Origin of the sequence: Paenibacillus sp. FSL F4-0097 (assembly GCF_038593125.1) — a bacterium.
Classification (GTDB): domain Bacteria; phylum Bacillota; class Bacilli; order Paenibacillales; family Paenibacillaceae; genus Paenibacillus_AQ; species Paenibacillus_AQ odorifer.
Genome location: NZ_CP151965.1, coordinates 1,672,470 through 2,133,842 on the forward strand (window position 1 = coordinate 1,672,470; position 461,373 = coordinate 2,133,842).

The 461,373-nt window shown below is 44.4% G+C and carries 426 protein-coding genes, 2 pseudogenes, 2 riboswitches and 1 other annotated feature (2 of these 431 running past the window's edge); of the genes and pseudogenes, 339 read left to right on the forward strand and 89 right to left on the reverse strand.

The window, feature by feature from the left end; all coding sequences use genetic code 11:
- Positions 1–2,061, forward strand: the 3' portion of a protein-coding gene (locus tag MHH86_RS07325) for a glycoside hydrolase family 3 protein (RefSeq protein WP_076225111.1). 771 nt of this gene lie to the left of the window's left edge; only the last 2,061 of its 2,832 coding nucleotides appear in the window; its start codon lies off the left edge, out of view; the stop codon is at positions 2,059–2,061.
- Between the two features lie 46 nt (positions 2,062–2,107).
- Positions 2,108–2,524 carry an HIT family protein gene (locus MHH86_RS07330; RefSeq protein WP_076225112.1) on the forward strand — a complete coding sequence of 139 codons (417 nt, stop codon included), beginning with the start codon at positions 2,108–2,110 and terminating at the stop codon, positions 2,522–2,524.
- Positions 2,525–2,574: 50 nt separating this feature from the next.
- Here the strand turns inward: MHH86_RS07330 and MHH86_RS07335 are convergent, their stop codons facing one another.
- Together MHH86_RS07335 and MHH86_RS07340 are read right to left on the reverse strand one after the other, a co-directional pair.
- Positions 2,575–2,892, reverse strand: coding sequence for a hypothetical protein (locus tag MHH86_RS07335; RefSeq protein ID WP_036675726.1), 318 nt, complete (start codon positions 2,890–2,892; stop codon positions 2,575–2,577).
- Positions 2,893–2,920: 28 nt separating this feature from the next.
- A complete protein-coding gene (locus MHH86_RS07340) occupies positions 2,921–3,859 on the reverse strand; it encodes an MBL fold metallo-hydrolase (protein ID WP_076225113.1) in 939 nt (312 codons plus the stop codon).
- Between the two features lie 148 nt (positions 3,860–4,007).
- A riboswitch (guanidine-I (ykkC/yxkD leader) is annotated at positions 4,008–4,115 on the forward strand.
- A gap of 84 nt (positions 4,116–4,199) precedes the next feature.
- On the opposite strand from MHH86_RS07340, the gene MHH86_RS07345 reads away from it, so the two are divergent.
- The 3 genes from MHH86_RS07345 (at position 4,200) to MHH86_RS07355 (ending at position 5,912) form a co-directional block, all read left to right on the forward strand.
- Positions 4,200–4,562 (forward strand): multidrug efflux SMR transporter, encoded by a 363-nt coding sequence (locus MHH86_RS07345; protein ID WP_036675723.1) that lies wholly within the window; start codon positions 4,200–4,202, stop codon positions 4,560–4,562.
- The gene (locus MHH86_RS07350; RefSeq protein WP_036675721.1) at positions 4,563–4,877 is read left to right on the forward strand and encodes a multidrug efflux SMR transporter; all 315 of its coding nucleotides are present in this window, start codon (positions 4,563–4,565) and stop codon (positions 4,875–4,877) included. It abuts the gene before it with no gap.
- A gap of 135 nt (positions 4,878–5,012) precedes the next feature.
- Entirely contained in the window at positions 5,013–5,912 is a 900-nt protein-coding gene (locus MHH86_RS07355) for an aldo/keto reductase (RefSeq protein ID WP_036675720.1), read from the forward strand.
- Positions 5,913–6,456: 544 nt separating this feature from the next.
- Here the strand turns inward: MHH86_RS07355 and MHH86_RS07360 are convergent.
- Positions 6,457–7,530 carry a M42 family metallopeptidase gene (locus MHH86_RS07360; RefSeq protein WP_036675718.1) on the reverse strand — a complete coding sequence of 358 codons (1,074 nt, stop codon included), beginning with the start codon at positions 7,528–7,530 and terminating at the stop codon, positions 6,457–6,459.
- Positions 7,531–7,777: 247 nt separating this feature from the next.
- Between MHH86_RS07360 and MHH86_RS07365 the strand changes: the two genes are divergently transcribed.
- From MHH86_RS07365 to MHH86_RS07440, 16 genes are all read left to right on the forward strand, one after another.
- Positions 7,778–7,954, forward strand: a complete 177-nt coding sequence (locus MHH86_RS07365; protein WP_155288103.1) for a hypothetical protein — start codon at positions 7,778–7,780, stop codon at positions 7,952–7,954.
- A gap of 139 nt (positions 7,955–8,093) precedes the next feature.
- Complete coding sequence (gene spoVAC / locus MHH86_RS07370; protein WP_036675716.1) at positions 8,094–8,597, forward strand: stage V sporulation protein AC; 504 nt, start codon at positions 8,094–8,096, stop codon at positions 8,595–8,597.
- On the forward strand, positions 8,594–9,625 hold the full coding sequence (gene spoVAD, locus MHH86_RS07375; protein WP_036675714.1) for a stage V sporulation protein AD: 1,032 nt from the start codon (positions 8,594–8,596) through the stop codon (positions 9,623–9,625). Before spoVAC ends, spoVAD begins: the two co-directional genes overlap by 4 nt.
- A gap of 2 nt (positions 9,626–9,627) precedes the next feature.
- Positions 9,628–9,978 (forward strand): stage V sporulation protein AE, encoded by a 351-nt coding sequence (gene spoVAE / locus MHH86_RS07380; protein ID WP_036675923.1) that lies wholly within the window; start codon positions 9,628–9,630, stop codon positions 9,976–9,978.
- A 155-nt stretch (positions 9,979–10,133) separates the two neighbouring features.
- Positions 10,134–11,090 (forward strand): MoxR family ATPase, encoded by a 957-nt coding sequence (locus MHH86_RS07385; protein WP_036675712.1) that lies wholly within the window; start codon positions 10,134–10,136, stop codon positions 11,088–11,090.
- Between the two features lies 1 nt (position 11,091).
- On the forward strand, positions 11,092–12,336 hold the full coding sequence (locus MHH86_RS07390; RefSeq protein ID WP_076317308.1) for a DUF58 domain-containing protein: 1,245 nt from the start codon (positions 11,092–11,094) through the stop codon (positions 12,334–12,336).
- 1 nt (position 12,337) lies between these two features.
- On the forward strand, positions 12,338–14,578 hold the full coding sequence (locus MHH86_RS07395; protein WP_342479669.1) for a transglutaminase domain-containing protein: 2,241 nt from the start codon (positions 12,338–12,340) through the stop codon (positions 14,576–14,578).
- An 87-nt stretch (positions 14,579–14,665) separates the two neighbouring features.
- Positions 14,666–15,187 (forward strand): YqeG family HAD IIIA-type phosphatase, encoded by a 522-nt coding sequence (locus MHH86_RS07400; protein WP_036675921.1) that lies wholly within the window; start codon positions 14,666–14,668, stop codon positions 15,185–15,187.
- A 2-nt stretch (positions 15,188–15,189) separates the two neighbouring features.
- Complete coding sequence (gene yqeH / locus MHH86_RS07405; protein ID WP_076125182.1) at positions 15,190–16,317, forward strand: ribosome biogenesis GTPase YqeH; 1,128 nt, start codon at positions 15,190–15,192, stop codon at positions 16,315–16,317.
- 17 nt (positions 16,318–16,334) lie between these two features.
- Complete coding sequence (gene aroE, locus MHH86_RS07410; protein WP_076317310.1) at positions 16,335–17,207, forward strand: shikimate dehydrogenase; 873 nt, start codon at positions 16,335–16,337, stop codon at positions 17,205–17,207.
- A 67-nt stretch (positions 17,208–17,274) separates the two neighbouring features.
- Entirely contained in the window at positions 17,275–17,568 is a 294-nt protein-coding gene (gene yhbY, locus MHH86_RS07415) for a ribosome assembly RNA-binding protein YhbY (RefSeq protein WP_036675703.1), read from the forward strand.
- A 36-nt stretch (positions 17,569–17,604) separates the two neighbouring features.
- Positions 17,605–18,207: a nicotinate-nucleotide adenylyltransferase gene (locus MHH86_RS07420; protein ID WP_036675702.1), complete on the forward strand. Its 603-nt coding sequence runs from the start codon at positions 17,605–17,607 to the stop codon at positions 18,205–18,207.
- Positions 18,179–18,757: a bis(5'-nucleosyl)-tetraphosphatase (symmetrical) YqeK gene (yqeK, locus tag MHH86_RS07425; protein ID WP_036675700.1), complete on the forward strand. Its 579-nt coding sequence runs from the start codon at positions 18,179–18,181 to the stop codon at positions 18,755–18,757. Before MHH86_RS07420 ends, yqeK begins: the two co-directional genes overlap by 29 nt.
- The gene (gene rsfS, locus MHH86_RS07430) at positions 18,754–19,101 is read left to right on the forward strand and encodes a ribosome silencing factor (protein ID WP_036675699.1); all 348 of its coding nucleotides are present in this window, start codon (positions 18,754–18,756) and stop codon (positions 19,099–19,101) included. The genes yqeK and rsfS overlap by 4 nt, the downstream gene beginning before the upstream one ends.
- A complete protein-coding gene (locus tag MHH86_RS07435) occupies positions 19,098–20,021 on the forward strand; it encodes a S1-like domain-containing RNA-binding protein (RefSeq protein ID WP_036675697.1) in 924 nt (307 codons plus the stop codon). The genes rsfS and MHH86_RS07435 overlap by 4 nt, the downstream gene beginning before the upstream one ends.
- A gap of 56 nt (positions 20,022–20,077) precedes the next feature.
- Entirely contained in the window at positions 20,078–20,848 is a 771-nt protein-coding gene (locus tag MHH86_RS07440) for a class I SAM-dependent methyltransferase (RefSeq protein WP_038569469.1), read from the forward strand.
- 754 nt (positions 20,849–21,602) lie between these two features.
- Here the strand turns inward: MHH86_RS07440 and MHH86_RS07445 are convergent.
- Entirely contained in the window at positions 21,603–21,761 is a 159-nt protein-coding gene (locus MHH86_RS07445; RefSeq protein ID WP_036675694.1) for a hypothetical protein, read from the reverse strand.
- A gap of 133 nt (positions 21,762–21,894) precedes the next feature.
- Entirely contained in the window at positions 21,895–22,851 is a 957-nt protein-coding gene (locus MHH86_RS07450; RefSeq protein ID WP_036675692.1) for a winged helix-turn-helix transcriptional regulator, read from the reverse strand.
- Positions 22,852–23,226: 375 nt separating this feature from the next.
- Here MHH86_RS07450 and MHH86_RS07455 point away from each other — a divergent pair, with 375 nt between their 5' ends.
- From MHH86_RS07455 to MHH86_RS07480, 6 genes and pseudogenes are all read left to right on the forward strand, one after another.
- A complete protein-coding gene (locus tag MHH86_RS07455) occupies positions 23,227–24,597 on the forward strand; it encodes an arabinan endo-1,5-alpha-L-arabinosidase (RefSeq protein WP_076225115.1) in 1,371 nt (456 codons plus the stop codon).
- Positions 24,594–26,069: an alpha-N-arabinofuranosidase gene (locus MHH86_RS07460; RefSeq protein ID WP_051490865.1), complete on the forward strand. Its 1,476-nt coding sequence runs from the start codon at positions 24,594–24,596 to the stop codon at positions 26,067–26,069. The genes MHH86_RS07455 and MHH86_RS07460 overlap by 4 nt, the downstream gene beginning before the upstream one ends.
- A gap of 4 nt (positions 26,070–26,073) precedes the next feature.
- On the forward strand, positions 26,074–26,346 hold the full coding sequence (locus MHH86_RS07465) for a DUF6171 family protein (protein ID WP_076106144.1): 273 nt from the start codon (positions 26,074–26,076) through the stop codon (positions 26,344–26,346).
- Between the two features lie 31 nt (positions 26,347–26,377).
- Positions 26,378–27,655, forward strand: a complete 1,278-nt coding sequence (locus MHH86_RS07470) for a glycoside hydrolase family 27 protein (RefSeq protein WP_076106163.1) — start codon at positions 26,378–26,380, stop codon at positions 27,653–27,655.
- 12 nt (positions 27,656–27,667) lie between these two features.
- Positions 27,668–28,633 (forward strand): family 43 glycosylhydrolase, encoded by a 966-nt coding sequence (locus MHH86_RS07475; RefSeq protein WP_036675689.1) that lies wholly within the window; start codon positions 27,668–27,670, stop codon positions 28,631–28,633.
- A 111-nt stretch (positions 28,634–28,744) separates the two neighbouring features.
- Positions 28,745–30,302 (forward strand): annotated as a pseudogene (locus MHH86_RS07480) (IS3 family transposase).
- A gap of 89 nt (positions 30,303–30,391) precedes the next feature.
- On the opposite strand, the gene MHH86_RS07485 reads toward MHH86_RS07480, so the two are convergent.
- Positions 30,392–30,919: a hypothetical protein gene (locus MHH86_RS07485; RefSeq protein ID WP_036675687.1), complete on the reverse strand. Its 528-nt coding sequence runs from the start codon at positions 30,917–30,919 to the stop codon at positions 30,392–30,394.
- 236 nt (positions 30,920–31,155) lie between these two features.
- Here MHH86_RS07485 and MHH86_RS07490 point away from each other — a divergent pair, with 236 nt between their 5' ends.
- Positions 31,156–33,831, forward strand: a complete 2,676-nt coding sequence (locus MHH86_RS07490) for a YhgE/Pip domain-containing protein (RefSeq protein WP_342479670.1) — start codon at positions 31,156–31,158, stop codon at positions 33,829–33,831.
- Positions 33,832–33,913: 82 nt separating this feature from the next.
- On the opposite strand, the gene MHH86_RS07495 is transcribed toward MHH86_RS07490, so the two are convergent.
- Positions 33,914–34,888, reverse strand: coding sequence for an aldo/keto reductase family protein (locus MHH86_RS07495; protein ID WP_036675684.1), 975 nt, complete (start codon positions 34,886–34,888; stop codon positions 33,914–33,916).
- 66 nt (positions 34,889–34,954) lie between these two features.
- On the opposite strand from MHH86_RS07495, the gene MHH86_RS07500 reads away from it, so the two are divergent.
- Complete coding sequence (locus tag MHH86_RS07500) at positions 34,955–35,662, forward strand: SGNH/GDSL hydrolase family protein (protein WP_051490864.1); 708 nt, start codon at positions 34,955–34,957, stop codon at positions 35,660–35,662.
- Positions 35,663–35,703: 41 nt separating this feature from the next.
- Here the strand turns inward: MHH86_RS07500 and MHH86_RS07505 are convergent, their stop codons facing one another.
- Positions 35,704–36,474 carry a DeoR/GlpR family DNA-binding transcription regulator gene (locus MHH86_RS07505; RefSeq protein WP_076225117.1) on the reverse strand — a complete coding sequence of 257 codons (771 nt, stop codon included), beginning with the start codon at positions 36,472–36,474 and terminating at the stop codon, positions 35,704–35,706.
- Between the two features lie 241 nt (positions 36,475–36,715).
- On the opposite strand from MHH86_RS07505, the gene MHH86_RS07510 reads away from it, so the two are divergent.
- Genes MHH86_RS07510 through fucU form a run of 4 tightly spaced genes read left to right on the forward strand, consistent with a single transcriptional unit; the run spans position 36,716 to position 41,068 of the window.
- A complete protein-coding gene (locus MHH86_RS07510; RefSeq protein WP_341001563.1) occupies positions 36,716–38,482 on the forward strand; it encodes an L-fucose isomerase in 1,767 nt (588 codons plus the stop codon).
- A gap of 29 nt (positions 38,483–38,511) precedes the next feature.
- Positions 38,512–39,957 (forward strand): rhamnulokinase family protein, encoded by a 1,446-nt coding sequence (locus MHH86_RS07515; RefSeq protein ID WP_342479671.1) that lies wholly within the window; start codon positions 38,512–38,514, stop codon positions 39,955–39,957.
- Positions 39,958–39,977: 20 nt separating this feature from the next.
- Entirely contained in the window at positions 39,978–40,628 is a 651-nt protein-coding gene (locus tag MHH86_RS07520; protein ID WP_038569477.1) for a class II aldolase/adducin family protein, read from the forward strand.
- 11 nt (positions 40,629–40,639) lie between these two features.
- Positions 40,640–41,068: an L-fucose mutarotase gene (gene fucU / locus MHH86_RS07525; RefSeq protein ID WP_036675675.1), complete on the forward strand. Its 429-nt coding sequence runs from the start codon at positions 40,640–40,642 to the stop codon at positions 41,066–41,068.
- A 75-nt stretch (positions 41,069–41,143) separates the two neighbouring features.
- Here the strand turns inward: fucU and MHH86_RS07530 are convergent, their stop codons facing one another.
- Complete coding sequence (locus tag MHH86_RS07530) at positions 41,144–43,135, reverse strand: beta-galactosidase (RefSeq protein WP_036675674.1); 1,992 nt, start codon at positions 43,133–43,135, stop codon at positions 41,144–41,146.
- Positions 43,136–43,399: 264 nt separating this feature from the next.
- Between MHH86_RS07530 and MHH86_RS07535 the strand changes: the two genes are divergently transcribed.
- From MHH86_RS07535 to MHH86_RS07575, 9 genes are read left to right on the forward strand one after another with little or no spacing between them, the layout of a single operon-like run.
- Positions 43,400–44,371 carry a sugar ABC transporter permease gene (locus MHH86_RS07535; protein WP_036675672.1) on the forward strand — a complete coding sequence of 324 codons (972 nt, stop codon included), beginning with the start codon at positions 43,400–43,402 and terminating at the stop codon, positions 44,369–44,371.
- A 17-nt stretch (positions 44,372–44,388) separates the two neighbouring features.
- Positions 44,389–45,273, forward strand: coding sequence for a carbohydrate ABC transporter permease (locus tag MHH86_RS07540; protein ID WP_076130713.1), 885 nt, complete (start codon positions 44,389–44,391; stop codon positions 45,271–45,273).
- 34 nt (positions 45,274–45,307) lie between these two features.
- Positions 45,308–46,894, forward strand: a complete 1,587-nt coding sequence (locus MHH86_RS07545) for an extracellular solute-binding protein (RefSeq protein WP_342479672.1) — start codon at positions 45,308–45,310, stop codon at positions 46,892–46,894.
- Between the two features lie 51 nt (positions 46,895–46,945).
- Complete coding sequence (locus tag MHH86_RS07550) at positions 46,946–49,360, forward strand: helix-turn-helix domain-containing protein (RefSeq protein WP_080742433.1); 2,415 nt, start codon at positions 46,946–46,948, stop codon at positions 49,358–49,360.
- A 37-nt stretch (positions 49,361–49,397) separates the two neighbouring features.
- Positions 49,398–52,025 carry a hypothetical protein gene (locus MHH86_RS07555; RefSeq protein ID WP_340939518.1) on the forward strand — a complete coding sequence of 876 codons (2,628 nt, stop codon included), beginning with the start codon at positions 49,398–49,400 and terminating at the stop codon, positions 52,023–52,025.
- 27 nt (positions 52,026–52,052) lie between these two features.
- The gene (locus MHH86_RS07560) at positions 52,053–52,760 is read left to right on the forward strand and encodes a DUF1961 family protein (protein ID WP_244886440.1); all 708 of its coding nucleotides are present in this window, start codon (positions 52,053–52,055) and stop codon (positions 52,758–52,760) included.
- A gap of 21 nt (positions 52,761–52,781) precedes the next feature.
- Positions 52,782–53,591 (forward strand): polysaccharide deacetylase family protein, encoded by an 810-nt coding sequence (locus MHH86_RS07565; protein WP_340939520.1) that lies wholly within the window; start codon positions 52,782–52,784, stop codon positions 53,589–53,591.
- Positions 53,592–53,618: 27 nt separating this feature from the next.
- Complete coding sequence (locus tag MHH86_RS07570; RefSeq protein WP_076317278.1) at positions 53,619–54,890, forward strand: FG-GAP repeat protein; 1,272 nt, start codon at positions 53,619–53,621, stop codon at positions 54,888–54,890.
- Positions 54,891–54,905: 15 nt separating this feature from the next.
- Positions 54,906–57,125 carry a glycoside hydrolase family 88 protein gene (locus MHH86_RS07575; protein WP_342479673.1) on the forward strand — a complete coding sequence of 740 codons (2,220 nt, stop codon included), beginning with the start codon at positions 54,906–54,908 and terminating at the stop codon, positions 57,123–57,125.
- Positions 57,126–57,718: 593 nt separating this feature from the next.
- On the opposite strand, the gene MHH86_RS07580 is transcribed toward MHH86_RS07575, so the two are convergent.
- Entirely contained in the window at positions 57,719–58,546 is an 828-nt protein-coding gene (locus MHH86_RS07580) for an AraC family transcriptional regulator (RefSeq protein ID WP_036675664.1), read from the reverse strand.
- Positions 58,547–58,693: 147 nt separating this feature from the next.
- Here MHH86_RS07580 and MHH86_RS07585 point away from each other — a divergent pair, with 147 nt between their 5' ends.
- On the forward strand, positions 58,694–59,980 hold the full coding sequence (locus tag MHH86_RS07585) for a Gfo/Idh/MocA family oxidoreductase (RefSeq protein WP_036675662.1): 1,287 nt from the start codon (positions 58,694–58,696) through the stop codon (positions 59,978–59,980).
- Between the two features lie 194 nt (positions 59,981–60,174).
- Here the strand turns inward: MHH86_RS07585 and MHH86_RS07590 are convergent, their stop codons facing one another.
- Positions 60,175–61,437: a TraB/GumN family protein gene (locus tag MHH86_RS07590; RefSeq protein ID WP_036675660.1), complete on the reverse strand. Its 1,263-nt coding sequence runs from the start codon at positions 61,435–61,437 to the stop codon at positions 60,175–60,177.
- Positions 61,438–61,696: 259 nt separating this feature from the next.
- On the opposite strand from MHH86_RS07590, the gene MHH86_RS07595 reads away from it, so the two are divergent.
- From MHH86_RS07595 to MHH86_RS07650, 12 genes are all read left to right on the forward strand, one after another.
- Entirely contained in the window at positions 61,697–62,818 is a 1,122-nt protein-coding gene (locus MHH86_RS07595; RefSeq protein WP_036675658.1) for a glycoside hydrolase family 88 protein, read from the forward strand.
- A complete protein-coding gene (locus tag MHH86_RS07600) occupies positions 62,808–64,970 on the forward strand; it encodes an alginate lyase family protein (RefSeq protein ID WP_342479674.1) in 2,163 nt (720 codons plus the stop codon). The genes MHH86_RS07595 and MHH86_RS07600 overlap by 11 nt, the downstream gene beginning before the upstream one ends.
- Before the next feature lie 67 nt (positions 64,971–65,037).
- Positions 65,038–66,759, forward strand: a complete 1,722-nt coding sequence (locus MHH86_RS07605) for a histidine kinase (RefSeq protein ID WP_342479675.1) — start codon at positions 65,038–65,040, stop codon at positions 66,757–66,759.
- Positions 66,759–68,342, forward strand: a complete 1,584-nt coding sequence (locus MHH86_RS07610; RefSeq protein WP_036675653.1) for a response regulator — start codon at positions 66,759–66,761, stop codon at positions 68,340–68,342. The genes MHH86_RS07605 and MHH86_RS07610 overlap by 1 nt, the downstream gene beginning before the upstream one ends.
- A 169-nt stretch (positions 68,343–68,511) precedes the next feature.
- Positions 68,512–69,441, forward strand: a complete 930-nt coding sequence (locus MHH86_RS07615; RefSeq protein WP_051490863.1) for a sugar ABC transporter permease — start codon at positions 68,512–68,514, stop codon at positions 69,439–69,441.
- Positions 69,442–69,456: 15 nt separating this feature from the next.
- Positions 69,457–70,293, forward strand: a complete 837-nt coding sequence (locus MHH86_RS07620; protein WP_036675652.1) for a carbohydrate ABC transporter permease — start codon at positions 69,457–69,459, stop codon at positions 70,291–70,293.
- A 141-nt stretch (positions 70,294–70,434) separates the two neighbouring features.
- The gene (locus MHH86_RS07625; RefSeq protein ID WP_036675651.1) at positions 70,435–71,832 is read left to right on the forward strand and encodes an extracellular solute-binding protein; all 1,398 of its coding nucleotides are present in this window, start codon (positions 70,435–70,437) and stop codon (positions 71,830–71,832) included.
- A 115-nt stretch (positions 71,833–71,947) separates the two neighbouring features.
- Positions 71,948–73,222: an alpha-L-fucosidase gene (locus MHH86_RS07630; protein ID WP_340889323.1), complete on the forward strand. Its 1,275-nt coding sequence runs from the start codon at positions 71,948–71,950 to the stop codon at positions 73,220–73,222.
- A gap of 25 nt (positions 73,223–73,247) precedes the next feature.
- Complete coding sequence (locus tag MHH86_RS07635) at positions 73,248–75,080, forward strand: beta-galactosidase family protein (protein ID WP_076147058.1); 1,833 nt, start codon at positions 73,248–73,250, stop codon at positions 75,078–75,080.
- Positions 75,081–75,218: 138 nt separating this feature from the next.
- The gene (locus MHH86_RS07640) at positions 75,219–75,926 is read left to right on the forward strand and encodes a DUF421 domain-containing protein (protein ID WP_036675649.1); all 708 of its coding nucleotides are present in this window, start codon (positions 75,219–75,221) and stop codon (positions 75,924–75,926) included.
- A gap of 108 nt (positions 75,927–76,034) precedes the next feature.
- The gene (locus MHH86_RS07645; RefSeq protein WP_076224467.1) at positions 76,035–77,531 is read left to right on the forward strand and encodes an alpha-N-arabinofuranosidase; all 1,497 of its coding nucleotides are present in this window, start codon (positions 76,035–76,037) and stop codon (positions 77,529–77,531) included.
- Positions 77,532–77,543: 12 nt separating this feature from the next.
- A complete protein-coding gene (locus MHH86_RS07650) occupies positions 77,544–77,825 on the forward strand; it encodes a DUF6171 family protein (protein ID WP_076100542.1) in 282 nt (93 codons plus the stop codon).
- A 49-nt stretch (positions 77,826–77,874) separates the two neighbouring features.
- On the opposite strand, the gene MHH86_RS07655 is transcribed toward MHH86_RS07650, so the two are convergent.
- The 3 genes from MHH86_RS07655 to MHH86_RS07665 form a co-directional block, all read right to left on the reverse strand.
- Positions 77,875–78,789 carry an ArsR family transcriptional regulator gene (locus tag MHH86_RS07655; protein WP_076100540.1) on the reverse strand — a complete coding sequence of 305 codons (915 nt, stop codon included), beginning with the start codon at positions 78,787–78,789 and terminating at the stop codon, positions 77,875–77,877.
- A 194-nt stretch (positions 78,790–78,983) separates the two neighbouring features.
- On the reverse strand, positions 78,984–83,783 hold the full coding sequence (locus MHH86_RS07660; protein WP_076224464.1) for a LamG-like jellyroll fold domain-containing protein: 4,800 nt from the start codon (positions 83,781–83,783) through the stop codon (positions 78,984–78,986).
- Between the two features lie 482 nt (positions 83,784–84,265).
- Positions 84,266–85,171 carry an ArsR family transcriptional regulator gene (locus MHH86_RS07665; protein WP_036675644.1) on the reverse strand — a complete coding sequence of 302 codons (906 nt, stop codon included), beginning with the start codon at positions 85,169–85,171 and terminating at the stop codon, positions 84,266–84,268.
- 276 nt (positions 85,172–85,447) lie between these two features.
- On the opposite strand from MHH86_RS07665, the gene MHH86_RS07670 reads away from it, so the two are divergent.
- The 4 genes from MHH86_RS07670 (at position 85,448) to MHH86_RS07685 (ending at position 89,664) form a co-directional block, all read left to right on the forward strand.
- On the forward strand, positions 85,448–86,692 hold the full coding sequence (locus MHH86_RS07670) for an extracellular solute-binding protein (protein WP_036675642.1): 1,245 nt from the start codon (positions 85,448–85,450) through the stop codon (positions 86,690–86,692).
- A 79-nt stretch (positions 86,693–86,771) separates the two neighbouring features.
- Complete coding sequence (locus MHH86_RS07675; protein WP_036675641.1) at positions 86,772–87,650, forward strand: sugar ABC transporter permease; 879 nt, start codon at positions 86,772–86,774, stop codon at positions 87,648–87,650.
- Between the two features lie 54 nt (positions 87,651–87,704).
- Positions 87,705–88,601 (forward strand): carbohydrate ABC transporter permease, encoded by an 897-nt coding sequence (locus tag MHH86_RS07680; protein WP_036675639.1) that lies wholly within the window; start codon positions 87,705–87,707, stop codon positions 88,599–88,601.
- Between the two features lie 103 nt (positions 88,602–88,704).
- Positions 88,705–89,664 carry a family 43 glycosylhydrolase gene (locus MHH86_RS07685; protein ID WP_036675637.1) on the forward strand — a complete coding sequence of 320 codons (960 nt, stop codon included), beginning with the start codon at positions 88,705–88,707 and terminating at the stop codon, positions 89,662–89,664.
- A 334-nt stretch (positions 89,665–89,998) separates the two neighbouring features.
- Here MHH86_RS07685 and MHH86_RS07690 read toward each other — a convergent pair whose 3' ends face one another.
- Together MHH86_RS07690 and MHH86_RS07695 are read right to left on the reverse strand one after the other, a co-directional pair.
- A complete protein-coding gene (locus tag MHH86_RS07690) occupies positions 89,999–90,811 on the reverse strand; it encodes an ABC transporter permease subunit (protein ID WP_036675636.1) in 813 nt (270 codons plus the stop codon).
- Positions 90,808–91,695 carry an ABC transporter ATP-binding protein gene (locus MHH86_RS07695; RefSeq protein ID WP_036675634.1) on the reverse strand — a complete coding sequence of 296 codons (888 nt, stop codon included), beginning with the start codon at positions 91,693–91,695 and terminating at the stop codon, positions 90,808–90,810. Before MHH86_RS07695 ends, MHH86_RS07690 begins: the two co-directional genes overlap by 4 nt.
- A 165-nt stretch (positions 91,696–91,860) precedes the next feature.
- Here MHH86_RS07695 and MHH86_RS07700 point away from each other — a divergent pair, with 165 nt between their 5' ends.
- A complete protein-coding gene (locus MHH86_RS07700; RefSeq protein ID WP_036675633.1) occupies positions 91,861–92,454 on the forward strand; it encodes a TetR/AcrR family transcriptional regulator in 594 nt (197 codons plus the stop codon).
- Positions 92,455–92,491: 37 nt separating this feature from the next.
- Here MHH86_RS07700 and MHH86_RS07705 read toward each other — a convergent pair whose 3' ends face one another.
- Positions 92,492–93,994 (reverse strand): amidase, encoded by a 1,503-nt coding sequence (locus MHH86_RS07705; protein WP_036675900.1) that lies wholly within the window; start codon positions 93,992–93,994, stop codon positions 92,492–92,494.
- A 141-nt stretch (positions 93,995–94,135) separates the two neighbouring features.
- Here MHH86_RS07705 and MHH86_RS07710 point away from each other — a divergent pair, with 141 nt between their 5' ends.
- Positions 94,136–94,603: a MarR family transcriptional regulator gene (locus MHH86_RS07710; RefSeq protein WP_036675630.1), complete on the forward strand. Its 468-nt coding sequence runs from the start codon at positions 94,136–94,138 to the stop codon at positions 94,601–94,603.
- 73 nt (positions 94,604–94,676) lie between these two features.
- Here MHH86_RS07710 and MHH86_RS07715 read toward each other — a convergent pair whose 3' ends face one another.
- Positions 94,677–96,272, reverse strand: a complete 1,596-nt coding sequence (locus tag MHH86_RS07715; RefSeq protein WP_063829770.1) for an MDR family MFS transporter — start codon at positions 96,270–96,272, stop codon at positions 94,677–94,679.
- 253 nt (positions 96,273–96,525) lie between these two features.
- Between MHH86_RS07715 and MHH86_RS07720 the strand changes: the two genes are divergently transcribed.
- The 5 genes from MHH86_RS07720 to MHH86_RS07740 all read left to right on the forward strand — a co-directional run bounded on the left by MHH86_RS07720 (position 96,526) and on the right by MHH86_RS07740 (position 101,460).
- The gene (locus MHH86_RS07720; protein WP_342479676.1) at positions 96,526–97,047 is read left to right on the forward strand and encodes a MarR family transcriptional regulator; all 522 of its coding nucleotides are present in this window, start codon (positions 96,526–96,528) and stop codon (positions 97,045–97,047) included.
- 84 nt (positions 97,048–97,131) lie between these two features.
- A complete protein-coding gene (locus tag MHH86_RS07725) occupies positions 97,132–97,863 on the forward strand; it encodes a metallophosphoesterase family protein (RefSeq protein WP_340941277.1) in 732 nt (243 codons plus the stop codon).
- Positions 97,864–97,943: 80 nt separating this feature from the next.
- A complete protein-coding gene (locus tag MHH86_RS07730) occupies positions 97,944–98,981 on the forward strand; it encodes a helix-turn-helix domain-containing protein (protein WP_036675621.1) in 1,038 nt (345 codons plus the stop codon).
- 3 nt (positions 98,982–98,984) lie between these two features.
- The gene (locus MHH86_RS07735; protein ID WP_080742436.1) at positions 98,985–100,247 is read left to right on the forward strand and encodes an FAD-dependent oxidoreductase; all 1,263 of its coding nucleotides are present in this window, start codon (positions 98,985–98,987) and stop codon (positions 100,245–100,247) included.
- 295 nt (positions 100,248–100,542) lie between these two features.
- Positions 100,543–101,460 (forward strand): DUF5692 family protein, encoded by a 918-nt coding sequence (locus MHH86_RS07740; RefSeq protein ID WP_036675614.1) that lies wholly within the window; start codon positions 100,543–100,545, stop codon positions 101,458–101,460.
- An 81-nt stretch (positions 101,461–101,541) separates the two neighbouring features.
- Here the strand turns inward: MHH86_RS07740 and MHH86_RS07745 are convergent, their stop codons facing one another.
- Positions 101,542–102,405, reverse strand: a complete 864-nt coding sequence (locus MHH86_RS07745; RefSeq protein ID WP_036675610.1) for a type II CAAX endopeptidase family protein — start codon at positions 102,403–102,405, stop codon at positions 101,542–101,544.
- A gap of 521 nt (positions 102,406–102,926) precedes the next feature.
- Here MHH86_RS07745 and alaS point away from each other — a divergent pair.
- From alaS to MHH86_RS07810, 13 genes are all read left to right on the forward strand, one after another.
- Positions 102,927–105,560 (forward strand): alanine--tRNA ligase, encoded by a 2,634-nt coding sequence (gene alaS, locus MHH86_RS07750; RefSeq protein WP_036675605.1) that lies wholly within the window; start codon positions 102,927–102,929, stop codon positions 105,558–105,560.
- Between the two features lie 315 nt (positions 105,561–105,875).
- Positions 105,876–106,151, forward strand: a complete 276-nt coding sequence (locus MHH86_RS07755) for an IreB family regulatory phosphoprotein (protein ID WP_036675601.1) — start codon at positions 105,876–105,878, stop codon at positions 106,149–106,151.
- Positions 106,148–106,567 (forward strand): Holliday junction resolvase RuvX, encoded by a 420-nt coding sequence (gene ruvX, locus MHH86_RS07760; RefSeq protein WP_036675598.1) that lies wholly within the window; start codon positions 106,148–106,150, stop codon positions 106,565–106,567. Before MHH86_RS07755 ends, ruvX begins: the two co-directional genes overlap by 4 nt.
- Positions 106,568–106,580: 13 nt before the next feature.
- The gene (locus MHH86_RS07765) at positions 106,581–106,889 is read left to right on the forward strand and encodes a DUF1292 domain-containing protein (protein ID WP_036675594.1); all 309 of its coding nucleotides are present in this window, start codon (positions 106,581–106,583) and stop codon (positions 106,887–106,889) included.
- Positions 106,882–107,190, forward strand: a complete 309-nt coding sequence (locus tag MHH86_RS07770) for a DUF1292 domain-containing protein (protein WP_036675591.1) — start codon at positions 106,882–106,884, stop codon at positions 107,188–107,190. The genes MHH86_RS07765 and MHH86_RS07770 overlap by 8 nt, the downstream gene beginning before the upstream one ends.
- A gap of 174 nt (positions 107,191–107,364) precedes the next feature.
- On the forward strand, positions 107,365–108,414 hold the full coding sequence (gene mltG / locus MHH86_RS07775; protein WP_235219365.1) for an endolytic transglycosylase MltG: 1,050 nt from the start codon (positions 107,365–107,367) through the stop codon (positions 108,412–108,414).
- Between the two features lie 56 nt (positions 108,415–108,470).
- Complete coding sequence (locus MHH86_RS07780; protein WP_036675589.1) at positions 108,471–109,403, forward strand: peptidase U32 family protein; 933 nt, start codon at positions 108,471–108,473, stop codon at positions 109,401–109,403.
- A 98-nt stretch (positions 109,404–109,501) separates the two neighbouring features.
- Complete coding sequence (locus MHH86_RS07785) at positions 109,502–110,833, forward strand: U32 family peptidase (protein ID WP_036675585.1); 1,332 nt, start codon at positions 109,502–109,504, stop codon at positions 110,831–110,833.
- Positions 110,834–111,152: 319 nt separating this feature from the next.
- On the forward strand, positions 111,153–113,339 hold the full coding sequence (locus MHH86_RS07790) for a methyl-accepting chemotaxis protein (RefSeq protein ID WP_235219364.1): 2,187 nt from the start codon (positions 111,153–111,155) through the stop codon (positions 113,337–113,339).
- 169 nt (positions 113,340–113,508) lie between these two features.
- Positions 113,509–115,389 (forward strand): sensor histidine kinase, encoded by a 1,881-nt coding sequence (locus MHH86_RS07795; RefSeq protein WP_036675579.1) that lies wholly within the window; start codon positions 113,509–113,511, stop codon positions 115,387–115,389.
- 22 nt (positions 115,390–115,411) lie between these two features.
- A complete protein-coding gene (locus tag MHH86_RS07800) occupies positions 115,412–116,722 on the forward strand; it encodes an ABC transporter substrate-binding protein (protein WP_051490861.1) in 1,311 nt (436 codons plus the stop codon).
- Positions 116,723–116,767: 45 nt separating this feature from the next.
- Complete coding sequence (locus MHH86_RS07805) at positions 116,768–117,832, forward strand: LacI family DNA-binding transcriptional regulator (RefSeq protein ID WP_036675577.1); 1,065 nt, start codon at positions 116,768–116,770, stop codon at positions 117,830–117,832.
- Between the two features lie 40 nt (positions 117,833–117,872).
- Positions 117,873–118,433 (forward strand): GNAT family protein, encoded by a 561-nt coding sequence (locus MHH86_RS07810; protein ID WP_036675574.1) that lies wholly within the window; start codon positions 117,873–117,875, stop codon positions 118,431–118,433.
- 62 nt (positions 118,434–118,495) lie between these two features.
- Here the strand turns inward: MHH86_RS07810 and MHH86_RS07815 are convergent, their stop codons facing one another.
- The 4 genes from MHH86_RS07815 to MHH86_RS07830 all read right to left on the reverse strand — a co-directional run bounded on the left by MHH86_RS07815 (position 118,496) and on the right by MHH86_RS07830 (position 123,240).
- Positions 118,496–119,398, reverse strand: coding sequence for a manganese catalase family protein (locus MHH86_RS07815; RefSeq protein WP_036675571.1), 903 nt, complete (start codon positions 119,396–119,398; stop codon positions 118,496–118,498).
- A gap of 483 nt (positions 119,399–119,881) precedes the next feature.
- Positions 119,882–121,054 carry a glycosidase gene (locus tag MHH86_RS07820; protein ID WP_036675569.1) on the reverse strand — a complete coding sequence of 391 codons (1,173 nt, stop codon included), beginning with the start codon at positions 121,052–121,054 and terminating at the stop codon, positions 119,882–119,884.
- On the reverse strand, positions 121,054–122,268 hold the full coding sequence (locus tag MHH86_RS07825) for an AGE family epimerase/isomerase (protein ID WP_036675567.1): 1,215 nt from the start codon (positions 122,266–122,268) through the stop codon (positions 121,054–121,056). Before MHH86_RS07825 ends, MHH86_RS07820 begins: the two co-directional genes overlap by 1 nt.
- A gap of 21 nt (positions 122,269–122,289) precedes the next feature.
- Positions 122,290–123,240 (reverse strand): 1,4-beta-xylanase, encoded by a 951-nt coding sequence (locus tag MHH86_RS07830; protein WP_036675563.1) that lies wholly within the window; start codon positions 123,238–123,240, stop codon positions 122,290–122,292.
- 296 nt (positions 123,241–123,536) lie between these two features.
- On the opposite strand from MHH86_RS07830, the gene MHH86_RS07835 reads away from it, so the two are divergent.
- The 9 genes from MHH86_RS07835 (at position 123,537) to MHH86_RS07875 (ending at position 136,971) form a co-directional block, all read left to right on the forward strand.
- A complete protein-coding gene (locus MHH86_RS07835) occupies positions 123,537–124,316 on the forward strand; it encodes a response regulator (RefSeq protein WP_036675560.1) in 780 nt (259 codons plus the stop codon).
- Between the two features lie 319 nt (positions 124,317–124,635).
- On the forward strand, positions 124,636–126,003 hold the full coding sequence (locus tag MHH86_RS07840) for an extracellular solute-binding protein (RefSeq protein ID WP_036675558.1): 1,368 nt from the start codon (positions 124,636–124,638) through the stop codon (positions 126,001–126,003).
- A 128-nt stretch (positions 126,004–126,131) separates the two neighbouring features.
- Complete coding sequence (locus MHH86_RS07845; RefSeq protein ID WP_036675555.1) at positions 126,132–127,013, forward strand: sugar ABC transporter permease; 882 nt, start codon at positions 126,132–126,134, stop codon at positions 127,011–127,013.
- Positions 127,014–127,016: 3 nt separating this feature from the next.
- On the forward strand, positions 127,017–127,850 hold the full coding sequence (locus MHH86_RS07850; protein WP_036675551.1) for a carbohydrate ABC transporter permease: 834 nt from the start codon (positions 127,017–127,019) through the stop codon (positions 127,848–127,850).
- 76 nt (positions 127,851–127,926) lie between these two features.
- Positions 127,927–128,958, forward strand: coding sequence for a glycoside hydrolase family 130 protein (locus MHH86_RS07855; protein ID WP_036675546.1), 1,032 nt, complete (start codon positions 127,927–127,929; stop codon positions 128,956–128,958).
- Between the two features lie 1,354 nt (positions 128,959–130,312).
- On the forward strand, positions 130,313–131,497 hold the full coding sequence (locus tag MHH86_RS07860; RefSeq protein WP_342479677.1) for an IS256 family transposase: 1,185 nt from the start codon (positions 130,313–130,315) through the stop codon (positions 131,495–131,497).
- A 409-nt stretch (positions 131,498–131,906) separates the two neighbouring features.
- Positions 131,907–132,869 (forward strand): alpha/beta fold hydrolase, encoded by a 963-nt coding sequence (locus tag MHH86_RS07865; RefSeq protein WP_342479678.1) that lies wholly within the window; start codon positions 131,907–131,909, stop codon positions 132,867–132,869.
- Between the two features lie 47 nt (positions 132,870–132,916).
- Positions 132,917–134,989: a methyl-accepting chemotaxis protein gene (locus tag MHH86_RS07870; RefSeq protein WP_342479679.1), complete on the forward strand. Its 2,073-nt coding sequence runs from the start codon at positions 132,917–132,919 to the stop codon at positions 134,987–134,989.
- Between the two features lie 164 nt (positions 134,990–135,153).
- Positions 135,154–136,971 (forward strand): penicillin-binding protein 2, encoded by a 1,818-nt coding sequence (locus MHH86_RS07875; protein ID WP_076272359.1) that lies wholly within the window; start codon positions 135,154–135,156, stop codon positions 136,969–136,971.
- On the opposite strand, the gene MHH86_RS07880 is transcribed toward MHH86_RS07875, so the two are convergent.
- Positions 136,929–138,122, reverse strand: coding sequence for an AI-2E family transporter (locus tag MHH86_RS07880; protein WP_038569524.1), 1,194 nt, complete (start codon positions 138,120–138,122; stop codon positions 136,929–136,931). The two genes, MHH86_RS07875 and MHH86_RS07880, sit on opposite strands and share 43 nt — an antisense overlap.
- Positions 138,123–138,330: 208 nt before the next feature.
- On the opposite strand from MHH86_RS07880, the gene MHH86_RS07885 reads away from it, so the two are divergent.
- Positions 138,331–139,731 (forward strand): polysaccharide deacetylase family protein, encoded by a 1,401-nt coding sequence (locus tag MHH86_RS07885; RefSeq protein WP_036680965.1) that lies wholly within the window; start codon positions 138,331–138,333, stop codon positions 139,729–139,731.
- Between the two features lie 177 nt (positions 139,732–139,908).
- On the opposite strand, the gene ilvD is transcribed toward MHH86_RS07885, so the two are convergent.
- The gene (ilvD, locus tag MHH86_RS07890; RefSeq protein ID WP_036680967.1) at positions 139,909–141,594 is read right to left on the reverse strand and encodes a dihydroxy-acid dehydratase; all 1,686 of its coding nucleotides are present in this window, start codon (positions 141,592–141,594) and stop codon (positions 139,909–139,911) included.
- A 494-nt stretch (positions 141,595–142,088) separates the two neighbouring features.
- On the opposite strand from ilvD, the gene MHH86_RS07895 reads away from it, so the two are divergent.
- The 9 genes from MHH86_RS07895 (at position 142,089) to MHH86_RS07935 (ending at position 153,273) form a co-directional block, all read left to right on the forward strand.
- Positions 142,089–143,042, forward strand: a complete 954-nt coding sequence (locus MHH86_RS07895; RefSeq protein WP_342479680.1) for a glycoside hydrolase family 43 protein — start codon at positions 142,089–142,091, stop codon at positions 143,040–143,042.
- A 405-nt stretch (positions 143,043–143,447) separates the two neighbouring features.
- A complete protein-coding gene (locus MHH86_RS07900; RefSeq protein WP_342479681.1) occupies positions 143,448–144,692 on the forward strand; it encodes an extracellular solute-binding protein in 1,245 nt (414 codons plus the stop codon).
- Positions 144,693–144,725: 33 nt separating this feature from the next.
- Positions 144,726–145,193: a hypothetical protein gene (locus MHH86_RS07905; protein ID WP_342479682.1), complete on the forward strand. Its 468-nt coding sequence runs from the start codon at positions 144,726–144,728 to the stop codon at positions 145,191–145,193.
- Between the two features lie 11 nt (positions 145,194–145,204).
- Positions 145,205–146,176, forward strand: coding sequence for an ABC transporter permease subunit (locus MHH86_RS07910; RefSeq protein ID WP_036680973.1), 972 nt, complete (start codon positions 145,205–145,207; stop codon positions 146,174–146,176).
- Positions 146,177–146,191: 15 nt separating this feature from the next.
- The gene (locus tag MHH86_RS07915) at positions 146,192–147,127 is read left to right on the forward strand and encodes a carbohydrate ABC transporter permease (RefSeq protein ID WP_036680976.1); all 936 of its coding nucleotides are present in this window, start codon (positions 146,192–146,194) and stop codon (positions 147,125–147,127) included.
- A 58-nt stretch (positions 147,128–147,185) separates the two neighbouring features.
- Positions 147,186–148,967, forward strand: coding sequence for a sugar-binding domain-containing protein (locus MHH86_RS07920; RefSeq protein ID WP_094903122.1), 1,782 nt, complete (start codon positions 147,186–147,188; stop codon positions 148,965–148,967).
- 27 nt (positions 148,968–148,994) lie between these two features.
- A complete protein-coding gene (locus MHH86_RS07925; protein WP_342479683.1) occupies positions 148,995–150,743 on the forward strand; it encodes a sugar-binding domain-containing protein in 1,749 nt (582 codons plus the stop codon).
- 42 nt (positions 150,744–150,785) lie between these two features.
- Complete coding sequence (locus tag MHH86_RS07930) at positions 150,786–152,180, forward strand: family 43 glycosylhydrolase (RefSeq protein ID WP_342479684.1); 1,395 nt, start codon at positions 150,786–150,788, stop codon at positions 152,178–152,180.
- Between the two features lie 145 nt (positions 152,181–152,325).
- Entirely contained in the window at positions 152,326–153,273 is a 948-nt protein-coding gene (locus MHH86_RS07935) for an ArsR family transcriptional regulator (RefSeq protein ID WP_036680981.1), read from the forward strand.
- Positions 153,274–153,362: 89 nt separating this feature from the next.
- Here MHH86_RS07935 and MHH86_RS07940 read toward each other — a convergent pair whose 3' ends face one another.
- Entirely contained in the window at positions 153,363–154,403 is a 1,041-nt protein-coding gene (locus MHH86_RS07940) for a fucose 4-O-acetylase (RefSeq protein ID WP_340950554.1), read from the reverse strand.
- A gap of 193 nt (positions 154,404–154,596) precedes the next feature.
- Here MHH86_RS07940 and MHH86_RS07945 point away from each other — a divergent pair, with 193 nt between their 5' ends.
- The 4 genes from MHH86_RS07945 (at position 154,597) to mgrA (ending at position 158,020) form a co-directional block, all read left to right on the forward strand.
- Positions 154,597–155,340, forward strand: coding sequence for an alpha/beta hydrolase (locus MHH86_RS07945; protein ID WP_076272353.1), 744 nt, complete (start codon positions 154,597–154,599; stop codon positions 155,338–155,340).
- A 34-nt stretch (positions 155,341–155,374) separates the two neighbouring features.
- On the forward strand, positions 155,375–156,139 hold the full coding sequence (locus MHH86_RS07950) for an HAD-IA family hydrolase (RefSeq protein ID WP_036680986.1): 765 nt from the start codon (positions 155,375–155,377) through the stop codon (positions 156,137–156,139).
- Between the two features lie 34 nt (positions 156,140–156,173).
- Positions 156,174–156,914 carry an NAD-dependent protein deacylase gene (locus MHH86_RS07955; RefSeq protein ID WP_036680987.1) on the forward strand — a complete coding sequence of 247 codons (741 nt, stop codon included), beginning with the start codon at positions 156,174–156,176 and terminating at the stop codon, positions 156,912–156,914.
- Between the two features lie 107 nt (positions 156,915–157,021).
- Positions 157,022–158,020 carry an L-glyceraldehyde 3-phosphate reductase gene (gene mgrA, locus MHH86_RS07960; protein WP_036680989.1) on the forward strand — a complete coding sequence of 333 codons (999 nt, stop codon included), beginning with the start codon at positions 157,022–157,024 and terminating at the stop codon, positions 158,018–158,020.
- Positions 158,021–158,106: 86 nt separating this feature from the next.
- Here the strand turns inward: mgrA and MHH86_RS07965 are convergent, their stop codons facing one another.
- The gene (locus tag MHH86_RS07965; RefSeq protein ID WP_036680991.1) at positions 158,107–158,973 is read right to left on the reverse strand and encodes an AraC family transcriptional regulator; all 867 of its coding nucleotides are present in this window, start codon (positions 158,971–158,973) and stop codon (positions 158,107–158,109) included.
- Between the two features lie 218 nt (positions 158,974–159,191).
- On the opposite strand from MHH86_RS07965, the gene MHH86_RS07970 reads away from it, so the two are divergent.
- From MHH86_RS07970 to pulA, 13 genes are all read left to right on the forward strand, one after another.
- On the forward strand, positions 159,192–160,367 hold the full coding sequence (locus tag MHH86_RS07970; protein ID WP_076126360.1) for a galactokinase: 1,176 nt from the start codon (positions 159,192–159,194) through the stop codon (positions 160,365–160,367).
- A gap of 4 nt (positions 160,368–160,371) precedes the next feature.
- A complete protein-coding gene (galE, locus tag MHH86_RS07975) occupies positions 160,372–161,358 on the forward strand; it encodes a UDP-glucose 4-epimerase GalE (RefSeq protein WP_076126362.1) in 987 nt (328 codons plus the stop codon).
- 54 nt (positions 161,359–161,412) lie between these two features.
- Entirely contained in the window at positions 161,413–162,993 is a 1,581-nt protein-coding gene (locus MHH86_RS07980) for a UDP-glucose--hexose-1-phosphate uridylyltransferase (protein WP_342479685.1), read from the forward strand.
- Between the two features lie 163 nt (positions 162,994–163,156).
- Positions 163,157–164,320, forward strand: coding sequence for an iron-containing alcohol dehydrogenase (locus tag MHH86_RS07985; protein ID WP_076104936.1), 1,164 nt, complete (start codon positions 163,157–163,159; stop codon positions 164,318–164,320).
- A gap of 951 nt (positions 164,321–165,271) precedes the next feature.
- Positions 165,272–165,589: a transposase gene (locus MHH86_RS07990; protein WP_036683594.1), complete on the forward strand. Its 318-nt coding sequence runs from the start codon at positions 165,272–165,274 to the stop codon at positions 165,587–165,589.
- An 11-nt stretch (positions 165,590–165,600) separates the two neighbouring features.
- Positions 165,601–166,464 carry an IS3 family transposase gene (locus MHH86_RS07995; protein WP_235219498.1) on the forward strand — a complete coding sequence of 288 codons (864 nt, stop codon included), beginning with the start codon at positions 165,601–165,603 and terminating at the stop codon, positions 166,462–166,464.
- Positions 166,465–167,487: 1,023 nt separating this feature from the next.
- Positions 167,488–168,024, forward strand: coding sequence for a hypothetical protein (locus MHH86_RS08000; protein WP_036683577.1), 537 nt, complete (start codon positions 167,488–167,490; stop codon positions 168,022–168,024).
- Positions 168,024–169,607 carry a flotillin family protein gene (locus MHH86_RS08005; RefSeq protein WP_081383764.1) on the forward strand — a complete coding sequence of 528 codons (1,584 nt, stop codon included), beginning with the start codon at positions 168,024–168,026 and terminating at the stop codon, positions 169,605–169,607. The genes MHH86_RS08000 and MHH86_RS08005 overlap by 1 nt, the downstream gene beginning before the upstream one ends.
- A 401-nt stretch (positions 169,608–170,008) precedes the next feature.
- Complete coding sequence (locus MHH86_RS08010) at positions 170,009–170,887, forward strand: PRD domain-containing protein (RefSeq protein WP_036683575.1); 879 nt, start codon at positions 170,009–170,011, stop codon at positions 170,885–170,887.
- A 265-nt stretch (positions 170,888–171,152) separates the two neighbouring features.
- Positions 171,153–173,222, forward strand: a complete 2,070-nt coding sequence (gene ptsG, locus MHH86_RS08015) for a glucose-specific PTS transporter subunit IIBC (protein ID WP_076146963.1) — start codon at positions 171,153–171,155, stop codon at positions 173,220–173,222.
- Positions 173,223–173,320: 98 nt separating this feature from the next.
- Positions 173,321–173,596 (forward strand): HPr family phosphocarrier protein, encoded by a 276-nt coding sequence (locus tag MHH86_RS08020; RefSeq protein ID WP_036683569.1) that lies wholly within the window; start codon positions 173,321–173,323, stop codon positions 173,594–173,596.
- On the forward strand, positions 173,589–175,301 hold the full coding sequence (gene ptsP / locus MHH86_RS08025) for a phosphoenolpyruvate--protein phosphotransferase (RefSeq protein ID WP_036683566.1): 1,713 nt from the start codon (positions 173,589–173,591) through the stop codon (positions 175,299–175,301). Before MHH86_RS08020 ends, ptsP begins: the two co-directional genes overlap by 8 nt.
- A 379-nt stretch (positions 175,302–175,680) precedes the next feature.
- Positions 175,681–178,068, forward strand: coding sequence for a type I pullulanase (gene pulA / locus MHH86_RS08030; RefSeq protein ID WP_051491296.1), 2,388 nt, complete (start codon positions 175,681–175,683; stop codon positions 178,066–178,068).
- 62 nt (positions 178,069–178,130) lie between these two features.
- Here pulA and MHH86_RS08035 read toward each other — a convergent pair whose 3' ends face one another.
- On the reverse strand, positions 178,131–179,744 hold the full coding sequence (locus MHH86_RS08035; protein WP_076146961.1) for a sensor domain-containing diguanylate cyclase: 1,614 nt from the start codon (positions 179,742–179,744) through the stop codon (positions 178,131–178,133).
- Between the two features lie 589 nt (positions 179,745–180,333).
- Positions 180,334–180,619 (forward strand) — a binding site (T-box leader).
- 60 nt (positions 180,620–180,679) lie between these two features.
- Here MHH86_RS08035 and pheS point away from each other — a divergent pair.
- The 3 genes from pheS to MHH86_RS08050 all read left to right on the forward strand — a co-directional run bounded on the left by pheS (position 180,680) and on the right by MHH86_RS08050 (position 186,631).
- Complete coding sequence (pheS, locus tag MHH86_RS08040; protein WP_076146959.1) at positions 180,680–181,714, forward strand: phenylalanine--tRNA ligase subunit alpha; 1,035 nt, start codon at positions 180,680–180,682, stop codon at positions 181,712–181,714.
- Between the two features lie 182 nt (positions 181,715–181,896).
- The gene (pheT, locus tag MHH86_RS08045; RefSeq protein ID WP_036683558.1) at positions 181,897–184,341 is read left to right on the forward strand and encodes a phenylalanine--tRNA ligase subunit beta; all 2,445 of its coding nucleotides are present in this window, start codon (positions 181,897–181,899) and stop codon (positions 184,339–184,341) included.
- Positions 184,342–184,540: 199 nt separating this feature from the next.
- The gene (locus MHH86_RS08050) at positions 184,541–186,631 is read left to right on the forward strand and encodes a hypothetical protein (protein ID WP_076101561.1); all 2,091 of its coding nucleotides are present in this window, start codon (positions 184,541–184,543) and stop codon (positions 186,629–186,631) included.
- 138 nt (positions 186,632–186,769) lie between these two features.
- Here MHH86_RS08050 and MHH86_RS08055 read toward each other — a convergent pair whose 3' ends face one another.
- A complete protein-coding gene (locus MHH86_RS08055) occupies positions 186,770–187,123 on the reverse strand; it encodes a cupredoxin domain-containing protein (RefSeq protein ID WP_235219496.1) in 354 nt (117 codons plus the stop codon).
- A gap of 354 nt (positions 187,124–187,477) precedes the next feature.
- Here MHH86_RS08055 and MHH86_RS08060 point away from each other — a divergent pair, with 354 nt between their 5' ends.
- Positions 187,478–188,506 carry a GGDEF domain-containing protein gene (locus MHH86_RS08060; protein WP_178944148.1) on the forward strand — a complete coding sequence of 343 codons (1,029 nt, stop codon included), beginning with the start codon at positions 187,478–187,480 and terminating at the stop codon, positions 188,504–188,506.
- A 71-nt stretch (positions 188,507–188,577) separates the two neighbouring features.
- On the opposite strand, the gene MHH86_RS08065 is transcribed toward MHH86_RS08060, so the two are convergent.
- Positions 188,578–188,925, reverse strand: a complete 348-nt coding sequence (locus MHH86_RS08065) for a phage holin family protein (RefSeq protein WP_036683548.1) — start codon at positions 188,923–188,925, stop codon at positions 188,578–188,580.
- Positions 188,926–189,077: 152 nt separating this feature from the next.
- Between MHH86_RS08065 and MHH86_RS08070 the strand changes: the two genes are divergently transcribed.
- The 3 genes from MHH86_RS08070 (at position 189,078) to MHH86_RS08080 (ending at position 192,653) form a co-directional block, all read left to right on the forward strand.
- Complete coding sequence (locus tag MHH86_RS08070; RefSeq protein ID WP_076224425.1) at positions 189,078–191,444, forward strand: endonuclease MutS2; 2,367 nt, start codon at positions 189,078–189,080, stop codon at positions 191,442–191,444.
- Between the two features lie 31 nt (positions 191,445–191,475).
- Entirely contained in the window at positions 191,476–191,895 is a 420-nt protein-coding gene (locus MHH86_RS08075; RefSeq protein ID WP_036683543.1) for a DUF350 domain-containing protein, read from the forward strand.
- Positions 191,896–192,107: 212 nt separating this feature from the next.
- The gene (locus MHH86_RS08080; protein ID WP_051491295.1) at positions 192,108–192,653 is read left to right on the forward strand and encodes a hypothetical protein; all 546 of its coding nucleotides are present in this window, start codon (positions 192,108–192,110) and stop codon (positions 192,651–192,653) included.
- 426 nt (positions 192,654–193,079) lie between these two features.
- On the opposite strand, the gene MHH86_RS08085 is transcribed toward MHH86_RS08080, so the two are convergent.
- Positions 193,080–194,330 carry an FAD-dependent oxidoreductase gene (locus tag MHH86_RS08085; protein WP_036683538.1) on the reverse strand — a complete coding sequence of 417 codons (1,251 nt, stop codon included), beginning with the start codon at positions 194,328–194,330 and terminating at the stop codon, positions 193,080–193,082.
- Positions 194,331–194,505: 175 nt separating this feature from the next.
- On the opposite strand from MHH86_RS08085, the gene MHH86_RS08090 reads away from it, so the two are divergent.
- The 5 genes from MHH86_RS08090 to MHH86_RS08110 all read left to right on the forward strand — a co-directional run bounded on the left by MHH86_RS08090 (position 194,506) and on the right by MHH86_RS08110 (position 197,586).
- Positions 194,506–194,739 (forward strand): spore coat protein, encoded by a 234-nt coding sequence (locus MHH86_RS08090; RefSeq protein WP_036683535.1) that lies wholly within the window; start codon positions 194,506–194,508, stop codon positions 194,737–194,739.
- Positions 194,740–194,769: 30 nt separating this feature from the next.
- Positions 194,770–195,153, forward strand: coding sequence for a spore coat protein (locus MHH86_RS08095; RefSeq protein WP_036683532.1), 384 nt, complete (start codon positions 194,770–194,772; stop codon positions 195,151–195,153).
- A 259-nt stretch (positions 195,154–195,412) separates the two neighbouring features.
- A complete protein-coding gene (locus MHH86_RS08100; protein WP_036683529.1) occupies positions 195,413–195,913 on the forward strand; it encodes an Lrp/AsnC family transcriptional regulator in 501 nt (166 codons plus the stop codon).
- Positions 195,914–195,926: 13 nt separating this feature from the next.
- Positions 195,927–197,147 carry an aminotransferase class I/II-fold pyridoxal phosphate-dependent enzyme gene (locus MHH86_RS08105; protein ID WP_036683526.1) on the forward strand — a complete coding sequence of 407 codons (1,221 nt, stop codon included), beginning with the start codon at positions 195,927–195,929 and terminating at the stop codon, positions 197,145–197,147.
- Between the two features lie 181 nt (positions 197,148–197,328).
- Complete coding sequence (locus tag MHH86_RS08110; RefSeq protein WP_036683524.1) at positions 197,329–197,586, forward strand: aspartyl-phosphate phosphatase Spo0E family protein; 258 nt, start codon at positions 197,329–197,331, stop codon at positions 197,584–197,586.
- A 108-nt stretch (positions 197,587–197,694) separates the two neighbouring features.
- Here MHH86_RS08110 and MHH86_RS08115 read toward each other — a convergent pair whose 3' ends face one another.
- Positions 197,695–197,829 (reverse strand): hypothetical protein, encoded by a 135-nt coding sequence (locus MHH86_RS08115; protein ID WP_256720279.1) that lies wholly within the window; start codon positions 197,827–197,829, stop codon positions 197,695–197,697.
- A 361-nt stretch (positions 197,830–198,190) separates the two neighbouring features.
- Between MHH86_RS08115 and ltrA the strand changes: the two genes are divergently transcribed.
- From ltrA to MHH86_RS08245, 26 genes are all read left to right on the forward strand, one after another.
- Positions 198,191–199,453 carry a group II intron reverse transcriptase/maturase gene (gene ltrA / locus MHH86_RS08120; protein ID WP_076317345.1) on the forward strand — a complete coding sequence of 421 codons (1,263 nt, stop codon included), beginning with the start codon at positions 198,191–198,193 and terminating at the stop codon, positions 199,451–199,453.
- Positions 199,454–199,649: 196 nt separating this feature from the next.
- A complete protein-coding gene (locus tag MHH86_RS08125; protein ID WP_036684514.1) occupies positions 199,650–200,216 on the forward strand; it encodes a cob(I)yrinic acid a,c-diamide adenosyltransferase in 567 nt (188 codons plus the stop codon).
- A 1-nt stretch (position 200,217) separates the two neighbouring features.
- Complete coding sequence (locus MHH86_RS08130) at positions 200,218–201,204, forward strand: RluA family pseudouridine synthase (RefSeq protein WP_038569539.1); 987 nt, start codon at positions 200,218–200,220, stop codon at positions 201,202–201,204.
- Between the two features lie 193 nt (positions 201,205–201,397).
- A complete protein-coding gene (locus MHH86_RS08135) occupies positions 201,398–201,763 on the forward strand; it encodes an arsenate reductase family protein (protein ID WP_076146949.1) in 366 nt (121 codons plus the stop codon).
- A 48-nt stretch (positions 201,764–201,811) separates the two neighbouring features.
- On the forward strand, positions 201,812–202,723 hold the full coding sequence (locus tag MHH86_RS08140; RefSeq protein ID WP_076146972.1) for a 5'-3' exonuclease H3TH domain-containing protein: 912 nt from the start codon (positions 201,812–201,814) through the stop codon (positions 202,721–202,723).
- Positions 202,724–203,122: 399 nt separating this feature from the next.
- Entirely contained in the window at positions 203,123–204,310 is a 1,188-nt protein-coding gene (locus tag MHH86_RS08145; protein ID WP_179088449.1) for an AAA family ATPase, read from the forward strand.
- Positions 204,310–205,191, forward strand: coding sequence for a hypothetical protein (locus tag MHH86_RS08150; protein ID WP_036684504.1), 882 nt, complete (start codon positions 204,310–204,312; stop codon positions 205,189–205,191). Before MHH86_RS08145 ends, MHH86_RS08150 begins: the two co-directional genes overlap by 1 nt.
- Positions 205,170–205,997 carry a hypothetical protein gene (locus MHH86_RS08155; protein WP_036684503.1) on the forward strand — a complete coding sequence of 276 codons (828 nt, stop codon included), beginning with the start codon at positions 205,170–205,172 and terminating at the stop codon, positions 205,995–205,997. Before MHH86_RS08150 ends, MHH86_RS08155 begins: the two co-directional genes overlap by 22 nt.
- A 13-nt stretch (positions 205,998–206,010) precedes the next feature.
- Positions 206,011–207,483: an ATPase, T2SS/T4P/T4SS family gene (locus MHH86_RS08160; RefSeq protein WP_036684499.1), complete on the forward strand. Its 1,473-nt coding sequence runs from the start codon at positions 206,011–206,013 to the stop codon at positions 207,481–207,483.
- Positions 207,461–208,444 (forward strand): hypothetical protein, encoded by a 984-nt coding sequence (locus MHH86_RS08165; protein ID WP_036684498.1) that lies wholly within the window; start codon positions 207,461–207,463, stop codon positions 208,442–208,444. Before MHH86_RS08160 ends, MHH86_RS08165 begins: the two co-directional genes overlap by 23 nt.
- A 77-nt stretch (positions 208,445–208,521) precedes the next feature.
- Positions 208,522–209,322: a hypothetical protein gene (locus MHH86_RS08170; RefSeq protein WP_218641693.1), complete on the forward strand. Its 801-nt coding sequence runs from the start codon at positions 208,522–208,524 to the stop codon at positions 209,320–209,322.
- 29 nt (positions 209,323–209,351) lie between these two features.
- Positions 209,352–209,546, forward strand: coding sequence for a hypothetical protein (locus tag MHH86_RS08175; protein ID WP_036684494.1), 195 nt, complete (start codon positions 209,352–209,354; stop codon positions 209,544–209,546).
- Positions 209,547–209,563: 17 nt separating this feature from the next.
- A complete protein-coding gene (locus MHH86_RS08180; RefSeq protein ID WP_036684493.1) occupies positions 209,564–210,046 on the forward strand; it encodes a hypothetical protein in 483 nt (160 codons plus the stop codon).
- A gap of 14 nt (positions 210,047–210,060) precedes the next feature.
- Complete coding sequence (locus MHH86_RS08185) at positions 210,061–210,558, forward strand: hypothetical protein (RefSeq protein ID WP_036684491.1); 498 nt, start codon at positions 210,061–210,063, stop codon at positions 210,556–210,558.
- A gap of 29 nt (positions 210,559–210,587) precedes the next feature.
- Entirely contained in the window at positions 210,588–210,806 is a 219-nt protein-coding gene (locus MHH86_RS08190; RefSeq protein ID WP_169744750.1) for an EsaB/YukD family protein, read from the forward strand.
- A 14-nt stretch (positions 210,807–210,820) separates the two neighbouring features.
- On the forward strand, positions 210,821–211,648 hold the full coding sequence (locus MHH86_RS08195; RefSeq protein WP_036684488.1) for a DUF5050 domain-containing protein: 828 nt from the start codon (positions 210,821–210,823) through the stop codon (positions 211,646–211,648).
- A gap of 5 nt (positions 211,649–211,653) precedes the next feature.
- Complete coding sequence (gene essC, locus MHH86_RS08200) at positions 211,654–215,538, forward strand: type VII secretion protein EssC (RefSeq protein WP_076146941.1); 3,885 nt, start codon at positions 211,654–211,656, stop codon at positions 215,536–215,538.
- Positions 215,539–215,554: 16 nt separating this feature from the next.
- Entirely contained in the window at positions 215,555–215,902 is a 348-nt protein-coding gene (locus MHH86_RS08205) for a WXG100 family type VII secretion target (RefSeq protein ID WP_162164277.1), read from the forward strand.
- A gap of 46 nt (positions 215,903–215,948) precedes the next feature.
- Positions 215,949–216,248, forward strand: coding sequence for a WXG100 family type VII secretion target (locus tag MHH86_RS08210; RefSeq protein WP_036684485.1), 300 nt, complete (start codon positions 215,949–215,951; stop codon positions 216,246–216,248).
- A 95-nt stretch (positions 216,249–216,343) separates the two neighbouring features.
- On the forward strand, positions 216,344–217,483 hold the full coding sequence (locus MHH86_RS08215) for an Mbeg1-like protein (RefSeq protein ID WP_038569545.1): 1,140 nt from the start codon (positions 216,344–216,346) through the stop codon (positions 217,481–217,483).
- A 40-nt stretch (positions 217,484–217,523) separates the two neighbouring features.
- Entirely contained in the window at positions 217,524–218,354 is an 831-nt protein-coding gene (locus MHH86_RS08220) for a hypothetical protein (protein WP_076103994.1), read from the forward strand.
- The gene (locus MHH86_RS08225) at positions 218,354–220,270 is read left to right on the forward strand and encodes an Mbeg1-like protein (protein ID WP_076317172.1); all 1,917 of its coding nucleotides are present in this window, start codon (positions 218,354–218,356) and stop codon (positions 220,268–220,270) included. Before MHH86_RS08220 ends, MHH86_RS08225 begins: the two co-directional genes overlap by 1 nt.
- Positions 220,271–220,312: 42 nt before the next feature.
- A complete protein-coding gene (locus tag MHH86_RS08230; protein WP_076101575.1) occupies positions 220,313–221,176 on the forward strand; it encodes a copper amine oxidase N-terminal domain-containing protein in 864 nt (287 codons plus the stop codon).
- A 13-nt stretch (positions 221,177–221,189) separates the two neighbouring features.
- Entirely contained in the window at positions 221,190–223,916 is a 2,727-nt protein-coding gene (locus MHH86_RS08235; protein WP_076317173.1) for a hypothetical protein, read from the forward strand.
- 165 nt (positions 223,917–224,081) lie between these two features.
- Positions 224,082–224,963 (forward strand): ROK family protein, encoded by an 882-nt coding sequence (locus tag MHH86_RS08240; protein ID WP_076317174.1) that lies wholly within the window; start codon positions 224,082–224,084, stop codon positions 224,961–224,963.
- A gap of 210 nt (positions 224,964–225,173) precedes the next feature.
- On the forward strand, positions 225,174–226,190 hold the full coding sequence (locus MHH86_RS08245; RefSeq protein WP_036684572.1) for an HRDC domain-containing protein: 1,017 nt from the start codon (positions 225,174–225,176) through the stop codon (positions 226,188–226,190).
- A gap of 86 nt (positions 226,191–226,276) precedes the next feature.
- Here MHH86_RS08245 and corA read toward each other — a convergent pair whose 3' ends face one another.
- On the reverse strand, positions 226,277–227,212 hold the full coding sequence (corA, locus tag MHH86_RS08250) for a magnesium/cobalt transporter CorA (protein WP_038569550.1): 936 nt from the start codon (positions 227,210–227,212) through the stop codon (positions 226,277–226,279).
- Positions 227,213–227,609: 397 nt separating this feature from the next.
- Positions 227,610–227,739, forward strand: a riboswitch (SAM riboswitch).
- Between the two features lie 115 nt (positions 227,740–227,854).
- Here corA and metA point away from each other — a divergent pair.
- From metA to glnA, 17 genes are all read left to right on the forward strand, one after another.
- Positions 227,855–228,775 carry a homoserine O-succinyltransferase gene (gene metA / locus MHH86_RS08255; protein WP_036684477.1) on the forward strand — a complete coding sequence of 307 codons (921 nt, stop codon included), beginning with the start codon at positions 227,855–227,857 and terminating at the stop codon, positions 228,773–228,775.
- Positions 228,776–228,811: 36 nt separating this feature from the next.
- The gene (locus tag MHH86_RS08260) at positions 228,812–229,984 is read left to right on the forward strand and encodes a PLP-dependent transferase (RefSeq protein ID WP_076141382.1); all 1,173 of its coding nucleotides are present in this window, start codon (positions 228,812–228,814) and stop codon (positions 229,982–229,984) included.
- A 627-nt stretch (positions 229,985–230,611) separates the two neighbouring features.
- Entirely contained in the window at positions 230,612–231,748 is a 1,137-nt protein-coding gene (gene mqnC, locus MHH86_RS08265; RefSeq protein WP_036684474.1) for a cyclic dehypoxanthinyl futalosine synthase, read from the forward strand.
- A 402-nt stretch (positions 231,749–232,150) separates the two neighbouring features.
- Positions 232,151–232,993: an SPFH domain-containing protein gene (locus MHH86_RS08270; RefSeq protein WP_036684473.1), complete on the forward strand. Its 843-nt coding sequence runs from the start codon at positions 232,151–232,153 to the stop codon at positions 232,991–232,993.
- A gap of 11 nt (positions 232,994–233,004) precedes the next feature.
- Positions 233,005–233,175, forward strand: a complete 171-nt coding sequence (locus tag MHH86_RS08275) for a toxin-antitoxin system HicB family antitoxin (protein ID WP_036684471.1) — start codon at positions 233,005–233,007, stop codon at positions 233,173–233,175.
- 506 nt (positions 233,176–233,681) lie between these two features.
- Positions 233,682–235,622, forward strand: coding sequence for a threonine--tRNA ligase (thrS, locus tag MHH86_RS08280; protein ID WP_036684469.1), 1,941 nt, complete (start codon positions 233,682–233,684; stop codon positions 235,620–235,622).
- A gap of 136 nt (positions 235,623–235,758) precedes the next feature.
- A complete protein-coding gene (locus tag MHH86_RS08285) occupies positions 235,759–236,607 on the forward strand; it encodes a 3D domain-containing protein (protein ID WP_235219506.1) in 849 nt (282 codons plus the stop codon).
- Between the two features lie 146 nt (positions 236,608–236,753).
- A complete protein-coding gene (locus MHH86_RS08290; RefSeq protein ID WP_156113077.1) occupies positions 236,754–236,897 on the forward strand; it encodes a hypothetical protein in 144 nt (47 codons plus the stop codon).
- Between the two features lie 239 nt (positions 236,898–237,136).
- Positions 237,137–238,210, forward strand: a complete 1,074-nt coding sequence (gene liaF, locus MHH86_RS08295; protein WP_036684468.1) for a cell wall-active antibiotics response protein LiaF — start codon at positions 237,137–237,139, stop codon at positions 238,208–238,210.
- A complete protein-coding gene (locus MHH86_RS08300; protein WP_036684466.1) occupies positions 238,211–239,287 on the forward strand; it encodes a sensor histidine kinase in 1,077 nt (358 codons plus the stop codon).
- A gap of 3 nt (positions 239,288–239,290) precedes the next feature.
- Positions 239,291–239,944 (forward strand): response regulator transcription factor, encoded by a 654-nt coding sequence (locus MHH86_RS08305; protein ID WP_036684464.1) that lies wholly within the window; start codon positions 239,291–239,293, stop codon positions 239,942–239,944.
- Positions 239,945–240,181: 237 nt separating this feature from the next.
- On the forward strand, positions 240,182–241,858 hold the full coding sequence (locus MHH86_RS08310) for a trypsin-like peptidase domain-containing protein (protein WP_076141383.1): 1,677 nt from the start codon (positions 240,182–240,184) through the stop codon (positions 241,856–241,858).
- Between the two features lie 105 nt (positions 241,859–241,963).
- Positions 241,964–242,653, forward strand: a complete 690-nt coding sequence (locus MHH86_RS08315) for a response regulator transcription factor (RefSeq protein WP_036684461.1) — start codon at positions 241,964–241,966, stop codon at positions 242,651–242,653.
- Between the two features lies 1 nt (position 242,654).
- The gene (locus MHH86_RS08320) at positions 242,655–244,103 is read left to right on the forward strand and encodes a HAMP domain-containing sensor histidine kinase (protein ID WP_036684459.1); all 1,449 of its coding nucleotides are present in this window, start codon (positions 242,655–242,657) and stop codon (positions 244,101–244,103) included.
- A gap of 59 nt (positions 244,104–244,162) precedes the next feature.
- Positions 244,163–245,119 (forward strand): 4-hydroxy-3-methylbut-2-enyl diphosphate reductase, encoded by a 957-nt coding sequence (locus tag MHH86_RS08325; protein ID WP_036684457.1) that lies wholly within the window; start codon positions 244,163–244,165, stop codon positions 245,117–245,119.
- Between the two features lie 264 nt (positions 245,120–245,383).
- Positions 245,384–246,430, forward strand: a complete 1,047-nt coding sequence (gene aroF / locus MHH86_RS08330) for a 3-deoxy-7-phosphoheptulonate synthase (RefSeq protein WP_036684456.1) — start codon at positions 245,384–245,386, stop codon at positions 246,428–246,430.
- Between the two features lie 283 nt (positions 246,431–246,713).
- Complete coding sequence (gene glnA / locus MHH86_RS08335; protein WP_036684454.1) at positions 246,714–248,138, forward strand: type I glutamate--ammonia ligase; 1,425 nt, start codon at positions 246,714–246,716, stop codon at positions 248,136–248,138.
- Between the two features lie 786 nt (positions 248,139–248,924).
- Here the strand turns inward: glnA and MHH86_RS08340 are convergent.
- Positions 248,925–250,040: an IS110 family transposase gene (locus tag MHH86_RS08340; protein ID WP_036683961.1), complete on the reverse strand. Its 1,116-nt coding sequence runs from the start codon at positions 250,038–250,040 to the stop codon at positions 248,925–248,927.
- 327 nt (positions 250,041–250,367) lie between these two features.
- Positions 250,368–251,402, reverse strand: coding sequence for a LacI family DNA-binding transcriptional regulator (locus tag MHH86_RS08345; RefSeq protein WP_036684452.1), 1,035 nt, complete (start codon positions 251,400–251,402; stop codon positions 250,368–250,370).
- 376 nt (positions 251,403–251,778) lie between these two features.
- Here MHH86_RS08345 and MHH86_RS08350 point away from each other — a divergent pair, with 376 nt between their 5' ends.
- The 8 genes from MHH86_RS08350 to MHH86_RS08385 all read left to right on the forward strand — a co-directional run bounded on the left by MHH86_RS08350 (position 251,779) and on the right by MHH86_RS08385 (position 260,937).
- Complete coding sequence (locus tag MHH86_RS08350) at positions 251,779–253,149, forward strand: extracellular solute-binding protein (protein ID WP_076316697.1); 1,371 nt, start codon at positions 251,779–251,781, stop codon at positions 253,147–253,149.
- Positions 253,150–253,275: 126 nt separating this feature from the next.
- A complete protein-coding gene (locus MHH86_RS08355; protein ID WP_036684449.1) occupies positions 253,276–254,169 on the forward strand; it encodes a sugar ABC transporter permease in 894 nt (297 codons plus the stop codon).
- Positions 254,169–255,005, forward strand: a complete 837-nt coding sequence (locus MHH86_RS08360) for a carbohydrate ABC transporter permease (RefSeq protein ID WP_036684447.1) — start codon at positions 254,169–254,171, stop codon at positions 255,003–255,005. The genes MHH86_RS08355 and MHH86_RS08360 overlap by 1 nt, the downstream gene beginning before the upstream one ends.
- Before the next feature lie 29 nt (positions 255,006–255,034).
- Complete coding sequence (locus MHH86_RS08365) at positions 255,035–257,773, forward strand: cellobiose phosphorylase (protein ID WP_076316696.1); 2,739 nt, start codon at positions 255,035–255,037, stop codon at positions 257,771–257,773.
- Between the two features lie 111 nt (positions 257,774–257,884).
- Positions 257,885–258,772, forward strand: a complete 888-nt coding sequence (locus MHH86_RS08370; protein WP_036684443.1) for a hypothetical protein — start codon at positions 257,885–257,887, stop codon at positions 258,770–258,772.
- Between the two features lie 106 nt (positions 258,773–258,878).
- Positions 258,879–259,967, forward strand: a complete 1,089-nt coding sequence (gene serC, locus MHH86_RS08375; protein ID WP_036684441.1) for a 3-phosphoserine/phosphohydroxythreonine transaminase — start codon at positions 258,879–258,881, stop codon at positions 259,965–259,967.
- Positions 259,968–260,091: 124 nt separating this feature from the next.
- Positions 260,092–260,556: a tRNA (uridine(34)/cytosine(34)/5-carboxymethylaminomethyluridine(34)-2'-O)-methyltransferase TrmL gene (trmL, locus tag MHH86_RS08380; protein ID WP_036684439.1), complete on the forward strand. Its 465-nt coding sequence runs from the start codon at positions 260,092–260,094 to the stop codon at positions 260,554–260,556.
- Between the two features lie 126 nt (positions 260,557–260,682).
- Complete coding sequence (locus tag MHH86_RS08385; RefSeq protein WP_036684437.1) at positions 260,683–260,937, forward strand: AbrB/MazE/SpoVT family DNA-binding domain-containing protein; 255 nt, start codon at positions 260,683–260,685, stop codon at positions 260,935–260,937.
- A 346-nt stretch (positions 260,938–261,283) separates the two neighbouring features.
- On the opposite strand, the gene MHH86_RS08390 is transcribed toward MHH86_RS08385, so the two are convergent.
- Positions 261,284–262,348, reverse strand: a complete 1,065-nt coding sequence (locus MHH86_RS08390) for a phosphodiester glycosidase family protein (RefSeq protein ID WP_143766132.1) — start codon at positions 262,346–262,348, stop codon at positions 261,284–261,286.
- Positions 262,345–262,752, reverse strand: a complete 408-nt coding sequence (locus MHH86_RS08395) for a hypothetical protein (protein WP_036684435.1) — start codon at positions 262,750–262,752, stop codon at positions 262,345–262,347. Before MHH86_RS08395 ends, MHH86_RS08390 begins: the two co-directional genes overlap by 4 nt.
- A gap of 284 nt (positions 262,753–263,036) precedes the next feature.
- On the opposite strand from MHH86_RS08395, the gene MHH86_RS08400 reads away from it, so the two are divergent.
- From MHH86_RS08400 to MHH86_RS08410, 3 genes are all read left to right on the forward strand, one after another.
- Positions 263,037–263,693, forward strand: a complete 657-nt coding sequence (locus MHH86_RS08400) for a response regulator transcription factor (protein WP_036684433.1) — start codon at positions 263,037–263,039, stop codon at positions 263,691–263,693.
- A gap of 144 nt (positions 263,694–263,837) precedes the next feature.
- Positions 263,838–265,055 (forward strand): PLP-dependent aminotransferase family protein, encoded by a 1,218-nt coding sequence (locus tag MHH86_RS08405; RefSeq protein WP_036684431.1) that lies wholly within the window; start codon positions 263,838–263,840, stop codon positions 265,053–265,055.
- A gap of 8 nt (positions 265,056–265,063) precedes the next feature.
- Positions 265,064–265,216 carry a hypothetical protein gene (locus tag MHH86_RS08410; protein ID WP_155986577.1) on the forward strand — a complete coding sequence of 51 codons (153 nt, stop codon included), beginning with the start codon at positions 265,064–265,066 and terminating at the stop codon, positions 265,214–265,216.
- Between the two features lie 764 nt (positions 265,217–265,980).
- On the opposite strand, the pseudogene MHH86_RS08415 reads toward MHH86_RS08410, so the two are convergent.
- Positions 265,981–266,169 (reverse strand): annotated as a pseudogene (locus MHH86_RS08415) (DUF2161 family putative PD-(D/E)XK-type phosphodiesterase); the annotation flags it as partial.
- Positions 266,085–266,954, reverse strand: a complete 870-nt coding sequence (locus MHH86_RS08420; protein ID WP_341031992.1) for a DUF2161 family putative PD-(D/E)XK-type phosphodiesterase — start codon at positions 266,952–266,954, stop codon at positions 266,085–266,087. The gene MHH86_RS08420 and the pseudogene MHH86_RS08415, both read right to left, overlap by 85 nt.
- Positions 266,955–267,148: 194 nt before the next feature.
- Here MHH86_RS08420 and MHH86_RS08425 point away from each other — a divergent pair, with 194 nt between their 5' ends.
- The 3 genes from MHH86_RS08425 to MHH86_RS08435 all read left to right on the forward strand — a co-directional run bounded on the left by MHH86_RS08425 (position 267,149) and on the right by MHH86_RS08435 (position 271,309).
- Entirely contained in the window at positions 267,149–269,044 is a 1,896-nt protein-coding gene (locus tag MHH86_RS08425) for a PrkA family serine protein kinase (RefSeq protein ID WP_036684429.1), read from the forward strand.
- A 553-nt stretch (positions 269,045–269,597) separates the two neighbouring features.
- Positions 269,598–270,524 (forward strand): AraC family transcriptional regulator, encoded by a 927-nt coding sequence (locus MHH86_RS08430; RefSeq protein WP_235219505.1) that lies wholly within the window; start codon positions 269,598–269,600, stop codon positions 270,522–270,524.
- Between the two features lie 344 nt (positions 270,525–270,868).
- Positions 270,869–271,309 carry a GNAT family N-acetyltransferase gene (locus MHH86_RS08435; RefSeq protein WP_076141388.1) on the forward strand — a complete coding sequence of 147 codons (441 nt, stop codon included), beginning with the start codon at positions 270,869–270,871 and terminating at the stop codon, positions 271,307–271,309.
- 61 nt (positions 271,310–271,370) lie between these two features.
- On the opposite strand, the gene MHH86_RS08440 is transcribed toward MHH86_RS08435, so the two are convergent.
- The 3 genes from MHH86_RS08440 to MHH86_RS08450 form a co-directional block, all read right to left on the reverse strand.
- Positions 271,371–272,762, reverse strand: a complete 1,392-nt coding sequence (locus tag MHH86_RS08440) for a SpoVR family protein (RefSeq protein ID WP_036684424.1) — start codon at positions 272,760–272,762, stop codon at positions 271,371–271,373.
- Positions 272,763–273,495: 733 nt separating this feature from the next.
- Positions 273,496–274,509 (reverse strand): bifunctional glycosyltransferase family 2/GtrA family protein, encoded by a 1,014-nt coding sequence (locus MHH86_RS08445; protein WP_076214384.1) that lies wholly within the window; start codon positions 274,507–274,509, stop codon positions 273,496–273,498.
- On the reverse strand, positions 274,506–275,477 hold the full coding sequence (locus MHH86_RS08450; protein WP_143763153.1) for a phosphodiester glycosidase family protein: 972 nt from the start codon (positions 275,475–275,477) through the stop codon (positions 274,506–274,508). Before MHH86_RS08450 ends, MHH86_RS08445 begins: the two co-directional genes overlap by 4 nt.
- 146 nt (positions 275,478–275,623) lie before the next feature.
- On the opposite strand from MHH86_RS08450, the gene MHH86_RS08455 reads away from it, so the two are divergent.
- The 5 genes from MHH86_RS08455 (at position 275,624) to MHH86_RS08475 (ending at position 280,844) form a co-directional block, all read left to right on the forward strand.
- Entirely contained in the window at positions 275,624–276,340 is a 717-nt protein-coding gene (locus MHH86_RS08455; RefSeq protein WP_036684414.1) for a response regulator transcription factor, read from the forward strand.
- Entirely contained in the window at positions 276,340–277,275 is a 936-nt protein-coding gene (locus MHH86_RS08460) for a sensor histidine kinase (protein ID WP_036684411.1), read from the forward strand. Before MHH86_RS08455 ends, MHH86_RS08460 begins: the two co-directional genes overlap by 1 nt.
- A 117-nt stretch (positions 277,276–277,392) precedes the next feature.
- A complete protein-coding gene (locus tag MHH86_RS08465) occupies positions 277,393–278,313 on the forward strand; it encodes an ABC transporter ATP-binding protein (RefSeq protein WP_036684408.1) in 921 nt (306 codons plus the stop codon).
- Positions 278,297–278,998, forward strand: a complete 702-nt coding sequence (locus MHH86_RS08470) for an ABC transporter permease (RefSeq protein WP_249267707.1) — start codon at positions 278,297–278,299, stop codon at positions 278,996–278,998. The genes MHH86_RS08465 and MHH86_RS08470 overlap by 17 nt, the downstream gene beginning before the upstream one ends.
- 208 nt (positions 278,999–279,206) lie before the next feature.
- Positions 279,207–280,844 carry an ATP-binding protein gene (locus MHH86_RS08475; RefSeq protein WP_051491336.1) on the forward strand — a complete coding sequence of 546 codons (1,638 nt, stop codon included), beginning with the start codon at positions 279,207–279,209 and terminating at the stop codon, positions 280,842–280,844.
- A gap of 65 nt (positions 280,845–280,909) precedes the next feature.
- On the opposite strand, the gene MHH86_RS08480 is transcribed toward MHH86_RS08475, so the two are convergent.
- The 6 genes from MHH86_RS08480 to MHH86_RS08505 all read right to left on the reverse strand — a co-directional run bounded on the left by MHH86_RS08480 (position 280,910) and on the right by MHH86_RS08505 (position 289,232).
- Complete coding sequence (locus MHH86_RS08480) at positions 280,910–281,761, reverse strand: DegV family protein (protein WP_036684402.1); 852 nt, start codon at positions 281,759–281,761, stop codon at positions 280,910–280,912.
- 158 nt (positions 281,762–281,919) lie between these two features.
- Complete coding sequence (locus MHH86_RS08485) at positions 281,920–282,783, reverse strand: AraC family transcriptional regulator (RefSeq protein ID WP_170914210.1); 864 nt, start codon at positions 282,781–282,783, stop codon at positions 281,920–281,922.
- A gap of 145 nt (positions 282,784–282,928) precedes the next feature.
- On the reverse strand, positions 282,929–284,611 hold the full coding sequence (locus MHH86_RS08490) for an alpha-glucosidase (protein WP_036684397.1): 1,683 nt from the start codon (positions 284,609–284,611) through the stop codon (positions 282,929–282,931).
- Positions 284,612–284,699: 88 nt separating this feature from the next.
- Positions 284,700–287,018: a glycoside hydrolase family 65 protein gene (locus tag MHH86_RS08495; RefSeq protein WP_036684393.1), complete on the reverse strand. Its 2,319-nt coding sequence runs from the start codon at positions 287,016–287,018 to the stop codon at positions 284,700–284,702.
- 288 nt (positions 287,019–287,306) lie between these two features.
- Positions 287,307–287,963 (reverse strand): beta-phosphoglucomutase, encoded by a 657-nt coding sequence (pgmB, locus tag MHH86_RS08500; RefSeq protein WP_036684390.1) that lies wholly within the window; start codon positions 287,961–287,963, stop codon positions 287,307–287,309.
- Between the two features lie 222 nt (positions 287,964–288,185).
- Positions 288,186–289,232: a LacI family DNA-binding transcriptional regulator gene (locus tag MHH86_RS08505; protein ID WP_036684387.1), complete on the reverse strand. Its 1,047-nt coding sequence runs from the start codon at positions 289,230–289,232 to the stop codon at positions 288,186–288,188.
- Positions 289,233–289,918: 686 nt separating this feature from the next.
- Between MHH86_RS08505 and MHH86_RS08510 the strand changes: the two genes are divergently transcribed.
- Complete coding sequence (locus tag MHH86_RS08510) at positions 289,919–297,625, forward strand: pullulanase (RefSeq protein ID WP_342479686.1); 7,707 nt, start codon at positions 289,919–289,921, stop codon at positions 297,623–297,625.
- Positions 297,626–297,788: 163 nt separating this feature from the next.
- On the opposite strand, the gene MHH86_RS08515 is transcribed toward MHH86_RS08510, so the two are convergent.
- Positions 297,789–299,534 (reverse strand): alpha-glycosidase, encoded by a 1,746-nt coding sequence (locus tag MHH86_RS08515; RefSeq protein WP_036684381.1) that lies wholly within the window; start codon positions 299,532–299,534, stop codon positions 297,789–297,791.
- A gap of 842 nt (positions 299,535–300,376) precedes the next feature.
- On the opposite strand from MHH86_RS08515, the gene MHH86_RS08520 reads away from it, so the two are divergent.
- The 6 genes from MHH86_RS08520 (at position 300,377) to MHH86_RS08545 (ending at position 308,829) form a co-directional block, all read left to right on the forward strand.
- Positions 300,377–301,708 carry a maltose ABC transporter substrate-binding protein gene (locus MHH86_RS08520; protein ID WP_036684378.1) on the forward strand — a complete coding sequence of 444 codons (1,332 nt, stop codon included), beginning with the start codon at positions 300,377–300,379 and terminating at the stop codon, positions 301,706–301,708.
- A gap of 107 nt (positions 301,709–301,815) precedes the next feature.
- Positions 301,816–303,129, forward strand: coding sequence for a sugar ABC transporter permease (locus MHH86_RS08525; protein ID WP_036684375.1), 1,314 nt, complete (start codon positions 301,816–301,818; stop codon positions 303,127–303,129).
- The gene (locus MHH86_RS08530; protein ID WP_342479687.1) at positions 303,126–303,968 is read left to right on the forward strand and encodes a sugar ABC transporter permease; all 843 of its coding nucleotides are present in this window, start codon (positions 303,126–303,128) and stop codon (positions 303,966–303,968) included. The genes MHH86_RS08525 and MHH86_RS08530 overlap by 4 nt, the downstream gene beginning before the upstream one ends.
- Positions 303,969–304,065: 97 nt before the next feature.
- Positions 304,066–306,120, forward strand: a complete 2,055-nt coding sequence (locus MHH86_RS08535; RefSeq protein WP_051491335.1) for a methyl-accepting chemotaxis protein — start codon at positions 304,066–304,068, stop codon at positions 306,118–306,120.
- A 152-nt stretch (positions 306,121–306,272) separates the two neighbouring features.
- Positions 306,273–307,202, forward strand: a complete 930-nt coding sequence (locus tag MHH86_RS08540; RefSeq protein WP_094903395.1) for an AraC family transcriptional regulator — start codon at positions 306,273–306,275, stop codon at positions 307,200–307,202.
- A gap of 121 nt (positions 307,203–307,323) precedes the next feature.
- Positions 307,324–308,829, forward strand: a complete 1,506-nt coding sequence (locus tag MHH86_RS08545) for an alpha-glucosidase/alpha-galactosidase (protein ID WP_038569578.1) — start codon at positions 307,324–307,326, stop codon at positions 308,827–308,829.
- 859 nt (positions 308,830–309,688) lie between these two features.
- Here MHH86_RS08545 and yhbH read toward each other — a convergent pair.
- The 4 genes from yhbH to MHH86_RS08565 all read right to left on the reverse strand — a co-directional run bounded on the left by yhbH (position 309,689) and on the right by MHH86_RS08565 (position 320,208).
- Positions 309,689–310,852, reverse strand: coding sequence for a sporulation protein YhbH (yhbH, locus tag MHH86_RS08550; RefSeq protein WP_036684553.1), 1,164 nt, complete (start codon positions 310,850–310,852; stop codon positions 309,689–309,691).
- A gap of 173 nt (positions 310,853–311,025) precedes the next feature.
- Complete coding sequence (locus MHH86_RS08555; protein WP_076316673.1) at positions 311,026–312,711, reverse strand: DUF11 domain-containing protein; 1,686 nt, start codon at positions 312,709–312,711, stop codon at positions 311,026–311,028.
- Positions 312,708–319,445: a DUF11 domain-containing protein gene (locus MHH86_RS08560; RefSeq protein ID WP_143758716.1), complete on the reverse strand. Its 6,738-nt coding sequence runs from the start codon at positions 319,443–319,445 to the stop codon at positions 312,708–312,710. The genes MHH86_RS08555 and MHH86_RS08560 overlap by 4 nt, the downstream gene beginning before the upstream one ends.
- Positions 319,446–319,563: 118 nt before the next feature.
- Positions 319,564–320,208: a methyltransferase domain-containing protein gene (locus MHH86_RS08565; protein WP_051491334.1), complete on the reverse strand. Its 645-nt coding sequence runs from the start codon at positions 320,206–320,208 to the stop codon at positions 319,564–319,566.
- Positions 320,209–320,408: 200 nt separating this feature from the next.
- Here MHH86_RS08565 and MHH86_RS08570 point away from each other — a divergent pair, with 200 nt between their 5' ends.
- Positions 320,409–320,897, forward strand: a complete 489-nt coding sequence (locus MHH86_RS08570; RefSeq protein WP_036684361.1) for a hypothetical protein — start codon at positions 320,409–320,411, stop codon at positions 320,895–320,897.
- A gap of 821 nt (positions 320,898–321,718) precedes the next feature.
- Here the strand turns inward: MHH86_RS08570 and MHH86_RS08575 are convergent.
- Complete coding sequence (locus MHH86_RS08575) at positions 321,719–322,180, reverse strand: hypothetical protein (RefSeq protein WP_051491333.1); 462 nt, start codon at positions 322,178–322,180, stop codon at positions 321,719–321,721.
- Between the two features lie 170 nt (positions 322,181–322,350).
- Between MHH86_RS08575 and MHH86_RS08580 the strand changes: the two genes are divergently transcribed.
- Positions 322,351–322,734: a DUF423 domain-containing protein gene (locus MHH86_RS08580; RefSeq protein ID WP_036684358.1), complete on the forward strand. Its 384-nt coding sequence runs from the start codon at positions 322,351–322,353 to the stop codon at positions 322,732–322,734.
- Between the two features lie 75 nt (positions 322,735–322,809).
- Here MHH86_RS08580 and MHH86_RS08585 read toward each other — a convergent pair whose 3' ends face one another.
- Positions 322,810–323,337 (reverse strand): hypothetical protein, encoded by a 528-nt coding sequence (locus MHH86_RS08585; RefSeq protein ID WP_036684355.1) that lies wholly within the window; start codon positions 323,335–323,337, stop codon positions 322,810–322,812.
- Positions 323,338–323,551: 214 nt separating this feature from the next.
- On the opposite strand from MHH86_RS08585, the gene MHH86_RS08590 reads away from it, so the two are divergent.
- From MHH86_RS08590 to sufB, 7 genes are all read left to right on the forward strand, one after another.
- On the forward strand, positions 323,552–323,854 hold the full coding sequence (locus MHH86_RS08590) for a DUF1805 domain-containing protein (protein ID WP_036684352.1): 303 nt from the start codon (positions 323,552–323,554) through the stop codon (positions 323,852–323,854).
- Positions 323,855–324,093: 239 nt separating this feature from the next.
- Positions 324,094–324,555: a Dps family protein gene (locus MHH86_RS08595; protein WP_036684350.1), complete on the forward strand. Its 462-nt coding sequence runs from the start codon at positions 324,094–324,096 to the stop codon at positions 324,553–324,555.
- A 280-nt stretch (positions 324,556–324,835) separates the two neighbouring features.
- A complete protein-coding gene (gene sufC, locus MHH86_RS08600; protein ID WP_036684347.1) occupies positions 324,836–325,618 on the forward strand; it encodes a Fe-S cluster assembly ATPase SufC in 783 nt (260 codons plus the stop codon).
- Positions 325,619–325,644: 26 nt separating this feature from the next.
- Positions 325,645–326,946: a Fe-S cluster assembly protein SufD gene (gene sufD, locus MHH86_RS08605; RefSeq protein WP_036684344.1), complete on the forward strand. Its 1,302-nt coding sequence runs from the start codon at positions 325,645–325,647 to the stop codon at positions 326,944–326,946.
- Complete coding sequence (locus MHH86_RS08610) at positions 326,943–328,169, forward strand: cysteine desulfurase (protein WP_076144236.1); 1,227 nt, start codon at positions 326,943–326,945, stop codon at positions 328,167–328,169. The genes sufD and MHH86_RS08610 overlap by 4 nt, the downstream gene beginning before the upstream one ends.
- Complete coding sequence (gene sufU / locus MHH86_RS08615; protein WP_036684339.1) at positions 328,156–328,587, forward strand: Fe-S cluster assembly sulfur transfer protein SufU; 432 nt, start codon at positions 328,156–328,158, stop codon at positions 328,585–328,587. The genes MHH86_RS08610 and sufU overlap by 14 nt, the downstream gene beginning before the upstream one ends.
- 24 nt (positions 328,588–328,611) lie before the next feature.
- Positions 328,612–330,009 (forward strand): Fe-S cluster assembly protein SufB, encoded by a 1,398-nt coding sequence (gene sufB / locus MHH86_RS08620; protein ID WP_036684335.1) that lies wholly within the window; start codon positions 328,612–328,614, stop codon positions 330,007–330,009.
- A gap of 63 nt (positions 330,010–330,072) precedes the next feature.
- On the opposite strand, the gene MHH86_RS08625 is transcribed toward sufB, so the two are convergent.
- From MHH86_RS08625 to MHH86_RS08635, 3 genes are all read right to left on the reverse strand, one after another.
- The gene (locus MHH86_RS08625) at positions 330,073–331,221 is read right to left on the reverse strand and encodes a site-specific integrase (protein ID WP_076104490.1); all 1,149 of its coding nucleotides are present in this window, start codon (positions 331,219–331,221) and stop codon (positions 330,073–330,075) included.
- A gap of 13 nt (positions 331,222–331,234) precedes the next feature.
- Complete coding sequence (locus MHH86_RS08630) at positions 331,235–332,119, reverse strand: ImmA/IrrE family metallo-endopeptidase (protein ID WP_341001813.1); 885 nt, start codon at positions 332,117–332,119, stop codon at positions 331,235–331,237.
- 75 nt (positions 332,120–332,194) lie between these two features.
- A complete protein-coding gene (locus MHH86_RS08635; protein ID WP_076104492.1) occupies positions 332,195–332,602 on the reverse strand; it encodes a helix-turn-helix transcriptional regulator in 408 nt (135 codons plus the stop codon).
- Between the two features lie 142 nt (positions 332,603–332,744).
- Between MHH86_RS08635 and MHH86_RS08640 the strand changes: the two genes are divergently transcribed.
- From MHH86_RS08640 to MHH86_RS09030, 79 genes are all read left to right on the forward strand, one after another.
- Positions 332,745–333,020 carry an XRE family transcriptional regulator gene (locus MHH86_RS08640; protein ID WP_341170657.1) on the forward strand — a complete coding sequence of 92 codons (276 nt, stop codon included), beginning with the start codon at positions 332,745–332,747 and terminating at the stop codon, positions 333,018–333,020.
- Position 333,021: 1 nt separating this feature from the next.
- Positions 333,022–333,288, forward strand: a complete 267-nt coding sequence (locus tag MHH86_RS08645; protein WP_036684541.1) for a group-specific protein — start codon at positions 333,022–333,024, stop codon at positions 333,286–333,288.
- Between the two features lie 55 nt (positions 333,289–333,343).
- Positions 333,344–333,544 (forward strand): hypothetical protein, encoded by a 201-nt coding sequence (locus MHH86_RS08650; protein WP_076104493.1) that lies wholly within the window; start codon positions 333,344–333,346, stop codon positions 333,542–333,544.
- A 4-nt stretch (positions 333,545–333,548) separates the two neighbouring features.
- Positions 333,549–333,824 (forward strand): hypothetical protein, encoded by a 276-nt coding sequence (locus MHH86_RS08655; RefSeq protein ID WP_341001815.1) that lies wholly within the window; start codon positions 333,549–333,551, stop codon positions 333,822–333,824.
- Between the two features lie 101 nt (positions 333,825–333,925).
- Positions 333,926–334,681, forward strand: coding sequence for a phage antirepressor KilAC domain-containing protein (locus MHH86_RS08660; protein ID WP_341001816.1), 756 nt, complete (start codon positions 333,926–333,928; stop codon positions 334,679–334,681).
- A 26-nt stretch (positions 334,682–334,707) separates the two neighbouring features.
- Positions 334,708–334,857 (forward strand): hypothetical protein, encoded by a 150-nt coding sequence (locus tag MHH86_RS08665; RefSeq protein ID WP_340891758.1) that lies wholly within the window; start codon positions 334,708–334,710, stop codon positions 334,855–334,857.
- Between the two features lie 90 nt (positions 334,858–334,947).
- Complete coding sequence (locus MHH86_RS08670; RefSeq protein ID WP_341001817.1) at positions 334,948–335,421, forward strand: hypothetical protein; 474 nt, start codon at positions 334,948–334,950, stop codon at positions 335,419–335,421.
- On the forward strand, positions 335,411–335,809 hold the full coding sequence (locus tag MHH86_RS08675; protein ID WP_036684313.1) for a hypothetical protein: 399 nt from the start codon (positions 335,411–335,413) through the stop codon (positions 335,807–335,809). The genes MHH86_RS08670 and MHH86_RS08675 overlap by 11 nt, the downstream gene beginning before the upstream one ends.
- The gene (locus MHH86_RS08680; RefSeq protein WP_036684310.1) at positions 335,809–336,126 is read left to right on the forward strand and encodes a hypothetical protein; all 318 of its coding nucleotides are present in this window, start codon (positions 335,809–335,811) and stop codon (positions 336,124–336,126) included. Before MHH86_RS08675 ends, MHH86_RS08680 begins: the two co-directional genes overlap by 1 nt.
- 35 nt (positions 336,127–336,161) lie before the next feature.
- Positions 336,162–337,013 (forward strand): DUF4373 domain-containing protein, encoded by an 852-nt coding sequence (locus MHH86_RS08685; RefSeq protein WP_340891751.1) that lies wholly within the window; start codon positions 336,162–336,164, stop codon positions 337,011–337,013.
- Positions 336,952–337,791: an ATP-binding protein gene (locus MHH86_RS08690; RefSeq protein WP_341001819.1), complete on the forward strand. Its 840-nt coding sequence runs from the start codon at positions 336,952–336,954 to the stop codon at positions 337,789–337,791. The genes MHH86_RS08685 and MHH86_RS08690 overlap by 62 nt, the downstream gene beginning before the upstream one ends.
- A 9-nt stretch (positions 337,792–337,800) precedes the next feature.
- Positions 337,801–337,947: a hypothetical protein gene (locus MHH86_RS08695; protein WP_179089039.1), complete on the forward strand. Its 147-nt coding sequence runs from the start codon at positions 337,801–337,803 to the stop codon at positions 337,945–337,947.
- Positions 337,948–338,061: 114 nt separating this feature from the next.
- On the forward strand, positions 338,062–338,322 hold the full coding sequence (locus MHH86_RS08700) for a hypothetical protein (RefSeq protein WP_076138857.1): 261 nt from the start codon (positions 338,062–338,064) through the stop codon (positions 338,320–338,322).
- A complete protein-coding gene (locus MHH86_RS08705; RefSeq protein ID WP_341170658.1) occupies positions 338,319–338,477 on the forward strand; it encodes a hypothetical protein in 159 nt (52 codons plus the stop codon). The genes MHH86_RS08700 and MHH86_RS08705 overlap by 4 nt, the downstream gene beginning before the upstream one ends.
- Complete coding sequence (locus MHH86_RS08710; protein WP_341170659.1) at positions 338,461–338,994, forward strand: Holliday junction resolvase RecU; 534 nt, start codon at positions 338,461–338,463, stop codon at positions 338,992–338,994. Before MHH86_RS08705 ends, MHH86_RS08710 begins: the two co-directional genes overlap by 17 nt.
- The gene (locus MHH86_RS08715; RefSeq protein WP_341170660.1) at positions 338,987–339,289 is read left to right on the forward strand and encodes a hypothetical protein; all 303 of its coding nucleotides are present in this window, start codon (positions 338,987–338,989) and stop codon (positions 339,287–339,289) included. Before MHH86_RS08710 ends, MHH86_RS08715 begins: the two co-directional genes overlap by 8 nt.
- Positions 339,290–339,427: 138 nt before the next feature.
- Positions 339,428–340,105 carry an HNH endonuclease gene (locus tag MHH86_RS08720; RefSeq protein ID WP_341170661.1) on the forward strand — a complete coding sequence of 226 codons (678 nt, stop codon included), beginning with the start codon at positions 339,428–339,430 and terminating at the stop codon, positions 340,103–340,105.
- Between the two features lie 34 nt (positions 340,106–340,139).
- Positions 340,140–340,406 (forward strand): hypothetical protein, encoded by a 267-nt coding sequence (locus MHH86_RS08725; RefSeq protein ID WP_036684298.1) that lies wholly within the window; start codon positions 340,140–340,142, stop codon positions 340,404–340,406.
- Between the two features lie 40 nt (positions 340,407–340,446).
- Positions 340,447–341,622 carry a hypothetical protein gene (locus tag MHH86_RS08730; protein WP_081383860.1) on the forward strand — a complete coding sequence of 392 codons (1,176 nt, stop codon included), beginning with the start codon at positions 340,447–340,449 and terminating at the stop codon, positions 341,620–341,622.
- Positions 341,623–341,679: 57 nt separating this feature from the next.
- Positions 341,680–342,027, forward strand: a complete 348-nt coding sequence (locus MHH86_RS08735) for a hypothetical protein (RefSeq protein WP_341170662.1) — start codon at positions 341,680–341,682, stop codon at positions 342,025–342,027.
- A gap of 5 nt (positions 342,028–342,032) precedes the next feature.
- Entirely contained in the window at positions 342,033–342,650 is a 618-nt protein-coding gene (locus tag MHH86_RS08740; RefSeq protein ID WP_341170663.1) for a hypothetical protein, read from the forward strand.
- Positions 342,647–343,003, forward strand: a complete 357-nt coding sequence (locus tag MHH86_RS08745) for a hypothetical protein (protein WP_339248150.1) — start codon at positions 342,647–342,649, stop codon at positions 343,001–343,003. The genes MHH86_RS08740 and MHH86_RS08745 overlap by 4 nt, the downstream gene beginning before the upstream one ends.
- Entirely contained in the window at positions 342,997–343,449 is a 453-nt protein-coding gene (locus tag MHH86_RS08750) for a hypothetical protein (protein WP_341170664.1), read from the forward strand. Before MHH86_RS08745 ends, MHH86_RS08750 begins: the two co-directional genes overlap by 7 nt.
- Positions 343,446–343,676 (forward strand): hypothetical protein, encoded by a 231-nt coding sequence (locus tag MHH86_RS08755; RefSeq protein ID WP_341170665.1) that lies wholly within the window; start codon positions 343,446–343,448, stop codon positions 343,674–343,676. Before MHH86_RS08750 ends, MHH86_RS08755 begins: the two co-directional genes overlap by 4 nt.
- Positions 343,673–344,056, forward strand: coding sequence for a hypothetical protein (locus MHH86_RS08760; protein WP_341170666.1), 384 nt, complete (start codon positions 343,673–343,675; stop codon positions 344,054–344,056). The genes MHH86_RS08755 and MHH86_RS08760 overlap by 4 nt, the downstream gene beginning before the upstream one ends.
- A gap of 3 nt (positions 344,057–344,059) precedes the next feature.
- On the forward strand, positions 344,060–344,380 hold the full coding sequence (locus MHH86_RS08765) for a hypothetical protein (protein WP_341170667.1): 321 nt from the start codon (positions 344,060–344,062) through the stop codon (positions 344,378–344,380).
- The gene (locus MHH86_RS08770) at positions 344,377–344,613 is read left to right on the forward strand and encodes a hypothetical protein (RefSeq protein WP_341170668.1); all 237 of its coding nucleotides are present in this window, start codon (positions 344,377–344,379) and stop codon (positions 344,611–344,613) included. Before MHH86_RS08765 ends, MHH86_RS08770 begins: the two co-directional genes overlap by 4 nt.
- Before the next feature lie 62 nt (positions 344,614–344,675).
- Entirely contained in the window at positions 344,676–344,855 is a 180-nt protein-coding gene (locus MHH86_RS08775; protein ID WP_341170669.1) for a hypothetical protein, read from the forward strand.
- Between the two features lie 97 nt (positions 344,856–344,952).
- Positions 344,953–345,153: a hypothetical protein gene (locus tag MHH86_RS08780; protein ID WP_076144277.1), complete on the forward strand. Its 201-nt coding sequence runs from the start codon at positions 344,953–344,955 to the stop codon at positions 345,151–345,153.
- A gap of 70 nt (positions 345,154–345,223) precedes the next feature.
- On the forward strand, positions 345,224–345,463 hold the full coding sequence (locus tag MHH86_RS08785; protein ID WP_341170670.1) for a hypothetical protein: 240 nt from the start codon (positions 345,224–345,226) through the stop codon (positions 345,461–345,463).
- Positions 345,460–345,822, forward strand: coding sequence for a hypothetical protein (locus tag MHH86_RS08790; protein WP_341170671.1), 363 nt, complete (start codon positions 345,460–345,462; stop codon positions 345,820–345,822). The genes MHH86_RS08785 and MHH86_RS08790 overlap by 4 nt, the downstream gene beginning before the upstream one ends.
- A complete protein-coding gene (locus MHH86_RS08795) occupies positions 345,819–346,010 on the forward strand; it encodes a hypothetical protein (RefSeq protein WP_341170672.1) in 192 nt (63 codons plus the stop codon). The genes MHH86_RS08790 and MHH86_RS08795 overlap by 4 nt, the downstream gene beginning before the upstream one ends.
- 30 nt (positions 346,011–346,040) lie before the next feature.
- Positions 346,041–346,247 (forward strand): hypothetical protein, encoded by a 207-nt coding sequence (locus MHH86_RS08800; protein ID WP_341170673.1) that lies wholly within the window; start codon positions 346,041–346,043, stop codon positions 346,245–346,247.
- A complete protein-coding gene (locus MHH86_RS08805) occupies positions 346,244–346,621 on the forward strand; it encodes a hypothetical protein (protein WP_341170674.1) in 378 nt (125 codons plus the stop codon). Before MHH86_RS08800 ends, MHH86_RS08805 begins: the two co-directional genes overlap by 4 nt.
- A gap of 14 nt (positions 346,622–346,635) precedes the next feature.
- Positions 346,636–346,818, forward strand: a complete 183-nt coding sequence (locus MHH86_RS08810; RefSeq protein WP_341170675.1) for a hypothetical protein — start codon at positions 346,636–346,638, stop codon at positions 346,816–346,818.
- 40 nt (positions 346,819–346,858) lie between these two features.
- On the forward strand, positions 346,859–347,281 hold the full coding sequence (locus MHH86_RS08815; RefSeq protein WP_341170676.1) for a YopX family protein: 423 nt from the start codon (positions 346,859–346,861) through the stop codon (positions 347,279–347,281).
- A 15-nt stretch (positions 347,282–347,296) separates the two neighbouring features.
- A complete protein-coding gene (locus MHH86_RS08820; RefSeq protein WP_341170677.1) occupies positions 347,297–347,722 on the forward strand; it encodes a hypothetical protein in 426 nt (141 codons plus the stop codon).
- 126 nt (positions 347,723–347,848) lie between these two features.
- Positions 347,849–348,070, forward strand: a complete 222-nt coding sequence (locus MHH86_RS08825) for a hypothetical protein (protein ID WP_341170678.1) — start codon at positions 347,849–347,851, stop codon at positions 348,068–348,070.
- A 47-nt stretch (positions 348,071–348,117) separates the two neighbouring features.
- Positions 348,118–348,708, forward strand: coding sequence for a sigma-70 family RNA polymerase sigma factor (locus tag MHH86_RS08830; protein WP_341170679.1), 591 nt, complete (start codon positions 348,118–348,120; stop codon positions 348,706–348,708).
- 258 nt (positions 348,709–348,966) lie between these two features.
- Positions 348,967–349,236: a hypothetical protein gene (locus MHH86_RS08835; protein WP_341170680.1), complete on the forward strand. Its 270-nt coding sequence runs from the start codon at positions 348,967–348,969 to the stop codon at positions 349,234–349,236.
- A gap of 163 nt (positions 349,237–349,399) precedes the next feature.
- Positions 349,400–349,999, forward strand: a complete 600-nt coding sequence (locus MHH86_RS08840) for a hypothetical protein (protein ID WP_341170681.1) — start codon at positions 349,400–349,402, stop codon at positions 349,997–349,999.
- A gap of 44 nt (positions 350,000–350,043) precedes the next feature.
- Entirely contained in the window at positions 350,044–350,904 is an 861-nt protein-coding gene (locus MHH86_RS08845; RefSeq protein ID WP_076104520.1) for a terminase small subunit, read from the forward strand.
- Positions 350,897–352,141, forward strand: coding sequence for a PBSX family phage terminase large subunit (locus MHH86_RS08850; RefSeq protein ID WP_341170682.1), 1,245 nt, complete (start codon positions 350,897–350,899; stop codon positions 352,139–352,141). The genes MHH86_RS08845 and MHH86_RS08850 overlap by 8 nt, the downstream gene beginning before the upstream one ends.
- Before the next feature lie 20 nt (positions 352,142–352,161).
- Entirely contained in the window at positions 352,162–353,664 is a 1,503-nt protein-coding gene (locus MHH86_RS08855) for a phage portal protein (RefSeq protein WP_341170683.1), read from the forward strand.
- Positions 353,661–355,421, forward strand: coding sequence for a minor capsid protein (locus MHH86_RS08860; RefSeq protein ID WP_341170684.1), 1,761 nt, complete (start codon positions 353,661–353,663; stop codon positions 355,419–355,421). Before MHH86_RS08855 ends, MHH86_RS08860 begins: the two co-directional genes overlap by 4 nt.
- The gene (locus tag MHH86_RS08865) at positions 355,418–355,675 is read left to right on the forward strand and encodes a hypothetical protein (protein WP_342479688.1); all 258 of its coding nucleotides are present in this window, start codon (positions 355,418–355,420) and stop codon (positions 355,673–355,675) included. Before MHH86_RS08860 ends, MHH86_RS08865 begins: the two co-directional genes overlap by 4 nt.
- 142 nt (positions 355,676–355,817) lie before the next feature.
- Positions 355,818–356,432: a phage scaffolding protein gene (locus tag MHH86_RS08870; RefSeq protein ID WP_341170686.1), complete on the forward strand. Its 615-nt coding sequence runs from the start codon at positions 355,818–355,820 to the stop codon at positions 356,430–356,432.
- A complete protein-coding gene (locus MHH86_RS08875; protein WP_341170687.1) occupies positions 356,429–356,785 on the forward strand; it encodes a hypothetical protein in 357 nt (118 codons plus the stop codon). Before MHH86_RS08870 ends, MHH86_RS08875 begins: the two co-directional genes overlap by 4 nt.
- Before the next feature lie 28 nt (positions 356,786–356,813).
- Positions 356,814–357,806, forward strand: coding sequence for a major capsid protein (locus MHH86_RS08880; RefSeq protein WP_341170688.1), 993 nt, complete (start codon positions 356,814–356,816; stop codon positions 357,804–357,806).
- Between the two features lie 18 nt (positions 357,807–357,824).
- Entirely contained in the window at positions 357,825–358,103 is a 279-nt protein-coding gene (locus tag MHH86_RS08885) for a Rho termination factor N-terminal domain-containing protein (RefSeq protein ID WP_341170689.1), read from the forward strand.
- Positions 358,087–358,455, forward strand: coding sequence for a phage head-tail connector protein (locus MHH86_RS08890; protein ID WP_341170690.1), 369 nt, complete (start codon positions 358,087–358,089; stop codon positions 358,453–358,455). The genes MHH86_RS08885 and MHH86_RS08890 overlap by 17 nt, the downstream gene beginning before the upstream one ends.
- A gap of 1 nt (position 358,456) precedes the next feature.
- Positions 358,457–358,831 carry an ABC transporter ATP-binding protein gene (locus MHH86_RS08895; RefSeq protein WP_341170691.1) on the forward strand — a complete coding sequence of 125 codons (375 nt, stop codon included), beginning with the start codon at positions 358,457–358,459 and terminating at the stop codon, positions 358,829–358,831.
- Complete coding sequence (locus MHH86_RS08900; protein WP_341170692.1) at positions 358,828–359,232, forward strand: HK97 gp10 family phage protein; 405 nt, start codon at positions 358,828–358,830, stop codon at positions 359,230–359,232. The genes MHH86_RS08895 and MHH86_RS08900 overlap by 4 nt, the downstream gene beginning before the upstream one ends.
- Positions 359,233–359,234: 2 nt before the next feature.
- Positions 359,235–359,657: a DUF6838 family protein gene (locus MHH86_RS08905; protein ID WP_341170693.1), complete on the forward strand. Its 423-nt coding sequence runs from the start codon at positions 359,235–359,237 to the stop codon at positions 359,655–359,657.
- Positions 359,654–359,848, forward strand: coding sequence for a hypothetical protein (locus tag MHH86_RS08910; protein ID WP_341170694.1), 195 nt, complete (start codon positions 359,654–359,656; stop codon positions 359,846–359,848). Before MHH86_RS08905 ends, MHH86_RS08910 begins: the two co-directional genes overlap by 4 nt.
- A gap of 3 nt (positions 359,849–359,851) precedes the next feature.
- Complete coding sequence (locus MHH86_RS08915; protein ID WP_341170695.1) at positions 359,852–361,168, forward strand: phage tail sheath family protein; 1,317 nt, start codon at positions 359,852–359,854, stop codon at positions 361,166–361,168.
- Positions 361,169–361,630, forward strand: coding sequence for a phage tail tube protein (locus MHH86_RS08920; RefSeq protein WP_341170696.1), 462 nt, complete (start codon positions 361,169–361,171; stop codon positions 361,628–361,630).
- Between the two features lie 26 nt (positions 361,631–361,656).
- Positions 361,657–362,079 (forward strand): phage portal protein, encoded by a 423-nt coding sequence (locus tag MHH86_RS08925; RefSeq protein ID WP_076104536.1) that lies wholly within the window; start codon positions 361,657–361,659, stop codon positions 362,077–362,079.
- A gap of 239 nt (positions 362,080–362,318) precedes the next feature.
- A complete protein-coding gene (locus tag MHH86_RS08930) occupies positions 362,319–362,714 on the forward strand; it encodes a hypothetical protein (RefSeq protein ID WP_341170697.1) in 396 nt (131 codons plus the stop codon).
- A 66-nt stretch (positions 362,715–362,780) separates the two neighbouring features.
- Positions 362,781–365,246 (forward strand): hypothetical protein, encoded by a 2,466-nt coding sequence (locus tag MHH86_RS08935; protein WP_341170698.1) that lies wholly within the window; start codon positions 362,781–362,783, stop codon positions 365,244–365,246.
- A 15-nt stretch (positions 365,247–365,261) separates the two neighbouring features.
- Positions 365,262–365,474 carry a hypothetical protein gene (locus MHH86_RS08940; protein WP_341170699.1) on the forward strand — a complete coding sequence of 71 codons (213 nt, stop codon included), beginning with the start codon at positions 365,262–365,264 and terminating at the stop codon, positions 365,472–365,474.
- 232 nt (positions 365,475–365,706) lie between these two features.
- Complete coding sequence (locus MHH86_RS08945) at positions 365,707–366,405, forward strand: LysM peptidoglycan-binding domain-containing protein (protein WP_341170700.1); 699 nt, start codon at positions 365,707–365,709, stop codon at positions 366,403–366,405.
- A gap of 6 nt (positions 366,406–366,411) precedes the next feature.
- On the forward strand, positions 366,412–367,377 hold the full coding sequence (locus MHH86_RS08950; protein ID WP_076144328.1) for a hypothetical protein: 966 nt from the start codon (positions 366,412–366,414) through the stop codon (positions 367,375–367,377).
- Positions 367,378–367,379: 2 nt separating this feature from the next.
- On the forward strand, positions 367,380–367,673 hold the full coding sequence (locus MHH86_RS08955; RefSeq protein ID WP_076303929.1) for a DUF2577 domain-containing protein: 294 nt from the start codon (positions 367,380–367,382) through the stop codon (positions 367,671–367,673).
- Positions 367,670–368,083, forward strand: a complete 414-nt coding sequence (locus tag MHH86_RS08960) for a DUF2634 domain-containing protein (RefSeq protein ID WP_341170701.1) — start codon at positions 367,670–367,672, stop codon at positions 368,081–368,083. Before MHH86_RS08955 ends, MHH86_RS08960 begins: the two co-directional genes overlap by 4 nt.
- Positions 368,070–369,134, forward strand: coding sequence for a baseplate J/gp47 family protein (locus MHH86_RS08965; protein WP_306083162.1), 1,065 nt, complete (start codon positions 368,070–368,072; stop codon positions 369,132–369,134). The genes MHH86_RS08960 and MHH86_RS08965 overlap by 14 nt, the downstream gene beginning before the upstream one ends.
- 1 nt (position 369,135) lies before the next feature.
- Entirely contained in the window at positions 369,136–369,549 is a 414-nt protein-coding gene (locus MHH86_RS08970; RefSeq protein WP_341170702.1) for a phosphoglucomutase, read from the forward strand.
- Between the two features lies 1 nt (position 369,550).
- Positions 369,551–370,573 (forward strand): DUF2793 domain-containing protein, encoded by a 1,023-nt coding sequence (locus MHH86_RS08975; RefSeq protein ID WP_339189822.1) that lies wholly within the window; start codon positions 369,551–369,553, stop codon positions 370,571–370,573.
- 11 nt (positions 370,574–370,584) lie between these two features.
- Complete coding sequence (locus MHH86_RS08980; RefSeq protein WP_076303933.1) at positions 370,585–370,923, forward strand: phage tail protein; 339 nt, start codon at positions 370,585–370,587, stop codon at positions 370,921–370,923.
- Between the two features lie 3 nt (positions 370,924–370,926).
- The gene (locus MHH86_RS08985) at positions 370,927–371,535 is read left to right on the forward strand and encodes a putative phage tail protein (protein WP_076144338.1); all 609 of its coding nucleotides are present in this window, start codon (positions 370,927–370,929) and stop codon (positions 371,533–371,535) included.
- A gap of 11 nt (positions 371,536–371,546) precedes the next feature.
- Complete coding sequence (locus MHH86_RS08990; protein WP_341170703.1) at positions 371,547–373,139, forward strand: hypothetical protein; 1,593 nt, start codon at positions 371,547–371,549, stop codon at positions 373,137–373,139.
- A gap of 14 nt (positions 373,140–373,153) precedes the next feature.
- Positions 373,154–373,639 (forward strand): XkdW family protein, encoded by a 486-nt coding sequence (locus tag MHH86_RS08995; RefSeq protein WP_341170704.1) that lies wholly within the window; start codon positions 373,154–373,156, stop codon positions 373,637–373,639.
- Positions 373,640–373,771: an XkdX family protein gene (locus MHH86_RS09000; RefSeq protein WP_076138696.1), complete on the forward strand. Its 132-nt coding sequence runs from the start codon at positions 373,640–373,642 to the stop codon at positions 373,769–373,771. It abuts the gene before it with no gap.
- A 78-nt stretch (positions 373,772–373,849) separates the two neighbouring features.
- Positions 373,850–374,248 (forward strand): hypothetical protein, encoded by a 399-nt coding sequence (locus MHH86_RS09005; RefSeq protein WP_076297422.1) that lies wholly within the window; start codon positions 373,850–373,852, stop codon positions 374,246–374,248.
- A gap of 2 nt (positions 374,249–374,250) precedes the next feature.
- Positions 374,251–375,108, forward strand: coding sequence for a M15 family metallopeptidase (locus MHH86_RS09010; RefSeq protein WP_341170705.1), 858 nt, complete (start codon positions 374,251–374,253; stop codon positions 375,106–375,108).
- Positions 375,109–375,111: 3 nt separating this feature from the next.
- Positions 375,112–375,390 carry a holin gene (locus tag MHH86_RS09015; protein ID WP_340890674.1) on the forward strand — a complete coding sequence of 93 codons (279 nt, stop codon included), beginning with the start codon at positions 375,112–375,114 and terminating at the stop codon, positions 375,388–375,390.
- A 161-nt stretch (positions 375,391–375,551) separates the two neighbouring features.
- On the forward strand, positions 375,552–376,415 hold the full coding sequence (locus tag MHH86_RS09020; RefSeq protein ID WP_341170706.1) for an AAA family ATPase: 864 nt from the start codon (positions 375,552–375,554) through the stop codon (positions 376,413–376,415).
- On the forward strand, positions 376,408–376,800 hold the full coding sequence (locus MHH86_RS09025) for a hypothetical protein (RefSeq protein ID WP_341170707.1): 393 nt from the start codon (positions 376,408–376,410) through the stop codon (positions 376,798–376,800). The genes MHH86_RS09020 and MHH86_RS09025 overlap by 8 nt, the downstream gene beginning before the upstream one ends.
- On the forward strand, positions 376,800–377,480 hold the full coding sequence (locus MHH86_RS09030; protein ID WP_341170708.1) for a hypothetical protein: 681 nt from the start codon (positions 376,800–376,802) through the stop codon (positions 377,478–377,480). The genes MHH86_RS09025 and MHH86_RS09030 overlap by 1 nt, the downstream gene beginning before the upstream one ends.
- A gap of 169 nt (positions 377,481–377,649) precedes the next feature.
- Here the strand turns inward: MHH86_RS09030 and MHH86_RS09035 are convergent, their stop codons facing one another.
- Positions 377,650–377,877 (reverse strand): hypothetical protein, encoded by a 228-nt coding sequence (locus tag MHH86_RS09035; protein ID WP_341170709.1) that lies wholly within the window; start codon positions 377,875–377,877, stop codon positions 377,650–377,652.
- A 135-nt stretch (positions 377,878–378,012) separates the two neighbouring features.
- On the opposite strand from MHH86_RS09035, the gene MHH86_RS09040 reads away from it, so the two are divergent.
- Positions 378,013–378,720, forward strand: coding sequence for a hypothetical protein (locus tag MHH86_RS09040; protein WP_341170710.1), 708 nt, complete (start codon positions 378,013–378,015; stop codon positions 378,718–378,720).
- Between the two features lie 407 nt (positions 378,721–379,127).
- Here MHH86_RS09040 and MHH86_RS09045 read toward each other — a convergent pair whose 3' ends face one another.
- Positions 379,128–379,976 (reverse strand): hypothetical protein, encoded by an 849-nt coding sequence (locus MHH86_RS09045; RefSeq protein ID WP_341170711.1) that lies wholly within the window; start codon positions 379,974–379,976, stop codon positions 379,128–379,130.
- A 273-nt stretch (positions 379,977–380,249) separates the two neighbouring features.
- On the opposite strand from MHH86_RS09045, the gene MHH86_RS09050 reads away from it, so the two are divergent.
- From MHH86_RS09050 to MHH86_RS09060, 3 genes are read left to right on the forward strand one after another with little or no spacing between them, the layout of a single operon-like run.
- Positions 380,250–380,447: a hypothetical protein gene (locus MHH86_RS09050; RefSeq protein ID WP_340010400.1), complete on the forward strand. Its 198-nt coding sequence runs from the start codon at positions 380,250–380,252 to the stop codon at positions 380,445–380,447.
- Positions 380,444–380,689 carry a winged helix-turn-helix transcriptional regulator gene (locus MHH86_RS09055; RefSeq protein WP_340010399.1) on the forward strand — a complete coding sequence of 82 codons (246 nt, stop codon included), beginning with the start codon at positions 380,444–380,446 and terminating at the stop codon, positions 380,687–380,689. Before MHH86_RS09050 ends, MHH86_RS09055 begins: the two co-directional genes overlap by 4 nt.
- Entirely contained in the window at positions 380,670–381,014 is a 345-nt protein-coding gene (locus MHH86_RS09060) for a YolD-like family protein (protein ID WP_341170712.1), read from the forward strand. The genes MHH86_RS09055 and MHH86_RS09060 overlap by 20 nt, the downstream gene beginning before the upstream one ends.
- Before the next feature lie 397 nt (positions 381,015–381,411).
- On the opposite strand, the gene MHH86_RS09065 is transcribed toward MHH86_RS09060, so the two are convergent.
- Positions 381,412–382,677, reverse strand: a complete 1,266-nt coding sequence (locus MHH86_RS09065) for an IS110 family transposase (protein WP_036684113.1) — start codon at positions 382,675–382,677, stop codon at positions 381,412–381,414.
- Positions 382,678–383,017: 340 nt separating this feature from the next.
- Between MHH86_RS09065 and MHH86_RS09070 the strand changes: the two genes are divergently transcribed.
- Entirely contained in the window at positions 383,018–383,512 is a 495-nt protein-coding gene (locus tag MHH86_RS09070; protein ID WP_341001876.1) for a GNAT family N-acetyltransferase, read from the forward strand.
- A 140-nt stretch (positions 383,513–383,652) separates the two neighbouring features.
- Here the strand turns inward: MHH86_RS09070 and MHH86_RS09075 are convergent, their stop codons facing one another.
- Both MHH86_RS09075 and MHH86_RS09080 read right to left on the reverse strand, forming a co-directional pair.
- On the reverse strand, positions 383,653–383,859 hold the full coding sequence (locus MHH86_RS09075; protein WP_341001877.1) for a hypothetical protein: 207 nt from the start codon (positions 383,857–383,859) through the stop codon (positions 383,653–383,655).
- A gap of 208 nt (positions 383,860–384,067) precedes the next feature.
- Complete coding sequence (locus MHH86_RS09080) at positions 384,068–384,295, reverse strand: helix-turn-helix transcriptional regulator (protein ID WP_076104562.1); 228 nt, start codon at positions 384,293–384,295, stop codon at positions 384,068–384,070.
- Positions 384,296–384,372: 77 nt separating this feature from the next.
- Here MHH86_RS09080 and MHH86_RS09085 point away from each other — a divergent pair, with 77 nt between their 5' ends.
- Positions 384,373–384,609 (forward strand): hypothetical protein, encoded by a 237-nt coding sequence (locus MHH86_RS09085; protein WP_076104563.1) that lies wholly within the window; start codon positions 384,373–384,375, stop codon positions 384,607–384,609.
- Between the two features lie 264 nt (positions 384,610–384,873).
- Here the strand turns inward: MHH86_RS09085 and MHH86_RS09090 are convergent, their stop codons facing one another.
- Complete coding sequence (locus MHH86_RS09090) at positions 384,874–385,314, reverse strand: hypothetical protein (protein ID WP_036684106.1); 441 nt, start codon at positions 385,312–385,314, stop codon at positions 384,874–384,876.
- A gap of 96 nt (positions 385,315–385,410) precedes the next feature.
- Entirely contained in the window at positions 385,411–385,959 is a 549-nt protein-coding gene (locus tag MHH86_RS09095) for a hypothetical protein (RefSeq protein ID WP_052096898.1), read from the reverse strand.
- A 452-nt stretch (positions 385,960–386,411) separates the two neighbouring features.
- Between MHH86_RS09095 and MHH86_RS09100 the strand changes: the two genes are divergently transcribed.
- The 3 genes from MHH86_RS09100 to MHH86_RS09110 all read left to right on the forward strand — a co-directional run bounded on the left by MHH86_RS09100 (position 386,412) and on the right by MHH86_RS09110 (position 390,568).
- Positions 386,412–388,172, forward strand: a complete 1,761-nt coding sequence (locus tag MHH86_RS09100; RefSeq protein ID WP_036684103.1) for an ABC transporter ATP-binding protein — start codon at positions 386,412–386,414, stop codon at positions 388,170–388,172.
- 26 nt (positions 388,173–388,198) lie between these two features.
- Positions 388,199–390,037 carry an ABC transporter ATP-binding protein gene (locus MHH86_RS09105; protein WP_036684176.1) on the forward strand — a complete coding sequence of 613 codons (1,839 nt, stop codon included), beginning with the start codon at positions 388,199–388,201 and terminating at the stop codon, positions 390,035–390,037.
- Between the two features lie 192 nt (positions 390,038–390,229).
- On the forward strand, positions 390,230–390,568 hold the full coding sequence (locus MHH86_RS09110) for a hypothetical protein (RefSeq protein WP_076316607.1): 339 nt from the start codon (positions 390,230–390,232) through the stop codon (positions 390,566–390,568).
- A 12-nt stretch (positions 390,569–390,580) separates the two neighbouring features.
- On the opposite strand, the gene MHH86_RS09115 is transcribed toward MHH86_RS09110, so the two are convergent.
- Positions 390,581–390,829, reverse strand: coding sequence for a hypothetical protein (locus MHH86_RS09115; protein ID WP_052096900.1), 249 nt, complete (start codon positions 390,827–390,829; stop codon positions 390,581–390,583).
- A 353-nt stretch (positions 390,830–391,182) separates the two neighbouring features.
- On the opposite strand from MHH86_RS09115, the gene MHH86_RS09120 reads away from it, so the two are divergent.
- Positions 391,183–391,467: a hypothetical protein gene (locus MHH86_RS09120; protein WP_141118606.1), complete on the forward strand. Its 285-nt coding sequence runs from the start codon at positions 391,183–391,185 to the stop codon at positions 391,465–391,467.
- 37 nt (positions 391,468–391,504) lie between these two features.
- Here MHH86_RS09120 and MHH86_RS09125 read toward each other — a convergent pair whose 3' ends face one another.
- Positions 391,505–392,545, reverse strand: coding sequence for an HD-GYP domain-containing protein (locus MHH86_RS09125; protein WP_036684091.1), 1,041 nt, complete (start codon positions 392,543–392,545; stop codon positions 391,505–391,507).
- A 77-nt stretch (positions 392,546–392,622) separates the two neighbouring features.
- On the reverse strand, positions 392,623–393,336 hold the full coding sequence (locus tag MHH86_RS09130) for a molybdenum cofactor biosynthesis protein MoaE (protein WP_038569590.1): 714 nt from the start codon (positions 393,334–393,336) through the stop codon (positions 392,623–392,625).
- A 137-nt stretch (positions 393,337–393,473) separates the two neighbouring features.
- Here MHH86_RS09130 and MHH86_RS09135 point away from each other — a divergent pair, with 137 nt between their 5' ends.
- The 14 genes from MHH86_RS09135 to MHH86_RS09200 all read left to right on the forward strand — a co-directional run bounded on the left by MHH86_RS09135 (position 393,474) and on the right by MHH86_RS09200 (position 406,051).
- Entirely contained in the window at positions 393,474–394,913 is a 1,440-nt protein-coding gene (locus tag MHH86_RS09135) for a bifunctional UDP-sugar hydrolase/5'-nucleotidase (protein WP_076100023.1), read from the forward strand.
- Positions 394,914–394,987: 74 nt separating this feature from the next.
- Positions 394,988–395,815 carry an undecaprenyl-diphosphate phosphatase gene (locus MHH86_RS09140; protein ID WP_036684081.1) on the forward strand — a complete coding sequence of 276 codons (828 nt, stop codon included), beginning with the start codon at positions 394,988–394,990 and terminating at the stop codon, positions 395,813–395,815.
- Positions 395,816–395,959: 144 nt separating this feature from the next.
- Positions 395,960–397,069, forward strand: a complete 1,110-nt coding sequence (locus MHH86_RS09145) for an HD-GYP domain-containing protein (RefSeq protein ID WP_076100022.1) — start codon at positions 395,960–395,962, stop codon at positions 397,067–397,069.
- 224 nt (positions 397,070–397,293) lie between these two features.
- Positions 397,294–398,430, forward strand: coding sequence for a radical SAM/CxCxxxxC motif protein YfkAB (gene yfkAB / locus MHH86_RS09150; protein WP_036684078.1), 1,137 nt, complete (start codon positions 397,294–397,296; stop codon positions 398,428–398,430).
- A 20-nt stretch (positions 398,431–398,450) separates the two neighbouring features.
- A complete protein-coding gene (locus MHH86_RS09155) occupies positions 398,451–399,809 on the forward strand; it encodes a hemolysin family protein (RefSeq protein WP_036684171.1) in 1,359 nt (452 codons plus the stop codon).
- A 164-nt stretch (positions 399,810–399,973) separates the two neighbouring features.
- Positions 399,974–400,654 (forward strand): response regulator transcription factor, encoded by a 681-nt coding sequence (locus MHH86_RS09160; protein WP_076100020.1) that lies wholly within the window; start codon positions 399,974–399,976, stop codon positions 400,652–400,654.
- Entirely contained in the window at positions 400,651–402,405 is a 1,755-nt protein-coding gene (locus tag MHH86_RS09165; protein ID WP_076100019.1) for a HAMP domain-containing sensor histidine kinase, read from the forward strand. Before MHH86_RS09160 ends, MHH86_RS09165 begins: the two co-directional genes overlap by 4 nt.
- A 42-nt stretch (positions 402,406–402,447) precedes the next feature.
- Positions 402,448–402,972, forward strand: a complete 525-nt coding sequence (gene pssA, locus MHH86_RS09170; protein WP_036684073.1) for a CDP-diacylglycerol--serine O-phosphatidyltransferase — start codon at positions 402,448–402,450, stop codon at positions 402,970–402,972.
- A gap of 7 nt (positions 402,973–402,979) precedes the next feature.
- A complete protein-coding gene (locus MHH86_RS09175; RefSeq protein WP_076100017.1) occupies positions 402,980–403,474 on the forward strand; it encodes a DedA family protein in 495 nt (164 codons plus the stop codon).
- Positions 403,475–403,521: 47 nt separating this feature from the next.
- Complete coding sequence (locus tag MHH86_RS09180) at positions 403,522–404,547, forward strand: AI-2E family transporter (protein WP_076100015.1); 1,026 nt, start codon at positions 403,522–403,524, stop codon at positions 404,545–404,547.
- Positions 404,548–404,754: 207 nt separating this feature from the next.
- Positions 404,755–404,973, forward strand: coding sequence for a spore coat associated protein CotJA (locus MHH86_RS09185; RefSeq protein WP_036684070.1), 219 nt, complete (start codon positions 404,755–404,757; stop codon positions 404,971–404,973).
- A 3-nt stretch (positions 404,974–404,976) separates the two neighbouring features.
- Positions 404,977–405,243 (forward strand): spore coat protein CotJB, encoded by a 267-nt coding sequence (locus MHH86_RS09190; protein ID WP_036684069.1) that lies wholly within the window; start codon positions 404,977–404,979, stop codon positions 405,241–405,243.
- A 50-nt stretch (positions 405,244–405,293) separates the two neighbouring features.
- Positions 405,294–405,863, forward strand: a complete 570-nt coding sequence (locus MHH86_RS09195) for a manganese catalase family protein (protein WP_036684067.1) — start codon at positions 405,294–405,296, stop codon at positions 405,861–405,863.
- 8 nt (positions 405,864–405,871) lie between these two features.
- Positions 405,872–406,051 carry a hypothetical protein gene (locus MHH86_RS09200; protein ID WP_076316606.1) on the forward strand — a complete coding sequence of 60 codons (180 nt, stop codon included), beginning with the start codon at positions 405,872–405,874 and terminating at the stop codon, positions 406,049–406,051.
- Positions 406,052–406,189: 138 nt separating this feature from the next.
- Here the strand turns inward: MHH86_RS09200 and MHH86_RS09205 are convergent, their stop codons facing one another.
- Positions 406,190–406,525, reverse strand: a complete 336-nt coding sequence (locus MHH86_RS09205) for a potassium channel family protein (RefSeq protein WP_036684066.1) — start codon at positions 406,523–406,525, stop codon at positions 406,190–406,192.
- Positions 406,526–406,743: 218 nt separating this feature from the next.
- On the opposite strand from MHH86_RS09205, the gene MHH86_RS09210 reads away from it, so the two are divergent.
- Positions 406,744–407,082 (forward strand): hypothetical protein, encoded by a 339-nt coding sequence (locus MHH86_RS09210; protein WP_038569602.1) that lies wholly within the window; start codon positions 406,744–406,746, stop codon positions 407,080–407,082.
- Positions 407,083–407,114: 32 nt separating this feature from the next.
- Positions 407,115–407,522, forward strand: coding sequence for an HAD hydrolase family protein (locus tag MHH86_RS09215; protein WP_081382534.1), 408 nt, complete (start codon positions 407,115–407,117; stop codon positions 407,520–407,522).
- 311 nt (positions 407,523–407,833) lie between these two features.
- Here MHH86_RS09215 and MHH86_RS09220 read toward each other — a convergent pair whose 3' ends face one another.
- The 4 genes from MHH86_RS09220 to MHH86_RS09235 all read right to left on the reverse strand — a co-directional run bounded on the left by MHH86_RS09220 (position 407,834) and on the right by MHH86_RS09235 (position 411,859).
- Positions 407,834–409,033: an MFS transporter gene (locus MHH86_RS09220; RefSeq protein WP_076100029.1), complete on the reverse strand. Its 1,200-nt coding sequence runs from the start codon at positions 409,031–409,033 to the stop codon at positions 407,834–407,836.
- 66 nt (positions 409,034–409,099) lie between these two features.
- Entirely contained in the window at positions 409,100–409,717 is a 618-nt protein-coding gene (locus MHH86_RS09225; RefSeq protein ID WP_038569607.1) for a sugar O-acetyltransferase, read from the reverse strand.
- Positions 409,718–409,755: 38 nt separating this feature from the next.
- Positions 409,756–410,664, reverse strand: coding sequence for an ROK family protein (locus tag MHH86_RS09230; RefSeq protein WP_051491321.1), 909 nt, complete (start codon positions 410,662–410,664; stop codon positions 409,756–409,758).
- Positions 410,665–411,328: 664 nt separating this feature from the next.
- On the reverse strand, positions 411,329–411,859 hold the full coding sequence (locus MHH86_RS09235) for a hypothetical protein (RefSeq protein ID WP_076100009.1): 531 nt from the start codon (positions 411,857–411,859) through the stop codon (positions 411,329–411,331).
- A 318-nt stretch (positions 411,860–412,177) separates the two neighbouring features.
- Here MHH86_RS09235 and MHH86_RS09240 point away from each other — a divergent pair, with 318 nt between their 5' ends.
- From MHH86_RS09240 to MHH86_RS09270, 7 genes are all read left to right on the forward strand, one after another.
- Positions 412,178–412,708 carry an RNA polymerase sigma factor gene (locus tag MHH86_RS09240; RefSeq protein ID WP_051491311.1) on the forward strand — a complete coding sequence of 177 codons (531 nt, stop codon included), beginning with the start codon at positions 412,178–412,180 and terminating at the stop codon, positions 412,706–412,708.
- On the forward strand, positions 412,705–413,529 hold the full coding sequence (locus tag MHH86_RS09245) for a hypothetical protein (RefSeq protein WP_038569608.1): 825 nt from the start codon (positions 412,705–412,707) through the stop codon (positions 413,527–413,529). Before MHH86_RS09240 ends, MHH86_RS09245 begins: the two co-directional genes overlap by 4 nt.
- Positions 413,519–414,382 (forward strand): ABC transporter ATP-binding protein, encoded by an 864-nt coding sequence (locus MHH86_RS09250; RefSeq protein ID WP_076100008.1) that lies wholly within the window; start codon positions 413,519–413,521, stop codon positions 414,380–414,382. The genes MHH86_RS09245 and MHH86_RS09250 overlap by 11 nt, the downstream gene beginning before the upstream one ends.
- Positions 414,383–414,387: 5 nt before the next feature.
- Positions 414,388–415,524 carry an ABC transporter permease subunit gene (locus MHH86_RS09255; protein WP_076100006.1) on the forward strand — a complete coding sequence of 379 codons (1,137 nt, stop codon included), beginning with the start codon at positions 414,388–414,390 and terminating at the stop codon, positions 415,522–415,524.
- Between the two features lie 200 nt (positions 415,525–415,724).
- Entirely contained in the window at positions 415,725–416,939 is a 1,215-nt protein-coding gene (locus MHH86_RS09260) for an S-layer homology domain-containing protein (RefSeq protein WP_143758644.1), read from the forward strand.
- Positions 416,940–417,081: 142 nt separating this feature from the next.
- Positions 417,082–417,573 carry an RNA polymerase sigma factor gene (locus MHH86_RS09265; protein WP_076100003.1) on the forward strand — a complete coding sequence of 164 codons (492 nt, stop codon included), beginning with the start codon at positions 417,082–417,084 and terminating at the stop codon, positions 417,571–417,573.
- The gene (locus tag MHH86_RS09270) at positions 417,570–418,571 is read left to right on the forward strand and encodes an anti sigma factor C-terminal domain-containing protein (RefSeq protein ID WP_076100002.1); all 1,002 of its coding nucleotides are present in this window, start codon (positions 417,570–417,572) and stop codon (positions 418,569–418,571) included. Before MHH86_RS09265 ends, MHH86_RS09270 begins: the two co-directional genes overlap by 4 nt.
- A 1,120-nt stretch (positions 418,572–419,691) precedes the next feature.
- Here the strand turns inward: MHH86_RS09270 and MHH86_RS09275 are convergent.
- The gene (locus MHH86_RS09275) at positions 419,692–420,036 is read right to left on the reverse strand and encodes a helix-turn-helix domain-containing protein (protein WP_036684053.1); all 345 of its coding nucleotides are present in this window, start codon (positions 420,034–420,036) and stop codon (positions 419,692–419,694) included.
- 174 nt (positions 420,037–420,210) lie between these two features.
- Here MHH86_RS09275 and MHH86_RS09280 point away from each other — a divergent pair, with 174 nt between their 5' ends.
- From MHH86_RS09280 to MHH86_RS09300, 5 genes are all read left to right on the forward strand, one after another.
- Positions 420,211–421,143, forward strand: a complete 933-nt coding sequence (locus tag MHH86_RS09280; protein WP_036684051.1) for an aldo/keto reductase family protein — start codon at positions 420,211–420,213, stop codon at positions 421,141–421,143.
- Between the two features lie 31 nt (positions 421,144–421,174).
- Positions 421,175–422,023, forward strand: coding sequence for an NAD(P)-dependent oxidoreductase (locus MHH86_RS09285; protein WP_036684049.1), 849 nt, complete (start codon positions 421,175–421,177; stop codon positions 422,021–422,023).
- Positions 422,024–422,058: 35 nt separating this feature from the next.
- A complete protein-coding gene (locus tag MHH86_RS09290) occupies positions 422,059–423,081 on the forward strand; it encodes an SDR family oxidoreductase (RefSeq protein ID WP_076100000.1) in 1,023 nt (340 codons plus the stop codon).
- A gap of 152 nt (positions 423,082–423,233) precedes the next feature.
- Positions 423,234–423,893, forward strand: coding sequence for a class I SAM-dependent methyltransferase (locus MHH86_RS09295; RefSeq protein WP_036684047.1), 660 nt, complete (start codon positions 423,234–423,236; stop codon positions 423,891–423,893).
- A gap of 85 nt (positions 423,894–423,978) precedes the next feature.
- Positions 423,979–425,031, forward strand: coding sequence for a CapA family protein (locus MHH86_RS09300; protein WP_256717423.1), 1,053 nt, complete (start codon positions 423,979–423,981; stop codon positions 425,029–425,031).
- Between the two features lie 529 nt (positions 425,032–425,560).
- Here MHH86_RS09300 and MHH86_RS09305 read toward each other — a convergent pair.
- Complete coding sequence (locus MHH86_RS09305) at positions 425,561–426,745, reverse strand: IS256 family transposase (RefSeq protein ID WP_342479677.1); 1,185 nt, start codon at positions 426,743–426,745, stop codon at positions 425,561–425,563.
- Between the two features lie 511 nt (positions 426,746–427,256).
- Between MHH86_RS09305 and MHH86_RS09310 the strand changes: the two genes are divergently transcribed.
- On the forward strand, positions 427,257–427,424 hold the full coding sequence (locus MHH86_RS09310) for a hypothetical protein (protein ID WP_342479689.1): 168 nt from the start codon (positions 427,257–427,259) through the stop codon (positions 427,422–427,424).
- Here the strand turns inward: MHH86_RS09310 and MHH86_RS09315 are convergent, their stop codons facing one another.
- Together MHH86_RS09315 and MHH86_RS09320 are read right to left on the reverse strand one after the other, a co-directional pair.
- Positions 427,425–428,258: a carbohydrate ABC transporter permease gene (locus MHH86_RS09315; RefSeq protein WP_036684045.1), complete on the reverse strand. Its 834-nt coding sequence runs from the start codon at positions 428,256–428,258 to the stop codon at positions 427,425–427,427.
- On the reverse strand, positions 428,258–429,148 hold the full coding sequence (locus MHH86_RS09320; RefSeq protein ID WP_036684044.1) for a sugar ABC transporter permease: 891 nt from the start codon (positions 429,146–429,148) through the stop codon (positions 428,258–428,260). The genes MHH86_RS09315 and MHH86_RS09320 overlap by 1 nt, the downstream gene beginning before the upstream one ends.
- 236 nt (positions 429,149–429,384) lie before the next feature.
- Here MHH86_RS09320 and MHH86_RS09325 point away from each other — a divergent pair, with 236 nt between their 5' ends.
- The 4 genes from MHH86_RS09325 to MHH86_RS09340 all read left to right on the forward strand — a co-directional run bounded on the left by MHH86_RS09325 (position 429,385) and on the right by MHH86_RS09340 (position 436,493).
- A complete protein-coding gene (locus tag MHH86_RS09325) occupies positions 429,385–431,208 on the forward strand; it encodes a histidine kinase (protein WP_076316797.1) in 1,824 nt (607 codons plus the stop codon).
- Positions 431,201–432,844 (forward strand): response regulator, encoded by a 1,644-nt coding sequence (locus tag MHH86_RS09330; protein ID WP_076316741.1) that lies wholly within the window; start codon positions 431,201–431,203, stop codon positions 432,842–432,844. The genes MHH86_RS09325 and MHH86_RS09330 overlap by 8 nt, the downstream gene beginning before the upstream one ends.
- Before the next feature lie 125 nt (positions 432,845–432,969).
- A complete protein-coding gene (locus tag MHH86_RS09335) occupies positions 432,970–434,280 on the forward strand; it encodes an extracellular solute-binding protein (RefSeq protein WP_076316742.1) in 1,311 nt (436 codons plus the stop codon).
- Between the two features lie 119 nt (positions 434,281–434,399).
- Positions 434,400–436,493, forward strand: coding sequence for a glycoside hydrolase family 36 protein (locus MHH86_RS09340; RefSeq protein ID WP_076316743.1), 2,094 nt, complete (start codon positions 434,400–434,402; stop codon positions 436,491–436,493).
- 76 nt (positions 436,494–436,569) lie between these two features.
- On the opposite strand, the gene MHH86_RS09345 is transcribed toward MHH86_RS09340, so the two are convergent.
- Both MHH86_RS09345 and MHH86_RS09350 read right to left on the reverse strand, forming a co-directional pair.
- The gene (locus tag MHH86_RS09345) at positions 436,570–437,334 is read right to left on the reverse strand and encodes a GHKL domain-containing protein (protein ID WP_169744752.1); all 765 of its coding nucleotides are present in this window, start codon (positions 437,332–437,334) and stop codon (positions 436,570–436,572) included.
- Between the two features lie 23 nt (positions 437,335–437,357).
- Positions 437,358–438,113, reverse strand: a complete 756-nt coding sequence (locus MHH86_RS09350) for a LytTR family DNA-binding domain-containing protein (RefSeq protein ID WP_179089046.1) — start codon at positions 438,111–438,113, stop codon at positions 437,358–437,360.
- Positions 438,114–438,290: 177 nt separating this feature from the next.
- Between MHH86_RS09350 and MHH86_RS09355 the strand changes: the two genes are divergently transcribed.
- The 8 genes from MHH86_RS09355 to MHH86_RS09390 all read left to right on the forward strand — a co-directional run bounded on the left by MHH86_RS09355 (position 438,291) and on the right by MHH86_RS09390 (position 446,307).
- Positions 438,291–440,018: an ABC transporter ATP-binding protein gene (locus MHH86_RS09355; RefSeq protein WP_036684028.1), complete on the forward strand. Its 1,728-nt coding sequence runs from the start codon at positions 438,291–438,293 to the stop codon at positions 440,016–440,018.
- Between the two features lie 77 nt (positions 440,019–440,095).
- Positions 440,096–440,275: a CLI_3235 family bacteriocin precursor gene (locus tag MHH86_RS09360; protein ID WP_036684027.1), complete on the forward strand. Its 180-nt coding sequence runs from the start codon at positions 440,096–440,098 to the stop codon at positions 440,273–440,275.
- A gap of 40 nt (positions 440,276–440,315) precedes the next feature.
- The gene (ccpM, locus tag MHH86_RS09365) at positions 440,316–441,773 is read left to right on the forward strand and encodes a Cys-rich peptide radical SAM maturase CcpM (protein ID WP_217904434.1); all 1,458 of its coding nucleotides are present in this window, start codon (positions 440,316–440,318) and stop codon (positions 441,771–441,773) included.
- Positions 441,774–441,784: 11 nt separating this feature from the next.
- Positions 441,785–442,894: a TIGR04066 family peptide maturation system protein gene (locus MHH86_RS09370; protein ID WP_036684025.1), complete on the forward strand. Its 1,110-nt coding sequence runs from the start codon at positions 441,785–441,787 to the stop codon at positions 442,892–442,894.
- A 16-nt stretch (positions 442,895–442,910) separates the two neighbouring features.
- Positions 442,911–443,195: a hypothetical protein gene (locus tag MHH86_RS09375; RefSeq protein WP_076179650.1), complete on the forward strand. Its 285-nt coding sequence runs from the start codon at positions 442,911–442,913 to the stop codon at positions 443,193–443,195.
- A 1-nt stretch (position 443,196) separates the two neighbouring features.
- The gene (locus MHH86_RS09380) at positions 443,197–443,832 is read left to right on the forward strand and encodes a DUF6033 family protein (protein WP_036684019.1); all 636 of its coding nucleotides are present in this window, start codon (positions 443,197–443,199) and stop codon (positions 443,830–443,832) included.
- A 93-nt stretch (positions 443,833–443,925) separates the two neighbouring features.
- Positions 443,926–445,446 (forward strand): S8 family serine peptidase, encoded by a 1,521-nt coding sequence (locus MHH86_RS09385; protein WP_080742448.1) that lies wholly within the window; start codon positions 443,926–443,928, stop codon positions 445,444–445,446.
- 603 nt (positions 445,447–446,049) lie between these two features.
- Complete coding sequence (locus MHH86_RS09390) at positions 446,050–446,307, forward strand: AbrB/MazE/SpoVT family DNA-binding domain-containing protein (RefSeq protein ID WP_036684015.1); 258 nt, start codon at positions 446,050–446,052, stop codon at positions 446,305–446,307.
- Between the two features lie 105 nt (positions 446,308–446,412).
- Here MHH86_RS09390 and MHH86_RS09395 read toward each other — a convergent pair whose 3' ends face one another.
- Both MHH86_RS09395 and MHH86_RS09400 read right to left on the reverse strand, forming a co-directional pair.
- Positions 446,413–446,922: a PadR family transcriptional regulator gene (locus tag MHH86_RS09395; protein WP_036684013.1), complete on the reverse strand. Its 510-nt coding sequence runs from the start codon at positions 446,920–446,922 to the stop codon at positions 446,413–446,415.
- Between the two features lie 96 nt (positions 446,923–447,018).
- Positions 447,019–448,182 carry an ABC transporter permease gene (locus MHH86_RS09400; protein WP_342479690.1) on the reverse strand — a complete coding sequence of 388 codons (1,164 nt, stop codon included), beginning with the start codon at positions 448,180–448,182 and terminating at the stop codon, positions 447,019–447,021.
- Between the two features lie 193 nt (positions 448,183–448,375).
- Between MHH86_RS09400 and MHH86_RS09405 the strand changes: the two genes are divergently transcribed.
- Positions 448,376–449,101, forward strand: coding sequence for an HAD hydrolase-like protein (locus tag MHH86_RS09405; protein WP_051491308.1), 726 nt, complete (start codon positions 448,376–448,378; stop codon positions 449,099–449,101).
- A gap of 22 nt (positions 449,102–449,123) precedes the next feature.
- On the opposite strand, the gene MHH86_RS09410 is transcribed toward MHH86_RS09405, so the two are convergent.
- From MHH86_RS09410 to MHH86_RS09440, 7 genes are all read right to left on the reverse strand, one after another.
- Positions 449,124–449,312, reverse strand: coding sequence for a hypothetical protein (locus MHH86_RS09410; RefSeq protein WP_326058593.1), 189 nt, complete (start codon positions 449,310–449,312; stop codon positions 449,124–449,126).
- Between the two features lie 67 nt (positions 449,313–449,379).
- Positions 449,380–449,931 (reverse strand): glutathione peroxidase, encoded by a 552-nt coding sequence (locus MHH86_RS09415; protein WP_076099986.1) that lies wholly within the window; start codon positions 449,929–449,931, stop codon positions 449,380–449,382.
- 238 nt (positions 449,932–450,169) lie between these two features.
- Positions 450,170–450,787 (reverse strand): hypothetical protein, encoded by a 618-nt coding sequence (locus tag MHH86_RS09420; protein ID WP_094902492.1) that lies wholly within the window; start codon positions 450,785–450,787, stop codon positions 450,170–450,172.
- A 164-nt stretch (positions 450,788–450,951) separates the two neighbouring features.
- Entirely contained in the window at positions 450,952–452,484 is a 1,533-nt protein-coding gene (locus MHH86_RS09425) for a DUF3502 domain-containing protein (RefSeq protein ID WP_342479691.1), read from the reverse strand.
- Positions 452,485–452,625: 141 nt separating this feature from the next.
- Positions 452,626–453,510 carry a carbohydrate ABC transporter permease gene (locus MHH86_RS09430; RefSeq protein ID WP_038569639.1) on the reverse strand — a complete coding sequence of 295 codons (885 nt, stop codon included), beginning with the start codon at positions 453,508–453,510 and terminating at the stop codon, positions 452,626–452,628.
- Positions 453,511–453,522: 12 nt separating this feature from the next.
- Positions 453,523–454,503 (reverse strand): ABC transporter permease subunit, encoded by a 981-nt coding sequence (locus MHH86_RS09435; RefSeq protein WP_051491306.1) that lies wholly within the window; start codon positions 454,501–454,503, stop codon positions 453,523–453,525.
- Positions 454,504–454,823: 320 nt separating this feature from the next.
- Positions 454,824–457,067 (reverse strand): helix-turn-helix domain-containing protein, encoded by a 2,244-nt coding sequence (locus tag MHH86_RS09440; protein WP_342479692.1) that lies wholly within the window; start codon positions 457,065–457,067, stop codon positions 454,824–454,826.
- 202 nt (positions 457,068–457,269) lie between these two features.
- Here MHH86_RS09440 and MHH86_RS09445 point away from each other — a divergent pair, with 202 nt between their 5' ends.
- Positions 457,270–458,835 carry a glycoside hydrolase family 43 protein gene (locus tag MHH86_RS09445; RefSeq protein ID WP_342479693.1) on the forward strand — a complete coding sequence of 522 codons (1,566 nt, stop codon included), beginning with the start codon at positions 457,270–457,272 and terminating at the stop codon, positions 458,833–458,835.
- Positions 458,836–458,854: 19 nt separating this feature from the next.
- Positions 458,855–460,309 carry a glycoside hydrolase family 28 protein gene (locus tag MHH86_RS09450; protein WP_340939707.1) on the forward strand — a complete coding sequence of 485 codons (1,455 nt, stop codon included), beginning with the start codon at positions 458,855–458,857 and terminating at the stop codon, positions 460,307–460,309.
- 7 nt (positions 460,310–460,316) lie between these two features.
- Here the strand turns inward: MHH86_RS09450 and MHH86_RS09455 are convergent, their stop codons facing one another.
- A complete protein-coding gene (locus MHH86_RS09455; RefSeq protein WP_076104088.1) occupies positions 460,317–461,198 on the reverse strand; it encodes an AraC family transcriptional regulator in 882 nt (293 codons plus the stop codon).
- Between the two features lie 73 nt (positions 461,199–461,271).
- On the opposite strand from MHH86_RS09455, the gene MHH86_RS09460 reads away from it, so the two are divergent.
- On the forward strand, positions 461,272–461,373 hold the start of the coding sequence (locus tag MHH86_RS09460; protein WP_036683998.1) for a pectinesterase family protein. It continues 789 nt past the right edge of the window; the window shows 102 of its 891 coding nt (coding positions 1–102); it begins with the start codon at positions 461,272–461,274; its stop codon lies beyond the right edge, outside the window.

The following is a 461,373-nucleotide window of genomic DNA, read 5'->3' on the forward strand; positions in this document are numbered from 1 at the left end:
GAATCTTTTGCACAATCGATGGCTGAATCTATCAAAAATGGAATTGACAGCGTAACAGAAGAAACCGCAGAGACAATCAAGGTTCTTCACGAAGCGCTAGACCAAGGCCTCTTAGCAGAGGAAGATTTGGATCGTGCGCTTGCCAACACTTTCAGAGTTCGTTTCCGTCTGGGAGAGTTCGATCCGGCTGAGGGGAACCCATACGATGCAATCGACGATTCCGTTATTCTTAGCAAAAAACATACGGCACTCTCTTTGGAAGCTGCGAAACAATCTATAGTATTGTTGAAGAATGAACAAGGCACATTGCCATTGAACAAAAGCAGTCTGAGCAAATTGGCGATTATTGGTCCGCTTGGTGATGAAGCCTTTAGAGATTGGTATTCTGGCACATTACCTTATGGAGTGACTCCTTTGCAGGGTGTTAGCAAAAAGCTGCCTGGTAAACACATTACTTTTGAGAGTGGCGCAGATCAGATCATTCTTACTTCAGCTGCAAACGGCCAAGCTATCGGAATCACAGGTGAGGACGGAAGACTGGCTGTACAGCATGACATAGCAGAGCACGGAGAATTGTTCCAACATACAGCTTGGGGCTGGACGAGCAATACTCTGAAGGCGACAAGTCGCGGTCAGTATGTAACTTTAAGCGAAGCAGAGACTCTCACAGCATCTGCTGATGAAATTTACGGCTGGTTTGTAAAAGAATCGATTAACATCGTTCCGGAAAGCGAAGATACGGTATCTTTGCGGACCTGGAATGATAAAATGATCTCGGTGAATCCGGAAAATGGAACGCTGCAAGTGGCAGATCAGGATGCTAATGCGGAAGCACGTCTTTTTAAAAAGAACATTGTAACTAACGGCATAGAGGCTGCAGTAGAAGCTGCCAAGGCTGCGGAAATCGCTGTGGTTTTTGTGGGCAACCATCCACTCCTTAACGGAAAAGAAGAAATCGACAGACCGGATATTGTGCTTCCAGAGGAGCAAGAGCGACTGGTCAAAGCTGTCTATGAAGCGAATCCGAATACAGTTGTAGTCATTGTCGGCAGTTACCCGATAACTTCCACTTGGATTGACGAGAACATCCCGGCTGTATTGTATACCTCCCACAGTGGACAAGAGCTGGGCAATGCGGTGGCAGAAGTTCTTTTCGGCGATTACAGTCCTTCCGGCAAGCTGAACATGACTTGGTTCCGTTCTGTAGAACAGCTGCCTGAGCTGATGGATTATGATATTATCAAAGGCAAAAGAACATATATGTACTTTGACGGAGAGCCACTGTATGCGTTTGGACACGGCTTAAGTTATGCCCAAGTTTCCTACAGCAACCTAAGCCTAAGTGCTAAGGAGCTGCAAGCGGATGACACGTTTAAAATTTCCGTTCAAGTAGAGAATACAGGCGTTGTTGATGGGGACGAAGTGGTGCAGCTATATGTGCAAGCTCTGAATTCCCGGGTGAAACGTCCGATTAAACAGTTGAAGGGTTTTGAAAAAGTAAACCTAACCGCAGGTCAATCGCAAACCATAGAGTTTACGTTGCCGGTTGCCGAGCTGGCATTCTGGGATGTTACCCGTGAGCAATATTGCGTGGAAAATGGAGAGTACATGGTTCTGATCGGCCGTTCATCTGCTGATATCCAATTATCCGCTCAACTATCGGTTCAAGGGGACGTTATTCCGTCGCGTAATCTGTATATCAATACCAAAGCAGAGAATTACGATGACTACGAAGGCGTATATCTGGACGAGTGCAAAGCAGGCGGTGCTTCCATACATCCGGTAAAAGATGGCGCTTGGATCGCTTTTAAAGATGTATTGTTCGAGCAAGGGGCAGGAGCTTTTGAAGCCTTGGTATCCTCTGCAAAAGGTGGCACCCTCGAGATTAGAACGGGCAGCACAGCAGGGACAATGGTTGGATCTGTGACTGTACCATCGGGTGGCGTGTTGCAGCAGTGGAACACACTTACTGGTGAAGTATCCGTGGAATCTGGAACTACCGATGTTTATCTCATCTTTAATGGTGAGGTACTGCTTAGCCGTTTTCAATTTAATCAATAAGATAAGCTAGAGCGCTCTTAATTTCTTTGGATGGAGAGGTGCCTGTATGGATTGTTTGGGATGTCGGATCGCTAACGGGATTGAGGCTAACGTAAACGTAGTATACGAGAATGAAATTGTAACTTGTGTGCTCGACATTGCTCCATTTAACGAAGGACATCTCTTAATTCTCCCTAAAAAGCATTATTGGGATCTCGAAGATATCGATTCAGAAACATCGTATGCGATTATGGACGCTTCAAAGAAGCTATCAGTTGTCCTGAAGGTTTTGTTTGCACCTGATGGCATCAGCATTTGCCAAAATGGTGGGAAGTTTAACGACCTGACTCACTATCATATGCATCTTATTCCTAGATACGAAGGAGATGGCTTCGCTTGGAGCGAACCAATCCATCCGCACGGTGCCGAAAAGTTATTAAGCCAAACTCAAGCTGAAATTCTCAGTATCATAAATGAGTATTAAAAAAAGGACATTCCTGAAAGATCAGGGATGTCCTTTTCGTTTCTTTTCATCTAATCACAACCGCCCCCGCCAGCATCTCCACCCCCACCGCCGTCTCCACCGGCACTATGTCCGCCGTCTCCACCCCAGCTATGCCCGCTGTCAGGTCCAGAGTGGTGATGCGAGTGATCTCCAGGGTGATGATGATGGTGGTTAGAGTGGTTTGGATCCAGCAGATCCGGATGACTGGCAGCCATAAAAGACATGTTGGCGGCATCATTTTGCCTATTTCTATCAAAGGTACTTCTGTTCGAGCTCGAGCCATTCCGTATAACGGCTTGTATAATAATAAATACAGCGACACCTACAAATAGTATCCCAAAAACCATAACGAACCTCTCCCTTCAACTCCAAAAATTAGTTATTAGCTGCTTTCGTCAAAAACTCAAGATTTCTGTAAAAAATACTCCCATAATTCCAGCCCAGATAAGGCTCAGGAATTTCTATATGGTTCACATTCACATTCATGTCTTCGTGTATCAATGATTCGCTAATATGGATTATATCATTTATATACCGTTTTATTTGCTGTAGATAATGTTTTTGAGTAACGGGCCCGTGACCGGGAACAATTATGTTCACATCTAAGCGCTCGACATAAGTAAGTGCCTCCAACCAGGATAAGGGATTACCGTCTACTAATAATGGATGATTATCAACAGCGACAATATCTCCAACAAAAGCTAAAGAATCGGAAGGAGAAAATAGAATAGAATCGCATTCCGTATGGGCAGCACCCACCGATAAGAGCTCAACGGATCTAGCCGAGCCATGTATGGTCATTTTGCGGTCATAAGTTAGTTGGGGAAGCGTTACTTCAAGCGTTAGTATAGACTCTTTGATTTCTAGTAAATAACCTATTTGCGAAAGGAGCTCTCGTTGTTTGGAAGCGTTCAGTTCGAGCTCGAGAGAGGTATTAAGCTTATTAAGATCCTCATCAAGATTAGGAAGCAGTTTCTTCATTCGGGCTAGCCAGTCGGGTTGAGTTTTTATCATGAGCTCTCTAGTTCTACTGGAGGATATGATTACTTCTTTCGAGAAGAATTGGTTCCCTCTAACGTGGTCTCCATGCCAATGGCTGTTGATGACGTATTTGATAGGTTTATTAAAATAATACAGAGCGGCATCCCTAAGATCTTTGCCAGCTTGTGGAGTGTTGAATGTATCAAAGATTAATGTGTAATCACCCATATCTATCAAACCGGCATTGCTCATGGCTCCGCCTTGCTCCTTCGCTTCAAGGCAATAAATGCCTTCCACTAGAGGGACGCAGTTAAAATGTCTGGAATGAAACATAAATTAACCTCTTTTCCTAGATAATCGAATGAAATTTATATCTATTTTATAATTTTATGGAAGTTTATACTATGATTTAATTACTCTCGGAATAGAAAAGGTTGCTTTTATACGCCCGATTTGCTACCATACGATGTAACTTAATCATTTATTTGTTTTCTAGGGTTCCGCAGCGAGTGCACAGCTGGTCTGGTCCGAGGGAAAACGCACGAACATTAAGTTTGTGTCTACACGGAGGGATAAAAGCCCGGGAGGTATCGCCATTTGGCGATGACCTTCCGGGCTTATTTGTTTGTCCGTGGGCAATCATAAGATATGGTGAATTGAAGGAGGGCTTGAAATGAAAAAGAATTCAGAGTGGCTGAAGGTAGTTGGCGCTGCGATTTTCGAAGTCATGTGGGTCATAGGTTTAAAGCATGCTTCAAGCGTGTGGGAGTGGCTGATCACAGTTGTAGCCATAATAATAAGTTTCTATGTCATTATTTCAGCAAGCAGTAAATTACCGGTGGGTACCGTATATTCTGTATTTGTTGGGCTGGGGACAGCAGGTACAGTCATTGCGGACATGGTTTTATTCGGTGAACCCTTCAAGCTAATGAAGCTGGTACTGGTGGTTATTTTGCTGGCAGGAGTAATAGGTCTGAAAATGGTAACTAACGAAACCAAAGATATCAAAGAAACTGAAATAAAGGGGGAGTCTTAAATGGCATGGGCATTTTTGGTTGTTGCTGGATTGTTTGAAATGTTCGGAGTGGCTATGATCAACAGGTTGAATAAACACCGGAATCTGCAGTCGTTTTTGCTGCTCTTCCTTGGTTTTGGGGGAAGTTTTCTTTTTCTATCATTTGCAATGAAAAGTTTGCCTATGGGTACAGCTTATGCGGTATGGACGGGGATCGGTGCATCTGGTGGGGCGATTTTGGGGATGCTTTTATATGGAGAGGCCAAAGATTGGCGGCGGGTTATCTGTATTTTTATGATACTGGGAGCCGCAGTGGGGCTGAAGTTGATAGCGTAGTTAGCAATCAATTTGTTGCTTTTTCTCTCCTAAAGGAAAGATAAGTTATAAATTAGACACGATTCAGATGTTTCGAAAGGGTCATAAAGGTCGTATAAAGTAAGTATACAATTTATCGGTAAGGAGATTTTTACAATGACTAAGGATTCAATCGAGCATTTGGCTGAAATTGTGAAAGTGAACCGAGCTAACCGCATGCTTCTTCCAGATGGTACCTCTGTGCCTAGAATAGGACAGGGAACTTGGAATATGGGTGATGATGTTTCCCGTAGAGAGGAAGAAATTGCTGCTCTTAGATTAGGCGTGGAATTAGGCATGGATTTGATAGATACGGCTGAGATGTATGGGGAAGGAAACTCAGAGCTTTTAGTAGGTGACGCTATTAAAGGAATTCGGGATGACGTTTTCCTGGTGTCCAAAGTATACCCACATAATGCCGGCAACGAGAATCTTATTCGTAGCTGTGAAGAAAGCTTGCAACGACTGAATACGGATCATCTGGATCTCTATTTACTGCACTGGCGGGGAGATATTCCGCTTGAAGTGACTGTGGAAGGCATGGAGAAACTGGTCTCTCAAGGTAAAATAGCAAGATGGGGTGTATCGAACCTCGATGTTGACGATATGAAAGAGCTGCTTAGTATAGCTGGGGGAACTCACTGTGCTATGAATCAGGTGCTGTATCATTTAGGGTCGAGAGGCATTGAAGCTGAATTGCTGCCATGGCAGAAAAGTCACCGCATGCCCGTAATGGCGTACTCTCCGCTTGCACAAGCAGGCGCGCTCCGCAAAGGGGTTATTGAGAGTGAGGCGGTTCAGGAAATTGCCCGTGTTCATAACGCAACACCACTGCAAATAATGTTAGCTTGGACGATCCGCGAGGAGGACATCATTACGATTCCGAAAGCTTCTTCACGTGAGCATGTAATTGAGAATGCTGCTGCAGGTTTAATTACGCTGAGTGAAGAAGAAAGATGGAAGCTGGATGAGGCTTTCCCGATACCTTCGTGGAAAGTGCCACTGGATATGAGTTGATATAGCTGTCTGAGAATGGTCAAAGAGCTCGCCGTGAGGCGGGCTTTTTTTATATGGGACGGGGGATAGTGGAGTATCTATAGGACACAGATGATCTTAAACGCAGAAATATGCCACTTTTGGAGGAGTATCGGACACCATAGTCGCTATTAGCATGAATGACACCAATTATGAGCCCATTTCTATGGAATAGTGTCACTGGGTTCGGAAGCAACATTGGGGGCGTAAATAGTAAACAACATGGGTGCGTTAGCAAGCAACTTGGGGAGCGTAAACAATAAACAACGTGTCGCCGTAAGCAAGCAACTTGGGAGCGTAAACAATAAACAACGTGGGTTCGTAAGCATCATGGGTCCGTCGTAGTACCTATAGCGGGATCAGCGAGCAATGGGATTGATAAGCATAAGCACAATTGGTTTTTAAAAGTAATATCGGGGTTTGTAAACACCACTGGGGCGCAAGTGACACAGGTCCGTAAGCCACGACCCCAAAAAAAAAGCAGCAATCCTTCAAAAAGGATTGCTGCTCTTTTAAAAATAAGAACCTAACTGTTCTCGATAATCGTTTGCAGTGTAGTGCGGTCGAGGCCTTCTATGAGTTTAACTAACAGCTCTTTAGCAGCTTCGTAGTCATCGCTATGAATAACTGATGAAGCGGTATGAATGTAGCGGGAGCATATTCCGATGACTGCGGAAGGAACGCCGATTCCACTTACATGAACCTGACCTGCATCTGTTCCACCTTGGGAGACAAAATACTGGTATTTGATCTTGTGAGTATCCGCTGTGTCTTGTACATATTCGATCAGGCCGCGATGTGTAACCATCGTTGGATCAAAAATGCGCAGGAGAGCGCCTTTACCCAAATGGCCAAAGGCTTGGCTATCACCGGTCATATCAGCAGCAGCGCTCGCATCCAAGCCAAAGAAGATGTCTGGGGACAGAAGATTAGCGGCTGTACGTGCTCCACGAAGTCCAACTTCCTCTTGTACGGTAGCTCCAGCATAAACAGTATTAGGCAGCTTTTTGCCGTGTAATGATTTAACCAGCTCAATGGCGAGACCTACGCCGTAACGGTTATCCCACGCTTTAGCCATGATTTTTTTAGGGTTGGCAAGCGGGGTGAACGGACAGATTGGCAGTACTTGTTGACCTGGTCTGACGCCAAAGCTTTCTGCCTCTTCACGGCTGTCTGCACCGATATCAATATACATTTTGCTGATTTCGCCCGTCTTGCCGCGTTCTTCAGCGCTTAGTAGATGGATAGGGGTGCTGCCAACAACACCAGTCAATGTCCCTTTTGGTGTAATGATTTGGAGACGCTGGGAAGCAACAGCAGAAGCAAGCCAGCCGCCTAGCGGTTGAAAACGAATCATCCCGGTGTTAGTAATTCCGGTGACCATAAAGCCCACTTCGTCAAAATGTCCAGCGACCATAATTTTTGGCCCGTTTTCCTCACCGCGCAATACGCCGAACAGACTTCCGAGACGATCCTGCACGAACTCTTCGGTATAAGGTGTCATAGAATCCTTGACGTAAGCGCGGAGTTCGCGCTCAAAGCCCGGGGCTGCAGGGAATTCGGTAAGTGTTTTGAATAGATTCAATGTTTCTTGATTCATTTGAAATCACTCCTTTATTAAAATATAAGGACGTATAAGCTTTGCGTTATACATCATCCTTATAGTTCTACGAGAAACGGTTGCCATCCAAAATGGACGACAACGTTATTTCTTCCTGCCACTTAGTATGAACATTGTGAGCTCACTTGTCCATGCTAAAGAGACAAATGAACACCCGGTGAACGCTCCGCGAATACAATGCAATAGGGGCTCTGGTGGCAGGAGCTTTAGAAAGGATGCGAAGGAAATGAGGGTAGCAGGTAGTGTACCCAAAAGAAGGGTGCAGGGAGGATACTCCAAAAGAAACCTAAAGGTTAGCGGAGCGCGCAGACGTTACTGGCGCCACAACTCTCTGGAAAAGGAAGCGGTGCTTATTCTTGTGCTGTTCCTGCTGCTGATAGTTGTGTTACTGTATTTTTCCTGAATTGGAGGGACATAACGAAGCGGGGTATGGCAAACAATAAGGAAAACTTCTAAGCGAAGAAACAACTTGAGGGGCTCAAAGTGAGTACTACTATGATGCTTGTCAGCCCCCTTCGCCTAACTTTCAGGAGGTGCTCTCAATGCCGGCGAAAACGAAAAAATCGGGTGTCAAGCTGAAGCTTGATACCCTGACCCCGCAAGATTACGAGAAATTGTCCAAGCCCTTTGTACCCGCTAGGCCCGTATTCAAAAACTGTGTGCGAGCATTTCTTGCTGGCGGCCTAATCTGTGTAATTGGACAAGGGATTCAGGAGGCTTATATGGCCATATTCGATATGACCTCCAAAGAAGCTGCAAGTCCAACTGTAGCGACGATGATTCTACTCTCTGTAATTCTGACCAGCTTTGGCGTTTATGACAAAATGGCCCAATGGGCCGGTGCAGGAACTGCGGTTCCGGTTACTGGTTTTGCGAACAGTATGTGTTCAGCAGCTCTGGAACACCGTGCGGAAGGACTTGTGCTCGGTGTGGGTGGCAATATGTTCAAGCTGGCGGGTTCAGTCATCGTATTTGGTGCTGTCGCTGCTTTCATAATTGGTATCGTCTATCTCTTTTTAGGCGTAGGTGGAGGTGCACATACATGAAACAGCTTGGCAGTCAGACTTGGGAGTTCACGAGCCGTCCCGTTATTTTAGGCTCTTCCGCTGTAGTGGGGCCTGAAGAGGGAGAGGGTCCATTAACGTCAGATTTTGATTTTATATTTGACTCCCTGGAAATGGGAGAAAAAACATGGGAAAAGGCCGAGCGGGCTCTTTTCGAAAAAGCTTCCCTACTGGCACTGATTAATGCAAACCTCGATAAGGAGAAGCTGGAGTTTTTTGTTGGCGGAGATTTGATGAACCAGATTATCAGCAGCTCCTTCGCGGCAAGAAAATTAGGTGTGCCTTATCTTGGAGTCTTTGGTGCTTGCTCCACTTCCATGGAGAGCCTGGCGATTGCCTCTATGATCGTTGATTCCGGAGGGAGCAAATACGTGCTCGCGGGAACATCCAGCCATAACTGTACGGTGGAAAAGCAATTCCGTTATCCTACCGAATACGGTTCACAGAAGCCGCCAACAGCGCAATATACGGTCACAGGCTCGGGCTGTGCTGTAGTAGGTCAGAATGATGGGACTGGCAACAATCCGGTAGTGGTCTCGGCTACCCTTGGACGAATAATGGATCTTGGTTTGACAGATCCTTTTAATATGGGAACAGCGATGGCACCGGCGGCAGCGGATACGATTACTGCGCATTTTCGGGATACCGGACTATCCCCCGGGCATTATGACTTAATTGTAACAGGCGATCTTGCATCTGTAGGCTTGCCCATTGCGAAAACCTTATTAGCTAAAGAAGGGATTCCAATGGAGCAAACAACCTTTGATGATTGCGGTTTGCTTATCTACGATTTGGAGAAACAGAAGTATGTGATCGCCGGAGGAAGTGGTTGTGGATGTTCCGCGGTAGTGACTTATGGTCATATACTCAAGCGTATTAAAAAAGGTGAGCTTAAACGGGTGCTGATTGTGGCAACTGGAGCCTTATTATCCCCATTGTCATACCAGCAGGGAGAGAGCATTCCGTGTGTGGCTCATGCTGTTGCTATAGAAAGTGGAGGTGGAGTTTAATGATGATTTACTTATGGGCTTTTCTGATCGGAGGAGCCATTTGCGTTATAGGCCAGCTGATGTTTGATGTATTGAAGCTGACACCTGCACATACGATGAGTACATTAGTTGTAGCCGGAGCGATTGCTGATGCTTTTGGCATCTACGATCCACTTGTGAAATTTGCGGGTGCAGGCGCAACCATTCCAATCACAAGCTTCGGTAACTCTTTGGTCCATGGGGCATTGACAGAGCTGGAACGGGATGGCTGGATCGGTGTAGTTACAGGGATTTTTGATATCACGAGCGCAGGGATTTCGTCAGCGATTGTGTTCTCTTTCCTGGCTGCATTGGTTGTCCGGCCTAAAGGATAATGGGATTCTAGCGCTTTAGATTAGAACCTGCGGGACATTGTGTCCTGCGGGTTTTTGGTTTGTTTACACTTCGTAAGCTTCAACAATGTACTTTGGGTCCCCTAATCATGTAAAATATAAATATTACTGCTTATTCTGACCTAGGAGGATCATATATGCCCGTTCGTCAAGAATCAATGCACATCATGAATGCTGTCCGTAATAATCTAGAATCCTGCATACTTGGAAAATCATTTGAAATACAATTGCTGCTAACAGCGCTGCTTGCCGGTGGTCATGTTCTGATCGAGGATGTACCGGGAACAGGAAAGACCCAGCTTATTCGCGCACTTTCCAGATCAATGTCCGGGGAGTATCGCCGGATACAATGTAATCCGGATATTCTTCCGAGTGATATTACCGGTGTATCTGTGTATCATCCGAGGGACGAGATGTTTCATTTCCGCCCAGGTCCGGTGATGACGAATATCCTGCTGGCTGATGAAATTAACCGAGCCACGACAAAGACACAATCCGCCCTTCTGGAAGTGATGGAGGAACGTAATGTAACCGTAGATGGGGAGACCTATCCGCTTCCGCATCCATTTATGTTGTGCGCCACCCAGAATCCGATAGATTTTGAGGGAACCTACACGCTGCCGGAAGCTCAGTTGGATCGTTTTATGCTAAGAATTAGTCTTGGTTATCCTGATGCAGCAACCGAAAAAAATCTATTGTTGAGCCATCAAGAAGGTCAACCAGTGGACAGGCTTACAGCTGTCACTAGTATGGAGCAGATCGCTAGTATTCAAGAGGAGATTCGTGAGATTTATATGAGTGATCCTGTACTGAATTACTTGTTAGATATTGTACGCCAGACAAGAGAGCATCCGCTTGTATTGCTAGGTGCAAGTCCACGTGCTTCGTTATCGTTTATGCTGGCTTGTAAAGCTTATGCTTTCCTACAGGGAAGGGATTATGTTCTTCCGGATGACGTAAAGGTGCTTACTCCATTTGCCTTGGGTCATCGTATATTGCTGCGTCCAGAGTCGCGGCTAGATAATATTAGCGTAGATTCGCTGCTTCAAAAGCTTCTGCAGAGCATTCATGTGCCTGTTACGATGAGGCAATAATATGAGACGTTATTTGTCTACGGTGGCAGCTCACATTCAGCCTACCAAATTCGCCAGCATCCTTGTAATTTGGAGTATTACGCTCTTATATGTACTATTTCAGGGCGGTAAAACTGCATTTATGTTGTTTATTATGGTCTCTGTACTTATTGCATATCTGATTGCTGGAGGTTTAGGAGGCGTTCGGCGGGCTAAGGGTGTTCGCAGTTTTTATGCCGAACAGGATAAGGGAGATTTGCTCTCTGCCGGTGGGTATCTTCGTGTAGGTCTGAAGGTCACAATCCCGGGAATTTTGCCTTTACCTTATGTGGTTGTAAGGGAAGTTCTGAAACGGCATAATGGCGAATCATGGGTATTTGAGGAAAGCCTGATTCCCAGCCTCAGAGGGCATGGGGAACTGCGGTTTCAGACACCGGTTCTGGAACGGGGCACTTATACATTTTCAGATACGGATATCATCAGCCAAGATATTTTTGGCCTTGTCGAGCATAAAGGTACTTTTCTGGCTGAAGGACAGTTTCAGGTGTTGCCTCGTGCAATCTATGTTCCGCGCTGGCAGTTATATGAAAGAAAATCCCGTCTTTCTGGACCACAGACCTCTGTTGTTCAATCACGTCGTGAGACCACCCAAATTAACGGTGTACGCGACTACGTATACGGCGACCGCCTAACACGCATACATTGGAATGCAACGGCAAAGACAGGCTCGTGGAAGTCCAAAGAGTTCGAGCATGAGTCGATTCCCAAAACCATTCTAGTTCTGGACGGCTCTGCTTCTGCTTATATGAATTCGAATCAATTTGAACTCGCAGTCTCTGTAGCAGCTTCACTTCTTGGATTCGGTATTCGAGAGCGGATAGGGATCGGTCTTTGCTGCTTGGATAAGACCACGAAGGTATTTGCACCAGTTGAAGGTGCTGCTGAACGTCAGAAAATGATTCAATATTTGATCGATCTTAACGCCGAAGGGCATGGTCCACTCATTTCCCGTTTGGAAAAAGGATATCGTATGTTCCCTAAAGGCTCATACTTCGTGCTAATTAGTCCTCAAAGTGGCCAACCTGTACTGGATGCATTACGTTGGGCTGACAGCAGAGGGATGACTCCGTCTCACATTCATATAGGGAATTTATCAGAAACGAACAGCAGCACAGATTGGACAGACGTTCTAAGATCTCGGGGGATTACAGGCTACAGCATTAATTCACTGCAAGAGCTTCCCATAGTATTAGGAGGGGAAGTCTGATATGAAAAACTGGTGGAATCAGATGAAATTCTCATGGCATCGTTCTTTAGGTCTATTGTGGCTTTTGATTATAGCCCACCAGTGGGTCTCTTATACGGAGCCTATCTGGTTAAGACAGACAACTGCTGTTGTGTGGGCTGCATTAATAACGATCACTGTTATGGAAATCATAATTCCTGTTAAAGTTCAAATAAGGCTCTTTATTGAAGCGGCAGCTATTATTTATATCGTTTATCGTATACTTATCAATTATGGTATATACGTCGCTGATCCTTGGGCAACAACCCTCCCGGACAGACTGCAGGATATTGCAGTTCATATGGTGCCCTATATCTGGTTTGCTCTCGGGGCCTCAGCCCTGCTGCTGTTGTCGTCTTGGTGGGCATCCTCAAAAAGACGTATTTTATGGTTTATAGGAATGAACATAGTGGCTTTTGCTGCCTTGGATTCCTTTACATCTATCGTTTTGTGGCAGGAAGTAGCCTGGACGGTATTTGCGGGGATGGGCTGGCTGGTCAGCCATCATCTGAGAAGCTTCCAGCTACATTATCCGCGTGGTTGGGTGCATCTGCTGAAATATCCCACGAAAATTGTCATTAATATTGCCATCGTCTTCTCTTTGGTCATCCTAATTGGAGTGAATATGCCTGGGGTAAGGCCTACCCTAACCGATCCTTATACCGCTTGGCAAGAATGGAATGGGATTGGGAAGTCTTCTGGGAAGGGCACAGTTGGGACCACGAAATCTGAGATGGGTTCTGTCTCCCCTACTAACAATACTTCGTCAGGTTACAGTCTGAATGATGATCAACTAGGCGGCGGCTTTACCTTCGATTATACACCGGTGATGACAGTGGTTTCTGATTTGCGTATTTATATGCGGGGAGAAACGCGCAGATTATATTCCGGAAGAGGCTGGGTCGATAGAGATCGGTTAAATCGGGGACCTCTAGAAGCGGTGGATGTAGGTGAATCTTTAGAGAGCAGTGTGGGTTCTAAAGTGAATACACGAACACTGAAACAAACAGTAACCGTGCTTAATAATAATGAATTTCCTGTGCTGTTTGGCACTTATTCAGTATCTTCGGTGGATTCTTTAAATGGGGAAAAAGCTGGAAATGGACTCTCCTGGAGAAGCCGGGACAGCGAGCTGATCTGGGATGTGGATGGGAAGAAACTCGCTTATCCGTCTACCTTTGAGGTGACGTCTGAGGTTCCTGTAATTCCTGTTCAAGAATTGACAACAAAGACGTATGAGGAGCTATATAAAGGGAACGATTTGGAGAAAATGTTTCTTCAACTGCCTAACGATTTTCCTAAAAGAGTCAGGGAGCTGGCTGAGGAAATCACGGCTGAAGGAAAAACGCCGTATGAAAAAACAGTGCATTTGCAACAATACTTACAACAAACCTTTCCATATACCAATAATCCAGATATATCACGTGTCACAAGCAACGATTTTGTAGAAGGGTTTTTGTTTGAGTTAAAGGAAGGTTACTGTGATTATTATTCTACGGCACTGGTTACTATGGCGCGCTCTCTGAACATCCCTGCACGATGGGTTAAGGGGTACGCACCTGGGGAACAGCCAGAAATCCCAATGAATCCGGCACAACAGCAATCCGGCACAGTGAATAATAACTATACAATTACCAATGCGGATTCCCACTCTTGGGCTGAGGTTTACTTTGGTGATTATGGTTGGATTCCAGTTGAAGCTACACCGGGATTTAATATTCCGCTGTTAACTCAGAATGAGCAAACTCCTGAAGTCGAACCAGAAGATCAAAAAGAGCAGGCAGAACCTACACCAGCGCCTGTGAATAATGCACAAGAAGATCAAGGGTTTCATGTAGGTCTATGGGTTGTTGTGGCAGCTGTAGTGGTGTTGCTGTCCTGGGCGATTTTTATAGTTTGGCATAGACGCTTTAAGCTTCGCTTCTTCATGCAGCAGCTGCGCAATGGCCGGCCTTTAACGCCAGATCAGAAAGTAGTGGCGGAAACTGAGCGTTGGGTAAGGTATTTGCATCGCAAGGGAATGCTAAAAGAAGAACACGAAACTTTACGTGAAGCCGTAGATCGCTGGAGTGGAGAACGGCCGGCAGTAGCTGATCATCTACACTCGCTACTAACAATGTTCGAAAAGGCGAAATATAGCCCTGAGGTTATTGAAGACAAAGACTGGCAGAGCGTGTATACTGAAGCTTTGTGGGTGCGGAGAAAAATGAGATCCAAGAAATAACACTTTGCGTGAAAGTATAGCTACAGATTTATTTGCGATGCGCAAGGAGTATGTTATAGTTTTTTGTATGAAATCGAGGTGAACGTATTGTTTGAAATGTTAGTTCCCAAACTCCGGGTGAATACGGTATTCGATATTGCTCTGGACGAGCTGTATAGACAGGGATATCGCGGAATCATCACGGATCTGGATAACACACTGGTCGGTGCCAAAGCGCCTGTGGCTACTCCGGAGCTGTTGTTATGGTTCGAAAAGGTGAAGGAACTGGGCTTTAAGCTCATCATCGTATCTAACAATAACATGGAACGGGTGTCCCGCTTTGCAACACCGCTTAATATTGAATTTGTGCACCAGGCTCGTAAACCGAGTAATGCTCCTTTTCTCAAAGCGATGAAGCAGATGGAGCTGCCCCCTGAACAAACGATTGTGGTGGGAGACCAAATGCTTACTGATGTATACGGCGGCAATCGCCTTGGCCTGTATACTGTTTTGGTACTGCCAATCTCCGTCAAGGACGAGGGGTTCGGCACAAGGTTTAATCGCCGGGTAGAGCGGGTTGCTCTGACACGGCTTCGCAAAAAAGGATTGTGGCACGAGGAGGATAAATAGTAATGAACGAACAAAGCGAAACACAGCGTCCTGAGAAGTGCAGCGGTTGCGGCATCAAGCTTCAGACGGAGCATAAGGATCAACCAGGATACCTTCCGGAGGTTGCACTTGAACGGGACCCGGTGATTTGCCAACGCTGTTTCCGGATTAAAAATTATAATGAGGCTTCATCTGTTTCGGTGAATCAGGATGAATTTCTTCGCCTGCTGAGTGGAGTAGGAGAGAAGAATGCGCTTGTTATTCATATTGTCGATATCTTCGATTTCGAAGGCAGTCTGATTTCCGGCCTGCAGCGGTTTGTTGGCAATAACCCTGTTATTCTTGCAGTGAATAAATGTGACTTGCTGCCGAAAGTTACAAACTGGAACAAGTTGCGTAACTGGATGCAGCAGCGCTGTAAAGAGGAAGGCTTGCGGACGGCTGAAATCGTACTTTGCAGTGCGAAACGCAATCAAGGTTTTGACCGTTTGCTGGAAGCCGTAACGGAGTTGCGCGGTCAACGTGACGTATATGTAGTGGGTGCTACCAATGTGGGCAAATCCACACTTATTAATCGTCTGATTTCGGACTATAGCGATTTAGAGCAGGAGTTAACGACTTCACGTTACCCTGGCACAACACTCGATACAGTCAAAATTCCATTGGATGACGGCCACTACATTATAGATACTCCAGGGATTGTGTATCCTTGGCGTTATAGTGAATTAGTTGAGCGTCAGGATCTGGATGCAGTTATGCCTGCCAATCCTTTGAAGCCGACAGTCTATCAGTTGAACGAAGGACAGACTCTTTTCTTCGGTGGATTGGGGCGTTTTGATTTCGTACAAGGCCCGCATCAATCCTTCACTTGCTTTATTAGTGGTACTTTAAAAATCCATCGCACGAAGCTGGAACGCGCAGATTCCCTCTATCAGGATCATCGCGGTGAAATGCTGTCTCCACCGGGAAGTGACCGGATGGACAAGCTGCCACCTTGGCAGCGGCATGAGTTCCGGATTAACCGGGGCAGCAGAGCCGATCTGTATATTTCGGGTCTGGGCTGGATTAAGGTTAATGGAACTGAAGGTGCAGTTGTGGCCATTCATGTTCCGCGTGGTGTGAAGGTGCTTACCCGCCCTTCGATGATTTAACGAGGGAGGATAATCTATTGTCTACAACTGCAGTCGAAGGCTACAATAGCGGTAATATTCTACTCGGTGTAATGGGAGATCCTATTATACAATCCAAATCTCCAATTATGCATGAAGCAGCGCTGCAAGCGCTGGGAATTCCGGGTGCTTATGTACCGCTTCACATCCGCCCGGAGAAGCTGGGCGATGCGGTGCAAGCGATCCGTACGCTTGGTTTCCGTGGAGTGAATGTGACGATTCCGCATAAGGTTGCGGTGATGCAATATTTGGATGTATTAGATGAGAGTGCAGTAGCCGTTGGTGCAGTCAATACGATTGTTAATGATAACGGAGTGCTCACCGGATATAATACGGATGGAATCGGTTATGTGCGTTCGCTCAAAGCGGAAGCTATTTCTGATTTGTCTGGTGCGAAGATTATGGTTATCGGGGCCGGTGGAGCAGCAAGAGGAATTGTTGCCGCACTACTTCAAGAGAAACCTTCTTCAATCATTATTGCTAATCGCAGCGCTGAGAAGGCAGAGGACTTGGCGACACAGTGCCGGAGCAAAGGGAATGTCATCGGGATTAGCATGAACGAAGTAGCAGAAATGCTAAGTGGTGTAGACGTGCTGATCAATACTACCTCCGTAGGTATGTATCCTCATATGGATGAGACACCGATAGATCCTGGACTGCTTCGTGAAGGAATGGTCGTAAGCGATCTGATTTATAATCCGCTGCGCACGCGGCTATTGTTGGAAGGACTCGAACGGGGCTGCACGATTCATGGAGGCCTTGGTATGTTTGTCTATCAGGGAGCTTATGCTCTGGAGTATTGGACAGGGCAGCCTGCTCCTACGGAAATCATGCGGCAGACCATTCTGGATTGTTTGGGTGGAAATGAGTAAGAAATGGATTCATTAAGTTAGGGTAATAATAGGTAATAATATATGTTAATTAAGGAGTTATTCATTTATGTTAACTGGTAAACAAACACGGTATCTTCGTTCATTGGCGCACCATCTCGATCCTATTTTTCAAGTGGGCAAAGGTGGAGTAAACGATCACCTCGTACGCCATATTGAAGAAGCTATTGAGAAGCGCGAGCTTATGAAGATTAGTATACTGAGCAATAATATTGAGAATCCCAAGGAAATCGGTGCTGCTCTGGCTGAACAATCGGGTTCTGAGCTTGTGCAAGTGATCGGTAAGACTGTCGTTCTATACAAAGAATCACGTGATAACAAAACCATTGAGCTGCCGCGTTAATAGCTGTAAGTATACCTTACCGAGGAGGTCGTCCTCTTGAAAGTTGGAATTATGGGAGGTACCTTTGATCCTCTTCATATCGGTCATATGATGGCAGCGGAAGCCGCAAGAGATACTTATGGTCTGCAAGAGGTATGGTTTATGCCTTCACATATCCCGCCTCATAAACATGAGGCAGGTGTATCTGGAGAAGACCGGCTAGCAATGGTGCAGGAAGCGGTGAAGAATCACGAAGCTTTTTGCACATTAGATTGGGAAGTTGTCAGAGGTGGCGTCTCCTATACCTATGAGACCATAAGACGTCTGCAAGAGGAGTATCCGCATTTCGATCTTTATTTCATCATTGGAGCGGATATGGTCCAGTATTTGCCGAAATGGAACGAGATTGAAGAACTGGTGCAGCGGCTTACATTTATTGGTGTGGGTCGTCCGGGAACACCTCTTGATCTAGATGCATTGCCAGACTTTATAGCAAAAAAGGTATTGCTTGCAGATATGCCACTGGTTGATATTTCGTCAACGATGTTAAGAGAACGGGCGGCAGCAGGTAAATCTATTCGTTATATGGTTCCAGAGGCAGTGTTCGATTATGTTCAAAGGAGTGGATTGTATGGCATACGGCCGCGAAGCGCTGATTGAGGCGGTCTCCACACAGATGCCTGATAAGCGCTGGAAGCATACACTCGGCGTGATGGAGACATCTATTCAACTGGCGAAGCAATATGGTGCTGACCCTGAACGTGCAGAGACAGCAGCGATTCTGCATGATGTGGCCAAGTATTGGCCGGTTGAGCGAATGAAGGAGATCATTGAACAAAATCAATTGAATTTGGATCTTCTGGTGTATGACAAGCAGATGTGGCATTCGGAAGTAGGCGCCTTTGTAGCTGAGAAAGACTATGGGATTACGGATCCTGATATTATCAATGCGATTCGTTTCCATACCTCAGGCCGTGAAGACATGAGTTTACTTGAAAAAATCGTCTGCCTAGCTGACTACATCGAGCCTGGGCGTGATTTTCCCGGGGTTGATAAGATACGCGAGAAGGCACAAGTAAGTTTGGAAGAAGGATTAGTCGCTGGGTTCGATTCTACGATTAGTTTGTTACTGGAGAAACGCCGGGTGATTTTCCCCTTAACGGTACTGGCGCGTAATGATTTAGTTAGAATATTGGAGGATAAAATATGAGTGTACAACCAAGCAAGCTGTTAGAACTGGCCCTTAAGGCTGTTGAAGATAAAAAAGCAATGAACGTCGTGGCACTAGATCTACGTAATGTTTCACCAATCAGTGATTACTTTATCGTATGTCACGGTAACTCGGATATTCAGGTACAGGCGATCGCTACCGAAGTCCGTAAAGTAGTTCATGAAGCAGGCGGAGTCATCAAAGGGATTGAAGGCATGGATTCAGCACGCTGGGTGCTGATGGATCTTGGCGATGTTATCGTTCATATATTCCACCGCGATGAGCGTGAATATTACAATATCGAGCGTCTGTGGTCCGATGCCAAGGTTGTGGAGACTGTATGAGCCTGATTGCAGGAACTACGGTTACACTTCATGTAGAGCGGGAAGTTTCCCCATACGGATTCTTTTTAAATGCTGGAGACCAAGATGTTATGCTGCATTATACGGAGCTGACAGAGAAGGTAAAAGCCGGTGATAAAGTTGAAGTTTTCATTTTCTTTGATACCGAGGACCGTCTTGCGGCAACGATGAAAAAACCATTTCTGACGCTGGGCGAGATGGCGTTATTGGAAGTGGCTGATATTCATCCGCGTCTGGGCTGCTTTTTGGAAATGGGCCTTGGACGCCAGCTGCTGCTGCCTATTCGTGAGCTTCCAGAACTTCCAGAGCTGCGTCCGCAGGTTGGAGACTATGTGTTTGCGATCATGGAGCATGATAAACAGGGGCGTCTGCGTGCCAAGCTGGCCGGAGAACAGGAGCTTGCTCCACTAGCTCTGCCTGCACCTGAATCTTGGATGGGACAGACTGTAACAGCCCGAGTGTATAAGCCGCTGCAAATGGGTACTTTTGTACTTGTGGATGCGGGTGTTCTAGGCTTTGGGATTATCGGTATGGTCCATTCATCTGAGCGGAGCCGTCTGCTGCGTCTTGGTGAGCAGTTTGAAGCACGTGTCTCTCATATCCGTGAGGATGGACGTGTTAACCTTTCTATGGGTCTCCGTAAAGAAGTGGGGATGGATGTAGATTCTGCCGCGCTTTTGGAGTTCTTAAATGCTCGTCCAGGTGGAGCGATGCCTTATTCGGATGCTACGCCGCCAGATATTATCAAACAACGGTTCGGAATCAGTAAATCCGCCTTCAAGCGTGCACTTGGGAAGCTGATGAAGGAAGGCCATATTACTCAAAAAGAGAATTGGACTTATCTTGTTGCTAAGGATAATGAAGAAGGAACAACCGAAGGGCAAGAAGAAACGACGGATTAAGCTTACGATTCAATAGACGTAATTTATAAAATGTTGTTATAGAAAGCGGTGTAATTTTGTCTTCCTATGGGAAATTTGCTTATGTATACGATGAGCTTATGGCAGATATGCCGTATCCAGATTGGATATCCTTTGCTGAAGCCGCATGGAGTAAATACGGCAAGCCGTTAACTGTAGCCGAGCTTGGCTGTGGTACAGGGAGTATTACAATTCCTTTGGCGGGTTCAGGATATCATATGACCGGAATCGATTTATCTTCTGACATGCTCTCAGTGGCACAGCGCAAAATGGAGGAGCATCCCCAGGGACGGCGCTTTTTGCGTGAAGGCAGTGTTCGTTGGATTAGACAAAACATGAAGGAATGGGAGCTTCCGGAGCTGGTGGATTCTGTGATTTCCTTTTGTGATTGTCTGAATTATGTGTTGGAAGAGGATGACATCAGCGCTGTTTTTGCCAGTACCTATGCAGGGTTAAAGCAAGGCGGAACCTTTCTGTTCGATGTGCATCATCCAAACACACTAATTCGTTATGAAGAAGAACAGCCCTTTATTCTGGACGAGCCATCTGTGTCTTATATTTGGACTTGTGAGATGGATGTTCCACGCCGCGAAATTGAACATCATCTGTCCATTTTTGCCCGTGAAGACGGACACAGCGATCGCTATCGCCGATTCGAAGAGACCCATATTCAGCGTGCCTACGATCCTAACTGGATGAAGGAAGAGCTGCTTAAGGCTGGGTTTAGTGATGTGAAGATCTATGCCGATTTCGAGTGGGTAGAGGCAGAAGATGATGCTGAACGATTATTTTATGTAGCTATAAAATAAATATTCAAAATGCTAAGAGGGGCTGTCCCATAAGCTATGAAAATAGCTGCTGGGACAGCCCCTTTTTTGACCTTAGCTGATTGCTGGGGGAAGCGAGTGGAATGCTGCTGTTGGAAGCACCTAGGTTGACGCTGCCGGAAACAAGTGTGTTTCCGCTATCGAATGCTCATGCATTACCGCTGGCGTGAGCGTGTGGGTTCTCGCTCTCGAAAGCTCATATATTGCCGCTTTGCGGAAGCGTGTAGGTTCTCGCTCTCGAATGCTCATGCATCGCCCTTTACGGATGCGTGTAGGTTTTCACTATCCAACAACATGCATGCACAACTACCATCAGATATCCGTATTAGTACTAGCTATCGGACCCAGCGGACCTTATACGCAGCATTTTCCAATATTTTGGGTGCTATCGGACTCCAGTGCAGCTATTGGCTTGAAAAACGTCCAATATTGGTCATTTTCCAATGGATAGCGTCACTGGAGTCCGAAAACATGCTCCAAGGGCTAAAAATATGCAAATAACGTCATCTGGGTCCGTGAGCCACGTGAGATACGTAAGCCACGTGAGATACACGTGAGATGATGGAGATAAGGTTGGAGCAACCAGCCAGCGACCCAAACATAAACAGCGATTCTCCGATATCAGGAGAATCGCTGTTTTTATGACTTCATTCGTTGGAGCAGCTTGTAATTGCGCCAACTTAATAAATACAAAATAAACCGGGCAGTGTTCATACCACCCGGCATCTTCCAATCCTTACCGATGCTCAAACAGATCAATGGCACCCAATACGACATGAGCCAGACCAAATCCAAGTACGCCTGTTGCTGCCATCTTATACTTGCTTCCAAGAAAAGCGGCGCTAGAAGCGGTTACGACGGTTCCAAGAACAGCGGGAATTAGACCTTCACGCATTCGAAACACTCCTTCTCGGTGGTTTGGGAGACAAAGTTATTATGGTTCAATATCGAAAAAATATACGAAGCTCAAAAAGACCCTAAATCAGCGTTAGCTGAATTTAGGGTCTTTTTATTTAGATTAGGGTTGGTTACTCTGCTATTATAACAGCGTTACGAGGGAGGCCCTCTCCAACTTCATGTACATCATACAACACACGTGCCAGTAGGTCCTGGCTATAATTGCCGAAATGTTTTCCGTAAATCGTGAGTCCACGTTTGTTTGTAGGCTTGTCGGTTACTGCGATACGGAATGTGAGTTCACTTTTGTAATCCAATTGAATATCATCAAGGGTCACATCAGAAATCCGACAGCCATCAATGAAGCTGCCTTCATTATTGATACGGATCAGCTTCAGCATGCCGTATTGGTTTAGGTGCGGAGGCCACCAATCGGGGTTAAACGTTCCCCGGGTATCTCCGAAATCGCCAGGGCTAGTCCAGAATCCGATTTCAATTCCATTTAAATAGAAATAAAGGTCGGACGGATAGTTATCGTTAGACCCAGGAGCTTCAGAGCCGATCTCCATCGAGAACTGAATTTCGCGGAACGTTTGGTTGGCTTTAAGGTAGTTTGGAATTCTATATTCGAGGAACCCTTCAGCCATCCAAATAATTTCGGATTCAATTCGCTGCGGATCTGCAAAATAACGCGGCTCGTCGAAATCCCCGATGATGCTATCTTTGGTAGCCAATCCACAAGTTGGAACAGCCTGATAGTTGCTGTAATGACCTACTTGAATTTCTACTTCGTAAAGATTATCAACATCCTTGCTGCGAAGGTCAACAATAAGCTTGTCCTTATTTAAATAGCAGACCTTTTGAATACCGTGTTTGCCCACTGATGTGTTTATCTCAATGAGACCGCTTTCTTCTAACTTTTTAATATGCATGGTAATGGCGCCGTTGCTGAGGTTCAGTTTTTTGGCAATTTCATTCAGGTTCAAGGCTTGATTGGTGGCAAGGAGCTCTAAAATGAGGATTCTGATTTCTGAGCTTAGTGCCTTGAAAATTTCTAATCCACTCATTAAATCTTTAATATAGATCATTTTATCAATACCTTCTTCCGATTACGTCATAAATTATACTATTTTATAAAATTATAAACTAATAAGGCATATAAATAAAGTATACTTCCTTATTTTGTAGAATGGTCAAATATAAGAGGGATTTTTGGCATGATTTTCTTTTAATTTAGTAAAATTTAAACAAACAAAGGATTAAACTAAAGAAAAAGACGATTATTTCGCCATAATTCATTTATTTCGAGTTTAATTTCATATAAATATGAAAAGGTTTATAGAAATATATTTACAAGGCTTTTTATATATGTTATTTTATATTGTAAGCGAATACATATTTTTCATTTTAAATTTAATATTTATTGCTGCTCAATCTGTTGCTATTTCTGAGGTGATAATTTAATGGTAAAAAAAACAACAGATCTTGTCTTTCCAAGTTCCCCAGGGAACATGCCAATGTATGATATATCAGTGATTGATATTGAGTCTTTATGGACGCTTCACAACACACATGATCCAGGCATTATTAAAACAGATGAGGGTTACTATGTTTTTTCTACCGACATAAGAGTCGGAGGAGAATTACGACCAGGCGTAATGGTTCGAAAATCACAGGATCTTATCCATTGGGAATGGGTTCATTATGCGCTGCCGGGAATTCCCCGAGTTGCGAAGGAATGGGCAGGGGCTACTAATTTATGGGCACCCGATGTGGTGAAATACGGTGATCAGTATCGAATGTATTACTCGGCCTCATCTTTTGGAAGTAGACAATCGCTAATCGGACTTCAAACTTCATCTTCTATTGAGGGACCTTGGACAGATGAAGGTGTGGTGATTCAGACGCGTGCTGAAGATTCACTGAATGCGATTGATGCAAATGTGCTTACGGATGCAGATGGACGGATGTGGATGGTGTATGGTTCTTTTTTTGGTGGAATTCATATCATTGAGCTGAATGCGGAAACGGGCAAACCGAAGCAAGAAGGTTTTGGTACGCTGATCGCTAAACGGGATAACACCATTAAAGATGGAGCAGTTGAAGGACCGTACATAGTGTATAACGAGCAATTCAAAAAATACTATTTGTTCGTCTCCTATGACTCCCTGTTCGAAGATTATAACGTTCGTGTCGCTCGTGCAGATACTATTACCGGCCCATATGTGGATTATAACGGACGAGATATGACTGATAGTGCGCATCAACCCCGATATGAGGTCGGCAATAAAATATTGGGTGGCTATCGATTTGGACAAGATCCAGGTTGGATTGCTCCCGGCCATAACTCAGTTCTTCATGAGGATGGCAGCTATTATATAGTTCATCATGCACGTGGTGAAATCGATAAACATTGGTCCTATTTACAGGTTCGTCGAATTCTGTGGACAGAGGATGGTTGGCCTGTTGTATCTCCAGAACGGTATGCGGGTGAAGTGGAACAGGATATTCCAGAACAGCTAATCGCAGGACAGTGGGAATGGATTGTAATGGACCCCTCAGTGGATGGCCAGATTCAGTCTGCCCTCATAAGTCTATCCTCTGACTTTAAGCTGGAAGGTGCGAATGGAAAGGGAAGCTGGTCTTTTGATGGACGCAGAGTCCTGACCTTGGTCTGGAATGACGTTATCGAGGGTAAAGGCCGGATAGAGAAGGTGCAATTGCTTCCGTCATGGGATTGGGAGAAAGAAACTCAGACCCTTGTATTTACTGGATTAAATGAAAATGGAATTTCCATCTGGGGTAAGCAAAAGAATGGAGAAGAGAATAGATGACTACTATCAAGCTACATGCAGGTAAAGGAATTAATAAGATTAGCAAGTATCTATATGGTCATTTTGCCGAGCATTTGGGCAGATGTATCTATGATGGGATCTATGTGGGGGAAGATTCGCCGATTCCGAACACCAAGGGCTTTCGCAACGACATCCTAGCAGCACTCAAAAAAGTTAATATTCCTGTCCTTCGTTGGCCGGGGGGCTGTTTTGCCGATGAGTATCATTGGAAGGATGGCGTCGGTCCAAAAGAAACCCGTAAGCGGATGGTGAATACGCACTGGGGCGGTGTCGTCGAGAATAATCATTTTGGGACGCATGAATTTTTTGAATTATGTGAGTTGCTGGATTGTGAACCATATATCTGCGGGAATGTTGGCAGTGGCACTGTTCAGGAGATGTCGGAGTGGGTTGAATATATGACCTTTGAAGGCGAATCACCGATGGCGGACTGGCGTCGTGAAAATGGGCGTGAAGAGCCGTGGAAGTTGAAGTATTTTGGTGTAGGTAATGAGAACTGGGGCTGCGGCGGCAATATGCGTCCAGAATATTATGCAGATTTGTACAGACGTTACCAGACATATGTGCGTAATTATGGTGAAAATCAGATCTATAGAATCGCTGGTGGCGCCAACGTTGATGATTATAATTGGACAGAAGTGCTAATGCGCGAAGCTGGACGGTTTATGGATGGTCTCAGTCTTCATTCGTATACGATTCCTGGAAGCTGGGAAGAGAAACGTTACGCTTTAGGTTTTGACGAAGCCGAATGGTTTGAGACTATGCAAAAAACCTTGCATATGGATGAACTGATTACCAAACATTCAGCGGTAATGGATAAATATGATCCGGATAAGCGGGTTGGAATGATTATAGATGAGTGGGGAACCTGGTTCTTAAGTGAACCTGGTACGAATCCAGGGTTCCTGTATCAGCAGAATACACTCAGGGATGCATTGGTAGCAGGGGTAACGCTGAATATTTTCCAAAAGCATAGCAGTCGTGTGCAAATGGCGAATTTGGCTCAAGTGGTCAATGTACTGCAGGCTCTTATCCTGACGGAGGGCGACAAGATGATTCTAACGCCTACCTATCATGTATTTGAAATGTACAAAGAGCATCAGGATAATGAACTGCTTGAAGTAACTGTTGAGAGCCCTGATTATACGTTTGGGGATCTAACAATTCCACAGATTAGCGTTTCTGCTTCTCGCGATACGAATGGCAAAGTATATGTTTCTCTCTGTAACTTGAGCCATAATGACAGCGCATCGCTAAGTATTGGTATTGAAGAGGTTACCTTTAGCAAAGTGACAGGTCAGATCTTAACGCATTCCGTGCTGGGTGCGCACAATACGTTTGAGGCACCGGATACAGTTACTCCAGTAGCTTTTGAGGGTGCATCTTTATCGGGTGAAAAGCTGAGCTGCGAGCTTCCACCTGCTTCTGTAGTAGTCTTGACTCTGGAATAATATCATGTCAGAGAATCAAGAAAAAAACCGTCGCTGCAAAAGCTGTGATGAGAACATGAGAATAAGCCCAGAAAAACTGGAGCGTTTAATAGAAATAGCCACTAGAGAAAGACCCTTAGCGCCGGAGGAGCAATATTTGCAGCGTATTGAACATTGCCGAGATTGCTCTGGCCTGCAATTTGGTAGCACTTGCCGTTATTGTGGCTGCCTCGTAGAGGTGAGAACAAGACTACAGGACTCTACTTGCCCTTATCCCTCGGCACCTCGCTGGGAGTGAATGCTAAGTTTTTGAAAAGGACGTGAAAATCATCAAACAAAATTTGTTAGCTGCTACGCCCCCGATGGGCTGGAATAGTTGGGACTGTTACGGAGCCAGTGTAAATGAAGAAGAAGTAAGAGGCAACGCAGAATATATGGCTACCCATTTGAAGGACTTTGGTTGGGAATATGTAGTTGTGGATATTCAGTGGTATGAGCCTGGAGCGAATTCTTCGCAGTATCGCAACTTTGTACCGCTGGTTATGGATGAGTACTCCAGACTTCAACCTGCTGAGAACCGGTTTCCTTCCGCAGCGGGAGGCAAAGGGTTTGCGCCACTCGCTGAATATGTACATGGATTGGGTTTGAAATTCGGCATACACATTATGCGCGGAATCCCGCGTCAGGCTGCTCATGCGGCCAGTGCTATTCTAGGATCTGAGCAAACCGCACGCGATGTGGCTCACCCAAATTCTATTTGTCCATGGAATACGGACATGTATGGAGTAGATGCTTCAAAAGAAGGCAGTCAGGCGTATTATGACTCGCTGTTCCAGTTGTATGCCAGTTGGGGCGTGGATTATGTGAAAGTGGATGATATTGCCGCTTCTCGCATTTATGGATACCACAAAGAAGAAGTTGCTATGATCCGTAAGGCTATTGACCGCAGTGGTCGCGAGATGGTGCTCAGTCTTTCGCCTGGACCTGCTCCAGTGGAAGAGGCTGAACACTTAGCCGGACACGCTAACCTTTGGAGAATGACCGATGATTACTGGGATCATTGGCATCTGCTGCGCGGGATGTTTGAGCGCTGTGAGAAATGGGCTCCTTATGTTCAGCCGGGCCATTGGCCTGATTGTGACATGCTGCCGTTAGGTCATCTGGGCATTCGTTCTGTAGATGGCGGGGGAGACCGGTTCACGCGGTTTACTCATGACGAGCAGGTCACCATGATGACACTGTGGAGTATTTTTCGCTCCCCGTTAATGTTTGGAGGAGAACTTCGGGACAATGATGATTGGACATTATCTTTATTGACCAATAAGGAAGTGCTTCATCTGCATCGTTATGGTAAGGGCGGCAGACAGGTAGCGCTAAATGAGGAGCATGCGATCTGGACATCTGAGGATGAACAAGGTAACCATTATGTAGCTTTGTTTAATCTTAGCGATGAAACATTAACGCTTCAGGTATCATTCGAGCAGCTTAATGTTTCAATTCCTAGTACTATACGTGATCTATGGCAGAGCCGCGATTTGGAAGTAGTTAACGAAGGTATTTCTCAAACTCTTCCACAGCATGGTTCTGTATTGTTAAAGTTTAAATAGAGGAGAGAGATTATGAATACGAGTGTAGAATATAAAAATCCATTGGTGGAGCAGCGTGCTGATCCATGGGTATATAAACATACAGATGGTTATTACTACTTTATTGCTTCTGTCCCAGAATACGACCGGATCGAAGTGCGGAGAGCAACAACAATCGAGGGATTGGCTGCTGCAGAACCGGCTGTAGCTTGGCGTAAATATGAGACGGGTCCGCTTAGTGCAAACATTTGGGCACCAGAGCTCCATTATATTGACGGGAAATGGTACATTTATTTCGCAGCGGCGCGTACTACGGAGACGAAGGATGGATTATTCGATCACCGTATGTTTGCTCTTGAGAATGAATCTGCCAATCCGTTAGAAGGAACATGGGTAGAAAAAGGCCAGGTGAAAACCGCTTGGGAATCCTTCGCTTTGGATGCAACCACCTTCCAGCACAAAGGAAAATTGTATTATGTATGGGCACAGAAGGACCTGAATATTGAGGGGAATTCTAATCTGTATATTTCTGAAATGAGTAATCCATGGACGCTAACGGGTCCTCAGACGATGATTGCTACTCCTGAATATGACTGGGAAATTATTGGGTACAAGGTAAACGAAGGAGCTGCAGTGCTTAAACGTAACGGCCGTATCTTTATCAGCTTCTCGGCTAGCGCTACGGATTTCAATTACTGCATGGGACTTTTGGTTGCGGATGAAGACAGCGATCTGCTGGACGCCGCTTCATGGACCAAACTGCCGGAACCGGTATTCCAGACCCACGAAGAGAATGGACAATATGGTCCAGGTCATAACAGTTTTACTGTAAATGAAAATGGGGAAGATGTACTCATCTACCACTGCCGCAATTATAAAGAAATTACTGGCGATCCGCTGTATGATCCGAACCGTCATACTCGTGCTCAAGTCTTCCATTGGAATGAAGATGGTACGCCGAATTTTGGGGTTCCCGTTAAGGATGCTGCTAAACAATAATTCGTTGAGTATATAAAAAAGAGGGTTACTCATAAGCCATGATATGATATGCTCCCCATATAGTAGACAGGTGAAATAATAAAAACCTGTCGCTGTATGGGGAGCATTTTTATGGAACAAAAGAAGTATACAGCACTGGAAAAGTTAACGATTCTCCAAGAAATTGAACGGGGCGACATTGGTTTGAAAGCTGCGGCCCGGAAGTATGGAATATCCAAAAACTCTATAGTGAAGTGGCGGCAACGTTATCAATTGTATGGATACGAAGGGCTGGAAGTCCGAAGCTACAATCGTACGTATTCTGCAGAACTTAAACTCTATGCCGTTAAGGATTATCTCGAGGGAGGATTGTCGCAAAACCAAATCATCTGCAAGTATAAGATTGCAAGTGCAACCCAACTCGCCAACTGGATTAGGAAGTATAATGGTCATAGCAACAGCTTACAGCTCATTCAGGAGGAACTAAAGCTATGACCAAAGGACGCGTAACCACTTGGCAGGAACGGATAAATATCGTGCTGTACTGCCTTTCGAACGGAGAAGACTATGCGAAGGCGGCAAGCCATTTTCACGTGTCTTACCAACAAGTATATAGCTGGGTAAAGAAGTACGAAGCAGGTGGTGAAGAGGCATTACGAGACGGTAGAGGACGCACCAAAGCGCCTGAAGAACTTACGGAAGCAGATCGCCACAAACTCGCGATGCAAAAGCTGGAATACGAGAATGCACGCCTGCGTGCGGAGAATGCTTTTCTAAAAAAGTTAGAGGAACTCGAAAAGAGGAGGCGTTAAGAACCATTCGCCAGGTGAATATCTACCTGGCCATTCAGGCTGTTCAGCAGGAACAGTCTTGCTCCATTCGGCTTTTGTGTGACATCGCAGGGATTTCACGGTCAAGTTATTACAAATGGTTGAATCGCAAACCCAGTTTTCGAGAGGCTGACAACGAGAAACTGACAGAGGCCATGCTCCTCTTGTATGAGAAGGTGGAACGAACCTTTGGGTATCGCCAATTGACCCTGCATTTGCGCAGACAAATGGATAAATCTATTAACGCAAAGCGAGTGTACCGGCTGATGAGATGCCAAGGTATCCAGTCAGTCATCCGCAGAAAGAGAAAGAAGTATGTAGGCTCCACGCCTCAGCAGGTTGCAGAGAATGTGCTGAACCGTAATTTTGAGGCTGAAGCTCCAAACCAAAAATGGGTAACGGATGTAACGGAATTCAAATACGGCAACGGCAAGAAGGCGTATTTAAGTGCAATAAAAGATCTGTATGACAAGTCCATTGTTGCTTACGTTCTGGGTCATTCCAATAATAATTCGCTAGTTTTTAACACACTGGAATTAGCTTTGCAGGCAGCACCGGAGAGCCGAACCTTACTCCATAGCGACCGTGGTTTCCAGTATACCTCTCTGCATTTTAAGAAGATGCTGGACGATGCAGAACTGAAGCAAAGCATGTCCCGAGTAGGCTGCTGCATTGACAATTCGCCGATGGAATCCTTCTGGGGAACATTGAAATGTGAGAAGTACTACTTACATACCTACCAGACCTTTGAAGAACTCCAAACAGATATTGATACCTACATTCACTTTTATAATAACGAACGGTTACAGGCAAAACTAAACGGCCTCAGTCCCATTGAATTTAGGACTAAGGCCGCTTAAACTACTTTTATTTTTTGTGCTGTCTACTTGACGGGGTGCAGTTCACCATGTAGATGGCTGCTGAGTAACCCTCTTTCTTATGTTGCACCTTAAGGTATATATTGTTGAACGATCGAAGTAATTACGCCGTCCTGAATGGTGATGTGATACGGGAACTGGCTCAAGTCGATGACATCCGTATTATTAAATTGATCCATAAATTGCTGTAAGGTGATGGACTCATTCCAGTTGATATCCAAGTCTTCCATGTTGCCAGTGTGATCAAAAATTTGCAACGTCACTGTGGCGTTATCCGCTATCGGATAAGTTGTTAGAGTATCAACATCATTTACAATATAATAACTGTCTGGAGCTCCGCCGATTTCTGCTGCAGCTTCTGGATCTCTTTCAGCAAAGATTCGATCGGCATCAGCACCCTGATACCAGTTTATTTCATCGGTCGTACCGGAGAGCTTGCCATGGTCGGATTCAATAGTATGAAAGTAAACTGTTTGATGCTGGGTCTTGTCACTATCTTGCGCATCTACCCGTGTTCCAACGGTACTTGCAGAAGTAATGAGGGAAAGAAACAACAGAACAACAACCGGTAATACATACGCTGACTTTTTCTTAAACATTATTAATCTCCCCCTTGAGATATGTAAGACGTTGTATAAAACTTATTACCCGCTCCGTTTTTTCTTAAACGGGTTTTATATTACTCTTTACGTGAGAAGAGCAGTTTTTGTTGCATTTTTTTAAAAGTTTTTTTAAAAAGCAATGAGAAGTCACGAGTTCCCTAAAATGAATAGTAAAAGCTTATCTCCTCGGGCATATTAAAATATCAAAACATGCAGATTAGGGGGAGCAGCGAATGGGCGGAATACTACGGATTTATAGGAACGATTGGCGTAACTTATTCAGAGTTCCTGTGGCCGTATTGCTGGTTGCCGCTTTGGTGGTATTGCCCTCCGTGTATGATTGGGTGAACGTTGCGTCAGTATGGGATCCTTATAGCAATACTTCTGGCATTAAAATTGCTGTTACCAGCTTAGATGAAGGTACTAAGGTGCAGGAGAAGGATTTTAATATCGGGAATGAGGTCATGGAAAGTCTTCGGAGCAATAAAAACCTGGGCTGGACCTTTGTAGATACAGAGACTGCACATAATGGTGTCAAACGCGGAGACTACTATGCCAGTATTGTTATCCCTGCTAATTTCTCCAAACGAATGACTGGAATTCTTGATGGAACGATTGTGAAACCAGAAATCGAATATACCGTCAATGAGAAAATAAATGCGATTGCTCCTAAAATCACGGATAAGGGCGCCACTTCAATCACCACACAGATCAGTGAGAATTTCACGGAAACGATTAGTGAGACGGTATTTACTGTTTTAAGTCAAATCGATAAGGAATTTCAATCTGAATTGCCCATTATACGCAAGGTAGAAAAAGGATTGTTTAAATTAGAGGCGAGCCTCCCAGAAATTGAAACCGCAGGTAAACGTGTATTGAAAATTCAGGAAAATTGGCCGCAGATTCATGCTTCAGCAGAGCGTATTTCCACATTGGAGAATAAGCTGCCAGAGGTGGAAAAAGCGGGTGAGGCTTTAGAGAAAATTGCTGAGCATTGGCCGCAAATCGCGAGTGCCTTAGATCATTTAGGAGGGCTACAGGACAAGCTGCCCAAGATTGAAGAAGCGGCACAGCTAATCGTTCAACTTGATAACCATTATGGTGAAGTTGAACAGATCATGGCTCAGGCCTCGCAAGGTCTTACGGAAGCGCATAAAATCGTTAATGCTGCCTTAACAGCACTGCCTGAGGCAGAAAAGATTGCCACTGCCGGAAATGATTTTGTTCTGGAACTTCAACAATTTTTGGAGAAGAGCAGTGCTGCATTTGAAGCTGTTCCAGCAGCTATAAAACAGAATCTTAATCTCCTACAGCAAACGGAGAACTCAGTGGTCAAGCTTGCTGAACAGTTAAAGGGAGAGGATAACGAGCCGCAAGCTGTACGTGAGCAGCTGGAGTTACTCTCAGCACAGTTGGCTGCAGGAAGCAGCGTGATTGAACACACACTTTCTATGTTAAATGCATTGAACACATTTTCACCTGAAACAGTGTCTATTGCTGATCTTGCAGCATTGAAAGGTGTAGACAGTGTTTTGAACAGTCAGAAGTCCTTGGTAAATGCTATGGCGGCTGACGTTCAGAATAAGGATAACGCTGATTCCAGTGCAATTAACCAATTGTTCCTAAAGTCTGGTCTTGGGAAGCTGGCAATTGCGAAGCTTATCTCAGGGTATGATTCGTCGACTATCCCTGCCATAAAAAATACACTGGAGCAAATAACTTCGGCGGCAGATGTCACAGCCTCCGCATTGCAGCAGGTGCCAGATCGCATACCCGCGCTGGGTACCCTACTGGAAGAGACGATGTCGGCGATTGAGTTCGGGCAGACAAGCTTAGCTGGTCTGCAGCAGGATTTGCCAGCTATACGCGAAGCGGTCCACACAGCAGCCAGTGGGGTTGCCGATCAGACCCAGGGCTTTGGTGCTTTCATCCGAGATACGCTTCCGCTATTGGAGAGCAGCTTACCTACTGCAGGGGAAAAGATACAGCAAGCTGCGAATTTCGTGCGTCAGGATCTGCCTACTGTAGAAGAGCGGGTTCATCAGGTCTCGGAGTTGATTCGTACAGGACTCCCCCGTGCAGATAAAGGAGTGGCGCTTGCCGCAGATTTGGTGAGAAATGATCTTCCAGTACTGGAAGACTCGATTCGAAAAGCCGCTTCCACGATCCGCCAAATTAAAGAAGAGATTGATCTGGGGGAAATTGCGCAACTGCTCGGAGGAGATATTAAGAGCAAAAGTGATTTTTTGGCCAATCCGGTAGTGTTAAAAGAGAATAAGTTATATCCTATTCCGAATTACGGCTCAGCAATGACTCCTTTTTATGTCGTACTTTCCTTATGGGTCGGAGGCACACTGCTTGTCTCTCTTCTCCGCACAGGTGTGGATACGGGGGGGCTAACGTACAAAAGATATCAATTGTATTTTGGCCGCCTGCTGACCTTCCTTACGGTGGGAGTTCTTCAGGGGCTGGTGGCTGTCCTTGGCAACATTTTTATTCTGCACTGTTATGTGGTGAATAAGGTGTGGTTTGTACTTTTTGGAGTGTTAATCAGCATCGTGTTCGTAACCATTGTATTTACGCTTGTCGCTGTATTTGGCAACCTGGGAAAAGGGATAGCGATCGTATTCATGGTGCTTCAATTCTCTAGCTCCGGCGGTACATTTCCGATTAGTACGACTGGGCGTTTTTTTCAAATATTAAATCCGTATATGCCGTTTACCTATGCAATTAGTCTGATGCGGGAGTCGGTTGGGGGAATTCTGCCGGAAGTGGCGATTCGTGATGTGATTTATCTGATTATCTTCGGTGTGCTGGCACTCTTGCTGGCATTACTCCTCAAGAAACCACTGGAGCCTTTTATCCATAAGGCTTCTGAACAAGCCGAAGAGTCTAAATTGATTTCTTAAAGAAAAAGAGGATGTGCCTAAGCCATGGTGATGGCTTTTGGCACAACCTCTTTTGTGTACTATATGGCAAGTGTGCAATAGGTTATCTTGCAGGAGCAAAATCAGCTACTGGCTTAAGAATCTCCTCGATCTGCTGTAAAGTATCAGCGGAGAGTACCGCATCTACAGCTTTGGCGTTTTCTGCAACTTGTTCTGGCTTACTGGCACCAATTAATGCTGAACTTACACCAGGCTGGCGCAGGATCCAAGCCAATGCCAATTGCGACAGCTTCAGGTCTAAACTGTGAGCGAGTTCAACCAGCTGTCCAACCACAGACAACACATCATCACGGAGGTAGCTGGAGATTACACCATTAACTGAATTATCCGCAGCACGGGTTCCTGCTGGAGGTTGTTGTCCCGGTTTATATTTGCCAGTCAGAATTCCTTGCGCCAGTGGAGAGAAGACCACTTGGCCCAACCCCTCACGCTGGGATACTTCAAGGACCTCGTCTTCAATATAACGTTCGAACATATTATAGATGGGTTGATTGGAGATCAGTGGACGCAGATTCAGTCTGCGGCTGATACCAGCAGCATTAGAGATTTGGGCTGCGCTCCATTCGCTAACAGCGGAGTAGAGAATCTTGCCTTGAGCTGTGAGATCATCCAGTGCGCGTAGAGTCTCCTCTACAGGGGTCTCTGTATCGAAGCGATGACAATAATATACATCAATATAATCAGTGCCTAAGCGGCGGAGGCTGGCCTCGCATTGCTCCATAATGTGCTTGCGGGACAAGCCACGGTTATTAACATCGTCTCCCATGGGGAAAAAGACCTTTGTGCTTAGCACATAAGATGATCTTTCATAGGAACGTAGAGCAGCACCCATCGCTTTTTCGCCTTCGCCACGGTTATATGCATTAGCCGTATCAAAGAAATTGATACCGCATTCAAAAGCTTTGCTTATACAAGCATCGGCTGCCTTTTGCTCTGCTGCGGTTCCATATGTAAGCCAACTGCCTAGTCCGATCTCACTGATTTTGAGCCCTGAATTGCCTAGTCTTCTATATTTCATTTTTCTCTTTCCTCCTTGTATTCTATATGATAACTTTACTTGTATTATAGGAGACATTCAAGTTGAATGATTAATATACTAGTAATCAAGGAGATGAAAGATTCAATGACTAATCCAGCTACTAAAAAATCAAAAGTGATCTTATTTCAGGGTGACTCCATTACGGATGGGAATCGAGGTCGTGATGAAGACCCGAATCATATTCTTGGACATAGCTATGCGTATATCATCGGAGGCAAGCTAGGGAATGAGCGGGCAGAAGAAAATCTGGTATTCTATAACCGCGGAGTGAGTGGAGATCGAATCTCCGATTTATATGCACGCTGGAATGAAGATGCAATTAGCTTGCAGCCTGACATCATTAGTATATTGATTGGGGTAAACGATATTTGGAGAATGATGAAAGGGGAACCAAGTGGAGTTACGGACCGTTTTGAACGCGCTTACCGTCACGTACTTGAAGAAACACGTGAAGTTCTGCCACATACGAAGCTGGTTTTATGTGAGCCTTTTATTTTAAATACCGGAGCTCCAGCTGAACAGTGGACAGAATGGGAAGCGAAGATTACACATTATCAGGGAGTGGTTAAGCAGCTGTCTGAGCAATTTGATACAGTTTATGTACCTCTACAGGATGCTTTCAACGCAGCTGCAGAGAGAGCAGAGGCAGCCTATTGGCTGTGGGACGGCGTTCACCCGACGACTGCCGGGCATGATCTGATTGCTGGGGAATGGCTGAAGGTCGTTTTGGAAAGTGGTCTTTTAAACAATTAAGTTATAAAGTCATTATCTCTCTTTATCTATGCACCTACTGATCACTCAGCGGGCGCATAGATAAGAGATACATGGTAATTATTTAAGAAATCGATCCATTCCTCAGAAGGCTTCTGATCTGTAACGATATAATCCACTCTATCAAAGCTGAACAACTTAATGAACGCGGTCCGGTCAAATTTGGAGTGATCTACGAGCAGAACCACTTTATTCGCCTGCTGCTGCATAAGCACCTTCAGTTCGCTTTCTTCTTCATTTGAATCACTTAGACCGCCTGTCATGGACAATGCTTTACAGCTGAATATGGCTACATCCACATTATATTTTCGAATTGTCTGTGAAGCGGTATTTCCAACAAAGGAGCTGGTCTCGGGGCCTAAAATTCCACCTGTGGAAATCAGCTTTTGACCGGAGTGTTGAAATTCAGATAATACCACTAGAGAGTTCGTAATAATTGTCAAATTGTTTTTCTCCTCAATAATTCTACGCAAGGCTTCAAACACCGTTGAGCTCGTATCCGTCACCAAGCTGTCTCCATCATTGATTAATTGCAGTACATTATCGGCTATGATTCGCTTCGCTTCAATATTGACCTGATGCCTGCTGGTATAGGAAGGATCTTCATTGGTATGGGCGTTGAGAATGGCTCCACCATAATTTTTTTTGGCAAGACCTTCTTTGTCCAGTTTATCTAGATCCCGCCGAATGGTCTCTTCCGAGACGTTGAATTTTTGCGCTAGCTCTGCGACATGGACCTTCTTCTGTCTGTAAAGCTCATTAATAATTAGATCCCGTCGTTCAAATGCTTTCATTCGTTCACTCACCTTTATATATAAATCGTCTGCTTTCTAGTGTACTACATTGTTGTTTAAATCTAAAAATAATTACATATTCACATAAAACCACAATATATAATAATTATATCACATAAAACCACACTTTTGTTTAGGTAATATGTTGTTTTGTGTTGACTAAAGCGCTTGCAGATTTTATGATGAAGGTGAAATAGATCTATTAACGATGACTCTAAGATGATCTTGAGGAGGAACGGCATTGATAGAAAACTATCCGAAAATTGGTATCCGCCCAACCATTGATGGCAGAAGAAGAGGCGTTCGTGAATCACTGGAAGAGCAAACGATGGGCATGGCTCAGCGGGTGGCTAAGTTTATTGAAGCGAATTTAAGGTATCCAAATGGGAGTCCTGTAGAGTGCATCATCGCCGATTCTACGATCGGTGGTGTTAAAGAAGCTGCTGCGGCGGCTCAGAAATTCTCCGGGGCTAACGTAGGGGTGTCGATCACCGTGACGCCTTGCTGGTGTTATGGCTCAGAGACAATGGATATGGATTCATCCATTCCGCATGCCGTGTGGGGATTTAACGGAACGGAACGGCCGGGTGCTGTGTATCTAGCTGCTGTTCTCTCTGCGTATGCTCAAAAGGGAATTCCTGCGTTTGGTATCTATGGTGAAGATGTTCAAGAGTCTAGCAGTGAAGAGATTCCAGTGGATGTGCAGTCTAAATTGCTACAGTTTGCTAGAGCAGGCTTAGCAGTTGCTCAAATGAAGGGGAAATCATATTTATCTATGGGTTCTGTTTCGATGGGGATTGCGGGTTCCATTGTGAATGAACAATTTTTCCAAGAGTATCTGGGCATGCGCAATGAATATATAGATATGTCTGAATATGTCCGGCGCTTTGAAGAAGAGATTTATGATAAAGAGGAATTTAAGCGGGCGCTTGCCTGGACTAAAGAAAACTGCCAAGTTGGCGCTGATAATAATCCGCAGCATCTGCAAATCAGTGCAGAAGAGAAAGAGAAGCAGTGGGAGACTTGTGTGAAAATGACATTGATCGCCCGCGACCTGATGATCGGCAATCCGGTTCTCGCTGAGCTTGGTTTTGAGGAGGAAGCTAACGGCCACAATGCAATTGTTGGCGGTTTCCAAGGCCAGAGACAATGGACGGACCATTTCCCTAACGGCGATTTCATGGAGACGATGTTGAATTCTTCTTTTGACTGGAACGGCAAACGGGCACCTTATCTCGTAGCGACAGAGAATGACAGCCTGAATGGGGTAACGATGCTGTTCAATTATTTGCTTACGAATACAGCACAAATTTTTGCTGATGTCCGAACCTTCTGGAGTCCCGATGCCGTTAAGCGAGTGACGGGTCATCAATTGGAGGGAGAAGCAGCTCACGGAATACTGCATCTGATCAACTCTGGTTCGGCAGCGCTTGATGGCACAGGTGAGCAGAGGATAGAGGGTAAGCCTGCAATCAAACCGTTTTGGGAGATTTCAGACGAAGAGGCTGAGGCTTGTCTAAGCAATACACAATTCCGGCCAGCTTCTCAAGAATATTTCCGAGGAGGCGGCTTCTCTACCGATTATTTAACCAAAGGCGGAATGCCGGTTACTATGGCTCGCTTGAACCTGGTGAAGGGGCTTGGACCTGTTCTTCAGCTTGTTGAAGGTTACACTGTAGAGCTGCCTGAAGAGGTTCATCATATTTTGGATCAAAGAACAGATCCGACCTGGCCGACGACCTGGTTCGCTCCTAAGCTAACTAACAGTGGTTCATTCCAATCGGTATATGATGTCATGAATAATTGGGGCGCGAATCATGGGGCGATCAGTTATGACCATATCGGGGCGGATCTAATTACGCTGGCGTCGATTTTGCGTATTCCAGTAAGTATGCATAACGTTGAGGAATCACGTATTTTCAGACCACGGGTGTGGTCGTTATTTGGGACGGAGAATCTGGAAGGAGCAGATTACAGAGCCTGTCAGAATTTCGGACCGCTATATTAAAATCTTCTTGTGAAGCAGGTGTGCGTGAAATGGGTGATACGATTAAGCTTCTGGCTATGGATCTTGGCGCCAGCTCCGGAAGAGTGATGTTGGGATTGTATGACGGTAACACCCTTCGCATGGAAGAAATTCATCGGTTTGCTAATACCCCGGTGTATATTGGCGGGCATTTGTATTGGGATGTTTTGAAGCTCTTTCACGAAATGAAAAAAGGAATCCAGAGAGCTTATAGGGCGCGTGGAAAATTGAGGTCTCTAAGCGTGGATACGTGGGGAGTCGATTACGGTTTTATTGATAAAAGAGGGATGTTGCTCTATTCCCCCCATCATTATAGGGATAAGAGAATGGGAAGTCATCGTCTAGGGTTGGAGGTACTGCTTCCGCCAAGGGAGCAATTTAGCGTTACTGGTATTCAACCGAGCTTGATTAATACGGTTTATCAGCTGTTTGCTGATTTTCAGGATAATGATTCTCTGCTAGAGGTCGCAGATACTATTTTAATGATGCCAGACCTGTTCCACTATTTGTTCTCTGGTATCGCGGCAGCAGAAAGCACGATTTGGAGTACAAGTGGCTTAATGGACGCTGTATCTGGTGAAGTCTCTACTGAAGTATTTAGCAGGCTTAGTATCCCGGTTAGCCTAGTGCCACAACAGGTTCAATCGGGGACGGTCATTGGTCCTATCCTTCCGGTAATTCAAGAGGAGCTTAGCGTTGGTCCAATGGAGGTAATTGCGGGTGCTTCTCATGATACGGCTTCAGCAGTAGCTTCCATTCCGTATTCTCTTAAGGATAATGCAGCATTTATAAGCTGTGGAACATGGTCGATAGTGGGCATGGAGACGCCTGAAGCTGTCATTACAGAGAAAAGCTATGAATACGGATTCACAAATGAGCAGTGTTACGGCCAATCTAATCGTTTGCTCAAAAATATAACGGGACTATGGATTTTGCAGGAGCTGCAAAGGAATTGGGCAGAAGCGGGAAAATACGTCAGCCAAGGCCAAATGGTTGAGCTAGCTGAAACCATAAATCATGCCCCAGCAATTATTGATCCGAATGATGAACTGTTTAGTACACCCGGTGTGATGACCCAACGGATTAGAGAATATTGCGAACGAACAGGCCAGCAAGCCCCCTACACGAAAGCTGAGATTATTCGCGTCATACTTGAGAGCTTAGCAGAGTCCTATCGCCATACGATTAACGAAATGGAAGAGATCACCGGCAAAAAAATCAATATCATTCATATGGTCGGTGGTGGGATTCAGAATGAACTGCTCTGTCAGCTTACCGCTAATATTACGGGGAGAAAAGTTGTAGCAGGGCCTGTGGAAGCCAGTGCAATTGGTAATATAATTATTCAACTGGCTGCCCTAGGGGAATTGGAAATCTCCGAGGGCAAGCAGGTAGTGGAAAGATCTTTTGCCTTTAAGACATATCAGCCTTCTTTGATGAAGGTTTGTGAAAAATAGGATGCGAGGAGAGAAACCCTATGGATACATTGGAACAAAAATTACGTTTGCAGATTTGTGATATCGGGAGAAACCTGTTTAATAAAGATTTTATCGCGGCTAATGATGGGAATATTTCTGCTCGCTTATCAGAGAATGTAATTCTGACTACCCCCAGAGCGGTGAGTAAGGGATATTTAGAGCCTCATATGCTTGTGAAAGTGAATTTGCAAGGTGAAGTCCTTGAAGCAGCTGAAGGCTACAGACCCTCAACGGAAGCAAAAATGCATCTAAGAATTTATAATGAGCTGCCAGAGATGAAGGGTGTGGTCCATGCACATCCCCCGTATGCTACTGCATTTGCCATAAAAGGTGAGGCGCTCGACAAGATGATGATGCCAGAGTCGGTGATTATGATCGGAGATATTCCATTGGCGGAATATGGAACACCATCGACGGAAGAAATTCCAGATTCACTGATGCCTTTCCTGGGCAAAAAAACTGCGGTCCTGCTCGAGAATCACGGAGCCCTTACTTGGGGAGAAGATGTTATGGAAGCATATCTGAACATGGAGCGGCTTGAGTATACCGCCAAGCTCACCTTCATTACCCGGATGATTGGCGGGGAGAGAGAATTGCCGCAGCATCGGATTGATGAGCTGGTAGCGTTGCGATCATTTTATGGGAAGTAAAGAGGTGCCTTATGTTAAAAGGAATTCCTAAGCTGCTGTCTCCGGAGCTGGTGCGCATTCTGATGGAAATGGGTCATGGGGATGAGCTTGTATTGGCTGATGCGAATTATCCCGGACATTCGTTGAATCCGAGGGTACTGAGATATGATGGCATCGGTATTCCTGACCTGCTGGATGCCATCTTAGAGTTGTTACCTCTGGATCATTATGCAGAGCAACAGGTGGCTTTTATGGCAGTGGTGGCTGGAGATCCAACTGTACCGGTCATCTGGTCCACATACGAGACTATCATTGCCAAGCATGATGCTGAAGCGACGATTAAACATGAGGAACGTTTTGATTTCTATAACCGTTCTAAGCAAAGTTATGCGGTTATAGTTACTGGTGAAGAAGCATTGTATGGGAATGTTATTCTTAAAAAAGGCGTTATTAAAAGTTAAAATAACGGAAATGAAGCCGCTAACCGCTTGGGTGACCAAGGAGTTAGCGGCTTTTTATGCTGTAAGGATAAGTATTTATAACCGGATTACTCTGTACTCATATGCACCAAGGGAGAGGGGGCCGCAGGCCACGGATTTGCCTGAGAGAACATCATGTCCGTCCCGCGGGAGTGTGAGACTTCCCCCGTGTCCATCCATATTTACAATGGTCCACACTTCGGTACCTTGGTCATTGCTTCTAGGGCAGACAAGGGTTCCCTTAGTGACATCACTGCGTACGGTAACACCAGTACGTTCTGCATAATGATCAATAAGTTTACATAACATTAGGTCACCTTCTTCACCGGCAGGCATTGAACCCAGCATAACAATAGTACCTTGTCCGTAAGGCTGCTCCGTCAGGAAGGACAAACCCGGCGTCACCCCCTCCGTAATCATTCCGAGACTGGAAGCGGACTCTGAAACGGGTTCAAAAACAGAACTCCACATGGACAAGGGAGCAGATACCCCAAAAGCGTGTCCAATCGTGCCTGTTAATTCCAGCGGATAGATAAACTTAGTTTTGACTCCTGCTAATCGCTCCAATTCCCCAAGTCCGGCATTCCTATGAAGGGTATGCTCCTTCGTTCGTCCTCCGGTAAGAGGACCGACAATCCAAATCCCGCCAGCTGCTGTGAAGGCCAGCGCACTTTCCACATACTCGGGGGACAAATAATGTACGAATGGAGTGAATAACAGCTTGTATCCGGTTAAGTCACCGCCTTCGGGCAGCAGATCCCGGTGAATACCCATATGTAGAATTCTTTTGTAGAAATCGCCCAGCAGACTACGATAATTTAGCTTCCGATGAGGTTCAGTTGCGAGATAAGCTTTGGTTCTGTCCGAATAGGTAATCGCAACATCTGCCCGAAGGGGCCGGGTGGAGAGCATAATTTGTTCAATTTCTTGCCGTGCTTGATTGGCCTCCAGCACATTATCGTACCCTAGAGCGGGTTCTCCCCAGGCACTAAGGATCGAGCTATGTGTTTGTTCACTTCCGGAAGTATGCTGGCGCCAGAGCCAATAGCAAAATGCACCTGCACCCAGCGCATAGGCGGCAACCGCTTCTGCCTTCAGATATCCGTTCGGATGTGGCACACCAAAACTTACTAGAGATGCGGCAAACGAGGGTCCTGTCTCCATTATCCAGAAATCTTTTCCCGGCTTGAAATTTCGCCATAGATCACAGTTAAGCAGATAAGCATGCATATTTTCCTGTGAGGCATAAGTGTCGTAGGCGGCAAAGTCGAGATTCTGAAATAGCCGCTCATTATCTAGATGAAAAGCGACACTGCTGTTGTGGGTAATTGGTGCAGAGGAGTGGCGGCGGATAATATCAGCCTGCTCATCGGCGAATTCAGCGATTTTTTCCATTGAAAATAAGCGGTACATCGTCCGCAGAGATGAATTGTGGAGGAAAGGTGCGGGTCCTGGCTGTGGCACCTGATCAAAACGTTGATAAGTTTGGCTCCAGACGGCTGTTCCCCATGCCTCATTCAACTTTTCAATGGAGCTGTAGCGCTGCTGCAACCAGATATGCCATAAGCCTTTACAGGTCTCACACATGCACTCCGCCACATGCGCTTTGAATTCGTTATCGAGCTGCCAGGCGGTTAACCCCGGAAGTGCTCCGGTCTCCTTGGCAATATGCTCCGTAATGATGGCAGCCCGCTCACGAAAATAAGGATTGTTCGTACAGATATGCTGCCGTGCTCCATGTCCCATTACCGTTCCGCTCTCATCCACATAACAGCGCTCAGGATGTCCATGGGTAAGCCAAATGGGGGGTGTAGGTGTCGGCGTACACATTACTGTGTCAATTCCGTTTCTATGTAACCTTTCGATATATTTCACGACGGGACGGATATCAATCTTATCTTCTTCTGGCTCCAAGGCAGACCAAATGAATTCTCCGATTCGTACGATATTAATCCCCGTTTCTTTCATTAGGAGGATGTCCTGCTCAAGCACCTCTTCACTCCATAGCTCGGGATACCAAGCAGCACCATAGTATAACTTGTTCTTCAATTCAGCTCCCCCTTTAAGGCAAACATTTGCTGGAAATCATCACTTGGAATCATAGGTTGTTAGGGTCTTGCGGGCAATAGTAAACTTTTGCGCGGTTTGGACTTTTTAGATAAAATGGGATTTTTAGCTTATATAGAGCGTTCAAAAAAGTCCGATTGCTGGAAAAAATCACTAGCAGCATAATAGGAGTCGCAGTAAGGGTGATTGCAGTAATCCATGGCTACAGTAATCGCGAGCTGTACATGACAAATGGAGGTGAACAGGATGAAGCACGTAACAGTTCCGGGAACTGCAGAACAACAGCCAAAACCGCAGACCTATCGAAATATCCGGGTAAGAAGATGGAAACGTTTTAAACGTGATAAATGGTTATATATTCTGCTGCTCCCTGGAGTCCTTTATTTTCTTGTTTTCAAATATGTTCCGATGTGGGGCGTGCTGTTGGCTTTTAAGAATTACCAGCCGTTTCTTGGTTTTCAGAAAAGTGAATGGGTAGGTTTTGAGCATTTTCGTGTTTTTTTCCAGAATCCCGATTTCTTTATGCTGCTGCGCAATACGTTATTGTTATCTTTTTATAATTTGATTTTCTTTTTTCCGGCGCCGATTATTCTGGCACTGCTTCTAAACGAAATACGGCTTTCCTTCTATAAAAAGACGATACAAACGATGATTTATGTTCCGCACTTTATATCCATGGTCATTGTGGCCAGTATGAGCTATGTATTTCTAACTACGGAAGGCGGGACTGTAAATGAGTTTTTGTATACGTTTACAGGCAGGAAAATAGACTTTCTAGCTAATCCCGACTGGTTCCGTCCATTGATTATTCTCCAGACGATCTGGAAGGAGTGCGGTTGGGGGACAATTATATTCCTGGCAGCGCTGGCCGGTGTAGATGTGGAGCAATATGAGGCTGCGGTAGTAGACGGTGCGAACAGGTGGCGGCAGATTTGGCATATTACGTTGCCTGCTATTCGCAGTACAATCGTTATTTTACTTATTCTTCGGATGGGAACGATTTTGGATAACGGTTTTGAACAAATTTATTTAATGATGAATGCTCTTAATCGTGAAGTAGGTGAGGTGTTCGATACCTATGTATACGCACTGGGAATCACCCAGGGAGCTTTTAGCTACAGTACAGCTGTTGGATTATTCAAATCAATAATCGGTGTGACGCTTGTGCTCGGGACGAATTGGATCGCCAAAAAATTTGGTGAATCCGGACTTTATTGAGAAGGGAGAAGCTTGCTGTGGCCAAACAATACAAGAGTACGGGTGGAACTGCATTTGATATATTCAATTATATATTTTTAGGGATTATTGGAATCGTAGCGATTCTCCCTTTCCTCTTTGTGGTTTCGGGCTCCTTCGCTACAGATGCGGAAATTACTAAACGTGCCGTATTCCTGATCCCAACCACGATTTCATTTGACGCCTACCGATTTATCTTTTCAACAGATACGATTATGCGCAGTATAGGGGTTTCTATTTATGTTACGGTAATCGGAACTGTCGTTAATTTATTCTTCACGGTAACTATGGCTTATCCGATGGCAAAACGATATCTGATGGGCCGTAATTTGGTACTCAACCTTGTTATTTTTACGATGCTGTTCGGTGGAGGAATGATTCCAACCTATCTCGTCATTCGGGAACTGCATCTGCTGGATACGCTCAATTCTCTTATTTTACCGGGAGCAATTAGCGCCTTTAACCTGATTATTGTCAAAAACTTTTTTCAGGAGCTGCCTATAGAAATGGAAGAAGCGGCGCGTATTGATGGTTGTTCTGAGCTGGGCTTGTTGTGGAAGATAGTCCTTCCGTTATCCAAACCGGTTCTTGCTACATTTACGTTGTTCTATGCTGTGGGACATTGGAACAATTTCTTCTCGGCACTGCTCTACATTACGGATCCGACAAAATGGCCTTTGCAGGTGATGCTGCGACAGATCGTAATGTTGTCCCAATCTGCAGCTGGCGATATGAGTTCTATGGATCCGAGCTTTGTGCAGCCACCGGAGCAGTCGATTAAAATGGCGGTTATTGTAGTAGGTACTCTACCAATTTTATGTGTGTACCCATTTCTGCAAAAACATTTCGCTAAAGGGGTGATGCTGGGTTCTGTTAAAGGATAGCAAACTTAACTTATTCCAATTTGGAGGTATAATAATGGAAGCTAATCGTTCGGTAAAAAAGAAGCGCTGGTTGTTACTTTTACTTGTGGCTATGATGGTTACCACTGTTGTTGCAGGTTGCTCAGGTAATGAATCTGCAGGTTCTAACAGCAAAAGTGAGGGGAGTAGTAATACTGGAGAAGAGAAAAACGAGTCCCCGCTGGATCTGACCCTCATGCTGCCGATATTCAAAACAAATTATCCGAAGGATGGCAGTCCGGTTGCTGCTGAACTGGAGAAACAGACCCACACAAAAATCCACTTTGAGTGGGTCCCGAACGCATCTTATGCAGATAAATTTAATATTACGCTAGCTTCTGGGAAGCTGCCGACTATTATCTACGTGGGGGATGTTAAGGCTTCTAGTTTTGTGAACGCTGCCAAATCGGGCGCATTCTGGGAAGTAGGGCCTTATCTTAAGGATTATCCGAATTTAAGCCAAGCGAACCCGGTTATTCTGAAAAACTCGGCTATTGATGGGAAGAATTACGGAATCTATCGGGGGCGTGTACTCGGCCGTAACGGTATGGTTTTCCGTAAGGATTGGCTGGAGAAGGTGGGGCTGCAAACACCGCAGACGGTAGATGATTTCTACAATATGCTGAAAGCGTTCAAGGAAAAAGATCCAGACGGCAATGGTAAAGAGGATACTTATGGCATGGTGCTGGTCAAATGGAGCAGCCAGTGGGCCAGCGGTTTTGATACCATTAAGTTATGGTTTGGAACACCGAATAAATGGGGCGTGCAAGATGGCAAGCTGGTGCCTGAGCATGAATATCCAGAATATTTGGAAGCGCTTAAGTTCATGAAGAAGCTGTATGATGAGAAATTGATCAACTCCGACTTCGCAGTTATGGATAGTGCCAAATGGACAGATCCGATCGTGAACAATAAGGCAGGAGTAATCGTCGATGTGGTCGATACAGGCGCCCGGGTGGATGATAAAATTCACGCTGCGCTAGAAAAAGAAGGCAAAGACGAACCGGATAAACATTATGTAGATGTAAGCGGGGGCGTAACAGGTACGGATGGCAAGCTACATACATTGCCGACCTCTGGTTTCTCGGGCATGCTGGCTATTCCAAAATCATCTGTGAAGAGTGAAGAAGAACTGAAACGGGTACTGGCTTTTCTAGATCAAATCAATAATCCGGAATTACAAACGATGTTAGGTTTTGGTTTGGAAGGTACTCACTACACTATGGTGGATGGTTTTATTGAACGCTCCAAAGACACTGTCCTTCTGGAGTCAGAAGTGGAAGGGTTAAACCAAATTCTGGCCTTTATACCTGAGGACAAATCCAAGACTGTAGCTCAGACACCGCTGCGGCTTAAACAAATCGAAGTTCAGAAAGCAAATGAAGCTTCGATCGTGGTTAATCCGGCAGAGGCCTTTATTTCCACAGTATATTCGCAAAAGGGCGCTCAACTTGACAATGTAATTAATGATGCACGCATAAAATATATTGTAGGACAAATTGATGAAGCTGAATTGAAATCAGCATTTGATGTATGGAGAAAAACAGGTGGAGATGATTTAGTTAAGGAAATGAACGAGTTATACGCTAAGGCTGACCGCTAGATCCTTCCTAGTGCTTTTATCCGGCTGGAAAGGATCTGAGGAGCAAAACGAATGTGGTTCGATTGCACTTCAAATTTATCTGATTCGGCTGGTGAGAGCATAGTGATGAGAAATGTGGCGAAATGGAAGCGTTATACAAAAGGCTGGTCAGGCTGTAAGGGCCGATATTATCGTAAAAATCTGATCATTATGCTGGTGGTGTCATCCATTCCGGGGTTTATTATTGGTGCGCTTGTCTACTGGATGGCAGGGGGACGCCTGGAGAGCGAGCTGCTGCAGATGCATAACAGGCAGATTGAACAGCGGGCGGCTAATATTGATGATCAACTGTCCAATCTGGAGCTGATGCTGGCACATTGGGCCTTTGATCCCAAGTTTGATTACAGCTTGAATGGCCTTGATTTTATTCAGGATCATGAGCGGGCTTGGGATATTACGAAGACACTCGTAGTGATGCAGGGCTCAAACACGATGACGAGTAACGTTGAACTCTATCTATCAGGAGATCATCCATTACTATTTAATCCCGAATATGGCACGATTGACTCCAGCGCGGTATCGGGTCAATATGACAAATTGATTGATACTGAACAAAGCACCTATTGGACGCAGTGGGCATTCGATCCCAATAAACCAAATGTCAAAGAATTAACGCTTGTCCATCATATTCCGGGCGGAAGCTTGAAGCCCTTCGGGGCTCTTTTGCTCCGCATGGATACGGAGAAAGTAGCTGCGATGCTACGAACTATGACACCTTATAATAGCGGCGAGACATTTTTGCTGCAGACGACGGGGGATTTGTACGTATCTGCTGGAGACAGTGCCGAGGATTCTCCCTTACTTACCGCATTGCATAATGAGATTGTGGAACGGGGCGCGAACCATGAGTCAAATCTTGAGTCCTCTTTTCTCTTCGACTGGGGTAAGGCTACATATGCAGTGACTTATGGTGAGTTTTCCCGACTCTCCGCAGATTGGCTCTATGTGTCCGCTTCACCGATAACCAGCATAACTTCACCTGTCGTCTTCATTTCAAGACTGATATTTTTAGTTAGCTTCAGTGCTTTGCTGCTGGCGGCGATTCTGTCTTGGTTTGCTTCCCGCAAAATCTATTCACCGATAGGACGTTTGCTGCAGACTTTGTTGCCTGACCAAGCGGCGGCTGCGAGTAGGGAGGATGAGTTCATTCTGATTGAACGACATTGGCAGAACTTGCACGGGGAGAGCCATGCCCTGAAGTACACTCTTTCCGAGCAACTTCCACATGTGAAGGAAAGCTTCCTGCATCAGCTGTTTCAGGGGTATTTATATTCTTATTCTGAGCAGGATCTGCAAAGCCGGATGCGGCGTTTTAAGTGGGAAGTAGAGGATTGTCATTATATTATTCTTTATATTCAGCTTACAGGCATCTCCAGCCAGGAGGGGAAGTTCCGCAACGGTGATGAAAGTCTTGTATCATTCGCCGCCGTCAATATTATCGGAGAATTGTCTGCCGAGCACTTTAAGCAGGCTGATATTATCAATTTCCATGATCTCACGGCAGGATTACTTCTTATCGAACCCGTTGCGAATCCATCGCTGGAAGCGGTGCAAGCCTTTAGCGAAGAACTGACAGGAACGATTAATCGCATGTTAAAAATGAGGGTAACAGTGGCGTTTAGTGCACCGGTTGGAAGGATATCCGGTATTCCGCTAGCGTTCGAGGCTGCGAAGCAAGCCGCTAGTTATCGCCAGTTTGGTGGTGAGAACCAGATTATTAATATGGAGCTACTGGATCGTGAGGGGCAAAGTACGCCAGAACCGCAATATTCGTTCACTTTGGAGCGCGGAATGATTCAGGCCCTGCGCACAGGAGAAGCGGAAGAGGCTTACCGGCTGTTGGAGGAATTTCTGGAGGCACTGTGTGCCAATGGGGCAAAAGTGATTGATGTGCAGCAGGGCATGCTTCATTTGTTAGGCAGTATTCAGCACGCCATTATGGTCTCAGGCATTCATCCAAACCAACTGTTCAAAGGGGCTAATCTGTACGCGGCACTGTCGCAAATTCATGAGCCGAAGCTTATCCTTGCCTGGTTTCAGGAAAAGGTAGTCGCACCGTATCTGACGGAGCTGAGCGAGCGTTCTGATGCCGGAATCAAACGGACGATTGAGCATGCCATGATGTATATCAATGAGCATTATATGGATAATATTTCGCTGGATGGATGTGCGGATTATACAGGGATCAGCCCATTTTTACTGAGTAAATCATTCAAACGGGTCACCGGGAAAAATTTCATTGATTATCTGACCGAATTGCGGCTTGATAAAGCCAAGGAGTTGCTGCGTGATACCTCGCTGCGAATTAACGATGTAGCTGAACAGGTGGGTTATCAGCATAGCTATTTTAACCGGATTTTTAAGAAACAAGAGGGAATAACTCCAAGCCGCTATAGAGAGCTAAGCCATAATAATGAAGCTCTTTAAAAGTAAGAGGACGTGCGGCGAAGAAGGTATAAAGGAGATGGTTGTTGTGCCTACGGCTCTGCCGATTAACCTGCATTGGCTAAAAAAGCCCGCTATTGATGTGGGTGTTACCTGGGGGGTTCCTTGGAAAAAAGGAGCGCTCAACAGGGAATCGTTAAAGAATCTCTGCTTAAGTATGCCGAAGAACGAAAAGCTTGTGCCGCTGCAAAGCTGGCCGGCAGCTTTTTGGCCTGACGGGAGCATCAAATGGTCCACGCACTCGGCAGTAAACAAAAATTCGGATATTCAGCAGGATTCCTTAGCGACAATGACAATAAATCAAGCGGCTCCAGCTACGGAAATGACTGAGCGACTAACTGTGCAGGAAACAGAGGAAGCTTTCATTATAGATACAGGTGTTATTATTTGCACGGTTAACAAGCAGGGGAAGGGTCTTATCCGCAGTATTGTGCGCAGAAATCCGGCGGACACGGAAGGAACCGAAGTATGCAGTAATGGAGAGCTTGTATGTATATGTGAACAGAGAGATGAGGGTGCTGGCACCCTGAGCATACGTGAGGAGCGATTCACAGGACGAACGTTAAGTGCCATCCTTGAACAGGACGGACCTGTTCGCGCAGTGGTGAAGCTAGAGGGACTTCACCAAGCTTCACACAATGCTCGTGAGTGGCTTCCCTATACGCTGCGTCTATATTTTTATGCTGGGCTGGAGTCTATTCGATTAGTTCATACGTTTCATTATGACGGTAAGCCGCAGCAGGATTTTATTAAAGGATTAGGAATAGAATTCACAGTGCCGCTGCGTGGACCGCTTTACAACCGCCATGTTCGTTTTGCCGGAGATAGCGGCTTGTTTAGCGAGTCTCCTAAGACGTTGCATACACGGCGAACCAAAGGTAAGTACCGTGATTTATTCGTCGATCAGGTAGCAGGATGTGCTGTGAAATTTGATCCAGAAGAGGATGCCTATTTCCTTAGTTTATTGGATGACTCCGCGACTTGGGGCAGCTTTCGGCTGGTTCAAGATTCTTCCGAGCATTATGGGATCTGGAAGCGGACAGAGGATGGGTGCGCTTGGATCAAGGCAGCAGAAGGCCGCCGGGCAGGTGGGCTTGGTTATGTTGGAGCAGAGGGTGGAGGGCTAGCCGTCGGGATGAAGAATTTCTGGCGTAAGCATCCGGCAGGAATGGAGATTGGTTCCACTGCCACAGACGCGGCAGCTCTTACTGTCTGGTTCTGGTCACCTAATGCGGCAGCTATGGACTTGCGGCATTATGATACAAAAACACATGTGGAATCCTCGTATGAAGGTGCAGAAGAATTACGGGCCACTCCATTTGGTATCGCTAATACTAGCGAGCTAACATTCTGGTGTACGGCGCAGACTCCCGGGCCTGAATTGTTGCAGCGGATGCAGGCAGAAGCTGAAGAACCTTCATTGCTGGTTTGTGAACCAACTTATTATCATGAAGCGGGTGCTTTTGGTTTCTGGAGTTTGCCTGATCGGAGCACGCCAGCCAAGGTGTATCTGGAAGAGCGGCTGGACGGGATCATCTCCTTTTACAAGGAGGAGATCGAGCAGCGCAAATGGTACGGTTTTTGGGACTACGGAGATTTCATGCACAGCTACGATCCGGTCAGACATGTATGGAACTATGATCTCGGTGGCTGTGCCTGGCAGAATTCCGAGCTGGTGCCAAATATGTGGTTGTGGGTAACGTTTCTCCGGTCCGGGAGAGCGGATGTGTTCCGAATGGCCGAAGCTATGACCAGGCATACGAGTGAGGTAGATGTATATCATTTTGGCGAATACGCCGGACTAGGCTCGCGGCATAATGTCATCCACTGGGGCTGCGGCTGCAAAGAGGCTCGTATCGCTATGGCGGGTCTGCATCGCTACTATTATTATCTGACCGGAGACGAGCGGGTCGGCGATATTATGGACAGTGTAAAGGATGCTGATTATTCAACAGTTACTCTGGACCCGATGCGGGCGTATTTTCCGAAGGATGAATTCCCGACTCATGTTAGGGTGGGTCCGGACTGGGCGGCCTTTAGCTCTAATTGGATGACCCGCTGGGAGCGGTTCGAGGATACCGCTTATCGTGACAAGATTATAACAGGCATGAATTGCATCAAAAGGGCAAATTTACGGCTTTTATCTGGTCCCACATATGGGTATGATCCGGCAACTGGCCTATTGTCGGGAATGGGCGACGATAACTGGGGGCGTCATCTAGCGATTAGTATGGGAGGTCCGCAGGTGTGGTTCGAGCTGGCGGCAATGCTGGAGGACTCGGACTGGGAAGATATGCTGGCTGAGTTCGGCGTATTTTATAATTTGCCACAAGAAGAGAAGGACGCATTTACAGGAGGGTTGATTTCAGGAAAACTCCGTTTTGAGCATCCTGTGCTCAGCGTAGCCATTGCTGCATATGGAGCATATTACCGCAAGGATCCGGCGACGGCAGAGCGGTGTTGGACGATTTTGCTGGAGAATCCATTTGGTTGTGTGAATCTACAGGAGGAAGCTGATCGGGTCACTTATATGACTGAGTTAAATGAGATCGATTGGATGAATACAAATGAAGCCTCGCAGTGGTCTTTAAATACGATCATTGCCTTGGAATTAATCGGTAGTGCTATACCGGAACTCGCGAATTGAAGGCTTCATTGTGGGGAGGAATGATTTATGGCTAGGCCGATGCAGGACACGGGTATAGGTGGTTTGATCCCTGAAGCATGGAAACCAATCTACCATAATCCCCTCGCTTCAACTAGTGATATCGCTGGATTCCAGATGGAGGGAGAGGGAACGGTTTCCTTCCCTTTGCAACGAATGAGATTAGAGAGCACTATCCATGCCGAGGCCGGACAACAAGCAAATGTCGTTCTCTGGTGTCCAGAGGAGTTCCCGGCAGACCTCGCCGTATCGTGGAATTTCCGCCCATTGTGTGAGCCGGGGTTGGCGATTTTGTTTATAGCGGCCAAAGGAGAGGGTGGGAAGGATTTATTTGATTCCACGCTTGCTCGCCGTACGGGTGAATATGATCAATACCATCACGGGCAGATAGACACGTATCATATCTCGTATTTTCGCAGGCGTTGGGTGGAAGAACGTGAATTTCACACCTGTAATTTGCGCAAAAGTTATGGTTTTCATCTGGTTGCGCAGGCAGCCGATCCGCTTCCGGACGTCAGCGACATGACTGAGCCCTACCGGATGTTAGTGGTGAAACGTGGCCCTATGCTGTCTTTTGCAATCAATGAACTGCCGATTTTTACATGGATAGATGATGGTGAAACCTATGGGCCGCTACTGACAGGTGGGAAAATTGGGTTCCGACAGATGGCACCCCTGATTGCTGAATACTCGAATCTGACGGTTTTTGGACAGTAATGCGAAGGAGGCTTCAGATTGATGTCTATTATTTATTATTGTTACCCTGAGGGCAGACATAAGGCGCTTACAATGAGCTATGATGACGGCAGACGGGCTGACGAAAGATTGGTTGGACTATTTAACCGCCATGGGATTAGAGGAACATTTCATCTCAATTCTGGCCTGCTGGGTGAAGGCGATCGTATTACGGCAGATGAAATAACTGAGCTGTACCAGAGACATGAGGTATCTGTCCATACGCAACACCATCCGACGATGGCCCGTTGTCCGCAGGAGCAAATCATCCATGAGATTATGGAGGATCGAAAGTGTTTTGAGACGCTGCTCCAGGTGCCGATACGGGGAATGTCTTATCCTAACGGTTCCTTTAACAAGGAGATAAAGAAGCTTTTGCCTCATTTAGGCATGGAATATGCCCGTGTGGTACAGACCACTGGCGGCGGCTTTGGGCTGCCGGAGGATTGGCTGGAATGGCGGGGGACTTGCCATCATAATGATCATTTGCTGGAGCATGCGGAGCAGTTCGTGAAGCTGCATAAACGGCAGTATTTATATCTGATGTATGTGTGGGGCCATAGTTATGAATTTGATAACGATAATAACTGGGAGTTGATAGAAAGCTTCTGTGAAGCAGTGGGAGGACTGGAGGAAATCTGGTACGCGACAAATATTGAACTCGTTCATTATATGAAGGCTTGTGAAGCCCTTATTTTCTCCGCTGCTCGGGATTTTGTATATAATCCGGGAGTGGTATCTGTCTGGCTGGAAATCGACGGTGTGATTATAGAAGTAGCAGGCGGACAAACCGTCCGTTTCCCTGAGATTTAATCGAAGAGAGAAGACAGGAGGATTCTAATGAGAACGAAGGACACACAATCAGTCTATCAGCTGGCAAAAGTAGATATTTCCGCTGCTGGTCCACGCTGTAAAATGCTTATTGGCGATCTGAATGGGGATGGACGTGCAGAAATGCTGCTGGTCCAGCCGGATAATCGCCAGGATGTTCGTTATATTCCCCATCAGGTGCAATGCCTGACCGCTTTTGATATGGATGGCAAGCTGCTGTGGCAGGTGGGCACACCCGATCCTGACGCTGGCAGCCAAGGCTCGGACTATCCAGCGCAAGTTTATGATATAGATGGTGATGGGTCGCTGGAAGTATTATGTGTAATGGATGGACGTTTTCATATTTTTGAAGGTTCAACAGGAACGGTTAAGTCCATATACGACTTACCTGCTGAACATGCACATGATTGTATTATCATTGCCAATCTAACAGGGCAAAAACATGCTTCCGACATCATTCTGAAGGACCGTTATCATCAACTGTGGGCCTTGGATAAGGATTTCAATTTATTATGGACGCATACAGGCAATGTAGGACATTATCCGTGGGTTCACGATCTTTATGGAAATGGACAGGATCAAGTGATGGCAGGTTATGATCTGCTTGATTCTAAAGGTAATTTATTATGGAGCTGCCACGATCTGGATGACCACGCGGACTGTATTTGGGTTGGCGATGTGAATGGAGATGGTTATCCTGAACTGGTTGTCGGTGGAAGCGTAACGGTGATGTATGACCGGGACGGGCAAGAGCTTTGGCGTTATGACGGCTCCATCGAGTCACAGCATTTGGCGTTAGGCCGATTCCGGCCTGAACTGCCTGGCCTTCAGGTTGCCGGGCTGGACCGAATGATCCGCGAAGATGACGGCAAAGGGCTAAAAGGTAAGGATGCGTTGTTCCTTTTAGACTGTAATGGCAAGGAACTGTGGAAAGAAGAACGTACAACCGACGGTTGGCTGACTATCGTTGAAGCCGTTAGTAACTGGCAAGTGGGTTCTCCGGATTATATTCTCGCGTACCGCCGGGGAGGCGGGATATATCCTGCTTTGTACGATGGACATATGAGGGTTGTAGCTGAATTCAAGGAGGAAGGTTATGCCGTTCATGGCGATCTTCTGGGATGTGGCAGGGAACAGGTTGTAATTTATAATGATGAGTCAGCAACGGTATATTCAAGCGAGTGGATAGATATTAGTACCTGTGCCTCTGAGAAATCGTTACCTCAGCCTAAAAGATTGTACAGCTCGACGCTGTATCCCGGTGGAGAAATAACTGTGTGAAGGAGGATACGTTTAGTGAGTACTTATATTCCAGAATACTTTCCTGATCCTGATTGTATTGCCAAATATAATGGGGGCAAAATCGAAAATGTACTGGCCGCTGTGGCCAGCCGTTTTATCGGTGCCTATCCCCCGCAGCCTCCGGTTTACCGGGTACATTCACAGAGTGGTTTCAAACGGCTCCGCGACTGCCGTTACGATATGAATCTGGAAGAACGACTGCCGGAGCTAGAGGCAGGACAATTCGTATATGTATGGGGAAAGCTGTGGAGTGACAATGAGGTAGAAGCCCCTTTCTCAGTTAGTTGCTACAGTCCAGTTAAGGTTTACATAAATGGACGTCTGGTGTTTAGCTCCAATCTAAATGATGATGTGTTTCCGGACCGGAGGACGTTTTTTCGGGCGGGCATGGATAAAGGCTGGAACCATCTTGTGCTGGAGTATGTAGCAACAGGTACAGGTTGCGGAGGGGTTTTTGGAACGGGCAGCGTCAAAGGTGCACCGGTACACTTTCTTACTCCAACGGCGCAGTTAAGCGGTTGTGAAGGTTGGATTTATAGTGGACCCCAACAGACGTCTTGGGCAGCTTGGCTGGAAGCTGATTTCACTGAAGAGCAGATGACAGCTCGCTGCGCTTGGTTTCCGACGCCGCAATGGTCGCCACAGGAACAGGCAACTGGCAACTGTTCACGTATATTTGGGGAATTACTAGGAGCCAAGGCGTTTGCTTGGTGTAAGCTGGAAGTTAAGAGCCTACAGAAAGATGACATACGCCTGCAAGGTAGCTATCGTGGAATGGCTGAAATCTCTATCTATGTGAATGGGAAACTTGTAGCTGAGCACCAGAACGTGAACGGCACGCTGGATATCCAACTGGAGCTTGGTTATGGACTACATGATCTCGTCGTGGAGTCCGTCTGCGGAGAGGGGAATTGGGGATTTGAACTGGACGTACGGTCTGGTGGTGTTCAGAGTAGTCTCGTGCAACCTTATTCAGTTGAAGGATTAACTGATCCTTGGCTGTACCTTGGACTATTCACCTCGGGGACAGCGCCGAAAGTCTTAGAACTGACCTCTATGGATACTTTATTTGGGGAAGCGGATGAAGTAACCTTTTGGCGGGTGGACCAACCGAATAGCTGGGTTAGGCCTTATTTGGAGAGTGTTATGTTTGGGCGCTGGAATTACCCTCTAGGCGTAACCCTGTACGGATTGCTGAGAACAGGAGTAGAGCTTAAGGCCCCCCATTATGCCGAATATGCACAACACCATATTGAGCAATGTACAGGGCTGCATAAATATGCCTTATGGGACCTTGGACGTTATGGCGCTCCGGGCATCAATCATCAGCTGGCGCTGATGGATTCGCTGGACGACTGCGGATCCTTCGGGGCAACGATGCTGGAAGCACATAAGCTTCGTCCACTACAGGGCGCACCGGAAGCTGCTGCTGAAATTGCCAATTACATTACTAAAGTGCAGAGCAGGCTGCCTGACGGAGCTTTGTATCGGACCAGTGGCACAGTTGATTTCATGCAGCAGACGATGTGGTGTGATGATCTGTATATGAGCACGCCATTTCTAAGCAAATATTATGAAATGACCGGAAATGCGGCTTATCTTGATGATGCGGCGGTGCAGTTTTTACATTACAAGGAGCGGCTGTTCCAGCCGGAGCTTGGCATTATGCATCATGTGTATGATTATAAGTTTAATAAACCCAATGGCGTGCCTTGGGGCAGAGGTAATGGTTGGGTGATTTTCTCGCTGACTGAGCTGCTTGAAGTTATGCCTGAGCAACATCCGTTGCGAGCTGATTTGCTTGATTATTTCCGCGAGCTTAGTAAAGGCTATCTTAAGCTGCAAGATGAGCGGGGCCTATGGCATCAAGTGTTGACGGATCCTGAGTCCTACGCGGAGGCTTCTTGTACCTCTATGTTTATTTACGCTTTTGCTAGAGGCGTACGCTGCGGTTGGCTGCTGGAACCAGAGTCATACGTAACCTCTGCAATCAACGGCTGGAGTGGCTTAACCCGTTATTGTATTGACAAACTAGGCAATGTTTACGGTGTCTGCCGCGGTTCGGGTTATTCGTTTAACAAACTGTATTATAAAGATGAATTGACCTGGCAATTAAACGATACACATGGGATTGGCATCGTGCTGCTGGCCGGAATTGAGGTTCACAGGCTCGTACGAGATTTGGAAATGAAATCACATGACGAAGCAAAATGAATGGCATGATGAGGAATGAGACGACCGTATTAATCACAAAATTACAGCGGAGCAGCGATACTCCATTAGTGGGGATCGCTGCTCTTTGTTATGCGTTACAGTGCTGCTTAAACCCCCGAAACCCCGAAACCCCCCCCGGTCCCCCCGGCCCCCCGAAACCGCCGATTACTCCTGCTAGACAAAGTTATGCGGACTCAGATGACGTTATTTGCAGATTTATCGCCTTTTGGGGCCATTTTCGGACTCCAGTGACGTTATTGCTTCGAAAACGGCTAATATAGGTAGCTTTTTATGCCAATAGCGACTATGGGGTCCGATAAAATCCCAAAATAGCGATTATGCTGCGAATAAGGTCCACTGGGTCCGATAGCCTCATGAGCTTTGTTCGCGCGAAAAGGTAATCTAGTGACGAGATATTGTTGTTGCTCAGATGCCCCAGATGCCCCAGATGCTCCAGATGCCAGATGCCAGATGCTCCCGATGCTCCCGATGCTCCCGTCCCAGATGCCCCCATGCCCATGGCAGTTCACATAAGGTACTTTTGATCGACGGAGCGGCTACAAAGAGAACTGGTTGTGATTTCTAGCTGTGGATCAGCGGTTTTGCTTGCGATATTGCAAAGGCGAACGTTTAACGATTTGTTTAAACACACGCCCGAAGTGGGCGATGCTGTCAAAGCCGGTATCCTCGGCGATGTTCGTAACTTTAGCGTTGGTGCTCTGCAAGAGACGTTGGGCTTCCTTGATCCGAATGTAGTTTAGATATTCTACGATGGTGAAGCCAGTTGTCTGCTTGAACACTCGGCAGAGATAGGTGCTGCTGATGAAAAAAGTCTCAGATAGCCGCTCCAATGTAAGCTTTTCAGCATAATGTGTTTGTAAAAAATCAATAATTTCGTAGACTTTTAGCTGCTTCTCACTGCTCTCAGGGGCAATGGGCTCGCGGCTTATTTCCTGTATTCTGTTCATTTCAATAAATAGTTGGATGAGCAGCGTCTGCAGATAGGGGAATTGCTGTGTCCGTGGTTCTGTTTGTTCTTTTAGCATGCTGAAAAGAAGATATTCAATGGCCCCCTGTTCATGTACTCCGGGCCGCAAAAGCAAGCTTTGTGTAGCCATAAATGGAAAATGCAGCTCGAAGTGCGCCAATGTCTTTTGCAGAAAGCTTTCCTCAAAGTTAATTAAGATCCGTTCATGGCTTGCAGAGCCTTTAGACGTGGTACGATGGAGCTCGTTCTTGTTAATAAAAATCAGATCACCTTTACGCAAGGTGTAGATCAGATTGTTAATGTAATAACTGCGTTCCCCGGCGAGTAAATAATAAATTTCATAAGTATCGTGATAATGGTCGGAATCCATGCTGAATGGACCGGCTCTTTTTATTTGCTCAATTATAAAAGGAGGCTGAGGATCCTGTTCCATGCTAAATCTGCTCCTTTCTGATAATGAGGATAATATATGCAAAGTTTTTGTTATTTCTGCTAAGAATCGCTTAGATTAAGATATATTTTATACTATACACTATAAGAAGAAAACGCTTTTAAATCAATAAGTGATGGAGTGATCCTGATGTCCAACAAAAAATATGCTTTCGTAGGAACCGGCGGCCGAGCGGAGTTTTTTTATGGTGAGATCACGACGAATTATCGTGAAACCTCTGAGATTGTAGGCTTTTGTGATGTGAATGGAGCAAGAATGGATTATGCGAACCGTTTGCTGGAGGAAAAATATAAATATCAAGCGGTTCCTACCTATAAAGCTCATGAGTTTGACCGTATGATTGAGGAAACCAAACCTGACACGGTTATTGTCACGAGTATTGACCGCACGCATCATCGTTACATTATCCGGGCGATGGAGCTTGGCTGCGATGTTATTTCGGAGAAACCGATGACAGTGGATGAAGAGAAATGTCAGGAAATTCTTGAAGCGATTGAGCGGACTGGGAAAAAGCTGCGTGTGACCTTCAATTACCGCTATGCCCCACACAACACCAAAATCCGTGAACTCATTATGGACGGCGCGATTGGAGAAGTGCTTTCCGTCAACTTCGAGTGGCTGCTAAATACGCAGCATGGGGCGGATTACTTCCGCAGATGGCATCGTGATAAACGGAACAGCGGAGGTCTGTTGGTTCATAAATCCACACATCATTTCGATTTGATGAATTTCTGGCTGGGTTCGCGCCCAGATACGGTTTATGCGATGGGTGATCTAAGATTTTATGGCAGAGAAAACGCGGAGAAGCGCGGGGTGACTGAGTTTTATCAGCGTGCTCATGGTAGCAGTGCGGCGGAAAATGATCCGTTTGCCCTGCATCTTAAAGATAATGAGCAGTTAAAGCAGATGTATCTGGATACGGAGCATGAGGATGGCTACCTGCGTGACCAAAGTGTGTTCGGTGATAATATCAGCATTGAGGATACGATGACGGTTATGGTCAAATACAAAAATAAGACGATTATGAATTATTCACTTAATGCTTATCTGCCTTGGGAGGGTTTCATTGTGGTATTTAATGGGACCAAGGGGCGGATGGAAGTAAAGGTCGTCGAACAGTCTTATGTAAATGCCGGAGGAAATAAGGAGGATGAAGGGGCGTTAAAAGACAAGCGGATCACGGTCTTCCCTCAGTTCGCAGCACCTTATGAAGTGGAGATTGAAGAAGGAGTTGGGGGGCACGGAGGCGGAGATCCTGTGATGCTGCGTGATATTTTTGAACGTCCGCTGGAGGATCGCTTTAATCGTGCGGCATCCCATGTGGACGGAGCGTTGTCTATTATGACCGGGATTGCGGCAAATCGTTCAATAGCTACTGGACTTCCAGTTAAGGTAGATCAGTTAATAAAATTGTAGTAGCCCGTTTATGAACAAGCGGCTTTGGGTTCGTAGGGTGCGTTTCTCCAGAATCCCGGAGGGCCCTCCGCTCTGTCCACATGTTAAGCCAACTTCTACTCTTAGATTGAGCTAAAAAAAGTGAAAATAAAAGGCTGTCTCCATAATCATCGTAGATGACTAAGAGACAGCCTTGTTTATTTTAGCTAAAACAATTATTGTTTGACGACGTTAAAGCCATCTTTTTGCAATTGGGTCACGATACCATCGTCACCGAGCATATGCAGCGCGCCAACGACGACAAGGTAAGTCGCTTTTTTATCACTATTCAAATATTCTTTTACATGCTTCACCATGTTGACGTTACGATCCGAAACCAGGCCTTTATAATACTCTGGCTCTTGCGCGACCGCTTTTGTCATCGCTACGAGCGACTGCTCATCACCTTGCATCCACATTTGGGATAGTGCATCCAGCGAAGCTGCTGCGGAAGTATTGTCCGTTTGATTGAGGCTGCCGAGTGTGTCGACAAGAAGCTTTTCTTGCAATCCATCTGAGAACTGGTCGAACATATTCAGCTGCAATTGTGTGTTTTCCAGTTCAATAATAGGTTTGTTCAGCTTGCCTGCTTTTTGTAAAAAATATAAATCAATGCCGGTATCCGCCGTATAACTTGTAACTTGCATCTGTAGACTTGAGACACCTTGGGTAACGACCCACGGTTTGAAGGAATCGAATGCATTTTCCGCCAGACCATTTGCTTTTAGCAGCTGAGTTACTTTGTTATATGTATCTGCGGATACATGATCCTTGAGCTTGGTTCCATCTGTATAAGAGCCTTTTTCCAAAATAAACTTTTGGATCTCAGCTTGATCAATCTTAGAGATATCTACTTCGACACCTAAATATTGCGAGGCTTCAAAAGCAGCTTCAATCTCCGGACGCAGCGGGTACATTTTGTCGTTAGCCACATGGATAGAACCAAGCAGATAGACGGTGTTGCCGTTGTTCTCCACTTTCCATAAGAATCCGGTGCTTCCGGCAGCTTGAGTATCGGCCACAAAAGTGATGGTGCGCAGCGCTGGACTCCACTCCACCTTATAGCCGATCGTTTCTCCTATAAAGCGGACAGGAACATAGGTGACATTGTTGATGGTTTTAGGAGCCACCTCTAGTTTTTTCTTCTCCCCGTTTACCGTTGCGGTTGTGCTACCGATGGTCAGTGAGAGGGCCAGTCCATTTTTGGTCCCTGTTACGGTTTGGGTTTTTTTATTCCAATTAATATTTACATTAAGCTTCTCTAGCAGGGGACGCATAGGAACTAGGGTCGTTCCTTTTTCTACAACAGGGTTAGAATTGCCTAACTTTATTTCGGTTCCATCAATCCATACACCGACAGGCTTTTCAGCAGCATGCGCAGTGGTAAAGACAGACATAACCATGAAAATGGATAAAAATAATGCACCTAGCTTTTTCATTAATAGGACACTCCGTTTCTAAAAAAGAATGAAAGATGTAAGTCACTCTCTGATTTTAACGTATTTTCCCATAAACAGTTATACCTTTTGTTACTATATTGATTTGATGCCTATGATTGGAAAGTAAACTTACAGTACTTCACGTCATTCAAAAGTCAAAATAATGCACATCAAAGCAAAAATCGCCCCTATTAGATCCTGTTCACTCTCCTTATCATGAAACGTAAGAAACGAAGAGCCTGAAGGGAGCAAGGAACTTATGTGGAGCAGTGCGATTGAAGATGCGATAGAGAAGGTACGTAAGAACATAGACCGGTTCGGGGGCAGTTTCCCTCATGTCAGCAGGAATGGAACTTATCAGCTCAATAACAACGACGACTGGACTAACGGATTTTGGAGCGGCATGTTGTGGTTGTGTTATGAATATACGCGGGATGACAGCTTCCGTATTGCGGCATCCCATACCGTAGAAGATTTCCGCCGCCGTTTCGCGGCAAAGACCGTGCTTGATCATCACGACATCGGCTTCCTGTATTCGTTATCCTCTAAAGCCCAGTGGATTATAGATAAAGACGAATCAGCGCGTCAACTGACATTGCAGGCGGCAGACCTGCTGCTGAAGCGCTGGCGTACAGCTGGCGGTTATATTCAGGCTTGGGGACCGGAGGGGGATACTCAGGAAGGCGGGCGGATCATTATTGATTGTCTGTTAAACCTTCCCCTTTTGTATTGGGCAGAAGAACAGACCGGTGTTTCCGAATACAGGGAGGTGGCGGTCATGCAGGCGGAGAAAACGAGACGGTATCTGGTACGGGGAGATGACAGCTCTTACCATACGTTTTTCTTCGACCCGAAGACCGGAGAGCCGATTGGCGGCGCCACTCATCAGGGCTTTACTAACGGATCGACCTGGACGCGCGGGCAGGCTTGGGGTGTTTACGGTTTTGCATTATCCTACCGCTATACCAAAAATCCGTTGTATTTGGAAACGTCCAAGCGGATGGCCCGCTATTTTCTGGAGCATTTGCCGCAGGACCATGTCGCTTACTGGGATTTTAATGCTCCGGTATCTCCGGATACTTACCGGGATAGCTCGGCCTCGGCAATAGTAGCAGCCGGACTACAGGAACTGCTGGAGCTAATGGATGGGGAGGATTCGGAGCGGGCTTATTTTCAGCAGGGATTAATGCAGTCGATGACTTCGCTTGTGCAGAACTATTCCACGCTCGGCGAAGAGGCGGAGGGGCTGCTGAAGCATGGTTCTTATCATGTGCGCGGCGATCTGTCTCCAGATGACTTCATGATCTGGGGAGATTATTTCTATCTTGAAGCATTGATGCGGCTGCAAAAAGGCAACAAGGGGTACTGGTATGAACGCTGATGGCCGACAAATCTCCCCCTATGCCGTCTTTGCGCTGCTCGACCTTGAGTTGCCCGCTTTAGCTCTAGTGAAGAATGCGCTCAGCCAAGCGCGGCAGGACGATGCGCTGACTGAATTACATCGGTATTTGACCCGACGGAGCACGCCGGGCTGGCGGAAAGAGGATAACCGGAAGCAGCAGCTTATTGACTATGTACGGCTTTATTGTGCAGACGAGCTGGAAGCTGTAATGAAGACAGCGGATGAAGTTGTGGAGCAGACGTTTCTCTTTCGTTTTCCCTGGGATATGGAGCGCAGCCGCATTCCGGTTACCTTTGAGGAAGAAATTGACTGGCGTCATGTTCCGGACAAGGATGTAGAATGGGCTTATATGCTGAATCGCCACCGCTACTGGGTGGCATTAGGACAAGTATATGCGATAACAGGTAAAGAGGTTTATGCAAGAGCATTTTGCTGCCAGCTTGAAGATTGGATAGACCGTAACCCCGTTCCAGACAAGCCTGCGAATGATTCGCTGACATGGCGCACAATTGAAGCGGGCCTTCGTTGTGCTAACTGGATTAAAGCACTGTCTTATATACAGGATAGTCCGCTGTTCACACCGACGCTGCTGGCCAAAGTGATGATATCTCTCCATGAACACGGCCAATATTTAGCTTTATCGTTTACGGGCTGGAAGAAGATCAGCAACTGGGGGGTGCTGGAGACTTGTGGTTTGTTCCAAACTGCGCTCTACTTCCCTGAGTTCACTAGCGCCAATAACTGGCGACAGCTCAGTGAGGAGAGATTGGGAGAGACGGCGCGAATTCAGATTATGGCGGACGGCATCCACTGGGAGCAATCGCCCACCTATCACCATGAGGTTTTGGTATGTTTTCTCGACTGCATCCACTTAGCCCGATTGAACGGACTGAAGCTTCAGGAAGAATTTCAGCAAAAGGTTCAGCAAATGGCTGTCGCTTCATTGTATTGGGCCAAGCCGAATCACCGGCAGCCGATGCTTGGCGATAGTGATGACAGCGATATCCGTTCGCTTTTGACTTATGCGGGCTGGTTATTTCAGGATGCTGTACTCCGCTTTGGCGGATACGATCAAATGGATTATGACAATGCCTGGTTGTTTGGGATAAATGGAGTTGAGGGCTACGAGCGGCTGAATGCGGAGCTACCGCCAAACTTGTCACGCTCTTATGCGCATTCCGGTCATTATGTGATGCGAACGGGCTGGGACGAGCAGGATTTGTACCTATATTTTCACTGCGGACCGCTTGGGGGTGGACATGGGCACGCGGATCTGCTACATTTCGATCTGTATGCCTATGGGCGGGATCTGCTTACCGATCTTGGCAGATACAACTATAGTGATCATACACCACTTAGAAAAGCGCTAAAAGAAAGCGCTGCCCATAATACGACCACTGTCGACGGAATTGGATTTACCGAAGTCACGGATACATGGTCCTTCTCTCAGATTGCGAAGCCAACGGGCTGCCAATGGATCAGCCATCCGGACTTTGATTATGTAGAGGGCAGCCATGACGGCTACCGTCATTGGGATGATCCGGTCTACCCGTTAAGGAGGATCCTATTTATTAAGCCTTTTTACTGGCTTCTGGTGGACAGCTTCAGTTCCCGGCAGGAGCATACATTTTCCCAGCATTTTCATTTTGCACCCGGAACGGTTCAGATGGAAGATGGAACGCTAATATGCCGTACAAAAAATGAGCGGGAAGCCAATCTTTGTATCCTTCCTGTTCATGTTGATGGTCTTCAGGGCAGGATGGATGCTGGGGTAATCTCCCGCGAATATAATCTGCTGGAACCCAATCAGTATGCTGTGTACTCCCGAAAGGGGAAAGGAACGGTCTCGATCATGCAGGTGCTGTACCCGCAGCCTGCGGGTGAGTTGTTCTGTCCGCTGGTCGAACAGGTGCCGATTTACCGCCATACGGGTGAACCGGTGGCTGCTGCACAGGCGGAGGCCTGTCGCATCATCCTCCCCGAAAGGAATGAGGAGCATATTATCGTGATCAGCCACGAGATTCCATCCAGTCATTTAGATTCCTATGTAGTGGAAGGCGTACAAATTTTTGGAGTAGTAGTGCTTATTGTTTCTGCAGACGGTCAAAAGAAAGTCACGGTAATCAGATAATGTATGAATACTGGACAACGGGCTGATAGAATAAAAGAAAAGAGCATGAGAGAGGCGCGGAGAAAACATGTTCAAATTCAATTACTATAGACGTATCCAGGTTTCATTTCTTTTGCTGATTTTTATCCCGCTGATTGCAGTATCGATCATCTCCTTCGTGCTCATCCGGGATACGATGGTAGAGAAGCTGCAGCTCAGCAACGATAACTTCCTGAACGTTATGATTGACGAACTAAACAAAACTATTGATGATGTGACGTTCGCTTCCCATTTTATTGTAAACGATACCAATTTCCGCGCTAATCTGAAGTCATTTGCGGATACTGAGCGGCTAAATAGCTATCAGGATTACGTACATTTTACGCAAATTCAAGATGTGTTTTCGCTCATTAACTCTAAGCCGTTGAATAATAATATTCGCATGTATTTGGTCAACCGGAAACACTTTGTGATCTCCTCTGGGACGGAGAATTTATCTGTAATCAATGCTAACCTGGACAAGCTGATGAGCCGTGTCAATATCCACGAACCGGAGACCTTGCAATGGCTTGGGATGGCTGACAGCGGTTCCGGTAAAAGCAGCAGCTATTATATTGCCAGAGTAATCTATGACAGCCGGGAGAAACGGCAGGTGTCCGTGCTGCTTATCTCAATTCCTGAATCCTATTTCAATAAATTGCTCGGACCCGTCGAATTTGGCAAGGTTGCATTATTTGATTCTGGAGGAGGCTTGATCGCTGGGAACTCAGAATTGGCTCCAGAAGGCAAGGAAGCGAGAGGAAGCGTTCGTACAGCCAGAGCTATCGACAAATCCAATTGGCAGCTGATCTATGAAGCTTCGGAGAAAGAATGGTCGGGCCAGATCTCGCGGACGTTTTATAGTGGCATTGGCTTGGTACTCCTCTTATTTATTGTCTTTTCGGCTACCTCCATGCTGATTGCCAAAAGATTGCATAGTCCGATCATGAAGCTGCAGCGCGTTGTGCGCCAGTTCGGGATGGGGAATCTTGATGTCAGGCTGGAGGTCAAGGGCAAGGATGAAATCGCTGAGCTGGGGCAGACGTTGAATACTATGCTGGACCAGCTGCAAGGACTGATTCACGACATCGAGCTGGAGCAGGAACAGAAGCGGGTGATGGAGCTGGAGGCGCTGTTTATGCAGATTCGCCCCCACTTTTTGATCAACACGTTGAATTCGATTAAATGTAGCCTTATTTTGTCCAAAGATAAGCTGCATAGTGGGATCATCGATTCATTAATGAGTCTGCTCCGGGCCTATTTGAAGGTCAATGAACCGGCTACCTTGCGGGAAGAATGCAAACTGCTTGGCCATTATATCGATATAATGAAGATCCGCAACGAAATCCCTCTTGAACTGGAGGTCGATCTGGAAAAGGATACAGAGAAGCTCATCGTCCCTAAGCTGATTTTGCAGCCCCTTGTAGAAAATGCAATCGTCCACGGATTGGTTGACCACCCGGCACCGCGTATTGTCGTTCGCTCGCGAACGGTCCCTGATGGGATCATGATTGAAGTTGAAGATAATGGCTGCGGTGCAGGGGCTGAAGTTCTGGCGGGACTGAACCGCAGGTTACTGTATAAGGACGATGAACAGGATGAAGCTTATCAAAGGGTCGGGTTAATGAACGTAGTTCAAAGGCTGAGGCTGACCTATGGGCAGGATACCCGCTTGTCGCTGCATAATCTGCCGCAGGGTGGGGTGTCCGTTTCTCTGTATTTGCCGCAAGGCAATCATCAGGTTAATCTGTCAGAGAGAGAGGGATATTGATGTATAAAGTGATGCTCATAGACGATGATGTTCCTATGCTCAAAGTGCTTCAGCAGATGATTGACTGGGAGGCACATAGCTTGCAGATTGTCGGCAGCACCTATTCCAGTGCCAAGGCGTTATTAATGTTTGAGGAAGTGCAGCCTGACATTGTGATCACGGATATTGGTTTGCCGCAAAAGAACGGGATTGAGCTAGCCGATTGTTTCACCCGCATGAAGCCGGAGGTCAGAATTATTTTCCTGACCTGTCATGAGGATTTCCATTATGCTCAGCAGGCGGTAAAGCTGAAAGTAGATGATTATTTAATCAAGGACCAGCTTACAGAAGAGCAACTGGAGAAAAGCCTTGCCAAGTCCGTACACTTGCTTAAGTCGAAGATTGGCTTGATCAGCCATGGGGAGACAGGCTACAACAGCCAGCTCTTCCGGCAGAACCTGCTGCAAAGGGTGATTGGCGGTGCTCCGCCTGAAACCACACTGGCTTATGCGGCGCAAATCGGCATATCCTGGACGTATCCGTGGTTTATGCTGGGCACGGTTAGTATTCATTTTTCCAGTTTCGACAAGCGATACAAGCAGAGTGAGTATCCACTTATTTTATATGCTATTTACAATATAGCCTTGGAACTGTCCGAAACATGTGAAGGGATTACGCCTTTCTTGGAGCAAAAGAATATTGTGATTCTATATAATTACCGTGTGAATCTCGCGCAGAATGCCAGTCTTCATTTTCACGATTATTTACAGCGGCTGTGTTCCGAATGCTCCCATCTCCTAAAGATTCAACCCGGCATTATTGCCGTCACAGAGAAAATGGAGCTACAGGCGATTGGCCAGATCCATCGGCAGATTGTTCAGGACAAATGCGAGTTCTATGCAAGTGCGGATTACACGGTTCTGGATACTCTGCAAATCGCTTCTCCACGTTTCCAGCCTGCACCCCAAGGATTTCTGGACAGCTATATCCCGCAGATGGAACGGGCCGTGATAAAAAAAGACCTTGAAGCCATCCGTGGCACTCTACAGGAAATCGCTAGGACTGCAAAAGTTATGTCTATTCATCCTGGCGATTTCGCCCGGGATTTATCCTTTATGCTCCGCGGCATCGAGTTAATGTTTACGAGCCTGATGTTCGATGAGGATCTGTTCGTCTATCTCGTGCAGACCCGCACACTTGAAGATACGATGGAACTGGTGGAAAGAAAGCTTGTACAGATTACAGGCAGCAAGCAGCAGGTGACAGGAGCTTCTCCGCAGGAGCCCAAGCTGCAGCTTATCCAGCAGTATATCGACCAGCATCTTGGCGATAATATCACCTCAATTGATATGGCACGTTATCTGTTTCTGGATCCAAGCTATTTTTCGCGTTATTTCAAGCGCATGACTGGCCTGACCTTTACGGACTATGTACATCAGCACAAGATGAAGGTCGCTACCAAAATGCTGAAAATCTCCAGCCAGAACCTGGAGTCGCTGGCCGTCGGCCTGGGATATTCGGACAGAACCTATTTTTCAAAAGTGTTCAAAAAATATGTAGGAACTACGCCAAGCGAATATAAATCCAAACATTCGGTACGCTGAGAAGCACAATTGTCAACGATATGAACAGACCCGCCGCCCCTCTAGGGCGGTTTTTTGTTGTCGGCGGACAAAGGTCAAAATCTTGCACATTCCGGGTCATAATCACTCCTTCTTGCGGAAGGCGGATGTATTACTATAATGACAAATCAAATTGTCGAGGTGATACAACGTGGAGGCTGCAAAACAACCTGTGCCAAAAATTCTGCAAGAGAAGCGGAAATTCTGGACTCCGCAACGGAAAGAGGCTTTAACCGGGTGGCTGTTTTTGGCACCGGAAATTGTCGGGATGCTTTTTCTTAATGTATTTGCGCTTGGATTCTCACTTTATTTGAGCTTCTCGAAATGGGATCTATTGTCGGGAGTCAAAGGAATCGAGTTCATCGGATTGGATAACTATATCAAAATGTTCCATGATCCGAGTATCATTCAAGCTTTGAAGAACAATGCTTTTTATATGATTATGACCGTGCCGATACCGATTGCGATTGCGCTGGTGCTCGCGGCATTGATTCAAAACAGTGTGTTCCTCAAAAATTATTTTAAAGTGGCTTTCTTTATTCCTTATATTTCTTCGATTATTGCGATAGCTGCCGTATGGAGTGCATTGTTCCATCCGTCTCTTGGACCGATCAATCAGTTGCTGATGGAGTTTGGAATTTCCAGCCCTCCGAAATGGCTAGTTGATCCAAAAACCTCACTGTTATCCATTGCTATTATCAGTTCTTGGGCGAGTCTTGGCTACACCATTATTATCTATATGGCTGGCTTGACGAATATTTCCGATGAAATCTACGAAGCCGCCGAAATAGATGGCGCCAGCGCGCTGAAAAAATTCTTTGCCATCACAGTTCCGATGCTGCGTCCGACCACATTTTTCCTGCTTATTACCATGCTAATTGGCTCGTTTAAGGTGTTCGACATCATCGCCTTTTTGACCGAAGGCGGTCCGAATAATTCTTCTACCGTGCTTGTGTTCAGGATCTATGAGGAAGGGTTCAAATACTACAACATGGGCTACGCTTCTGCAATTTCCTGGCTGCTATTCGCTGTTATCGGCTTGATTACCGCGGCCACGTGGAAAATGAGAAATGAAGAATAAAGGGGGGAGATTAACATGCAACTGATTAGAAAAAATATGTCCAGAGTGATCACTACCTGCATCATGGGGGCTTTGTCCATTGTATTTCTTATTCCGCTGATCTGGATGATTTCCGCAGCCTTCAAATATGAAAAAGATGTAATGCGCTTCCCGATCCAATGGATTCCCGAGAAGATCAATGTAGCGTATAATTTCAAGATGGTTTGGATGGGACGGGTACCTTTCTCCCATTTCTATTTAAACTCCTTTAAAGTTGCGATTATTACAACCTGCATCACACTGATCATTTCATCTATGTCGGCGTACGCCTTGACCAAAATCAAGTTTAAAGGACGGAATATGGTCTTTCTGGCGCTGCTGTCGTTCATGATTATTCCTGACCAGGCCACGCTGATTCCGCGTTTTCTGCTGATTCGTTGGTTCGGCCTCTATGATACTCATGCTGCTATCGTATTAATGAGTATGTTCTCCATCTACTTCACGTTCTTGCTGCGACAATTTATGATTGGTATCAGCGACGAATATATTGAAGCGGCACGAATTGATGGTGCAGGCCATTTGCGGATATTCTGGTCTATCATTGTTCCGCTCTGCAAGCCGGTGCTCGCTACCGTGGCGATCATCAAATTTATCTGGACCTGGAATGACTACCAGAATCCGCTGATCTTCTTGCTAAACAAGAATCTGTACACTATCCCACTCGGTATGACACTGTTCCGGGACGATTATTCGAACAACTATGCGATTATGATGACGGCAGCCGTTTCGGCGATCATCCCATTGGTCATCGTGTTCATTGCCCTGCAAAAGCAAGTCATTAACGGAATCTCCTTGGGGGGCGTAAAGGGCTGACTTGCGGGTATGCAAAAGAGGGTAAAAGTCAAAAATGTGATCCTACTACAGCAAAATTGTGCACTTGGCTTGTACAGCGGGTGCCTATAATAAGAAATGAACAAGGCACTATACTTAAATTTCAGTGCGGGGGGAAGTAAAATGAAAACAAAGGGCAAAAAAAGATTATCCGTTGTACTAGGCTCCATGCTGGCGGTTTCCTTAACGTTAAGCGCCTGTGGAAATTCCGGAAATTCAGAGAAGAATGGCGGTGCTGAAGCCAGTACGAATGCCGGGAACACCAAGGTGGACAAGCAAGTCGCCATCAAATATTACAACTGGGACAATGAAGCCCAATCAGCAGGCACGGATGCCATGCTGCAGGAATTTATGGATCAGAACCCAAATATCAAGGTAGAGCATGTGACACTCGTTCCCGGTGATTCTGTGGAGATGCTGAAGAAACTCGACTTCCTGATTTCATCCGGCGAAGCGATTGACGTTGTTCAGGTACCAAGCCTTGGAGGCGTACTTGAACGGGCGGCCCGGGGAGCACTTGCCCCGCTGAATGAATTCTATGAGAAGGATAACCTCGTTCCTGAGGATGAATATTATGTGAATGCTAAGGTAGACAACAACTATTATGGGATGCAATATACCAAGAGCAGCAACTATGTAATGCTGAACAAAGATGCACTGGATGAAGCTGGGCTGCCTGTACCTACTTTTGGCTGGACATGGGATGACTACCGCGATTATGCTAAAAAACTGACCAAAGGTGAAGGCGTAGACAAACGTTACGGCACATACTTCCACACCTGGGAGTTGTATATGAACGCTCCGGCCCAAACGATGATGAAAGATCCATTCGTGTATGATGACGGGACGACCATTTTCGCGGATCCAACCTATAAATACTTCTTCCAGCTGCGCAAAGATATGGAGTCTGCTGATAAATCTGCGAAAACTTATGCAGACGCTTTAGCGGCTAAGCTCAATTACCGCACGGAATTCTTTAATGAAGAAGCCGCTATGATTCTGGCTGGTAACTGGACGATTGCTGATCCGGGCAATACTGAGCAGTATCCGCATGATTTCAAGACAGCTTTTGCTCCGGTACCGGTGCCTCCGGCAGGATCGGAACCAAAAGAATACGAGGGCAAATACTTCACCAGCGGCAATATGCTGGCGATGGGCGCTACTTCGAAGAACAAAGAGGCGTCTTTCCAACTGATGAGATTTATGTCAACGGCTGTTAGTGATAACAGACTGGAATTCTCCGGTTATAAAAAAGCGGATAATGAAGCCTTGCTGACCAAACTGGTAGCTGGCAAAGAGGATATGTATGATATGGATTCACTCAAATATACACTCTTTGACAGTGCAATTCAGTTCCTTGATGGTGCGCAGGTGATGACGACGGCAACATCCGAATTGACCAAAATAATCGATGACGGCTTCAGCAGATTTATGCTTGGAAATGAATCGATTGATAAGGTGCAGCAATGGATGGTTGATGAAGCAACAAAAATTATCAACGAAAAAGGTGTTATCAAATAAATAGGGAATAAGCAAGTATCACAAGTTGTGGACGGGGCTTTGGAAGGTCATCAACTGGCTTTCCAAAGCCTTATTTATATATTGGGCCTACACAAACATATGGGAGAGTGTAGAAATGATGGAAAGCAGATTTTCACAGAACAAGCCGGAAGAGCAACTGGCGCTGCCTTCTAGGGAACAGCTGGAGTGGCAGGCCCTGGAGCTGGGGATGTTTTGCCATTTTGGCATCAATACGTTTTGCGATCAGGAGTGGGGAGAAGGCAATGATTCACCTGCGGTCTTCAATCCGCTTCATTTGGATGCCCACCAATGGGTTAGTACAGCCAAAGAAGCTGGATTCCGTTATTTTATACTGACAGCTAAACATCATGATGGCTTCTGCTTGTGGCCGACTGCGACAAGTACTTATTCTGTGGCTTCTAGCCCATGGAAAGAAGGGCGCGGCGATGTCGTCAAGGAATGCGCGGAGGCTTGCCGTGAACTTGGAGTTGGCTTCGGCATTTATTTGTCTCCGTGGGACAGACATGAGCCCTGTTATGCAGATCCGCAAGCGTACGATGATTTCTATGCCCTGCAATTACAAGAGTTGCTTACGGGCTATGGTCCGCTTACGGAAATTTGGTTCGACGGCGCAGGGTCGGAGGGCCGCAATTACGATTGGCAGCGGATTATGGATCTGATCAAGCGCCACCAGCCAGGCGCCATGGTGTTTAATATGGGGGCACCAACGATCCGCTGGGTTGGCAATGAGGATGGCGTTGCTCCTTATCCATGCTGGAACACTGCAAATTCTGCGCGGGGTAGCATGTTCAGTGAAGCTTCATTGAACTGGCTTCCCGGAACGCCGAGCTGGGTGCCTGCGGAATGCGATGTGCCCATCCGTAAAGACCGCTGGTTCTGGCATCCTGAGGAGGAGCATCTGCTGCTGTCTCTGGAGCAGCTAATGGATATTTATTATCGTTCGGTTGGACATGGGGCAACTTTGCTGCTCAATGTAGCCCCTGACAACCGCGGGCTGTTTCCGGAGGCTGATGTGCAGCAGCTGCTGGAATTCGGCAAGGAGATAAGACGCAGATTTGACAAGGCTCTGGCGGTAACAGCAGGTACTGGAGATATTGTTGAACTGGAATTGCCAGCAGCTACTGTGATTGATCATGCCGAGATTATGGAGGATATCGCTTACGGCGAAAGAGCAGAAGGATATATGCTGGAAGCGTACAGCAACGGAGCGTGGCTGGAGTTGAAGCGTGGCAGTTCGATTGGCCATAAGAAAATCGACGCCTTCCCTCCGGTTGTCGCAGAGAAAATCCGCTTACGGGTGTCAGAAGCTGCCGCAAGCCCCAAGATCAGACGGCTTGCCGTCTACCACTGCGGGGAATCGTTAGAATAAATATTAATAAAGGAGGTTGTCGATAATGAGCCTGCTCACCTGGAACGACGGACACTATTTGCTGGACGGACAGCCTTATCGTATCGTATCAGGAGCCATTCATTATTTTCGGGTTGTGCCTGAATATTGGAAAGACCGGCTGCTGAAATTGAAAGCCTGCGGATTCAATACCGTGGAGACCTACATCGCCTGGAATATACATGAACCTAAAGAAGGGGAGTTCGTATTTGATGGCATGGCCGATGTGGTATCTTTTATCGAACTGGCTGGTGAACTTGGGCTTCATGTTATTGTCAGACCGAGTCCATTCATCTGTGCGGAGTGGGAGTTCGGAGGCCTGCCGGGCTGGTTGCTAGCTTACGGGGAACTCCAGCTTCGCTGCTGTGACCCTCTTTATTTAAGCAAGGTAGACCGTTATTACGATGAGCTAATTCCTCTGCTGGTTCCGCTGCTCTCCACACATGGCGGACCAATTCTGGCCGTTCAGGTAGAAAATGAATATGGCAGCTATGGTAATGACAGTGGCTACCTGGGCTATATGCGTGATGGACTGGTCAGCAGAGGGATCGATGTGCTGCTATTTACTTCCGACGGGCCAACCGATGAGATGTTGCTCGGCGGAACACTGGAGGATGTGCATGCGACAGTCAATTTCGGCTCCAGTACAGAGGAATCCTTCCGCAAATATCGGGAATACCGCTCTGAAGAGCCGCTTATGGTGATGGAATACTGGAACGGCTGGTTTGATCACTGGATGGAGGATCATCATGTACGCGATGCCGGGGATGTAGCAGGTGTTCTGGATGAGATTCTGACACAGGGCTCCTCATTTAATATGTACATGTTCCATGGTGGAACCAATTTTGGTTTCTATAATGGTGCGAATCATATCGTCACCTACGAGCCAACGACTACAAGCTATGACTATGATGCCCCGCTCACGGAATGGGGAGATACGACGGCGAAATTTGAAGCTGTCCGGTCGGTACTCAGCAACCATGGATTTGCCCCGACTTGTCCACTCCCTGAGCCGATTCCGAAGATTTCTTACGGGAAAGTCGCTTTGACGGAAAGAGCGGAACTATTCACGGCTTCCAATCTGGAGAAGTTATCAGAGACGGTGAACAGCGTGTGTGTACAGCCGATGGAGAAGCTCGGACAATCCTATGGTTTTATATTGTACAGCACTTATGTGAAAGGGCCGCGCTCTAGACAGAAACTCTACATCGAGGGCGTGCGCGATCGGGCGCAGGTCTTCCTGGATGGACAGGTGCTTGGGGTGATTGAGCGCTGGAATCCGCTGCCACTGGAACTTTCCATCCCCGCTGGGGGAGCGCAGCTGGATATCCTCGTCGAGAACATGGGACGAATCAATTACGGGCCGCTCATTCGCGATCCGAAAGGGATTCTGGACGGGGTTCGGATTGATAACCAGCTGCAATATAACTGGACGATTCGTACTTTGCCGTTGGAACAGGAACAGCTGGATTCACTAGCGTACAAGAAGCACCCGGTGGAGAAGCAGCAAACTGCGACCCTTTCGGGTCTGCCCGGATTCTACCGGGGCAGCTTCGAGGCGGAGGAGATTGGCGATACCTTTCTACGATTCGATGGATGGAATAAAGGGGTCGCCTGGATCAATGGTTTTAATCTGGGCCGCTACTGGAACGCAGGGCCGCAACGCGCCCTATATATCCCGGGCCCATTGCTGCGCAAGGGGCGCAATGAACTTGTTCTTTTGGAGCTGCATGGCCGTGCGGAGACTTGCGAGATTGAGCTTGTGAACCTTCCTGATCTGGGAAGAACTTCGGCCGTCGATGACGCCGTGTTGAATTTTGTGCAGGATGATAACTTGTAGATTCGCAGCTAGGGCTTTTGGGCGGTTCGTTAGAACCCTTCCAGAGCCTTTTTGACGTCTATAAAAATCTCCGGGGCACGTTTCATTTCACCTTAGTTTGTGAATAATGGAGGATTGAATAGGAAGGGAGCATTAGAGATGCAGGTGTATATGGACATTGTGCTTCGGGCCTTTGTTGCTATGATCATGCTTTTGCTGATCGCCAAAATATTGGGAAAACAAACGTTATCTAACTTGACCTTCCACGATTTCGTGACGGGTATTATATTGGGCTCAATAGCCGCGAACCTGGCGTTTAATAAACAGTTGCATTCTTCCTACATGATCCTGGCGCTTATAGTCGTTACCGTTACATCTTTTTTACTATCTGTCATCGCTTTAAAAAGTCGTAAAATGAGAAGCTGGATTTCAGGTTCACCCACTGTACTTATTGAGGATGGGAAAATTCTTGAGCAAAATATGAAAAAGGTAAGGTATTCGTTGGACTCTTTGGATCAGGCATTGAGAGAGAAGGAAATTTTTAATCTAGAGGTAGTAGAATACGCTGTGCTGGAAGATAACGGAATGGTATCTGTATTAAAGAAACAAGAGTACCAATATGTTACCCGAAAAGATCTAAAGCTGTTGTCCGTTCCTCAGAGCTTTCCCGTTGAATTGATTATGGATGGAATAATGCTCGCAGATAATCTTAAGGATAATGGCCTGACCCAAGAGTGGCTGGAGAACGAGTTAAGACGTAAGGGAAAACAAATTTCTGATGTGTTTTACGGGGTAAGAGGAACGCAGCAGCAGCTCATTTTTGACTATTATGAAGACGGGATAAAGAAACCTATTGATAAAGAATAGCTTTTATTCATATTGGAGATTGACGGATGCCTAAGCAGCGTCTTATAATGTTTATATAATTATTAATTAGTTAATAAAAATATAAACGTTGAGAGGCGGTATTTAACCATGGCAGAACGTGCGATCCTTAATACTGACATTCGCAAAGGGACGATTAACAGAAATATTTACGGACATTTTTCTGAGCATCTAGGCCGTTGTATTTATGAAGGGATTTGGGTTGGAGAAGATTCAACTATTCCTAACACCAACGGCATTCGTAATGATGTCGTGAAAGCGCTTAAGGAAATTAAAATTCCTGTACTTCGCTGGCCAGGCGGCTGTTTCGCGGATGAATATCACTGGAAAGATGGTATCGGAGCCCGTGAAGGTCGTAAACGTATGATCAACACTCACTGGGGCGGAACGGTTGAGAACAACCATTTTGGTACACATGAATTCATGGAATTATGTGAGATGCTGGAATGTGAGCCTTACATTAACGGTAATGTGGGCAGTGGTACCGTTCAAGAGATGTCCGAATGGGTGGAGTATTTAACCTTTGAAGGCGTATCTCCAATGTCCGAGCTTCGCCAGCAGAATGGCCATCAAGAGCCTTGGGCTGTGACTTATTTTGGCGTGGGGAATGAGAACTGGGGCTGCGGCGGGAATATGCGTCCAGAATATTATGCAGATCTTTATCGCCAATATCAGACGTATGTACGTAATTACGGGGACAATCGTATTCACCGGATTGCTTGTGGTCCTAACGTGGATGATTATCACTGGATGGAGGTTCTGATGCGTGAGGCAACACGCTTTATGGACTCGATTACCCTGCATTATTATACAATCCCTGGTCCAGCATGGGAGAATAAAGGTGCAGCTACAGGCTTTGAAACGAGTGAATGGTTTAGTACATTAGAGAAAGCCCTTCGCATGGATGAGCTGATCACCAGACATGGCGTTATTATGGATAAATATGATCCGGATAAAAGAGTAGGCCTTATCGTAGATGAGTGGGGAACTTGGTATGATGTAGAGCCGGGAACGAATCCAGGATTCCTGTATCAACAAAATTCAATTCGGGATGCTCTTGTGGCAGGCGTGACCTTGAATATTTTCCATAAACATAGTGACCGGGTACGGATGGCAAATATTGCGCAGACGATTAACGTACTTCAGGCAGTTATATTGACCGAAGGGGAAAAGATGGTGCTGACTCCTACGTATCATGTGTTCAATATGTTTAAAGTCCATCAGGATGCGGAGTTGCTGGATTTGGCACTGGAAAGTGGCACTTACAGCTTTGAAGGCCGTGAGATTCCTGAAGTATCTGCTTCGGCTTCCGTAACTGCTTCTGGAATCATTCATGTCAGCCTTTGCAACTTGAACCATGCAGCTTCTGCTACTGTACCACTCGAGCTTCGTGGTCTTTCCGGGAAGAAGGTTGAAGTGACAGGCACAACACTTGCCGGTGACAAAATTGATGCTCACAATACCTTCAGCCAACCGGAGGCAGTAGTGCCGCAAGCCTTCACTGCCTTTACTCTGGAGGGCGATCTTCTTAATGTTGAACTGCCTCCAATGTCAGTAACTGTGCTGGAGATTACGCCGAAGGCTTAAGGTGGTGTTACCATGTCAACAACATCAACATGCAAGGGATGCAGAGAGGATTATAAAGTTACGCCAACGCAGATTAATCGTATCTTGTCTTCTTCCATGTTTAAGCCAGAGTTTTGTGTTCCAGATGAAGTTTACGCTGAACGGGTTGCCCTTTGTGGGACTTGCCCTAAGCTGCACGAAGGGGTAACTTGCGTCGCTTGCGGTTGCATCATCCCCGTAGTAGCCAAGCTTAAGGAACGTAGTTGTCCATTACCCGGGGGTGGCTTGTGGGGCCCCTTTATCGAAAAGAATTAAGCTAAAATAAGAGCCGCATTCGACTCTCCAATGGGAGGTGAATGCGGCTTTATTCTTGGTTATCCGTATAGAACAATTCAACGATTAGATCTTCATTGTAATTTCCAAAACCTTTGCCAAAAAGAGTAATCCCGCCAATATGCTCGGCATCTTCATCTACGGAAAGCTTAAAAGACCACTGTTTGTCACGGATATTCACTTGATCAAGGGTAACTTCTGAGAGCTTCAAACCATCCATAAATGTACCTTTTGCTGTAATGCGCAGCTGCTTGAGCAAGCCGTATTGGTTCGTGAGTGCTGGCCACCAGGCCGGTGTATATTTACCACGGCTATCCCCGTAGTCACCAGGACTTGTCCAGAATCCAAGCTTCACTCCGTTCAGAGTGAATGTGATATCCGAAGGCCAATTATTATTAATGGAAGGTGCTTCGGAAGCAATTTCCATGGTTATAATCAATTCCTCAGGATGCTGGCTGGAGAGTAGGAAATTAGGGATTTTATATTCAATAAATCCTTTGCCGAACCAAAGAATCCCCGCATTCATACGCTCAAGATCCCAGAAATATCGGGGATCATCAAAACTGCCGATCACTTTCTCAGTAGTTGCAAGACCACAGGTGGGCTCGATCAGGAAGTCGGAATAATGTCCAACCGGAATTTCCTTACGATAACTTTTGCGCTCATTGATTTGTCTGCCTGGAAAGGTGATTTCTGCTCCTTCAGCAGCTAGAGTACAGATCTTTTGCAGACCACTTCGACCAGGTGCCATATGCGTCTGGATCAGGCCGGCAGCTTCCAGCTTACGCACATGCATAGTCATAATGGCGCTGCTCAAATTTACTGCTGCGGCCAATTCCTTAACATTCATAGGATTTTCGGCAAGCAAACGCAACATGTGTAGGCGTACTGAGCTGGCTAAAGCTTCATAGACGGGAAGGGATTCTTCCGACAGGTCAAGTTTCATAAATGGCCTCCAATTAAAATTTATGGGCTAATCGCCGATGATTAAGAAATTTATTAATAACAATATAAAAATCGACGTTTATCTCGGACGTATAGTTAATGATTATATTAGTTAAATACTTTTTTTACAATATGGGACTTTAAAAAAAGAACGGAGCCTGTGGCTCCGCTCTCTCTTTTCAAATCAAGTCTTGCTTAATCTACGTTCGAGCTATACTCTGCCTGTACTTCATCTGACTTGAGCGCTCTGCTGTAAATCTTCAGTTCATCAATCATACCCTGAAATGGTGCATCCCAATAGTTGACGCCTAGAGCGAAAACACCATTCTTATTCTTAAAGACATTCGGGAAGCCCTCACCAGAGAACTGCTCTACTCCGTTGAGGTAAACTTTTACGGTTCCATTGCTGACCGTAAACGCAACATGTGTCCATGTATTTACTGGAATCTTCATGGCAGAAATAGCATCATACCAAGCTTCTCCGGACCATAACAACGTTTTACCGCCACCGTTCTGAGGAACGAAGCTAATCCAGCTATTTTTAGTGGCAGCGCCGAAGAAAGTAGTTGTTGCATCTGTAAGTTGTTCAGGGTTTAGCCACATAGATACGGTGTAGGTATTGCTGTCAATTAATCCATCAGGCAAACGGATACCGGAGGTACCGTTGAATATTGCAGCTTGACCGAGGACACCGTTACCGTATGTGATATTGCCTACTGTTGGGCTATCTACTTTTGCTCCTGTAACTTCGCCTTTTCCGTTCAATTGGAAGGAGTCATCCAGGTCGCCATCAAAAGCATAATGAGCTACTTTTCCATCAGTTACATTTACTGTGTAGCTGGCTGAAACTTCGCTTCCATCAGTCGCTGTTGCAGTAATTACAGCTTGGCCACCGACAGTTAGTGCTGTTACTATTCCGCTCGCTGCGTCAACAGCCACTACGCTGGAATCGCTAGAGCTCCAAGTTAGCGCCTTATTTCCGGCATTGGTCGGAAGCACACTTACTTGAGGGGTGAAAGTATTTCCTACAGCTACTGATTTAACAGCTTCACTGAATGAAATATTACTTACTTTGATGTTCGTATCAGGCTCACCGTTTACAAGCCAGCCAACAGCTTCCGCAGACAATGCTCTATCATACACGCGGAATTTATCAACCAAACCTTTGTAGGGTGCATCCCAATAGTTCACACCAAGAGCAAATACGCCGTCTTCTGTATCAAAAATATCTGTGAATCCTTTTCCGGAGGATTTCAATACACCATTTACATACATATTGACTGTTCCAGCATTGTAAGTGAAGGCTACATGCGTCCACTGGTTAACTGGAATTTGTAAGCCTGTATCAGCATCCAGCCAAGTCTCGCTACCGAACCAGAGTCTAGTGGTTGCTCCACCGTTTCCATAAGGCAGGAGACTGAACCAGTTCGTTTCGGTTTTAGCACCGAAGAATACAGGAGTAAAAGCTTTTAATTCGGATGGATTCAGCCACATCCCTACCGAGTATGCGCTACTTTGAATTAATCCGTCAGGTAGACGAACACCGGATTTGCCATCAAACTTGGCTGCCTGACCGTCTTTACCAGCCTCAAAAGTGATGTCTCCATCCTCAGTGTTGTTGATCAGATTTCCGGTGACTATGCCGTCAGCTGTACGATCACCATTTTCTGCAAGGTCGCCATCAAAGTCAAAGGCAGCTACTAAGCCGTCTTCCAGTTGCGTGCTCTTTTTTTCCATAACAACGGCGGTGAAGGTTTTAGTTACTGCGACTTCGCCCAGCTTAATTGTAGCAGTCAGTTCAACTGTAGCGTTTCCAAGTCCAAGTTCAGGACGAGTAACATTACCATTGTTACCAATTACAGCCTCATTGGAAGAGGACCATGAAATTTCTGCTCCGCGCAAGCCTTCCGTAGGGAGGGTGATGTCATCGTATATTTTTCTTGTGTCACCAATACTCAAGCCTGCAGCAATATTGTTCAAAATCTGCTCAACGCTCATCGATTCCATCTGGCTGCCCCAGATAGTGATTCCTTGATCTGACATTGCGGTGAACGTCATAACATGCTGTTGGCGTGAGGAATCCCATTGCTTCACAAATACACCTTTGTAGAGATGTTGTACGGTGTTTCCATTTTCCGTTTCGTTAATAAGCAAATGAGCGAAGTACTCATCCTTCAATTCCCAAGTTCCGGTTAACGATCCAGCGATCGTTCCGTCACTTTTCAGCTCGATATCTACTGTAGGCTTGATGATGCCTGAAACATCTTTGCCGTGGTTAACGAACTGATAAGAGCCGACAACATTATCCCGTGCTACAGCCCCAATAGTTTCACCCGTGTAACGATGTACGGCAGTTACTGGCCAGCCATCTTCGTTAGTGAACATTTGATGCACACGAAGTTCATGTGTTTCACCACGGAGTGGGAAACGAGTGTGGAAGAAGTTAAATATTTTACCCGTTTCATCATCATATTGTACCGAGTTATGTCCTGAGGACACATAACCATACGTTTGGAAATTCGGGTCTGCATTTTGATTTGTAAACATGAAGTTTCCTAATAGCTTATTACCATATGGTGTGTTGTCACCATCGGTAGTTAGAACAGCATTCTGTCCTGCTGCATCCGTATAAGGGCCGTCCGGATTTGTTGAACGGAACTGCCGCATGCTGTAACCGCCTTTGGAGTCAAGTCCACCGTAAGTTACATACAAGAAGTAGTAACCAGTATCCTTGTCGTAAACGATATACGGACCTTCACCCGATTTGGTCATTCCGCCAGAAATATGGGTTCCGAAATAGCGGTCGATAAGACGTCCATCAGCGGTCTTTCCATCTTTGCCTGGATATTTAGGTTCTCCGGTAGCTGGATCAATCTCCAGAATGAATATACCACCTGACCATGAACCATAAGTCATCCAAAGCTTGTTGTCTTTGTCGTAGAAAATAGTTGGGTCAATTGCATTTGTATAGGTTTTGTTTTGGTACAAACCACCTGCATTAAACCAATCTGGATTGACACCTTCCAGCGTTCCATTGCCGATAAGGTCCTTGATATTTGTATTGTCCCATTTCTTATTTACTTTACTGTCACTGTCATAAGCCTCTTCCTTGGTGAAACCGGAATAAATTACGGTATTTCCATAAGTATAAGGCCCTTCGATATTTTGCGAAGTGGCGTAGCCAATCGCCGAACGGATATAAGTAGAAGAAGCGCTGTAATACATCATATAAGCGCCAGTTGTTCCATCAGCGTTCTTATAATCGTTATTCCAGAATACGTCCGGTGCCCAGATGGAGAATCCGCCTTTACTGTCCGAATCGTTCTCGCCAGCCCATTTAAAGGATTCTGCCAGATTCTTGGACAGATCACCAAAAATCACGTTGCCCGGTGTTGTATAACCATTAGTGAACTGTGTCCAGTTCATCAGATCATCTGATTTGGCCGCATCGATATGGGAGCCAAATACATAATAAGTTCCATTATCCACAACCACCGATGGATCATGTACCGAGACATTGGTGAGTGCTGGTGCAGTTGCTCCCGGACTAGGTGTAGCCGTCGGACTAGGCGTAGCCGTCGGATTTGGTGTAGCCGTCGGATTTGGTGTAGCCGTTGGATCTGGTGTAGCAGTTGGAGCCGGAGTAGCTGTAACTTCCGGAGCTGATGTAGCAACAGAACCGCCGTTAGATCCACCAGTACCAGTGGTTGCCGTAGCCGTTGGAGTTGGTGTTTCAAAATGGATTAGCTGACTGTACTTGCTATCAAAGATAACCTTACCCGTGCCTTGGATGGTTAGGATATCGTTGAAACCAAGGATTAGATTCTTGATTTCCGTACCTGCCTCTACACGCAGCTTGGCTTTTTGCTTCAGTGTAACTTCAGCAATACTGCCTGCTGTCAGATGTAGTGTAGGCTCTCCCAACGCTTGAAGCTCAACGGAATCAAAGCTTCCTTTCAGCTTGAGGATGGAATCCTTAGGCAGCGTATTCTCAACAATAACCCGGCTGAAACCTGCCCCCGTTAATGCATCTTCCTCTAGTATTGCACCGGAATGTACGCGTACGTTTGGTACAGCACTTGTGCCTCTAGTAACGACGCGCAGCTTGCCGTTATGTTTATCTACTACCATTTCAGCAGCATTGGAGTCGCTTAGTACGACACTGTTCTCACCGCCACCGGCAACGAATACTTTTCCCTTAACAGTGACATTATTCAGTGTGATATCGCCCTCAGCAATACCTTCGGTAAGGTAGAGATTCCCTGAGATTGTGGAGTTTTTCAACTCTACGCCTGGGCTGCTGATAACCATATTCCGAGTGTTAATCCCCGAATAGCTTCCGCTCTTAGGTGTGATTTCTCCGCCCAGCTTCTCAATCATGCGCAGTGCTTCCGCTCTTGTTACAGCCTGAGTTCCTTTAAAGCTGCCGTCAGTGTAGCCTTGCAGATAACCTTCACCAAGTAAAGACAATACTGCTTCTTGGCTCCATTCTGGCAAATCAGCAGCATCTTTTGGTGCAGAAGTGCCAACAGATGAGTTGAGTTGGAACAGTCTGTATAACATTACTGCAGCTTCTTGACGACTTACTTGCTGTGCGGGTCGGAAGGTGCCATCGCTGTATCCTGTCACATATCCTGCAGCGGTTGCTTTTTGGATATCGCTGTAGTAAGCACCTGTCGTGGAAACATCCGTGAAGCCAATTTCGGCTTTTTCCTGCAAATTAAAGACCCGATTAACCAGAGTAACCCACTCTGCACGGTTGATTTCTTGATTTGGCTTATATATTCCGTTTCCGTAACCCAGAATCAAGCCCTTATCTACCCAAGATTGAAAATCCTTCTGTGCCCAGTGGCCGGAATAATCGGCGATTTGTTGCTGAGTGGATAATGCGACTGATTTGGAATCGCTTGCAGAAGCTGCAGAAATTAATGGAGCAGGCACTAATAGAGTGAGTGCAAGCAGGGAAGCGGTTAGTTTACCAGTAGTTTTTCTCAAATGTATGATCCTCCGATTCTAGTGATGTAGAGCTTGTACACGCGTATTTTTCCAATTCCTCCCTTCTTTACTGAAAAAAATGTAAAACGCTTACATAAATAGCTACTAAAAAAACGCTTTCGTATATGAAAATGGTTTTAATTTATGTATTACTAAACCATAACAAGGAAAACGTTTTATAATGCTCTCATTTTAAGCATGATATCAGCAAATAGTCAAATAGAAATTTATAAATCCGTGAATCTTTTTATATTTTTATAAATTATAAATTCAAAATAGAGGAAAATGATTTAACTACTGGTGATTAATGCTGAAGTGGATAAGAGTGAAATTTGGTGAATGGATGGCTAGGCGGGATATATCAGCAAGGATAAAGAGAGGGGGTAGGGCATAACGGGTGGGGGGGAGCTAAGGAAGAATAGCTAATTAGTTGTTCACCCCCGCAAAAAGAACCAGTTTTGCTTAGAACATAAAAGAAAAATTTACAGATAGTACAATTTGAAAATGATATCTTGATCATGGTTTCCGAATTTTTTCCCGAAAATCGTTGCTCCTCCTACGTGCTTTGCATCTTCCTTCACTTCGATCCGAAAGGTCCAACGGTCACAAGTCGTATCTAAATCCTCAATCGAAACCTGAGACAGCGGGTCACCGTCAATGTAAGTTCCATTGTGGTTTGTAATTCTAATCGTTTTTAGCAATCCGTATTGATTGATATTGTGTGGCCACCATTCCGGTGTGAATTTACCTCTAGCATCAGCGAAATCCCCGGGGCTCGTCCAAGTCCCTAATTCCAAGCCATTCAAAGAAAAGGTGATGTCTGAAGGCCATACGTCATTAGCAAAGGGGAATTCGGAAGAAAGCTCCAAGCTAATTTCAAATTGCTGTAGGGTTTCCTCTTTTTTCAGGAAATTGGCGATATTATATTGCACATAACCTTGAGTGAACCAGAGAATCTCTGCGTCCACTCTTTTAGAATCCATGAAATACTTAGGTTCGTCTACTCTGCCGATAAACTCCTTATCCGTAGCAAGTCCGCAAGTAGGTTTCAGATCATAATCGGTATAATGACCAATCGGCACTGATGTCTCGTAGGAGGCAAAAGAGTGAAAGATTTTCTTCGGGAAGTTAATCTCAATATGATCCACCCTAAGAATTGAAATTTTTTGCATTCCTGATTTACCAGGCACCTTTTCCGTTTTTATGAGCCCTGCATCTTCTAGTTTTTTAATGTGTTTGGTAACGATAGGACTGCTTATTTTAAGTTCTTCTGCCAAATCTTTGATGTTCATCTTATTTTTGGAGAGCAACTGAATAATTTTGATGCGTACTTCACTCGCTAAAGCTTCGTAAACAACAAGAGAGGATTTGTCGATTTCCAACTGCATTTTACCCACTTCTTTCAAAGTTATTTCATATACTGTAAAGTTTATTAATCTATATATAAAGTAACATGAAAGGTAACCGAAGTAAATATAATATCGCTTTCATCTCCGAGAGATGAATCAAAAGGTTAATTAAACGAAAAAAAATTCTATTAAGTTTATTTAAATGTTATTGACTACGCTTTCACAATGAATGTATACTAATCTCAAGTTAATCGTTTTCAAAGAAAGTGAACATGAATGGTTATCTTAACATTACAGCTGCAGGGGGAGAGAGTAATGAAAAAGAAATTTGGAGTTTTATTAGCAACGGTTCTAACATTATCGACAGTTTTGGCAGGATGCGGTGGTAAAGATGATAGTAAGACGATTACGTTCTGGACACCGCTGACCGGTGATGACGGTGCTTATATGGATCAAATTGTTAAAAACTACAATGCAACGAATCCCGAAATTAAAGTAAAACATGTTATTACGGCTGATATGTACACAAAGATTTCTACAGTTTTGGCATCTAGCAAAGGTGTTCCTGATTTAGCAATTATCCATGCTGACCGTGTTCCTGGATTTGTTAAACAAGGTGTACTGGAATCCATGCAAGATACCGTATTGCCAGCACAACCTGAACTGAAAGCTGAAAATTACTTACCACAAGCTTGGAACACTGGTAATATCGATGGAACTCAATACACAGTTCCTCTTGATATTCATAGTAACGTAATGTATTACAATAAAGATTTGCTGAAAAAGTATAATGCTGAATCTTTCTTGGATGATAACGTGGTTACTATTGATGAAATGCTTTCCTTACAAGGTAAATTGGATGAAGGCGATTACGTAGTTAATGATGCTTTGCTGGGCTGGGTTATCTTGGCTCAAATTCAAGATTTGGGCGGCGATATCCAAGTTGATGGAAAACCGGCTGTTAACACCCCTGTCTTTAAACAAGCGTTTGAAAATGTTAAGAAAATCGCCGATGCTGGCCTTATGACTCCATTTGGTGAAGACGGTTACTTGATGTTCCAATCTCAAAATGTACTTTTCTCGACAGACGGAACTTGGAGTTCTACAGCACATGCTGGGGTTGAAGGCTTGAACTTTGGCGTGACCAATGTTTATTCTCCTACTCCTGACAAATTCACCAACAGATCTTCCTCTCACTTGTTCGCTATGTTGAAAAATGATAAGAGAACAGACGAAAAAGAAGTAGGTATTGCTAACTTCTTGGAATATGTTCGTACGAATTCGATGGAATGGGCAAAAGCTGGACAAAACGTAGCTAGTAACGTAGTTAACCAAAGCCCTGAGTACAAAGACTATATGCAATCCTTCTTTACATCTGATGAAAAAGAAATCGAATCCCTTTACATTTACACATATGAATACTACCCATACATTGCGGAAGCTGTAGATACTTACTGTGCGGATATCGTTCGTGGCAACGTTGATATTGATGAGACTTTGGCAACGATGCAAAAATTTGTTGAAGATAAAATTGCGGAAAGCAGCAGTGCAGCAAAATAAAGCAAAATAGAATAGATTGTACGAAGTAATGTGCCATGTTATGGTGCATTACTTTGTGCAAAAGGAGAAATGAATTCCTATGAAAAAGAAAATCAATTGGGCACCTGCTTTCTTTGTAGGTCCGCATGTCATTTTGTTTGCTGTCTTCATTTTATTGCCAACGATTTATGGGATTTATGCTTCATTTACAAAATGGAATTTAATGAGTGATCCGGTATGGGTAGGCTTTGATAACTATAAAGCTATTCTTTTTGACGGCGGATCAACCTTTCATACTCAATTTTTCAGAGGCCTAAAAAACACATTGATTTTCGTTGCTTTGTCTGTTCCGTTGCTGATTATTATTCCATTAATGGTTGCGGTGGCGTTGGAGCATAAAAAAGTTAAAATGAAGAGCTTAATTCAATCTATTCTTTATATTCCTGGCTTGATTTCAATTTCTGCGGCAGCACTGATTTGGCTGTTGATCTTTAATAAGCAACTAGGGATCACTGGTAATCTGTTTGGATCACAAATTGCTTGGCCTGCAAATCAACCCTATGCGTGGATTATTATCATTGTAATTACTTTATGGGGTGGTATTGGGGGCAACATGATTATCTATCGTGCTTCCTTAAGTGGCGTGGCTCAAGAGTTATATGAATCAGCGGAGCTCGATGGTGCGGGTTCAATTAAAAGATTCACCAGTATTACCTTGCCATCTATTCGTTTTCCATTAATTTATACCTTTGTTATGACAACTGCGGGTGCCTTTAATGTATTCGGCCAACCGTTAATGATGACCGATGGTGGACCTCGACAAAGTACACACGTTCTAATGATGTATATTCGTCAATTAGCTTTCGGTAACGGTGAATCCATCGCCGGGATGGCATCAGCTATGGCAGTTTTACTGGGATTAGTTATTTTGGTGATCTCAGCACTGCAATATTATGTAATGAACCGAAATGCTTCATAGGGTTCGCAGAAACTAATTGACTAACAAGGAAATGGAAAAGGTAGGTGTACTAAAATGTCAAACCAGGCAGTAAATCCAGTTGTAAATACAACAGGCAAAATAAAAGGCTCCTCCAGTGTAAGTATTTCAAAATATATATCCTATATATTTCTAGGTATCCTATGTGTGATTTGGATCATTCCTGTTATATTCGGGATTTCCACCTCATTTAGATCACAAACGGAAGTAGTATCCTCGGGCTTTAGACTATTTCCTAAAGAGTGGGTCTTTGAGAACTACGTTACGATCCTAAACAATACTTCTACAGCTCCAATTCTACGTTGGTTAGGTAACTCATTGTTTATTGCTACATCTCACACCATTCTGGTTGTTATTGTTATTTCGATTACAGGTTTTGGTTACACCCGTATTAAGTTTAAAGGAAGAGACACATTGTTCTTTACTTTGCTGGGGATCTCCTTCTTCCCGGGTGTTGTTAACTTGATTCCTTCGTATAAAATCATTGACTCCTTTGGTTGGGTGAACACTTCCTGGGCTATGATTATCCCTGGTCTTGCGGGTATGGGTAATATCTTCTTGGTCAGACAGTTTATGAACGGTATCCCAAAAGAATTAGATGAATCGGCTAAAGTTGATGGTGCAAGTGACTTTAGAATTTTCGCGCAAATTATATTGCCGTTAGTTAAACCAATACTAATTGTTTGCGGATTGTTCTCCTTTACTGGATCTTGGAATGACTTCCTCTGGCCGGTTATCGTGTACACAGACGTAGACAAAATGCCAATTACCGCTGGTTTGCTCTTATTGCAAGACATCTACGGAAACTATCGTATGATCGGACAATTAATGGGCTCGGCAATCATGGCGATTATTCCAACATTGCTGCTATTCGTTTTTGCACAAAAATACTTCGTTCAATCCATCAACCTGAATTCGGGTATCAAAGGTTAGATCGAATGAACTTAAACTTAAATACACCTTGACTTCTTATAGGAAGGGTGTGTTTTGGTGACCTGCAAATATAAAAAAAGAGATAAATATAGGAGTTGTCATTGTGAGAGAATTTAATGTAAAAAATCCACTAGTTGAGCAACGAGCAGATCCTTGGATCTATAAACATACTGATGGTTACTACTATTTCATAGCTTCAGTTCCAGAGTTCGATAGAATTGAGCTTCGCCGTTCTGAATCCATTCAAGGATTGGCTGAGGCTGAAGGAAAGACCATTTGGGTTAAGCATGAAACGGGTTTGATGAGTGCTAATATTTGGGCGCCAGAGATTCATTATATTGATGGAAAATGGTACGTATATTATGCAGCTGCACATACCTCTGATACGAAAGACGGTTTATTTGATCATCGCATGTTTGCGTTAGAAAACCCATCCGCAAATCCTTTAGAAGGTGAATGGGTGGAAAAGGGTCAAATAAAAACAAAATGGGAATCTTTTGCCTTGGATGCAACAACTTTTGAGCATAAAGGAGTTAGATATTACGTTTGGGCACAAAAAGATCCTGCTATCCCTGGCAATTCAAATATTTATATTTCCGAAATGGAGAACCCTTGGACACTAAAAGGTGAGCAGGTGTGCATCACTACTCCTGAATACGATTGGGAAAAAATCGGATTTTTGGTGAACGAAGGCGCGGCAATCCTTAAGCGTAATGGACATATTTTCATGACATTCTCAGCTAGTGCAACAGATCACAACTATTGTATGGGATTATTGACTGCTGATGAGAATAGTGATTTAATGGATCCAAAATCTTGGGTCAAGACACCTGAACCTGTGTTTACGACTTCTGAGGAAAACGGCCAATATGGTCCGGGACATAATAGCTTCACTGTCTCTGAGGATGGCACACAGGATATCCTTGTTTTCCATGCTAGAAGCTATAAGGAAATTGTCGGAGATCCGCTTTACGATCCGAATCGTCACGCACGTGTGCAAGTAATCCAGTGGAATGAAGATGGAACGCCAAACTTTGGTGTACCTAGACCGGATACGAAATAAAAAGGGATTTGTCGCATAAAACAACAGAGCAATGATTCTCCCAGAGGTGGAGAAACACTGCTCTGTTGTTTTTTATAAGAGTCATAGTTGTAACCCTCCTGAGGCTTAAGGACTCAGCTGACGCTATTTGCAATTTTTTAGTCATTTGAGCAAGGTTGCGGACCCCATTGCAGCTATTCCTTTAGAAAAGGTTCATTTTTGCTGATCTTCAAGCCAATAACGACTTTAGGGTCCGTTAGGTACGCAAATTTGTGATAAAGTTGCATTTAAGGTCAACTGTGTCCGATAGTTGCTTCGGGAACGCGTAAAAGCGAGTTGATCAAATGAGGTACTCTTATAATGGAAGATCCCGTCTTCTGAACAGCTCTACTCCCAAGGAAAAGGTGAGCACTCCGATCAACAGCAGCCAACTGGAGACCTGAATAATCTCCACGTTGCCCTGAACGATTTCCCCGGGTTGATAAAAGGAGAATAAGGTTAGGAAACGCAGCCCTTCCAGTTTGTCGCTTATTTTACCGAGTAGATCCAGAGTGAAAAATCCGAAGGCGATGGCGCCGGAAATTCCGAGGGCTTTTTTCTCGTCATTACATACAGAGGACACGAGAAAGGTAAGGCCGCCTACCGCAAAAAATAATAAAAAGGCCACGGTATTCAGCTGAGCGAAGCGACCGCTGTTAAAGTCATATTCACTGCCAAGAAACCATGCTTTACCTAATAATCCGGCGAGGGTGGTTACACCCATAATTAAGAGCAAAGCTGTAGTGAGTACAAGTGCCTGCGTGGTGGCGACTTTTCTCCGTGTAGTTGGGGCTATGAGCAGATAAGCCATGGAGCCGCGATCCACGAGTCGAGCCATTAGCTGCGTTGACATTTGCACACAAACTATGGAAAGAATCAGAACTAGTATAAGTCCATAATATTCTCCGGAGATAAAAGCTTCAGCACTGGTAAATCCGCTATTTAACCCAAAGGCTTTACCCACACCCTCTGGCATTGCCTTAATAAGGTCATCAATTGCTTGTGTACTCCCCGCAATCCCTGGATAAAGCCAGATCATAAACAGAATATAGAAGGCAGAACCAAAGGCGTAATTCAATATTCCTTTCAGGTTCACTCGCATCATTTCCTTATAGAGCGGAAGATTCATTGCACTGCCCCCTCGCGGTCATAATAGTCCATGAAGATGTCCTCTAGATTCTGCGTGAATACGTCGATGCTGCGGATATTGTATTTTCCAGTTTCCCGGATGAATCGATCATAATTGCCTTGCACAGCTATGCGGACCCTATTTCCCTCATGAGCTTCCACTTGTAGGCCGGAGGCGGCAAAATCCACTGCATCTTCACTATTCGCAAAAATGACCTCAAACAGCTTCCGTTGCATCGATTGTAGTTCATGAATATTTTTTACGGTGATAATCCGTCCGTCTTTAATAATTGCGGCGCGGTCACAGGTGCGTTCAATTTCCTGAAAGCTGTGTGAGGACATGAGAAAGGTAGTTCCGGCTGATTTTTCCTCCAGTACCAGATCAATAAATACCTTTTGCATGAGCGGGTCGAGACCCGAGGTAGGTTCATCCAGAATAATAACTTCAGGACTATGCATAAAAGCAGCGACGATTCCGACCTTTTGCTTCATTCCCTTTGACATTTTTCGGATCGGAGTTGTGGCATCAAATTGCAAGCGTTCAATCAGCTGCTCGCGTTTGGTAGTATTTTTGATTCCCTGCATGGCTGACATGAATTTAAGGAAAGAAAGACCCGTCATCCCATCAAAAAAGTTAATTTCACCGGGTAAGTAGCCAATATGCTTCTGGACTGTCCCTTGTGCCTTCCATACATCAAGCCCATGGATACTCGCATGCCCTTGATCTGGTTTCATAAAACCCATGATATGCCGTATAGTTGTCGATTTACCTGCACCGTTAGGACCCAGAAATCCAAAAACCTCGCCTTTGTTTACGGTAAATGTTACATCTTCGATTCCTTTGCCATTCGAAAATCGTTTAGTTAAGCCTTCTACAACCAGCATGCCGCCACCCCCGCCGCAAAATAATGAACTAATATGAATTGAATATTTCATATGTTATATTATTCCTAGTGGTTAATGAAGTCAATATAATTATGAAATAATTGAAATGGAATATTTCATTAAATTTAAATACGCATACTTAATAACGAAGTTAGGGTGGAAGCTATGAATGGATTTGAGAAGAGAGCAGCACAGATTAAATTCAAAATTATGAAAACTACTATGGAGATGCTCAAGAGCTGGGAACCCAAACGTCTACGGATCGCAGATATTGCGAAAGAAGCAGGAGTCTCTCAGGTGACGATTTATAATTATTTTGGCAGTAAGGAAGCGCTGCTTAGTGAGTCTTTTAAGGACTTTGTTCAGAAGGAAATTCAGGAGTTTGAAGATTACATTTATCAAGAGCATTCTCTAAAGGAGATTATTGGTTACATTCTAACCATGGAAAGGCAAACTTACAGCGGTTTATCTCCCGCGACTGTGAAGGAGCTTATGGTTGAGGATCAAGAAATGTTCCGTTATATTGAGGAACGATATGCGAATGACATTTTGCCGGTGCTGGTGAAGATGGTTGAGGATGGGAAAGCCCGGGGAGAAATCTCAAATAAAGTATCCACCAAAGGGATACTTTCACTAATGGGGATGTATATGCGTAATGCGGGTGAACTTCTAGACGAAGCTAGCAAACAGGAAGATATGGATGCCTTCATCGAGGAAGCCATCCATATTTTCTTCTATGGCATTTGCGGGAAAGAGTAAGGGGAGCTTGAGCTGCGTGAACATCACCCTTAATTGATCAGGTCAACAGCGGATTCCCATTCATGCCGACCCAAAGAGCGGATTGTTCAAGCTGGGCAGCAAGCTGAAGCAGCAAATCTTCACGGCCTTTGTTCGCCATGACTTGAACGCCTAGCGGCAGGCCAGTTGCTGACTTATGGACGGGCACACTCATTGCTGGCTGGCCTGTCAGATTTGCGAGCTGGGTGAACGGTGTATAGGTTAGGCTTGGCTCAAACATCTCGTAAATTAAGCGGCTCTGTTCTTCTTTTGGCAATTCGTTTACGTGCAGCAGCTTTGCTATCTCTGCAGGTTTATGCGTTAATTCACCAATTTTGGGAGCGGAGTTTGCATTCGTAGGTGTTATATATAAGTCGTAATGATTAAACAGTTCCGCCATTTGGGCGGCTGCAACGTCCCATTCATCCAGACTATGTACGAATTCGGCCGCTGAAACATTTTTTCCGGTCTCACCAAGAACCCACGTAATGATATCGACATCGTCAGCAGTTATGGAACGTCCCATATTTCTCTCCAGGGAGACGAACATGGCTGCTACCTCTCCGGCATTCATCGTATAGTAGTTCTCCATCAGTCTTGTGCCATTCACAGGACTTTCTGTTTCTTCAACCGCATGTCCTTCAGCTTCGAGCCATTTCACGGTTTTGTGAACAGCATTTACGGCCTCTTCAGAGACAGGCGTACCTACTGGGGAAGCAGTCGTAAATCCAATTCGTAGTTTACGTTGCGTAGGCTTAAACAGATCATCCAGATATACGCCCGGATATAACGGAGTCTGGAAGGCGGCTTCTGGCTGCACAACCTGCAGCAGATCTAACATAGCAGCGCTATCGCGAACGGACCGGGTTAAGGCAAAATCAATAGAAGCCCCTTGCCATTGACGGCCGACTCCGGGTCCTACTGGTGTGCGCCCGCGCGTGGGTTTAAGTCCGAATAAGCCTGTGAATGAGGCGGGAATACGGATGGACCCACCACCATCACTGGCTCCTGCTACTGGAACGATACCAGAAGCAACAGCTGCCGCGGCTCCGCCACTCGAACCTCCAGGAGAATATTCGAGATTCCAAGGATTACGAGCAGGTCCATGGAGGACATTCTCTGTAATGTTTTTTAAGCCGAACTCTGGTGTGTTCGTATGGCCAAGTGGAATGAAGCCGGCTTTCCTAATCCGTGCAACATAATTTGAATCCCACCGCGCGACATTGTTTTTCATCAGCATAGCCCCACAAGTGATGGGCTCGCCAGCGATAGATTGGGAAATATCCTTTAATAGAAACGGAACGCCAGCAAACGGCCGAGTGTTATCCTGAACAGGCATCTCGTCGGCTTCTCTAAGAGCAGCTTCCCGGCGGGTGCGCACCACCGCATTTATGACCGGATTGACCTCATCTAACCGAGCAAAGGCGGCTTCGACCAGCTCACGAGGTGAAATTTCACGTGCTTTGACAAGTGAAGCAAGTCCTAGAGCGTCATAGGTAGAGTAAGAAAAGGTCAAATTAATACCCACTTTCAATTTAGGATGATTATTATATTATACATCCCATTAGTTATTTTTTGAAAATGGGTAATCTGACATCTATCAATTCTTTTTTACGTCATATTAGGCTATACTTAGTGTTAAATGATTTTATGGGGTGTACTGATGAACGAAGAGAAATATCAGAATGTGGATGGATTAATGGAGGCTTTCCAACAATTCGCTAGAATGAACTGGCGTAAAACTACGATTTGGGGCTTGAAGCCAAGTGAGGTCCGGATGTTGGTTTCTTTAAAGCTTGGTAAAGAACGGGAAGGGAAGAAGGGACAGACGGTTTCGGAGATTAGCAAGTTTCTGAAAGTCACCTCTCCTACGGTTACCCAAATGCTCAATAGTCTGATTGCACAAGGATATGTGGTGCGTACTTCCGATGCACAGGATCGCCGAGTTAGTGAGATCACGCTTACGGAAAAAGGGGAGCATCTGGCTGAGATGGCCGTAACGAAATCCCGGAATACCTTTAAAGGTATGATTGATTACATGGGCAAAGAACAGACGGATACGTTAATGGAGCTGTTAAACGGAGTTTACGTTTACTTCGAAGAATTGAATGATCAATCAAACGAATCCTAGCCCTTCTTATCAAAAAGAGATGCCGCACAGCCTAAGCTGTTTACGGACATCTCTAATGTAAGGTTATTTGTGATTAATGTGCAGCAGGCACAGATTTTTCGAGTTTTTTACTCCCGGTTTTATCCTCTGCGTGTGCCTCCATTTTTTTCTCTCCACTACGTAATGGAATCTCTTTAAGGAACAGAACGAGCAGTGCTGCGATAACTAACAGCGCCGTACCACTTAAGAACACAACTGTCAGGGAATCGCTCAGTGCGTTCCGCAGCATCTCAATCAATTGATTGAAGAGCGGCTGGATTTGCTCTGGCAATGTTGCATGCAATTCCTTTAGTTTAGGTTGATCTAGCAACATTTGAGGGTTCATAAATGCAGAAAGCTGTTTAGCGGATTCAGGATCGAGTTTGGATAAATCCGGACCTTTGCCTGAAGATACCGCTGCCTCTAATTTTTTCGTTAATGAGGAGTTCATAATGGTACCCATGATGGCAATACCTATGGTTCCACCTAAATTACGGAATAAAGTATTTGTAGCAGTAGCAACACCTAGCATTGAAGGAGCAACAGCATTTTGTACGGTTAGAGTAAATACGGGCATCGATAGTCCTAACCCAACCCCGAAGATAATCATGCTGACTACAGCCGTAGCAATGTTACTCATAAAGGCCATTAATATCATGGCTACAACCATGAATGGCATCCCCATTAGAGCATAACGTTTATATTTTCCTGTTTTGGAGATCCATCTTCCCACTAAAGTACTTAGTACAATCATAGTAAGTGACATTGGCATATTGATAAAACCAGATTTAGTTGGGGAGACGCCCTCTACCCCTTGCACAAAGAAGGGCAGGTAGATCATTGCGCCCATCATACCGGCATTCATCAGGAAACCGACAATCATTGAGATGGATACGATGGAGTTTTTAAATAAGGATAATGGCAATACGGGGCTCTTAGCTTTACGCTCAATCAGAATCAGGATAATCAGACCCAGAATGGAAGCCCCAAACAAGCCGAGAATCTCCGGAGAACCCCAGTCATATTTTGTTCCTGCCCATGAAAAGCCGAGCAAGAGCGCAACGATGGTCAGGGAAAGGAAAATGGAGCCTAAATAGTCAATGGACTCAGATGTAGAACGCGTTGTTTTAGGGAACATTTTCAAAATCATAAAGAAGGCCACGATACCGAAAGGCAAGAAGATCCAGAAGATCCATTTCCAAGCCATGTGATCTACCATGAATCCGCCAAGAGTAGGACCAATTACGCTGGAGAAACCAAATATCGCCATCATAATTCCAGTCCACTTGGCTCTCTCTCTTGGAGCGAACAAATCACCTACAGCGGTTACGGTAGCCGACATTAGAATCCCGCCGCCTAGACCTTGAATCCCGCGATAAGTGATCATTTGAAAAATGTTGGTCGACAATCCGGATAGGAAAGCACCTATAATAAAAATGACAATCCCTGATAACAGGAAGGGCTTTCTTCCGTAAATATCGGATAACTTACCGACAAGTACGGTAGCAATGGTTGAGGTGAGCATATAGATGGTAATTACCCAGGTATAATGTTCAATGCCTCCAAGCATCGCAATAATTCGGGGCATTGCTGTGCCCACAATCGTCTGGTTGATTGCTGCGAAAAACATAGCCGCCATTAAAGCAATCATAATTGTAACTTTCTTTTTCTGAGTGAGATGCTCCAGAGCAGTTCCTCTCCTTTAACTTCTATATATTGTAGTTTGGGAATTCATGTCGTAATAATTAGGTAGCCAAACTATCATTTATGTATAATACACAAATTCATCAATTAGCACAACAGGTTAATTATTAAATTTTAATTTAAAAAGAATTTGAATTTGACTTGATTTTTTGGGAATAGGTAAGTAATCTAATTAGATTGAGGTATATTGGAGGTGCCCTATGGATACCCATGACAATCAAGAGCAGAAGCTTATCATAGCCCTTGAAAATATAAAGCGTCTGACTGCTCGCCCCTACTCGATTGATGTAGTATCGTATAGAGAGTTTGTTATGATGTACGTCATTCACACTGTAATGAAGCAAAAGAAAGCCACTGAAGGCGACAAACAGCACCGGGGAGTTATGATTTCTAAATTAAGTGACCTGCTCCAGATAAGTAGACCTACTGCCACGCAAATGGCAAATACTTTGGAGGAAAAAGGTTACGTAGTACGTACAACATCCGAGACAGATCGTCGGGTCGTATATATCTGTCTGAGTGAGCTTGGAGAGCAGATTTATAGCAGGCAGATGGCATCCTATTCCGGTATTTTGAGTGAAATCACGCAAAAGGTCGGTAAGGAAGAGATCGACCAGCTGATCTTTTTGTGCGATCGTTTTCAAGAAGCGGTGCATGAGGTCAGAAGCCGTCATTTTTTTTCGCAGTCGGATGAAGAGTCATTAGTTATAGATTCAGTATAAAAAGCCCAACATCAAAAGATATTCCTGCACACCCGCGGGAACATCTTTTTTTGCATCTTAGAGCAAGGAGCGATTATCATCAGAATATTAGCAATTAGTGACATTCACGGAAGTTATGTAGAATTCAATGCACTGTTATCAAAAGTGAATTATCGCCCAGCGGAGGATAAGCTTATCTTGATGGGAGATTATGTGGATAGAGGGCTGGACAGTAAAGGAATTGTGGAGCAAGTGATGACTCTGCAGCAAGAATGTGGAGCTATAGTTCTCAAAGGAAATCACGATAAAATGGCTTGCGATGCGCTCACCGGCGAAGATGATAAATTGGATACCCATTGGCTTACTAACGGCGGATTTCATACGCTGATGAGTTATTGTGAGGCGGGCTACGAAGGTTTGCAGGAGGATTTTGGCTGGAAGGATTATATGCAGCTAAAAGAAAAAATTAGGCGGGACTATAGACATCATATAGACTTTCTAAGCACATTGCCGCTTTATCATGAGACGGAAGAACATATTTTTGTTCATGCGGGCATTAATCCATTAATTGAGGATTGGAAACAGCAGGACCCTTATGATTTTATCTGGATTAGAGAACCCTTTTATAAGAATCCGGTAGTTAGCACTAACAAAACGGTTGTTTTCGGTCATACTTCGACGATGGATCTGCATGATTCAGAAGAAATTTGGTTTAGTCCACTTGGAGATAAAATTGGCATAGATGGTGGCTGCGCATATGGCCAACGACTAAATTGCTTGGAGATTTCCGCAGGGAAATACATAACGCATTTTGTTCGGAATGGTGAGACGCTTTGAGCGTTCTCCCATTTTTTTTAGAATAGTAATGAATTAAACGTTAACTATGTATAAAATAAAGATAGGAGGGGTGCAAATAGGTGAATGCAAACAGCAAATATCATATCCTCATGCAAGGGGCCATCAGCAAGAATGTGAGCGAAACCTGTAAGGAGTTTGGCATTTCCCGGACGATCTATTATAAGTGGTCTAAAGCTTATCAACAACATGGAATGGATGGACTTGGGGAGAAGAAAAAAAAGCCGGTAATGCCTAATAAAGTAGATAAGAAAACGGAAAGATTGATTTTGCAGTACGTCGCTAGATTTCCTGAGGATGGGCCTAGACGCATCTTTTATGAACTGCAAGATGAAGGTATGCAAATAGGGGAATCGGGTATTTATAATGTACTACGTCGAAACGGACTAAATAAACGAATAGAGCGTGAAGCTTACGCCAATCAAATCAAAGCAAAGAAGAGGGATGGCGCACAATCCACTCTCACTAAAGGATTTAAAGAGAAACGGAAAACACTAGATTATAAGATGAAGAATCCGATAAATGCTCATCCCGGGTATATGTGTCAGCAGAGTATCAGCTATTTGGGAGTTTTCCCGAGGGTCGGAAAGGTATATCAATATGTAATTTATGATGCCTACTCCAGACTAGGTCTAGTTAAGCTATACAATCGTAAGTCTACCATTCATTTTATAGATTTTATGCATCTGAAAGTTCTCCCATTGATGAAGACATTAGATTTTCATATCGATAATCTGGTTACGAACAAAAGCCGTGAATTCATTACGAACTGGGACAGAGGAAAACATAAATATAGTGAATTTTTACATAAGAACAATATTAATCAAGTAGCTATAACGGTAGACCAAACAGAGATATTTCAGCCCTTGCAGCAATTTGCGGCGGTGTTGACCAAAGAATTCTACCAGCAGGCTTGGGTAGATGATACGATAGATTCTTTTGAAATTTTAGAAAAGCGCTTACATGAATACTTGAGAACCTACAACTTCAGCAGGCAAATTACAGATGGACCTAATCAAGGTAAAATACCATCGGATGTCGCACTTGCCTATACGGGACAACGAGAAACTTTGCCATTATGGTTATTTACAAGGAGATAACGGATGATGACAAACACGAAGAATAAAGACCGAATTGGGATCATCGGTGCAGGGATTTCTGGGGTTACAGCTGCTTACGAATTAGCGAAAAAAGGTTATACCCACATTACCCTCATGGAGAAGTCGGACAGAGTAGGAGGAAAGTGTCATTCTATTGAGTACAAAGGAAAAAGTTATGAAATGGGGACGCTAATCGGCCTGCCCACCTATAAACATACGATGGATTTAATGAGAGATTTTGATCTTATGGATAGGGGACCATTGTTAGAACGTGGATTTTTTGATAATAATGGGAGGAAAACTTCACAGATTCCCATGGAGCAGATAGAGGCGTTTACACAAGAATTCAAACGACTGCCGGATATTCTAAAACGCTATGAGTCTCTCCAAGAACCGGGATTTCTTCACTTACCACCAGATTTATGTCAGCCATTTTCACAGTGGTGTGCAGAGAATAAGCTGTCTGTCCTTGAACAGGTCTACATGCATTATTTTAATACTTTTGGATTCGGTAGTATCCATAATGTGCCCGCTGCATATGTGTTGAAATTTCTAAGCTATGATAATCTGTTGTCGTTTATTGAAATTACGCATATGATAACCTGGCCTAAGGGTGTTACTGAACTGATAAGACGAATGGCCGACCAAGTGAACGATCTCCGCCTGACTTGTGAAGTGCTTTTTATGGAGCAAGAACAAGATGGACAGGTTCGAGTAGAGACGAGTCAGGACATCTTTTATTTTGACAAGGTCATTTATACAGCAGCTTTAGAGCAAATGGGCGATACAGTTAGCCTGTCCAGTGAGGACAAAACCTTATTAGCGAGTATAACGTATGAATGGTTTAGGGTATATGCCTACAGAGTGAAAGGGCTGCCGGAGCTTTCTGGCTATATCCCCCGGAATATGTACCCTGAACGTAAAGGGCATATGATGGCATGGTACTATCGGTGGGCAGATATGGGAACTACGGATCTAGTTACGGTTTATGTAGCAGAGAATGAAGCTATGACTGATCTGGAAATGCGAGAGACGGTAGAAAATAAACTTCGCGAGCTGGGCGGAGAGAGCATTCGACTGTATATGATGAAGCGTTGGAAGCATTTCCCTCATGTGGATTCTGATGCGCTACATGAGGGGTTTTATGAACGGGTTGATCAGATGCAGGGGAACAACAATATCTATTTAGCTGGAGAAATCATGAACTTCCCTACACTTGAGAATTGTATTGTATATGCGAAACACTTGGTTGAACGATTCTTTTAAATAATAGTAAAGAGGAACCTTGTCCACAAAGAAATTTGTCGACAAGGTTTTTTTTACATTCAAGTTAGGTTTGCAGTATATAGTTCTGTAGACATGCATTCTAATAGATTGCTCAGAAGAAAGGTAGAAACTTTGGCGAATCCTAGTGCTATGGTTGTGTAAACTCAACTTGAAATGAAACTAAAAAAACACTGATAAATCAACGTTTTAAGCGATTTGATCGTTCAAAGAGGGATGTACTATATTGGACCTGAGACACAGATTATATACACCAAACTACAAGGAGGAGTAAAAAATGTTTTTATTCGAATCGATTCCCTGGTACTCTGCGCTAATGTGGTTAGTAGTACTAGCAGGATTAATGTTTGTAAATGAAATCGCACGGAAGAGCAAGTGGTTCTCAATCATTCTGTTTATAGTTGTCCCTATTGTTCTTACCATAGCGGTCTGGCCGAATACGGCAGGCGAAGGCTCTAGTACCGGAACATGGTTTCACTGGGTAAAAGTATATTCTGCTTTGGCAGGATGTATAGGGTTTATGGCTATCCGTTATGTTAAAGGATGGGACAAAAATAAATATATATTAATGTTCCCGGCTATTATCCTTGCAGTTAACATTCTTGAAGCAGTTATTCGTGATTTCCAAGTGTACAGCTTGCAAGGTATGGTGGATGGCGTAATGATGGTAGGTGGTCCTTGGAACATTATGAACGGGATCGCAGGTATTCTGAACATTATTACGATTTCTGGTTGGATGGGAATTGTGATCAGTAAAGATAAGAGTAAAGATATGTTGTGGCCTGACCAGCTTTGGTTCTGGATCATTGCTTATGACATTTGGAACTTTGCCTATGTATATAATGCAGTTTCTGACCATTCCTTCTATGCAGGTGCAGCATTGTTGATTTCTTGTACCATCCCGGCGTTCTTCTTCAAAAAAGGGGCATGGCTGCAGCATCGTGCACAGACTTTGGCGATTTGGATGATGTTTACGATGTCATTCCCGGCGTTTGTTGGCGAGTCAAAGTTCTCTGTACAATCCTCTCATAGTGAAACCGCTCTGTGGGTAGTAAGTGCATTATCTTTAGCTGCTAATATTGCAGTGTTTGGTTATCATTTCTATAAAATTATCAAGCATAAACGCAATCCGCTTAAAGAGGAAGTTTATACGGATTTAGCTGCTTATAAGGCTATTGCAGAGGGTGCGAATTAATAGAAATAATATAATAATGAAAGAGGTTCCTCCAGCTTAAAGGGTGGAACTTCTTTTTGTGAGTAATTAAAGTTCTAATTATCAGAGCTCCATATCCGCCTGATGTTGCTGCGCGCGAAACTCTTTCCTTTTTATACAAAGCAAAAGACAGGTCAGTAATAACACACATAATAAAGTTGCCGTATACGTGAAATTGCTATTCCAAAACACTATCTGAATATTCATTAATGAGTGAACGCCGATCACGAAAAATAGATTTTTGGTTAAGATATAGAGTAGAGCGAATATAACTCCTAGAATTAGAAGCATGATAAAATCATAAACAAACTCCATTCCAACTAATCCTGAGTAAATCCGGTTTGGGATATGTATGGCAGCAAAGATCGATTGTGAAATCAGCATTGCCGTGATCATCCGTGTAGTCTTGTTGTTGATTTTTTTTAAGCATAAATAGATTTGAACGAGCAGGAAGCCGCGAAATAAGATTTCTTCCAATAAAGCATTTCCGAAGATTTGACCTAGAATTTCACCGAAAACTAAATTTGAATGACTGAAGATATTATTGTTAAGCGTTAGCTCTGAGTGATTCAAGTGTACCATACACAAATCTACTATATTTATAGCGAGCCAAAACAGAAAGGTGCCCAGCAGTCCAGCTCGTAATTTTTCTATTTTTAACCCAAAATCCCGGGGCGAAACTTTAGCTATCAGAATCAAAAAAATAATTACTTCTAAGAGAAGCCCAACTAGATTGGCGGCTAACGTTTCATTGATCCAGTGGTTTGTGTTTTTGGCGATAAAACTTAAATATCCATGCTCAAAAAGGATAAGATTAACCGCAAGAGTAAAGATAATATGAATAAAAATCAGGTTCGCTATAAAAAGGTAGTGTGTAGGCTTTGCTTCAAAAATCGATGATGGATTGAACTCCTTGGAGTGAAGCATCAACGGCAGTCCTCCTGAATACAAAATATTCCAAATTAACCTTAGATTTCACTATATCCTTTTTGAGGCCAAGTTTACTGTTACAAAAATCATGTGTTATTCTTCACATTCGCCCATCCCCAGATTGACAGAAGCAAGGGCACTGGCTATACTTGAAATGTTAAAATGCAAATCGGACAAATCGTTGATGAAAATGAAGTACACCGGAGGATGGCTTGGTCAGAGAAAAGGTTCCTTTACGAAACGTTTCGTAATGGCTGTGAGAACCTTGAAGACAGGCCGGTGGAAAGCTAATTTCGGAGTGTGAGATCAATGCTCACCGGGGGCGCCCGTTATCAGCCGCGACAAGGCGATCGTCTGCAATTGTCCCATGAGTGGGGTCAAGGCGATAACCAGGGTGGTACCGCGATATTAATCGTCCCTGAATTATTCAGGGGCGTTTTTTTGTTTTTATTTTTTAGGTATTTTGTAATTTCCGGTGTAAATGCCGAAGTAAAAAGATGAGACGGGAGCTGTAAATTATGAAAGCAAGTGAAATTCGTTCCAAATGGCTTAAGTTTTTTGAAAGTAAAGGTCACAAGATTGAACCAAGCGCGTCCCTCGTTCCTCACAACGATCCTTCGCTTCTGTGGATCAATGCGGGTATGGCACCTTTGAAAGTGTACTTCGATGGCCGGGAGGTTCCAGAAAATCCGCGCCTGACCAACTCACAAAAATGTATTCGTACCAATGATATTGAGAATGTGGGTAAGACACGCCGTCACCATACGTTTTTCGAGATGCTGGGTAACTTCTCCATCGGTGATTATTTCAAAGAAGAAGCTATCACATGGGCTTGGGAGTTCCTAACCGGCAAAGAGTGGATCGGCTTTGACCCGGAACGTATTTCCGTAACGGTGTACGCAGAGGATGAAGAGGCATTTAAGCTGTGGAATGAAAAGGTTGGCCTGCCTGCTGAACGCATCATTAAGCTGGGCGACGAAAATTTCTGGGATATTGGCGAAGGCCCATGCGGTCCTTGCTCGGAAATCTTTTATGACCGCGGAGAAGCTTACGGCAGTGATATGAGCGATCCGGAAATGTATCCAGGCGGAGAAAATGAACGTTGGCTGGAAGTATGGAACTTGGTGTTCTCACAATTTAACCATAACAAGGATGGCAGCTATACGCCGCTTCCGAATAAAAACATTGATACAGGTGCTGGTTTGGAGCGTTTTGCATCCATTCTACAGGATGTAGATTCCAACTTCGACACTGATTTGTTCCAACCTATTATTCAAAAGACAGCACAACTCGCGGGTGTAACTTATAAAGATAACGTTGAGCAGGATATCGCGCTTAAAGTAATCGCTGACCATGTGCGTACCGTTACTTTTGCAGTAGGGGATGGAGTACTTCCTTCTAATGAAGGACGCGGTTATATTATCCGCCGTTTGCTTCGCCGTGCTGTTCGGTACGGAAAGACCTTGGGTCTGGATCGTCCATTCCTGTATGAGCTGACTGAAACCGTTGGCGAAATTATGGGTGTCTACTATCCATCCGTTGTGGACAACCGCGAATATATCGCAAAGATTATTCGTACTGAAGAAGAACGTTTCCACGAAACATTGTCTGACGGATTGGCTATTTTGGGTGAGATCAGTGCTAAAGCAAAAGCAGAGGGTCTCAGCAATATTGCTGGAGCCGATGCATTTAAGTTATATGATACTTATGGATTCCCATTTGACTTGACCGAAGATTTCGCAGCGGAGCAAGGATTAACTGTAGACCGTGAAGGTTTTGATGCGGCTATGCAGGAGCAACGTGACCGTGCAAGAGCTGCACGTCATGATGGCGGCAGCATGAAGATTCAGGGAGGCGCACTAGCAGACCTGACGGTTAAAAGTGAATTTGTTGGATATAATGACTCGGTAACAGAGTCGAAAATCCTGGCTATTGTTGTGGGTGATGAATTGGTAGATGTCGCCGGCGAAGGCGCAGAATGCCAAGTTATTCTTGAAGCAACACCGTTCTATGCTGAGAGCGGCGGACAAGTAAGTGACACCGGTGTGCTTACTGGGAGTTCAGTTACGGCTAAGGTAAAAGGACTCTTTAAAGCGCCGCACGGCCAACACGTACATTTGGTAACTGTGGAAGCGGGAGAATTGAAAGTGGGCGAATCCGTTCGCGCGGAAGTGGATCGTGCAGAGCGTGAAGATATCGTGAAGAACCACACAGCTACCCATTTATTGCACAAAGCGCTTAAAGAAGTTCTTGGCGGGCATGTTAATCAAGCGGGATCTTTAGTGGAAGGTGCTCGTTTGCGGTTTGACTTCTCCCATTTTGGAGCGATTACTCCAGAAGAACTGAGCGATATCGAACATCGCGTAAATGCACAAATCTGGCGCGGTCTAGATGTAGTGATTGAGAACAAGCCGATTGATGAAGCTAAAGCAATGGGAGCAATGGCGCTCTTTGGTGAAAAATACGGTAATATCGTCCGTGTCGTTCAAGTGGGCGATTACAGTCTTGAGCTTTGCGGTGGTTGTCATGTATCCAACACGTCGCAAATCGGAATTTTCAAGCTGCTTAGCGAAAGTGGCATTGGATCCGGAGTGCGCCGCATCGAGGCAGTTACCGGACGTTACGCTTACCAGTTCACTGAAAGCCAGCTAGATTTGCTCAAACAATCAGCAGGCCTTCTCAAGTCTTCTCTGAATGACGTTCCGAAACGGATCGAAGCGCTGCATAACCAGGTGCGTGAGCTTTCACGTGAGAATGAATCTCTGCAATCCAAGCTGAGCGCTACTTTTGCTGCTGAACTTACAAGCAGTGTGAAGACAGTTGGCGCAGGTACGCAGCTCCTGGCTGTTGCTGTTCAAGCAGGCAATATGGATGCTTTGCGTTCTACAGCGGATGAATTGAAATCCAAGCTTCCGGATGCAGTGCTTGTATTAGGTGCGGCGATGGATGATAAGGTGAACTTTGTAGTATCTGTACCGCAAGACCTTGTGAAGAAAGGTTTCCACGCTGGTAAACTCGTTAAAGAAATCGCAGCGGTTTGCGGCGGCGGCGGTGGCGGGCGTCCAGATATGGCGCAAGCCGGCGGTAAAGATGCTTCTAAGCTAAACGAAGCATTGGCAAAGGCTGAAGAATTGGTAGCTTCCTTAGCCTAAGTTAAAATTACGAAACCATTTCTCTAACTAAACGTATTACGAGAAAACATAGCGGTACTGAGAGTTTGATATCAGTACCGCTACTCTTTATTAGCAGGATGTTAGATTATTCATGAAGAATTGTGCTTGACAATAGCTTAAAAGCCAAAAATATCATAATTTTTGTAGAGAAAATGCCAAAAAAAGCGTTAATAACGGGCAGGATTTCCTCGTTGGGGCATGAATATGTTATGATAAAGGAAGCAAGCGAGCTGCACAGTAGCAACTTTGCGAAGCCGTCCCAAAAGGCGATTTTGCAGAAGGAAGGTGTCACAAATGGACTCCATGGACAAAACGGTCAAATTCAATGTGAAGGGCGACGAAAAGGAAGCTTCTCCCCAGGAAATATTGCTAGCAGTATACGATGCACTGGTGGAGAAAGAGTATCATCCGATCAATCAGATCGTAGGGTATCTTCTTTCCGGAGATCCGGCTTACATTCCGCGCCATAACAATGCGAGAAGTTTGGTCCGGAGAAAAGAACGTGATGAGCTGATTGAAGAGCTGGTTAGATTCTATCTCGTCAATCACAGGGTGGACAATCCGAAATGAAGAAAAAGTTAGGTTTAGATTACGGCGACCGTAGAATCGGTGTAGCCACAAGCGATGTTTTTGGCTGGACGGCACAAGCTCTTGAAACGATTGAGCGCCGAGGTACGGGTAATGAGTTCGAACGCATTCGTGAACTTGTTGCAGAGCACGAAATTGGAGAGATTGTAGTTGGTCTGCCGAAGAATATGAACGGCTCAGTAGGACCCCGGGGCGAAATCTGTATTGAATTCGCTGATAAGCTACGGGAAGAGTTAGAAATGCCCGTACACCTTTGGGATGAGCGTCTGACGACGGTATCCGCAGAGCGGGTGCTGATTGAAGGGGACGTCAGCCGGAAGAAACGCAAGGGGATTGTGGATAAAATGGCTGCAGCCCTGATTTTGCAAAATTTTTTGGATGCTAACAGTAAAAGGTGAGGGGTGCGAGGATATGACAAACGAACAGATTGGCCAAGAGGAAGAACCGGAAATTATCTATATTCCCGATGAGGAAGGTAATGAAGAGGAATTCGAGGTCATTATGAAGTTTGAGGTTGATGGCTCGGACGCTAAGTATATGATGGTGGTTCCGCTAGACTCCGAGGACGAGGAAACCGATGAGGTATACGCGTTCCGTTATGTGGAAGAAGGCGACGATCTTCAATTGTTCATGATCGATAATGATGAGGAATGGGCGATTGTCGAAGAGACTTTCAACACACTGGTCGACGAGTTGGACGGAGGATTGGAGAATGACTGAGATATCCGCTGATCAAGCGGTGTGGACTTCACGGCTTAAAGAAGCATACGGAGAAACTGTAGAACTGGAAGATGAGCAAGGCAAATCTTCCATTTACGATATTATCGCCGAATTTGAAGTCGGTGATCGCGGATATGCGGTGCTGAAAGGCTCTGGCAAAGACGTGGAGTATGAAATCCTGCGTATCGTTATCTCTTCTGACGGACTTCCGGAATTGGAGAGCATTATGGACGATGAAGAGTGGGAAGACATCTCTGAGCTATACGATGAGATGACTTTTCCAGCAGATGGCGCTGAATAAATCTTAAACATGTACGTTACATTTATGATGGGCACGGAAGAGGGCGGAGAATTCCGCGCTCTTTTTGCTTGAAATGCGAGCAATATCCTGTATAAACATCAATTTAAGGAAATATATATTGAATTCTAGGCAATACACTTTTATACTTTATAGTCGGAAAGTGAGGAACCAGACTTGAAATCCGCAATCCGTACTGTGTTAATCATTATTCTTTTGCTGGCAGCAGCAGGAGGTGGGGGAGCATGGTACATTTGGAACGGGATGCAGCCGGTAGAGCCTGCAGGTCCTGCTGTAACATTTACGATAGAGAAGGGCATGGGAAGTGCGGAGATTGCTGATCTGCTTGAGCAGAATGGCATTATCCGTAAGAGTCTTTTTTTTAAGGGATATTTGAAATGGACTAAAGAAGGTTCTAGCTTCAAAGCAGGTACTTATATCGCTAAGCCGGGTGACAGCTATGATGAACTCATTGCGAGATTAAATGCAGGTGATGTAGTTAAGGAAGAAACTGTGGTCTTTACCATCCCCGAAGGATATACTGCTGAGCAGATCGCTAAGAAGCTCGCTGAAGCTTGGAATCAGGATGCGGCTACTTTTCTTGAAATTATGGATACTGGTGCAGGTTTGAAGGGGATTGATATTCTGGGTATCCCGCAGGATAAGAATCTTCGCCACCGTCTTGAAGGATATTTATTTCCCGAAACCTATGAACTGGCCAAGGATAGCACGCCCCAGGAAGTTGTAGAAGCACTTTTGGATCAGTTCCAGAAGAAGCTGGATACGATTCCCGACTGGCAGCAAAAGCTAGAAACGCGTGGATTGTCTCTGCATGAACTGTTAACCGTAGCCTCGCTGGTAGAGCGGGAAGTTGTGGTGGATAGTGAACGTCCGCTTGTGGCTGGGGTTATTTATAACCGCCTAAAGAAAGAACAGAAGCTGGAGATTGACGCTACCGTTCAATATTTACTCAATAAGCAGAAGGAAAGACTTTTGTATAAAGATTTAGAAGTTGATAATCCATATAATACGTATAAGAATATTGGACTTCCTCCGGGACCTATTAGTAATCCGGGGCTGGAGTCCATTCAGGCGGCACTCGAACCAGAAGCTTCTGAATATTATTTCTATGTGACCAAAAAAGATGGTACACAGGGCCATTTGTTTGCTAAGACCTACAAGGAACATTTAGCCAATATCGAAAAAAGCAAGCAAGAATCGAAATAAACTATTAAAATGAAGAGTGGTGCGGTTGAAATAACTGTACAAGTAGGAGGTACAACATGACTAACAAACCGGAATTGCTGGTGACGGCAGCGTCCTTAGAGGAAGCTGCTGCTCTGCTGGATGCCGGAGCAGATGCGCTGCTCATTGGGGATGACCGTTTCGGGATGCGGCTTGCTGGACATTTCTCTCTGGAGGATACAGCGACTGTCGTAGAAATGGCGCATTCGCGAGGCTGCAAAGTGTATGCAAGCTTGGGTGGGCTGATGTCTAACCGTCTGCTGGATGAGCTTCCTGACTATGTGAAGGCTTTAGGTGAGCTTGGCATTGATGGTGTTGAATTCGGGGATCCAGCTGTGTTAACCACAGTGAAGAAAGAAGCGCCAGCAATGAAGCTGCACTGGAATGCGGAAATGACTTCCACCAACTATGCGACCGCGAATTATTGGGGACGCAAGGGGGCTTCTCGTGTCGTGCTGGCCCGTGAGCTGAATATGGATGAAATGACGGAAATGGTTCCGCTTTTGGAGATTGAGGCACAGGTGCAGGTTCATGGAATGACTAATATATACCATTCCAAGCGGAAGCTTGTTGAAAGCTATATGTCACATCAAGGCCGTCCTAGTGATGGAGGAAGTCTCGGGAAGGAACGCGGACTATTTCTGATTGAGGAAGAACGAGATGACCAGAAATTCCCGATTTATGAAGACGAGAACGGCACTCATATTATGAGCTCGGATGATATTTGTATTTTGGAGGATCTGCATATTCTGATGGCAGCAGGTATACACAGCCTTAAGATTGAGGGACTCTTGAAATCGATAGCGTATAATGTGACGGTTGTGAAGACTTATCGTAAAGCTATAGATCTTTATGCGGCTGATCCGGAAGGTTATGCCTTCGATGAGGAATGGATGGATGTAATCAGAACGGTGCAGGACCCTGAACGGGAGTTAAGCTTCGGATTTTTCTATAAAGAGCAAGTATATTAAGTTTGACAAAAATAAAGAGGTTATAGGTCCCCACGAAGATTATGACAGCATTTATAGCATGTGACTTAGCTTTGTGGGCGATGGAGGGGAGAACAGGAATGGGAACCATGACAAAGCCGCAATATAAGGGCAAACGTTACCGTCTGGACAAACCGGAGCTCCTTGCTCCGGCTGGTAATTTGGAAAAATTGAAGTTCGCAGTACACTATGGTGCGGATGCTGTTTATATTGGAGGACAGCAATACGGCTTGCGTTCCGGCGCAGATAATTTCAGCTTCGAGGAAATGCGCGAAGGTGTTGAATTCGCCAAGAAATATGGCGCTAAGGTATTTGTTGCAACAAACATATATGCTCACAATGAAGATGTCGCGGGAATTGAAGAATACCTGCGTAACTTATATGAAGCTGGCATTGCTGCCATTATCGTAGCTGATCCAATCATTGTAGATACAGCACGCCGGTTAGTGCCTGGACTTGAAGTACATTTAAGTACACAGCAGTCTACGTTGAACTGGCAAGCGGTGTCCTTCTGGAAAGAAGAGGGGCTTCCACGTGTTGTTTTGGGCCGTGAGACAAGCCTGGAAGAGATTGCTGAGATTAAAAAACATGTCGACATTGAAATCGAAAGCTTCATCCATGGTGCCATGTGCTCCTCATATTCGGGTCGTTGTGTATTGTCCAACCATTTCACCGACCGTGATTCCAATCGCGGGGGCTGTTGCCAGTCTTGCCGCTGGAAATATGATTTGTTTGAGGATGCACGTCCGGAAGGGACTTGGGTGTCTGAGGAAGAGCAGGCTGAAGCGAAATCTCCAGCTCCTCTGCTTCCAGGTGTAACTCAGATTCCATTGCATCAGCAAGGAGATAATCCCTTCTCCATGGGCTCTAAGGATCTGTGTATGCTGGAAAGTATACCTGAACTGATTGAAGTGGGCATCGACAGCTTCAAGATCGAAGGGCGAATGAAGTCAATCCACTATGTGGCTACTGTCGTAAATGCATATCGTAAAGCCATTGATGCTTATATGGCAGATCCGGAAGGGTATGAATTGAAGCAGGAATGGCTGGATGAGCTTAACAAAGCGGCTAACCGTCCGCTAAACACAGGATTCTTCTATGATACTCCGGATCATGAAGATCATATCTATGAGCCTGAAGAAAAAGCAGCTCCGTATGATTTTGCCGGACTTGTAATTGAATACGATGCTGAAAGTGGTACGGCACTAGTTCAACAGCGCAATCACTTTAAGCCAGGTCAGGAAGTAGAATTCTTTGGACCTAACGATACGTTCTTCAAGCAAACGGTTGGCGAAATATGGGATGAGAAAGGCAATTCGCTTGATGCCGCCCGTCATCCACTGCAACCTATTCGCATGAAGGTAGATCAACCAGTTGCATACTTTGATATGATGCGTAAGAAGAAGTTTTAATAAAAAACAGGGAAGCTTTTGGTCATCCCAGAGCCTCCCTGTTTTTCTTTTTGACAAAGCGAACAATAAGTTATATATATTAGGGATTAACAAATATATCCAAGGGAGGAGGTCCAACAAGCTATTTATTATGATTAAACATACATAGGTTAAAAGTTGTAAAAAAAGTCTCGTAAAGCTAAGGAAAAAGACCTAATACGCCGATATATATATTGGTTAACGCTTTCATGCGTATTCTAATATTAGCGGGTAGGTGATCAAGATGGGGGATCCTGATCAAGATAGTATTAGTGAAAAGCATAATGAGAGAAGGTTTAGCATGAATAAAAAGAATAAGAAATCGGCGATTACAGGAAACAAGGAAACAAGCAAGATTGAAGGGGCAGGCAAGACACCTAAGTTTAATTTGAAGAATGGAATAGATTTACGGGGACAGATCAAAAGAGTTAATCCTATGGAATCTGTTGGCGTGAAGATATTCCTGATATTTTTGTGTGCAATTGTAATTGTGGTAATGGCACTTGGACTGCTATCTTATTCAAAAGCCAAGAAGACAATTAAGAACAACGTATCGGAAGCCTACCGTCAGACTATTATTCAGACCTCAGAGAAGTTAGATATTACTTTGAAGCAGTACGAGAACTTGGCTTTACAGCTTTATTTTGATGCGCAGATGCAAGAAGATTTGAAGTCTTTAGTGACTGCACAATCTTCCTATGAGAAATTTGAAGCTACAAGCGCAGTAAGTAAAAAGTTGTCCAGTCAGATTACAACGGATTCTAATATTCTTAGTGTTTCTTTGATCCCGGAGTCACCTGATCAAGACATTGTTACAAGTGGCAGTGGCGGCATTAAGTTAGATAACATTAGAGAACAAGAATGGTATAAGAAGATTGTCGACAACACTGCATCTTATGAATCCTACTATTCTAAAGGTGATGGTGATGCGGCCAAGAACATATGGTTCTCTACAGCTGTTCAAGGTGATGGAGACAAAAATATTGCTATGGCAAGATCTCTCAAAACCCTGGGCTCAGGTACAGGATACATAGTCATCCTTGTGTTGAAGAATACATTGCTGGAGGAATCATTCGCAAGTGTCCAGCTGGGAGATGGCTCTCGAATTCAACTTGTCACTCCTGATGGAACCGTAGTAGCTTCTTCGGATTCAAAAGACGATGGTAAACCTTCAGAGTTTGCTTTTATTCAGGCAAGTAAAAAAGATAACAAGAGTTTGGATGAAAAAGATACAAACGGGGAAGAAATCCTTGCTGTCTTTAATCCAATGATCCGGGCGGATTGGAAGTTGGCAGGGGTAGTCCCAACAGATGAGCTAGTGAAAGAAGCACGTCCGATTCTGTTGACTACTTTTATTGCGGCTGCTGGCGCGGCTCTTCTAGCCATAGTAATCGGGATTTGGATGGTGCGTATGATTGCTCGTCCTCTAGCTCGCTTGAAGGATCTTATGGTACAAGGTGCAGGTGGTGATCTTAGTGTACGTACAGAATATGTATCTAAGGATGAAATTGGCCAGCTGTCAGCTTCCTTTAACGTGATGATGGAGCGTATTACTGAGCTTGTATCGCAAACGACAGAAACCGCTCGGGATGTGCTGGAGACCGCTGGTGAGCTTGGTGAAGCCTCACGTAAGACAGCTATTTCTGCGAAGGAAATTGCAGCCGCTACGGAAGAAATTGCCGGTGGGGCAGGCAGCCTGGCGCTCGAAGCTGAACGTGGTAATGAGCTTACAGATGTGATAGCTACGCAAATGCAGACTGTGATTTATGCCAACACTGAGATGGATGAAGCAGCACGTGGGGTTGGTGAAGCTAGTGCTCAAGGTGCTAAGCAATTAACGGACCTGCTGGATCAGACTAGCCGCACTGGAGAAAAAACAAGTGCGCTTGTCGAACGTGTCAACCACCTGAAGGAGACCGTATTCTCCGTAATTAAGGTGTTGGATGTGATGAAGAGTATCACGCAGCAGACGAATATTTTATCATTAAATGCGACAATAGAAGCCGCTCGTGCAGGAGAAGCTGGTAAGGGCTTTATGGTAGTTGCGGGTGAAGTGCGGCAGCTTGCTGACCAATCGAAGCAATCTATTGCCCTTGTTGCTGGAATTACGGATAAGATCATGGCGGAAATGAACGAAACGGAAGCTGTATTATCCGAAGTAGCACCACTGTTTAAAGAACAAGTAAGCTCTGTGAAGAGTACAAGTGATATCTTCTTGTCCGTAAAAGGACAGATGGATGAATTCATAACAAGCTTAGAATCGGTAACAACAGCGATTAGCAGTCTGAATCATTCACAAGGTGTGTTGTCAGAGGCTATGGGGAATGTTAGCGCCGTAGCAGAACAGTCTTCAGCAACTTCCGAAGAAGTAGCTTCCCTCAGTAATGAACAGCAAAATGTAAGTGATCAACTCGTTTCATTATCTGGCAAGCTGGAAAGTGCTTCAGGTCAATTGAAGGACAAACTGTCATTATTCACTATAAAATGAGTGGATTCATCACTAATCTCTAAATTGTTTACCTAACAAAACCGCTTCTTCAACATGAAGAGGCGGTTTGTTGTTGTGTAATGAAGAACTACACCGTATAATAACTTTGTTAGGTATTTGTTATAATTTAATAACAAGTTAGGTAAAAAGTATTAAGGAGAAGGACCAAATGAAAGGTAGACGCATCTCTGGCTGGTGGTCCGTTATCGGGGACATGAGCATGGAACGCAAGCTGCTCCTCGTCTTTTTAATTATCATTACCCTCCCGCTATCCTTCATCAGTGTATTTACCTTCAAGAGCTACTCAGAATCTATTCAGGGGAACACTATTGCTTATTCTGAGAAATTAATCGATCAAATGATGGATGGAGTAGACGATTATATCGAAGATATGAAGCGTATTTCATCTATGCCCGCCTATGTGAATGATATCAAACTTAATTTAATACGTTCAAACCGCTACCATGAGCAGAAAAAGATTATGGGAGGCGCAACTGGGAGTGCTACTTTATCACCCGGTGATTTTGATCTACTGTTGTCCATTCAACGGGGGATAGAGGGCAACATTTCGTTTATTAACAATATTAAGCGAGGCGCGAACTCGGTTTATATTTTTGACGCTTACGGAAATGGTTATTATTCTGCGAAGGATGGTGGCGTACGGCTCGATCTCGAGCAAAGCTATAAATACTGGAGCCAGCAGACTAAGGATTCCAGCGGAGAAGCATTATTGTTCGGTACTCAGGCGTATACAAGTAATCTGCAGAGCACCCGATATGCTTTTACCGTTGTTCGCAAAATCGTGGATGGCTTGTTAAATCCAATCGGGCTGATTGCGGTTGAAGCGAATATTAGCAATTTGGAGAATCAAGTTACGGAGCTGGATAAAGTCACCCATGGGAAGTCGTTGATTGTGGATGAGAAAGGAATGGTCATCTACGACAGCGACAAGAAGCTGCTGGCCACAGATATTTCTGATTCAGACTTGTTCAAAAGAGTTGGGGGAATTTCTGGAAGCTTCTATGATACAGTCAACGGAAAAGAGCGCTTAAATATATACTCTGGTTCTGCCAAAACCAATTGGAAGGTAATTATCTCTATACCTGTTGATGTACTGATGCGTGATGTGAAGGTGACCCGTAATACAACACTTGCTGCTACATTAAGTATCATTGTACTGGCGTTAATTATTTCGATTATTCTTTCCGTTGCCCTTACTAAGTCTCTGACTCAGATGATTCAATTGATGAAAAAAGTTCAGGGCGGCGATCTGGATGTGATGTTCAGAGTTAAGCGGCGTGATGAAATTGGTCTGCTGGGGCATCAATTCAACCGTATGTTAGCCCGAATCAGGCAGTTAATTCAGGATATCTACCGCATAGAAGAACAGAAAAAGGAAGCGGAGCTTCATGCGCTGCAGAGTCAAATCAATCCTCATTTTATCTATAACACACTGGAGTCCATCCGAATGACCGCTGAGCTGAATGATGATGTCGAAGCTGCGGATATGATCTCTATTCTGGGCAAACTGCTACGGTATAGTACAAGTGATCTGAGCGGTAATACGACATTGAAGCAAGAGCTTGGATATGTGCGTAATTATGTTGAGCTGCTTAACTATCGTTATCCTAACCGGTTTTTGCTGGATATTGATGTGCCGAAGGCGTTAGATAATTACTCTATTATCAAGCTGGTCTTCCAGCCCATCATTGAGAATGCTGCTTATCATGGCTTAGATGATAATAAGCCGCAAATGCATTTAAGCATCCACTGTGAGATTACAGAGCAAATGTTGTTGTTTCATATCAAAGACGACGGTATCGGAATGGATGAGAAGACTTTGGAGAAATTGAATGATGGGCTGCAGAACGAAAGTCCTCCTAAGAAAAGCATTAACGGGGGCATAGGCATGAAAAATGTACAGCAGCGAGTGCGTCTTCATTATGGAGCGGCATTTGGGATCCAGGTATATAGTGAGCTTGGACGAGGGACCGATGTTATTTTGTCGCTGCCATTACTGGAGCCGGAAATGATTGGCTTACCTGAGTAACGAAATAAGAGGGGGCTGTCCGTTGAAGGGGTTGAAATTAGAATGGACTATGCGAACCATACTGTTACTTCTCTTGGTGTTATTGAGTAGTAGCTGTGCCAATAACAATAAGCAGGCGCAATCCACTCCGCCTCCAGTTGGAGACGAGGTGATGTCTGACTTGTCCGGCACCATAGTCATGATGACCAATCGAATAGATCTGATTGAGAACGGAACTTTTCAAGGATACGCGGACCAGTTTAAACAGAGATACCCCGAAGCCAATGTGGAATTTGAAGGTTTGTCCAATTATGCAACGGATATTCTGGTACGGCTGTCCACGAAAGATGCCGGTGATGTACTGCTGCTTCCGGTGAATCTTCCGGCAAAGGAGCTGGATTATTTTTTCGAACCGCTGGATGAAGAAACCGCTGCTAGTGAGCGTTTCACTTCTTTTGCTACGTATAACGGGAAACGTTATGGGCTGTCCACTGGGACTACTACGGTTGGGATTGTCTATAATAAAAGGGCATTCGAAAAAGCAGGGATAACTACTGTTCCGAAGACACTGGATGAATTCTACGAAGCTTGTGCGAAATTAAAACAAGCGGGTATTATCCCCCTATATATGAATTATGGGGCCGTCTGGCCTTTACGTGAATGGGGGAACAGTCTGGTTAACTATATGACAGGCAATCCAGAGTATCTAAATAATATGGTAAATGAGGATAGCCCATGGCAGCTTGATAATGAGTGGGGGAAATCAATTTCCATTGCTCGAACCTTAATTGGTAAAGGCTACGTAGAAGATGAACTATTCTCGAACAATTGGGAGATATCAAAGACTAGGCTAGCTAAAGGTCAAGCAGGAATGTATTTACTGGGGAATTGGACGATTGGACAAGTCCTTGATGTGGGGGCTGACCCGGATGATATAGGATTCTTCCCGTTTCCTTATGATAATGGCAGCACTCATTATGCACCGATCAATCCAGATTGGTTCATGGGGGTTAGTAAATACACCAAGAACAAAGAGCTTGCTATGGCGTGGTTGAATTTTTTTGTAAAGGAGACTTCCTATCGGGATGACTGGGGATTCCTTCCGGCTGATGGAAGCTTGAATTCCTCTATGTCGCAGTACCGTGAGTTTTTATCTTATAAGCCTAAGCTACTTGATGCTACCGTACAAAGTGATGCGTTCATCGATCTGGCGAATAGAGCCAAGCTGTCCTTTTGGTCCGGGGATTACATTCAGGAGTTACTGGCTGCGCCTGATTTACAAAAGGCTTTTGACGAATTGAATGCAAAATGGAAGGAAGCGCGGGCAGGAACATCAGAAACTTCTCAGCCTTAAAGTTAGTACTACATAAATTTGATGACATTCTCTGGAGGGTTATATATGGCTAAAAAGGTCACTATGCAAAAAATCGCTGATCATCTCGGCGTATCCAAATTCGTTGTTTCCAAGTCACTTTCGGGTAAAGGCGGCGTTAATGAGACGACAAGAGAACGAGTGATTCAAGCGGCATCGCAGCTGGGTTATTTTACGCAAAAAAATGCTTTTGTCCAAGGCATAAAACGCACCCCTCCGGTAGGTGGCGGTGATCGGAATAAGCAATCCGTGCTGGTGTTAATGCCGAATATTCGTTCTCAGACGCAGGATTCCTTGTATTGGGGGAAAATTGTGGATGGTATTGCTATTGCGCTGGATCAGGAAGGGCTTGGGATGGTCATTATCTCTGAGAATCGTGCGGATAATTTCGTCAATATTTTGAATCCAAATGGAATCCTTGGCTTAGTAGGTGTGGGACAAATCTCTACTTCCTTACTGCTTGAGGTGCATCGTATTGGTCTGCCGATGGTGTTGATTGACCATGAAGATCCGCTAATTCCAAGTGATACCGTGTTTGCGAATAATGTGGATTCCATGGCTCGACTTACGAATCATTTGATGGGAACAGGCCATACCCAAATGCATTTTATCGGCAATATTGGATTCTCACGCAGTTTCCGCGACCGGTGGATTGGCTTCCGGAGTGCGCTGGAGGAGAGCGGAATAAGACTGCCTTTGGAAGATGATGCGAATCTTTTTCTGGAAGGGGTGGAGGAAGATTTATTTCAGGAGGATTTTAAAAGCTGGGTGAATAAGCGTAAAAAAGCCAAAACACTCCCGACAGCCTTGGTCTGCGCTAACGACTCCACAGCCCTTTCGGTCAGTGACATTCTTAAGGAAGAAGGGTTTAATATTCCGGAGGATATCTCAGTTACAGGCTTTGATAATATTGAGGATGCCTTAAGAGGAGTTCCAGCGCTTACAACTGTTCATGTTCCTAAAGAAGCGATGGGCCGAGCCGCAGTGGAGAAACTTCTGAGCCGTATTCATAATCCTTCTGCGCCGCTTGAGAAAATTCTTATCGCAGCGGACATTGTTCATCGTGATTCTGTGGATAAGCCGCGAGACTAGAACTATGTTGTGATTTGCTTGAGTAAGGGGGAGTTTAGCTATGACAGAACCAGTTGTCATGCCAAGGATTGAAGGCGAACAGATTCAACTACGAGGTGTACAAGTATCCGATCTGGAGGCTTATTATAATTTTTTGCTTGATGTTGAGATGGGGCAATTAACAGGATCACAAGGAGATTTCTCCCGTGAGCAAACAGCAGCTTGGATTCGTAAGATTAGTGTTCCAGCCGAGGATCGTGTAGATCTTATGATTATAGTAAAGGACACGGGTGAGCTCATTGGAGAAGTGGTACTAAATGAAATAGATCCGGACAATCGTAGTGCAAATATCCGAATCGGCATTTGTGGACATGAACATCGGGGTAAGGGTTACGGTACTGAAGCTATGACTCAAATGCTACGATATGGCTTTGAAACTTTGAAGCTGCACCGCATCCATCTCGGCGTATATACTTTTAACCCCAGAGCCGTTCATGTCTATGAGAAGCTTGGTTTTCAACGCGATGGTGTGGAGCGGGATGCTCTTTATGTAGACGGAGAGTTTCATAACATGATTCTGATGTCCATGCTTGAGGAGGAGTTCCGCAGTTTGTACAATTAAAAAAAGTGAATCTACGGTAAGGAAGATTGTAAGTAACTTCCTCACCAGATTCACTATGAATATTAGTCTGTAATATTTCCAGCCATTTTGAGGCGTTTGGCAATTTCTTTAAAGTCTTCGGGGGAGATTCCTGGAGCGAATTCCTCTTCGACTGCCGGAGCAACGGGGATCGGAAAACCTTTAGGGGCTCCCTGAATGACTTCAAGCGGAAGATTATCCTCCGGGTGGGTTCCCTTCCAAATCTGATCGATGGCGCCGAAGTCACTTTCACTCCAGGTGTATAGCTTGGTGTGCACGCCTTTTTCTTCATATTTTTTTGCTTCACTGAATGATTTATTATTTAACGAAGGAATCGGCACGAGCTTAGTTACATTAACACCTGTTGCCACTTCGATTGCTTTGGCATAAGCGACCACGTGGACACCACCACGGACTAAAAGGAATCCGACTACAGCGCGTGCAGCTGGATGGTCTGTCATTTCGTAGACCTTCATTTTATGTGTTCTGGCTCCGCATTCGAGGAAGAAGTTATGTAGCAGATCTTCCACTAGGTTGCCGCTATTAAATACGTTTGCTCCGGTCCACGGGTTCCCCGTTGAATCAAAAGGCATAGCCCCTTGTGCACCAGCCAGAAAGTGATAGGATAGACGCGCATCTTTTGCGGACCCTAGAGGGGTGGAATCGGGCTCTTTATAACTTGTTGACCCTCGAAGACATTTGTTGATGGCATGCGAAACCAGCTCGACGTGGCCAAGCTCTTCCGCTGTTATGCTCATCACCAAATCATAAAAGGGCTTCAGTTTGTCTTTTGAACGGAAATTAAAGGATTGAAAGAGGTAATTGTTAAGGGTCGACATTTCTCCGAACTTTCCGCCAAGCAGTTCCTGAACAGCGGCAGCAGCATTGGGATCGGGCTTCTCAACTTCAGGAATCTCGATCATGATTTCATCCATACGTTTGAACATTAATATCTCAGCCTCCTTGAGGTTAGGGGTTACTGAGCTATTTTGAGCTTAATCTATAGGAATTACTCATGAATGGGTTGAAAAGTATGGATGTGCGTCATGTAAATGGCTTTTTGTGTCGAAAAGGCAAACTGCAAATACTATCAAATACGCAATCAAATACGCATAGTAACCCGCTAACGGACACAGCTGACCCTATATGCAGTATTATCCGATATTTGCAATACTAACGGACTCCACAGCAGCTATCGTCCTAGAAAAAGCCCCAAATGGACCTCTTTTCAGGGAATAGCTTCATTGGAGTCCGAAAACTTACAATAAAGGCTAAATACATATGAATAACGTCAACTGAGTCCGTAAGCCATGTTGGATAATAGATATACGGTTAAGCAGACAAAGAATGATCAAAAAACGCAGAGCAGCGATCCTCCAATAATAGGAGAATCGCTGCTCTGTTGATTTCTAGGGTTTATGAAACCTTATTTACAATGCTAAATTACGGTCAATAAGAGCAATACGTTGCTGTACACAAGCATAAGAGCGAAGTGGATCCTCTGGAGTGTTCAGCACATAATCTAACATTTGGTCAACGGTAGTTGTAGCCACGTGGATACGAGTGTCGGAGGAAGCGTAGTAAATATAGATTTCACCGTTATCACGTGCAATCACGCCATTACAGAACACGACATTGGAGACATCGCCGACACGTTCTTCACCATCTGGTGCGATGAAATGACCGCCAGGTGAATGAGTGACTTTGTTTGGCTCATCCAGATCAGACAAGAAAGCATATAGCACGTATCGGAGTCCAGCAGCTGTGTTGCGTACACCATGAGCAATATGCAGCCAGCCTTTTGCAGTTTTGATTGGAGCCGGACCTTGGCCGTTTTTAACTTCCTTGATGGTATGGTAGTGGCGTTCATCCATGATGGTCTCACTAGTAATTACGGCATCTTCAATTGTATCCGAGAGTCCCCAGCCAATACCGCCACCGGAACCTGCATCGATAAAGCCATCTTGTGGGCGAGTGTAGAAAGCGTATTTTCCATCTACAAATTCAGGGTGGAGCACGACATTACGCTGCTGAGCAGAGCCTGTTTTGAGATCCGCCAGACGTTCCCAGGTTTTCAGATCTTTGGTGCGAACAATACCACACTGTGCTACTGCGCTAGAAAGGTCACCATGTGGAGCTTCTGGATCTTTGCGTTCTGTACAGAAGAGGCCGTAGATCCAGCCATCTTCATGGCTTACGAGGCGCATGTCGTAGACGTTGATATCAGGAACTTCTGTCTCAGGCAGCACAACTGGATGATCCCAGAAGCGGAAGCCGTCTACGCCATTGTCGCTTTCTGCTACAGCGAAAAAAGATTTGCGGTCATTGCCTTCAACCCGAGCAACAAGATAGAATTTGCCGTTCAGTGCAATAGCACCCGGGTTGAAGACGCCGTTGACGCCAATTCTTTCGGCAAAATAAGGGTTGGTGTCTGGGTTAAAATCATAACGCCAGATTAAGGGCGCATGCTCAGCAGTTAGCAGTGGATGAGTATAACGGTCATAAATGCCGTTTCCATAAGGAAGCTTTTCGTTCTTGCGGGCGATCAGGGCTTCATAACGTTCTGTTAATTGTTGTTTGCGTTCTTGGAATAATGATGACATTAGACAGTCTCCTTTATAGTTGATTTCAGTCGTGCGATCATTTCGAAGCAGGCTCTGCTGTTATGATAAGGACATTTCCAGGCGCTAACCTTTGATCCGTGAGGCAGGGGCTGAAGGTTCTCGTCCACGCCCCAGTACCATTCACCGAGCTTGTGATCCACCATGTATTTATCGATAAAAGTCCAGGAGGCTTGGGCAGCCTCATTAAATTTGCTGTCACCAGTCAGCTGATAAGCATTATAGAATCCAACAACCGCCTCAGCTTGCGGCCACCAATCTTTATCTTTGCTCAGCAGCCCGCTTGGGTCAGCTTCATTCCATATCCCACCATCGCTATCTATACCTTCCGCAAGAACGGCTTCTGCCATGGAGACAGCGACTGTTCGCACACGCTGCAGCAGCAGCTCTTCTCCAAGGGTTTCAGCAGCTTCCACCAGCAGCCAGCTTCCTTCGATGTCATGTCCGTAGGAGATAATATCTGATTTCACATTCCATGCCTCATCTAAGAAAAGATGAAAATGCTGGCCTTTCTGATCAATGATATGATCCAGCATCGTTTCGATTAGCTCAGTTAGCGTGCTCTTTAGCTCCTCCGACTTCCATACTCGATAGAGACCAGTATACGCTTCCAGAACATGCAGATGGGTATTCATAGATTTTTTTTCATTCATATCCTTGCTGCTGAGACTGAGGTTATCAGTGATTTGCCATTCCCGTGATAAAGCTTCGACATAACCTTTATAAATAGAATCATAGCCGTATTTCTCAACGAGCTGGAATAATTGAATCGCATCCTCTAAGACTTCTGGACGTCCGGTCGCATGGTAGAATTCAGCCAGTGCGTAGATAGCAAAGGATTGGCCATAGATCTGCTTTTTCTCTTGAGAAGGTCTGCCCTCAGCATCCACCATCCAGTATAATCCGCCATAATCTTTATCAATGAAGTGTTCCATCAGATAGGTATAAGCACGTTCTGCCATCGTCAGATATTCCGGTTTACCGTAGATCCGGTAAGCGCTCGCAAAGGACCAAAGGATCCGGGCATTAAGCACAAGGCTTTTCTCTGCGTTAGGAGTAATGTTCAGCTGATTGTCGATTTCACCTACAAAACCGCCGTTTACTTCGTCCTTCGTCTGTTTCATCCAAAAACTAAGAATATTATCCTGCAGCTCATCCTCAAGTTGGGTCAACCATAATTCTGGTGAATTAATCATTGTAATCAGTCACTCCTCACATTATTTGGTGATTTTTGAGGTGAAATATTTGTTGATGATCCCAGCGGCTTGCTTACCGTACATACAGTAATCATCATTCTGTGCTGCTTCTTCAATTGGATAAAGATGAGTAGGCCAATCCCAGAGCATAAAGCCCTGAACCCAATCTCTGTGCTCACATCCTTGAAACATAGCCTGATAGAATTTACTTTGTTCTTCTTGACTTGGTTCGCCCTTTAAGGTCCAATCATTGGGAATCGCAGCGCTCCCGCTCCGGCTTGGGCAACCCGCTTCCATGAAAAAGAACGGCTTATTCTGTGAGCTCACCACTTGCTCAATCCGGTCGAGCTGAGCCTCCCAATCACTAGCTGGATAATACCCACTTGAAGAAATCACATCGAGCGCATCCCACCAGGTTACGTTATCCTCCTGATACTTATCGCAATTATAAGTAAGAATACCTGAGTAGACCTTCCGCACCTCGGCAATAAGCGAACGCCATTCGGCTTCGCGTCTATCCGTCTGTACAAGCTCACAGCCAATACAGAACATTTCACAGCCTGTTTCCTCAGCGATAGCGGCATAGTGCAGAATAAATTTAGTATAAGAGCTGAACCACTCAGACCATTTAGGCTCGCAAGGGACATCCTTATCGAAAAAGTTAATATGGGCACGCCAAGTTCCGTCAGCACAATTAACAATCGGCTTCAGACATACTTTTAGCTGCAGTGACTTCGCTTTGCTGATAGCCCATTTCACTTCTTCGTCGCTAACGGTTGGAGCCTCCCAGTAGGGAATTTCCGTAGAATGAGCGGTAGCTTGAAGCGCACTGAGCGCAATGGCCGTCCAGTTCGCTCCGGTGACAGAGGACATTAATTCCAGCGAACACTCAGCTTCTTTTGTTGTCCATGAACCACGTCTACCTGAGAAACCCCAGGTTACGCCTGCAATGTATTCGTTGTTTAACATCATCGAGGATCCTCACTTTACAAATGGAAATAGATAAATTAGCAAACTTAATTTTGTTAGATAGTTATTATTGTTTTGTTAGTTTATAATAACAACTTAATTTAGTTATATACTTTTTCGTAGATGATTTCAAGGACAATTTGTAGTTGGAGCTGGGAAATTTGAATAACTTTAGTTATAGTAAATATAAGACTATAAAAGGGCGCAATCGTACATTGACGTAATGCATGGGGAGATACTATTCGTGATGATAGCGCAATCATAATAACTGGCGGATACAACTGGAGGGAATTACTTAAATGATAAATGTTATGATTGCGGACGACGAGGAAGTCATTCGCAGGGGGCTCGAAAAAATCACATCCAGAATGGAAATAGACGTACATGTAATTGGATCTTACGGAAACGGGTTGGAAGCCTGGGAACATTTAGAAAAGTTATCCCGAGAGGATATAGATCTGCTTATTACAGATATCAAAATGCCTAGAATGGATGGTTTTAAGCTGATTGAACAGGTTAGAGACCATATGGAGGATATACCTATTGCTGTCCTTAGCGGTTTTAGTGAATTTGAATATGCCCGTCGAGCGATCCGCCATGGGGTGATGGATTATTTGCTTAAACCGATTGATAAGACTCAGCTATATGAGCTGCTTAAGAGAGTAGAGGATGTAAAGAAAAAGAACGTGACGGAGCATGAGGAGATTTTCTCACAAGCTGCGGATGGTGGGGAACATTATGTAGTTGAGCAGACAAAAAGCATTCTGGAGAGAGAGTATGATCAGAACTTCGAGCTAGAACGCCTAGCGGAAATGGTGGGCATGAATGCGAGTTATCTCAGCCGTTTGTTCAAATTAAAGACGGGGCAGACGATCACAGACTATCTGATTCGGATTAGAATTTCTAAAGCTAAGGAACTGCTAATGGAGCATCCTGACCTGAAGAATTATGAAATTGCCGAGAAGGTGGGTTATAGCGATCCGGTATATTTTAATAAATTGTTCAAGAAAATGTGTGGTATGACACCTAAGGATTATAAAAGCGGCTGTAAATTCCCGAAAATTGAACGAGAGTTTTAGGCATATATAGGAAGCTATTTATTAGGAGGGCGAAAAGCTCTCTTTTTTTGTAGATATTTTTATAAATTAGATAACAAAATTATTATAAGTAAAACAAAAATAACAAATATAAGACCAGAAAAAGCAATTGAAACCATCGTTTTGCGTCGAAAATAGATTTATAATGGGTTTGTAAGCGATATCATCACTTGTTTTTAAGAGTAATTCAGATAATCCGGTATTAATGACTACTCTTTCAGGTTATAAGTGATGATAAAAGTTATTATATTTGTTATTTACCTAAAACTAGAGTTGAATTGAAGAGAGGGGTCGTAACAGCATGAAAAAAGGCAAAACAATGATGGGCTTGATGGCACTAACACTTGTGGCGGGATTGTTTAGCGGTTGTTCCTCAAACAACAACACTAACAATGAAGCTGCTAAAAACACAGGAAACAATGGTTCTTCAGCAGAGGCAACTGCTCCAGCCGATGGTACAGCAGCCAAGGATATCAAAGGGGATATCACAGTCATAACGCAAAGAACAGATATTGTTGATACCGTATTCAAAGAGTATGCGGCTAAATTCAATGAGAAATATCCTGATGTAAAGGTGAACTTTGAAGCGCTCGCTACTTACGAAGACCAAATTAAAATTCGTATGAGCACTAGTGATTATGGCGACGTTCTTTTGTTACCTACTAGCATAGCTGTAAAAGATATTCCTGATTTCTTCGAACCCCTTGGCAAGCTTGAAGAAATGAGCAAACAATACACAGGGCTGGAAGAACGTGCAGTAGACGGAGTTGCCTATGGTATTCCGATGACCATCAACTTTAACGGCATTATCTATAACAAACAAGTCTTCAAAGATGCCGGAATTACAGAGGTTCCCAAAACCCCTGAACAATTCTTGAATGCTCTGCAGACTATTAAAGACAAAACACAAGCTGTTCCTCTTTACACAAATTACGCAGCAGGCTGGACATTGACACAATGGGAAGCGGATCTGGCTACAGTAGCTGGTGACCGTGATTATGTGAACATTGCTCAAGTGGCTAGCGACGACAACTATGTAGCGGGTCAACCACACTATGAATTGTACAAAATTCTGTACGATGCAGCACAAAAAGGTTTGATTGAAGAAGATCCAACTACAACAGACTGGGAATCTTCCAAAGCTGATCTAGCCAACGGAAAAATTGGGACTATGGTGCTTGGATCTTGGGCGATTGGCCAAATCAAAGGCCTGGCTACAAATCCAGACGATGTTGGATTTATGCCTTTCCCAACCAATGCGGATAAAATCCTTGTGCCGCTTGCTGGTGACTACAATCTGGGTGTCAGCATTCACAGTAAGAACAAAGAAGCTGCTAGAGCTTGGGTGGATTGGTTCATCAACGAATCTAATTACCCTACAACTGAAGGCGGCGGTATGAGCCCGGCTATCGGTGCAGAGCTTCCAGAAATCCTGAAACAATATGAAGGTACAGATGTAACCTTTGATACTCTTGCTCCTGCTAAAGCTGGTGAAGAAGGCTGGTCTGATGAAATCGACAAACAAGCTGAGATCGGTGCTTGGCAGCCAGACTTCAAGAAACGGATTATTGAAGCAGCGATTGGCAACAGAAAAGAATCCTATGATGACATCATGAAAGACCTGAACGACAAGTGGAAAGCCGCTCGCGCTAAAGTCACAGCACAGTAACAACTATAAGCTTCTTAGATGCTATAGGCGGTAGTGAATGTGGGAGGGGATATGCTAACAAGCATTTCCCCCTTCACATTTAAACGAGTCTTAAATAAATGAGGATGCTTTTTCTGGAGGTGTATCGGGTGTTTAAGTTTTCAAATTTGAGTTATAAAAATCAAAGAATCGCTATCATCATCTTATTCTCATTAGTGCCGATATTATTGCTGCTCACATTCGCTTATTATCCAGTCATCAGTATGTTTCGGTACAGCTTCACCAGTTGGAATGGATTAAGCAAAAATATGGAATATGTCGGTTTAGAAAACTACAAGACCATTTTTACAAAACCTGAGTATTTTTCTGTGTTTAAGGTCAGCTTGTATTATTTCTTTACCACTTTTATTCAGATGGCACTTGCTTTGTATTTTGCAACCATCTTAAGCTTTAGTGTTCGCATGAAAAACTTGTTTAAAGGGATTTTGTTCTTCCCGACCTTGCTAAACGGTGTAGCGATCGGTTTTATCTTTCTCTTCTTCTTCAAACCAGATGGAACGCTAGATACGATTCTTAATCTGATTGGGCTTGGCAGTCTGCAGCAGAAGTGGCTACTGAATCCTAATTTGATTAACTTCTCGCTCGCAGGTGCATCACTGTGGAGATACATGGGAATGAACTTCCTGATTTTTCTTGGAGCTATTTCTTCTATCGGTAAGGATATCTATGAGGCCGCTGAAATTGACGGTGCAAACAGATGGCATCAGTTTATGCATATTATTTTGCCAAGCATTAAACGTATTCTGCAATTGAACTTGATTCTTGCGGTTAGTGGCGCCATTGGGGTATTCGAAATTCCATACGTCATGACAGGCGGATCAAACGGAAGTAGTACATTCGTTATTCAGACGGTCGATGTAGCTTTCAAATACAGCAAGGTTGGTTTGGCATCGGCGATGGCCGTGGTATTGCTGGGTATTGTTATCATAGTTACTATTTTGCAGCGCGTTCTGATCAAGGAGGAGAAATAAACTATGCATTCTGTAAAATATACCACTGCTAGTATATTCAAATATCTCACCTTGATTTTGGGAGCACTTGTAGCTTTGATACCTATCGTGGTCGTGTTTTTCGCTTCATTAAAGACCGGAACGGAATATGCTTCTACCGGACCGTTAACGCTGCCAGAGAATTGGTTGAATTTCTCCAACTACACAAAGGCTTTTGTAGACGGGAAAATGCTGCTCGGTTTTAAAAATACTGTCATTATCGTTGTGATTTCTATTGCGGGTGCCACGTTGACGGGTTCGATGATGGCTTATATTTTATCGCGCTTCAAATTTAAAGGCAGTAAGATCCTAATTAGTATGTTCCTGATTGCTACCCTGATTCCAGGCGTAACTACACAAGTGGCTACTTTCCAAATCATCAATCACTTGGGATTATTTAATACCAGATGGGCGCCAATCGTTATGTACTTGGGCACGGATATTATCGCTGTTTATATCTTCATGCAGTTTTTGGATTCGATCTCCGAGTCACTAGATGAATCCGCGATGCTGGACGGAGCTTCGTATTGGACGATTTATTGGAGAATTATTTTGCCATTGTTGAAGCCGGCGATTGTAACTGTAGTGATCGTGAAGGGTGTTAATATTTATAACGATTTTTACACCCCTTTCCTTTATATGCCGAAAACAGATCTGCAAACGATCTCCACAGCACTCTTTAAGTTTAAAGGTCCATATGGATCGCAGTGGGAAGTAATATGTGCGGCGATTATGATCGCAATTATACCTACATTGGTTGTGTTTACCGCCTTGCAAAAATATATCTACAATGGTTTTTCGCAAGGTTCTGTAAAGTGAGTTCAACAGTAAATTTAATAACAGTACTAGATAAAATAGCATACTGAAAAGTTGCATACATTTGGAGGGAATACTAATGAGTGAAGTAAAATTGGTTGGAGCAAGTGCAATTAACATCCCGAACATGCCTTGGCAAGAAAAGCCTGCTGGCTACGAGAATCCGATTTGGAGACATAATGATAACCCGGTTATCAAAAGAAATCCTGCAAAAGGTGTAGCCCGTATTTTCAATAGTGCGGTTGCTGCGTATGAAGGCAGTTTTATTGGTGTATTTCGTGTAGAAGATAACACGACTCGTCCGCATCTGCGTATGGGACATAGTGTGGATGGTTTGGATTGGAAAATTGATGATGAGCCGATCCGATTTATAGATGAAGAAGGTAATCCTTATCAGCCGCGTTATGCTTACGATCCACGTCTGGTGAAGGTTGAAGATACATTTTATATTATCTGGTGTACAGATTTCTACGGCGCAGCTATTGGTGTAGCTAAAACACAAGATTTCAAAACATTTATCAGCTTGGAAAACCCATTCCTGCCATTCAACCGGAACGGCGTACTGTTCCCTAGAAAAATCAACAATAACTTCGTGATGTTGTCCCGACCAAGTGACAGTGGCCATACTCCATTTGGTGATGTGTTCCTTAGTGAGAGCCCTGACTTCGTATATTGGGGAAAACATCGCCATGTAATGACCAAGGGTGGTCAAGGCTGGTGGCAAAGTGTCAAAATTGGTGGCGGACCAGCGCCGATTGAAACTACTGAAGGCTGGTTGATGTTTTACCATGGCGTAACTGGAACCTGCAACGGTCTTGTGTATAGCATGGGGGCGGTTATTTTGGATATCAATGAGCCCTCGAAAGTAAAATATCGCTCGAAAAACTTTGTATTAACGCCAGAAGAATGGTATGAGGAAAGAGGTTTTGTGAATAACGTCCTGTTCCCATGTGCCACACTGCATGATGCAGAAACCGGCCGTATCGCCATTTATTATGGCGCTGCTGATACTTATGTAGGCGTTGCTTATACAACGGTTAATGAAATCGTCAACTATGTCATCGAAACTCATGAAGAGGTTGGCGATGATGCAGGTTTAGGCAAAATCTAATTGGACTTAATGACCTATATTTGCAGGGAGCTTGCTTGTCCGGAGAATTGCGTAGCGTAGAGTTCGAAAGAAGTGTTGGGATTGGTGTTGTTAAGTGTGCTCAGTGCGGAGGTTGCCATGTGCGGCCTCCGTTCTGTTGCAGAATGTGCAACAGAACAACTCAATATTGCTTGTAATAGATAAGTAGCAGGTGAGGGGGAATTCGTCTCTGTTGGCGGCTTTGTCAGTCTGTTGCTTAGTTACTCTGTGGCTTGGTTACTCCATGGCTTTGCTACTCAATGGCTCTAACGTAAATAGTTGCACTCTGTGCACTTAAACTAACATTTCTTTGGTTACTAGGTGATATAGTTGCACTTTGTGCAACTGTATCAGCCAAGTAACCTTCAAAAGCTCCTTTTAATGTTTTTTAGTTGTACAAAGTGCAACTAAAAGGGGAAAAAGACATATTCCGCTGTAATAGCTGCACAAAGTGCAACTCTATGGCTCTGACGTAAATAGTTGCACTCTGTGCACTTAAACTAACATTTCTTTGGTTACTAGGCGATATAATTGCACTTCGTGCAACTATATCAGCCAAGTAACCTCCAAAAGCTCCTTTTACCGTTTTTTAGTTGTAAAAAGTGCAACTAAGAGAGAAAACACACATATTCAGCTGTAATAGCTGCACAAAGTGCAACTATCCAGCCAGAAGCTGTTACTGTGCCGATTATAAAGAAGTTAATAGCCAAGGTGGAAATGTGGGTGTTGTAGAGGTAAGAGGAAGATAGCGTGTAAGTGGAATGTGAGTGGTTGTAGAGGTAATAAGAAGGTAGTAGGTACGTGGAATGTGATTAGTTGTGGAGGTAATAAGAAGATAGCGGATAAGTGGAATGTGAGTAGTTGTAGAGGTAATAAGAAGGTAGTTGGTACGTGGAATATGATTAGTTGTAGAAGTAATAAGAAGATAGCGGATAAGTGGAATGTGAGGGGTTGTAGAGGTAAAAAGAAGGTTATAGGTACGTAGAATATGATTAGTTGTGAAGGTAATAGGCAAGCAGCGAGTGAGTGGTGAATGTGGATCTGTTGGTGATTCTGCTACTCTGTTGCTTAGTTACTCTAGGACTTCGACGTAAATAGTTGCACTCTGTGCACTTAAACTAACATTTCTTTGGTTACTAGGCGATATAATTGCACTTCGTGCAACTATATAAGCCAAGTAACCTCCAAAAGCTCCTTTTACCGTTTTTTAGTTGTAAAAAGTGCAACTAAGAGATGGCGTAAAATAGTATGTGTAAGGACCTTGGAGTCTAGTAAACGACAAAAAAGTAGGGTATCCTTGGGATTGCGAAGTCACCAAGAAAAGGAGCCCTACTCAATGACCAGTATACAACAAAACCCGTTCAGTGATCTACTCGAAAATAGTCTCCAAAGCTTTCTGAAAGAAAAGATAGAGCTCATGCTCCGCGAAGAAATCAAAAATTACCTGGCGGTCGAACATCCGGAGGAGCCGAATACACGCAACGGATATTACAGCCGGACGTGGGAAACGCGTCACGGCCTCATCCCGGATTTACAAGTCCCTCGGGATCGGCAGAGCCAGTTCCAGACGGACCTCTTTGAGCCTTACCAGCGCCGGGAAGCCTGGCTCGAAGATACCATCATCCATATGTACAAAGGGGGCATGAGTACCCGAGATATTGCCTCGTTTATCGAGAAAATGTTTGGAACCTCTTACTCCCCGACCACCGTGAGCAACATCACCAGCACGGTGCTGGAAGATGTGGTCGCCTGGCAGGCTCGTCCGCTCGCCAAACGCTATTCCGTGATCTATCTGGACGGCATGTATGTCAAGCTCAAGCGCCAAAGCGTAGCCAGCGAGGTCGTCTATATCGCTATGGGGATCGACGAAGAAGGCCACCGGGAAATCCTCAGCTTCAGTATTGGGGGCAAGGAGAGCGCCTATGGCTGGCGGGAAGTGCTGCAAGACTTGCACCGCAGGGGTGCGCATGAGGTACTGCTGGGCGTTTTTGACGGGCTGGCCGGGCTAGAGGAAGCCTTTAAGGAAACCTACCCCAAAGCCGATGTTCAGCGCTGCGTGACCCACAAAATGCGGAATACATTGCCCAAAATTCGGGATACCGATAAGACTGAAGTTGTCGCCGATTTCAAGATGCTTTATACCGCGCCAGATAAGGATGTGGCCTTAGCCAACTTCGATGTGGTGCAAAAGAAATGGGGCAAGCTCTACCCGAAGGAAGTGAAGTCTTGGGAGGAGCAGCTCGACGTATTGTTACGGTTTTACGACTACCCACCCCTGATCTGGTACGCGATTTATACATCCAACCCAATCGAGCGAACGAACAAAGAAATCCGCAAACGGCTTCGACCGATGAACAGCTTGACTAACATGGATGCCGCCGAAAAGATTGTCTATCTGGAGGCCATTGGATACAACGAGAGATGGAGCCAGCGTGTCCTGCGTGGGTTTGGAGATGCCCAGACGAAAGCTGCGTTAACCCAAAAATTCGCAGAAAAGTATCCTCCAGCTCAGGAGAACTAAGAAGAAACCAACGGCGAAACTAATTGGTTCTGAAAGTAATTTTTCGCAGGGGGGATCCCCCTGTCCCTTTGAAAACCATTCATATCCATTGTCCCAATGGATATCCTACAACCCTTAAAGATAATTACACAAACTTCTTGACGTTACCAACTAAGAGGAAAATACACATATTCAGCTGAAATATAGCTGCACAAAGTGCAACTATCCAGCCTCAGAGCTGCAATTAAACTACTCAGTCGCAGGAAACGCAACTATCCCGTCCCACTATCCCATCGCAAATATCCATACACCAACGGAAAACCCATATTGGGTTTTCCGTTTCTATCTAGCATAGTAACTCCAATGATGCTTCGCGGTTACGAACAGCAAGTGAACAATATCGTTACATAACTTAAGGAGGATCATTATTTTGGGAAGCGACATGAATTTGTCACAGTTAAGGGAATATAACGGAAGTAGTCCAAAGCCGGGTGATTTCGAGCAGTTTTGGAAGCGGGCATTACGTGATCTGGATGCACAGCCGCTGGATTATGAGCTGGAGCCGGCGGAGTTTGTCAGTGAACTTGCGGAATGTTTTCATTTGTATTTTACCGGTGTTGGCGGTGCAAGAATCCATTGCAAATATGTAAGACCGAAGAAAAACGTACATAAAAAAGGCCCCGGTGTAGTGATGTTCCATGGGTACTCCTGTGACAGCGGGGATTGGATGGAGAAGGTGGCTTATGCTGCCCACGGGATTAGCGTCCTGGCGATGGATTGTCGCGGACAGGGCGGCCTCTCCGAAGATAATCTTACCGTAAAGGGCACCACGATACGTGGACATATCATTCGAGGGATGGATGATCCTAATCCAGATAACCTTTATTATCGCAATGTGTTTTTGGATACGGCACAGACTGCCCGAGTTCTGATGTCTATGGATGAAGTTGATCCTGAGCGTGTAGGTGCCTTTGGACTATCTCAAGGTGGAGCACTTACTGTCGCTTGTGCAGCATTAGAGCCTCGCTTAAAAATAGCCTTGCCTGTGTATCCCTTCCTTTCAGATTATAAACGTGCTTGGGAACTGGATATTACCACCTCAGCTTATGAGGAGATCAACTATTATTTCCGGTTTTTTGATCCCCATCATTTGCGTGAGGATGAGATTTTTAATAGGCTCGGCTATATCGATATTCAGAATCTTGCGGAAAGAATTCAGGCTAAAGTACTGTGGGTTACCGGGTTATCCGATACGATTTGTCCACCTTCAACTCAATTTGCCGCATACAATAAAATACTAGCGTCCAAAGAGCTTATGGTTTATTATGAGTACGGTCATGAGTATTTACCATATCTTGCCGATCGGGCGTTGGAATTGTTCATGACCTTGTAAGAGATAAGCCAGCAGGCATAACTGAAGACAACGGTGGTGAACAATTGATGAAGTCGCAAGCAAAAAAAGAAAAGGCGCATTTCCAGCTGCACCCTGCCAAATCGATTGGGGTGCGGCTTTTTCTCATCTTCTTCATCTCAACAATGGTGCTCGTTCTCTCACTTGGCTACATTTCCTATTCCGTAGCTGAGCAAACGATCGAGAATAACGCGCTGTCAGCCAATCAACAGACAGTCGTCCAAGCTGCAGAGAAGTTTGATGTTGAATTATTGCGTTATGAGGACGGCCTAGGAAGAATTCTTTACAACAATGAGATTCAGGATGCACTCAAACAAGGGAATAATCCCACTACAAGTAATGAGGAACGTAATTTGCAGTCTAACCAGATTAGCGCCGAGCTGAATGCCTGGCTGACCGCATCAAAGGGGGTAGAAGCTGTATACCTCATCCCGATGAATCAGGAAGTCCCCACTTCTTCAGCGGGATCAAAAGACAGCGCTTTTATCAAGGAATTCAGAGAATCATCATGGTTCAAGCAGCTTGAAGAGGAACCACAAACACTGTGGATTCCCCGGACAGTACAAGAACAAGAAGGAAATACTTCGGGTATGTTTCATTTGGCACAATCGATAGCTGGGGATACACAAAGCCCGGGATACATAATTATCTGTGATATTAGAATTAGTGAATTAGAAAATCAGCTTCGTAAAGTTGATCTCGGACCCAGCTCTTACATGCAATTGCTGACGGATAAGGATGAATTGATCGCATCGTCCCAGCAAGTAGGAACAGATACTTATCTCAGTCTGGGAGGGACCCTTCTTCATGGTTTGGAGCATGAGGCGGGGTCATTGCCAACGAAGGATGAGAAAGGGAAATCCATACTAGCTGTGTATGGGACGATGGAAAGCTCCAGCTGGAGATTGCTTGGTGTTGTTCCGGCTGAGAATCTTACGAAAGACGCACTTCGTATTCTAAAAACTACATATATTATTGTTGCGGTGGCTGCTATTGTCGCCATTCTAATTGGTTACTGGATGTACAGAATGGTATCCAAGCCCTTGACCCGGCTTAAAGATTTAATGTCTAAGGGGGCAGATGGGAATCTTGGAGTACGCACAGAGATTACCTCACGAGATGAAATAGGTCAGTTATCGGGTTCCTTTAATAGGATGATGGAACGGATCACAGAACTGGTTATCCATACTAATGAAACGGCTCGAAAGGTAATGGAAACGGCCAATGAACTTAGTGGGGTATCGCGTAAGACAGCGATGGCCGCCAAAGAGATTGCCGCTGCAACAGAAGAAATTGCCGGAGGTTCAGGCAGCCTGGCTTTGGAGGCGGACCAGGGCAACGAGCTTACGGGGCAAATTTCGGTGCAAATGAACAAAGTGAACTCAGCTACGCATGAGATGGATCATACCGCACATAGTATCGGCGTGCTTAGTGAAGAAGGTTTTAATGAGTTAAAAGAGCTGCTTGGCAAAACCAATAAGACGGGCGATATGACGAATAAGCTCGTGTTGAAAGTGAATGAGCTGCAAGACACCACATCATCAGTGATGAAGGTGCTTGATGTTATGCAGAATATTACACAGCAGACGAATATTTTGTCTCTAAATGCAACGATAGAAGCGGCAAGGGCAGGGGAGTCCGGCCGGGGATTTATGGTAGTGGCCGATGAAATACGCCAGCTTGCAGATCAGTCCAAAGATTCCATTGCTGTGGTGGCTAATATAACAGACACCATTATGAAGGATATGAACGAGACCGTAGGTGTTCTCTCGGAAGTAGCCCCTCTTTTTAATCAGCAGGTGACTTCAGTGGAGAGCACTAGCGATATCTTCGTATCTGTACAGGATCAGATGCGTCATTTTATTACACGCTTGGAATCTGTTGCTTTATCGATGGATAGCTTGAGCCAATCCCAACAGGTGCTGTCAAATTCCATGGGCAATATCAGCTCCATTGCAGAGGAATCATCAGCAGCTTCGCAAGAAGTGGCTTCGCTTAGCGGGGAGCAACAAAGTGTGAGTGATCATTTAGTGGAGCTGTCTGAGCAGCTTGAGCATGCGTCCCGGCAGTTGCAAGAAAAACTGTCCAAGTTTAATTTGTAACCTTGCATAACCTCAGTAATTATTTTCAATACAAAGACCAGTCTCCAATTATTTGGGACTGGTCTTTGTGCTATTCAAAAGGTTATAAAATAGCTAACTAAGCATGAGTGTAAATAATCCAGCGGGTGGGACATAATAAAGGCTATGAACGTCAGTCAGGAGGAATGGGATTGCACAATAATGTCCACAGACGCATACTCGGCGGACTGATTATTTTATGTTCAGTGGTAGCCGTGTTGGTCCTTAGGCTGGCGTGGATTCAACTGTTTATGAAGGAACAGACGGTCCCTGGAACGAAATATACACTTGCAAAGATGGCGGAAATTCAAAGCGAACGGGAGACTGTATTGGATACTGGGCGGGGGCGCCTGTATGACCGAAAGAGTGAACCCCTTGCCGGGGAAACCATTTGGACGGCTGCTTTTTTTCCTCAAGAGGCGAAGGCTAGGAATACCGTGACGAAGGTTGTATACGAAGAAGCTGAGTCCATGCACCGATTGGCAGCTATCCTTGGAGTGAGTTATGAGCAATTGCTAAACAAGCGCTCTTCCCTTAAAGAACCTCTGCTTTGGCCATCCTCAGTGGGAAAAGGACCGCTCGCACTTACATCCGCACAAGCAAAAGAAGTGAGTGCGCTGGGGATCGACGGAGTAGGCGTGCTTCCCTTTGCTCGCAGATATGATGGAAATTCAACTGGACGGCAGTGGCTTGGATATTTATCGGAAGCGGTCCCAAACACTGATGGGAAGGCATCGCCATCGGGGCTGAGAATTCCGATGACAGGAACGGACGGGTTAGAAAAGACCCTGGAGCCGTTGCTTCGAGGCGTCGGGCATACTGAGGCATACGCTCAGGTTGATGCGCGCGGGCAACGTGTCCCGGGCAGTCCCATTCAAGTGCGGGCCCCGGGCAATCCGTATTATCCGCTGTCTTTATATACAACGATTGATAAAAAGCTTCAGGAACAAATAGAGGAGTTAGCTGTCAAAGCTGGAATGGAGGAAGGAGCCGTGGTGGTGTTAGACACCGGAACGGGAGATATTGAAGCCATGGTATCTTTACCTTTTTACGACCCAGAGAAGATATCCCCTGAAGGGGGAGAGTGGAATAACCGGGCGCTGCAGGCTGCTGTACCTGGATCAATCTTCAAAATCGTCACAGCAGCAGCGGCACTAGAAGCCGGGGTCACCTCAGCGGATGAGCTCTTCTATTGTTCAGGGCAATATGAGAAATATGGATTATCTTGTCTAAAAGGAAAAGGACACGGCGCCCTCACGCTGGCGCAAGGGTTCGCCGTGTCCTGTAATACAGTATTTGCTGCGCTGGCAGAGCGCTTAAGTGGGGCGCAGCTTCAAGCGACAGCACTCGCGCTGGGGCTCGGAAGAGATATTAGCTGGCAAGCGGAGAATACGCTTGGTTTTCCAGTTCTTAAGCCACTATCCGGTGAGCAGAAGGGGACGATCTTCACTTCTTTGCTGCCGGATGATCCAGGCGCCAGAGTGCAGACGGCCATTGGGCAGCGAGATGTGCAAGTGACACCACTTCAGGCAGCCAACCTAGTAGTGACGTTACTGCATGGAGGGGAAGTGAGAGCGCCAAGAATTCTCCAGCGTGTGACCTTTGCAAATGGTCAAAAGCTAGAGGATCTGCCGGGTCATCTTTCCCCTTCAACTGCAGGAAGGATCTCAGAATCTACAGCCCGCCAGCTGCTGTCCTGGATGCGTAAAGTTGTTACGGATGGAACCGGCACAAGTCTGCAGAGTACGAAATGGCCGGTTGCCGGGAAATCAGGTACGGCACAAACCCTTGTTAAGGGTGTGCCGCGTAACAATCAATGGTTTATCGGCTATGGGCCGGTGGATCATCCCAGATATGCTGTGTCGGTAGCGGTTGAGAACGTTGCTCCGGACAGTTCACATCTAGCGGTTAAGCTGTTTGGTCAAGTGTTGGATTTACTATCATCGGTTCCCTCTGGAGCTTGAGGTTCAGGTGGTGGCGCAGAGCTGGTATGATTGGAAGCTGGACCGTTAGCTGCAAAGGGCGAAACGATAAATTCCTCTTGCGGAAGATAGATCCAGCTCTGAAGATACCCTTGTTGAATCAGTTCTTTTATCAGAATAAGCAGAATCGGCGAAAGGATCAGACCAGCCATACCGAAAGCAGAAGTGGACAGAATGACGAACGACAGCATAAGGAAGGCTGAGGATACGCCAATCGAATTCCCGGTAATCTTCGGCTCAAGCAATTGCCTAACAATTAGTACAATGGCAAGGAGGATAATTAATCCAATAGCCAGTGAAGTATTGCCCACGATGAACAAATAGATGATCCAAGGGACTAAAATTGTCGTCACGCCAAGAAGCGGCAAAACATCAAATACAGCGCAGACTAACGCCATTGTGATTTCGTTGCCGGTTCGCAGAATAAATAAGCCGACCAGAACTATGGCAAAAGTAATGCTGATCAGAATAAGTTGTGCTTTTAAATAGGACCCGATGGCTTTAAAAACATTGCCTTGTAAAAAGGCAAAGGCGTTCTTAAAAGTTTTTGGCATTTTGTCATGCGCGATTTTACGCCAATCTTTGATCTCCATGCTAAGGAAAAATGCCAAAATGATGGCTATCCCGAAATTGGCCATGAAGGTGGAGAAGGAGCCAAGAATACCGGCCATATATTTTAGAAAAGTAATCAGCCATCCTGTTAGAACATCCGTGGCATCTTTAAAGTAGCCGTTGACCTTGTTCGTAATATCGGGTGGCAAGTTATCTATTTTTTGCTGCAGGTAGGTCGTGGTCTCCACAAAATGCTGCTGCACCACATATGTATATTTAGGGAGGTTCTCTTGGAAGTGAAGGGCCTGGATCGTAATCAGTAGACCGGCACCAAATAATGTACCTAACAGCACAATCAGAAAGAGCAACACTGAAATAGCGGAGGCGAAAGGTTTACCAAGACCACGGCGGTTCAAGAAGCGGGCCAAGGGTTCGATAAGCAAAAATACAAAAAAAGACAGGAATACAGGTGCAGCTAACTGGTACAGTTTACTAAAGGAGAACATAATTAAATAAACCGTGAGGACAATTAATCCGATGTCAAAAAATGTGCGCCAATATTTTTTGTATAACGGCAGCATAGATATAAACAACTCCCTTTTTTTATAAGTGGATATGCCAGGTTGATTACATTGTACATGATTTTACTTTAAAAGCGTCTATTTCTTTGATACATGTGTTAAAATAGGGGGTAACGTTTTTTTATTCTACTTCACTTGGCCGTTTCACAGGTTCTGCTTGCAGACATTAGGCGAGCCAAAGTCAACTCTGGAAAAGCGGGGAATTAATATGCAGACTTTGCTGCTCTGGTTATTTTACATCTCATCATTTTATGCTTTTATCCCTGGTATGATCAGCCGGATTTTTGGTTACCGTGTCTTTCGTAAAGGAACTGGGCGAAATGAATTCGCTCTGACCTTCGATGATGGACCTGATCCTCGATTTACACCATTACTGCTGGAATTACTGAAGAGGTATGATGCAAAAGCGACCTTTTTTGTAGTAGGCTCTAATGCTGAACGTTATCCTGATCTTATTCAGCGTATCCATGATGAGGGACATCTCATCGGGATTCATAATTATGTTCACAAGACGAACTGGCTCATGCGGCCAGCAACCGTCCGCCGGCAGATTCAACGTACGAATGATATTATTTATAATATTATTGGCGAACGCAGTACGTATTACCGTCCACCTTGGGGCATTGTCAATTTATTTGATATTTCCAAACGACGCCAAGTTGAAATTGTGCTTTGGTCGGCAATGTTTGGCGATTGGCGTGAGAAGCTCGGCGCCGAAAAACTTACTGAGAAGATGCTGGCCCGTCTAAATCCCGGGGAAGTGATGTTGTTGCATGATAGCGGCACAACGCTGGGTGCAGATGCGGATGCTCCAGGGAATATGCTTGTGGCTCTTGAGCAGACACTGGAGGAAGCCCGTAAACGGGGACTCCGCAGCATTCGGATTGACGAAATGATTAAGATGGCTGAGACTTCACCTATCCGGCGCTTATCTTTTGGTAAACGGGTGCTTGTAGGACTTTGGTTAGCTTGGGAACAGGTATTTCAAGCTCTTTTTCATCTCCAAACGATTACTCCGTCAGATCCTTTCCTGCATTATCGGATGCGGAAATATCAGGGCGAACCGGTTGAACTCGAGGGTGGAGAACTGCTGCGTAAAGGCGACAAAGTCATTGAGCTGCACATCGATAATAAACAGTTGTTCGAATTAGGAATTCATTCACGTTCTTCCGCTCAACTAGCGATTCGAATGATCCGCAGAATGGAAAAGGATCTGCCCATTCTTGCTGAGATCATTGCCAAGGATGTGGATCTTGCAGAAGCCAAAGCGCTTTACGGAGTCAGCATGATTAACCGGGGACCGGAGAAATTCGGCTTTACCGTACGTGATTTGCCGGATGGCTTATTCGCACGTTCCTCCAAATTTTACTTAAGGATCCTGTTAAGTGTGATTCATCCAGCAGGTGGGGCAAGGCTTAAAGAACGGAGCGAGGTCCTTGTGCCGAAGCTTATCCTGATGCCTGTCTCAGAGCTGCTCAAAAAGATGAATCAACAGCTGCCTCATCATCCGAAAACTGCAAAAAAACGCAAATCGCAACAGGAAGAATCGTTGTCACTTAATGATTCGGTTGCGGAAGTAGAAATGCCAGGTGCGACAGTAACAAATTGATTCATGATCTTATTGATAAATATTATACAGTGGACGTGTAAAGAGATGTTCTACAATCCAACGTTGGGTTGTGGAACATTTTTTTGTTGGGATAATTAAAAAAAGAGCAGCCCGCCAGTAAAAATACTAAGGTGGGACTGCTCTTGCTTGTTTTAATATTCTTTTCTGCTAAAGGGATTAGATCTTCAGCACAGCGCCGTTACTTGCGTTGGTAACCATTTTGGAGTAACGAGCCAGGTAACCAGTTTTAACTTTAGGTTCGAATTCTTTCCAACCTGTACGACGAACTGCTAATACTTCTTCTTCAACCAGCAATTCAATCTTCCGGTTGTTGAGATCCAGTTCAATGATGTCTCCATCCTCAACAAAAGCGATCGGACCGCCTTCAGCTGCTTCTGGAGAGATATGACCGATACTGATTCCGCGGGAAGCCCCCGAGAAACGACCGTCTGTAATCAGACCGACCTTAGCACCCAGCCCCATACCCACGATTTGTGAAGTAGGCGCCAGCATTTCCGGCATTCCAGGTCCGCCCTTAGGACCTTCATAGCGGATAACGACTACATGGCCTTCTTTAACTTTACCGTTGGCGATACCTTCCAGTGCAGCTTCTTGGGAATCAAAGCAGATCGCAGGACCTTTATGATATCCGCCTACTGAAGCATCAACTGCACCAACCTTGATGATAGAACCCTCAGGAGCCAAGTTTCCGTAAAGTACGGCCAGACCGCCTCTTTCGGAGTAAGGGTTGTCGATAGTATGAATTACGGAAGTATCTTGGATCTCGTGTCCGATTACGTTCTCGGCTAATGTTTTGCCGGTAACGGTCATACATTCCCCGAACAGAGCACCTGGTTTCTTCAGCAGTTCATTCAATACAGCACTAACGCCGCCCGCACGGTCCACATCTTCGATAAAGATATCAGAAGCTGGAGCCAGCTTAGCCAGATATGGAACACGGTTTGCAACTTCGTTAATGCGTTCAAGCGGATAATCGATACCTGCTTCTTGAGCTAATGCAAGGGTGTGCAGCACTGTGTTAGTAGAACCACCCATTGCCATATCCAGTGCAAATGCGTTATCAAGGGATTCTTTAGTTACGATATCTCTTGGTTTAAGATCCAGCTTAATCAATTCCATCAGTTGTGTTGCGGATCTGCGAACAAATTCTCTACGCTCATCAGCAACAGCCAAAATTGTACCGTTACCTGGCAATGCCAGTCCAAGTGCTTCTGCAAGGCAGTTCATGGAGTTGGCAGTGAACATTCCGGAACAAGATCCACAGGTTGGACAACCGAATTGTTCTAATTCAAGCAACTCTGCATCGTTGATTTTGCCGACTTGGTGAGCACCAACGCCTTCAAATACCGAGGTCAGAGAGAGCTTGTTACCTTTACTATCTACGCCGGCTTTCATTGGGCCGCCGCTTACGAACATGGTTGGGATGTTAACACGCAGTGCGCCCATCATCATGCCCGGTGTAATTTTATCACAGTTAGGGATGCAGACCATGCCATCGAACCAATGCGCGGAAACTACGGTTTCCAAGGCGTCAGCGATGATCTCGCGGCTTGGCAGTGAATAACGCATGCCGATATGTCCCATAGCAATTCCGTCATCTACGCCGATCGTATTGAATTCAAAAGGAACGCCACCAGCTTCGCGAATCGCTTCCTTAACGATTTTACCGAACTCTTGCAAATGCACATGCCCTGGAACAATATCAATATAGGAATTGCAGACCGCAATAAACGGCTTTCCGAAATCTTCTTCTTTTACTCCGGCTGCTCTCAGGAGACTACGGTGTGGAGCACGGTCAAAGCCTTTTTTAATCATGTCTGAACGCATTTTCTTGGCTGCCATAATGACATTCCCCCCTAAATGAATTTCAATCAAATATAGTGTCGCATTAACGCAATGAACTCCAAAGACCTGCGTATATACGGTTTATAGAAAGAACGGGGACCTGCTTCCTCAATAAGAAAAGCGATGCCGTTTCTATAAAAAAAGCCGCTGTTTTGGTATAAACAGTTACCGCCTAAAATGAACGGAGAAGTCATTGTTATTAGTGAGTCTATCACAAAGAGCACGTTTTTTCTACCGGACAATGTGAAGTTTGTCGATTGACGCAAAGCGTGGGAAGTGGAGGAAAAGCTCATTTTCGAAAGGAAAGTGCTTTATTTGGAAAATGGATCAGGGTTCGGATGTATCTATTTACCACTCTAGACAACTTTAGGAGAGCTGAGTATGATGGGAGTTATTATTTTATGGGAGGTGCTGGAAAATCGGGATTTGTGTATTATTATCGCCGCGGTGGATCGTTTTTACGGGGATGAAAAGCTAAGGAGGGAAAGGGAATGTCACAGCGTACAACTTATTTAAATCCAATTGTAGCAAGCTCAGGAGACCCATGGGTATTCAAACATACCGATGGCTATTATTACTTTATGGCCACAAAAGCTAAATGTCTGGAGCTGACGAGATCTAGAACCTTGACCGGCCTTGCGGAGGGCGACAAGAAAGTGATCTGGTCTCCCGAACCGGGGGGCAGCTACAGTTACAATCTGTGGGCGCCGGAAATTCATCATTTGGACAACAAATGGTACATTTACTACACTGCGAATGACGGAGGAGGCGACGATTCACGACGGATTTGCGTGCTGGAGAATGAAGAGGCAAACCCGCTGGAAGGGCAGTGGGTATGGAGAGGTGCTTTGCAGACACCTGTCCCAGGGTTGGATGGAACAGTAATGTCTTTGCGGGATCAGCTGTACTTTCTGTATGCGGGATATGGTCATTTCCCTGATTATGGGTCGGCTATTTACATTATGCGAATGAGTAATCCTTGGACCTTGGAAGGGGAGCATCACCTGCTTACCGCTCCAACTCTGTCATGGGAGAAGCAAGGTGGCATGGCGATTAACGAAGGTCCGGTAATTTTGCGGCGCAACAATCGTATTTTCATGGTTTATTCGGCAAGTACGACTTGGTCTGAGGATTATGCACTAGGGATGCTCACCATGAGCGAAGCGGCAGATCCTTTGCAACCGCTGTCATGGGAAAAATCAATGTCGCCTGTATTTTGCAAAAGTGTAGAGAACGGGATTTTTGCCACGGGGCACAATAGCTTCACACGATCTCCTGATGGCAAGGAAGATTGGATAGTCTATCATGCGCTTCCTTCCGCTGGAGCGGATGTGTCTTTGCGAGCAACCCGTATCCAGAAATTTGGGTGGAAGGTGGATGGGACACCGCATTTTGGGGTTCCTTGTAGGGATACGCTTGCTCAGACCGTACCGTCGGGAGAATAAGAATAAAACAGAAAAACAAGATTGAAAAGGCTATTTATTACAGAAAAACTGTAATGAATGGCCTTTTCATGTAATGCGGATATTTTTATTCGCTGTCGATAATAATTGACGAAAAACGCCTGTGTTATAAGGGGTTTTTCGCCAAAATACAGGATGTTTAGTACGTTTTTTTAATAGGTTTGTAGATGGTGTAGCCATATATTTGTTTGAGGAAAGTTCGTAAGATTACAAAATTATTGTATGAAAGCGTTGACATATGGATTTTGGATGCTTATAATTCGATCTGAGATACAGAAAAACTGTATTAATCAAGGGGAGTTATCTACAGGGCAAAAAGGAGCGTGGTTCCAAGCTTTGGATTTGCTTAAGGCGTTGTGGCAAATATTTTATAGTGGGAGGTTAAGTATGAAGAACAATGCAAAGCGTTTTTTTAGTCTTTTATTTGTGTTAATACTGATCATTTCGACTGTAACAGCATGTAGTGGCAACAGTGCAAACAATGGGGCTGATAACGGTGGCTCCAACAACAAAGAGAACGAGAGCACAGCCAAAGACCCGGTTGAGTTTACAGATATCAGCGCAGACATACGCGGCAATACAGCCCCAACGCAAGAGCAAATCGACGAAGTTAATCATTCCTTGAATGATACATACCTCGGCGACGTTTTCGATGAAGTCATTCCAAATGATTACTCAGCTTATCCTGTTAAAGGTGATGTGGTTCTGGATGTATGGATGCCTGCGAATTCCAATATTCCGGATATGAACAATCATGCTGTCCAGAAGCAGGTGGAGCAATTAACGGGAATCAAAGTAAACTTCATCACGCCGCCAATCGGCCAGGAAGCGGATGCCTTCACGCTGATGATCTCCTCCGGTGAACTGCCTGACATTATCATTGAGCCGGGACGTTATCCGGGAGGTTTTGAAGCGGGCGTAAATGACGGCGCTTATATCGATCTGACAGATCTGATGGAGAAAAATGCTCCGAACTATACGAAGTGGCGCAATTCGGATGAATCAAGAAGAAAAACCACGGTCACGGATGACGGCAAGCTGCTTGGCTTTTATGGCATCGCCCCATATTCAGAGTGGACTTGGTTTGGAACGTTGATTAAGCAAGAGGCGCTGGATAAAACAGGGCTTGAAGTTCCAAATACGATTGATGAATGGCATACCTTCCTGACAAAAGCAAAGGAAGTCGGATACAAAACACCACTTAATTACGGCTCTACTTACGGCCAGATTTTTACCGGCATCATAAATGGCGCATATGGAGTATGGGATTGGACGTTCCTTGATGAGAATGGCAAAGTGGCCTGGGGGCCAGCACAGCCGAAAGCTAAGGAATATTTGACCACCATGCAGCAATGGAACAAAGAAGGATTACTGAACCCGGACTGGGCAACGGCAGACTTTAACCAGAGAATGGCGAGTGCCATTTCGGGAGATACCGCGATGATGATGGACTCTCCGGATACGATGTGGAGTTATTGGAAAGAGCAAAGCGGTATCGACTTTGTGGGGGCACTGAACCCGGTTCTAAACAAAGGAGATAAGTCCGCAACCACGTACAAAAATTTCAAAAGAGCGGGGATCGAAGCTGCGATCACAACGCAAAGCAAAAATGTAGAAGCGGCAATGGCTTGACTTGATTTTAATTACAGTAAAAAGGGCTGGGAATTGATTAACTTTGGTGAATACGGCACGGTCCACCTGATTGATGACACGGGAATGCCTTATTATCCAGAGAACAGTTATATCTTTAAAGACCCTGAAGGTCAGCCCGTATCGACAACCTTATGGAAATACCGGATGCACAACTGGCCGGATATCCGGGATGAGCATCATTCCAACCCGCTGATCGCTGCCAAAGGAAGTTATTCGGGAGACATTCGCAAGAATTGGACTGAAAATATGGACACCAGTATGGCTATGCCACCTATTTCCTTTACCAAGGATGAAGCTTCGCGGGAAGCCGAGCTTGGAAACCAGCTGTCGACACTGCGCGGAGAGTATTTTGCAAAAATCATAATGGGAGACCTGCCGGTAGATGCCTATGATAAATTTTTGAAAGAAGCTCAGAGCATGGGACTGGAAGAGTTTTTGAGTATCCATCAGGCAGCCTTAGATCGATATAACAAACGATAGGTGGTTGTTTTATGGAAATATTACGAAAAAACAGAGCGATAAAGCCCATTCCTCAGGACGCCAAACCTAAAAATACCAAGCTAGTGATTAAGAAGGATTTGAAAAAGAACTGGTTTGTCTATCTGTTGGCCGTCCCTGTTGTAGCATGGTTCCTGATTTTCTGCTACGGGCCGATGTGGGGGGTTATGATCGCCTTCAAGGATTTTAAACCCCTGCTGGGGTTTGGCCAGAGCGAGTGGGTAGGGTTTAAGCACTTTATTGATTTTTTCCAAGGGCCTTATTTCTGGCGGGTCGTTAAAAACACCCTTCTCCTCAATGTTTGGGGGATTGCCTTTGGATTTACAGCCCCGATTATTCTGTCCTTGATGCTGAACGAAATCCGTGGGGTTAAGTTTAAAAAAGTGGTCCAAACGATCACCTATATGCCGCACTTTATTTCCCTGGTGGTGGTATGCGGGATCATTCATATCTTTGCCGCAGATGAAGGGATTATCACGCAAATCCTGCAATTTATTACCGGAAAAGAGTACTCTTCACTGCTCGGCTACTCTTCGTTCTTCCGGCCGATTTATACCTTCTCCGGCATTTGGCAGAGCATCGGCTGGGATAGCATCATCTACCTTGCGGCGATGAGTTCCATCGATACTTCATTATATGAAGCTGCTGAAATTGACGGAGTGGGACGGATTAAAAAAATGTGGCATATTACGCTGCCGCAGATCAGCCCAGTTATCATCATTCTGTTTATTTTTGCCATCGGCGGGTTGATGTCATCCGGGTACGAGAAGATTATCCTGCTGTACAATCCTCTGATCTATGATACGGCGGATGTTATTGCCTCTTATGTTTATCGTCGCGGTTTAAGAGAAGCCAGTCTTAGTTATTCTACGGCTGTGGGCTTGGTCAGCTCAATCGTTAACTTCGGGCTGCTCTGGATGACAAATACAATAGCCAAACGCAGGTCCGAGGTCAGCTTATGGTAAGAAAGAGGGACAGCTATGAAAGATAATTTGCAGCGTAAAACGAAAAAAAGACGAAAACATAAATCCATCGGCGACAGAGTGTTTGACGGCACGCTTTATACTCTGCTGACCGCATTAACCTTGGTGTGTTTTTATCCGATCCTGCATATCCTGTTTGCTTCCGTCAGCGACCCCGGCATGTTGATTGCTCATAAAGGGATTTTGCTGAAACCGCTGGGGTTCACTTTGGATGGCTATAAGCTGGTGTTTAAAGATAACAGTCTGATCAACGGCTATAAAAACACGATTATATATGTAGGGTTAGGCACATTAGTCAACATGATCATGACCATTCTGGGAGCTTATGTATTGTCCAGACGAGGTTTGTATTTTAAAAACTTCATCATGATCCTGATTACAATCACCATGTTCTTTGGTGGCGGGTTGATTCCTTGGTTCTTATTAATGAAGGATATTGGTTTGTACAATAATTTGTGGGCCATGATTTTGCCAAGTGCTTTAAGCACATGGAACATTATTATTTTACGAACTAGCTTTCAAGCCATTCCGCAGGAATTGGAAGAGGCGGCTACTATTGACGGGGCAAGTCAGGCCCATATTTTAACGAATGTGATTCTACCGCTGTCCAAAGCTACGCTGGCCGTAATCTTTTTATACTATTTAGTGGGGAACTGGAACTCATGGTTTAATGCGATGGTGTTGTTGAAGGACAGACAGCTGTTCCCGCTGCAGCTATTAATGAAGGAAATATTAGTAGCTAATGATGCAACCGCAACCTCGATCGGCAGTGCAGGCGGGGTAGTCATCGATAGCGCCCAGAGCCAGACGGCTTTCCGCGAGCTGGTTAAGTATTGCGCGATTGTCGTTTCTACGCTTCCTATATTAATGGTATATCCTTTCTTGCAAAAATATTTTGTTAAAGGTGTTTACGTAGGTTCGATTAAAGGATAGCGGGCAAAAAAACAAGTTCATCTTATATAGAAATTATTTAATAGGAGTGAAGTACACCATGTTGACAGAAGCAAGCAGCACATCCGTTCCACGTCCAGAATATCCAAGACCCCAATTTGCCCGTAAGGATTGGCTTAGCCTAAATGGAGAATGGGATTTTACGTTTGATGATGAAGATGTCGGTGAGGAAGAACAATGGTATCGGGCGGACACAAAGGGTTTATTTTCACAGGTTATTCAAGTGCCCTTTGCGTTTCAGAGCAAGCTGAGCGGAATTGAAGATCCTTCATTTCATGATGTTGTGTGGTATAGAAGAACTTTCGAAGTTCCTGAGGGTTGGAACGGGAAGCGGATTGTCCTCCATTTCGGCGCCGTTGATTATTTGGCAAAAGTCTGGGTGAATGGTCAGCTGGTGGCCGTGCATGAAGGCGGACATACGCCATTTCAGGCCGATATCACTCCTTCGCTGATCAAAGGAAATAATACCATTATACTGCGCGCAGAGGATTTCAGCCGCGATGTCACCTTGCCGCGGGGCAAGCAATATTGGCTGGAGCAGTCTGCTGCCATCTTTTATACCCGCACAACCGGAATCTGGCAGAGTGTCTGGCTTGAACCGCTGTCTGCAGTGCATCTGAGTAAAACTATGATGACACCTGATATAGACCGCAATGAAATCCGGCTTCGGACCTTTCTGCAAGGATTTAAGTCTGCTGATCCGCTCAAGCTGCGCATAACGGTATCGTATGACGGTGAAGTGATCGCAGAGGATCAATATATGATCAAGAATGCAGAGCAGCTGCGGGCTATCGGCTTGGGGGATTTTGCGGATCATGGTCTTGGACGTTTATGGAGCCCTGAGCATCCGAATTTGTATGATATTCAATTCCAATTGCTTCGGAATGAGGAAGTAATTGATGAAGCGGCGAGTTATTTCGGCATGCGCAAGGTGTCGATTGAAAATGGCAAGCTATGCTTGAATAACCGCCCATATTTCCAGAGACTGGTGCTGGATCAGGGGTACTTCCCTGACGGGATACTAACCGCACCTACAGACGAAGAGCTGAAACGTGATGCCCAGCTGACGAAGGAAATGGGCTTTAACGGGGTGAGGAAACATCAGAAGACAGAAGATCCCCGGTTCCTGTATTGGTGTGATAAGCTCGGCCTGCTGGTATGGAGTGAGGCAGCCAATGCTTACGAATATTCCGAGGAGTATGTCCGCCGCTTCACGAAGGAATGGCAGGAGATCATCGAGCGCGACTATAACCATCCTTGTATCGTGACCTGGGTTCCGCTTAATGAGAGTTGGGGGGTTCCCAATGTCCAGATTGATACACGCCAGCAGCAGCACGGATTGGCAATGTATCATTTAACGAAATCCTTGGATGAGATGAGACCTGTTGTGTATAACGATGGGTGGGAGCATATGACTACAGATTTGGTGACTATTCATGACTATGAGAGCCATCAGGAAGTGCTGGAGGATAGATACGCCACGGTTGAATCTTCTGTAAATGCGATGCCGGCCAACCGCAAAATATTTGTCGGTGGAGCTTCGTATCAAGGCCAGCCGATTCTCGTATCCGAGTTTGGTGGAATTGCCTTCAAGAAAAGTGAGTGGGAGGGCTGGGGTTATTCTGGGGCAGAGAACGAAGAGGATTTCCTGATGAAGCTCAAGGCTGTGGTTGACCCGATGTTCACTTCCCCGGTGATCCAAGGTTATTGCTATACCCAGCTGACGGATGTCGAGCAGGAAATCAACGGACTGCTCACCTATGATAGACAGCCCAAAGCTCCGCTTGAAGCGATCCGCAACATCATGATGCATATCAAATAAATAACATTTATTAAAAGGAGTTACACCATGACACAACAAGCAACGCTTCCGCGTCCTGAATATCCCCGCCCTGACTTTGTTCGACCAGAGTGGATCAATCTGAACGGCCAGTGGCAATTCGAAATTGATCATGGCAAAAGTGGGAAGGAACGCGGATACCCTGTTAACGAACATAATCTCTCAGGGACAATTACTGTGCCCTTCTGTCCGGAAAGCAGGCTGTCCGGCGTAGAATACAAAGATTTTATGGCTGCTGTATGGTATAAAAGGGAGTTTACCGTGCCGGAGAACTGGACAAATGGCAGAGTTATCCTTCATTTTGGCGCCGTTGATTATATGGCGGAGGTCTGGGTGAACGGCGTATCCATAGGTACGCATCGCGGAGGATATACTCCGTTTAGCTTTGATATTACTTCTAATCTTTTAGCGGGCGGTAATGTGATTACTGTATATGCTGAAGATGACGTTCGATCGGGGCGACAGCCGCGGGGCAAGCAGAGTGAACAGTTCCATTCGCACGGCTGCGACTATACACGCACTACAGGAATCTGGCAGACGGTATGGCTTGAGCAAGTGCCTGAGACCTATCTGTCTAATCTGAAAGTTGTCGCTGATCCCGACAATGGCTGTGTGCACCTCGAAATGAAGGTACAAGGGAACGTTGCGGGGGACACGCTTAGCGCTACTGCTCTTTATGGCGGCAAACCCGTCGGGGACAGCAGTGTGATTGTTTCCGGGCCCTCTATAAAACTTACGATTCCACTGTCAGAGATTCACTTATGGGAAGTTGGAAACGCCAGATTGTATGACCTGAAGTTGTCCTTGCATTGTCAGGGACGGGAGAGTGATGTGGTCCATTCTTATTTTGGACTCCGCACGGTACGACTGGATGGGATGGCATTCCGGATCAATGGGAAATCCTTATTTCAGCGGTTAGTACTGGATCAAGGTTTTTATCCGGAGGGAATCTATACCGCTCCTACTGATGAAGATCTGCGCAGAGACATCGAAATCTCAATGGGGCTTGGCTTCAATGGCGCGAGACTTCACGAGAAGATCTTTGAGCCGCGTTATCTTTATTGGGCTGACCAATTAGGTTATCTTGTCTGGGGAGAACATGCCAATTGGGGGCTGAATATTACTGGAGCGGATAGCCTGTCTCACTTCCTGCCGGAATGGCTCGAAGGTATGCAGCGTGATTTCAATCATCCCGCGCTGATCGGCTGGTGCCCTTTTAATGAGACCTGGGATCGGGACGGTGTGAAGCAGCATAACGCCGTGCTACAGATTGTTTACGACGTAACAAAACGTATGGATCCAACACGTCCCGTAATTGATACAAGCGGTAACTTCCATGTGGCTACAGATATCTTCGATCTTCATGACTATGACCAGAATCCGCAGACGTTCCGGGACAGATATGAACCGATGAAGCATGGCGGCGAAGTATTTAATACCTTCCCGGATCGCCAAACGTATGAAGGTCAACCTTACTTCATCAGCGAATATGGCGGAATTTGGTGGAACCCACAGCAGAAAGATGAAAAATCATGGGGGTATGGGGACAGACCGACCTCAGAGCAAATGTTTATCGAACGCTACGAGGGGTTGACGAATGTTCTATTAGATCATCCGCTGATGTTTGGATTCTGCTATACCCAGCTGTACGATGTGGAGCAGGAAGTTAATGGACTGTACACTTATGACAGACAGCCGAAGTTCGACCCCGAGCGTATCCGCCGCATCAATGCGCGTAAGGCTGCAATTGAAGATTAGAGGCGCTACGAAACTATTCATTCGAAAGGAATGTGATAGATTATGAAAGTGAATTTCCGGCAAAAATGTCTGGTCGCCTTAAGTGTTCTTCTTATTCTTCCAATGGGGAAGGTGACCTTAGCTTTCTCTGATCATAATGACTTTTACAACGTGGTTATGCAGGACGGGGCGGACCCATGGGTGTATAAACATACAGATGGCTTCTATTATTTCACCAAAACAACAGGTGGCAATGTTACTCTCTGGAAGTCAGCCCAGTTGACCACTATTGATGCAGCGCCTACTAAAGTTATCAACACGGGCGGTAGCGGCATCTGGGCGCCTGAGCTACATTATATAAACGGAGCTTGGTATATCTACTATGCGATGGACGACGGAGATAACGTAAACCACCGCATGTATGTAATGGAGAACACAGCGGCAGACCCGATGCAGGGAACTTGGCAGTACAAAGGCCAGATCACAGATTCAAGCAATAAGTGGGCTATAGACGGTACTGTGCTGCAAGTGAACGGCGAGCTGTATTTTATCTGGTCCGGCTGGGAGGGGAATGTTAATGTGCGGCAGAATCTCTATATCGCGCATATGAGTAATCCCTGGACCATTGATTCCGAACGCGTAGAGATTTCAAGACCAACGTATAGCTGGGAAACGATTCATTCCCCAAATGTGAATGAAGGACCGCAGGTGATTATAAATGGAGAAGTCATTAGTTTGGTCTACTCGGCAAGTGGAAGCTGGACCAATGATTATTGTCTGGGACTGATCACCGCAGACATCTCCAGTGATCTGTTAGATCCGGCATCATGGAATAAACGCAATCAGCCTATCTTTTCCTCGGGCAATGGACTTTACGGATCTGGACACCATTCGTTTACTAAGTCTCCTGACGGCCAAGAGGATTGGATCATGTACCATGTCGCCAAATACAATAACGCTGGCTGGAACCGCGAGGTGCGGATGCAGAAATTCAGCTGGAATGCTGATCATACACCTAATCTGGGCATTCCCGTTGACCCTAATCTTCCGATAACTTTGCCTTCAGGTGAAACCATGCATACCCGCTACGAAGCGGAAAAAGGGACATTTGGCGGCGATGCCTATGCCTCTTCGAGTCCCAAGGGATCGGGTGGGCTTAAGGCGGGTCATATTGATACGCCGGACAGTTACGTGGAATTTTCAGTTGATACGGTTGCCGCAGGCGAATATATTCTTTTGGCTCGAACGGCGAATGGAACGGCTGGCGGGAATTGGTCGAATTTTCAGCTTAGTGTCAATGCAGGACCTTCCAGCCCATTCTATATCACCAATAAAGGGTGGGAGAATTGGGGGCTGTCCACAGCTCGGATTCAACTGAAAGCAGGCATGAACAAGCTTCGTTTTACCAAAGGCGAAGGTTACGGAGAAATTGATTTCATTGATATTAAGCCATTGTGAATCGAACAAACCTAAGAGACCTACGAGATGGCTTCCGGTTTTCCGGAGGTCATTTCTAGGTGAAAGGGCCTGTAGTTGTAATTGTTTTTCATCTCATTAAGAAGTAAGATTAGGATAATTATTAGGATACAAGGAGAGCTGATTTGTGCTGGAACTTAGCTTAAACGACCCGGAAAAATTAGTCACAGTAACGCATGCTTTATCAACCCGTTCTAGGGTTGATATACTTCGGCTCTTAAACTCCAAAAACTTAAATATTATTGAAATCGCTGAGAGGCTGAAGCTTCCAGTGTCGACGGTAGCAAGCAATATTAAAGTATTAGAAGCAGCAGAGTTAATTCATACAGAATTGCTTCCGGCTTCACGCGGGGCGATGAAAGTTTGCAGCCGGAATTATGATGATCTTCATATTGCCTTGAATTTAAAAGAGCCGATGCCAAAGGGATTAACTCATGTCTATGAAGTAGAGATGCCGATCGGTCATTATAGCGACTGTGAGGTATCTCCTACTTGCGGAATGGCTAATAGCGAGGGTCTTATTATCAAAGAAGATGAACCGTCGAGCTTTTATCACCCTAAACATGTCAACGCTCAGCTGATCTGGCTCCGCAAAGGATTCCTGGAATATTTGCTGCCTATGGATATCCCCTCCGGAGCACAAATTGAATCGCTGGAATTATCCATGGAGATCTGTTCGGAAGCTCCGAATTATGACCAGAACTGGCCTTCGAACATTTCCGTGTGGGTGAATGGATCGGAGATTGGCATGTGGACCAGTCCCGGTGATTTCGGTGACCGGCGGGGCAAGCTGAATCCGAACTGGTGGTGGGATGGATCCACACAATACGGGTTTCTCAAGACCTGGCGTGTTGACCATGAAAAGACGACACTTGATATGGAGAAGGTGTCGAATGTTTCCTTAAATGATCTTCTGATTAACCGGAGCCCCAAATTGCGGCTGCGCATTGGAATCAACCCTGATGCAGTTCATCAAGGCGGACTTAACCTGTTCGGGCGTCAGTTTGGCGATTATGAACAACATATTATGATGAAGGTGAAATATACCATGGACCAGGATGAAGTAGAACTTTAGCTTAGGAGATGAACAAAGCAAGGCGGTTCCTCGGAAACGAATCTTCGTATCCAGGGAACCGCCTTGCTTTGTTTGTTCTGGATGTAAAATCAGAGTGTGCGGCGTAGGGCGGCACGCTGAAGGGTGATCATCCAGTCAACGGACGGCTCAACCAGCGGGTGAAAGAGCCGTTTAACTGACGGCTGAGCCAGCAATACGGTGAATAATACGGCGGTGAGCAGCAGGACTACTGCCCCAGCAGCATTGCCAATATAGGTGTAAATCCCAGAAACGGCAGCCAGACGAACGATAAAACCATGAAGCAGGAAGACATACAACGTGCGGCGTCCCCAGTCGGTCATGCGGCTTGCTCCGTAAGGTACAAGACCGAGGAAAGCGAGTGAAGCGACAATTTGTAGTCCGTACAGTCCCAGGCGGTATACGCCTGCATACCATACATTGGCATCAAGCTGCATATAGGTCATGTTGCCATATAACCAGCCAAAGGGAAATCCTGCTCCCCATGTAGCCATGATGGCAAGGAGTAGAACGGAGGCTGCTGCTGCAAAGATTTTGATATATTTCTGATAGAGCTTGACGAAGGTTTCGAAGGGGAAATGATAGCCGATAATGAAAAAAGGCAAATATACAAAGGTACGGCTGATGCTAAACCATACACCGTCCAGCTGGAGATATCCCACAGCCACCCCCGCTGTTACAGCGAAGAGGAGCTTAGCGGTTATTGACCATCTGCTCATTCCGAGCATCAGGAGGCGCCAGCAGGCATGACTGGCCAGAAACCATAGAAGCAGATAGGGTGCGAAAATGGAATGCTGGATGTTGCTTACATGAAAGAGGGAAACGTCGAGTGCGGAATATAAGCTTTGAAAAATGAGGTATTGCAATCCAATTTGCAGCAGCATTTTGCGGCCGGTAGTTCCGGCAAGGCTTTTTCTGGCGAAATAGCCGGTCACCAGTACGAACAGCGGCATGTGAAAGCTGAAAATCCACATATATAATCCGTGTATTCCGCTCATTTTGTTAATCAGAGGTTCAATTGCATTACCGGCAAAAACAGTGATAATAAGCATAAAACGCAGGTTGAGAAAAAAGGTTTCTCCGCGCGTTTCCAGCGAGTTTTCCCCTACCATGATTTAGCCTCCAAATTATGCTGTATGCAAATTAATTTAATTTTAAAATACTAGATTTTCTTTGATTTAATTGTGAATTAAGTCACAATAGAAAGCGTTATCATGTGTGCGAAATGTGGCGATGTGTTGAAGGTTGTTAGATTAGAGGGATTCCACTATAATTTTTATATGCATTAACATCTGGGAGTGGAACATGTTGAAGAGAAGAATAACTAAGCGTCGCGTCGCTATTTTTGTATTGATTATTTTAGTTGTAGCCGGGTTGCTGATATGGAAGTATTTAACGCCATATGCACCGGCTCAAGAAGCCGAAACCGCACTGATTTCAAGTGGTGGAGTTACCGTCGAACAGAATGATAATTGGATTTCGTTCGAACCTTCCATTACTAAAGGCGCCTCGATTATATTTTATCCTGGGGCTTTGGTTAAACCGGAAGCTTACTCCCCTCTTGCGAAGAGCGTCGCTGCTGCAGGGCATCCCTTCTACATCGCCAAAATGCCGTTTAATTTAGCCGTAACGAAGGGGGATGCCGCAGAAGAGATTATTCGTGTACATCCGAAGCAATCTTTTGTGCTGGGTGGACATTCACTTGGGGGTGTCATGGCCTCACGTTACGCAATTGAGCATACGGACCAGCTGGAAGGTGTATTTTTCTTAGCCTCTTATCCAGATGAAAAGGGCAGTCTACGAGAGACTACTTTGTCAGTGTTATCAGTTGTGGGTACTGAGGATCAAGTGATTGACAGAGACAGCTACAACAAAGGGCGCTCCTATCTGCCAGATAATACAGTTTATAGTTCAATTGTAGGTGGGAATCATGCGCAATTTGGCAGCTACGGGCCTCAGAAGGGGGACGGCGAAGCCACAATATCCGAGCAAGAGCAGCAGGGTCGCACAGTAAGTGCCCTGTTGGATTGGCTGGGAAATTTGAGGTAGTTACGGGTCATTCAACAGAGGGAGGAAACAATTCATGCCAGTATTACACATTAACGATGAATGCGTTCCCTGCTCTGGAATATTGTTTGATAAAGACGGGACATTACTCGATCTATTAGCCACCTGGGGGAATTGGGCGGAGCTTGTGCTGCGCGGACTGGAAGATCAACTAGCGATCATGGGAGCGGGATTTATTGTAGAGCGCAGCAAGGTGCTGGGTACGCAACATGATCCGCAAGGGAAGTTAATAGGGTACGACCCGGCGGGGCCGCTTACTATGGCTACAGAGGAAGAAAGTTACGGTGTACTCGCGTGGCAGCTATATGCAGCAGGAGTTCCTTGGAATGAAGCGCTGACCCGTGTGAAAAGCATAACTAAAAACGCGATGTATGAATTACGCCGACGCCGTATGGCACAGCCTTTAGCGGGACTTCATTCTTTTTTGGAGCAATGCTCTGCGGCATCCCTTAAGCTTGGCGTGGTTACCTCCGACGGGGCAAAGACCACTGGAGAGCATTTGGAATGGCTTAATGTGGCAGGCTATTTTGATTCGGTAGTTACTAGGGACAGGGTAAAAAACGGAAAACCCGCTCCTGAAATGGCTGAATTGGCCTGCCGGGAGCTAGGGCTTTCGCCTGAAGAGACGATTATTATTGGGGACAGTAATGCCGATATGCAATTAGGTAAAGGTGCAGGGCTTCGCCTCGCAATTGGGATTTCCGCCAGTGGTGATGGGGAGCACCTTATAGACGCAGATGTAATCATTTCCGGTTTTAATGAGCTTCGGATCACTTACTGATCAGCTAATAAAAGGAAAGGATGTGCTACTTAGCATGGATCAATTGCAGACACTTGCTTCTTGGATCAAAGAAAGTGACAACATCGTTTTTTTCGGAGGGGCGGGTACGTCGACAGAGAGTGGAATTCCCGATTTCCGCTCCGCAGCTGGATTATATCAAACTCAGCACAATTCACCTTATCCACCTGAAGTGATGCTGAGCCGCACTTTTTTCATGTCCTCACCGGACATTTTTTTTGATTTTTACCGCAGTAAAATGATTCATCCAGAGGCCCGTCCGAATGGTGCGCACCAGCTACTAGCGGAATTGGAACAGCAGGGGAAGCTGAAGGCGGTGATTACGCAAAATATTGACGGCCTGCACCAGCAGGCGGGTAGCCGTAGTGTACTTGAGCTGCATGGTTCGATCCATCGCAACTATTGTATGGACTGCTCACGGTATTACGGGCTGGATCAACTGCTGGAAATGACTGAGATCGTTCCTCGCTGCCCGGAATGTGGCGGAATTATCAAGCCGGATGTGGTTTTATATGAAGAAGAATTGGATCATTCCGTGCTTATGGGCTCTGTCGCTGCGATTGCCTCTGCAGATATGCTTATTATTGGCGGAACCTCGCTAACGGTTCAGCCTGCGGCCAGTTTGGTGACTTATTTCCGGGGCAAACGTACGGTGCTGCTGAACGGAGATCCCACACCTTATGATGACCGGGCAGATCTGCTGATTACAGATCGAATTGGAAAAGTAATGGGCAGTGTCAAGGATCTATTAGGCTAGTAGGAAAAAGCTGTCCTTTGGTTTCTCTTGCCAGATTATTATTACGCTCAGAAGTTTAAAGATAAGGTAGGCTCACAACAGCGTGTAATGAGAGGCAGGGATAAGCAATGGTATATGTAGCAGACGATAAACGGTATGACAACATGCGTTATAATCGTTGCGGGAACTCAGGTCTCAAGCTCCCAGCAATCTCATTAGGATTATGGCAGAATTTTGGTGGGATCGATAATTACGAGAACGGCAGAGAAATGATCACTCGTGCTTTTGATCTTGGAATTACCCATTTTGATCTGGCCAACAACTATGGTCCACCAGCTGGTTCAGCAGAAGAGCTGTTCGGTAAAGTTCTTGCCAATGATATGTTTCCTTATCGTGATGAAATAGTGATCTCTACAAAAGCAGGGTATAACATGTGGCCCGGCCCTTATGGTGAATGGGGTTCGCGTAAATATATGCTGGCTAGTCTGGATCAGAGCCTGAAACGGCTAGGCCTAGATTATGTTGATATTTATTACTCTCATCGTCCAGACCCGGAAACACCGCTTGAAGAAACCATGCAGGCGCTGGATTATGCGGTACGTTCTGGCAAAGCTTTATATATAGGACTATCCAACTATAATGCGGAGCAGACGGCTGAAGCCCTCAGCATTCTAAAAAGCCTGGGCACACCGCTCTTAATCCATCAGCCTAGTTATTCTATGCTCGATCGTTGGATTGAGGGCGGCTTACAGGATGTACTGGAACAAAGTGGTGTAGGAAGCATCGCTTTTACACCCCTGGCTGAAGGTTTGTTAACCAACAAATACTTGAATGGTATTCCAGAGGGATCAAGGGCTGCCAAGCCGTCTGCCGCCTTGAATGAGAGCCGGATTACACCGGAGGTGCAGCGGAGGATTCGCGCACTTAATCAGCTTGCAGTTTCGCGAGGACAGAGTCTGGCTCAGTTTGCACTGGCTTGGACACTCCGGGGGGGCAAGGTTACTTCTGCCCTAATTGGAGCAAGCAGAGTGGATCAGATTGAAGAGAATATAGCTGCTTTAGCTAAGCCTGATTTCAGTCCAGAGGAGTTAGAGCGGATTGAAACGATTCTAAAGACAGAACTATAGCGTATTGAACACAGTAACAGCCCGGTTCCTTAAGTTAAGGAAGACGGGCTGTTGTTGTAAGGTGGATTTATAAATTAAAGGTCAAACTAACGTTCAGGTTTCTCTGCTTGTCTCGTTGTAGTCATCCGGTAAGCCGTCGGTGACTGGGCACAAAACCGTTTGAATTGGCGAGAGAAGTATAAAGCATCGGTGAGCCCCACGGATGCTGCTACCTGTTCCACGGACAGCTCCGGTCGTTCACGCAGCAGCTGTCTGGACTTTTCAATACGCAGCTTCAGCAAGTAGGTCACCGGAGATAATCCGGTCTCTTGCTTAAATACACGGGACAGGTAGGCTCGATTATAACCCAGCGTATCACACATTTGTTCAATAGAGACCGGGTGCGCATATTGAGAAGCCATATAGTGGATCATTTGCTTCACAGTACGCTTAACCTGTGATTCTGTTCCGGGAAGACGGGAGAAGGAAGAGAGCAAATCAGCTGCCTCGCCGACAATGAGATAGAGATACCCAAGCGAAGTCAGATGGGCACTTTCTTTGTTGGCGTTGAAGGCTTGCATGATGCTGGACAGGGCACCTGGAATGAGGCTTTCACCTGTTGTGGTCACCACGGGTTGTTGTGGTGTGAACCCCGTCTGCAGCACCAGATCGTCAGCTTCGCTGCCAGTAAATGCTGCCCAGCGATAGCACCAGGGCTGATCTTTATCAGAGACGTAACTGACTAATTGTCCCGGATGGATCAAGAAGCAGTCTCCTTTACCCAACTCATATTTATGATGTTCTGTACGGAAAACACCCGAGCCAGATTCTATGAAATGCAGCAAATAATAATCATAGATCTTGGGTCCAGCTTGATGCATGGGCAGTGTCTGACTCTGGCCGGCAAACAGTACATGAAGGTTCTGTTTATCGTAATACACGGGATTGGATCCTACGGAATAAGTATGCTCCATTTGGGACAGCCTTTCTTGTGTTAATGTCATTTAATGGCTTATAGTTTAGAGAGTAACAGTAATATATGTAATTATTATATTATGGGAAGTCACATTTATCCATACATTACACACATGATTGCATTATCAGAGGATGAATGAATCTATTATAATGAGTACATAAAGAACGCTTTACTAATTCCCACTGGCTGAAGCAGCGAAAGGATGGAGTGGCATTAATGAGCATACAGGAACTTAATAACAAATTTATTGAAAAATATGGGGTGAGCGGGGAAGAGGCTAAGGTGTTTTATGCACCAGGTCGTGTCAATCTCATCGGAGAGCACTTGGATTATAACGGCGGGTATGTACTTCCCGCAGCTTTGGAATTCGGTACAACGCTGATTGTGCGTCCACGTAGTGACAGCAAAGTGAATTTTGCATCAACTAATTTTCCTTACGAAGCTTCTATTGATTATAGCGAAATTGGCAAGGCCAAAACTGGTGAATGGATTGACTATCCGATTGGGGTAATGGTTGAGCTGGATAAGAAAAGCACCCCAGTATCCAAAGGGTACGATCTGCTGTTCCATGGCGATATTCCGAATGGAGCAGGCTTGTCCTCCTCGGCCTCTCTTGAAGTCGTTACTGCTTATGCGTTCCTGACTCTCGAAGGTGGCGATACAGACACTGTAGAGATTGCACTTTTGTCCCAGCGTGCTGAGAATCAGTATGTAGGTGTAAACTCCGGAATAATGGATCAGTTCGCAGTTGCTAACGGCAAACGCGATCATGCGATCTTGCTGATGTGCGACACACTTGAGTACAATTTGGTACCGTTCATCACAGGTTCATACAAATTGGTTATCGGCAACACGAACAAACGCAGAGGGCTTGTAGATTCCAAGTACAATGAACGCAGACAGCAGTGTGATGAGGCATTGGCTATTTTGCAAAAAGAAGTGCCTTCACTAGCTTATCTGGCACAGCTTAATCGTGAACAGTTCGAAGCACATCAAGATAAAATCACAGACGAAATTGTAAGACGCCGCGCTCGCCATGTTGTGGAAGAGAATCAACGCGTGCTAGATTCCGTTGAGGTATTAAAAAACAATGATCTGAAGCAATTTGGACAGTTCATGAATGATTCGCATGCGTCCTTGCGCGATTTGTATGAAGTTAGCTGTGCAGAGCTTGATATTATGGTTGAAGAAGCTGGGCGCATCCCAGGTACACTCGGTTCCCGTATGACTGGCGCGGGTTTCGGAGGCTGTACAGTATCTTTGGTACATGAAGATGATATAGAACGTTTTATTCGTGAAGTTGGTGAAGCCTATACCACAAGATCTGGTTTGGTTGGCGAGTTCTACGTTTGCGGCATCGGTAATGGTGTCCAAGAATTGAAGGGAGTGTAATCAGATGGCGATTTTAGTAACAGGTGGAGCAGGGTATATTGGGTCTCATACTGTAGCGGAGCTGCTGGATCGTGGCGAAGAAGTGGTGGTCCTCGACAATCTGCTAACAGGGCATCGTGAGGCACTGCTGGGTGGCAAGCTGTACGAAGGTGATCTGCGTGATAAAGAACTGCTGGGTAAGCTGTTCGCTGAAAATGAGATTGAAGCGGTTATCCATTTTGCTGCAAGCTCTTTGGTCGGAGAAAGCATGAAGGACCCTGTAAAATATTATGACAACAACGTATATGGTACACAATGTCTTCTAGAAGCTATGCAAAAAGCTGGCGTGAACAAGATCGTATTCTCATCCACAGCTGCAACCTACGGCGAACCGGAAAAGGTGCCGATTGAAGAAACAGACCGCACTGAACCAGCCAATGTGTATGGAGAAACTAAGCTGACCATGGAACGGATGATGGCTTGGTTTGACAAAGTACTGGGCATCAAATACGTAGCATTGCGTTACTTCAATGCAGCTGGCGCACATGCCAGTGGTAAAATCGGTGAAGACCATCGTCCAGAAAGTCATTTGGTGCCGCTGGTATTGCAAACGGCCTTGAAGCAACGTGACAGTATCGCAGTTTTCGGAGATGATTATCCTACAGAAGACGGTACTTGTGTGCGCGACTACATCCATGTCAGCGATCTGGCTGACGCCCATGTCCGTGCGGTAACTTACCTGCGCAGTGGAAGCAGCAGCAATATTTTCAACCTGGGCAATGGACTTGGATTCTCGGTAAAACAGGTGATTGAAACGGCGAAGAAGGTTACTGGACTTGAAATTCCTGTAGTCATTCAAGAACGCCGTGCCGGCGATCCGGCTGTGCTGGTAGCTTCCTCCGACAAAGCGCGTAGCGTCCTTGGATGGAACCCGCAGCATGCAGATTTGGAAGATATCATTCAAAGTGCATGGAACTGGCACTCTGCCAATCCGCAAGGATACGGAGAATAAGGGACTTTAGGTTAGCTTATCTTGAACTTGAGACCCTACTGAAGGAGAATTAAAATGCACAACGAGAATAAGATTACGCCTGCTGGCCAGAAAGCATTACATGCGATTGAGCAGCTTGTTCTGTTCGCACTGCGCCAGCAGCTTATAGCTCCATCCGATGAAGATTATAGCCGTAATGTGCTGCTCGAACAGTTCGGTTTCAGTGAGCCGCATGTAGGTGACATCGATCAAAGTCCATTGGAAGGGCCGCAGGCTCCACTCGATGCACTGATTGATTATGGTTTTGAAATCGGATTGATCCCAGAGAATAGTGACACTTACCGTGACTTGCTGGATGCCAAGATTATGGGACTTCTCATGGCACGTCCTTCGGATGTAAATGCTGAGTTCTATAGTCTGACTGCTGAAAAAGGCATCTCCGCGGCTACAGACCGTTTTTATAAATTGAGCATTGATTCGAACTATATTCGGATGGATCGGATCTCCAAGAATGTCTATTGGCTGCAGGATTCGCCGTACGGAGACATTGAAATGACGATCAATTTGTCCAAGCCTGAGAAAAATCCGAAGGAAATTGCGATGGCTCGGCTGCTCCCGCCGCCAGTCTATCCGAAATGTCTGCTGTGCCGTGAGAATGTAGGTTATGCCGGACGGATCAATCATCCGCCGCGCCAGAACCTGCGTATCATTCCGCTTAACCTGAATAATGAAAAATGGTTCTTCCAATACTCGCCATATGTTTACTACAATGAGCACTGTATTGTATTCCATCATGATCATGTGCCAATGAAGCTTACCAAGGATACCTTGAAGCGGCTGCTTAGCTTCGTGGAAACATTCCCGCATTATTTTATTGGCTCAAATGCAGACTTGCCGATTGTTGGCGGCTCTATTCTGACGCATGACCATTTTCAGGGCGGACGCCACACGTTCCCGATTCAAAAAGCGCCTAAGGAAGATACATTTACACATGCTTCTTATCCGGGTGTCAGCATTAATATCGTAAAATGGCCGATGTCCGTATTGCGCTTAAATGGTGAAGATCCTGCGGTTCTACTGGAATGCGGAAATGCGCTTTATGAAGCTTGGAAAGCCTACAGCGATCCAGAGGCGGAAGTGCTAGCCTTTAGTGAGGTTGACGGTGAAGTACAACCTCATAATACCGTTACTCCTATCGTCCGCCGGGCCGAGGACGGCAGCTTCGAGATGGATCTTGTGCTGCGGAATAACCGGACTAATGAGCAATATCCTGAAGGGATTTTTCATCCGCACCGGGAAATGCATCATATCAAAAAAGAAAACATCGGCTTGATTGAAGTTATGGGACTGGCGATTCTGCCGGGCCGTTTGAAGGAAGAACTTGATTCCATCGCAGGTATTCTTGCAGGAGATCAAGCGCTGTTAGAAGCGGTGAAGAATGACCCTAGTCATTCTCTTGCGCAGCATGCGGCTTGGATTCAGGAGCTGGTGGAGCGATTCGGAACTGCACTGCAACACGAGGAAGCGCTCAAGATTGTGCAGAACGAAGTTGGCATCAAGTTTACGCATATTCTTGAACACGCTGGCGTTTACAAACGGACTCCAGAAGGTCAAGCGGCTTTCCGCCGTTTTGTAACAAGATTCGGTGCTTTGTAGTAAGTGAATTTGGATTTAAGGATGTCCTCAAGCCTATGGGCTTGGGGCATCTTTTTTTATTCGGAATGACGAAATCCAGCCACCTAATTTGAATGCGGGTAATCAGAGGTTTATAATACGAAGGAGTAAGACATTATGAATTAACTACTGGAGGTTTACACATATGCGTAAATTTGAATTTTATAATCCTACCAAGCTGATTTTTGGACAGGGTACCCTTGAAGCCTTGAAGACGGAGGTTCCTAAGTACGGTAAAAATGTGCTTTTGATGTACGGTGGTGGCAGTATCAAGCGCAGTGGTTTGTACGATAAAGTAGTTGCTGAGCTGAGTTCAATAGGCGCTACAGTGACTGAACTCTCTGGAGTAGAACCCAATCCACGTCTTTCCACAGTACATAAAGGCGTAGAGCTGTGCCGGGAGCATAATATTGACCTTGTTCTCGCAGTAGGGGGCGGAAGCGTATTGGACTGTGCAAAAGCTGTTGCTGTTGGAGCGAAATATGATGGTGATATGTGGGACTTTGTAGAGCGTAAAGCAGCGGCCCAAGACGCGCTTCCACTGGGCACAGTGCTGACAATGGCTGCTACGGGATCTGAAATGAATAACGGCTCTGTAATCACAAACGAGGTTACTAAGGAAAAAATGGGCTGGGGCAGCGTGCATGCCTACCCGGCATTTTCGATTCTTGATCCAGAGAACACTTTTTCTCTGCCACGTGATCAGACCGTTTATGGCATGGTGGATATCATGTCACATGTTCTGGAGCACTATTTCCATACAGACGGCAATACACCGGTACAAGACGGTTTCTGTGAAACTTTGCTGCGCACTGTAATTGAAACCGCGCCGAAGCTTATCAAAGATCTGAATAACTACGAGCTGCGTGAGACCATCATGTACTGCGGTACGATGGCGCTTAACGGAATGGTCAGCATGGGTTTTGCCGGAGATTGGGCGACTCATAATATCGAGCATGCAGTATCGGCTGTATACGATATTCCGCATGGCGGAGGTTTGGCGATTTTGTTCCCGCAATGGATGAAATATAACCTCAGCACAAACCCTGCACGTTTCCGCAAGCTTGCGGTAAATGTGTTCGGAGTTGATCCTGCTGGCAAGACTGATGAAGAAATCGGGTTGGAGGGTATCGAGGCTCTGCGTAATTTCTGGGATTCCATCGGTGCGCCGAAGACACTTGGTGATTATGATATTGATGACAGCGAGATCGGCAGTATGGCTGACAAGGCTGTTCGTTTCGGAGCGTTTGGTAATTTCCGCAAGCTTGAGCGTGAAGATGTAGTTGAGATTTATAAAATGGCTTTGTAAGTAACTCTTCTACGGAAAGAGACCATATTTCTTTATTCTAGAAGCCGCAAAAGCATGTCAAAGAAGCGATTCCTCGTTATGGAGGAATCGCTTCTTGGTGTTTATGGTCTAGTGTGACTTGCTCCTCTTGCACAACTTCACTCGCCCACGTCCCAAGTTCCGCTACCGCCGACTGCGCCTCCTATGCTTCTGACCGTAAACTCGGCTGCCGCTGCCCGCGCCTCCGCTGCCGCTGCCCGCGCCTCCGCTGCCGCTGCCCGCGCCTCCGCTGCCGCTGCCCGCGCCTCCGCTGCCGCTGCCCGCGCCTCCGCTGCCGCTGCCCGCGCCTCCGCTGCCGCTGCCCGCGCCTCCGCTGCCGCTGCCCGCGCCTCCGCTGCCGCTGCCCGCGCCTCCGCTGCCGCTGCCCGTACCTCATCAATCACTGTTCGCACCCGTAATCTAATCCGTCGACCGTCCTCGGGAGTCTTACGGACCCAGCTGACGTTATTTGCGAATTTTCAGCCTTTTGAGCAAGTTTTCGGACACCAGAGACACTATTGCTTCGAAATGGTCTTTTATTTGCTGGTTTTTATGCCAATAGGGGCTATGCGGTCCGATAGCATACCAAATGTCGGATAAATCGGCGAATAGGGTCTGCTGAGTCCGATAGGCCGAGGCGTAAGCAGCATAGCCTCTTCATACGCGCGAGAGTGTTACCTAACCAACTAGGGTTTGTATGATCCCCACACGACTGATTCCTCTACCAATACACGCCTACCCTACGGACCTAGCTGACGTTATCTGCGAATTTCCAGCGTTTTGAGCAAGTTTTCGGACACCAGAGACACTATTGCTTCGAAATGGTCTTATATTTGTTGTTTTTCATGCCAATAGAGACTATGCTGAAGCTAGAATGAAAAGTGGACAGTAGTTAACAGACTGGCGATAATGAGTCCACGGAGGTGTGTTCACATGGGAGAACATCGACAACGGTATAACGAAGAATTTAAAAAACAGACAGTGCAGTTCATTCAAGAGCAAACAAAGACAGTGGGCGACTTGGCGGAAGAGCTCAACATCCCAAAAAGTACCCTGCATCAATGGATGAGCCAGTATCGAGAACTAAAGAATGAACCGGCAGCTAGCGTGGATCGAGTACGGGAACTCGAGGCACAGTTGAAAGAAATGAGCCGACAACTTCAAGAAAAAGATAACAAGATTGCTGATGTGGAAGAGGAATTAGCGATCGTAAAAAAAGCAGTGCACATCTTCAGCAAACCAAGGAACTGAGATTCCAGTTTATTGAAAAACATCGCTCCGAGTTTCTCTTGGAGAAGATGTGCATGACCCTACATGTGTCACGGAGCGGGTACTACAAGTGGCGGACAGAAAAAACCAGTACGCATATGCTTCGTAAGGCTGCGATAATGAAGCGAATTCAGTATCATTTTGCAGACCATCAAAAGCGGTATGGGAGTCCGAAGATCACCCGCCTGTTGCATCAAGAAGGTTATACCGTTACCGAACGCACGGTGAGTGTGTACATGCGACATATGAAGCTTCGCTCCATTGTCTCCAAAACGTATCGCGTACAGACCACCGACTCCAATCATGACCATCCGATTGCCCCGAATACGCTGAACCAGCAATTTAAAATACTCAAACCCAATTCAGTATGGGTTACCGACATTACGTACATTCCTTGCCGGGGAGGGCGCTTGTACCTGGCTAGTGTGATGGACCTTTGCACGCGCGAAATCGTGGGGTGGCGCTTGGAGAACCATATGGAAACTAGCTTAATTTCGGGCGCCTTACAAGATGCTTACGAAGCTAAACAACCGGAAAAGGGTCTATTACATCACTCCGATAGAGGTTCTCAATATACTTCTCATGAATACAGGCAGCAGTTGAAAGCGTATGGCATGGAGTCCAGCATGAGCCGCAGAGGTAACTGTTATGATAACGCCTGTATCGAGTCGTGGCACAGCATTTTGAAAAAGGAGCTCATTTATTGTAATCCACGATTCAAAACTAAGGAGCAAGCCTACCAGACACTTTTTCAATATATTGAGTTTTATTATAACCGCAAGCGAATGCATGGCGCGCTGGGGTATCTTTCTCCAGTTCGTTTTGCTGAGCAATTGACTAGAATGTCTGTTGCGTGAGTGTCCACTTTCTTGACAGAGGTCCATGCGGTCCGATAGCATAACAAATGTCGGAAAAATCGGCGAATAGGGTCTGTTGAGTCCGATGGGCCGAGGCGCGTAAGCAGCATAGCCTCTTCATACGCGCGAGAGTGTTACTCAACCAACTAGTGTTTGTGAGATCTCCTCACGACTGATTCTTCTTCCAATATACGCCCTACCTACGGACCCAGCTGACGTTATTTACGAATTTTCAGCCTTTTGAGCAAGTTTTCGGACACCAGAGACACTATTGCTTCGAAATGGTCTTATATTTGTTGTTTTTCATGCCAATAGAGACTATGCGGTCCGATAGCATAACAAATGTCGGAAAAATCGGCGAATAGGGTCTGTTGAGTCCGATGGGCCGAGGCGCGTAAGCAGCATAGCCTCTTTATACGCGCGAGAGTGTTACCTAACAAACTAGGGTTTGTAAGATCCCCTCACGACTGATTCCTCTACCAATACACGCCCTACCCACGGACCCAGCTGACGTTATTTGCGAATTTTCAGCCTTTTGAGCAAGTTTTCGGACACCAGAGACACTATTGCTTCGAAATGGCCTTATATTTGCTGGTTTTCATGCTAATAGAGACTATGCGGTCCGATAGCATGCCAAATGTCGGATAAATCGGCGAATAGGATCTGCGGAGTCCGATAGACCGAGGCGTAAGAAGCATAGCATCTTCGTATGCGAAAGTGTTCTTCAAACCAAGGTTTGTAAGGAAATCTCACTGGCTGCTCAAACCGCACCTTAAACGACCGTAATTCAACAAATTTTGCTGTTTAGATTAAGTAACTTTCCAACAAAAATCAGCGCCTCAGCAACTATTGGACGGCTTTGGGACAACCCCATCGTATGTAATAAAACAGTGTCAATGTGCGTATGCTTATCCTCTGAATGGAACTTATTTGGGTGAATATCCAAAGATTGTGAAACCAAGGACCTACTTTGTACGTTTAATGTAATATGACAGTCCTGATTGAAGACAGGAGGAAACAAAAATGCAAACGCTGTATTTAGGCTGCTTGGCGCTAGGCGTCATATTTGCCATAGTCAGCGTCCTGGTGGGCGATGTGATCGGAGATGCCTTGCATGGGGCCTTTGATTTCGTATCTGTAGATTTTCTGAATCCCACCGTGCTGGCAGGAGGAATAACCGTGTTCGGCGGAGCGGGCATTCTTCTAACCCGGTACAGCGCTCTGGAAGCTGGGGCGATCATTGCTTTGTCTTTGTTAGCCGCCGCTTTTTTGGGAGTACTTATGTATCTAGGGGTGGTTAAGCCCATGGAAAAAAGCGAAATGTCCAATGGTTTCTCAATGAGTGATCTGCCTGGCAAGATCGGGGAAATCACAATTCCTGTTCCCGCCACTGGTTATGGTGAGATTATGGTAAAGTTTGGCGCCGGTAATAGCCTGCATACGGCAGCAAGCTTTGATCATGAGCTGCTTCCGGCAGGGATTAAAGTTGTTGTAGTGGAGGTTAGAGAAGGCGTTGCATTGGTGTCAGAATTCGAAAAGAGAAGAGGAGTGGATCTTTAATGTTCGGTATTCCTGAGTATTTGTTAGTCCCTGCTGTTGTCGTTGCTGTTTTGTTTGTGCTAGGTATCGCATTCTGGGCACGTTACAAAACGGTTGGACCCGATGAAGGGATGATCGTAACGGGGTCGTTCTTAGGGAAAAATCATATTTCAGACGATGGTTCTGGTCGTAAAATAAAGATTGTACGCGGGGGCGGTGCCTTTATACTCCCAGTCTTTCAGAAGGCTGAATTTATGTCGCTTCTTTCTCATAAACTCGATGTGACGACCCCGGAAGTATACACCGAACAAGGGGTTCCGGTTATTGCCGACGGCGTAGCGATCATTAAAGTGGGTAGCTCAACGGAAGATGTGGCGACAGCTGCTGAGCAATTTATGGGCAAACCGATTGAAGCACTGAAGAGCGAAGCACAAGAAGTTCTTGAAGGTCATCTGCGGGCCATTCTCGGTTCGATGACCGTTGAGGAAGTATATCGTAACCGTGACCGCTTTGCGCAAGAGGTTCAAGGCGTGGCGGCACGTGATCTTAAGAAAATGGGTCTGCAAATTGTTTCCTTTACCATCAAGGATGTGCGAGACAAACATGGATATCTAGAGGCACTGGGTAAACCGCGGATAGCTGCTGTGAAGCGGGATGCAGAGATCGCTGAAGCAGAAGCAGTGCGGGATGCGAGAATTCAAAAGGCAAACGCAGAAGAGCAAGGGCAAAAAGCTGAGCTGCTGCGGGATACGAATATTGCCGAAGCCTCTAAGGAAAACCAGCTTAAGGTGGCTGCGTTTAAACGGGATCAGGATACAGCGAAAGCGGAAGCCGACCAGGCTTATCATATTCAAGAGGCACGTGCAAAGCAGACCGTTGTTGAAGAACAGATGAAGGTTGAGCTGGTACGTAAGGAACGTGAAATCGATTTGCAAGCCAAAGAAATTCAAGTTCGCGAGAAGCAGTATGATGCTGAAGTGAAGAAAAAAGCAGAAGCGGATCGTTATGCAGTAGAGCAAGCGGCGGAAGCCGATAAGGCGAAGAGAATGCGTGAGGCAGATGCCTTGCAATATAGTATTGAAACGCAAGCAAAAGCGACATCTGAGCAGAAGCGTCTTGAAGGTCAAGCGATGGCGGATGCAGAGCTGGCTAAAGGTACAGCGGATGCTGAGGTTATCCGGTTGCGCGGTCTAGCGGAAGCAGAAGCCAAAGAGAAACTGGCGGAAGCTTTCCAGAAATTCGGCGAAGCAGCGGTGCTCGACATCATCGTCAAAATGCTGCCTGATTTGGCTGGCCAAATTGCGAAGCCGCTAGCATCTATTGATAAACTTACCGTTGTAGATACCGGTAATGGGGAAGGTGCAGCCCGGGTCAGCAATTATGTGACTCAGCTAATGTCCACCGCTCCAGAGATGCTGAAGAGCGTCTCAGGGATTGATGTAGAGGCACTGATCAAGGGGCTGACCACTAAAGCTTCCGGAAGCAAAGGAGCATCAGTTACACCAACCGCAGCAGTTGCCCCTGCAACTTATATTCAGCCATCAGTAACATCCAGTGCAGCCAGCGAGACTTTAACTTCTCTGCCTGAACAAAAGGAAAAATAGTTTAATGCAAATTATATTGATTTAATTTACTTAAGGTATGACTGGCAAAGCTGCTGGTCATACCTTAATCTTTATGTGTTGATCTAAAACAGACAACATGATAAACAGCTCGTGCGTATACAGGTGTTTTTTGGTGAAGGCTTATAGCTTATCGAAATACCATGGGAATTATTGTATAAATGGACATCGTCGCTTTCACTGGTGTTTAAAGATTTTTTCAGGTAAAATAAAAGCCTTTAAGGCTGTTCACTCTGATCTACTAGCTTAGTAAGGACACAGAGTGTTCTTCTAATATGCAATTCTTGGTGTTATGATGGTAGCAAAGCTTGTATTTATCGTACGATTTCTTATTGCGAATGCTGCTGGAAGTTAGGTGTTTAGAAATAAAAGAGGTGTCAAAAATGAGTAGCATAACAGTGGCGAAGGTGTTAAATAACAACGTTATCATTGCCCAGCATCCTCAATATTCTGAGGTTGTAGTTATCGGTAAAGGGATAGGGTTTAACCGCAAGCTGCGTGATCAGATTAATCTATCCTCCGTGGAGAAGATGTTTATTCTTCGTAGCCAGGAGGAGCAGGAACAATATAAACAGCTTCTTCCCCAAGTGGATGAGAAGTTGATTGAGGTCGTTCAAGAAATAGTATTACATATTATGCATTGTAACCGTCAGCCGCTTAATGAGCATATTCACATTGCACTTACCGACCATATTTCTTTTGCTATCCGTCGTTTTGAACAAGATATCCCAATTCATAATCCATTTTTGTATGAAACTAAGGAGATTTATCCTGAGGAATATAAGATGGCAGAATATGCGATTGGACGGATCAATGAGGCTATGGGCGTGGAATTGCCGGTGGATGAGATAGGTTTTGTGGCTCTTCATATTGTCAGCGCACTTAGTAATAGGCAAATTTCCGAGGTTAGACAACATTCTCTCTTGATTGGAGAGCTGGTTGGGTTAGTCGAGAATTATCTGGACTATCGAATCCCACGGGATTCACTTGATTACTCAAGACTGGTAACCCATCTGCGATTTGTTCTAGAAAGATTACGCCGTGGAGAGGCGGTACAAGAGACCTCAACCCTGGATGGACTCATGAAACGGGAGTATCCTGAGATGTATTCGTTGGCTTGGAAATTAACAAAAATTATCGAACAGCGTGTGCGAATTCCCGTGTATCAAGCTGAGGTAAGTTATTTGACGATTCACCTGCAGCGTATTGCCCAGAAAAAAGTGGACGAACAAGATATGGACAAGAATGGTGAAGCTCCTTAAAGTGCAAAAGTTGTAACAAATCATGGTTTCAAAAAAAACGCTTGCTACTTAAAAAAAACGATGCTACAATGTTCACTGTCATCAACAAAACAGAATATCGAGCGTGTAACTGATTCGATCAGGCATGAGTGAATTACAGTATTTTGGTTGTTAACCCCCTTCTTGGGGCAATCTAACGATAGCGTTAGATTACAACTTCTATACTGTGTTGCTCATGCCTTTTTTGGCATCTGTTTTAGTGAAATTAATGAAAGGAGTAACCTAAATGTTTAAAAAGTTGTTTGGTGTTTTACAAAGAGTTGGTAAAGCTCTGATGCTTCCAGTAGCTATTCTGCCTGCGGCAGGTTTGCTTCTTGGAATAGGAAACATGCTGGTAAACCCAGACTTCCTGCAATATGTTCCAGCACTGGAGAACCATGTTGTTCAGGCTGTTGCCAACGTATTGATGAATTCAGGACAAATTGTATTTGATAATCTAGCCTTACTCTTCGCGGTGGGGGTTGCGATAGGTTTAGCCGGGGGTGAAGGTGTTGCGGGTCTAGCTGCCATTATCGGTTTCCTCGTAATGAACATTACGATGGGTACAGTTATTGGTGTTAATGATTACGTTCTAAGCCAAGGCGACTTCTCGTATGCCAGCGTATTAGGGATTCCAACACTGCAAACAGGGGTGTTTGGAGGTATACTCGTCGGTATATTGGCTTCGGCCATGTACAAGCGATTCTTCAAAATTGAGCTTCCTTCTTACCTAGGTTTCTTCGCAGGTAAACGTTTCGTACCGATTATGACGGCGGTAACAGCTCTAATCTTGGGCTTGTTACTGACAATAGTATGGCCACCTATTCAACATGGTCTGAACTATGTGTCACAAAGTATGATTGATACGAACAAAACGCTTGCAGCGTTTATCTTCGGAACGATCGAACGTTCGCTCATTCCTTTTGGACTGCATCACATTTTCTACTCTCCATTCTGGTATGAATTTGGTACCTACGTTGATAAAGCTGGAGAATTGGTACGTGGTGACCAACGGATCTTCATGCAGCAGCTTCGCGATGGAGTAGACTTCACAGCAGGGACATTTACTACGGGTAAATATCCATTCATGATGTTTGGTCTTCCAGCAGCGGCTTTGGCTATCTATCATGAAGCTAAACCACAGAATAAAAAGATCGTCGGAAGTTTGATGATTTCCGCGGCATTGACATCGTTCTTGACAGGGATTACTGAGCCGCTCGAATTCTCGTTCCTATTCGTGGCTCCATTGCTGTTCGCTGTACATGCTGTGTTTGCAGGTCTGTCCTTTATGACTATGCATATTCTTGATGTTAAAATCGGGATGACATTCTCGGGTGGTTTTATCGATTTTGTGCTCTTCGGTATTATCCCGAACCGTACAGCTTGGTGGCTGGTTATTCCGGTAGGTCTGGCCCTTGCCTTAATTTATTACTTCGGCTTCCGGTTTGTAATTCGGAAATTCAATCTTATGACACCGGGTCGTGAAGAAGATACGAATGAAGAAGAAGAAGTGAATACGGAGTCTGTCTCCAGAGCCGGTGATGATCTACCGCGGAACATTTTGTCCGCTCTAGGTGGTAAAGAAAACATCACTCATCTAGACGCTTGTATTACCCGCCTTCGTGTTGAAGTTAAAGATAAGGCAGGCGTAGACAAGAACCGTCTTAAGAAACTTGGTGCATCAGGTGTGCTGGAAGTGGGTAATAACGTTCAAGCGATTTTTGGCACACGTTCAGACACGATTAAATCGCAGATTCAAGATGTAATTAACGGAAAGACACCTGCGGCTTCAGCAGCTCCAGCAGTGGTTACTCCAGAGCCAGAAGAAGAACAACAGGCAGGTGAAGCTGGTGAAGCGATTATCAAGGAAGATATCGTATCTCCAGTAAACGGTGAATTGTTGGATATCACAGAGGTGCCAGATCCAGTATTCTCCCAAAAAATGACGGGCGACGGCTTCGCGTTTCTATCCGAAGATGGGAAAATTGCTTCACCGGTTTACGGTAAGGTATTTAACGTGTTCCCGAGCAAACATGCCATCGGTATTATGTCTGACGGAGGCAAGGAAGTGCTCGTTCATATTGGGGTTAATACGGTTAAGCTTAAAGGTCAAGGCTTCACGGTATTAGTTGAAGAAGGCGATCTTGTAGCGGCTGGGCAACCGATTATGGAAGTGGATTTAGAGTATGTAAAAGCACATGCACCTTCTGTAATCTCACCTGTTATTTTCTCGAATTTACCAGAAGGCTCTTCTGTAACATTGAAGAAGCCGGGTAAGGTTTCTATAGGAGACCAAGACATCATTACGATTCAGTAAAAGTGCAAGGGCCGATGCTTCCTTGTTCATACAAGGAAGCGAAGCTTTCACTATAAATTTAAAATACTCTAATAACAGAAAGCGAGTTGGATAATATTATGCAAAAAACATTCAGAATTGTCGATGAAGATGGAATTCACGCACGTCCAGCAACTGCCTTGGTAAATACAGCAACAAAATTCAAAGGTACAGAAGCATTTGCAGAAGCTAAAGGTAAAAAAGTAACTTTGAAATCCATTCTTGGCGTATTGTCATTGGGTCTTGAAGCTGGAGATACTTTGTCTTTGATTACCGAAGGAAGCGAAGAAGCAGAAGCTTTGAACGCTCTTCAAGAAGTAATGATTAAAGAAGGGCTAGGGGAAATCCATGAATAAGATTTCAGGAATCGCGGCTTCAGCAGGGATTGCAGTAGCCCGTGCTTTTATCCTGAAACATCCGGATTATACGATTACGAAGACAGGTATCAGTGATACTGAAGCAGAAGTCGCTAAGTTGAATGATGCACTCGCCAAATCAAGAGTGGAGCTGCAAACGATTAAAGAGCGTACTTTGGCAGAGCTGGGAGAGAAAAAGGCTGAGATTTTCGAATCACATCTGCTTATTCTTGATGACCCAGAGCTGATCAATCCTGTAATTGATAAAATCCGTGAGGAATCGGTTAACGCGGACTATGCGCTAAACGAAGTGGCTACGCAATTCATTGAGATGTTTGAAAATATGAAGAGTGCCTATCTGCAGGAACGTGCAGCTGACATGCGTGATGTTACCAAGCGCTTGCTGAACCACCTGCTGGGCATTCATTATGTAAGTCCTGCAGAAATCAGTGAAGAAGTAATCGTGATTGCTCAAGATCTAACACCATCGGATACAGCACAGCTTAATCGTAAGTTCGTTAAAGGCTTCACAACGAACATTGGTGGACGGACTTCCCACTCTGCGATTATGGCACGTTCTTTGGAAATTCCAGCGGTTGTTGGAACTAAAACGGTTCTGTCCGAAGTGAATTCTGGCGATTTGGTGATTGTCGATGGTCTGAATGGGGACGTTCTGATCAATCCTAGCGAAGCTGAAGTGGCAGAGTACACTCGCAAGCAGGAAGCTTACGACTTGCAAATCGCAGAATGGAAGAAACTTCGCGACGAACCAACAGTATCAGCAGACGGTAAACATGTTGAGCTAGCTGCCAATATTGGTACACCAAATGATGTGAATGGTGTAATTGAGAATGGTGGCGAAGGTGTAGGTCTGTACCGCACTGAGTTCCTTTACATGGGTCGCGATAAGCTGCCTTCTGAGGAAATCCAATATAACGCCTACCGTACTGTACTTGAGAACATGAAGGGTAAGCCGGTAGTCGTACGTACCCTGGATATCGGTGGCGATAAAGAGCTGCCTTATCTGGACCTTCCGAAGGAAATGAATCCTTTCCTTGGTTTCCGTGCGATCCGTCTGTGCTTGGATCGTCAGGATATTTTCCGTACTCAACTACGTGCATTACTAAGAGCAAGTGTTCACGGGGATCTTCGCATTATGTTCCCTATGATAGCTACGCTTGGTGAATTCCGTGCTGCGCGTGATCTTTTGCTCGAAGAGAAAGCTAAGCTTCGGGAAGAAGGTAAGGAAGTATCAGACAACATTCAGCTCGGCATAATGGTTGAGATTCCATCAACTGCTGTACTGGCTGACCAGTTTGCTAAGGAAGTTGATTTCTTCAGTATCGGTACGAATGATCTTATTCAATATACAATGGCTGCTGACCGTATGAATGAACAGGTATCTTACCTGTATCAGCCTTACAATCCAGCCATCCTGCGTTTGGTCAAAAATGTAATTGATGCAGCCCATGCAGAAGGTAAATGGACAGGGATGTGTGGTGAAATGGCTGGTGACGCAACAGCTATTCCGCTGCTACTGGGTCTTGGTCTTGACGAATTCAGCATGAGTGCAACTTCCATTCTGCCAGCGCGCAGTCAAATTTCTAAATTGTCGGCTGCCGACATGAAGGATTTGGCTGCAAAAGCTTTGCAGCTTGGCACGGCTGAAGAAGTAGCTGCACTTGTTCAAAGTATCGCTAAGTAACTTTTAACGCATGCATTAATCCGTTTTAGCGTTCTACTGTTTTCCAACTACTATTGCCGACTTCCGATGGCTGGAGGTCGGCTTTTTTATGTTTTTTAATCTATAATTTACTTTAATTCGACCTCATTTACTGTTCACTGTTTATTTTCTTTATTGCGCAGATGTCTATACCGATAGTATTAGTAATGAGCATAAAGTCGATAAGGAACCCAAACCTATAAATATGTCGTACATATAATAGTAAGGATCCATAGAAAGTTTATACTCCATTTGCCGACTTGCAGCGCTGTGCAAGTATTAATATGTAATGAATTGGTAATATATGGACTTATAAGCAACCCCACAGGTTAGGTGGGGAGCCATAGGATGGTGTTAATTCATGAGTAAAAATTATATAAATGCAGAATTGATGATGGAAGTCTATGAGGGTAAGGATTTAGGCTTGACGTATTCAACGGAGTACAGTGTCTTTAAAGTCTGGGCACCTACGGCTCTTGCTGTGTCCCTTGTCCTGTACGAAACAGGTGGTTATCGACTGAATGCTGAGTCACATAAGAGTGTTGTGGACAGTGGTCGGATTGTATATATGCAGCGTAGTAATGGCGGAGTCTGGCAGACCAAGTTATCAGGTGATCTAAAAGGGAAATATTATATGTACCGTGCTGTTTTTGCAGATGGTAATGTGACAGAAGCAGTAGATCCTTATGCAACAGCCGTATCAGCTAATGGTTTAAGATCGGCAATCGTTAATTTGCAGGATACGAATCCAGAACATTGGGATCAGGATGTAGCGCCTCCGTTACAGCATCCTGCCGACGCAGTGATTTATGAACTGCATGTTCGTGATTTCTCCTCACATGAGAGCTCTGGTATGTATTATAAGGGTAAATTCAAAGCATTTACCGAATTTGGATTAAAGGATCCGGCAGGAAATACAGTGGGGATTGATCATCTGGCTGAATTAGGGATTACCCATGTTCATCTGATGCCGGTATTTGATTTTCAGACCGTGGATGAGCTGAAGGTGGTTAATCGGGGTTCCTCCATAGCTAATGTGGACTACAATTGGGGGTATGATCCCCAGCATTATAATGTACCTGAAGGATCTTACAGCACCGATCCTGCCAATCCTGGCTTGCGGATCCGTGAATTTAAAGAAGTGGTGCAGGCCTTGCACAGCCGCGGGATCGCGGTAATTATGGATGTCGTTTACAACCACACTTATGCTGTGGAGAATGGACCTTTTGAGCCGCTTGTCCCAGATTATTTCTATCGCCGCGATTTTATGGGACGTTTGTCGAATGGCTCCGGGGTTGGCAATGAGCTGGCTACAGAACGTCCGATGGTCCGAAAATTTATTAAAGACTCCCTATCTTATTGGGCTGCGGAATATCATATCGATGGTTTCCGGTTTGATCTGATGGGTCTGATGGACAGTGTTACCATGCGGGAGATTACGGAAGAGCTCCGTCTAGAAGTGAATCCGAATCTGTTGCTTTACGGTGAACCTTGGACGGGTGGAGATTCTCCGCTGGCCACTAAAACGCTAAAAGGTGTACAACGGGGCAAGGGTTATGCTGTCTTCAACGATAACTTTCGTTCAGCGATCAAAGGGGATAGTGATGGCTTCGGAAGAGGGTTCGTGACAGGCGAATACGGCAAAGAAGGTGCTATTGCAGCCGGAATTAAAGGAGCAATTCATGAGTTTACGGACTCGCCTGTGGAATCTGTGAACTATGTAACTGCCCATGATAATTTGAATTTATGGGATAAGTTGCTTATCGTTCAAGGGGGGAGCCAGAAAGCTGATTTTCCGGTAATCGCCAACATGGATAACGAGGATCTTGAAGATGCAGTGGCCCTTGCCAATCCATACGTGAATGTAGATCCGGAGAACATTCTCGGTAATGAAACTGTACGTCGTTCCTTGCTTGCTAACGGAATTATTCTGACATCGCAAGGGATACCTTTCCTGCATGCTGGAGATGAGCTCCTGCGCAGTAAATTTGGGGATCATAACAGCTACCGCAGCGGTGACGCGATCAACTCGATCCGCTGGAATATGAAAAGCGTATTTAAGCCCGTATTTCAATATTATAAAGGCCTGATCGAGCTGCGGCGCACACATCCGGCATTTCGTCTGCATGGCCGCCAGGAAATTGAACGTTCGTTGGAATTTCTGCGATGTGATGGCGGAATAGTATCGTATTTTCTTAGAGGCCATGCAGGAGGCGATCTTTGGAACAATATAACCGTTATCTTCAATGCTAATAATGATCGAATGACGGTGGCTCTTCCTGAGATTTCTAACGGGTGGAGTATAGTAGTAGACCATACCCATGCAGGTACAGAAGCCCTCCGCAGGATCGAAGGCAATGAGGTAGAGGTGGAAGGGTTGTCGATGATGGTCCTTTATGATGAATGTGGTGAGCCAGCCCCACGCTCTAAAATCATCGAAATACACTATGAACGCCCAGATCGGAATTACCAAGGCTGGAATCTTTGGGTTTGGGATACAGGAATCCAGGATGGACAATGCGATTTCCGTTATATGGAGAACGGGCGTGCAGTAGCCCGCATCGAAGTGCTGCCAGATACCCAATCCATCGGATATATTTTGCGGCTTAATGATTGGGAAGAAAAAGATGGAGACGGAGACCGCTTCATTGATTGTTCTACGAATGGAGAGTTAACCAAGGTCTTAGTCCGGGATCGTGAACAGGAGATTGATGGAATTTCAGAGGATCATCTTCGGTTAAGCAGTTAGTGGCAATACAAAAAAAGCTGTTTCAGGGTTGATTGTATCCTGAGACAGCTTTTTATTTGGTTTTATGGTTTTACAATGGTCTGGTCAGCAAACTCTTCGTCCACAAGCTCATAGTAAAGATTGGCTTTATTGCCACCATGGTCTTTGGAGCGGTACATCGCCAAATCGGCGGCACGCAGCAGTTCATTGATACTGCTTCCATGTTCAGGAAATAAAGCTACTCCGATACTCGCGGAGGTGTGGAAGCTGGACCCGTTATCAACAGACCAAGACTTATTGAACAGTTTAAGTAACCGCTGCAGCGTTTCATCAAGCATCTCTGGAGAAGTGAATCGATGCAGTACAACTGCGAATTCATCTCCGCCGATCCGGAAGGCCTGACCTATTCCTTTGACTGTATGCTGAAGTTCACGGGAGAGCAGCTGAAGAAATTCGTCTCCAGCCAGATGGCCTAAGGTATCATTTAGCTGCTTGAATCTGTCACAATCCAGCAGGGCCAGTGCAATTTTTTGCTTCCGTTCTTCGGGTTGTGTGATAAGGTTCTCCATATACATTTTGAAATGAGCCCTGTTGGGAATCGCTGTTAAATGATCATAGAAGGCTAGCTTATGTAGTCGTTCTTCGTATTGTTTTCGCTGGGTAATTTCTCGAGATAACAGCATGAATTGTGCTGGGAATTTACGGCTGCCGAGAACAGGTGACACCTTAGTTTCAAGCCATACCCATTGGCCTTCTGCTCCGCGCATGCGCAGTTCTGAAATGCGCGGGGTTCCCTGAACCACGCTCTTTAATTTAGCCCAGGCAATCTCCGGTTCACGTATATAGTTGGATAACGGATCTCCTTTTTTAGGCACATAGCCTAGAATACTGGAGTGTGAGGGGGAAGCGTATAGAATCAACCCGTTAGGATCCGTCAAAATAATGAAATCAGACATGGTTTCACCGATTAGCTGATAAAGTGTTTGTTCTTCCAGCATTTCATTCTGGAGCCAGATGATTTTGCGTCCAAGGTAAATAATGACCAGGAGAAACACAAGTAAGAGGAGCGAATACAGGGAGAACAAAGCGCTTTTTTTATCCTTAAAACCGTCCGTTACTTGCAAGGCGTAGTTGCCAATCAAGTCCTCTGCTTGATCGAGATATGCTCTAGCTTCATTGAATTGCGAGTTTAGGGTGAGCGCAGAATATGAATCCGGATTCCAGCTACTCTTCGTCCGTTCCGTTATTAGCGTATGCCCTGAATTTTTCCACATGACAATAGTAGTTTCAAAGGAGCGCAGCTCGTTTTTTAATTCGGAAAGGATAATTCCACTTTGTTTCATATCACTGTAAGGTTTTTTTATAGCGTTGATATTTGCTCTTGCTAGACTTATTCGTTCCTGCGCTTGAAGATTATTATCTATAAACTCCGTAGTGAACTGTTCACCTTCCGCGGCTGTTAGGTTTGGGCCCATTGCGATTTGCAAGGCTACAGCAGCTTGATGCAGATCACGATCGGCGCTTAGTATGAGCTTAGAGTTCTGATATATATCATCATAAAGAGAATCTGACAATCTATTAATAGTGTGATTTAAATAGAGTAGCGAGGACACGCTGATCCCGACCAGAAGGACGGAGATTGCAGCGAAGACATAGAATAGTTTGCGTGTTACCTTGAATTCGAAGAACCCTGCCACAGTCATCTTCTCCCTGTATAAGATGATTAAGTAAATCTATTGCTGCTTAAGTAGAACCTGCAGAAGTCAATCTATGGTCAGGCGTAATTTAACTCAGTCACTGATGTTTGAAGGTGCTTATGGGAATAAAAGAGGTGTTGTATACATAGTGGGAAAACATAGGAAAGTGTACGTGTGAGTAAATGGTAGTTTCTAGTATATCAAGTATATAGGACGTGCTGCTTATAGAGCAATCTTTACTCATAATAATCCAAAAGACAAAATTTAAAGTTTAATGTATGGGCCTATTGAATTATCTATATTCAAACCGATGGATCCTATTACCCCACTCGATCATAAATGATACGGCTTACAGCTGCTGAAAAAAACTGCCCTTAGTCATAATGACTACAGGAAAGCTAATCATTCATTATTCGTTACGCAGTGCGTGAATGGGGTGAAGTCGTGCGGCTTTGTTCGCAGGCATCATTCCAAAAATCACGCCTGCCCGCCCCGATGCCAATCCAGCTTGTCAAAACGACAGATTTTGCATATAATAAAGAGACATATCTCTTGTAGTAAAGAGATACCTGACAATTAGCATGAATTGTGAAATGCAGTGATGGAGAAGAGTACACAGTGCCTGACTTACAGGGAGGAGACGCCGCGGATTGAGAGCGTTTCTAAGAAGCAGAGCTGTCGAAGTTCACTCCGGAGCAGTTCCCTGAATTCCTTAAGCTGTCTAATAGGGAAGGGTAGGGGATACCGGTCACAGACCGTTATTTCTGTATAAAGTGAGATAGGTATCTGTCCAGCCAAAAGAGGGAATGAAGCTCTTAAGGGGAACAGATCAGCTTGTCTAACAAGGGTGGTACCACGGTCTTTTCGTCCCTTACCGGGAGGAAAGGCCTTTTTTTGTTGAACTAGACAATGATTGAAGGGGGCTGTACACGGCCATGAAAGAGAAGTTGGAAGCATTGAAGGTTGAAGCGCTGGCTAAGCTGCAGGAGGTTATGGATCCGCAGGTACTAAATGATTTAAGAGTGAAGTATCTCGGTAAAAAAGGTGAGCTTACAGAGGTTCTGCGCGGTATGGGAGGACTTAGTGCTGAGGAGCGTCCGGTAATCGGGCAAGTGGCGAATCAGGTTCGCAGTGCTATTGAGGAGATTATCGGCGCGAAGCAGGAGGCTTTTCAAGAGCAGGAAACCCAGCAACGTCTGCAGGCTGAAAAAGTAGACGTAACCTTACCGGGTCGCCGTTTACAGCAGGGGGGCATTCACCCGCTTAGCAGAGTCGTACAGGAGATTGAGGATATTTTTATCGGCATGGGCTACCGTGTAGCTGAAGGTCCGGAAGTGGAGACCGATTATTATAACTTTGAAGCTCTAAATCTGCCTAAGAATCACCCGGCACGTGATATGCAGGATTCTTTCTATTTAACAGATGACCTGCTAATGCGCACTCAAACCTCGCCAGTACAGATTCGTACTATGCAGGCTATGAACGGTGAAGCTCCTGTTAAAATCATCTGTCCGGGTAAAGTATTCCGCCGTGATGATGATGATGCAACGCATTCCTTCCAGTTCCACCAAATCGAAGGTTTGGTCATTGGAAGTAACATTCGAATGAGTGATCTGAAGGGCACCCTGCAACAATTTGTGCAGGAGATGTTTGGACCGAATACAGGCATTCGTCTTCGTCCGAGCTTTTTCCCATTCACGGAGCCAAGTGTTGAAGTAGACGTAAGCTGCTTCAAATGTGGTGGCGATGGCTGCAGACTATGCAAGCAAAGTGGATGGTTAGAAATCCTTGGCGCAGGTATGGTACACCCGAATGTACTGAAAATGGGTGGCTATGATCCTGCTGAATACAGCGGCTTCGCCTTCGGAATGGGTGTAGAGCGGATTGCAATGCTTAAATACGGCATCGATGACATCCGTCATTACTATAGTAATGATATGAGTTTTGTGAAGCAGTTCAAGGGCGTTTAGTTATTGTGGTGCGCTAGCTGATAGTGGCTGGAGAATGGGTTTTGGAGCATTTGATTTCCTTGTAGGGACCGTCCTTAATAGTGTGTAGCTGAAATTGAGTGCACTTCATCCGTTCTCCCACAGGAAGCAGCACGAACGACAGTGAAATAAATACATCTGAAACATAAAGGAAGTGAGCGGATATGAAAGTATCAACCGGATGGTTGGCTGATTATACATCGATTGAAGGAGTAACCGCCGAACAGCTAGCGGAGAAGATTACCGCTGCCGGCATTGAGATTGACGGCGTAGAGCGCCGCAATAAAGGCATTTCCGGCATCGTAACCGGCTATGTGAAATCAAAGGAAAAACATCCTGATGCCGACAAGCTGAACGTATGTATCGTGGATGCGGGCCAAGATGAGGATCTACAAATCGTCTGTGGCGCAAAAAATGTAGCTGCAGGTCAAACTGTACCTGTAGCACTGGTCGGTGCTAAGCTGCCAGGACTGGATATCAAAAAAGCCAAGCTGCGCGGCGTCCTATCGCAAGGGATGATCTGCTCGGCCAAAGAATTGGGACTGAATGATAAATTGCTTCCAAAAGAGCAACAAGAAGGTATTCTTGTGCTGCCTGAAGGGACAGAGATTGGTCAGGATATTTCCAAGGTCCTCGGCTTAGATGACGAGATTCTGGAATTCGATCTGACTCCGAACCGTTCGGATTGCCTCAGTATGATTGGTGCTGCTTATGAAGTAAGTGCGATTCTTGGGCGTGAAGTTAAATTGCCTGATCCAAAAAGCGAAATTATTGAGATCAGTGGTCCTGCTGCGGATTCCATTTCCGTCAAGATTGAAGATGAAGAATACTGCAGCCATTATGCAGTTCGTTATATTGCAGGTGTTAAACCTGCACCATCACCGCTGTGGATTCAGAATCGTCTGATGGCTGCTGGGGTTCGTCCAATTAATAATATCGTGGACATTACCAATTACGTGATGCTGGAATATGGACAGCCGCTGCATGCTTTTGATGCAGATAAAGTGCAAGGTGGAGAACTCGGCGTTCGTCTTGCCCATGAAGGTGAAGTTTTGGTTACACTTGACGGTCAAGAGCGTAAGCTAGAGCCGCAAATGCTCGTTATCGCTGATGGAGTTAAAGCTGTAGGTCTGGCCGGAGTAATGGGTGGACGGGATACAGAGGTTACTGCTGAGACGGTAAACCTTGTTCTGGAATCTGCTAAGTTTGATGGTGGTACGATTCGTAAAACCTCGCGTCAATTGGGACTTCGCTCTGAGGCCTCCCTTCGTTTCGAGAAGGAAGTGGATCCAAGTGCAGTTATTCCTGCATTGAACCGTGCAGCAGTGCTGATTGCACGTTATGCTGGCGGATCGGTCCATGAAGGCATCGTGCAAGCAGGAACTGACGCTGTTCAAGAGAAGGTTCTCACCTTGTCCTTAGAGAAACTGAATCGTTATCTGGGAACGGATTTGTCCTTGCTGGAAGTGAAGACATTGTTTGGCCGTCTACACTTCAAATGCGGAGATACCGCACAAGGGCTGATTGAAGTTCAAGTCCCAACCAGACGTGGCGATATCAGCTATGATGTTGATCTTATTGAAGAAATTGCCCGCCTGTACGGATATGACAATATTCCAACGACTCTAATTGAAGGAATTACAACGCCAGGAGCACTAACTCACAAGCAAGCGCTCCGTCGTGAACTGCGCCGCTTATTGTCACATGGCGGTTACCAAGAGGTGATGGGTTACTCCTTCATCCAGCCGCAACAAAGCACAATGTTCCCTGCGTTATCAGAAGGAGCAGTAGCGGTGAAGCTGGCTATGCCGATGAGTGAAGAACGCAGCGTACTGCGTACCAGCCTTCTTCCGCAACTATTGGATATTGCCAGCTACAATACCAATCGTCGTCAAAGCGACTTGGCATTGTTTGAAATCGGCAACGTCTTCTTCACGGATGAAGAACAGCTGACTCGCCAACCACGCGAACTGCCAGTGCTGGGGCTGTTGCTTAGCGGAAGCTTAACAGTGAAGCAATGGAATGTTTCGGCACAGCCTGTGGACTTCTTTGATTTGAAGGGTGCGCTGGAAACGGTATTTGCTCATTTAGGGCTGACTGATAAAATCGTCTATGTGGGAGACAGTCCAGAAGGATTTCATCCTGGGCGTTCCGCATCGGTATATTTACTCGGGAACGAGGGCCGTGTGAAGATCGGAACGATGGGGCAGATTCATCCGGATCTGCAAAGACAGCTGGATCTGGTGGATACTTATGCGGCAGAAATTTTATTGCAGCCGTTATATGAAAGTGCGCAAAGCCGTTTGCAATATAATGAGCTTCCGCGTTTCCCGGGAATGGAACGGGATATTGCTGTGGTCGTGGATTCCGCTGTACCAGCGGGCGATCTGCTGGCTTCCATCCGTGATAACGGAGGTACTTTGCTCCAGTCCGTACAGGTATTTGACGTGTACACTGGCGGTAAGCTGGAGAGTGGAAAGAAGAGCATCGCGATCTCACTGCTGTATCGTCATAGTGAACATACATTGACTGATGAAGAAGTAGGAGAGGTGCATGAGAAGGTATTAGCATCTCTTCAACAAACTTTTGGTGCAGAATTAAGAAAGTAGCAGGAATTGTGTAAAGCCGCAGCGAATCCATTTAGAAACTGAGATTCGCTGCGGTTTTTTCTAGGTAGAGTGCAAAGCGGAGAATATCAGCCATAATCTATTGAATATTAGGGATTTTGCCAAATGCTTACCAAAAAAGCTACAATAGAAGAAGTGAAACTAGCTTAGAATCCGCACACATACAAAGGAGGGCACAACTGTGGCTATGGACCGGACACGTGTCGCCGTGGAGATATACGGAACTTCCTATAAACTCGTCGGAAGCAGTACTGAATATATGAAACAAGTGGCCCGTTATGTTGATGAACATATGCGCACGATTTCTAAATCACACACCAGACTGGACACACCGCGTATAGCGGTGCTTGCAGCTGTACATATGGCGGAGCAGGCTATTCAGGTTCAGGACTTCAAAAATGAACTAAACATGATGACAGGTGAACGCAGTGAACTGCGATTGGAAGTATCTCGCCTGCTGGAGGTACAGCGGGAGCGGCAAGAAGAAATTGAGCGACTTGAAGCTGCGGCCAAAGAAGAGGCTGGGCGACTGATTGCTGCTGCGGAGGAAGAGCGTAAGCGGCATTTGGAGATTCAGGAGAATGAACGCAAGGTACATGCGGAGCAGCTTCAGGAGGCAGTGCAAGCTGTGGAAGTTGCACGCAAGAAGCTGGAAGAAGAATTGCTTGAGCGCGAGATAGAGCTGCAAGAACTGCGGACAAGCTACGAAGAAGAGCGGGCAGCTAGTCGTGAACAACAGCGGCAGGAACTGGCGAAGGCGGAAGCCATCCGCTTGCAGCAGCTGGAGGAGCAGAAGGCTGCTCATCTGCAAGAGCTGGAGAACATCCGAGAGACGCTGACCAAGGAGAAGACAGACACGCTGTCTGCTCTGCAGCTTGAGTTGACCGAGACCAAGTCAACACTGGAGGAAGAGCTTGAGGTTACCAAGTCTACATTAGGTAAAGAACTCGAAGATACCAGATTGACGCTGGGTAAGGAGCTTGAGGATACCAAGTTGACCTTAGGTAAAGAGCTTGAGAGTACCAAAGCGAAGTTGGGCAAAGAGCTGGCGGAAGAACGTGAAGCACTGCAGCGGGAGCAAACCAAGAATAAGGAACTGCGGCAGTCACAAGGCACTCAAGAGCATAGACATAAGCAAAGCATTCAAGAGCTGGAGAAACAGCTGGCGGAGCTTCGTGGTGGGACCGGGCAACTTCAGTCCAGATTACGGGCGGCTGAAGCCAGTCTTAAGAGTGAGCGAGATGCAAGACAGACGCTGCTTGGACAATATGAAGCGATTGTTAAACGTGAAGAACAGCTCAGTGAAGAGCTGCGCACAGCTACTGAGCTGGGCACACTGTTGAATGAGGAGCTGGAAGAGTTACGCCAGCGTTATCAACAGTCACAGAATGAAGCGACAGAGCTAAGAGCGTCTCTACAGGAGACGAGTGAGAATCTGCACCGTGTTCAGGAAGAACTTGCGGGATCAGCAGCAGAGGCGGCTAACTGGCAGGAGCTTTCGGATAAACGTATGGAAGATATTGGTGAACTGGAAATGAATCTGCTGGAGTCTGAGGAGAAATCCGTGTTGCTTCAGAAAGAGATCGACACGCTACGTGGGCAAGCCGATGGATTAGTACAGCAGCTGGATCAGGAGGTTCAGCTTCGTACAGATGCAGAACGCGAAACAGCGGCACTTCGGGAGCAAGGTGTGCAGGTTCAGAAGGAGCTGTCTGCGCTTCGTGTGCGTTATGAGGAATTGATTGCTCAATACGATGATGTACTGCAAGAAGGAGAACGCCTGCAGGAAAGATATCAACTGCTGCAGGAAGAAGGCGAAGAGGCAACACGACGCTTAGAAGAGCTGTCTGAAGCTAGTCGTGAAGCCGCTGCTACTGTTGCTGAGCAACAGGAAGTGCTGAAGGAAGCAGAGGCGTACGGAGCTTCTTGGAAGCACAAGTACGAGGAGCTATCCGATCGGCAGCTGCAGTGGACGGATCTCGAAGCGAAGCTGCGCGAGGAGATCGACATTTGGCAGCAGGAAGCCGGCGAGGCTGAGATGAAGCAGGAAGCTATTGATCGTGAACGTAGCGAGGTGCTTCAGCAGTTAGGTGAAGTTGGTGAAAGCTATGAAATGGTTCAAGGACAGCTTCGTTTGTTGCAGGTCCAGTTTGAAATGCGTCAGGAAGAGCTTGACAAGCTTACGGACGAGCATCGTAACCTTAAAGAGGAATATGCCAAGCTGCAAAATGAATATAATGAATGGATTCAACTGATCGAGCAGGACAGTTGAATGCCGGATGCAAGTAAGAGGGCTGACCTGATGAGTAGAGAGATCTATCTCGGGTCAGCACTCTTTATTAATGAGCTCAGATTAAAAAAACAGCCGATATCAGGGAGAATCCCTAATAATCGGCTGTTTATGTGTAATCTATTCCACGATGATAGTAGCTCTCATTCCGCTATGTCCGGAGCCACACATAATGGAACAGGTCATTTCGAAAGTTCCAGCTTCCTCTGGTACGATCACCTTTGAGGATTTTTTTTCATTAAGCTGCAGCTCGAACTCAGGAATAAGGATACCGTGATTGCCGTCATCATTTTTAAAAATGATTTTGACGGGTACACCCTTTTTTAGATGATATTCTTCCTGATCAAAGCTGTAATTCGTAGCTGTAATTATGAGTTCTGTTTCTGCCTCGATCTCCGGCTCCGATGTGTTAGCATTGCCAGCAGCACTATCATTGCTGTTCCCACAGGCTGTAAGTGCTATAACGAACACCATTGAAAGTAGAATTGCAAATTTTTTAATGATCTAAATCCCCTCCCAAGAAGTCCAAGCATAGTGAAAATGTGACAATTATGTAGACATCATAACTTAAAATTTAAGAAAGCGCTTTGATTAAATGTGAAAAATCTGTGAACAGGCAGACTGTTCAAACTTTGTCGTAAATTGCAAAAAAATGATGAAAATATAACTAAAATTTATTATAATGAAAGCTATTACATTAACGTCTAAAAGTAGGGGATACATATTACAAGTATTAACGATGCGCTAAGTACGGAGGTTTGGCACCGTAGAATCTTAAAAGGCTATTGGATGGTAGTCATTCTTTTATTAATCTCACAGTTGCTGTTTTTGTCGAATATTGACCGACTCCAAATAAAAACAACAATGGACACGAACCTGTGGCATTTATTTATAGCCTGTAATTTACTAATTGTGGTCCTTATGATTACTGCGGAGCTGTGGCTGCGTTATAGTAAACAGTCCCCTAAATATGGGGTGGTTAGCTGTGGTTTTTTAGTGTCCTACCTTATGTATTTTGTATTAGAGCCTTTTGTTGACGGTGCTCAGATGACACTTATGATGCCGATTATGGTTGCTCTTATTTATTTTGATCGTAAGCTCCTGTACATAATGGGGTTATTTAGTATTGTGTTTTATGCTGGGGTATATTTTGGGTTGGAACGGCCATTCCTACATAAACCGCTGCTTGAATTCTTGATGGTAGAGTGTGTATTTTTGGTATTTGTGCTGATGGCTATTGCAGTAATTATTCGTGCTCGTGAAGCGCGTATAAATTTAGAGAGATTAACGAAGGCGGGCCAAGATCTAATGGTGGAGAGGGCTATTTCGGATAAGCTGCTGAAGATTGACGCACTTACTGGACTCTATAATCATAAAACCTTTCATGAATATTTGGATTCATTATTGGAGCAATGTGAAAGCAACAACCTTCAACTGCAGCTGGCTCTTTTCGATATTGATAACTTCAAGCAAGTGAATGATACCTACGGACACAGGGTTGGAGACCTTGTGCTTAAGGTGATAGCGGACAAGGTAGGCGGTATGATTGAATTAAATGATTTTGCGGCTAGGTATGGCGGGGAAGAGTTCGCTGTGATTTTTACAGATAAAAGTTTCTCGGAGTCCTATGAAGCAGTAGAAAAATTACGGAAAAATATTGCTCAAATTGAACATTTGCAGGCTGGGAACAAGCCGATTACCGTTAGCATTGGAATTTGTGATTATCAGCTTGGGGATGGGAAAGAGCTTCTCTTCCGTAAAACAGACAAGGCGCTTTATACCGCTAAAAAGCAAGGCAAGAACAGAGTGGTCAACTGTGCTGAAAGTCATAAAGAGGAGATTGTGTCTTTTGCATAAAAACAACACAGAACCCCTTATTGCCGGAGAAGAACCGGGAATAAGGGGTTCTGTGTTGTGAAGAGCTTTTGTTACTTAGCGGCCTCAAATGGAGTGGATACCGGCAGGAACAAGTCGATAATCCCAATGACCAGAGCTGCTAAAATGGCACCCAGAATGGATACGCTGACTCCGCTGACTACGAATTGAGCGACCCAGATAACTACCGCACTGACAATAAAGCCGACGATACCGCGACCGAAAGGCGTTGCTTTTTTGCCGAAGATTCCTTCGACTACCCAGCCGAGTAGCGCAATCACCAGTGCAAGGATTAGAGCGCTCCAGAACCCACCAACCGTGAACTGTGGAACAATCCAGCCAACAACCATCAGAACAAGCGCTGCGACCACAAAACGACCAACATGACTTAAGAAATTCACTGTACTAACCTCCTTTGGCCCATGCTAAGGATATGTGCAGTTCTTATTGTGACCTTATTACGTGATTCTATGCTTAAAAATAAGACCCAAATAGCGAAATTGACCTGAATTCTGTATAATGGAAACATCTATGAAGGGAGCTGTGACTGTAATTGGACGACAAAATTTTGCATACGCTTGAATATCGCAAGATTTTAAATAAATTAATGCAATATACGCAAACCCCCATGGGGAGATTGGCTGCTGAGCAGCTAAGACCCTCCGGCGATTTCGAAGGCGTGAAGAAGCTGCTTCAAGCCACGGATGAAGCGGCTAATGTGGACCGCCTGAAGGGTATTCCTTCGTTCGGCGGGGTAAGCGATATTCGAGCTGCACTAAAACGTGCGTCTATAGGCGGAATGCTGGGAACAACTGAGCTGCTGGCCGTTGGAAATACCATTGGCGGCGCACGCAGAGTCAAACGTTTCCTGGCAGCTATGCATGAGGAAGAAAAGATTGAGCTCCTGTTCTCACTGAGCGACGTTTTATCGGAGCAAAAACATGTGGAAGATGCCATCCGCTTATGTATAGACGAGAATGCTGATGTACTTGATACAGCTAGTTCTGAGCTGGCTAACATTCGCCGTGAATTGCGCGGAGGAGAGATCAGAATTCGTGAGAAGCTGGATTCGATGATTCGTTCGTCTTCAGTAGCGAAAATGCTGCAGGATCAGCTGGTAACCATTCGTGGTGATCGGTTTGTTATTCCTGTAAAAGCGGAGTACCGTGCCCATTTCGGCGGTATCGTACATGATCAGTCTGGATCAGGAGCGACTTTATTTATCGAGCCAGAGTCTATTGTGGCGATGAATAATAAACTTCGTGAAACACGGCTGCGCGAAGAACGGGAAATTGAGATCATTTTACACAGGCTGACGGCACTTGTAGCCGACATTGCGGAAGAAATGACCTACGATATTGATATTCTGGGAGAACTGGACTTCATCTTCTCCAAGGCGCGTCTTGCTCGTGATATGAAGGCTACTCAGCCGCGCATGAATGACCGCGGTTATCTTAAGCTGCGCAAAGGGCGGCATCCGCTTATTCCAGCGGAGCATGTGGTTCCTTTGGACGTGGAGCTGGGCAATCAATACAGCTCAATTATCGTAACCGGACCGAATACCGGTGGTAAGACCGTTACCCTCAAAACCATCGGCTTGTTAAGCTTAATGTCGATGTCCGGCTTGTTTATTCCAGCAGAGGAAGGCAGCCAGATGTGTGTATTTGATGCCATTTATGCTGATATTGGCGATGAACAGAGCATTGAGCAAAGTCTGAGTACCTTCTCTAGTCATATGACTAATATTATCTCCATTCTGCGTAGAATGACTCCTAAGAGCCTTATTCTGCTTGATGAAGTGGGTGCTGGAACCGACCCGGCAGAAGGCTCTGCGCTGGCAATTGCCATTCTGGAGCATATTCACCGGATCGAATGCCGGATGGTCGCAACAACACATTATAGCGAATTGAAAGCTTACGCTTATGAGCGTAAGGGAGTCATCAATGCCAGTATGGAATTTGATGTCCAGACCCTTAGCCCAACCTATCGCTTGTTGATCGGCGTACCGGGACGAAGCAACGCTTTTGCGATTGCTGAGCGTCTAGGCCTGCCTCATGCGATTCTGGAGCATGCCCGCGGTGAAGTGAAGGAAGAAGATCTGCGCGTGGAGCATATGATTGCTTCTCTCGAAGAGAATCGGCTGGGAGCGGAACAGGAGCATGAACGTGCAGAGGGCATCCGCCGTGAAGTGGAGGAGCTACGCAGCAGACAACAGCAAGAGCTTGAGAAGCTGGAAAGCCAGCGCGAGAAACGCCTCGAGAAGGCAGAGAAGGACGCCAGCGCGATCCTGGACAAAGCGCGTAAGGAAGCTGAGGAAATTATCAGTGATTTGCGCCGCTTGGCTATGGAAGAAGGAGCTTCAGTTAAAGAGCATAAGCTGATTGAAGCGCGGCGACGTCTGGATGAAGCTGAGCCATCACCGCGCAAGAAGGCTGCTACCCGCAAGACTGCCAAGGCCCCACGGACAATTGGTCCTGGAGATGAAGTGAAAGTCGACAGCTTGAACCAAAAGGGCTTTGTGGTGGAGCTAAGCGGTACTAAAGAGGCGCTGGTGCAGTTTGGCATTATGAAGATGAAGGTAAGGCTGGATGATTTGGAATTGCTCTCCTCGAAGGCAACAGCTGCGCCAACGGCCCTTCGCCATGCGACAACCGTCAAACGTTCCCGTGATGAGAACATTCGCAGTGAACTGGATTTGCGCGGGACTAACCTGGAGGAAGCTATCATGGAAACAGATCGTTTTATCGATGAAGCCTTTTTAGGTAATCTGGGCCAAATCGCCATCATTCATGGTAAAGGAACGGGTGTGCTGCGCACAGGAATTCAGGAATATTTGCGTAAGCACAAGCATGTGAAGAGTTATCGGCTCGGGAATTATAACGAAGGCGGCGCGGGCGTAACTGTGGCTGAGCTGCAATAGCGGGATTTCCCGGCAGAAAGAAGGGGAAAGCGTGCAAGAAGATATTGATCTTTTGCTGGGTCATCCGCTAGGTGCCTTGCTTGGCTACTTCGCAGTGGCGATTCTTGGGCTAGTTGTATTTCTGTCTTTTTTTGAAATGGTAACGAAATATAATTGCTGGGAAGAAATACGTAAGGGAAACCTGGCAGTGGCAATGGCCACAGGCGGTAAAATCTTCGGGATTTGCAACGTACTGCGTTTCAGCATTGAAGCTGGTGTTTCAATTTATGAGACCATGAAGTGGTCCGTCGTCGGTTTTTTGCTGCTGCTGCTTGCCTATTTTTTATTTGAATTTCTGACCCCTGTATTCTCTATTGACGAGGAGATCGCTGCGGATAACCGTGCTGTTGGACTTATTGCCATGCTGATCTCGGTATCGTTGTCTTATGTAATTGGTGCGGCTATTTTTTAAATCCGTCCTTATCAGGACACCCTGCAAAGGATTATGGATCTGGACAAGCTTTGAAATGAGCAGTCCCACTCTTTGTGGGGTATCTTAGGAGGAAATCATGAAGATTCTCACCCGAGTTCTGTTTCTGTCAGCGATTGCTTTTATAGCAGCCGGTATTATTTATTTAATGATGAATTAAATTTAAAAGTGAAAGTATGAAGGAGATTAAAAAGATGGAAACAACTGTATGCCCTTGGTGTCATACTGAAATTGTATGGGATGAGGAATTTGGACCTGAGGAGAATTGTCCTCACTGTAACAATGAGCTTAGCGGATACCGCACGGTCACTGTTGGGATTGACGGCATCGAAGAAGAAGAAGTAGAGGAAGTCGTAGAAGAACCCAAACAAGAGGTTGTTAATGACGATGATCTTTGGGGAGAGCCTGATAAAGACAGCGTAGTTCCAATCTATAATACGCTTAATCAATTCGGCGATGATTATGATTTGAACAAGTACGAAGAGAGTGTTTCAGCTATTCTAGCCATTCAGGAGGAGGCTCCGGAATGTACTCAATGCCATGAGCTTACGATCCTTGCGGGTAAGCAGCCTGTGAGCAGCTTTGAGCCGTCTGCTCCAGCAACATTAGGTAAATCGGTATTAACCGCTCCATTCTCACTCAATGTTTACGTGTGTCCTTCATGCTTCCATGTTCAGCACAGTCTGGCACAGGAAGATCGTATTCAGCTCGTACGCAATTTGAGCAACGCTCAGGCGTAAGGTTAAGCATATAAAAAAAGGGGCTGTCCCATAAGCTTATAGCTGCTGGGGCGTGCTCCTTTTTTTGGACCTTACTTGACCGTTGTCGAAAGCGTGCGTATATGTAATCACTGACGGATGCGCATAGTAACCCGCAAACGGACACAGCCGACCTTAAGCGCCACATTATTCGATATTTGGAATGCTATCGGACTCCAGTGCAGCTATTGGTCTGAAAAACGCCTAAATATGGGCCTCTTTCCAAGGATAGTATCACTGGAGTCCGAAACCTTGTTTTAAAGGCTAAAAACATGTAAATAACGTCAATTGAGTCCGCAAGCTCATGGAATGATGGATTTACGATTAAAGCAGGCAATTAAAAGCAGGATTGTCCCAAAAGCCGTGAGCGGCTACGTGGGAGGGTCCCTTTTTTATTTTCTATGCTAATCAGCTTTGTTTCATCACGTCCAAATTCTTAGAAGGAGAGGGTTTGGCTGACCGGGTGAGTGAGAATAAATCTAACTCAGGCCGATGTTTGCCGGCAATCGTATCCGTTAACAACTCCGCAGCGATCATACTGTACACAGTCCCATTGCCTCCGTAGCCCTCGATGAAATAACAGTGAGGGAACTTTGGATGGGGGCCGATATATGGGAGTCCATCACGAGTAGAACCGAACACAGCACCCCAGGAGTACTCCAGCTCAATGCCTTTGATTTCTGGAAATAAGGCCTCAAGCTCCTCAAGCAATTTTTGACCTTGAGAGATTACCCGGACCTCACGACGTTCAGGGTCTGTCAGCTGCTCATCCTTGCCTCCCGCAATAATCCTGCCTTCAGGAGTTGTCCGAAAATATAAATAAGGGCGGGCTGTCTCCCACAGCAGGCTACGCTCATGCCATTTTGGAAGATCCTTTAAAGGTTTGGTCATCACTGCATACGTGTTGATCAGCTCAGCGCCCCGGTCTTTTTTGAACTCTTGTGTTTCATAACCCATTGCAAAAATAACATCCTTGGCAATAATCCGGCCATTTTCTGTGTGGCAAATCACGCCATCCTTAGTAAACTCATAATGTTTCGCTTCGCTCTGTTCAAAGACGCGTACACCATTCGACGCTGCCTTGGCGATTAAGCTGTGCACCGTTCGATAAGGATTCGCTTCGGCATCCCCACGTGAATAAAGTCCTGCTGGTTTTGAAAAAGAGTATAGAGCTGCAATCTTTTCCTCATCCCAGAATTCAGAATCGAAACCGTTAGCTGCGAGATTCTCATATTCTTCCCGCAATGCAGGTACATCCTCTGATGTGCTGGCATATAAAAGACTGCTGCGTGGAATGATCTGTGGATCGATATCGAGCTTGTCCGGCAGGTCCAGAATGTTCCTAACCCCAGCTTGGCATAACTGATAAAAGAGCAAACCGTTCTTTTGCCCAAAAGTGTTCATACATGAGGTTAATGATTTATCGTTGGAAATTTGCAGGAGCCCTGTGTTAGCATGCGAGCTGCCGCTACCGACCCGTTTTTTTTCAATCAGAACAGCATCCGCTCCACTTAAGGACAAACGGTAGGAAGCCATTGCTCCACCCATTCCCGCGCCTACAACCAGACAATCACAATGAATAGTACCTTCTAGAGTGGGGTAAGTCGGAGGGTTCTGTAAAGTGCTAGACCAAGGTGTGTTTCCACTATTTAAATTCATGAATTGTTCGCTCCTTCATTCGTGCCGTGATTAGTATTGGCGGCAATTTATCGACTCATTCGCAGCGTGTTCTTATTTCTGTCATAACTCTCTAGTGCTTTTCGGCAAATAAATAGCGCGCTTAAGCGGCATACTAATGCCTGTTTGAATCAACTACAAGGAGGGACTACAACAAATGCAATCAACGCAAATGCAAGCGCTAAGTGGTAAAGAATTGGAATATATCGCTGACTCCATCTCCAATGAGGACTTGCTTCTTAAGCAATGTGCAGCAACGGCTGCGACAACACAGAATCAACAGGTTCGTCAAATTTGTATGCAGCATATGCAAAATCACACCAAGCACATGACTGAGCTCACTCAGTTAATCCAACAACATCAACAATACGCGCCAACAAGCCCACAATAATTGCAATATTAATTCTAAGGAGGTTATTTAATGAACGCGCAAAATACTGGAGCATTTATGCCGGATGAGGATTTACTAAACACCATTTTGTGTGATTTGAAGCGGACCGTACGCGAATATGCTACAGCTGCTACAGAATCAGCATGTCCAGCGGTTCGTAGGGTTTTTAATACTATGACCATGGACACACTGCAACTCCAAGGTGATTTATACACGCATATGTCTCAATTGAATATGTATCCTGCACCTGCAAAAGCATTGCGCCAAGATGTGGACAAGCAGCTTCAAACCGCACAGCAAATGCAACAGCAAACAGGGCAATTCGTTCAACAAAAAACAGGGCAATTTGGCGCATCCGCTCAGAATGCTCATATTCCGGCTAACGGACAACATCAGCCTTCTCATTTAATGTAACCATGATGGTTGGCGAATGAAGCAAATCGCTTCAAGTGTGTGGAGCTAACGCCCGTTTTTACTGGTTAAATCCGGTAGAACGGGCGTTTTTTCTATATTTGTGAGTATGCTCTATATAAACTCAGCCTTTCATGGGAGCTCCTATAGGGTTATTTTGTTTGCAGAGATGCACATTTCATGTCATATTAGTATTAAACTCTTTTCGCGGGGCGACGCATTTATAGCGTACCGTCATTGGCGAACTATCCGGAGGGAAGGCATGAAGGAAATGAACGAGCTTAAGAGGAAAGTGCTGGAACTGCTTAAGGAAGACGCGAGAAGATCTACTGCACTCTTGGCAACGCTGCTTGGCGCGGAGGAAGAAGATGTGAAGACTGCGATTGAGCAGTTGGAGAAAGATCATGTCATTGTAAAATATGCTGCCGTTGTAAACTGGGATAAAGTGGACGATGAGAAGGTAACCGCACTGATTGAGGTGCAGATTACGCCTGAACGAGGGCGTGGTTTTGAAGGAATTGCCGAGCGAATCTACCTGTATCCACAGGTCAAATCAGTTTATCTGATGTCTGGTGCTTATGATCTTCTGGTGGAAGTGGAAGGCCGGAATTTACGTGAAGTGGCCAATTTCGTATCTGAGAAGCTGTCTCCAATCGATTCAGTACTTTCAACCAAAACGAATTTTACCCTTAAAAAATACAAACAGGACGGGATCATCTTCGAAGAGCATGAAGAAGACAACCGTCTGATGATCTCTCCATAAAGGAAGTAATCATATGATCACGAATAAATCGCAGCTAACTGGAGAAGACAGCAAATCAATGGATTCTTATTTGGCCCCGTTGGTACAGCAAATTCAACCTTCGGGTATCCGCAAGTTTTTTGATCTGGCTGCAGGTAGCAAGGATATCATCTCTCTGGGAGTCGGAGAGCCTGACTTTAAGACCCCCTGGCATGTCAGAGAGGCTTGTGTCTATTCGCTGGAAAGAGGGTTTACAGGGTATACATCCAATGCAGGGATGCCTGAACTGCGGGAAGGGATCGCAAATTACTTACACAGCCGTTTTGCTGTGGAATATGATCCTGCCAATCAAATTATTGCAACCGTTGGCGGAAGTGAGGCCATCGACTTGGCGCTACGTGCGCTGATTTCACCGGGGGATGAAATTCTGATTCCGGAGCCTTGTTATATCTCTTACTCGCCGATTACCGCGATTGGTGGAGGGATACCTGTAGGTATTGAAACGGTTGGTGAGAATAACTTTAAACTTACTGCGGAAAGCCTGGAAGCCAAAATCACTCCGCGCTCCAAGGTTCTGATTTTGTGTTACCCAAGTAACCCTACGGGAAGTGTAATGACCCGAGAAGATTGGGAGCCGATTGCTAAGGTAGTAGAGAAACATGATCTTATAGTGATTTCAGATGAGATTTATGCAGAGTTGTCTTATGGCATTAATCACGTCAGCTTTGCCTCTTTACCAGGCATGATAGACCGTACGATTCTGGTTAGCGGCTTCTCCAAAGCTTTTGCAATGACCGGATGGCGGATGGGTTATGCTTGTGGTCACCCGGATCTTATCGCTGCAATGCTTAAGATTCACCAGTACACTGTCATGTGTGCTCCTTCTATGGGACAGGTGGCTGCACTTGAAGCGCTGACCAATGGTATGGAAGAGAAGGACCGGATGGTAGATTCCTATAATCAACGGCGGAGGTTGATCGTCAAAGGCCTACGCGATGCGGGGCTGGAGTGCCATGAGCCGCAGGGCGCCTTCTACGCTTTCCCAAGCGTGCGCAAGACAGGGCTGACTTCTGATCAATTTGCTCAGCGGCTTTTGCTTGAATACAAGGTTGCGGCTGTGCCTGGAAGTGTCTTTGGATTAGGTGGAGAAGGTTACTTGCGCTGTTCCTACGCCACATCAGTATCTCAACTGAACGAAGCAGTAGAACGAATTGGTGCTTTTGTCACAAAGCTTACACGTGAGAGAACGGATTAGTGAAAATTGAACTATAGCCGATCATACAATCCTATGGTATTATTTTACTTTGAGAGTAATTAGCCCCTATAATAGAACTTACAAGGATCCATTTACTCTGGAACTAAGCGTTGCTTTGAAGTTGCTTTATTTAACTTTTATGCTATTTTGCAGCACGCGCTCAATAATACTTTTGGGAGGGATGATTGTGCTTAGCGCCGATTATTACTTACCTTCCTATGGTGGGAAATGTTTCTCTGGAAATGGGAAAATACCCCCCAAGGGTGATGCTTCTGCTCGCATACTCTCTCTGGAAGATGAAATTAGAATACTCCGCAGCAAGATGGAGCAGCTTTTCCTGCAGGAAAAATCATTCACTTCGGATAATGTGATTGAAATTAGCAGTTTATTGGACCTCAAAATAAATGAGTACATGAAGGGGCGTCCGGCTGGAAAATAGTGCTGCTGAATGCTCTTGAGAGGACCCTAGGGTCCTCTTTTTGTGTGCGCCCAGCATGGGCGCTATCTATAGGGTTGAAGTCCCGAATGGCGAAGGCAGTAGTAGCCATTAGCTTAAGGCAAGGGTGTCCACCGCGAGGTGGAATCTGAAGGAAGCCAGCGGCAAATCTCCGGTCTGAGGAATACGAACTTCATACAAGGCTAACGTAGGCTGGATGAGGTTGCACAACAAACCAAAGTCCATACTGCCAAAGGCGTACGAGAGTAAATGAAGCAGATAGATGGAGGGGAAGATAGCGTTCTTACCTGGGGAGATCTGTGTGATAGGCGAGTATACTTCGTAACCCTACTTGTGAGAGTAGGCTGAGTGCACAGAAGTCAGCAGACGCCATAGTACGCAAGCTGTTGCAACAGCTGCGGAAGGGCTGAACATGGAATAGGATTTATACATCCAGGCGTTCAAGATGAGCGATGAATGCAGAAAAAAATCCGAAAGGACCTGACTGAAGAAGGAAACGGTGAATCCCGTGGGGGACTTCAGCAGGGCGGAGTTCATCTTTGGCACAAATGGAAGGTATAAATCACGTAAAGAGAGGTTAAAAAAAATGTTGGAGCAACTGCTATCACGGGAAAATCTTCTGCAAGCCTTAAAGCGTGTTGAAGCGAATAAAGGAAGTCATGGCGTAGATGGGATGTCCGTAAAATCCTTACGAGAACACATCGTACAAAACTGGCAGACCTTGCGGCATGCCATAGAAGAAGGAACCTATGAACCGAGCCCCGTGCGCCGAGTCGAAATCCCGAAACCCGGTGGCGGAGGTGTTAGGTTACTAGGAATACCTACCGTGACAGATCGAATGATCCAACAAGCAATCGCGCAGGTGTTAACTCCATTGTTTGATCCAGAGTTTTCCGACCATAGCTATGGATTCCGTCCGAAAAGACGAGGGCATGATGCGGTGAGGAAAGCTCGAACCTTTATGAAAGAAGGCTATCGATTCGTAGTCGACCTAGACTTGGAGAAATTCTTTGATCGCGTCAACCATGACCGACTGATGATGAAGATTTCGGAGAAAGTGGAGGACAAGAAAGTTCTCCTGCTTATCCGCAAATATCTTCAGTCAGGTGTGATGGAGAACGGGTTAGTAACCCCGACAACGGAAGGTGCCCCGCAAGGCGGTCCACTGAGTCCGTTATTATCTAACATTGTCTTGGATGAGCTCGACAAAGAACTCGAGAAACGTGGGCACCGCTTCGTTCGTTATGCGGATGATTGCAATATTTACGTGAAAACGCTAAGAGCAGGAGAGAGAGTCAAGACAACTGTCACCCGATTCATCGAGACGAGGCTAAAGCTGAAGGTGAACCAAGTAAAGAGCGCGGTAGACCGTCCCTGGAAACGAAAGTTTCTAGGATTTAGTTTTAGTGTGGACAAAGAACCAAAGGTGAGAATTGCGAAGCAATCCTTACAGAGAGTCAAGGTTCGAATACAGGAGATATCCTCTCGAAAGAGATCGATGAAGATGGAAGAGCGAATCAAGGAACTAAACCACTACCTCATGGGATGGTGCGGTTATTTCTCGCTGGCGGATACCCCAAGTACCTTTCGAGATATGGATAAATGGATACGAAGAAGGCTACGAATGTGCCTCTGGAAGCAGTGGAAGACCCCTAGAACCAAAGTCAAAAGACTTATATCCTTAGGGGTACCTAAGGATAAAGCCTATGAGTGGGGAAATACCCGAAAAGGGTATTGGCGAATTGCAGGGAGTCCAATTCTACAACATGTATTGAATAACCAATATTGGGAAGCCAATGGATTAAAGAGTGTATTGGACAGATACAACTCCTTACGGAATATTTCATGAACCGCCGTATATCGAACGGTACGTACGGTGGTGTGAGAGGTCGGGGGCTAGCCGCCCCCTCCTACTCGATTGTTCACTCTTACTAATGACGGTGTTATTGTGTATACTCTTAATTTGCTATCTTTATTGCCTTCCTTATAGCAGAAAGCTTAAACTATCAGTATGTGATTTCAAGAATGGATAGGAGGCTTAAACCATGGCGATTTATACACGTACGGGTGATGCAGGTCAGACTTCAGTGATTGGCGGCCGGGTCGGCAAGGATGATGTCCGCGTCGAGGCCTACGGAACGATCGATGAGCTGAATTGTTTTGTAGGGCAAGCACGAAGCCTGATGGAAAGTGATAATTTCGACGATGTCCGCGAGCAATTGCTCGAAATACAGCATGAGCTGTTTGATTGCGGCACGGATTTAGCATTTGTTAAACTTGCTGACGGTGGTCAATATATGGTGACAAGTGAGATGGCTCAGCGGCTGGAAGGCTGGATAGATTCTCTACAAGAGGAGAATCCACCACTAGAGAAATTTATCCTGCCAGGAGGTAGTCAGCTGGCTTCGGTTCTACATGTATGCCGCACGGTTTGCCGTCGTGCGGAACGCCGGGCAGTTACCTTAGGGCGAAATGCGGACATAAACCCAGAAGCGGTGATTTATCTCAATCGATTGTCGGATTATTTTTTCGCGTTGGCTAGAACGGCTAATACACGGTCAGGGATTACTGATGTAGAATACATCCGTAGTAAAAAGGTGTTTCGAGACTAATATGACAAGCTATTATTCACCCATTACTTATATCATACCGCCAGAAGAGGATGACTTCCTGCTGAAGACAATCCTGCACAAACGGATGGATGTCTCACGCAAGCTACTCTCCCGGCTGAAGCAGACGGAACAAGGCATTACATTAAACGGTGAACGTGTATACATTAGTGTGCATGTTAAGGCAGGAGATACCGTGCAGATCCGCATGGAAACGGAGACTTCGGATGATATTTTACCGCAGCCGATTCCATTCGAGATTCTATTTGAAGATGAACATCTGCTAGTGGTTAACAAGGCAGCGGGAATTATAGTTCATCCAACACATGGACATTACACCGACACGCTTGCCAATGGCGTGGTTTATTATTGGGCGCAGAAGAATGAACGCTTCCGTTTCCGGCCTGTTCACCGCCTGGATCAGGAAACCTCCGGTGTGTTAGTGATCGCCAAAAATCCATACAGCCATCAGCATATTTCCGAGCAGATGATCGCCGGTACTGTGGATAAGCGTTACGCTGCATTTGTTCATGGGGTTCCTGCGGAGCTATCCGGTGATATCGACGGCCCTATCGACCGTGATCCTGAGGAGCCACATCGGCGTATCGTGACACCGGAAGGATATCCTTCCCTAACCCGCTATGAGGTTAAGCAGGTGTATTCGGCCGGCTCCAGAGTTGAACTAAAGCTGGAGAGTGGACGTACGCATCAGATTCGGGTCCATATGACCTCTATCGGCTGTCCACTGATTGGAGACAGCATGTATCGTCATGAGCTGTACAATCTACCAGAATTTACTTCAACGCAAAGCGAGCAGTTGGAGTCCGTTGCAGCACTCGATGCTTCCATACCGCGTCAGGCACTGCACGCAGTGCGTCTGACGTTCAAGCACCCGGTGCTTCTGCAAGAAATGATATTCGAAGCCCCGTTGCCACCTGACATGGCAGTCTTGGAGAAAATATTGGAGCAAGGTCTGACAGCGAATTTGTGATAAAATTATGATTCAGGCGATAGAGTGGCGAAGGGGAAGTTTGGAACTGTAGGAGCGATAGCGACCGCCTTTGTCTGCGGATTTCAACCGTGTTTAACGGTAAAATTGATGAAATCTGTAGACAACAGCGGCCGGAAGTCCAAACATTCCTTGTAGTTACGGTATTATTAGCCGATTATTAAAGGAGCACAGCATGAGCAAATTAAAAGTATATCAATATCCCAAATGCAGCACCTGCCGCAGCGCAGTGAAATGGTTGCAGGGACAAGGTCATGAGCTGGAGCTTCAGCACATCGCAGAGCAGCCACCTACGGTGGACGAGCTGCGTGAGCTGCTCGCGAACAGCGGCCTTGAGCTGAAGAAGTTTTTTAATACAAGCGGTGAAGTATACAAATCATTAGGTCTGAAGGACAAGCTGCCCCAGCTTACGGAACAGGAGAAGTTAGCGCTGCTCTCAAGCCACGGGATGCTGATCAAACGTCCGATTGTCACCGATGGAGTTAAAGTTACGGTGGGATTCAAAGAAGACCAATATGCCGATACTTGGACTAATGTTTAATATCAATACAACGATCAAGGGAGAGGTTTATAAGTGAGAACAGAAACAATGGGCCGGGTAATGCTTGTAGATGGAATGGCTCTGCTGTTCCGGGCCTTTTATGCGACCTCTTATGGAGGATATATTCGCAAGACAAAAGATGGATTGCCAACGAATGCGGTATATGGATTTTTGCAGTATTTTTTTGATGCAGTAAGTACGTTTGAGCCTTCTCACGTCGTATGCTGCTGGGATATGGGCAAAGGAACGTTCCGCACCGAGAAATATGATGGATACAAATCCAACCGGATCGAAGCTCCGCTGGAATTAATTCCGCAGTTTGAACTAGTAAAAGAAGTGGTGGCTGAGCTGGGTGTGCCAAACATTGGTCTTGCCGGCTATGAAGCAGATGATTGCATAGGTACGCTGGCATCCTGTTACAGCGATAATTCTGAGGTTTACATTCTGACGGGTGACCATGATATGCTGCAGCTTATTGATGAGAATGTTAAAGTCGTCATTATGAAAAAAGGACGCTCCAACTATAAAGTTTATGACCTTGCAGAATTGCTTGAGGATAAAGGTCTAACCCCTAGACAGGTTATTGACCTGAAGGGCTTTATGGGCGATACAAGTGATAATTACCCTGGTGTAAAAGGGATTGGTGAGAAAACCGCGCTGAAGCTGTTAACAGAGTACGGTACAGTTGAAGGTGTAATTGAGAATCTTCACTTGCTCCCTAAAGGTGTACGGTCCAAAATTGAAGCCGACCTAGATATGCTGCATCTATCAAGGGAGCTGGCTGAAATCCGTTGTGATGTGCCTGTGGTCTGTGAGCTGGCAGAAGCTTTATGGCAATTACAGCGTGAAACAGCCGCGCGTAAATTTCAAGAACTGGAATTCGGCAGCCTGATGCATTTGATCGCTGAGGTGCAGGACGAACGGGGAATTGTACAGATTGAGTTAGGTGATCTGGGTTAAGGAGAGAGGTTCTCTTCTGATGAAAATGTGAATAAACATAATGGCAGGTCAAGGTTACTATCCTTGACCTGCTTTTTTTGTTGTCGAATTCATGTGGAAATTTATCAATATATGTCTTTTTTTGACTGAATTACAAATTAAGGTTTCTAATCATGGATATTGGTTTAATGAAATTTCAAAGGAAATACATAGGGATTATTTTCCATAGTAGGTGATGATGAGATGAAGATACTTTTGGTCACGCACAAGTTTCAGAAGATAGTAGGTAATTATTGCAGGCGGACCATGGACGTAGTGAACGAGTCTGAATTAGTCCTTGGAGGTGTTTTGGAGTTTTTGCAAAACATCAATCCTTCTATAGATAGCATATTAATAACAGATGATGCATTATCTCTGAGGATGGAACAGAACAGGAGTGATTTAAATAACCTAATCAATTGGCTCGTAGCTAATCAAAAGTCAAATGTAAAGATTTTAATCCTCACCAGGTACATAAGGAAAGATACAGAATGGGAGAATCTCAGCTATAGATATCCGAATCTCCAAATTAAGAATTACGAATACATACGCATTACACCAGTACTATTTCAGGAAGCTCTTGAGCATTTATCCGATACCAAACCTCAATTGAAACAACATTCCAGACCTCACGACGATAAGAGTAATCACCAAAAGAGTACAGACAGAAAAGGGTCGTTTCTGGATCGCTTTAAACCGAAACCGAAAGCCCCAACTGAATTACAGGCTACGGATACCCTTACTAGGGAGCTTGATAAGATTAGCCGAGGGATTAGTCGTATTGTAGCGATAACCGGGCATAGTGGATGCGGAATTACCAGCACAACTATCAATGTTGCAAGTGAAGCGAGTAAACGGGGGCTGAATGTATTAATCGTGGATATGGATATCGAATATCGAAGTACGAATATGTATTTTAGCAGCTTTCATGAACGAACCAAGCGGGATGAAGATATAAATGCATCTCTCATCCGAACGTTAGCAAGACCTCAGGATTATTTGACTACGGCTTTTCATTTGAAAGAAAACCTATGGCTGGCTGGACTGGGTTACAGCTTTTCCGATCCCAAGTTAATCCAGCAATTTTACACCAGCTCTAAACTTGTCGGTCTGTTGTCCTTACTCCGAAACAAATTTAATTTGATCCTATTGGATCTACCACTGAACTTATTAGACAGATTTCGAGAAGCATTAATCCATATCGACAGCTTTGGCCTCTGTATTCCCAATAATCTATATGCTGTTTTAAGCACTCTGAGGAATGTGGAAGAGACACTGAATAAGGAAAATACGGCCTATTTGAATGCTAAATCAAAAGTAATTGTCACCAAATATAATGACCGTTCCAGATTTCAAGGTGAAATTTTCGTACCAGACAAGGTAAGTGCAGTTGCTACATCCGGTCTTTTAGAAAGCTTTACATACGGAATGAAAGTGGCAGGTCATATCTCTTATGACACGGACTTTGATACTCAGATTGAAACCGATGTGCCGCTTGTATATTCAAACAAAGACCATGAGCGGGCATATGGAAATATACTTCTTAGATTACTGGAGGGGAGTAGCTAATGGATTTAAGTGGGCTTAAAAACGCGACACCCAATAAGCAAATGTTCAAGCGGGTTGCAGCATTGCTCTTTAGTCTATTGATCATCGTGGTTTCTTATATGTTCATTACGAAAGCCAGCAAAGATGCCAGCGATGTGGTAGAGGTGTTGCGGGTCAAGCAGAGTGATGGTATTCCGGCTTACGTAGTCATTACGGAGCCTATGATTGAGAAATACAATATTATCAAAAAAGAATACACGGAGGACATGGTGTTGTCTGAAGATATAGATTCGGTGAAGGATAAACTGTCCGCATATTATCTTCGAGAAAACAGCGTGCTCTACAAAGATCAGTTGCTGGATGAAAAACCGCAAAAAAATGAATGGCTGTATCAAGTGAATGAGGAAAATGAGGTCTTGACGCTTCCTTATAATTTTCTGGAGGTTGGTGGAGATATTCTAATGCCAGGAGACCGTGTTCGTATCCGTGTGTCCTATGAGGTAGAGGAGAAGGATGCCCCGGGTGGCAATCCAAACGCTATTTATTCCGAGTCCACGAATACGATCAAAAAAACTGAAGTATTGTTTGAAAGCATTGTTGTGAAGGATATGCTCAACGCAAGTAGTCATTCCATCTACGAAGTATATAAAGAGGTGCAGAAACTGGATGAGGATAAGAAACAAAATGTTATGAAGAGTAAAGATTTCTTAAAGAACATTCAACCTAAAGCATTACTCCTCGAGGGGACGAGTGCACAAATTAACAATTATGCCAAATACAAAGGACTTAATGGAAATTCATTTCTGATTACCATACTGAGCAGAAAAAGTAGTGATGTCATCATTGACCAACTGCCCACTTTGGAGAAAGAGGTGGAATCGTGGATCGGAAAAGAGGATTAGGAATCGACAGCATTTTTCAGAAAATATCATCTAAGGATCTCGTCGGTGCCGAACTTCAAGAGAATAATCTGATTTATAGTGTAGTAGGTTTTATACCTGCTTGTGATGGCGTAGATAATGCCATGCTCATAAGCAACTTAGGATATTTGTTATCTCAAAAGGGTCTAAATACTTGTGTGGTTGACCTTAAGGTGTTTTATCCGAACTTATATCAATTTCTAGATGTCCCTGCACATAAGAAGGGGCAAGGATTAATTAAGGTGTTAAAAAGCGACAAGGTAGATTTCCGAGATGAATTGCAGCGGACCAAATACGAGAAGCTGTTCCTGTTATCAGCTAGTCCACAGGATCTAATGGAGGAGTATTTTGATTTTGAGTTTGGAAATTTAGAGCGTGTAATTACTACACTTAAGCAGATGTTTGATATCGTGCTGATCGACATTCCCAACAACCCACCATTGGAATTTTGTCTGGGTGCCATGAAGTATTGTCACATAGGATTCTTTACGGCAACAGAGAGGATGGAAGCTACCATAAATATGGTGAAGCTGCTGGATTATGCTAAATCGGTGGGGATAAGTACGGCTAAGTTCACCAGTGTGGTGATGATGAATATTCAGCATATTGAATTTGATTATAAGGTTATGAAGGACATGGGTTTTAACATAGTTTCTGTACTGCCACTTGTGAAGGATGCCGTAGTTCGTGCACATGAGGGCAGGCTGTACATAAAAGATAACCCCCTAATTAATAAATATTTTAAAAAAGAGATCCAAAAGCTGGCCGATCGGTTGGCGGATCAGTAAAGGGGAGAGCGACTTGCTGACACGTGCGAAAATTAGCGATATGCAGCAAAAAGTACTGCATCAGGTAGGGCCGAAGGAGAACATGGAGGATCTGGCTAGTAAATATACGACCATAAGCTTTGATGAGGCTTTGGAGTTATGCCAAAAATATATTACGAAAATAACGACACATGCCTATAGGCGAGAAAACGACCCTGCTCGAAAACGCGAAATGACTAAGGCATACATAAATGAATTTGTAGACGCGCAGAAACCTTCTGTCGAGGGATTTTATGATCTAGCAGAGTTGAAAAACGCACTCACCAATGAAATCACTCACTATGGTCCCATTACCAAGGCTATGGAGGACCCTAGTATAGATGAAATCAGAGCCAACGGGCCTGATCAAATCTTTGTGGAAAGCGGCGGAAGAAGCCTGCAGTGGGATCAAAATTTTACAGATCGTGATCATATGGAACGGATTATCGCCAAGCTTATAGGTATCTCCAAGGTTCGGCTGATTCCAAAGATACCCATGGTAAATGCCAGAACGATTGAGGGATATCGTGTGAATGCCACTCATGCTGAGATCTCACCGTATGATCAACCGGCGTTTGTGATCCGAAAGTTCAGCAAGAAGAGTATTGTTCCAAAAATGCTCATTGAGAATAAATCCTTCTCCTCAAATATGTATAAATTATTGTCTTTGATCCCGAAATCAGACTTATCTTGGATTACAGTGGGACCGACAGGAAGCGGAAAGACAACGCTAAATGAAATTCTTGTGAAGGAGATCAATCCTCTATCAAGGATTATTACCATTGAAAATCCTTCGGAGATGAGATTGATTCAAAGAGAAGATAACAGCGAACACGGTAGAGTGCTGAATGATGTGTTGCAATACGAGTCGGTCCCTGATGATGATGACTCAAGCCCAGCGACTATGGAAAATTTGCTTATTAATGCGATGAGACAGTCACCTCACTGGATTGGACCAGGGGAGCTTCGAACACCCGGTGAATTCGCCACAGCGCTTCGAGCAGCACAGACGGGACACTATTTCTTTTCCACCCTTCATGCAGAGGGGGATAAGGAAGCGATCTTTAGATTTCTAACGGCCTATCTAATGGCCTCTAATGAGCCAGCGGAACTTGCTCTACGAAATATCTGCAGTGCTGTGAAATTTGTAATCTTTCAAGAGAAACTGGCAGATGGTACTCGTAAAGTGACTTCAATTTCAGAGATTTTGGGCTCAGATGGCTTGAATCCACTGATTAATCAAATCTATAGATTTGATTGTGATGATGTTATTGAAGAGATGATTGAAGGCAAGAAGATGATCAAAATTGTTGGCAGACATTTACGTGTAGGAAAGATCTCGGAGAATGTACAGCAGCTAATGCTCAAGGCCGGAATTAAGAAAAGCAGGTTTGAGTTCTTTACCAAGGATCCGTTGGAGGGCGAAACAGAGGTGTACGAATTCGATGAATACAACTTTAATCATTAGTCTACTTCTTGGTATGGCTGCATTTGTACTATTTAACGCCATCTTTGAGGTCAAGTTTTTTCAGGGTTCTGTAAGATATGTTCTCGACGTTATGGATACCCTCGCAGAGTACCTAGGCAAGTATAACACGAAGCGTTATGTTGACCGGATCAAGAAGGAGCGAATCGTCAGGCAGAAGGAAAATATTTATGCGAAATACAATCGAATGGTAGAGGGTTTGATTTTAGACTTTAATATGCCGTTTACGCTGGAGAGCTTTACCTCGATGCTGTGCATTTGCTTTGCGATTATAGCTCTGCTAGTGGTTCTGCTTATGAAAAGCGTTACGCTTTCGCTTGTGATTACGATTTCAATTTTTGTAGGATTGTTTACTTTTTTCGTGATGCAGTCTAGAGCCATCCAAGCAGAACGGCTTGAAAATATAATGGATGCCGAAGATGTGATTTGTCCGTTAGCCCGTGAAGGTGTACTAGTAGCCATTAAAAAGGTGATGGAGAGCGATGAATATATCAGTCCTAATCTTAGGCCATATTTTCAGCAATTTATAGATAATTGCGACAACAACGGCTATTCCTTTAAGCAAGCTATTACGCTATTAAATAGACAGCTTGGTCCCAAATTTGATAATTTCACAAAAAAAGCAGTGGTCTTCGAATATAACGAAAGAAAAGGTATGGCAGACATTTTCCTCGATATTGTAGATGAAAATGCCGTGCTGCGCGAGATTAACTCTAAAAAGGAACGGATTTTTAGAAAGATGAATCGAGATTTTATGTTTAAAACCGGAATTATTGTGCTTTTTTTCTTGTACGCATTAACTGTAAAGGATTTTAGAGAATTTATGCTTGAAAGCAATGTTGGGAAATTGATCAACACGATATTGATTAGTGTCATTTGTTTAAGCTTTGCACGCAGTCAGGTACTCCAAGGGAACGTCGGCATGGGTGGTGAGCGCAAATGATATTCCTAGTTAAGCTGATAGCCATGCTCTTCATCCTTTATTTGATCAAGATATTGTTATACCCCTTCTTCAAGCCTGTGAGCAGAAAACAGAAAAAACGTGCACGTCAATATATCAAGCAGCGTAAAAATGCGGCGCTAAAAGAGAAGTTCAACCAATATAAACGAAGAATTGCAATGAAATATGTTAAAGGGTTATTGGGAAGTGCTGAAAGATTAAGATTCAAGAAAATCATTGACCGACTTGATCTACAAAAGACTCCAGAGGAAATACGGACCGAGCAATTCATGTACACGCTAAGTGCTATTGTGATTATGTTGTTGCTATGGAAGGTGAACATCCTGCTTGGCTGTATCTCTGCCATCTTCATCATGCTGGGCTGGCTCTATCCGGTGGTCGAGTTGGAGAAGATTATCGATAAGAAGAACAAAAATATATCCCTGGATTTCCCAGCCTTTTATAGTATGGTCTATTACCAGTATATAAAGTCGGTTAACATTCATTTCTCAGATGTGCTTAAGGATTACATTCCTAGTGCAAATCCTGATATAGCCGAGGAGCTCGGTGTGATGCTGGACAATATTGATTACGGAGAAGAATTCGCTTTTAAGCAGCTGAAGAAACGGATTCCGATGCATTACGTGATCAAGTTCTGCGACATTATGGAGACGAGGCTTAAAGGATACGATAATGTGTCTCAGATGGCATATCTCAAGAATGAATTAGATGGCTTCAGAATCAGGGCTTTGGAAGAAGAGCTGGAGAGTAGGCAGCGCAGCAGCGCAAGGATCCAGTTTCTACTTATTATAGTGTTGGCTATTTATATCGTTATGTACTATTTGTTTACCATTCTGAGTTCAATGAAGATGTTTCAATAAGCCAAATTTATTTATAGGGGGATAAACGAATGAAGACAGATCTTAAGGAATTGCTAGTGGAGGAAAAAGGAGAAGTAGGGATCAAGCAAATTGCCATCACGGTTGGCGTTATTATTTTAATTGGAGTGGTAGTGACCTATCTAAAGGGTGGAGTACTGACAGGATGGGTTGATGATGTTTGGGAATTCTTATTCGATGATTTGATTGGAAAGATGGTTAGCTAATTTGGGGTGAAAACACAATGCAAGGGATAGCAAAGGCAGTATTACTTACCATTCTGACCTCGGTTACGATTTTGCTGTTTGTAAATTTGGCTTTCTTTTTCCCATGGTATTTAACGCTGGTCACAGAGACGTATAGTGTTTCGCAGATTGTAGCTGGTGATAACTACTTGAAGGAATCGTATTATGAGGATGTTATGGAGAGATTACAGGAGCGCCCTATTTACCGAGATAAAGCCGATGATATTGTCATTACGGTCACTAATGCAGATCATGATAATGCGATTGGAAATGATGATGAAACCTCATATTACGATGAAGGGAACGAATGGAATAAACCTTATCGGCAAAGAGGCGAACCGCTTACGGTTGAGATTAAAGCTGTATATCCTTTCTCTATCACTTTATGGGGAAAGAAGCTGGAGCGTGAAATTCCGGTCCACTTCTCCATGTCAACGACAGGCCTGAAACATTATAAGGATCTGGACTACTATATAGATTGATAGGATGACTTTGTGTGAAAAATATTGCAGTAGGAGTATTGTTGATTATTCTAGTGTCAATTGTTGTGGAGCCTTTGGTGGAGATGGGCATTGTATTTAGAGAGAAGGTAGTGCTGAGCACTGCGATCTCTAATGCTTGCCGGGCAGCCAAGGATCGGAGTTTAGAGTATGAACTGCTACGTGGACTGGATGCGGTGATTAACGAGGAGAGGTTCAAAGAATACTTTTCAGATGCGTTCGAAAGTGCTCTAAATGTATCGGAACAGACCGATAATGGCAACGTGCTTACATTTACCTCCAATGATGATAGATACAATGATTTTACGGTAAATTTAGATTTTTCTAACATAGAGAACACCCAAACCAGCCAATGGGTATCAGAAGTTAATGTGAAAGCACAGGCAACATACAAATTTAAAACCAGATACTTAAAGCTCGCTGAAGAAGCAGACAAAGAAGTAGATTATCAGTTAATTAGCGAGAGGAAATATATTCTCTCCGTTAAGAATTGATGAAAGGAATAATCAGAATGGACTATATCATGGTTACTTTTCAAACGGATACAGGTCTAAGAATGGACCTAAAAGTCCCGGTGTTTGTGACTATAGAAGAACTGTTAGACATGTTAACGGAGTCCTTGAGCTTAAAGGAGAGAAGCGGGGCTAAGCTTCAGGCTGAGCCATTAGGCAGAATATTAAGTAATAGTAAAACCTTGGATCAAGAAGGTGTAGCCCAAGGCGCACTGCTCACACTTATCTGAGAAGGGGCAATGAAATGAATGGCAACCTGCAAAGTGGCGGATTAATCCTAAAGGCTGATGAATCTCTTTTTATTACGGATATTAAAAACTATTCAGGAACCTATTCTTTGGACAGAGCGAATGATCAAGCTGTGCCTATTCATTATGAGGGTTTGTTCTGGTTCATGAATGAGGCTGGCAATTTCCTTTATTACAGTGATCAGTTAAAGGGAAATGTGCTCTGTAAGCTTGATATTGTAAAGCAACATTCAGAAGTATTGTTAGACAAACCTTGTTATCAGCTTCAGCGACATGAAGATTGGATCTACTATATTCACGAGGAGGACCATCGATTATATCGCTGTTCTACTAGTGGTAAACGTGATATGAGGCTGATTGATGAGCATGTGGAGAGTTTTCTCTTGTACGAAGGACAAATCTACTATGCTACACCAAATGGGATTAAGAGGAGCACAGAATCCGGTGAGGCAAGTGAAAAGATTAGTGAATTGGTTACAAGTTTACTGATTCGGATAGGAAATAAGCTGTGTTTTTCAGATGCCGAGAATGGACATCGCTTGACGCTACTTGATGTGGAGCGTCATACGGTAACTATGGTAGACAATATAGTTGCCCTTAGTATAAGCACGGATGACAAATATATTTATTGTGCTAACCGATTAAATGACAACAGTATATATCGCGTAGATCCATTGCATGGAGGGAGTATTCGAATATCTGGGGAAAGCGCGGACTATTTACATGTTCTGGACAATGATCTTTATTTTTGCAGTGGTCGTGAATGGCATCGAATCTCTCTATTTGGTGGAGAGGCGGAGACAATAACCTTTATAGGAAGGTAGATCTAATGAGCTATGAATTCAGTCGTCAGCCCCGTTTTCTACCGGATATGCCCCGGGGAGAAATTGATGTTCCTAATCCACCTATGATTAACGAGAAACCAGAGATCTCTTGGTTCGGAATATTGCTTCCACCTATCGTAATGTTGATTATTACCGTATTAATCGCAATGACTTCACAGTCCATCTATTTACTGATCTCAGTTGCGACCACAGTAATGACACTGATTGGCTCATTGACAGGAGCAACTTCTCAGATTCGGAAATATAAGCTAAAGAAGAAGGAACGGGAAGAAAAATATCTTCAATTTATAACCGATGTCCGCAGCGATTTGTCGATAGCTCGCGAACAACAGGTGAAAGCCATGAATGAAATGAGCCCGGATCCTGCGGAATGTGTGCAACGAATCTCGCGCAGGGATAACAAGCTATGGGAAAAAACGCCTTCACATAATGATTTTCTGGCTCTGCGGATCGGGGTGGGAAGTGTACCCCTGGAACTGCACATCAAATACACCAAACAGGCGATCATCCTTGAAACAGACCCGCTGCTGATGGAGCCGCAGAGATTGGCCATGGAATTTGAGAAGGTCCCGAACGTTCCTATAACGGTTAATCTGTTGACTACCGAAATATGCGGGATTGCCGGTGAAAGCGATAAAACAGCTGTGCTAATAAAACTGATGCTGCTACAGCTTGTGACTCATCATGGTTATGACGATGTCAGGGTTATTGTTCTTGCCGCAGAGGATGAATTGGAGAAATGGGATTGGCTGAAATTTGTACCCCACCTATGGGATGACGGTTTTAATATCAGATTTCTTTTATGTGGTAAAGCCATTGCCCATCAGACCTTGTCCGAGATTTATGGCTCTTTGAAGGAGCGGGAGATGAGGTCTTTGAGCGGTGGTGTATTGCCCCATTATCTCTTTATTGTAGAGGACGCTTCCTTACTTGAGAATGAGCTAATCAGTAAATATTTGTACAACGGCAGTGTAAAGCTTGGAGTATCAACCCTTTTTATCGCCAAGAATTCCGCTTATTTGCCCATGAACTGTAAAACGGTTATTCATTTAAACGGAAAAAACGGTGAAATGGCCAATCGATTAACCGGGGAGAAGATCGTATTTACTCCGGATCAGGCAGATATAAAAGATTTAGATCTAGTCGCCAGAAAGCTCGCACCGCTACGAATCAAAAATTCAAGTGCTAATTTCTCACTTCCATCCTCCATCACACTGATGGAAATGCTACAGAACGAAAAGGTATCTGAAGTAAATGTAATGTTGAACTGGACCCGCAACAAAACCTATATGGGCATGAGTGTACCTATAGGGGTGAGGGCTGGTGGAGAAGCTTTATATTTAGACATGCATGAGACGGGGTTCGGGCCCCATGGTCTTGTAGCCGGGACAACAGGTTCTGGCAAAAGTGAATTATTACAAAGTATCATCGTATCCCAAGCCATTCATTACCATCCGCATGATATTGCTTTTGTTCTTATTGATTATAAAGGGGGCGGCATGGCAGATGTATTCAAGGGAATGCCTCATCTGGTCGGTACCATTACGAATTTGGATGGGAATCAAACGACGAGAGCACTGCTATCTATCAAAAGTGAGCTCATGCGGCGGCAACGTGTCTTCTCGGAATATGGCGTGAACAATATTGATAAATACCAGAAATTATTTTATAGCAAAAATGTAAAAGGTGACATGCCAGCCATTCCCCATCTGATTATGATTGCGGATGAGTTCGCGGAGCTTAAGCAGGATCAACCGGATTTCATGAAAGAGCTTGTAAGTACGGCCCGGGTAGGTCGAAGCCTTGGCGTCCATTTGATCCTTGCCACCCAGAAGCCTGCCGGCGTAGTGGATGACCAGATATGGAGTAACTCGAAATTTAAAATATGTCTTAAAGTGCAGGATGAGGCTGACAGTCGGGATGTTATTAAACGTCCTGATGCGGCCATGATTAAGGAACCGGGAAGGGCGTATATACAGGTCGGAAATGATGAGATCTTTGAGTTGTTCCAATCTGCGTATTCTGGTGCTGATTATGATCCGAAAGGCGAACTGCAGAAACAGGAGAACAAGACCAAACGAATCTATAAGGTAGCTCTGAATGGTAGAAGCGAGCAGATCTTTCCGCTTGAGGAAGAGAAATTCTCCCCAAATGAGTCTGCTTCCCAACTGCATGCCATGGTTGAATACATTACAGAAACCGCCAAGCAATATGGGATTTCTCCAATGAAAGGGCCTTGGCTACCGCCACTGCCTGAAGTAGTCTACCTCGATTTATTGCTGCCGAATAGCTTAGCAGATGGTAGATGGCCGCAGCAGCAGAAACTGCTCAGTGTGCCAGTGGGGATCATGGATGATCCAAGAGGACAGAGACAGGAAGCGCTGGAGATAGATTTTGCATCTGAGGGGAATCTGTTTGTCTATGGAACGCCGGGTACAGGTAAAACCGTGTTCCTCAAAACGTTATGTTTATCGCTGGCTCTAATGTATCCGCCGGATGACGTCAATATCTATATTATGGATTTTGGCGGAAGCTCACTCAAAGCTATGGAGAAACTCCCTCATGTCGGTGGGGTAATGACACTGGAGCAAGAAGATAAAATTGACCAATTTATGCGCTTTATGTTCAGGGTTATGGAGGATCGAAGAACGCTGTTTCAAAATAATGGAAGTGAAGGGTTCAATGATTACCGTAGAAGTGGACGAAAACTGCCCGCATTTATAGTCATAGTCGACAACTACTTTGCTTTATCGGAGACCTACGAAGATTTTGACGCTCAAATGGTGCTGCTGGCTCGTGAAGGTTTTAAATACGGTATTTATATGGTCGCTACAGCAACCAATAGTGCTTTGGTCAGATATAAATTTTCGGTTAACTTCAAAATGGCGATCAGCTTCCAGATGACTGAGAAGAGTGAATATGATGGTATTGTAGGACGAACGGAAGGCTTGGAACCCGCTAAGGTTGCAGGCAGAGGATTGGTAAGAGGCAAGCCGCCTTTGGAATTTCAGACTTCGCTTCCTGAATATCAACATACCGCTACCGAGCTCATCTTGAAGAGAATGGAGGCTTTGAATCTAACTGGAGCCGCACCAATTCCGGTGATGCCTTCTACGATTGATCTGCGGCAGCTCAATAATAATACAGAGCAACTGGCAATAGGCTTGGGCAACAATGATTTACAGCCTGTGTTTATAGACCTTGTTGCAACACCAGTGCTGATGATAGCTGGAGAGGCTATGTCAGGAAAGAGCACTTTACTTGTATCGTGGATGAAGCTGCTGAGCGAAAAGGAGGATCTAGAGGTATATGCGCTGGATTCATCTGCTATGGGCATTTATGAACTGATACAACAGTCTTACGTAACGGATTTATCGAACGTGGATGATTTGGACAATTTCATTGATGGGATCAAAGAACAATTGGAAACTAGACGCAGTGAGCTTCTCTCATGCAGAATGTCCGGTGGTGACGTTGGCGCTCTGATGAAACAGTGGAAGCAGATAATCTTCGTTATTGATCGTCTAAGTGAATTTACGAGCGGAGACAAGTATATGCTGCATGAGCTGATTGAACGAATTGTGAAGCAAGAACGCGGCATGAAGGTAGCTGTTCTAGCGACAGATAACACAAATGATCTTACCTCTAATTGGGATTCCTTGGGCAAGACTATCCGAGAAGAACAGACCGGGATCCTGCTAGGTAGAATGAAAGAACAAAATCTTTACAATGTGTCCTTACCTTACGGAATCCAGGAGAAAGATGGGGAGCAAGGTGATGGCTATCTCATTGTAAAGAATAAATATACCGGATTAAGATGTGCCGTATGGAGTAAGGAGAATCGAGTTAATGCGGGAGTAGGAGTTTAGGATGGAGGTGCAGCTAGTGTCAGTTAGTCCATCAGAAATCAGGGGAAACGCTTCACAAATCCATAGTCTAATCAATGAAGTGAACAGTACTTCAAAAAAACTGCAAAGTGATTATACACAATCGGCCAGCTATTGGACCGGTACGGCTTCTAAAGCATTTCAAAGTGAATACAACGAGCTGGATAGCGAAATGAAGACCCTGCTTACAATGCTGGATAGGCTCGAAAGTGGGGTCCAAAGAGTGGCTTCAGAAGTGATCCGTGCTGAACAGGAAAGAGAAGAAAAGCGAAGACTAGCAGAGAAAGCGGCGCAAGAGGCACTGAAACAAAAGCAATTAGAAAAGCAAAAGCAAAGCCAGAAGTAATGACAGGGGTGTTGAGATAGAAATGCTTTGAAAGGAGGTGAATAATGTGGCGGGAAACAATCTTACATTTAATCCGGATCAGGCACTAGGTGTAGCTAAGTCTATTAAAACCAAAGCAAACAATGCAGATACTCTTATCAAACAATTGCAATCTGAAATTCATGCTGTTAGCGGTTGGTGGCAAGGAGAATCACAAACTGCTTTTATACAACAATTCGATGGACTTATGCCTAGTTTTAAGGAAATGGTTCTCTGTGTAGAGAACATCAGTAAGAACCTAACGCAAATTGCTAACATCAAGCAACAAGCCGAGCAAGAAATGGCAAGTAAACTGCGTGGAAAATAATGCTGGCATACATAACAAGGCAGATTTTGAGCTATCTGCCTTGTTAGTATGATTTTAAGTAAGTATGAAGTGAATTTATTTGGGGGGATCTGTAAGTGAAGCTGACCGAACAACAATACATAACACTGGCATCAGTTGTAGAAGCAGCAGACGGTCTCGAACTGACGGATAGTCTGGCTTTTGCTGGTGCAGCAGCCTATGCCTATAGAGATGAGCATGATGATAGATTAATTATCTTTACATATAAAGGAAAAGATTGGCTTGCGGATCTGCAGTCTCTGTTAAGCGGTCAGAGCAGCATGCCGGAGGAAGCATCAAGATTTTTATTAAAAAACAAAGGGGAGAAGGATTGCCAGGTTACTGGTTATTCCATGGGCGGTGCCTTAGCTCTTTATGCAGCAGCGGTTAATGAGGGGATTGGTGGTGTGGTATTCGACGCACCAGGTATAGCAAACATTCTGACTGCGGAGCAAAGGGGAAAGCTTCAGGTTAAAAATATTGTGGCTTATAACAGTCTTGTATCCGCGTTAGGCAAACACAACGAAGAGATTGTATTTGCTAAATCGGGTATAGAAGAAACGGAATTTCTAATTCCTGATTCGCTTTGGCAGCGCTATACCTTTGACTCTGAGGGGAGCGTGATTATAGGTGAAAAAGGGAATGCCTATGCTTTGCTATCCAAGATTAATATCCTAACGGAAGAGCATACGCCTGTTTTTGATGCTGTTATGAGTGGATTTGGGGATACCGTCGGACTAACAGAATCTGCATCGGATCATTTGGGTTACGTGATATTTACCTTAATAGATCAGTTGGATGTAGGAAAAGTGCGAGGTGCACTGATTGAAATTGCCCACAAATATGAACGAATGTTGGATGCGAAGTTCAGCGAGTGGAGAACCGAAATGAATAATATTCCGGAATCCTTCTTATTCGATGACATCCGTGCGAAATTTGAACAACTATCTGAAGCATCCATGCTAGAGGCAGCGGGAATAGCAGAAGAGCTTAATGAAATCACGCAAGCTGTCTTATCCATCCTGCTGATTTGCAGTCCGGTAGGGGATAAGCTGATGGACCATGTAGAGGAATGGTTGAATAAACTGACAAATGCCCTCATGGAACGTATGGAGAAACTAACGAACCAAATGACATTACATCTCGATAAGGTGGTTGAAACAACCATGAATCAAATGCTCAAATTTCCAGAATTGAAGCTGGATTTTGAGTTCTGATTACTAACTGGAATCGCCATCAAAAAGGAGTGAAGCCAGCATGAAAAAGATTTATACAAGGAAGGTGTTGACTCTGATGTTGATATTATCAATGTTCAGCTTTATGGGATGTGGCTCTAGAGAGGAGAAAAGTGAAAAGAAAATTTTGAGCTCCTTGCAGGAAAAGTATGGCGAGGAATTCATCCTTGATGGCATAGGCGGCGGTTGGGGAACGATGAACAACAATACATTGAAGGCGACTGTGCATCCTAAGAAGGATGACACGATTAATGTACGGGTGGAAATCACGAAGGATTTGGAAAAGGTGTATGACAACTATTTAAACCAGGTGGTAGCAAAAAAAGACGAACCAATGATTCAAGCAATCGCTGCTAGCATTTGGCCTGACAGTAAAATTATCGTTGCCAACGAAACGGGGTTGGTTTACCCCAAGCATAACGATACAAAGATTTCCTACGAGCAATTTCTGAAGTTATATCCAACGAATACGCTGGTGATTTCAGTCTATTTAAATAGTGATAACTATGTTGATGGTAATGGAGATATGGACCAAGAGGCAGAAATGAGAAAATATATGGATTTTGCAAAAATACTAGCAGAAAATAAATATGTGAGTAGTCTGATAGGGATAGGATACCTCACTCCAGAGGCCTATGGTCGATTAGAAGAGGTCAAAAAGGCAGAGGAAAGTGTTGACATATATTTTAGTGACGAAACCAAAAAAACAGGAATTATTAATATAGTTACAATGGCTGGATTCAAATTAGGAGTTGATGGAAAGATTGTAGAATCTCAAGACAAGATTAGAGAATTCTTTGATATATGGAAAGAGGACAGAATAAAAAGAATGGAACAAAGAGGGGGATTGTAATGGACGATACGCTTACAGAGGTAGAGTTAAAGCAGATCTCACAACTTGTTTATTTAGATATACTCAACATTAAGGATTTGGAAAAAACATATGCATTATATAAAAAAATCACTCTCGGCGAAGTTCTCAACTTCTACGCTTCTCCCGCAGGTCAGCAACAATTAAAAGAACGCTTTCCTGACGATCTTAACGGAGTCAAAGAATACAAGCAGTGGAATGATCTCATAGAGCAGATGAATATATCTGATTATCAGAATTGGGAAATCTCCAATATCGTCTCTCATAATAAAAAAGAGGAATCAGGTTTTGTTGCATTTACAGTAGATACCAAGAACGGGGCAAAGGTAGCGGCGTTCCGGGGTAGTGAACCAATGGATAACCCGCTTTACCATAATGACTGGAAAAACAACGGAACAACTGCATATGCCCTTGAATCTTTACAACAGGCGGAAGCTAAAGAATATATGGATAATTTCAAAATAGATGCGGGTTATGAATTGTTTCTGACTGGGCACTCGCTAGGAGGTAATCTAGCCCTATATTCCTCTTTTATATTACCTGAGAATTTACGGAATCAGCTAACTTCCGCATCAACGTTTAATGCACCGGGATTTAATGGAACCTTGCTTGATAAACACAGGGCCACTATAGATGATTTGAATGAGAATGACAAAATTAAAGAGTTCAGAAATAAAAATGACATCGTTCCGGCCTTATTTCAAAATCCATCGGCAGGTATTTACATTGATACTGAATCTGAAAGGAATACCGTGCTGCCACATCATTCCTTATTCTCACTAAAGATCGACGGGAACAATGAGTCCTTTCAACGTTCAGAGTCACAGACTCGGGCTTTGGTTCCTAACCTTGTGCATAATATTACAGTTGGTTTAGAAATTGTGCCGGGGCCACTAAAGGAAGCATTGGTTGAAGGGATTTTTAAAGTATTGGATGGGGAAGTAGATCTGCGGCCATTAGCGTTTGCGGGAATAGCCGTAGTTGGGCTTTTAATGGTGACTGTTGGGCCCGTTGCAGTTGTTACTGCGGCGATTACTGCAGCGTTAGCTGCGCTCGTTGTCACTATAAAAGCTCTGGTTGCGCTTTATGTGATTGGTTTTGTAATTGACAGTGTGATTCCCTGGATTGAGCAAAAGGTGGAGGATATCAAGGAGAGAGTGGTCTCCTTTTATAATCAAAGTGTTGAATTTGTAACGAATATGGTGACAGAAGCTGTCCGAGTGACTAATTTGATCGGTGATAAAATTGAGGAGTTTTCACAAAAGGTAAAGCACGCAGTCTCTGATTTTATGACGAAATTAAAAGAGGGCTTTAATCGTTTTGTAGAGAATGCCATTCAGTATATTGAAGCTCAGAAGGAATATTGGATTAGTGTAAAAGACAAAGCAATGAAGAAAATGGGGGATATATTCCAAAGTGTAAAATCTAAAATTAAGAAAACTAAGGAAGAATTTATCGCTGGCGTACGCACGATTAAAGATTCAGCGATCAGCAAAGTCAAATCGACCGTAACGAAAACCATAACGAAGATTGCAGTTGCATCTGCTAGTGTCATTCAAGGAGCCAAGATTTTGGCGAATATGGATAAACTGGAGAGCCTGCAGAAAAGTCTGGTGCGTAAGGAAGAGAGCATTGCTGAAGCCGTCGAGAGGATATTATCTATAGCTTCTGGAGTCAGTTCTAACGTGGGCAGGACTTACAGTGAATCTTATGTTCAAGCTCAATTAAGAGAAGTTCAACGTTTAAGCAATGAAGTCCGGACACAGAAAAATCGTGTAACAACAGCGATTAACGGAAAAACTGCAGGTTTAAGATACACAGTTACAAAATATCGAGAGATTGAATCCAAAATTGTTGCAGCTGCCCGTGCAAGTACTACCACAATACATCTTAACTAATTATATCAGGAAATAGAAAGATAAATTGAGAGGAGTAATTATATGAAAAAATTAATCAGTTCTCTACTTTTATTACTAATGGTATCCCTGATGACTTCTGCATTTTCAGGTTTTGCAGCAAGTCTTCCATTGAGGGTAGTAGTAAATGGAGAAAAAGTTATTTTTCCAGACGCCCAGCCTTTTATCGATGCGCAGCAAAGAGTACAGCTACCCGTGCGTTTTATAAGTGAAGCGCTTGGAGCTAAGGTGTTATGGGACAGTAAGGCCAAAAAGGCAACAATCTCGCTTGAAGGCAAAACAATGGGTGTCTATATCGGGAAAAAGAGTTATGAGCTCAATGGAAAAACAAAACAAATGGACACGGCAGCATTGTTCAAACAGTCAAGAACCTTTGTCCCACTTCGATTTGTATATGAAGGACTCGGTGTAAACGTGAAATGGGATGATGCTGTGAAGACGGTCTACATCACTACTCCTTCAGGTGAAATAGCTACCTCTGATAAGCCTGCTACGGGAGAATCAACGAATGGAGCGAAGACGGTAACGATTCATGGGTTTGAAATCCCGTATACTCAATTGGGGGCCAATCTAGAGTCGACTTATATTACCGATTCACAGCTGACAGTATACAACAATGATGATCGGAAAGCAGGTCAGTATCTTTTTCAAATTACAATTACATTTACTAATATAGGCTCTGACCCTGCACTGGAAGCGAAGGAAGCGGAGAATATTCTTAGACAAAACATTGAGGGCGATGTCGTAGATTCGATTATGAAGTATGTTAGAACAAAAACAAAAAGAATGGATGAGCTAGATTATAAAGTCTTCCAAAGCAAAGATTATAAAATTGATGTAGACTCTCCTGGTATGGGGGATATAGGAATCGCAGTATGGCCGAAGTAGGAGAGGTGAAGGTATGAAAAAATCGATATGGCTTAGTATAGTGACAATATTCTTATTCCAATCTATAGCTTCTTCAGTTTTCTCTGAAGAGTCAGTGAATGATACATCTAACAATCTTCCAAAAACAGCGACAGCTTTTATCGAGAAGATCAATAAAGATATGGCGGAGCTCTATAAAAAATCTAATTATTACACAATGGAGACTAATAAAGGAAAGTTAAGAGAGGATTTGTTGCAAAACCAGATAAAATCTAACAATAGTAATTTTGAGATTGTTTATGGTGGAAATCATGAATGGCTGGAGCATAGCAATATGTTTGCTTTTTCCGGGTATTCGATTGATGGGGACTCGGTCTCAACTGAGGGAGCTCCATGGTATGCTGGATGGAGCGGGATTCAAATTCAGAATTTTAATATGATTAAGGAACCTTGGAAGGACTCTGGCGTAAAATCAAGCTACAAAATTAGAAAAAATGATTTTGATGCATTTGTAGGTCGGGATATTGAGTATCTAGCAAATTCCGGCGGGACTTTTGAGCAGGCGATTCTTACTGGACTAAACCTGAACTATGCCGGTAAGAAATATGAACGGTTCATCTATAACAATCAAGACAAGGAGTATAAAGACAGGGTTGTATACACTCAGAATACTACACCGTCTAAGGGAGGGCGATGGATAGATTATGTTCACGTCTTGCAACCGCCTACCTATCTGTCTTGGGGATCAGGGAGGATTTACATCCAAGGTTCCAACGGAAATATTACTTACTTAGGCATTCCTATCGCACCGTTTATTTTGCAGGTAAATGATTTATCCCCTCATTTCGAAACTTTGCCAACCGGCGCGGTAGCTGGACAAGAGGTAACCGTTGGAATCAGGCTCAGATCCAGCTTCGCCACGCAGAAAACAACAGATTACGCTTGGAAGATCACGAGTAACGGAAAGGAAATCCCTGTAAGATACCATGGTCATGCGTCAACGTTAGCAGGTGAAATTATGCTTGCGGCTAATACGGCTGACAATATTCTTTTCGCGACATTTACAATGCCTGATGAGGACGTATACATCCAGTTTAATCTGAACAGGCTGAAGTCACCTAATGAAGTCTTTTACGGAAATAATGAGATTTACGGATGGATTAAGAAGATCAACTCGATGCCAACAACTAAAGGCTCCTTCGATCTGGATTATAATGTGTTATCGAAAAAAGTGAAATTCGGGTTAGCCGATGGTGCTGCTATAAAGGCTGTTCTACAACCGCAATATTCTGATTTTACTTGGAGTGGGAATGCTACAGGCGCTTTGGAAGTAATCAATAATTCGGATACTATCTATCGTTATTTCCGTGTGGAGAATAATCCGCTGGTTAACGATGCCGCCAGTACTATAGTTAGGCAACCTGACATCATAGCTAGTCTACAGCGTCCTGATTTTGGTGATGATCCTGTTAACGGTAAGTGGTACATTAATCCGGCTCCGTATACACCTAATCAAAAGTCAGGTAATATCAGTTTCCAGGGTACTGTGAGCAGAAATTTCACTCGTAATTATCAGGTGTGCAGCACAACTAAGAACGGGCAAGGTAAAGATGTTGAATCTTGTCAAACGTATACGGAGAGCGGCAGCACTTCAGCTCCGTTTACACCAGGTGAGGATGTCAAAACCATTCGGACCTATATTTATAACGGGGCCAAACAAATAGCACCTAAGCTGTACAAGAATTCAATAGACAAGAATAAAGCGGATTCTTTGATTCGAAAGCTCCTCTGGACAAGTGAGCCTTACAATTATAATGTAATCCGCTGGATGGCTCATGAAGATGAGAATAAGAACTTACAGGATTGGACGAAAGTAAAGGGGCAATTCGAACGAATCTTCACACAACAGGCAAGCGGAGACATCGGTTGGAAGGTAGAGAATAGCATGGCTCAAGCTTATAAGAAAGCCAGAGCTACCGCTAAAAAAATGCTTAACGACAAATCTAATTATGATACCGCCGTGTTTGCGACGGATAAGCAACTTCAAGGGTATGATTATCCGATTAAATCCGGATATTATTTTAATCCTGTTGGAACGTATACCTTTACACTGGAGACAGTTACGTTTAAAGATACGGATAAAGACACGAAGGACCATAAGGATCTTGTTGAGGAACTTACGAATTCTTTCCGATATGAAACTGATCTTATGTATATCAATAATGATAAAGTTGCGGTCAATCTGCGGAATGAACCACTGAGCAAAAACGGGAATAACTTTGCAAGAAAGCCAGCAGCTTTATCCGTAGAGGATAACACCGGAGTGAATGATGCGAAATTGTTGACGGTGGAGAACAGCTTTACTAAAGATGTGGAAGAGATCCCATATTCACAAGAAAGAGAAAGTGATAATGGCACCCATGAATTCTGGAAGAATATATTAGAGGGTTACTCACAGTCTAGTACACTGGGAAGCTTCGACAATTTCAAATACCGTGAATATGTGGGCTTGAATCAGAATATGTACAAGATCACGGAAAAGTCTACGGTGACGATTACGATTAATAAGGACCATATTCCTGTCTATACTACAGCTGAAATGCCAGATGGGAAGTACTATGTTAAGGCTTGGTTGGCAGATGTGGAGCTCTCCAAGAGTACCAACGCATACAAATCACTGGGCAAGCTTGTCGGCATTAAGCCGCTGGATCAAATTGAGGTTACGGTAAAAGGCTCTATGTTTGATGACTTAAATAATTAAACAACAATAGTCTCCCTTCATGCAAAATAGCATGAAGGGAGTTTTATTATTGTGATAGCGCTTCATCCAACGTATAATAAGGGCTGTTGATTGTTTTTTTATATTGTTTTTTATTTTCACACTGGATGGCGGATTATTGCTTATTGGAGAAGGGAGATAGTTGCTATGAAGTTATTGGGAGCGATTGAAGCAGGCGGAACGAAGTTTGTATGCGGGATTGGTTATGAGGACGGTACCATTCTGGACCGAGTTAGCTTTCCGACAACAACACCGGAAGAAACGATGGGACTCGTAATCGACTATTTTAATGGGAAGAATGTAGAAGCTTTTGGTATTGGATCGTTTGGACCGATTGATCCCGTGCTGGACAGCCCTACTTATGGTTACATAACAACGACACCAAAACCTCACTGGGGACAATATAATCTGGTAGGCACAATGGCTGAGCAATTTAACGTGCCGATCGGTTTTGATACGGATGTGAATGGTGCAGCGCTTGCGGAAAGTAAATGGGGAGCGGCTAAAGGTCTGGACAGCTGCCTTTATATTACGGTTGGGACAGGTATTGGAGCGGGAGCAGTTGTTGGAGGTCAGATGGTGCATGGATTGTCTCATCCTGAGATGGGACATATTCTAGTTCGCAGACATCCAGAGGACACGTTTGAGGGCTACTGCCCTTATCATAGCGATTGCCTTGAAGGGTTAGCCGCAGGTCCGGGGATTGGCAAACGCTGGGGACAACCAGCAGGCGAGCTACCTGTTGACCATCCAGCTTGGGATATGGAAGCTCATTATCTTGCACATGCACTTATGAATTACGTGCTGATTCTGTCTCCCGAAAAAATCGTAATGGGCGGTGGGGTCATGAAGCAAAGCCACTTGTTCCCGCTAATCCGTACCAAGCTGCAGGAGCTGCTTAAAGGTTATGTTCAGCATCCAGCGCTCAATACCGATATTGATAATTACGTTGTGCCACCGCAGCTTGGAGATAATGCAGGACTTGCAGGTGCGATTGGACTGGCAACCTTAGCTTTGGCAAGAAACTAGTATAAAAAGATATTGACTGTTAGGAAATATATGGTATTGTAGGATCTAACAGTATAGCATTTAATGAGGGAGCACCTCTTTCACGTTTATCGTGAGAGTGGTGCTTTTTTGCGTTTTCCGAGTCTGACAGTGTGGGATTCACACCAGCGAAGAGTAGTTCAGACCCGGTAGGTATAGTGCTTGCTGAAGACTAGAAAGGCAGGGATGAATATGCAAATTGTATTTATGAATCGCTTATCCAGAATATCTGGGGTGGATCAAGAGGTGTTCGCTCAGCTATGGATTGGAGAGGAAGAAGGAGTGTGGAGCCTGGGCTGGCGTGATTTTTCAGACGGTGAGGAGACGCAGGAGCATTTGTGGTATGCGGGTGGTTCTTGGAATGAAATGCTCTGTGTTTACAGGCATGAGCTGGCGGTGAAGATGGGGGATGGCTATCGGCCGTTGATTGATGGCGTATTTCATGAAGAAGACGGCCTTACTGGGCGCAATCAGGAGCAGCTAAGGCTGCAATATTACAGTGAATATAATGGGAACGAAGCTATTTATGAGGAGTTATGTGCTTGGCGCCGCAGCCGAGCTTCTAGTGAACGGAAAGCCCCTTACATTCTTGCCAGCAATCGTTTGTTACGTTTGATAAGCACTTTCTTGCCGCATACACCAGAGGAGCTGCTGCAGATCCCTGGTGTAGGGGAAGGAAAGGTAGCCCAATATGGCACGGATTGGTTGGCTATAACCTCTACGGCTGCAAGGGAACATTCCTTCCCTTTGAACTGGGTTCACCAAGAAATTGAGGAGGACTCTTTTGTATCCTGGCTCTATAAACAGAAAGAGGTCAAATATAAGAAACAGCTAGAAAGACTGCGATTACGGCGAATTCTGCTGCAAGGGATCGAGAATGGGTTAGGGTTAGAACAGCTTAAGGTGAACAGTGGAGTGAACCGTCGCGAACTGATTGAAGCGGTAGAGGAGCTGGAAAGAGAAGGTTATTGCGTGGAGAAACTGATCGAGGTAGAACTGAAAAATATGCCGCAGAATGAACAGGAAGCGATATGGAATGCCTATGTAGAGGCAGGAGATCTTTTTCTAAAGCCAGTGCTGCATAAGGTGTATGGGGAGGATTTTTCAGCAGCAGAAGGGCTGGATAGCTATTATGAACGTCTGCGGCTGATCCGCATTCGTTTCCGGCGGGAGCAAGCTCCTAAAGTGGGCGTGGCGACCAGTTTCTAGTAGCTTTTCCTCATATCAAAAAGACGAAGGCTTCCTTACACCATAGGGTTAAAGGGCCTTCGTCTTGCCTATTCGTCCGTTTATTTTCATAGCCATTCTTTCTTGCGGAATACATACAGCATCCCACAGCCTAACGTCAACATTAGACCTATCACGGCAAAATAGCCGTATTTCGTATGCAACTCAGGCATATGATCAAAGTTCATCCCATAGATTCCGGTAATTACGGTCAAAGGCATGAATATCGTTGTAATCGCGGTAAATACTCTCATAATTTCATTGGCGCGGTTGGCGATACTGGATTGGTAGGCCTCACGTAAGTTGCCCATGAGATCGCGGTACGTCTCAAAGGTTTCGGATATTTTAACTGCATTTTCATAAATGTCGCTAAAATACTTCTGCAGCTGATCATCAATCAGACGGAGGTCTTTTTTGTTCAGGGTATTGATAACCTCTTTCTGTGGTCCCAGCATCTTCTTTAACCATAAGATCTCACTTCGCAGACCGATAATCTCACTCAGATGAGATTTCTTGGTATGCATTAGAATATCCTCTTCAAGCTTCTCAATCCGGGCTTCAATTCGGTCACCTACGGAGAAATAATTATCTACGACAAGGTCGATAAGCAGGTAAAGGAATTGGTCTGGTTCGCTAACCTCTTGCTCCCATAACATGGGCTTCAGGATGCGCAGCTCGTGGATCTTTTGTTTCGTTACAGTAATAATATAATGTCTGCCCAAGAATATATTGAGTGCCCGCAGGAAAATTTCCTCATCATCAAAGCGGATGCTGTTTACAACAATAAAGTAATGACTTTCGTATATTTCGATCTTTGGACGTTGATCCTCTTCACTAAGGCAATCCTCAACAGCGAGATCATGCAGGTTGAACAGGGGCTGAAGCAGCTCCAAATCCTCCACATCTGCATCAATCCAATAGAACCCTTCTGTTGGGGGTGTCAATGTTTCATCAATTTCATCAATAGGTGTAAAAACCCCTGCATTCACCAGCCGGATTTTCATCTGATTCCACTCCTTCTATCCCCGGGTCTTCACCAGGGACTGCTAATTAAGCACAGAGAAAAAAATCAGCTTGGCCGGCGTTACAATCAATACAAGAGGCCGAATGACGATTCGAGGGCATGAAGAAGAACTGCTCCCGCCGCCGGCAAGCTGATGATTATCCTGTGTGGTTGCTCATTTTGTACACTTAATTGCGAGCTCGGGTCGCCTTCCATTCTTCTTCTCACCTCTTCTTTTCGTTCAGGTATGAAATACTTGTCTAGTATAACAACGGAGTATGCCTCTTTCAAGCAAATTTATTGTTACTTTAAGGCTACTTCAGCATTGTATGGACTTGACGAAAAGGAGGTTCATGATTTAAAGTAAATTTTAAAGAAATTTAATTGAATACAGCTAAATCTTATCAAGAGCAGGTGGAGGGACTAGCCCTATGAAACCCGGCAACCGGCGTGTGAACGCACGGTGCTAATTCTTGCGGAACTTTGCTGACGACTAAACCCCGTCCAAAAGTTTCTGGCAGATGAGAGAGGCGCATATGACTGTAGATATGACCTTTCTCGTTTTCCGAGAAAGGTCTTTTTATTGTTCAGAAAGCCGCGATGTGACAACATAACCTAAATACAGTTAAGGAGTGGAAAGACAATGCCAATTAAAATTCCCGACAGTTTACCAGCAAAAGAAGTACTATCCGGAGAAAATATTTTTGTGATGGATGAAAGTTTGGCTTTCCATCAGGATATCCGTCCACTAAGGATTGCTATTCTGAATCTCATGCCGACTAAAGAAACGACGGAGACTCAATTGCTGCGTTTAATAGGAAATTCACCGCTGCAAGTTGATGTTACCTTGCTGCATCCACGCTCACATACTTCTAAGAATACTTCTGCTGAGCATTTGAGAAGCTTTTACAAAACTTTTGACGAGATCAGCCACCGCCGTTTGGATGGCCTTATTGTTACAGGAGCACCCGTAGAGCAAATGGAGTTTGAGGAAGTATCCTATTGGGAAGAGCTAAAAGAGATTTTTGAATGGAGCAAGGATAATGTGACCTCGACCATGCATATCTGTTGGGCGGCACAGGCAGGGTTGTATCATCATTTTGGTGTTCGTAAAGTGGCATTGCCTGAAAAATGTTTTGGTGTATTCTCCCATACGATTAATCAAAATAACATTAAATTGCTGCGCGGTTTTGACGAGGTATTCCATGTACCGCATTCCCGTCATACCGATGTCTCCCGCGAAGATATTGAGAGCAATCCAGATCTGCAGATTCTGGCAGAATCCGAAGAAGCTGGTATGTATCTAGTAGCTACGACCGACGGCAAACAAATATTTGTGACCGGACATTCCGAGTACGATCCTCTATCCCTGAAATGGGAATATGATCGTGATTTGGAGAGGGGCATGGAGATGGCCTTGCCGAAACACTATTTCCCTAAAGATGATCCAGAACGGACACCTCCTGCAGTGTGGCGTGCACATGCCAACTTATTATTCTCTAATTGGCTCAATTACTATGTATATCAAGAGACACCTTACGATATCGACCCGATTGTTTATTAAGATCAGCGCTACATTATAATTTAGGAGGCATTTATCATGGACGACAAACTTAGGATTGAAAGCAGACTGGCACAAATAGGTTCACAAGAAGATCCGGCTACCGGAGCCATTAATTTTCCTATCTATAATGCTACGGCATTCCGTCACCCGAAGCTTGGGCAGAGCACAGGTTTCGATTATAGCCGTACCAAAAGTCCGACCCGTTCCGTACTGGAGAATGCGGCTGCGGAATTGGAGTCTGGTGATGCAGGTTTTGCCTGTAGCTCTGGGATGGCGGCTATTCAAACCATATTTACCCTGTTTGGGCAAGGCGATCACTTGATCGTTTCGCTGGATCTTTACGGCGGGACCTATCGTTTGTTGGAACGAATTATGTCCAAGTTTGGAATCACTGCTTCCTATGTAGATACGAATGATTTGGATGCGCTTGAGGCTTCCCGTCTTCCAAATACAAAGGCGATATTTATTGAAACGCCAACGAATCCTTTGATGATGGTTACGGATATTGCAGCCGTTGCTACTTGGGCTCGTCATCATGGGCTGCTCACAATTGTAGACAATACACTGCTGACTCCATTTTTCCAGCGTCCTCTGGAATTAGGTGCGGATATTGTAGTCCATAGTGCTACCAAATATTTGGGCGGACACAATGATATACTTGCTGGTCTTATTGTATCTAAAGGGGCTGAATTATCCGCTGAAATAGCGATTCTACATAACTCTATTGGCGCTGTGCTTGGGCCAACAGACAGTTATCAGCTGATGAGAGGCATGAAGACACTGGCTCTGCGTATGGAACGGCACGAGAGTAATGCACTAGCAATTGCCCGCTATCTACAAGAGCACCCGGCGATTGCGGAAGTGTTCCATCCAGGCCTGCCGGATCATCCGGGATATGAAATTCAGAATCGCCAGTCCTCGGGCAATACCGGAATTTTTTCTTTCAAATTAAAAGATGCCAGATACGTAGAACCTCTGCTTCGTCATATCCGGCTTATAGCCTTCGCTGAGAGCCTCGGCGGGGTTGAATCGTTAATGACCTATCCTGCAGTACAGACGCATGCGGACATTCCTGTGGAAATTCGGAATGCGGTGGGTGTAGATGATCGGTTGCTGCGCTTCTCGGTGGGCATTGAACATGCGGAGGATCTAATTGCTGATCTGGGTCATGCTTTGGAGGCTGCGCGGGCGGAAATCGAAACGAAGTAAAAGTAACGGCAACCCAGATCGGCACCGAATTGCTGGGAAATATCGAGGATCTATCTCACCGTTGATTTAGAACTGGTGTTAGACTGAGGATGAAATAGAGCTGTCTCATAAGCCGGGAATTGGCTGCTGGGATAGCTCTTCTTTTTGGACTTTTCGCTATTGGACACAGCTGACCTTAAACGCAGCATTATTCCACATTTGGAATGTTAACGGACTCCACAGCAGCTATTGCGCTAAAAAACAGCTTTCATGAGGCTCTTTTCATGGAATAGCATCACTGGAGTCCATAACTATGCTCTAAAGGCTAAAAACTTGCAAATAACGTCATCTGTGTCCGACAGCCTCAGGGAATTTTGATTCAACGGGTGCAGGCAGCAATGTAAGGACTCTTTCTGCTGGATGGTATCTTGCTGAGAAAGTAAAAAGTTTTTCAAGCTGTTCAGATTGTGATACGATGAGGAAATGAACTGTTCATTTATTAAAATATAAGGTATAAGTTACATACTTACTTTATCCTTATGTTACTACGAGAAACGGTTGTTATCTCTAAAGGACGACAACGTTATTTTTTCTTGTGATTTTGTGAATCTACCATATCCCTAAGGGTTTAAAAGGAGGATGCGAACGATGAGTGCGATAGATCTTATTTTGGATAAAGCCCTGCGGGGCGACCGTCTCCAATTGGAAGATACCATCCGACTATTCGAGAGCAACGAAATTGAGAAAATGGGTGCTGCTGCAAACACTATTATGGAACGCTGGCACCCGGACCCGTTAGCCACATTTGTAATTGGCCGTAATATTAACTATACGAATGTATGTGATGTGTACTGCCGTTTTTGCGCTTTTTACCGCAGACCAGGCTCGGATGAAGGCTATGTGCTGCCAGATGAGGCGATTTATCAAAAAATTGCTGAAACAATTGCTGTTAATGGTACAGAAATTCTTATGCAAGGTGGAACTAATCCTAACCTTCCATTTAGCTACTATACAGATATACTGCGCGGAATTAAGCAACGGTTCCCTGAGATTACAATGCACTCCTTCTCTCCTGCGGAGATTATGAAGATGAAAGAAGTATCAGGATTACCACTGGAACAAGTGGTTCGTGAAATTCATGCTGCGGGTCTGGATTCATTGCCAGGCGGAGGCGCAGAAATTCTTGATGACCGTACACGCCGCAAAATCAGCCGACTAAAAGGCTCGTGGCGCGAGTGGATGGATGTAATGCAGACGGCACATAAAGTGGGTATGAATACCACAGCGACAATGGTGATTGGGCTTGGGGAAAGTATGGAGGAACGTGCTTTGCACTTACTACGTGTGCGTGAGGCTCAGGATGAGTGTATTGCCAACAAATATGATTCTGAAGGTTTCTTGGCCTTTATCTCATGGACATTCCAGCCGGACAATACCAACCTGAAGCTGGACAGACAAACGCCTGAGGAGTATCTGAAGACGGTGGCGATCAGTCGCCTTGTGCTGGATAATATTAAGAACTTCCAATCTTCATGGGTCACTATGGGACCAGAGGTCGGCAAGCTCTCCTTGCAATATGGCTGCAACGATTTCGGCAGCACAATGATTGAAGAGAACGTAGTATCTTCGGCGGGTGCGACTTACAAGGTAAACATCGAGTCGATTACTCAGCTGATTCGCGAAGCAGGCAAAGTTCCAGCGCAGCGGAATACACGTTATGATATTCTGCGGGTGTTCGATGATCCTAATGCGAAGATTGATAATGATTTTGTAATGCAGAACTAATATATATTAATTAATCAACGCTTGATGCTTGTTAATCCTTCAGTGGACTAATGAGCATCAAGCGTTTTTTTGTAAGGTTAGGATTACGATCATTAGCAAGCCTCATTGCAGAACACATCTGAATCTTCGCTTGTTATATCATCCGTTAGGCGTATGGACCCAGCGGACCTAATTCGTAAATTCAGCGTCTTTTGAGCAGGTGTTCGACCCCAGCGACGGTATCCTTGAAAAGAGCCTCATATAGGCTGGTTTTTAGCGCAATAGCGACTGTGGGGTCCGATAGAGCTGCAGTATATGAAATATGAACAGAAAAGCATTTTTAATTTCTTTTTACCTATTCACATTATTATCCAAAAGTGATATCATAATCATATCAAAAGAATATCTATTGGGGGTGCTTTTATGAAAGAGAAAACGCTTCGTCCTGTCAGTGGATTTTGGGTTCTCGCCTTAATTGCAGTTTGTTTAGCTGGGGGAATTTATGGTGCAGTTCAAGAGTATGTCGCAGTGCCAGTCATTCTGTTCGTTGTAGCTGGGGTATTATGTACAAGTGTTACGGTTGTGCAGCCCAATAAGTCGGTCGTAGTTACCTTTTTCGGGCAATATGTAGGGACTATCGTGACAAGTGGCTTGTTTGCAGTCATTCCGTTCAGTTTGCGCAAGACGGTTTCCCTCCGCGTGCGTAACTTTAACAGTGTCAAGCTGAAGGTTAATGATGTGGAAGGGAATCCGATTGAAATTGCTGCAGTTATCGTATTTAAGGTAATTAACTCTGCAAAAGCGCTTTTTGATGTAGATAAATATATGGCGTTTGTGGAAATCCAAAGTGAAACAGCGCTGCGTCATGTAGCCAGTAAATACCCGTATGATAACTTCAATGAATCGGGCATGTCCCTGCGGGCTAATGCAGATGAGATTGCTAAAGAATTGGCAACCGAGCTGCAAGAACGTTTGTCGATATCTGGTGTGGAGGTCATTGAAGCGCGGCTTACACACTTGGCTTATTCCACAGAAATTGCCAGTACAATGTTGCAACGTCAGCAAGCATCTGCAATTCTGTCCGCTCGTCAAATCATTGTTGAAGGCGCCGTAGGCATGGTCGATATGGCGATTAAACAGCTTAAAGAAAGCGGCGTAGTTGAGCTTGATGAGGAACGCAAAGCGGCGATGATCAATAATCTGATGGTTGCGATCGTGTCGGAGCGCGGAGCGAGTCCGGTCATTAACGCCGGCTCGTTGTACTAAGGCGGTGCATCATGGCGGCCAAGAAAAGCTTTCCACTGCGGATCGATCCGGATCTGCATGAGGCGCTGGAACGATGGGCGGGAGAGGAATTTCGCAGCGTAAACGGACATATCGAATACTTGTTGCGTGAGTCTTTGAAACGTGCAGGCCGCTTACCTGAAAAAAAACGGCGAGAGGAATAACCACAAAAGGACTGTTTCGGCATCCATGTATTGGCTGCCAGAACAGTCCTTATGTGTGTCTTCTGCCTGAGTTTCTATCATTTTGGACCCTTTTCTGACTTGACTGTCAGAGAGGACAGATTTATAATTACTCCATAATTCACGTTAACAGCATTGACGAAGATATGAGTTGATTGTTCTGGACCGTTCAGAGAGAGGAAACTTAGGCTGAAATTTCCTCCGGCATCCTGCTTTCGATTTACCCCTTTGTAGCTGCCGTTTTGAACTCCCTGCAATGGGATAGTAAGAACTGCCGGTTCATGGTCGTTACTCCATGCTTACGAAGGATTCTATCTTCACTCCGCTTGAGGTTTCAAGGGAGGCTAGAGAGAATCGAATTTGGGTGGAACCACGGGTGTAATCGCTCGTCCCTTTGCGGGACGGGCGTTTTTTTGTGTGCGTGGATATTATTGTTCCGCAAAGGTTAAAGGGCCGTTAGGCTTAATTATATGAAGGAGGAATTAGCAATGTCAGTAAGTATTAAGCTTCCGGACGGTTCTGTCCGTGAATACGCAGAGGGTAGCAGTATTGATGATGTAGCAGCTTCTATTAGCAGTGGCCTGCGCAAAAATGCAGCAGCGGGGAAAATGAACGGTATCGTTGTAGATTTATCTACTCCCCTTGAAGAGGGCGCACTGGTAGAGATCGTAACTTTGGATTCACCTGAAGGTCTGGAGGTTATGCGTCACAGTACAGCTCACTTGATGGCTCAAGCGGTTAGACGTTTGTTCGGAACAAAAGAAGTTAAGCTTGGTGTAGGTCCGGTCATTGAAGATGGCTTCTACTACGATATGGATCTGGAACATCCTCTAAATCCTGAAGATTTGCTCAAAATCGAAAAGGAAATGGACCGCATAATTTCGGAGAACCTGCCGATCGTGCGCAAAGAAGTTAGCCGCAAGGAAGCACTTGAAATTTTCGGTGAGCTAGGTGATCCTTACAAGCTGGAATTGATCGAGGCATTGCCTGAAGATAGCGTGATTTCTATCTATGAACAAGGTGAATTCTTCGATCTATGCCGCGGACCGCATGTGCCGTCGACTGCCAAGATCAAAGTCTTTAAATTGATGAATGTAGCTGGTGCTTACTGGCGTGGCGACAGCAAGAATAAGATGCTTCAACGCGTATACGGCACAGCTTGGATTAAAAAAGCTCAGCTTGATGAGCATCTTCGCCTGCTTGAAGAAGCGAAGAAACGCGACCACCGGAAGCTTGGTAAAGAGCTTGAAATCTTTACATTTAATCAATTGGTAGGACAAGGCTTGCCAATCTGGTTGCCTAAGGGTGCCAAATTGCGCAGTATTCTGGAGCGTTATATCGTAGATCTGGAAGCAAGTCTTGGCTATCAGCATGTATACACACCAGTTCTGGGTAATGTTGAACTGTACAAAACTTCAGGACACTGGGAGCACTATCAAGAGGATATGTTCCCTAAGATGACTATCGACAATGAAGAATTTGTTCTTCGTCCAATGAACTGCCCGCATCACATGATGATTTATAAGAGCTCGATGCACAGCTACCGTGATCTGCCGATCCGTATTGCTGAGCTTGGTATCCAGCACCGTTATGAAATGTCAGGCGCATTGACTGGATTACACCGTGTACGTTCGATGACTCTTAATGACTCCCATATTTTCTGCCGTCTGGACCAAATTAAAGGCGAGTTCATTCGTGTAATCGAATTGATTAAACAGGTATACAGTGACTTTGGTATTAATGACTACCGTTTCCGGTTGTCCTATCGTGATCCTAAGGATACAGAGAAATATTATGCGAATGACGAAATGTGGGAAACTGCACAGCGGATGTTGCGTGAGGTAGTAGAGGAAGCAGGACTGCCGTTCTACGAAGCAGAAGGCGAAGCTGCATTCTATGGTCCTAAACTTGATGTGCAAATTAAAACTGTATTAGGTAAAGAAGAGACTCTGTCTACTGTACAAATCGACTTCTTGCTGCCTGAACGTTTTGAACTGGAATATATCGGTGATGATGGTCAAAAACACCGTCCAGTCGTTCTGCACCGCGGAATCTTGGGTACTATGGAACGTTTCGTTGCCTTCCTGTTAGAGAACTTTGCGGGCTCGCTGCCGCTTTGGTTATCTCCACAGCAGGTTAAAGTAATTCCTGTATCGACAGCGTTCGACGATTATGCCAAGGAAGTTACAGACAAGCTGCGTCGCCGTGGTATCTCTGCTGAGGCAGATCTCCGCAATGAGAAGCTGGGTTATAAGATCCGCGAAGCTCAGCTTGAGAAACTGCCATACATGTTCGTAGTTGGCGAGAATGAGATGAACGCTCAGACGGTCTCCATCCGTAAACGCGGGGAAGGCGACATTGGAGCTAAGCCGCTTCAAGAAGTGATTGAGCTCTTGTCTCAGGAAATTGCTGATCGTGTGATTTCCTAATTTCTTGTAATTAACAACACCAAAATTACGTCTAAATAAGACCTCTGTTATATGCCCATGAGGATCAACTTCTGATCTTCATGTATAAAATTTTGTGAATCGGGAAACCTTCGCTAATAAGGGGGAGGTTTATCACATGAACAAAATGGGCATATTTCAGAGGTTTTGGTGTCTTTTTGTCACCATCGTTTTGCTATTGACCGCTGCTGGAATCATTCCAGAATCTAAGCAACAGGCAGTAGGGGCCATTGGGACAGGAGACACTTTACAGCACACGGGTATTAACAAAACGCTATCGAACGAGTTGCAATATACCAAAGCTAATTCTGTGTTTATGAGAACCACAGATGATAAGGTCGTTCTTGCGACTGGCCGCGCCACACTAATGTCAAACGAGGCGCATTCCGTCGCACCTGTATTACCTGCAACAACAAAAAATAAACCAGCAGCGACAAAGGCACCGCAGAGCACCAAAGCTCCAACCACTAAAACAAATGGTGGCAGCGGATCCTCAAAACAGTTACCAAATTCTATTCCTGTAGCCGCTCCTGCGGAAGACCAGATTATTACTTCAATGAAAGTAATGGCGACTGGCTATACTGCGGGTTATGAATCTACAGGTAAAACATCTAAGCATCCCGAATATGGAATCACCTATTCAGGTGTAAAAGTGCGCAGAGATAAGAATACAGTCTCAACCATTGCTGCTGACCCTAAGGTTTTGCCGCTGGGTAGTATTCTTTATATACCGGGCTATGGATACGCCATAGTTGCTGATACGGGCTCGGCTATTAAAGGGCGGAAGATTGATCTGTATTTTGCTACTACGAAACAGGTGTATAAGGAATGGGGCAAAAAATCGGTTGTAGTTCAACTCATTAAGCGTGGTAACGGGACTTGCACGGAAGTCATGCTGAAGAAGCTGAGCCAAGCGATTGAGACTTACAAAGCAGTGCCGCAATCCCTGCTCGAAGAATCCATTTAATGGGATTGAACTTATTTTCACTTGGTCATGCATAATAGTGACATCACCTTGCCATAATACGGACTGGGGCAAAGCAATTGCCTCTTCCGAGATGTTCTCTTAGTAAGCATATTCTATGCTGCATAAGAGAAAAGGAGGTGAATTCCGTGGCCAATAACAAGAAATCTAAAGTACAAGAAAATTACAAAACACCAAATGAAAAATACAATGCTGAGTTTGCTGTTGAGAATGACGGCGCTACTAAGCAAAGTGGAAATACTTCTAAACCAGCTCAGAAACCGCAACAATAATGCGCTAACTGAAGCAGAAGACTGCTGAAAAAAAGAGACTGTCCAAATCAGTTAATTACTGAGGGACAGTCTTTTTTCATATATAATGAAGTAAATAGAATTTTATCCCATTCATCTCAGTCTAGAGACTGAGGGGAAGTTCCTTCTCTCGCCGCTGTTTCTCAGCACTTCATTCCTGTAGACTAAGGCTATAAGATTGAAGAAGAGAGCGTTCCACTACTTTAAAGGGGAAATGAGTCATGAAAAGAAGGTTCACCAGCCAGGTTTTAGGCGGCCTGATCCTGATAGGGATTGGAGCTATGTTTCTACTGAGACAATTGGGTTACACTGATTTCAGCTTAGGTTACCTGATTTCGAATTATTGGCCGGTTATCTTGATCCTAATGGGAATGAAACGGCTTTTAGGTACAGGGGAGGAGCAATCAAAAGGTTCTTCACCTATCGGCGGCTTTTTCTTTCTGGCGATCGGAGTGTTTTTCCTTGGACGGAATTTAGATTGGTTTGATATTTCGGCCGGGGATTTTTTCAAAATGTTCATTCCAGTCATGTTGATTGGCGGCGGACTTTATGTGATTTTTAAACCACGCGGTTCAGTACCACCTGTGCCACCAGCTCCACCGTCACCACCAGATCACTTTCCTTCAGGAAAAAGCTCACTAGATGTGGAGCCGCCCAAACCGCTGGATTCCACACTTGATGAACAATTTGAGCAAAAATTCGGCAAGGCTTCTGGTCAACGCGACTGGAAGGACTATCTTCAAAAAGATGAAGAAGACGATGAGGACGAAACAGGATCTTATAAGTCCGGCGCTGAAGCACGTTGGCAAGAGAAGCAGGAACGACACGAGCGCAGACGTCAGGAACGTCATGAGCGTCATGCTCGTAGACATGGTGAATGGCATGAGGAATTCCATGAATCAAATAATCAAAAGGAATCGACCAATCGCTCTGCTTTTATCGGAGATGTCCACATGGGGCGCGAGCATTTCCAACTGAAGAACACGAATATCTCGCAGTTTATCGGCGATACCGTACTGGATCTGACGAATGCACAAATTGCTTATGGCGAAACGAGGATTAATATTTCCGCTTTTATAGGCGACATTAAAGTGTACATTCCGAATGATATGGATCTTGGCATCTCGGTGAACAGCAGTTCTTTTATCGGGGATATGGAAGTTCTGGATCAGTCTCGCAGTGGGTTTATGAGCAGTGTACAGTGCAAGACTCCTTATTATAAAGAAGCAGGCAAAAAAGTCCGTATAAATGTAAGTGCATTTATAGGTGACATTAAAGTTAAAACGGTGGGTTAGATGGGGACAATCTTCAGTAATACCAAATGGTTGCTGTTGTTTTACTTTTTGCTCACTGGAGCGGTAAGCGCTGGATTGATGTATGCAGGCACTTGCCTTGGTTATATCGAAGTGAAGGATTATCGGATGTGGCTGTACTTATGTCTCGGGATTGTGTTGTTCACTGTAGTTATCGGCTACATGGCAGGCCAGCGGATTCAGCGCCGGATTGATCATCTGGATCTGAATATGCTGCAGGTAGCCAAAGGAAATCTGTCCGTACGGATGCCAGAAAGTGACGATCAGTCTTTTGCCCGAGTGTATCACGAGTTTAATGTCATGATGGATACGGTTGAGAATAAGATGCAGCTTCTACAGCGATTGGGTGAACAAGAGGTTATTGAGAAGGAACAGGCAGCGGAGAGTGCGGTGTTGGAGGAAAGAAGGCGTATGGCCCGGGATCTGCATGATACGGTGAGCCAACAGCTTTTTGCCATCCATATGTCCGCTTCTTCGCTGCCTAAAGTTCTGAAGGTCAATGAAGCTCAAGGTCAAATGGTCATGGACCAGTTGATTACAATGTCTCAGATGGCACAAAAACAAATGAGAGCATTAATTGCACAACTGCGTCCAGTGGAGCTGGAAGGTCGAAATCTGTTCGAGGCGCTGGAAAAATGGTTTCCCGATTATTGTCGCCAGAATGGCTTAAAAGGAATGAAGGAGCTCGAACTTCAGGGCGAGTTATCGGAAGCGATCGAACATCAGCTGTTCCTAATTATTCAAGAGGCGATGGCGAATATTGTGAAGCATGCTGAAGCTAGACTGGTCAGCCTATCACTGCGTGAAGGATCAAGACAAGTTGTGCTGAGTATTAGTGATGACGGTCAAGGTTTTGAACATGTGCAGCAAAAACAAGGCTCCTACGGTCTCACCACCATGCGCGAACGCGCGGAGAAACTGGGTGGGCAAGTGGAGATTATTAGCCGCAAGGGTGCGGGAACGACGATCCGTGTACATATTCCTAAGTTTGTTCAAGGGAACCCAGAATTAGAGCAGAATAGATCGTTAGGAACAGATACACAGGACGAGGAGGAGTAGAGCATGAGTGTCATAAAAGTGTTGCTCGTAGATGATCATGATATGGTACGGATGGGCCTCAAAACTTATCTAATGCTGGAGCCTACATTCGAGGTCATCGGTGAGGCGGCGAATGGACAAGAGGCGCTGGAGATGCTGCGTGCTGGTGGACATGAAGGTCTGCCTGACCTCGTGCTGATGGATTTGATGATGCCTGTGATGAATGGTGCCGAGACCACAAGAGCAGTGCTGGCTGAATTTCCTGGCCTCAAAATCGTGATCCTCACCAGCTTTCTGGAGGATGATCTTGTTGTAGATGCTATAGAGGCTGGTGCTGTCAGCTACGTGCTCAAAACAGTGTCGGCAGAAGAGTTAATCTACGCACTACAAGGGGCTTACCGCGGCATGCCCGTCATGACGGGTGATGTGTCACAGGCGCTGACCCGTGGTATACGCCAGCGCACCGTGCAAGGTGATTCCTCCGGTTTAACAGAGCGTGAGAAGGAAGTCCTGCTGCTTATAGCTGAGGGCAAGACCAATAAGGATATCGGTGAGGAGCTACATATCAGCATCAAGACAGTGAAGACGCATGTCAGCAATCTGTTGATGAAATGCGAGCTTGATGACCGTACCCAGTTGGCTATTTACGCTCATCGAAAGGGCTGGGCTCAGGGGTAGGACTTGTAGACTAAGGTGCATTACTATTTGAAATGGTTTTAGAAGCTCGGGCCGCGACCTTTTTCGCGCCCGAGCTTCTTTTTTCTGCTTCCCTGTATAATCTCCTCCCATTTGCCTATATCTTTTATCTGCGCTTAAATTGTTTTTAATGTGACCTTAAGGTTTAAAGTACAAAATAAGAACATGAAAACAAATTAATCCTTGTCACGGCGACAGGAAGCAGGAGGAAAGATAAACATGGACGATAACAAAAACAACTTCAATCGCGACAATGGACCAGCACCAGATCGGGAATGGGACAATAATAACAATAGCAGCAATAATAATACTTCATCTGAAACAGGATCATCATCCTACTACTATTCTTACGGACCTTTTAAATCTTTGAACAAAGATGAGAATAACGCTGACGGAGGCGCGCAGCACTACAATCGGATGGAGCCAGAACGGGTCGAGGTTACACCTCCACAGCCTGTAAAGCCCTTACCATATAACACATCACTTCGTACCACTGGCTATGATGGCAATGGTGGTGGCCGCGGAGGAAATGGCGGTGGCGGTTCTGAAGGTGGCGGCGGCTGGCAATATAATAAAAAACCAAAAAGCTCGTTAAAAACAGTGCTGGTATCATTCCTAGCCGGTATGGTCGTTCTCTCGGGCTCAATGTATATGGCAGACAGAGGTAACTGGTTTACGGGAGATACAGCTACAACGGTTGCTACTAGCTCCGGAACGAATGGAACGGCGAAGACAACGGGCGAGAGTGCAGGTGTTGCGCCTTCTACTTCTACTACATCCTTGGTGACTGGATCTCGTGATGTGACAGGTGTTGTTGATGCAGTGGGACCAGCAGTCGTTAAGATTGAGACATTAGTGAAAACTAATTCGCGTAATGGAAGCTCATCCAGCCCGAATCTGAGTGATCCCTTCTCACAATTTTTCTTCGGGGATCAATACAGTGGAAATGGTTCTTCACAAAATGAACAGGATTCCAAATCAGGATCGGATTCTTCATCACAGCTTATCCCTTATGGAATTGGAACAGGCTTCATTTATGAGAAATCCGGCTATATTTTGACCAACCAGCACGTAATTGACAATGCTGATGTAATCCAAGTAACCGTCGATGGCGTAACCAAGCCTTATGAAGCGAAGCTGCTAGGTTCTAGCAAAGATCTGGATTTGGCTGTGCTTAAAATTGAAGGAGATAGTGATTTCCCTACCGTAGCACTTGGAGATTCGGATAGCATAAAGGTAGGTTCAGAAGTGGTTGCTATCGGTAACCCACAAGGCTTCGACCATACTGTAACTTCCGGTGTTCTTAGTGCAAAAGGACGCAGTATTGATATTAACGAAGAAGATGGCAGTGGAACACGTAATTACAAAAATCTGCTGCAAACCGACGCTTCTATCAACCCGGGTAACTCAGGGGGTCCGTTGCTTAACATGAACGGACAGGTAATCGGGATGAACGTAGCCGTCAGCACGGATTCTCAAGGTATTGGTTTCGCAATCGCTGTGAATACGATTAAAGAAGTCGTAGATAAACTGGAAGCCAACCAAGCCATTCCGAAAGAGCCGGTACCTTTCATTGGTGCAACTCTTATGACGATTACAGATGAGGTTGCTAAGCAAATGGGTACGGATATTAAAGAAGGTTCTGTGGTTGCAGATATTATCTATAAATCCCCAGCGTATACCGCTGACCTGCGCCCTTACGATATCATTACCGGTGCGAATGGAACGAAGTATGCAACCAACCAAGATCTGATTACCTTCATTCAAACGTTAAAAGTTGGAGACAAAGTAACATTAAATGTTGTGCGCGATGGTAAAACCATGGATCTTTCAGTTACCATCGGTAACAAAAATGATTTTGATACAACGACTACACAACAAAGTCAGCAGCAATAATACCGGACGGTAAGTCACACGGAAGGGGCGACCCTTCCGTTTTTGTCTAATTGTGATGTAAACTGCTACAATATATAAAAAGAACTGAACAATGGGGGCTGCTTGATGCGACCGAATATTCTAATTATTGATGATGACGAAAAGATTATTTCTATGCTGCGTAGAGGTTTAGCTTTTGAAGGTTACGATGTGAAAACAGCGGTGAATGGAGCGGATGGATTACGGGCAATCTTGAGCAGTGATCCGGATGTGGTAATTTTGGATGTAATGATGCCTCAGGTGGATGGCTTTGAAGTATGTCGCCGCTTGCGGGAAGGGGGCAGTAATGTTCCTGTTCTCATGCTTACCGCGAAGGATGAAATTGAGCACCGTGTGAAAGGGCTTGATCTGGGCGCGGACGATTATCTGGTTAAACCTTTTGCCTTGGAAGAACTGCTTGCACGTGTACGTGCGCTGCTTCGGCGTAAGAGTGAGCAAAGTGAAGGTGGGGAGCAAGCGGTTTCTTATGAAGATATTACGCTGGATGTGGATTCACGTGAGGTTACCCGTGCCGGTAAAAGACTGGAGTTAACAGCGAAGGAGTTTGAGCTGCTTCATCTTTTTATGCAAAATCCGAAACGTGTGCTTTCACGGGATCTGATCATGGATAAAATATGGGGTTATGATTATAGCGGTGAATCTAATGTGCTTGAGGTATACATAGCTATGCTACGTCAAAAGACGGAGGAGCATGGCGGTAAACGCCTCATTCAAACGATCCGGGGTGCCGGTTACATTCTAAGAGGTGACAACTAACATGTCTATAAGATTGCGGCTGACTGCTTGGTATTCAGGGATTTTGGCCGTTATGCTGCTGGCCTTATCAGCCGCAATTTACGGTTTTGTTTATTTTAATACTTATGGGGACTTGAAGAATCGCCTCCAGGTGCAAGCTGAGCAGACCATTCCATTTTTCAGTATCAATTTATACAGCGGTGAACTAATGATGGATGGGGTCAGAACTCCTGAGAATTCTAATACGTATACACAGATCTATGTTTATGATACTAAGGTTATGCAGCGAACGACAAACATGAGAAATGGTAATCTTGCATTTGATTATCCCGAGCGGGATAAAATTGTACAGGGATTTCGTAATGTTGTAATTGAAGGCAATCAATTTCTGATTTATGAACGGCCAATTCTATTGGAAAATTATAAAAATAATCCTGCTGCTGTGTTACAAGTGGCTACCTATGTAGGTGAACAGAATAAGCTCTTGGAGCGTTTAAAAACTATCCTGCTCGTAGGTTCTTTTGCTACCCTGATCGCGGCATTTACCTTCGGCTTGTTCCTAGCGCGCAAATCCATGAGTCCAATCGGCAAAGTAATTGAAGCTGCGAATGGGATTCAGACGGGGAATGATTTAAGCTCGCGTATTGAATACGATGGGCCGCCAGACGAGATAGGAAGACTTATTGAGACCGTTAACAGTATGCTTGGGCGTATGGAAGGATTCTACACAGAGCTGGAGGATTCGTATGCGGCTCAGCGCCGTTTCGTTTCAGATGCTTCACACGAGCTTCGGACACCGCTCACTACGATTCGCGGAAATATTGATCTGCTGCAAAAGGTTTGGGAGATGGAACCCGGAGAAGGGAAGATGAGTGAAGCTGAGATTCGCCAGCTATCGCTTGAATCGGTGCAGGATATCGCAGACGAGTCTAAGCGTATGAGCCGCTTGGTAGCGGATATGCTCTCGCTCGCGCGTGCGGATACTGGACGTACTTTTGATATAGAGCCCGTGGCACTGGAACCGATGATGAATGAGATTGCGCGCCGCGCCTCTTTCCTGCCGCGTCAAGCCGAGTGGGTTACAGGTGATATGTCAGTCTTAAACGGCAAATATATAGTTGGGAATAAAGATTATCTACAGCAAATGCTCTTTATTTTTATTGATAATGCCTTTAAGTACACGCCTTCTGGCATCGTGAGTTTGGATACCCTTTTCTATCAGAATCAGGTTGGTATTCGGATCACTGATACAGGTATTGGTATGGATAAAGATGAGGTTCCATATATCTTCGATCGTTTCTATCGTGCGGATGAATCGCGTGGAATTACGGAAGGGATTGGGCTTGGTCTATCCATTGCTAAGTGGATTATTGACGAGCATGGTGGGTCTGTGGAGGTTGTTACACGCCAAGGTGAGGGTACTACTTTTGTCATCTGGTTGCCGCTTCTCTTTGCTCCGCCGCTGGAATAGGGTATAATTTAGAAGTGTCCTATTACAGAGGTCAATGAAAGCAGAAAGCTGGTGAACTCATGGAAGTCATTAAAATCTCTCCCCGGGGATATTGTTACGGAGTTGTCGATGCAATGGTTATGGCACGGCAGGCTGCGCAAAATCTCGATCTTCCCCGGCCGATTTATATACTGGGTATGATTGTTCATAACAGTCATGTCACGAATTCGTTCGAAGATGATGGCATTATTACTTTGGACGGACATAATCGTCTGGATATTCTGGATAAAGTGGATAGTGGGACTGTTATATTCACTGCACACGGGGTTTCTCCTGAGGTGCGCAAGATGGCAAGGGACAAGGGTCTGACTACGGTCGACGCCACCTGTCCTGATGTCACGAAGACCCACGATCTTATTCAGGAAAAAGTAGATGATGGTTATGAGGTCATTTATATCGGCAAAAAAGGCCATCCGGAACCAGAGGGTGCTGTGGGTATTGCCCCTGAGCATGTGCATCTGATTGAAAAAGAAGATGAGATTGCTACGTTATCCATCCCTTCTTCACGTATCGTCATTACGAATCAGACTACTATGAGCCAGTGGGATATTAAACATATCATGAAAAAGCTTCTGGAGACCTTCCCAGGTGCTGAAGTGCATAATGAGATATGTATGGCTACCCAGGTACGTCAAGAGGCTGTAGCGGAACAAGCAGGGCAATGTGATCTGGTGATTGTTGTCGGTGATCCGCGAAGCAACAACTCTAATCGTCTGGCACAGGTGTCGGAAGAAATCGCTGGGGTTCCTGCCCATCGTATTTCTGATGTGTCTGAACTCCAAACAGAATGGTTAGAGGGTGTGAATATCGTCGGGGTCACTTCTGGCGCATCCACACCTACACCTATCACCAAAGAAGTGATTAACTACTTAGATCAGTATGATTCGGCTAATCCGGAGACGTGGGAGATTAAACGTACTGTGAATATGGCGAAGCTGCTGCCACCGGTTAAGAATAAGAGTGCAAGTACTACTTAATGTAATGGGCTAGGCTCGAACTTATATATTATGAACGCTGCAACAAGAGCGCTTAACTTCGTCAGTCGAGGTTAAGTGCTCTTTTTTATCGAAAGAACGCTTCCAGCATAGGAATCTAGAATATAGATTGACTATAATCGCTTTTTGAGGTAGAATTGCTTTAGTGATTAAAAGCATAAAAGCTTAAAAGCGAACACGCGTCGTAGCGCGATAGTATCTAGCGGAATTATTATAAATTTTAAGTGTAGAGAGGGAGTTATAAATATGATCGTCATTACATCAAATCAAACACCGGAAGAGCAGGTTAAAGATATAATTGCCGTAATCGAAAAAGAAGGTTTGCAGGTGCATCTCTCCAGAGGAGCAGATCACACGGTGATAGGTTTAGTGGGAGGCGTCACTCCTAAGCTCGCCGAGCATTTGCGGCAAATGAAGGGTGTAGAGAACGTCGTGAAGATCTCCAAATCCTACAAGCTGGCCAGCCGGGATTTCCATCCTGAGGATACGATTATTGATATCAAGGGTGTGAAGATTGGTGGAGAAAACCTGGTGATCATGGGCGGACCTTGCGCCGTTGAGTCTCCAGAGCAGATTGATGAGATCGCCCGGCTTGTTAAAGCGTCTGGTGCTCAGGTACTTCGTGGAGGCGCGTTTAAGCCCCGCACAGGACCGTACAGCTTCCAAGGCGTAGGTGTGGAAGGTTTGACTATGATGGCTGAAGCAGGAAAGCGTCATGGCCTGTTGACGATTACAGAGGTTATGACACCGGAGTATGTTGATATCTGTGCGGAGCATGCGGATATTCTGCAGGTGGGTACACGGAATATGCAGAACTTTGATTTGCTGCGCAAGCTGGGTACCTGTGGCAGACCTGTTCTTCTAAAACGTGGCTTCAGTGCGACCTATGATGAGTTGCTCAATGCAGCGGAGTACATTTTGGCAGGCGGTAATAAGGATGTAATGCTCTGTGAGCGCGGTATTCGCACATTTGAGACCTACACTCGTAACACACTGGATCTATCGGCTATTCCAGTTCTACAAAGCTTAAGCCATCTTCCAGTAATCTCTGACCCAAGTCACGGAACCGGTCGTCGTGAGTTAGTTGAGCCTATGGCCAAAGCTTCTGTTGCTGCTGGTGCAAACGGGCTAATTATCGAAATGCACACAGATCCGGACAATTCCATGACAGGTGATGGTGTTCAATCGTTATTCCCTGATCAGTTTGATAACCTGCTTAAAGATCTGGAAAAGCTGGCTCCAATTGTTGGACGTAAGTTTTCTACTTCGCCAGAAACGGTTTCGGCGCTATAAAATTCAATCTAAGAGCTTCCTCGGAAGCCCTCTTAACCCGCGACCTAGTGGGAAAAGAGGGTTTTTTTGGAGTTGAATAAAATAAATGTGACATGAAAATATGCGAAAATAACAGATTTCACGAAAGCGTTAGAATATCTTACATTGCTGAAAGAAATACCTGACATAAGCATTGACGATGTTAGGTATGAGATTTATAATTACGACAGCAAAAAAAATTAAAACAAGAACATTTGCATACTGTGAGCGGCCTAATGTTCGGAACTTGGGGGAGGAAAAATTCATGTCGGTTGAAAAAGTGTTGCAAACAATTAAAGAGAACAATATCGAGTGGGTAGATTTTCGATTCGTAGATTTAGGTGGTCGTGCCCACCACATCTCTCTGCCAGCTTCTGAAGTGGAAGATGAAACTTTTGTAAATGGGGTAGCATTCGACGGTTCTTCCATCAAAGGTTTCCGTGGTATTGAAGAATCAGACATGGTTATGATGCCTGATCCGAATAGTGTGTTCATAGATCCGTTTACAGCTCATCCAACGCTGAACGTGATGTGCGACATTTTCACTCCTGATGGCGAACGTTATGAGCGCGATCCTCGCGGTATTGCTGTGAAAGCAGAAGAATTCCTGCAAAAAAGCGGAGTAGGTACATCTGCATTCTTCGCACCTGAATCAGAATTCTTTATCTTTGACGATGTTCGTTACGAAAGTGGCATGAACAGATCCTCATTCTTCGTAGATTCTGAAGAAGCGGCTTGGAATACGGGTCGTAAAGAAGAGGGCGGCAACTTGGCATTTAAAGTTGGCGTTAAAGGTGGATATGTTCCTGTAGCACCAGTTGACTCCCAACAGGATATCCGTAGTGAGATGTGCCGTCTGCTTGCTGAAGTTGGACTACGCATTGAACGTCATCACCATGAAGTAGCCACTGCAGGTCAAGCGGAAATTAACTTCCGTTTTGATACCTTGAAGAAAACTGCTGATAATCTCATGACTTATAAATATATTGTACAAAACACTGCACGTCAGTATGGCAAGGTAGCGACCTTCATGCCAAAACCGCTGTTCGGAGATAACGGTAGCGGAATGCACGTGCATCAATCCATCTTTGACGGAGACACTCCTTTGTTCTACGAAAAAGGCGCTTATGCTAACTTGAGCGAAATGGCTCTTCATTATATCGGTGGTATTTTGTACCATGCACCAGCATTGATCGCTTTGACTAACCCAAGCACCAACTCCTTTAAACGTCTGGTTCCTGGCTATGAAGCACCGGTTAACTTGGTTTACTCCAAAGGAAATCGTTCTGCAGCAGTTCGTATCCCAGTAGCAGCTGTGACACCAAAAGGCTGTCGTATCGAATTCCGCACACCGGATTCCACAGCTAACCCTTACTTGGCATTCTCCGCAATGCTGATGGCAGGTCTGGACGGAATTAAGAACAAGATTAACCCGCAAGAACTGGGTTATGGTCCTCTGGATAAGAACATCTATGAATTGTCTGATGCAGATAAAGAAAAAATCCGCAGCGTTCCAGGCAGCCTGAGCGAAGCGCTTGATTCTTTGGAAGCTGATTACGAGTTCCTAACAGAAGGCGACGTATTTACTAAGGACTTCATCGATAACTATATTGCTCTGAAACGTTCTGAAGCACAAGAGGTTGCGATTCGTGTTCATCCACATGAATACGCCCTGTACTTCGACCTATAAGATTCCTGCTATTATAATCTTTATAATAAAAGAAGCTGTCTCAAAAGTAGAGAATTCTACTTGGGGCAGCTTCTTTTTTTGTGAATCAGGAAAAGTAATGGATTTTACTGTGCCCTATGACTATATGCTACGCGTAGTGTTCTAAGCTATGAGTAGTGTTCCATGCTATGAGTAGTGATCTATGTTATGAGTAGTGTTCCATGCTATGAGTAGTGTTCCATGCTATTGGGGTGGTTGGCGGGTGACTGCTATGTGTGATTTCCGTTCGGCTTGCAGTATATGATTTGTGGTATCTGTGACGCTGGACTATGTACGGTGAGCGATATGCGTTCTGTGTTTATGTGATGTACAAAGTGGATTTAAACTAATTAGGGAAAAACTCCCTAAAAATAGCCGATATTTGCTCTAAATGAACGAAATCAGGGAATTCCTCCCTAATAATCAGGGTGATTTCTTTATTAGTTACTGAATAGGCCAAAATTCAGGGAAGTTTTCCCTGCTATGAACGAATTAGTCAATTCCCCTGTTTTCCCCTTTAAACTAGAGGGTTTTCAATCCCTTGGGCACAGAGACAAAATGCGAGTCGTCGGCTGGCAATCTGCTATCCGTGGGTTGGTTACCACATATTATGCCTACGTCGAAGGAGCTTCCGTAAACTAATTTCGCACGTTAGATCAGGGATCCTGTGCACAGGGAATTCACGGATTCTCCTCGAACCTTTCTCTTTGTCTCCATGCCCCAAGGATTCAAATCTTTTGGGTATGTTTTTATTTTTTTTCGTTTCACCTACGCCATTTTTCGTTCTGCCTCTACCGCAATCGACCAGATAAATCCAATTAACTCACGACCCACTGCTGCCATGGTTAAATTTCGGTGTTTCCCGCGTCTGACTAATTTTAAATACTTGCTGTGTAACCGTTCTTGGGCTTTCCACGACGTTTCATGGACATGAATACTCTGGCCCTCAAGACGCACTGCTAAATCTCCCTTGACGGCAGGGCGGTGACGGTAACTCCATGCGGACTCCACCAGTGCGCGCCGCACTCCGGAATTTCCGACTTTTGTAAGACTCCCTCTTTTGGTACTTGCTCCCGAGGAATATTCCCGTGGCACGAGTCCCAGGTAACTCATGAGCTGAGCCGGTGAACGAAAACGTTCGAAATTTCCAATCTCGACAACTAAAGTCATAGCTGTCAGCAGGGCGATTCCCCTCAGGCCTTGCAACGCTTGAATGACAGGTGCGTAAGGGCAGATCTGTGCTTCTTCTCGCATTGCGGCTTCAAGTCGCTTGATTCGCTCCTCCACTTCCCGGAGCTGTTGCAGGGATTCGGTAAATACCCGTTCTTGAGCTACATTATTAAACTTCAGCATAGAGAGCCATTCCCGGTACCTTTTGGTCCAGCGTTTTTTCATACCCTCTGGCTTGTGAATTTGGTGGCGCAATAGAAAATGAATGAGCCGTTGCCGAGCCCGATGTAGGTCTTGCCTAGCATCTTCTCGTGCACGAATGAGATCTCGTAAAGCTTCGAGTTCTGGCGTTGGCACATAGATCGCAGTCAATTCTCCAGCCCGGTGTAACTGAGCCAGTTTTTCTGCATCCCGTCGGTCGGTTTTTATGGCATCTCCGGGACGCTGTGGCATACGCGAAGGTGCAATTACCACACAGGAAATTCCCATCTTCGTCAACCAGCGGTATAAGTCGTACCCCGTAGGCCCGGCTTCATAGCAGACCTCCAGTGTAATCCCTGAACCTTTGAGTTTCCGAATCATTCGAGCCACTGCATCTGGGGTATGGGGGATGGCTCCATAATATCGTGCGGGTTCCCGACCCTCATCTGCAATCGCCACCGCAATTTTTTCTTTAGACACATCCAAACCGACGTATTTTATGGTATTCTTCATAGTAACAGCTCCTTTCGCATGTAGCTCTGTAATGGTTGTCCTTTTAACTTCCATTTTAACCTACGGTGTGCGAAACAGGGGCTGCCTTTCGTTCATCATAACTAATTATAAGTCCGATGAACAGAAATCTCTGATTTTTAGGGAGAAATTCCCCAATTATTCTATAAGTGCTTCACTTATTGCATCATCCGGAGCAACACTAGGTGCGCCCATAGAATCCATTTGGACATTAAGTAGTGTTAAGAACATAAAAGAGGCTGTCACCAAGCCATAAAATGGCTGCTTGGGACAGCCCCTTTTTGCTATTCGTGTATTCTCCGAGAAAGGCTACACTAGCCCCCGTTCAGGAGCGCCGCAGGACTCTCTAATGATAAGCTCTGGTTCTACGCTGAAAGAACTCGTACCTGATTGGTTGTTTATTAGATCATACAGCATTAGTGCTGCTAGGCGACCGATCTTATCTTTATTTTGGCGGATGGTAGTCAATAGGGGTGTTGTATAATTGCAGGCCTCAATATCATCACAGCCAATAATTGCAACAGTTTCAGGAACAGCGATAGAAGCCTCTTTAAGGGCACGCATCGCTCCTATAGCAAGCTGATCGGACGCTGCGAAGATCGCTCTAGGTAAATTTCCATTCTCAATCATTCTACGCATCGTCTCATACCCACTAGCCTCAAAGAAGTTACTTCCGTTTAAGAACCAACTCTCGTTAATAGGCAGCCCCAAATCTTCAAGAGCTTTGCGATAACCACTTTCGCGCATATTGGAGATGTCTGAATCTGAGGAGCTGCCAATGTAGCCAAGCTCACGATAGCCCAGTAAATAAAAGTGTTCTACCACTTTGGAGGACATTTTGAAATTATCCGACATGATAAAGCCAGAGTTGTCACCCGTTAGTTTTAAATCTACGCCGATACATGGAATAGCACTGTTGTCTAATTCGCTGATAGAGGTTTCTAGCTCCTGTCCGGATAGAAGCACACACCCATCTACATTAAAATGCTGACAACGGGCAAGATAATCGTTAGTATCGCCACTTTGGAATTTTTCATTGGAAAAAAAGATAAGGTCGTAACCTAGTAGTCCCATTTGTTTTTTAAATGAATTTAGCACCTCGATGAAAAAAGGGTGGGTAAAGTCGACATTCAGCATTCCGGCAAAAATCACTCCGATTAGATTGGATGATTTCGTAGCCAATGTTTTAGCTGAATTGGAGGGGGTATATCCAGTTTCTTTTATAATTTGTTGAACCCTTGTCTTGGTATCTTCCGAAATATCACTGTAGTTATTAATGATTTTGGATACTGTCGAAACAGAAACTCCAGCAATTTTCGCTATATCTTTGATGCTGTAGGCCAAATTAAGTCCCCCTTATAGTGAAAAATGTTCCGTAATATATGTTTAAAATCTACTCAAGGCTATTTTTTTATGACTTGAATTTATGATTTACGAAATAGTTTCGTTACTTATTTTATAGTTCAATAAGATTATAGTCAATGGAATGTTTACTCTTGAACTAGGATTATGCTTGATATTAAAGGTTTTTTTGAATGATTGGTTCAAAAAACGTTCAAAAATGAACAATGAAAAAAGACTTTACAAAGACAAATAACGATGTAATAATGAAAACACCGAAACCGCTTTCTGTGATATCATCCTTACTGTTTCGTGATTTTCAGAAATTAGCATGTGGTTTCGTTAAAGGGTCATAACAAATTATCTGGGGGGTAACAAAATGGTAAAGAAGCTTTCTGCGGTATTGTTGAGCTCAGCGCTAGTGCTCTCATTAGCAGCATGTGGAAGCGGCAATAACAACGCGAATGGTGAGGCTACTCCGGGCAGCGGAACAAACAAGCCTGCATCTGGTGATAAGAAAGTGATTAAGATCTTACACTGGAAACAAGAGAATATTAATAAGGTCATTACAGAAATTAATAAAAAGTTTGAAGAAAAATATCCGGAATACAAAGTAGAGTACACAACCACTGGTCCGGATGATGAATTCAAACAAGCACAAAGAGCAAGAATTACAGCTGGTGACGTAGATGTACTTGCCGATCTATCCGGTATGAGATTGTCTCCGAAAGATTGGACACCAGGTGCGAAAGTGCCAGACTGGCAACAATGGATTGATTCCGGGCTGATTGCTGATCTGAGCGGCGAAGCTTTCGTTAAAAACTACAATGCGAATGATATTGCAAAAGCCGGCACTTATAAAGATAAAGTGTATGCAATCCCAACCGGTAAAGTAGCGATGTCAGGATTCTTCTATAATAAAGAAATTTTTGAACAAAACGGGCTGACTGTACCTACAACTTGGACAGAGTTCATTAGTGTTCTAGATACATTGAAAGCTAAGAGTATTGCTCCAATCGTAGTGGCTGGTAAGGATGTATGGCCATTGAAATTGCCAGTGTTCGGTTTGCAAGCCAAGATTCTGGGTGGCGGCAACCAACAACAATGGATTGAAGGGGTTTGGAAGGGAACTTCGGCGTTTAACGATGCTGAGGCTGTAGAAGTATTGGAGAAAATGAAGACGCTTCAAGATAACTACATCATCGACGGTTTCTTGGGTATCGACTATGCAACAGCACCTTCGTTTTTCGCAACAGGAAAAGCAGCTATGATTGCTGACGGAACTTGGGATGCTCCTACGATCGCGGCAGCAAATCCAGATGTGAAATTTGGTTACTTCCCAATCCCAGCTACAGAAGATGCTGCTAAGAATAATTCTCTTGTCGGTAAATACGATGTAACTTGGTATGCAGCAGAAAAAGGCCCGAACAAAGAAGGCGCTTTGAAATGGCTGGAATTCTTCTCTGAACCAGAAAACTACACAGAATATGTTAAAGCAGCTGGATTCTTGCCTACACAAGACAATATTGCCACTGAAAGTGACTTTATTGACAAAGAACTTGCTCCATACATGACTGGAGATTTCGAACTTGCTTATGAAATTATGATGATTAACCGTGATAACGTTGGTGAGCACATTGCAGCTGAAGGCGTTCACACTGAATATTTGGCACCAGGTGGCGAGTTTAAAACCGCTAAAGAGCTTGCAGATGTACAACAAAAAGAATGGGAAGCAGCAGCACCTAAATAAGTAGCTATCCCGATAAATAAAAAGAATCTACAACATACTGTACACCAAACATGTTTTACAACTTCGGGGTCTGTTTTGTGCAGGCCCCGATCATTTTATTGAATTAGGATTGGGTAGGTGAGAGAAATGTATCCGTTCGGGAAAGGTATTAAACGATATATACCGCTTCTGCTGCTAATGATTCCATTATCATTGTATGTAATTTTCTATTTTGGCCCATCTATGATGACGGTTATCTATTCATTTACAGATATCACTAACGTTCCTGGAAGCAAGATGAGTTTTGTAGGCCTTGACAATTATTATGATGTATTTTACTCAGGAAATTCAGGCGAGCGTTGGGATTCCATTATACGTACTATTTATTTCATGGTCATTGTAACCATTGTACAGAACGGTGTCGGTCTGCTTATGGCCGTAGTTATCAATCAGAAGCTGAAAGGCGATTATTTCTATCGCGCGGTATTCTTTTTACCGGTTGTGCTTGGTGTAGCGGTAGTTGCACTGGTATGGGGCATGATGTTCGATCCGCTGAGTGGTCCGGTTAACCAACTGTATGATTCTTTGTTCGGTTATAAAGATATGTTCTTTGGAAGCTTCACTCATGCGTTCGGTTATATTATATTTACGCAAATTTGGATGTATATGGGTTATTCGATGTTGATTTTCCTTGCGGGACTACAATCCGTACCGAAAGATTTGTATGAGGCTGGATATATAGACGGAACTACGAAGTGGCAATCTTTTAAAAATATCACATTCCCACTTATCGCTCCATCCTTTACGATTAACATTATTTTGTCTATTATCGGTGCGATGTCCACCTTTGATATTATTCTCGCAACTACGGACGGTCGCTTTAACACAAGAACGATGGCATATGACGTTTATAAAGAGACGTTCCGTGGTTCTCTACAGATGGGACTTCCTTCCGCGCTTTCCGTGGTTCAATTCCTTATGATTCTGGTGTTTGTAGTATTTGCAGTGAAACAAATGCGTAAGAGAGAGGTGGAATATTAATGAAGGATTCCAAAACCGCCAAAACTCTCTCTTATATTCTGATTGCAGTGTTGCTTGTTTTATATATCATGCCGTTGTTATTTGTAATCAATATTTCATTCAAGTCCTTTACAGAATATCTGTTAGATCCTATCGGTCTCGTAAAAAGTATTCAATGGGATAATTATAAAGAAGCTTGGCTACAGGGTAATTTCTCTAATTATTTCTTAAACAGTCTGCTGTATACAGCTGTGGCAACAGTGCTGACCCTAATTGTTTCGTTATTCGGGGCCTTCCCGGTGGCGAGAAATTATGTGAAGTGGAGCGGATTTATTTATTTGTTCTTCTTGATGTCTCAGTTCCTGCCGAATCCAATGGTCGCACAGTTCAAGCTGATGCTTACCATGAAACAGGAGCTAGGATTTGTAGGTTATGACACGAAGCTGGGTTACATTCTCCTTAAAACAGGCGGAACGGGTATCGTGTTCATGATGTTTGTAGGTTACATCAAAGGAATTAGCCGGGAGATGGATGAAGCAGCAGGTATGGATGGCGCTGGATATATGCGTTATTTGTTCCAGATCATCATGCCACTTATGAAACCAGTAATTGCTACAGGTGTTATTCTAACAGCAATTAGTATCTGGAATGACTTCGTGGGGCCGGTCATGTATTTACCGAGTCCAGAAAACTATCCAATCACCTTCGGGCTTAAAGAATTCCGCGGTCAATACGGGAACAACTGGCCTATGTTGGCGTGCGGGATCATGATCGTATCTGCACCGCTTATCATCCTATACACCTTCATTCAAAAGTATATCGTTGACGGTGCATTGGCAGGTGCGGTTAAAGCTTAAGTAGTTGTGTAAATGAGAGGATGGAGAGAATGGATCGTAATAAAATTCATGGCTTCGAATTCACCGGAAATGATGGGGAATTCAGGCTTCAGCAACCGGATCGCAGCAGTTTTCTATATTTCCCTCTAGTGAATGAAGGGGGAATGATGTCGACGGTAACTCCAAAACTTCATGGTCAGGTTACCACAGGTCATAATACATTTTTGACACCGCCATTATCTGTTGAAGATTTGCATAATTCGCGGGCTTCCCGTAACTTCTGGGTATACGTAGAAGGCAAGGGAGCTTGGTCGGCAGTGGGGAACTCCGCTAAGCAAAATGCCGATTTCTATACATCGTCTACTGATGAAGCAGTACTAGAGGCTGGTTTCCTGTGGCAACGCGTAACGCGTTGTAACGCAGAGATGGGTGTTAAAGCTGAAATCACCAGCTTTGTGCCAAGCGGTAATGATAAGGTCGAACTAATGAAGGTTACGTTGACGAATACAATAGCAGAGGTTATTACGCTGACACCGACAGCGGTAGTTCCGATCTACGCGCGTTCGGCAGATGATCTGCGCGATCATAGACATGTAACCTCTTTGCTTAACCGGATCTATACTTCACCTTATGGTGTTGAGGTTCAGCCTGCGCTCTCCTTTGATGAGCGGGGACACCGCATCAATCACACTTCTTATGGAGTATTTGGTGCAGAGGGTGACGGCAATCAACCTGCTGGTTTCTTTCCAGTGCAGGAGGAGTTCATTGGAGAAGGTGGAAGTCTGGATTGGCCAGAAGCTGTTATCCTGAACAACACGCCGGAGATTGGCAAGGGTGGAGGTGTACAAAGAGAGGGATATGAGGCTATCGGGGGTCTTCGTTACGAGACGCTTAATCTGTCTCCTGGTGACAGCCATTCTTATATAGTAGTTATGGCGATCCATAATGAGAGAATTGACGTGGATGCCTTGATGAACAAATATGGTACATCTGAAGCTTTTGATCATTTGCTTGAGGAAACTAAAGCCTTCTGGGCAGATAAAGTGAATATGGTAGAATTTCATACCGGTGATTCAGATGCTGACCAATGGATGAAATGGGTTACGATTCAACCCGTGCTGAGAAGACTTTATGGTAACTCCTTCTTGCCTTATCATGATTATGGAAGAGGCGGACGTGGCTGGCGGGATCTTTGGCAGGATTGTCTAGCACTCCTTATTATGGAACCGGCTGAAGTACGCAGCTTACTGCTGAACAACTACGCCGGGGTAAGAATAGATGGTAGTAATGCCACTATTATCGGTCAACAGCCTGGTGAATTTATTGCCGACCGTAACAACATCCCGCGGGTGTGGATGGATCATGGAGCTTGGCCGTTCTTAACGACTATGTTATATCTGGATCAGAGTGGTGATCTTGATTTCTTATTGCAGGAACAGACGTATTTCCGCGATACCTTTATGAGTCGCTGTAAGGAACGCGATAATTCATGGGATACCTCGCTGGGAAGTGATCTCAGAACTACTTCTGGTGAGGTTTATAAAGGTACGATTCTGGAGCATATCCTGCTGCAAAATCTGGTTCCGTTCTTTAATGTTGGAGAGCACAATAATATCCTGCTGGAGGGCGCAGACTGGAATGATGGTCTTGATATGGGCGCAGACCGGGGTGAGAGTGTAGCTTTCACAGCATTCTACGCAAGTAACTTATTGGATATTTCTCGTGTGCTACGTACGCTAAAGACTTCTAAAGGGCAAGAGACAGTTGAATTGGCAGAAGAAATGAAACTATTGCTAGATTCGCTTGGTGAGCAAGTGGATTATGAATCTGTATCAGGCAAGCATGAAAGACTTAATCAATATTATGCTGCCGCTCCGAACAAAGTCAGCGGTATTCGTGTAGGACTCGACATAGAGACAGTAGCGGACGATCTGGAACAAAAAGCAGAGTGGATCTTTAATCACTTGCGCCGCAATGAGTGGGTGGAAAGTGAACACGGTGGAGGCTGGTTTAACGGTTATTATAATAATGATGGGGAACAAGTGGAAGGGGAATTCGCAGAAGGCGTTCGAATGACGCTTACGGGTCAAGTATTCCCGCTGATGGGCCATGCAGCTGCACCAGAGCAAATTCCGCATATCATTGCCGCCGTGGATCGTACTCTACTGGATGACAAAATTGGGTACAGACTTAATTCCCGTTTCGGAGGGATCCAGCAGAATCTGGGTCGTGCCTTTGGCTTTGCCTTTGGACATAAAGAGAACGGTGCTATGTTCAGTCACATGACCATCATGTATGGCAATGCATTGTATAAACGCGGATATGTGAAAGAAGGACATAAAGTATTAGAATCTCTGTATAGCTTAAGTACTGACTTTGCAAAAGCCCGCATATACCCAGGAATTCCTGAGTATATTAACGAGCAAGGCAGAGGGATGTATACGTATTTAACAGGATCAGCAAGCTGGCTGCTGTTAACTATGGTTACTGAAGTATTTGGTGTAAAAGGTAAGCTAGGTGATCTTTTGTTGCAACCGAAGCTTGTTAAAGAGCAGTTTGATTCCGAGGGAAAAGCCTCTATTAAGACAATCTTCGCGGATCGCGAGTTTGAAGTGGTCTATAAAGCCACAGGAAGCTTAAACTACGGGGAGTACCAAATACACTCTGTTACCCTGAATGGCAGCGAGGTGACGCTGCAGCGCGGCTCAGGAAGTGCGATTATTCCGCGTGAAGAGTTGCTCTCTCTGCAGACAGAGAAATGCCACTTGATTGAAGTGACATTGGCGTAGCTTTATACGATATTTTAAGACGTCTGCACCGTTATTCATAGCGGCTGCAGACGTTTTTTTCAATAATGAATATTTATTCATTGTAACAATGAACGAAAGGGCGCGTTAGGTATGGGTTGCAGACTGTCAAATGGCATATTAACTGTCGATATCGCTGATATCGGAGAGTATAAGGGCACTCGTTTTGACTGGACAGGATTTATTACACAGGTGACATTAGAAGAGGGGAAACATACGTTTTGTGTGCCGGAAAGCTTGAAGCCAGGCGAAGGAACTGGAGGCAAGGGGCTTTGTAATGAGTTTGGCATTTCCCGGGCAATTGGATATGATGAAGCGCCAATCGGAGGCTGGTTTCCAAAAATCGGAGTCGGATTGTTACAAAAAGGAAATTCCCCATTATACAGCTTCAATGAGGAGTTCCCTTTAACCTCTTTTAGTAAGGATGTCGAAGCAGGGAATGATGCGGTCACATATACGATCCACCCAATGGAAAGCAACGGATATGCTGTGCAGCTAACCAAAACGATTTCTTTACAGGGGGATCAATTAACAATTGCATATGAATTGCATAACAAAGGTCAAAAGCCTTTCCATACGGAGGAATATATTCACAATTTCATCGGAATCGATGGGTTGAATATTGGGCAGGATTTTGAACTGCGTCTTCCGAGGGAACTCAAGGTAGTAGAACCAGAATCCTCCTATACGAAAGAATTGCTAGAGGTATCCGGGAATACTCTTACTTGGTCAAAGGAACCGGATAAACCCTTTTATTGCAAGTTGAGCGGTTGGGAAGGTCAGGAAAATGAGTTCACCTGGGAGTTGGTTCATAAGCCTAGTGGAACGGGCGTGCGAGAGAGTGGGGACTTTCCAGTAGAACGTATGGCCCTGTGGGGAGAAGGTCATGTAGTCTCTCCTGAAGTATTTGTGAACATTAGTCTTTTACCGCGTCAAAGCAAGAGCTGGCGCCGATCTTACCGGTTTTTCACTGCGAAATGAGAACCGTCTTAACCTTTTATGTGAATAATTATACTTGCTGGTGCGGGAGAATATTGCTATCATAACCATATCCATATTGATAGGAGAGAAAGGGTGGGGAGCAGTTTTGAATAAGAGAGCATACAATTTTAATGCCGGACCGGCAGCATTGCCGCTTACGGTACTGGAACGCGCACAAGCGGAGTTTGTTGATTTCCGGGAAAGTGGAATGTCTATCATGGAGATGTCGCACCGTGGTGCAATTTACGAATCCGTGCATAATGAAGCGCAGGAACGTCTGCTTTCGCTCCTCGGCAATCCGAAGGGCTATAAGGTATTGTTCGTACAAGGCGGAGCAAGCACACAGTTTGCAATGATCCCTATGAACTTGATTTCCGAAGGCCAAGTAGGTAGCTATGTAATGACAGGTAGCTGGGCGGATAAAGCTTATAAAGAAGCCAAATTGGTAGGAGGCGCTCATGTTGCTGCTTCTTCCGAAGATAAGAAATTCTTGGCTATACCTGAATTAAGTTCGATCAAAGCTGCGGAGAATGCTGCTTACCTTCATGTTACTTCCAACGAGACCATTGAAGGAACGCAATATGCAGAATTTCCGGATGCAGGCTCGATTCCGTTAATCGCGGATATGTCTAGTGATATACTTTGCCGTCCAATCGATGTGAACCAATTCGGAATGATCTATGCCGGAGCACAAAAGAACCTTGGACCTTCAGGCGTGACTGTAGTTATCGCGAAAGAAGAATTGCTTGCAGAATCACCTTCTAACATTCCTACTATCATGCGTTACAGCACTCATTATAAGAATAACTCTCTTTACAATACACCTCCATCTTTCTCTGTATATATGGTGAACGAAGTATTAAAATGGATTGAGGAGCAAGGCGGCTTAGCTGGCATCCATTCCAAGAACCTTGAAAAATCGGGTCTGTTATATGATCACATCGATGGAAGTGACGGTTTCTACCGTGGCGTTGCAGAACAAGGCAGCCGCTCTATTATGAACGTTACTTTCCGGATGCAATCAGAAGAACTCGAAAAGCAGTTTGTCAAAGCTGCTGAACTGGAAGGTTTTGTCGGCTTAAAGGGTCACCGCAGTGTTGGGGGCTTGCGTGCTTCCATCTACAATGCAGTTCCTTACGAAAGTGTAAAAGCACTGTCCGATTTCATGAACCATTTCCGGCAAACTCAAGGTTAATGAATTCTATCTATAACCTTCCGCCTTCTTGGTGGAAGGTTTTCAGTTTGTTTGGAGAAGCTATGGTTAGGCACTAGAGTAAAACATCTGGCTATTAAGCCTTTAGAGAGGAAGGAACCATATAATGGCACTCCATATCGTATTAGTCGAGCCGGAAATTCCGGCCAATACTGGCAACATTGCGCGTACTTGCGCCGCTACAGGCACTCATCTTCACTTGGTTCGTCCACTCGGATTCCGTACAGACGATGCTACATTAAAAAGAGCAGGATTAGACTATTGGCATGCTGTTACTATTGAATATCACGACTCCTTTGCTGAGGTTTTGGAGAAATATAACGAGGGGCGTTTCTTTTACGCAACGACGAAAGCAGAGAAAAGATACAGTGACTTTGAGTTCCAAGATGGCGATTTTTTTGTTTTTGGCAAGGAAACGAAGGGGCTTTCTGCAGAGATTCTAGAAGCAGGTAAAGAAACAAAAATGCGCATGCCAATGAGTGATGCTGTGAGATCTCTGAATTTATCCAATTCGGCAGCTATTATTGTGTACGAGGCGCTTCGACAATTGGATTTTCCTAATCTTATTTAAAAAAAGACAAATTTTTTATTTTTTTCAGCAGGATTCGACAATTAGGTAACGAAATATATTGAAAGAGCCGAAATAAGTAGTAGCTACTAAATAATTTTTCTTGAACAGGAGAGGTGTACGTTAGTTATGAAACCTGCTGGTGTAGTTCGCAAAGTGGATCAGTTGGGTAGAATTGTTCTGCCTAAGTCCCTGCGTAAAAGGTATCAGATGAATGAAGGCGACCCGGTTGAAATTTTGGTACAGGGTGACCATATCATCTTGGAGCGTTACCGTCCAAAATGTGTTTTCTGTGGATCAATGGATGGTGTAAGCGAATATAAAGATCGTTATATTTGTTCTGCATGCCTTTCGGAAATGACTCAATTGCCAAGACATGCCTAAGAAGTACATATTTTGAATTTTGACAGCCAAGAGCTTATAAAAAAACTGTCCTCTTCGTAGAACTCTTCTACTTGGGGGCAGTTTTTTTATGTATACGAAAAATGCCCCCGCACCAAGTGGCTGCAGGGACATATCGGCTTTATAGGCCTTTTGTTTTGTCGTCGTTGTAAGATGAGGTAAGGATGCCGACCGTAAATAACACAAATACGAACATTACGATCCAAAAGGTTAATGAGAACGACATACTGGCACCTCCAATAGCGAATGTATTCGTTATCAAGATTATAACCTGCAATTTAATAAAAATAAACGCAAATGTGATATGTTACATAGACAATTTACTATATTATTTAAAAAACAGGAAATTCGTTGGCACAGCTCTTAGATTTCCATCGGATGGTTTATTGATAACTCTTCCGTTAAAGATCAATGAGGAAGAGCCACCACCATCTAAATTATAAGCATCTACGAGGCCCATATTCGATAATTTGTTCTGAATCTCCTCCAGCTGTGCACCAGAGCTGCCATACTCATTATATCCATCTGCTACAAAAAGCAGGATCTGATCATCTTTATATTTGCCGATCACGGTACGTGGTGCCCGATTAGGGGATGTTTTCCACTTTTCGGGTATGGGTGTTTTAATGTTGTTTTTAAGGAGGACAGGCACAAAGGTGGCGCCGAATACCGGATCTAGCTGATCTAATTGTGCGCGACTGTAGAATTTCCCGCCGATTAATTGCCCGGATTTGTTCAGCCCAACAAAACTTAGGTCCTTGTACGTTGGCTCAAAACCGTATAAATACTTTCCATCCACTACAGTTGTGCTTAAGGGATAACGTTTTCCGGATTGATCTGCAAAGCCGCCCGCATTAATACCAGCAATGGCACCATTACGCTGTACGGCATGCATAGTAGTTTCCGCACCGGAGGCTGTCTCCGCCAAGCTCATCTTCATAGCGGTCGGGTCCTTCAATTTGATTTTCAACGCATAAGCTTTGTAGTTTCCTGGATTCAATCGATATAACTCAACTCTTATACGGTCGCTGGTAACAATCTCTGAAGGTATACCAAGCTTGACTGAAATCCTGCGGTTATAGATCAGTTCAGGCCGGTTCGCCTGAGTCTTTGCTGTTTCGACCAGCTTATTCATCGTAGTGGTAGTCTCTTTATATAGCTTGGCACTAGCGCTGACAGCATCAATGGTGTAAGCTGCGGAGGCCTCTGCCAGAGTCAGCTCTTTTTTTAAGGAAGCTGTTTCATTCACTGGCCCAGAGCTTGGTGAGAATTGTCCTACATCAAGGTCTAGCTGTAGCGGTGGTCGATACCACGACATACATATAAACAAGCCTATGAACGGTGCAGTTAGAAGCATGAAGAAGCGATTTACTCTTTTGACTGGCGTCATCATTTGATCAGATCCATTTCTTTCTTCAAAGCTTCTAACTGTTTGCTTACCTCACTCAATTGCGTATATAGCTTGTTGCTGTTATCTGTCTTGGCACTAGCATTATCTTTAGTGAAGGTTAATAGTTCGTTAAAGCTTTGCACTGTATTCTGCAATTCCTTCACTTCTTCAGAGAGAACGGCAATTTTTGCTTCATAGTCGGTCTTTAAAACGGTAAGCTGCTGCTGGCTCTGAGTACTAAGTTCGGTTAGCACTTGTTGCTTCAGATGGTTCGTGTAGCTGTATACAGCATATACGCCGAGTCCGATCATCATAATCCAGAACAGTAAAAACCATTTTACGGAAGGGCCGTTTCTCGCAGTAGTAGAGCGCGAGCGTACCGGGGACGTTTCCGCTAGCGGTTGCATTTTATCACCTCGGGTTGGTCTTTTTTTCAAGTCCCCATTCTATCAGACTTTGACAAGATTCGCAAAAATGTAAGAGAGTATGAAAACTAGAAAAAGTAATTGCATCCTATTAAACTACTGCGATACAATTTCTATAGATTGGAATTCTGATAGACGTACACAAGGTAACCAGCTAGAGATTATACAGACAAGTCATCATACAGCCTTGCTTGCGTTTTAACCGGAAACGCTGCGGCGCTTTCCTTTCTAGATGATTATATATAGAGCAGGGGGTCAGGGCATTAATGATGAAGGTTTGGCAGGTGGTCATTGTGGGGTGTCATCCTACAAGTATGCTGGGGACAAAATTGATTTTGGAAGAGGAAGAGGGGCTTAAGGTTCTGGGAATGTATTCCACTTGGGACGAAGGCGCTACCATCGTAAGGGAAAAAAATCCCGAGCTAGTGCTAGTAGATTATCATATGCCTGAGGGGAATATTGAGAGTGTGCTGTTAAATATGAAAAAAAGCTCACCAAACTCACATTTTGTCGTGATGACAGACGAAGACGGGCGAGAACTGCTTCAGCCCCTCGTAGAACTAGGAGCCAGCGGGATATTCTCGAAGGGAGCTTCTCCCCGTCAGCTTTTACAGCTGATCCTGGGTTTACGGGAGGGTTTTCTTTCAATGCCGTTGGAATGGATTGAAAAAGGAGCTTGGCCGATTTCGACATTTAAAGGATTAGATGATGTTCTGCAACTGACGGAGACAGAGATGTTTATCATGGAGCGAATCGTTCAAGGGATTACCTACGATAAAATTGCGCTTGAAATTGCGGTAAGCCGTCGGTCCATTGATAATTATTTGCGCAAAATCTATGTAAAGCTCGATGTTTCGACCCGGGCACAAGCGATTGAGAAATTCGCGCTCTTCTCAAGACAAAACAGGCAAATCTACGCCTAACCCACGCTTTACGACATAATGACGTATGGGGTGGAATATTCTTGGAGTAGAAGTAAGAATATCATGTTGAATGGGTAACCATCCCGTCCTTGGATGAGGATGACGAAGCCGTTTCTACTTGGTAACAGGGAAGGGGGATTTCGCATGATTTACGAATTTTCTGCTCGCGCACACACATTGTTGTCGTCATCGCTTCTTAGTATCCGCACCCAAACACGGAGAAGCTCCATGATATCGCTAGCTGAAGAATTACCAGCGGAAGAACTATTCCCATTGTCACTGCTTGCTGAAGCAGCATCTACGGTGATTTCAGCAGATGCGGGAGCACTGCAATATGGTGATCCTGCCGGGTACGGACCGCTTCGGGAGTGGCTTGCTGGGGATTGGCTTAAAGAAAAAGGGGTAAATGTTGTTGAGGGTGGAGTTCTGCTAACAACGGGTAGCCAGCAAGCCATTGATTTGTTGTCGCGGGTGTATATTGATCCAGGAGATCGTGTATTAGTAGAAAATCCAACCTCTCCAGGATTTTTGCAGACTCTTCGGATGCAGGGGGCCGTTATTATTCCTGTACAGGGTGATTTGGACGGGCTTGATCCGGAGCATTTGCGGAGCCAGATCGAGCTGCATAAGCCGAAAATGCTGTTCGCAACCCCTAGCTTTACCAATCCAAGCGGCATTTTATGGAGTTTGGAGAGACGCCGCGCAGTATTGGATTTATGTATCGCATATAACATCTTGATTGTGGAAGATGATTCTTATGGGGATTTGCACTTCCAGAAGCAGGGTGAACACAAGGCCAAAAGATATCCGTCTTTGTATGCACTGGAAAATATCAGCGATGGCGGACATGTGCTTTATATCGGTTCGTTCAGCAAGACCGTTGCGCCCGCGCTGCGGACGGGCTGGGCGGCAGGCAGCCGAGTCTTGATCAGAATGATGTCTGCGGCTAAGCAGATGGCCGATTGGCAGTCGAGCGCATTAAATCAGCGGCTGCTGCATCATTTATTGGATGTGTCTGCGTTTGATCTGCGTGAGCATATCGCGCAGCTGAATCGAGAGTATAACACCCGTCTGAAGCTTATGGTGGAATTGCTCAAGCGGCCTGCTTGGAAGGGCAGCTCCTATGATCTTCCATCAGGAGGCATGTTCCTGTGGGTCGCACCACCAGAGGGAATGGATGTTATGGCGTTGCTCAAATGTGCGCTAGGTAAGGGAGTGGCTTTTTTGCCGGGTCCGTTATGTAGTGTAGATGGAGTCAGCAATCACCTTCGCCTTAACTTTAGCCATCCCGGCCGGGATGAGCTGCTGCTTGGCATGAACCTGATGAGCGAAGCGGTTAAGGAGTTCACAGCCCGGAGTTAGGTAGTGGAATGAAAGTTGTGGATGAAATGATGGAAATGATGAAAACACAAGACACTCTTAGAGCTAAAACACGGACAGAATTACAAGTCGGGCAAGACGAAGTGCATGATGTGAGATTAATTAGGGAAATCCTCCCTAAAACTGGTCGATTTGAACTCTAAAATGGACTGTTTAGGGAATTTCTCCCTAAAAAATCAAGGGATACCCCGTTTTAGGGGGAAATCTGGCGAAAATCAGGGAGTAATTCCCTAAAATGCGGTTTTTAGCGTGTGAATCGAAGAATATTAGGGAGGATTTCCCTAATAACTTAGTGTGCCTTTTTCGGAATGGTGTTTTTAAAGCTTATTTTGCTTTGAATGATTTAGTATTAGTGGATGTTGAATGTAGCATAGGGGTTCTAATGTGAATAAATCAGCAAGAGTAGCATGTTTAAGCAAGAGTAGAGAAAATAGTAATTAATAAATAGCGCTCGTGTTCGAAGATTGTAAATAAGTTAGTTAAGTACAGTCAAGTAGAGCTGGATGAGGTACGCAGAGATATGAACGTGGTAAGAGTGAAATGCAAACGTGGTATGAATGAGTTACTAATGTGATGAGAGTGATTTACGAACGTGGGAAAAGCGAGTTACGCACGCGGTAAGAATGAAATACGAATGTGGTACGTATGAGATAGAGCGTGGTACGCACCAGATACTAATGTGTTATGTGTAAGATAAGAACATGGAATGTACAGAGATAAGATTCAAATAAGATTAGACATACGAAAAAGCATCCCGTAGTTGGGATGCTTTTTGGCGTTATTTAATATGTTATGTGTGCATCAGAATAATAAGTTTAAAGTCTGAGTAAATGATTAGAACCGAGGTAAAAGATTAGAACCCGACTAAAAGAGGTGCTCGATTGATGTACTGTCCAGGTTAGGTTAGCTAATTACTGGGATGATTGCTGTTATTGGGTACGCCGCTTGTTATCGCGGCATATTCAACCAGCGCCGCATGACCGGCTGGGGTTAGGGTATAACGCCCACGGCTTACCCGGTGAAACCAGCCGTAGTAGTTGTTCTGAAGCATAGCGGCGGCGGTGGGTACGCCGCTACGCTTCCGCAGCTCGGCCGGAGTGATGCCGGCTGAGCGGGGAGCGCTTCCTGCGGCCAATACGGCCGCTGGAAGCGTGCTTGAGGCAGCGCTAGGGGCACCGCTTCGCGTGCCTGCCGCCGCTGCCCCCGTGCTGCCGCGTCCCCGGCAGCACGGCTCTCCGGCGCTGAGCTCAGCGCCGGAACCTGTTCAGCGGTGCCCGCCGCTGAACGTTTGGCAGCTGCGAGCGAAGCCTTCGCAGCTGCCTTCTCTGCAGCGGCGGCGGCGTCCGCCTCCGCTGCTTGCAGAGAAAGCGCGACACGCAGCGCTTTCTCACGGTAGGCCGTCACGAGCTTGACGCGCGTGCTGCCGCCGGTGTTGTAGTCTCCGCTGCGCTCGCGGAACTCATAGAGCAGGCGCTCGCGCCGCCGCTTGTTGCTGCGCTGCGCAGGCGGCTTCTCGTCTGGCTCTACAAGCACCTCGACCAGCGGTGCTTTGGTCTTATAAAAGATAACGGTGATCAACCCAAGACCGAGCCGGCGGCATAACCCGCTAAGCTCGCCCCAGCGCTGGTTCACCGCACCTTTTTTATCACGGACACGTTCCACTGCGAGATAGACGATGGGACTGAGCTTCAACCGTTCTACCCCTTGCAGCAGCAAGGCGAGATTGAATGATTTTTTCATCTCCACGATCAGAGGATGCTCAACGTCCTCCCGAATCCCCACCAAATCGCAGGTCCGGACCTCACCTTTGATGCTGTAACCCTGCTTTTCAAAAAAAATCTTCAAAGGAGCGTACAGCTCCGTTTCATGTCGTACCGCCATCTTGTCACTCCCGTAGGCCTTTATTTTCGGGTTTCTCAATAAGGTTTTACAGCCATTTTCTGATTCTCTATTATAGCACAGTAAAAAAGAGGTCAACTATTCCGCGCTTGCCGCATAGGTATGTAATACACTTTTTAACGCTATAGGAGAGCAAGTAGAAGAGCAAGTAGGAGCGCAAGAGGAGGCAGCGAGCAATGGACATTTTTGAGCGTATAGCTTCGTATCGGGCTGAGAACGACCGGTTGGCGTGGAGCGGCACCTTCAAGCAGTATATAGAACTGTTGAGAAAAGACCCCTCTCCCGCAAAAACCGCTCACTCCCGCGTTTATGACATGATTAAGTCGCACGGCGTAGAGGACATAAACGGACGCAAACGGTATAAGTTTTTTGAACAGGAGATTTTTGGACTTGATCGTGCAGTCGAAAAGTTGGTCGAGGAATATTTTCACTCTGCAGCACGTCGGCTTGATGTTCGCAAACGGATTTTGTTATTGATGGGACCTGTCAGTGGGGGGAAATCGACCCTGGTCACGCTGCTTAAACGTGGTTTGGAACAGTACTCGCGGACAGATGCGGGTGCGGTATACGCAATAGAAGGCTGCCCGATGCATGAGGACCCGCTGCATTTGATCCCGCTGGAGCTCCGTCCGGAGATTGAGAAGGAACTTGGTGTACGTATTGAGGGCAACTTGTGCCCATCCTGCCAGATGCGTCTGAGAAATGATTATGCTGGTGACATTGAGCAGGTTAAGGTGACGCGTGTTATTCTGTCAGAAGAAGAGCGGGTAGGGATTGGTACCTTTAGTCCATCTGATCCGAAGTCTCAGGATATCGCTGATTTGACAGGAAGTATTGATTTTTCGACCATTACTGAATTTGGTTCGGAATCTGATCCGCGTGCCTACCGTTTTGATGGTGAGTTGAACAAGGCTAACCGTGGGCTGATGGAATTTCAGGAAATGCTCAAATGCGACGAAAAGTTTTTATGGAACCTGCTGTCACTGACGCAAGAAGGCAATTTCAAGGCTGGCCGCTTCGCGTTGATAAGTGCGGACGAAATGATAATTGCTCATACAAATGAAACCGAGTATAAGTCGTTTATTTCTAATAAAAAGAATGAAGCGCTCCAGTCCCGTATGATTGTTATGCCTGTTCCGTATAACCTCAGAGTTTCGGAAGAGGAAAAAATCTACGCGAAGCTGATCGCCCAGAGTGATATGAGTCATGTGCATATTGCGCCACATGCGCTGCGTGCCGCCGCTATTTTTTCCATCCTAACCCGTCTTAAAGAAAGCAAAAAACAAGGTATGGATCTGATCAAAAAGCTGCGGATGTACGATGGTGAAGAGGTCGAGGGCTATAAAGAGGCCGATCTTAAGGAGATGCAAACGGAGTATTTAGATGAGGGCATGTCCGGAATTGATCCGCGTTATGTTATCAACCGCATTTCCAGCGCTCTGATCAAAGGAGATCTGCAGTGCATGAACGCACTGGATGTTCTGCGGGCGATAAAGGATGGCCTGGATCAGCATCCATCGATTACAAAAGAGGAGCGGGAGCGTTATTTGAATTTCATCTCCATTGCCCGCAAGGAATATGATATTTTAGCGAAAAGCGAAGTACAAAAGGCATTTGTCTACTCCTTTGAGGAATCTGCAAAGACACTTTTTGAAAATTATCTAGATAATATCGAAGCTTTCTGCAATTGGTCGAAAATTCGTGATCCGCTGACGGATGAGGAAATGGAGCCGGATGAGCGGTTAATGCGTTCGATTGAAGAGCAAATTGGTATCTCTGAGAATGCAAAAAAAGCGTTCCGTGAAGAGATCCTGATCCGGATTTCCGCGTATTCACGCAAAGGGAAGAAATTCGAGTACAACAACCACGACCGCCTGCGGGAAGCGATTGAGAAAAAGCTGTTCACAGACCTCAAAGATATCGTCAAAATCACCACCTCGTCCAAAACACCTGATGAAAGTCAGCTCAAACGAATCAATGAGGTATGCGCCAGACTTATTGATGGACATCACTACTGCCCAATCTGCGCCAACGAGCTGCTGAAATACGTGGGAAGTCTACTAAACCGTTAAAAAGAGTTCATTTATGCGGGGTGTTCCAAAAGCCATGAAAATGGCTGTGGAGCACTCATTTTTTTGTCCTTCCATGTTTTATCTGCCTCCTTTTACCCTCCTAATGTTGATCTAAACGCCGCCACCCATCTGACTAATTTGGCTGTTGTGCGTAGGAAGTTGCTAAAGGACACAGGAGACCCTAAACGTAGATTGTGAGCATATTTCGCAGGCTATCGGGCCCCATGGTCGCTATTAGCAGGAAAAACCCTAAATATGAGCCTTTTTTTGAGTAATAGCTGCATTGGAGTCCGAAACTCCGCTCAAAAGGCGATATTTTGGAAAATAACGTCATCTGGGTCCTTTAGTCAGTCGTAGGGAGCAACTGAAGTGTAAGTAGGTTACGTGAATCCAGCGTTGTCTACTTCGAGGCTTAACCAAAATGATGGTGACTAAGAATACGCAGAGTTGTGATCCTTCTGTAAATGGAGGGGCACGCTGCTCTGTTTTTTTATACAGGCAATAATGCAGCTCAGCAAAACAGGAACAGTCCATCTCATGCGCAGTTGATATAATGAAATCACCGTACGGGGGAAGGCTGGTGCTGCACTTGAATTACAGTAAAGATATAGAAAAATGTGTTGAATATATAGAAGCTCATATCAAAGAAAATATAACGGTGGAAGAAATAGCGACTGAGGTCGGATATTCGGTGTATCATTTTTGCCGAGTGTTCAGCTTGTGCAAGGAAATGTCTGTGATGGAATATGTGCGGAGCCGAAAATTATCCTTAGCCTCAATTGAATTATTTGCTGGAAAAAAGATCATTGATATTGCGCTGGACTATGGTTTTGAAACACAAAGTGGCTTTACTAAAGCTTTTCGCAAAACCTTTGGTTATAGTCCGACACAATATGCGGCGCGGATGGATGGGTTTAGTAAAGGAAATTCAATATTTGATATCGGAGGTTATATTATGAATCCTGTTTTTGTTCGTAAGCCTGCTTTTAAGGTGGCTGGTTATGGTATCCAAACTAATGTTGCGGGTAGTATGTACACTAAGGATATTGCTTCTTTTTGGAGCCATTATGAGGGTGAAAACCTGGAGTCCAAAATGTATAAAATACTAAACCCGCCTAAACACGGAGAAGTTGGTTTATGTATTCCGTCTTCAGATAACGGCAATGCCACCTATCTTTTGGGTGTTATTGTTGAGGACTACTCCAAGGTAGAAGCTGATATGTTGACGATGGATGTGCCAGAAGCCGAATATGCCGTGTTTACAACACCTCCGGTGGATACTTCAACGGATACAGAGCAAATACAGTTTGCCCAAGTCATAAAAAGCAGCTGGAAGTACATCTTCGAAGAATGGTTTAAGGATAGTGGTTACGTTTATGACGAGACTAAGCTGGATTTTGAGTTTTACGATGAACGCTGCCATTCGCGGCCAGATACAGTGATGGAGATTTACGTTCCTGTGAAAAAGTTGACTGAATAGTCGATAAGGGCAAATACCGCTCGGTGATAATTGTAATTTCTGAAATGTTTGGACTTTATGTCGCTGACAAAGGCGAACGCTACGCGCCTACATTTTTAAACTTCCTTACGTTACGTTCACCTGGGCATTTGCCATGTGCAGTTATTAAGTCGATATGAGGGTGTCGATGAAGGTCCGCAGCGTGTTACCGCTGCGGGCCTTCTTTTTTAGGAATTCCCATATGGGAAACGTAGATACCTTGGAGGAGTTATACATCGAAATTAATACGTTTGACGAGTATGATCTTCCGTAGTTTAATAGAGTCAATTAATAAGGTAATTCGAAAATAACGGAGAGTGAAGCAGATGATTAGAGAAGCGAGAGCAGATGACTGGCAAGACATAGAGGAATTATTAGAACAGTTGGGATATCCGAATACAGAAATGTTCATGCAAGAAAAAATAGAAAAGCTAATCCTACATCCGGATGAGGAATTATTGGTTTTTGAGGAAGATGATAAAGTGGTAGCTTGTATTTCCATGCATTACATACCCCAATTAGGTCTGGTAGGAGAGACTGCAATTATAAGTTATCTTGTGGTGAGTAATGCCATTAGGAGCAAAGGAATTGGACGTAAGCTTGAGGAGTATTGCGCTGAATTAGCTAGAAAAAGAAACTGTGATAACATTCAGGTACATTGTCATTCCAGAAGAACTGATGCGCATAGATTTTATGCTCGGCAAGGATTTGTTGAGGCTCCAAAATATTTCTCGAAGTCGTTAAAAGAATCTGAATCCTCATTTTAGCCAAAGCAAAAAGCGGCAGACCAGGGTGTTAATACCCGTTTAGGTCTGCCGCTTTTTAATTCTAAATAAACTTCCGCTGCACCTTTTTGCCATCGTATGAAAAACGCGCCTTTTTGTCTTCCACAACCGTCTGTAGATGAACCGTCCGCCCCCATAAAGAGTAGATGTGAGGGAGTGTGCGCTCCAGGTACTTCAGATCCAGCTCGATGCTTTCATAGCGATGAGTTATAAATAATTCACCATTCTTCTCGAAGTCTGCATCCTCAATGACCAAGTAAGGAGACCCCCCATTGACCCGGGCGAGCACCAGTTGATCGCGTACATTTTCCCATGCTTTATCGGTGATTTTCCATTCGGGGCCTTTTTTCTCAAAAACATAAAGATCGAGGTCGTTCACCAATTCCTTAGATAGATAGCTGCGGATAAAAGAGGTATCGGATTCCAGCTCACGTACTTCAAAGATTTTCTCGCGGTCCCAGCGGCGTTCGATGTCTTCAAAGATTTTCAGCCCCAGATAGTAAGGATTCAGGCTTTGCCGTGAGGGCTGCACGACGGATGAATTCAGTTTTGCGTATTCCACTGTTTCCTCTTCGGTCAGATCTAGTTCGCGAACGATGCGCTGATGCCAGTAGGAAGCCCAGCCTTCGTTCATGATCTTTGTTTCCATCTGTGGCCAGAAGTAGAGCATTTCATCATGGAGCATCGTCATAATGTCACGTTGCCAATCCTCCAAAACAGTGGAATATTGCTGAATGAACCAGACCATATCTTTTTCTGGCTCTGGGGGGAAAGCACGATTTCCAGAGGGTGCTTCCTGCGGACCGGTAGTGCTTTTATCTAGATTCCATAATTCGTCATAAGGATTGGATGATTTCGAGCCACCTGGAGGGGCATCTTTGAGCTCCTTCATCTTAGCTTCCAGCAGGTGAGTTTTGCCCAGCTTGCGTGGTTGGATCAGACTGGGGTCTATATGCTCTTGGATAGCCAGCACTGAATCGATGAAGCTCTCCACAGCATCAGTTCCGTAGGTTACAGAATAACCGGCAATCCGATCTGCTGTAGCTGACATACTCTCGACCATATCTCGGTTGGACATGGAGAAACGCATATTATTTTTGAAAAAATCACAGTGCGCTAGCACGTGGGCAACAATCAGCTTATTCTGAATCAGTGAATTTCCATCCAGCAGGAAGGCATAACAAGGGTTGGAGTTAATAACGAGCTCGTATATTTTGCTCAGTCCGAAATCGTATTGGGATTTCATTTTATGAAAGGTTTTTCCAAAACTCCAGTGTCCAAATCGTGTAGGCATTCCATAAGCGCCGAATGTATAAATGATATCTGCGGGGCATATTTCATAACGCATGGGATAAAAATCTAAACCGAAGCCAGTGGCTATTTCCGTAATCTCGGCAATTGCCCGCTCTAGCGCATTAATTTCTTCGCTTGGCATGAATCTTTCTCTCCCTCCAGCTTGGGCTTATGCTGCAACCTATTCTGACAAGGCTGCAAAGGTTCCGCGACAACGTCCGGGACTGTTCCATTTATATATATGGGAGAGTAGATGAGTGTATGACGTTCTGAATTTCTGAGCAAAGATAATGTGATTTTGCATACATTATTGGAAGGACGCACTAGCTTTTTTTGTATGCGATTCTATCAACGGTACCCTTCTCGGTGAATTCGGACTCAGATGACGTTATTTGCAAATTTCCAGCCTTTTGAACAGGGTTTCGGACCCCACAGACGCTATCCCACAGAAAGAGGCTCATATGTGGTGTCTTTCTTGCCAATAGCGGCTATGGGGTCCGTTAGCATACCAAAAGTGGAATAATACTGCGATTAGTGTCATCTGTGTCCGATAGGTGCCCAATAGAAGCTCCATATGAGTTCGAGGAGCAGTTCCATAGGTGCCCAATAGAAGCTCCATATGAGTTCGAGGAGCAGTTCCATAGGTACCCGATAGAAGCTCCATATGAGTTCGAGGAGCAGTTCCATAGGTACCCATAGTACTCCACAAGTATCCGATTAGTACTCCATAAGTGTTCGAAAAGTACTCCACAAATGTCCAATTAGTGCTTCACAAATTCCCGATTGCTCACCACACGAGCATAAGCGGTTCAGAGAACGTAACCTTCCCCAGAGTTCCTAAACCCTCAGTACACAAACCCTCGATACACAAACCCTCAGTACACAAACCTCCGTTGCGCCCAATAGCTGAATAAGAAGATTGAAGCCTCGGTCAGTAGCTTGGCGGCGACAAGCGGAATAATCAGCTTTTCATTATAGAAATAGAGTAGCCCATAGTTGAACAACAACACGAGGATCACCAGCGCAAAATATTTGGGAAGCGACGCCTGAATCTTGGAGCGTTTGCCGCCCGTGAAGACATATTTTCGATTCATAGAATAGTTGAAGACAGAACTGCACAATCTCGCGGCCGCGACGGACAGGAATAGGTTATGGCTGAGACTCTGGAACAGGAATAAGAGTGTGAAGTCGAGCAGAGCTGACAGCAGCGAAGAAGTGCTGAATATCAGTATTGGCAGATAAATCCTAAAGGAGTCCATCAGAGGCCGGAAATGGGAGGATTTATTATCGTCCAGATAGACGGTATCGATGTACTCTTCCGTAATGGTGTACCCCTCTTTATGGGCGGTCAGCAGCATGTTCATTTCATATTCAAACCGTTCACCGGGAATATGGCATAGCCAATCAAGCATTGATATGGGGTAGCCGCGCAAGCCAGTCTGTGTATCATAAATCTTAGTGCCTGTAGTTAAGGAAAAGACCGTCCGGGTTACCGAGTTGCCGAAGCGGCTGCGCAGAGGAATGGTTCCGGTGAACCGGCGGCTGCCGAGTACGATTCCCGGGGTAGTCTGGTTCCGCAGAGATTCAACGATTCGGCTAATATCATAAGGCAGATGTTGGCCGTCGCTATCCGCGCAGACTACATAGTCCGGCACCCCAACTTCCTGAATATACTGGAACCCTGTCTTCAGAGCACGTCCTTTACCGAGGTTGACTTCATGGGTTAGGACAGTGCAGCCGAATGCTTCGGCCATATCGAAGATTTCACGGTAGTGCGGGCCGCTGCCGTCATCCACAAGAACAATAGGTTCAAGCTGGAAATTATGCAGCTGTAAAATCAAATCGAGCAGTCGTTCATCTGGCTCATAGGCTGGGATCAGTATAGTCATGATGTTGCACCCTCCTTGATATAAAGAATGTCGCTGACGCCCCGCTCCTTGTTTTTGCCCTGCGGATTATTTACGACCCGTCCCATGAAGTACATAGTGGATGAACCACCGCCGTCCAGATTGTAGGCTTCTGTGGCGCCAAGGTCGGACATTACATCGGCTAGCTCAGTAAGGGTCATCCCACGGCTGTACCCTTCATTGCGCCCGTCAACTACGACAAACACATAATGGTTTGGTGCGATCATACCAACTGCGGTGCGGGGATTCGCATTCTGGATGGAATGGTTGCCGAAGTTGGTATCGATTTTGACATTGCTGAAATCACTGGCAATCTCCCCGTCCTGAATCAGAATCGGACCAAAGGAAAGGGTATCGGTGGCCCCTTGCGCCAGCAGTTCAGAGGAAGAAATCTCTTCCTCGTTATAGGTTTGCATTGTCCCATCATCGAACAGCGCCATTGCATCCCGCACAGGATCATCACGATACACCGTGCCGTTACGGATAATCACTCCGTCATTGCGGAAGCCATAGTAATCCCCGTTGATGGCAAATATCGCATTGTTGGCGGAAGCAATGTCCGAGGTATCTTCAGTGATGTTTGTTCCAAAGCTGTTGTCGGCAAAGGCAGTGCGCAGGCTGCTCGCTTCCTTGAGGACGACATCAGCGACAAAATAAGTGATTTGGTCTGATCCGGAACCGGTCTGCACTTGGTCGATCTGGATCTGAATATCATCACTGGAGTAATTCCAGTCGTCAGAGGTTGCGTTAACTTTGGCAGCTGTAACGGCTGTAGCTCCTGAGCTGCTAGTTGTAGCTGCATCATCCGCAACCACGACTTCGACATGTTCGATTAAGTAACGATCTGCCAGACTATATATCACTGTGCCGAGAAGCAGGAGGACAATGATCATCACGATCAGCAGTTTTCGTTTGAAGCTCCAGGCTTGTTTACTGCTCTTGTTCAACATTGAAGCATCACCTCTTTTTGTAAGTTGTTAAGGCCATCATACCTGGGCTACCTTTAATGAAACTGAAATAAAAACTGAAATAGTAAGCGCTCCGGGAAATTGGTATAATTTAACGAAGAGGTTTTCGACTACGGGGAGGTTTGGACATGCCACAGCGTGTGCTGCTGATTGAGGACGACGAAGCAATCAGTGAAATGGTCAGGTCTTATTTGGTAAAAGAAGGTTATGAGATTGAAGCTGTATTTGACGGTGAAGTAGCGGAGAGAACATTTCGGACCGGGGGTCCATTTGATCTTGTGCTGTTAGACCTTATGCTGCCGAAGCGAAGCGGGACTGACATTCTTCAGACTATCCGTGCGGGGAGTCTGGTTCCAGTGTTGATCATGTCCGCCAAAGACAGTGATGTAGATAAAGCGCTTGGGTTAGGCTTTGGGGCAGATGATTATATTACGAAGCCCTTTTCTATGATTGAGCTAGCGGCTAGGGTGAAGGCAGCGATCCGTCGTGCAGGTTATGCATCTCCCAGTATCCAAGTGGAAGATCAAGCTCCGGTGAAGCAAATGATCTCCATTGGCCGATTGACTGTAGATTTAGATAACTTCTCTGCGTTGAAGAATGGGGAAGAAGTAAAGCTAACGTCGAAGGAATTTCATATTCTTAAGCTGTTTGTGACACATCCGGGCCGAGTATTTACCAAAGCGCAGATTTATGCGAGCGTATGGGAGGATGATTATTTCGGGGATGAGAACGTCATTAATGTACATATGAGAAGATTGCGTGAAAAAATAGAAGACGACCCCTCCCATCCCGAATACATTAAGACGTTATGGGGCATCGGGTATAAGCTGGGAGAACAGCTATAATGATTGCGGTGCTAGGTATTGTCATTGTGCTCTTACTGGCCGTCATTGTGTGGCAATATCAGAATTCGCGTAAAGCTTCTAATGATTTGCGATATATGCATGACAAGTTAAGCAGCATTATGGAAGAAGGCTCACATGAAAGATTGCTGCTGTTCAGCGGTAATTTGGAGCTGCAAAACGTGCTGATTGACCTGAACCGGCTGCTGGATATCAATCATAAAGGAAGCATTGAGCGTGTGAGGCTGGAGAAATCCATGCGTAATATGCTGTCTAATATTTCTCATGATCTTAAGACTCCGCTAACGGTTGTGCTTGGTTATATTGAGACCATTCAGCAGGATGAGCATTTGCCGGCTGAGGAACGGGAACGGATGATGAAGATGATTCATCAAAAAGCCAATGAAGTGATCCAGCTGATGAACAAGTTTTTTGATTTGTCCAAGCTGGAATCAGGAGATCGGGAAGTTGCTCTTTCACGAGTTGAGGCAGGTGAAGTATGCAGACGCAACATCCTTTCTTTCTATGATATCCTCAGTGCTAAGGGCAGTGAGGTGGAGATTGAGATTCCGGATGGGGCTGTTTACTTCATGGGAAATGAAGAGGCTCTTGATCGAATATTGTCCAATCTGTTGTCGAACGCAATTTCTTATGGCGACGCGGGGGGCGTATTAGGATTAAAGCTCTATAGTGATGAGAACAAAGTATACATAGAGGTGTGGGACCGGGGAAAGGGCATTAGTGAAGTACACCAAGATAAAGTATTTGAGCGTCTGTATACGCTGGAGGATTCAAGAAACCGGGCTTATCAAGGCAGCGGTCTAGGTCTGACGATCACCAAAAGATTAACGGAGCAAATGAATGGAACGATTACACTGGTTAGTCAGCCGTATGTGAGAACGGTGTTTACCCTTTCTTTTCGCAGATTACGCTTCTAAGGAATAGAATTGTGCGCAGCTTAAGATTTTCGTAAGAAACGAGTAATAAAAAAGAAAATTCTGCTGTGTACAATAAGAACTAAGGAAGACGAGACGAAAACAAAGGGGAGCGCGGAATTGACTACAATACTTCGGACAAGAAATTTAACGAAAACCTATCAAGGTAAAGAAGTCGTAAGCAATGTGAATATGAATATTAAGCAAGGTGAAATTTACGGGTTTCTTGGACCCAATGGTGCTGGCAAAACTACCGTGATGAAAATGGTCACGAACCTCGTTAAACCTACGAGTGGAGAAATTGAATTTTTTAATGAAAAAATGACAGAGCATTCTTACGAAATGCTGAAGCGGATGGGCTGCATCATTGAATATCCCGTGTTTTATGATAAATTGACAGCCAAGGAAAATCTGATTTTGCACGGAGAGTACATGGGCTATTATGATCCGCAAGCGATTGGTGAAGCGCTGGAGCTCGTAAAGCTCACAGGTGTCGATAAAAAGCCGGTGAAGCAATTTTCACTTGGGATGAAGCAACGACTGGGTATTGCCAGAGCCTTCATGACGAAACCTGAGCTGCTCATTTTGGATGAGCCGATTAACGGGCTTGATCCTGTGGGAATCAAGGAGATGCGTGAAGTGTTCCGGATGCTTAGCCGTGAATATGGAATGACGTTACTTGTATCTAGTCATATTCTGGGGGAAATAGAGCAGATTGCTGATACGATCGGTGTGATCCGGCAGGGTGCTCTGGTAGAAGAAGTGGCGATGGATTCCATTCGTGGCCAAAATACTGAATATATCGAAGTGGTTACGAACGAGATTAATAAAGCAGTGTATGTGTTGGAGCATAAGCTTGGGCTTAATAATTTCAAAGTGCTGGACCATATTACAGTAAGAATATATGACGATGGAATCTCACAGCGTGATCTGAATAAGGCGTTAGTGCTAGCAGATGTGGAAATTGAGAGTATCAGCAAAAAACAACATACGCTGGAAGATCATTTTCTGCAATTGATTGGGGGTGAAAGCATTGCTTAAATTAATATCTTTGGAGATTCGGAAGAATAAGCTAAAAACGCTTCTTACAGGTGCTGCAATCGTTAATCTTGCGATTCTTGCTTTTATGATTATGGTTTTATTCGTTGATCAAAATGAGAGCGAACCGTCGTTTGCTTCTTATGCAGAGTTGTTTGAGGGTGTGTTCGTTTTTGTAAAGGCTGCTTATATTATTTTCGCTTCGGTTATTATTAGCAAGCTGGTGATTGATGAGTATAAGAACAACACCATTACTCTTCTCTTCATGTATCCTATCTCACGTAAAAAGCTAATGACTGCGAAAATATTGATAGTGTTCGCCTTCACATTTGTTGCCATTATCGTGGCAGACATTGTAGTCGGCGCTATCCTAATAGGATTCAATTCCTTTGCAGGGCTAATTCCGGGTGAACTGACCCTTCATGTAATCACATCAGAGCTGATTAAGTTAGGCGCAAACGCATTTTATGCCGCGGGTATCGCTCTAATTCCATTGTACTTTGGGATGAAGAAGAAATCAGTCCCGGCCACCATCGTCTCAGCTGTGTTAGTTACCTCCCTAATTTCTGGGGGATTTGATCAAGCGCGTTTAGGTAATTTAGCGGCGGTGTCGATCTCACTTGGTTTGCTAGGAGCAGCCATTGCCTATATGGCCATTCGCAACATTGAACATAAAGATATCGCCTAATAGATTCGGAATTCCCCCCTTTTATAACCCTTTTGTAACGATGAAAAAGCATCGTGATTGGGGTTATAAAGGGGGGATTTGACGTTTATCTACGACTGATTTCCGTAATTTTGATATAATAGATATGAAATATATTTTAAATTTTAGATGAACATTGCCCGTTTAGGGGTAATGATAATGGATGAGAGAGCCTGAGGGGATGTGAACTGTGGATAAAGACTGGACGTCCATTCTGAGACGGTTGCTTTCGGAAGAGAGCGCTTATAAATCGTTATATGACCATCATCCTGATTTGATATTCGTTCTGGATAGACAAGGTCGCTGCGTAGGAACCAACCTAACGTTCCATCTAGGCTCCGGCGCAGAAGCGCAGTTTCAAAATACAAGTCCGATATCAGCAAAGAGAAAAAAACTTGGCAATATTGCTAGTTTTGAGGCTGCTCTGCAGGGGAACTCCTCAAGCTTTGAGCTACAAGATTTAGAGAATCCCAAAAAAGGCTCGAATTGCGTAGGCGTTAAACTTTTACCGATCAGAACGGAAGAAGGGATCGCCGGGGTATTCGCGATTACCAAAGTAGCTAACGGAAGCGCTCTTTTACATGCGGAATTGTTACAAGACTGGTTGGATGAATTGGCAGACACCTTGGACACTGAAATACCTGCCAAGGGAGAAGCGGAGGTAAGCTCCAAAGATACCTCAATAGTAGCTGTGAAGGATCAACAATCGAGTCTCATTCTGAATTCTGTCTCTGCGGGAATCTTTGTGCTCGATACAACGGGGCGAACTCTTTTTATTAACCGTGAGGCAGCAGATATGCTAGGCTATCAACCTACAGAATTGATGGGTCTGAAGCTTATGGATTATATCCATCATATCCAAGGTGACGGTTCGCGCTATTCGACGCCTGATTGCCAGATTAGTCTTACGATAGAGGATGGAATCATCCGTAAAAAAGATGATGAGATCTTCTGGCGTAAGGATGGCACCAGTTTTTTTGTTAATTACCGGGTGGCACCTCTTATTGATGAAGGGCTGATCGCAGGTGCGGTTATTGCCTTCAGTGATATTACGAATGAGCGAGAAATCATTCGTGCCAAAGAATCAGCAGAGCAGGCAGCGCAAGCCAAATCTGATTTCTTAATGATGATGAGCCATGAAATTCGGACGCCGATGAACGGGATGATCGGAATGGCTGATCTATTGTTGGATACTGAGCTTGGAGAAGAGCAGCGAGGTTATGCCGAGATTTTACGCAGCAGTAGTTATACGTTATTGCAGATCTTGAATGACATTCTTGATTTCAGCAAAATGGAAGCAGGTAAAATGTCACTGCAATCCGAGAAGTTTGATCTCCGCGAAATGATCTCAGACGTCATTGATTTATTTGCACCGAAAGCGGAAGAGAAGAAGCTGGCATTACGGTGGTGGATGGATACTAGCGTTCCAACCATAATCATTGCTGATCCGATCCGCTTGCGGCAGATTGTCGTGAATCTGGTAGGCAATGCGCTGAAATTCACTGAACGTGGGAGCGTGACCCTATCGGTGAAGAACATTCCACTATCTGATGAACAAGAATTTTTGTTGGAATTTTCAGTGCGGGATACAGGTGTAGGAATTGCCGGTAACAAACTCAATCTGTTGTTTCAATCTTTCTCACAGCTGCATCCGTCCATAAACCGTAAATATGGAGGCACAGGTTTGGGACTGGCGATTTGCAAGCAGCTCGTTGAGCTGATGGGTGGGACGATCTTTGTAGAAAGTGAAGAGAATCAAGGTTCTACGTTTCGTTTTATGCTGCCTTGCAGAGCAGAAGATATAGAGCTGGAAGTAACTTCAAACTAGGGGGGGTTACACACAAATCTCCGGTCCATTTGCTTAAGAAGCAATGGCCGGAGATTTGTGTGTTATTAGTCCTGAAGCATATACATGAGACCTACAGTATGCGGCCCACAATGGCTGCCAATTACACAACCAGCATGGAGAATTGCTATTTCATTAACTTGAGTTTTCTCTCGTAGTGCTGACTCCAGATAGAGTGCATCTTCTTCCGCCAAGGTATGGACAACGATGAGCAACTCTTTATCCATTCGATCGATGTGAACCAAAGCGTTCTGGAGCATTTGTTCCACAGCTTTTTCCTTTTTGCCACGGATTTTGCTAGTAGGTATGATGCTTCCATCTACCAGTCTAAGAACAGGACGGATTTTGAGTAGACTACCGATGAAGTTCTGCATGCCTGAACAGCGTCCACCCATATATAAGTAATCTAGCGTATCCACAACGAATTCAGTTTCCACAAGGTTGCGGCTGTGCTCCAGCATGGCTGCAATCTCCACCGCAGTGTGGCCTTTTTTAGCAGCTCTGACAGCCTTCATAACAAGGAGGGCAATGCCTCCGCACAAGGTTTGCGAATCTATGACCTGTACGCGTCCCTCAGGAAATTCCCCGGCAGCCAAAAGTGCATTCTGATATGTAGAGGATAGTGAGGAGGAGAGACTGATATATACAATATCTTGTCCGCTACTAATCACGGGTTGAAATGCAGCAATGAAATCTGCTGGCGAAGGTGCTGCCGTTTTCGGCAATACTCCACTAGCGGCTACACGGCGATACACTTCCTCGGGTGTAATATCTTCACCATCTTTGTAGGTACCTTCTTCAAATACTACATAAAGAGGAACGATGCCGATGTCATAAGTATCCTTCCAGTTTTGAGGTAAATCGGAAGTGCTGTCTGAAAATATTTTTACAGTAGACATGAAATTCTCCTTCACCGATAATTCGGATGACAATAATCAATAATCATTATAGAACTATATAATCTATTTATTATACCAAGACTATGCCAATTCTCAAAATGAAATAGTAGGCAATCACAAGAAAAAAGACTATCGAGGTTTCGATAGTCTTTCTAGTTCTATTCTTTTTTCGTAACAGGGATCCATATCTCACAGCGATAGTCCTCTGCGTCTGGTCTCCCCGGAAGATATAGCTCAAACTCAGGCCCGCCTGTATGCTCGTAGCCTGTGGAAGGGAACCACTCCTGGAAAATGCGTGCCCATACCTGCTGGATAGCATCAGGCATCGGCCCTACTGAGGTGAACACAGCCCAACTTGCAGCTGGGATTGTTGTAGAAGCAAAGCCCTGTGCATCAGTCTCTGGAGTAGCTTCGACAGCGATCCAATAGGAGAAGGTTTCTTTATCATGGTTCATGTCAGAGCAGATGCCTAATAAATCCTTATCTCCACCGAGCTCAATCAGCTTATCCGACGTACCATTTTCATTAGCTTCTATCCACAACTGAGGGATGCGGCGCAGATTCTCCCCATCTTTCGTTGTCATTTCCTCTACTAGTCCGATAACATTAAAGGCGTCTCTTTTCTCAATTCTGTAGTCCATTTCTTTATCTCCCTTCAGTGATAGATGGAAGGAGAGTCTAGGGAAAGCCTTGAGCTGTACCCCTGACTCCCGCGCAGCAGAAGGAGTAATTCCATGTGCCTTGCGGAATGCTTTGGCAAACGACTCGGGCGAGTCATATCCGTATTTCAGTGCAACATCTAGCACTTTAACTTTAGAAATAGCAAGCTCCTGTGCAGCCAGAGTTAATCTGCGCTTACGGATATAGTCTTTAATAGATACTCCGGTAAGCATATTGAACATGCGCTGGAAATGAAAGGGGGAGGAGTAAGCAACCTTGGCGATTTCTTCAATCGTCACAGATTCCTCCATCTTGCTCTCCATATAATCTAAAGCTTCTTTCATGCGGATAAGCCATTCCAAGTCCGTCATCTCCCTTTAAGTTCATACTATCAGGCTGCATTTGCAAAATCCTGTTATTCCGTGCTCTCTAATGACAGGTAGCAGGCAGAAGGATAATCTCATAAAAAATCATCCTAAATAGTATAACTCAGGAAGATAGACAAAGTTAGTCTTTCAATCGATACACTCTTGCTTCATAAGGTCGTAATAATTCCCGTGTGGGTGCATCATCAGGGTAATTTCCAATAATAAGTTCCGTAGCCTTACTTAGCTCTGCGGAAAGATCAACAGTCTGTGGAACCTCATTGAAATTGAGCAGCACCAGCCACTTCTCGTCATCCAGAGTACGCGTATAGGCATATATGTCCTCATGCTCTGGCAAAAGTAGCTTGTATTCGCCATAAGCCATGATCGGATTTTTTTTGCGCAAAGCAAGCAGCCTTTGGTAATAATAAAAGATAGAATCCGAATCAGCCAGCGCCTGCTCCACGTTAATTTCCTTGTAGTTCGGATTAACTTTGAGCCACGGCTCCCCTTCAGTAAAGCCGGCATTCGCAGAATCATCCCATTGCATCGGAGTGCGCGCATTATCACGGCCTTTGATATGAATAGCGTTTAGAACGCTGTTAGGATCAGCGCCGCCTTCGGTAACCTTTTCGCGATACATATTGAGGATTTCTATGTCTTTATAATGTTCAATGGCTGTGAACTTTACATTGGTCATCCCGATTTCTTCGCCTTGATAAATATAGGGCGTCCCTTTCAGCGTGTGCAGTAAGGTAGCGAGCATTTTGGCAGAGATCACGCGATACTTACCATCATCCCCGAATCTTGAGACCATACGTGGCTGGTCATGATTGTTAAGATAAAGACTATTCCAACCCTTATCCGCCAGACCCACTTGCCATTTATGAAGAATATCGCGCAGCTTCGACAACGTCCACGGGGCTACGTCCCATTTGCCGTCAGGACCCGAGTCCACATCCATATGCTCGAACTGGAATACCATTTGCAGCTCTTTGCGTTCCTCGTCCGTGTAAAGGATGGCATCTTCAACTGTAGCGCCAGGAGTTTCACCGACAGTCATAATGTTATAGTTGGATAACACTTTGTCATTCATTTCATGTAAAAACTCATGAACACGTGGTCCATTCATATAATATTCGCCACCCCAGGCAAGTTCCCCGGGAGCGAGGCCGTCTCTATGGGAGGAAGGGAGACCTTCCACTTTGGAAATCATATTGATTACATCCATTCGTAGACCATCCACACCCTTGTCGAGCCAGAAGGTGATCATCTTGTATAACTCCTCACGCAGCTGCGGATTCTCCCAGTTGAGATCCGGTTGCTTGCGCGAAAACAGATGCAGATAGTATTCACCAGTAGTTTCATCCAGTTCCCAAGCCGGGCCGCTGAATACAGAACTCCAATTGTTGGGGCGCTCACCATCTGGTCCACCCGGACGCCAAATGTAGTAATCACGATATGGATTATCTTTTGAAGAACGGGATTCTACGAACCAAGGATGCTCATCTGAGGAATGATTGATTACAAGGTCCATCATCAGTTTTATGCCACGGGCGTGCAATCCAGTCAGTAATTCTTCCCAATCCTGCAATGTGCCGAACTCATCCATAATATCTTGATAATCGCTGATGTCATAACCGTTATCGTCATTTGGCGATTTATAGACAGGTGACAGCCAAACTACGTCGACACCTAGCTTTTGCAAATAATCCAGACGTGAAATGATTCCTTGCAGATCTCCAATCCCGTCACCATTGCTATCTTGAAAGCTGCGGGGATAGATTTGGTAGACAACGGCTTCTTTCCAAAAGGTTCTGTTCATTCATAATCACTCCTTTTATAAGTTAGCTTCCTAAAAAATAAAGAGACCCCAAAAGCTTTAAGCTTCAAGGGTCTCTTGGGTGTAAGTTTTATACTGTGACGGAATTGCTATCAGCAGTGATGCTGCTTAGTCCGTTTACGGTATATTCTTTGTCGTAGATAGTAATAGAAGCAGGGATATCAGTTTCATTCGTAACAGTAACTTGTGCATCCGTAACGCTTACTTTCAGACGGGAGCCGCGGAACATAATTTTAAAAGAGTAAGCAGTCCAGTGACCTGGGTTAGATGGGCTCAGTGTCAGTCTGCCGTCATGTACGCGGAGTCCGCCGAAACCATGTACGATCGACATCCAAGTACCAGCCATGCTAGTGCTGTGCAACCCGTCTTCTGTATCATTGTTATAGTTATCAAGATCCAGTCTTGAAGTACGCAAGTACATTTCATAGGCCTTATCCTTATATCCCAGCTCACTGGCTAGAATGGAGTGGATACAAGGGGAAAGGGAGGACTCATGAACAGTGATCGGTTCATAAAAGTCGAAGTTGCGTTTTTTTGTATCCAGATCGTAACGGTCACCCAGGAAATATAATCCCTGCAGAACGTCTGCTTGTTTAATGAAGCAAGAACGCAGGATACGGTCCCATGACCATTTTTGGTTAAGTGGCAGATGCTCACGTTCCAGATCTTTGACTTGAATGATCTCTTTGTCCAGGAAGCCATCTTGTTGTAAGAAGATACCCAGCTCTCCATCCGCAGGATAATACATCTTAGCAATGATGTCTTTCCATTTTGTAGTTTCGCTCTCTTGCAGCCCTAGTTTGTCAACTAGCTCTGCATAACGAGCAGGCTCATTCTCTTGCAAGTATGCCAGTGCTTCCATGGTGTATTCCATAGTCCACGAAGCCATACGGTTTGTATACCAGTTATTATTAACGTTATTCTCGTATTCATTCGGGCCCGTTACGCCGAGCATTACGTATTTGTCTTTACGTGATGCGTAGTGAACACGTTCTTCCCAGAAGCGGGAGATTTCCACGAGAACCTCTAGGCCATATTGTCCCAGATAAGCTTTGTCTCCGGTGTAGTTCACATAGTTGTAAATGGCGTAGGCAATGGCACCGTTCCGGTGAATTTCTTCAAATGTAATTTCCCACTCGTTGTGGCATTCTTCACCGTTCATAGTAACCATTGGGTACAGCGCACCTTTTTTGAATCCAAGCTTACGGGCATTTTCTTTAGCTTTCTCTAAGTGCTTGTAACGGTAGATCAACAAATTGCGGGCAATGGAGGAGTCCGCCGTACTGAGATAGAAGGGAACGCAATACGCCTCTGTATCCCAGTAGGTGCTGCCGCCGTATTTTTCACCGGTAAAGCCTTTAGGCCCAATGTTCAGGCGGTCATCTTCACCATTATAGGTTTGATTGAGTTGGAAAATATTAAAGCGAATCGCTTGCTGAGCCGAAACGTCACCTTCAATAATGATGTCGCTTTCTTTCCATTTTTCTCTCCAAGCTTCAATTTGTTCAGTCAAAAGGGTTACGAACCCAGCTTCCTTAGCAGCTTGCAGAGCAGTTTGGGCGGCGTCGACCAATTGTCCCAGACCGTGATTCCGAGAAGTAACATTGGCTACATATTTATAAATGACGATTTGATTGCCCGCTTGTGCGGTTACGTCCAGTTTGCTGGCTACATATTTCTCTTGTTCGATGACTTCTGCTTCGGCAGTTACCTTTTCACCATTGACAAGGATATCAAAAGCCATAGCAGAGGTGACATGGAAGTCGAGTTTCTTAGTCTTTAGGGTGAGATGTCCATGATCAGGTCCCGCTTGTTTCTCAACTTCATTCCAGAATTTCTCGTCATAGTTGGAATCCTTGTTCTTCACATCACCATCAAGATAAGGAGTAATCGTAATCTTGCCTGAGAAATTGACAGGAATGATGGAATAGCGAATCGCGCCGATTTCTTGACGAGTCATGCTTACGAACCGGATACTTTCTACTTTAACTTCCTTACCATCTTCGAGTGTTGCAGTGAAGCTACGGGAGAGCGTACCTTCTTTCATATTAAGTACACGGCGGAATTCGGAAACGGTGCACTTTGCCAGATCAAGGGGGGTACCCTCGATATCAATGTTAATACCGATCCAGTTCGTGCTGTTAAGTACTTTGGCAAAATATTCAGGATAGCCGTTTTTCCACCAGCCAACACGTGTTTTGTCAGGGTAGTAGACGCCAGCCATGTAGCTGCCTTGCAGGCTGTTACCGCTATATTGCTCTTCGAAATTGGCCCGGCCACCCATAAATCCGTTACCAAGACTAAATACGCTTTCAGAAATTTCTTGCGTCTGTGGATCAAAGGATTCCTCAATAATGGACCATTCATCAATTGTTAAATATTGTTTCACGATAACCGCTCCTTTAAATATGTTAGGGGGATATATAAAATGAACAAATCCCTTGTTAAACTTCCGGTGATATATAAGTGACTGCGCGGAATCTTTGGACTTTCGATCACATTTTGCGGATGAAATCTGATTATAAAGGCGAACGTTATGCTTCTATAGTTCCAAAATTCCTCTCCGTCACTTCATCACCAGAAGGCTAACGATTAATTATTAGTTCATTTAATCTTTGGTTGGAATGTCCACAACAACTCAAATCAGTACTATTTGAGTTAATTATGTTCAATAAACTTATGCAAAAGATTCTTTGAGCAGGGACACACTCATATGAGCAAGCGATGGGACAACAATATTCGCTGCACTCAGGGTTTCCGGCGAACCAATGCCAACACTGAACATACCGGCCCGGGTAGCGGCCTCAATTCCCGCTTCTGCATCTTCGAAGACTACACAATGTTCAGGTGCGGCATCCAGTGCTTTGGCTCCTAATAGGAACACTTCCGGATCTGGTTTAGCAGCACTAGTGTGTGTGCCGTCGATGATTGCATCAAAGTAAGGGGTTAATCCGGTATTATTCAAGATCGTCATAGCGTTTTTGCTGGCAGAACCGAGAGCAACTTTGATGCCATTCGCACGGCACTCTTTTAGGAAATCAAGCGCACCTGGCAGAATCTCAGAACTGTCCATTTTCGCAATATATTCGACATAACGATTATTTTTCTGTTCCGCAAGCTTAGCTTTCTCTTCTTCGTCAATCGTTAGTCCGCCGATTTCCAGCAAAATATTTAGTGAAGCCGTTCTGCTGACTCCCTTAAGGCGTTCGTTATCTTGTTCTGTGAATAGAAACCCCAGTCCATCTGCAAGCTCTTTCCAAGCAATATAATGGTATTTTGCTGTATCGACGATTACTCCGTCCAAGTCGAACAAGCAGGCTTTAATTTCCGACATTGTAGTACCTCCTAAAAGTTTTGACAGCGTCGTGATCCAGCGGATGCCGTATTAGAATCTTATTAAACCGTTTAAACTTTGATTAAGATGTGTAAGTTTATCCTAACCTAAGATCCTAGAAATCACCCATAAAGAACTGGATCAATAAGTATTGTATGATTTAGCGCAAACGTTTGTACAGATTTTCAAAAAATAAATGAAGCGGTTAAACGCTTCACTTATTCATTCGGTTTTATGCTTTGCCAGAGAGTGCATGGATGACTCTCTCACGATCAGACGATGGGGAATGACAAATCGGTTGGTATGACCTGAACCGTTATCCGGACTCTTGATATTTTGGATAAGTACTTGTGATGCGGTGTAGCCAAGATGATAAATTCCTATATCAATACTGCTGATCGGAGGACTAGATAATTCAGATAATGGAATATTGTTAAAGCTTACAATGGCGAGATCGTCTGGAACCTTGTATTTCAGTTCATTCAACCCGCGCAAAATTCCGAACGATACCATGTCATCCACCGCTACCAGCGCAGTGGGGCGATTCGGCAAATTCATGAAAAAGGACATCGCTCTATAGCCGCTATCCTGTAGAAATTCACCTTCTACAATCCATTCATCCCGCATTTCTAAACCGCTATTCTGCAATGCTTTACGATATCCGGCGAGACGGTCACGAGAAACGATTAGATTAGGTGGTCCACTTACGAAGCCAATACGTTTATGCCCCATGGAAATGAGGTGGTTCGTAGCATCGTATGCTGCCATCACATTATCATTATCGACTGATAAAATATTCTCATATTTATCACTTCGGCCAACAAGCACGAATGGATAATCGTTGCTCTCTAGAAAATCAATAACGGCATCATCCGTACGAGAGTAAAGCAGAATAACGCCGTCAACACGGCGACCCTTCAGAAGTCGTGAAACGGCTTCCAGTTCTTCTTTCTCGTTCGCTCCGGAGCTTATTAACACATCGTAACCGGAACGGCTGGCTTGTGTAACGATCCCGCGAATTAATTCCATAAAAAATAGATTAGAGAACAGCTCTTCAGCAGGTTTAGGAAGACTGAAGCAGATGCTGTTAGTAGTTTTCGACACCAAGCTCTTAGCCATCATGTTAGGGGTATAGCCCATATCCTCCATAATAGCTTTAACTTTGCGGGAAGTTTCCAGGCTGATTCTGGGATGGTTGGACAATACCCGGGATACCGTGGAGGGAGATACTCCCGCTTTCTTGGCCACATCCTTAATGGTAACTGTCATTGAAACCTCCTTATGGAACCGTTTGCTTTACACAGTAATATTAATCTAAGAGTTCTAAATTGTAAATAGATAAAGTCATTCAAAAGGGGGAAATTGCTACTTTTGGAAGGAACACAAGAAATTTCAATGTAATATTGTTGCTTTTCACCAAAAAAGTATGAATGATTCGGGAATTTTGATCTTAATATGTATAAATGCGGTCTGGATTTTACGAAAAGAGTATTCGCTGAATGCAAACGTATGGCTTAAATGATGCAAGAACTTAGCTGAAAGGAAGGGAAGAACAAGTTTCGTTTTTATTGCGGCTTTAAATTGAGCTTTTATTTTAGAAAATACTGGTTGACAATACCGCAAATTCGGCATTAGTATGTAAATCAAAATACAGCAAGCGTTTTCATTGGGTGTTTTTAGGTTGAACCAGTTGCACTAACGAATGGGTTTTATGGACTAGTGTTTGTGCATAGCTTTTTGCAAACGATTGCACTAATTTCGACATGATGTATCAAGCTTTTACTTTGATAAAAGGATGGTGACAGAGTTGAATTGGCTTGACGAGCCCTACATATAGACCTTCTCCAACTTTAGAAGGAATAGCATGATTTATAATCTCATAAATTGGTGGGGTTTGTGAAATCATGTATCCGCTTGCAAAAAGGGAATTCATAATTATGGGAGGTTTTGCAAAAATGAAAATAACTTTATGGGGGAAGAGGGCATTTGCGATCTTTATGATCATTGCTCTCGTGTTCTCTGGTCTTGGACTACATCCTGTTAATGTTACAGCAGCAACGACGAAAGTGGTGTTGGTCGGGGATCTGCAGACAAAATTTACGTCGACGGGTGCGGGAACGCCGGGTAAGGATTGGGATGAGACATCAGTAGTCACCCAAATGACCTATTCAGATAATGGCCTATATTCTTTTACAGGCACTCTGCCGGCAGGAGAATATAACTACAAGGTTACTCTTAATGATTTATGGGATGAGAACTATGGATTCACAAGTTACACCAATCCTCAGGGGACCAATGATGGGGAGAATATCCATATCAAGCTGGAAACAGAGACTGCCGTAACCTTTTATTATAATGACTTAACTCATAAAATAGCTGATTCCACGTATTACACACCGATTGCTTCCGCTAAACTACCAAGATTGACAGGAAACCTGCCGGCAGAAGCACTTACCGTATTATCTGATCCTGATTTTGATGATGTTTACAGTACGGTGGCTACCCTTCCTAAGGGAGATTACACCTACCAAGTTTCTGTTCCAGGAGACGGTGAAGCCGGGGATCAATTGTATCCCGAAACTGCTAATAATCTGAGTCTTCCTTCAGATCTTCTGGTTACCTTTAAATTTAATCCACTGGATGGCAGTGTGACAGCAGAATATAAAATTCCTTCTGAACCTGTTGAGGTTACTCCTGTTCCGGCTGGACACATCCGTATTCACTACAATCGGACAGCTGGTGACTATGAAAATCAGGGATTATGGACATGGGATGATGCTCAATCCCCTTCCGCAAATTGGCCTACAGGTGCAACTCCATTTCCTGAAGGGCAAATCGATTCTTATGGTGCTTATGTTGACGTGCCAGTGAAGGATGGAGCTAAGAAAATTTCGTTCCTTGTGGTAAACCGAGTCACTCAGGCCAAGGATGAAGGGGATAAACTCTTTGCCATTAACACGCCTGAGGCGAATGAAATTTGGATCAAGCAGGGTTCAAATGATGTAACACCGTATGAACCAGTTACACTTGCTCCTAATACAGTGCGAATTCACTATACCAGAGCTGATACAAATCATGATCAATATGGACTGTGGCTGTGGGATGACGTCGTAGCCCCATCCGAAAATTGGCCGTCTGGAGCTACTCCTTTTGTAGCAGATCAAACAGATCGTTATGGTGCATATGTTGATGTTCCGCTTATTGAGAATGCGAAGAAAATCGGCTTTATTGTGATGAAACCTTCGAACGGTGATAAGGACGGTGACAATAAAACCTTTAGCCTGCTGGATCGATACAATCAGCTATGGGTTAAAGAAGGAGACAACAATGTTTATGTTTCTCCGTTTGGTGAGACACCTATTGGCTTAGTATCCGCAGAGGTGCTGTCGACGAGCAAAATCCTTCTCGGCTTCACACTGACTGACGGTTTGGATCCAGCAGCCTTAAAGACAGCAATTACAGTTAAGGATAAAGAGGGTGCTGCAATCCCGATTACTGCTGTAACCCTTACAAGTAAAACTTCAATCGAAGTGGATACAGAAGCATTTGATCTGGAAAAAGTTCCGCTTAGCGTTACCTATTCAGGTAAAACGGTCTCAGCCGCAAGTGGCTGGAGAATGCTTGATGAAATGTACAACTATACAGGAGACGATCTTGGAGCTACGTATAATGCTGACAAAACAGCCACATTGAAATTATGGGCACCTAAAGCAAGCTCGGTCGTTGTAAATCTTTACGATAAGAATGACTCTAACGTGCAAGTGGGCAGAGTTGCTTTAACGCTCGGCGAGCACGGGGTTTGGTCAGTCCAGCTGAAGCCAGCTGATTTGACAGGCACTACCACAAATGATGTAAGAGGATACTTTTATCAATACGAAGTAACGAATGACGGTGTAACCCATAAGGTTCTTGATCCTTATGCTAAATCAATGGCGGTATTTACTGTGGATACCACAGGTGCTGCTGGTGCTGGCGGGGATACAGTGGGCAAAGCGGCTATTGTTAATTTAAGCCAGACGAACCCAGATACCTTTGGGTATGCTGATATAAAAGGCTACGAAAAACGTGAGGACGCCATCATCTACGAAGTCCACGTGAGAGATTTTACATCGGATGTATCGATCGAGGATAGTCTGAGTGGGGAAAGATGGGGTTCTTATAGCGCTTTTGAAAAGAAACTTGATTATATTAAATCTCTTGGTGTAACGCATGTTCAGTTGCTTCCTGTGATGGCTTGGTATTACGGGGATGAGACGAAGATGGGGACTAGAGAGCCGGATTATTCCGCAAAAAACAATGAATACAACTGGGGTTATGATCCTCACAGCTATTTTTCACCGGACGGGGCCTATTCACAGAACCCTGCCGATCCAGAAGAGCGGATTAAAGAATTAAAAGGTTTGATTGATGCCGTGCATGAAGCTGGAATGGGTGTCATTCTGGACGTAGTGTATACTCATATGGCTAAAAAAGAATTTTTAAACGACATCGTACCTAATTACTATGCCTTCCAAGATGCAAACGGTAACTTTATCGGGGGGTTCGGCAACAATTTAGCCACCAACCATAAAATGGCTGAGAAGCTGATGGTTGATTCGGTAAAATACTGGTTTGAAGAGTACAAGATTGATGGAATGCGCTGGGATATGATGGGCGATGCGACAGCTGATGCTGTTCAGCATGCTTATGATGCCGCAGCAGCAGTGAATCCGAAGGCACTCTTTATTGGTGAAGGCTGGAGAACATTCGGCGGCGCCGCGGCTGATCCTTCTCTCGCTGGGCAAGGTGCAGATCAGGATTGGATGGACAAAACGGATAGTGTCGGTGTTTTCTCAGATGAATTCCGTAATGAATTGAAGTCTGGTTATGGTTCCGAAGGTCAGCCTAGATTTATTACAGGTGGAGCACGTCCGATCGCTACAATCCTAGACAATATCAAAGCTCAACCTTCGAATACACCAGCAGATGATCCGGGTGATATCGTCCCATATATCGAAGCTCATGATAATCTGACACTTCATGATGTCATAGTACAATCGATCAAGAAGGATCCGGATATTGCTGAGAATGAGCTTGAAATTCAGCAGCGGATCAGATTAGGAAATATGCTCGTATTAACTTCTCAAGGTACAGCCTTTATCCATGCCGGTCAGGAATATGGGCGGACTAAGCAGTGGAAGGGCACAACGGATCCTGAGGATAAATTCACAGAGATGTTCGACAACAACAACCAATCGTTTGGCTATTTCATTCATGATTCTTACGATTCATCGGATGCAGTTAACATGTTTGATTGGACCAAAGCAACAGATGAATCTAAGTTCCCAGTACAGAACACGACAAGAAAATATACGTCGGGTCTGATGGAGCTGAGAAAATCAACGGATGCCTTCCGATTGGGCGATAAGGATTTGGTTGACTCTAACATTAACCTGATCCCTGCTCCAGAAATGAAGGATAACGATCTTGTCATCGGCTATTCCAACAAAGCAACAGATGGCACTGGCATCTATTATGTCTTCATGAATGGTGACAGCACAACTAGAAAACTGACCTTATCTGAGGATTTGACGGGCGGTCAGGTGCTTGTGGACAACGATGAAGCTGGTGTTACAGCGATACCGGCTGCACAGCAGTCAGGTTTTATTTTGACAGCAAATTCAATTACACTAGAGCCTTTGACGGCCGTGATTATTCAAAAGGAAGCTGCACCAGTTACGCTGAACTCTTTGGAAACAGATAGTGCAAGCTACACGCTGGCAGCTGGAAATACGCATCAAACCGCTGTTTTTGCGAAATATGATGACAATAGCAGAAGTAATGTTACTAAGAAGGCTACTTACCTCTCCAATAAACCTGAAGTAGCTACAGTAACTGATAAAGGTCTAGTCAAAGCGGTTGGGCTAGGAACGGCAACCCTTACTATTTCTTATGAAGGTATTTCTACAACCGTCACTGTTAATGTTACTGACAAACGATATGTTCAATTCACTTATACCCGTAGCGATAAGGACTATAAGGATTGGAATATCTGGGTTTGGAACACTGGAGCTAAAAATGACCAGATTGATTTCACAACCTTTAAGAATGGCACAGCGAGCGTTCTGATTGAGGTTGCGGAGAATGCAACAAGCGTTGGATTTGTCCTGCGCAAAGGTACGGATTGGAACACGGGGAAACTAGACTACCCAGACGATCGTGTTATTCCGTTGACCCCTGGTGAACCGTTCACTAAGGTGTATGTAACCAGTATGGTTAAAGAGCTTGATATCAAACCAAGTATTAGCGGCCCTATTTTAAAAGATGGAACGATTACTTTCAGATACCGCGACGACGCTTTGTTCCGTAATGGAAATATGGACGCAATAACAGCTGCTAAAGTAAAAGTGAACGGCACTTCGTATCCAATGATCTATGATCCGGCTAACGAGTGGTTCACTTACACACTGGCTGATTTAAAAGAAGGTATGTATAAATATACTTTCTTGATTACAAAAGACGGCGTCACTACCGAAATTACAGATCCAAAGAATACGGTGAATGATGAATCTGTTATTGATTATCATCAACCTGTCGTTAAGATTGCGACATCCGTAAGTCCAGAGGCAGTCACATCCAATCAGAATGCTGTTGTAACCATCCACGCTTCCTCTTCGGAAGAAGTAACTTACTCTGAAGCATATATGGATTTAACTAATCTTGGGGGCCCTAGCAAAGTTAAGCTGGATACGGAACTCTTGAAACAAACGGTTGCTGTGGAAGACACGGTGTCAGCGGGCATCAAGGATATTCCGATTACGCTCGTAGACCAATACGGCAATGCACATAAGGAAAAGGCTACACTTGAGGTAAAAGCAAGAACCTATACAGGGGATAAGCTGGATTTTGATTGGGATGAGGCTCGAATTTATTTCGCGCTTACAGACCGATTTAAAGACGGTGACCCAACGAATAATGAGAATGTGAATAAAAATCATCTGGAAGCTTATCATGGTGGAGATTTCCGGGGGATGATCGACAATCTCGATTATTTGCAAGAGCTAGGAATTAACACGTTATGGATCACGCCAATCGTAGATAATATTGATTTTAACAAAGGCGTTGACTTTGGCAGCGAACAATATGGATACCATGGGTATTGGGCAAAAGATTTCACCAAGCTCGACGAGCATCTTGGCGATATGGCCACCTTCAAGGAGCTGATCGAAAAGGCGCATGACAAAGGGATCAAGATCATGGTTGACGTTGTACTCAATCATACGGGTTACGGTCTGAAAGCTGAGGATACCTATCCGACAATTACAGCTGAGGATAAAGCACGTTTCGAAGGGATGCTGCGCACGGATGGTGTATCCGCAGATACAGATCCAATTAAGGGTGAACTTGCCTTCCTGCCAGATTTCAAAACGGAAGATCCAGCCGTTCGTGAAAAAATTATCGCTTGGCAAACAGGCTGGTTAGACAACGCACGTACGGAACGTGGAGACACGATTGATTATTTCCGTGTGGATACGGTCAAACACGTGGACGATACGACTTGGAAAGCCTTTAAAAATGCACTGACAGCGATGGATCCAAACTTCAAAATGACCGGCGAATACTTCGGTGGAACCATTGATAACAATGGTGGAATGCTCGAAACTAGCCAGATGGATGGGCTGCTTGATTTTGGATTTAAAGATGCAGCCAGAGATTTTGCAAATGGTAAGGTAAACAGTGTGGATGCTTATCTGCAGGAACGTGAATTGAAGATCGACAATACGAAGATGATGGCTCAATTCCTGAGCAGTCATGATGAGAATGGTTTCTTGTCTGATTATGTGGGAGGCGATAAAGGCAAGCTGAAGATTGCTGCAGCTCTGCAAATTACCGCCAAAGGACAGCCAGTAATATACTACGGAGAAGAACTGGGTAATTCAGGCAGCAATGCTGGAAATATGTCTGAAGGTCAATTCAGTGAGAACCGTAAGGATATGCCTTGGGATCAATTGACGGCAGAGAAGCCACTACATGACCATTATCAAAAGCTGTTGAATATCCGTGCGAAGTACTCCAAAGTGTATTCCAAAGGTGCGCGCACGAAGCTCGCAGGTTCAGATGATTCAGGTTATTTGGCTTTCAACAAATCTTATGAAGATGAGAACGTAGTGACGGTAATCAATACTAAAACTAGTGAGAGTTCTGTAACGATTCCAGTACCGTTTGCTGCTAATTCATCGGTAACCGATGAATACAGCGGTAAAACATACATGGTTTCCGAGGATCAAAAGGTAAATATTGATCTGCCAGGTAGAGATGATGGAGGTACGGTTATTTTGGCTGAGGTATCGGATGTTATACCGACACCAACACCGACACCAACGTCGACACCAACACCAACGCCGACACCAACACCAACACCGACACCAACACCAACGCCAACACCAACGTCGACGCCAACATCGACGCCAACATCGGCACCAGAAGTAACACCGTCGCCTGAGGTGACACCAACGCCAGAAGCCACAGCGGCACCAACCTCTGGAGTTGTTGTTAACCCTAGCCCTACACCGCCAGCGGATACTCAGGTTGTGAATGAGGATAGCTTGAAGAATGGTAAAGAAGGCAAGGTGCAAATTGATGTTGCTGCCGGTAAGACAGCGGTACGCTTACCTTTACAAGCTGCACAAATACTAGGAACTAATGATCTTGTATTTAAAATGGGAGATCTGTTAGTTACTATCCCTAGCCAGCTTTTAAGTACAATGCCAAGTTTAGCTTCAGGTATTGATGGGGTAGGTGCCCAAATCTTGCTTGAACTGAAGCCACTGGCGCAGTCTGCTGCGAAAGCCATAGTAGACGGTTTAAACAATGATAGTGCTCATGCTAGCTCTCTTTCCGATGTATTTGAATTCAGACTTAGCGTGCTGATGAAAGACGGTACTCGGATTGTAATTAAGCAGTTCGATGAGCCGATTACGATCTCATTTAAGATTAAAGGGCAATTCAACAAAGACTTAATCGGAATCTATTATTTAAGTGATAATGGCGGGTTAGAGTACGTGGGAGGACAGCTGAATGGAGAGGTGATCACGGCACAAGTCACACACTTCAGTAAGTATGCTGTGCTTGAAATCGATAAGTCGTTCAAAGATGTTCCTGCAACCTATTGGGCATTTAAGGCGATTCAATCACTTGCCGCCAAACAAATTGTGTCAGGGGTTACTACCTCTGAGTTTGATCCGAAAAGTAATGTTAGCCGTGCGGAATTTACAGCACTACTAGTACGTGCACTTGGCTTAAAAGCGGAAGGGCAGGTCCTGTTTACTGACATCAGGTCAGATGCATGGTATGCCTCATATGTAGCCACAGCTGCTAAGCTGGGTATTGTTAGTGGACGGAGTAATAATATTTTTGCGCCGAATGCATCAATTACCCGTGAGGAAATGGCTGTTATGGCGATCCGCGCACTTGAAGTGAAGTCTGGTAAGAAGCTTGAACCTGTAGCAGCCTCTACGGCATTTACTGACGCTTCAAGTATTAGCAAGTGGGCGGAAGCTTATGTGAAGACTGCAGCAGACTTAGGACTCCTGCAAGGCCGAGAGAACAATCGATTCGCTCCAAAAGCATGGATGACCCGCGCAGAAAGCGCACAGGTTATTTATACGCTGCTGAGCAAGTAGGCTAAACTAAGGTGTGCTGAACTCTGGCACCCTTTAGTTAGAGCAGCGGTTAGCATTTTAGTATTCTCCAAAAGAAAACAGGGTATCCCGAAGCGATTATCGCTTGCGAGATACCCTGTTTTGTTATGCTATATGGCTGAGCAGTGGGAAGAAAAGAAGTCTTTTAGATGATTGCCTTTAGGATTGCGAATCCATAGGCTGGCATCTTCACGTTCAGCTTGCTGCGTTCTGTGCGCAGTGTTTCGCCTGTAAACAAGTTCTCCCAATCCCGCTCGTCTACGTCAATACGGAAGGTCTGAGCGGTCTCTTCACTGTTGATTAGTACGACAATTGTCTGCAGATCCAGCCGGCGCTCATAGGCTAGCTTGCTGCCTTGTTGTCCTGCCTCAAGGAAGGTAAATGTACCTGTGCGGAGAGCAGGGTGATCGTTGCGTATTTGAATAAGCTGACGATAGAACTCGAAGAGCTCACGATCCTGCTTTTCAGGGTTCCACTCCATGCATTTGCGGCAACCAGGGTCACCTTCACCGTCCATGCCGATCTCGTCACCGTAATAGATGCAGGGAGTGCCCATAAAGGTGAATTGGAACAGTGCTGCTAATCGCATCTTGTTTTTGTCTCCAGCAGCCAGCGTAAGCAGTCGTGGAGTATCGTGGCTGTCCAGCAGATTAAAAGCAACTTCACTTGCCTGCAGCGGATAGCGCGATAACTGTTTGCCAATGGAATTAGCGAATTCTTCAGCATCAAGAGTGCCATGCACAAAGAAGTCAAGGACAGCGTCAGTGAAAGGATAGTTCATAACGGCATCAAATTTATCGCCTTCTAGCCAAGGTGCAGATTCATGCCAGATTTCTCCCAATATGTAAGCCTCAGGATTAGCACGTTTAACCACCTTGCGGAATTCCCGCCAGAAATCATGATCCACTTCATTGGCAACGTCCAGACGCCAGCCATCGATCCCAACTTCTTTGATCCAGTATTCTGCGACTTTCAGTAAGTATTGTTTAACTTCAGGATGTTCTGTGTTTAGCTTTGGCATTAGCGGTTCAAAAGCAAAGGTGTCATAAGTAGGGACACCGTTTTCAATTTGAAGTGGAAACTTGCGAATATGGAACCAATCTTTAAAGGCGGAAGCCTCTCCTTTTTCTTGAACATCCACAAAAGGGGCAAAGGTTCTGCCAGAATGATTGAATACGGCATCTAGCAGGACACGAATCCCACGTTTATGGCAGCTATCGACGAGCTTTTTTAAAGTCTCAATATCTCCAAAATGCGGATCGACTTTCATATAGTCTTCTGTATCGTATTTGTGATTAGTAGTTGCATCAAAGATAGGTGTGAAATAAATAGCAGTGATCCCAAGCTCGTTAAGATGATCTAAATGATCAATAACCCCTTGCAGGTCGCCGCCAAAAAAATTGGTTGGTGTTGGTTCGGAGCCCCATGGCTGAACATTTTCCGGATCAAGGCTCGGGTCACCATTTGCAAAGCGTTCTGGGAAGATCTGATAAAAAACAGCGTCCTTTACCCAGGCAGGCGGAGCAAATACATCAACGCGGTTAATGAAGGGGAATTCGAACAGCTTGTTTGGGTTTTCCGGCCGCACCGTTTGAAAGTCACTTTCGGTCATCCAAATTCGTTCGTTATCTTTTTGAAGTAAGAAGCCGTATTTCAAGCGGCGGTAGAGAGGTACTGAAGCACATTCCCAATAGTCAAACATAGCATCGGAGGTGAAGAGGGTCATGGGAATTAGTTCTTTTGTGGTATCCCAAGCGTATTTATCTCCAGCAAAGGCGAACACTTCGGTTAAATCCCCTTTTTTAGCGCGCAGACGCAGGTGAATCGTACTTTCATTATAGGCATAAGACCAATTTAACCGCGGACGATGATACACTGCTTCCAGTAACATGATAAATCCTCCTAAAGTTTTGTTAGCGTTACTTCCTCGAACACTTCGGCAAAACCACATCGAAAGCATAGGCTAAGTTTTGTTAGCGCTACTTCCTCGGACACTTCGGCAAAACCGCATCGAAAGCATAAACTATTCCCGGACGATACTCCACAGAGCGCGTGGAATGTAGAATGTCGCTATTGTTATTGGTTGCACAGTTTTTTATGCAACATGCACTAAATCAGTAGCAGAGTAGCACATAACAAAGAGGCACAGCCACCGCGAAATAGCTTGCCCGAGGTTGTACCTTTGATAAGTAACATTGCCTTTTAATTGTATAGAACAGGAGGCAGACAAGAGATGTTGTGCTTCATGCTGGACAGCCTCTTAACGTTTTGGATTATAGCATGGAATAAAAGGGCTTTCAATACTCTTGTTCAAACCATTGCACTAAATTTCACTAAAGTAAACGAGCATTGTGAACGTTAATTTATGAGAAATCTCTTGAAATAGAGAAAATGTGGCATATTAGGGGCAAATAAAATAGATATTCCAATATTAAACACATGAATTATCGACTAATTAAAAGATATCATGTGAAAAATGGAGATATATGCCTATAATGTATATCAATTAATGGAAAATGACCCAATACAGTATATGCAAACGTTTTTAAAAACAATCGTTACTGTTGTATGATGTACTCATGAATGAAGCGCTTTCGTACCTGTGAAATGCAGATACAGAAGGAGCAAGCTAAAAGAAGAACTTTTTTTTTAGCCTTTCTGAAATCGTTTGCGCAGATTGCAGCACTACTATTTTCCATCTTACGTTTTTAAAAATTGGGAGGGGTTAAAGTAATGAAATTGAAAAAAATGATGGTTATCACCGCAGCTTTCTCAATGGCTCTGTCCGTTACAGCATGCGGTTCGAACAACAACAGTACGAATAACGGGGGCAACAACGCAGCAAAAGCTACTAACAACGCTACTACAGAGACTGCAGCGCCAGAGAGCACAGATGCAGCAGTAACAGATGAAATCGTACCTGAAGATGGCGCAACTCTAGTGGTATGGGAAAGTAAAGAAGAAAGACCTTTTGCAGATGAGATTGCTAAACAGTTCACAGCAAAATATAACGTTCCAGTCAAGGTTGAAGAATTGGCACCCCCGGATCAAGTAACTAAGCTTACTCAAGATGGTCCTTCAGGATTAGCGGCAGACGTTATTCTTATCCCTCACGATAACTTAGGTAAAGCGGCAAGCGCGAGCTTGGTTCTTCCTAACGATGTCTTCGGTGAAGAAACAAAAGCTAACAATACTGAAGCTTCGATTATCGGATCTTCGTACGAAGGCGAATTGTATGGTTACCCAAGAGCAGCAGAAACTTATGCATTGTTCTACAATAAATCGCTTGTTAAAGAAGCACCTAAATCATTCGATGATGTTCTTGCATTCAGCAAAACATTCACGGATAAATCGAAAAATAGATATGGAATTATGTGGGAAGTAGGAAACGTGTACTTCAACTACATGTTTATCGCATCCGATGGCGGATACCTCTTCGGTAAGGATGGTACGGATAAAGATGATATCGGTCTTGCTAACGATGGCGCAATTGCAGGACTTAAAGAATTTGTGAAATTGAAGGAAGCATTGCCAATTAAGAGTGGTGATATCAACAGTGATATCAAACGCAGCTTGTTCAACTCTGGTGATGTAGCTATGGATATCACAGGTCCATGGGAGCTTGGAGGATACAAAGAAGCTCTTGGTGACAACCTTGGTATTGCTCCAATCCCTACAGTGAATGGCAAAACAGCAATTACATTCTCTGGTATTAAAATTTTCGCAGTTAACTCGTTTACTCAATATCCGAATGCTGCTAAATTGTATGCGAATTTTGCTTCAAGCAAAGACGCTCAGCTGTTACTGAACAAAACGATTGGTTCGGTTCCTACAAACAACGAGGCGCTTCTTGATCCACAGATCTCTAGCGATCCTTATGTGTCCGTTTTTGCAGAACAAGCTAAGAACTCCCAACCGATGCCTTCTATCCCTGAAATGGGTAACGTATGGAGTCCAGTAAATGCTGCCCTTCCAGAAATTTGGGATAAAAATGGGGATCCAAAAGCAGCAATGGACAAAGCTGTACAACAAATCAAAGATTTGAATAACAGTGCATCTCAATAAGGATCATAATTCACTGTCTTAACAGCATACAGTGAATCAAGCTGCCCGCCGCATGTTTAGCGGCTGGCAGCTTCTTATTTTCACTCGGAGAGGAGAACGGAAGCGAAATGCAACGACATCGCACGAGGGCCGCAATACTGTCGACGATTTTTATGGGATTGGGACAAATATATAACCGCCAATTCGTTAAAGGAATATTATATTTAGCCGTAGAAGCTGTAGCCGTTTTTTATTTTATTGAGAATCTTGCCAACTCCTTATGGGGCATTGTAACACTAGGAGAGAATCCGAGTCGTCTGGTTAAAGTGAAGGGGATCGCCAAGATGGTTACCGGTGATCACTCGATTTATATTATGATCCAAAGCTTGATCACCATCCTTATTCTTATTCTATTGATTATCGCGTGGTATTTGAATATCAGAGATGCTTACAAGATTGGAGAAAAACGTGATAACGGTCTTCAGGCAAACACTTTTAAACAAAGTGTTCGTTATATCCTGGATTACAAGTTTGCTCAAGCGTTTCTAGTCTTGCCGGGTATCGGTGTTCTATTCTTTACTATTATGCCTATTATCTTCATGATCCTGTTGGCCTTTACGAACTATTCCGCACCTGATCATCTTCCACCCGCCAAATTGGTGGACTGGGTTGGATTTCAGACCTTTCGTAATTTATTGGTCCTTAAGACATGGAGCCACACTTTTTATGGTGTATTAACATGGACAATTATATGGGCAGTTCTTTCAACCATTACTACATACTTCGGAGGACTGTTGGTCGCTTTGCTGGTGAGTCAGAAGGGCATTCGCTTCAAAGGAATGTGGAGAGTAATTCTGATTGTGCCTTACGCGGTGCCACAGTTAATCTCGCTTCTGCTCATGCGCAACTTATTTAACGGTCAATTCGGGCCTATCAATCAATACATGGGGTATTTTGGATTGGATGGATTACCGTGGCTGACTGACCCATTCTGGGCTAAGGTTACCGTAATTATCGTTAATATGTGGGTAGGTATTCCTGTTTCTATGCTGCTTATCATGGGCGTTCTGACTACTATCCCACGGGATATGTATGAAGCTGCTGAGGTGGATGGAGCATCGGGTTATCAGAAGTTCCGTATCGTAACGTTGCCGATGGTATTATTCTCCACAGCACCAACCTTGATTACGCAGTTTGCAGGTAACATCAACAACTTTAACGCAATCTTCCTATTAACTGGGGGTAGTCCGGTAAATGGTGACTATCAATATGCCGGTTCTACGGACTTGCTAGTAACCTGGTTATACAAATTAACGCTTGATCAGAATAAAAACAACATGGCTTCGGCAATAGGGATTATTATCTTTATCATTGTCGCTTCATTCTCCCTGTACAATTACCGCCGGACGAAGTCATTTAAAGAGGAGGATATGATCCAATGAGCAGAAAAATCGCGAACATTATTCGCTTAGCAGGTAGTTATATTATCTTGATTGCTTTGTCGATAGCTGCACTCTATCCTGCCCTTTGGATTCTCTTAGCTTCCTTCCGACCTGGTAAATCATTGTACAGCAAAACGTTTATTCCCGAGCAATTCACTTTATCACATTACAGAGAATTGTTCACATCACCCAGCTATATGTTTGGGACTTGGTATGCCAATACCTTGAAAATAGCTGTGTTCTCGATGCTTATCGGGGTAGTTCTTACTTTGTTAACCAGTTATGCCGTATCCAGATTCCGGTTTAAAGCGCGTAAAACAGCGTTATCCACCGTATTGATTCTTGGTATGTTCCCTGGTTTTATGAGTATGATCGCTATTTATATGCTGCTTAAAGAGTTTAATTTGCTGGATACACATATTGCGTTAATTATCGTTTATGCGGCGGGGGCACCGCTGGGTGGGACCTTTATCGCTAAAGGGTTCCTGGATACGATTCCTCGTTCTTTGGATGAGGCGGCTCGAATAGATGGGGCGAGTAATTTCGGGATATTTATGCGGATCATCTTACCCTTGTCACGTCCTATGATCACTTACATGGCGCTGACTCAGTTTGTTGGTCCTTGGGTGGATTTCATTTTCGCCAGACTTATTTTGCGGACGAAGGAGAACTGGACGGTCGCAGTCGGAATGTGGGATATGGTTAACACGAACCAAAACACGAACTTTACCTTGTTCTCTGCGGGTGCGGTTTTGATCTCCATTCCAATTATGATTTTGTTTGTATTCTTGCAACGTCTGCTAGTAGATGGCTTGACAGCAGGAGCTAGTAAGGGGTAAACCCATTCGCTCGCTTCATGCTAATAAATGATCAGGGTACAGCCTTTATACAGAAATGGAGGGCTGTACCCTTATTTCGTCACGGGGAGTGAACTTAATGAAAAAGTCCTGGACTCTATATTTTAAATCTGTTGGAGTTAAACTGTTCGTTATTTTATTTAGTTCTATAGTTCTCTTATCCTCCGTGCTAGGATTGACTTCCTATTTTGCCGCTAAAAATATCATTACGAATGAGGTTGCTGCAGCCTCCACACAATCTGTAGTTCAGGCAGCGGACAAGCTGGATTTTGTGCTGGCAGAGTATGAGGCACTATCAAGGCAGTTTGCACTCGACTCTGTGTTAAAGGGTGATTTAGAAAAAATAAATAGTGGCGAGCTTACAACTGTGGACAAAGCCGGTGCTGAAGATCGGATTCGCAGAAAGCTGGACTTGGTAAAAGGGTCTGATGAGCGGATGTATGGCGTCAGGCTGGTATCCAAGAGCTTGGTAGACTCAGAATCTTATAAGTCTGCTGGCATAAGTGGGATTCGTAGTGATGAAGGCATTTCCGCAAGATTAGAGCAAATTGCCGCAGCTAAAGGAGAGCCAGTCTGGTTTCCCGTTCGTGAGAAAGGCTTTTTTGATGCTTATACTGAGCCATCCTTAACTATGGGGAGATTGCTACGTAATCTTTTACATCCCGAAGCGGAGTATTACATGCTAATCGAAGTGAAAGGGAAGGCCATGACTGAAATGCTGTCTAACCTTCAGATTGGGATGACCGGTGAAATTCGTATCTTGAGTGCGGATGGCAGCATTGTGTATGGTGCGGATCATGCCAAGCTGGGTCAATCCTCTTACATAAAAGTTTCAGAAGAACAAGGGAAAGAGCAAAATCATTCATTTACAGCGGAGGATGAGAACGGAAGTTCTCAGCTTGTTGTATACCAGCCCCTGGCGACTGCCAAGTGGATGCTTATGGGGTATGCTCCTGTCAGTGATTTTACTAAGTCTGCGGACAAGCTTTTATATATCACATTTTCTGTGGTGCTGGCGGCAGCCTTAATAGCACTGCTAATTGGTTATATTCTTGTTCGATTGGTAGGGCGCCCGCTGGGTAAGCTGGCAATCTTGATGGAGGAAGGAGAGCGTGGGAACCTACAGGTACGAACCAATTTCAAGGGCAAAGATGAGATTGGCCGCTTGGGTCAAAGCTTCAACAAAATGATGGAGCAGATCTCCTTACTTGCAAGGCAGAGCGGGAATTCGGCAGATGAGGTCCTCCTTACTTCGGAACAATTAGTACAAGCATCAAGTACAATCTCCCTCCATGCCAGAGAGGTTGCGACCGCTACCGGTGAGATTGCAGCGGGGTCAGCCAGCCTCGCTGTTGAAGCCGAACGCAGTTATCACAATGTTGAGATTATCGGCAACAAAATGAGTGAAGTGACGGAAATAAATACAGTGATGGACCATTCAGCAGAACGGGTCATTGAGGTTAGCAATCAAGGTACAGAGCTGATGAAGCTGCTGGTAGAGCAGAGTGAGTCTACGGTAGAGGTGATCAATCGAATTCAAGATAATTCTACTAAGCTCAGAGAAAGCACTCATTTAATTCGCAGTATACTCAGCCCTATGATTGCTGTGAATAAGCAGACCAATATTTTGGCACTAAATGCTACCATAGAAGCAGTTAGAGCAGGTGCGGCAGGTAGAGGGTTCATAGTGATTGCTGATGAAATCAGGCAGCTCGCTAACCAGTCGAATGAATCGATTCAATCGGTCTCCAAGATCACGGAAGAGATTGGTCTACATATCGAGAACACCGTTAAGGATATCAATGAAGCCGCTCCTAAGTTCCGTGAACAAATCTCTTCTGTAAGAGAGTCGTCAACGATATTCGCGAGTGTCAAAGAGGAAATGGAACATTTCATGAAACATATTAGTGAATCTTCTGCTTCTGTCCTCGAACTGATTGAGTTCCAGCGTCAACTCGGTGAATCCATGGCCAGCGTAAGCTCCATCGTCCAGCAAACCACTGCTTCGACGGAGGAGGTAGCTTCTATGTCATCTCAGCAATTCACGGTTAGTGAGGAATTGGTTGCCCTATCGGAAAAGCTGGAGGGCTTGGCAGCCGATCTTAAGCACTCTTTGGTTTCTTTTCAAGTATGACAATATTATTCTAATAGAGACGGGCAATTTTCCAATATAATGGAGAGTTGCTCGTTTTTGTTGATTTGATTGCTATCGGACGTTATCTTGTCTTCGAAGTGGCTAAAGAGATACACTTGTATTAAGTAATAAATGAAGAAAGTAGTGATCCATTGACGAACTTAAATCTGAGCCCCAGCGGGAGTCTTTTTCAGCAGGTTTTAATCGAGGGAGATTATAGTCCTCATTTTTTTGCTTACTATTATAAACAGTGGAATAACTACAATATGTCTTACCATCAGCATAATTCAACGGAAATCATGTATTTGATCTCAGGAAGTTGTATCGTAGATGTCCGTCCAAGCTCAGGAGGAGAAGAGAGAGTTCGGCTGAAGCGGGGAGAATTGATCATCCTAGACGCGAATGTTCCGCATAGGCTGATTGTTGAAGAGGGGGCACCTTGTCGGATGCTAAATGTGGAATTTGGCTTCATGGAATATAGAGGGGTTGCACCCTCTGTCGGCAAGCTAGCCCGTGAAGAAACGGCGCTCGCAGAAATGCTGCAGCTTCCTTTTTCCAGTTTAGTAATGCCTGATCCGGAGGAAATCTATCATGTTCTAAAGGGACTTGTGTTAGAGCTTGATCAGAGCGGCGGGAAGGGGGGAAGTATGGTTGATTTATTATTTTGTGAGCTTCTGTTGCGATTATCCAGACTTCGGCAAGAGCAGCTTCATACCAGCCAACAGCCCTCGCAGCTTTATGTGCGCCGGAGCATCGAATTTCTGCATCAGAACTATGACCAGAACATTCAGGTTAAGGACATCGCTGCCGCAGTAAATCTGCATCCCGGATATTTGCATCGAATTTTTAAGAGCCATACGGGTCGGACACTCAGCGATTACTTGAATATGCTGCGAATGGAGAAGGCGAAGATGCTGCTTGGGCAGAGCGACATCCCGATTGCTGAAATTGCAGATTACGTAGGAATTAGCAGCAGGCAATATTTTCACCTTCTTTTTAAAAAATACGCCGATTGCACGCCTGTAGAATTCCGCAATTCCATTGAGCGTCACGCCTGGAGTTATGAAGAGCATGATTTTTAGTAGATAGGTTAGGATTTTTGACACCTTCTTTCAAAAGAGGTCATGATATTGGTTACGCTTTCCTCAGGTCCCTTGCTACAATGGACAGGAACAACCAATTCATTACCGGAGGATGATAACCATGTCATTTAAAGTGTCTTTTATAGGGGCAGGCAGCATTGGATTTACCCGTGGATTGTTGCGGGACTTACTAACTGTACCGGAATTTAAAAATATCGAAGTCTCATTTATGGATATTAACAGCCACAATCTGGAGATGGTCACGGAGCTATGCCAGCGTGATATTAAGGAGAATGGTTTAAATATACAAATTCAGGCGACAACGGATCGCAGAGAAGCACTGAAGGATGCTAAGTACGTATTTTGTACTATTCGGATGGGTGGGCTTGAAGCCTTTGCTACGGATGTGGACATTCCCTTAAAATACGGAGTCGATCAGTGTGTGGGAGATACTCTGTGTGCGGGAGGTATCATGTACGGGCAACGCGGAATTGCGGAGATGCTGAATATTTGCCGTGATATTAGGGAGATGGCAGCACCGGATGTGCTTTTGCTTAACTATTCGAACCCGATGGCTATGCTGACCTGGGCCTGCAATAAATATGGTGGTGTTCGGACCATCGGTCTATGTCATGGTGTACAGCATGGGCACCAACAAATTGCGGATGTGTATGGGCTTAAGAAATCCGAAGTTGATATTATCTGTGCGGGCATCAATCACCAGACCTGGTATATTTCAGCAAGTCATGAGGGGAAGGATCTGACCGAAGGTCTTTTAGAGGCTTTTGAGAAACATCCGGAATTCAGCCGTACGGAAAAAGTGCGCATCGATATGCTTCGTCGCTTTGGATACTATAGTACAGAATCCAATGGACACTTAAGTGAGTACGTGCCATGGTATCGTAAACGCAGTGATGAAATTATGGATTGGATCGATCTGGGGAGCTGGATTAACGGAGAAACAGGCGGTTATCTGCGTGTCTGCACGGAAGGTCGGAATTGGTTCGAGACCGATTTTCCAAACTGGATGAAAGACCCGGCATTGGAGTATACGAAGGAGAATCGCGGGGAAGAGCACGGCTCTTATATTATAGAAGGATTGGAAACGGGACGAGTGTACCGGGGGCACTTTAATACAGTGAACAATGGCGTAATCTCTAATTTACCAGAGGACGCCATTATCGAAGCACCGGGATATGTAGACCGGAACGGGATCTCCATGCCATTGGTAGGTGAATTGCCGCTTGGGCCTGCCGCCGTATGTAACGTGAGCATTTCAGTGCAACGTCTGGCGGTTGAAGCAGCTGTACACGGCGATGATAAGCTGTTGCGTCAGGCATTTATGATGGACCCACTCGTTGGTGCTGTATGTAATCCAAAAGAAATCTGGCAGATGGTCGATGAGATGCTCGTCGCAGGGGAACAGTGGCTGCCTCAATACAGCGAAGCTATTGCTAGGGCCAAGGAACGTTTGGCTTCAGGAGAGCTTATCCCAACGAACGCTAACAACGAGGGCGCTGCTCGCCTGAAGGTGAAGACGGTGGATGAGATGATGCAGGACCGGGAAGCAGCGAACAAAAATGCTGGTGAGTCTGATAAAGGCAAGGATAGAGAGAAGGTTCATTAGGCTGTAGCGTTGAAAGCTTTTTAACTATAAATAACCTCCGCATTCCAGAGTTTGAGATTGGAGGTTATTTGCATGGTGGAAATCTAAGCGGGGAAAAACAAAACAGCAGTCATAGCTTACGATAACAAGCTGACATGGGTGGGGAGTACAAGTTTATCGGTGCCGATCCAAATTGTGAAATTAGGTGTATAGTAGGAGTTATTATGTAACTGAAAAAAGAAAGTTAGTTTAATTTCACTGGCTTATTTTTTAATCTATACCGTAGCGCCGAGCGCTACAGTAATCCCACACAGTTGCCCTACATTCTATGATATTTACGGACTCAGATGAGCAATTTGCCCATCCCCGATACTTGCGGTCCCATATGACGCTATTCGTCCATCCCCCGGTACTTTCGGACCCAGATGACGCTATTTGCCCATCCCCCGATACTTGCGGACCTAGATGACGCTATTTAGCAATTTATCGCCTTTGGAGCGTATTATCGGACCCCAGTGCAGCTATTGCTCAGAATGAGGTTCGTTTTTGGTGTTTTTCATGCCTATAGCAGCTATGGGGTCCGATAGCAATCCAAATGTGCGCTAAAGCTACTTATAAGGTCATCTGTGTCCGAAAGCGCCGATCCCCCAGTAATCCCTCAGTTGCCCTAATATACTACTCTGCGCATCCCTTGATCTTACGGACCCAGGTGACGCTATTCGTCCATCCCTCGATCTTACGGACCCAGATGAAGCGATTCGCCTTAGATGACGCAATTTACGAAGTTTGTTGTTTTGTTCAAGAAGGAGCAACGCCAAAAACGCGGATGTCCCATCAGCCATTTTTGGCTTTTGGGATACCCGCGTTTTGGAGTGGGGGATTAAGAATTAACCGTACCCTTTGGACTAAAGAAGGTCTTCAGCGCCTGATACACTTCTTTTTTGTCTTTAATGACGTAATGCATGAATTGTTCATGTTTCAGATGGCGATAAGCTGACATCAAGGTACTGCTTCGATTGTATTGGTTCACCTCACCGTAGCCGAACATATTGCTTCGTTTCAGCAGTTCTCCGATCAGCTTCACGCAACGTTCGTTGTCGGAGGTGAGATTATCACCATCGGAGAAGTGAAATGGATAAATATTGTACTGCGCAGGCGGGTAGCGGCTATCGATAATTTCAATCGCTCGCTGATATGCCGAGGAACAAATCGTTCCCCCGCTTTCGCCACGGGTGAAGAAATCATGCTCACTGACTTCCTTAGCCTCCGTATGGTGGGCGAGAAAGACAATCTCTACCTTCTCATACTGGCGGCGCAGAAAACGGGTCATCCAGAAGAAGAAGCTGCGGGCGCAGTATTTTTCAAATGAACCCATCGAACCTGACGTATCCATCATGGCAATAATGACCGCATTGGAATGAGGGGTTCTAATATCATCCCATGTTTTGTAGCGCAGATCATCTGGGCTGATACTGTGGATGCCGGGATTGCCGCTGCTTGCATTGCGCCGAAGATTCTCCAGCAGCGTACGTTTTTTATCGATGTTGGACATCATCCCTTTTTTACGAATATCGTTAAAAATAATGGATTTGACCTCGATCTCTTCCTTATTCTTAGGCTTCAAATGTGGTAATTCCATATCCTGAAATAGAATGTCCTCCAGGTCTTCCAGATTGACCTCTGCTTCCACGGTGTCTTGACCGGGCTGATCGCCTGCTTTTTCTCCTTTGCCTGGCTGTGCCGATTGTGAATCGCGCCCAAGCACATCTCCGACCTGGCTTTCTCCGTCCCCCTGTCCTACATGCTTCTGTTTACGGAAGTTATAAATAATCCGGTATTCATCCAGACTGCGAATCGGAACCTTCACAATCTGCTTACCGCCTGACAAAATAATATTCTCTTCGGTAACGAGGTCAGGCAAATTATCCTTGATGGCTTCTCTGACCTTTTGCTGATGGCGTTCCTGATCCTGATGACCTTTACGATGAAGGGACCAATCTTCTTTTGAGACTACGAAGGAAAAGGGACCGGATGATTGCGACAGGATGACCACCTCCCATGGAATATGAATGTTGATTGAAGAAATCTTTTGCAAAGCATATATTTGGATCCCCCGCAAAGTACCTGAGTACGCATAGAGAGCAAAGCCTCACCTTGTGGGGATGTTTTGGGGTTGTAACTAAAGTATATTCATGGGGATGAGGGATATGTGATTTCTTATTCACTGATCTCATCTACGGTCAGCACATAACTGTTAGATTGACTTTCGCCAGAGTAGTCACGTCCATCCATATTGAAAGAGTATTGAGCATTCACGGAGCCCTTAAGGAAACGACCCATTACCTGTTCACTTACCTGGACAAAATAATGAATGTTAACCATAGATGCAGCATTAACTACCCCCAGCGGCAAGGTGCCGGCAAATGAAGATTGTGGATTCGGAACTCCATCAATCACAATGCTGTTGGGATCAAGAAAACATTTTTCCGGGGTTAGCCGATTCAGAGATATTTCCGCAGGCCAATTTCCGCTATTGGTTAGTGAGATCCAGCATTGGACTCGCTCTCCTGCTTCTACAATAGTTGGTTTTGCATGGACTACGAGTGAAATGACAGGTGTGACTACTAAGGTGGTAACTGTATTGGAACGAGAGGTTTGTCGTACGGTCCGTCCGTCTGGAAGCACAAAGGTATACTGAACACTACCATGGTTTTGTACGGCTGCGATTTCATGAATGTTAATGGCTGCAGGTATACTCACTTGAAATACTACAACTGCTGTAGTTCCGCCTCTTAAAGTACCTAACTGGATGCCTTCCGCTGGTCGTGCACCTTTTTGCAACACTCCATTTAAGAGAACACTATCCCATACGAAAAGAGTACCTGAAGGTATAGCATCTGTTAGGACTGCATTTACAGCCAGATTCCCGTTGTTCGTTACCGTAAGCTCATATCTCAAATTATCGCCCGGAGCTGCTGTAACATGATCCACTTTTTTACTAATGTTGACCCCCGCTTGGACAAGTGAGACAACCGCAGTGTTACTTTCGGTCATAATTGTATGCTCATCGACTGAATAGGTGACAACCGCGTTGTTGGTTAAGGCCAACGAGGGAGAAAACTCTGTTACTCGGACACGAAAAGTAATATCAACGCTTAGGTCTGTGTCCAGCGAACCGAGTAATATCCCCTGCTCCGGGTCCGATTCTGGGTAATAAATCCCACCTGCAATGACACTCCCCGGTATAAACACGGCCCCGTCCGGAATAGAAATTATTGCGTTGATTTGAGTTAAAAGGCTGTTGCCTTCATTTGTAAGCCGCAAGGTGTAAGTGACTACATCCCCTATAAAAGAAGTCGGAGTACTTGCAGACAAGGAGGTCGAGAGCTGGTAGGAGCGTAAAGAAACCAGTACAGAGTTAGACGCAAGCTCACCCTTAACGGTTCTTCCCTCCGGAGTGGAAAAAGAAAAACGGCCTAGCGCTTTATTTTGCAGCACTAGGGAAGACGGCAGGGAAATGATGACGACTTGAAAGGCGATGCTCACTTGACTCTGCGGTGCAATAGAACCAAGGGGGATGCCTGAAGACGGTGTAGCCCCCGGAAGAGGCACACCGTCTCTGAGCACACTGTTGGAAATAAAGGATACACCTTCTGGAAGAATGTCAAACACCGTCAAAAAAGCATCTGTATTTCCATTATTACTGGCTGTAATGGTATACACCAAAGTGTCGCCTAAAGAGGCGTGGAGTTTATCTGTACTCTTCAGCAATGAAAGCACGGGGCCCACGACCGGGGTGTTAACGGTATTGGAATAGACAATTCCGTCAACACCCGCTGCCGAATTGAAGAGTACCATGGATTGATTGGTTACGACAGGTTGGGTACGTGAGCCGGGAATCATAACGCTACTACCTGAACCTGGAAGGTAATGGTTGAAGAAGCACCTGCAGCAATTGTACCAATTACGATTCCCGAAGCCGGACTGCCACTAGGACGAGGGGCTCCATCTACGGTAATACTTCCCGTTACGAACTGGCTGCCAGCTGGAATAGGGTCAACCATGATGACGTTATTGACTGGTGAAATCCCTAAGTTGGTGACAACTATCGTATAGGTAATGATATCGCCAACAACCGCATCAATAGAAGTAGTGCTCTTAACCACACTTACGTCCGGAGAAGATACAGGGATAATGAGGACGTTTGAGACAGAGGAGCCCGTGAGTGAACGTCCATCTGGCGGTGTGAATGTGAAATTTGCTGTAGCTTGATTGACCAACTGCTGCGGTGAAGGCAGGGACGCAATAGTAACCTGTAAGGTAATCGTTACTGTTACTGTACTTCCCGGAGCTACCGCCCCAATGCTTAAGCCAGTAGATGGATCTGATCCTGGTTGTGGTACCCCATTCACGAGCACGCTGTTTGGAACAAAGACAGCTCCGTTCGGAATGGTATCGGTAATAACTACATTTGCTATGAGGTTACCAGTATTCGTCACATTTAAGGAGTAAGTAATCGTATCTCCGACAGTTGCGGCGGTTCTGTCCGCCCCTTTGACAACTACAATGATAGGTTGATATACCAGAATAACAAGTGTATTTGAGAAAGAAGATCCTGAGAATGCGCCGGAGGTGAAACTGACGGAAGCCTGATTACTAAGCGTTGCAGGATTAGGAAGCACATTGACAATCGTGTTGAACGAGACTTGGAAAGATGCTCCCGGTGCAAGTGTACCGAGCGAGATCCCGTTCGCTGGGTTGGCGCTAGGGCGTGGAGTGCCATCTACGGTCACACTGCCAGCGACAAAGCTAGAGCCTGCAGGTATTGGATCACTGAGGTTAACGTTACTGATATTTGCTATTCCGCTGTTGGTAACAGTGAAGTTATAAGTGATGGTATCCCCAACAACGGCATCGGTAGCTGTCGAAGATTTAGTGACGATAACGTTCGGTGAGGATACTGAGATTGTTGTTGTATTGGAATTGATCGAATTGTTAAATGTCCGTCCATCTGGAAGTGTGTATGCAAACGCGACGGAAGCTTGATTGAGCAGCTGTTGGCTTGCCGGCAATGTTGTGATAAGCACTGAGAACATTACAGACAGGCTTCCATTCGCGGAGATTACCCCCAGTGAGATCCCGGCAGCTGGGTCTGCTCCTGGAGCAGGAGCGCCTTGAATGAGTACACTGTTTGGAATAAACGTTGTACCCGCTGGAATGGTGTCACTCAGGGTTGCTAAAGCTCCGTAGTTACCTGTGTTGGTCACATTTATAGTATAAGTAATCGTATCCCCAACGGTAGCATTGACTGAATTGGAGCTTTTTGCTGCTGCAAGGATAGGCAGATAGACAGGCGTCGTGACGATATTTGAGAAGGCTACATTTGAGACAACACCTGAGGTGAAGCTGACTGTTGACTGATTATTTAACAATCCAGTAGGCGGCAGTGAAACTACATTTACGGTAAAAGCAACAGTTACGGTTACACCGGGTGCTATGCTGCCTAGGGTCACTCCAATAGCTGGGCTAACTCCTGTGCGAGGCACACCGTCCACAAGCACGCTGCCTGTCACAAAGGTGGTGCCGGCAGGAAGGGCGTCTGTGAAGACCACATTATTTACAGTGGCAATCCCGTTATTAGTTAAAGCTATGGAATAAGTAATAGTGTCACCGACTGTAGTTGATGTTGTGGTTGTAGTTTTAACTACAGCAATATTAGGTGAGGAGACCGGAATAGTGACGGTGTTAGAGAGTGCAGACCCATTAAGTGTACGTCCGTCGGGTAAGGTGAAGCTGTATGCTGCGGTTCCTTGATTGACCAGTTGCTGAGGACTAGGCAATGAAGTGATGTCAACCGTGAAAATGACTACGGTCGTTCCTCCAGGCTGTATTATTCCAGCTGCAATTCCGGTGGAAGGATCCGCTTGCGCTAAAGGGAGGCCGTTGATGAGCACACTATTCGGAACGAAAGTGGTACCTGCGGGAATATTATCCGTCAGTGTTAAATTAGCAGCATAGTTTCCTGTGTTACTCACTGTCAGTGTGTAGCTAACGGAATCGCCAACCGTGGCATTGGCTGTACTAGCACTCTTGACTACGGCAATGTTCGGCTGGAACACAGGGACTGTAACAGTATTAGAAAAAGTGGAGCTTGAAATAACGCCTGAAGTGAAGGTAACGGATGCCTGATTGATGAGTGAAGCTGTAGGAGGGACGGAGATAACAGTAACACTGTAGGTAACCAGCGCTGATGCACCAGCTGCTAGAGTACCGATAGATATCCCCGAAGCAGGATTCAAGTTCGGGAATGGAACTCCGTTGACAGACACGCTGCCTGTTACAAAAGTACTCCCTACCGGTGTAGGATCATTGAGTAAGACGCTAGTAACAGATTCTATACCATTATTAGTTATATTGACGTTGTAAGTGACCGTTTCACCAACAGCAACTGATGTTGAAGTAGTGCTCTTGGTAACGACAATGTTAGGAGCAGAGACTTGTAAAGTTACAGTGTTAGACACCGCAGTCCCAGATAACGGTCTACCGTCAGGCGGAGTAAAGGTAAAGCTTGCAGAAGCCTGATTACTAATCTGCTGAGGTGTTGGCAGGGAGATGATATCAACGGTGAAGCTGACTGCAATACTGGCACCAGGAGCGACATTTCCTACAGCTATCCCTGTATCAGGGGCTGATCCGGGTTGAGGCATGCCACCTACAATGACACTATTAGGAACAAAAACTGTACCTGCTGGAATGTTATCAGTTAGCGTAAGATTTGCAGCCAGATTACCTGTGTTGCTAACAAGCACTGTGTAGATGACAGAATCACCGACAACTAAAGCATCGAAATCGCCGTCTCCATCAGCGGCACTTTTTAATAAGGAGATTTGGGGCTGAATAACTGGTGTAGTTGTGATATTAGATGAAGAAGAACCGGAGAATACACCGGATGTAAAACTGACAGACGACTGATTGTTAATCTGTGATGGTATCGGCATTGTTATCCTCACCTCGAATGTTACGGTAGCTGTGGCGCCAGGGCTCAAACTACCGATTGGAATGCCGGCGGACGGAACTGCTAGCGGCAGGGGAGTGCCACTTACAATTACGGTTCCGGGAATGAAAGCTACATTCTCAGGCAGAGGATCGCTGAGAATGATATTGCTTACTGTTGCAATACTGTTGTTGGTCAATACAGAGGTAAAGGTAAGGATATCACCAGTAACAGCAGTAGCAGCGTTTACGCTTTTTACAACACTGACGTTAGGGGCAGACACTGGGACAGAGAGCGTATTGGACACTACATTTCCACCGAGCTGACGCCCGTCTGGAAGGGTGAAATTATATGTCGCTGAAGCAGAGTTCAGCAATACTTGTGATGGAGGCAGTGCTGTGATCGTGACCAGAAAACTTACGGTGACACTGTCACCTGGAGCGAGCGGTCCTACTGGAATGCCAGTTGCCGGATTATATCCGGGCAAAGGCGTTCCTCCAATAATTACACTATTCGTGTCAAACACGGCTTGGGGTGGCAGGATATCAGTTACTAATAGAGTAGCTGCAATATTCCCGGTGTTGCTGATCAGGATGGAGTATGAGAGAGATCCCCCTACAGATGCCTGTGCTGCATTGGCACTTTTGACCATACTAAGGATGGGCTGAAATACAGGTGTTACTATCGTGTTTGAGAGCGAAGAACCGGTAAACGCTCCAGAGGTGAAGGAGGCGCTGGCTCTGTTTGTAAACTGTGCTGGACTTGGCAAGAAAGCAACATTCACTCTAAAAGACACCGTGACAGAGCTGCCCGCGGCGATACTTCCGATTGCTATACCTGTACTTGGGTTAGCCGCTGCTACCGTCGAACCGTTGACAGTCACACTGCCTGCTACAAATGCTCCCCCCGTAGGAATAGGGTCAGAGACAACAACGTTAGTGACAGTGACGCTGCTTGGGTTGGACACTACGACTGAATAAGTCAGATTTTCTCCAACTGCTATATTAGTTAGATTTGCAGTTTTGGTTAGTGTAATGTTTGGAGCGGAGACCGGAATGGTTAGGGTATTGGATAGACTGGTCCCGGAGAATGATCTTCCACTTGGCAGTTGGTAGGTGTAATTGCTGCTGCCTTGGTTATTCAGAACAGGTGGAGCAGGCAGAGATTGCACAGAGACAAGGAAGGTCACAGGAACAGCTGCCCCTGAAGCTAAAGTACCTAAGTTAATTCCTGTAAGTGGAGAGTCAGCAGGTCTAGCAACACCGTTAACAGTTACACTTCCCGAGACAAAGGTGCTTCCTGAAGGAATATTGTCGCTCAGGGTTACAGCCGCCCCGATATTTCCAGAATTCTGCACATTTAACGTATAAAGAATATTGCCGCCTACAGTTGCACTGGAAACGTTCGAGCTTTTTGCAATTTGGATTACAGGCTGATACACGGGAGTTGTCGTCGTGTTTGAGACTGAAATGCCAGTAAAAGCACCCGAGCTAAAAGAGGCACTAGATTTATTCAATAGCTGAGCGGTACTTGGTAATGAGATAACGTTGACTTGAAAAGTGACTGCGACGGAGCTTCCTGGAGCGATGGTACCGACAGAAATCCCTGTTCCAGGATTAGCTGAGGGTTGCGATACACCGGCGACAGTGACACTTCCGGGGACCAGCGATGTACCCGCAGGGATGGTATCTGAGAGTGACACGTTGGTAATTGCTGCAATTCCGTTGTTGCTGATTACAGAGGTGTAGAGTAGTATATCTCCGACAGTTACGTCGGCGAATCCAGCGCTTTTGACTACGGTAACATTAGGTGTTCTAACTGGAATAGACAAAATGTTGGACGAGGCAGATCCAGCTACTGTTCGCCCATCTGGAACTTGAAACGTATAAGCGGCGCTTGCTTGGTCGACCAGCTGTGGCGGAGAAGGTAGGCTATTCACGATGACCCGAAATTGAACAGTAGAACTGCCACCGGCGGCAACCGTACCGATAGCAATCCCTGTGGCAGGGTTACCGGCGATAGGATTTCCATTGACGGTGAAGCTACCTGCGACATAAGAGCTGCCTGAAGGAATATTATCAGTAAGTGTTGTTACCGCGCCGATATTTCCTGTGTTAGTGATTTGAAGGGTATAGGTGATCTGATCTCCAACCGTAGCATTGGTAGTACTGGCTGATTTCACAATGTTAAGGACGGGTGAATATACAGGTAAGGTTACTGTATTAGATGGAATGACCCCGGTCATGATAGGGCCTCCGGCTACACTTTGAAATGTAAAGGCAGCATTAGCGGTATTAGCGATATTTTGCGGACTTGGTGGTAATGAAGTGACTTTGGCTTGATATGTAACAGTTATTGAACTGCTTAAAGCTAATGAGCCTAGTGAGATTCCTGCTGTAATATCAAAAGTAGGTCTGGAGACACCAGCAACAACTACGCTTCCAGTTACAAAAGTGGATCCTGCCGGCAGCGCATCTGATAAAACGACACTTGCTGCTCCCGCTGTTCCTGTATTACTGACAGTCACCGTATAAGTTACCGTATCACCGACTATGGGGCCGGCTACATTAGCGCTTTTAGTGAGGTTTATTTTTGGAGCATTGATATCAACCTGTATGGCATTACCGTTGAGTACATAAGCATCGCCTGAGGTGGTTAATTGTAATACGGCTGAAGATTGATTGTTTATCAGCCGTGCGGAGACGTCAACATTGGTAATATCCCAGCCTTGGCGACCACCGATAATGTTGGTTCCTGGATTTCCGTTTATTTGGTTGCGGTTTCCAAAGGTACCCGTTGTGTTTAGGTTACCTGCATCATTGTTAATCTGCGATGCAAAAAAGTTGTTGGCAAAGTTATTAGGTCCCGATAAAGCAACAAGTGTAGCAGAGGTTGGACCAAATAATGCCTGATCCCCCGAACGGTTGGCATCCCCCTCCTGCGCGCTGAATAACGCTCTGCCGCCAAGCGCACCAGTAATGGGTGTGGCAAATCCAGTTATTGTAGTGGATACCGGAGCTGAGTTTGCCTGTACAAGTATTGCACCTGCCCGAAGGGACATATTGCGAAAAGGTAAGGCTGTATTTTGGTAGATTACACCCAGCGTCCAGCCCGCATGGTTGGCTGTAGAATCACTAGGGATAACAATCGTACCCACTACACCGCCAGTGGTGTAGGTGCCGGCACCGCCTTGTTGGATAATGCTGGTCACGTTGGCGGAACGAACATATGCTGATGCACCACCTCCCAAATCGACTACGTTGCTCGTTGCTGAATCAGGAGTAACACTGAATGTAGTGCCGGCAGGGGTTATGAAGGAGACAGGGTTGTTAATGGCCGAACTAAGGTTTACATTTCCGTTAATATAGGTACCGCCCCAGATTAGCTCCGCATACAGTACGGTACTGCCTGAGGGTAGGACCAGTATGGCTGCTGAACTGTTGCTTGTATAAAGACTAGTAGTTCCGCTAGGATAGGTACCAAATGTTGATGAAGTATTAACAGTAGTAAAGCCACCGATGCTGTCTAGTGTCCCTGGCACTCCGATCGTATCGGAGCGGCTAAGTCCAAGCGTGTTGCCGGTAAATGTGATAGCACCGGTCGCATTGATCGTTGCCCGTACGACTAGTGGGATGATTCTCACCTCCTTCGAGGTTGGTTTTGATCAAAAGTGTGCCGTCCTATAACTAGGATGGCACAGTTAATACCTGTATGTTAGCCTATGACACAAAATGGGTATTAGTGTATGTCCCATCTTAAAATTATAGAAAAAAATGTCTGTTTTGTGATTTAAGTCTTCGTTCGACAAGAACATGAGGTTCAGGATAATGGCTTCTGCTCATCAGCTCTAACTCCTGATCGTTGATATTGTGCTTGACTACGACAAAATGGTACATGATTTCATGCACTACATTTGCTTGAAGGGTCTTTAGTATTTCTAGTTCTTCAGTTTCGTAAAGCGGATCTTCATAAGGATGCTGATAGAATAACTCCATCCGCAGCAACCGATAATCGAAGGGTGGTGCGGGTACAGGGTAGTCTGGAATAGCTGGGCAAACTGGACCGGATGGAGGCTGGAAGAAGGATCCTGTAAAATGCCGGGGGGTATATTCGTCAAACTTCTGCTTGAAGGCAGGGTTGGACATATGGGCAAAGCTGTGGGCATAGGGTGCTAGGATGCAAACAACTGCTTTATGGATGCTAATTCTGTGAATTTCCGACAGGGCTGCGAATAAATTGTCCACATAAGGCAGTACACGGCTAGCCATAACAAACTCAGCACTATTGTCAGGGAGAGGAATCTCTTGGCAAATGTCACAGACAATATCTACATCAGGACCCGCGATCCGATCGATCCCGAGATAACCTGCTTCCTTATTAGATCCACAGCCGATATCGATTCTCAAGGGGCTCACTCCTTTGGGATAAATCAGGCTCACACTATTGTATTAATACCGCTGTAGCCTGCATCCGACGGATGCCTAATAGAAGCTGGAAGTTATCTAAAATTACTTCATATGAAACTTTCATAGAGTGGTTAACGTTATAGGAGTATACTTATGAAGATGACTTTGAAAATAATCGCCACATAGAGGAGGCACTCAACATGAAAAAACAACGTTCATTACCCGCCATAGCAGCGATTGCTGCCTTAACATTTGCCTTAACCGCTTGCGGTGGGAATAATTCGGCACAGACTTCAGGAGAACCGACTGCAACACCTTCTCCAACACCAACCGAGAGCGCAAGCACTGCTGAGCCTACAGAAGCTCCAAGCACTCCCGTACCCACTGAGAACCCAAGTACAGCCACACCAACCGAAAATCCGAGCACAGCTAAACCTAGTTCTACTCCAAAAGCTGAAGGTAAAACAATAAAAATGACAGCCGTTTATATCGGACAAATTGATAGTCATTCCGTTGAGATTGCGACAAAAGAAGGTCCAACCGCTTTTGAGATTTCAGCTGGAATGGAGAGCATACTTGACACTTTGAATTCGGATGATTCCGTAGTTATTGAATATGTCGAAAAAGCAGTGGAGGGCGATCCGTCCGTCAAGCAGCGTGTGCTGACAAAGCTGGCTCTAGCAAAATAATTGAATGTATTGATTTGCAAATTAATAGAGGGTGTCTCAGCAATCATATAGTGGTTGCTGGGACGCCCTCGTATTTTTTAAGCATAGTTCTTGCTCAAAACACTAAACTTTGTTTGGTCGATCACAGTACGCATAGCTAGCTGCATCTCTATGGATCTAGCAGCACCACTATGGATCTAGCAGCCCCACTAACGGAACTGGTAGCCCCTATATTGGACTCAGCATCATCGGACCCAGCGGCCCTTATACGCAGCTTTTTCCGATATTTGAATTACTATCGGACCCCATCGCAGCTATTGCCATGAAAAGCGCCCAATAGGATCCTTTTTCGATGCAATAGCGTCACTGGGGTCCGAAACTGTGCTCCAAAGGCGTAAAAAACGTAAATAACGCCATCTGAGTCCGCAAGCCGCGGATGAGGGATAGGATCCAGCATTATCGGAATTAGCATTATCGGAATTAGCATTATCGGAATTAGCATCATCGGAATTAGTACCATAGGTATTAGTATCATCGGACCCAGCGGCCCTTAAACGCAGCTTTTTCCGATATTTGAATTACTATCGGACCCCATCGCAGCTATTGCCATGAAAAGCGCCCACTAGGATCCTTTTTCGATGCAATAGCGTCACTGGGGTCCGAAACTCTGCTCCAAAGGGCGAAAATCCGTAAATAACGTCATCTGAGTCCGCAAGCCGCGGATGACGATGAGGACTCCCCGATGCAGATTTTAGCTTCATACATAAAATGAGGGTATCCCCACAACAGCTCAAAGTTGTTGGGATACCCTTTTTAATGAAGTTAACATGTTTAAAATAAGCTTAAAGCGTTCCAGCATTGACTAGGAAGGTTGTAATAAGCAGCATAAAGAGTAAGATAATAACACCATTAACAATCGTACCAATAATGCCAAACACCTTGCGCCGTTTCCGAATGGAAAGCCCAATGATGCCGATGACTACACCGATTACATTAAGAGCAGCCAGAATAATAACCGTTAATCCTAGAAGCATTATGAATTGCGAGGACTGGCTTAATAGTTCGGAATTCTCATTAACCAATGAAGAAGACTTCATTATAATAGAGATAAAGATGGCTGCGTAGCCGATGATCGACACGAGACAGATAATGAATGAAGCAATACCAGGTCCAGAATGTTGAAGATCATGTTCTACTTTTTGATGCGTAGACGATAAATCAGCGCTTGGGTAATCCGGATGAGGGCTGGGATTTCCTACCTCTGCCGCAGGTACGTCTGATTTTGACAGAGAATTTAAGTCCATGGTTTGCACTCCTTGAGAGATTAGAATGAAAATGTTGTTAATATCCACTTTTTCATATTGATGCTAAAAAAGCAACCCCTGAATGAGGCAAATTAAAAAATGACTGCTGGAAATAGGAGCTGGCATTACGTTATGATAGAATGAGTCTAAAATTAAGGGGGTGTAATCATTTGCAACGGAAATTTATGGCCTGGGGGGCTGTGCTAGCAATGCTGGCAGTAGGAATTGGTGCTTTCGGTGCCCATCTACTAAAACCAGTTATCAGTGAAGACTATATGAAGGTATATGAGACTGGCGTGCAGTATCACTTGGTACATGCGCTGGGGGTAATTCTCATCGCACTGGCTGTGGGCCAATGGGGCGAAAGTGCCCGATTACGTTGGGCGGGTCGATTGTTAATTGCAGGTACCATTTTGTTCTCTGGCAGTTTGTATGTTCTGAGTATCTCCGGAATTAAGGTGCTAGGAGCGATTACACCTATCGGTGGGGTATGCTTTATAATTGGCTGGTTATGCCTTGCGATAGAAGGATTTTCACGTAAAACGTCGTCTTAGTTGTTAGGAAAAGAAAGACCAATAAGCACCTATTCCCAAAGAGGGAGGGTGCTTATTTGCTTGTAACGCATGCGCTTACAGAAACTCGTCGATTTCATTTAGATTAAAGCTGTACACCTGCTTCTCATCCACATGGTAGACACTTATAGAGTTGGCTGCTTCATCAAAGTTTAAAATACGACAGGGCATGGACACTTGTTTCCCGTACCGGTTCGCTCGTAAACGTACCAATTGATTATTCTGAATATACTGACGAATCTTCCCGTATGCATCAGCTGGCGTTTCAATTGCCGTTTGCTGTGCAGGCGTTTCTGCCTGTTTTTTTATCGGTGTATCCAGCTGCTTCTTTGTGGATTTTGGAGGCAGCTTTAATGAAATGGGAGGAGCAGAGTTTTGATTCAAAGCTAGTTTAGCGGAGCGTAGCAAGCTGTCAATGGTTCTCCCTAATTCAAGACCGGAGTTAATGTTGAAATCTGTGATATGGTCATTATTGTTCAACATTTCGAGCAGAAATTGCAGTGCAAGCGGGTTGGTACGGGCATTAATCAGGATGTCGACGTTAAATAAATAATTGCCGTCTGTGCGTTGTAGTTTCTCGTCCATAAATCCCCCAGCTTTTCGTTTAGAACATCTCTGAATGGTTACAGGAATGTAATTAACTATAACATTAAACATGCAATATTCATATACCCAGGACTACTGGAATAGGGACTATTATACTGCATTTTATACTAGGCATAGGACTACCGTCAGCACACCCACAGGAAAATTAGCATACATATACAACGTGGATAGTGAAAAAAAGGAGGTGCTGCTATTGGTTACTATGGAGCCTATTACAGTAGGTGAACATACGCTGATCGGGGTAGAGGTTAAGCTTCCCAAAACTACACTGCTCTCCATCAGCACGAACCGAGGTTATATTATGTGCGGTGCACTGGATGTCGGTCTCCTTAATGAAACACTTAGTGATCGGCATATCATCGCGGCTCGTGCGGTGGGTGTACGGACACTTGCCCAGCTTTTAGCTGCCCCGTTGGAGTCTGTAACGATAGAAGCAGAGAGTCTTGGCATCGTACCAGGTATGACGGGTGCGGAAGCGTTACTTCTTATGGTCTGACCGGAAAATTTAACAATTCCAAACAAACGGGGCTTAGGCCCTTTTTGTTTGTGTGCAAGTATTCACATTTAAGCATAATCGGGTGTGTCTTTGCTCATGCTAGTACAAATAAAGGGGTTATGGAAGGCTTCTCCTTGTTTCGTATTACAGGTAAAAGGGTAAATTAAGAATAGACAAGTTACTACCGGACGAAGGAAATAGTAACCGGTAAATATAATGGATAAGGTAGGGATCATCTCATGGCTAAAGCATCGAATAAAGTAAATACAACTTCACTGGAACAGATCATGAATCGTCAGGTTGCTAACTTAAATGTCCTGTACGTAAAAATTCATAACTTTCATTGGTACGTCAAAGGAGAACAGTTTTTCTCCCTTCATGTGAAATTTGAGGAATTATATAATGAAGTAACCCTTCACATGGATGAAGTAGCAGAACGCTTGCTAACCATCAAAGGTAGTCCGGCAGCAACATTGAAAGAATATTTGGAATTAGCTACAATTCAAGAAGCTACAGGTAAGGAAGATACACGGGGAATGGTTCAGTCTCTGATTGAAGACTTCGCCACCATCTCTGAAGAGCTGACAGAAGGCATCGAGCTTGCCGAAGAAACCAAGGATCAGCCAACCTCAGATATGTTCATTAAAATCCGTAGTGATCTGGAGAAACACCAATGGATGCTACGTTCATTTCTTAGCTAATCATTAAGCAGTTTGAATAAGACTTCCTGCGGGAAGTCTTATTTTTGCGTTAGTCTTATACTTAATGAAAATCTTCTCTGAGTCACAAGTGATTAGCTAAAGAGAAATTTGTAAAAAAACAAGGTTTGATATAAAATTAGTGAGAATCATTGATAATCATTGTGATTCAATTTATAATAATTATAATGTGATAGAAAATCTAATTGTGCTGGGAATCAGGATTATCCTGTTTCAATACAACTTTTGATTTCGCAAATCGATCAATGGAGGGAATAATATTATGGCAGCAGAATTTGTCATTGAGGGTCTTAAAGCGACGATTGAGGGAAAAGAAATTTTGAAGGGGATTAACCTTCAAATGAAAGGTGGCGAAATTCACGCCATCATGGGACCAAACGGTACAGGTAAAAGTACTTTGGCTTCGGCGCTAATGGGTCATCCTAAATACGAAGTAACTGATGGAACTGCAACTCTTGATGGTGAAGATCTTCTGGAGATGGCTGTTGATGAACGCGCACGTGCAGGTCTTTTCCTTGCAATGCAATATCCAAGCGAAATCTCTGGAGTAACTAACTCCGACTTCTTGCGTTCTGCCATTAATTCCCGTCGTGAAGAGGGAAGCGAAATCTCGTTGATTCGTTTTATTCGCCAAATGGAAGCAAAGATGAAAGAACTAGATATGAACCCTGAGTTTTTACACCGTTACTTGAACGAAGGCTTCTCCGGTGGTGAGAAGAAACGTAATGAAATTCTACAAATGATGATGCTGGATCCAAAAATCGTGATCTTGGACGAAATTGACTCCGGTCTTGATATTGATGCTTTGAAAATTGTAGCTGAAGGCGTAAACTCCATGCGGAGCGAAGAACGCGGCTTCTTAGTTATTACCCACTATCAACGTCTTTTGAACTACATCAAACCTGATTATGTTCACGTTATGATGCAAGGTAGAATCGTGAAATCCGGTGGTCCAGAGCTTGCACAGCGTCTGGAAGCAGAGGGTTATGAATGGATTAAAGAAGAACTTGGAATTGAAGATGAAACTGTAGGGCAAGAAGCGTAAGAAACGCCAGGAAGGAGGAGACCACTATGACGACACAGACCATTCTTCCGGTGGATGCCGAACGCTTGAGCGAATTATCGCACAGCAGCGGCGAACCGGGTTGGCTGAAAGAAAGCCGCTTGAAGGCACTAGAATTGGCAGCTACTCTGACACTGCCTAAATTAGAGAAGACACGGATTGATCGTTGGAATGTCAATAATTATGGTAGCTATAAAGCAAGTGAACCTTTTGCTTCGCTAAGTGATGCACCTGCATCTATTTCTTCCTTGATCAAGGATCAGGAGGAAGGCAGCCTGATTATTCAACGCAACTCTGGTGCAGTATATACACGTATCGCTCCTGAGCTTGCAGAACAGGGTGTTATTTTTACAGATCTACAGACAGCTGTTAAAGAACACGGAGATTTGGTTCAACGTTACCTGCATAAAGCCATTCAGCCAGACGAGCATTCTATCGCAGCGCTGCATGCTGCATTGTGGAATGGTGGAGTATTCCTCTATGTTCCTAAGAATGTTGTTATTGAAACTCCGCTTCAAGCAGTGCTGTTAACGGATGATGCGGAAGCTACTTTTGTTCCACACATTCTGGTCGTAGCTGATACTAACAGTTCCGTAACCTATGTAGACAACTACGTATCGGATAAAGAAGAAGCTGGACTACACAATGGTGCGGTAGAGGTATTCGTGGGCGCTGGCGCTAAAGTTCGTTATGCTACAGTGCATCAGCTTGGTGTAGATACTACAGATGTAACTTATCGCCGGGCTGTTGTTGAGAATGACGGAGTCATCGAATGGATCGTTGGTGAGATGAACTACGGAGATACTGCGAGTGATACCAAGTCTGTGCTTAAAGGCAACGGTTCTAGCTCCGATGCTAAAGTAATTGCAGTAGGTACGGGATCACAGAAACTGAATTACACCACTCAAGCTCAGCATTTTGGCAAAAGCACACCAAGTGATATGATCACTCGTGCAGTTATGCGTGATTCTGCTACTTCTATCATCAACGGAATCACCAAGATTGAGAAAGGTGCTACTAGAGCGGATGGCCAGCAAACGGAAAAAGTATTGATGCTGAGTCCAAAAGCCCGTGGTGACGCCAATCCGATCCTGCTTATTGATGAAGATGATGTTACAGCCGGCCATGCCGCTTCCGTAGGACAGGTCAATCACGAGCAAGTCTTTTACCTAATGTCCCGCGGAATTACACGGCATGATGCAGAGACTCTGATCATCTACGGCTTCTTGGCTCCTGTTGTGTCACAAATTCCACTGGAGGGACTGCGCAATCAGCTCCAATCTCTTGTGGAAAGGAAGTTAGTTCAATGATTAGCAACGCCATCCGGGAGCAATTTCCCATACTGAACCAAAATGTGAACGGACATCCACTGGTCTATCTGGACAGTGCTGCTACTTCACAGAAGCCTCGGAAAGTGATTGAGGCGGTCAAGTCGTATTATGAGTGGGATAACGCCAACGTACACCGTGGCGTCCATACTTTAGGCAGCCGAGCAACCGATGCCTACGAGGGAGCCCGGGAGAAGCTAGCTAAGTTTATTAACGCCCGCAGCACTAAAGAAATTATCTTTACACGCGGAACGACTACAGCCTTAAATCTTGTAGCCTCTTCTTACGGACCCTCTGCTGTGGGTGAAGGCGACGAAATCGTCATCACCTTAATGGAGCATCATAGTAATCTGATTCCATGGCAGCAGCTCGCTAAGAAGACAGGTGCTACATTGAAATATATACCGTTGCAACCTGATGGAACGGTTACGTTGGAAGCTGCCGAGCAGACGATTACGGATAAAACCAAGATCGTTGCTATCGCTTATGTATCCAACGTTATGGGAGTAACTCATCCTATTAAAGAGCTTGCGGCTATTGCTCATCGTCATGGTGCAGTAATTGTCGTAGATGGTGCACAAAGCACACCACATATGAAAGTCGATGTGCAGGATCTGGATTGTGATTTCTATGCACTATCTGGTCATAAAATGCTCGCACCAACCGGAATTGGCGCTTTGTATGGCAAGAGAGCACTTCTCGAAGCCATGGAGCCCGTCGAATTCGGTGGCGAGATGATTGATGATGTGGGTCTTTATGAATCCACATGGAAAGAACTGCCTTGGAAGTTTGAAGGCGGTACGCCGATCATAGCTGGTGCTGTTGGTTTAGGTGCAGCCATTGATTTCTTACAAGAAATCGGATTGGATGAGATACACCGCCATGAGAAAGCTCTTGCAGCGTATGCAGAGCAACGTCTGTCAGAGATCGAGGGTCTGAACATTTATGGTCCTCGGAATCGTGAAGTCGGCGTTGTCACCTTTAATCTGGGTGACGTTCACCCGCATGATGTCGCTACAGTGCTAGATGCGGAAGGTATTGCCATCCGCGCTGGTCATCACTGCTGTCAGCCGCTGATGCGCTGGCTGGAAGCCAGCTCTACAGCACGTGCAAGCTTTTATCTGTATAATACTGAGCAGGATGTAGATCGACTGGTGGACGCTTTAATCAAGACAAAGGAGTACTTCAGCTATGAACTTGGATGACTTATACAGACGCGTAATTATGGATCATTATAAAAGTCCTCGGAATCGCGGTTCATTTGAAGATGATGCTCTAAAAATCGAACTGAATAATCCAACCTGTGGTGACCGTATTACTCTTCAGCTTAAGGTAGAGGATGGAATTGTAAAGGATGCCCGTTATAATGGTGAAGGCTGTTCGATCAGTATGTCATCGGCTTCGATGATGACTGAGGCGATCAAAGGACAAACGGTTGAACGTGCGCTTGAACTGGCCGATAACTTCTCCTTACTGATGAAGGGTGAAGACGTGGATTTTGGAGATTACGAAGACATTGAAGCCCTTTCGGGTGTGAATAAATTCCCTGCGCGGATCAAATGCGCAACACTGGCTTGGAACGCACTCCGTAAAGGAATTGACGAAGAAGAGCAACATAAATAACAGTAGAACAAGGAGGCTGACACCATGGCTAAGAAAGCGCCTGATATGGAAGAATACCAGTACGGGTTCCGTGATGAGCATAAGTCGATATTCCAGTCTGGTAAAGGTTTGACGGCCGAAATTGTTAAAGAAATTTCAGCGATCAAAAATGAACCACAGTGGATGCTTGACTTCCGCTTGAAATCTTTGGAGCAGTTCCGTAAAATGCCAATGCCTACATGGGGCGGCAATATGGATGATTTGGACTTCGAGGATATTCAATATTATGTAAGACCTTCAGAGAAGCAAGGGAAGACTTGGGAAGAAGTTCCTTCCGAAATCAAAGAAACCTTTGACAAGCTGGGGATTCCGGAAGCGGAACAGAAGTTCCTCGCCGGCGTATCGGCACAATATGAATCTGAGGTAGTCTATCACAGCATGCAGAAGAGCCTTGAAGATCAAGGGGTTATTTTTACAGATACCGACACTGCATTGCGTGAGCACCCAGAGCTTCTGAAAAAATATTTCGGGACGATCATCCCTCCAACCGATAATAAGTTTGCCGCACTTAACAGTGCAGTTTGGTCAGGCGGCAGCTTCATCTATGTTCCTAAAGGTGTGAAATGTGAAGTTCCTTTGCAGGCTTACTTCCGTATTAACTCCGAGAACATGGGACAATTCGAACGTACTTTGATCCTTGCTGATGAAGACAGCTTCGTGCACTACGTAGAAGGATGTACTGCTCCAATCTATAGCACGAACTCTCTGCACAGTGCGGTTGTTGAAATCTTGTGTATGAAGAACGCCCGCGTTCGTTATACCACAATCCAGAACTGGGCTCCAAACATCTACAACCTCGTTACCAAACGTGCGGTTGCAGAAGAGAATGCTACCATGGAATGGGTCGATGGTAACATCGGTTCCAAGCTGACCATGAAATATCCTGCGGTTGTTCTTAAAGGACGTGGTGCTAAAGGTTCAGTACTATCCATCGCGGTAGCAGGTAAAGACCAGCATCAGGATGCGGGTGCCAAGATGATCCATTTGGCTCCAGATACAACATCCACCATTGTATCAAAATCCATCAGTAAACATGGCGGTAAAGTAACTTACCGTGGTCTAGCTTCCTTCGGCCGTCAAGCAGAAGGTGCGAAATCGAACATTAAATGTGATACGCTGATTTTGGATAATGAGTCCACTTCGGATACTATTCCTTACAATGAAATCATGAACGATAACATCGTTCTTGAACATGAAGCAACCGTGTCTAAAGTTTCTGAGGAGCAACTGTTCTACCTGATGAGCCGTGGCCTCACAGAAGCTGAAGCGACTCAAATGATCATCATGGGCTTCATCGAGCCGTTCACAAAAGAACTGCCGATGGAATATGCGGTCGAAATGAACCGTCTGATCAAGTTCGAGATGGAGGGAAGCATAGGATAACCTTTATTTACAAGGGTTTTCTGGTTTAAAAGGTGGTGACCGCCCCCTTTTTGCCCCCTTTGCTTAATTTACGTAGTTTACGTAAAGAGTGAGAGCATCATCTTCAATTTTTTCAGTAATATGCAGATACGTGTCCGCTGTGATCTTGACACTCTTGTGTCCAAGACGAGCGGACACGTATTTTATTGTGGCCCCAGCTTCCAGTAGATGCACAGCGTGGGTATGCCGGAGGGCGTGAGGTGACAATATGGGTAGAGCGACACGTTTACATACAGCCTTAAAATAATCTCTCACAACATTTGTCCTAAGCCATCTACCGTCATGTTGCGAAAAGACTAAATTGTCTTTAGAGGCTTTGTAGTTTTCGTATCGAAGAACTACTTCTTTCTGGTTAATGCGGTGCCGCCTAAGAATTTTAATCGTAGGCTCGTCCAGCTTTATAAGCCGGTTGCTCGATTTAGATTTTGGTGTAGAGATGTACGGGTTAGTATTTAGGGGATAAACGAGAGTTTTACTAATAGATAAGGTTCGCATGTCCAGTTGAATGTCATCCCAAGTTAAAGCTAGTGCCTCACCGATCCGGATTCCTGTCCGAGCAAGCAGTGTAAAGAGCGTTTCATATTGTCTCGATTCCTTATATTTTGAATTTTTGACTGGTCGAGCTGAAGTAAGAAACATATCTAATTGCTCCCGACTAAACCAACTCACTTTCTTCTTATCCTCAGTTTCTTTGGGTATTTTAATTTTTTGCAAAGGATTCTCACGGATAATATTAAATTCATGAACGGCATCGCTCATTGCACAATTCATGATACTGTGTATCCGCCGAACAGTCCCTTCGCTATAATGCCCCCGCAATTCGTTTATCCACTCCTGATACTCATTACGAGTGATTTCTTTGATTTTTAAATGACCCCAGCGAGGCAGAATATTCAAGCGTACATTTCGTTCCTGAACCGTGTACGTAATAGGCTTAACATTAGGCTTTTTATACACCTCAAGCCATTTTTCGAAGTATTTGTTCACAAGTTCATTGCCATCAGGCATAAATCCATAATATTCAACTTCCAGTTGTGCAGCAGCAGCAGCTAGCACTGCCTCTGGTTTGGTTTTGAACCCCCCTTTAGATGTTTCGTCCTGAGCACCTGTTTTACGATTTGTGAACTTAATTCGGTACTCCCAAGTTGAACCTCGTTTTCTGTAATAGGCCATCTACACAACCTCCTTACCATGATAACTTTCTAGTCATTATTTGATCGCGAGCGATCTTCATATCTACATCGTGCATATGAATAACGTAACACCTTTTCTTCAAACCGTGTCTGTACAAGAGTTGGTGGACCTGTAATGTAAGAATACCATCGAAACAAATAACGTCACTACTAAAGGTTGACATGCATTCAATTCGCTGCATTTCATCCAAATCAATCTCAGGAAGTCGCTCTCCGATGGGTAATTCAATTTCGCGGCAGTTTATTAATGTCCATTCATCCAGAGTGACTATAAGTTGGGAGGGCCCGTCAGTTGTTCCAGAAGGATCGTAATACACAGCAAACTCCACCTCGTCGTTCACGGTAGTATTCACCTCCTTTCGTGGCTGGATTGCATTCGAAATCTCAGCATTCATACCCCCTTCGAATTCCCTCCGTAAAATTTGTTCATACCTCTTTTGCGCTAATTCTAAGTTAACTGAGAAGACAATTGATAATTGCTCTATAGCTTGTCTGCGGTCTGGAGAGAGAATTATTTGATTAATCATGAAGAAAGGCATCAAAGCATAAATTTTAAATTGTTCTGTGTCGTCTTCCTGATATTTAACAAAGGATTTAGGTAGTAAATTTTGGTTGCCTGAATGCCTTAGGAGATGGCCTAACTCGTGAAGAAAGTCTTCTCTTTGTTCTTGTAATGTTTTTTGATCATTCAAAAAAATTAACAGTTTACCTTTTTTAGTTTGATGAGAAGTACTTCGCACCTTTACATAGGTTACAGTGACATTTAATTTTTTGGCGATAGCTGAGACTGCGATATCTCCTGGAAGATGAATGCCATTTTTAATATAAAGGTGCTTCACAAACTCTTCTAAGTGGGTTTCTTTGTAATATTTAAACATAAGAGCCTCCTATTCAGATCGTATGTTCGTATTTATGGGTATGCAGAATCAACAAAATAGCTGATTCTACGGGATTTATTTTTCATCAGATTCAGAAGCGCGTTTGATAATTTCCCATATTTGTCTTAGTTCCTTGATTCTCTCTTCTGGGGCATCCAATAGCTCTTTGAAAAATAAGTTGTTCTCGGGATCGTTAATAAAAGATTCAAACTCGAATTGCTCCTTATTTTTGTCGTCTGATGAGTTTTCGAGTAGAACATCCAAAGACACATCGAAATAATCAGCAATGATTCGTACTGATTCCATTTTCGGATCAGTTAAATTATTTTCCCATCTAGAAACCATGCTCTTGCTGAAGGAAGTGGAATACCTGCTGTTAATTTCCTTTACGAACTGGTCTAAACTCAATTTTCTATCTGACCTTAGTTTTTTTAAGAGATCACCAAACATTGGAACGCCACTCCTTCTTAATATTACGTACATCTAATATAATACATATTTCGTTCCTATAATGCAACAGTGTGATAAAATATTATTCCTATTTAGGAACAAAAGGTGTTGACAGTGCAGATAAGTTGGTTTAATCTGAGGTTGTTCCTATTAAGGAACGAAAGGAGGGGCAACAATGGCAACAATGTCGCCTAATGCAAATCGCAGAAGACAGCCATACACGAAGATCAAAGTTTTTCTATATCAGAAGAACATCCCTCAGATTGAAGTGGGACAGGTGATCGGGAAAACTGTAAGTGCGATTAATCAAAAACTAAATGGAACTGGAGGTGATTTCTCTTTGGGAGAAGCAAGGATCCTTTGTGAGCACTTTGGTATCCCGAAGGAATTTTTTTTTGAGGTGAATGTTCCTATAAAGGAACTAAGTAGTTCGGAGGTGACAAGTGAATAACATTCTTTCAGTAAACGTGAATAAAACAGAAGTCATGAAAATGTGTCGTGAACAAATTGAGTTGCTTGTTAAAGAAGTTGACTCCGAATATGTTTTTTGGGATACATCAGAACTTAAGCGTCGTACTTGTCTTTCTTGGAATACAATACAATCTCTTTTCTTCTTCGACCCTCGATTTCCAAAACGAAAGATTGGGGGGAAGTGGTTTTTTCCTGCAAGAGAAACACGGCGTTTTTTGGAAGAGTGGCTTGAGGAGCAACCACGATGATCTATCAGCCATCATAACCACATTATAGGGTTTTATACCTGAAGGGAGATACCCCATGAGTAAAAAGAAAAGTAGATACCCTGATCTGGTAAGTATATTGCAAAACTGTTTAGATCGTGGGTGCACACCAGAACAAATGCAAGACTTCATCGATCGAGCTCGTCTTTACAATATTGATCGTCCGGATATGTTAGCACTCATTGATGACTTAGAAGTAAGATATATAACTTCTCTAGGTGAAGGTAAGGAGGTTTAGTTACGTGACAGTAATCATATGCAGTACAGTCAGATGCCCTTATCCCAATTGTGGTCATACAGGTGATGTAATCACAGTCAATCATTGCCGCACTGCTCATGAAATGGAGCGCAAAGAACTGTTTGGGAGATTCGGTAAACCGCAAAGTATCGGATACGATCCTCAAGCCGCAAACAAGAATCTAGAAGGACACACGCCAATTCAGCGATTAAATATCGGATACCCTAGTGACTCCATTAACGCGAAAGATAGGAGATCAGCTAGGAGTAAAGGGAGGTGAAAGAGTCATGTATAAACGTATTTTGAAGATTTGTGGAAAGAAATTCGGATACATCGGGTGTGCTTGATTATTGAAATACCTACTAGAAAGGATGTGACAACATGAATCAATTTCAAACTTTTGATTTTTCGGGAATGGCAGTAAGGGTTGTTTCGAAAGATGGGACTCCATGGTGGGTTGCCCGAGACGTTTGTTCTGTTCTTGAGATTTCTAATAATCGAGATGCGCTCAGTCGTCTCGATGATGATGAAAAGGGAGTAGTTTCAACCGACACCCCTGGTGGAAAGCAAGATTTGATGGCTGTGAATGAACCGGGGTTATTTTCCCTCATACTCGGTAGTCGCAAGCCGGAAGCCAAGCGATTCAAACGATGGGTTACTCACGAGGTGCTTCCGGCTATTCGTAAAACTGGCATGTATGCTACTGATGACTTACTTAATAATCCCGACTTACTCATTCAAGCAGCAACTAAGCTCAAGGAAGAACGAGAAGCGCGAAAGGCGTTAGAAACAAAGGTTGAACTGGATCGTCCGAAGGTAGTCTTTGCAGAGGCGCTTGAGGTATCAGAAAATTCTGTGCTCGTACGAGAACTATCGAAAATACTCAAACAAAATGATATCGATGTTGGGGAGCAAAGGCTTTTTGAATGGTTGAGGCATAACGGATATTTAATAACTCGAAAAGGTTCAGATTATAATCTGCCTTCTCAAAAATCAATGGAACTTAAAATCATGGAAATCAAGGTAGGTCAACGCAGTAGCGCAAGTGAAGGTGTGAAGATTACTCGTACAACTAAGATTACAGGTAAGGGCATTGGCTATTTTATAAATAAGTTTAAAGGTGAGGGTCACATATGAAAGATTTAAAAGAGTGTCGATATCAAATGCGATGCTGGCTTGAGGCCAGCAAAGATGCGAAACTGCGGGGCGATGAGATCAATGAGGAGCACGCTATCGAAATGTTCCGCTTGTATCGTGACGAATTACTCGCTGCTTGGAGCAGTCCCGCAGAACGAGCAGCGCTTTGTGGATAAACGAAAAACAGCCCAACGGGTTAGGAGCCGTGGACTGTAGCTTTACCAAAAATATTAAGTTCAGTTTATCAGGGTTTGGAGGAAAAAGCAATGCAAGCTAAAGATTGGAATTTACTCATGGTGGATGTAACTGGTCGGAAATATAAGGTTACAATCCAATCTACAAGTTTATTTAATGCAGTTCTATCTATGCATAAGCGCCAACCCTATGCCGATCCCATCCTTGATGGGATGGATTTCACGGCTCAAGAACGTGCAGCAATAGATCACTCTAAATATGTAAAGAACATGCGTGAAGAGTCGCTAGACCTTGTTTTAAAAACGATGAATTATCCGGAATGGATGAGAACTCCAGAACAAAGGAGAAGAGACTTTTTAGAGCGTCAGATACAGCGTGAGAAAGTAACTTCAGGCTGGACCAACGGTAATTTTAGCTGTCTAGCCTGCGAGACAATTATTCCTGAAGGCCAGGTACATCTATCAGCCCATGGCGGTCATATCTGTAATTATCATTGCTTTGGTAACAAATTAATAAAAGATCGAGCTGAGTCAAATGGACATTGATATTAAGCAGTATATCAAGGATATCAGAAAATTACGCGCTCAGGCTGACGCTTACGATGACAATGCTCCTGGAGCAATCATGGAAAAAATACGCCTGCTTACAGCGGCTCACATGCTTATTGGACGAGTATCGGCTGTTAGAGACGGTGAGCATGCTCGTATCTATGCTGCCCGTAAAATAGCTTATGCCAAAGCTAGGAAGGAAGCAAAGCGCGGAGAGAAAGAGATAGCCGGCGATCTTGCTATTGAGGACTTGCGAATGGTTGAGGCTACAGCTCTTGAAGAAAAGATGATGTGGAAGAATGAGTTTTCTTCTCTCCGTGAGTACATTTATGAACTCAGATTAAGAGTACGGGTTGATATGAACACATTAGGAGGTGGGGATTGATGAAAGACGAATCTGCCATGAAGGTTTTAGAAGCTACAGCTATTAGGAGACGATTAAAAGAACTTAACGCCGAACTAAAAAAAGATCCTAAGCTTTCTCAGAAAAGAGTTAAAAAAATAGAAAAAGAGATTTTTGAGTTACAGCATAAATTGAAATCTTCCAATACAACATACCAACCTAAACAAAAATCACTTGGGAATTGCATTAACCCTAAGTGTCGGAAAAAGATACCAATCGGACAAGCAGTTGTTAAATACGGTCATAAGGGGTTGTGCTGTGATTATAAGTGTCTGATTGGTGCGATGAATGGAAGTTAGAAGACCGGGTGAGAAATACAGAATAGGGTGATCACATGAAAGAGGCGTATTACTTTTCCCATGACTATAACGCTAGACATGACCCCAAAATAACAGCAATGCGCGGCGTCTATGGGCCGGAGGGGTATGCCTGGTTTTGGATTCTAGTGGAGATGATGCGAGAGTCAGAGGACTACAAAATGGAGATGCGTTCGAAATACGCTTATCATGCGTTCGCATCACAAATGCAATGCGAACCTGAAAAAGCGCAAGAATTCATACGAGATTGCATTCATGAATTCGGACTGTTTAAAAGTGATGAAACGTGTTTTTGGAGTGATTCGCTACTTCGGCGTATGGAAAAACGCGACAAAAAATCAGAGGCTGCGCGCAGGTCGGCTGAGGCTAGATGGAGCAAGGAATCCACGCCCAGCAAGGATTTATCTAAAGGAGAAAAGCGAACGCAATACGAAAATGATGCGAATGCATATGCGGACGCATCAAAAAACGATGCATTAAAGGAAAGTAAAGGAAAGGAAATAAAAGAAGATATAAAACCATTGTGTGATGATCCGCCTCCGGCAGATCCACCCACTGATAATCACCATCCTGATTTTCTAAGATTTTGGGAAGTCTTCCCGAAGAACAGGCGTAGGGATAAAGCTAAAGCATTCGAAACTTGGAAAAAGAAAGTCAAAGTTGCCGAACGGGAAGATTTGATCAGATGCACGGAAGCTTACGCCAAAGATTTTAAAACGATCGGCAAAGATGGTAGTTATGCTAAGATGCCTACCACATACCTCAATGCTGGAACTTATAAAGACTACTTGGAGGGAGGGGCGATTGATGAAGACGGTGAACGTCCTTCAGGCGCTACCGGTAAATACTCAGAATTTATTATTGAGTAAACCGACCTGGGAGCATTGGGGATGCTGCATTGTCTGCCGAAAGCTCTTGGGATACAAAGAGTATCAGGTAATGGGGCGTACTAAACTCTTGCCGATTCACTGTGAATGCGAAATTGAGGCGGATAAGAAAAAGAAAATAATCGAGGAACGTAAGCGGCGCACGCTGGCTGCTCAGAAGACGTTTAACCGCTACAACTTGATACCGGACTCATTAAACATTGCCGGCTTTAAGAATTTCGTCAAACGGCCGGGATCAGAAAAATGCTATCAAATAGCGAAAAAATTCTATGTGAACTTTGAAAGTGAGGAAAACGGTTATGTTTTCTTCGGTGGCGTTGGCAGTGGTAAGAGCCATCTAGCCAGAGCGATTCAACGGTCCCTAGACGCGGACGGATGGCCTACACTCTTCTTGGATTGGCCGAAACTTGCTGATTTATCTAGGAGGTCAATTAAGGATAAAAGCATCGATATAGGTGCTATCGTACGGGCTGCTGTGGATGTGGATCTCTTGGTTTTAGATGATATTGGGACCGGACATCTTACGGATTATGAATTTAAATCGATCGCCTTTCCTGTTATTAACGGACGGCAAGGGAAAAAGACTATTTACACAAGCAATTTGGATCCAGAACGGCTAGACGCATGGTTTGCATGTGATAAGGACGATAATCCACTGGATGTTGATGGACGCTGTATGGATCGGATAATAGGATCTTGTACATTTGTTCTAAATAGGGCGAGTAGCTATCGTCGTGAGCGACCAAAGATTGTTGACTAAGGAGGGCTTATGGAAAAGATAGACGATTATGATCTGTATGATCTTGATTTTGAAGAGTGGCTGCGCCGCGGTCGGGTAGCATTCGGATTGGAGGAAGAAAATGAACTTTCTAAGCTGGAGGACGGATACAGAGCTAAAAGAGATCATCAACAATGAATATCTTGATTACGACATAAGAATCCACGCTGCCATGGAACTCATAGCCAGAGAAAAAATAAAAAAACTCATAATGGTGCTCGTCAATCGTAGACGTTCAGAGGTGTGGTGATTATGACTGCTGCTGAACGACGGGAGAAATACTTGCTAAATGAATTCGATAGAATCTTTGAATCCTTGGAATACCGACTGTTTGAACATCTAGCGGCAGCTGACCATATCGTAGCTAAAATTATCTCAGAGGCATCAACTGCAGGTGTTGGGTTATCAACTAGTCAAAAAGTTGTACGGGCAAAGATTGAAGACATGATTGATCAAATAGCTGAAAAACGTGAATTAGAAACCCCAAAAAGAGCGAGGAAAGATTCGAAATGACACATTACGAGGTTGGTAAAAAATATAAAAAGATCGCAACGGTAGTTAAAATTCACAAGGAAGTCCCGAGTGTACTGATGATTGATGATTTGCGTTATGTACTTGATCCGCCGCGGAATCCTAGAAAGGGTGGTAAAGATGGCTCAAGGAAATAGAGGTGCAGCTTTTGAAAACTTAATTAATTTCACAAATAAATCCTATGAACATAGAGAATTAGCCGTCATCAATAAGCGATCAACGCCAGTAAAGGTAACAAAGAGTAAAGGAACAAAAGTACTTGCTGGATTCTTTGAAGCTAAATCAACTGTTGATTACGATGGCATCTATCGTGGAAGAGCTGTTTTTTTCGAAGCTAAGTCAATCCAAGAGCTTGATAGATTTGACCTAAAAAAGGTTGAGGATCATCAGTATGAACATTTAGAGAAGTGCCATAAGTTTGGAGCACTATGCTTCGTATTAGTGGAGTTTAGAAAACAACGCAAAACATATCTTCTCCCGTTTACTGCTCTGAGAGCATACAAGATGGAGGCAGCTCGTGGAGGGCGTAAGAGTATGACACTAGATAACATGGAGATAGATGCCTATGAAGTTAGTTCAGGACGAAGTATGCCACTAGATTATTTAGCTACAGTTGATAGAGTTTGGTTCGAGGACACTCAGAAGAATGCCTGATAGAAATGGCTGGCTGACCCGTAACGAAGCTGCAGAATGTGGTAAGCCGCTTTATATCACAGGCGGTCCCGGATGGCGTCCAGAACGTCCCAAAGGATGGGCAATCCTACCAAAATATCGATGTGCGCAACTTAAAGCTCATGTGGAAGCTACCGAACAGCCTATTGCTTATCTTCATGTACGAAATGCAATACCACCTTATAGCTATGCTCCATTGTACGCTCGGGATAAACAACAGATCGAAGTAAACCAGCTCACGCCAGGCGAACTTGCAGAAGCGGAGAGAGGATCATGATTCTGGTATGTCTCCAGTGTGGATCAGATATGAGGGAAATAACTCCGGACTTATACCGTTGTACTGAATGTGAGTGGGAGGCAGAGCAATTATCTATTGAGCAGACTATTGAAAATCAAGGAGAAATGAGGTGGGGAGATGGGACAAGAGACCCCTCATAGATCATTTCCGAAGCCGCAGAAGCAAGAAAAGCCTAGAAATATAAGTAGCTTCGGGCGGCGTAAGAAGGAGAAGAAAGAGCTATCACCGTTGAAACAAAAGATATTTGCAGATCACAAGTCAGGAAAGGGTTCAGCGGGTAGGGCAGAATTTCCGCCATCTGTAGTTGATGAGTTGAAAGAAGAGTCGGAAGGAATTTGCAGGGAATGCCTTTGTAATCCTGCGACAACAACACATCATGTCTGGCCGCGCGGTCGCAAAGGCAGGGGCGTTAAGACAAATGGGTTACGCCTGTGTGGTGGTTGTCACGACATTATCCAGACAACACCAGAGTTGCTACAAAAATGGATAGACATCTTCCGCGAGCGACACGGCGAATATTTCTGGTTTGATGAAGAGGACTGGAATGAACATGGCAGGAAACAGGCAACACAGCAGGCAATAGAGCGTGAAAAAGAGGAACGGCTCAAACAGATCGCACCAGTTGCGGACCTGATTGCTACGGCGGCTGGACGGACGCTCAGGGCTCCTGAAATCAGATTACTGGATTCAATGGATAGTAAGGAGCTTCATATATTTACTGGACTATTTACGGACGCGCTAAACGGTTACGCAGCTCAAAGGAACTACCGTCCTAATGACCGATTTGAAGATTAATAAATTCATATAACAACGTGAGGCGATTAGTCAGATGACTGAAACAGAACAGCGCAGACACTTCCAGCGGATTAAATCCCTGAGTAACGATAAGTTTTGGCGGTACATGAATGTACTGCATACCCGAGCTTATACCAAGGCAGAAAACCATTATCAAGAGGCTATGGATATCGTATTAACACCAAAGCAAAAAGCAGCAGTAATTGCTAAGGCTAATGAGATTCGAGAGTTATGGGATGGCATGCCATCAATCACTTTGGATGCTACAGAGGATGCAGAAATGCGGGAGTTGGGAGTTTAAAACAATTTCGGGCATAGCCCATAAGGAGAGAGAGCGAGAAATGATCAATAAAGAAATGTATTTCGAAGACAATCTTGCTTCGCAGGGAACAAGTTTTTATCTAAGAGATGAATCAGATAATGCCTCGGCTGTTATGGGTCTTATATTTGAAAAGATGAAAGAACGAGGATGGTTCATTCAGACAGATCAGCGTATTTTAAGAGATTACGCTTGTTTGGCAAAAGACCACTTTGAGGGGCAGAAGGGAAATCTTAAGTTTAAGGCTGAAAAATATCGCATGGGATTTAAAATTGAATTTTTCCAAGAAATAAACACCGTCAATAAAAGCGGCGGATACTATGATTTCGATAAATTAAAGCTCATGCCATACTTGCTTCGCTTGTCATTTCTAACTGAATTAAAACACATTAAAGAAACGTGCAAGGAAGATGGGTATACGGATCAATCCAAGCCGGTTACAGTCAGGGCTTTTGATAAAGTGATGGACCATATTAAAAGCTCTTGTCATTACAAAGAAGGAAAAGAATTACCGGAGTATGAGGTACCAAGCTACAACAGCAAAGATAAAGACGGAAAGCGCATCCGGAATGGAGAAGTTAAGTATTTCAGAGACCGTAAAGGGTGTTTGCAGCGTGGCATTGTTTACCACAATATCAACAACATGTGGTGGGTCATACTGCATGAATATAACTACAGAAATATAGCGAGTTTTGAGTTCTTTGATTTAGACAGTGAGGAAAACCGGAAACGAAAACTGATCAAAAAATCTGGCCATCATAAACCAGCAGCGCGCATTAAGTTCAGCGAAACTGTGGCAACCCAGATTAGCAAGGAATGCAAGGTCATAGGCAAAGAAGGACGCTTAGTGAAAGCAAATGAGATGCTCTCGAAGCTTTATAAATTTGATTGGACTTCAAGACTTTTCGCATTTGAATTAAAAGCCAACGGACGGTTGTCCCTGATAGAAACCGAAAGCAAGGCATGGGGGAACCACAAGGTACATGAGATCCCTGTAAAGCTTAGTTTATATGGTCGAACATTACCAATGTCCAGTACAGAAAGCTATTGGGTGAAGGCTCTGAGGGAATATGTGGTTTATGGGAAACGAACGATTACAGAATGGTTTTGTAAGGATAGCAACGGGCAGGGACCAGACGCACATTACTGGCCGGAAGTTCGGAAGATAGCCTGGGAAATAGGTGCATTAGTATCTTAAATGACCAAGGAGAATTGAGGGTTAACCACCCTCTTTCCTATAAAGGAGCTGATAAGCATGATAAAACTCACGGAAGTACTTCTAAATGGGCGCGGAGATATTGCAAGTGAAACACCTGTATTCATTCCGGTAGATGTAGTGTTTAGAACTTACAAAGTCTATACCGATGTCACGATTCCCGGTGCCGGACATGCGCTGGTTAAGGAGAGCCCAGAAGAGATTGCCAACATGATCCTTGATTATAAACTGGCTATGGAAAGATACAAGGCATCCAGCACAGCAGCCTACCTCTATCGTACACAAGAAGACGAAAATCCATATACGCCGCCGCTTGATCAAGAGTTTATTTTTGGGAGACTAGCCGGAGTCGAGCGCTTTAAAAAATCCATTTCAGGGGAGGCATAACAAGTATGAGTAAACAAGCAATCTTAGATGTTTTGAACAGTTTGGAAGTAGTAGAGCAAAACGGCGGTGACGAAGCCTATATTTTAGTTGATGTTACACCAGAAATGGTAAATGAGTTGGCTGAGGTTGGTGTTACGCAAGATACCATTCGCAAATACGGAGATGCTGAAACAACTTGTATTTTGGCAATGGCATTTTGTGAGGGTTACGCAAACGGATTTGATAAAGGTAAGTTGGTCTATTACACACCTGGAACAATCAACTACTTAGTAAATGAAGCCCACTGTAATGCTGTAGATAAAGGTTGGTGGGTTGAAGAACGGAGTTTTGGTGAAATCATTGCGCTTATACATTCGGAAGCTTCTGAAGCATTGGAAGATTTCCGGAATGGACATTCTCCAAGAGAAGTATGGTACGAAACCAAAGCAGGCGTAGCTTACTGTAATCCTGAAGAACGTAACTCTGATTGGAAACCCTGCGGCATACCGTCCGAGCTGGCAGACATTGTGATTCGTGTATTTGACGCTTGTGGTCGATACGGCATTGATCTGGAACAATCGATTAATGAAAAGATGGCGTATAACGCAACTCGGCCACAACGGCACGGAGGAAAGGTCCTATGAGTGAGTCAGGAAAAGTTTCCTTACCCAGCATGACACCAGAACAGCTTGCATTGCTCAAAGCAGATATAAAAGCTGAAATCCTAAGAGACCTAACCAAGCAAGATTTAAGAGTGAGCCACTCGGCGGCAAAGAGTCCTTTAGCTGATCTATACGCTAAGTATAAAGGCCCATTATATGAAAAATTCGGCGTTGGTGTATGGGCGCAAGTATGGGAGGCGATACGCAAACTGGCAACATTCCGGGCTGGGCATAGATATATCCGAGAACTACTTCCAAGCGAAGAAGTGGAAGCAGCAGAATTTGCAGAAGGGCTATTAATTCAATTACTTGGTGAGGGGGAATCTCAATGCTGACACCAGAACGGATAGAAGAGAAGAAGCTTAAAAAGGGTGATCGTGTCGTAATGCACACTTGCATTGAATCCGAGGAAGAACCGGGAAAGATATGGACGTGCAAGTCAGATCAGTTTACGCGAGGGAAGGGAGTATTTGCACAGGATTCTGTATTCCTCGAAGGGTACAGTGGATCATTCGCACCTGAATTTCTGCAAAAGGTCGTTTTACCTTCAGAGGATGAACGTATGCTGGCTGCTCTAGAAGAGTCACAACAAGACATTGAGTTCTTCCGAGCGAAGACATCTCCCGAAAGTCTTGGGTATGGGGCGAAGTGGAAAGAGAAAGCTTTGGCGGCAAGAGTTGAGTTAGCAGAGGCACAGCAGACCATAGCCCGACAACAGAAAAAGATTGAATGGTTTGAAAACAACCATATGGGATTTGTGGATGGGGAGGGTAAGGCATGAGCCAAGAAAAGCCAATCGTAATAACGGTTTTGGTCAAGGGCGGTGGATACGACACTATAGGTATCCTGCCAAGTATGATCGGACCATTAGCAGAAGCAATTCGCAATAAAGGGTATGAGGTTGCTCATATGCCCAGTAAGTCAATAGAGGTTGAAGGCATCCTAATAACAGGAAAAGGGATCGGTGAGCGAGTTATCATGCTCGGAATGGAGGGAGTCAAGTCATGACACAAGTAAAGGATAAGACAAACAAGCAGCTTAACCAGGCACTGGCTGAGTTGATGGGATATAGCGTATCTACTGAAGGTCGATACTTTAACCTTAGCCGATCAAACGGAGATAGTGTTGGAATTTATACAAGAGAAGAAAGTGCATGGACTTTTGTACCCGATTATTGTTCTGATTATGCTGCATCTCAGGAGGTAGAGTCTAGAGCAATAAAGTTGGTGGGAGTGAGATATGCCGAGACTCTTGTGGAGTTGATATCCAAGCCTTCTGACAGAAGGAGACTTGAGTATCATCCATGGGGAATAATCACCGTCGCACTCACCGCCAGCCCCCGAGAGAGGGCAGAGGCGGCATATATCACGCTACAGGGGGAGAGATAGCAAATGTACTATTTACGCAAGGAGCCAGAGGAAAAGACGATTCCGCCCATTCCTCTAACTAACGGCAACATCATCTCGGAGCGGAAATTCATGAGCGACGATCGGGCAGTGTACAAAGCCCGCGAGTTCTCTCGCTTCTATCGCGGCGGATTTAAAGGAATTGATGGGCGTTACCAAGGCATGAAGGTATACAGCTGCAAGACGCTTAAGCGCATCCTTGAGCTGAGATCGTCCACTCTCAGGGCCACCAATGAGCTGTTTGATGTCTACGACGAGAACGGGAAGGTTGAGCTTTCCAATTATGAAGGAGGAATTACAGTATGACCAGAACAGTCGAAGCCAGATATGATACCACAGGCAAGGAAATACAACTACATGATGTTCTGAGAGATGAAGAAACCAGAGAGATGGCATTGGTGGTCTACGCCACAAATAAATCTGGTGTGCAGGGCTTGGCGGTCGAAAACCAAATAGTCGGAATTGGTGATTGGTTGGATGTTTATCCGGATGGTGTCTGGACTATCGTTGGTAACGCTGGGATATCGGCACAACTTTAATATTTTGATGCGTAGTACGAAGATGCTGAAAATTAGAAACAAACCGTGAAGGAGTGAGGTCATTGAGTAAACGAGTTATATATTTGGAAGATAACATGATTGATGAGCATGATAAGGAAATTTTTCAATCAGATATTCCTTATACTGTCACGGGTAATTCGATCATTAACGAAGATGGTTTGGCTGTGCTTATACATGATATTTGGGTGGACTTTCGTTTAGTGCATCAACAAATTAGATAGTGTCGAAGTACGAAGATACAGATCATTAAGGGAGTAGGAGTATCCCTCCTCTCCCAAAGGCACAGTAGACGCAAACTGTGAAGGAAGGTGCGATTTTATGAAATATGTAATATACGTGGAAGGGCTAAGCGAATTTTACAGGGGAAACACATACACTCACCAAGGGGAGACATTCCCCGCAGGGTGTAAATTATCTGAGGCTAAACGCTATTCTTCTAAAAAACGTGCAGAAAATACTGTGACGGTACTAGAAAGAAAGTGTGATGATAAATTTGGCGTACATGAAATTGAAGAATGATGTGCATTACGAAGATACAGGGACAGAGAGGGTTAATATCCCTCCTCTCCCACTAAGGGAGGAAATAACCATGACAGAGTTAGTCAAAACGCAATCATGTCCTTATTGCAATCATGATGTAGAAGATAATTACGCAGAATGGGAAGAAGGAACACATGAAGTAAAGTGCGATTCATGCGGTAAAGAATACTCGGTTGAGACAGAATACCAGTTCCTTGGATGGACGATAGAGAAGATTTGCGTCGGCTGCGGCAGCGTAGAAAGTGAATGCTTCTGTGACGAATATGAGGTAGGGGAGGAAGCCCAATGACACAAAGGGACTGGCAAAAGGACTGGGATCGAGCAACGATGTTTGACGATATTGAATTTTTAGTAAACAATCCGCGACCTTTGCTCAACGTTAACAATTACGAACCTCCCTATGTACTTTTGAAATACTGGCTCCAAGAAGCCAAAGAGCGCGGAGAACGTGAACGGCAGCTGAAAGAGGCGCTAGAACTTATGGTGTTCATGTTCAGATACGACTCAGAAGAAGGTCGGGCATACATGAACTTTGGTGATTTCGAAGAAGTTCTAGAACCGGATGATAACGCGGCGTACATTTCTGTAAGTAATCTGTTACGCACCCTTTACCCAGATACCCCAGCACCCAAGGAGGGCAGCTCATGAACTTAGTGAAATTAAAAGACGTGATAGAGACCTTGGATAAGCTCAATGATAGATATGATAGTTTGCGCTTGTTGATTGCCGACCAAGTTAGAGATAAGCAAATAGACGAAGCGAAAGATAACTTTGAAAAGCTGGAGAACTTAGGAGAAGCAATAGAGCAAATGGAAAACTTGAATGTACAAGTGTAGATAAATTGAGGTTGAGGAAGGAGATAACCAATGACAACAGTAAAGATCGTATCTCACACTCCACCTGCACCGATTATTCCATGGTGGTACCACAAACATATTGGTGAAACCTTTGAAGTCGAAGAAGATAGCAAACATCCCAATCTATTCCTAATACCGAAAAATGATTACTATCCATACGGGCGGCACATACAGAAAGATGATTGCAAAGTAATTAAGGAAGTTGGTGCCCAATGACACTCACAAGGAAAGAGATACTGGCGAAGAAACCAGGGAAAGAATTAAACGAGCATGTGATGCGGCATATATTCAATATGAAAAAAGATCCGGAAGGTGCCTCATTTACATGGGTGCATGAAGTTGATGGAGATATAGTAGATTGGCAACCGGCCTATTTCAGCCCATCGACCAACATGTCCGCAGCTTGGGAAGTGGTAGAGAAGATGCGGCAGAACAAAATCTACATGGATATAAGAGTCTGGCCTGATGAATATCAGGTGCTGCCACACCAGGACGAAAACAACAAGCTTATTGATCGGTGGATTGTTCGGAGCCCAAGCTTACCTGAAGCAATCTGTAAGGCTGCTCTATTGGCTGTACTGAACTTATAAGGGGGCTGAGACACATGTCTAAGCATGACACTGTATACGTTTTGATTAACACGCTGCATGGAAAAGTAGAAATGGCAACGCAAAACGATTCTGAGGCATGGGCATTTTATCGGGATATGAAGGGAATTCGTATACAAGTGTTCATGAACATGAATCTGATTGCAAGTATAGAGCCTAAAGTATCAGCACTGGATTAATTTAGGGGGCTGAGACCCCAATCAAAGGAGACGATACACGATGGTCAGAGAAATTATATTTCGGGGCCAACGCATAGATAACGGCGAATGGGTATTCGGGTACTATTGGCAAAATTGCGGGGGAGCATTCATTCAGTCACGTGAAGGCTCGGTGTACGCAGGAATACACGAAGTCAATCCCGATACTGTCGGACAATACTTTGGATTAAAGGATGCCATTGAAACCAAACTTTTTCCAGGAGATATCATCAAAACTAAGCATGTGCGATCGACCGGTGAGGGCTTCGAAATTGAGGATTACGAAAAAATAGGTGTACTTGAATACTACCACGGTTATCACTTCGGACCCCGGTTACGGTGGAAAAAAGGACACATGATGATTCCGAACACGTCAACACTGTGGAGATTGAAAGCAGAAGTATTAGGTTCAATCTACGAGAATCCAGAACTAATAGAGGTATAAGGGGGAGAAGAGGATATGCCGTATGATCTTTATCCAAGGAAAAAGGATGTTGAACGAATCAGTTATGGAGTTTTCTTCTGGCCGTACATTCTTCTCGAAATTGGAGTTGGCCTTGTTATCGGGGCTGGAAATTCCATCAGACCAGCATCTTACCGTTACAATCCTGATAAAAGAGGCGCCAGTCCAATGTCTATGGATGGATATTATGTTACTAAGAAAAACGCCTGCTTGATGGCGGCTGTGGCAAGAGGCTGGGCCAGTGTCGAGCGCGGAAAACGTGAAGAATGGGAATCGCTAAGCGAGGAAGAAAGAACTCGAATGGAAGAGTGGAACAAGGATTTCGTGAAAACTTACAGTCTTCCGGCTGCTCTTGAAACCATTGAAAAGGTGGAAGGATTTGCGGATTTCGCTGAAAAGTCAGGCGGGTTCAGGATAAAGTGATTTATTTGGCCGAAGGCCATCGAGTCAGACCGAATAATCCCAGTGATAACGGGGGCCGGATAAGGTTTACATAATCTGCTCCCCATAAAGAGAGGAACAAGACACTATAAAAGCGAGGTCAGTTGAATGAGATACAAGGACACTCAAAAAGCATTGTCGGACGGGCATAGACAATTTATTTTTACTGCAAGCCCTGGAGAGCCTGTAAATGTACTGGCGTGGGGTCCGAGCTGGGTTAGATTCAAAGATACGTATAACACATATCCTATCAGTACGAATATGAAGATGTTTTCTATGTTGGTGGAAGGTATTTATACAGAAAAAAGCCCTGAAGCGTCAGGGCAATAGCAGCTTTTATCCTCAAGTCGATTATATCATAAAGGAGTTGAGGGTTAATGATTAATGATCGGGCGTTGATTGCGAGTTATAAAGACACTAAAGGGAAGTTAAATAAAAAGCTTGCTTCACTGGAAAAAGAACTTGAGCCGCTGAAGAAGAAAATAGAAGACTCCAAAGATAGGAATGAGCGTGAACTCTTACGTAAGCAGATGGAACCGATTAAATTAGATAAAAATATGATGTCTGCAATTATAAGTGATCTAGATTATTCAATTGAATGGATGGAAACAGGATATCCTCCAGGATGGCGAAGAACGATTGATAGAAGATCTGGAGCTCAACGAACAAGTGTATGGGATCCTGCATGGATGGAATATCTCACAGCCTATGAAGTAGAGTTTCAACAGGAGGAAGAGGAAGGACGTTGTTTGCAACCTCATGAACAATATGCTATTGAGGATGCCATGCACAATTTATCTGAGAGAGAAAGGCAATGCTTCGTTCTACACCACGGTTGTGGAATGTCACTAAAACAGATTTCTGAAGAACTTGATACTAAAAAAAGCACAGTACAATCTTATCTGGATCGCGCTACAACCAAAGTAGAGATTAACAAGGGAATGAGTCTATTTCTCCAATGTGTCTAATCTTGCCGTACGCCTGCCACCTATATATAGGAGGAACCTATTAACGGTTCGACTCTTATAATGAATGGCGTGTTGAAGCCCACGCCAACCGATGAGCTCACGATTAATTGAGCTCTACAAATTACTTATTAATTAATGATTGTCGTCTTTACGTATTTCTTCCATTTGAATTAGAATGTAATGTAAGGAGAAAATATCAGATAACTTCAAATATTTCTTCTTATTTACATATGAATTCGATGAAAGGGAGATGTAATTATGTCGTATAGATATGATCGTCAACACCTAAACGGACAACAGAAAGCGATAGCTGCACAAAGAGACAAAACAAATGAAGAGTTACAGAAACAACCAGAGAAAAAGGTTTGTGAAACATGCGGAGGAAAAGGACAAATCTATAACGATGAATGGGATAGAGCATGGGATAAATATGATATGGTCTATCCTTCTCATGATTTAGTTAATGCCAAGATGGCAGATAGCGGGATTCCGAAATATGTTGGTTGTCCAGATTGTTCCCGTAAATAAAATAGTAACAAAGTAAAGTCGCTAATAGGCGGCTTTTTTATTTGCGCATAAGCCCATAATCTAAACCCCAAAAGCTGCAGAGGTGACGGCGAAGTAAGGTACATGGGTAAATAAGAGGATAAAAACTCCAAATGTCGAAATGTGATATTAAGGAGGGTTACATATGGACTGGTTAAGTGATTTAGATTGGGACATTCTTTTAAGTGGGCTGATTGGAGCATTTATTGGTGGCGTTGCAAGTATTCTCGGTGGTTTATGGGCTACTAATAAGAATATTAAAGCCCAGAACGAACACCAATTGATGCAAGAGGAAAAGGAAAAAGCGAGAGTTCAATTATTGATAAAAGTGAGTGCGAAAATGATATACTCTGATCTCCTATCTGCCGTTTTTGAGGCGAGATTGGTAGCTTCATCAAAAAAGAAGCCAGGTGGCATTCCTGTTGGATCACAGTATTCAAATCATATTGCAAACCTAATAGTCGAGTTTGAACCAGATGAACTAGCGAGCATTTATAAGATTTATGGTCACATAGAACGGCTAAAGACGGATTTTCAGAATTATAACGATGAGAATGCATTCGATCATACACCGCGTAATTGCAGATATTTTATAAAAGAAATTTTTGGCGATAATGAAAGCTTCATTAATAAATTAGGTCCTAATGATATCGGTTATGAAGAAGTGGTTCAATATATGAGAATAGATTATAAAAGCTTATTTCTTAAGTTGAATAATATGTATACTAGTGAAGCTCCCGAATAGGGCGCTTTTTTTCATGTCTTAAATACGGGGGTGGTGATAATGTAATGCCAAGAGCACGCGATCCAAACCGGGACCGCGCACTAGAAATATGGCGTGAACACGGTGGGGAAATAACAAACAGGCAAATAGCAGAGAAACTGGAAATTGACGAAAAGAAGGTAGCCGTCTGGAAGCAGCGTGATAAATGGAGTGTTGTACAACAATTATCAAATAACGTTGTACAACAGCCAAAGAAGAGTGTTGTACAACAAAAGAATCCAAAGGTTAACAAGAGCCAAAAGATAGCGGCTAGGGGTGACCCGGATAAAAGCGACTCAGCAAAACTCACGGAGAAGGAAGAAATATTCATTCTTGAATACCTCAGAGACTTCAATGCAACTCGTGCAGCAATGGCAGCAGGCTACAGTAAGAAGACTGCTTATGTAATTGGATGGGAGAACCTTAGAAAACCTAAGGTACAGGCCAAAATTGCAGAGCATAAAGAGGCTGTTACCTCTGAACTTGGTTTAAGTGTTCAGCGTGTAATTGCGGAATATCTTAAGATCGCCTTTGCTGATACCTCAGATTATGTTGAATTTGGACAGACTGAGGAACCCGTGCTGAATGAATATGGTCCGGTGCTAGATCAAGAAGGTGTCCAGTTGACCCGTACCGTTGATTTCGTACATTTTAAAAACAGTTATGAAGTTGACGGAACGCTAATAAGCGAGGTTAAGCAGGGGCGCGATGGAGTCAGTATTAAGTTCTACGATAAATTGAAGGCCCTGAAAGAACTGGAGAAATATCTAGGCTACATGGATGAAGAGACTAAACTCCGAGTCCAGAAGATGCAGCTTGAGGTTGCAGCCATCAGTAAAGAAGTCGAATCTGAGGTCGTATTCATAAAGGATGATCTCCATGAGTAAGGTTATCAGCTTACAGGAGACCGTTGGTAAGGGATACGCAAAGTTCTGGCATTTTAAAGGACGCTATCGGGTTGTAAAGGGAGGACGGGGCTCCAAAAAGAGTGTGACAGCTGCTCTATCGATCATCGCAAAGATGATGGAGTACCCACTTGCTAATACCTTGGTGCTTCGTAAGACATTCAACTCACATAAAGACTCGACGTGGGCGCAACTCAAATGGGCGGCTAATAGGTTGGGTGTAGGTAACAAGTGGCATTTCAAGAAATCCCCGCTGGAAGCTATATATAAGCCAACAGGACAAAAGATATTGTTCCGAGGCCTAGATGATCCGATGTCAATCACCTCTATTACGGTGGACACCGGATATTTGTGTTGGGCATGGTTTGAAGAAGCCTATCAGATCCTTAACGAAGATGATTTCGATAAGGTGGATATGTCTATTCGTGGTCTGCTGCCTGAAGGATATTATAAGCAGCTAACGATTACTTTTAACCCATGGAATGAAAAGCATTGGTTGAAACATCGCTTCTTTGATACCGAGAACCCAGATACATTCGTGGATACTACAACATACCGCTGTAATGAGTTCCTGGGAGACGAGGACCGCAAGCTATTTGAATGGATGAAGAAGCATAAACCAAAGCGTCATAGGGTAGAGGGTGACGGAGATTGGGGTATCGCTGAGGGTGCTATATATGAAGACTGGCGGGAAGAAGAGTTTGATTACCGAACTATTGCCAAGCAAAAGGGTTACAGGGCAGTGTTTGGACTCGACTTTGGTTATACGAATGACCCTACCGCTCTTGTATGCGCTCTGGTCAACAAAGAGGAGAAGAAGCTGTATATCTTCGATGAACACTATGAGCACGGCATGCTGAATGATGATATTGCCGATATGCTGAAAGAAAAAGGCTACTCTAAGGAGCGTATCATTGCGGATTCCTCAGAGCCGAAGTCCATTGCTGAAATCCGCGGCTTCGGGATCAGTAGGATTAGAGCTGCTGAAAAGGGCGGGGATAGCATTAAGGTTGGTATTCAGACCATTCAGCAATATGAAATCATAGTTCATAAATTCAAATGCCCGAATGTCAGCATAGAACTATCAAGCTATGTATGGGAACAGAATAAAGCTGGGAAGTTCACGAAAAAGCCAGTTGATGACTTTAACCATGCTATGGATGCGTTGCGTTATGCTATGGAACAAATCCGCAAACCAGATGCATTCTCATTTGATTAATAGGAGAGGAGGAAACCTATTTGAGTACCACACAGGAAGTTATTCGGATCATCGAAGCAGGCGCAGCTGCCGCAATGACAGATGAGGAAATCATCAAGCAAGAAATCGATGATTGGATGAGCTCTCAGGAACGTAAGGATATGATTACTGGTGAAAAGTATTACCGTAACAAAGGTGATATTCTGGAGCGCAAGCGTATGACAATTGGTGAGAGCGGTCAATTAATTGAAGCGACTAATCTGGCCAATAATAAAATTGTTCATGGATTCATTCGTAAACTTGTTGACCAGAAAGCAGGCTACCTGCTTAGTAAGGAAATGAGTATTCAAACTGAGAATAAGGTCTATGATGAATTGTTGACTGACATCTTTGATAAGGGCTTTAGGCGACTACTAAAGAGTTTGCTAAAAGAGTCTATTAAGAAGGGCCGCTCATGGTTGCATGTCTACTATGACGAGGAAGGACGATTCCGGTTTAAGAAGCTCCCGTCAGAAGAGATCATTCCTTTATGGAAAGATTCAGCTCATACAGAGCTTCAAGCTATTATACGGGTGTATGAGGTAGATACCTACTCAGGTAAAAAGAAGACTACCATCCAGAAAGTTGAATTTTGGCACTCCAATGGAGTTAACCGCTATGTAGTCGGTACCGGCAGCCTAGCTGTTCCAGCAGTAGGTGGGCTAATACCAGATGTTGAATCAAAAGATGTCAGCAGCCACTTCGCGGTAATAGATGGAGCTGAAACAGAACATCAGCTAAATTGGGAGCGAATCCCGTTTATCTGCTTTAAGTATAACGAAGACGAGCTGCCGCTAATTAGTCTCTTAAAATCATTAGTAGATGATTATGATCGTAATAAATCAGATAACAGTAACAACCTAGAGGACATTCCAAATAGTATTTTCAAGCTTAAGGGCTATGATGGTACTAATCTTGGAGAATTTCGCCGTAATTTAATGGTTTACCGTGCAGTTAAGGTTACAGCTGAAGATGGATCAGATGTTGAAACAATGGATATCAACATCAATACTGAAGCCTATAAACTCCACACAGAAATGACCCGGGCTGATATATATGAGTTTGGTCGCGGTGTAGATACACAAGCGGATTCATTTGCTACTGCTCCAAGCGGTGAAGCTCTGAAATTTCTATATGCTGATTTGGATATGGATGCCAATGATATCGAGAATGAATTCCAGGCAGCGCTTGAACAGTTGCTGTGGTTCGTTAATACTCATCTTGCGAATACCACTAGTATTGATTTTTCTGAGGAAACTGTAAATTTCCTGTTTAATCGGGATATCGTCATTAATGAGTCCCAGGTTATTACTGACGCTAAAAACAGTGTTGGTATAGTCTCCGATGAAACCATACTTGCTAACCATCCATGGGTGACAAATACCAAGGAGGAAATTAAGCGCAAGGCTGATGAAGAAAAGGCAGCGCTGAAAGATATGGAGGATTACGGACTTCAGGGAGATTCTAAAGGCAATGCTAAGCCGGAAGAAGATGATGAGAAATGAGATCAGAAGCTTACTGGTCAAAGCGAATGGAGCAGTTGAATGAATCTCTGCTTAACAAGGGAGTACCATTCACGAAGGCAATGAATAAGGAATACCGCAAGGCTCAGATATCTATCCAGACGGACGTTAACAATTTCTATCAGCGGTTTGCAGATAATAACGGTATCGTTAGCTTATCCGCTGCTAAACAAGTTCTCAAAGCAGGCGAGCTCAAAGAATTCAAATGGACCGTTGAGGATTACATTGCTCGTGGTAAAGAGAACGCCATAGATCAGCGGTGGATGAAGGAACTAGAGAATGCCAGTATTAGAGTACGTGTTACCCGTTTAGAATCCATTCAATTGCAGATGAAACAACATGTCGAAGAATTATCTGTTAAGCGTCTATCAGGCACAACAGAGCTATTAGGTAACGTATACAAGGATGGTTACTATCGAAGTATTTTTGAACTAGAAAAGGGTATTGGCATTGGAGCGTCATTCTCTAAGATAGATAAGCGGCAGCTCGAAGCTATTCTAGCTGCTCCATGGGCGGCAGACGGTAGCAACTTCTCACAACGTATATGGACTGATCGCGTCAGGCTGACCGGAACGCTTCGTAACATCTTTAGTCAGGGGCTTATTAGTGGTGATACCTCTAAGCAAATGATAGAGCAGCTTATGAAACGCTTCGATGTGTCACGGAAGAATGCAGAGCGGTTAATACTGACGGAATCAGCATACTTCGCTGGTCAGTCTCGTATAGCCGGCTACAAAGAACTTGGAGTAGAGCAATACCGCTACACTGCTACACTGGACAGCCGGACATCCATTACTTGCCGAGACCTAGACGGGAAAGTATTTGATATCGAAGATGCTCAGGTTAATGTCAATTATCCACCTATGCATGCTTATTGCCGATCAACCACCATACCGCACTATGAGGACAACATCAAAGAGCGGGTAGCTAGGGATGAAGATGGCAAAACGTATAAGGTTCCAGAGGATATCAACTACAATGACTGGGCTGAAAAGTACGCTCCCGAAGCTACTGAGACAGTTACTGTTGAAACCCCAACTAAGCAAGCGCCGGAGACTCCATTACCTACTATTGAGGTTCCAGGTGGGCCAACAAAGGATATTCCAATTCCTGTGAAAAGCATATATACCTCGGAACCGGAGAAATGGTATGATGAAACCGGAAAGACTGCTCCACCGCTGATTAATCTCAGTAAGATGGATCTGCCAAAGCTGCAGCCGGACATACCGCGTAAATTAGGTAATATCGACTTGTCCAAACCTGATATCGTTCGCAACTATGTAAAGGATGCTGAACAAGCTATTAGGAACGCACCAGAAGAACATGCTATTGCTCTCACTAAAGAAGGTGAGGTTATCCATGTTAAGGGTGATAAGGCATCTGTTGATATTACAAAGATCAAACCACCTGAAGTACTTAAAAAGAGCATCGTAACCCATAATCACCCTACAGTGGATGGGGAACCTGGAGGATCATTCAGCCGGGATGATGTCTTAGCATTCATAAAGAACGGAATTAAGGAGCTGCGAGCAGTTGATTCAGGTAGCACATACATCCTGAAGAAGTCAGCCCCAATAAACCTGAGTACAGATGAGATTAACCGTTTACTCGATAAAGCAGAAGATTCATATCTTGCATTGCTTACTATTGAGCAGGCACTTACAGGTTATGACGAAAAGCATCTAACCATGGAACAGCTAGTAATGCTACTTGAATCACTACAATATACAAAGGAGTGATGATCTTGCGAACTAAGGAAGAAAATAGAGCGGCTATTGCTGAACAGTTTGCCCCGCAACGCGATAAGCTAGGCGAACGATTTGACGCTTTGGTAAACGAGATCAGCGCCGTTAGATATGAGTACCTTCAGAAGCGCGATGAGCTCTCGAAACAGCCAGTAGGTGTTCTGGACGCTAATGCTGCGGTTGAACGGCGGTTAAATCGTGAAGAAGGTATGAAATGGGTACTAATCAAACAGAAATATGGTATATGAAGCACTCTCCAATATGCGAGGGTGCTTTTTATATTGGGCCACGGTTGAGACTGCCGTGGCCTATTTGCTCATGAACCGGAGCATATCGGTTCACTCCCTAAGCTGGAGAGCAGCTATACAAATCTATGGAGGTAGATGATATATGGATTGGTTGAAAGAGTTGTTGAAGAAGTTGGGTGTTGAAGATTCCAAGATTGACGGGGCTATTGTAGATGCTGGCAAAGAGATTCCGAAGCACTTTGTTCCAAAGAGTCAGTATAACGATGTTTCCGCAGCCAAGCAGCAAGCTGAGAAGGATGTCGCTGATCGGGACAAGCAAATCGAGGATCTGAGTACAGCCGCTGGATTGTCAGATGATCTGAAGAGGCAGATTGATCAGCTCAAGACTGATAACAAGACGGCAAAGGAGAAATATGACGCCGATTTGCAACAGATCAAGATGGATAATGCCATCACTGCTGCACTCACTGGTAAGGTGCATAACGAGAAGGTAGTCACCGGCCTAATTGACAAGAACAAGCTGGTAATTGGAGATGACGGCAAGGTGGTGGGGCTGGAAGAGCAGTTAACCACACTCAAGACATCTGATGCCTATCTATTTACGTCAGAAGCTAATCCTCAGCAGCAACAGCAGACGCCTTCATTTAGAGGCACAACGCCGTTTGATGCAACCAGACCTCCAGGCACTTCGCCAGAGGGATACGATGCAGGTAAGTCTATTGCAGATCAAAGAAATCAAGGGAGTGAGAAAAAATGAATTTGAATCCACGTGTTAAGGAATACGGATCACAAAAAGAAATCTTGTATACAGTCAAAGGCTCAATCGAAAAGGTTGGAGGTCTCACGCTGGATGGCACTAAATTTGCTGTCAGTACTCGCATTCCGTCAGGAACAGCAGTGAGTATCCAAGCAAACGGATTGGCTAAGCCTTGGGCTGACACAGATACTGGCGTACCATATCTGACAAATCATGATGTGACTACAGGTGAGGCAACTACAGTAAATGTTATTGTTGGTGCTTGGGCTGAGGCATTGGTCGTAGCAAGCAAACTTGCGGGGGTTACAGCAGCATTTAAAACAGCAGCCGGCGGTCGGTACCGTTACTACTAAAAAATGATAAAGGAAGGGTGAATAAAGAATGGGAATTCTTTCACTAGATCAATTTAAAAAACCGACGTTTTTGGGGTATGTAGAGAACCGCATACTACCCAAGCAGTATTTATTGAAGGCAATCAGTGAATTTGATGTAACCTTTGATTTGACATTCGATTACGACGTGTTCACACAAACATATGTGCCAAGTGCCGCTATCACTGGATGGAACGCAGGAGCACCACTGAGAGATAAGCAAGGTCTAAAGACATTGACACAAGAAATTGCTAAAATTCAACACGGTATTCGAATTGACGAACGTGAGCAGTTGAAATTCATGAACCCGCGCGTTGAAGCAGAACGTGAACGGGCAATCCAAAAGGTCTATGACCAAACGGATCGCCTTATCGAAGGTGTCGAAGATTCTGAGGAGTGGCTGCGGGGGCAAGCCGTTTATGTTGGAACCATTGTCTACCAAAGTAATGACGTAAAAATTAACGTTGACTTTAATCTTCCGGCAATCGTGACTGTAGCGACACCTTGGAGTAATAGAGAGACGTCAACACCGATTGATGATATCCGGGTAGCATTCACAAACTACAAGCGTGCAAATGGCGGTGCGTTGCCAGTATATATGGATATGTCGGGAGATACCCTGCTTGACTTGATGCTGAATAAGCAAGTAAGAAGTGGTTTATACGGAGTTAATAGCGCTATGGTGCCTAACCAGACTGAGATTGAAGCTCTAATCCGTAAGACAGTAAGTTCTCCACAACTGGTGATTCGTGTAAACGATGATGAGATTTCTTTGGAGGGAGCAACACCTGCTAGACTTTTGCCGATCAGAACTGTAGCTTTGTTGGGAGAACAACCTATTATCACAGTACATGGGCCAACAGTGGAGAAGGACTTCAACCCTGGTATCTATGTTATTCCTAAGAGTGATATGGGTCCGCCACCACAAGATGAGATCTACGTTGGTGAATCCGCATTTGTTGGTGTTAAGAAACCATCCCAAATCTACCGTTTATCGGTTTAAAAAGGAGACATGAAAAATATGGATAAATACGAAGTTGTTACCCCCGTCCTTCAAGGCGGGGTTATTTTTACTTCCGGAGAGATCGAACTCGATGATATACAAGCGAAGAGGCTGCTTGAATTGGGTGCTATTGCCGGCGAAATTCCCGAAGAGGTTAAAGAGTTAGAAGACATGAGCGGTCCAGAACTCAAAGCCTACGCTAAGAAACGTGATATCGACCTTGGTGGGGCAACCAAGAAGGAGGACATACTTGCAGAAATCCTGAAAGCAGGTGGGTCTGATGGAGGAACAGCTTAAATATTTGCCTCGTCTTAAAATTCTGCTGTCCATCCCTTTAGAGGATACCTCAAAGGATGGACGGCTTCTCTTTACCTTAGAGACTATCGTCCAAGAGATCAAAACCTATTGCAACATATCATCTATTCCAGAAGCCTTGGATAATGTGGTTCTGCATATAGCTGAGGATTACTACCGGACGAAGTACCCGACAGAGTTTGAGCAGACCGCACCGGCAGTTACTAGTATCAAGCGTGGGGATGTTACAACAGCGTTCGGATCCGCTAAGGCTACGGTTACGGTCGGATCTGGAGCTACTTTCGTGCGGAACTATGCGGCTCAGCTGCAGGCGTTCCGCAGATTGAGGTGGTAACATGGTCACTTTCGGTAATGTCCAAGCAGAGCGAGCAGCTATTGAGAGCACCTATGAAGGCCTATGTACTGTTTCGGAAATGAAGGATGTAAAAGATCCAGTGAGCGGTAAAACACGACAGCAGCCTGTCATTGTGTTTGCTGACGAGCCGTGTGGACTCTCTCAGTCATCCTTACCTGCTACCACACAAACGGTGACGGCGGATCAGGTCAATTATGATGCTAAGCTGTTTATCTCTCCTGATGTAACTATCAAGCCAGGAAGCCGAATCACGGTTCAGCAGAACGGCATGGAGTTCAAAGGAGAGCAGACGGGTAAGGCATTTAGATATGCTACTCATCAGGAGATTAAGCTAAAAGAGGTCCTGAACGCATGAGTATGGGGAAGTTCGATTTCACTGATTTGAAGAAGCTGCATAAAAGTATGGTTCAGATGCAGAAAGAGTTCCCAGCCTTTATGGAGGAATGCATCCGGGAATTGGCTGGACGGCTGTTGGCAAAGGCTATAGCACGTACTCCTGTGCTGACTGGAGACTTGCGGCGGGGATGGCAGATCGGTCAGGTGGTAAAGTTACAAGGCGGTGGGGTGCATGTTGAGATCACAAATAACGTGGAGTATGCGCTATATGTGGAATTCGGGCATGTCACCCGTCTCCGTACTGGTTGGGTTAACGGTAGGTTTATGTTAACGCTATCGGAGCAGGAGTTGGAGAGGGAAATGCCAGCTATCATAGAACGGAAGTTTCAGAAATTCCTTAATAAGCATATGGGGCGGTGAGTATGCAGGATATAAAAAACGCACTCATAAAAAAGATATCGTTATTTACTCCGGAGTATCCGGTTTATGACGAAGCAGTGGAGCAGGGCATGCAGCAGCCGTGCTTTTTTGTGCTGCTGTTAGAAGGTAGCCAAGCTCGGGGTATAAATCGGCGGTATCAGCGTTTCAATCCATTTGACGTTCATTACTTCCCGAATCGAGATTCAAAAGCTCCTCGGGAAGAATGTGAACTTATGGCCGAAAGGCTATATTCAGAACTGGAATATGTAAGTGGACACAGTGGTATGTACCGTGGTACTAAGATGCGGCACGAAATTGTTGATGGGGTACTCCATTTCTTCATCCAATTCAACGTCCATCTGATCCGGGACATGGCCCCTGATCCAAAAATGAAAACAATGAAGCAAGGGGGCGGTATTAAGTGAGTGTGAAAAATGAAAAGTCAGGTGTTGAAGCTCCTGAGGCTTCGTATACAAGGGAGCAGTTCTTGAACTCAGCCAAATACTCATACCAGGATAAAGATGTCCTGTCGGCGCTGCTGGAGCCGGAAAAGTTGTATACGGCGTCTGAGGCACAGCAGGTCATCGAAGATTTTAAGAACAAGGAGGTTGAATAGATTATGGCCGGTGGAACATGGACAACTCAAAATAAAGTAAGACCCGGTGTATATATCAACGTTGAAACAAATGGCGGTGCATTGGGTACAGTCGGCAGTAGGGGAATAACCTCTCTAGCGCTGACGCTTCCATGGGGAGCGGCTAAGGTCATCACACCGATTATAGTTGGTGAGGATACATTCAAAGTGCTTGGCTATGACATTACAGCCCCAGAGCTGTTGTTGGTGCGTGAGGCGCTTAAAAGAGCTCGGACAGTGTTGCTGTACAAACTCAATGACGGAACAAAGTCAACGGTCACAGTTGGGACCTTGGTAGCTACAGCAAGATATGGTGGCATTCGAGGTAATGCGCTGAAGGTTGTCGTACAAACCAACATTGATGATAGTAGCAAGTTTGATGTAAAAACACTGCTGGATAATGCAGTAGTGGACACGCAGGTAGTCGCTAATATTGCGGGGCTTATCCCGAATGACTGGATTATATGGAGTGGGACCGGCACACTAACAGCAAATGCAGGAGCTCCTTTGATTGGCGGAGCAAATGGCACTGTGACTAATGCGGATCATACTGCATATCTATCTGCACTAGAGCTGTACGATTTCCAGACAGTGGCGCTGACATCCACGGATAATGCGCTCAAAGCGGTCTATGCTGCCTTTGTACGGCGCTTAAGAGAGTCAGAGGGTAAAAAGGTACAGGCAGCACTTGAGAACTACCCTGTAGCCGATTTCGAAGGTGTAATCAGCGTCAAAAATGGCGTGGTTCTTTCAGATGGGACCATACTTACAGCAGCGCAGGCCACTGCTTGGGTAGGCGGTGCTTCGGCAGCAGCTGAGATGAACGAGTCTTTGACTTATTCGGCATATGACGATGCTGTAGATGTGGCACTACGCTACACCAATACACAGATTGAAGCAGCTTTGAAAGCTGGAGAATTTGTTTTTACACCATCCAGTAATCGAGCTGTGATAGAACAGGATATTAATACTTTCCTCTCTTACACTCCAAAGAAAGGGAAACAACTTCAAAAAAACCGTGTGCTCCGTGTACTGGATGGTATTGCGAATGATTTGAAGCGCATCTTTGAATCATTTTACATCGGTAAGGTATCAAACAATGTTGATGGCCGAGCTCTGTTTCGCAAAGAGGCTGTGATCTATCTGGATAACCTACAGGGGATTGATGCCATTCAAAATTTTGATGCTCAGACGGATATCACGGTACTTCCTGGTGTTGATTCAGATGCCATCTACGTGGAAGCCAATATTCAACCAGTAGATAGTATCGAAAAAGTATATATGAAAGTGCAGGTGAGATAAATGTCGTTTTTAAAGGCGAATGACACGATTAGCGGACAAGAGGGGCGGGCTTACGCCACAATCAATGGTCAGGTAGATGAAATGTTCTACATCAAGACTCTTGAAGCATCAGTTGAAAAGGAGAAGGCTGAAGTTAAAACATTAGGCCGCCGTGGTACTCAGCATAAAACTACTGGATGGTCGGGTACCGGCAGCATGACGATTTATTATGTAACAAGTCGTTTCCGCCAGTTAATGATCGATTATATCAAAACGGGTAGAGATACCAACTTTGATATTACGGTAACTAATGAAGATCCGGGATCTACCATTGGGTCTCAAACAATTACTCTACTAGGTGTGAACCTTGATAGTGTAGTTATGGTATCACTGGATACAGAATCTGATGCACTAGAAGAGGATATTGATTTTACCTTTGAGGATATTGATATGGGTCAAGCATTTAACCCACCAGCCAATTAAAATAAAATTCAGGAGGAATTAATAATATGAGTGATTTTTCAGCATTCTACGCACAAAACGCAGCGGTGGAGACTACAGAGGATTTCGTGGTCTCTCCTAGATTTAAAGATAAAGATGGAAAGGCGATTCCTTGGAAACTACGTAGTATCACTGAGGCGGAGAATCAAGAGATCCGCAAGGCAGCAACTAAACGTACAAAGGCTAAGTATGGACAATATACTTCTGAGACTGATCCAAATGAGTATGTCGCTAAATTGGTTACAGCAACTGTTGTCTATCCTAACCTGAAAGACGCAGCTTTACAGGAGACATACGGGGTAAAAGGTGCTGAGGCTCTGGTGCGCAAGATGTTGCTACCAGGAGAGTTTACCAAGTTAACTGATCAGGTTCAAACCTTAAATGGCTTTGATCAGGATATTAATGAACTGGTTGAAGATGTAAAAAACTAATCGAGGAGGGCGATAGTGAGGCTAACTTGGCTTACTACGCCCTCCACGAACTTCATATCATGCCACATGAGTTAATGGCAATGAGCAAGCCAGATAGATCTGCAATTTATGCTATGATCTTGGTTCGAATCGATAAAGAGAAAAAGGATGCAGCTAAGTCCAAAGTTCGCAAAAAATGATCACAACCCTTCAACTACTGTGGTAAAGTATAGGTAAAATGTATTAGGGGAAGTGATGAAATGGGCATTTTCAAGAAAAATAATTCTAAAAAGAATCAGTCTATCACAGCAAATTTATATCACGTAGATGGACTGCCTTTACCGGAAAGGAATCTTTGCAAGATTGAATTGGATTCCACTCAATTAAATATTGATGGTGGAGGAACAAATTTTTCAATTGATATTTCCCAAATAAAAGGGGCTCAATTTAAAACAGAGAAAACTCCAGCGCCAAACGGCGGTATTTCGATGTCATCCTATCTATTAATTAGCTATACTAACAAATCAGGACAATTGAATTCCGTTACGTTTAAAATAGATATTGCTACGGGCAAATCAATAGACATAAAAGATGCTCAAAAAATTGCAGATGAGTTGACTTTAAGAACAAAGAACTCCAATGTGATTGAATTATAAATTTGAATCAACGGAAGGCACTCCTGAAAGGGGTGCTTTTTTGTTTTCTCAGAAAGGAGAGTTCATATGAATAGTATTGCCGCCAGTTTAGCTCTGAACGATGCTTTCAGCCAACGGTTAGCGCAGGTAAATACTGTACTGGCATCTACGCTACAACTTATGGCTCGTTTGCAAGCACAAGTACAAAATCCAATTACATTAAGAATTAGTGCTTTTGATGTTATTCATAATTTGGATATCATTAAACAGCAAATAGCTGCTTTAGGAACCGGCAGCCTAATTAGAATCAGCATTAACTCCGGCGAGATTCTTCAGAGACTTACAACTATACGGCAGCAATTAGGCGGAGACGAATCTATTCTCAAAATTCGCTTTAACACAGCGGATATCACTGCGGAGATCTCTGCTATCAGAAGACAAATTGACTCGGAGCTCGGTAATATTCAAGCACGCATTAGGATTGAACTTCCACGGTCGCTTGAAGCGATGTTTGTTAACTTACAAAGGTTAGTCCTACAACTTATAAGTGTTACACGACAACTCCGTACACGTAGTTCTGACGCTGATGAACTACGCCAAGCGCTTGAACGTATAGCTAGATTAGAACGGCAAATAGCTGACTTGCAATCACAGGTTAATGGTAGAGTACGTGAAGCTGGTAAAAGTAGCTCAGCTTGGCTCAGTAATATTAAAGGTTTGGTAGCTGCTTACTTATCACTGGCGAGTGCAAAGGCTCTCTTCGAAAAGACAGTCGGTGGGGCAATGGAGCAACAGAAGATGGAAGATATGTTCAAGGCTCGCACCGGAGATGCTGAGATTGGGAAGGCGATGTTTGATAAATTTAAAGCCGAGGCATTGGCAGCTGGTCAGGATGTTACTAAATCACTACAAAGCACGCTATCCTTTTTCTCAACAACTCAAAATACAGACCAGTTATCTCAGTTGAACAATCTTGCCCAGCGGCTTAATGCCTTTGATAGTGCAGGGAATGGGATAGAGGGTGCTGCTTTTGCGCTTAAGGAGGCTATGAGTGGTGATATCGTTTCTTTAGCTGAACGATTTAACATGAGTAAATCCGATATACGGGCTTTTAAAATTGATGACCTCGGCAAGGCAGGTAATATGGAAGGGTTCATCAAGGCATTTGACCAGCTATTGGAAAAGCAGCAAATGGGTCAAAAAGCATTTGACACCATGATGGCATCCCCTGCCAAACAGGTCGAAGTATTAGGCAATAACTTACGTTCAACATTAGCGGATGCAGGTGGAGCTGCAGTTCAGAGTCTAATGCCACTAATTACCATGATCAATACAGCCTTTCAAAACGGGACATTCCAACCCTTCTTTGACGGCTTGAGTTCAGGACTCGACTGGGTAGTTCAGAATGCGATTAGTGTACTTGATGTAGTTACACAAATTTATAATTTCTTCTCCTCTAATTGGACGACGATAGAGCCAATAATTTTAGGTCTTGCAGGTGCGTTTGGAATTTGGAAAGGTGTAGTAATAGCTTCTAATATTGTCATGGGAATTCAAAATATGCTTATGGCTATCTCTGCAGCCAGATCAGCTTACGCTACAGGAGCTACACTTTCTCAAGCAGCTGCGACAACAACTGCAACTGGAGCCCAGGTTGGGTTGAATGCTGCAATCTTAGCAAATCCTCTCACGTGGGTTATCATCGTTATAATCGCTGTGGTAGCGGCATTGTACTTTCTTGCTAGGTGGTTGATTAAGCTTTGGGAAACTAACGATCAATTTGCGGCAGGTTTAATGAGGGCTTGGAATGCAATTCTTAATTTCTTCGACCAAGTACCTATATTCTTTGCTAGGGTAGGGTATGGAATTGCAGATGCGTTTGATTCTGCAAAGGTCACCTCTTTAAAGATTCTCGATGATCTAGTTAATGGAGCTATCGATAGAATTAACAGCTTGATTGGTATGTTAAAGAAAATTCCTGGCGTTAGTTTAGAGACGATAGATCATGTGGAGTTCGCTGGGAGCGCAGCTGCTGAAGCTGAGGCCGCTAGACAAAGCAGAGAAGCTTCGCTTGCCGCAATGCAAGATAAGGCTAGTAAGAAGGCGGATGAGAGAGAAGCCAAAGTACAGAAGATGCTAGAAGATAGAGCGGATAAACGAGCCAAAGACCAGGCGGCTAAAGACGCAGAGGAAGCTGCCAAGGATAAGAAAAATAAAGACGCTGCAAAAGGATATGATTTTTCTGAATGGGATTCAACGCACACTGGTGCAGGCGGTGGTTCAGCGACTGATAATGACAAAAAAAATAAGCTTAAAAAGGTCGATAAGGTCGGCAAAGTAGAGAAGCCTATTGATATCTCTAAAGAAGACCTGAAGATTATGCGCGATGTCGCGGAGATGAAGAACATTCAAAACTTTGTGACATTGACACCGACTATTCAGGTCAAGACAGGACCAGTAACCAATGAGGCTAATGTCGATTCCATCGTTAGTAAAATCACAAAGAAGCTTAATGAGGACATCGTGAGTACAGCCAAGGGAGTATATAGCTAAGAGGAGGGAATGCCAATGTTAAGACGCCATGCGCATAAAAAGAAGGTCGCCAAAGTAACGACCTTCAATGTTTCGATAAACATTCAGAATGAACGAACGATGAACGAAATTATTAATTCCGTATCTCGCCGATTGGAGGAAGACATTATATCTTCTTCCTCACGAATTTACAGCGAAGTTTCTAAACCCTTTGTCACTCTGACTCCTTCTGTAAATGTGAAAGCCTAGAAAGAGCAATTGTTACAATCCGGGCGGATACTTCGGCTATCTGTCGTGTTAGTTCAGGATTGGAATTATCATCGACATTTAGTTCGAAAAAATTTTCTAAGATGTCCTTTTCAAGTTCCTGCAGATCAATATTAATAATATTCAACTCCTTTCATGAATAGTTGGTATGACTGAACACCTACCAATATTCGACAATAAAGGGGTTATTCCTCTATAAATCGGAGGTGAGTCTATGGCTAATGACTACAGCATCGAACTAAGTTTTAACAACCGTGCAATATGGTTTGAAATCCCCGTCCTTCCGGAAGAAATAGAGATTGGTGGGGAAGGTGACGGAGAGACTTATGATATAACGGATCTTGGTGAAATTAATGTAATCAAGGCCGCTAAGCTGAAAGAGATTAGCTTTAGTAGTTTTTTTCCGGCTATCGCAGTCGGTGGTACTGTACCAAGCTATGTATCATCAAAAAACTGGGGGCAACCCGCGGACTACATCCAATTAATTGAAACCTGGATGAACAAGCGCAAGCCGATCCGGTTTATTTTTACGTCAACGGGTCTCAAAATAAATATTGCTGCCAGTATCGAAGAATTTAATTATAAAGAGGTTGCCGGGAGCCCGGGCGATTTTGAATATGAGATCAGCCTGAAGGAGTATGTCTTTTACGCTGCTAAAAAGGTGACGTTGAAGACAAATACAACACCAACTGGTACAACAACAACCACCACTAAGAAAGAGCCAGCGAAACGCGCAGATGAACGTACTAAGTCCAAAACAGTTACCATCAAATCCGGGGACACCCTGATGAAGATAGCTAAAAGAGAACTCGGTGACGGTAGTCGGTGGAAAGAGATTCAGAAGTTAAACGGCTTAACAGATGCGCAGCTGAAGACACTCAAAATCGGCTCTGTTCTGAAGCTACCGGGGTGATGATACATGGAGTTATTGATCGATAATAAAAATGGCACCGTCTGGGATGTTTCCAGCATCGTTACTGATATATCTTGGAAGACGATCCGTATAGGTAAGGCGGCATCCTTAGAATTCACCCTTGTAGACCATGGCCCATGGCAAGATAAAAAATTCCAACTGAATAATGGTGATGTGGTTAGGTACACAGATGAGGGACATAAGGTTTTCTATGGATATATTTTCAGTATTGAAACTGGTAAGACGGAAGAAATAAGCATCCTTGCTTATGATCAGATCCGGTATCTGATGAATAGCGGAACTTATGTATTTACGAAACAGACAGCAACTCAGGTAGTTCAAAAGATCGCTCAAGACATGCAGCTCAAGACCGGAACGCTGGAAGATACAAAATACATTATTCCTTCCCAGATCCGCGACGATAAAACGTTTATCGATATGATCTGCATGGCGTTAGATGAGACCCTGATTAACTACGGGACCAACTTCGTATTCTTTGACGATTTTGGGAGCTTGACGATACGTAATGCTTCTAATATGCGCTTTCCTTTTGTGGTGGGTGATGATTCACTCATGACGGATTATTCTTACAGCCGCAACATTGACGATGAGACATATAATCAAATTGTATTGTATAGAGACAACAAGGAGACTGGTAAGAGGGAAACTTACGTTACCAAGGATAGCGCCAGCATTGCTAAGTGGGGATTGCTACAACTCTACGAGTCAGTAGATGAGAATCTGAATCAGGCTCAAATTACTGAGCAACTAACTCAGCAACTGTTCATGAAGAATCGAGAGAAGCGGACGCTTAGTATAGAGGCCCTTGGAGATTACCGGATGCGTGCAGGATGCTACGTTAATTTATATATCAATGTAATGAACATAAATAAATTCTTCCTAGTCGATGAATGTACTCATAAGAAAGAAGGCGGAGTGCATACCATGGACTTAGAGCTAAGGTTGGTGTGATCATGATAGATGCGATAAAACGCGCTGCCACTGAAGCGGTGAATGCTGCTGGTCCAGTTCTGGTACAGCTAGGAATTGTAGAAAAAATTAATCCTCTTGTAGTGTTGGTCGATAATCGGCTTTCACTTACGGAGGATTTTTTAATTGTTCCGGAAACCTTATCTGAACAGAAAATAACAATAGGAATCCAAGAATACTTAATTCGTAAGCCGTTAGCTACTGGAGATAAACTTTTACTTATCCGCATGCAGGGCGGTCAACGCTACGTAATCATGGATAGGGTGGTGAGTGTTTGATACCACAGAGCGATAACGTGCTGCTGAATGAGGATATGGAGGATACACCCCAACCAAGTCTTACTTATAAATTAGACCTTGTAAATGGACGTATAGGATCCGTGGTAGTGGATGGATTGGATGCCGTAAAACAGGCAGTTATAAAAATACTCTCGACAATCCGATTTGAAAACCTGATTTACAGTGACAATTACGGTAGTGAGGCAGATGTTGGAGCGGTGCGGTGTCGGGCGGTGTTTGAAACCGAAGTGGAACGCTGGACTAGGGAAGCATTACTTCAGGATGATCGTATCGTTTCCGTAACCAACTTTAGATTTAACTATGATGGCGATGCGGTACTCGTCTTGTTTGACGTAGAGAGTGATTATGGAAACTATACAGACCGATTGGAGGTGAATGGCGGTGTATGAAAATCAAACGTTTGAAACGATCTTAGAACGGATGTTAGACCGGGTACCAGATGGGCTGGACAAGCGAGAAGGTAGCATTATTTATGATGCTATGGCTCCAGCAGCAATGGAATTAGCTCAGATGTATGTCGAGTTGGATATCAACGCAAATTTAATATTTGCTGATACAGCTAGTGGTGATTATCTGGATCGATCGATTGCGTGGTCTGGTGTTACCCGCAAGAAGGCAACAAAAGCCCAATTAAGAGGGCTTTTTTATAATGCTTCTAACACCTTAATGGATATTCCAGTTGGTAGTCGCTTCGCTATTGGTGCAATCAACTATAAAGTAATCTCTCGACTCTCATTAGGGGAGTATCGCCTTGAGGCAGAGGTTGAAGGAGTTACGGGTAATCAGCACTTCGGAGCCTTAATTCCTATCGATTTTATTAATAATCTAGCAAGGGCTGAATTGACGGAGTTACTTATCCCTGGGACTGATAGAGAGACAGATGATGCATTACGGCAGCGGTACCTTGATTCTGCCAGACGTCCAGCAACCAGCGGGAATAAATATCATTATATTGAATGGGCTCTTGAGGTTTCCGGAGTAGGCGGCGCTCGTGTATTCCCATTATGGTCAGGTCCGAAGACTGTAAAAGTTGTGATTGTAAATACAGAAGGTGCCCCAGCCTCTAGCGTTCTTGTGAATCAAGTACAAGACTATATTGATCCAGCTGCTGGGAAAGGTGAAGGACAAGCACCTATTGGGGCAGTAGTCACAGTTACTTCAGCAATCGGTAAGACGATCAATATATCAGCTAAGGTAACTTTAGCGCCTGGTTATAGCTTGCAGGGTGTAAAGAATTCCTTTTTGGAGCGATTGGAGACTTGGCGTAAGTCAGCGTCTTTTGTATCTACTTATGTAAGTCAGGCCGTAATTGGATCAATCCTTTTAGGGACTGACGGTGTTATTGATTATCTTGGGTTGCTACTTAATGGAGCTGCTGGGAACATTGTTCTTGCAGAAGAAGAGGTGCCATTGATCGGTATTGTGGAATTGGGGGTGTAACATGGCCTACCCGAGTAAAGTTGATGTATTTCAGGAGAAGTTGAATAAAAACCCAACGGGAAACAACTATGTCATCGAGGAACGGATAACACTTGTAGCAGGCGTTTATGAAGGGATACTTAATCACGATAATATCAATAACGCTACTGTCCAAGTCTATAGTGGTAGTAAATTGACGGGTGATAAATTGACAAACTGGACGTTAACCATTCCGAGTGATACACCATGGCGCAGGTTAATTAAGATATTTAGTGGAGCTGCTGAAGTTTACGTAACCTATGAAACACCAGGGGACACGGTAGAGGCTGACGATATTAATGTGCTACAAAAGTCTGTAACAGCCACACAAACAGAGGTAGAGCGGTATAAATCGAGTGGACTTATAGATGGTGGTTCATTTACGAGAGGGGTATAAGATGGCACAGACGATACAAATAAAACGTGGTACTAAAGCTCAACTTAGCACGTATGGTGCATTGCTTGTTGGCGAAATGGGCTTTTGTACAGATACGAAAGAAATATATATCGGAGACGGTACAACAAACTCAATGGTTGGGCGAGCTTTGTCAGGTGCAGAGGCTTCTCGTCCGGTGGCCGCATCTGTTGGACGTTTGTTTTACGTAACGAGTGGGGCAAATAGTGGATATCTTTATTTTGATGATGGGGCAGCTTGGAGGCGAGTGAACGCCCAAGCGCTCAGTGATTTAACAGGGTCGCTTGATAATATAGCGGATGGCGCTACTTATGCAAAGATATTAAAGGCTGATGTTAGTGCAGGACATATCAATAAGGTGTCAGATGGCACGAATACTAAAACTGCAGCTGAGATTAAAAGCCATATTGATGATATAGCTAAACACCGAGTCATTAATGATTCAGGTACAGCCATTACCGACATCTGGTCCGCACAAAAAATCAAAAATGAAATCGAATTAGCAAAACATAATATCGAACCACAAGCATCTGTAAAAGACCAACATTTATTAGCCCCACCGGCAAGCCCAGCAGAAGCCGACCGTTATATTATTCCAGCATCAGCGACAGGGGCATGGGCAGGTAAGACAAACCAGATAGCAGAGTATCAGTCTGGAGCCTGGGCTTACTATACCCCTGCTGTAGGATGGACTGCTTATGTGGATGACGAACAAAAAATTTACAGCTGGAATGGAACGGCATGGGTTAGGACTGGTGGAGCCCTACAGACGATCACAGCGGGCAACGGACTAACTGGCGGTGGTCAATCAGATTCCGTTACATTGACGGTTGGAGCCGGGAACGGGGTTGTTGTAGATTCTACAACCGTTGCAGCCAAGGCAGGCAAAGGTATTGTTGTGAATGCGACAGGGATTGAGGCTAATATTGATAGTTCCAGCATCGTCTACGATTCAGCTAATGGCAATAAACTTACGGTGGCTACGATCGATGGCGGTACGTTCTAGGAGGCGAGGCAATGGCTAGAAAAGTAATGATCCAGATCCGACGAGGTTTGGAAAGTGCCATCGGAACACTAGCTATCGGTGAACTTGGCTATTGTACCGATACAAGCAAACTCTACATTGGTACAACAAATGGCAATGTGTTGTTGGTGGCTGCTCAAAGCGCAGGGGATATGCTTAAAAGTATTTATGATACGAACAATGACGGAAAAGTGGATTATGCAGCCAACGCTGATACAGTCCCTTGGTCCGGTGTAGCTGGGAAACCAGCAACGTATCCACCTTCAACACATACGCACTCCGAATATATGAGTAAGGGTCCCGTAACATGGAACCAATTAAAGGGGGTGTGATGTTTGAGCTATGGAGAATCTTTATATAGCACTCTTCTTTTCACGGCTAATGAATTAGAGGATATTGACGATGTAAATACGGTTGATCTTATGAAATACCTACCGACATATTACAAGGGTGTTCAAGAAATAGAAGAACTGCAGCAATCATTAGGCATTGAAATATATGGCTTAACTACGAGGGTTCAAGAGGTGCTAGATCAGGCATATGTTGAAACTGCAACATGGAGCCTTGCGCGTTGGGAGGCTGAACTTGGATTAAGCTCGGATCCATCAAAGTCTTATGTCAATAGACGTGAAATGGTCAAAGCTAAAAGACGAGGAACAGGCACAACGACACCTGAAATGATTCAACGAACAGCATCGGCTTTTGCTGGTGGGGAAGTATCGGTAGAAGAAGTTCCAGGGGAATATCGATTTATCGTCCGATTCATAGGCATTCTAGGCATTCCACCGAATATGGCTGGGCTAATTCAGATACTGGATGAAATCAAGCCAGCACACTTGGCCTATGAGTTTGCTTATACGTACACATATTGGGATTCGCTTAAAGCTATAACTTGGAATAATGCCAACGCTGGAACGTGGAACGACTTAAGAACTTTTGGATAGGAGAGTGACACATGCAAACCACAGGGAATTTGGGCTTAAAGAAGCCCGAGGGGACAGATATCGTTGATATTGCCGATTTGAACGGAAATATGGATATCTTAGATACGACTGTTAATAACAAGGTTGATAAGGTCACAGGTAAACAGTTATCTACCAATGATTACACAGCAGCTGAGAAAACAAAGCTGGCGGGTATCGCAACAGGAGCAACGAACTATACTCACCCGGCAACTCACCCACCATCTATAATCGCGCAAGATGCAAGTAATCGATTTGTAACTGATGCTGAAAAGACAGCATGGAATGGAAAAGCACCGAATACTCTTGTTTCAGCAGCACCGCAAAGTGACGGGTTGATGCGGGCAACTGACAAAATAAAGCTCGACGGAATCGCCACAGGAGCAAATAACTATGTTCATCCAGCAAATCATCCAGCAACTATGATTACTGAGGATGCTACTCATAGATTTGCGACTGACACAGAAAAGTCTAACTGGAACAGTAAACCCAATTTAGCTACTACACCGCAACAAACAACAGCAGACATTACCTACTATGTCCGTACAGATGGTAGTGATAGTAATAATGGTCTTGCCAATACAGCAGCAGGGGCTTTTAAGACGATTACAAAGGCTATTAGTTTTATTCCACAAATTGTAAATCACGCTGTTACTGTTAACGTCGCGGCGGGAACATATTCGGAGATTATAAGTCTTAGCGGTTATTCCGGTGGTGGATCTATAACAATACAGGGTGATACCGTGGCATCTTCATCCCGCACCGTACAAGCAATTGCAATTATTAACAACAGCTTACGCACTGCGCTGAATGGTCTTAATTGTAATGCTTCAAATACAAACGGAGTATCTATATCAAAATCCGTTTATGTTGAAATTTCCTATTGTAATCTGATAGCATCGGCTCCGACCGCATCGGGGGTAGATGCTTCGGCATCAACCGTTAGAGTAAAAGGTTGTGCGATATCCAACAAAGGTCAAGCTATTTTATCTGCTGATGGATCGCGAATTCATAGTGATTCCAACTCTGGCTCTGGAAATACTTATGGGTTGTATGTCTATCAAGGTGCTGGATTAATTACACAAAGCGGTACACAACCCTCGTCAACAAATGGCAATGGCGCTGCAACTGGCTTGGTGCTGTCAAGTGGAGTTCTTAACCCATGGGGAGATAATACAATGAACAGCAGGAGTACAGTTGGCGCGTTTCAAACCACGGGTCAACTACAATCACTTAGTGCTGGTGTAACGACAAAAGTATTATTTCCAGGTTTAAACTATGACCATCTTGGTGAGTTTGTATCAAGTAGATTTACTGCGAAAAAATTAGGAATATACCTTATTACCACTACAATTGCATTTCCCAATCCAGCCACAAACAATCCGGTAAATGTATCCGTTTATCTTAATAATGTAGATACCGGACAACTGTACAATGGAACACAACTAACGGGCGCTACCGGAGTTGTTAACGGTGCTATTCAGTTGAAACTAGCCGCTGGTGACTATGTTGAAATATTTGCAATATCAACTCAAGCCGCTACATTAGTCGCATCTAGTTTATTCGCAATCACACAAATTGCATAAAGGGAGGCAATCCGATGAATATACCAACAGCAATTATGTACCTGTATTCTAACGCTGACCCAATGCGGGATTTTGTAGTGCAGGACAACGGACCAGAGCCAGTGTTGCGCCCGGGAGCCGAAGACAAAGGCCGTGTCCGGTATGAGATCAAGCAGCCGGACGAGGGAGAGGAACCCATAGAGGGCATACATTACCGTTACGGAATCGACTACAACTTACTCACTGAAGGCGAGGATTACGACCTTGTAGAGCGTGGGCAATTTATCGCGGTGTGGAATTTGGACGATCCGCAGCCCACAGAGGCGGAGCTGCAAGCAGCTTGGACAGCCTACCAGGAAGCCGAAGCTAATAAGCCGCCGGAGTTGACGGAGATCGAGCAACTACGCGCTGATAACGCTGCTTTATTACTGGAGCTAGTGCAGACGCAGGCTAGGCAAGATCAAGCGGAACAAGATCAGGCAGCCTTACTCCTGAGCCTTGTGGAAGGAGGTGTGCTATAAATGAACTGGTACGCACTGGTTAAGCGATACTTTGACGCAGGGTTGTATACGGGAGAGCAGGTACAGGTATTTGTCACAGCAAAAAAAATCACTGCCGAACAAGCTACAGAGATTACAACCAACGCCGAATAGCAGGCGTTTTTATTTTGCCCTCGGATCTGATCTGAGGGCTATTTATATTGATCAATAGATAGAGAGGGGAGTTGTTTTATGTCAATTGGGGGAGCCAACCAAGGAGGAGGGGGCGGTGATGTAATGCCGATGCACCGATTGGAAGATGTGGAAAAGGGCTTACTCGGTCTTTCCAGTGAATTTGCACGAATATCCGCAGACCTAGCCAATACTAATGCAAAAATGAACTTACTTGAAGCAGCCGGTCTGAGACACGAAGAGAGCATTTTACAAATGGAGAAATCCACAATAAAAATGGAAGTTAAGTTTGGTGAGATCATGGGGAAATTTGATTCTCTTGAAAATAAGATATTCATGCTATTGCAGCAAGCTAATAAGGATAGTGGATCAGAGCGTAAAATGTGGCTTGATTTTGTTAAGTACATCATTGGTATTACCATTGGCGTGATTGTGGCTAACCAATTTTTAGGGAGGTAAAAATGCTTACACTAGATCAAGTAAAGAGTAAATCATCTACGAGATTGATTGGGTTGCATCCGGTAGTATTGGCTGCTGCAACAGCATTAATTGAACGCTGTTACGCTCGGGGAGTGCCTATCTTGATAACTCAAGGGTTACGTACAATTGCCGAACAAGACGCTTTATATGCACAGGGGCGCACTAAGCCTGGAAACATCGTGACCAACGCCAAGGGTGGGACCAGTTATCATAACTTTGGACTAGCTATCGACTTCGCGTTGTTACTACCAGATGGGAAACAGGTATCATGGGATTTAAAACGTGACGGTGATGATGACAAGGTAGCTGATTGGACTGAGGTAGTTCAGGAGGCTAAAGCTCTTGGTTTTGAATGGGGTGGTGATTTTGTCTCGATTAAGGATGCACCACATTTTCAAATCACTTTTGGAATGACAACCTCACAACTACGTGCGGGTGCTAAGCCGTCAGAGATCGCTATGGCAAAAGCAACGGCTATTATAGATCGACTAAAAGGGGAGGCAGAAGAAGATATGAGTAGAATTGTAGAACTTGAAGAACAAGTGAAGGAACTATCGAAAGTCGTAACAGGTTTGACCAATAGCAAAGATGTTCTTAAAGAACAGTCTCTTAAGCAGGCGGCGGAGATTAAGGAACTGAGCACTATACTGTTGGAATTGACAAATACCAACCCTCCTGTATGGTCCAAGGATGCTTTAGAGGCTTTTGCATGTACGCCGTCCGTCCTCAATGGCAAGCCAGTTATTGATACACCGGGATCAGCAACATATTCGGAAGCGCGGATAATTACAATTCTGTATCGGCTTGGGCTGGCAGCACAACAAAAGGGGGACAAGTAAAGTATGGACAATCAAAACTTAACCGATGTACTGGCGTTCGCTTCGGTGATCGCCGTTTTTGTGTTGGCAGGAGTGCAGTTCGTAAAGACTTCGTTTAACGTGCCTAAAAATATATTGCCCTTGATTGGGTTAGTCATCGGCCTGTTGATCGGCGCAGCTGCTTATCCGTTTACAGAGTTAGGCTTAGTGCTTCGATTATGGGCGGGTGGTCTAGCTGGACTATCGGCAACGGGATTGTTTGAACTAGCGTTTAGTAAGAGAGATGGCACTACAAAAGAATAAAGAAATTTGCCCACTGGCTTCGGCTGGTGGGCTTTTTTTTATTTGATAGCCTCAAACAAGTCGTGAAAAAAATTTTTCATATGAAATTAATACTAATTGATTTAGAATGGCTATAATGATTAGTTTTTTAGTAAAATAATACATTCTTAGGTGGGAGAGACATGGAAGATCATACATATGAGAAAAATGGGAAGGTTATATCTTTCATTAATATGAAGGGTGGAGTAGGAAAAACTACATTGTGCGTTGGAATAGGTGAGTATCTAGCAAATTACCTAAATAAAAAAGTGCTTTTTATAGACGTAGACCCTCAATTTAATACAACTCAGTCATTAATGAACAATTTTGATATGGAAGAAGAGTATATGACCAACTTGAGGTATACAAAAACAATAAGAAAACTTTTCGAAACAACAAGCACTATTTCAGAGGTGCGCAAACTTGTATCACCTAATGATGTAGTTATTAGCTTTGAGCAATCTCCAAACATTGATTTGATATGTGGTAATATTGATTTGATTTTTGATGATAACCGAGCAGATGGAGCTAAGTCCAGACGGATAAAAAAGTTTATTAACGACAATAAACTAAAGAAAAAATATGATTTTATCTTTATTGACTGTCCACCGACAATATCTTTTTATACTGACGCTGCACTTAATGCATCAGACTATTATTTAGTACCTAATAGAATTGATAGGTATTCAATATTAGGAATAAAGTTGCTAAAACAAGTTATAGACAGGCTCTCATTTGATGAAGGGCTTGATATAAAACCCCTTGGGATCGTTTATACAATGGTTGGTAACCTAACACTTAAATTAGAACGAATAAAAGAGATTTTTGAGGAAACTGATATTGTAAAGGAAATAGAATTATTCAATGCATATACCACTCATGTACCAGATTTGATGGTTGGTTTACAAGGGAATGTTTCATCAAAATATAAAAAGTCAAGGGAAGATATTAAAGACGTTACTGAGGAACTGTTATTGCGACTGGAAGGAGGGGATCATCATGACTAAACAATCAAGTGATGATCTGATTTTGAAGAAAGTAACGAAAGCAGATGCCGATTTATTAGATGTTTTTGGCGTAACAGTTGCCCTTCTTTATTCAAAATCGAATTTCAATAAGAATCAAGATATTGAGCGATTTTTGAAGTCAGTATTTGATGTTAACTTTTTACCTTATGTAATGAGATCACGCACATTGATAGTTGCTAGGATAACCAGAGATTTGAACCAAATGGATGAGGAGCGGTTAGAGATAATTAGGAAAAATATCATAAAATTTATTAATGAAAATAAGAATAGTGACGATGATGAAAGTAATGAAAATCACTATAATAAGAAAACTAAGAAAAAAGATGCAAATGAAAAAATGAAAACCTGGTTGGAGAAATTGTGATGGAAATACTGGTAAGACGATATGATAGTTGTGTAGAACTTAAAGAAGAAGTAGCGACATTCATAGAGATATTAACATCACAAAAACCTTTGCCTAATATTAATGAATTAAACGCAATAACTAAATATATAATTTTTATAAAAAGAATTGTTGAATTTGGAGTTGAAAGCCATTATAAAAGATGCGCTCTTTTTGATGCATTATCTTGCTTGAATTCATTGACTGGTAGATCTATCCGACAGTTTCATTATATATATAGATCATTTATAGAAAATTATTTACGTTCAATGTTACTGTTAGAAGACGATGACGAAACTGGTGTTAATCAATTATTTAGAAACTTTGAAGAAAAACTAGTTAATTCTGTTAGAGGTACAGAGTTGTATTACCACATAAAAGATGAGTATAGTAAATCTTGTCTATATGTCCACAGTAATCAAAAAGCAAACATTGAGACATCCCTACAGTATCTTGAGATAATAAAAAATGATGACTTCAACACTAGGACATTAAGAGGGACAATCAACAAAATACTGCTCATGTTAAAAACAATGTGTGAACTCTTAATAATTTGCCACCCTGAAAATGTAGAGAATGCATTTTATAGGAGTAAACAAAAATTAAGGTTCTTACTAGGTGAATCGCTTTACAACAAATTCACCTTATCTATTGGATTATAGATAAGGTTAGTTAAGAAATAGATATATCGTAAGCAACACACCCTGCCCGGTTATCGGTGGGGTATTTCTTGTGTTCAGGAAATTTTTCCTTATCAGTGAAGTGAGATAGAACAATATACATAATGTTCCAAACTAATTATGGCTCACCTGCAAGTAATGGCGGGATATTTCATTCGTTCGTTTCGCCCTCAACCCGCAGCCTAATTACTCGTGAAATACTCTCCACCTCAATGTATGGCACCCAAACTGGTCCTTCAATGGTATTGATCTTAACTCGCTCTGGATCAGCTGATACCTCCGCAATACCCTTTATCTTGTCCCCATTTAATAGCCATACAACAATCAATTCTCGTCTTACGGCTGCGACCTTTAAACTTTGCTTAAGTTTTTTATCCATGACCACACCTCGGGTCTTTTATGATTATTATACACCCGGACTGATATCCAAAGGAAAATTATCCTTACTAGTGATATAGAGTACATATACATAATGTTCCAAATGTAGTAATGTGTTTTTGTTGAGGTGATTTTTTTGAAAGAAAAACTATTTGAATTTTACAAAAATAAGGCGAGCGTAGAGAGTTTGGTTTTTGCTCAAATGAGAACTCAAAACATATTTCTTTCTTTAACGCTTTGGACTTCAGCATTCATGTCCATAGTTACCTTTTGCATGTTTCCTTTTTATGAGACTATTAAAATGTACTTCTTTCTCGCATTGGCATTAACTGTTCTAAGTATCGTAGGGCTTATATTAAGCGTCAAGAAGTTTAAACAGAAGGCCAAGATTATCGTTCAAAAAAAATTGAATAAGAAAATTAAAGGTAAAAGGTGGAGAACAGAGGAGTTTAATGAGTATCAAAGAGAAATGATAAGAGGTCATCTTAGGCAGCATAATATGTTAGTAAAGTGGAAAATTGAAAAATTGCTGGAATCTTACAACAGTGAAGTGGATAAAAAGAAACTACCGCCATTAGTAGCTCCTACAATAATTATTGCTTTGCTTGCACCTAATTTAGCTCAAATACTAACATTTTTTTACAAGAAATATGCGGGTCAAGAACTGTATATTTTTGTAACAGCTTTAATAATAACATTGAGTATTATTTATACAGTAGCCAGAATTAAAAGAATGATTGAAGAAATAAAAGAAGATTTGAGCAAAGGGATAACTTTTAGAAAAGAACTCATTTCAATTCTTGAAGATATTCTTTTGGGATTAGAAGAGGAAGTGACTGCTTGAGTGCTACATGTAAATTCATAGTAAGCGATATAGATTTCCAACCAGCCGCCTAGATAATTTTGATTATGGCGGTATAGTTGAAAGAGTTCTACTTTAACTGGTTGGTTGGGTATTTATAATACATAGGAGTGATCGTATTGAGTAATATATACAAAGACCTAAAGACAGACTCAGAATTTCTAACAGCAGCCCTTAAACAATCTAAAGTGGATATACTTGAACGTCGCGGTGATCTAGCTGACTGTACAATTGATTGTGAGGGTCCAATTCAGAAATGGAGTCCAGTGAGCGTTAAGATTGCTGATGCTTATTACATGAGAAATGAATTTGAGTTTAGGATGGTTTTGGCTTAAGTATGTATAACAAATACCCCGTCAACCTTAAGTGGTCGGCGGGGTTATTTTTGTTTATTGAATAGTGTACTCACTTACTTCAAATGTAAGTATTTTATCGAATACAACGTAGTCTTTACGTTTGCTGAAAGGTCCTTTGTTATTTGTATGCTTATCAATAGCATATGAACCTGGTCCTCTACCAGCATCACGGGAGTCATACCATTTCAAGAATGCATCTACTTCTGCAATTGGTAGGTCGTATTCTTTTTCTGTTCCATTCACCAGAGTGATGGTAAGAATAGCACGATCACCTGTTGGCTGCTCTGGAGTTGCTGTAGGTTTAGGCGTCACTGTTGGTGTTGGTGTAGCAGTTGGTGTTGGTGTAACAGTTGGGCTAGGAGTACTTGTAGGCACTGGAGTAGCCGTTGGTGTTGGCGACGGGGTTACAGTCGGCGTAGGTGTTGGCATTTCTGAATAAACATTGAATTCACTTGCTGACCACCCTTCTCCAGCATATAGACCTATTCTTGTAATTCCTTTTTGTGTGATAGGAGAAAGTGGAATTTCACGAATTACACCATCTGGAATCGCAGAAAAGGCAGCCGAAGTGGTAGAAAGATCAGTAGTGTAAAGAAGTACAGAAATGTGTTTATTGCCTGTATATCTATAGTATTTTATATCAGTTTTTTCAATATCTATCCACATAACCCTATTAGTGGAACTGAAGTCCTCTGAGGTTTTTGAATCACCATCTGTAATTTTAGTAGTAGTGTACATTTGTAAGTATGCATTAGTTCCCACTGAAAAAATTTTCCCATCTAATAATCCTTCAGAAGCAGCGAAAGTCTCTTTCATAGGTAAAGCCGAAAAAATAAAAACGAAGCTAAAAACGAATAGTAAAGCTATTTTAAACTTTTTCATCTGATACACTCCTCCTTATTAATGTTCTGATAACTCCACTTTTTAATCTATTTATTCTTTTTCATTGAATCCCACCTTTATTTTACGTAACGTTTGAATATTAACTTTTAATGGAGGAATATGTCTAAACATTAATTACTTTATATGGGATAAAATATATATGTTCTTTAAAAATACATATGCAGGAATTTGAGTGATCGTTTACTTGTTGCTTATGAAACGTATGTTCGTATATAATACAAACAATTGTTCTTATTTTAGGGGGCTATCAACATGCATATGCAGATTGGTCAAACCATTGAAATTATTTACTCTGATAAAGTCGGTAAAATCACTCAGCGCAAAATTGAAGTGAAAGGCATAAAGGATGGGAAGATTCGCGCAACTTGTTTAAACACTGGAGCGCCGAGGGTGTTTCTAGCGACAAACATATTAGCTTGGCAGCCAAGTGATAAAGGAGCAATTGCATGAAGCCATTAACGAATAAAGAAAAAGAAGTCCTTGAAGCGTTGATTAAGATGATCAAAGTCAATCACTATCCACCTACTTTGCGGGAGCTTGCCAAGGAGGTAGGATTGTCATCTACAGCGGTAATACATGCGCACATGGAGCGCTTAGAGATCAAGGGGTACATACAGAGAGGTAAGAACATGCCACGAGCGTTGAGAGTTATTAAGGGAGTCGACGAAGACAATGAAATCACAACAGCGTAAGAAACTTGAAGGTAATGGTCTTTGGGAGGGAAGTCGGATGATAATGCCTGAGCATAAAAATAGGATTCTGGACGATTCGCTGAATGAAGAGGTGCGATCAAAGCCTGATTTGGATCCCCAAGCATTAGCTGAAATCTCACAGGTATTAGCTCAATCTTTAGAGGATTGCAGTCCGATCACGATTACATTGTTTGGGGAATATGAGGACAGATCCATCCATGGAATAGTCATGAGAGTCGATCGGCAGTTGAAACAGATTAAGTTCCATCATGATGACGATTGGGAATGGATTAAACTAGAGGAAGTTATTGAGGCAATCACTTAATCGAGTGTCGCTTTATCTCGTATTAAGCTCCCTCGAAATGATTCAGTTTCCTCACTCAGACTCATGAATTCGCAGGATTTCATCCTGTAGTTAAAGTGATGAAGAGGATGATGAAGGAGCCGGTGGCTGGGAGATGGGGAATTGGGCATGCGTAAATAAGGGTGAATAAGGATCACCCATATTGTTCCATTATATGCACGTCTCCACTTCGCCCTAGCGATTCTCACTCCCATGTCTCAACGGGTCATAGCCCTTTCATTCCTTCGTCACATCTAACTAAGGGGTGGAGGTCGGTCTTTCTAACGGAACGGGTCCGAGCCCTTTTGCGTAACGTCTCCCGATACTCCGTGCTTCTTGTTATCCTGCGAATGCATGAGTCGATGAGGATTAATTGGTTTTATGCTGCTTGTGGGAATACCTTGATCGGTTCGTAAGCGGTACTGCTTTTAGCCAATGCGACTAGCATTCTCGCTACTTTACCGATTAATTTCATAATGGATTTCATCTTCTTCAGTTTCTTTTCCTCTACATTATAACGATGTGCCGCTCGTATCTCCGGATTTGTCATAACCATACTCATTGTCATGAGATAAAGAAAATGACGTAAACGTGGCCGGCCTCGTTTGCTGAGCACCATCTTTCCTCGCCATTTCCCGGAGCTAGCTTCAGCTAGATTTAACCCAGCATGACGCAGTAAAGCATTTCCGTGCGTATATCCGCTTAGATCACCAGCCTCACCGAGTACACCAGCTAGATTCGTAACATAGATGCCTCGTATTTCAAGGAGCTTCTGTGCATAAGGAATACGCTTAAGAATGAGGCGGAGCTCATGCTCAATTTGTTCAAGCTGGCGCTGGGCCAGGTCATATTCTTCGAGCAATTGCCCAAGATGGAGCTTGTATGCGTGGAGTGCCTGAGTGGCACCCACACTGGATTTCGCAAGTGAAATGAGTAGCTCAGCACGTTTAACTCCAGCATGACGCTTTACATATTGCTTCCAACCGGCAAGGACCTGTTCCGTATTTAACAGACGGATCTCTTTTGGCAAGGGGAAGAGTCGGAGTGTTGCGATTGCACTGGTGCAAGTGAGGATTTTAAAAACCTGACGAAGTTCAGGGAAAACAATGTCTACCCAGCGATGAATCTGATTAACCGCAGCGTTGAGGCGCTTGGTAACCGTCTCTCGGTTCGCCATTAGAATACGTAGTTCCTCGTAATCTTCGGGATGAAAACGAACAGGGGAGTAGTACCCGTTTTTGACCATGTCTGCTATGACAAGCGCATCTTTATGGTCACTTTTAGACGGTGTATTATCTCGGTTTTCCTTGTTCTTTTTGACGAGATGAGGATTAACCAGAACGGGCTCCATGCCTTGATCGAGGAGCCAACGTGCCAGGCTAAACCAGTAGTGGCCAGTGGGTTCCATACCAACTATGACGCTGCTAAGTTTGTAGGATTTGAGTAGATCTTGGATCCAGCGTTCGAACAGATCGAACCCTTCACGATGGTTACCGAATTCGAGCGGAGTTCCCAAAGCAATCCCACGAAAGCTGACCGCGCGGGCCACATGGACTTCTTGGGCGATGTCTACGCCAATGACCAAATGATGAACGGTAATGTTTTCAATGAGTTGATTTTGCTTGTCTTGAGCTTTAAACTTCATAGTAGAGCGACCTCCTAAATGGTGAGATTAAAAGGGCTGTAGACCCGTATCCAACTCCCATGTTACCGAGGCGCTCGTTTTTGTTCAAACTCCAAATTATTCAGTTTACAGGAATTCTAACGGGCAGGAATAGTTCAATCGTTTCTCGAATTCTTTTTGAGATGGAGTAATTTACGAACTTCGTGAATATAACGTTATGGCTTCACTTATCTTTTTACATCACTTTAAGCCACTCGGTATCGTGTAATAAACGTTATACGACATACAAGCTAAAATATTTCGAAAATATATTGACAAGAAATTGAAATTTAAATCTTAGAAAAGAAAAGGAGATTAATGTATGAGTATAAAATTTAGAAAAGTAAGTGATTTTAAACGTGGGTTAATCTTTGAATTGTTGACAGATGCTTATTTATTTGATTGCAGATATGAACAAAATTGTAGTTCAGATTGGCAGGAATTTGATAATTTCTTCTTTGATAATTTACAGATTGCAGATGAATGTGGGTTTATTACTACATTAAACGATGAAGCAATTGGTTTGGTTTCATGGGACCCAAGAAATGTACCTGATTATGTGGAAATCGGACATAATTGTATTGCTACAAAACAAAAAAGCAATGGTTATGGTAAAATACAACTCCAAGAAGCTGTCAATAGAATCATAAAAAATGATGTTAGAAAAATTGTTGTAACTACTAATATCGACTTTATACCTGCTCAAAAAATGTATGAGAGTGTTGGATTCAAAATACATCAAAAAAGAAAAGTTGAGGGTTTTGTTAGAAAACATATAGATTATGTATATTCTTTAGAGGGCAGGAACTACACATAACACCATAATATCGCATCGTGACATTCGGTAAAATTCATTATGCTAACGGGAAACGATAGTTCAATAAGACACCTAGCAAATATGATAGTGAAAATTGCCTCGTCAGTGATAATGCTGACGAGGCATTATAATTTGATGGGTCATATATCAAATTCAGCCCATCCTGGTGGTAATGGATTCTCAGGTGCTGGTTCTAGATATGCTGGCAGCACACTAATAAGTAACGGCTCATCAATATCTAGCAAGACAGTTTGTGTTCCTTTAGCTATAACAATACCGATCTTACCAATATGGAAACCGTCTTTGATACGGACACGAACGCCAAGTATTAACTCTTCGATTTTCACTTCTTCCATCCCCTAAGGCGAATTTTCCTTACTTCGTGCTATTAAGTATCGTTGTTATATGAATATGGTCTTATTTGTTAAAGACTGTATTTAATTACCTATAGTCGTTTCGACATATAGCGACAGTATATTCCAATAAACGGATTTAGAATGAATTAGGAGCAATATGCTCCCAATTGAAGTAGGGAAGTGCGGATATCCGCACAGCCTACTCCTTGTCGTCTTGTACAACAATCCATTCGTGTAGATCTTCCATTCTGCAATCAAATATGAGAGATGCTGCGTACTCATCTTCTGGCTTCATCACTCTCTCATTATTGCAAAAATGGGAGATGATACGTTTGGGCCGACCGGATCGTTTGGCGTACTCTGCTTGAGTCCAGCCTTTATTGTCGATCCAATCTTGGAGTAGACACCTTCCGCGAGTTACGCGCAAGCTGCCATGACTCCTTTCAGTTTAGGTTGCTGTTCGAGCGAATTATACCACAATACATAATGAGAGGAGTAATGAAATTGGTTAAAACTGTTTGTGCAATTGATATCTATGCTTTAGGGAAGATTAAAGCGGACTCTGCTTTTGTTCTTTGGCAACTTCAAACAGACAATACTTACTCAAATGAAAGCGCGGCGAGCGATATCGAGAATATTGTCAGAGAGATTATTGAATTTGAATTCAACCTCAATGAAAAATTTCTATTTGAGTCCAAAAATAATGAACTAATTCCTGCCCCTTTTTTGCCCCCTCGATAATGAAATGATATGAAGTTGCATGACATGACGTCTGCTATTTATAATAGAAGAAACACGATTTGAATAGATGTGAAAGCCAAAAATAATTAAGTTCGAGATGGAAGGTTCAATCGGTTAATAAGAGCGCTTATGAATGGAGGCCCGTCCTCCTAACGTTTATATTTCTTCAAAGCATCCGTAGATATTTTTCTACGGATGCTTTTTTTATGGGCACAATTGAAAAAATCCCCGAATGCTCCGGGGACTTACCTTTAATATTTTCAATTATCCATTTCCGGCAACGGCAATTCCACTGAAGGATCTGGCTCCCAGAGATGCCGTTCTAATCGCTGATGCTACAATGGTGTATTGGATCTGGCCAGTAAGCACATCGGTCGAAGGCGGATAGTCGACAGCGGTGATTCCAACCATTTCATATTGGGTCGTTGTATTATTAATGTTTCCGGGGTAGGTTGTACTGAAAATTAATACATTATTGCGGTAAATACTAAAAGTAACATCATTCTGAACTATAATGCTGACATCAACACTAAGTCTGGCAAAAGCATTCAATGTGACTCTCACTAAGCCTGCATTGGCAGGGGTAACATTTACTGTCTGAAGTCCAATGTCACCGAAAACTGCACCTGAACGAACCAAATTAAGACTTTGTGCATCCATAGTGCTGCCCTGTGAAATCCGCATATCAAGAAACTGTATACTCATCCTATTCACCTAACCTCTCATTGTAGATTTTATATTTTATGAGAGAAAGAATAGAATGGCACCAAATCATTGACGGGGTTTTTTATATAGTAAAGGCTACTGTTTTGCCAGATCATTCACTTCTTTATTAAAAGCCTCTGAATATTGATTAAATTTACCTGCATCAAGTGTTAAGCTGTCATCGTTTGCTTTTGGAGGTGTCTCCTGGATCTGCTTATATAAAAGATCAATTTCTGGTGAAAGCTTGGCCCATATTTTCTTAATAGAATCATACTTAGTATCTAACTTGTTCATATATGTATCGTATTCTTTTTTCTCTTCCATGGCTTTGCCAAGCTGTTCGACCGTAAAGTCTATGTCCATGCTCGTTCCTGTACTGCTTGTACCACTTCTAGTGTATGAGATAACATCTACAAACCCTACATTCCAAATGTCGGCAATAACAAAATTGCTTATTTCTCTTAGCGTTTTTTCAGGTGAGGGTGCTGCTGTATCTGCTTTTGAGGAAATTTCCCCGAAATTAAACAAGTTTTTAGATTCGTTGATCGCTGTGTTTGCGTCCGTAGGGTTATTGTTATTTGTATTGCTACACCCTGAGAGAAGGATAATGGCGATAATACAATATAAAATAAGCTGCTTTTTCAATATAGTTCCCCTCCATAATATAAGTAAAAAGTGTTGTATTACTATATTACGGTAAATTGTGGTAAAAGTTTTACATCTGAGGCAAATTTAAGACGGCGAAAAAGTGAACTCTTCGAAACCCGGAATAAATTCCAATAATTATGCAAAAAACCGAATAAAGGTCCTCCTAATATTACACGATGATTACAATATTCATGTAGATTCTTTATTCATCAGGATTAAGGAGGAAACACGAGCATTTTAAGATAACGAGGGTCCTTTATATCATGTAGATGCTGCTTTTTTCCGAAATAACCGCAAAAACGCGCAATTCTCCCCTTTGCCGCATTAAATTATGGATGATACACTGCATAAAGTCACTAAATTGTAAGCGCTAAAAAAAGCTAGCTTACGATGTAACATTTGCTTTATACAAAAAAACGCTTACTAGGTAAGCCTTAAGGAGGAGAGATATGGATGTTCTCAGGCAACTGCGCGGTTATTATCGAGAGAAGCTGCATTTTCTGATTCTTTCGATTATATGTTTGGCCGCTGCAACTGCAGTGGGGCTGATTACCCCCAATTTGTTAAGAAAGCTGATCGATGATGTTATTGTGCCACTTAAGTTTACAGAGGTGCCAGTGCTCGCATTGAGCGTGTTAGCTGTAGTAATAGTAAAAGCATGCCTGCAGTTTGCACATGGTTTTTTTGGAGGACGGCTAGGTAACTTTCTTGCATACCGGCTGCGTAATGCTTGTTATGAGAAGCTGCAATTCCTATCTTTCCGTTATTATGATACCGCGAAAACTGGGGATTTGATGTCCCGACTAACCGGAGATTTGGAAGCGATTCGTAACTTTATCGGTTTCGGTTTTGCTCAGTTGCTTAATGTCTTTTTTATGGTCATTTTTGGTTCGATTATGATGTTCTCACTCAATTGGCAGCTTACTCTAGTAACTTTGATTACGATGCCAATCCTGGCGTTTATTGCGCTAAAATTTGAGTCTAAGATTCACCCGGCCTTTCAAGAGATGCGCCTTGCGCTCAGTTCTCTGACTACGGCTGTACAGGAGAATATCACGGGTGTGCGCACCGTCAAATCGTTTGCGAGAGAGGCTCATGAAGTAGAGAAATTCTCGCACCGTAACGAACGTTATAAGAATAACCAGATTTTTGCTGCTGAGCTCTGGAGTAAGTTTTTTCCAGCGATGGAGTTTTTAGCATCGATCAGTGCAGCTATTCTGCTTGGAGTAGGTGGAACGTTAGTTATTAAGGGGAAAATGTCACTGGGCGAACTGGTTGCTTTTTTCAGCTTAATTTGGTACATCATTGGACCGATTTGGGGTCTTGGATTCCATATTAATAACTATACACAGTCCAAAGCATCGGGAGAACGTGTATTGGAAGTACTTAATCAGAATATTGATGTGAAGGATAAAGAGAACGCCCGTGAACTGGTACCTTCTGAGGTTAAGGGAGATGTAGCGTTTAATCACGTCACATTTGCTTATGGAAACAAAATGCCTGCGGTTACAGACATTGATTTTGAGGCTAAATCTGGTGCGGTTATAGGGTTCCTTGGAGGAACGGGCTCTGGTAAATCGACCATTACACAGCTGATGATGCGTGCTTATGACGTTAATGAAGGCAGCATCACACTGGATGGGATGGACATCAGAGAATACAATGTTCGCAGCTTGCGTTCACAGATCGCGACGGTCTTTCAGGAGACCTTCCTGTTCTCCTCCTCAATTCGCAACAACATCTCCTATGGGTTGAAAAATGTAAGCATGGAAGAAATTATCCGAGCTGCACAACTTGCCAAAGCCCATGATTTCATCATGGAGATGGAAGATGGTTATGACACTGTGGTGGGTGAGCGCGGAATGGGTCTTTCCGGTGGACAAAAGCAACGGATTGCCATCGCTAGAGCCCTGCTTAAGAATCCGCGGATTCTTATCCTCGATGATGCGACCAGCGCTGTCGATATGGAGACGGAGCACGAGATTCAAGCCGGATTCCAAGAGGTCATGAAGGGGCGCACTACACTTATTATTGCCCATCGGATCTCCTCCTTGCGCCATGCGGATCAGATTATCGTCATGAACGAAGGTCATGTACAGCAGCGTGGTACCCATAAAGAGCTAATTGAAGTGCCGGGTCCTTATCAGGATGTATACCGGATACAGTATGCTGATTATCTGGCCAGAGCGACCGGAAGAGGGGAGGAGTGAGGCATATGAAACTTGAAGCCAAACCAATGACCGCTACGGGAGCAAAAAATAAAGCAGCCGAGCAGCAAGAGCTGGATGAACGTTTTGTATATAAAGATGATGATGTCATCGATAAGGCTTTTGACTGGAAGCAATTCACCAGACTGTTCGGGTACATGAAGCCTTATGCAAAGCAGATGCTTCCATTGGTGTCCATCATGATGATTCTGGGAACTATCACGAAGTTGACCGTCCCGTTCCTAACAAGTTTAGCTATTGACCGTGCGATTGCACCAAAGGTGGGGAATCCCAGCTTATCTCTGCTATATTCGCTTACAGCAGGGGTAATCGTCTTATATCTGATTCAATGGATTGCGGGAGTATACCGGATTAAATACACGAACATCATCGGCCAAAGAGTGATTTATGATTTGCGCTCAGATTTGTTCAAGCATATTCAGAAGCTCTCCTTTAACTTCTTTGATAAACGTCCGGCAGGTTCGGTATTAGTGCGGGTAACCAATGATATCAACTCTTTGCAGGATTTGTTCACAAACGGGGTTGTCAATCTGATGATCGACTGCGTGCAGCTTATGGGGATTACCATTATTCTGCTAGTGATCAACTGGAAGCTAGGTCTTGCAGTAATGGTTACGGTTCCGATTATGTTCTTTGTTTCAACTAAGCTGCGCCAAAAGATTCGGATCGCTTGGCAGGATGTGCGGATGAAGAACTCCAGAATTAATTCTCATTTAAATGAATCGATTCAGGGAATCAGAGTCACACAAGCCTACACCCAAGAACAAGAAAATATGAATTATTTCGATGTTATGAATACCGACAGCAAAAAATCCTGGAACAAAGCCTCTGCGATGAACCAGGCGTTCGGTCCGATTATTGAGGTCACAGGTGGTTTTGGGACAATGATCCTCTTTTGGCTGGGGGCTTATCTGATCCAATCTGGAGAACTCACAGTAGGTATGCTGGTAGCATTCAGTTCTTATGTCAGCAACTTCTGGGACCCGATTAATCGCCTTGGGCAGATGTACAATCAGCTGCTTGTGGCAATGGCTTCCTCGGAACGGATCTTTGAATATTTGGATGAGCAACCTGCGGTTCAAGATAATCCTGGTGCTAAGCCAATGGGAACGATTCGTGGGGATATTAACTTTGAGAAGGTCATTTTTGAATATGAAAAAGGCCGGGCTGCATTAAAAGGTATTGATCTGGATGTAAAAGCAGGACAGTCGATCGCGCTCGTAGGTCATACAGGTTCTGGTAAAAGTACGATCATTAACCTGATTGGCCGGTTTTATGATATCAAAAGCGGCCGAATCACGATAGACGGTGAAGATATCCGCGGGGTTACGTTAGACAGCCTGCGAAGGCAGATCGGAATCGTGCTGCAAGATACCTTTATTTTCTCGGGAACGATTCGGGATAATATCCGTTTTGGCCGTCTGGAGGCTACAGATGAAGAAGTGGAAAATGCTGCAAAAGCCGTGGATGCCCACGACTTCATCATGAAGCTGCCCGGTGGGTATGAGACAGAGGTGGAAGAGCGCGGCAGCGCGTTGTCGATGGGACAACGTCAGCTTCTCTCCTTCGCCCGGGCGCTCTTGGCAAATCCGCGTATTCTAATCCTGGATGAGGCAACTGCCAGCATTGATACGGAGACAGAGCTGAAGATCCAGGAGGCACTCAAAATCCTGCTTCAAGGCCGAACCTCCTTTATCGTAGCGCACAGACTTTCTACCATCCGCCATGCGGATAAAATAGTCGTCCTCGATCACGGAGAGATAAAAGAAGAAGGAAACCATCATGAGTTGACATCCCGTGATGGGGTATACAACGGTCTGATCGAAGCGCAATTCCGCTTCCTATAGACCGACAGAACGGAACAGAACAGAACAGAACAACAGCTCATTCCCGTTGCTTAGGCAACTGCGGTGTGGGCTGTTTTTTATAGGGATATAGAATGTAGAGATTAATGGGTCCGGGGTTAGAACAGGCAGACCAGAGTAGAGTGGAATATGGCATATAGGTATTACGGGACAAGGCAAAGGAAGAACGGCAGAATGGAAGAACAGCAGAACAGCAGAACAGCAGAACAGCAGAACAGCAGAACAGCAGAACAGGGGAACGGCAGAACGGCAGAATGGAAGAACGGCAGAACGGAAGAACGGAAGAACGGAAGAACGGCAGAATGGAAGAACGGAAGAACGGAAGCACGGAAGCACGGAAGCACGGAAGCACGGAAGAACGGCAGAATGGAAGATTGGAAGAACGGCAGAACGGCAGAATGGAAGATTGGAAGAACGGCAGAACGGCAGAATGTCAGAATGGAAGAACGGCAGAACGGCAAATGGCAGAACAGCAGAACGGCAAAACAGCAGAACATAATACAGCAGGGTTAGATTTCTATTCAGTTACTTAGGACGTTTGGATACCCTGCCCGTCACACGCAGCTCAAACATTTGTGCACAAATATCTTGATGCCATTGTAGATCAGCTGTCTGTTCCGCTAATTGGATTTCATTTTGCAATCGGGCCATCTCATAGCAGTAGGTAGCGTTTATTTGCAGGCACTGCTGTTGTTCCGTTTCCTCAGCAGCAGTAAGCTGCCGTCTACGGCTCAGGGTGAACAACTCGGCAAGGCGTTCATGGACAGGAAGCATGCTTTTTTCCTCCTACAGCAATTTAAAACCACATATTAGTTTCGCCATGAGAAGAGAAATTCAAACGTTACGTCAGATAATTAAATTGAGGGGCCTTACTATGTTGAGGGTAGGAGGAACTATCTTCGAAGTCAGAAGGAAACAAGTAGAGGTGAAAATCGAGGGAAGTTTAGGAGTAATCAGGAAACGAATCGTTTAGTTGCAGTTTGTACAATAGTAACCGCCATTCTCGTTATAAAAATACTGTTAATTGCACTTTGTGCAGCTATTTTCGAGAAATGTGCTTATTAAGGGCATTTTCCTTAATTCTAGTTGCACAAAGTACAACTAAATCAGAAATCGGCTCGCTAGACGTGGATTTAGTTGCACAAAGTACAACTAAATCAGAAATCGGCTCGCTAGACATGAATTTTGTTGCACAAAGTACAACTAAATCACAATTCAGCTCGTTAGACGTGGATACTGTTGCACAAAGTACAACTAAATCACAATTCAGCTCGTTAGACGTGGATACTGTTGCACAAAGTACAACAAAATCAGAAGTCAGCCTGGTAGACATGAATTTTGTTGCACAAAGTACAACAAAAAAATCCCCCGTAGTCAAACCGGGGGATTTAGTGTACAAACAGCAGCTCTGAACCTTTTGCTAAGCAACGCAGGACCTCAAGAAACGCCCTAGTCCATGTAGATTTCCACAATCGTAACGTTACGTTCGCGGGCTAGATCGACAAATAATCCATCGATCTTTACCAGCGGACGGAAAATATCAACCGGGTTGTTCATGATAATCACACCTGTATCCCCCGTGTTCAGTAATACTCGCTTGCCGATAAAGTTAGGCATTAAATGCTGTATAAAGGCTTGAACCGTTCTACCGTTCAGCTTACCAAAGCTGAGGTCATTTAGTTCACGTAGGACAGAAATAAGCTCTTGCTTGGACTGATAGACGCGTTTAGAAGTCATCGCACTATAGATGTCAGCTACAGCAGCAATTTGCGCATAAGGATGAATATCGGATTTGGTTAGCTTATTAGGATAGCCAGAGCCGTCCTCACGTTCATGATGCTGCAAGGCTGCCAAGGCTGTATGTGAGTCATCCATAGAATTGCGGATAATTTCGTAGCCGTACTTAGTATGTAGTTTAACTTCTTCGAATTCTTCCGCGGTTAATTTCCCAGGCTTATTTAATAGTGCAGGTGAGATTCTACATTTTCCAATATCAATTAAATATCCAGCTCGTCCAATCTCATAGCATTCTTGTTTGGAATACCCAAGCCAGATTGCAATATAATAAGAGAGCATACCTACCTGCAAAGAGTGATTGTAGGTATAATTATCTTCGCGATCGAGCAGAAGCAGCAGGGAGACTACATCCTTTTGCTTGTCCAACGATTGAAGCGAAGGCTGAAGAATGTCGTTAACCACGGATTGGTTAAAGCTTCCTTTTAATAGTGCTTCCATATAAAGATTCTCAAAGCCGTCAATCATGGTATCAAAACTAGTGGTCACCGTCTGAATAATTGAAGGTCTGCTTAATGGGGCAGGTTCTTCCACTAACGTCTGGATATCAACATAATCAACTCCATGCTGCATCAGCTTGGCGATATCATCTATCTGGAGCAGCGATCCCTTTGGTAATACATGCAGACCTCTTGAACTATAAGCGTCTGAGTTGAGGTGATTACCAGGTTTTAGATCCGAGACGTGTACTCTCAATGCCTATGCCACCTTTTATCCGATTTTATCCAGAATATCAACAAAGTGCAGATTTTTCAATGAAAAAGGAGTGAAGATTAATTGTGGAGGGAATCGGCAGCCTTTTGTTCAGAGCCTACCCAGTGCTGGCCTGATTCATTGATGTCTTTTTTCCAGATAGGGACGGTCTGTTTCAGCAGTTCAATGGCCAGACGACTAGCCTCGTAACAGGTATCGCGATGAGGGGTAGAGACGGCAATGATAACGCTTGCTTCCTTCAGGCCTACAAGCCCAATGCGGTGGGAAATCGCGCAGCGTGCATTCCAGCGATTCTGCACCTCGTCACCAATTTCTTTCAGCTTGCTTAAGGCCATAGGAATATAGGCTTCATAGTCTAATGCTGTTGTACGTTGTTCTCCGGTCATTTCGCGTGTAGTTCCTACAAATAACAGGGATGCTCCATGATTGGCGTCGAGGACGGCATCCAGAAGCTTCTCAGCATTTAAAGGCAGATCCGTTATGCTATAGAGGCCGTCAGAAGTGCTCTCATATAAAGAACCATTCTCTCCACCGGAAACGGGAGGGATTAATGCAACTTCGGCAGACTCGGTGATGAGGGCTTCATCAGGTGCATATTCCCGGTCAATGGCGACCAAAGAAGTTCCAATTAGGGATGCTGCATCCGGATAAGAGGTTGAAAGGAGTTCTTTTAACTTCCCAGCGGTTAAGGGATTCTCTGTCGCATGAAAGGTCAGAGAAGATGAGCCGATAATCTCAGCCAAACCCGCGAACAGACGGATTGTGATATGCATACTTATTCACCTCTGAAATATGTTGTAATGTCTACAATATACCATAATGAGCCTGAAAATGTTATGCTAGGCTCTATAAGATCATGCATCGGCTGCTTCATTTAAGAGCGGCTCAACAGGTAGGAGGAATGTTGCTAATGGGGCATGTGCCGCAAAGACTGACCATACTTCATACCAATGATATACATAGCCATTTCGAAATGGTGAGTCCATTGGCAGCAGAAATCGGGAGACAAAGAGCTGCAGCGGGGGAAGAGCCTGTGCTGTTGCTGGATATTGGCGATCATATGGATCGTGCAGCCGTCGAGACAGAAGGAACTATGGGTCAGGCTAACATCGATGTACTTAACTTAACAGGATATGATGCTGTAACCATCGGTAATAATGAGGGGTTAACATTCTCACAGGAGATGTTATCCTCTATTTTCTCCGGGTTACAGTGCCCAGTGGTATGCTGTAATTTTGTGGAGACTGCAACAGGGGAACCTCCCCACTGGATGAAGCGTCATGCCATCTTGGAGAAGGATGGAATCAGAATAGGAATAACTGGAGCGACAGCAGCATTTAGTTCGTTCTATTCCTTGCTGGGCTGGGATGCCCTGGATCCCGAGACAACCCTTCGGGAACAATGCCTTCTTTTAGCTCCCCAGGTGGATATTCTAATCATCCTTTCTCATTTGGGGCTTCCCGCAGATCGAATTCTGGCAGAGCGGCTGGAAGGTGTGCATGCTATTCTTGGTGGACATACGCATCATATGCTGGAAGAGCCGCTCATGATTAACGGAACAGCTGTATGTGGAGCGGGGAAATTCGGGCGTTACCTCGGGCGGCTTCAATTTGAGCGGAGAGAGGGACAAACTGGATTCAGTCTGGTGGTAGGTGAATGTATTCCGATTGACCCAGAACTGAAGGAAGAGGTTGTAGGTCCTGCCGCTACTATTCATTTGGAGCGTGGTCGTGAGGCTCTTCAGCAGACCGTTGCGATCACAGATCGTGAGCTTCCTTTGAATTTGCAGGGAGAATCCCCTTTTGGCAATCTTTTAGCCCAAGCTGTACGTAGATTTACAGGCGCCAGTTTGTCGATAGTTAACACAGGTCAGCTTCTAGGACCTTTGCCTGAAGGGGAGGTTACAACGGGAATGCTGCACGCCCTATGTCCTTCTCCCATTAATACCTGCGTAATCAAGCTGAAAGGCCTAGATATTCGCATAGCTTTGGAGCAGAGTCTTACGGAAGAATTTTATAATAAGGTGATTTTTGGGTATGGCTTTCGCGGGAATTATCTGGGCAGCTTAGCAGTAGATGGGATAAAAATCTTGTACGATCCGCAGCAGATACCGTATGATAACAATATTGCAGTTTTTGTCGAAGGAAATCCGCTGGAGGATGATAAAGAGTATAATGTTGGTACGCTGGACATGTTTACTTTCCGTGCAGGCTATGAGACGATCGCCAATGGGAAGGATCCTTTATTTTTGCTGCCTCATTTTTTACGCGACCTGCTTGGGATGGAATTGCAGCGCCCGGACAGTCTTGATGAATGCATGCTCACTCGCTGGCAGATCAAGTCTGAGTAAACCTGCAGCTTACAAGATTTACTTTTTGATTCCATTTAGACAGTGCTAGATTCCCAAAAAAATAGGAGGAAATTATGGACACGATTACAGCTATTATTTTAGCAATTGTCGAAGGGATCACTGAATTTATTCCTGTTTCTTCTACAGGACACATGATTTTGACCTCGAAGCTTCTGGGCTTTGATGAGCAGGATTCGATTATGAAGACTTATGAAATCGTTATTCAGCTAGGGGCAATATTGGCGATTGCGCTTGTTTACCGCGAGCGTGTGCTTAATTTGCTGGGCATTGGGCGTAAGAACTCAGGAAGAGGCGGTGTGATGCCGGCGTCTCGTTTGAACTTAATCCATGTAATACTTGGGATTGCCCCAGCACTAGCTGTGGCATTTTTTGCCCGCGATTTTATAAAAAGTCTCTTTGGGGCCACGACTGTTCTTTGGGCGCTTGTCGCCGGAGGGATTCTAATGATTATCGCAGAATGGGTAAATAGACGCAAAATTAGAGTTACAGCGCATGAGCTAGACGATCTTTCCTACGGACAGGCGCTGGCTATCGGGATGTATCAGATTATTTCAGTGCTTTGGCCAGGATTTTCCCGTTCGGGATCTACGATCTCCGGAGGGATGTTAAGTGGAGTTAGTTATAAAGCTTCTGCGGATTTCTCCTTCCTTATAGCCATTCCTATTATGTGTGCGGCTTCCGGATATGAACTGTTGGATTCTTATAAGAACTTCACTAGTGAGACGATTGGCTATTTTGTAATTGGATTTCTGATTTCTTTTGTAGTGGCTTATGTAGTGGTCATTTTGTTTATGAAATTGATTCAAAAGATTAGATTGACGCATTTCGCGATCTACAGATTTATTCTTGCTGCTATATTCTGGTTGTTTATTATGCGTTAATGCCCATAGGCAAAGACCTAGACACACCCGATGTTCTTCATGGTGCACCTGTCTGATCTCTACATAAACGGTATAGACAAAGCGTGTGACCCAAGGATTTCAAAACAGAATAGCATTTTACCGTTAAAGGCAGGAGTGAGCTAAGTGCGTTTAGTATCCGTGAATCAGCTTCAAGCAGGCATGAAATTAGGTAAAAAAATATATAATGATGAAGGTCTAACTCTCCTCGCGGATGGGGTGGAGCTTACTGATGCGTTGATCAAGAGGCTTGCAAGAATTGACATCGGTTATATTTACATAGAGGACTCTGTCACGGACGATGTTGAAATTATAGGTATGCTTCAAGATGAGACGCGCAATCAGGCACTGAAGGTGATTCGTAATCAGTTTCAGCAAATGACAGGCGCTTCAGGAATAAGTAAGGGATTCTACCATCTGGATAAAAAATTCTCAAAAATCATGGATAGCATCCTGGATGATTTGTCTTTACAAGAAGATCCGATGATAATGCTGCTTGATATGCACACTGCTGATAACTACTTGTACGTCCATTCCCTGAACGTCTGCTTGTACACTTTGGTGCTTGGCATTGCGCATGGGTACAGCAAAGAGGAGCTTCGAGTGATTGGTCTGGGTGCGCTGCTGCATGATATTGGCAAGACCCAAGTCCCGATAAAAATCATTCAAAAACCCGGCAAGCTCAGTGAAGATGAATTTCGCCATATGCAGGCACACACCGAGATCGGGTATCAGATTCTCAAGGAAGAACCGAATATCCCGCTGCTCGCGGCTCATTGTGCGCTTCAGCATCATGAACGCATTGACGGATCCGGATATCCGCGGGGATTAAAAGGACCTCAAATTCATGAATATGCCAAATGGTTGGGCGTGGCTGATTCCTACGATGCTATGACCTCCAACCGGGTCTACAAAAAGGCTATGCTGCCACATCAAGCCGTTGAGGCGCTTTATGTAGGTTCCGGTACATTGTATGAGCAGAAGCAGCTAGAGTTATTTAGAGATCGTGTGGCTATCTATCCACTTGGTCTTACGGTGAAGCTCAGTACGGGTGAAAGTGGAGTTGTTGTCAAAATAGATCCAAGTACGCCTCACAGACCGATCGTACGTGTGCTTACAGGGCCTGAAGGAGAGAAAGTCGTACCGTTCGAAAGGGATCTAGGAAAAGCCCTCTCCGTTGTTATCGTTGACGTCGCAGATCAAGGCGATTCTGTGGGAACGCCAAAATATTTATAATAGCAGCGAAGAGAGAAGAATAGGCTTGTCCGCATAACTCGCGGAAGCCTATTCTTCGTCTCGCTGCTATTATTTTTTACAGTGAGAAAGCTTGTGAGGACAGTCCGAAAGACATCCGAAGTGCAGTTTTTCTGACTAACGTGGTATGATATAGGATAAGACACCGTTCAATCTTCATGATTATGGGTTAATAATAGGAATAAGATTTAAAGGAGCTAGTACAAATGAATGTTTTAAGACCATTAACATCTTCACCGAAGGAGCTGTCGCCAAGCTACGATCCATGGGATCCCATTACTTCTTTACGCAAGCATGGACGCCATGTGCTAACGAGTGTGGAATTTACAGTAACCAATTTATGTAATATGCGGTGTGAACACTGTGCGGTAGGTGATAGTTTAACCTCTAGAGAAGGGGATATGCTGCCGCTTAAAAATATGTTGGACCGTTTAGATGAAGTAGAGCATCTGGAGACTATTAGTATTACTGGCGGAGAGCCTATGTTTTTGGCCGGAACGGTGGATAATATCATAGTGCCGCTCTTAAAGTATGCCAAAGAGCGGGGGATTAGATCGCAAATTAATTCTAATCTGACGATGCCGTATGCTCGATATGAAAAGCTGCTTCCGTATTTGGACGTTATGCATATTTCTTTTAATTATGTGAACGGAGACGATTTTCATGAAGTTGGTTTTGCCAACAGCGGGCATGCTGTTTCAAAGGAAAGTGCATATCGGTTATATAATGCAATGATTGAGAATTCTCGACGGCTAAGTGAGGATGGTATGCTAATTTCTGCGGAAACTATGATTAATTACCGTACACATACTAAGCTGCCTGAAATTCATAAGTTGATTCTCGATATGGGCGCCAAACGGCATGAGGTACATCCTATGTACAACTCCAGCTTTGCTTCGGCGTTGCCAGTGTTGTCCTTGAATGAAATGCGGACGGCAATCCATAAACTACTGGATACCCGTGATCCGGAGATTTGGATGCTGTTTGGGACCCTTCCGTTTTTTGCTTGCAGCTTCCTGGAAGAAGACCAGAAGCTGATAAGCAGAATGCGCGCCGAGAAGAATGTTACCCTTCGCAATGATCCGGATGGCCGGAATCGAGTGAACGTAAACATGTTTACGGGCGATGTTTTTGTTACAGATTTCGCTGATATCGCAGCCTTTGGCAACATCGAGAACCAAAAGCTGGATGATATATTTATCGATTGGCAGACTAAACACCCGCTGAACCAAAAGGTGAACTGCCACTGCGATGCAGCAGGCTGCTGCGGACCTAATCTGTTAGTGGCGGATATGTATTATCCGGAAGTTGACTTCAAAACTAGAAAAGCGATCAATCTGTAGAAATGAGGCGTTGTTAAGTGGTGCATACGGAATTTGAAGTAGGGAGATTATTGCTTAATCTTTTGCTGGTTCTGGTGCTCGTATTATTGAACGGTATTTTTGTAGCAGCGGAATTTTCATTAGTTAAGGTCAGGCAGTCCCGCCTGACCCAACTTGTCAGTGAAGGTAATAAAATGGCTGGATATGCTCTGAAAGTAAATAAGAGACTGGACTCCTATTTATCCGCCACTCAGTTTGGGATAACACTTGCATCGCTGGGCTTAGGTTGGGTTGGAGAGCCCGCGATTTCTGAGCTGTTGGTCGAACCTTTAATGTACCAGATGGGGATCACCGATCATACCCTGATTTCTACTGTATCTGTGATTATTGGATTTTCGATCATTACATTTTTACATATTGTACTTGGGGAGCTTGCTCCTAAATCGCTTGCGATTCAAAGAACAGAAGGTTCGGCACTGTTGTTATCTGCACCCCTGATGTTCTTCTATAATGTGTTCATGCCTTTTATCTGGGTGCTGAATGCTTCAGCCAATGCGTTACTTCGGTTAGTCGGTGTGGAGCCTGCAAATGAAAGTGAAGCAGCACACTCGGAAGAGGAAATACGTATTCTGATGAATCAGAGCGCCAAGAGTGGCGTCATTGACAAAGATGAGATGAAACTAATGGATAATATCTTTGAATTCTCAGATCTGCTTGCACGTGAAGTCATGCTGCCTCGTACAGATATGGATGTGCTTTACAGCAATCTTTCGTTAGAAGAAAATATGAAGATTATTACCGAAACGAGACATTCACGTTATCCGGTTGCTCTGGAAGATAAGGACCGTATTATCGGATTTATTCATATTACCGACCTGTTGTTTGCTCCACCGGAGCAGCAGAATGATCTTACAACTCTGGTTCGGCCTATCCTTAACGTTCCGGAATCGATGGAGATCAGTCATACTCTTCGTTTTATGCAGAAGAATAAGGCGCAGCTAACGTTGGTTGTCGATGAATATGGCGGCACAGCAGGTTTGTTGACAGCAGAAGAGATTCTGGAAGAAATCGTAGGAGATCTGCATGACGAGTTCGAAGATGAGCGTCCAAGTGTGGAACATAACGGGGAGTATATCTCTGTTGAGGGCCGGATGCTGATTGAGGATGTCAACGATCTTACGGGTGTTGTGATTGAAGATGATGAGGTGGATTCCATCGGCGGCTGGTTGTTTAAGGAGCTGGAGGGTAATCCAACCAAAGGAAAACGTGTCAAAGTTGAAGATGTTATTTTTGAAGTCGAGGAATCGACAAGATTGCGTATCACTAGAATTAATATCCACCGGGAACCCCGTGTTGAGGATGAAGAAACCTCATCAAAATTGGACGAGGATAAAGAATAATCTATTAAAGATTGTAACGTATTGTTCCGGTTTATCAGGGATATAATGAACTCCTCCTGTAAGAGCTTTATGGCTCACGACAGGGGGAGTTTTTTGTGGACACATAAAGGACATAACGCTCGTCTATGCTAATGTTTATAAATTGTTTGAAAGCGGGGTCTAGATTGAAAAAGAAACTTCTTCTCGTTGAGGATGAAATTCGTATTCGTGAACTGGTATCTGATTATTTCTTACAGAATGATTGGGAAGTACTTGAAGCGGATAATGGAAGAGATGCATTGGTTTGGTTTGATTCACTGTTGCCGGATCTGCTGATTCTGGATATCATGATGCCTGCTATGAATGGCTTTGAAGTGTGCCGTGAAGTTCGTGAGAAATCAGCGGTACCCATCATTTTGTTAACCGCCAAGTCTACAGATGACGACAAAATCTATGGATTTGAATTAGGAGCCGATGATTATGTTACAAAACCATTTAGTCCAAAGGTGCTGGTAGCCCGGGCAAATGCACTCATGAAGCGGGTTGAAGGCACCCATCAGCCTGAATCTGGCATAATAAAATTTGGTTCCGCGATGTTTAATACCTTAGCTCATCGGTTGGAGGTAGAAGATGCGGAAGTGGAGCTTACCCCTAAGGAATATGATCTTTTATGGCTTTTAATACGAAATAAAGGGATTGTCATTTCAAGGGATACGATCCTCAGTCGGATCTGGGGAATTGAATTTGAAGGAGATTCCAGAGTTGTGGACAGTCATATTAAAAAGCTGCGAAGTAAATTGGGTTATGAATCACGTTTTATTCGTACGGTAATTGGCACAGGATACATGTTCGAGGAAGAGGCATGAGAAGACGGGGAATTACTTTTAAACTGTTTGTGATGACCGTTATCTTTTTCCTTTGCTTCTATGGCATGGTGATTCTAAGCCAATTGCTGTTGTTTGACAATTTCTATCAGAAGCAAAAAGAGCACCGCGTGGAGAAACACCTTAAGAGCTTTGCGGCAAGATATATAAGTGAGCCATGGGGAAGCACTCGAACCTCTCAGGAGCTTGTCCGGTTTATGCTGCGGAATAAAACACAAATGGTTATTTTGAAGCTGGATGGAAAGATGAATTCAGAAGATCCATTTCATATAAAGCTAATCGATGATGACGGGAAGAGTATGGTTGTTTCTTTATCCCTATTCATGAATCAGTACGGAGATTCACTGAGAGCAGCAAACATTAAAGTAGATGATCAGTTGAGCGTGGAAGGCGAACTTTTGGACGAAGACAGTGCTTCACCCGTTATACTCTACCCCATAAGCATTACAAAAAAAGGGGGCGGAACAATAGGGGAGACGGGAGAGACTGGGACGATTCATGCATCTGGTACTGTTGCCGAAGTTGTACTGCCTGATTTGAAAATATGGAATCCACGCCAGGGAATACTGTTTGAGGCTCTAGAGGAATGGTTTCCTTTGACACCGGCGCAGGCAGAAGACTTCAAAAATTTGAAAATACAGAAGCAAGACTGGATTGCTCCCTGGAGTGGGAGTCGCAATTCTGTGGTTATTCTGCCCCTGAAGCAAAGTAACGGAGAAATTGAATTACTATTCACAGTCACTTCATTACAGGAAGTTAAGGATTCGAACGATGCGTTGCGTTGGTTCTTTTTATATCTGGGAATGGGTGGTTTTGTCCTGATTCTGGTGCTTTCTCTCTTTTTCTCGAAAATGGTAACGCGTCCGCTAATTAAATTAAATAACATAGCCAAACGTATGGTTTCTCTGGATTTTACAGGGGACACATCGATTCGGCAGAAGGATGAGTTAGGCAGCCTTTCTAACAGCATGTTCACCTTATCACTAAGTCTGGATTCTGCTTTACGAGAGTTAAGAGAGGCCAATCAGCAGCTAGTTGAGGATATGGAGCAGAAACAAAGAATGGAGATCATGCAGCAGGACTTTTTTGCCAACGCCTCCCATGAATTGAAGACACCACTCAGTATTATCAAAGGTTTTGCTGAAGGCTTGGAAGATGGCGTTAGCGCCGGCAAGCAGGATCACTACATTAAGGTAATTATTGAGGAAGCCGATAAAATGGAGTTTCTTGTTAAAAATATGCTAGATCTAGCGCGGTTGGAGTCGGGCACGATTAAACTTCGGAAAACTTCCTTTATGTTAAGTGAACTGACGGAAAAGGTGACGGACAAGCTGGTCCACTTGCTGAGTGAAAAACATTTGGAAGTCATCATTATTCCTGCAAATGAATTACCGGTCTATGCGGATGTGAACTGGATCGAACAAGTTATGCTAAATTTTATGACCAATGCTATCAGGCATGCGGAAGAAAGAAGTTCTATCACCGTCAATATTGAGAGTCATGCCCAGACTATTGTATTCACTATTCAAAATATAGGAGAATCAATCCCTGAAGATCAGCTGGAGCAGATCTGGGAGCGGTTCTATCGGTTGGAGCCATCCCGCAGTCGAATGACAGGCGGTACGGGTCTGGGGCTTTCCATTGCGAAGCGAATACTAGATATGCACGCTTGTCTTTATACAGTGAAAAATACGGAGAACGGTGTCAGCTTTACTGTGACCTTTGTAGGTTAAATCGGATCAACAGAAATACTGCTATGAAAGGGGTGAGATTGTATGAAATTGAACTGGTTGCCTTCAACGTGCACACTAGGAAACTTGGGACTAGGATCACTGTCCTTATATTTTACGATTCAAGAACGATATAGCCTAGCTTTATTAATGATTTTGCTCGCGGCAATATGCGATGTACTGGATGGATTACTGGCAAGAATATTGCAATGTACTAGTGAATTCGGTAAACAATTGGACTCATTGGCGGATATTATATCATTTGGTTTAGCGCCTACCTTCCTTATCTTGTTGTATAGGTTAGAAGATGCCCACTGGATTGGACCTGCAGCTGCAGTTTTCTTTTTGATCTGTGGCGCACTTCGTTTGGCCAGATTTAATCTGTCGGCGCCTTCCAAAGGGTTCGTGGGGATGCCGATTACTGCTGCTGGAGTCATTCTGTCGATGATTTCTTTACTAGATGAACGTATGAAACCAGGACTGGTCATCGGATTAATGGCATTGCTGTCCGTAATGATGATTAGCCGTATCCCATTTCCGTCCCTTAAAAAATCCTTCAACAGGAAGTGATACACCCATGCCTTGGATTATAGAGTTTATTTCACAGTACGGATATTTAGCCATATTTGGCCTTATGGCACTTGGGATTATCGGACTTCCTGTGCCTGATGAGGTGTTAATGCTGTTTGTAGGCTATTTATCCTCCGTTATGGTTTTGGATTTTTCACTTTCTGTATTGGTTTGTTTCATGGGATCCATCACAGGAATGCTTATCAGCTATACTATTGGTCTAAGGCTAGGGCAACCTGTGGTAGCAAAATTCGGCAAGTGGGTTGGCCTTACACCCAAGCGTTTTGCCAGTATGAAAAGATGGTTTTTGCGGTTCGGAAACTGGGCGATTTTCATTGCTTATTTTATTCCAGGTCTGAGGCATGTATCGAGCTATATCTCTGGAATCAGTGCTATGTCTTTCAAAAAATATATACTTATAACGACTGCAGGAGCGCTAACCTGGTCACTCCTTTTTGTTTCTATCGGCTTTTTTGTGGGGGCTAAGTTTTCCTTTTTATAGCCATTGAAGTTTAACATTATTAATCGCAATTGAATGGAGCAAGATCAATGAATGTATTCAAGCGATTCTACGCGAATAGTACTACCAGACGCTTTTTTATTCTCGCACTTATCGGGTTGCTGCTGTACATGGTTCGTGGGATGCTTAATCTGGTGTTGCTGACGTTTCTGATTGCTTTTGTCATGAACAGCTTTCAGATTGTGCTCAGTAAACGAATTGGTAAATTCATGAAGGTTAACAGTAAGGTGATTATTGTCATTCTATACCTTGCTTTAATCGCATTGATTGTACTGGCCCTTGTAAAATATCTTCCTAAAGTATTGGAGCAGATTAAGCAATTGGCGATCTTCCTCACCAATCTCAAATCAGAGGATCTTCCGCAGAACAAGATTACATTATATTTGTATGATATGCTCAGGGACCTTAACTATCAGTCCTATATCAAAAGAGGCATCGATTATGTGCTGCAGGTTAGCAACTGGGGTGCAACTTTCGTTCTATCAACCATTTTAAGCTTTGTGTTTATTCTGGAGAAGAACCGGGTCGTCAGTTTCACTTCTAGGATGAGAGAGAGCAGGATTGCCTGGTTTTATATAGATCTGGAGTATTTCAGCCGAAAATTCATCGTTTCCTTTGGGAAAGTAATAGAAGCGCAAATTCTCATTGCCATGTTCAATACCTGTCTTACTGTTATTGGCTTGTGGCTGCTTAACTTCCCGTATTTATTTGCCCTGGCGATTTTGATTTTTCTGCTCAGTCTCATTCCGGTGGTTGGTTTTTTGATTTCGCTCATTCCGCTTTTAATAATTGGTTACAACATCGGCGGTCTTATAACAGTTACTTATGTGCTGGCGATTATTGCGGTGTTGCATTTTATCGAAGGTTATTTCTTGAATCCTAAGCTGATGTCCACAAAAATGAATTTGCCGATGTTCTTCACCTTTAGCGTGTTGTTGTTCTCTGAGCATTATATAGGTGTCTGGGGACTTATTCTTGGTATTCCTATCTTTGTATTTATGTTGGATATCCTTGAGATTACCCACGAAGATTCGTTCAAAAGAGCGAACCCCTAAGCTGAATACTAAAAGACTCAAGTTATAAGCTGTTTCCGGTACTTTTCCGGAGACAGCTTATTTGTCGTGCACATTGCTCAAAAAAATTGCTAATGGGCTTTTTTTGTAAATAACGTTTTATATTGTGTCCTGCTGTCATAAGTTAGCTAAGGGAGTAATGTTCAGAGTCTTTAAAGAAGGAACAGGAACAAAGGAGGTACAAAAAAGATGGAATCACAGCTGCGGAGGTATACCCCCTTTAGGGGCCCGTTTGATCCTTGCCCACCGGTGCCGTTCAAGACGTATGTAGTTCCACCCAATCAATTTATCACCTTTCAGCCACCCGATTTGCCACAGTTTAGTTTGCAGGAGGCTCTGAAGTATGGAACGCTCTGGCCAGCACTATTTAGTCCGTATGAATCCAAGTGCAAAGGAGGAGGAAAATAGACTATGGAGGCAAATCCTTGCGACCAACGTTATTATGAATTGCTTGAACAGTTGCAGACCCTTGATTTTGCCTTAGTGGAGTTGAACTTATATCTAAATACGCATCCTGACGATCTGAGAAGTATTGAACAATTTAATCAGCTTACGCTGGAACGAACCAAGCTAGCGAATCATTTTCAGGAGTTATATGGTCCGCTGCAGAATTTTGGCCGCGCTTATTCTAAATGTCCATGGGAATGGAATCAACCCCCTTGGCCTTGGCAGGTGTAAGAGGAGTATAACCGTAAGGAACTATTTTTCTAGAGGAGGGAAGTTCCCGAATGTGGATATACGAAAAAAAACTGCAATATCCGGTACGGGTGGGTAAATGTGATGTCCGGATGGCGCGTTATTTGAGTGAGCAATACGGAGGAGCAGATGGCGAGCTCGCCGCTGCACTACGCTATATGAATCAAAGATACACGATTCCAGATAAAGTTATTGGCGTGTTGAACGATATTTCGACTGAGGAATTCGCTCACCTTGAGATGATTGCCACGATGATCTACAAGCTGACGAAGGATGCTTCGGTATGTGAATTAGAGGAAGCGGGATTAGGGCCACATTTTGTAGCGCATGATCATGCCCTGTTCTACACGGATGCTAGCGGAGTTCCATTCACCGCAGCCTATATTCAAGCTAAGGGAGACCCTTTGGCAGACCTTTATGAAGACATTGCGGCTGAGGAAAAAGCCCGGGCTACATATCAGTGGCTGATTGACATGACGGATGACGTGGATCTGCAGGATAGCCTCAAGTTCCTGCGGGAGCGGGAGATTGTGCATGCATTACGGTTTAAGGAAGCGGTGCAGATTATTATTGATGATCGGAATCAGAAGCGGGTGTTCTAAGGATTTCTGTGAAAAAAACATTTAAAGCCGTTCTCTTCTATAAGAGAACGGCTTTAAATGTTAGAAAATATGGAGTGGCCAACAATCCAGCCATGCATAAAGCCATTTTTCAAGCCTTGTTTGGTCATTTCAATGGTAATGGTGAAAGCAGTAAAGCTCTTGCAGCCATTGGAGATGAGACACGTTAATCCATCAACATTGCTTTGATTGAAAGTGAAAGTGATTGCGAAAAAGAAACAGATATAATCGAATATTTGAAAAAAATAGCCATGTCAGCTTCGGCTAACAAGGCTGTTAATAATGTCACGAGTTCTGGATTCCATTATTTAATTGTTATCTTTATCGGTTTGTTTGATCAGTTCATAAGCGATATACCCCATCATTCCCAAGAACAACCCTGTGCCTGCAATAATGTAAACGATCGTAAATATTTTTCCGAGTGCTGTCTGGGGAACAAATGTTGGATGACCTAATGTACTAAGCGTTGCAACACAGAAATAAATAGCATCCAGGACAGACAAACCTTCCTGTTTGACATAAAAAATGGTTCCAGACAACAGCGTCATCAAAACTAATAAGAATAATACTTGGAAATTTTTACGTTTTAGCGCTTTCCATAAGCCCGAGAATAAACGTTTTAAAGTTAGTAAAAATGATAACATGCAGCTCCACCCTTCATTTATATTAGAGCATACATAACAAATTAACGTCAAATTTAAAATAGATTTGCAGGAAGAAACCGAGGAGGATGTGGGGAGCTTGAATTTCTAGCACTCAGAGCAGAAACTGGTCGCAATCCATTCAAAGCAAGTCTAAGCTATGTTATTATTACCTTATATTTTCCTATAAATAACAATATATAGAGTTTGGAGGTTTATGAATGAGAAGTAAGCGTAGCTTGATAATGCTGTTATTGTTTGCTTTGACGATTATACTTTCAGCCTGTAATGATAAAAAAACTGCAATATTATCCATGGATGAAATACAGGATCTAGCTCATCAAGGCGAGGCGTTGTCGTGGAAGGATTTTGAAGGTTATCCCTTTGAAGATGTCGGTTCAGGCTTGTACATCCGTAAATATGAAATCAATGAAAACTACCATGTGCTGGTGGGTGGCGGAAGTGTTGATGCAGCTCCTCTGTATATAAATCTTGTCAAAAGAAACGGAGAAAAGATCGATATCCGTTATGATGACATCGATCATTTTATCCTCAATTAAATGAGGGGCATTTAGGTCTATGGTTGGCGGGAATGGTGCGGAGAAATGTAGATCCAGAACAACGCGCCAAAAATGTAACTCCATCGGAGCTGGATGAGATTGTGAAGGTAGTTATTTTGAGCAGTCTGAACGGGGAACAACTTATACATAAGCTGCAAAATCTGCCGATTGTGATCTACCAGCATGGACAAGAAGATATTATGGATATAAGTCCCCAAGGCGTAAACAAATGGACAGGACTAAAAAATTTAGGCATAGAACCGCAGCAATTTATTGCTTTTGGTAACGATGCTAATGATATAGAAATGTTCAGACATTCCGCACACTCGGTTTGTGTTGGCGATCATATAACCTTGGGAGAAGTTGCAACGGAAAAGGTTAGTAGTGGTGAAGAGCAGATTGTTAGAAAAATAATGGAGCTGGCGGGAGGGCTGCGATAATTGTTGGGATGGTGATCACCAGCTCAGAGGTCATTGTTGCGGACTGTATAGTCGCTATTTCAGGATTTAGCTTCATTAGGCGGAGTGTTCGGACTCAGGAGGCGTTATCAAGTCAGAAGACAGCGGTTTTTGCACAAAAACAACTCAATAACGACTCTGGGGTCCGAAAAACCTCGTTTCTGCCTATTTCGAAGCCAATAAGGTCATTTGAGTCCGATGGTGGGAGGTTGGTCGCTATTTGCAACAAAACAACCTGCCATGAAATCAGCAGGTTGTTGCAGGGATGAGCAGAAGTAAGTGCGATAACTATTCTATATAAGTTCTTGGCGGCGATTTAAATAACGATATAAAACACAACCGGATATCGCGCATATAGCTGCACATAAACCGATAAAACCATACCCAGCTTGAAGTCCACGTAGCAAGCCAGTTTGTGATTCTGCTCCGTAAAGCCTCTTTACACCTTCGATTACTGCACCTATGGCATAGTTGCCAATCACGCTACCGACTCCCATTAGTGTAACTGTAAAGGTGATGGCAGTGTCACTGCCATGCGGATACCTTTTTGCGATAAACGCCATGACGGTCGGATAAATCATAGCGATACCTATGCCTGCTGCTGCAAATAGAAACGCGAGCTGTTCCCCACCCAAAATAGCAGCAAACGTACATAAGGCAGAGAAGGCTGAAAAGATGATAAGCGATAGATTGAAACCAATCTTATCTGTAACCGGCCCCAGCAGGAGCCTTGCTAGCGAGAAGCAGAGAAAAAAGGTGGACAACATACCAGAAGCTGTAACTGTATCCCACAAGTATGCTTTTTCTAGGAAATTCACTAGCCATCCACCTACTGCAAGTTCTGACACTACACCGAAAGAAAGAATAAGCACCATCAGCCATAAAGCGGGATCGCGGACCAGCGTTTTTAATGGGATCCGGTCCTCTTGCGGAAGATCGTCACCCGGAAATGTACTGCGCAAGGCAGATAGAATAGGCAGTAAAGATAAGCTTAGCATAATCAAATACATTCCGCGCCAGTCGAGTGGATGGCCAAATATACTTACCGACATGAGTCCTGTTGCCAGCAGTGGAGCTAAGGTTGAACTAAATCCGTAGAAAAAATGGGATAAGTTCATCATAGTCCCGGTATTTTTTACGAAGATGCGTGCTCCCAAAATGGCAAGACCAATCTCCAGCATTCCGTTTCCGATGTACATCAGGAAATAAGAAGCTGAGAAAAAGGGGTAGCTGTGGGAGATATAGATTAACACTCCTGAAAATATCATGGATGCAAAAGCAATGATACTGACAGCCTTGATCCCCCACTTCCGAACCAATACAGCTGTAAAGGAGCAGGCGATCAAATAACCTAATGCATTTAGGGATAAAAGGGAGCCAAGCTGTTTCTCGTCCAGATTAAAGTCGAATTGGATTCGCGGAATGGCGGGTCCTTTAATATTTTCCGATATGCCAAACACTATAAATCCTAAAAAGATGGTCGCCAATTGCATGGCATAAATCTTGTTAAATCCCCCGAAGCGCTTTTTCAAATTAAGATCCTCCCAGAACGGGTTACTTTATTGCTCAATGTCTCTGTAATACTCTTCTTTAAGTTTTTCCCAGTGTTGCTTATCGTCTTCGGTGATTGCTCTTAATACCTTGCATGGGTTACCCACCGCAATTACATTGTCAGGGATATCCTTAGTTACGACTGAACCTGCACCGATGATTACATTGTTGCCGATTTTTACCCCAGGATTAATTACCGCGTTTCCACCAACCCACACATTGTTTCCAATGGTAATCGGTGTACCGAATTCAAGCATACTAATACGCACGTCCGCATCTATGGGGTGACCAGCAGTATATACGCCTACTCTAGGTCCAAAGAGAACATTGTTACCAATCGTTACTTTAGCTACATCAAGGATAATGCAGTCAAAATTAGCGTAGAAGTTATTGCCAACGGTAATATTACTGCCGTAATCACAACGGAAGGGAGGTTCAACATATAATGATTCTCCTGTAGACTCAAATAATTGCTTGAGTAGTTCTACTCTATATTCACCTTGTTCTTCCGTCGTATTGTTAAATAAACGAGTGAGCATTCTGGATCTTTTGTTATCCTTTGCTAATTCTTCACCGCCTGCCATATATAGCTTTCCTGCGATCATGTTTTCTTTGTTTGTTGCCATTCGTAGTTCCTCCTGAAGTGTATGTTAGTTTTATGTTTTTAACGGCGCTTCTCAACCAACTGCAATGAGTAGGTTAAGCTTTCCAGTGTGATCGCAATTAATCCGTTCATGTAATGATCATCAGGTTGATCCAGCACAATTAAGTGAGGCATATGCTCCTCTGGAATCACTTCCAGACAACGTTGATAAATCGGCCGCACATTCTCTTGTTTGACTTGTTCTCCTGTGAGAGCTATGGTCTCTGGATTAATAATTGCAATCAGGGACGATATAGTGTGAGCCGCCAAAGGGATGAAGGTATCCGTGTGGTCCAAGCTACTCAATTGCTGTTCACGCGAGATTCCAAACGGTAAAAAAGAGACTTCACCAGCAAATCTAGTATTACCTTTGTGGATATGCCCGTCGATCATCATCCCGGCGCCTGGAAAAGCTCCTTTGATAAAGGTCACCACGACAATGGTTTTATCCTCTTCATAATCCTGCTGTTTATAGAACCCGTAAACGGTCAGATTCATATCATTTTCAATCGTGACTTCAAGCTCGTATTTTTCTCTGAGCAGTGATTCTAAGGGAGCATTAATTAACTCTTTAATGTCACAGATATTAATGACACCTTGGTGAGCAAGGCCGGGAATTCCAATCCCGACTGCCTTGATGTTGTTATATTGTTGGATAAGCGTATCCAGCAGATGGTCGATGGCTGCAGCATCTATGTACTCTAATTCCATCCATCCATGATCCACACGATCACCAACTGAATTGGTCACCGCATAGGTTATGGATTTCTGGCCATCCTCAATTTTGGCATAGATACATGCAATATAGGAAAAATCAGCGTTATAGATAAATCGTCTGGCCGGTCGACCTCCATTTGATGCCTCCAGTTCAGTCTCAATGACTTCACCAGTCTCCAGAAGTTCATTCAGGATATTTCCGCAGGTAGCAATACTTAATCCGGTGGCACTTGCAATCGTGGATTTGGTTCCTTCTTTCATCGATTTCAAGGCCTGCTTGATAAGCTCCTGATTTATCTTTTTAACACGAATAGAATTGTTTGCGATTTGGTTTATTTTATTCACCTCTAGACTTTTGAAAATAGTTATTAAAAGTATTATCAATACTATAACTTGGCTCTATATAATTGTCTAGCAATCGACAGTTTTTTATTGTGGATTTTTTTGAAATGACATGTGGCTTTTAATCAACCTGCGGTGTCTAATTAAATGTAAGGTCAAGAGGAGGTTCTTACAATGTCTGGAGCTCATGACAAATCCACTGTTTATCCGGATGCACAGGGAGACAAGCAAAGCTTTGAAATCACTTATAATCAATATCGCGAAAGAATCCATAAATATCTTTTGTTGAAAGTAAACTCGGGTCAGAGCAAATTCATAATCTTGTTATTCCTACTTTTCAATAATTAAATTCCGAGGGCTGGGATCTTTAAACGATCCGAACTAGAGTTGCATGAACAATTTGTTGTATATTTAAAAAATAGATAGTTAGATTTCTATTCAAGGGAACCCAGAAGCCATCTGGATGACTTCTGGGCCCTGAATATTTCGATGGAATGCCTAATATGATTAGCGGGTTTAAATCAGAATGTTAGCTTTAATTGGCATCCGCTTGTATAACAAAAGCATATCTATATTCTTTTTCTCCCCAGCTTGCCGTTATGCTAAAGCCTCTATAGTCTTTTTTGTTCTCTTCGTAAAACGAACTCAATGAAGAAGCCATATGCTTTTCGATCGTAAAGGAATATTTACCGTCTTCTTTTGTAATTGGAACTTCTAGTGTTTCTCTGGATGAAAATTGATAAGCTCCACTCTTATTTAGTACGCTATCTTCGAGCGATACATTATCTGGCTCAGAATCTCCAAAGTCTAGAGTAATGATTTCTCCATTTTTTAAATATTGAATATTCTTTACTGCATCCTGCTCAAAGGCGAATTCAAATCCACTTGCTTCAGCGTTTGAGGATAAGTCACTCTTCGCGTTAGCTAATTTAGTGTTAGATAATGTTGTACTTTTAATTTCTTGATCTCCTGCGCTTATCTTAAGATCTCCTATATTACTCTCTGCACATCCACTTATACCTATTAAAGAAACTATTAAAAGAATAGACAGCATCATTTTTTTCATCGAACAATAATCCACCTTTTCCGAAGAGTTTCACAAAAAGACCACTTGTAATGAGTGTACACTATGGAAATTAATAGAATCAATGTTATATAATTCACTAAGATACAAGCTGAGAATGTTCACTCATAATTTGAACCGGGGACATAATCTAGGGAAAATTTATATTCGGCCAGCCAGAACCTTCTGGTTGGTCTTTTTAATGTGATGCGTCTACTTTGTAGGCGATTTCGTTATATTTAGTAGATTGGTAGATTGGAGGGGAATTAAATCGGAGAGGACAAATGGGTCACAGAAGCGCAGCAGGGCAATGAGGCAGCGGTGGAATTATTAATTCGGTATACCTATAGCGATATTTATCGATTCATCAGATGGAAAATACATAATGACGAATTAGCCTGGGATCTTGCACAGACGGTGTATGAAAAAGCATGGGCCAAGCTTGGCAGCTATCAAAATAAACAGGGGAGTTTTCGAGCTTGGTTGATGGCGATCGCGCAAAATGTCTGCATTGACTATTTTCGCAGCAAAAGTGCTCGGCAAGCAGAGTTGAATCAAAGCTTATCTGATGAAATCACAGTCGAAGGAGACTTTCTTGAAGGAATATTACTTCGTGAAGAGGTTAAGCAGGTATACGCCGCGATTTGCTCACTGCCAGAGGAACAGAGGGATGCGCTCTTGTTAAGGTATAAATATGAATTTACGTTTACAGAAATAGCTGCCGTAACTCATGAACCTGAATCAACTGTGAAGTCAAGGGTAAGTCGATCACTGATAAAATTACGCGATTTACTAAGGTATTCCAAGCAAGAGGATATATCCCAACCCCTAAAGAAAGGAGCAGGGAAATGAGGGTTAAACGTAACCATCAAGATTACCTCAATCTAAATTTACAGGATGAGATGACAGCAGAGTCTGTAGAGGAGATCGTGAATTCCATCAAGTGCATTCCTGAACCGCCACTCCTTGACGGTTTTGCAGAAGAAGCCATGAGCAGGTGGAGAAGATCCAAGCGGGCTTTACCTGCGCCAGTCCCACCAGTTCCTCTATTTGTACGGGAACAGATGAGGATTCTTTTTTCACAGGGATGGTGGAGAGAAGTTGTGCTTGGTGTGATCTTGTTTGTAGTAGGATATTTGGTGCTGAGTGTTACGGAGATTGTTAGCCCTATGTTTATTCTGTCCATCGTGGGTTGTATTCCTTTACTGGTGGTCGTCTCTCATACGGCTCGGAATACGCTCTGTGGAATGGGAGAACTCGCACGTAGTTTTAGAATCCCGTTGCATCGGTATGTGCAAGCTCGGTTCCTTATGGCAGGGCTGATCTCACTAATGATTAACTTTAGTGTTACTGCTATGGTAACCCCTTTAGGGGGAAAGGAGTTTATGCTGCGTATGACCTTGCTATGGTGCATCCCAATCCTAATGAATGCGGCGGTAGCGTCAGTATTATCTACGCTGATACGTAATTTTAGACAATTAACGACCGTACTCTTCAGTTTGCCTCTCTTTTGGATGATTTTATTTTCCGGAGAATTTGCAGTGAGCTGGACGACGTCGGTTGAGTTATTTTGGTTAATGGGATTGGGTGTTCTGTCGGCAGTGTTATTTGTCTTAGCCATGAGGTTTCAATCCAGAGTATTGAGCAAGGGAGGGTTTCTGATTGGAGCTTAAACTATGTAATATCGTACATGATTTCGACAAAAAGCGAATTTTGAATACTATTAACCTTTCTATGTCACCTGGTGTGTATGGTCTTCTAGGACCTAACGGAACAGGAAAAACGACATTGATGCGTATTGTCGCAGATGTTCTGTATCCGACTCGTGGAAATGTACTTTTAGATGGACAAAACAAGGATGACATGGGGGATCAGTACCGGGCTCAGATTGGTTATTTACCACAGGAACTGGGGATGTACAATCATTTTTCAGCTCGTGATTTCTTGTATTATGTTGCTGCCCTAAAGGGGTTGACCAAGAAGGAGGCGAGTGATCGTATAGAGGTTCTGGCTCAAACGGTTAATCTATCCGGTGAAATGGATAAAAAATGCGGAAAGTACTCCGGCGGGATGAAGCGTAGACTCGGTATCGCACAAGCATTGCTTAATAATCCGAGCATCCTCATATTGGATGAGCCCACAGTAGGACTTGACCCCTCGGAACGCGTAAGATTTCGAAATTTAATTTCTGAAATATCAAATGAGCGCATCGTTATTTTGTCTACTCATATCGTTTCTGATGTTGATCATATAGCTAAACAGGTGCTACTGATGGGGCGAGGAGAGTTACTTCGTCAAGGAACAATTAAGGAGTTGACCGATGAATTGCAAGGAGAGGTTTGGGAGGTTCATATCCCTGCACGGTTGCTGGCTCAAATCGAAGAGAAGGGAACTGTAGTGAATGTGCAGCAGTCAGATACTGGACTAGTGGTTCGGATAGTCAGCAAGGATTCGCCAGTTGAGAATGCGGTGATGGTGAATCCTTCATTAGAAGATGTATATATGCATTATTTTCGGAGGGGATGATACACATGAACCGTCTGGTGATGTTTGAATTACGCAAAATTATGATTCCCAGAGTCTGGATTTCTATAGCTGGAAGTACTGCATTAGCCATTTTTTGTTTTGTTAGTTTCTACCCATCCGGTACGGATAGTCTATTGGTTGTAAACAAGGAAAAGCCTGAAGCTATCGCCGCTCATCTAGGACCGATTCAAGCAGATTTAGTTTTGAAATACGCTCCTAGACTCAAAGAAGAATATGCCGAAGACAGCGCTTGGTCCAAAGAGGAGAAGATGAAACGAATTCTGGAGCAACACTATGCTGGTACAGCTTATATGGTAGATCAATTCAACAGAAATTTAACAGAGCTGAGAGAGCGGAAGGTTTTATTGGAGAAGCAAGAACCAGGATCATATGCACTAAGAGATGTTACTAAAAAACTCTCCATGTTGGAGGAGGGAAAACCACGGGGGTTTTATGTAACGGAGGACTGGGACTTATTACATATATTTTTTTCAAGCTCGCCTGGCGTCGGCGATCTTCTGATCGGTCTTATTCTAGTATTTGCGCTGGCACCCTTGTTCTCTGGTGAGGAAAACTATAGAATGGATGCACTTATTCTATCTAGTAGATACGGAAGGTTGAAGATTGTTTCGGCAAAACTATTAGCTGGATTTATAGTTACGTTTAGCTGGGTTACTCTTTTTTACGGAATTTGCACATTGCTGGCCTGTTTACCGTTCGGCTTCGTGGGCTGGAATGCCCCGCTGAATAGTTACTTTTATTTTGATGAGACTCCATATGCCTTAACCCAGCTGCAGGGATTTGCCCTGAAATATGCTGTAACCTTGCTGGCTGCATGTGGTCTATTGTTATTGACGGCGCTGATATCCGCTTTGTGTCGGAGTAGCTTAAGCAGTCTTGGACTGGCAGCATTCGTAGTTATTCTTCCCCTTTTCTCTTTGCCTGGAATGTTGGGCAAAATAATCTCTTTTTTACCGTCAGGTGTAATGGTTAGCAGATCCTTAATCGTAAAATATGTATCCTATAACATTTTTGGCATCCCTATATTACATCTACCCTTGTCAATTCTTTCGGTGATAATCATAGGTATACTTGCTATAATGCTTATCCCCAAAGCTTTCGAACGTCGATTAAAGGTCTAAGTAGTAGGTAGGTTAAGATCGTTCCCGCTATGAAGGGGAGCGATCTTTTTTGGCTTTTCTTGTGAAAAAGGAGAGCAGTATATTTACGAATCAGACTTTTTACCCGATAGTTAAGATAAAGGGTTAATCACGATAAACCTGACAAAGAGAGCAGGAACCCCTTACCGATAAGAACGAAAGGGATTATTAAATTGAAGATAATGAAGCTATTGGTACTAGGTCTTATCTCGGGGACAATTGTGACATGCGGCAACGTGAGTTATAGAGTTCATGCTGAAACGACAACGTACGAGAATACAGGGACATATGAAGAAGTGGAAGAGGACGGTGAGGAGGATCCGGCATCTTCACTGTTCACTGACATTCAAGGTCACTGGTCTGAACCTTGGGTGCGCTGGGCGTTAGGCAACCAATTGATGGTTGGTTATGATGATGGGAGCTTTCGACCGGATCAGCCGATTACGGAAGCGGAATTTTTGAAATTATTTTATCTTTCTTTCGGCTATCCAAAGGCTACTAGCATAGGCGAAGAATGGACAGCAGCACCGTATAGAATGGCTAAGTGGTGGAATCATCCAGTTACTGGACTACAATATCCAGTGGCAAGATCGACTCCAATCACCAGAATGGCCGCCGCAAGGTTAGTTGTATCTGGTCTAGGGATGAATTACAACGACACGGATTCCGTCGTTTATTTGCTGGGTAACTCTCTACTTCCACTTCCCGGGGAGCCAACTTTAGTCGGTTTTAAAGGAAATCTCCCGCTTACAAGAGCAGAGGCTATACAATGGATGAGAATGCTCAAGCTTAAGGGAATATATACTGTAAATTCTCGTCCAGAAGAACGATCGGATCGGAGTCTATTACCGTCATTACCGGAACAGGGTACAGGCTTGAAGGACTTTATAGCGGCTCCGGTAACTGATAGTGATTTCGGAATAGCGGATAGTGGACGTAATCTTTTTATTGATTTTGGGAGTTCAAGAATGTTAGTAGAGGAACATTACGGGGATTCAACAGGTCAAGATGTATTCAATAATGAAATGTATAAAGAAGTATCTGTACATTATGATACCGAAGGTCGGCTGAACGCTTGGAAAATAGATAAAGATAATGAGCGCATTGATCCAATCCACATAGGTACATTGAACAATATTCGACCTGGGGTAAGTACATTGGAAGATGTGCTAAAGGCATACGGTACATACGTTGCAGTGGATAACGAATACGGGATTATAGTGAGTTACTGGTTTGAGAACAAGGGTGGAGTGTATGAGCCCCGATTGTCACCTTTTGAAATGGATAATCTGGAGGGTGGGTTCTATATAGGCTTCATTATTGACAAACAATCTCTGAAAGTTCAAACCATACTCATATCTACAGCTCAGCAGGCAATGAATCCTACGGATATATAGGAATTGTACTGGAACCTTATTCATTCTTTAAAATGTGACGGCATGTCTTTCTGAGGCAGCCGTCTTTTCTTTTATAATTTTTTTACCTCATAAGCTAACATTCTGAGAACTTTATCGTTATACATACGAAGGGAGGTGCAGGATGAAGCCCGGGCAGCTACATCAGATACTTCAACCTAAAATGTTAGAAATTCAAAAATACCTGATTCGTCTCGGGGCACCTGCAGCCGACGCTGAAGATATCGTACAGGATACGGTGTATAAGGCTCTTTTGTATATTGATTCCATTGATGAGAACAAATTCAGTGCATGGTTATATAAAGTAGCGATCAACCGCTACTATGATCTGTGCCGCCGCCGCAAGCGGATAGTCATTCCTATTGACTATGTAGATGTGCCGGATATGGAATTGCCAGAGGATCATGTGCTGTTAAAAGAGAAACGAGAAGACATCGAAAGAGTGTTGGATGAGCTTCTACCGCTCCATAAACAACTAATTATTATGAAATATGAGCTGGAGCTGTCCTATCAGGAGATAGCTGAGCTTCTGGGAATTACGACAGATACAGTGAAATCGGCATTGTTTCGTGCCCGCAAGCAATTTCAAAAAAAGTATAGAGGTGATGCGGAATGACAGCTCCATGGGAACAAAAGGATGATCAGAACCTTTCAAAAGTAATTAAGAAGGCAAAACGAAAAACAATGATTCGAAATACGATCATTTCTCTAGTGGTGACGGTTATAGTATTATTCGGCGGGATGCTGGGCAACGCCCATCTGACAAGCTGGTTGGCAATGCGTGGTCTGGATGAAGAGAGGATCATGATGAAAATAAGCAGTCCTAACCTTCAGGAGTTGAGAACTGAGCTTGATTTAGGGTTTCTATCGGGTAAAGTCGAACTGAGTACTTACAAAGTTGTTGAGGGTGTACCCATCGTATGGGATACAAAAAAACTGTATTTCGATATGGGCAGCCGTTTTTCTCTGCTTAATAGGGGGTACTCTAGTATAAATGTTCCTGACCCGGTAATGACACAGCAAAATTATGAATACTACCGAGGATATAACAGTCAAAATGCTCAGCGGGAAATGATGTTTTATGTGCCTGGAGTGAATTATAACGAAAAAGTGCTGAATGACCTGCCTGCACTCGAACAAATGGAACCTGGTAAGCTCGTAGAAATGGCAGTTTCTTTTGATAAAGGCTACACTCAGGCAGAGGTAGAGAAGATGCTGCCGGCGGGTTTGACACAGACATGGTATTGGGTGGATACGTATGACGATAAAAGGAACCTTGAGTTTATTAGGAATGACAGCGGTCCGAATAAATATGCCTTACCGGAATCAGCTAGACAAGTATATGGCTACGGTGGGGAATGGGAAGGGTTATTTAAACCGAAACCAGAGGATTTTTTACAATCCCTAGCCTATGGGCTTCAGATGAAGGGCAAGCATTACGGAGAGTTTGAGCGAATCTCGAATTACTTGAAAAAGGATAAAGCGGCGCCGGATGCCAGTGATGTACAGCTATTGGGAGCTGTTGTTACAGGAACTGCGAAAGAGCTGCAAAGCCTCAAAGGAAAACCCTATGTAAATACGGCAGTTCTCGGCGCGATTGTGGATAAATACTAGATCCGTATAGTGAAAATGCTGGAAGGGTTGTTCTACAGGTGGATTTTCTACGAAAAGAGACGACCTCTCCTTCATTTTCAAAAATGCAAGGGTCAAAAGAGCAGCGATTCATCCTCCTATTGGATCTTCGCTGCTCTGCGTTTTTGATTATCCGCGATCTGCTTCAGTAGTAGATTGAAGGCAAGGCATAGCCTGCTGACCTCAAACGGCAATTTGTGTATGACTTGACGCAGAAATCGCTGGTATCTCCGGTTGTTTTCAGTTAACCAAATACGCATTCCGACTCTATAATTGGGGAATTTTTCCCTATAATTCTTAGATATTTGGTCATCTAACTTATAATTAGGGAAAACCTCCCTGTAATTTACCTGATTTGGTGAAAAAGAAAGGAATCAACCCGATTTTTAGGGAGAAATTCCCTCATTATGCTCTTTTTTAGCGAATATCGGCTATTTTTAGGGAGTTTTTCCCCAATTACACTAAAGCGCACATCACACATCGCACACCGCGGCGCATCACACACAGCACACAGCACACAGCACACCGCACACCGCACACAGCACACAGCACACAGCACACCGCACACCGCACACAGCACACCGCACACCGCACACAGCACACAGCACACCGCACACCGCACACCGCACACCGCACACCGCACACCGCACACCGCACACCGCACACAGCACACCGCACACCGCACACCGCACACCGCACACCGCACACCGCACACCGCACACCGCACACCGCACACAGCACACCGCACACCGCACACCGCACACAGCACACCGCACACCGCACACCGCACACCGCACACCGCACACCGCACACCGCACACCGCACACCGCACACCGCACACCGCACACCGCACACCGCACACCGCACACCGCACACCGCACACCGCACACCGCACACCGCACACCGCACACCGCACACCGCACACCGCACACCGCACACCGCACACCGCACACCGCACACCGCACACCGCACGCCGCACATATCCCATGGGTTAAAGTAAGAATCCATTGTATAGCCAATTTATAAAAAAGAAGCTACCCTATAAGTAGAATTCTCTACTTTTTGGACAGCTTCTTTTTTCATCAGTCACAATCTGCTCAAGCTAAGTCCATTTCGCGGACCACAGCTTCATTTCCTTCAAAATTTGATGTAAATCCTCACCTTTGGGAGTAAGCGAATATTCTACCGTAACAGGAACAGTCGGAAATACGTGACGCTCAAGCACACCATGCTCCTCCAGATGGCGCAACGTAGTGGTCAGTGCGCGGGGAGACACGTTAGTGATTTTTCGTTGCAGTGCCCCAAAACGCTGCGTGCCGTCGAATAGCTCTCTGAGGACAAGAAAGGCCCATTTTCCACCTAATACTTCAAGTGTTTTTTCAACATTACATTCAATAGTAACAGGGGTTTTGGGGATATAATTATTAGTAGATTTAGCTGTCTTCAAGGTATCTCCTCCTGTTTGTGAAGCTACTATACTCTAGTATAGTAACTACACTAGAGATCATATAATAAACTAATTTTCACTTCTTTCTATTATATACAAACTATTCTAGAATGAATATGAGTGCTAAGCAACCTGCCAAAATCAAACACGGAACTATGGAGAGGAGCAGTTATTATGAAATATCGCAGATTAGGTGGAACCGGTTTAAAAGTCAGTGAGATTAGTTTGGGAAGCTGGCTGACATACGGAGGCTATGTGGAAAGAGATAATGCTGTTAATGCCATTGAAACCGCTTACGACTTAGGCGTGAATTTTTTTGATACTGCAAATGTTTATGAAAAAGGTGCTGCCGAGAAAGTACTAGGTGAGACTTTACGTAACTACTCTCGTGAGTCCTATGTATTAGCTACTAAAGTATACGGGGAAATGGGCTCGGGACCTAACGACCGTGGACTATCCCGCAAACATATTACGGAACAGTGTCATGCTAGCTTGAAACGTCTCGGAGTAGAATACGTGGATATTATGTATTGCCACCGTTTTGATCCGGAAACTCCAATTGAAGAAACCTTACGTGCGCTGGATGATCTGGTTCGGCAAGGCAAGGTATATTATGTCGGTGTTAGTGAGTGGACGGCGGCGCAAATGACCGATGCGTTAGCTGTAGCAGACCGCTATTTGCTAGATCATATTGTTGTTAATCAGCCGATTTATAATATGTTTAACCGTTATATTGAGAAAGAGATTATTCCGCTCGGTGAGCGCCGTGGGATTGGACAGGTGGTATTTTCTCCACTGGCTCAAGGGCTGTTAACTGGAAAGTATAACACGGACATCCCTGAGGATAGCCGTGCTGCTAAGCTGGATCGATTAAAAGATTCGATTACAGAAGAAAAGATTGAAAAAGTCCGCCAATTGAGTGGGATCGCCACGGAACTGAATATTTCTGTTGGGAATTTGGCTTTGGCTTGGATTTTGCGTCAACCTAATGTAGCTAGTGCACTGGTGGGTGCCAGCCGTCCGCAGCAGGTCGAAGAGAATGTTAAGGCTTCGGGTATGGAGCTTTCGGAAGAGATTTTGAAGCAGATTGAGGAGATTCTGGAGTAGTTGTTAGCTTCATAAAAAAGGAGACACGCTCATGGCGAAAGTAGTTGTTACAGGCGGCAGTGGGATGTTGGGCAGATGGGTGGTCCGGCATTTTGTAGAGCAAGGGTATGAGGTTGTGAATGTAGATACGCAAAAATCCGCAGATTCTTTGTGCCCAACGATGATTGCTGATTTGAATAATTTGGGTGAAGTATATGGTGTACTTGCTGGCGCTGATGCAGTTGTACATTTGGCTGCGATCCCAGCTGCAAATATAAAGACGAGTGAGGTCACCTTTCAAAATAATGTAGTATCTACCTATAACATTTTGGAGGCTGCAGCGGGTCTCGGGATTCGAAAAGCAGTGATTGCTTCCAGTGAATCCTCCTACGGAATCTGTTTTGCGGTTAATCCTTTGGGGCCGAAGTATGTGCCTATGGATGAGGAGCATCCACAGTTGCCTGAAGACAGCTACGGTCTGTCTAAGGTTGTGAATGAGCAAACCGCTGAGATGTTCTATCGCAGAAAGGGTATACAGGTCGTTTCCCTAAGAATCGGAAATGTTATTGATCCATCGGCGTATGAACGTTTCCCTTCCTTCATTCATGATCCAGCGCAGCGCGATCGGATTCTATGGAGTTATATTGATACACGGGATGTAGCAACAGCTTGCCAATTGGCAATCGAAACGGATGGATTGGGCGCGGTTGCTCTTAATATATGTGCAGATGAGACCAGCATGGCTGTTCCTAGCAGAGAGCTAATGGCCGCACGTTATCCAGAGGTGACGGATTTCCGCCAGCCGCTGGAGGGTCACGAGTCGCTACTCAGTAATGAGAAGGCCAAAAAGCTGCTGAATTGGCAGCCGAAGCACGTATGGCGAGATTATGTTAACCAGTAAATAACGAGCCGGATTCACTATAAGGAGCGTGCAAAATGAAGGTCTTATTTATTGGAGGTACGGGATTAATTAGTCAGGCTGTATCCCCGTTGGCTGTAGCTCAAGGAATCGAGCTGTATTTGTTCAACAGAGGACAGCGGGATGAATTCGTTCCAGAAGGTGCAAAAGTAATTAAAGGAGACATTCGTAATCCGGCAGAAGCCGCATTAGTATTACGAGATTACGAATTTGACGTAGTGGTAGACTGGATTGCTTTTACACCGGAACATGTGCAGGCAGACATTGACCTGTTCACTGGTAAAACGACGCAGTACATTTTCATCAGCTCAGCCTCTGCTTATCAGAAGCCGCAGCGTAATTATGTAATTACAGAAGAGACACCGCTGGAGAACCCTTATTGGGAGTATTCGAGGAATAAAATTGCGTGTGAGCAGCTGTTGATGGAAGCTTACAAGGCGAACGGATTCCCGGTTACGATTGTTCGTCCTTCCCATACCTATGGAAATACAGCCATCCCTGCGGCACTTACGAGTGGCCAGCATCCTTGGTCACTGATCGATCGTATCCGCCGCGGCTTACCTTTAGTCATACATGGAGATGGAACCTCTTTGTGGACACTGACGCATAATTCGGATTTTGCCAAAGGTTTCGTTGGATTGCTTGGACATCCGGAAGCGATAGGTGAGGCCATTCATATAACTTCCGACGAGGTATTAAATTGGAATCAGATTTACGCGGCCATCGGACAAGCGGCAGGTGTGGAACCTAAAGTTGTGCATATCTCCACAGACTTTATCGCAGCCTTTTCCCCTCCAGGGACAGCGGATGGCTTGATCGGTGATCAAGCGGTAAGCAGTGTTTTTGATAATAGCAAAATCAAACGTTTCGTGCCTGACTTCCAGGCTACTGTGCCTTTCTCCAAAGGGATCAAGCAGTCGGTTGCTTGGTTCGAGGCACATCCTGAGCAATGTACAGTCGATGCGGAATGGTCTGCGTTACTTGATAAGTTGATCGAGAGACATGGAATTGAGGCCAAACCTCTTTCATTCTACGCATAAGGTTTATACAGTTATATTTAAAGACGGTCTGTTCCTAAGGGAGCAGCCGTTTTTTTGGGTTTGTCTCGTTCAATGTAAGGTTATGGAATGAATCAGCAAATCATGAATATACTCTCACTACCTAAAATTCCGTTGAAAAAGGAGTCCTGGCCATGCCAACCCATCCCTTTGTCTCGCGTTTTTTCGTAAATTCAGATGCACGTCGTGAGAAGTTGATTTATGATCTGCCGGAATCATGGTGGAGCCGTCCCTTTGAATATGAGTGGTGTATTAACTTTATTTCTCCGCATGGTGTTGTGCTGGATGCCGCCTGTGGGATTCCTCATCCCTTGAAGTTTTATTTGGCAGGGGTTTGTGCAGAGGTCTATGCCTGCGATAAGGACAGTAGGGTTATTTACCCGAAAGCTATCCAAGAATGTATTGAGAATGAGATTGGGGAAAAAGCGGCGAAGCAGGTTATCGCTAGAAGAACAAACAACCTGCATTTCGCTCAAGCTAATCTGACGGATCTGCCTTATGAGGATGAGAGCTTTGACACTGTCTTTTGCATATCAGTATTAGAGCATTTGAGCTTTGAGGATACAGTGGGTACTTTACGGGAATTTCACCGGACGTTGAACGAAGAAGGATTATTGGTATTGACATTTGATTACCCGACGGTAAATCTGAGTCTTATGAATGACCTGCTGCTGCAAACTGGATTTCAGTATTGGGGGGAGACGGATTTTGAGTTGCCTGCGGATGCTGTGCATACGGATGCGTGGGGCGGATTAAATTGCTTCAGAGCCGTTCTGAAAAAAGCAAAGGAATAACAGGTCTTTCTACTCTTAATTTAGTAACCTCTTTCCAGTATGCTAGGATCATAGCTAATAAAAAGATGAGAGGAGGCTGTGTTTTTTGAGATTAGGATCGAAGGTTTTGCGTAGAATAGCACTTATTACACTTATGTTATCACTAATAGTTCCTGTGACATCTGCTTCCAGTGCAGCTTCACTATCTTCAGATCCTATAAAGCTTGCTTTTGCGGGTGATATCCTTTTGGATGGTTTTGTTGGCGATCAGATTGCTAAATATGGGGTGAACTTTCCGTTTGTAAAGGTCGCATCTACGCTGCAAAAGGCTGACATCGCCTTCGCCAATCTGGAGACGCCTGTGTCTATCCGAGGGAAAGCGGCAGAGAAAACCTTTGCCTTCAGATCCAAACCAGCAACGTTAGGTGGCTTAACCTATGCCGGGATTGATGGAGTGTCCTTGGCGAATAATCATATTTTGGATTATGGAAAAGACGCTATGCTCGACACGCTGATCCATTTGGATCGAAACAAGATTGGCCATACAGGAGCTGGCAAAGACGAAGATGAAGCGTTCAAGCCTTATACTAAGACGGTAAAAGGGAAAAAGATCGCCATCCTTGGCGTTAGCCGTGTGCTTTCAAATCCTTCGTGGTATGCCGGCAAAAACAAACCGGGAGCCGCTTCAGCTTACACCTCGCAGCCTATGCTTAGCGCCATTCAGAAGATGTCCAAGGAGAATGATTACACGATCGTATATATTCACTGGAATGAAGAGTTTAAGGATTTCCCTGAAAAGTACGCACGCACACTAGCTAAACAGATGATTGATAGCGGGGCGGATTTAATTCTTGGCGCACACAGTCACTGCCTTATGGGCATCGAATACTATAAGCACAAGCCCATTTATTATTCACTTGGGAATTTTGTGTTTAATCGCTCCACACGTGGTGGGGAAAAAACACTTAATTCTATGCTATTGAACGTTGAGATTAAGGACTCCAAGATGACCAGCAAAATTACCCCTGTCAAAATCATTGGCGGACAGCCTAATTTTATGGATGATTCCTACAATAGGAAAACGATTAAGCTCATGAACACCCTATCTTTTAATGCCAACATAGATGCTAACGGCAGGGTCACGGAGAAGGCGCTTTAATTAATACAAACTCTGATTAACTATTCACGGATTGCGCTCGATCTCGTTGGAATGCGAAATGTGTGGAGTACTTATGGAGTCCGTATGGAGTACGAATGGAGTATGTATGGAGTCCGTATGGAGTACGTATGGAGTCCGTATGGAGTACGAATGGAGTACGTATGGTGTACGTAGGATGTGGCGTATGGAATACCTATGGAGTGCCTATAAAGTATCACCGTTGTGTTTGTGAAATAACTGCATTCTATACACCTATTTTATATGTAAAACGGACCATTCTGCTTTTAAGTGTATTCTATGCAACTAAAAACTAGAGAATCGACCTTGAGGGCAATAAATCAACAAAATAGTTGTACGAAATACAGCTATATCCATCGGTCGAGGTAACGTCAAGAAGTTTGTGTAATTATCTTTAAGGGTTGTAGGATATCCATTGGGACAATGGATATGAATGGTTTTCAAAGGGACAGGGGGATCCCCCTGCGAAAAATTACTTTCAGAACCAATTAGTTTCGCCGTTGGTTTCTTCTTAGTTCTCCTGAGCTGGAGGATACTTTTCTGCGAATTTTTGGGTTAACGCAGCTTTCGTCTGGGCATCTCCAAACCCACGCAGGACACGCTGGCTCCATCTCTCGTTGTATCCAATGGCCTCCAGATAGACAATCTTTTCGGCGGCATCCATGTTAGTCAAGCTGTTCATCGGTCGAAGCCGTTTGCGGATTTCTTTGTTCGTTCGCTCGATTGGGTTGGATGTATAAATCGCGTACCAGATCAGGGGTGGGTAGTCGTAAAACCGTAACAATACGTCGAGCTGCTCCTCCCAAGACTTCACTTCCTTCGGGTAGAGCTTGCCCCATTTCTTTTGCACCACATCGAAGTTGGCTAAGGCCACATCCTTATCTGGCGCGGTATAAAGCATCTTGAAATCGGCGACAACTTCAGTCTTATCGGTATCCCGAATTTTGGGCAATGTATTCCGCATTTTGTGGGTCACGCAGCGCTGAACATCGGCTTTGGGGTAGGTTTCCTTAAAGGCTTCCTCTAGCCCGGCCAGCCCGTCAAAAACGCCCAGCAGTACCTCATGCGCACCCCTGCGGTGCAAGTCTTGCAGCACTTCCCGCCAGCCATAGGCGCTCTCCTTGCCCCCAATACTGAAGCTGAGGATTTCCCGGTGGCCTTCTTCGTCGATCCCCATAGCGATATAGACGACCTCGCTGGCTACGCTTTGGCGCTTGAGCTTGACATACATGCCGTCCAGATAGATCACGGAATAGCGTTTGGCGAGCGGACGAGCCTGCCAGGCGACCACATCTTCCAGCACCGTGCTGGTGATGTTGCTCACGGTGGTCGGGGAGTAAGAGGTTCCAAACATTTTCTCGATAAACGAGGCAATATCTCGGGTACTCATGCCCCCTTTGTACATATGGATGATGGTATCTTCGAGCCAGGCTTCCCGGCGCTGGTAAGGCTCAAAGAGGTCCGTCTGGAACTGGCTCTGCCGATCCCGAGGGACTTGTAAATCCGGGATGAGGCCGTGACGCGTTTCCCACGTCCGGCTGTAATATCCGTTGCGTGTATTCGGCTCCTCCGGATGTTCGACCGCCAGGTAATTTTTGATTTCTTCGCGGAGCATGAGCTCTATCTTTTCTTTCAGAAAGCTTTGGAGACTATTTTCGAGTAGATCACTGAACGGGTTTTGTTGTATACTGGTCATTGAGTAGGGCTCCTTTTCTTGGTGACTTCGCAATCCCAAGGATACCCTACTTTTTTGTCGTTTACTAGACTCCAAGGTCCTTACACATACTATTTTACGCCATCTCGGTCGAGCGAGTTGCAGAGTTATAGTTGTACAAAATACAGTTAAACTACTAATTAGTATTGGAACGTCTGCATAAAAAGCTGACCGTAGCAGTATGCAGAGAGTATTGGAACGTCTGTATAAAAAGCTGACTGAAGCAGTATGAAGAGAGTATTTATGGAGTCCGTATGGAGTGCCCATGAAGTATCACCGTTGTGTTTGTGAAATAACTGCATTCTATACACCTATTTTATATGTAAAACGGACCATTTTGCTTTTAAGTGTATTCTATGCAACTAAAAACTAGAAAATCGGCCTAGAGGGCATTAAATCAAGAGAATAGTTGTACGAAATACAGCTATATCCATCGGTCGAGCGAGTTGCAGAGTTATAGTTGTACAAAATACAGTTAAACTACTAGTTAGTATTGGAACGTCTGCATCAAAAGCTGACCGCAGCAGTATGCAGAGTATTGGAGCGTCTGCATCAAAAGCTGACTGCAGCAGTATGTAGAGTATTGGAACGTTTGCAAAAAGGGGGAGATCCATATGGATCTCCCCCTTTTTATGCAGAAGCTAAGTTTGGAATTAGATAATCAGCCCTTCACCGCCCCCGCAACAACACCCTTAACGATATACTTTTGCAAGAAGATGAATACCACGATCGATGGCAGCACCGCCATGACCATAGCTGTCATCGCATATTGCCAATCTGAGGTATATTGGCCCACGAAGGTGTAGGCAGCCAGTGTCAGCGTTTTGGTATCTGGGGAGCCGTTGACCATGAGCAGCGGGAGCAGGAAGTCATTCCAGATCCACATTACGTCGATAATGACAATGGTTGTTGTGACTGATTTCAGGAGTGGGAAGATGACACTGAAGAACAGGCGGAAGCCGGATGCTCCATCAATCGTGGCACTCTCATCAATTTCAACCGGAATACCCTTGACGAATCCATGGTAGATAAACACTGCGAGTGGAGCACCGAAACCCCAATATAACAACCCAAGTCCCCAAGTACTCTCAGAGAGATTTAAAGTCTTAGCCGTTTGCAGAACGGTCAGCATGATCGATTGGAACGGAATCAGCATCGGCATAATGCAGAGGAAATAAATCACCCCGCTCAGTCTGGATTTCGTCCGTGCCAGCTTGTAGGCTGCTATGGATGAAATGAACACAATACCCAGAAGACCTACACCGGTAATGACAAAGTTGTTCAGGAACAGCTTCGGATAGTTGATAAACTTCCACACGTAGGAATAGTTGCCGAAGACCAGATGTTTCGGCAGGGCGATGACATCCGTCATGACTTCGCTAAAGCTTTTTAACGAGTTGATAATCGTCAGAAATAGCGGATATAGAAACAGAAGAGAGAGGATGACCATAACAACCTCTAGAATAATTCGGCCTGCTTTGCGGTTTGTATTCATTATGCCTCAACCTCTCTTCGTTTGAAGAATGCTAACTGGAGAATGGTTACCACCAAGACGGCTAGGAACAGGATAAGCGCTTTCGCTGTACCGTATCCATACAGATTGTTCTGGAAGGTATCCCGGTAGATATCGTAAGCGATACTGTAGGTAGTTCCGCCAGGTCCACCCCCGGTTAATGACAAGATGACATCGAACACCTTGATCGAATTGGTCAGTGCCATGAACACAGAAATCGTAATGGATGGAGCGAGCAGTGGCAGTGTAATACTGAAGAATTTTCTCATGGGCCCAGCGCCGTCAACTGTGGCTGCTTCTTTGAGATCCTCAGGTACAGATTGCAGACCAGCAATATAAATGACCAGATAAAAACCAATCGACTGCCAGATGGAGACGGCCAGTATGGAGACGAAAGCAAGTCCCGGCGTCCCTAGCCAGCTTAGACCAAATATGGACCAGCCTGTACTTTCTCCGAGTGAGTTGAAACCTTGCATAAAAATAAATTTCCAGATAAAACCGACAATGACAAGACTGAGGATATAAGGAATAAAGAAAGCGGCTCTCAGCCAAGGTGTGCTCTTCAGCTTCATGTCCAGAACCAGTGCGAGCAGAATGGCCAGCACGTTAACGAGAACGATGTACAGAATCGCATACTTTATGGTGAACCAGGCTGAATTGGCGAAGTTGGTGTCGCCCATAAAGATTTGTTTGAAATTATCAAGTCCGACAAACTTAGGGTGTTTCGAAATTCCGTTCCATTTGGTCATCGAATAGCGGATAGTCATGGCAAACGGAATGTAGAATGCTACAGCGATACAGATTAGGACTGGGAGAGTGAATAATCCGAATTCTGTTTTCTCGCGCCATCTTTTGCCGAGTGATTTTAACATGGATGCACCTCTTCTTGATTTGTTGGGTGGTAATATCGACTAGGCTTGCCACACATAACCATTCCGGTTAGTCTATATTGTGTATTATAGAGCAGTGCCCTATACTCAAAAATGGATTTAAGAGTACAGTTAGGGGTAAAAAGGTGAACTGAAATATTTATAATTAAGCTTGTAAATCGTGGGGGAGGTTGCCGGTCATTATTAAAAAATGGATCATAAAGCGGTTTGAACCCGTGATGGAGCTTGTCTCACGCAGGTTGGCGAACAAGCTTATTTTGCTGTTTACAATCATCATTGTTTTGGTGGTGACCTCACTGACGTTCATTTCATACGGCATGCTGCGAAAAGAATCGGTGGATAACAGCATCGCCAGTACGAGCAACAATCTGTTGCTTGTCGGCCGGAATCTGGAGAGTTATTTGGACGGCATCGAGCAATTATCCCTGCCGCAAATATCGTATGACGAGATCACCTATGCGATTTTGCATGAATCGGAGGATTATGCCTCGAAGATGTATGTGGAGGACTACTTGAAGAACCTGTACTTCTCCCGCAATGATCTGGAAGCTATCTACCTGTATGTGATCAAGGAGCACAAGTATTATTATGTCACCAAAGAGAACTACAATATTACCGTGCGGGTCGCCGAGCATCCGTCGATTGAGAATCTTTCCTGGTATAAAAAAGCGCTGGCCAGCCCGTTTAACCGTTCTTACCAGTCTTTTGTAAAAAACCAATCCTCGATGATCAATAGCTCCGACTACCCTATAAATAAGGATAAAAGCTTCATGGGCTACCATCGATTGCTGCGCTCCATAGTTTCCAGGGAGCCGCAGGCGGTGCTCTCCCTTTATTTCAACTCCTCGGTTACGGACGAGATTATGAAGGATATTCCCTTCAGTAAAGGGCAGCACCTAATGTACGTCAGTCCCGATAATGAACCTTTTGTGGTGGATGACCCCGGGTTTTATCAACAGAGCGAACAAGAGGGACTGCTTAAGGAGCTGACACCAGCCTCAGGAGGACGCGTGACGTGGTCGGATAAAGAAGAGAAGTATCTAGTGATTTATGACATCAGCAAAAAAGAAGGCTGGAAGCTGATTAAGCCGATTCCCTACAAAGAAATTTATGAAGCGGCCACGACAACACGCAAATTGAACTATTTCATAGGACTGTTATTTTTAATCGTTTCGGTCATCTTGGTCAGCTTTATTTCGAACAAAATAACGAACCCGCTAAAGAATCTGTCGCTGCAGATGAAGCGGTTCAGTACAGGCAGCTTTGACGCTGAAGCACAGGTTGAAGGAAAGGATGAAATTGCCTATCTGTCTCGCCACTTCAATAAGATGGTGGAAAAGACGAATGAGCTGATCAATGAACGGTACAAAATGAAAATTGTCGAGAAAAATGCTGTACTCAAAGCACTGGAAGCTGAGATCAATCCGCATTTCTTATATAATGCCCTGCAAGCCATTTCCACCAAGGCGCTGAAAAACAACAATGATGATATTGTCGATATGGTCGATAATCTTGCTATGACGTTGAGATACTGCATTAGCGGTAAAGATGTGGTCCATGCCAGAGAGGAATTAAAGCATATTGAACGTTATTTGGCACTGCAGAAGGCTCGTTTTGGAAACAGAATGCAGGTGGCCTACCAGTGGGAAGATCCTTTGCTGGAGCTGGAGATTCCGAAGCTGTCCATTCAGACCTTGGTAGAAAATTGCATCAAGCATGCGCTGGAAAAAGTATCCACAACGATCACAATTACCATGGAAGCGCATGTGACGCCTAGCCATACTGTTATTTCAGTGACGGATGATGGACCGGGGTTTAGCGGGGAGCGGCTGGAGCAAGTGAGAAATTCTCTTCAAATCCAGTGGGAGGATCAGGGCGGAGAAAACGCTGCCGAAAGTGACACGGAAAGCATTGGACTGAAAAATTTGAACACGCGGCTGAAGCTTTTGTATGGTGAGGCTGCGGGTTTGGCCATTACCAGTGATGCTGGCGGAACAAAGATGGACATGCGGTTACCGCGGGGAGGGATTAACCATGTATAAAGTACTGATTATAGATGATGAGGAACCGTTGCGTGAGGCGATCAACATCCTGGGAGACTGGAAAGGACTAGGTGTCGATCAGGTACTGGAGGCTACGGATGGAAATATGGGCCTAGACATGCTGCGTGAGCAAAAGATCGACCTTGTATTGGTTGACATGAAGATGCCGGAGCTGAACGGAAGTGAGCTGCTGCAGATCGTGGAGAAGGAGTTCCCGGAACTGCTGACGATTGTAATCAGCGGCTACAATGATTTTGAATATACCCGCCAGGCTATCCGTTCTAAGGTAGTTGATTATTTGCTGAAGCCGGTCAACCGGGCGGATTTGAATGCGGCCTTGCGTAAAGCTATAGATGTGCTGGAGGCCAAACGCAAGAAAGAAAGTGAGTTCATCAACAGGAACATTACGCTCAACATGTCTCTGCCGAAGCTAAAGGAGAAAATCTATCTGTCGATCATTGAGCGCAGCTTCAAAAATCAGTCCAACGAGGCTTTTCTGCCGTTGATCGGCGCGGATACGGCCGGAAACTATTTTGCTGCGGGTGTACTGCGGGTGCTCAATTTGGAACAAGTGCGTCGTAATCGCTTCCATGAGGACCGGGATTTGCTGCATTTTGCCGTCACGAATGTGATTAATGAGAATAGCGATGAGCATTTTCAGGCCTTCAGCTTCGCCAGTCATAAGGGAGAACGCGAGTTCATCGCCATCTTCACGATGAAAGGCGGCTATGAGGAGGACGCAACTTTCCGCTCTTTACATCATATGAAGAAGTTAGTCTCGACGCTGAAGGAGCTATTCGGAATTGTTGTTGCCGGAGGAATTGGACAGCCCTATGGTGACATCATGGCGCTTGCTCAATCCTATGAGACTGCCAAAGCCTCTCTCGACGGGATTGACCTCCTGACGCTGAAGGGAGCGATTGTCACAAATAGCAGCAACGATACTTCCCAGGGGAAAGATAATCCCTCCTTGACGGGACGTATGCCCTTGATTCGCAACGCACTGGAGAGCGGGAACATCAATCATGCCAAAAGTATTTTAAGCGAATTCACAAAGAAATGGGAGGCTTCCGGACGTTTTAATCTGGGCGAGGCTGACCGGCAGATAGAGGAATTTATTATTTTACTGAACGATATTGCGACGGAGCTGGATGCGGTCCCCGAACGTATTCGCGGCGGTAAAGATAAAGGATTGCGTGGGCTAGGCATCGGGAGCGATTTTGCTTCCTTTGGCGAATTTGAGCGGGTACTGAGCGGAATTCTAGATTGCTATGGCAATGAAATCAGCAAAAGCCTTGCTGGCAATCGCCCCAGCGTACTGGAAAATATTAAAGCATACATTGATAATCACTATTTTGAGAATATTAAAATATCGATGTTCACGGATAAATATTTCCTGAGCAGAGAATACTTGATGAAACTTTTTAAAGGGCAATATGGTTATGGCATACATGAGTATGTACAAAAGGTAAGAATGGATAAGGCAAAGGAGCTGCTATCCACCCCCGATTTGAAAATCCAAGACATTTCCGAGATGTTGGGGTACAAGGACAAAAATTATTTCAGCAAGGCGTTCCGGAATTATTATGACTGTTCACCTTCTGAATATCGGGTTCTCCTATTGAACGGGGAGTAGTGAAGCGGTTACATGAACACACTTTTTTACCCTAATAAGTTCACTTATGTACATTCTTATCCTTTTTCTTTTTCTTTAGAATTGTCTCAAGACCACTAGATGCATGAGGAAAAGGGGGCAACATCATGTTAAAAAGATTTATGGCTTTATCTGCGAGTCTGCTGCTCGTCGGCGGATTACTGGCGGGTTGCGGCGGAAACAACAATGCCGCTGACAATAGCGGAACAGGGAATACTCCAGCCACAGATTCTGGCAAGCCGGTCACGATTAATATGTTCACCGCATCACCCGAGTACACTGATGCTTTTAACGCTTATATTGCCGAGTACAAGAAAGTTAAACCGAATGTGACGATTAATCTGGAGATTATGCAGGCTGACTACAATACGGTGCTCAAATCGAAGATTGCTGCGGGAAGTACACCTGACGTATTCCAGACCACAGCGGGCGGAGATATTGATACTTTTGCGGAGTATAGTGCTGACCTAACTAATGAGCCACTGGCTGCGGCGATGACCGATGCAGTGCGTTCTAACATGAGTTCTTCGGACGGTAAAGTGCTCGGTCTTCCGGTAAAAGGAAATCTATTCGTCCTGATGTACAATAAGAAACTGTTGGCTGATGCTGGGATTACAGAAGTTCCTAAGACAACAGCCCAAATGGACGATGCGATTACTAAGCTTGAAGCTAAAGGCATTACTCCTTTTGCCAACGCCTATAAAGAGTGGTGGGTATGGAAACATATCTTCCAACATTTCGTAGATGCGGCAGCCCAAGATGCGGGTACGGATGCTAAGACACTAGTAAATGATTTTATTGCCGGAAAAACCACGATCAAGGATCACCCGGTGCTGTACAATAACTTCTTCAGCTTCGTTGATACTACTGTTAAACATGGCACAGACAAACCGCTTGAACGGGACAGCAATGCTGAAGTCAGCGACTTTGCATCCGGCAAAACAGCGTTCATGACGGGTAAAGGCGCATGGGATGAAGAAGCCATTAAGAAAATCACACCTGACTTCGACCTGGGCATTATGGGTTACCCAGTCAGCGACAAGGCTGAACAGTCCCAGATCATTACGGGTGCGGATCAGGCCCTGCGTATCAATAAGGATTCTGCTGTAGCTGGTGAGACTATTGAGTTCTTCAACTGGCTGTATACTTCTGAATACGGTAAGAACTGGTTCTCTACAGTAGCAAAGGTTATTCCTCCAATTAAGGATGCTCCAATGCCTGACCTGCAAATGCCAAAAGAAATGGAAGAAATCCTCAAAACAGAGAAATCCGGCGACCTGTCCGTGAACTACTCTCTGGATACCTTCCACCAAAAATTTGGTGAGCTCATGCAGGCTTACATCGGCGGCAGCAAAACTAAGGATCAAGCCATCGATGAAATTCAAAAAGCTTGGATTCAATTCGGATCGGCAGAATAACTAGGTTCAGATCAGGGGGCGGGCTCCAAGGTAAGATTCACTTACTGGAGAACCGTCCCTTTTTTATATGTTATATAATCATAAGAAGATACTGAGATAAAGTCAGGAGGTACATTATTATGAATAGCAAAATGATTGAAATCATTGAAAATGGACTATATCTTACGATTGAAGTTACGGAAGATCAGGATGTTCGGCTTTTGCATTTTGGAGCGGCACCTTTGGAAGCAGCCATAGCGGATAAGAACAAGCAAGGCTTCCGGCTGCTGGAGCTGCAATTATCGGGTGAAGACCGCGCCGAATATCACGGGCGCACACACCGAGCATCCTATCCGGGTCTTCGGATGGTATATGCGGGGCACAGCGATACAGTGAATGCGCTCGGACGTAAACTGGAGCTTAGCTTGGTTGATCCGATTACGGAAATCCAGGCAGTACAGCATTTTCAGTTCTACAAGGGCGTGCAAATCGTTCGAAGCTGGACAGTGCTAAAGAATGCTGGAGAAGCTGAGGTGGCAGTGGAATACATCTCCTCCTTTGCTCTTACAGGTGTAGACAAAGAGGGGAGCGGGGAGCGCAATGATAAGATTGAAGTAACCCTTGCCCACAGCGGATGGCAGAGTGAACTTCAGTGGCGGACCTACCGCCTGCCTGAGCTTGGGATGTATCATTTGGCAGACCGTGGCTCCAAACGAATTGCCGCAAGCAATACAGGCTCTTGGTCAGCAGCGGAGCTTCTACCGATGGCGGTTTTGCATAATAAGGAGAGCGGGACAAGCTTGTTCTGGCAGATTGAGCATAACGGCTCTTGGCATTGGGAGCTGACGGATCAATACGATCAGCTTACACTGCTGGTCAGCGGACCTACAGAACATGACAACCATTGGTGGCTGAACCTAGCTCCCGGTGAAGAGTTTACTTCGGTGCCAGCAGCTGTAGGTGCTGTGCAGGGAGGATTTCAGGGCGCGGCAGAACAGCTTACGGTATATCGCCGGATGATCCGCAGACCTAATGAGGATAATGAGCTGCTGCGGATTATTTTTAATGACTATATGAATTGCCTATGGGGAAGCCCAACGACTGAGAAACTACTGCCTTTAATTGATGCTGCCGCAGAAGTAGGTTGTGAATATTTCTGTATTGATGCTGGCTGGTATGCACCCGGAGAGTGGTGGGATGGCGTAGGCCAGTGGGAGCCTTCCAGCGATCGGTTTCCGGAAGGGATTAAATATGTGCTCGACTATATCCGCAGCAAAGGGATGATTCCCGGACTATGGCTTGAGCTGGAGGTTATGGGCATCAACAGCCCGAAGCTTGCGGAGACTGATGACAGCTGGTTTTTCATGCGGCATGGTAAAAGGGTTAAGGACCGTAGCCGCTATCAGCTAGATTACCGCAACCCGAAAGTCATTGATCATGCAAACGGTGTTATTGCGCGTCTGGTTAAGCAGTACGGTGTAGGATACATTAAAATGGATTACAACATCAATGCAGGCATTGGGACAGAAACGGATGCGGACAGCTTCGGAGATGGGTTGCTACAGCATAACCGCGCTTATCTGGCTTGGTTGGACAGCATCTTTGTTCGTTATCCGAACCTTGTCATCGAGAACTGTTCCAGCGGGGGAATGCGCATGGATTATGCGATGCTCAGCCGACACAGCATCCAGTCTACTAGCGACCAGGAGGATTATGTACAGTATGCGGCCATTGCCGCAGGTTCTCCGGCAGCACTGACACCGGAGCAGTCCGCAGTTTGGTCTTATCCGCTGCGCGAGGGTGACGATGAGGAAGTCATCTTCAATATGGTTAATGCGCTGTTGCTTCGTGTACACCAGAGCGGTCATTTGGCGGAGCTTGAACCTCACCGCAGAAGTCTAGTTAAAGAAGCGCTGGATTATTACAAAACCATTCGCAGTGATATCCCACACGCCACACCTTTCTGGCCGCTCGGCCTGCCTGACAGTGAGGGCGAATGGGTCAGCCTTGGCCTGCGGCGCGGCGAACGACGGTATGTTGCAGTATGGCGGATTGCCGGAGAAGCTGCAAATGTCCAATTGCCGATAGAAGAGCTGAAGGGATTTGAACCAGTGATCGCCTGTGCCTATCCTCAGCAGCATAGTTCAACTTGGAATTGGGATCAATCGGCAGGGGTTTTGACGGTGGCACTCCCACCAGGAAAAACAGCGAGATTGTTTGAGATTACTTCGTAAAGCTTGCGGCGGGCCTGCTCCCCTTCAGTCTGCTGTTGGGGAGCGGCCGCTGTACTTGCTAGGGAAATAGTTTTTTTCACTGCCTTTCTAATTCGGTCAGGTTTGGCTTAGCTGCTGAAAGTATGTTTAGAAAAGGTAGTACAATGATTGTTTCGAATTCATTATTTTGAGCGTTAGTAACTAGATGACCTCCGTATTTTTCGGTGACACTTTGAATATTTGTTAAGCCGAATCCGTGAAAAGCGGGATTCTCTTTAAAATTATGCTGCACTATAGTGCTAGAATTGTTCCGTGAGTTGGTGACTTGGATAAACAATGAAGTATCGGTAGTGAAAATTAGCAGCTGAATAAATCTATCTTCTTTTTTTGGAACTCTTGCAGCGGCGTTTAGAGCATTATCCAGCACATTCCCGATCACGGTACATAAGTCAAACCGATCAATATCAATAGCTTCGGCGTGTATATGAATATCATACTTAATAGCAATTTTGTGTTCACAAGCAATATTTAGCGCGTTGCCAATTAAAGAATCAATTACCAAATTACCTGTTGATAGTTTGAGAGAAGGCTGATGAATTTGACCGAGCATTGAATTGATATGATGGATAGATTCCTGAATCTCATTGTTCTGAATACAATTCCGGACATATACCAAATGCTTGTTCGTATCATGGATAACTTGTTTGATGCTTGTAAGGGAATGTGTGGTTTTTTCATAGCTGATGTGTTGATAATCCATCTGTTTATGTAATTGCAGATTTTCTTTAGTCAGTTTGGTGTTTTCATTAATTTTACCGAATAAAAGGATGGTTTCTCTGATTAGCAGAATAAGCAACATCATGATGACCATTGATAGATAAAGAGTCATCCTCGTTCTTTGAATTGTGCAATCATATAATAGGCGTAGGCTTCTTTAACCTCTTTTGCCTGAGTACGGCCAATAGGAAACTGCTCTTGATTGTGCATGACTACGGAAGTAGCTGTAAACTTATGGACATGTTCCAGATTAACAATAACGGAACGATGAATAAGCATAAATGGACGGTTTAGTTTACTTATATATTCTGAAATTGTACCTGGAATTATGTAATGCTGCGTAGAGGTAATGATCTTTAGTCGGTTTTTAGCCAAGGAATGTTTGATTTTAACAATCGCAATAATGTCAGAATTTTTGATCACCATATGTCCATCTTCAGTTTTAATCATTAGAAACCTATTTACAGAAGAAATGATATAGTTACATAGCTTTATTATCTTTGCCTCAAAACACTCATAGTTTACTGGTTTAATCAAATAATGGTAGGGTTGCACATCAAAGCTGCTCATTACGTACTGCGGATAGTTTGTCAAGAATATAATTTGAACCTCCCGATCCGGAAGTGCACGGATTTTTTTTGCAACCTCGATTCCATTTAATCCTCTCAGTTCAATATCCATTAGAAGTATATGAAAAGGATAACTACTCTGTTGATTATAATAGTGAAGCAATTCCTCACCGGAGGTAAAATATTGAGTCTCGAAAGAGTAAGCCGTGCTTTTCATAAGTCTTGGGAGATATTCCTTTAGCAAATCGTGTTCCTTTTTCTCGTCATCGCATACGGCTATGCGTAACAAAGCCATCCCCCCCCATAATTAAATTTGTTAATCTTCAGAGATACCAAAACCTGACACGAAACGTCATTCAGCCTCCTATTCCAACCATTAGCTACCAAATTACCCCAAATATTCTTTTATATGATATATTGATAGCGTTATCAATGTCAAACCGAAGCTTGAAAGTAGAAGAGGATATATTCTATGAATGATAAGGATACCCTTGAAAAACTTATCGGATTATTTAAAGCGCATAAAAAGAATTTATGTATTATTTTTCTGCTCTTAATATTTTCTACTTTGATTAGTTCCATTTTGCCGATGTTCAACAAAATTATTATTGATGAAGGATTTATGAAATCAGATGTTAGAACCATTATTTTAACGGCAATCTACATCTTTCTTTTGTCTATGTTCAGTAGCTTTTTAGATTTGCTCAAAGAAAAACGAAGAATAAAAATAGCTTCAAATATTATCTACTCCTTGCATAAAGCTGCATTTGATCGACTTATGAAAGTGAAAGTGAAATATTTCACTGATAAAAACTGCAGTGAAATTTTAAATCGCGTTAGCACCGATATATCGAATATTTCGCAAATAACGGATGGTAGCATGCTTTTTATTGTTAGTCAGTGTTTTAGTTTGGTAGGAGGAGTTATTGGACTTTTTATCATAAGTTGGGAACTTACACTAATTGTGCTTATTTTAATCCCTATAGAATATTTAATTTTGAAATCGTTTGCTAAAAAAAGAAAGTCTCTTGCGGAAAAATACATCACGAAGGATGGAGAATATTCGCATTGGTTTGAGGATAGTTTGAATGGTGTGAAGGAAACAAGGCTTTTTAATTTATTCATTTTCAAAGAAAAAGAATTTGCAGACAAGCAGAATCAAGTAATAACCTCCCATATGGGAATCAGTTTATTGGATAATTGGCGGATTACTGTGGAGAGATTTCTAATTGGAGGACTAGTTCTTCTAATATATGCTTCTGGATCGACGATGATATTAGATTCAAAGCTTTCGGTAGGAAGTATATTTGCATTTATTACCTATAGCGCTTATGTGACCACTCCTATCTCATCGATGTTGAATATTGGATACTTATTGTCGGGAATAATGCCTTCTGCCCGAAGGTATTATTCATTGCTCGAGGAAGAAATCGAAGCTTGTGATGTAGAATCCGCCAACATTGGTATGAAGCGACTCAACCCTTTTGGGAGCATTCAGTTTGAAAATGTAAGCTTTGCTTATGATACTGAACTGATCTTGTCAAATGTGAATTTCACGATTGGCAGCCATGAGAAAGTGGCCATTGTAGGAATGAATGGTTCGGGGAAGTCTACAATCCTAAATTTAATCCAGAGGTTTTACGAACCACTTGCAGGAAAAATTTTATTTGACGGAGTGGATATTAAGGCTATTAATTTGAATGAATATCGGGAATTAATTTCGACTGTTAGTCAAGAGATATATCTTTTTGACACAACCATCGAAAATAACATAAAACTTTACAGTGAAAACCATGAGGAGCAGTATAGACAGGCTATTGAGGCTACCCAATTATTAGAGAAGGATACAAGCCGGTTTGAGGATTATGTCGTAGGTTCTAATGGGAACAAGTTGTCCGGTGGACAAAAACAAAAAATCGCGATAGCCAGAGCATTAGTAAAAAGCAGGCCTATGGTGATTTTTGATGAAGCGACCTCCAACCTTGATCTTCACTCTGAACAAGCCATCAACCATCTATTAGATACAGCACTCAGTAACAATACAGTGATTATAGTCAGTCATAGGCCGGAAATTCTGAAGCATGTGGATAGAGTAATCTTTTTAGAAAAAGGCCAGGTCTCCGCTATTGGACTTCATGAGAAGTTGTCTTATACAAATGAAAGGTATCGGCTCATCACACAACAGCATCAATTCGTTTAATGGGTTTACCCTTCGAGTGATTTAAATATCAAATATTGATATTTAGATAAATACGATTTGAAAGGAGGAATAGGCATATGAAACAACTTGTAAAAAGAACAAATGCAAATTATGAAACGTTGGAGGCATATGCAGCTTGCAGTGCATGTCCTTGTTATGCATGTACATGCAATGCCAGCGGATCAAACAAAGCAGCCATGAAACAAGTAACCTATACTGGTAACTCCATGAAGATGACTGCTATTGGAATCGGGTAGTAAGTGCAATCTTAAGTATAGCTAAGAGCAGGATGGCTAAATGGCTTTATTAAAAAAGCTGTCCTGCTTCACTTTTAGAGTGGGGGGAGTTCAGGTGCCAGTATTTCATTTATTTGAAACGGTAACGGGAAAATATATGTTCGATGCGAATGCAAATACATTTCTTAAATTAAATGAAAGATCTTATCAGGCTTTGTTGAACTATAGAAATTCAAACTTTGAACAAGTGGAACCGGAGATTCAAAACTTATTTGATTCCGGTTTTTTGGCGGAGAAACAGGATTTTGAGATGATTCATCCCATGAGCGACTCTTTGCAGCACAATTTAAGCAGAAGCGTTGGCTCGATAACTTTGCAGGTCACGCAAAACTGTAATTTAAGATGCAGCTATTGCGCGTATTCAGGGAGCTACTTACACAGAGTACATACCAATAAGAGAATGAAAAAAGAGGTTGCTTTGAAAGCAATTAAGTTTTTGATTGAGCACTCCGTAGATTCTCCAATTATTAATATTGGATTTTATGGAGGAGAGCCCTTACTGGAAATGGACTTAATAAAAGCTTGTGTTGCTTATGCCAGAGAACAAAGTGCGGGCAAAGAACTAACGTTTAACCTTACTACAAACGCAACTTTAATTACCGACGAAACCTTAGAGTTCTTATCTTCTAATGATTTTAATTTAACGATCAGCCTGGACGGCGATGAAGTCGCGCATGATAGAAACCGAGTTTTTGCGGTAAATAATAAAGGCAGTTTTCAGACTATTATGGATAATATTGAAAATATCAAAAACAAAACACCAGACTATGTTGATAAAGTGATGTTCAATGCAGTAATTGATCCAAATTCAGATTTTAGCTGTTCCACAAACTTTTTTTCAAACTATGAGACCGTAAAAGACTTTGCTGTTATGGCAAGTGATATAGCAAGTAGCTACAAAAAAAGTGAGTCCTTAATCAATGACAGTTTTATCAAGATGTATAATTACGAAGTTTTCAAATTATTTCTTTATAAATTTGATAGGCTTAAGAAAAATGATGTATCCAAGCTGGTGATGGAAAGCTTTGATCAAATCCAGGAGAATGTCCATAACAGGCTTAGAATCTCTTTCTATGATGTAAAAAAAGACCATCATTCCGGACCGTGTGTTCCAGGAGTACAACGATTGTTTGTGAATGCTGACGGTGCTCTGTATCCCTGTGAAAGAGTTAGTGAAGCATCTAGTGTAATGAGGATTGGGCATATAGATACAGGCTTTGAATTGGATAATATCCGGAACATACTAAACATTGGAACAATAACGGAGAAAGAATGCAAAGAGTGCTGGGCCTTTAGATATTGCACTTCTTGTGCAATGGCCGCAGATGATATCAGTGAGTTTTCTGCTGCCAAAAAATTAAGTATCTGCAATAAAGTTAAAGAAAACACTGAGAGTTTGTTTAAAGATTATTGCGTACTAAGAGAGTTAGGCTACGACTTTGATAAAGAAAAAGTGTAATGGGGGAGACAATGGTGAAAAAAAGAGCAATTGTTTATCCATATCATGCAGATTTCGGTCCGGTCGTCAGATTCTCCAATTTACTGGGCAACTATGAGCTTGTTTCATTAATGGCACCTTTAGGTTTTGGACTGAATGAAAAAGATGCAGCGTACAGCTATTATGGTGAGGATGTGGGTATAAAAGTTAAAGATTCTTTTTCAGATGATGAATTTGATGTGTTAATGATTTGTGAATTTGAATGCAGTTTTGAAAAAGTGGTGTTCCCGACAATTATCAAAGCCGCAGAGATGGGGAAAGATATTGTTCTGCTTAACAGATGTGCTGATCATGAAGTTGAAATGGTAAAGAAGGTATGCCTGAAAAATAATGTGGAACTCACAAGTTTTTTTGGAATTGACATTGACAGAACGAAAGTAGAACTCGTTGAGAAAATACTGCTGGATATTAATGTTCCGATAATCTGCGTGGCGAGTCTTATGGAAAAATCCAATAAATTTGATGTTCAGCTTAGCCTAAGGGATTATTTCTTGAAAGAAGGGTACAAAGTAAGTCAAATTGGGACAAAATCTTATTGTGAGATTATGGGATTTCATTCTTTTCCTGATTTTATGTTTAATCATAAAGAAGCGGAGATAGATAAAATATTTCTTTTTAATCACTTCTGTAAATATATTGAATTGAACGAACGACCTGATGTAATGATTATCGGAATTCCAGGCGGGACAATGGTATATAATAATCTGTTTACCAATAGATTTGGTATTACTGCATTCGAGGCGGCTAGTGCAATCCATCCGGATGTCGGTATTATGAACTTGACCTATGATGATTTTAATGGAGAGTTTCTCGATAAGATATGTGTGTCAACAAAGCATAAATTAGGTTTTGATATTGATTGTTTTAATATGTCAAATCATAAATTTGATACGGGCAGAAGCAAACAGGATAAAGAATTGAAGTTTTTTACGGTTGATTCTAAGTTGGTTGATGAAAAAATTGCACAAATATCGCTAGAGTCAAAGGTTCCTCTGTTTAATTCGTTAAATGGGACAGACACTTTGAAATTAGCAGAATGCTGTGAAGCTCTATTGTTACAGGAAAATATGCAAATCGTATAAAAGAAGGGTGATATTTATGGATCTGGATCAAGTGCGTGAACAGATAAACGAAATATTATTCGACGTAATGGGAATGGACAAGATCAAGCTTAATGAAAACTACTTCTATGAAGATTTATTGGGCGAGGCGATGCAGTTCTCACCACGGGATTTGTTGGTTCTATTTGTACATATTGAGGAAAAACTAAACATACAAATTCCGGAAACCGATATATTAAATGGATGCTTCAACAGCCTAGATCGAATTAATAATACAGTTTGCCGCATTCTACAGGAAAAAAGAATAAGGGAGTTGGTTTAAGTTGTTGAATGTAGCTTCACTCAGTAGCCTGAATCGTGCGGGGGCTGCAATGGTAATCCAGAAAAATAAGAGTTCAGAGATTTCATTTCAAGACGCGCTATCGACATCGAGTTCGGAAGCGGTTTTGACGGAATTGGAAAAAAAATTCGACATTAAAATCAACGTTCAAGCCATACCAAAGAACAATGAAGCAGTGAAAAGTGTATACTCTGGTAGTGTTGGCAAAGGGAATGTAACCATTGCTCCAAATATACTGAATCAGTCGGCAACAGATCCACAAATGCAAAAAAGGGTAGAAGCAATTATTCAGGATCATTTTGCTTCCAGCGCTAATGATAAACCCGGTGATGCCAGTGGCGTCATTATACATCCGGATGGAACAGCTACTTTTTGGGTGATTGGTGATTATTTAACACCTGCCGAGCGGGAGAAGATTAATAAAGAAGTAGAGGCAGAAAAAAAAAGAAAGGCGGAGCAGTTAGACTCGTTGAGTAAATTAAGTAGCAGCTCTAGCCTATCACAATTCGGGTTATTTATTGACAACTCCAATAATGGTGAAGAAGATAGCATGTATTTAAATAGTGTGCTACAAGCTAGTCTGGATTCGATGCTGCGGAAAAAGAACCTGTTTAATTAAATGATTAATCACTTTTTTAATCATGACTACCGCCTGGGTCAATGGATTTGTGACCAATGAGGCGGTTTTATTTTTGTCGATCTGTAAAAGGAGATGATGAACATCGAAGCTAAAGTGAAAATTGCCGTGATTGATGATGGTATCAACGAATATTTGCTAGGTGAACCGGTTGTTCAACAGTTGATCTTCAATGAAGATTTCACAATAGACGCTTATACAATAGACAGTCCCGAAAGAATAACTCACGGCACCATCTGCGCAGGCATAATTAAGCACTATTATCCGGAAATCTATATGTATAGCTTGAAGATATTGTCTGATACCTTAAGGGGAAATATCCAGAAGTTGTATAGTGCACTAGAATGGTGCGTTCAAAATGATATCCAAGTTGTAAATATCAGCTTGGGAAGCCATTGCTCAGCGGATTTATTAGAAACGCAGAGAGTTATAAACAAGGTTGCTGGTCAAGGCTTAGTTATTGTAAGTGCCGCAAGTAATCATGATTATATTACATATCCAGCTTCTTTTTCAAACGTTATAGGCGTTAAGAGAGAGGTAAGCAACACGCTGCACGAAGGGGAGTTTTATCTCAATGATAATATCATCGACGGTATAGAATTTACGGCTTTTGCTAGACATCATTTGAATGGTAAAGAGTGCAGCAACTCGAACAGCTTTGCCGCGCCCATGATTACAGCCAAAGTATGTGAACTCATTGGTAAATCTCACCTAACTAACTTGCAGCAAATAAAACTCATGTTGTCGAAAATGGCAAATAACTATAGGGACGATAAACACTTGTTTATTTGCTATGCTGACCCTGATTGGATAAGTGATATATTAGTATGCTATGTGAACGGAAAATGCAAATTGGACAATCGGAATCTTTGCGTTAACATACACGGTGAAATTGTCGTTCCCGCTGAGTCGGCTTATGATGCTGTTGATGCAGCCCTATTGGCTTACAATGAAAATATTGAGACTCTCGTTGTGATCAGCAGAGATCTTTACCCTGATGCTTATGTTGAATTACAGTGGATTGCTTCGAAATACAATAAAAATGTAGTGTTTATTGACAATTACCAAGGAAAAGATATGAACAAGATAGTTAACAATCAGTGTACTAACATTAAGTTATGGCATAGCTTATTCAAAATACACAACATTTACACACTTAACAGCACCCCGTTGCTGATCGAAGAGCCAATGGTTTCTATTTACATCCCTGCTGACACTGACTTTGAAGTTATTCTCTGGTTAAAAGGGCAATTTAAAAATAATAACTATAACAGTTATTTTGCATCGAATCACCCTATCGGAGTTTTATACGGAATAGACTATGTTCCTGAGACAAACTCAGCGCAGACATCTTCCTATTTTTCCTTAATTCTGAATAAGAAATCTTACGATATCGCGATATATGTCTTATATGGCTATGATATTTCGGATAAAATAGAAACGGATATTGAAATAGACATTGAACCATTAAACGGTTACTTTCAAGCAACTTTTGCTGTAAATGGCTTATGCCAGGAACGTATTATCAATATTAAACAGATTGATGAAACCTTTATCGGAGAACTTTATAATTCTATAGTTTATTTACTCTCTTAATGGGGGACAAAAATCATCAAACACTTAGAATACCCTCCATTAATAACTTCTTTGCTAGCCCCTCGTTAGTCGACTTCCGGATTCATCGTATTTACACTACAGTGATATCATCAGCCTTGTATTTACATGAGGATTCGATACACACACTACTCATAGCGAAATTATTATTCCAATGATAGATCCTATTTAAGTTTGACTTACTAAACATCTGGGTAAATGACGGAGTAGCGTTCTTGCTAGTTTTCGACAATTTCCTCTTACTGTGATTGCGGATAAGCGGAGTGACAAGATTTACAAATAGATTAACGAAGGTTTTTTAGGGTAGAATTGTCATCTAGTAGGGTTATATTCTGAGGGGATTTCGACATTCCAGAGAAGCCCCTATTTTTTTGTGTTCTGACACGGCTTCATATCTTGGTGCTCAACAGATATCATACATTGTCGAAATTTTGTCGAATAATATCATATAATGTAGAAAAATAATTGACAGGAAATGAATAGAACTTTAGAATTAGGTAGTAGCGTAATCATTACTATCATATAGAAGCGTACATAGCTTTTAGCAAGAATGATTATAAATGTGACTTCAAGGGAGGATGTACGATGATGAAAGCAACAGGCATAGTAAGAAAAGTGGATGAATTGGGACGTATCGTAATTCCTATTGAACTGCGTAGAACAATGGGAATCGACATAAAAGACCCGCTCGAAATTTTTGTAGACGCTGAAAAGATTATCCTTAGAAAATATGAGCCAACTTGTATCTTCTCCGGAAGCTCAGAAAACCTGATCAATTTCAAAGGTAAAATGGTAAGCAAAGATGTTCTTGATGAACTTATTGCAAGCTTTGATAGAGCATAATCCATATACCACATATGATTCCAAAAAAAAGAACCGGTATTACAAGCACAAGATGTGCCTGTAATACCGGTTCTTTTTTTTATGGTGTACTTTCGAAAGCGGGTTTTATTTAGACTCTAGCACACTTTGGATTTTTTTGATAAAAGCATCATATTGTACGAGGCCTAGCTCCATGCACAACTTCTGGTAGGAAGATAACTTGTAATCTAGCTGGTTCAACTTCTGTTCCAGATCGTCGTACATTGCCTGCTTTTCTATCAATGCTTGCCGAAGCAGATTATCTATGTTCTCTTTGTCCGTCTTTTCCCCAAAATACAGGTGCATAAAAAAGTCAGAACGCAGAACATCTTTTTCGGCTGGTGATTGTAGATAAGCGTGGAACTGATCCAAGCCGGCAGAGGTAATGGTGAATACATTTTTGTCGGGTTTGCCTTCCTGTCGCACAGATTCTTTAGTGATCAGATTCAGCTTTTCCATCTTGCTTAGGGTAGGATAGATCGTGCCATAGCTGGCATCGAAGAAAAATGAGAAGTATTCCTCGAAATGTCGTTTTATCTCGTAACCAGAATGAGGTTTTTCGCTTAAAATCCCCAGAATAACATCTTGTATGTTCATAAATCATTGCCGCTCCTTTCTTTCACTTCCTACCATATCACAACTGCATATCGCTCTCAATTTGAAATGGCATAGCCGGAGTGGCAAACTGTATAATTACGCATTTACTGACACGGGCTCTTGTTCTCGTGAGATCCGAGTTTCTTTACGAAGGAAAGTGACAAGTACGCTTAATACAGCAATTGTTGCCCCAATACAGAGTAAATAGAACATATCTTTCCATACCCCGTTACCCCCGATAACCAGGTCGAGCATACCATTAACTGCATAGTAAGCGGGCGAAAAGGGACCGATCCAGTTATAAAAAGGTGAAAGCACATCGCGTGGAATAGTTGCTCCGGACGCTAACATTTGCATGGAGAGAAGGGCAATATTTAGCCAGCCGCCAGCATCCCCGAGGAGCAGCAGACTAAACTGAGCAAGGATCATACAGGAGAGAATTACCGTGAACTCGAACAGCCACATAAGCAGAAAGCCACGATTAGAGTGGATACCGAGTGAGTTAACCATGATAGTTCCCACTAGTGAGATAAGCACAGCCGTTCCACCCATTATGACAAATCGGGCTGCAAAGCGATTCCATTTACTAAATTGTCCAGACAAGTTGGAGGAAGCTTTATGGAGATTCATCGCGAGTAACATAGCACCGGTAAATGAGGCGGTAACGATCATTAAGGGAACCATAGTTTGTGCAAAATTAGTTGTAGGGTTAATGATTTCGACGTTGGCGGAAATGCGGCTGCTTGCAGCACTTTTGATGATCTCCGCTTGTGCCTGCGGCAGATTCATAGCATCCAAGGTGTGGCTTAGTGCTGAATTACTGCTTTGAGTGTTCATTGCAGCCGTGACTTTAAGTGCTACCGTCTGCATGACATTGCTGACCATCTGCGGATTAGATTCATTTAAGAAGTAGTGGAGTTCAGTCTTTGCAGATGGATTACTGATCTGTCCAGTGAACCCTTGGGGAATATTGATAATCATGCGGATTTCTCTATGCTCAAGTGCTTCTTTTGCATTTTCTAGTTGGAGATCCTGTCTGGTTACGAACTGAAGTGATCCTGCAATCCCATCGACTATAGGCTGGGCATTTGTACCATCCTCATTAACAATAGCAATGGGCAACTGATCTACCCGATCCGTTACATGATCGTACCCTGTAATCCAAATTAAGCTGAAAAAAGCTTGGAACAACAGTGCAGTTATAATTCCAATGATGGTAGCAGGCTGCTTGAGGAAGCGTATGATTAATGGATTTGACATGGTTATTTCTCCTTTGTATTTCAAGTTGTAATATTACAGATTGAAATATAGCACAACGAAATATAAACTGCAACAGAAAAAGTTAAGAGCATGGACATTACAAAGCGATTTCATATATCATAGGGCTTGTACTGGAAATATCGCACAGATGAATGTCTTACCTGAAGTAGAACAGAATGGGGAGGAACAACAGATGAGTAACGAAGTACAAGGAACGGAACAAAACGTGGTTCATGCGAAACTGAACAAGCCAGAAGCGATTGTATTTGATATGGATGGAACATTGTTCCAGACTGAAAGTCTTTTATTGCCTGCATATCATAAAATGTTCGATATTTTGCGGGAAGAGGGACTATACGTAGGACCTACACCACCAGAAGAACGTATTCTAGGCTGCTTAGGAATGTTGCTGGCAGACATTTGGAAGAATGTTATGCCTGAAGCAGATGAAGCCGTGCACCGCCGGGCGGATGAATTGCTCCTGCAGCTGGAGATTGAAGGGCTTGAAGCCGGAGGCACACTACTGTATCCACAGGTGGTTGAGACACTGACAGCGCTTAAAGAGCGCGGAGTGAAGCTGTTTGTGGCTAGCAACGGGCTGGAGGATTATATTCACAGCATCGTTGTGGTGCATGAGCTTAAGGCGTTGTTCGAAGGCTTGTATAGTGCGGGAGGTCAAGGCACTGCGACTAAGACCGAGCTGCTACGTATTCTTTTGGATAATCATGGTATCAGCAGTGCCTGGATGGTTGGGGATCGTTCTTCTGATGTTCAGGCAGGTAAAGGAAATGGCCAGACCGTAATCGGCTGCGCCTATGCAGGCTTCGGACGTCAGGATGAGCTGAAGGGCTCTGATGTCATTATTACCTCCTTCGACGAATTGGTTGACTTATACGATAACGCAACGATTAGTGAATAAGAACTTACGATGGGGAGTTTGCTTAGCTTACAAGCAAGCGCTTGATCACATAAAAGACAACCTTCTTGAAGAAGGTTGTCTTTTTATTGAAGTCAAAAAGATGGTGCTTCAGTTGAAAGAAATCGGTATCGTCGTCAGGCAGTAAAGATATATACATAAATAAAGGAAGTAATCCGATAAAAAATGGAGAGGGTCTATATATGTTTTGCATGCCTAATATGTAAACCCTTTATGTTAAACTATCGTTCTCTGTGGGTTAAATTACCAATCGGATTCATTTACTTTAAAAGAAGTGACTCAATAAATGGCTCTATGTCAAAAGGTTTAGTCGTTGTTTCGTATCTACCGTATACATGACCGTTTCTATCGATTAAAAACTTCGAAAAATTCCACTTAACCCCATCGCCGGCATATATGTCCGGATACTTTTCCTGCAGAAAATCCTGCATCCATTTACCGCCTGATGTCTCAGTATCGAATCCTTGAAATGGTGCTTGCTGTGTTAGATATTGAAATAAAGGATGGGCAGACGGTCCCCTAACCTCAACTTTCTCAAATAAAGGAAACTTAACTCCAAAGTTGCTCTCACAATATTCATGTACTTCCGAGTTGCTTTCTGGCTCCTTCTCGTTGAATTGGTTACAAGGAAAACCAAGTATTTCAAACCCTTGCTCATGGTGAATTTCGTAAATTTTTTGGAGATCAGGTAATTGGCGAGAATAGCTGCACCTACTGGCAGTGTTCAGAATAAGCAGAACTTTTCCTCGATAAATGGACAATTCAACAGGCTCACCATGAATTGACTTTGCTTGAAAATCATAAATAGACATCAGACTATCCCTCCACGTTATTATTATAAATAACATAATAGCGCTATAGGCGTTTATTGGTCTAATATATAATAGAAATAATATTTATAGTATTAACCTATAACGGGCAACACTCGATCATTAATTACAATAAAAGTATTCCTCCAATATTCCCTTAGTTGTTACCGGTTAGTTTAATAGAAAAGAAGAGCTACCTTATAGGAAGCTCCCCCACTATCGTTTTCCGTTAGTGTAGTCTCTAAAATACAAATTCTTTCTCGTTGTTTTCCCCATCAAGATATCTAACCCTACAGTAATCTTTCCAATTATCCCAATTTGTTATACTGTCAACTTCCACGCGAAATAATTCATTATATGGCATATTCATCGGATTAGAAAAATCATAAAAAACAAGTTCATAAGGACATGCCCAATAGCATCCATCAATCACTATTAATTTTTTTTGTTGAAAATATATTATTTCCCCCCAGCAAAATCCATGACCTTTATATGCCTCTTCAGGAACATAATGTTTGGTTTGTTTATTTGATAAATTAACAATTGAATACCCTTGATAATCTAACCCACCTAAAAGATATTCTATGCCATTTATCTCTAACCAACTGAATAGAAATGTGCCGAAGTTTCTATATATTATGTCGATGGTTTTATGCTCACTATCCGTAATAATTCCTTTTGTATAATTATATCTAATAATACCTTCTACATGGTTATAGTGATGGATTTCAAGTTTAAACTTCCCTGATGGTGAATAAAAAATTTCAGTTTTCTCAGGATTGTAAAATTCATCTTGAAAATAGTACATCATCGTAGCTCTTTCACTGAGAAACTGAGTATCATTAACAATATTCCTCAAAGTTTTTCACCCCGCCTTAGTATTACAAATTGTACCATAATATCGGACATGCTATTACGCTTTTCTGCCTGTTAGCTACGTCGTTCGGTGACGCCAAAAGAAGCGTGTCTCCATTAAGGAGCACGCTTCTTTGTTGACCGGTATGATAATTGCCGCGGCGGTGCTTACTGCTGCTTAGCGTACCATTCGGAAAATTGTTTCTGGTATTCAGCGATATATTTGTCTATTCCCGCTGCTTTTAGTCTGTCCAGCGCTTTGGGGAAGGCGGTGTCATAATCGCTGAAGCCGCTGCCGATCGGAGCGAGGTATTCAGTGAATACGCCGTTCAGCTTCGTTTCTTCATTCTTGACGGGTGTATTGTCAAAGTTGAAGCCGGCACCTTTGGAAATGATAGCTCCATCGTCCCAAGCTTTATATTCTGCAATGAATTCGTCCGGTACCGTGTTATCGAAACGCATGAAGTTTTTGTTCATCAGCAGCCAGTCAGGGATCAGCGAATCAGTGGTTATTTTGGTCAAACGCCCGTTTTCATCCAGCGTATAGTCTGTTCCTTCTATCCCGTAGGCGAACAAGTCGTACAGCTCCTGGTTTTTTTGCAGCAGATTGAAGAACATGACGTAACGTTCAGGGTCTTTAGCTGCGGTGGAGACGAAAAAGGCGGTGCTGTAAGTGCCGCGGCTGATTTTTGGACGGCCGCTGCCGAGGAAATAGTTGACCAGTTTGGCATCAGGCACTGCTTGTGAGATGGTTGCCGCACCTTCGAATGGGCGTGCCGCTGTGCCGGCCCAGAACATCGCTTTACCGGAGTTCCAGTCAGACTGCAGCTGCGGAACATTGGTGGCGGCATATTTCGGAATGATTCCTTTTTCATACCAGCCGTGCATAAGGTTCGCATAACTCTTGAACTCTTCGGTTTCAAACCAGCTAATAATTTGATCATCCTTCACAGACTCATCTAGGGCAATAAAATCATTTTGCCAATAGAGGTTTTTGTCCGTGTAATCATATTGTAGGAGTCTGCGCGCATCGGTGTTGGCGTACCCGATCAGTTCGGGATGAATGGCATGGACCTTATCATAGAACTGCTCTAGTTCCCCCAGCGAAGTAACCTGCGTCATGCCGGCTTCTTCAAGCAAATCCTGTCTGACTAGTGCACTGTAGAATTCCGCAGAATTCGGTTTGTTGCCGACGGGGATCGCATACTGCTTGCCTTCCAGCTGAAAGGCTTTGAAGGAGGCCTCGTCCACATTTTTACTCAAATCAGCTGCTGCATCGGCATACGGAGTGAGGTCGGCATAAAGCCCCTTTGCCACAGATTTTACCATGTAATTGGCATCTGTATAAGTTGCGAAGTCTTCTCCTGTAGACAGCATTAAGTCAGTTTTGCCGCCGCCATATTCGGTCCAAGGAAGAAACTGAAATTCAACCTCAGCATTGATTTCTTTCTTAATAGTGTCGTAGAACGATGTCTTCGCTAGTTCCTTCATCCGGTTGGACTCATCCCCGTACAGCACAATTTTCAATTTGGCAGGAGTCAAGGCGCTGCCGTCTTTACTACCGCTATCCGTAGAGGAAGAGGTACCTTCATTTCCAGTCCCGGAACTAGGGGGAGCGCTTTCATTGTTGCCCTGAGCACAGCCACTTACCAAGAACACCGCAGCTAGGAGCAAACTTAACCAACCTTTTTTCTTTTTCATGATGAACCCTCCTGAAATAGAATCATAATGTTTGAGGCATCTATTGCAAAGGTTGAGCTCCCTTAAGTCCCATTGTACATCAAGAAGTAGGGGAGCATAAACCCGGTGCAACCGAACATAATTTGGTATCTTTGCTGGAAATTATCCTTTGACTGAACCTACGATAATGCCTTTGACAAAAAAGCGCTGAAGAAAAGGATATAAAATGGCGATTGGCAAAACGGTCAGACAGGTCATTGCCATTTTGGCTGTCTCCAGTGGCGGTGCGATGATAGCTCCACCAACTTGAGCAGCATTGCCGGAAGCCAGGAACTGAATGTTCGCCATCATGTTGTACATCAAATATTGGATCGTATAGAGATCCTGATCGGATACCAGCATTAGTGGCAAATAGAAGTCATTCCAGAATTGCAGTGCGTAAAAGAGCGAGATGGTGACCAGTCCGACGCGGCCCAGCGGAATCATAATGCTGAAGAAGATGCGCAGATGTCCGGCACCATCGATTTGCGCAGATTCCACGATTTCATGCGGGATGCTGCGAAAATAGTTAGCCATGAGAAACATCAGAAAGACGCTTAGCACATAAGGGATGAACAGACCGATGAGCGTATCGCCCAAATGATAATATTTGGTGCTAAGCAGATACCATGGCAGCGTTCCTCCGCTGAACAGCATTGTAAAATAGGCGAAGAAGGCGAAGAAATTTTTGAGCCGGAAGCTTTTAACGGAAATAACATAAGCGTAAGCGGTGGTCACCAATACGGCCGACACGGTACCCAGCACCGTAACGATCACCGACATGGAATACGCCCGCAGAATCTGCTGTGCCTTCGAGCCAAACAGGAATTCATAGGTTTCAAAGGTAAAGCCTCTGGGCCAGAACGAATAGCCTTCCGCGGCGATTCTGGATTCGGTAGATAATGAGCCGGATACTGCCAGAATAAACGGCGCTAGACAGATTACTGAAAATACGGCAATACAGATGTAAAAGAAAATGAGCAGGCCTTTGTTTTCGGTAGTTTGCATCTTATCAGTCTCCTAAAATAGTTTGCTGTCTTTGTCATACCAGCCGGCTAATTTGTTGGCCACCAGCACCAGGATGAAACCAAAGACGGATTGATAGAGCGTGATGGCTGAAGCAAAGCCGAATTCTCCGGAACGGATGGCTGTGCGGTATACATACACATCGATAATGTCGGTAGTCGGCAGAAGCAACGGATTCAGGAACGTTACCCCCATAATCATACTGAGATCGCCTTTTAGCATGCCCCCGATGCCCAGCAGCGTCATCAGAATGATCGACGGAATCAGCATTGGCACCGTAATTTTGGTGATAATCTGCCATCTGGAGGCACCATCGATTCTTGCAGCTTCATAATAGGAAGTGTCGATGCCTTGCAGCACCGCATAATAGATAATGGCGCCGTAACCAGCGCTTTTCCAGATATTCGCTAGCACGAGAATGATTACGAACAGCCAAGGGCTGGAATACCAGTCAACCTGAGAGAAGCCGAATGTCTGGAGCAACTGGTTCATAATACCTTTGTCGTAATCCAGCAGGGAGAACAGAATGGCTCCGATAATAATCCAGGAAATAAAATACGGGAAAAACATGACGCTCTGCGTGATTTTGATAAACCATTTGCTGCGCAGCTCATTTAGAATAATGGCGATGGCCACTGAAAAAAACGTGCCGGTTAGCATATACAGTGCATTTAACATCACCGTGTTGCGTGTAGCCCTAAGAGAATCTTCCATACTAGAGAAGAAAAACTCGAAATTAGAGAAGCCGGCCCACGGGCTGCCGAAGATTCCGTCGTTGAAGTTGTAATTTTTAAAGACGAGAATCAGACCACTCATCGGCAGATAAGCAAAAAGAATTAGAATGACGATTCCCGGAAGAGCGAGCAAATAAAGCGAGCTGTCCTTCCTTAGGGATTTACGGAAGCTCTTGGCTTTGGCCGTCCTGATTCCCGGACTTGGCATTCCTTGTGTCTCCGATGTAGCCTCTTGCATCATTAACAGTCCACTCCTTTATACTAGCGTTGTCATTTCCGTCCCTTGTTTAGGAGAACGCTTTACATGAAAATCATAAATCCACCCGGAATGTAAACGCTATCATAATAAACGGAAAAAAGTTAAAAAAAGCGGAAAAGGACGGCTTAAAAAAACGAAAAAAACAGAACTTTTTTGTTTTTTAGGTGCTAAAAAGCCTGATTTAAAGGGAAATTTCATAGTATATGCGACGCGAGGGATTATTCATAGAAAGTCAAAAAGGGGATGTCTCCGGCTATGAAAATGCTGCCGGGACATCCCCTTTGTTCCTTACTTTTAGCGGGTCAATCAGGAAGATTCTGCTTCTGCAGAATATGATTCATTCTCCATTTGGAAGGTGTAACCCCATAACGCTTTTTGAACTGGGTTGTAAAATAGGTGCTGCTGTTGTAGCCCACTTTCTCGGCAATTTCCCGGATATCCAAGCCAAGCTCAGTGACTAATAACATCTGCGCCTGCTCCAGACGCAGCAGGTTAACGAAATCGGGAAAGCTGCAGTTTACTTCGTCGGCAATAAGTCTACTGAGATAAGCGGGACTTAGCGATAGCTTGTCAGCAAGGGCATTAAGGGAGAGCCTGGAGTCATCATAATGATCTCTGATATAACAAATGGCTTCACCAGCAATGCTCTTGGTCTGTACAGCACTCATGCTGGCAATGCGCTCGTGGGCGGTATAACAGTTGTCTACAATCCAATTCCATAGCTTGTCATAGCTTTGGATCTGCCAGATATGCTGGTAATTATCTAGAAAGCCGGAATGCTGGACGTCTGCATTAAGCTCAGCCGTGCGACTGAGCTCAAAGACCAGTCTCGATAAAGCGATGGTGGCAGGCTCGACGCGGTAACTGCAGGCTACTGCCAGCAATCTCTCCACTGCCTGCGGAATATGGTTCGAGAGTTCCGTCTGCTTAACGGCTTGCAGTACCGGTTCAAGGGCACTGTCGGGCATTGGGCTGCTGTTCAGATGGATCGTATCATCGGCAAAGATGATGTTCTGCTGCACATGAAATTTAATATATTGCAGACAGTCTGCAGCCTCATTGTATTTAGTCCTTAGTAGGTTTAAATCATCCGTCAGCCCGCTGATTCCGAAGACGCAGCAGGCTCCGGAAAGCTGTAGCTGAGCGGCGATTACTTCCCATTTGCCGCGGTACAAAGTGTAATCGCCGAAGCTGCCGCTGTGAAGCTCGCTCAGAATAAGTACAGCAGTGCCCTGATGCGGGCGGAAGGATTGAATGGCTGCAAGTTCACAGAAGGCATGTTCAATCTGCTGTATGTTTTCCTCAAAGGTATGCCGGAAGTCGGAGTCTTGAGGTTGTTCGGGCTCCAGAGCGGCCAGCACGCATACACAATATGCTCCCCCAGCAGCGGCTATACTCATCAGGGGTGTCCTGCTGTTCTCCGGTGTTCTCTGCGGGGAAAGCAGCCACCGCATCAAGGCGCTATCATCGCTTTCTTTTTTTAGCTGCTCCAGCTTAACGCCAATCTGTTCGAGCTCCTGGCTTACGGTATCGAAATCGCCACCGGTTTTCAGCGCTTCTTCATTGCCAGATAGATGAGCGATATTGCCGAACAGCCGGCCGATTGGCTTATACATCCGCCGCGAGATCAGGTTGGCGGTTATAGATGCGGCGGCAATCAAGGCCAAGCATAGGCCAGTCATCAGATTGCGGGCATTGGAGATATCACGGATGCTATCCTTGTAGGAAGTCTCCGACACAAACCACAGCTTGTCCGCTGCAGAATATACATAAGTAATCAGCAGCGGCTCTTCACCTCCCCTATAGACAAAAGAGCCTCTCTCAGAGGTGGAGGACACCACCTGCTTTAACATGCCCTCTTCCAGAGGGATGTCAGATAATGCACTATGCATAAGCACAGATGCTTTTCCGTCAAGCACAGCGTAACGGGTGGCTTCGCCTTCTTTTTGCGTAAACAGATTATTCTGCAGCTTTCCCAAATTGACGGTCAGTGCTACCGCACCATTATATTCGCTATCCGCAAAAGCCCGGTCATTATAGAACACGGTGAGCAGGGTAATGGGGGTACCGTTATTCAAGGTTGCCTCCCACAGAAAAGGTGACTCAACAATGATGTTATCCCGCATTCGCGAGAACAGCTCCAGCTTCGATTCAGGGCTTAGCGGAAGGTTTTCGAACATGGCAACAGGCTCATCCACTCCCATGATGTAGGCATTCTCCATATATTGGTTCACAACCAATGCTCCGCGGATTTGGCTTAGGGCACTGTACAACTGGTCGCTCCAGCTGGTATCGCCATTCATCATGAGCGCGTTGATGTTTGGATTCCTATAGAAGTCCATAGCGTAGTTCTGGACGATCTCTTCATAGTTTGTAAAAACGGTTTCAGTATTCACCAGTACATTTTGGTTCGCCTTGTTGACATTATCTATCGTAATATTTCGGTACCAATAAAAGATCACTACAGCCAGTACTAGAATACAGCAAACTGAAATCGCGGTTAGGCTCATAAAAAAGCGGGAGTACAATTTCTTTCTTTTTCCCAAGCTGCTCACCCCTTCAGGTAAATCCTATTACACCCATTCTAGAGGGAAAGGCTATTCGCTGACAAGGAGTGAAATATGGGCAATATAGCATGAAAGTATAAAAATGAAGAAATAGAACATAGAAAATACAAGAAAGTTAAACTTATACGAACTATAATTGGTGGTGCTTACATTTGAATTGTTTTGAGGAGGATTACTTTTAATGAGAACATTCCGCAATCCAGTGCTGCCGGGATTTTATCCTGACCCTTCCGCTATCCGTGTTGGTGAAGATTATTATCTTGTGACTTCAAGCTTTGAATTTTTCCCAGGCGTTCCTATCTTCCACAGCAAGGATCTGGTCAATTGGCGCCAGCTTGGCCATGTACTGGACCGCCCGTCCCAGCTCAATCTGGATCACTCGATTCCCTCCATGGGTATTTGGGCACCTACGCTCCGCTATCATGAGGGAGTTTTCTATATGATTACCACTTTTATTGACAATGACAAGAACCAGCATAATTTTTATGTAACAACAACCGATCCGGCCGGAGACTGGTCTGACCCTGTATGGCTGGAGGATGCACCCGGTATTGACTCCTCTTTGTTCTTCGATGAAGACGGCAAGGTGTATTATACCGGCAACCGTGTTCCGCCGGAAGGGCAGGATTATCCGAAGCATATGGATATCTGGCTGCAGGAGATTGATCTCAGCCAAGGGAAGCTAATCGGTCCGAAGCATAGTATTTGGCAAGGCGCACTCAAGGTAGCTCATGCGCAAGAGGGACCGCATATTTATAAGATCGGCGCTTGGTATTACGTGCTGATTGCCGAGGGCGGAACCGGGCATACTCATGCGATTACGATTGCCAGAGGCAAGAGTGTGACAGGTCCTTATGAGGGCCATAAAGCCAATCCGATTCTGACGCATCGCCATCTTGGCAGAGCGTATCCTATTGTTAATGTGGGTCATGGAGAGCTAGTGGAGACTCAGCATGGTGACTGGTGGATGTTCTGCTTGGCTTCACGAACCAGCGGTGGTTATTACCGCAATCTGGGACGTGAAACCTTCCTGACACCGGTAATCTGGGAGAACGAATGGCCTGTGGTCAATCCCGGCAAAGGGGTGCTGGAATTTGAGACGGAGGCTCCGGATTTGCCAGAGACAAAATGGCCGGAATTGCCTGCGCGCGATGAGTTTATAGGTAATGAGCTGGCACCGATCTGGAATTTCCTGCGGACACCGCGGGGTGAATTCTGGAGTCTTACCGACAAGCCTGGAGTTCTGCGGCTTCGCCTGAAGCCAGAACGGCTCTCGGAGATTGCCAATCCATCTTATATCGGTAGACGCCAGCAGCATTTGAGCTTCAGAGCGGCGACTGACATGACGTTTAGTCCCGCTGCAGAAGGGGAAGTAGCTGGTCTTGTTCTCCTCCAAAATGCGGATCACCACTTCCGTTATGAACTGGGGCTAGAGGCAGGCGAATGTGTATTACAGCTGATTCATCGGATGGGTGGCAGCGAGCAGCTGCTGGCGTCAGTGCCATATCCACAGGATCAGGTACAGCTTAAGGTGGAAGCCAGAGGACAAGAGTATAGCTTCTATTACAGAGCTTCTGAAGCCGCCAAGTGGACAGCCTTCTGTGAACGGACGGATGGCAGAGTGCTCAGCACCGATCTGGCCGGAGGATTCACAGGAGCATACATCGGGATGTACACAAGCTCTCAAGGTGCAAAGAGCGAAAGCTATGCTGATTTCGACTGGTTTAGCTATGAAGGACTTGAGTAATAGGAGGAGGTGAAATTCAATGAGCAGCAATCTTGTAACCAATACGTATCCGATTCCCGAGCTTCCCCAGATTCCCGAGCGGACTTTTACAATCACGGATTATGGGGCGGAAGAGGGTGGATTAACGCTATGTACCTCTGCTATTCAGGCTGCACTGGACGCCTGCGCTGCAGCGGGAGGCGGAAAGGTTGTTATTCCCGCTGGTATCTGGCGCACAGGACCTCTTACTTTGCATAGTCGAATTAATCTGTATGTAGACAAGGGAGCATTGGTGCAGTTTGATCCTGATCATACCTTGTATCCGCTACTTTCTTCCCATTATGAGGGGAATGCCGGCTGGCGCTGTCAGGCTCCGCTCGATGGAGAAGGCTTAAGCGATGTGGCAATAACCGGTGAGGGAATATTCGACGGCAGTGGTGAAGGCTGGCGTCCAGTGAAGCGGTTTAAGATGACCGAGAAGCAATGGGAGCGTTTGATCGAATCTGGAGGAGTACTTGATCCCCAGGGCGAAGTATGGTGGCCTTCCCGGGAAGCCATGGAAGGTGAGGACTTCTGCCGGAAGCTGTGGGACAAGGGAGAAACTAGTATGGAGGCTTATCTGCCTGCTCGTACGTATCTGCGTCCGACGTTACTTAGCCTGCGCAACTGCCGGCGGGTGCTGCTGGAAGGGCCGACCTTCCAGAATTCACCTGCTTGGTGTCTTCATCCCATTGGTTGCGAACAGATTACCTTACGAAATGTTCAGGTACGTAATCCTTGGTATTCGCAGAACGGGGATGGCCTTGATTTGGAATCCTGCACGCATGCTCTAGTTGAGCACAGCAGCTTTGATGTGGGTGATGACGCCATCTGTCTCAAGTCAGGCAAGGACGAGGAAGGCCGTAAGTGGGGAATGCCCTGCCAGTATATTACCATCCGGAATTGCACGGTATATCACGGACATGGAGGCGTTGTGATCGGCAGCGAGATGTCCGGAGGTGTACATGCAGTTCGAGTTAGCGAATGCTTGTTCATCGGCACGGACATCGGCCTGCGGTTCAAAAGCACCCGGGGAAGAGGCGGTGTGGTGGAGGATATTGTAATGGAGAATATCAACATGACCGGCATCATCCACGAGGCTGTATCCTTTCATATGTTCTATGCAGGGGTTGAAGGATCGGAAGGGTATGACGAGCAGTTATTTTCGGTTACAGAGGAAACTCCGCAATTTCGGAAGATTACCCTGAAGAACATTGTGTGCCATGGTGCGGCAACCGCTCTACTGGTTAACGGGCTGCCGGAGATGCCGCTTGCTGATCTAACCATTGAAAAATTCCACGCAGTGAGTGACCGGGGAATTGTGCTGCGGCATGCTACGGGGCTTAAGCTGGATCGTATCCGGTTGCAGACTTCGGAAATGCCGAAGATAACAGCGCATAGATGCAGTCACGTCACGCTCACTCATTCCGAAGATTTGACGATCACAGAGAGATAAAAAAATTCTATGGATGATGGAAATCCGTCTTGAACTTCCGTGGGTGTGACCTTGCTTCTTTTCGGTATTGGAGCGGGGTCAGACCGGTTGATTTTTTGAATGTTTTATTGAAATGGGAAAGATGTTCAAATCCGACAGCGGAGGCGATCTCCTGGATTTTGCCTGTAGATCCGACAAGCAGGCGTTCGGCTTCCCTTACGCGGACATGAACGATGTATTCCCGAAAGTGAAAACCCGTCAATCGGTGAAATACCCGGCTCAAGTATGAAGGACTAATGTAAAAATTACTCGCAGTCTCTTCCAGAGTAAGGGCCTCACGGTAGTGATCACGGATATAGGTGGCTACATCAGTTACTAGATGATGGAGCGGATGTTTCGTCCCTCCAGCTTGTGAGATACTCTCTGAACGCTGAAGGAGAATCATCAGCTCGGAGAATAAAGCGATTACGCTGGTTTCGTAATACGGCCGCTGCAACCGGCATTCTTCCAGCATCCGGTTCATTAGGATTTCCGCTTCGTCCTGCTCGCGCAGGGTCAGCTTGAACAAGCGGTACCCGCGGTCATGAAACCAGATGGCTTCACTCTGCAGGGATGGCGGTAGAAGAGCAGGATCATAGTTGATCAGAATCCGCTCGAATTCGGCTACTTCCGAGCTTGCTGTAGAATGAAGCTCCCGGCCGGAGATAAGAATAAGCTCACCCTTATGAACCGTAATGACTCGGTCGTCCACAAAGTATACCCGCTCCCCTTGTATCAGATAGTACAGCTCGGCTAAGTCATGGCTGTGGGGACGTGGCATAGCAGTGATGCCTTTACGTTTCATATGTTGGATGCTGTAGCGGTCTTCTTCAATATGATATTTGTGATTGGGGCTAGTCAGGCTAGTCATAATTCTCCTCTTCTCTTACGAAGCGTTACGGTTATTATAGAATAAACTCAGGTTGATAGGAAAGGAGCCGCAGATGTTAATTACAGTCTCTAAGAGTGTCGACGAAGGATTCAGTAGTCTACAGGCAGCGTTGGATTCAATTCCACAGGAACACAAGGAAGAAGTGACGATTCGT

Bases quoted from the DNA above. Each gene is read 5' to 3' on its own strand.
- MHH86_RS07330 (WP_076225112.1), top strand. From the start codon at position 2,108: ATGGATTGTTTGGGATGTCGGATCGCTAACGGGATTGAGGCTAACGTA.
- MHH86_RS07335 (WP_036675726.1), bottom strand. From the start codon at position 2,892: ATGGTTTTTGGGATACTATTTGTAGGTGTCGCTGTATTTATTATTATA.
- MHH86_RS07340 (WP_076225113.1), bottom strand. From the start codon at position 3,859: ATGTTTCATTCCAGACATTTTAACTGCGTCCCTCTAGTGGAAGGCATT.
- MHH86_RS07345 (WP_036675723.1), top strand. From the start codon at position 4,200: ATGAAAAAGAATTCAGAGTGGCTGAAGGTAGTTGGCGCTGCGATTTTC.
- MHH86_RS07350 (WP_036675721.1), top strand. From the start codon at position 4,563: ATGGCATGGGCATTTTTGGTTGTTGCTGGATTGTTTGAAATGTTCGGA.
- MHH86_RS07355 (WP_036675720.1), top strand. From the start codon at position 5,013: ATGACTAAGGATTCAATCGAGCATTTGGCTGAAATTGTGAAAGTGAAC.
- MHH86_RS07360 (WP_036675718.1), bottom strand. From the start codon at position 7,530: ATGAATCAAGAAACATTGAATCTATTCAAAACACTTACCGAATTCCCT.
- MHH86_RS07365 (WP_155288103.1), top strand. From the start codon at position 7,778: ATGAGGGTAGCAGGTAGTGTACCCAAAAGAAGGGTGCAGGGAGGATAC.
- spoVAC (WP_036675716.1), top strand. From the start codon at position 8,094: ATGCCGGCGAAAACGAAAAAATCGGGTGTCAAGCTGAAGCTTGATACC.
- spoVAD (WP_036675714.1), top strand. From the start codon at position 8,594: ATGAAACAGCTTGGCAGTCAGACTTGGGAGTTCACGAGCCGTCCCGTT.
- spoVAE (WP_036675923.1), top strand. From the start codon at position 9,628: ATGATTTACTTATGGGCTTTTCTGATCGGAGGAGCCATTTGCGTTATA.
- MHH86_RS07385 (WP_036675712.1), top strand. From the start codon at position 10,134: ATGCCCGTTCGTCAAGAATCAATGCACATCATGAATGCTGTCCGTAAT.
- MHH86_RS07390 (WP_076317308.1), top strand. From the start codon at position 11,092: ATGAGACGTTATTTGTCTACGGTGGCAGCTCACATTCAGCCTACCAAA.
- MHH86_RS07395 (WP_342479669.1), top strand. From the start codon at position 12,338: ATGAAAAACTGGTGGAATCAGATGAAATTCTCATGGCATCGTTCTTTA.
- yqeH (WP_076125182.1), top strand. From the start codon at position 15,190: ATGAACGAACAAAGCGAAACACAGCGTCCTGAGAAGTGCAGCGGTTGC.
- yhbY (WP_036675703.1), top strand. From the start codon at position 17,275: ATGTTAACTGGTAAACAAACACGGTATCTTCGTTCATTGGCGCACCAT.
- yqeK (WP_036675700.1), top strand. From the start codon at position 18,179: ATGGCATACGGCCGCGAAGCGCTGATTGAGGCGGTCTCCACACAGATG.
- rsfS (WP_036675699.1), top strand. From the start codon at position 18,754: ATGAGTGTACAACCAAGCAAGCTGTTAGAACTGGCCCTTAAGGCTGTT.
- MHH86_RS07435 (WP_036675697.1), top strand. From the start codon at position 19,098: ATGAGCCTGATTGCAGGAACTACGGTTACACTTCATGTAGAGCGGGAA.
- MHH86_RS07445 (WP_036675694.1), bottom strand. From the start codon at position 21,761: ATGCGTGAAGGTCTAATTCCCGCTGTTCTTGGAACCGTCGTAACCGCT.
- MHH86_RS07450 (WP_036675692.1), bottom strand. From the start codon at position 22,851: ATGATCTATATTAAAGATTTAATGAGTGGATTAGAAATTTTCAAGGCA.
- MHH86_RS07455 (WP_076225115.1), top strand. From the start codon at position 23,227: ATGGTAAAAAAAACAACAGATCTTGTCTTTCCAAGTTCCCCAGGGAAC.
- MHH86_RS07460 (WP_051490865.1), top strand. From the start codon at position 24,594: ATGACTACTATCAAGCTACATGCAGGTAAAGGAATTAATAAGATTAGC.
- MHH86_RS07465 (WP_076106144.1), top strand. From the start codon at position 26,074: ATGTCAGAGAATCAAGAAAAAAACCGTCGCTGCAAAAGCTGTGATGAG.
- MHH86_RS07475 (WP_036675689.1), top strand. From the start codon at position 27,668: ATGAATACGAGTGTAGAATATAAAAATCCATTGGTGGAGCAGCGTGCT.
- MHH86_RS07485 (WP_036675687.1), bottom strand. From the start codon at position 30,919: ATGTTTAAGAAAAAGTCAGCGTATGTATTACCGGTTGTTGTTCTGTTG.
- MHH86_RS07490 (WP_342479670.1), top strand. From the start codon at position 31,156: ATGGGCGGAATACTACGGATTTATAGGAACGATTGGCGTAACTTATTC.
- MHH86_RS07495 (WP_036675684.1), bottom strand. From the start codon at position 34,888: ATGAAATATAGAAGACTAGGCAATTCAGGGCTCAAAATCAGTGAGATC.
- MHH86_RS07500 (WP_051490864.1), top strand. From the start codon at position 34,955: ATGATTAATATACTAGTAATCAAGGAGATGAAAGATTCAATGACTAAT.
- MHH86_RS07505 (WP_076225117.1), bottom strand. From the start codon at position 36,474: ATGAAAGCATTTGAACGACGGGATCTAATTATTAATGAGCTTTACAGA.
- MHH86_RS07515 (WP_342479671.1), top strand. From the start codon at position 38,512: ATGGGTGATACGATTAAGCTTCTGGCTATGGATCTTGGCGCCAGCTCC.
- MHH86_RS07520 (WP_038569477.1), top strand. From the start codon at position 39,978: ATGGATACATTGGAACAAAAATTACGTTTGCAGATTTGTGATATCGGG.
- fucU (WP_036675675.1), top strand. From the start codon at position 40,640: ATGTTAAAAGGAATTCCTAAGCTGCTGTCTCCGGAGCTGGTGCGCATT.
- MHH86_RS07535 (WP_036675672.1), top strand. From the start codon at position 43,400: ATGAAGCACGTAACAGTTCCGGGAACTGCAGAACAACAGCCAAAACCG.
- MHH86_RS07545 (WP_342479672.1), top strand. From the start codon at position 45,308: ATGGAAGCTAATCGTTCGGTAAAAAAGAAGCGCTGGTTGTTACTTTTA.
- MHH86_RS07550 (WP_080742433.1), top strand. From the start codon at position 46,946: ATGTGGTTCGATTGCACTTCAAATTTATCTGATTCGGCTGGTGAGAGC.
- MHH86_RS07555 (WP_340939518.1), top strand. From the start codon at position 49,398: ATGGTTGTTGTGCCTACGGCTCTGCCGATTAACCTGCATTGGCTAAAA.
- MHH86_RS07560 (WP_244886440.1), top strand. From the start codon at position 52,053: ATGGCTAGGCCGATGCAGGACACGGGTATAGGTGGTTTGATCCCTGAA.
- MHH86_RS07565 (WP_340939520.1), top strand. From the start codon at position 52,782: ATGTCTATTATTTATTATTGTTACCCTGAGGGCAGACATAAGGCGCTT.
- MHH86_RS07570 (WP_076317278.1), top strand. From the start codon at position 53,619: ATGAGAACGAAGGACACACAATCAGTCTATCAGCTGGCAAAAGTAGAT.
- MHH86_RS07580 (WP_036675664.1), bottom strand. From the start codon at position 58,546: ATGGAACAGGATCCTCAGCCTCCTTTTATAATTGAGCAAATAAAAAGA.
- MHH86_RS07585 (WP_036675662.1), top strand. From the start codon at position 58,694: ATGTCCAACAAAAAATATGCTTTCGTAGGAACCGGCGGCCGAGCGGAG.
- MHH86_RS07590 (WP_036675660.1), bottom strand. From the start codon at position 61,437: ATGAAAAAGCTAGGTGCATTATTTTTATCCATTTTCATGGTTATGTCT.
- MHH86_RS07595 (WP_036675658.1), top strand. From the start codon at position 61,697: ATGTGGAGCAGTGCGATTGAAGATGCGATAGAGAAGGTACGTAAGAAC.
- MHH86_RS07600 (WP_342479674.1), top strand. From the start codon at position 62,808: ATGAACGCTGATGGCCGACAAATCTCCCCCTATGCCGTCTTTGCGCTG.
- MHH86_RS07605 (WP_342479675.1), top strand. From the start codon at position 65,038: ATGTTCAAATTCAATTACTATAGACGTATCCAGGTTTCATTTCTTTTG.
- MHH86_RS07610 (WP_036675653.1), top strand. From the start codon at position 66,759: ATGTATAAAGTGATGCTCATAGACGATGATGTTCCTATGCTCAAAGTG.
- MHH86_RS07620 (WP_036675652.1), top strand. From the start codon at position 69,457: ATGCAACTGATTAGAAAAAATATGTCCAGAGTGATCACTACCTGCATC.
- MHH86_RS07625 (WP_036675651.1), top strand. From the start codon at position 70,435: ATGAAAACAAAGGGCAAAAAAAGATTATCCGTTGTACTAGGCTCCATG.
- MHH86_RS07630 (WP_340889323.1), top strand. From the start codon at position 71,948: ATGATGGAAAGCAGATTTTCACAGAACAAGCCGGAAGAGCAACTGGCG.
- MHH86_RS07635 (WP_076147058.1), top strand. From the start codon at position 73,248: ATGAGCCTGCTCACCTGGAACGACGGACACTATTTGCTGGACGGACAG.
- MHH86_RS07640 (WP_036675649.1), top strand. From the start codon at position 75,219: ATGCAGGTGTATATGGACATTGTGCTTCGGGCCTTTGTTGCTATGATC.
- MHH86_RS07645 (WP_076224467.1), top strand. From the start codon at position 76,035: ATGGCAGAACGTGCGATCCTTAATACTGACATTCGCAAAGGGACGATT.
- MHH86_RS07650 (WP_076100542.1), top strand. From the start codon at position 77,544: ATGTCAACAACATCAACATGCAAGGGATGCAGAGAGGATTATAAAGTT.
- MHH86_RS07655 (WP_076100540.1), bottom strand. From the start codon at position 78,789: ATGAAACTTGACCTGTCGGAAGAATCCCTTCCCGTCTATGAAGCTTTA.
- MHH86_RS07665 (WP_036675644.1), bottom strand. From the start codon at position 85,171: ATGCAGTTGGAAATCGACAAATCCTCTCTTGTTGTTTACGAAGCTTTA.
- MHH86_RS07670 (WP_036675642.1), top strand. From the start codon at position 85,448: ATGAAAAAGAAATTTGGAGTTTTATTAGCAACGGTTCTAACATTATCG.
- MHH86_RS07675 (WP_036675641.1), top strand. From the start codon at position 86,772: ATGAAAAAGAAAATCAATTGGGCACCTGCTTTCTTTGTAGGTCCGCAT.
- MHH86_RS07680 (WP_036675639.1), top strand. From the start codon at position 87,705: ATGTCAAACCAGGCAGTAAATCCAGTTGTAAATACAACAGGCAAAATA.
- MHH86_RS07690 (WP_036675636.1), bottom strand. From the start codon at position 90,811: ATGAATCTTCCGCTCTATAAGGAAATGATGCGAGTGAACCTGAAAGGA.
- MHH86_RS07695 (WP_036675634.1), bottom strand. From the start codon at position 91,695: ATGCTGGTTGTAGAAGGCTTAACTAAACGATTTTCGAATGGCAAAGGA.
- MHH86_RS07700 (WP_036675633.1), top strand. From the start codon at position 91,861: ATGAATGGATTTGAGAAGAGAGCAGCACAGATTAAATTCAAAATTATG.
- MHH86_RS07710 (WP_036675630.1), top strand. From the start codon at position 94,136: ATGAACGAAGAGAAATATCAGAATGTGGATGGATTAATGGAGGCTTTC.
- MHH86_RS07715 (WP_063829770.1), bottom strand. From the start codon at position 96,272: ATGATTGCTTTAATGGCGGCTATGTTTTTCGCAGCAATCAACCAGACG.
- MHH86_RS07720 (WP_342479676.1), top strand. From the start codon at position 96,526: ATGGATACCCATGACAATCAAGAGCAGAAGCTTATCATAGCCCTTGAA.
- MHH86_RS07735 (WP_080742436.1), top strand. From the start codon at position 98,985: ATGATGACAAACACGAAGAATAAAGACCGAATTGGGATCATCGGTGCA.
- MHH86_RS07740 (WP_036675614.1), top strand. From the start codon at position 100,543: ATGTTTTTATTCGAATCGATTCCCTGGTACTCTGCGCTAATGTGGTTA.
- MHH86_RS07745 (WP_036675610.1), bottom strand. From the start codon at position 102,405: ATGCTTCACTCCAAGGAGTTCAATCCATCATCGATTTTTGAAGCAAAG.
- alaS (WP_036675605.1), top strand. From the start codon at position 102,927: ATGAAAGCAAGTGAAATTCGTTCCAAATGGCTTAAGTTTTTTGAAAGT.
- MHH86_RS07755 (WP_036675601.1), top strand. From the start codon at position 105,876: ATGGACTCCATGGACAAAACGGTCAAATTCAATGTGAAGGGCGACGAA.
- ruvX (WP_036675598.1), top strand. From the start codon at position 106,148: ATGAAGAAAAAGTTAGGTTTAGATTACGGCGACCGTAGAATCGGTGTA.
- MHH86_RS07765 (WP_036675594.1), top strand. From the start codon at position 106,581: ATGACAAACGAACAGATTGGCCAAGAGGAAGAACCGGAAATTATCTAT.
- MHH86_RS07770 (WP_036675591.1), top strand. From the start codon at position 106,882: ATGACTGAGATATCCGCTGATCAAGCGGTGTGGACTTCACGGCTTAAA.
- MHH86_RS07780 (WP_036675589.1), top strand. From the start codon at position 108,471: ATGACTAACAAACCGGAATTGCTGGTGACGGCAGCGTCCTTAGAGGAA.
- MHH86_RS07785 (WP_036675585.1), top strand. From the start codon at position 109,502: ATGGGAACCATGACAAAGCCGCAATATAAGGGCAAACGTTACCGTCTG.
- MHH86_RS07790 (WP_235219364.1), top strand. From the start codon at position 111,153: ATGAATAAAAAGAATAAGAAATCGGCGATTACAGGAAACAAGGAAACA.
- MHH86_RS07795 (WP_036675579.1), top strand. From the start codon at position 113,509: ATGAAAGGTAGACGCATCTCTGGCTGGTGGTCCGTTATCGGGGACATG.
- MHH86_RS07805 (WP_036675577.1), top strand. From the start codon at position 116,768: ATGGCTAAAAAGGTCACTATGCAAAAAATCGCTGATCATCTCGGCGTA.
- MHH86_RS07810 (WP_036675574.1), top strand. From the start codon at position 117,873: ATGACAGAACCAGTTGTCATGCCAAGGATTGAAGGCGAACAGATTCAA.
- MHH86_RS07815 (WP_036675571.1), bottom strand. From the start codon at position 119,398: ATGTTCAAACGTATGGATGAAATCATGATCGAGATTCCTGAAGTTGAG.
- MHH86_RS07820 (WP_036675569.1), bottom strand. From the start codon at position 121,054: ATGTCATCATTATTCCAAGAACGCAAACAACAATTAACAGAACGTTAT.
- MHH86_RS07825 (WP_036675567.1), bottom strand. From the start codon at position 122,268: ATGATTAATTCACCAGAATTATGGTTGACCCAACTTGAGGATGAGCTG.
- MHH86_RS07830 (WP_036675563.1), bottom strand. From the start codon at position 123,240: ATGATGTTAAACAACGAATACATTGCAGGCGTAACCTGGGGTTTCTCA.
- MHH86_RS07835 (WP_036675560.1), top strand. From the start codon at position 123,537: ATGATAAATGTTATGATTGCGGACGACGAGGAAGTCATTCGCAGGGGG.
- MHH86_RS07840 (WP_036675558.1), top strand. From the start codon at position 124,636: ATGAAAAAAGGCAAAACAATGATGGGCTTGATGGCACTAACACTTGTG.
- MHH86_RS07850 (WP_036675551.1), top strand. From the start codon at position 127,017: ATGCATTCTGTAAAATATACCACTGCTAGTATATTCAAATATCTCACC.
- MHH86_RS07855 (WP_036675546.1), top strand. From the start codon at position 127,927: ATGAGTGAAGTAAAATTGGTTGGAGCAAGTGCAATTAACATCCCGAAC.
- MHH86_RS07860 (WP_342479677.1), top strand. From the start codon at position 130,313: ATGACCAGTATACAACAAAACCCGTTCAGTGATCTACTCGAAAATAGT.
- MHH86_RS07870 (WP_342479679.1), top strand. From the start codon at position 132,917: ATGAAGTCGCAAGCAAAAAAAGAAAAGGCGCATTTCCAGCTGCACCCT.
- MHH86_RS07875 (WP_076272359.1), top strand. From the start codon at position 135,154: ATGGGATTGCACAATAATGTCCACAGACGCATACTCGGCGGACTGATT.
- MHH86_RS07880 (WP_038569524.1), bottom strand. From the start codon at position 138,122: ATGCTGCCGTTATACAAAAAATATTGGCGCACATTTTTTGACATCGGA.
- MHH86_RS07885 (WP_036680965.1), top strand. From the start codon at position 138,331: ATGCAGACTTTGCTGCTCTGGTTATTTTACATCTCATCATTTTATGCT.
- ilvD (WP_036680967.1), bottom strand. From the start codon at position 141,594: ATGGCAGCCAAGAAAATGCGTTCAGACATGATTAAAAAAGGCTTTGAC.
- MHH86_RS07895 (WP_342479680.1), top strand. From the start codon at position 142,089: ATGTCACAGCGTACAACTTATTTAAATCCAATTGTAGCAAGCTCAGGA.
- MHH86_RS07900 (WP_342479681.1), top strand. From the start codon at position 143,448: ATGAAGAACAATGCAAAGCGTTTTTTTAGTCTTTTATTTGTGTTAATA.
- MHH86_RS07910 (WP_036680973.1), top strand. From the start codon at position 145,205: ATGGAAATATTACGAAAAAACAGAGCGATAAAGCCCATTCCTCAGGAC.
- MHH86_RS07915 (WP_036680976.1), top strand. From the start codon at position 146,192: ATGAAAGATAATTTGCAGCGTAAAACGAAAAAAAGACGAAAACATAAA.
- MHH86_RS07920 (WP_094903122.1), top strand. From the start codon at position 147,186: ATGTTGACAGAAGCAAGCAGCACATCCGTTCCACGTCCAGAATATCCA.
- MHH86_RS07925 (WP_342479683.1), top strand. From the start codon at position 148,995: ATGACACAACAAGCAACGCTTCCGCGTCCTGAATATCCCCGCCCTGAC.
- MHH86_RS07930 (WP_342479684.1), top strand. From the start codon at position 150,786: ATGAAAGTGAATTTCCGGCAAAAATGTCTGGTCGCCTTAAGTGTTCTT.
- MHH86_RS07940 (WP_340950554.1), bottom strand. From the start codon at position 154,403: ATGGTAGGGGAAAACTCGCTGGAAACGCGCGGAGAAACCTTTTTTCTC.
- MHH86_RS07945 (WP_076272353.1), top strand. From the start codon at position 154,597: ATGTTGAAGAGAAGAATAACTAAGCGTCGCGTCGCTATTTTTGTATTG.
- MHH86_RS07950 (WP_036680986.1), top strand. From the start codon at position 155,375: ATGCCAGTATTACACATTAACGATGAATGCGTTCCCTGCTCTGGAATA.
- MHH86_RS07955 (WP_036680987.1), top strand. From the start codon at position 156,174: ATGGATCAATTGCAGACACTTGCTTCTTGGATCAAAGAAAGTGACAAC.
- mgrA (WP_036680989.1), top strand. From the start codon at position 157,022: ATGGTATATGTAGCAGACGATAAACGGTATGACAACATGCGTTATAAT.
- MHH86_RS07965 (WP_036680991.1), bottom strand. From the start codon at position 158,973: ATGGAGCATACTTATTCCGTAGGATCCAATCCCGTGTATTACGATAAA.
- MHH86_RS07970 (WP_076126360.1), top strand. From the start codon at position 159,192: ATGAGCATACAGGAACTTAATAACAAATTTATTGAAAAATATGGGGTG.
- galE (WP_076126362.1), top strand. From the start codon at position 160,372: ATGGCGATTTTAGTAACAGGTGGAGCAGGGTATATTGGGTCTCATACT.
- MHH86_RS07980 (WP_342479685.1), top strand. From the start codon at position 161,413: ATGCACAACGAGAATAAGATTACGCCTGCTGGCCAGAAAGCATTACAT.
- MHH86_RS07985 (WP_076104936.1), top strand. From the start codon at position 163,157: ATGCGTAAATTTGAATTTTATAATCCTACCAAGCTGATTTTTGGACAG.
- MHH86_RS07990 (WP_036683594.1), top strand. From the start codon at position 165,272: ATGGGAGAACATCGACAACGGTATAACGAAGAATTTAAAAAACAGACA.
- MHH86_RS08000 (WP_036683577.1), top strand. From the start codon at position 167,488: ATGCAAACGCTGTATTTAGGCTGCTTGGCGCTAGGCGTCATATTTGCC.
- MHH86_RS08005 (WP_081383764.1), top strand. From the start codon at position 168,024: ATGTTCGGTATTCCTGAGTATTTGTTAGTCCCTGCTGTTGTCGTTGCT.
- MHH86_RS08010 (WP_036683575.1), top strand. From the start codon at position 170,009: ATGAGTAGCATAACAGTGGCGAAGGTGTTAAATAACAACGTTATCATT.
- ptsG (WP_076146963.1), top strand. From the start codon at position 171,153: ATGTTTAAAAAGTTGTTTGGTGTTTTACAAAGAGTTGGTAAAGCTCTG.
- MHH86_RS08020 (WP_036683569.1), top strand. From the start codon at position 173,321: ATGCAAAAAACATTCAGAATTGTCGATGAAGATGGAATTCACGCACGT.
- ptsP (WP_036683566.1), top strand. From the start codon at position 173,589: ATGAATAAGATTTCAGGAATCGCGGCTTCAGCAGGGATTGCAGTAGCC.
- pulA (WP_051491296.1), top strand. From the start codon at position 175,681: ATGAGTAAAAATTATATAAATGCAGAATTGATGATGGAAGTCTATGAG.
- pheS (WP_076146959.1), top strand. From the start codon at position 180,680: ATGAAAGAGAAGTTGGAAGCATTGAAGGTTGAAGCGCTGGCTAAGCTG.
- pheT (WP_036683558.1), top strand. From the start codon at position 181,897: ATGAAAGTATCAACCGGATGGTTGGCTGATTATACATCGATTGAAGGA.
- MHH86_RS08055 (WP_235219496.1), bottom strand. From the start codon at position 187,123: ATGGTGTTCGTTATAGCACTTACAGCCTGTGGGAACAGCAATGATAGT.
- MHH86_RS08080 (WP_051491295.1), top strand. From the start codon at position 192,108: ATGGAAACAACTGTATGCCCTTGGTGTCATACTGAAATTGTATGGGAT.
- MHH86_RS08085 (WP_036683538.1), bottom strand. From the start codon at position 194,330: ATGAATTTAAATAGTGGAAACACACCTTGGTCTAGCACTTTACAGAAC.
- MHH86_RS08090 (WP_036683535.1), top strand. From the start codon at position 194,506: ATGCAATCAACGCAAATGCAAGCGCTAAGTGGTAAAGAATTGGAATAT.
- MHH86_RS08095 (WP_036683532.1), top strand. From the start codon at position 194,770: ATGAACGCGCAAAATACTGGAGCATTTATGCCGGATGAGGATTTACTA.
- MHH86_RS08100 (WP_036683529.1), top strand. From the start codon at position 195,413: ATGAAGGAAATGAACGAGCTTAAGAGGAAAGTGCTGGAACTGCTTAAG.
- MHH86_RS08105 (WP_036683526.1), top strand. From the start codon at position 195,927: ATGATCACGAATAAATCGCAGCTAACTGGAGAAGACAGCAAATCAATG.
- MHH86_RS08110 (WP_036683524.1), top strand. From the start codon at position 197,329: ATGATTGTGCTTAGCGCCGATTATTACTTACCTTCCTATGGTGGGAAA.
- MHH86_RS08115 (WP_256720279.1), bottom strand. From the start codon at position 197,829: ATGGACTTTGGTTTGTTGTGCAACCTCATCCAGCCTACGTTAGCCTTG.
- ltrA (WP_076317345.1), top strand. From the start codon at position 198,191: ATGTTGGAGCAACTGCTATCACGGGAAAATCTTCTGCAAGCCTTAAAG.
- MHH86_RS08125 (WP_036684514.1), top strand. From the start codon at position 199,650: ATGGCGATTTATACACGTACGGGTGATGCAGGTCAGACTTCAGTGATT.
- MHH86_RS08130 (WP_038569539.1), top strand. From the start codon at position 200,218: ATGACAAGCTATTATTCACCCATTACTTATATCATACCGCCAGAAGAG.
- MHH86_RS08135 (WP_076146949.1), top strand. From the start codon at position 201,398: ATGAGCAAATTAAAAGTATATCAATATCCCAAATGCAGCACCTGCCGC.
- MHH86_RS08140 (WP_076146972.1), top strand. From the start codon at position 201,812: ATGGGCCGGGTAATGCTTGTAGATGGAATGGCTCTGCTGTTCCGGGCC.
- MHH86_RS08145 (WP_179088449.1), top strand. From the start codon at position 203,123: ATGGAACAGAACAGGAGTGATTTAAATAACCTAATCAATTGGCTCGTA.
- MHH86_RS08150 (WP_036684504.1), top strand. From the start codon at position 204,310: ATGGATTTAAGTGGGCTTAAAAACGCGACACCCAATAAGCAAATGTTC.
- MHH86_RS08165 (WP_036684498.1), top strand. From the start codon at position 207,461: ATGAATACAACTTTAATCATTAGTCTACTTCTTGGTATGGCTGCATTT.
- MHH86_RS08175 (WP_036684494.1), top strand. From the start codon at position 209,352: ATGAAGACAGATCTTAAGGAATTGCTAGTGGAGGAAAAAGGAGAAGTA.
- MHH86_RS08180 (WP_036684493.1), top strand. From the start codon at position 209,564: ATGCAAGGGATAGCAAAGGCAGTATTACTTACCATTCTGACCTCGGTT.
- MHH86_RS08190 (WP_169744750.1), top strand. From the start codon at position 210,588: ATGGTTACTTTTCAAACGGATACAGGTCTAAGAATGGACCTAAAAGTC.
- MHH86_RS08195 (WP_036684488.1), top strand. From the start codon at position 210,821: ATGAATGGCAACCTGCAAAGTGGCGGATTAATCCTAAAGGCTGATGAA.
- essC (WP_076146941.1), top strand. From the start codon at position 211,654: ATGAGCTATGAATTCAGTCGTCAGCCCCGTTTTCTACCGGATATGCCC.
- MHH86_RS08220 (WP_076103994.1), top strand. From the start codon at position 217,524: ATGAAAAAGATTTATACAAGGAAGGTGTTGACTCTGATGTTGATATTA.
- MHH86_RS08225 (WP_076317172.1), top strand. From the start codon at position 218,354: ATGGACGATACGCTTACAGAGGTAGAGTTAAAGCAGATCTCACAACTT.
- MHH86_RS08230 (WP_076101575.1), top strand. From the start codon at position 220,313: ATGAAAAAATTAATCAGTTCTCTACTTTTATTACTAATGGTATCCCTG.
- MHH86_RS08235 (WP_076317173.1), top strand. From the start codon at position 221,190: ATGAAAAAATCGATATGGCTTAGTATAGTGACAATATTCTTATTCCAA.
- MHH86_RS08240 (WP_076317174.1), top strand. From the start codon at position 224,082: ATGAAGTTATTGGGAGCGATTGAAGCAGGCGGAACGAAGTTTGTATGC.
- MHH86_RS08245 (WP_036684572.1), top strand. From the start codon at position 225,174: ATGCAAATTGTATTTATGAATCGCTTATCCAGAATATCTGGGGTGGAT.
- corA (WP_038569550.1), bottom strand. From the start codon at position 227,212: ATGAAAATCCGGCTGGTGAATGCAGGGGTTTTTACACCTATTGATGAA.
- metA (WP_036684477.1), top strand. From the start codon at position 227,855: ATGCCAATTAAAATTCCCGACAGTTTACCAGCAAAAGAAGTACTATCC.
- MHH86_RS08260 (WP_076141382.1), top strand. From the start codon at position 228,812: ATGGACGACAAACTTAGGATTGAAAGCAGACTGGCACAAATAGGTTCA.
- mqnC (WP_036684474.1), top strand. From the start codon at position 230,612: ATGAGTGCGATAGATCTTATTTTGGATAAAGCCCTGCGGGGCGACCGT.
- MHH86_RS08270 (WP_036684473.1), top strand. From the start codon at position 232,151: ATGAAAGAGAAAACGCTTCGTCCTGTCAGTGGATTTTGGGTTCTCGCC.
- MHH86_RS08275 (WP_036684471.1), top strand. From the start codon at position 233,005: ATGGCGGCCAAGAAAAGCTTTCCACTGCGGATCGATCCGGATCTGCAT.
- thrS (WP_036684469.1), top strand. From the start codon at position 233,682: ATGTCAGTAAGTATTAAGCTTCCGGACGGTTCTGTCCGTGAATACGCA.
- MHH86_RS08285 (WP_235219506.1), top strand. From the start codon at position 235,759: ATGAACAAAATGGGCATATTTCAGAGGTTTTGGTGTCTTTTTGTCACC.
- liaF (WP_036684468.1), top strand. From the start codon at position 237,137: ATGAAAAGAAGGTTCACCAGCCAGGTTTTAGGCGGCCTGATCCTGATA.
- MHH86_RS08300 (WP_036684466.1), top strand. From the start codon at position 238,211: ATGGGGACAATCTTCAGTAATACCAAATGGTTGCTGTTGTTTTACTTT.
- MHH86_RS08305 (WP_036684464.1), top strand. From the start codon at position 239,291: ATGAGTGTCATAAAAGTGTTGCTCGTAGATGATCATGATATGGTACGG.
- MHH86_RS08310 (WP_076141383.1), top strand. From the start codon at position 240,182: ATGGACGATAACAAAAACAACTTCAATCGCGACAATGGACCAGCACCA.
- MHH86_RS08315 (WP_036684461.1), top strand. From the start codon at position 241,964: ATGCGACCGAATATTCTAATTATTGATGATGACGAAAAGATTATTTCT.
- MHH86_RS08320 (WP_036684459.1), top strand. From the start codon at position 242,655: ATGTCTATAAGATTGCGGCTGACTGCTTGGTATTCAGGGATTTTGGCC.
- MHH86_RS08325 (WP_036684457.1), top strand. From the start codon at position 244,163: ATGGAAGTCATTAAAATCTCTCCCCGGGGATATTGTTACGGAGTTGTC.
- aroF (WP_036684456.1), top strand. From the start codon at position 245,384: ATGATCGTCATTACATCAAATCAAACACCGGAAGAGCAGGTTAAAGAT.
- glnA (WP_036684454.1), top strand. From the start codon at position 246,714: ATGTCGGTTGAAAAAGTGTTGCAAACAATTAAAGAGAACAATATCGAG.
- MHH86_RS08340 (WP_036683961.1), bottom strand. From the start codon at position 250,040: ATGAAGAATACCATAAAATACGTCGGTTTGGATGTGTCTAAAGAAAAA.
- MHH86_RS08350 (WP_076316697.1), top strand. From the start codon at position 251,779: ATGGTAAAGAAGCTTTCTGCGGTATTGTTGAGCTCAGCGCTAGTGCTC.
- MHH86_RS08355 (WP_036684449.1), top strand. From the start codon at position 253,276: ATGTATCCGTTCGGGAAAGGTATTAAACGATATATACCGCTTCTGCTG.
- MHH86_RS08360 (WP_036684447.1), top strand. From the start codon at position 254,169: ATGAAGGATTCCAAAACCGCCAAAACTCTCTCTTATATTCTGATTGCA.
- MHH86_RS08365 (WP_076316696.1), top strand. From the start codon at position 255,035: ATGGATCGTAATAAAATTCATGGCTTCGAATTCACCGGAAATGATGGG.
- MHH86_RS08370 (WP_036684443.1), top strand. From the start codon at position 257,885: ATGGGTTGCAGACTGTCAAATGGCATATTAACTGTCGATATCGCTGAT.
- trmL (WP_036684439.1), top strand. From the start codon at position 260,092: ATGGCACTCCATATCGTATTAGTCGAGCCGGAAATTCCGGCCAATACT.
- MHH86_RS08385 (WP_036684437.1), top strand. From the start codon at position 260,683: ATGAAACCTGCTGGTGTAGTTCGCAAAGTGGATCAGTTGGGTAGAATT.
- MHH86_RS08390 (WP_143766132.1), bottom strand. From the start codon at position 262,348: ATGATGACGCCAGTCAAAAGAGTAAATCGCTTCTTCATGCTTCTAACT.
- MHH86_RS08395 (WP_036684435.1), bottom strand. From the start codon at position 262,752: ATGCAACCGCTAGCGGAAACGTCCCCGGTACGCTCGCGCTCTACTACT.
- MHH86_RS08400 (WP_036684433.1), top strand. From the start codon at position 263,037: ATGATGAAGGTTTGGCAGGTGGTCATTGTGGGGTGTCATCCTACAAGT.
- MHH86_RS08405 (WP_036684431.1), top strand. From the start codon at position 263,838: ATGATTTACGAATTTTCTGCTCGCGCACACACATTGTTGTCGTCATCG.
- MHH86_RS08410 (WP_155986577.1), top strand. From the start codon at position 265,064: ATGAAAGTTGTGGATGAAATGATGGAAATGATGAAAACACAAGACACT.
- MHH86_RS08420 (WP_341031992.1), bottom strand. From the start codon at position 266,954: ATGGCGGTACGACATGAAACGGAGCTGTACGCTCCTTTGAAGATTTTT.
- MHH86_RS08425 (WP_036684429.1), top strand. From the start codon at position 267,149: ATGGACATTTTTGAGCGTATAGCTTCGTATCGGGCTGAGAACGACCGG.
- MHH86_RS08430 (WP_235219505.1), top strand. From the start codon at position 269,598: ATGAAATCACCGTACGGGGGAAGGCTGGTGCTGCACTTGAATTACAGT.
- MHH86_RS08435 (WP_076141388.1), top strand. From the start codon at position 270,869: ATGATTAGAGAAGCGAGAGCAGATGACTGGCAAGACATAGAGGAATTA.
- MHH86_RS08440 (WP_036684424.1), bottom strand. From the start codon at position 272,762: ATGCCAAGCGAAGAAATTAATGCGCTAGAGCGGGCAATTGCCGAGATT.
- MHH86_RS08445 (WP_076214384.1), bottom strand. From the start codon at position 274,509: ATGACTATACTGATCCCAGCCTATGAGCCAGATGAACGACTGCTCGAT.
- MHH86_RS08450 (WP_143763153.1), bottom strand. From the start codon at position 275,477: ATGTTGAACAAGAGCAGTAAACAAGCCTGGAGCTTCAAACGAAAACTG.
- MHH86_RS08455 (WP_036684414.1), top strand. From the start codon at position 275,624: ATGCCACAGCGTGTGCTGCTGATTGAGGACGACGAAGCAATCAGTGAA.
- MHH86_RS08460 (WP_036684411.1), top strand. From the start codon at position 276,340: ATGATTGCGGTGCTAGGTATTGTCATTGTGCTCTTACTGGCCGTCATT.
- MHH86_RS08480 (WP_036684402.1), bottom strand. From the start codon at position 281,761: ATGTCTACTGTAAAAATATTTTCAGACAGCACTTCCGATTTACCTCAA.
- MHH86_RS08490 (WP_036684397.1), bottom strand. From the start codon at position 284,611: ATGAACAGAACCTTTTGGAAAGAAGCCGTTGTCTACCAAATCTATCCC.
- pgmB (WP_036684390.1), bottom strand. From the start codon at position 287,963: ATGTCGGAAATTAAAGCCTGCTTGTTCGACTTGGACGGAGTAATCGTC.
- MHH86_RS08505 (WP_036684387.1), bottom strand. From the start codon at position 289,232: ATGACAGTTACCATTAAGGATGTGGCCAAGAAAGCGGGAGTATCTCCC.
- MHH86_RS08510 (WP_342479686.1), top strand. From the start codon at position 289,919: ATGAAAATAACTTTATGGGGGAAGAGGGCATTTGCGATCTTTATGATC.
- MHH86_RS08515 (WP_036684381.1), bottom strand. From the start codon at position 299,534: ATGTTACTGGAAGCAGTGTATCATCGTCCGCGGTTAAATTGGTCTTAT.
- MHH86_RS08520 (WP_036684378.1), top strand. From the start codon at position 300,377: ATGAAATTGAAAAAAATGATGGTTATCACCGCAGCTTTCTCAATGGCT.
- MHH86_RS08525 (WP_036684375.1), top strand. From the start codon at position 301,816: ATGCAACGACATCGCACGAGGGCCGCAATACTGTCGACGATTTTTATG.
- MHH86_RS08530 (WP_342479687.1), top strand. From the start codon at position 303,126: ATGAGCAGAAAAATCGCGAACATTATTCGCTTAGCAGGTAGTTATATT.
- MHH86_RS08535 (WP_051491335.1), top strand. From the start codon at position 304,066: ATGAAAAAGTCCTGGACTCTATATTTTAAATCTGTTGGAGTTAAACTG.
- MHH86_RS08545 (WP_038569578.1), top strand. From the start codon at position 307,324: ATGTCATTTAAAGTGTCTTTTATAGGGGCAGGCAGCATTGGATTTACC.
- MHH86_RS08555 (WP_076316673.1), bottom strand. From the start codon at position 312,711: ATGATTCCCGGCTCACGTACCCAACCTGTCGTAACCAATCAATCCATG.
- MHH86_RS08570 (WP_036684361.1), top strand. From the start codon at position 320,409: ATGAAAAAACAACGTTCATTACCCGCCATAGCAGCGATTGCTGCCTTA.
- MHH86_RS08575 (WP_051491333.1), bottom strand. From the start codon at position 322,180: ATGGACTTAAATTCTCTGTCAAAATCAGACGTACCTGCGGCAGAGGTA.
- MHH86_RS08585 (WP_036684355.1), bottom strand. From the start codon at position 323,337: ATGGACGAGAAACTACAACGCACAGACGGCAATTATTTATTTAACGTC.
- MHH86_RS08595 (WP_036684350.1), top strand. From the start codon at position 324,094: ATGGCTAAAGCATCGAATAAAGTAAATACAACTTCACTGGAACAGATC.
- sufC (WP_036684347.1), top strand. From the start codon at position 324,836: ATGGCAGCAGAATTTGTCATTGAGGGTCTTAAAGCGACGATTGAGGGA.
- sufD (WP_036684344.1), top strand. From the start codon at position 325,645: ATGACGACACAGACCATTCTTCCGGTGGATGCCGAACGCTTGAGCGAA.
- MHH86_RS08610 (WP_076144236.1), top strand. From the start codon at position 326,943: ATGATTAGCAACGCCATCCGGGAGCAATTTCCCATACTGAACCAAAAT.
- sufU (WP_036684339.1), top strand. From the start codon at position 328,156: ATGAACTTGGATGACTTATACAGACGCGTAATTATGGATCATTATAAA.
- sufB (WP_036684335.1), top strand. From the start codon at position 328,612: ATGGCTAAGAAAGCGCCTGATATGGAAGAATACCAGTACGGGTTCCGT.
- MHH86_RS08625 (WP_076104490.1), bottom strand. From the start codon at position 331,221: ATGGCCTATTACAGAAAACGAGGTTCAACTTGGGAGTACCGAATTAAG.
- MHH86_RS08630 (WP_341001813.1), bottom strand. From the start codon at position 332,119: ATGTTTAAATATTACAAAGAAACCCACTTAGAAGAGTTTGTGAAGCAC.
- MHH86_RS08635 (WP_076104492.1), bottom strand. From the start codon at position 332,602: ATGTACGTAATATTAAGAAGGAGTGGCGTTCCAATGTTTGGTGATCTC.
- MHH86_RS08640 (WP_341170657.1), top strand. From the start codon at position 332,745: ATGGCAACAATGTCGCCTAATGCAAATCGCAGAAGACAGCCATACACG.
- MHH86_RS08650 (WP_076104493.1), top strand. From the start codon at position 333,344: ATGAGTAAAAAGAAAAGTAGATACCCTGATCTGGTAAGTATATTGCAA.
- MHH86_RS08660 (WP_341001816.1), top strand. From the start codon at position 333,926: ATGAATCAATTTCAAACTTTTGATTTTTCGGGAATGGCAGTAAGGGTT.
- MHH86_RS08665 (WP_340891758.1), top strand. From the start codon at position 334,708: ATGCGATGCTGGCTTGAGGCCAGCAAAGATGCGAAACTGCGGGGCGAT.
- MHH86_RS08670 (WP_341001817.1), top strand. From the start codon at position 334,948: ATGCAAGCTAAAGATTGGAATTTACTCATGGTGGATGTAACTGGTCGG.
- MHH86_RS08675 (WP_036684313.1), top strand. From the start codon at position 335,411: ATGGACATTGATATTAAGCAGTATATCAAGGATATCAGAAAATTACGC.
- MHH86_RS08680 (WP_036684310.1), top strand. From the start codon at position 335,809: ATGAAAGACGAATCTGCCATGAAGGTTTTAGAAGCTACAGCTATTAGG.
- MHH86_RS08685 (WP_340891751.1), top strand. From the start codon at position 336,162: ATGAAAGAGGCGTATTACTTTTCCCATGACTATAACGCTAGACATGAC.
- MHH86_RS08690 (WP_341001819.1), top strand. From the start codon at position 336,952: ATGAAGACGGTGAACGTCCTTCAGGCGCTACCGGTAAATACTCAGAAT.
- MHH86_RS08695 (WP_179089039.1), top strand. From the start codon at position 337,801: ATGGAAAAGATAGACGATTATGATCTGTATGATCTTGATTTTGAAGAG.
- MHH86_RS08700 (WP_076138857.1), top strand. From the start codon at position 338,062: ATGACTGCTGCTGAACGACGGGAGAAATACTTGCTAAATGAATTCGAT.
- MHH86_RS08705 (WP_341170658.1), top strand. From the start codon at position 338,319: ATGACACATTACGAGGTTGGTAAAAAATATAAAAAGATCGCAACGGTA.
- MHH86_RS08710 (WP_341170659.1), top strand. From the start codon at position 338,461: ATGGCTCAAGGAAATAGAGGTGCAGCTTTTGAAAACTTAATTAATTTC.
- MHH86_RS08715 (WP_341170660.1), top strand. From the start codon at position 338,987: ATGCCTGATAGAAATGGCTGGCTGACCCGTAACGAAGCTGCAGAATGT.
- MHH86_RS08720 (WP_341170661.1), top strand. From the start codon at position 339,428: ATGGGACAAGAGACCCCTCATAGATCATTTCCGAAGCCGCAGAAGCAA.
- MHH86_RS08725 (WP_036684298.1), top strand. From the start codon at position 340,140: ATGACTGAAACAGAACAGCGCAGACACTTCCAGCGGATTAAATCCCTG.
- MHH86_RS08730 (WP_081383860.1), top strand. From the start codon at position 340,447: ATGATCAATAAAGAAATGTATTTCGAAGACAATCTTGCTTCGCAGGGA.
- MHH86_RS08735 (WP_341170662.1), top strand. From the start codon at position 341,680: ATGATAAAACTCACGGAAGTACTTCTAAATGGGCGCGGAGATATTGCA.
- MHH86_RS08740 (WP_341170663.1), top strand. From the start codon at position 342,033: ATGAGTAAACAAGCAATCTTAGATGTTTTGAACAGTTTGGAAGTAGTA.
- MHH86_RS08745 (WP_339248150.1), top strand. From the start codon at position 342,647: ATGAGTGAGTCAGGAAAAGTTTCCTTACCCAGCATGACACCAGAACAG.
- MHH86_RS08750 (WP_341170664.1), top strand. From the start codon at position 342,997: ATGCTGACACCAGAACGGATAGAAGAGAAGAAGCTTAAAAAGGGTGAT.
- MHH86_RS08755 (WP_341170665.1), top strand. From the start codon at position 343,446: ATGAGCCAAGAAAAGCCAATCGTAATAACGGTTTTGGTCAAGGGCGGT.
- MHH86_RS08760 (WP_341170666.1), top strand. From the start codon at position 343,673: ATGACACAAGTAAAGGATAAGACAAACAAGCAGCTTAACCAGGCACTG.
- MHH86_RS08765 (WP_341170667.1), top strand. From the start codon at position 344,060: ATGTACTATTTACGCAAGGAGCCAGAGGAAAAGACGATTCCGCCCATT.
- MHH86_RS08770 (WP_341170668.1), top strand. From the start codon at position 344,377: ATGACCAGAACAGTCGAAGCCAGATATGATACCACAGGCAAGGAAATA.
- MHH86_RS08780 (WP_076144277.1), top strand. From the start codon at position 344,953: ATGAAATATGTAATATACGTGGAAGGGCTAAGCGAATTTTACAGGGGA.
- MHH86_RS08785 (WP_341170670.1), top strand. From the start codon at position 345,224: ATGACAGAGTTAGTCAAAACGCAATCATGTCCTTATTGCAATCATGAT.
- MHH86_RS08790 (WP_341170671.1), top strand. From the start codon at position 345,460: ATGACACAAAGGGACTGGCAAAAGGACTGGGATCGAGCAACGATGTTT.
- MHH86_RS08795 (WP_341170672.1), top strand. From the start codon at position 345,819: ATGAACTTAGTGAAATTAAAAGACGTGATAGAGACCTTGGATAAGCTC.
- MHH86_RS08800 (WP_341170673.1), top strand. From the start codon at position 346,041: ATGACAACAGTAAAGATCGTATCTCACACTCCACCTGCACCGATTATT.
- MHH86_RS08805 (WP_341170674.1), top strand. From the start codon at position 346,244: ATGACACTCACAAGGAAAGAGATACTGGCGAAGAAACCAGGGAAAGAA.
- MHH86_RS08810 (WP_341170675.1), top strand. From the start codon at position 346,636: ATGTCTAAGCATGACACTGTATACGTTTTGATTAACACGCTGCATGGA.
- MHH86_RS08815 (WP_341170676.1), top strand. From the start codon at position 346,859: ATGGTCAGAGAAATTATATTTCGGGGCCAACGCATAGATAACGGCGAA.
- MHH86_RS08820 (WP_341170677.1), top strand. From the start codon at position 347,297: ATGCCGTATGATCTTTATCCAAGGAAAAAGGATGTTGAACGAATCAGT.
- MHH86_RS08825 (WP_341170678.1), top strand. From the start codon at position 347,849: ATGAGATACAAGGACACTCAAAAAGCATTGTCGGACGGGCATAGACAA.
- MHH86_RS08830 (WP_341170679.1), top strand. From the start codon at position 348,118: ATGATTAATGATCGGGCGTTGATTGCGAGTTATAAAGACACTAAAGGG.
- MHH86_RS08835 (WP_341170680.1), top strand. From the start codon at position 348,967: ATGTCGTATAGATATGATCGTCAACACCTAAACGGACAACAGAAAGCG.
- MHH86_RS08840 (WP_341170681.1), top strand. From the start codon at position 349,400: ATGGACTGGTTAAGTGATTTAGATTGGGACATTCTTTTAAGTGGGCTG.
- MHH86_RS08845 (WP_076104520.1), top strand. From the start codon at position 350,044: ATGCCAAGAGCACGCGATCCAAACCGGGACCGCGCACTAGAAATATGG.
- MHH86_RS08850 (WP_341170682.1), top strand. From the start codon at position 350,897: ATGAGTAAGGTTATCAGCTTACAGGAGACCGTTGGTAAGGGATACGCA.
- MHH86_RS08860 (WP_341170684.1), top strand. From the start codon at position 353,661: ATGAGATCAGAAGCTTACTGGTCAAAGCGAATGGAGCAGTTGAATGAA.
- MHH86_RS08870 (WP_341170686.1), top strand. From the start codon at position 355,818: ATGGATTGGTTGAAAGAGTTGTTGAAGAAGTTGGGTGTTGAAGATTCC.
- MHH86_RS08875 (WP_341170687.1), top strand. From the start codon at position 356,429: ATGAATTTGAATCCACGTGTTAAGGAATACGGATCACAAAAAGAAATC.
- MHH86_RS08880 (WP_341170688.1), top strand. From the start codon at position 356,814: ATGGGAATTCTTTCACTAGATCAATTTAAAAAACCGACGTTTTTGGGG.
- MHH86_RS08885 (WP_341170689.1), top strand. From the start codon at position 357,825: ATGGATAAATACGAAGTTGTTACCCCCGTCCTTCAAGGCGGGGTTATT.
- MHH86_RS08890 (WP_341170690.1), top strand. From the start codon at position 358,087: ATGGAGGAACAGCTTAAATATTTGCCTCGTCTTAAAATTCTGCTGTCC.
- MHH86_RS08895 (WP_341170691.1), top strand. From the start codon at position 358,457: ATGGTCACTTTCGGTAATGTCCAAGCAGAGCGAGCAGCTATTGAGAGC.
- MHH86_RS08900 (WP_341170692.1), top strand. From the start codon at position 358,828: ATGAGTATGGGGAAGTTCGATTTCACTGATTTGAAGAAGCTGCATAAA.
- MHH86_RS08905 (WP_341170693.1), top strand. From the start codon at position 359,235: ATGCAGGATATAAAAAACGCACTCATAAAAAAGATATCGTTATTTACT.
- MHH86_RS08915 (WP_341170695.1), top strand. From the start codon at position 359,852: ATGGCCGGTGGAACATGGACAACTCAAAATAAAGTAAGACCCGGTGTA.
- MHH86_RS08920 (WP_341170696.1), top strand. From the start codon at position 361,169: ATGTCGTTTTTAAAGGCGAATGACACGATTAGCGGACAAGAGGGGCGG.
- MHH86_RS08925 (WP_076104536.1), top strand. From the start codon at position 361,657: ATGAGTGATTTTTCAGCATTCTACGCACAAAACGCAGCGGTGGAGACT.
- MHH86_RS08930 (WP_341170697.1), top strand. From the start codon at position 362,319: ATGGGCATTTTCAAGAAAAATAATTCTAAAAAGAATCAGTCTATCACA.
- MHH86_RS08935 (WP_341170698.1), top strand. From the start codon at position 362,781: ATGAATAGTATTGCCGCCAGTTTAGCTCTGAACGATGCTTTCAGCCAA.
- MHH86_RS08940 (WP_341170699.1), top strand. From the start codon at position 365,262: ATGTTAAGACGCCATGCGCATAAAAAGAAGGTCGCCAAAGTAACGACC.
- MHH86_RS08945 (WP_341170700.1), top strand. From the start codon at position 365,707: ATGGCTAATGACTACAGCATCGAACTAAGTTTTAACAACCGTGCAATA.
- MHH86_RS08950 (WP_076144328.1), top strand. From the start codon at position 366,412: ATGGAGTTATTGATCGATAATAAAAATGGCACCGTCTGGGATGTTTCC.
- MHH86_RS08955 (WP_076303929.1), top strand. From the start codon at position 367,380: ATGATAGATGCGATAAAACGCGCTGCCACTGAAGCGGTGAATGCTGCT.
- MHH86_RS08965 (WP_306083162.1), top strand. From the start codon at position 368,070: ATGGCGGTGTATGAAAATCAAACGTTTGAAACGATCTTAGAACGGATG.
- MHH86_RS08970 (WP_341170702.1), top strand. From the start codon at position 369,136: ATGGCCTACCCGAGTAAAGTTGATGTATTTCAGGAGAAGTTGAATAAA.
- MHH86_RS08975 (WP_339189822.1), top strand. From the start codon at position 369,551: ATGGCACAGACGATACAAATAAAACGTGGTACTAAAGCTCAACTTAGC.
- MHH86_RS08980 (WP_076303933.1), top strand. From the start codon at position 370,585: ATGGCTAGAAAAGTAATGATCCAGATCCGACGAGGTTTGGAAAGTGCC.
- MHH86_RS08990 (WP_341170703.1), top strand. From the start codon at position 371,547: ATGCAAACCACAGGGAATTTGGGCTTAAAGAAGCCCGAGGGGACAGAT.
- MHH86_RS08995 (WP_341170704.1), top strand. From the start codon at position 373,154: ATGAATATACCAACAGCAATTATGTACCTGTATTCTAACGCTGACCCA.
- MHH86_RS09000 (WP_076138696.1), top strand. From the start codon at position 373,640: ATGAACTGGTACGCACTGGTTAAGCGATACTTTGACGCAGGGTTGTAT.
- MHH86_RS09005 (WP_076297422.1), top strand. From the start codon at position 373,850: ATGTCAATTGGGGGAGCCAACCAAGGAGGAGGGGGCGGTGATGTAATG.
- MHH86_RS09010 (WP_341170705.1), top strand. From the start codon at position 374,251: ATGCTTACACTAGATCAAGTAAAGAGTAAATCATCTACGAGATTGATT.
- MHH86_RS09015 (WP_340890674.1), top strand. From the start codon at position 375,112: ATGGACAATCAAAACTTAACCGATGTACTGGCGTTCGCTTCGGTGATC.
- MHH86_RS09020 (WP_341170706.1), top strand. From the start codon at position 375,552: ATGGAAGATCATACATATGAGAAAAATGGGAAGGTTATATCTTTCATT.
- MHH86_RS09025 (WP_341170707.1), top strand. From the start codon at position 376,408: ATGACTAAACAATCAAGTGATGATCTGATTTTGAAGAAAGTAACGAAA.
- MHH86_RS09030 (WP_341170708.1), top strand. From the start codon at position 376,800: ATGGAAATACTGGTAAGACGATATGATAGTTGTGTAGAACTTAAAGAA.
- MHH86_RS09035 (WP_341170709.1), bottom strand. From the start codon at position 377,877: ATGGATAAAAAACTTAAGCAAAGTTTAAAGGTCGCAGCCGTAAGACGA.
- MHH86_RS09045 (WP_341170711.1), bottom strand. From the start codon at position 379,976: ATGAAAAAGTTTAAAATAGCTTTACTATTCGTTTTTAGCTTCGTTTTT.
- MHH86_RS09050 (WP_340010400.1), top strand. From the start codon at position 380,250: ATGCATATGCAGATTGGTCAAACCATTGAAATTATTTACTCTGATAAA.
- MHH86_RS09055 (WP_340010399.1), top strand. From the start codon at position 380,444: ATGAAGCCATTAACGAATAAAGAAAAAGAAGTCCTTGAAGCGTTGATT.
- MHH86_RS09060 (WP_341170712.1), top strand. From the start codon at position 380,670: ATGAAATCACAACAGCGTAAGAAACTTGAAGGTAATGGTCTTTGGGAG.
- MHH86_RS09065 (WP_036684113.1), bottom strand. From the start codon at position 382,677: ATGAAGTTTAAAGCTCAAGACAAGCAAAATCAACTCATTGAAAACATT.
- MHH86_RS09070 (WP_341001876.1), top strand. From the start codon at position 383,018: ATGAGTATAAAATTTAGAAAAGTAAGTGATTTTAAACGTGGGTTAATC.
- MHH86_RS09090 (WP_036684106.1), bottom strand. From the start codon at position 385,314: ATGAGTATACAGTTTCTTGATATGCGGATTTCACAGGGCAGCACTATG.
- MHH86_RS09100 (WP_036684103.1), top strand. From the start codon at position 386,412: ATGGATGTTCTCAGGCAACTGCGCGGTTATTATCGAGAGAAGCTGCAT.
- MHH86_RS09105 (WP_036684176.1), top strand. From the start codon at position 388,199: ATGACCGCTACGGGAGCAAAAAATAAAGCAGCCGAGCAGCAAGAGCTG.
- MHH86_RS09110 (WP_076316607.1), top strand. From the start codon at position 390,230: ATGGAAGAACAGCAGAACAGCAGAACAGCAGAACAGCAGAACAGCAGA.
- MHH86_RS09115 (WP_052096900.1), bottom strand. From the start codon at position 390,829: ATGCTTCCTGTCCATGAACGCCTTGCCGAGTTGTTCACCCTGAGCCGT.
- MHH86_RS09130 (WP_038569590.1), bottom strand. From the start codon at position 393,336: ATGCATATCACAATCCGTCTGTTCGCGGGTTTGGCTGAGATTATCGGC.
- MHH86_RS09135 (WP_076100023.1), top strand. From the start codon at position 393,474: ATGGGGCATGTGCCGCAAAGACTGACCATACTTCATACCAATGATATA.
- MHH86_RS09140 (WP_036684081.1), top strand. From the start codon at position 394,988: ATGGACACGATTACAGCTATTATTTTAGCAATTGTCGAAGGGATCACT.
- yfkAB (WP_036684078.1), top strand. From the start codon at position 397,294: ATGAATGTTTTAAGACCATTAACATCTTCACCGAAGGAGCTGTCGCCA.
- MHH86_RS09165 (WP_076100019.1), top strand. From the start codon at position 400,651: ATGAGAAGACGGGGAATTACTTTTAAACTGTTTGTGATGACCGTTATC.
- pssA (WP_036684073.1), top strand. From the start codon at position 402,448: ATGAAATTGAACTGGTTGCCTTCAACGTGCACACTAGGAAACTTGGGA.
- MHH86_RS09175 (WP_076100017.1), top strand. From the start codon at position 402,980: ATGCCTTGGATTATAGAGTTTATTTCACAGTACGGATATTTAGCCATA.
- MHH86_RS09180 (WP_076100015.1), top strand. From the start codon at position 403,522: ATGAATGTATTCAAGCGATTCTACGCGAATAGTACTACCAGACGCTTT.
- MHH86_RS09185 (WP_036684070.1), top strand. From the start codon at position 404,755: ATGGAATCACAGCTGCGGAGGTATACCCCCTTTAGGGGCCCGTTTGAT.
- MHH86_RS09190 (WP_036684069.1), top strand. From the start codon at position 404,977: ATGGAGGCAAATCCTTGCGACCAACGTTATTATGAATTGCTTGAACAG.
- MHH86_RS09195 (WP_036684067.1), top strand. From the start codon at position 405,294: ATGTGGATATACGAAAAAAAACTGCAATATCCGGTACGGGTGGGTAAA.
- MHH86_RS09205 (WP_036684066.1), bottom strand. From the start codon at position 406,525: ATGTTATCATTTTTACTAACTTTAAAACGTTTATTCTCGGGCTTATGG.
- MHH86_RS09210 (WP_038569602.1), top strand. From the start codon at position 406,744: ATGAGAAGTAAGCGTAGCTTGATAATGCTGTTATTGTTTGCTTTGACG.
- MHH86_RS09215 (WP_081382534.1), top strand. From the start codon at position 407,115: ATGGTGCGGAGAAATGTAGATCCAGAACAACGCGCCAAAAATGTAACT.
- MHH86_RS09220 (WP_076100029.1), bottom strand. From the start codon at position 409,033: ATGCAATTGGCGACCATCTTTTTAGGATTTATAGTGTTTGGCATATCG.
- MHH86_RS09225 (WP_038569607.1), bottom strand. From the start codon at position 409,717: ATGGCAACAAACAAAGAAAACATGATCGCAGGAAAGCTATATATGGCA.
- MHH86_RS09235 (WP_076100009.1), bottom strand. From the start codon at position 411,859: ATGAAAAAAATGATGCTGTCTATTCTTTTAATAGTTTCTTTAATAGGT.
- MHH86_RS09245 (WP_038569608.1), top strand. From the start codon at position 412,705: ATGAGGGTTAAACGTAACCATCAAGATTACCTCAATCTAAATTTACAG.
- MHH86_RS09255 (WP_076100006.1), top strand. From the start codon at position 414,388: ATGAACCGTCTGGTGATGTTTGAATTACGCAAAATTATGATTCCCAGA.
- MHH86_RS09260 (WP_143758644.1), top strand. From the start codon at position 415,725: ATGAAGCTATTGGTACTAGGTCTTATCTCGGGGACAATTGTGACATGC.
- MHH86_RS09265 (WP_076100003.1), top strand. From the start codon at position 417,082: ATGAAGCCCGGGCAGCTACATCAGATACTTCAACCTAAAATGTTAGAA.
- MHH86_RS09270 (WP_076100002.1), top strand. From the start codon at position 417,570: ATGACAGCTCCATGGGAACAAAAGGATGATCAGAACCTTTCAAAAGTA.
- MHH86_RS09280 (WP_036684051.1), top strand. From the start codon at position 420,211: ATGAAATATCGCAGATTAGGTGGAACCGGTTTAAAAGTCAGTGAGATT.
- MHH86_RS09285 (WP_036684049.1), top strand. From the start codon at position 421,175: ATGGCGAAAGTAGTTGTTACAGGCGGCAGTGGGATGTTGGGCAGATGG.
- MHH86_RS09290 (WP_076100000.1), top strand. From the start codon at position 422,059: ATGAAGGTCTTATTTATTGGAGGTACGGGATTAATTAGTCAGGCTGTA.
- MHH86_RS09295 (WP_036684047.1), top strand. From the start codon at position 423,234: ATGCCAACCCATCCCTTTGTCTCGCGTTTTTTCGTAAATTCAGATGCA.
- MHH86_RS09305 (WP_342479677.1), bottom strand. From the start codon at position 426,745: ATGACCAGTATACAACAAAACCCGTTCAGTGATCTACTCGAAAATAGT.
- MHH86_RS09315 (WP_036684045.1), bottom strand. From the start codon at position 428,258: ATGAATACAAACCGCAAAGCAGGCCGAATTATTCTAGAGGTTGTTATG.
- MHH86_RS09320 (WP_036684044.1), bottom strand. From the start codon at position 429,148: ATGTTAAAATCACTCGGCAAAAGATGGCGCGAGAAAACAGAATTCGGA.
- MHH86_RS09325 (WP_076316797.1), top strand. From the start codon at position 429,385: ATGGAGCTTGTCTCACGCAGGTTGGCGAACAAGCTTATTTTGCTGTTT.
- MHH86_RS09330 (WP_076316741.1), top strand. From the start codon at position 431,201: ATGTATAAAGTACTGATTATAGATGATGAGGAACCGTTGCGTGAGGCG.
- MHH86_RS09335 (WP_076316742.1), top strand. From the start codon at position 432,970: ATGTTAAAAAGATTTATGGCTTTATCTGCGAGTCTGCTGCTCGTCGGC.
- MHH86_RS09340 (WP_076316743.1), top strand. From the start codon at position 434,400: ATGAATAGCAAAATGATTGAAATCATTGAAAATGGACTATATCTTACG.
- MHH86_RS09345 (WP_169744752.1), bottom strand. From the start codon at position 437,334: ATGATGTTGCTTATTCTGCTAATCAGAGAAACCATCCTTTTATTCGGT.
- MHH86_RS09350 (WP_179089046.1), bottom strand. From the start codon at position 438,113: ATGGCTTTGTTACGCATAGCCGTATGCGATGACGAGAAAAAGGAACAC.
- MHH86_RS09355 (WP_036684028.1), top strand. From the start codon at position 438,291: ATGAATGATAAGGATACCCTTGAAAAACTTATCGGATTATTTAAAGCG.
- MHH86_RS09360 (WP_036684027.1), top strand. From the start codon at position 440,096: ATGAAACAACTTGTAAAAAGAACAAATGCAAATTATGAAACGTTGGAG.
- ccpM (WP_217904434.1), top strand. From the start codon at position 440,316: ATGGCTTTATTAAAAAAGCTGTCCTGCTTCACTTTTAGAGTGGGGGGA.
- MHH86_RS09370 (WP_036684025.1), top strand. From the start codon at position 441,785: ATGGTGAAAAAAAGAGCAATTGTTTATCCATATCATGCAGATTTCGGT.
- MHH86_RS09375 (WP_076179650.1), top strand. From the start codon at position 442,911: ATGGATCTGGATCAAGTGCGTGAACAGATAAACGAAATATTATTCGAC.
- MHH86_RS09385 (WP_080742448.1), top strand. From the start codon at position 443,926: ATGATGAACATCGAAGCTAAAGTGAAAATTGCCGTGATTGATGATGGT.
- MHH86_RS09390 (WP_036684015.1), top strand. From the start codon at position 446,050: ATGATGAAAGCAACAGGCATAGTAAGAAAAGTGGATGAATTGGGACGT.
- MHH86_RS09395 (WP_036684013.1), bottom strand. From the start codon at position 446,922: ATGAACATACAAGATGTTATTCTGGGGATTTTAAGCGAAAAACCTCAT.
- MHH86_RS09400 (WP_342479690.1), bottom strand. From the start codon at position 448,182: ATGTCAAATCCATTAATCATACGCTTCCTCAAGCAGCCTGCTACCATC.
- MHH86_RS09405 (WP_051491308.1), top strand. From the start codon at position 448,376: ATGAGTAACGAAGTACAAGGAACGGAACAAAACGTGGTTCATGCGAAA.
- MHH86_RS09410 (WP_326058593.1), bottom strand. From the start codon at position 449,312: ATGCAAAACATATATAGACCCTCTCCATTTTTTATCGGATTACTTCCT.
- MHH86_RS09415 (WP_076099986.1), bottom strand. From the start codon at position 449,931: ATGTCTATTTATGATTTTCAAGCAAAGTCAATTCATGGTGAGCCTGTT.
- MHH86_RS09425 (WP_342479691.1), bottom strand. From the start codon at position 452,484: ATGAAAAAGAAAAAAGGTTGGTTAAGTTTGCTCCTAGCTGCGGTGTTC.
- MHH86_RS09430 (WP_038569639.1), bottom strand. From the start codon at position 453,510: ATGCAAACTACCGAAAACAAAGGCCTGCTCATTTTCTTTTACATCTGT.
- MHH86_RS09435 (WP_051491306.1), bottom strand. From the start codon at position 454,503: ATGATGCAAGAGGCTACATCGGAGACACAAGGAATGCCAAGTCCGGGA.
- MHH86_RS09445 (WP_342479693.1), top strand. From the start codon at position 457,270: ATGAGAACATTCCGCAATCCAGTGCTGCCGGGATTTTATCCTGACCCT.
- MHH86_RS09450 (WP_340939707.1), top strand. From the start codon at position 458,855: ATGAGCAGCAATCTTGTAACCAATACGTATCCGATTCCCGAGCTTCCC.
- MHH86_RS09455 (WP_076104088.1), bottom strand. From the start codon at position 461,198: ATGACTAGCCTGACTAGCCCCAATCACAAATATCATATTGAAGAAGAC.